Genomic DNA, 443,111 nt, shown 5'->3' on the forward strand with positions numbered 1-443,111 from the left:
AATTGCGGACCGGCGTTTTGCGACACCAGTTCCAGGTCGTCGATGGTGTGGTACCCGGCGTCGATCGCCCCGTACCAGCCGTTCGGCTCAGCCGCGGCGACACCGGCCGACAGGGCGAGGGCCCCGGCGGCGCTCGACGCCAGAATGAAAGTCTTAACGCGCATTGGTGGATGCCCTCCGCAGCCAGGATGAATTCAGTGCGGTGCAAAAAGGAGCGCCGCTAAGCTTTCATAACAGCCCCATCCGCCAAGGTCGAGACAGTGCGTGACAGAACAATGTTCAGCGTGACCGACAAGTTACAGGGCTGAATGATCTTTCCGCCGGGGGAGGTTGCGAACGATGAACGACCCGACAACAGAACCATCCGTCAGCGGATAATCAGGCCGCGCAGACGGGATATCTCAGCCGCCGCCGGTGCGGCCGGTAGCCTTTCCCGTGCCCTCGCACACCGGACAGGTCTCGCCCGACGCCGTGGCGCCCGCCCCCTGGCACTCCGGACACAGGGTCGCATCCGGGTGCTGCAGCGATGCCGGATCGACCGGACTGGTCGGCGTCAGGTCGCGATCATCGATCTCATGCTCGTTCATAAAGAGCGGAACGGCCCGCGCCGGGTCCGGTTTCATGATGACAGGCCGCGGGCTTGGCTTTAGGGAGCCGCTCACGATGGACGAGACCGAACGGCAATCCGAGGAACGCGGCTGGGCCACAGCGAAGACGCTGGCGGAGGCCCTGCCCTATATCCAGGTCTATGACCGCGAGACCGTAGTCATAAAGTACGGCGGCCACGCCATGGGCGAAACCGCCGTGGCCAAGCAGTTCGCCGCCGACGTGGTCCTGCTCAAGCTGATGGGCGTGAACCCGGTGGTGGTGCACGGCGGCGGTCCGCAGATCAGCGCCATGCTGGACAAGGCCGGGGTGAAGTCGAACTTCGTCGACGGCCTGCGCGTCACCGACGCCGACACCATGGCGGTGGCCGAAATGGTCCTGTCCGGCGCGGTGAACAAGGAAATCGCCCACTGGATCACCATGGCGGGCAAGGAGGCCGACGTGCGCGGCATCGGCCTGTCGGGCAAGGACGCCGGCCTGCTGACCGTCAAGAAGACCTCCCGCAAGAAGCGCGACCCGGACAGCATGATCGAGCATGAGGTCGACCTCGGCTTCGTCGGCGACCCGACCAAGGTCGACGCCAAGCTGATCCGGGGCCTGATCGCCTCGGAAACGGACGACTGGGTGCCCGTCATCGCCCCCATCGGCGTCGCCGAGGACGGCCAGACCTATAATGTGAACGCCGACACCATCGCCGGCGCCATCGCCGGCGAGCTGAAGGCCAAGCGCATGCTGCTGCTGACCGACGTGCCCGGCGTGAAGGGTGCGGACGGCGACATCATCCGCCAGATGACCGTCGGCGAGGCTTCGCGCCTGATCGAGGAAGGCGTCGCCACCGGCGGCATGATCCCCAAGCTGCAGACCGCCATGGCCGCCGTGCGCGCCGGGGTCGAGGCCGTGGTCATCCTGGACGGCCGCCGCCCCCACGCCATGCTGGTCGAGCTGTTCACTGAATACGGCGCCGGCACCCTGGTGAAAGCCGGGTGACCCAAGCCGCGGAGGCCCTGACCGCGGTTCCGAACGCCGACGACTGGTCGGGCGTCGGGAGCTGGATCTTCGACATGGACGACACCCTGTATCCGAAGGAACAGGGGGTGATGGCCCTGGTGCAGGCGCGCATCAACGCCTTCATCATCGACGCCGTCGGCCTGCCCAAGGACGAGGCGCTGGTCCTTCAGAAGTCGTTCCTGCATGAGTACGGCACCAGCCTGGCCGGGCTGATGGCCAACTACGCCGTCGATCCCGAGCATTTCCTGCGCGACGTCCACGACGTGCCGCTGGACTCGCTGGAGCCCAATCCCACGCTGGCCGACATGCTGGACCGGCTGCCCGGACGGAAATTCGTCTTCACCAACGGCGCCCGCTTCCATGCGGACCGGGTGCTGGCGCGGATCGGGATCACCGACCGCTTCGACGGCGTCTTCGCCATCGAGGACATGGACCTGGTGCCCAAGCCCGCGCCCGCGACCTTCCGCCGGCTGTTGGACGCGTTCGACATCGACCCGGCCTCGGCGGTCTTCTTCGAGGACACGCCGCAGAACCTGGCGCCGGGCAAGGCGCTGGGCATGCGCACGGTCCTGATCGGCGACGGCCACGGCCGCCCGCTGGGTCCGCACATCGACCATATCGCGCCCGATCTGCTGAACTTCCTGACCGACCTGTTCCCCGAGGAGACACGCCCGTGACCGACCGCGCCCAACTGGAAGCCGTCATCGAGGCCGCCTGGGACGACCGGGCCGAGGTGTCCGTCAACACCCACGGCGAGGTCCGCCACGCCGTCGAACAGGCCCTGGCCCTGCTGGACTCGGGCGCGGCCCGCGTCGCCTCGCGCGGTGACGACGGCGTCTGGACGACCCATCAGTGGCTGAAGAAGGCGGTGCTGCTGTCCTTCCGGCTCAATCCCAACGTCCGCATGGGCGCGCCGATCGGGGCGACCATGGGCGTCAGCGACCCGACGCCGGGTCCTTACTGGGACAAGGTGCCGGTCAAATGGGCCCACTGGACCGAGGCGCATTTCGAGAAGGCCGGCTTCCGCGCCGTCCCGGGCGCCGTGGCCCGCCAAGGCGCCTATATCGCCAGGAACGTGGTGCTGATGCCGTCGTTCGTGAACATCGGCGCCTATGTGGACGAAGGCTCGATGGTCGACGCCTGGGCCACCGTCGGCTCCTGCGCCCAGATCGGCAAGAACGTGCACCTGTCCGGCGGCGCCGGCATCGGCGGCGTGCTGGAACCCCTGCAGGCCAATCCGACCATCATCGAGGACGGCTGTTTCATCGGCGCCCGCGCCGAGGTGGCCGAGGGCGTGATCGTGCGCGAGGGCGCCGTCCTGGCCATGGGCGTCTATCTGTCCGCCTCGACCAAGATCATCGACCGGGCGACCGGCGAGGTCTTCCGCGGCGAAGTCCCGGCCTATTCGGTCGTGGTGCCGGGCAGCCTGCCCGATCCGAACGGCGGACCGAGCCTGTACTGCGCCGTCATCGTCAAGCGCGTCGACGCCCAGACCCGGGCCAAGACCGGCGTGAACGAGCTGCTGCGCGACTGAAGACCGGATTCGCCAGCCGCGTGGAAGCGCGGCTATAGTCTGGAAATGTCAGCGAAACCCACGTCCGGCGGCGTACAGAACGACCCGCTGCTGGATGAGGCGGCGGCGATCGCGCGCATAGACGCCGTGCCGTCCATCCTCGAGGTCTGCTGCCGTATCACGGGCATGGGCTATGCGGCCGTGGCCCGGGTCACCGAGGATCGCTGGATCGCCTGCGCCGTGCGCGACGAGATCGGCTTCGGCCTGGGCGTGGGCGGCGAGCTGCCCGTGAAAACCACCCTGTGCGACGAGGTCCGCGACAGCCGCGAGGTGATCGTCTTCGACCACGCCGCGGAAAACCCGCTGTACGCCGACCACCACACGCCCCGGACCTACGGCCTGCAAAGCTACATCTCCATGCCGATCATACGGTCGGACGGCAGCTTCTTCGGCACCCTGTGCGCCATCGATCCGAACCCGCACAACGCCTCCAAGCCGGAGACGGTGGAGACCTTCCGCCTGTTCGCCCAGCTGATCTCGGTGCAGATGGACGCCGAGGATCGGCTGGCCCGGTCCGAGGCCGCCCTGCTGGACGAGCGCGACGCCGCCGAACTGCGGGACCAGTTCATCGCCGTGCTGGGCCACGATCTGCGCAATCCGCTGGCCGCCGTCCAGGCGGGAGCGGCGCTGCTGCGCAAGACACCGCTCAGCGATCAGGCCCTGGGCATCGTCGACCAGATGCAGGACAGCGGCCGGCGCATGAGCCGGCTGATCAACGACGTGCTGGACTTCGCCCGCGGCCGCCTGGGCGGCGGCCTGCCGGTGGCGCCGCGACGCCGGGTGCGGATGGAGCCGGTGCTGGAGCAGGTGATCGGCGAACTGCGCTCCGGCCACGCCGCCCGCGTGATCCGGACCGAGCTGACCTTGGACCGGGCCGTGGCCTGCGACCCCGACCGCATCGGTCAGCTGCTGTCCAACCTGCTGGGCAACGCGTTGAGCCACGGCGATCCGTCGGGTCCGGTGTCCGTACGAGCCGATATCGACGATGAAGACTTTGTCCTGTCCGTCGCCAACACCGGGGCGCCCATCCCTGACAGCGCGCGGGCCGAACTGTTCAAGCCGTTCAGCCGGCTGAAGCCCGGCGAGGTGCGCGAGGGCCTGGGCCTGGGCCTCTACATCGCCTCGCAGATCGCGCTGGCGCACGGCGGCCGGATCGACGTGGCCTCGGACGAGACCGAGACCCGCTTCACCTTCCGGATGCCGGCCTAGCGCTTCGACAGCCGGACCAGCTTGCCGTTCGCCTCGTCGGTGACGGCCCAGACGGCGCCGTCCGGCCCGACGGCCACGTCGCGGACCCGCTCGCCCAGGTCGGTCAGCAGATACTCCTCGCCGACCACGCGGTTGTTCCGGAGCACCAGGCGCGAGATGCGCTTCTCCTTCAGGCCCGCGACCAGCAGGTCGCCGCGCCAGCCGGGGAACATGGCGCCCTGGTAGAAGGCCATGCCGCCCGGCGCGATGACCGGGTCCCAGTAGTAGACGGGCTGTTCCAGCCCCTCGCGGGCGGTGACGCCCTCGTTGATCGCCCCGCCCGCATATTCGACGCCATAGGCGATGACCGGCCAGCCGTAGTTGACGCCCGCCCGGTCCAGGTTGATCTCGTCGCCGCCCCGGGTGCCGTGCTCGACCGTCCAGACGTCGCCGTTCGGGGCGATGGCGACGCCCTGCATGTTGCGGTGGCCCAGCGACCAGATTTCCGGCAGGGCGCCCGCGCGGCCCACGAAGGGATTGTCGGACGGCACGGTCCCGTCGGCGTTGATGCGGATGGTCTTGCCCATGTGCGAGCCCAGGTCCTGGGCCTGCGGCCGCATCGGCTTGTCCGAGCGCTCGCCCAGGGTGATGAACAGCTTGCCGTCGGGAGCGAAGGCCAGGGACGAGCCGAAATGCTTGTCGCCGTCATAGGTCGGCGAGGCGTGGAAGATGACCTGAACGTTCTCCACGCGAGCCCCGTCGTCCGACAGGCGGCCGCGCGCCACGGCGGTGGCGTTGCCGCCCTCCCGCGGCTCGGCGTAGCTCCAGTAGATCAGCCGGTCCTGCCCGAAGGTCGGGCCGACGATGACATCCAGCAGACCGCCCTGCCCGCGCGCGTCGACGGCGGGCAGGCCCGCGATGGGTTCGCTCACCTGGCCCTCGGCGGTGACGATGCGCAGGCGGCCGGGCTTCTCGGTCACCAGCCAGCGGCCGTCCGGCAGCAGGGCCAGGCCCCATGGGTGATCCAGTCCGGACGCGACCACGGCATGGGTCAGGGCCGCCTCGGTGCGCACGCCGGGGGCGCGGGTCTGGCCGGGGAAGGCCGGCGACTGGCTGGCCCCGTTCGCGGGGCGGGTCTCCAGCGGGCCGCCGGCCCCTCCACTATTCTGGGCGGCGGCGGGCTCGTCCTGGCCGTTGGCGCCGCAGGCGGCGGCGAGGGTCAGGGCGGAAACGGCGGCGGCGAGGGCGGGCAGGCGCATGGTCAGACTCCCGGGAAATCGGTCGGCGGCGAAACGACGCCGCGACCGTTACCGTTCCCCGCTTCCGGCGTCACGGGGATGCGGCGCATCGCCCCGTTCGAGAGCGACTTGATCCCGCCCCCGCCTGTGTCTATAGGCACGCCTCTTCTCCGGCGGACAAACCAGTTCCCGCCGGGACTCGAGTGACACGATCGTCAATTGGGGCTGGGTAGCTCAGCTGGTTAGAGCGGTGGATTCATAACCCACAGGTCGGCGGTTCGAGCCCGCCTCCAGCCACCACTTTTCCGTTTTAAATCAATAATTTCCATCCCTCGCAAGCGTGACGTGAAGGCCGAGGGATGAGAACAAAACGGGTCATTTCGGGACCCTCTGGGAGGGAAGTCCCGGAATAGTCCCGGCGGATGTTCGCGCGGTGTTCAACTGAGTGCGCCCTGCAAAGCGGGATCTCTCCAGCTGAGAAAGAAGGCTGCCGGGAACCGGCCGCCCGGAGCATCGCTCACGCTTCGTTGGCTGGAGGCATTCTGATGGCGCCGCGATTGAAGGTCTTCACCTGGTCGGACGGTTTTCACGCCCATCCGGTGGCGGTCAGTTCGCGCGCCAAGGCGCTGGCGGCCTGGGGTGTGGAACAGGACCTGTTCAAGTCCGGATATGCGCGCGAGGTAACTTCGGGTCCCGACTATGAGGCCGCAATGACCTCTCCGGGGGAGGTCATACGCCGGGGGGAAGCCATCGATGTCGGGAAAGTCAGCCCCGCTCGCAAACGTCGCAAGCCGACCGGCCCGACGGCGGCCCAGAAGGCGAAGGTTAAGAAGCTGGAGGCTGATCTCGCCGCACTGGACCTGGCTTGGCAGGCGGAGGAGACCAAGCTGGACGAGGCGCGGGAGATGCTGGAGCGAAAAGCCCGGCAAGCGGCCGGCCGACATGATCGTGATCGTGCGGCGCTGCGCCGGAAGCTATCCAGCGCGCGCAACTCGATCGACGGCTGAGCGGGAAACTCGGCGTGTGCGCAGAACTACCGTTCAGGAGACGGGTTCCACACAGCAAAATGGCTGCCTCGCGAACGAAGCCGTTGCCTCATCCGTTGCGATACCAGCAGGCTAGTAGCCAGTCTGGCCCCGGCCGTAGCAGCTCGGGCAGGACACACGCTCATTAGACGGATATGTCCGCGAGCCATTGCAGCTTATGCAGATTTGCCCCGCGTAGTTCCGACCTGACCCACCACAGCCCCCACATGGACGAGGCATTTGCTGAACGATCGATCCCGACCCTGAGCAAGTGGTACACGTGCTTGCCATCTCATCCCCCATTCAAAGCCAGATTACCGGCTCACGCTACGGAACGCCGTTCGCGGAGTCGAGCGCTTTGACTCCCGCCCCGGTTGCTGGCTAGCTGCAACCGTCTCTGGGGAGGGGCTGTTGCAGACGATCCAACTACCTCACGAACTCTATTACCCCGACAGCCACGATGTTTCTCTGAGCGACATCGCCGCGACGCTTATTGCGCACGAAAGGCTCTTGCCGATCGCAATCGACGCTCTCGAGAACCTGATCCCGGGCCTGACGATTGAAGATAGGAAAATACTCCTCGACAGGGTAGAGAAGAGCTCACTGCGGGAAGCGTTCTATGTCGCCCTGTTCGTCGCTTTTCAGAAGGACCTCGAGGTCGAGGTACCAGCGGTGTTTGAGGCTATGACCGGCATTCCAGTCCCAGATCGATACGACACCATCCTGACGGTCCTGTTTATGGTGGCGCTTTACACTGGGGCTACGGCGATGTTCGGAAAGGGCCGCAAAGGCAGCGAGCCAAAAACACCCGTCTCCATCGTCGGCGACCATAACGTCTACATCGACTTGGCGGCGACTCAATTGGGCCGATCGCCGGCCGAGGTAGTCGCGGCGGTCAATAAGGCGATCGGCAACAAACTCGCCTCCGTGCAACGCGCAACGGTGGACGTGTTTCGCCCGGCCAAGCGGAATGGCAACGGCCGAATCCAACCGCGGGGCGTCCCAGAAGTCAGCGCCGAAGCGGTCGCAGATTTTCCGACGGCGATCGCGCTCGCCGAGTTGGAGGACGATATCGTACCGGTCCACTTGGCTAGGTGCGTCCTCCATATTCGAGCAACCGACCGGGACAAATCAGACCGGGGCTGGGCGGCTTGGGCTGAAACGGACGAGCTTAAAACGAAGCGCTTGCCACTCCGGTTGGCGCCTGGGGTAGATCCCGACGCGCTGGCAGAAATGCATGAGCCTCAGGTCGAGGCCATTTTGGAGAGCAAGTTCAAGGACGACGGCACGACTAAGCCAGTCCGTATCCACGTTTTTCGCATCCTCGACGCTTAGCGCGTCCTCCACTCCCAAAGCCGGCCTCCAGCCACCATTTCCCTGTGTCCTCAAAGCCTGCACCGGACAGCGATCCAATGTCCGCCGGCCAGCGTCAGTGAGGCGTAGCCGCCCTTGCCCCCACCCGCCGCCGCAGCATATCCGCCCAGTGATCGGCCAGCACCAGCAGGGCGCGGCGGCGGTCGTCGTCGGGCTCGGCGACGGCGTCGGCGATCAGGGCGGCCATCTCGCGGCGGACTTCGGGGGCGGTCCGGAGATTGTTCATGCCGTTCAGACGCATGAGGCTGCCGCCAAGTTTCAGCCGGATGAAAATAAACTAACCGCGATACCGCAAAGCCTCGACCAGCAGGCTGAAGGCCGGGGTCGGCTGGCGGCGGCTGGGATAATAGAGGTGATACCCCGGGAAGGGTGGACGCCAGTCCTCCAGCACCGGGATCAGGCGGCCCTCGGCGATGGCGGGGGCGGCGACGTCGGCCATCAGGAAGGCCAGGCCCATGCCCGCCTCGGCCGCCTTCTGGACCAGGACCATGTCGTTGAAGATCAGCGGGCCGTCGACGCGGACGTTCAGCTGGCGGCCGTCCTTCTCGAACTCCCAGGCGTAGAGGCCGCCGCGGGTCGGCAGGCGCAGGTTGATGCAGGCGTGGTCGTTGAGGTCGTGCGGCGTCACCGGCTTCGGATGGGCGGCGAACCATGACGGCGCGCCGCAGACCACCATGTTGACGTCCGGGCCGATGGGGACGGCGACCATGTCGCGGGCCACCTGCTCGCCCAGGCGGACCCCGGCGTCGAAGCGGCGCTCGACGATGTCGGCGTAGCCCAGCTCGGTCGTGATCTCGACCTTCACATCCGGATACAGGGGCATGAAGCGCTCCAGCGCGGGCCACAGGATGGTGTGGGCCGCGTGTTCGCCGGTGTTGATGCGGATGGTGCCCGCCGGTTTGTCGCGCAGCTCGCCCAGGGCCTCGATGCGGGTCTCGATGTCGGCGAAGGCGGGGCGCAGGGTCTGCAGCAGGCGCTCGCCCGCCTCGGTCGGCGAGACGCTGCGGGTGGTGCGCGTCAGCAGGCGCAGGCCCAGCCGGGTCTCCAGCCGGCGGACGGTGTGGCTGAGCGCGGACTGGGACGTGCCCAGCCGGGAGGCCGCCTTGGTGAAGCTGCGCTCCTCGGCCACGGCCATGAAGGCGGCCAGGTCGCCCAGTTCGTCCCGCTTCATTGATGAACTCCGTTCATAGGTTCATGCCGATCATAGCGTCTACTCGCCGCCGCCCGCGCGGCCTATCTTGCCGTCATCGACGGAGACGGCGCGCCGCCGGCTCCGTGTCCGCTGCTGAGAGATCGCCCCCATGAAGACCATCGGTTACGCCGCCCAGTCCACGACCTCGCCGCTGGCTCCGTGGGAGTTCGACCGCCGCGAGCTGCGCGGCAACGACGTGCAGATGGAGATCCAGTACTGCGGCGTCTGCCACTCGGACCTGCACCAGGCGCGCAACGACTGGGGCTGGTCGTCCTATCCGGTCGTGCCGGGCCACGAGATCGTCGGCGTCGTCACCGCCGTCGGGCCTGACGTGAAGAAATTCAAGGAAGGCGACCGCGTCGCCGTCGGCTGCATGGTCGACAGCTGCCAGCACTGCGACCAGTGCGACAAGGGCGAGGAGCAGCTCTGCCGCCACGGCAACACCCAGACCTACAACGGCAAGGACCGGATCACGGGCGAGCCGACCTACGGCGGCTATTCCAAGGCCCTGGTGGTGCGCGAGGAGTTCGTGCTGCGGATGCCGGAAGGCCTCGATCCGGCCGCGGCCGCGCCCCTGCTGTGCGCCGGCATCACGACCTGGTCGCCGCTGAAGACCTGGGGCGTCAAGGAAGGCAGCCGCGTCGGCGTCATCGGCCTGGGCGGCCTCGGCCACATGGCGGTTAAGCTGGCCGTGGGCCTGGGCGCCCATGTCGTCGTGCTGAGCCGCTCGGCCGACAAGGAGGCCGACGCCAAGGAACTGGGGGCGCACGAACTGCTGGTGTCGAGCGACGCCAAGGCGATGAGGGCGGCGGCGAACAGCCTGGACCTGATCATCGACACCGTGCCGGTCAAGCACGACCTCAACCCCTATATGCCGCTGCTCGACATCGACGGGACCCTGGTCATCGTCGGCCAGCTGGGCCCGATGGAGGAGATGTCGACCCTGCCGCTGCTGCTGGCGCGCCGCCGGGTCTCCGGCTCGCCCATCGGCGGCATCCGCGAGACGCAGGAGATGCTCGATTTCTGCGCCGAGAAGAACATCCTGCCCGACGTCGAGATGATCCGGATGGACGAGATCAACCACGCCTTCGACCGAATGGAGAAGTCCGACGTCCGCTACCGCTTCGTCATCGACATGGCGTCGCTGGACGTTCCGGCCGCCTGATAGCCACATCGGCAACCGGTCGGGGCGGCGCGGCGTTAACCGCTCAGGTTCAACGCTGGAGGACACATCCCATGCGCATCCGTATCGCCGCCCTGACCGCCGTCGCCGCCCTGTCGCTGGGCGCCGCGGCCTGCACCCAGGCGGAGCAGGACGACGCCCAGGCCGATGCCAACGAAGCCGCCGCCGATACCGGCCAGGCGGCGCAGGAAGCCGGATCGGCGCTCAAGGAAGAAGCCGCGCAGGTCGGCTCGGCCATCTCGGCCGGGGCGCAGGAGGCGGCTCAGGAAGTGGACGAGGCCACCGACAAGCTGGCGGAAAAGGCGGACGACCAGAAGGCCGAGACGGCCCGCGACAACCGCGGCAACTGACGCCTCAGGCCGGCTCCGCCAGCAGGGCGTCGATCAGCGCCTTGGCTTCGGGGCTGGCCCAGTCGGCCTCGCCCGAGAAATAGGCCCGGATCTTCCCCTGGCGATCCAGCAGGACGGTCTGGGGCATCTTGCCCTTGCCCGGCAGTTCGAAGGGCAGCTGGAATTTCGGATCGCTGTACATCGGCAGGGGCTCGTGCACGTCGATGAAGCTCCTGGCGTCGGCGATGGCGTCCGGCGTGGCGTCGACGTTGATCGGCAGGACGACCACGTCCTTGCCGACGTAGCTTTCGGCCAGCCGGGCCAGGGTCGGCATCTCCGTGCGGCAGGGCGCGCACCACATGGCCCACAGGTTCACCACCACGACCTTGCCGCGGAAGTCGGACAGGCGCGTATCGGCGCCCTCACGGGTCTTGAACACATAGACCGGAGCGTCTTCGAGCGCCGCCGGGGTCTCCAGCCGGGCGATGGAGCCCGTCGCGAAACGGGCCAGTTCGCTTTTCGCGGCGGGTTCGGGCGTTGCGGCTTTGTCGATCAGGCCGGGTTTGGCGTATAGCAGCGCCGCGCCGCCGATCACGCCGATCAGCAGCACGCCCGCAATCGCGCCGATTATCGCCTTCGAGATCTTCATGCCCGACCAGACGCCCTCCGATCCCGCGACCAAAGCCCCTCAGGGCGCGAAAGGTCAAGACATGTGGGGCGGCCGCTTCTCGGCGAAACCCGCCGAAATCATGCAGGCGATCAACGTCTCAATCGGCGTGGACCAGCGTTTGTGGGCCCAGGACCTGGCCGGGTCGCGCGCACATTGCCGCATGCTGGCGGCGCAGGGGATCATTCAGCAGGCGGACGCCGACGCCATCCTGGGCGGGCTGGACGCCATCGAGAGCGAGATCCGAGACGGCAGCTTCCCGTTCCGCGACCAGTTCGAGGACATCCACATGAATGTGGAGGCCCGGCTGGCCGAGCTGATCGGCGAACCCTCGGGCCGGCTGCACACCGCGCGCAGCCGCAACGACCAGGTGGCGACGGACTTCCGCCTGTGGGTGCGCGACGCCTGCGACCGGCAGGTGGTGCAGCTGAAGGGCCTGCAGAAGGCCCTGCTGGCCCGGGCCGAACAGCACGCCGGCGACCTGATGCCCGGCTTCACCCATCTGCAGACCGCCCAGCCGGTGACCCTGGGCCATCACCTGATGGCCTATGTCGAGATGTTCGGGCGGGACGCCTGGCGCTTCGCCGACGCCCGCGCGCGCATGAACGAGAACCCGCTGGGCGCCGCGGCCCTGGCCGGATCGCCCTTCCCCATCGACCGGCACATGACGGCCTCAACGCTGGGCTTCGACCGGCCCATGGCCAATTCGCTGGACGCCGTGTCGGACCGCGACTTCGCGCTGGAAAGCCTGGCAGCCGCCTCGATCACCGCCGGACACCTGTCGCGGCTGGCCGAGGAGATCGTGATCTGGATGACGCCGATGTTCGGTTTCGCCAGCCTGCCCGACGACCTGACCACCGGCTCGTCGATCATGCCGCAGAAGCGTAATCCGGACGCCGCCGAACTGGTGCGCGCCAAGACGGGGCGGATCATCGGCTCGTTCGTGGCCCTGTCGACGGTGATGAAGGGCCTGCCGCTGGCCTATTCGAAGGACATGCAGGAGGACAAGCCGCCGGTGTTCGAGGCCTTCGACGCCCTGGACCTGGCGCTGGGCGCCATGACGGCCATGGTCGCGGCCCTGATTCCGAACACGGAGCGGATGGCCGCGGCGGCCGGCGCCGGCTTCTCGACCGCGACCGACCTGGCCGACTGGCTGGTGCGCGAGCTGAACCTGCCGTTCCGCCAGGCGCACCACGTCACCGGCGCGGCGGTGAAGCGGGCCGAGGCCCTGGGCGTGGGCCTGTCGCAACTGCCGCTGGAAGAATTGCAGAAGCTGCATCCCGGCGTGACGGAAGGGGTGTACAAGGTGCTCTCGCCTGAGGCCTCCTGCGCCAGCCGCCAAAGCTTCGGGGGAACCGCGCCGGATCAGGTCCGGACGCGGGTCGCCGAATGGAAGATGCGTCTCTAGGGGATTTCATGAAAAAGCTGGTTCTCGCGGGCGTCGCCGCCCTGATCGCGGTCTCCGCCTCGGCCTGCGGCCGCATGGCCGATCTGGACGCCCCGCCCGCCAAGAAGACCGAGCGTAGCGAACGCAGCGGCCGCGCGCCCGGCCTGCCGGAGCCCGCCACGGTCAACCGCCCGAACCGCGAGCTGCCGATCGACGGCGGTCCCGGCTCGACCCCCTTCGACGGCGCCGGCAACAGCCCGCGCTGATCCTCCCCGGATAGCGAATTGAACCATTTCGACCTGATCGACGGCGCGCTGCACGCCGAAGGCGCGCCCCTGTCCGAGATCGCCGAAGCCGTCGGCACCCCGGTCTATGTCTATTCGACCGCCACCCTGACCCGGCACTACAATCTGCTGCGCCAGGCGGTGGACGCGCATCGCGATGCGCTGGGCGGTTCCAGCAAGGATGGGGCCCTGATCGCCTTCGCGGTGAAGGCCAATTCCAACCTGTCGGTGCTGGCGACGCTGGCGAAGCTGGGCTGCGGCGCGGACACGGTGTCGGAGGGCGAGATCCGCCGCGCGCTGGCGGCGGGCATTCCGGCGGACCGGATCATCTTCTCGGGCGTGGGCAAGACCGACGCCGAACTGGCCTTCGCCATCGAGACCGGCGTGCGCCAGATCAATGTCGAGAGCGGCGCCGAGCTGGACCGGCTGATCGCAGTCGCGGCGGCGAAGGACGCCGCGCCCGCCATCGCCGTGCGGGTCAATCCGAACATCGGCGCGGGCGGCCACGCCAAGATCACCACCGGCGGGGCGACGGACAAGTTCGGCGTGCCGGTCGAGGAGGCCATCGCCCTCTATGTCCGCGCCACCGCCTCGGCCCATGTGACGCCGGTCGGCCTGGCCTGCCATATCGGCAGCCAGATCACCGACCTGGCCCCGATGGAGGCGGCCTTCCGCACCATCCGCGGCGTGGTGGAGACGCTGCGCGCCCGGGGCTGCGCCGTGACGCGGCTGGACCTCGGCGGCGGGCTGGGCGTGCCCTATCACGGTCAGACGGACCTGCCGTCCATCGCCGACTATGCGGCCATGTGCGCCCGCGTGCTGGACGGGCTGGAGGTCGAGGCGGCCTTCGAGCCCGGTCGCCTGCTGGCCGCCAACGCGGGCGTGCTGGTCAGCCGGGTGATCCAGGTCAATGAGCGCGCGGATGGGCGCCGTTTCCTGGTGCTGGACGCCGGGATGAACGACCTGATGCGGCCCGCATTGTACGACGCCTTCCACGATCTGGTGCCGGTCCAGCCGCGCCAGGGCGAGGCGGGGCTTTATGACCTCGTGGGACCGATCTGCGAGTCGACGGACATCTTCGCACGCGACCGGATGCTGGCGCCGCTGCAGGCGGGGGACCTGGTCGCCTTCCTCAGCGCCGGCGCCTACGGGGCGGTGCTGTCGAGCGAATACAACTCGCGGCCGCTGGTGGCGGAGGTGCTGGTGGACGGCGAGCGCTGGGCAGTCGTAAGGCCGCGTCCGAGCTACGACGAAATGTGGGCGCGCGAGCCGAAGGCGGAATGGCTTTGAAGAGGGCAGTAGGTAGGTAGGCATAGGCAGTAGGGACTTCGAGCCCAGACCTGATACCCCCGTCCTACTGCCTACCTGCCTTCAATCCAGCGCACACACGTCCGGCAGCCCGCGCAGTGCGCCCGCGTGGTCCAGCCCATACCCGACCAGGAACCGGTTCGGCGCCTCCCAGCCGACGAAGTCGGGCTCGGGCGCGCGGGGCAGAGGCCAGGGCTTCTTGGCGAAGACGACCGTCAGGACCTCCGACGCCCCCTTCGCCTTCGCGATGCGAACCGCCTCGGCCAGAGACAGGCCCGTGTCGAAGACGTCGTCGACGATGAGGACGCGGCGGCCCTCGATGGAACGCTGGAAGTCGGCATAGACGTCGATCCGACCCCGGCTGGACTGCTCATCGCCGTAGGAGGCCAGCCACAGGGCGTCGAAGCGGACGTTGCGACCCAGCCGCGACAGGGCGCGGGTCAGGTCGGCGGCGAACCACAGCCCGCCGGTCAGCAGGACGGCGGCGACGGTCTCGTCGTCGATGACGGGGGCGATCTGCGTAGCGAGGTCGGCGACGATGCGCTGCACCTCCGCCTCGGGGAGCAGCACGGTGGGCGTCGTCGGTGTGGTGTCAGCCATGTCCCGCCGATACCGCCCTCGGGGCGTGCGAGTCGAGAGGGGGCGCGCCGTCTTCCATCGCCAGCGGCACGGCGTCGACCGGACGCATGTCCAGCGGGACCGTCGCCCCGGGCGTCAGGGCCGGACGCAGGCCGACATCGGCGGAGACCGGAATCGTGTGCGCCGCCGGACCGTGCGCGGACGCGGGCGCGGCGGGAGGGGGCGGCCGGAGAGGCGGATGGGCGGGCGCGGGCGCCGCCTCCACATGGGCCGGGGCGGCCCTGGGCGCGGGCTCCAGCACGAAGTCGACGTCGATGCCCTGGCCGCGCGCGCCGGGGTCGGGAATGACGGCGGCGAAGCCCTGCACCTTGCCGGGCAGGACCGGGGCGGCGTCGATATCGACGATGGCGTAGCCGATCTCCGCGCCGTGAGCGTCCAGCAGGGCGACGCGGACCGGCGGGGCGATCCGCTCGTTGTCCCGCACGTTCCGCAGGGCGCCGGAGACCAGGACCTTGCCCGGATCATTGGGCAGGGGGCGGGCCGTGACGGCTTCGAAGTCCAGCCCGGTGGGGTTCACGGTCAGGCCGACGGCGGCGTAGGCCGCCGCGGTGCGCGGAGCCATCTCGACCACATCGACCCGGAACAGCCAGGCGGCGCCCAGCAGGGCGGCGAAACCGGAGGCCACGCCCGCCCAGACCACCCCGTGGGTGGCGGCGCGGCGCAGGCGGCGCTGCTGCTCGGCGCGGGCGCGGAAGGCCTTGGGCAGTTCGGGGGCCGGGGTCTCGGCCAGTGATTCGGCGGTGGAGTCGTCGTGGCGGGCGAAGCTGGACGGCTCCTCAGGCATGGCCGCGGACAGTTCCAGGGGCTCGTCCAGGGTGGCGCGCCAGGTGTGTTTGCAGGTCTTGCAGCGCACGGTGCGGCCGTTCGCCCCGATCGCATCGTCCGGGGTGAAATAGCTGGTGGCGCAGGACGGGCAGGTCAGTATCATGTGCGCCGACTGCGAGGCTCTTCGCCCCCTCCCGTCGCGGCCCAGCCGCGTCCCGATCCAGAATTCGATGTCCGTCCAGCCCCGTCGCGCCGCCGATGCCGCCTCGTCGCCCGCCACCGTCCGCCTTCGCGGGGTGGGTTTCGGCTACGTGGAGACGCCCGGCGTGCTGCGGGACGTTAACCTGACTTTGCCTGCCGGCTCTTTCCACTTCCTTACCGGGCCGTCGGGCGCGGGAAAGACGACGCTGTTGAAGCTGCTGACGCTGGCCGAACAGCCACAGTCCGGGTCGCTGGAGCTGTTCGGCGAGGAGGCGGGGACGGCGCGGCGCGCGGACCTGCCCGCCTTCCGTCGCCGGATGGGCGTGATCTTCCAGGACTTCCGTCTGCTGGACCACCTCAGCGCCTGGGAGAATGTGGCCCTGCCGCTGCGGCTGGCGGGGGCGAAGACCGCCGACTACGCCGACAATGTCCACGAGATGCTGGAATGGGTCGGGCTGGGCGAGAAGCTGGACGCGCGGCCCCCGGCCCTGTCGGGCGGGGAGAAGCAGCGCCTGGCCATCGCCCGCGCCGTGGTGACGGGGCCGGAATTGATCGTGGCCGACGAGCCGACCGGCAATGTCGACGCCGTCATGGCCGGGCGGCTGCTGAAGCTGTTCCAGTCTATGAACCGGCTGGGGACCACCGTCCTGATCGCCAGCCATGACGCCGATCTGGCCGCGCGGTCCGGGGCGACGGTGTTGACGCTGGACAGCGGTCGGCTGACCGGAGGCGCCGCATGATCGACCGTTGGTTCCCCCGACGCACGCCCATCCTGCCCCGCGACACGGGCGGAGAGCCCTGGCTGGCCGCGGTGATCGCCGTGCTGTGCTTCCTGGCCTGCCTGTCCGCCGTGGGGGCCCTGGCCGCGGATCGGGCGGCGCACGGCTGGGCCCGGGCTCTGCGGGCCGAGGCGACGGTGCAGGTGCGCCCGCGCGTGGGCGAGACCGGCGACGCCGCCGCCGCCCGCGCCGCCGAGACCCTGGCGGGGGTCACGGGCGTCGAGGAGGCCGAGGCCATGGACCGCAAGACCGCCGAGGCCCTGCTGCGGCCCTGGATCGGCGACGCCGTCCTGCCCGACCTGCCCCTGCCCTATCTGGTCACCGTCCGGCTGGACCGCGACGCTCCGGCCAGCGCCGTCAGCCTGAGCCGCGCCCTGGCCCAGGCGGGGGTGGACGCCACGGTCGACGATCACAGCCTGTGGCGCGGCGAGGCGGAGCGGTCGGCGGGCCTGATCACGGTTCTGGCGGCCCTGGCCTTCCTGCTGACGGCGGGCGCGGCGGGCGCGGCGGTGGCCTATGCGACCCGCGCCGGGATGGCGGCCCAGGCGGCGGTGATCGAGACCCTGAGCCTGAACGGCGCCTCGGACGAACGCATCGCGGGACTGTACCAGCGCCGCTACGGCCTGCTGGCGGCGGGCGCGGGCGCGGCGGGCGCGCTGGCGGCCATGGGAGCGGCCTCGGCCCTGCGGCTGCTGGGCGGCAGCGAGGGCCTGTCGCCCGCCCTGCCGGTAGCCTGGACCGACGTGCTGATCCTCTCGCCATGTCCCCTGTTGGCGGCTACGGTGGCGCTTGTCGCGGCGCGCTTCACCGCGCTGGCGCGACTGCGGCTCCGCGAGTAGGCTAAGGGCATGAAGTTTCTGACTTTCATCGCCATTCTGGCGTTGATCTGGCTGATCGGCCTGTTCGTGTTCGCCGAACGCGTGCGCGGCTATACGCCCGCGCCCGAGCCCGAGCGCGCCGACGCCATCGTGGCCCTGACCGGCCCGTCGGCCGAACGGGTCAACGCCGCCATTCGCCTGCTGGAGCAGGACAAGGGCCGCCGGGTCCTGATCTCGGGCGTCAACCGCGAGGTCCGCCGCCAGGAACTGCGCGCCCTGACCCCGGGTTCGAACCGCCTGTTCAACTGCTGCGTCGATCTGGGCTTCGAGGCGGAGGACACCGTCGGCAACGCCCAGGAGATCGCCGCCTGGGCCGACGCCAAGGGCTATGACAGCCTGATCGTGGTGACCTCGGACTACCACATGGCCCGCGCCCTGACCGAGATCCGAGCCGCCGCCCCGGGGGTCCAGTTGACCGCCTATGCGGTCGAGACGCCGTCGCTGGACAATTCGCGCTGGTGGCGGGCGGCGGTGACCGCCCGGCGCATGACGCTGGAATATATGAAATACCTCGCCGCCCTGGGCCGCGTCGCCGTGGGCAAGATCACCGGCGAAGGCCGCCCGGCCGCCGACGCATCGACCGAGGCCGCGCCGCAAGAAAAGGCCGCCTGATCGTGACCACCCTGCGTTCGCTCGTCTTCGTCGTCTGGCTGTATCTGTCGATGGCCCTGTTCGCCGTCGGCCTGTCGCCGATGCTTCTGCTGCCCTACCGCCCGGCCATGTGGGTGATCCGGGGGTGGTCGAAATTCGTCCTGTTCGGCCTGCGCTGGATCGCCGGGGTGAAGGTGGAGTTCCACGGACTGGAGCACCGCCCGGCCGGCGCCGCCCTGCTGGCCGGCAAGCACCAGAGCATGCTCGACGTCATCGCCCCGTTCGCGGTCCTGCCGGACAACTGCTTCATCATGAAGAAGGAGCTGATGCCCCTGCCCTTCTTCGGCTGGTTCGCATGGAAGACGAAGATGATCGCCGTCGACCGTTCGGCCCACGCCAAGGCGCTGAAGGACATGGTGAAACAGGCCCGCGCCCGCTTCGCCGAGGGCCGCCAGATCCTGATCTTCCCGGAGGGCACCCGCGCCGAGGTCGGCGCCGCTCCCGACTACAAGCCCGGCATCGCGGCCCTGTACCGCGACCTGGACGCGCCCTGCACGCCCATCGCCACCAACTCCGGCGTCCACTGGCCCGCCCACGGCTTCCGCCGCTATCCGGGCGTGGTGATCTACGAGTTCCTGCCCGTCATCCCTGCCGGCCTGAAGCGGGCCGAGTTCATGGCGCAGCTGGAAGAGCAGATCGAGACGGCCTCCAACGCCCTGCTGCCCGAAGATCGTCCTGCCCGGCTCCCCGCCTGACGGCCTGCCCCACTGCCGGCTACTGTGATCCGCAACAGCGGACCCAGCCGACTCCGCATCGGCGCGGACCTGTCAGGCCATGCCGTTGAAGGCGAGGTGAGTGAAGCGCCGGGCGCCGACATCGAACTCGACCCCAAAGAAGGCGGGGCCGCCGTCGCAGATTCTCACGACCTCGTCAGGCGACGATTCGACCCCGGATCCGGTGGGGAAGAAGCTGCCGTAGACGAAACGGCGGCCGTCCCGGACCAGGCCCACGTACTGCCGGCTCCACCCCTCCGGAGGCTTTCGGTGGCCGAACGCTCCGGTCTCGCTGCGGCCGGCCAGCGCTTCGGGCAAGGCGGCCTCCAGCGCCGCGATGTCCGACCAATCGGGGACCCACGTACCCTCGCCTGGCTCAGGCGCATCACGAGAGCACTGCACGAGCATCTGCTTCGCCGCGCTGCCGGGTAGGATGGCGGCGTCACCTTGCACCTGGACCGCTGTCGGCGTGCAGGCAGTGAGCAGAAGGGCGGCGATCACGGACAGTCTGGTCATGGCCTCAACCTATTAGCGGAGGCTGTCCCACGCCAGCGCATGCACCCTGTCCCGCCCTAGCGCCGCGACCATCGGCGGCTCCCTGAACAGCCCCGCCACCGCCACGTCCCTGACATCCAGACCGCCGGTGAAGGCCCCGAAAGCGGGCATGACGAGCCTTTGCCCATCAGTGACGAAGCAGGGGCGGCGCACGCCCCGGCCATAGGCGGCGACGCGGGCGGCGGGGTGGAGGTGACCGGCGATCTCGCCCGGCTGTTCGCCCGGCTGGGGCTCGTGGATCAGGCGGAGAGCGCCGAGATCCGTCGTGGTCACCACCCGGCCCGGCAGGGCGTCCAGCGCGCCCGCCAGCGCCACCAGATCGTGGTTGCCCTCCAGCCAGATCCAGTCGCGCCCGACGGCCAGCCGGACCAGCCGGTCGCGATCATCCGTAGACAGACGATTGACTGCCTTGGCGTCGTGGAAGCTGTCGCCCAGCAGAACGACGCGGGCCGGATCCAGGGCTTCGATCTCGGACTCCAGCTTGGCCAGGGTGGCGGGGCTGTCGTAGGGCGGCAGCATCTGGCCGCGCACCGCGAACGCCGAGCCCTTCTCGAGGTGGAGGTCGGAGGCGATCAGGGTGCGGTGCTCGACCACCCACAATGCGCCCGAGCAGCGCAGCAGGCAGGCCTCGCCGGCGATGCGCACCTTCAGCCCGCCGCAGGGGTGGCGGAACGGCGACAGGGTTTCGCGCAGGGCGGCGTTCACGCCACGCCCTCCGGCGCGGGGGCCATGACCTCGGCGATCAGGGTCTCCTCGGCGAAATCGAGCCCGCGTTCGGACAGGATGATCTCGGCCGCGCCGCCGCCGACCCGCTCGCGCCCGATCTGGACCAGCACGGGGATGCAGAAGGGCGAGGGCCGATCCAGCCGCTGGTGCGCGATGCGGCCGTGGATGCGGGTCAGGAGCTGGCCCAGCCGCGCCACGTCCAGCAGGCCCGAGGCGGCGTCGGCCCGGGCGGTGCGCAGCAGCAGATGGTCGGGCTGGTGGCGGCGCAGCACGTCGTAGATCAGGTCGGTCGAGAAGGTCACCTGCCGGCCGGTCTTCTCGGCCCCCGGCTGGCGCCGCTCGATCAGGCCCGAGATGAGGGCGCAGTTGCGGAAGCTGCGCTTCATCATGAAGCTTTCCTCCAGCCAGGCCTCCAGATCGTCGCCCAGCATGTCGGGCTCGAACAGGGCGTCGAAATCGAGCGCGTCCATCGGCCGGATCGACCAGATGGCCAGCGAATAGTCCGTGACCACGAAGCCCAGCGGCCCCACGTCCAGCCGGTCCAGCCGCTTGGTCAGCAGCATGGCCAGGGTCGTGTGCGCCAGCCGTCCCTCGAATGGATAGGCGATCAGGAAATGGCGATTGCCGCGCGGGAAGGTCTCGATCAGCAGTTCGCCCGCCTTGGGAATGCGCGAATGGACCGCCTGCAGCTCCAGCCATTCCTGCACGTCCGGCGGCAGGACGCGCCAGTGGTCGCGGTCCTGCACCATGTCGCGCACCCGCTCGGCCAGGGAGGTGCCCAGCGGGAATTTGGAGCCGCCGTAGGACGGGATCTTCGGGTCCTTGTCGACGGCGGAGGTGACCAGGGCGTCCGTCCCGGCGATGCCCTGGAAGGCCCAGACCTGACCGGCGAACAGGAAGGTGTCGCCGGGCGACATCTGCTCGAAATACCACTCCTCCGCCTCGCCGATCTTGCGGCCGCCCATCAGCTGCCTGCCCCGCCGGCTGGCGACGCGGATGTTCAGGTTGGCGGCCGAGACGATGGCCCCGACGTTCATGCGGTGGTTCTGGGCCAGCGCGGCGTTGCGCACCGTCCACTTTCCCTCGTGGGTGCGGACGATGCGGGCGAACCGGTCATAGGTGCGCAGCGCGTATCCGCCGGTGGCGACCAGATCGACCACCTCCTCGAACTGCGCATAGGTCAGGCCGCGATAGGGGCCGCAGGCGGAAACCTCCGCATACAGATCATCCATGACAAAGGGTTCTGAACAGGCGCAGCCCATGATGTGCTGGGCCAGGGTGTCGAGGGTGCCGGTATGCACCGGCTCCCAGTCGAAGGCGTTCTCGGCCACCGCCTCGCGCGCGGCCTGGCATTCCAGCATCTCGAACCGGCTGGCGGGGACCATCAGGGCGCGGCTGGGCTCGTCCAGCCGGTGGTTGGCCCGGCCGATGCGCTGCACCAGCCGGCTGGCCCCCTTGGGCGCGGCCAGCTGGATGACCAGGTCCACGTCGCCCCAGTCGATCCCCAGGTCCAGCGTCGAGGTGCAGACCACGGCCCTCAGGTCGCCCCGCGCCATGGCCGCCTCGACCTTGCGCCTCTGTTCCGCCGCCAGCGAGCCGTGGTGCAGGGCGATGGGCAGGCTGTCCTCGTTGATGGCCCACAACTGCTGGAACACGAACTCGGCCTGCCAGCGGGTGTTGACGAAGATCAGGGTCATCCCCGCCCGTCGCAGGGCGTCATAGACCTCGGGCATCGCATGGACCCCGGTATGTCCGGCCCACGGCACATGACCCTCGGAGATCAGCACGTCGATCACCGGCGGCGCGCCGGGATCGCCGCGGACGATGGTCACGGGGGCTTCGGAGGAGGGCTTGAGCCAGCCCGCGATCATCTCCGGATCATCCACCGTCGCCGAGAGGGCCACCCGCCGCATCTCCGGCGCGAACTTCTGCAGCCGGCCCAGCCCCAGCGACAGCAGGTCCCCGCGCTTGCCGCTCCAGATCGCGTGCACCTCGTCCAGCACCACGCATTTCAGGTCGGCGAAATAGCTGCGCGCGCCGTCCCAGGCGCAGAACAGGGCAAGCTGCTCGGGCGTGGTCAGCAGGATGTCGGGCGGGAAGTCGCGCTGGCGCTGGCGCTTGCTCTGTTTGGTGTCGCCGGTGCGGCTCTCGACGTGGATGTTCAGCCCGATCTCGCGGATGGGCGTCATCAGGTTGCGCTCGACGTCGGTGGTCAGGGCCTTCAGCGGCGACAGGTACAGGGTGTGCACCCCGCTGCCCGGCCCGGTCGCCGGCCTCGGCCCACGCTCGGCCAGGTCGATCAGGGACGGCAGGAAGCCCGCCAGCGTCTTGCCGCCGCCGGTCGGGGCGACCAGCAGGGCGTGCGACCCGGCCTGCGCCGCCGCGATCATCTCCAGCTGATGCCGACGCGGCGCCCAGCCGCGCGATGCGAACCAGTCGGCGAAAAGCGGCGGAAGCGTTGCAGGAACGGCGGCGGACGTCACGGAGGGGATATAGCATGTTCCCGTTCCGTTTCATCTGCTTGTCGACTATCTAGGGACGGTGTCCACCGACTCCCTCACCTCCTCCAGCGCCCTGACCGGCGACGAGCCCTGGCTGGCCCTGCCCGCCGCCCTGGCCGTGCCGCCGGGGGCGGGGGCGATGTGCGACGACGAGGGCGCGCGCAAGATCGGGCGCGGCGCGGCCGAGGGGGTCTTCACCACCGGCCCCGTGATGGTCGCCCACGCCAGCCTGACAGGGCGGCGGCTGGGCCTCGCGCCGCCGTCGCGGTCGGAAGACCTGCTGGACGTGCTGGAGCTCTTCGCCTTCGTGCGGCCGGCGCGGTTCTGCGCCCCGTCGCCGAGCGGACTGGCCCTGGCCATGGGACAGAGCGAGCCCAAGGGGGCGGAGGCCCAGGCCATGGCCCTGCGCGAGGCGGCGCTGGGCCTGCTGAAGGAGCTGGCCGATCCGGCCTATCCGCACCGCGAGGACGCCTTCACCCTGAACGAGACCCTGGCCCGGGCGGGCTGGAGCTGGTCCTGGCGGGTGGCGGGAGCCCTGCAGCACCAGCCGCTGCGCGCGCGCCAGTATCGCGGCAGCGGCCTCGATGTCTGGTCCCGGCTGGCCGAGTGGGAGGACGAGGCGCCGCGCGGCGAGGCCGGCTCGGCCCCGGTCGATTCCGAGAGCGCCCGCATCCGTCTGGAGAAGCTGCTGCAGGCCTCGGGCCTGGACGAGACCCGGCCGACCCAGTCCGACTACGCCGCCGAGGCCGCCTACGCCTTCTCGCCGCGCAACGAGGAGGGCCGGCCGCGCGTGCTGCTGGCCGAGGCCGGCACCGGCACCGGAAAGACCCTGGGCTATCTGGCCCCGGCCTCGCTGTGGGCCGAGCGCAATCAGGGCGCGGCCTGGGTCTCGACCTACACCCGCGCCCTGCAGCGCCAGATCGACCGCGAGAGCGCCGCCCTGTGGCCCGACCCGGCCGAACGCAAGCGGAAGGCCGTCGTCCGTAAGGGGCGCGAGAACTACCTCTGCCTGCTGAACCTGCAGGACATGGTGCAGGCGGCCCAGCTGGGGAACGGCGACCTGATCGGCATGGCGCTGGCCGGACGCTGGGCCCTGCATACGCGCGACGGCGACATGACCGGCGGCGACTATCCCGGCTGGCTGCCCGGCCTGTTCGCCACCCCCGCCGGCCAGCAGGCCAGCGCGGCCAATCTGGTCGACCGGCGCGGCGAGTGCGTGCACGCCGCCTGCCCCCACTACCGCACCTGTTTCGTCGAGAAGACCATCCGGGCCAGCCGCCGGGCCGACCTGGTCGTCGCCAACCACGCCCTGGTCATGACCCAGGCCGCCTTCGACGGCGCACGCTCGGCGCGGGGGCTGAAGCAGGACGGCGAGACGGCGGCGCTGAAGCGCATCGTCTTCGACGAGGGTCACCACCTGTTCGACGCCGCCGACAGCGCCTTCTCGGCCTGTCTGTCCGGGCAGGAGGCGGCCGAGCTGCGCCGCTGGATCCGGGGACCGGAGGGACGCGGGCGGCGCGGACGCGGGCTGGAGCAGCGGCTGGGCGACCTGTGCGCGGACAATGACGCGGCGCAGAAGGCGCTTCAGGACGCCATCCACGCCTCGGCCCAGTTGCCGGGCGAGGGCGCCTCGGGACGGATCGCCCCGGCCTCGGGCGAGGTCAATCCGATCGGGCCGATCGAGCGGTTCCTGGTCGCCGCGCTTGAACAACTCCGCGCACGGACGAACGAGAATGGCGGGCCGGGCGGCATCGAGTTCGGCATGGAATGCTCCCTGCGCCCCGTGACCGATCCGGTGCTGGACGCGGCGCGCGAGGCGGCCAAGACCCTGGCGGCGGTCGAGGCGCCCCTGCTGGCCCTGTCGCGGCACCTGGAGGACATCCTCGACGACGAGTCGGTCGAACTGGACGGCTCGTCCCGGGCCCGTATCGAAGGCGCGCTGCGCGGGCTCGACCGGCGCGCGCGCATGACCCTGCCCGGCTGGCGCTCCATGCTGGCGGCGCTGGACAACGACACCGGCGAGGCGGACCCCGACTTCGTCGACTGGCTGTCGGCCGAGGCCGCCTTCGGCCGCATCCACGACGTGGCCCTGCGCCGCCACTGGATTGACCCCACCGTGCCGCTGGAGGCCGCCGTGGTCATGCCTTCGCACGGGGTGCTGATCACCAGCGCCACCCTGTCCGATCCGATGTCGGAGGACCCGTTCGACCTGGCCCGGATGCGCAGCGGCGCGGCGCGGCTGATCGAACCGGCGCGGACGCTGAAGGTCGAAAGCCCGTTCGACTACGCCGAGAACAGCCGGGTCATCGTCGTCAACGACCTGATCAAGGATGACACGCGCCAGACGGCGGCGGCGATGCGCGAACTGTTCCTGGCGGCGGGCGGCGGCGGCGTGGGCCTGTTCACCGCCATCCGGCGGCTGAAGGCGGTCTATGAGCGGCTGGGACCGGACCTCGCGAAAGCGGGCATCCCCCTGTACGCCCAGCACGTCGATCCGCTGGAGGTCGGCGCGCTGGTCGATGTGTTCCGGGCCGAGCAGGACAGCTGCCTGCTGGGCACCGACGCGGTGCGGGACGGGGTGGACGTGCCCGGGCGGTCCCTGCGCATCCTCGCCTTCGACCGGGTCCCGTGGCCGCGCCCCGACCTGCTGCACAAGGCCCGGCGCGAACGGTTCGGCGGCAGCTCCGCGCAGGGGCGCGCCTATGACGACGCCCTGGCCCGCGCCCGCATGGCCCAGGCCTTCGGGCGGCTGATCCGCCGGGCCGATGACAAGGGCGTCTTCGTCATGCTGGACGCCGCCTGTCCCACCCGCCTGTTCGCCAGCCTGCCGCCGGGAACCGAGGTGCTGCGCATGGGGCTGGCGGAAGCGGTCGAACTGGTCGGCGGCTTCCTCAAGCCGTCGTCTTGAAACCGCCGCCGGCCCCGTCCACATGCCCGACGGGGCCCGCGCGGCGCGGCCTGCGAATTGCACTCTTCGCACCCGCTTTTTCATCGTATGGGCGCCGGGAGCGGCTTCGTACGTTCCGTCCTGTTCGCACTCTTCGCACTGTGTTTTTCGGATCCTGAATGACAGCCGCCAGCGACCAACCCTACCGCCACCCCCGCCGCGGCGTCATCGGCCCCCTCCTGATCGCCGGGGTGATCCTGGCGGTGTGGACCGGCTGGTGGTTCTATCTGGTGCAACAGATCGAGACGCGGCTGGAGGCCCAGGTCGCGGCCCTGCAGCAGGACGGCTGGACCATCAGGCACGCCGAGGTGACGACCACCGGCTGGCCGTTCCGGGCGCGGGTGGAGATCCCCCATGCCGACATCCTGGCCCCGTCGGGCCACGGCGTCGCGGCGCCCGAGATCGTGGCCGAGGCCAATGCGTGGAATCCGGACCGCTGGGTCATCATCGCCCCGGAGGGCCTGACCCTGACCCGCGCCGACAAGGGCAAGGTCGCGGTGCGCGGCGACGCCCTGCGCATGAGTGTCAGCCATCTGCGTGACCGCTTCCCCGACCTGCGGGTCGAGCTGGTGCGCGCGGTCTTCACCGCCCATCCGGGGGCCGATCCCTTCCCCATCGCCTCGGCTGAGCACATCCAGCTGGAGACCCGGCCGCACCTGACCGACGGCAAGGCGACCACCGACGAGATGGACGTGCTGTTCAACCTGGTCGACGCCCGTGGCCGCCGCGGCGGTCCGGTCGAGGGAGCCACCCGCGAGGGCCGGCTGACCCTGGCGCTGGAAGGCACGGTGCAGCAGGCCAGTCGCCTGAAGGGGCCGAACGCGGCGGGGATCTTCTCCAACTGGACCCGGGCCGGCGGACGGTTCACCGCCCTGCGCGGGGAGCTGACGGCGGGCGAAAGCCGGGCGCGGCTGTCCAGCGACGCCCTGTCGGCGGACCCCAACGGACGGCTGACCGGCCAGATCGCCCTGACCGCAGAACGGCCCGGCCCGATGATGTCGGGCATGGCCTCGGCCCAGTCGGGCGCGGTCAACCGCGCCGGCGCCGTGGGCGCGGCGGCGGCGACCGCCGTCAACGGCGACCGCCCGGTCGATCTGACGCTGTCGTTCCGCGACGGCCGCACCTGGCTGGGGCCGTTCGCCCTGGCTCCGGCGCCGCGGCTGTTCTGATGCTGGTCGAACCGCCGGAGGACGCGGCGCGGCTGGCGCTGGACCGGGCGCTGACCCAGGCGGTCCGCGCGCGGCTCGCGGCCGGGTCCCGCCCCACCGTCGACGCCGACGCCATCGCCATCCGGGAAGCGCTCAAGGGCCTGAGCGCGCCCGAGATCGCGGCCGCCCGCTCCGTCCTGGGCCGGCTGGACGCCGCCGCCGGCGCGCCCCTGGTCGTCTGGGGCCCGGCGTCGCAGGTGCTGGCGGCCGACCGCTACGGCCTGTCGGCGCGGATGGCGGCCAAGCCCGAGGCGGCGCTCAAGGCGGTGCGGGAGGGCGCGCGGGCGCTGATGGACCTGACGCCCTCGAACGCCTGGTTCGGACGTCTGCTGGCCGAGCCGTCGCTGCGCATCGTCGCCGCCCTGCCCGACCACGGCGCCGGCCTGCCCCGCTCCCTGCTGGTGCAGCAGACCCAACCCGGCCCGACCGGCCATGACCGAACCTTCTGGGCCACGGACAGCGGCCTGCCGAACAGCCGGATCCTCGACGCCCTGTCCGACGCCGGACTGGCCGCGACGCCGCTGATCGAGGCGGGCGGCTTGAAGCTGTTCGTGCTGGCGGGCTATGTGCAGGCGGAGGACGGGCGGCTGAACGGCGCGCCCGGAACCCTGTCCGGCGTCATCGGCGCCGCCCCCCTGTTCTGAGAGCTCGCATGACCGACGCCATCCAGCCCAAGCCCGGCATCCTCGACATCGCCCCCTATGTCGGCGGCAAGTCGAAGATCGAGGGCGTGGCCGAGCCGATGAAGCTGTCGTCCAACGAGAACGCGCTGGGCGCGGGCGAGAAGGCGCGCGAGGCCTATCACGCGGCGGTCGCCAACATTCACATCTACCCCGATGGCCGGGCCGGCAAGCTGCGCGACGCGGTGGCCGCCCATCACGGGCTGGAAGGCGAACGCCTGATCTTCGGCAACGGCTCGGACGAGGTCTTCGCCCTGCTGAACCAGACCTATCTGACCGCCGGCGACAACATCGTCACCGGCCAGTACGGCTTCCTCGCCTACCGCATCTCCGCCCTGGCCAATCAGGCCTCGGTCAAGCTGGCCCCCGAGCCGGGCTTCAAGGCCGAGGTCGAGGCCATCCTCGAGCAGGTCGATGAGCGGACGAAGATCGTCTACATTTCCAGCCCGTCGAACCCGACCGGCAGCTACAACACCGCCGAGGAGACCCGCCGTCTCCACGCCGCCCTGCCGCCGCACGTCCTGCTGGTCATCGACGAGGCCTATGCCGAGTTCGTCAGCGCCCCCGACTGGGAGACCAGCTTCCCGCTGGCCAAGGACGCCGACAACATCGTCGTGACCCGCACCTTCTCCAAGATCCACGGCCTGGGCGGCCTGCGCATCGGCTTCGGCTATGCGCCGCTGAAGGTGGCCGAGGCGGTCGACCGCATCCGCCTGCCGTTCAACGTCTCGATCCCGGGGATCGAGGCGGCCGTCGCGGCTCTGGGCGACGAGGCCCACCAGAAGGCGTCGCGCGAGCTGGTCGAGACCTGGCGCCCGCGCCTGACGCAGGCGATCAAGGGCTTCGGCTTCGACGTCTTCCCCTCCGTCGGCAATTTCGTGCTGGTCCGCTTCCCGGACCCGGCGCGCACCGCCGCCGCCGCCAATGACTACCTGAACAGCAAGGGCATCATCGTCCGCCCGGTCGGCGGCTACGGCCTGCCCGACTGCCTGCGCATCACGGTCGGCACGGAAGACCAGAACCGCGCCGTGCTGGACGCCCTGAGCGAGTTCGCGGCAGGCTAGTTCCGCCTGAAGATGCGGCTCGCCGCCCAGCCGGTGAACATGGCCAGCAGGACGCAGAGGACGCCGTAGCTCCATGGGCGGCGCTGGGCGAACTCGAAGATGTCGCGCTCGATGCCGACCTTCTCGACCGTCAGGGTCAGGTTCGAGACCGAGACCGGCTCGCCGTCCTGGAACAGCCAGACCTCGGCGAAATACTGGCCCGTGGGGGCGACGGCGGGGAGATCGACCTCGGCGCGGAACAGGCCCTTGTCGACGAACTGGACCCCCTTGGGGTCGCTGTTGTAGAGCGCCGCCGCCTCGCGCAGGCGGATCACCGCGCGGCGGTAGTCGAGATAGTCTTCGCCCAGGCGGCTGACGACCACATCGCGCACGCCGTAGCGGGTGACGGTGCGGCTTTCCTCCGGGGCGGCGATGCGCAGGTGGTCGACGCCGACGCCCAGCCGGCGCAGCTGGCCGAAGTCGGCGATGTCGCCGAGCGGCCGGGTCGAGGCGGTCATGTAGAAGCCGGGCGCGCCCTCGAACAGGACCGGGCGGCTGTTCAGCCAGACGCCCATGTTCCGGGTCTTCTTGACCAGGCGGACAGGGCCGTCCGGGCCCCGCACCACGACCACCACGTCGGCGGGCCGGGCGGTCGGATTGAACACCGCGCCGTACAGGACGATGGAGGCGCCGCGGAAGCTGGAGTCGACCATGACACGGGCGTCGGTCATGGCGGCGGCGACGCGAACCTGATCCGTCGTCGCGACCGATCGCTCGGGCGCGGGGGCCTCTATGGCCGGAGGGGGAGGCGGCAGGGCCTGGATCATTCCGCGATCCTCATTCGGCGATCCCGGGGGCGAAGCTGAACAGGTCGCTCGGCCGCACGAACAGCTCCAGCCCCATGTAGATGCCGACCAGAAGGACGATGATGGCCAGCAGGGCGCGCAGCTCCTCGGCGCGGAACCGGCCCGACAGGCGGGCGCCGTACTGGGCCCCGACGACCCCGCCGAGCAGGAGGATGGTCGACAGGACGATGTCGACCGTCTGGTTCCGGCCCGCCTGCAGGACCGTGGTCATGGCCGTGGTGATGATGATCTGGAACAGGCTGGTGCCGACCACCACCTGCGCCCGCATGCGCAGAACGTAAAGCATGGCCGGCACCAGGATGAAGCCGCCGCCGACGCCCATGATGGCCGACATCATGCCGACGAAGACGCCCAGCCCGATGGGGGGAATGACGCTGATGTAGAGGCCCGAGCGAGGGAAGCGCATGCGCAGGGGCAGGCCGTAAAGCCACAGCGGACGGCGGCGCTCCTTGTGCGGCGCGACCTCGCCCCGCACCCGGCGCAGGATCTGGCCGAGGCTCTCGTAGAGCATCAGGGCGCCGATGGCCCCCAGGAACAGCAGATACGACAGGGCGACCGCCAGATCGGCCTGGCCCAGCAGGCGCAGGTAGCGGAACAGCTCGACGCCCAGCAGGGCGCCCACGACCCCGCCCAGGGCCATGATCGCGCCGATCTTGTAATCGACCAGCTTGCGCGAGGTGTAGTTGATGACGCCGGAGGTCGACGAGGCGACGACGTGGCTGGCCTGGCTGGCGACCGCGACCGACGGCGGGATGCCGAGGAAGATCAGGATCGGGGCCATGAGAAAGCCGCCGCCGATGCCAAACAGCCCGGACACGAATCCGACCGTCGCCCCCAGCAGAACCAGGAGCGGCCAGTTCACCGAAACCTCGGCGATCGGCAGATAGATATCCAAAGGACGCGCCTTCGGCTGGAACTGAGGTCAAACGCCCGAAAGGCGACGGTGGAACTGTCCTGAACGCCCCGGGCCGAAGGTGCAACCCGATGCGCCCGAAAGGTTAGCTGATCGCGTCAGGCGACCGGTTCGACCGTGAAGCGATCGGCCTCGGCCCGGGCCTTGCCGCGGTCCGCGACCGACAGCGTGGCCCGCAAACGATCGACCGCCGTCTGGGCGTCGCCGTCCCCGGCGCGCGAGGCGATCAGATACCATTTGAAGGCCGCGAGCGGGTCCATGCGGACACCGCCCTCGCCGGTCTCGTACAGCTTGGCGATGTTGTACTGGCTGTCGACCAGGCCCTGTTCGGCCGCCTTGGTCAGCCACGTCATGGCCTCGGTGGTGTTCACCGCTCCGCCGACGCCCTGGAACAGGTACATGCCGTAGGCGTGCATGCCGCGCGGGTCGCCGGCCTGGGCGGCGCGCTTCATCCAGTTGCGGGCCTGGGCCGGATCGACCGTCACGCCCTTGCCGCCGTCCTGGTACAGGCCCGCCAGCTGCAGCTGGGCCGGGGCGTAGCCGAGCCCGGCGGCCTGTTTGAGCAGATCCACGCCCTGGAGATTGTCGCTGTCCAGCTGGATGATCGCCTGCTGGTAGAGATCGGCGGCGCGGGTCAGGTCGGCGGGCGAGGCCTCGACCACGGTGGCGAGCGCCGCGACCGGCGGGGCCCCTGCGGAGGCGGGGTCGGAAATTGACAGGCCCGGAATGCGGATGCCGGCGTCGGTCAGCTCGCTGAAGGCCACGGCGCCGGTGGCGGTCAGGACCACGGCGACGGCGGAGGCGCCCAGCGCCTTGCGGACCGTGCCGCCCTCTTTCGAGGCCTGTTTGTCCAGTCGCTCCTGCAGGCGCGACTTGCCGCCGCGCTTCAGGCCGAAGCCCGAACGGGTCGGGGCCGGCGTGTCGGACTCGGCCATGGCGGCGCGGGCCGCGTCGATGGCCTGACGGGTCGAGTTGGCGGCGCGGCCTTGCGCCGCCGCGGCGCGCAGGGCGCGCGGATCGACGAAATCGGTCTCGCCGGCGAAGTCGTCCGGGCCGGCGTCAAAGCCATCGGGCGCCGTGGCGGCGAGGGCGTCGGACACGTCGGCGCCGCCGAAGCTATGGCCGAAGGGCGCCGAGGCCGCGGCCGGCGGCGGGGCGAAGACCGGGGTGTGCGGCGCGGCGTCCAGCTCTTCCGTGAGCGAACCGGTGAAGGGGGCGGCGACCGCCTCCCGGCTGCCGAACGGCGCCGAGACCGGTTCCGGCGCCGTGCGCGGACCGCGCATGACCGCGTCGAAGACGGAGTCGGCGGTCAGGACCTCGGCGTCGTCGTGCAGGTCCGGCGTCGCCGGGGCGAAGGCCTCGCGGGCCGGTTCGGGCTCGGGCGGCGCCAGTTCAGCCGACCAGGCCTGCTGCTCGGCATAGACCGGGTCCGGATCGTCGAAGGTCTGGCCCTGGAAGGGGGCGTCGGGGAAGGCCGCGTCCGGGAAGGCGGCGGCGCGCCAGTCGGGCTGGGCGTCGGCGGCCGGGGCGACGACCGGAGCGGGCTTCGGCGCCTCGGCGCGGCGCTCGATGTTTTCGCGGGCCTCGGCGATGAGGGCGGCGGTGCGCTCTTCCGACAGTCGCATGCGCTCGGCCAGTTCGCCGGAGGCGCGGTCGTAGCTCTGCTCGATCTTGCTGGAGCTGTCGGCGAGGCGGCGGCTGATGTCTTCCAGCGCCTGCTGCGACCGGCGCTCGGACTGGGCGATGCGTTCGCTCAGGCGGTCCGAGATGCGGGTGATCTCGCCGCCCAGCTTCTCCAGCGCCAGGGCGTGACGGTCGTCGGCGGCGGTGAGGCGTTGTTCCAGACCCTGGGCCAGACGGCCCATGTCGCCCTCGACCTTGCGGCTCAGGGTCTCGCCCAGCTTCTCGAAGCGGGCGTCAGCGCCGTGTTCGATCTTGGCCACGCGGCCGTTCAGGTTCTCGGCGATTCGCAGGACCTCGCGGCCCATGGCCTCGACCGCGCCGGCGGAACGGGTCTCGGAGGTCTTGAGCTGTTCGCCCAGCGCCATCACGGCCCGCTCGATGCGGTCCATGCGGTTGTCGGCCTCGGCGGTGTCGAGGCGGCGCATCATCTCGGTACGGTTGGACTCGACCTGACGGCTCAGGGTCTCGGCCAGCTTCTCGAAGCGGGCGGCCTCGCGGACGCCCTCGGGCTCGACCCGGCTCTCGGCGGCGCGCAGCCGCTGGTCCAGATGGGCGAAGGAACGTTCGAGGCCGCGCAGAGCCTCGGTCGTGCGGGCCTGGGCCTGGTCCAGCCGGGCGCCGACCTGGGCCAGCAGGTCCGAACCGGCGCCGGGACCGGCCAGCTTCTCGACCGCGTCCATGCGCTGGCGCAGCTCGTTGACGCCGGAGCGCTGGCGTTCCTCGATGTCGTATAGGCGGCCCGCGAGCGCGCCTATGCCGGTCTCGATCTTGCCGAAGGTCTCGGCGGTCTTGGGACCGACTTCCTGTTCGAACTTGCGCAGGCGACGGTGGCCCTCGCGCAGCTCCTCGGAGATATCGTCGATGCGCCGGCCGTACTGGCGGCCGTCCTGATCGGCGGCCTCGAGACGGCGCACCAGACCGGCGACGGCCTGGTCGACGCCCTGGATCGCGACGGTCGAGCGGCGCTCGGCGGCTTCGAGGCGGGCGGCGATGGCGTCGACCGAGGCGCTGAGGCGATGACCGACATCATCACCCGCATAGGCGTCGTCCAGCCGGCGGCTGCGGCCGCGACGGTCGAAGATTTCGGCGGCGTGGGGACGGCGCGGCAGGGGCGTGTAGCCCTCGTCCTCGTCACCATCCTCCATGATCATCGAATTCAGCCACTCGCCGAGCGTCATGCCGGAGCGGCGCGCGAGGTCCTTGGCGATCTCGCGAGCCTTGGGGTCTATCCCCTTCACGCTCCACGGCGCGGCTGCGCTCACTGATTCGACTCCCGACCTTTGGCTGGACGCTAGTGCGCCAGATCAGGGGTGTAAACGTGTGGTTAACCCCAAGATGTAGGGGTTCCGCCATCTTCCTGTGGAAAGCCCGCACACCCACCGGATAGATGGCGTCAACGTGGTTAACGGACGGTGAAGATTAACCTCCCGGCAAGGACTCGAACCCTTGCGCGGGCGCGTCCGGCGGTCCACGTGGCGCGGATGGACATGACCTCCACCCTGGCCCTGACCGCCGTCACCCTGGCGATCACCGTCTTCGCCGGCTGGCGAGGGGCGCGTCCGTGGGATCCGACCCAGAGCGTGCGGATGGCGCCGTGGCGATTCATCATGGTGATGGGCGGCGCAGCGACCTTCGTCCTGCTGATCCACATCGGGGCCCTGCTGGGCGTGCCGCAGCGGACGTACTGAGCCGGGAACCCCGCCCCACCCATGCGCCTTCCTGATCCGAACCCCGAGATCAGGAGAGACCCGCATGAGCGACAAGACCCTCACCGCCGACCAGGCCGAACAGCATTTCTGGGACAGCCTGAAGAAGTCCAACACCGGTCTGCTGGGCCTGGACCAGCCAGGCTATCACGCCCAGCCGATGACCGCCTTCCGCGAGGAGGAGACCGGCACGATCTGGTTCTTCACCCGCGACGACACCGATCTGGCCAAGGACGCGGGCCTCCCGGGCGGACAGAGCGCGATGTTCCACTATGGCTCCAAGGACCAGAACGTCTGGGCCTGCATCCACGGTGAACTGTCGGTGCACGGCCAGGACCGCGAGATCATCAACCGCTACTGGAACCCGGTGCTGGCGGCCTGGTATCCGCAGGGCAAGGACGATCCGCACCTGACCCTCCTGCGCTTCGACGCCGACGACGGCCGGGTCTGGGTCAACGAGGGTGGCTTCTTCAAATTCGCCTACGAGGTCGCCAAGGCCAACATCACCAAGACCCTTCCCGACGCGGGTGGCGTTGCGGACGTGAACCTGCAGTAGGCATGAGATTCGGGGGGCGAGGGTCGAGGGAAGATTATCTCGCCCCTCGACCCTCAGCCCTCGACCCTATTGCGCGAAGCACCAGGCCAGCACGGCCTTCTGGGCGTGGATGCGGTTCTCGGCCTCGTCCCAGACCAGCGACTTCGGACCGTCGATGACCGAGTCCGTCACCTCTTCCCCGCGGTGGGCGGGAAGGCAGTGCAGGAAGACCGCGTCCGGTTGGGCCAGGCTCATCAGGGCGTCGTCGACACCGTAGCCGTCGAAGGCTTCCAGACGGGCCTCGTAGTCCTGATCGCCCATCGACACCCAGGTGTCGGTGACCACCACATCGGCGCCGGCGACGGCCTCGCGCGGATCAGACGTCAGCAGGACGTTGTCGCCGCCGCGGGCGAGGTCGTGCAGGTCCGGATGGTACTCGGCCGGACAGGCGACCTGCAGGCGGAAGCCGAACTTCGGCGCCGCATGCATGAAGCTGTGGCAGACGTTGTTGCCGTCGCCGACCCAGGCGATCGTCTTGCCCGCCACCGGCCCGAGGTGCTCCTCGATGGTCAGCAGGTCGGCCAGGATCTGGCAGGGGTGCGAGCGGTCGGTCAGGCCGTTGATCACCGGCACGGTCGCGACGCGGGCGAACCGCTCCACGTCCTCATGGCTGTTGGCGCGGATCATCACCGCGTCGACCATGCGCGACAGCACCTTGGCCGTGTCCTCGACCGGTTCGCCGCGGCCCAGCTGCATGTCGCCGGCGTTGGCGATGATGCCGGAGCCGCCCAGCTGGCGGATGGCGGCGTCGAAGCTGAAGCGGGTGCGGGTCGAGTTCTTCTCGAACACCATGGCCAGGACGCGGTCCCTGGCCGGCGCGTCGGCGTCGACGCGGCCCTGCGGCCAGCCCTTGCGCGCCTGTTTGCGGGCGTGGGCGTCATCCAGGATGGCGCGCAGTTCGTCGGCTTCAAGCCGATAGATGTCGAGGAAGTGACGGACCATCGGCCCCTCCAGATCTGTCAGGGCCTCAGGCCAGCTTGGTCCGCGCGAACTCGCAGGTCTTCTCGAAGCGTTCGACGGCCTCGCGGGCCTCTTCGAGGGTCAGCACCAGCGGCGGCAGGATGCGCACGCAGTTGTCGCCGCCGCCGGCGACCAGCAGACGCTGCTCGTCGCGGGCCCAACCCATGAATTCGCGGTTGTTGGGGACCAGCTTGACGCCGATCAGCAGACCCTTGCCGCGCACATCGACGATGACGTCCGGGAAGCGCTCCTTCAGGCCGTGCAGCTGCTGCTTCAGATAGCCGGCGATCTCGTTGACGTGGGCCAGGGTCTCGGGCTTGGACAGTTCGCCGAAAGCCGCCTGGCCGACGGCCATGGCCAGCGGGTTGCCGCCGAAGGTCGAGCCGTGCACGCCCACGGTCATGCCCTTGGCCGCGTTGGCCGTGGCCAGGCAGGCGCCGATGGGGAAGCCGCCGCCCAGGGCCTTGGCGATGGCCATGATGTCCGGGGTCATGCCCGCCCATTCGTGGGCCCACAGCTTGCCGGTCCGGCCCATGCCGCACTGGACCTCGTCAAAGATGATCAGCACGCCGTTGGCGTCGGCCATCTCGCGCATCCAGCGCAGGTCCTCGTCCGGGGTCGAACGGCAGCCGCCCTCGCCCTGCACCGGCTCTAGGATGATCGCAGCCGTGGTCGGGTTCTCGAACGCCGCCTTCAGCGCGTCCTTGTCGCCCCACACCAGCTGGTGGAAGCCCTCCATCTTCGGGCCGAAGCCTTCGGTGTAGGACGGGTTGGCGGCGGCGTTGATCGCGCCGTAGGTGCGGCCGTGGAACGAGCCGTCGAAGCCGTAGATGTCGATCCGCTCGGGATTTCCGTTGGCGACGTGGTGCTTGCGCGCCGTCTTCAGCGCGCACTCGACCGCCTCGGTGCCCGAGTTGGTGAAGAAGACCACGTCGGCGAAAGACTTGGCGCACAGGTCATCGGCCAAGGCCTCCTGGCCCGGGATGCGGAAGATGTTGGAGACGTGCCACAGCTTGCCGGCCTGTTCGGTCACGGCGGCGACCAGCTTGGGGTGGGCGTGGCCCAGGCCGTTGGTCGAGATGCCGGCGACGCAGTCCAGGTATTCCGTGCCGTCCGTGGACCACAGACGCGCGCCCAGACCACGCTCCACCTCCAGCGGCGCGCGGTTGTAGACACCCATCAGATGTTCTTGGGACACGGGACTGGACCTCCAAAAGCGATACGGCCCCGTCGCGAGGCGCGACGGAGCCGGTAAAAAGGGTCTGGCCTTGTCGGACGCGCGCCGGGGTTAGTCAACACCGCGCGGAACCAGGTCGCGCCTTACCGATCCTTAAGTTGCCGTCGGGCCTCCGGGCGGAAACGGTAGCGCCGGCTGGAGCGGAGACGACCACCTTGAAAACGGAACTGATCGCCCTCGGACTGGCCCTCGCCGCCATCCCGGCCGTCGCCCATGCCCAGACGGCGGCGCCGCGCTTCGAGCCCGGCCCCTGCGCGGTCGAGGTGGCGCCCGACGAGCGCATCGACTGCGGCGTGCTGGTCGTGCCCGAGAACCGCGGGCGTGCCGACAGCCGGATGATCCGCCTGCCCGTTCTGATCTTCCGCAGCCGCGCCGAGACGCCCGCCAACGATCCGGTGATCTTCCTCACCGGCGGGCCCGGCAACAGCGCGCTCTCGGGCCAGCGGTCGGGGCGGAGCAATCCCTTCCTGGAACTGCGCGACCAGGTGGTTCTGGAGCCTCGCGGGGCCAAGCTGGCCCAACCCGCGCTGGAGTGCCCGGAGATCAATGCGCTGAAGGGCGTGATCACCGCCGAACGTCTCCGCGGCGTAGAGGCCGACACCCGGCTGACGGCGGCGGCCACGGCCTGCCGGGCGACGCTGGTCGCGGGCGGCGCCGACCTGAACGGCTACAATTCGGCGGAGGCCGCGGACGACATCGAGGCCCTGCGGGTCGCCCTGGGCTACGACAGGGTCAACCTCTACGCCCTGTCCTACGGCACACGGCTGGCGCTGACGGTCGCGCGGCGGCATCCGAGCTCGGTCCGCGCCATGGTGCTGGACTCCGTCCTGCCGCCCGAAGTCGGCTACGACGAGGCCGCGACGGCCAATACCTGGCGCAGCCTGAACGCAGTCTTCGACAACTGCGCGGTCGATCCCGCCTGCAGCGCCGCCTGGCCTGACGCCCGCGAGGATTTCCGCGCCCTTGTCGCGCGCGGCGAGATCGATGCGGTGACGGGCGTGGGTCTGGCGTTGCAGGATCCCCGTCTGATCCCCCTGATCCCCCGCGCGGTCGGATCAGCCGCCGACGGGCGGCCGGAGGAACTGGCCGGATGGGTCGCCCGCGCCCAGGGCCCCTCCGGCTTCACCTGGGGCCTGCGGCTGTCGGTCTGGTGCTCGGAAGAGGCGCCGTTCGAGGCGCCCGAGCGGATCGAGGCCCAGGTCGCCGCCGACCGGGGGCTAGGCCGGGCCGATTCCCGCGCCGCCTCGGTCGCCATGTGCCGGGCCTGGAACGTCGCGCCGGCCGAAGCGATCGAGAATACCCCGGTGACGTCCGACATCCCGACACTGATCTTCGCCGGCGAGTTCGATCCGAGCACCCCGCCGGACTGGGGCCGACGGCTGTTGGCGCAGATGCCCAGGGCGACCTTCGTGTCGATGCCCGGCCTGAGCCACGGCGCCAGCTTCAACCGCTGCGGCGGCATGATGGCGGTCGCCTTCTTCCGTGATCCGGACGCGGCGCCGGACGTGGTCTGCGCCAACCGGATGCGCGGCGCGGATTTCAGCCTAAGCGCCGCCGCGCCCTAGAGCGAAATCGGTTGACTTGGACGCAGTCCAACTCGGCTCAGATTTCGCACCAGTTTGATGCTGGACCATTTTTTGGATTCAGGTCGATCCGACCTGTAGCAAAAGTGGTCCAGGGCTCAGCTCTTCAGACGCCAGCCCGACTTGAACACGCGCCAGCAGGCGTACGACATGATCAGGGTCAGCACCGCGCTCATCGCGACCCCGATCCAGAGGTTGCCCTCGGCGTGGCCGATGAAGCCGAAGCGGAAACCGTCGATCATGTAGAAGATCGGGTTCCAGTGGCTGATGGTGGCGAACGGCTCGGGCAGGTTGTCGACCAGGTAGAAGGTGCCGGACAGGAAGGTCATCGGCATGATCAGGAAGTTCTGGACCGCCGCCAGCTGATCGAATTTCTCGGCCCACAGGCCAGCGAAGACGCCCAGCATGCCCATCAGCAGAGAAGCGGTCAGGCCGAACCACAGGATGGCGAAGAGGTTGGTGACGCCCAGCTTCGCGAACGGCAGCACGCAGATGGCGGTCACCAGGCCCACGGCGATGCCGCGCGTCGCGGCGCCCAGCGAGAAGCCGATGGTCAGCTCCAGCGGGCTGAGCGGCGGGGTCAGGAAGTCGGTCGCCGTGCCCATGATCTTGGCCTGGATCAGGCTGGACGAGGCGTTGGCGAAGGCGTTGTTCAGGATCGCCATCATGATCAGGCCGGGGGCGACGAACTCGGCGAAGGGCGTGCCGTCGATCGGCGGGCGCGATCCCTTCAGCGCCACCACGAAGACCAGCATGTAGAGCAGAGTCGTGACCACAGGCGCGGCCACGGTCTGGGCTCCGACCTTCCAGAAGCGACGAACCTCCTTGAGATACAGGGTCTTCACCCCTTCCCAGTTGACGCCGTTGTAGCGGCGCGGCTGCGGGAGCCCGGGCGGGCGCGTGGAGGCGAGATCGGTCATGGGGCCGGAGATGCGGCGGGAAGCGCAGCTGCGCAAGGGGCAGCGCGGATGGGAAGTGATGAGTGGCTAGTGATTAGTGGATGTCTGAGGGCCTGCCGCGGCGCCTAACGGTCAGACGCCCCTACTGGCGGCAGCGAACCACTAATCACTAGCCACTCATCACTTCCCCGCACGGTCCCAGCCATGAGACCGCGCAAGGCGCCCCGCCTTAACCATACTAGATGTGGTTCCTGTGGACGGACCAATTCCCACATATTGCGCCTTTTAACAGGTGGTTTACGATTAGGAGTAGGTCAGGACCCCCGAGGGGGCGGTTCGACCCCATATGTTGAATCCCCGGAGGCGATCATGACCGCAGGCTGGACCGAAGACCGCGTCGGCGCACTGAAGAAGCTGTGGCTGGAAGGCCAGTCGGCCAGTCAGATCGCCAAGCAACTGGGCGGCGGCGTGACCCGCAACGCCGTGATCGGCAAGGTGCACCGTCTGGGCCTGTCGGGCCGCGCCGCGCCGTCGCAACCGGCCCGCGCCACCTTCCGCCCGTCGCGTCCGCGCCCCGCCGCGCAACCGACCCAGGCGCCGTCGGCCCCGCGCCGTATCGAGGCCGCCCAGCCGCGCGCCGCAGTTCCGGTCGCCCCGACCCCGGCGCCGATCCCCGACCTGCCCGGCACCGCCACGGTCATGACCCTGGGCGCCCACATGTGCAAATGGCCGATCGGCGACCCGTCCTCGACCGAGTTCAGCTTCTGCGGCCGCCGCGCCTCGGAAGGCGTCTACTGCATGGAGCACGCCCGGGTCGCCTACCAGCCGCAGGTCCGCAAGGGCGGCAAGGACGGCGCCAGCGAACTGGCCCGCAGCCTGCGCCGCTATATCTAGGTCGCATTGACCTGACCAAGGCGGCTCGCTCCACCCGGCGGGCCGCCTTTTTCTTATCCAGCCACATGGCTGTCACGAATGGCCCCTAGAGGGGCCGCCGTCCGCTCCGACGCCGCGCCCGCCGCTGCGATGGAGCAGGGGGCGGGGCTGCGGTTATCCGGGTTGACGCAGCCCCTCACCTCTTCCGAGGCGTTTCAAGCCTCCGGAGGTAAATGCACCCGTCGCCGGTTACCCGGCATGCTTATCCCCAAATGCACAAACCAACTCGCCTCGTTGAAGCTCAACACCTCGGGCTTAACCGGTCGAACTCCAAGCGCTTTGCCAAGTTGCGTCGGCGTCATTGGTTGTGTCGCCAGCTTCCTGATTGCCTTGTTCCCGCGTTGGGCATCAAAATTCTTGATCAGCCTATAGTCCATGGTCAGGAAACACATGCACCCGTGTCGCTCCGCGGTCCTCAGATGCCATGCATCTTGATCATTCTTTCTTCCGAGAGCCGTCACTAGCGCGCGAAACAGGGCGTCTTCCGAATCCTCTAGCCTCCGCCTTTGCTCCTCACGGGGGTCTGAAGGTGTCGCGCCACCAAGTCCGGCAATCGTCGGTCCGAACCAATGCCAATGGCTGCCATCAACGCTCGCGATGGAAAGGCCAGAAAACAAGTTGCGGTCGAACCAACCAACGTCCCGGAACACTTCAGGACGATGAAAGCTCTGCTCCGCTTTGAGTTCGGCTGAAGTGCAAAGTTCAATATGCCCTTGTCGAGCGAGGTGAGTCAGACCCGTCAGGTAAGCGAGGTCGCCGTACTCTTTATGCTCTGAACCGGGGCCGTGAACGGGCACCCTGGCCATATGCCCGCCATTCGCGGTTTGTACCCAAAGCGTCTCGTGAGTTACCCCGTTGGACAATACACTGTTATCAATCAATATTCGCAGAGGTCCGCTCTTCGTCAGCTTTCTGCGTGCTAGAGCGGTAGCAGTTTCCAGATGCCACAAGGCCAGCTTCGGCATGAACTTGTAAAGCAACCCAACGATCAATGCGCGAGGCTTCCACCATTCCCTGATCAAGAGCGCTGCCATCGCTAGTTCAGCACCCGCCGCTCGCCCGGCACATCCAGGCTGAAGGCGGGAATGGCGGCCTCGAACATCCGGCCCAGGTCGTCAACCATGGAATAGCCGCCGACCATGGAGCCCGACGGCGTGCCCAGCGGACAGCCGGAGGCGTAGGAATAGCTGTCGCCCGGCTGGATCGTGGGCTGTTCGCCGACCACGCCGGGACCGCGCACCTCCTCGGTGTGGCCGCGCGCGTCCGTTATCAGCCAACGGCGCGCCACCAGCTGCACCGGCGAGGGCGACAGGTTCACGATCTCGACCTGATAGGCCCAGACCCAGCGGCCCGCGACGGGGTCCGACTGGCCCGCCAGGAAACTGGGCCGGACACGCACCACAATGCCTTCGGTTTCAGCTTCGTAGGCGGGGCGGTCGTGCATGCGCGAATGGTCCCTGAACCCAGACGCGCGTCAAGCGGAACCGTGGCTCATCCGACCGACGAGACGGGAGAGACAGGCCGCAAATTCGTGTAAGCGGAAGGCATGACGTCATTCATTGCTCCCCGTCCGGGCATCCTGCCCGCCCAGTCCATCGAAGCCCTGATCGCCGGCGGCGCGATCGCCTCGGACACCCCCTTCGACGCCGACCAGGTGCAGCCGGCCAGCCTGGACCTGCGCCTGTCCTCCGTGGCCTGGCGTGTGCGCGCCTCCTTCCTGCCCGGTCGGCGCAACGTCGAGGACCGCATCGCCGACGTGGCCATGCACACCATCGATCTGTCCGCCGGCTATGTGCTGGAAAAGGGCTGCGTCTACATCGCCAAGCTGCAGGAACGACTGAGCCTGCCCAAGGGTCTGATCGCCCGCGCCAATCCCAAGAGTTCGACCGGCCGCGTCGATGTCTTCGTGCGCCTGCTGACCGACCGCGGCGGCAGCTTCGACGACGTGGACGAAGGCTATGAAGGGCCGCTGTATCTTGAGATCGCGCCCCAGACCTTCTCCATCCTGGTGCGCCCGGGCACCCGCCTGAACCAACTGCGCCTCAAGGCGGGCGAACCGCCCAAGCTGGAGACACGCTCGGTCGGCGTTGAACTGTCGGGCGGCGAAAACGGCATCGTCGGCTTCCGCGGCCGCCGTCATGCCGGGGTGGTCGATCTGGACCACATCGACGGCCACGACCCGAAGGATTTCTGGGAGCCGCTCACCCTGCGTCGCGGCGAACTGCTGTTGGATCCGGGCGAGTTCTACATCCTGGCCTCGTCGGACGACGTCGAGATTCCGGTCGACCAGGCCGCCGAGATGACCCCTATCGATCCGTCGGTGGGCGAATTCCGCGTCCACTACGCCGGCTTCTTCGATCCGGGCTTCGGCACGGACGAGGCGCACGGCGCGGGCTCCAAGGGCGTGCTGGAGGTTCGCACCCACGACACCCCCTTCCTTCTGGAGCACGGCCAGATCGTCGCCCGGCTGGTCTACGAGCCCCTGACCGAACGCCCCTCGCGCCTCTACGGCGAGAGCGGCAGCCACTATCAGAGCCAGGGGCTGAAGCTGTCGAAACACTTCAGGCCTTGGGGCTAGTCCTCCCCGTTCGCGTTGCGAATGGGGAGGTGGCGCGCTTCGAATACGAAGCGTGACGGAGGGGGCGGCACAGGCTTGTGAAAACCATCGCCAATCCCTTTTCGCCGGCGTCGCCCCCTCCGTCTCGTCGCGTATCCGCGCCGAGCCACCTCCCCATCGCGAACCGCGACGGGGAGGACATCAACTCAGCTTGTCGGCCTTCCTGAGCCCCGGGAACATCGCCGCCCAGGCGCCCGTGGCGACCAGCGCGCCGACACCGCCGAAACAGGCCGCGCCGACCGCGCCGAGGATGCGGACCATGAGGCCGGAGTAGGCCTCGCCCAGTTCGTTCGACGCGCCGATGAACAGCATGGACACCGAGCTGACCCGGCCGCGCATGTGGTCGGGCGTGGCCAGCTGGATCAGGGTCTGGCGGATGTTGACGCTGATCATGTCCGCCCCGCCGCCGATGAAGAGGGCCAGGCCCGACAGCCAGACGATCTTCGACAGCCCGAAGGTCAGGGTGCACAGACCGAACACCGCCACCGCCGCGAACATCCAGCGGCCACCGTGCTTCACGATCGGATAGCGGCTCAGATAGATGGCCACCGCCATGGCGCCGACGCCGAACGAGGCGCGCAGCAGGCCGAAGCCTTCCGGCCCGACATGCAGGATGTCGCGCGCGAAGATCGGCGTCAGCAGGGCCACGCCAGCCAGCAGGACGACAACGAGATCCAGCGAGATGGCGCCCAGCACGATCTTGGTCTGCCAGACATAGGCCAGCCCTTCCTTCACCGATTCCAGCGGCGACAGCTTGCCCTCGACCGGCGCGGGCTTGCCGCCGGTCTTGATCAGGATGAAGGCCGCGACGGCCAGCAGGAACATGCCCAGCGACACCGCATAGGCCAGCGGCACATTGACCCCGACGATCACTCCGCCCAGCGCCGGGCCGGCGATAGCGCCGGTCTGGAAGGCGATGGACTGGGCCGCGATGGCGGGCGGCAGGGCCTTGCGCCCGACGACCATGGGCAGGAAGGCCTGGCTGGCCGGCGCCAGGAAGGCGCGCGCGGCGCCGAAGACGGCGGCGACCGCCAGCAGGCCCCACAGCGGCGGCGAGCCGTGAAGCGCCATGGCCAGGAAGGAGGCCGCGCAGGAAGCCTCGACCAGGATGGAGATCCAGACCGTCTTCTTGCGATCGCGCCGGTCGGCCATGGCCCCGGCGGGCAGGGTGAAGGCCAGCAGCGGCAGGAACTGGCACAGGCCGACGAGACCCAGATAGAGGCTGGCCTCGGCCACCGGATGGTCGCGCCGGGCGATCTCATAGACCTGCCACAGCAGGGCCGACGACTGGATCTGGATCGCCAGCACGGCGACAACGCGGCCGAACCACAGCAGGCGGAAGTCGCGGATGCCCCACGGACTGGCGGGCCCTTCAGGCGGCGGAGGCGGAGCCGGCGGCGTGGGCGAGCCGGCGTCGAGGCTTTCAACGGTCACGTGCGGCGATCAACTTTCGGATAGGGGGTTCCGTCGCGATGGAAATAGCCGGCCTGGTTGAAGACCATGTCGATGTCGGGATAGTCGCCGCAATCCCCGCCCGGCGTGCGGGTTCCCACTTCCAGCAGGACCGCCTCCTCGCCGGAGCGGTTCTCGATCTTGTGGCCGTTCGGGACACCCGCCTTAAACCCTGCGCAGTCGCCGGGACGCAGGATCGTCTCGCCCTCGTCCTCGATCAGGACCACCTCGCCCGAGACGACCCAGACGAATTCGTCCTCGCCCTCATGCCAGTGTCGTTGGCTGGACCAGGCGCCGGCCGGAAGCCGCAACAGGTTGACGCCGAACTGCGTCAGGCCGACGGCGTCGCCCAGCTTCCAGCGGCGGCGCGGCTTGCAGGGTCCCGCGAATCCCTCGGGATAGCCGGTGCCGTGGCCGGTGGGCGCGTTGTCGATGTCGATCTTCGGCATGGGGAGAGCCTTCTCGCAATCGTCCGAACCCCGTAAAGCACAGGTCCATGAGCGCCGCATCACATCCCGTTATCGATCCTGTCGAACTGACCCGCGACCTGATCCGGATTCCGTCGGTCACCCCGGCGGACGAAGGGGCGATGGATGTGCTGGAGCGGGCCCTGGCCGGGCTCGGCTTCACCTGCCGCCGGATGAAATTCGAGGACATTGAAAACCTCTACGCGCGCCGGGGCGCGGCCTCGCCCAACCTCTGCTTCGCGGGCCACACCGACGTGGTGCCGACCGGGGCGACCGAAGCCTGGACCTCGGGCCCGTTCGCGGCCGAGGTAAAGGACGGGGTGCTGTACGGCCGCGGCGCGGTGGACATGAAGGGCGGCATCGCCGCCTGGGTCGCGGCGGTGTCCAAGGTGCTGGCGGAGGGCGACGTGCCCGGCTCGCTCAGCTTCCTGATCACCGGCGACGAGGAAGGCCCCGCCCTGCACGGCACCAAGAAGGTGGTCGAGGCGCTGATGGCCGAGGGCGAGGTGATAGACGCCTGCGTGGTCGGCGAGCCGTCGTCGTCCCAGGCGCTGGGCGACATGATCAAGGTCGGGCGGCGCGGCTCGCTGAACACCTGGATCACGGTGCACGGCAAGCAGGGGCACGTGGCCTATCCCGAGCGGGCGGCCAATCCGGCCCCCGTGATGGCCAGGCTGCTGGCGCGGCTGGACGCCCACGTGCTGGACGAAGGCTACCCGGAGTTCCCGCCATCGAACCTGGAGATCACCACCATCGACATCGGCAATCCGGCGACCAACATCATCCCGGCGGAGGCGAAGGCGCGGCTGAACATCCGCTTCAACCCGACCCACACCGGCGACGACCTGATCGCCTGGCTGAACGCGGCGGCGGGCGAAGCGCAGGCCGAGAGCGGGCTGCAGATCAGCCTGGAGCACCTGTGCTCGGGCAACGCCTTCCTGACCGAGCCCGGCCCGTTCGTGACGGCGGTGCAGGACGCGGTGGAGGCGGCCACGGGCCGCCGCCCGGTCGCCTCGACCACCGGCGGCACCTCGGACGCGCGCTTCATCCGCGCCATGTGCCCGGTGCTGGAGCTGGGCCTGGTCGGCCAGACCATGCACCAGATCGACGAGCGCGTGCCGACGGCGGAGCTGGAAGCCCTCGCCGTCGCTTATGAACGGGTGATCCTGACCTATTTCACGCGCAGCTGACGCGCGTCAGCGCGCCGCCACGACGATGATCTCCACCCGGTATTCCGGGGCGGCGAGCCGGGACTCGCCCGTGGCCCGGGCCGGCGGATTGGCGGGATCGATCCAATTGTCCCAGACGCTGTTCATCGCCTCGAAGTCGTTGATGTCGGCCAGCCAGATGGTGGCGGAGACGATCTTCGACTTGCTGCTGCCCGCCTCGGCCAGAAGGCTGTCGATCTCGGCCAGGGCGGTGCGGGTCTGGGCGACCACGTCCTCGCCGGGCTCGCCGACCTGACCGGCCAGCCAGATGGTGTCGCCGTGAATGACCGCCTGGCTCATGCGGTCGTCGGAATGCAGTCGCGTGATCATGGGTTCAGGGCCGTTCGAGGAACCGGAGGGCGCTCAATACATGGGTTTTCACCCCCAGCGGCAACACCTTCTCGTTGACGTCGAAGCCGGGCGAATGGTTCGGAGCCGCCGTGGCCGGATCGACGCCGTCGGGCGTGGCGCCCAGGTGGTAGAAGACGCCCGGCACCTCCTGCGACAGGTAGGAGAAGTCCTCGGCCACGGTCGTCGGCGGAGTGGCCGGGTTGACGTTCCCCTCTCCCGCCGCCTCGGTCAGGACCGGCGCCAGCCAGGCCGACAGCTCCTCATTGTTGAACACCAGGGCCGCGTTCTGGCGGACATTGAACTCGGCGGTCGCGCCGTAGTTTTCGGCCACGTTTCCGATCGCGGTGCGGGCGCGGCGGACAATGTCGTCGCGCTGGGCGATGTCGAAGGTGCGCAGAGTGCCGGACAGCGTCGCGGTGTCCGGGATGATGTTGTAGCGCACGCCCGCGTCGAGGGTGGCGATTGTGAAGACCGTGGGTGTCGTGGTCGGGTCGATGGTGCGGGCGGTCAGGCTGTTGATTGTCTGGACGATGTCGGCGGAGGCCGCGATGACGTCGACGCCCTTCCACGGCCAGGCGCCGTGGGTCTGACGCCCGTGCAGGACGATGTCGACGCGGTCCGAGGCGGCCATGAAGCCGCGCGGGCGATAGAAGACCGTCCCCGCCCGGCCCGGCACCACGTGCAGGCCGAAGATGGCGTCGGGACGCGGATCTCGCAGGGCGCCCTCCTCGATCATCAGGGCGGCGCCGCCCTTGGGCTCTCCCGGCGGGGCGCCCTCTTCGGCGGGCTGGAAGATGAAGACGACGGTCCCGGCGATGTCGGCCTTCATGCCCGCCAGCACCTCGGCGGCGCCCATCAGCATGGCGATGTGGGCGTCGTGGCCGCAGGCGTGCGCCACCGGCACCGTATTGCCCATGTAGGTTCCGGTGGCGGTCGAGGCGAACGGCAGACCGGTCGCCTCCAGTACCGGCAGGGCGTCCATGTCAGCCCGCAAGGCCACGGTGCGGCCTGGCCGGCCGCCGCGCAGGACGCCGACCACGCCGGTGCGCCCGACGCCGGTCCGGACCTCCAGGCCCAGGGCGCGCAGATGCTCGGCGACCAGGGCCGCGGTGCGGGTCTCGGAGAAGCCCAACTCGGGATTGGCGTGCAGGTCGCGGCGCCAGGCGACGACCTTGGGCGTCTCGGCGGCGACGGCGGCCTCGACCCGGGCGAGCGGGACCTGAGCCAGGGCGGCTCCGGCGGAGAGCGCCAGCGCCAGGGCCGAACCGAAGACAAGGCGGCGAATGGTCATGCAGGCGTCCCCCGGGAAATCCGAAGCCGCCACCGTCGCGGACGCGCCGCCCTTGTGCAAGCGTCAGGCGTTCGCCGCCTCCAGCGTGGTCTTCAGGACATCGGCGCCGCGGTCCATCATCTGCTCGACGACGGGGGCCGCCGCGTCAGGCAGGAGGTCGGCGACCCAGACGAAGCGGCAGCGCCCCTCGCCCTCGTCGAAGACCTCGTTGGTGGCGCTGTGGTGGCTCAGGGTCTCGGCGCGGACGCTGTAGGCGAAGCGGCGGCGCGCATCGTCCAGGTCAACGATGACCTCGCGCGCCGTCATGCCGTTGCCGAAGGTGACCAGGCGGGCGTCGCCGTCCAGCACCGTGTCGACCACGAAGCCGGGAACCAGCCGGGTATGAAGGGCGCCCACGTCGCGGATCGCGTCCCAGACCTGTTCGGCGGGCGCATGGACGATACGTTCGATGCGGATCGAGGCCATGGGCGTCTCCTGTCCTTGTCGCGCGATCCTGCGTCCCGGAAGGCGCAGGGTCTGGCGGGAAACGGACAAGGTCGGCGGGCGGGTGACGGGGCCTGCAGCACGGTCTAGGCTCCGGCGGTGAACCTTCGCTCCCCCGCCTTCGGAATCCTGTTCTCGGTCAGCCTGATCGCGGCGGCGGGCAATATGGCCCTGCAGTCGGTGCTGCCGAACATCGGCCGGGCGTTCGAATTGCGCGACACCCTGGTCTCGGCCGCCTTCGCCATTTCGGCCCTGATGTGGACCCTGGCCTCGCCCTACTGGGCCCGGCTGTCGGACACCCTGGGGCGCAAGAAGGTCATGATGATCGGCCTGTCGGGCTTCGTCCTGTCGATGACCGGCTTCGGCCTGGCGACCACTTCCGGCCTGAAGGGCTGGCTTGGGTTCGGCGGCGCCTTCGTGCTGATGGCCCTGGCCCGCACCATCTACGGCGTCTTCGGCTCCGCCGCCCCGATCGCGGCCCAGGCCTATGTCGCCGACCGGACCACCGCCGAACAGCGCACCCAGGCGATGTCGATGCTGGCCTCCGCCCAGGGACTGGGCACCGTGGTAGGCCCGACCCTGGCGCCGCTCTTCGTCCTGCCCCTGATCGGACTGGCGGGCCCGATGTACGCCTTCGCCGCCATGGGCGCAGTCGCACTGGTGGTGGTCTGGCGCAGGCTGCCGAGCGGCGAGGTGGCGCGCATCCCCTCGCCCAGCGGCCGCCGCGACCAGACCGGCAAGGGCCTGTGGAAGGACCCGCGAGTCCGCGACTACCTGCTGTACGGCCTGCTGGTGACCGGGGCGCAGGCGGTGAACATTTCCGTGCTGGGCTTCCACATCATCGATGAGCTGGCCGCCACAGGCACGACGGCGCATGACACCCACCCCTTCATCGCCCTGGCCATGTTCGCCGGCGCGGCCGCGACCCTGCTGGCGCAGTGGGGCCTGATCCCGCTGCTGAAGCTGCAGCCGCGCGACCTGATGCGCTGGGGCGCCGGGCTGGCGCTGGCGGGCAATGTGCTGAGCATCGCCTCGCCCGGCTACTATGGCGTGGTCATGGGCTACGCCGTGGTGTCGATGGGGGTCGGCTTCGCCCGGCCCGGCTTCACCGCCGGATCGTCCCTGTCGGTCGGCGCATCCGAACAGGGGACGGTGGCCGGGCTGATGATGTCGCTGGCGGGCCTCAGCTTCCTGGCGCCGCCGGTGATCGGGGTGGCCCTCTATGAGTTCGCCGAGCCCGCCCCCTTCATCGCCAACGCCCTGCTGCTGGCCGCCGCGACGGCGCTCTGTTTCATGAGCCCCCGCCTGCGCGCCGGCCCGGCGGACCTGCCTGACCGGGACGAGACGCCCTCGCCGGAAACCCCGCCCGCCTCGCAACCGGGGCCGGAAGGCAACCGCTGATCACCGGCGCCCTTTTCCCGTCCTGAAAGCCGTGCCAGACGGGGCGCATGGATATCGCCAAGATCGAAAAACGCATCGGCATTCGCGCCTCCACGGACAAGATCTGGGAGGTCGTCTCGAACCTGTCCGGCTGGGATCAGTGGAACCCGATCGAGACCGGGGTCGAGGGAACCATCGCCTTCGGCGGCGAGATCACCCTGAACGAAGCCATCGAGGGCCTGCCCGAGCGCCGGGTCGTCGGCCGCGTCGGCGAATGGCAGCCCTACGCCCAACTGGTCTGGATGGAGAACCGGGGCCTGTGGTTCCGGTCGATGCGCTATTTCGAGATCGAGGAGCTGGAGCCCGGCAGTTGCATCGCCGCCAACGGCTTCCTGTTCACGGGCCTGCGCGGCGAGATGTTCTTCGACAAGCAGCGCAAGCACCTTCGCCATTCGGTCGACGCCGTGGCGGAAGCCTGGAAGACCGCGGCCGAGAGCTAGGCGTCAGCCGCCTCGCGGTTGGCCCTGGACAACCGCCCTTGGCCCCTCGCGGTTGACCCTGGTCAACCGCCCTTGGCCATCGTGTCCTGGATGCTGATGATCGCCGGCGTCAGGATGACGATGAACAGCACCGGCAGGAAGAACAGGATCATCGGCACGGTCAGCTTGGCCGGAAGGGCCGCGGCCTTCTTCTCGGCCGCCGACAGGCGCATCTCCCGGTTTTCCTTGGCCATGGTGCGCAGCGCCGCGCCCAGCGGCGTGCCGTAGGTCTCGGCCTGGGTCATGGCGGTGGCGACCGACTTCACGCCCGGATGGTTGGTCCGCTTGGCCAGGCCTTCGTAGGCCATGCGGCGGTCGGGCAGATAGCTGAGCTCGGCCGACAGCAGGGTCAGTTCCTCGGCCAGGTCGATGGACGAGCCGCCGATCTCCTGGCTGACCTTCTGGATCGCCGACTCGATCGACATGCCCGCCTCGACGCAGATCAGCAGCAGGTCCAGGGCGTCGGGGAAGGCCTGCATGATCGAGGTCTTCCGCTTGGAGATGCGGTTGGCCAGGAAGATGTTCGGCCCATAGAAGCCGACCACCGCGGAGACCATGCAGATGGTCACCCGCATCATCACCGGCAGGCCGAAATCGTTGAAGACGAACAGGTAGAAGACCGACACCGCCAGGAAGATGAACGGCATCGAGAAGCGGAAGAAGTAGAAGGTCGTCAGCGGCTTGGGCCCGCGATAGCCGGCCTGGGCCATCTTGTCGGCGACCTTGGGGTCCTCCAGCAGTTGGGTCAGGTTCAGCCGTTCGACGACGCGCTTCTTGAACCCCTCATCGCTGTGGCGCAGGCCGCCCGGGCCGGTGGCGATGGCCTGGCGCGAGCGGCGCTTCAGCTCCTCGCGGCGAACCGCGACGGCCTTCATGCGCGTGTCGAGCTTCGCTCCGCCGCCGAACGAGCTCACCAGGGTGACGATGGTGGCGAAGACCAGCACCCCAACCAGAATGCTGAGGATGTTGGCGGGTTCGGTGAAGAAGGGGATGAGGCCCGGCATGTCTGGTCCTCAGAACTTGAACGAGATCATCTTCTTCATCACGAAGATGCCGAAGCTCATCATGAGGACCGCCACCAGAAGCATGAACTGCCCTCTGGGGTCGGTGAAGAGTTTGGCCATGTAGGCCGGGGTGGTCAGGCTGACGAGCACCATCACCGCCGGCGGCAGCGAGCCGATGATGCCGGCCGAGGCGGTAGCCTCCGACGACAGCGCCTTGATCTTCTCGCCCATCATCTTGCGCGCCCGGAGCACGGTCGTCAGGTTCGACAGGGCCTCGGCCAGGTTGCCGCCCGTCTTCTGCTGGATGGCGATGACGATGGCGAAGAATTTCAGCTCCGGCGTCGGCATCCGCTCGTACATCTTGTCCAGCGCCTGGGGCAGGGTCAGGCCGACGCCCATGCCCTCGACCAGCTTCTGGAACTCCGGTCCCAGCGGCGCGGGACTCTCGCGGGCGATGATCTTGAAGCAGTCGTGCACCGGCAGGCCCGACTTGATGCCGCGCACGATGACATCGACGGCGTCGGCGAAATGGCTGGAGAATTTCTTCATCCGCCGCTTGCCCAGGAAGCCGACCACCCAGCGTGGCAGGCCCAGACCGATGACGACGGCGGCGCCCAGGCAGATCAGCAGGTTCAGGCCGAACAGCAGCGGCAGCAGGAAGGCGAACACGCCCAGCACCGCGCTGGTGATCCAGAAGGTCCGCACCGAGGTCGACAGGCCCGCCTGCTTCAGCTTGGCGGCCAGACTGACCCGCGCCTTACGTTCGGCCCGCTCGGACTCCTGAAGCTGCTGCAGGATCTGCTTGCGGCGAGCTTCCGGCGTGTTGGCGGCGGCCTTCTTGGCGGCGCTGACGCTCTGTTTCGGAGCCCCGAAGTTCTGGGCGCGCTTGACCGCGGCGTCGCTGGAATCGCCGCCGCCGACGAAGGCCCAGCCCAGTCCGCCGATGGTGATGAAGGCCAGAACGGCGGCGAGGATCGGAAGCATCAGCCTATTCCGCCGCGTCGAGGGCTTCGGCCAGCTCGCGCTCCAGGCCGTAGTAGCGGGCGCGGTCCCAGAAACGAGGCCGGGCGATGCCGGTCGAGCGGTGACGGCCGACGATCTTGCCGTTCTCGTCCTCGCCGGTGATTTCGTAGACGAACAGGTCCTGGGTCACGATCACATCGCCTTCCAGGCCGACGACCTCGGTGATGTGGGTGATGCGGCGCGAGCCGTCGCGCAGGCGGGCGGCCTGGACGATGACGTCGACCGAGCCGACGATCATCTCGCGGATGGTCTTGGACGGCAGGCCATAGCCGCCCATGGTGATCATCGATTCCATACGGCTGATGGCTTCACGCGGGCTGTTGGCGTGCAGCGTGCCCATGGAGCCGTCGTGGCCGGTGTTCATGGCCTGCAGCAGGTCGAACGCTTCCGGGCCGCGAACCTCACCGACGATGATCCGCTCGGGACGCATCCGCAGGCAGTTCTTCACCAGATCCCGCATGGTGATCATGCCCTGCCCCTCGAGGTTGGGCGGGCGGGTTTCCAGGCGCACCACGTGCGGCTGCTGCAGCTGCAGCTCGGCCGCATCCTCGCAGGTGATGACGCGCTCGGTCGGGTCGATGAAGGCCGTCAGGGTGTTCAGCAGGGTGGTCTTGCCGGAACCCGTACCGCCCGAGATGACCAGATTGCATCGCGAGGCGCCGATGACCCCGAGAACGCGCGCGCCCTCGGGACTGATGGAGGCGAACTCCACCAGGTTCTTCATCGTCAGCTTGTCTTTCTTGAACTTCCGGATCGTCAGCGTCGGGCCATCGATGGCCAGCGGCGGGGCGATGACGTTGACGCGCGAGCCGTCCGGCAGGCGGGCGTCGCAGATCGGGGAGCTTTCATCGACCCGGCGGCCGACCTGCGACACGATCCGCTGGCAGATGTTCATCAGCTGGGCGTTGTCGCGGAAGCGCACGTTGGTCAGCTGGACCTTGCCGCTGACCTCGATGAACACCCGGCCGGCGCCGTTGACCATAATATCGGCGATGTCGTCGCGGGCCAGCAGCGGCTCAAGCGGGCCGTATCCGAGGACGTCGTTGACGATGTCCTGGACCAGGTGCTCCTGCTCGGCCACCGACATGGAGACGTTCTTGATCGCCACCAGTTCGGCGACGATGTCGCGGATTTCCTCGGCGGCGGCCTTGGGATCAAGCTGGGCCAGCTGGGCCAGGTCGATCGTGTTCATCAGCGCGTTGAAGATCGTCGTCTTCGTGGCGTGATAATAGTCCGACTGCTCGCGGACGATCTCGGCGACCTGCTGGGCCTTCTTCAGCTGTTCGAAGCCGGGCGTGGCCTTGGGGCCGGGCCCTGCCGCCTTGGGCGCGGGCGCCGCGGGCTTGGGCCGCGAGGCCAGGGCGTCGAGGCGGTCGGCGGCTTCCGACGGAGGCCGGACCGCGGGCGCCGGACGCGGCGCCTCCATGACATCCACGCCGGCGTCCGGGCCGCCGAAGGCGAAGGCCTGGGTCTGGACGCCCTGCTGGGGTTGGAAACCGGGTTCGGGCGAGGCTTGCACAGGCGCGGGCTGCACCCCGGCGGCCGGACGCATCGCCGCCGGGGCGGGCGTTCCGGGCTGACCTGTACGCTTGCCGAACACGCTCTAGGACTTCTTCTTGAACAGGCCGGAGAACATCGACTTGCCGCCCGCGCCCTTGGCCGCCTTGGGGCCGGTCAGCAGCGGGATTTCCCGGCGCGACACGATCTGGGCCAGGGTCTGGAAGGCCTCGGCGGCCTTGGACTTGGCCCCGGCGTCGAGGATCATCTGGCCGTTGTTGGCCGCCGCGCCGAAGGTCTTGGCGTCGAAGGGAATGATCAGGCTGGGGTGGATACCCAGGGCGTTGCCGAATTCCTTGGCTGGAATCTCGGGGCGGCCCGGAACGCCGACCTGGTTGAGGACCAGACGCGGCGGCGCGTCGTTGGGACGGCCCTGCTTGATCAGGTCGATCATGTTCTTGGCGTTGCGCAGCGAGGCCAGGTCCGGCGTCGCCACGACCACCACCTCATCGGCGCTGATCAGGGTGCGGCGCATCCACGACGACCAGACGTGCGGCAGGTCCAGCACCACGAAGGGCGCGGTCGAACGGATCTGGGTGGTGACCTCCTCGAAGGCGTCCGGGCTGATGTCCCAGTCGGCGTCGAGGGTGGCGGGCGCTGCGAACAGGCTCAGCTTGTCGGTGCAGCGGACCATCATCCGGTCTAGCAGGACGGGGTCCAGCCGGTCGGGTTGGGTCAGGGCGTCGGCGACGCCGTTCAGCGGGTCCTGGTTGAAGTCCAGGCCGGCGGTGCCGAAGGGCAGGTCGTAATCGACGATGACCGTATTGGCGCCGATCCGCTCGGACATGGCGTAGGCGGTGTTGTGGGCCACCGAGCTGGAGCCCGCTCCGCCGCGCGCGCCGACGAAGGCGATCGAACGGCCGACGAAGGGCTGGGCCGGATCGGCGAACAGACCGCCGATGGCCGCGATCAGCTGTAGCGGTTGCAGCGGGGCGACCAGATACTCGCTGACGCCGCGGCGCATCAGCTCGCGGAACAGCAGGATGTCGTTGGTGGCGCCGACGACGATGACCTTGGTGCCGGCGTCGCAGACCTCGGCCAGCTGGTCGACTTCCCACAGCAGGGTCTGCGGGTCCTTCAGGCACTCGACCACGATCAGCGGCGGGGTCGGCTCATGCTGATAGGCCTCGACGGCGGCGGCGACGCCTCCAACCCGGATCTGGGTCGTGGCGCGCGACAGGCGGCGGTCCTGGCCGGCGCGTTCGGCGGCGGCCAGGGTGTCCTGCCGCTCGGCGAAGACGTGGATGGCGATGCGCGGGACCGAAACCTCGGCGGTGTGGCCGGCGCTGACCGGAGGCGAGAAGGCGGCCTGGGCCCCGGCGACCAGTTCGCCGACGGGGTTGAAGTCGCCGCCGGTCAGGACCGGTTCCGGCAGGGGCGGACGCGGCGCCTGGGGCTGGGGCGACTGGACGGCGGGCGGCGTGAACTGCAGCGGCGGGCGGCGCCCGGCCTCATCGTCCATGATCATCGGCTCGGCGGGGAAGGCGCCGGCTTCCGGCTCGACCGCCGGCGCACCCGAAGCCCCCTGGGCGACGTAGCCCATGTCGAGGTCGAACTCGTCGTCCTCGAAGTCGTTGAAAGCGTTGGGGGCGAAGGCGTTGCTCATTGGGGTTTATTCCACGGCCTGGGCGATCGCGCCCTCGACCAGGGTTTCCTGCGGCGCCGAAGCCATTTCGCCCTTGCGGTACTTGTCGAACACGATGGCGGCGCGGCCCGGATCGGTCGGGGTCATGGCGCGGGCGCCCAGGATGTCGCGCGGATCGGCGATCTGGGCGGCGATGTTGGCGTTGATGGCGCAGCCCAGCCCTATCGACGACGCGTTCGAGAAGCGGCCGCCCATGTTGCGCGGCTCGGCGGCGCAGTTCGGGATCACCGCACGAACGGTCTCGAAACCGGCCAGAACGGGCGCCCGGGGATCCGGCGCGTCGTAGCCGAGAACCTCGATGTTCTGGCCCGGGACACCCGCGGCCTCGAGCGCCGAGCGGACGGCCCAGGCCTGGCGCGACGCGACGGGGTCGTCGCCGGACGGAGCCTGCACCCGCACGCGGCCCATGCCGGTCGCGGCGTAGCGGGCCGCCAGGTCGTTCAGGGCGCCCATCTGGGTCTGCGACAGGCCCTCCTCGTGCACCGCCAGGGCGATGCGGTCGAGGCCGGGCTCGACACGCAGCGAATAGCGCGACAGCGGATTCATCGGCGTCGTATCGACGCCGCCGGTCGAGGCGCAGCCGGCCAGCAGGGCGGCGGCCGACAGGGACAGGAACAGGGAGCGCATCACGGAGACCCTCATTCGATCACATAGCCGACCGGACCGGACCAGCCGGCTCCGGCGGCGACCACGGCCCCGCCACGGGGCGCATAGTGCTGGTCCAACTGGCCGAACAGCAGGGTCTGGGCGTCGTTGGCGACCTGGAGGCCGTCAGCGGGCGTCTGCATGGTCCCGGCGCCGGTCGGCGAGACGATGTAGGCCTCGATGATGATGACCAGCTCTGTCTCGCCGGAGATGTAGTCGCGCGACCGGAACAGGGCGCCCAGCACCGGCAGATCGCCGAGCGCCGGCAGGGAGTCGATGTTCTGGCGGGTGTCCTCGCGCAGCAGGCCGGCGATCATCAGCGACCCGCCGGAGGGCAGTTCGACCGTGTTCGACGCCCGGCGCACGTTCAGGCCCGGAATGACCAGGGTGCGATCCGCACCGGCCCCCAAGGTGAAGGCGCCGACCTGGGTCAGCTCGGAGACTTCGGTCGACAGCTGAAGCGAGATGCGGCCCGCCGACAGGACGATGGGGCGCACGGCCAGACGCACGCCGTACGGCTTGAACTGGACGGTGATCTTGGTCGAGCTCTCGGTGGTTTCCTGGCCCACCGGGACCGGGAATTCACCACCGGCCAGGAATTCGGCGGCCTCGCCGTTGGCGGTGGTGATGTTCGGCTCGGCCAGGATGCGCACCAGGCCGGCGCGTTCGAAGGCGCGCAGGGCGGTGTTCACGCTGGAGCCGTCGCCGGCGCCGTCCTGGTAGCGGATGATGCCGCCGCCCAGCTGGTTGCCGTTGACCGCGAAGGTCGCGCCCTGGGTCAGCGACAGACCGTTGCCGACACTGGCCAGAACGGCCGTGGCGTCAAAGCCCAGCTGCTTGATGGCGGTGCGCTGGACCTCGACGATCCGGGCACGGACCATGACCTGGTCGGAACCGGCGATGGTCATCATGTTGATGACCTTCTCGGGCGCGGACACGAAGGCGCGGGCCACCTGGCTGGCGCGGTCCGCCTCGCCGGGGCTGTAGACGGTGCCGGTTAGAATGACGCTGTCGTTGACCGCCTCGGCGTGGACGTTGGCGTTCGGCATGACCCGGTTCAGCGTGTCCTGAAGGGCCGAGGTCCCCGCATCGACGCGAACGCGCAGCGATAGGATGGTCCGGCCGGCGCTGTCCAGCACCACCGCGTCGGTCTCGCCCGGCTGCAGGCCGATGATGGTGATGCGGCGCGGCGAGTGCAGCATGGCTTCGGCGACCAGGGGGTTGGGCACGATTACGTCGCGGGCGTCGGCAGGCAAATCGACCGCCATGGACGACCCGCGCGGCAGGCTGATCAGCTGCGACTGCGACCCCATGGCGACGGCGGCCCGGCTCTGGGCCCAGGCCGACGGGGTCGGCGCGGTGGCGACGACCGTGAGACCCGCGAGGGCGATGGCGGCAAGATGCTTCATCGGGCGTTTCATTGGACCACCACAACTTCAGGAGCGCCGCCGCGGTAGACGCGCACCGCGGCGGACTGCCGGGCCGGAGCGGCGACGCGGCCGGATGGGCCGGCGGTGTCGGCATAGGAGCGCAGGACCAGGCTCAGCTCGCCTTCCGACTTGGCCAGGGCCAGGGCCTCGGCGTCGCGGGGGCCGACCTCGAGCGTCGCGGTGGCGCCGATCACGGCCTGTTCGTCATCCCCGGCGCGAGTCGACTGGTCGATGGCCAGGACCTTGATGTTCTGCATCACGGTGGCCGAAGTGAATTTCGCGCGGTCGCCCTCGGCCGCGCCGGCGTTCGCCAGATTGGTCTCGCGGGTCAGGACCACGTCGACGCGGTCGCCCGGAAGGATGAAGCCGCCGGCGGCGGTCTCGACCGTCACCCGGATGGCCATGGCGCGCATGCCGGGCTCCAGATAGGCGGCCATGTAGCCGCTGTCGCCCGCACGGACGATCTTGCGCATGACGATGGGCTCGCCCGCCAGAATGGGTTCGCGAACGACAGAGCCGATGTAGTCAGCCTTGGCGCCGCCGGTGGCCAGGTTGGTCGCGGCGCGGGTCACCGAGGCGACCGCGCCCGCGGGCTTGTCGTCCTCGGCCGGCTGGGCCGGGGCGGCCGTGGCCGCCGCGGGGATCGGCACCGTGCCGTCGGTGATGAAGACCGGATTGACCTCGTCGACCGGCCAGTCCTTCCATTCCATGTCGCCCTCGGCCAGGCGCTGGCCGGGCTGGAGGTCCTTGGCGGCGACCAGGACCTTGGCCATCGGCCGGGACTCGACGGGCGCGGCGGTGGCGACGGCGGCAGGCTGCCCCGAGGGCGAGCCCATGGCGCGAACCACCAGCGCCAGGCCGATGGCGGCCACGGCGGCGATGCAGATCACGATGATACGGGCAGGCTTCATCGACGGTCTCCGGCGGGCCTTCCCGGACGCGTGAATCGGTCCTTCGGCCCCCTACCGTTAACGACCATGCCGGGTGCGGGTTAACGCGGACCTAAGTCGCCCCCAGGCCGGCTTAACCCGCGCTGAAAAGCGCCATCAGGGTCGAGGCCGGATAGGCGAGAAGGGCTCCCGCGGCGATGGCGACGCCATACGGAATGTCGCCCTTGGGCTCCATCAGGCTGACAACCCAGCCGGGTGCGCCGGCCAGATAGGGGCGCGAGTGGAAGCGGGCGAACAGCAGGGCCAGGCAGAACAGACCGCCCATCACCCCGGTCCACAGCAGGAACATGCCCGATCCCTCCAGACCCAGCCACAGGCAGGCCGCGGCCATCAGTTTGGCGTCCCCGCCGCCGATCCAGCGCAGGGCGAACATGCCGGCGCCGACCAGCAGGGCGGCGAAAGCCACGCCGATGTGGATCGCCAGGGTTGTCAGCGGCAGGCCGACGGCCAGGGCCGCCGGAAAGAAGAAGACGATCAGCAGCAGCGAGATCCAATTCGGGATCCGCATGGTGGTCAGGTCCTTCAGACCCGCCACGATGACGAGCGCGGGCATGACGCTGAGAAGGATCAGGGAGACGATATCCATGTCCCGTCTTGTGCCACCGACGCGGTTAAGACCGCGTTTCCCAAACGAAAGGGCCGGAGCGTTCCCGCTCCGGCCCCCCGTCTTGCAGTCCCGAAGCGCGGGTTAGGCGCCGGCGGTGCCGCCCATGCCGGTCACGACATCGTTGAACTTGGTCTTGATGGTCGTGCCCAGGGCGGTCACGGCCGAAATGATCACAACAGCGATGAGGGCGGCGATCAGGCCGTACTCGATCGCGGTAGCGCCCGACTCGTCGGACATGAACTTCGAAACGAACTTGGTCATCGGATTTTCCCTTTTCCCGCTTGGGATCGACTGTTGAGGCAGTCGGGGAAAGCCGGTCGCCCGCCTTGCCCCCTGAACGAGGGAAAGACTGTACGGCTCAGGTTAAGCTTGAGCATACAAAAGTGTTTACTGTGTCGTTTACCGTACACAGCAATCAGCGGACCTTTGAACAAGCAAAAGGGCCGGGGCGTTTCCACCCCGGCCCCTCGCCGGTTTCAAGACGTTGGGTCGGGCCTTAGGCGCCGGCGGTTCCGCCCATGCCGGTCACGACCGAGTTGAACTTGGTCTTGATGGTCGTACCCAGGGCGGTCACGGCCGAGATGATCACGACGGCGATCAGGGCGGCGATCAGGCCGTACTCGATGGCGGTGGCGCCCGACTCGTCGGACATGAATTTCGAAACGAACTTGGTCATCGGATTTCCCTTCCCCTGCGGGGTCGACTGGTTGCAGCCGGGGAAGCCGGTTTCCCGTCCGCCCCCTTGTACTGAGAATATGATGTACGAGCCGCATTAAGCCTGCGCGTACGAACATGTTTACTGACGCGTTTACCTGAATGAGCCGCCCGAAGCCTTTGCGACAGCAGAAGGGCCGGGGCGTTTCCGCCCCGGCCCTTCGCCGGTTTCAAGACGTTGCGTCGGGCCTTAGGCGCCGGCGGTTCCGCCCATGCCGGTCACGACGGCGTTGAACTTGGTCTTGATGGTCGTGCCCAGGGCGGTCACGGCCGAAATGATCACGACGGCGATCAGGGCGGCGATCAGGCCATACTCGATGGCGGTGGCGCCCGACTCGTCGGACATGAACTTCGAAACGAACTTGGTCATGGCTTGGATCCTTTTGGATAGAGGTGTTGCGAGCTAACTGACGAGGGGGGAGCCGGCAGCCCGCTTGACCCCCAAAACGCAGGATGGTTATCGCCCATATCGGTTAAGGCCCGGTCTTCGCTCTTGGTTACTGTCGGATTTACTCTAAAAAACTCCGACGACGTTTGCTGAAGATGGACGGGGCGGGCGTTTCAGCGCCTCTCCGGGCGTCATTTCAGACTTTCTTGAGGATTGCCGACGCACTGTCCGGCTCACGCTCACGCGCGCGCCCGTTCATTGGAAGACGTCGCCATGATCCACCCGATCCGCCTCGCCGCTGTCGTCGCCGCCGCCGCCGTCCTGGCCGCGCCGGCGATCGTCGCGGCCCAGTCCGCCAGCCTGAATGTCGAGATCGATCAGGCGCGGCGGGTGCAACTGCGCGGCGCGGCCGGCTCGGTCATCGTCGGCAACCCCCAGATCGCCGACGTGACCGTGGTCGATTCCAACACCCTCTATATTACGGGCAAGGGATACGGCGTGACCGAGGTCATCGCCGTCGATCCGATCGGCCGCACCGTCTTCCAGAGCCAGGTGGTCGTCACCTCGGGCGACGGCGGCGGCCGGGTGCGCGTGTGGCGCGGCGGTCAGGCCACGGAAATGGCCTGCGCCAGTTCGTGCTCGCCCTCGGTGCGCGGGACCTCGGGTTCCACCGCCGAAGCTCCGACGCCTTAAGGCCCGGTGGCGGAGATCAGATCTTCCGGAACGGAGCCGGCCCGCCGTTCACGGCGTGGACCGTCGCGCGCCCGCGAAGGCTCGGCGGCGGTCGAGTTCGCCATGGTCGCCCTCCCCTTCTGCCTGATGATGTTCGCCATCCTCGAACTGGGCCTGGTGTTCGTCACTGACTCCGTGCTGGAGAACGCCACCATCGAACAGGGCCGCCTGATCCGCACCGGTCAGGCCAAGGACTCGGGCATGACCGCCGCCGTGTTCAAGTCGGGCGTCTGTGCGCGGATGAGCATCTTCGCCGCCGACTGCCCCGACCGGCTGACCGTGGACGTGCGGGTCATTCCCCAGTTCAACACCATGCCGCCGGATCCCATGGCCGGCGGGACCTTCAGCGAATCCGGCCTGACCTATGCGAACGGCCAGCCCGGCGACCTGGTGCTGGTGCGCTCCTGGTACAAGGTGCCCCTGCTGACCACCTTCATGGCCCAGGGCCTGTCGCGGCTGAAGGACGGCACCGTGCGGATGACCGCGACCACCGCCTTCCGGAACGAACCCGCATGACCCGGTCCCTGTTCAGACGACTGGCCGGCGACGAGCGGGGCATTTCGGCGGTGGAGTTCGCCCTGCTGGCGCCCGTGCTGATCGCCTTCTATCTGGGCCTGTCCGAATTCTGTCAGGGCTACATGGCCCAGAAGCGGATGGGCCACGTCTCCGCCGCGGTCGCCGACCTGATCGCGCAGGAAGAGACCGTCACCAAGGCCAATGTGACCGACATCTTCAAGATCGGCTCCCTGATCATGAAGCCGTTCTCGACGACGGCGCTGAAGCAGCGCGTCACCAGCGTCACGCGGACCGGAAACCTGGTGAAGGTCGACTGGAGCCGGGGCGACGGCATGACCGCGCTGCTCAAGGGCGACCAGGTGACCATTCCTTCGGACCTGCTGACCGACGGTCAGAGCCTGATCATCTCCGAGGCGACCTACGACTATGACTCGCCCGCCGATTATCTGATGCCGAACATCACCAAATTCTCGCACACCTACTATCTGCGCCCGCGCGTCAGCGACAAGACGCTCTGCTCGGACTGCTAGTCGCCCGTCAGAGCCTCGCGCAGGGCGCGGATCTTGGCTTCGGTCTCGGCCAGTTCGGCGGCGGGATCGCTGTCGGCGACGATGCCCGCCCCGGCCAGGGTGCGGAACCGCCACTCTCCCGACATCCGCTCGAACGCCGCGGTGCGGATCAGCACCGAGGCCGTCATCCTTCCGTCCGCGATGTGGAACAGACTGCCGCACCAGGGACCACGCGGCGGTTCGTGGCCCGCGATGACCTTCATGGCCTGATGCTTGGGCGCGCCGGTGATGGAGCCGGGCGGGAAGGTCGCCTCCAGCAGGTCGGCGGGCCCGACACCCGGTCGCGCCCGCGCCGTCACCGTCGAGACGAGGTGATGCACCGTGGCCAGCCGTTCGACCTCGAACAGCCTTTCCACCGCGACCGAGCCGGGCACGGCCGCCCGGGCCAGGTCGTTACGCATCAGATCGACGATCATCAGATTCTCGGCCCGATCCTTGGCGCTGGCCTGCAGGTCGTCGGCGAGAGCGGCGTCGCGGGCGGGGTCCGGATCACGTGGACGGGTGCCCTTGATCGGCCGGGTCTCGATGCGGTCGCCGTCCAGCGTCAGGAACAGTTCCGGCGAGTTGGAGACGATCGCCCGATCGCCCAGCCGCCAGAAGGCGCCGTAGGCCGAGGCGCGGTTGGCCAGCCGCAACAGCACGTCGAACGGATCGGCGTCGGAATGCAGCGCGCCGGTCCAGGCCCGGGCGATATTGGCCTGGAACAGGTCCCCCGCGGCGATACGGGCGACGACGGCGGCGACCGCGGCCTCATAGGCGGTGGACGGGGCCTCGGGGTTCAGACGGGCGGCGGGCGGCGGCGGGGTGACCGGCTCGGCGGCGGCGGCGAACCAGCCCTGGGCGACCCCGGCGGCGGCCCTGGCGGCCTCGACGTCCGCGCCACGCCCGACGGCGAGGACCGTGCGGTCCCGATGATCGAAGACCAGCATCGACGGATAGCGGGCCAGCATCAGGTCGGGCCAGATCGAGGGGCGGGGCCCGGTCGCCGGCCGGGCCCCGGCGTCATAGGCCAGCAAGCCGACCGCGCCGTCGGCGAAGTCCGGATCACGCAGGCGGTCCAGCCCGGTTTCGACCGGTTCGATCACCACCCGGTCCGGATCGGCGGCGACGAAGGACCAACGCCCCAACGGCCCGCCGTCGGACAGCAGGGCCAGCGCCCCATCACGATGGCGCAGTCCGGCGGCGGCGGCGAGGGGCTCTCGCCACGGCAGGGGTCGCCGCTCGACGGCCCGGAAGGTCACGCCGACAGCCGCTCGCCGATACGGTCGCGCAGGGCCGAATCCACGCCAAGCGCCTGTTCCAGATAGGCGTCGAGCGAACCGTGCCGGTCCTCGATCCCGGCGAAGGCGGTCTCCAGATAGACCGGCTCGACGCCGAGGAAGGCGATGACGGCGTCATGGGCGGGAGCCCGGCCCGTCACCTTCTCCAGCTGACGCGCCACCTTGGGGGCCATGCCTTCCAGATCCACGGCGGTGTTGGTCAGCATATAGTCGGCGATCAGGTCGTCGTGATGGACGCCGAGCAGGTGGTGGGTCAGGGCCGCCAGCGTGCCGGTGCGATCCTTGCCCGCCGCGCAGTGGATCAGGACCGCGCCGTCACCCTCGCCGAGCGCCCTGAAATAGCGGGCGAACAGGTCCAGGTGGGCGGGTTCGTACGGCAGGGTGCGGTAGACGCCGGTCATGAAGGTCCGGCCCGCATCGATCGTCAGGTCCGAGGTCTTCAGGAAGGTGATGTGCGGGGCCTCGCCGTCGGGACCGAGATCGCTGTCCAGCACCTGACCGGTCCAGCCGGCCGGCCGCTTCGAGGGCTGGTCCCGGCGCTCGCCGGGGCGGCGTAGATCGACGATCGTGCCGATGCCGAGACCGCCCAGCCGCTCCAGGTCCGCGTCCGAGACCCGCGCCTGATGGGCCGAGCGAAACAGGCGGCCGGTGGCGATCCGGCGGCCCGCGGCGGTGTCGTAGTCGCCATAGTCCCGGAAATTGTCGAGGGCGTCGAAGCGGTGGATGCGGTCCGTCATCCGTCCCGTCTAGCCCCTGACACGGGTCGCGTCACGCCTTCCCGACAAGGCCCTGCATGGTGTCGAGATAGGCCACGAAGGCCTTGCGTCCGGCGGGCGTCATCGAGGCTTCGGTCAGGGGCTTGCGCCCCTCGAACCGTTTGTTGACCGCGACGAAGCCGGCGTCCTCAAGCTTTCGCAGGTGGACGGACAGATTGCCGTCCGTCGTCTGCAGCCGGGTCTTCAGGGTGTTGAAGTCGGCACTGTCGACCCCGGCCAACACCGCCATGATGCCCAGCCGGACCCGTCCATGGATGACGTCGTCGATCCGGTTGATGTCGAACTCGTCAGCCATGGATCAGGCCGACTTCGACTGGCGCATCAGCAGGAAGCCCGGCAGGGCCATCAGCAGGAACAGGGCGGCGGCGTAGGCGAGATAGATCGCGGCCGAACCGGCGAAGAGGCCCATCAGCGGGGCGGACAGGAAGGAGCCGACCGCCAGCACCAGCAGCGGGCGGGACTTCAGCATGGCGGCCGTGACGGCCCAGCCCATGCCGTAGAAGACCATGACGATCGACGGCACCAGCCAGAAGATCATCCCGTTCTGATCCGCCCCCAGGCGGACGCTGACCATGGTCATGGAGGCGAAGAGGGCGAAGATGCCCCAGCCGACCGCCGACCAGACCGTGCCGATGGCGCGCTGGGCGCCGGTGCGGACGCCCCCGGCCCGGTGCAGACGGATGCTGATGGTGAAGCAGACCACGAGGAAGACGCCGGTGGCGATAAGCCACTCGATCCCGGCGGCGGCGTACTGCGGCAGGATCAGCCCGGTCATATGGGCCCAGTGAACCAGGCTGGTGACGCCGTAGATCAGGCCGGCGGCCAGCAGGATCGAGGCCCCGCGCATCGGGCCGGTCCCGTTCTCCTCAGCCAGCTGGCGCAGCCAGGCGATGTCGGCGGGGGCGTTGTCTGAGTCGGTCATGAGGGTCATTTCTTTCAGGCCTTGCGGCCGGACGCCAGCCAGGCGCCGGGGATGAGGACGAAGGCGAACAGAGCGACGGCGTAGACGAGATACTGCTGGGGCGTTCCCAGTACCGAGACCGCGCCGCCGACAGCGCAGACGGCGCCGAGCGCCGGGGCCATCATCCAGCCGCGGCGGCCGCGAACGGCGGCCGTGGTCCAGGCGACGGCGTAGAGGCCGATGCCGACGGGCGTAATCCAGAACATGGTGGTGAAGTCCTGCCGGACGAAGGAGACGGCCAGCAGGATCAGGGCCGCGCCGATCATGGCGGCGATGCCGAAACGGGACCAGACGGCGGCGCGGCGCCCGTTGTCCCCGCCGATGCGGCGCAGGCGGGCCAGGGCGAACAGGAAGACGCCCACCGTGATCGGCCAGCTCAGCGAAAGGACCGCGGGGTGAAGATGCAGCAGGCCGCTCTGGACGCCGTACTGGAACAGGTTGGCTAGGCCGAAGGCGGTCCCGGCGAGGGCCAGCACGCGCCCGGCGGCGACGGCGAGCGTCGGCGAAACCTGATCGGGGGACGGGGCGAGGACGGCGGCGGTCATGGGGAGGAAGTCCGGTTGCGATGAAGCCGGTGTAGATGATCAGCTTTGAAATGTAAAGTACTTCGTTTGCGCCAGAAAGTGAGCCCTTGCCCGCCCCCCCTCTCCGCGACACAACGGCCTGATGAGCACCAGCTACAATCGCATCGCCTATGAGGCGCTGGAGGTCTGCAACGGCGTGACCATGGCGTCCGTCGAGGGCGCATTGGCTCGGGCCGGACTGTCGCCCGGCGCCTCGGCGGCCGACGTCGGGACCGGGAACGCCGGAGTGGCGATCCGAATGGCGCAGGCCTTCGGTCTGGACGTCACGGCGATCGAGTATGACCCGGTGATGGCCGGTCTGGCGCGGGAGCGGATCGCCGCCGCCGGGCTGGATGACCGGGTCCATCTGGCCGTCGGCGCGGCGGCGGATGTGCTGGCGAACCTGCCCCCGCTCGACCTGATCACCGCCCTGGGAACCACCAACGTCAACGGCGAAGGCCGGCCGACGCCCGAGGCCGGCTTCGCCTTTCTGAAGTCCCGGCTCAAGCCCGGCGGATGGCTGCTGTGGGGCGATCTGGCGTGGATCGCCGAACCGCCCGCGCCGTTGCGCCAGATCGCGGAGGCAACCAATCAGTACACGGATGATGCAGGCTGGAAATACGCAGCCCAGGCGGCCGGGTTCGAGACAGTCTGGTCCGAAATCTCGCCGCGGGCCGTGTTCGACGCCTATGCGGCGGCGGCCGACACGGCGGCGCGGGACTGGCTGGCGGCCCATCCGGACGCGCCCGAGGCCGCGACCGTGCAGGCCGCCGCCGATCGGGTGAAGATGGTGCTGGAGTTCGGCCGGCCGTTTATCGGCTTCGGCCTGTACCTGCTGCGCGCCTAGGCCGTCCGGATGATCCCGTTCGTCGCCTGAACCGGCCACGGCGTCAGCCGCCCGCCCGCGCACGGACCGCCGGTGCATTCGCCGGTCAGGGGCTCGAACACCGCCCCGTGCCAGCCGCACAGGATCAGGGAGCCGTCCGGCGTCAGATAACGGTCCAGCTCGATCGCCAGCGGGAAACCCTGGTGGGGACAACGGTCGACATAGCCCGCGACCTGGCCGTCCTTGCGCACCACGAAGCCGTGGAAGAAGGCCTCGCCGATCTGCAGCACAAAGGCGCGCGAGCCCGGGTCGGCGATGTCGGCCTCGGCGCAGAGGGCCACATTCGGCGGCGTCGTCCAGACCCGCTTGCGTTCGGCTTGGGAAGCGTCCGTCACTAGTCGCGCTCGACCTTGAGCGGACGGGACAGCAGGTTGTCGATGACCTCGTCCACCGTGGTCTCACCGTTCAGCAGGGCGGCGACGGCGAGTGAAATGGGCATGTCGACGCCCATCTTCGTCGCCAGTTCGCGCACGGCGGGGGCCGACTCATAGCCCTCGGCGACCGACCGCTTGCCGGCCAGCGCCTGTTCCACGGTCTGGCCCTGCCCCAGGGCGAGGCCCAGGCTCATGTTGCGCGACTGCGGGCTGGAGCAGGTCAGGACCAGGTCCCCGAGGCCGCACAGGCCCGCGACCGTCTCGGCCTGCCCCCCCAGCGCCACGCCCAGGCGGGTCATCTCGGCGAAGCCCCTGGTGATGATGGCGGCGTGGGCGCTGCGGCCCAGCCCCTTGCCCTCACTCATGCCGCAGGCGATGGCCAGCACGTTCTTGATCGCTCCGCCGACCTCGGCGCCGATCAGGTCGGTCGCCAGATAGGGGCGGAAGCCCGGGGCCGACAGGGTCAGCATCAGCTCCTCGCCAAGCGCCTCGTCGGCGCAGGCCAGGGTGACGGCGCTGGGCAGGCCGCGCGCGACCTCGCCCGCGAAGCTGGGGCCCGACAGGACGGCGGCCGGGGCGGAGGGAATGGTCTCGGCCAGGACGTCGGTCATCAGCTTCAGCGAGCCGCGCTCGATGCCCTTGGAGCAGAGCACGATCGGCACGCCGGGCCGATGGTGGGCGGCGAAGGCGGCCAGGGTCGAACGCATGTGCTGGGCGGGCGGCACGGCGAGAATGACGTCGCAGGACGACAGGTCGGCCAGTTCGGTCGTGACGGAGATATGGTCGTCCAGGGTCACGCCCGGCAGGAAGGCCTCGTTGATCCGGCGCTCGCGGATGCTCTCGACCACGTCCGGTTCGCGCGCCTGCAGCAACACGTCCAGCCCGGCCCAACCCGCGACCTGGGCCAGGGCGGTGCCCCAGGCGCCGGCGCCGATCACCCCTGCGGTGCGAAATTCCATAAAGCCCACCGTATGTATTCAACGCCCTCTATGGGACGAGAGGTCTCCAATTGCCAAGCCGCGACCGCGTTCCGGATGGCCAAAGCTTCATTTGCCCGGTCCCCCGCGCCCTGCCAGATCTGGCGAATGGACAGGCGGGCGCAAGGGATCGGGATGCGGAAACGTCATGCAGCGGGACTCGGCGCCATGGCCGCCTGCGTCATGGCGCTCCTTGCGCCGCCGGCTCTCAGCCAGGACGTGACCCTGACGCCGACCCCGGAAGGGGTCTCGGCCCACTATCGGCTGACGGCGCCGACGGGGCGGTTCGAGTTCGCAGATCCCGGGGTCGCGCGGAGCGACTGGAGTCCGGAAAGCGAGGGGACCGAACTGGACGCCGCGGGCGTGACCCTCGCGACGCCCGGCGCCGGCTTCTCGATCCTGCTGCGCCCCGACAGCACCGAGGAAGGGCGCGGCTATATCGCCCTGACGCGGGTCGGCGCGGGCTATGTGCTCTACGCCCCGGCGCTGAAGGGCGCGGCCCAGGCTCCGTCCCTGGCCACGACCGCTCCCGAAGGCTGGGTGCTGACGCCCGCCGACAGGGCCGACGGCTATGTCTACCTCGGCCCGGCCTCGGCCATCCGGCGCCTGCCCTCCGGTGCTTCGGCGATCGCGGCGGATGACCTGCCGCCGGCGCTGCGCGACACGGTCTTCGGCGCCTTCGATGACGCCGTCGGCTTCTTCTCCGCGCGCTTCGGGCCGCCGCCGACGCCGCCAATCCTCTCCGCCACGATCCAGGGCGCGGGTCCGATGAGCTTCCGCGGCGACGTGACCGACACCGGGCTCATCTCGGCCCGGTTCAGCGGTGCGTCCTGGACCGCGCCGGACGCCGGTGCGCTCGAGCCGGTGGCCGCCTTCGCCTTCCACGAGACCGCCCATCTCTGGAACAGCCACCATGCTCGCCCCACCGAGGGGACGCCCTGGCTGCATGAGGGCGGAGCGGAATACATGGCATTGATCGGCGCAGTCACCACCGGCCGCATGACGGAGGCGAAGGCGCGCGAGAGCCTGTCGGAGCGCCTCACCGCCTGCCGCCGGCGGGTTGGAGCGCGTCCATCCGCCGCCGAGCGGATGGCTTCGGGCTCGGCGGTCTACGACTGCGGCGTGGTGATCCAGTGGCTGGCCGACATGGACCTGCGCCGCGTCTCCCGCGCGCCCCTGTCGGTGTTCGACGTCTGGAAGACCCTGATCGACCGGGCGGATCGGACGCCGGAATACGGCCCGGCCGACTTCCTGGCCGCGCTGGGCCCCGGGGCTGCGGCGGCCCTGCTGTTCGACGCCCCGGCCGAGAGCCGCTGGACCGAGATCGAGGCGCGCCTGACCGGTTTCGGCGTGCGCTGGGAGAACCGGCCGTCGGACCAGAATCTCGTCGTCGCCACCCTCTCGCACCTGAACGGCCAGGCCTGCACGGCGGGCGGCTCCACCGGCTTCTACATCCGCGAGGGCTATGTCCTGCTGGCCAACGAAGGCGCGTGCGGACCGCTGACCGGCGAGATTCCGCTAAAGACGATCGAGGGGTTCGACCCGCTGACCGCCGCGCCGGGGGCGTTCGCGGCGGCGCAGGCGCGGTGCGCCGCAAGCGAGCCGGTCCGCCTGGTCCGGCGCGACAACGACGCGGTCATCGAGGTTCCTTGCGGTAAGCCGCTGGCGCCCCCGATCGCCTATGCGATCACCGAAGCCCCTACGCTGGCCCTGAACTAGGCCTTCGCGCCCTTGCGGCCCGGCTTGTGGGCCGGATCGGCGAGGGCCTTCTGTTCGTCCAGCGGCCAGCGCGGCCGGGCGGCGGTGTCGATGTCCGAGGTCAGCCCCTTCCGCAGCCGTTCCGCGCCGGCGAGGGCGATCATGGCCGCGTTGTCGGTGCAGTAGGCCATGGGCGGAGCGAGGAAGGCGAATCCGTTCTTCGCCGCCACCGCTTCGAGCGTGGACCGGATCGTCCTGTTGGCCGCCACCCCGCCCGCGACAACGAACAGGCGGTGTTCATGCAGGTCCGCATAGTCCTTCAGCGCCCGGTCCGAGCGCTCGGCGAGCTGGCGGGCGATGGCGGTCTGGACGGCGTCGGCGAGGTCGGCCTTGTCCTGGTCGGTCTCGCAGGTCGCGGCCAGGCGCGAGGCGGCGGTCTTCAGGCCCGAGAAGGAGAAATCGCAGTCCTTGCGGCCCAGCAGGGCGCGCGGCAGATCGAAGCGGGCGCCGTCGCCGCTCTCGGCCAATTTCTCCAGCGCCGGACCGCCGGGGTAGCCGAGCCCCAGCGCTTTCGCGATCTTGTCGAAGGCCTCGCCCGCCGCATCGTCGATGGTCGTGCCCAGCCGGGTCATGTCGCCGACGCCGCGCACCTCCAGCAGCTGGCAGTGGCCGCCCGAGACCAGCAGCAGCAGGAAGGGATAGGCCACCGGTTCGCCCAGCCGGGCGGAGACCGCATGGCCCTCCAGATGGTTGACCGCGATCAGCGGCAGGTCGCGGGCCAGGGCCACGGCCTTGCCGTAGCTCAGGCCCACCATGACTCCGCCGACCAGGCCCGGCCCGGCCGTGGCGGCGACGCCGTCCAGCTGGCCGTAGTCCAGCCCGGCCTCGGCCATCGCGCGACGCGCGACGCCGTCGATCATCTCGACATGGCTGCGCGCCGCGATCTCGGGCACGACGCCGCCGAAGGCCGCATGGTCGTCGATCTGGCTGTGCACGATCGACGACAGGACCGTGGCCGCGCCGTCCCCGGTCAGCCGCACCACCGAGGCCGCGGTCTCGTCGCAGCTGGTCTCCAGACCCAGCACGACCAGGTCAGCGTCGGGCGCTTCGGTTGCCCGGCCCTTTTCGCTGCTATAGTCGGCGGCCATCATCATGGGGTCGAGGTAGCGACCCCGCCGGACCCGCGCAACGCCTCATGACCTTTCCCATCCGCATCGGCACCCGGCGATCCAAGCTGGCGCTCACCCAGTCGGGCATGATGCAGCGCGCCATAGGCCGAGCCATGGGGGTGGCCGACGCCGATCTGGCCGAGGCGGTGCCGCTGGTCGAGATCCTCACCACCGGCGACCGGGTGCAGGACCGCCGCCTGCTGGAGATCGGCGGCAAGGCGCTGTTCACCAAGGAGATCGAGGAGGCCCTGCTGGAGGGCCGGGTCGATGTGGCCGTCCATTCCATGAAGGACGTGCCCGCCGAACAGCCGCGCGGCCTGTGCATCGCCGCCGTCCCTGAACGCGAGGACCCGCGCGACGCCTTCGTCAGCACCGACTTCGCGAGCTTCGACAGCCTTCCCGCGGGCGCCCGGCTGGGCACGGCCTCGCTGCGGCGTCAGGCGCAGGCGCTGGCGCTGCGGCCGGACCTGAAGATCGAAATGCTGCGCGGCAATGTCGACACCCGGCTGCGCAAGCTGGCGGAAGGCGAGTTCGAAGCCATACTGCTGGCCGTGTCGGGGCTGAACCGGTTGGGCTTCGAGGACGTGATCCGCGAGCGGCTGTCGCTGGACGCCTTCCTGCCCGCCCCGGGCCAGGGCGCGCTGGCGCTGCAGACGCGCGAGGGCGAAAGCGCGGCCTGGGTGGCCGCCCTCAACCACCCCATGACCGCCCTGGCCGTGGCCGCCGAACGCGGGGCGATGACGGCGCTGGAAGGATCGTGCCGCACGGCGATCGGCGCCCATGCCGAGATCGGGGAAGGCCATCTGCGCCTGACCACCGAAATGCTGGCTCCGGACGGCTCGGTCCGCTGGCGGCGGTCTGGCGAGATCGGCGACGTCCACGCCGCCGATGCGCAGGACCAGGCCCGTGCGCTGGGCCTGCGGCTGGGGGCCGAGGTCCACGCCGCCGGCGGCGACCAGAGGATCGAGACCTGACCGGCCTCCGCCGCATCTGGGTGACCCGCACCGAGCCGGGCGCATCCCGGACGGCGGCGCGGTTGGCCGCCCGCGGCTTCGACCCCCTGATCGCGCCGGTTCTGGCCGTCCGCCCCATCATCCAGCCGGCCCCCGACCTGAGCGGAATCACAGCCCTGGCCTTCACCAGCCCGAACGGCGTGGCCGTGTTCGCCGACCTGACCCCCGACCGATCCCTGCCCGTGTTCGCCGTGGGCGATGTCACCGCCGAGCGGGCGCGGCAGGCGGGGTTCACGACCGTGACCTCGGCCTCGGGGGCCCTGGCGGACCTGGCCTGGCTGATCGCGAGTGAAGCAACCGGGCAGGTGCTCGTGCCGGGCGCGCGCGAGCCGGCCGGGGATCTGGACGCCCTGCTGAACCGGGCGGTCGAGACCGTGATCCTGCCGGTCTATGAGGCGACGGAGACCCGGGCCAAGGCGCCGGCGGATTTCGAAGCGGTGCTGGCCCACTCCCCTCGCGCGGCCAAGGCGGTGGCCCGGGCCCTGGGCCGTGACGGCGGCGCGGGACGGCTGGCGGTGGCCATTTCGGCGGCCGCGGCAGCCCCTCTGGCGGCGGCCGGTTTCGCCGAAATCCGCACCGCGGGCGAACCGACCGACGCCGCCGTGCTGCTGGCGCTTGGCAATCCGGCGGCCCGCGTATAAAGAGCGCCTCTCGCGCGGTTCGGAAACGCCCCGAACCGGTCGCAGGCCGCTTTAGCTCAGCTGGTAGAGCATCGCATTCGTAATGCGGGGGTCAGGTGTTCGAGTCACCTAAGCGGCACCACTTCCCCAGGGTTCAGTTGAAGACCGCGTGGTACAGGCGGCGCGGCCCGGGGGCGGTCTGCGTCGGGATCAGGTGAACCTCGACGGCCTCGGCGTCATCGCCCGGGCGCATCAGATACTGACCCTCGACCAGCAGGGTGTCCCAGGGCGTGCTGAAGATCAGGATGAAGGGATCGCGGCCGCCGGGCATGCCGCCCTTCAGGTCGTCCACGGCGTCGAGCTTTATCTTGACCGGCGCGGGCTGGGTGTCGACCAGCCAGTCCCGGCCGACGAAGGTCCTGAACAGGGGGGCGGTCAAAATAACGAGGGACGAGGGGATCATCTGGAGCTCCGGCTGCGACGCACATGGTGCATGTTCGCGCGAGGTCTGCAATCTAGAGGGATGGCATCGTCCGAAAACTCTCCACTGGTTGAGCTGCGTCCGGAAACGGCCGCCGACGCGGACGTCGTCGACGGATGGGTGCGCGCGCATCTGATCGCAGCCCTGGGCGGCTTCGATCCCGGCCCGCTGATCGACATGCAGGTCCGGTCCCGCGACGCCATGCTGGCGCAGCGGTTTCCGGATCTGGAACGGCGCGTGGCCTGGGTCGGAGAAGTCCGCGCCGGCAGCCTGCTGACCGGTCCGCTGGACGGCGCCCTGCATGTGGTCGAGATCATCACCGCCCCGGACTGGCGCCGGCGCGGCGTCGGCGCGGCGGTTCTGGCCGCCGTCGCGGAGGAGGCGCAGGCCAAGGGACGGGATGTCACGGCGCTGATTTTCGCCTCGAACACCGCCTCCCTGGCCCTGTTCGCCGCCGCGGGTTTCGCCGTCGATCTCCCGCCGGCGGCGGCGCAAGCGACCGCCCGACTGAGAACCAATATCAACGTTCGATAGCGTCTGGCCGCCTTTGAAAGCCTATGCCATGGTTGTGCCCGCAAGGGGTTTCGCGTTGCGCGAACCCGATAAAGGGAGGGCGAGTCTATGGAAGCTTTTATGGGGACGATCCTGGCGTTCGGCTTCAATTTCGCGCCGCGAGGATGGGCGCTGTGCAACGGCCAGACGATCGCGATTTCGCAGAATTCGGCGTTGTTCGCCCTGTTGGGCACCAATTACGGCGGTAACGGCCAGACGACGTTCCAACTGCCGAACCTGCAGAGCCGCCTGCCGATCGGCATGGGCCAGGGCATCGGCCTGTCGCCCTATACCATCGGTCAGGTCAGCGGCACGGAATCGACGAGCATCACCATCAACAACATGCCGTCCCACAACCACGCGATCTCGGTGAACAACACCGCTGCGACCGTGAACCTGCCGACCGCCGGCGTGTCCATCGCCGACGCCAACGGTTCGGATCCGAGCAACGGCGACGCGGTGACGGTGAACATCTACGCACCGGCCGCCCCCAATGTGGCGCTGCATCCACAGACCTGCGGCATGAACGGCGGCAATCAGCCGATCTCGATCCTGCAGCCGACGCTGGCGATCAACTATTCGATCGCCCTGGAAGGCATCTTCCCCAGCCGGAACTGACACGCGGCCCGGTTGAACGGCGACAGACCGGCCTCCTGTGCGAGCGCCGGTCTGGACGCCCCGTTCGGATCATCCTAGCAAGATCGCAGTATCGGAGCGATCTATGTCGGCAGATCTCAGCCCGCGTCAGGAACAGTGCCTCAGACTGACGGCCTTTCTGACCGACAAGGAAATCGCCGTTCGGCTGAATCTTTCGGAAGCCACGGTCAAGAAACACGTGCACGAGGCCTGCCGCCGCATGGGGGTCAACCGGCGCAAGGCGGCCTTGGCGCTTCTGGAACGAAACGTACCAGAGGCTACGAAAGACTCCATTGGCGTTCCGGATTCCGCCCCCTCTTCTGTCTTCCACGTCAGGGAGGCAGACAATGGTTTCTCAAACACAACCCCTACCCCAGTGGACCTGGGAGGATCTGGAGGCCGCGCTGGAGGGCTTCAGCTCGCTCGGGAAGAACGACCCGGTGCGCGCGCATCTGATGCGTGGGCTGGCCGCGGACGCGGAACGCTCGAACCCGCGGGAGCTCTTGCAGCAGGTGTTGAGCGCGGGCTGGGTGATGGCCCAGGTGGGCGCGCAGAACCCCGGCTCGGGTACCGGCCCCCGCCCCGCAACTGGGGCGTCCGCGTCCTGATCATCGTCGTGATGCTGGTCCTGGCGGCGGTGATGATGCGGGCGGTCGCCGACAGCGTCGTCGCCTACCAGCGTCAGGTCCTGACCATCGACGAAACCGTCATGCAAGGCGCCGCCCGCGCCCCGGCCCCCTAAGGCCGGCGCGGGCTCCGCCGCTGGAGGAGCCATGGCGCCCTTTCAACTCTTCTACCTGCTGCTCAGCCTGGGCGTCTTCGCCTGGGCGTGGATGCGTGGAGGGCATACCGAGCGGACCGGCGTGGCCGTGTTCGTGTTCGCCTTCCTGGCCAGCTTCATGTTCCAGACCCTCACCCTCAAGGATTTCCGCCTCGGCGAGGCGCTCGTCGACCTGGCCCTGTTCGCGGCCCTGGTCTGGCTGGCGCTGCGCCGGGATCGCTGGTGGACGCTGGCCGCGTCCGCCTTCGCCGGCCTGACCATGATCGCCCATGGCCTGATGTTCCTGACGCCCGATCTGCAGGAGCAGCACATCCGCATGGATGTGGCGTCCCGCTGGGGCATCGGCGTCCTGCTGGTCCTGTGCCTCGCCGGCGGCGTGGTCGAACGCTGGATGGCGGGGGAGCGGCCGGTGAGCACCGAGGCCCGTTGGCGCCGCCCCCAACGCAGCGCGACTTGAACATATAAACATAGCTTTATATGTTTGGCGGGTCGCCCCCTAGGAGCCTGCCTTGTCCCGTTCATCCTTCCTGTTCACCTCGGAAAGCGTTTCCGAGGGCCACCCGGACAAGGTCGCCGACCGCATTTCCGATTCCGTGGTGGACCTGTTCCTGTCGAAGGATCCGGAAGCGCGGGTGGCGTGCGAGACCCTGACCACCACCAATCTGGTGGTGCTGGCCGGGGAAATCCGCGGCCGGGGCATCATGGGCGTGGACGGCCAATGGGCCCCGGGGATCGAGCAGGAGATCGAGGCCGTGGTGCGCGCCGCCGTGCGCGACATCGGCTATGAGCAGGACCAGTTCCACTGGAACACCTTCGAGTTCCAGAACCACCTGCACGGCCAGTCGGCCGACATCGCCGTGGGCGTGGACGCCGCCGGCAACAAGGACGAAGGCGCGGGCGACCAGGGCATCATGTTCGGCTACGCCTCGAACGAGACGCCCGAGTTGATGCCGGCCACCCTCCAGTACAGCCACAACATCCTCAAGCGCCTGGCCGAGGTCCGCCACGCGGGCGGGACGCTCCTGGAACCTGATGCGAAGTCGCAGGTCACCATCCAGTACGAGAACGGCAAGCCCCTGCGCGCGGCCTCGATCGTGCTGTCGACCCAGCATGCGGTCGGCCGGGCCGCCGAGGTGACCGCCTTCGTCAAGCCGCTGATCCTCGAGGTGCTGCCCGAAGGCTTCACCGACGAGAACACCGTCTGGCACATCAATCCGACCGGCATCTTCGAGATCGGCGGGCCGGACGGCGACACCGGCCTGACCGGACGCAAGATCATCGTCGACACCTACGGCGGCGCGGCCCCGCACGGCGGCGGCGCCTTCTCGGGCAAGGACCCGACCAAGGTCGACCGCTCAGCAGCCTACGCCTGCCGCTACCTGGCCAAGAACGTGGTCGCCGCCGGCCTGGCCGAGCGCTGCACGATCCAGATCAGCTACGCCATCGGCGTGGCGGAGCCCCAGTCGATCCACGTTGACCTGCACCGCACCGGCAAGATCGACGAGAGCGTGCTGGAGGAGAAGCTTCTGGGCTTCATCGGCGGCGGCACCCCGCGCGGCATCCGCGAGCATCTGGGCCTGAACAAGCCGATCTACGCCCGCACCGCCGCCTACGGACACTTCGGCCGTCAACCGGACGCCGACGGCGGCTTCTCGTGGGAGAAGACGGATCTGGTCGAGAAGCTGAAGGCTCTCTGAGGCAGTAGGCAGATAGGCAGTAGGGCCGCGGCGGAAACGTCGCGGCCTTCGCTTGCACCGCCGCCGCGTCCCCCACTGCCTACTGCCTATTCCCTACTGCCTTCCCGGCGACGGCGAGCTATACGCCCCGCCATGTCTTCCGATCCCGATACTCCGATCACCCCGACCTGGGGGCCGCTGCGCTCGTTCGGGCGCATCAAGTCGCGCACGCTCAAGCCGCGCCAGGCGGCGCTGTTCGACACCCTGCTGCCGACCATCGCCGTGCCCGATCCGGAGGCGGGACCGATCGATCCGCAGGCGCTGATGCCCGGCGCGAAGGAAGTTTGGCTGGAGATCGGCTTCGGCGGCGGCGAGCATCTGGCGGCCCAGGCGGCGCGCCGCCCGGACGCCCTGATGATCGGCTGCGAGCCCTTCCTGAACGGCGTGGGCTCGGCCCTGCGCCATATCGAGGACGGCGATCTGAAGAACGTGCGCCTGCACGCCGATGACGCGCGCGACGTGATGAAGGTCCTGCCCGACGCCTCGCTGGACCGGGTGATGATCCTGTTCCCCGACCCCTGGCACAAGGCGCGCCACAACAAGCGCCGTCTGATCCAGGACGAGAGCGCCGCCGAGATCGCCCGCCTGCTGAAGCCCGGCGGCCGGCTGCGGTTCGTGACCGACTGGAAGGACTACGCCGAATGGGCGCTGGAGCGCCTGGAGCGGACCCCGGGCCTGCAGTGGACCGCCGACCGCGCCGACGACTGGCGCGTGGCCCCGCAGGACCACGTGGTCACCCGCTACGAGGAGAAGAAGCTGGGCGACACCCCGCCCATCTTCCTGGAGTTTATCCGGGTCTGAACGCCGTCAGGCGGCGCAGGGCCGCCGCGCACGCCGCGACCAGCCCCGACTTGACCAACGCCCCGATCAGGAAGGGCGTGAAGCCGGCCGCGATCGCCGCCACGCCCATGGCCGTCGCCAGCCACGCCGTGCCGACGGCGAGGATCAGAAGATGGGCGGCCAGCAGCAGGCCGACTCTGGCCGCCACGCCGCGCGCCCGCTCGTAGAGCGCGCCGGCCAGGGCCGCCGCCACGGGGAAGGCGAACAGATAGCCGGCGGTCGGCCCGGTGAAATGCTCCAGGCCGGAAGCGCCGTCCGACAGCACCGGCAGGCCCGCGGCCCCCAGCGCCAGATACAGCAGGACGGCGACGCCCCCTCGCCAGGGCCCCAGGGCGGCGCCGGCCAGCAGCACCGCGAAGGTCTGCATCGTCATGGGGACAGGAACCATGGGGACATTGATCCGCGCGCAGACGGCCGCCAGCCCGGCGAAGACGACGATCAGGGCGGCGGAGGTCAGGACGCGCATCCCCTCCCCGAACCATGCGCTCCCGGACCGCGCAAGTCGCCTCTGGCTTTCGCCAGGGAAGCGGCGCAGGAAACCGGAAAATCACACCGGAGGCCGCGCCATGACTTTCACCCTCAAGGATGCGTCCGCGCCCATCTTCGTGCGCGGCCTGACCAACCTGTCCCATCTGATCGACAAGGCCGTCGAGGCCGGTCTGGACGAGGCCGAGCTGCTGGAGGCGCGGCTCGCCCAGGACATGAGGCCGTTCGCCGACCAGATCCGCATGGCCAGCTTCTCGGGCCGCAGCTGCGTCGCGCGCCTGACCGGCCAGCCCTGGCCCAAAACAGACGACAACGAAGCCTCGCTGGCCGAGCTGAAGACGACCATCGCCCTGTCGATCGCCTTCATCGAAGGCGTCGATGCGGCGGCGTTCGAGGGCGGCGAGACCCGTCGCGTCGAACTGCGCTTCCCGGGCGTCGAGCTGGATTTCGACGGCGTCGGCTATCTGACCAGCTTCGCCATCCCGAACTTCTTCTTCCACGTGACCACGGCCTACGCGATCCTGCGCAACCGCGGCGTGGCCCTGGGCAAGCGCGACTTCCTGGGTCAGCTGGACCTGCTTCAGGCCGCCTGAGTCAGGTCGGCGATGAGGCTTTCGGGCGGTCCGCGAAGGCCTTGATGAAGGCGTACTGTTCGTCGGTTTCGGGCACGGGGCGTCCCCTCGCCCGGCCGACACGCAGGATGGCCTCGTCGATGTTCATCCCGCCCGCGACCAGCGCGCAGATGGCCAGAGACGGCGCGCGGCCCAGGCCCGCCCGGCAGTGGATGACGATAGCCTGTCCCGCCCGCAGGCGGTTGCTGATGGCCCGTGCGACCCGGGCGTAGGCCTCGACGTCGCCCGGCAGGCCGTGATCGACGATAGGGAAGTTGTAGAAGCCGACGCCGTGCCGCTCAGCCGCCGCGCCCTCTTCGGCCAGGCCGAACTCGGCGGCCTCGGCGGGCTCAAGCATGCTGACCACGTGGTCGACCATGCCGCGGTGCAGATGCTCCATCTGAGCGTCGAGAGCGTCGCCGCCCTCAGGCTTGCGTGACACGCCGAGACGCCCGGGCGTGTCGAGACCGATCCAGTAGACTTTCATCGAGAGTGTTTCTGGCGGCAGCCCCCCCGGAACGCAATCCGGATTATCGGGGCTGACAAAGCCGTCCCGCAGGTCTATACGCCGCTCCACATCGTTAGACCGGCTCCTAACGGCGCCGTTAAAGCGGCGGCCCGGACGGCCAGCCGCTTTTATTTTGCCCGGGACCCAACTTGAAGGCCAAGACCGCAGAAGACCGCCAGCTCCTGGAGCTGATCGAACCCATCGCCGAGAGCCTGGGTCTTGAGGTCGTGCGCGTGCGGCTGATGGGCGGGACCCTGCGCCGCCGCCTGCAGATCATGGCCGAGCGCGGCTCGGACCACGACATCGCCGTCGAGGAATGCGCCCGCCTGAGCCGCGCTGTGTCGGAGGTGTTCGACGCCGCCGACCCGATCGCCGGCGAATATCTGCTGGAAGTCTCGTCGCCGGGCATCGATCGCCCGCTGACCCGCCTGAGCGACTTCGACCTGTTCGAAGGCTATGAGGCGCGTCTGGAGACGGACCGGATGGTCGAAGGCCGCAAGCGCTTCAAGGGCGTGCTGGCCGGGACCGAAGACGCCAATATCGCCATCGATCTGGAAGGGGAGGAAGACACCGCCCTGATCCCGTTCGAATGGCTGGTCGACGCCAAGCTGGTGCTGACCGATGAACTGATGAAGGCGGGGGCCGAAAAACGCGCCGCCCGCAATGAAGACAACCAGACTGAGGCTGAGGACTAAGACATGGCCGTTGGCGTTTCCGCGAACCGTCTCGAACTGCTGCAGATCGCCGATGCGGTCGCGCGCGAGAAGAACATCGACAAGGAGATCGTCATCGAGGCGATCGAGGAAGCGATCCAGAAGGGCGCCAAGTCGCGCTATGGCGCGCACCACGACATCCGCGCCAAGATCGACCACAAGACCGGCGAACTGGCCCTGACCCGTCACGTCACCATCGTCGAGGACGACTGGCAGCCGGAAGACGAGCTGGAAGAGTTCAACGACAGCGCCATGGTGCGCCTGAAGGATGCGCTGAAGCGCGATCCGGAAGCCGAAGTCGGCAAGGAATACGTCGAGAACCTGCCGCCGTTCGAGTTCGGCCGCGTGCAGACCCAGATGGCCCGCCAGGTCGTGACCGGCAAGGTCCGCGAGGCCGAGCGCGCCAACCAGTACGAAGAGTTCAAGGACCGCGTCGGCGAGATCGTCAACGGCACCGTCAAGCGCGTCGAATACGGCAACACCATCGTCGACCTGGGCCGCGGCGAAGGCATCATGCGCCGCAACGACTCGATCCCGCGCGAAACCTTCAACATCGGCGACCGCATCCGCACCTACATCTACGACGTGCGTCCGGAAGCGAAGGGCCCGCAGGTCATGCTGTCGCGCTCGCATCCCGGCTTCATGGCCAAGCTGTTCGCGCAGGAAGTGCCGGAAGTCTATGACGGCGTGATCGAGATCCGCGCCGCCGCCCGCGACGCCGGCTCGCGCGCCAAGATGGCCGTGCTGTCCAACGACTCCTCGATCGATCCCGTCGGCGCCTGCGTCGGCATGCGCGGCTCGCGCGTTCAGGCGGTCGTCGCCGAACTGCAGGGCGAGAAGATCGACATCATCCAGTGGAACAACGACGAGCCCACCTTCATCGTCAACGCCCTGGCCCCGGCCGAAGTGTCGAAGGTCGTGCTGGACGAAGAAGCCGACCGCGTTGAAGTCGTGGTTCCGGACGAGCAGCTGTCGCTGGCCATCGGCCGCCGCGGCCAGAACGTCCGCCTGGCCTCGCAGCTGACCGGCTGGCAGATCGACATCATCACCGAGTCGCAGGACTCCGAGCGTCGCCAGCGCGAGTTCAGCGAGCGCACCAGCCTGTTCCAGGAAGCCCTGGACGTGGACGAGGTCATCGCCCAGCTGCTGGTCACCGAAGGCTTCGCCACGGTCGAGGACCTGGCCTTCGTCGAGCCGTACGAAATCTCCGACATCGAAGGCTTCGACGAGGACACCGCCGAGGAACTGCAGGCCCGCGCCCGCGACTTCCTGGACCGCAAGGCCGCCGAGCTGGACGCCAAGCGCACCGAACTGGGCGTCGAGGACGGCGTCTTGGCCGTTCCGGGCGTGACCCTGGCCATGGCCGTGGCGCTCGGCGAGGGCGGCGTGAAGACCGTCGAGGATCTGGCCGACCTGGCCACCGACGAAATCCGCGGCGGCTACGAAATCCGCAGCGGCGAACGCGTGAAGGTCCCCGGCGTGCTGGAGAGCTTCAACCTGGCGCAGGAAGACGCCGAGATGCTGATCCTGCAGGCCCGCGTGGCCGCCGGCTGGATCGACGCCTCGGAACTGCCGCAGCCGGAACCCGAGCCGGAATACGAGGAAGAGTACGCCGAAGGCGAATACGACGCCGACGCCGTGTTCTCGAACGCGCCTTCCGAAGAGACCGAAGAGGCCCCGGCTGAAGACGCCGAAGACCTCGACCAACCCGAAAACGCGTGATGGGAGACCCCGCCGTTCATGAGCCTGCGCGACGCGACGATCGATAGGGAACGCCGCGACCTGGTCACCCACCAGGTCATGGATGAATCTCGTCTGATCCGTTTCGTCGCCGCTCCGGACGGCGCGGTCGCCCCCGACCTGGCACGCAAGCTGCCCGGCCGCGGCCTCTGGGTCGCGGCCGACCGCGCCTCCCTCGAGGCGGCGGTCAAGAAGAACCTGTTCAGCCGCGCGGCGAAGGCCCCGCTGAAACCCGCCGCCGATCTGCCCGATCTGGTTGAAAACCTGCTGTTCAAGCGCTGTCTGGAGCAGCTGGGTCTTGCCCGGCGCGAAGGCGCTCTTATCTCTGGCTTCGAAAAGTCGGCCGCCGCGATCCGATCCGGAAAGGCCGCATGGATCGTCGAGGCGGCGGACGGGTCCGCCGACGGACGCGGCAAGCTGCTGGCCCTGGCGAAACACCAGACGCCGCCCCCCAAAGTGTGCGGGGCCTTCACCGCCGACGATTTGAGTTTGGCCCTCGGGCTGGAAAATGCGATACACGCCGTCCTGCTTGAGGGCGGGCGGGCCGATCGTTGGACTTTCGAAGTCGAACGGCTGGCGGGATTTCGACCGTTGACGCCTCCGCAGTGGGGCGACGAGACGGCTGGGGCCCCGGATGGAAATTCAGACGGGCGGGGTTCCGCTCCCTGACGGGGGGCGGAGTTCCGCACGGCTTTTTGTGTTTGGACGATCAAGTTTGGAATGGGCCCGGGACTGTCCCGAGCCAAAGTAAAGCGACCGGATGACTGACGAGAACGACAAGACCAACGACGGCAAGACGACCCCTTCGACGCCCGCGTCGACGACAGGGCCGCGCGCGCCGCTGAGCCTGAAGCCCCGGACGGCGGGATCGGTTTCGACCGGCACCGTGCGCCAGAGCTTCAGCCACGGCCGCACCAAGACCGTGGTGGTCGAGACCAAGCGCCGCGTGGGTGCGACGCCGGGCGGACATCAGCGTCCGCAAGGCTTCGATGTCGCTCGCCCGGCCGCTCCGGCCGCCGCCCCGCAGGCGCCGCGTCCGGTCGCGTCGTCCGACGCCGGCGGCCTGTCGGCCTCCGAGCAGGAAGCCCGCCGCCGCGCGATCGAGCTGGCCACCCAGCAGAACGTCGAGCGCGAACGCGCCGCCGCTGAGGAGCGCGCCCGCAAGGACGCCGCCGCCCGTGAGCAGGCCGCCGCCGCCGAGCGCGCCGCCAGCGCCGCCCAGGCTGAGGCCGCCGCCGCCCGCGCCGCCGCCGAGGCCGCCCGCAACGAAGCCGCCAAGCTGGCCGCCGCCGCTCCGGCGCCCGCGCCGACGAAGGCCAAGCCGGCCGCCCCGGCTGCGCCGACGCCCGCTCCGGCTCCGGTTGAGGCCGCCGCGCCGACCCCGGCTCCGACGCCCGCCCCGGCGGCTCCGGCCCCCGCGCCGCGTCCGGCCGCTCCGGCTCGCCCGGTGGTCAATTTCGGCCAGCGCGCACCCAAGCCCCAGGCTCCCGGCCGCACCCCCGCCCCCGGCTTCGGCGCCCGTTCGGCCCGTGAACAGGCCATGGGCGGCGGCGAGCGCAGCTTCACCGACCGTCCCGCCGGCGCCGCTCCGGCCCGCCCGCAAGGCGACCGTCCCCAGGGCGATCGTCCGCAAGGCGCCCGCCCCGCCGGCGCACGTCCGGCCCAGCCGGTCCGCTATTCGGCCCTGGACCCGCGTCCGGCGCCCGGTGCCCGCCCCGGCGGCCCGCGCACCGGCCCCGGCGGCCGTCCGGCCCCGAACGCTCCGCCCGCGACGCCTGAAGTCGCCCGTCCCGCCCGCGCCGGCTTCGGCCGTCCCGCCGGCAGCCGCGCCGAGGAAGATCGCGACAAGCGTTTCTCGGACGCCGGTCCGGGCAAGGCCGTCAGCCGCACCCGCGGCGAGCCCAAGCGCCGCGAAGGCCGTCTGACCATCCAGGCCGTGGCCGGTGGCGACGAGGACGCCGCCGAGCGCATGCGCTCGCTGGCCTCGGTTCGCCGGGCCCGCGAACGCGAGAAGGAAAAGCGCAAGGGCGGCTCGACCGACGCGCCGAACCGGCCGCGTGAAGTCGTCATTCCCGACGTCATCACCGTGCAGGAGCTGTCCAACCGGATGGCCGTGCGCGGCGTCGACATCATCAAATTCCTGATGAAGCAGGGCCTGATGATGAAGATCAACGACGTCATCGACACCGACACCGCTGAGCTGGTCGCCGATGAATTCGGCATGGCCGTGCGCCGCGTGTCCGAGTCCGACGTCGAAACCGGCTTCCTGTCCGACGACGTGGACGACGATGCGACCACGCCCCGCGCGCCGGTCGTGGCCATCATGGGCCACGTCGACCACGGCAAGACCTCGCTGCTCGACGCCCTGCGCACCACCGACGTGGCCGCGGGCGAAGCCGGCGGGATCACCCAGCACATCGGCGCCTATCAGGTCCGTCTGCCGGACGGCCAGCGCGTGACCTTCCTGGACACCCCGGGCCACGCCGCCTTCTCGGCGATGCGCGCCCGCGGCGCCAACGTCACCGACATCGTGGTCCTGGTGGTCGCGGCCGACGACGGCGTCATGCCGCAGACGATCGAGGCCATCCAGCACGCCAGGGCGGCCAACGCCCCCCTGATCGTGGCGGTCAACAAGATCGACAAGCCGGACGCCAACCCGCTGAAGGTGGTCAACGAGCTGCTGCAGTACGAAGTCATCGCCGAGAGCCTGGGCGGCGACACCCAGATCATCGAGGTGTCGGCCAAGAACCGCACCAACCTCGAGGGTCTGATCGACGCCATCCTGGTGCAGGCCGAGGTCATGGACCTGAAGGCCGATCCGGAACGCTCCGCCGAAGGCGTGGTCATCGAGGCCAAGCTGGACAAGGGCCGCGGTCCGGTCGCGACCGTCCTGGTCAAGCGCGGCACGCTGAAGCGCGGCGACATCATCGTGGCCGGTTCGGCCTGGGGCAAGGTTCGCGCCCTGCTGAACGAGCGCAACGAGCAGCTGACCGAAGCCGGTCCGTCCGTCCCCGTCGAAATCCTCGGCCTGGACGAGGCGCCGAGCCCCGGTGAACCGCTGGCCGTGGTGGAATCCGAAGCCCGCGCCCGCGAGCTGACCGAATACCGCGCCCGCGTGAAGCGCGAGAAGGCGACCGGCGGCATCAACCAGGTCTCGCTGGCCGACATGATGGCCAAGCTGGGCACCAAGAAGATCTCGGAGATGCCGGTCATCATCAAGGCCGACGTCCAGGGATCCGCCGAAGCCATCGTCGGCTCGCTGGAGAAGATGGGCAACGACGAGGTGCGCGCGCGCACCGTCATGTCGGGCGCCGGCGGGATCACCGAGAGCGACGTGCAACTGGCCAAGTCGGCCGGCGCGCCGATCCTCGGCTTCAACGTCCGTGCGTCGAAGCAGGCCCGCGACCTCGCCGACCGCGAGGGCGTCGAGATCCGGTACTACTCGATCATCTACGACCTGCTGGACGACATGAAGGGCGTGCTCTCGGGCATGCTGGCCCCGCTGCAACGCGAAACCTTCCTGGGCAACGCGGCCGTGCTTCAGGTCTTCGACATCTCCAAGACCGGCAAGATCGCCGGTTGCCGGGTGTCCGAAGGCGTGGTCCGCAAGGGCGCCAAGGTCCGGATCATCCGCGACGACGTGGTGGTCCTGGAACTGGGCACCCTCACGACGCTCAAGCGCTTCAAGGACGAGGTCAACGAAGTCACGGCGGGCCAGGAGTGCGGCATGCACTTCCAGGGTTTCCAGGACATCAAGGCCGGCGACTACATCGAGTGCTTCACGGTCGAAGAGATCAAGCGCACGCTGGACTAGTCGTTCAGGGGATAAGGGAAAGGCGACGCCGCGGCGTCGCCTTTTCGCCATCCGGATTGGGGATCACTTTTCCATGCGCCGTTTCCTCATCGCCCTGCTGACCCTTTCCGCCGTCGCCGGTCCGGCCGCGGCCGAGACCCGCTACCTGGCCTATGACGCCTCGGACCGGGTCACCCAGGCCCTGACGCGGGGCATCACCCTGGAAGGCGACCGGGGCCTGTTCGGCGCCATCACCGTACGGCGCATCATCTCCACCTCGAACCGCGGTTCGGCCGAGATCCGCATCGGCGGTCCGGATGCCGCCCGGCGCGCCCTGCCCGCCGGATCGACCGAGAACATCCTCTACACCGTCTCGCCGGACGGCGGCGGTCGCGGCCTGGCGCGCGCGCTGTGCCCTGGCGCCGACCAGGCCTTCCTGATCCTGGGTCGGGTCCGCCTGGCCCGTCCCCTGACCGCCCAGGCCATCGGCCGCTGGCCCGACGGCGCCTACCGGCACTGCGTGACCCTGTCCTACAACTGGCGCGGCGAATGGGCGACGCCGCCCGCCGGCGGGCCCGGCGAGGATTCCTCTGCCCCTATCGGGCGATAGGTTTTGCACCGGCCGCGCACCCCGCTAGACCATTTTTGCTTCAGGTCGCTTCGACCTGAATCCAAAAAATGGTCCAGCATCAAACTGGAGCAAAATCTGAGCCGAGCTGGACGGCGTCCAACTCGACCGATTTTGCTCTAGGGTTGCGCGAATGAGCGCCACCGCCATCCCACGACCGCAGGCCGGACGCCGCCGGGGCCTGAAGGGCCTCGCCGGAGCGTTGGCCTTCGTCTGCCTGGTGCTGTTCCTGCTGGCCATCGAACAGAAGCAGGCGGTCCAGGCCTGGGCCGCCGTGCGCGACGGCGCCGCCCCCGCCGCGAGCCGCATCTTCCACTGGGCCGCCGACGGCGCCTCGGACGGGCTGAACGGCTTGAAGACCGCCGCCGTCGGGACCGATGGCCCCCTGACCGCTGCGCCGGACGCCATGGTGCTGGCCGGGGAGTTCGGCCCCGCCGACGACATCACGCGCGACACGACCGGAGGCGTCACCTTCACCGGCGCGGTGATCCGGCTGGAGCGCGGCGAGACCTTCCGCACCCGTCCCCTGCGTATCGCCGCCGGCAGCGAAGCCTTCAACAGCCTGCGCGAGACCTTCGCCACGCGGCTGGACGCCGCCGGCGACGCCCAGATCGAACTGCGCGCCGTGGTCCCGCAGAGCCGGGGCCAGGCGGTCGCCGCCTCGCCCCTGTGCGGCGGCGCGGCGCCCGGCGTGGCGGCCCTGCTGCATCGCCGGGACCATGTCGAACTGATGCTGTTCCGTGAGCGGACGATTGTGGGGCCGGACGCCCCGGTGGACGGTCTCTGCGGCGTATGGAGGTTCCGGGCCCGATGAAGCGTGAACGGACGGGCGTGGCGGCCTTCATCGCCGCCGGCGTAGTCGGGGCGCTCGCCGCCCTGTGGACCTGGGCCGCCCCGGGCGATCCGGCGCTGTGGCCGGCGCGCGCCGACGCGCCCGGTGTCGAGATCAGCTTGCTGAACAACGGCTTCCACACCGACCTGGCCGTGCCGCGCGCGGCGCTGGAGGCGCGGGGCGGAGCTCTGGCCGAGGCCGTGCGTGGTCTTCCCGCCGGCGACTGGATCCTGATCGGCTGGGGCGACGCCAAATTCTATGTCGACCAGAGCCCGATCGGCGACCGCCTGCCCGACGGCGCGCGCGCCTTCTTCCGGCCCGGCAACCCGTCCGTGGTCATGCTCGATCCGGCCCAGCGCGACCCGCGCGAGACGTTCGACGCCGACAGCCGCCGCGACTTCCGCCTGTCGCAGGCCGGGTTCGAGGCCATGGCCGCCCGGATCGAGGGCTCGCTGGACCTGTCGACCGGCTCGGCCCGTATCGCCGCCGCCCGCGCCGGGGACGACGCCCGCTTCTTCGCCAGCCGCGAGCATTTCTCCATCGGCCACCTGTGCAACCACTGGACGGCGGGCGTGCTGAACGCCGCGGGCATGCCGATCCGGCCCGTGCAATCGATCCAGTCGTCCGAGGTCGTGGCCACTATCGACCGGGCGCAACTGGACACTCCGGCCGCGGGGGACTAGACCGCGCGCTCTTCAATTCCGGGGCGGCGTTCGCCCCCTCGCCTTCCAGCCGGGTCCGAGCCCCGGCGGGCGATCCAGAAGGAGGCCGCCGTCATGGGCCGCAAGCAACACACCCGCAACGCCTCCGGACCGCAGGGACCGTCCCAGCGCCAGCTGCGCGCCGGCGAGCTGATCCGCCACGCCCTCGTCGAGGTGCTGCGCGAGGAAGAGATTCACGACCCCGCCATGGAGGGCGTCTCGGTGACGGTGACGGAAGTCCGCCTTTCGCCCGACCTGAAGCACGCCACCTGCTTCGTCGAGCCGCTGGGGGCCGGCGTCGCCGACGCGCCGACCGCCGGTCACGTGACCGAGATCGTCAAGGCGCTGAACGCCCACGCCAAATTCCTGCGCGGCGTGCTGGGCAAGCATATCGACATGCGTTTCACCCCCGACCTGCGCTTCCGCCATGACGAAAGCTTCGAGGCCGCCGAGCGCCTGAACCGCCTGCTGGACGACCCGCGCGTCCGCGCCGACGTCGAACACTCCGACGAGGACGATCAGGCGTGATCCGGCCTCAAGCAGCGCGAAGCGCGGTAGGCCAAGCGTAATGGGCCGCAGGAAACGCGGCGAGATCGTCAACGGCTGGGTCTGCCTGGACAAGCCGTACGAGATGGGCTCGACCGAGGCGGTCAGCCGCATCCGCCGCCTGTTCGACGCCCAGAAGGCCGGACACGCGGGCACCCTGGACCCGCTGGCTTCCGGCATCCTGCCCATCGCGCTGGGAGAGGCGACCAAGACCGTCCCCTTCATGATGGAAGCGCAGAAGGTCTATCGCTTCACCATCCAGTGGGGCGTCTCCACCGACAGCCTGGACCGCGAGGGCGAAATCGTCGCCCGGTCGGACGTGCGTCCGTCGCTGGAACAGGTGAAGGCCGCCCTGCCCGCCTTCGTCGGCGAAATCGATCAGGTGCCGCCCGCCTTCTCGGCCATCAAGGTGGACGGCCAGCGCGCCTATGACCTGGCCCGCGAGGGTATCGAGGTGGAGCTGAAGGCCCGCCGGGTGATGATCCACGAGGCCGCCGTCACCGGCGCGCCCGACGCCGACCACCTGGAGATCACGATGCGGACCGGCAAGGGCGTCTACGTCCGTTCGCTGGCCCGCGACCTGGCCGTCATGCTCGGCGCGGAGGGCCACGTCTCGGCCCTGCGGCGCGAGCGGGTGGGGCCGTTCAGCGTCGAAAACGCCGTGACGCTGGATTCTCTGGAGGAAATGGTGCATAGCGGCGCCGCCTCGGAAGGATTGCTTCCCGTCGCGACCGCCCTGGACGACATCCCGGAGTTGGCCGTTACGGATCAAGACGCCTTCTCGCTTCGGCAGGGACGGCCGATCGTTCTGCTCCCCAGACAGGTCGAAACGCTCAAGGGTCAGCTGAAAGGCGACGCCCGGACCGTTTCGGTTTTCCTGGGCCAGACCCTCGTCGCTCTCGGTCAGTTGCGGGCCGGCCGGCTAGAACCCGACCGCGTTTTCAACCTCCCATAAGGAGTTACACGATGTCGATCACCGCCGCCCGCAAGGGCGAAGTCATCGCCGATAACGCTCGTTCCGACGGCGACACCGGCTCTGCTGAAGTCCAGGTCGCGATCCTCTCGGAACGCATCGCCAACCTGACCGAGCACTTCAAGACGCACAAGAAGGACAACCACTCGCGCCGCGGCCTGCTCAAGATGGTCTCGCAGCGTCGTCGCCTTCTTGACCACCTGGCGAAGGTCGATCGCGAGCGCTACGCCGCTCTGATCGGCAAGCTGAACCTGCGCCGCTAAGCGCAGATCGCGGAACAGATTCGAGGCGCGGGCCATGTCCGCGCCTCTTTCCGCATCCAGAGACCAGCCGCGCGCCGCGGTTCTGTAACGGCGCATGACGCGAGGGCTGAATACCGGTCCTCAGACACTCCCGGGTCTGTCGCGATGGCGCGGCGGCCCATGGACCGAAGGACTGAACGCCCGACGCTCCACCCATTGATGGGACTCCGCCGGGAATACGCCCGCCGGAATACGAAAGACGAAACATGTTCGATATCAAACGCAAGACGATCGACTGGGCCGGCCGCCCGCTGACGCTGGAAACCGGCCGCATCGCCCGTCAGGCCGACGGCGCCGTGCTGGCGACCTACGGCGAGACCGTGGTTCTGGCCACCGTCGTCTACGGTCGCGCGCCCAAGCCGGGCCTGGATTTCTTCCCGCTGACCGTCAACTACCAGGAAAAGACCTTCGCCGCCGGCAAGATCCCGGGCGGCTACTTCAAGCGTGAAGGCCGTCCGACCGAGAAGGAGACCCTGGTCTCCCGCCTGATCGACCGTCCGATCCGCCCGCTGTTCGTCAAGGGCTTCAAGAACGAGACCCAGGTCGTCATCACCGTGCTGCAGCACGACCTCGAGAACGACCCGGACGTCGTCGGCATGGTCGCCGCCTCGGCCGCCCTGACCATCTCGGGCGTTCCCTTCATGGGCCCGATCGGCGCCGCCCGCGTCGGCTACATCGACGGTGAGCTGGTCCTGAACCCGACCATCGACCAACTGCCGGACTCGGACCTGGACCTGGTCGTCGCCGGCACCACCGACGCCCTGATGATGGTGGAATCGGAAGCCAAGGAACTGTCGGAACAGGTCTTCCTCGACGCCCTGATGTTCGCCCACCGCGGCATGCAGCCGGTCATCGAAGCGATCATCGAACTGGCCGAGCACGCCGCCAAGGAGCCCTTCGACTTCCAGGCCGAAGACCACTCGGACGTCGTCGCCTCGATCCAGAAGCTGGTCGGTGAAGACATCAAGGCCGCCTACACCCACGTCGGCAAGCATGACCGCCACGCCGCCGTCGGCGCCGCCAAGAAGAAGGCCGCCGAGGCCCTGGTGAAGACCGAAGAGAACCCGGACGGCGTCGAGTCGGCCAAGTTCGCCACCGCCTTCAAGGAATGCGAAGCCCACGTCCTGCGTCGCGACATCATCGACAACGGCCACCGCGTCGACGGCCGCGCGCTGGACAAGGTCCGCTCGATCGTCTCGGAAGTCGGCGTCTTCCCGCGCACCCACGGTTCGGCCCTGTTCACCCGCGGTGAAACGCAGGCCATCGTCGTCGCCACCCTCGGCACCGGCGAAGACGAGCAGTACATCGACGCCCTGACCGGGACGTACAAAGAGAAGTTCCTGCTGCACTACAACTTCCCTCCCTACTCGGTCGGCGAGACCGGTCGTATGGGCGGCGCGGGCCGTCGGGAAATCGGTCACGGCAAGCTGGCCTGGCGGGCGATCCGTCCGATGCTGCCGACGTCGGAAGAGTTCCCCTACACGATCCGCCTGGTCTCCGAGATCACCGAGTCCAACGGCTCGTCCTCAATGGCCACGGTCTGCGGTTCGTCGCTGGCCCTGATGGACGCCGGCGTGCCCCTGAAGAAGCCCGTCTCGGGCATCGCCATGGGCCTGATCCTGGAGCCGTCGGGCGAGTTCGCCATCCTGTCGGACATCCTGGGTGACGAAGATCACCTGGGCGACATGGACTTCAAGGTCGCCGGCACCCGTGACGGCATCACCTCGCTGCAGATGGACATCAAGGTCGCCGGCATCACCGAAGAGATCATGAAGAAGGCCATCGCCCAGGCTTCGGCCGGCCGCCTTCACATCCTCGACGAGATGGACAAGGCCATCGACGGCGCCCGCACCGAACTGGGTGAGTTCGCGCCGAAGATCGAGTCCATCAAGGTCCCGGTCGACAAGATCCGCGAAGTCATCGGCACCGGCGGCAAGGTGATCCGCGAGATCGTCGAAAAGACCGGCGCCAAGATCAACATCGAAGACGACGGCACCGTGAAGATCGCCGCCTCGGACCAGGAAAAGATCGACGCCGCCAAGGCCTGGATCTCGTCCATCGTCTCGGAGCCGGAAGTCGGCACGATCTACACCGGCAAGGTCGTGAAGGTCGTCGACTTCGGCGCCTTCGTGAACTTCTTCGGCGCCAAGGACGGTCTGGTCCACGTGTCGCAACTGGCCCTGGAACGCGTCGCCAACCCGGCCGACGTCATTTCGGAAGGCCAGGAGGTCAAGGTCAAATTCCTGGGCCTGGACGACCGCGGCAAGACCAAGCTGTCGATGAAGGTCGTTGATCAGGCCACGGGTGAAGACCTGACGGACAAGATCAACGCCGAGCGCGCCGAGCGTGGCGAAGCCCCGCTGTCGGACGACACCGGCGGCCGTCCCAAGCGTGACGGCGACCGCGGCGGCGACCGCGGCCGCAGCCGCAGCCGCCGGGACTAAACTCCCCGCGCGTCCGCGCTGACTGAACAGGGGCCCCGGTGGAAACGCCGGGGCCCTTCGTCTTTGGGCCGCCGCGACACTCGCTAGGCGAGAGGGTTCGACAATCTTCGTTCAGTGATTGTCGGTTTCCGAAAACACGATAAGGTCCCTCCCGACAGATCAAACGGGAGACGAGCCATGGCCACGGATATCCTGCTGGGCGAGGCGGAGGTGGCGATCAAAAGCCCCGAAGTGACGATCCATCGCGAGAACGAGCCGGAGAACTCCTCGGCGCTGAATTTCCGGAACGCCACGGGCTACTGGCACATCTCCGGCCCCCGGACCTATGACCCGGGCAATCCGCTGTCGGTCTTCTGGAACAACAACAGCGGCTGGATCGGTCCGATGCTGACCATCCAGACCGGCGGCAACATCGGCGTCGGCACGAAAGAGCCGGCCAGCACCCTGCACGTGCACGGCGGCGAGGTGCATTCGACCGGTCCGGTGGCCGGCTTCTCCTTCACCACCCGCGACCTGCCGGACGGCAAGACGACCGGGAACGACTGGGGCGAGCGCTGGGTCTGGTACGCGACCCAGAAAAGCGCCCGGCTATGGTCGGACTCTGATCTTGTGACGGTCACCGCCCTCATCGGCAACCAGGCGAGAATGGCGGTGAAGGGCACCGTCGAGTGCACCTTCCTGAAGCTCAACGGCAAGCAGGTGGGATCGGAGCTTTCGAACCTGCGCAAGGAAATCGAAGCCCTCAAGGCCGAGATCGCCAAGCTGAAGGGCTAGGAGCCGCCGCGTCCCCGGACGCCGGACCGCGGAGGACCAGACATGGCGAACAAGAAGACCGCCTACCAGAAGATCGGCGACGCCCTGCACATCAGCCCGGCCGCGCAGAGCAAGCTGAAAGAGCTGTTCGAGGACGGCAAGGCCGCGGCGGACGCCATCGGACAGGCCGTGGCGATCGTCGGCGCCGTGATGGCGGTGGCCAAGATCGTCGGCATCCTGGAGGACAAAAGCCCCACCGACATCCTGTATGAAAAGCTGCAGGCGAACTTCAAGGCCATCGCCGCCAAGATCGATGCGGTCAGCAAGCAGATCCAGCGCCAGACCCTCGCCGAGCTGTGCGCGAACATCAAAACCGTGGACCAGGAGACGAAGACCTGGGCCCTGTACGTGAAGGCGCACAAGGTCGATCCGCCGGCCGGCAGCATCGAACGCGAGAAGATGATCGAGGCGTCGCCCATGTCCGGCTTCACCTCCAACCTGATCGAACAGCCGCAGGTCTGGGTCCGCACCTTCGACGAGACGGACCTGTGCACCCAGCCCTGGGGCAAGGGCCGCTATACGCCGCCCAAGGAGGAGTCCAACGGCTTTGTCTGGGAGTACCGTCACTTCCTGCCTCTGATGCTGCTGATCACCCGCTCGCGCCTGGCCTATCTGATCGCGACCGAGGGACCCGGGTTCGCGGACAAGAACCGGGACGCCTTCGCCGCCACCATCGCCTTCATGATCCAGGTGCACGACCGGATCATCAGCGGCTTCGTGCTGACGCCGGCGCCGGGGCTGAAGGGGCCGGACGGGCCGCTGATGGCCTTCCCCTTCGACGCGCCGCCGCCGGGCCATTATGTGCCGCTGAAGCCCCAGACCTTCTCGCCGTCGTATTGGGACCAGATGAAGACGCCCTGCGGCGCCGTGGACACCTACGCCGGGGTCGGGGCCTTCGAGGTCTTCCCGATGAGCCAGCCGATCCGGCACACCTATTTCGAGCGGTTCGACGAATACCTGTCGGCGGCCAACCTGCCGCTCAGCTCGCAGCCGACGCCGCAGATGCTGGAGAAGCCGCAGCAGGATTTCGAGGCGCAGCGGGCGGTGGGGCGCGCCGTTCTGGCGAAGGAGCAGGCCTATGCGGCGCGCTTCTACGCCATCTTCCTGATCCGGGCCCGGCGGGCGTGGCGCGAGCTCTACCAGTCCCTGGGGCTGGACAATGTGGTCGGGGCCGCCGACGGCTATGCGGTCGCGGTCGGCATTCCGGACCGCCCCCATTTCGCGCGCCACTATGCGGGCTTCCACTCGCTGGCGGCGGTGATGCAGCCCTCGGCGCGGACCACGGCGGAGCTGTCGAGCCCGCCCGCGGCGCCCCTGGCCCTGCACCGGTTCGACAGCGTGCGCGCCTTCGCCGACCTGCTGGGCGCCGACTTCGCGCACGCGCCGCCGATCAAGATCGGACCCTTCAAGATCGGCAAGAACATCGTCTCGCTGAAGCGGATCCTGGACGGGGACGACTGACGGATCACGGTCGCTCCGGACGGAGGAGAACACCGTCCGATGCGTCCGATGCGTCCGATGCGTCCGATGCGTCCGATGCGTCCGATGCGTCCGGGTCGCTGGCGCGAGGCGGATGCGATGTCAAAGACCAAAGCCCGCAGGCGCACGCATCAAAGCATGCGCCTGCGTCAGGATTGGTCGTGTGGTCCCGCCGCCCGGCGGATCAGGGGTAGAGGGCGGCGCAGTCGGCGCGGACGGCGGCGGCGCAGGCCTCGAAGGCGACGCCCTCGGGCGTCTCGGGGCTGGGTTTGTAGATGGCGCCGTTCCCGTCGCGCGGGTAGCAGGGCATCATCCGCTGACCGACACACTGGCGGTACTGCGGATTGTTCTGGGGCGCCGAGACGCCGACCGACGGGGCGACGGCGAGCAGCAGGACGGCGGGCACGGCGAGCAGGATCTTCATCGGGGAACCTCCGTTGGTGGATGGGTGAGAGGTTCGCGCGGAGGTTGGAGAGATGCAAGCGGAACGGTTGTCGCCGTCGCCTGCGCCGAGCGGCGATCCGTCTTGACCCTGCCCAGGTCCCTTCGGATCATGGCGCATGCTCAGGCCCGTCACGCTCGCGCCCTACACCCCGCAGTGGAAGGTCCGGGCCGAGGCCCTGATCGCGGACCTGCATGCGGCCGCGCCCCGGACCTTTGAGGCGGTGCACCATGTCGGCTCGACCGCCGTGCCGGGCCTGCGGGCCAAGCCGGTCATCGACCTGCTCGGCGAGACCGGAAGCCTGGCGATGATCGAGGCGGCGCGGCCGGCGCTGGAAGGGCTCGGTTATCGCTGGCGCGGCGAGAACGGCCTGGCCGGTCGGCGCTATCTCACTTGGGACGATCCGGGCACCGGCGCCCGCGGCGTCCATCTGCATGTCTATGCGGCGGGCGATCCCGCCCTGGCCTGGCATCTGGCCTTCCGCGACCGGCTGAGGGCCGACCCCGCCGTCGCCGCCGCCTATGAGAGGGAGAAGGCGCGCTGCGCGGCCCTGCATCCGGGAGACAGCGGGGCTTATGCGGCGTGTAAGAAGGCCTGGACGGATCGGGTGGCGGCGGAGGCGGTGCGCGGGTGGGTGACGCTGACGTCGGGAGGTCAGGGGCCCGGAGGCTGATTCCCCGTGGGTCGGCGGATCAGCAAGGGCATGGCGAACAGGCCGAACAGGAAGCCGCCGAGGTGGGCCTCCCACGCCAGCCCGCCCACGCCGCCGCTCATCCGGACCAGAACGAACAGAATGGCGAACAGGATGAGGTTCATCTTCGCGAAGGCCTTGACCTGAACCCAGACCGGCCCCGAGCGGATCGGAACGATCCCGCCGTCCGGGCCGATGCGGGACAGGGCTCCCCACAGGCCGCAGAGGGCGCCGGAGGCCCCGACCATGGGCACGGCACCGGCTGGATGCAGGGCGAGATACAACGCCGCGCCCAGCAGGCCGGAAATGGCATAAAGCGCCAGATAGCGGCCCCAGCCGCGTCGGTAGCCCCCCAGGCCGATCAGGACCGGCGGCGTCAGCGCCATGACTCCGCCGAGGTTCATCCACAGATGCATCGGGCCGCCGTGGACGAACATATGCGTCGCGAGGGTCAACCACCGGCCTTCCGCCAAAGCCTCGGACGAGAGGCCCCAGCGCGCGGGTCCGCCCACGAACCACTGGGCGACGAAGGCGAGGATCAGGACGGCGGCCGGCCAGATGCCGGTTGCACCCTCGGGTCCGTATTCAGCCTCCCAGGTCGCAGGATTCCACACCGGCCCGCGGCCCGCCCGGCCATCGGTGGCGCGCGTCAGGGCGGAGCCGGGGGCGGGAGGCGCGTCGTCGCTCATCGGCGGGAGTGTGGCCGAGGATGGGGGCCGTGACCATGATGCTTCTCTCGGTGGGAGAAGTTGGCCGGTAAGGCCTGACGAGGGTTGGATGGGTGAAGCGGCGAAGCCGCCCCCGGACAGTCGATCCTCACTGCTTTCAGGCAAGAACGGCGGCTTCGCCGTGGAGGGGATGCCTCTGCATAAGGTGGTTGGTGCCTATGTCGAAACCACGCTTAAGGGAAAGCTCGGCCGCGACTCGCGCAGGTTGATCTGAGTTGTTAACCTTCGTACGGCGAATCATCGGAGGCCCCATGAAAGTACGCATCCAGCAAGGTTCAAGTTCGATTGAGATCGAAGGCGAGCAGTCGGAAGTTTCTGCGGTTCTGGAGCGCTGGTGGAATCCAACCGCAGTGTATGAAAACGGCGACGAGACACTCGCCGAGCAAACAGGTGCGCCTACTCCCAAACGCCGAGCACCAAAGCGCTCGAGTACCCGTCCATCGGGACTACCCCGGGAAAGTGCCTCAAAGCTGAACGCTGAAAATGTGGCGAACCAGATGAAGGAGGACCCCCGGTTCGAGGTGTTCCGAACGCGCTTTATTTTGGGCGATGCTAGTCGATCCGACCGCGCCAAATTTGTATCTTGGTTTGTCGGCGACACCCCGATTACTAGCGGCGACGTCTCGCGAGTTATGACTGCGATTGGAGTGAAATTCGATGGAGCCACCGCGTCTAGGGCAATGAGTGACAGCACACACGACTGGATCAAAGACTCCTCGGGACCTCAAACGACATTCCGACTGTCGGCGTCTGCACGCCATTCGTTCGAGCAAAAGGTCCTGAATGCGAAACCAGCAGCTTAGTGCTTTCACCGCAAGACTAAGTGGGGAAGCGCTTCGCGAGGTCGATACGGCAGTCGCGGTACTTTGGTTTCTTACCCACGCTGGCCCCCACGAGGCGGAAGTAACAGCTAAGGAAATTGCCGAGGTGATTGTCGAGCAACGTCTCAGTGGGAACGTAAATGCGTCGCGACTGGCCAGCAATCTAGCGAAGCATCCCAATGTGGTGCGGGGGCGGAGCCTTGGTGCGTTTCGGATTCGGTCCTCATCGGACGGCAAACTCACGGCACAATATAGGGACTACGCAGACCTCTCCAATGCTCACGTTGAGGACCTCCTGATATCAGCAGGCATCAACTTCGGAGGGCGCAGAAATTTTGATGCAATCCGCCGTGAAGCAAACGGCGCTTATGAGCGGGCATTCTACAATTCTTCCGCTGTAATGTGCCGACGGCTATCAGAAATGCTTCTCATTGAAGCATTCGACAAAGCGGGCCATTTGGAAGAAGTGCGGGATGGAAAAGGCAACCTCCTGCCATTCGCGGACCTGATAACCGCAGCCACGAGTGGCCGCTTCCTAAAGCTATCGCGTACCGCCCCGAATGCACTTTCCAAGGTAAAGCAGCTGGGAGATGGAGCCGCTCATCATCGGCACTATCTGGCCGCCAAGAAGGATTTGGACGACCTCAATCCCGGTTTCGCACTTTTGATTTCCGAACTGGCGGCTCTTGCGGGATTTTGAGTTTCGCGAGCGGGCCCGTCCATGATCCACCGGAGAGGGCGCGGCATCAGGCAGCCTAGTGCACCCGCGCCTTCCCGATCTCCAGCCCGTCCCCGCCCGCTGACACGGCGATCACGGAGCCGTCCTCGATCTCCCCGGCCAGCAGTTTGCGGGCGATCGGGTCGACCAGTTCCTTCTGGATCACCCGCTTGAGCGGACGCGCGCCATAGACCGGGTCATAGCCCTTGTCGGCCAGCCAGGCGGCGGCGGTGTCGTCGAGCGCCAGCGTCAGGCGGCGGTCGGCCAGCAGCTTCTCGAAGCGGGCCAGCTGGATGCGGACGATGCCGCCCATCTGTTCGCGGCCCAGGCGGCGGAACAGGATGATCTCGTCGATGCGGTTCAGGAACTCGGGGCGGAAGTGGGCGCGGACGGCGTCCATGACGTAGGGGCGGACCGCCTCGACGTCGTCGCCTTCGCCCTGGTTGGCCAGGGCCTCGGAGCCGAGGTTGCTGGTCATGATGATCAGGGTGTTGCGGAAGTCGATGGTGCGGCCCTGGCCGTCGGTCAGGCGACCGTCGTCCAGCACCTGGAGCAGGACGTTGAAGACGTCGGGGTGGGCCTTTTCGACCTCGTCGAACAGGACGACCTGATAGGGCCGCCGACGGACCGCTTCCGTCAGGGCGCCGCCCTCGTCATAGCCGACGTAGCCCGGAGGGGCGCCGATCAGGCGGCTGACGGAGTGCTTCTCCATGTATTCCGACATGTCGAGACGGGTGATGGCGGCCTCGTCGTCGAACAGGAAGTCAGCCAGGGCCTTGGTCAGCTCGGTCTTGCCGACGCCCGTCGGGCCCAGGAAGAGGAAGCTGCCCAGCGGGCGGTTGGGGTCGTTGAGGCCGGCGCGGGCTCTACGGACCGCATCGGAGACAGCCTCCAGCGCGGCGTCCTGGCCGACCACGCGGTGGCGCAGGGCGTCCTCCATCTGGAGCAGCTTTTCGCGCTCGCCCTCCAGCATCTTGTCGACCGGAACGCCGGTCCAGCGGGAGACGACGGCGGCGATCTGTTCGGCGTCGACGACTTCGGGCGTCAACGGTCCGGACCCGGAGCTTTCGGCGGCTTCGGCGTCGGCGAGCTGTTTCTCGATCTGCGGAATCTGGCCGTAGGCGATCTCGGACGCACGGCCCAGGTCGCCGGCGCGCTGGGCGGCGGCCAGTTCGGCCCGCAGGCGGTCGAGCGTCTCGCGCAGCTGGGCGCCGGCGCCGACCTTTTCCTTCTCGGCCTTCCAGCGGGCGGTCAGGTCGTCGGACTGTCCCTCCAGATCGAGGATCTCGTCCTCGAGCTTTTCGAGGCGGTGCTGGGAGGCGCTGTCGGTCTCCTTCTTCAGGGCCTCGCGCTCGATCTTCAGCTGGACCAGGCGGCGATCGATCTCGTCCAGGGCCTCGGGCTTGGAGTCGACGGCCATGCGCACGCGGCTGGCGGCCTCGTCGACCAGGTCGATGGCCTTGTCCGGCAGGAAGCGGTCGGTGATGTAGCGGTTCGACAGGGTGGCGGCGGCGACGATGGCGGCGTCGGAAATGCGCACCCCGTGGTGGACCTCGTACTTCTCCTTCAGTCCACGGAGGATCGAGACGGTGTCCTCGACCGTGGGCTCGGCGACGAAGACCGGCTGGAAGCGCCGGGCCAGGGCCGCGTCCTTCTCCACGTGCTTGCGGTACTCGTCCAGCGTGGTGGCGCCGACGCAGTGCAGCTCGCCGCGGGCCAGGGCCGGCTTGAGCAGGTTGGAGGCGTCCATGGCGCCGTCGCCCTTACCGGCGCCGACCAGGGTGTGCATCTCGTCAATGAACAGGACGATGCCGCCCTCGGCCGCCGCAACCTCGTTCAGCACGGCCTTGAGCCGCTCCTCGAACTCGCCACGGTATTTGGCGCCGGCGATCAGGCTGCCCATGTCGAGCGACAGGACCTTCTTGTCGCGCAGGCTTTCAGGCACGTCGCCGTTGACGATCCGCAACGCGAGTCCTTCGACGATGGCGGTCTTCCCGACGCCGGGTTCGCCGATCAGGACGGGGTTGTTCTTGGTGCGGCGGGCCAGGACCTGGATGGTGCGGCGGATCTCCTCGTCGCGGCCGATGACCGGGTCGATCTTGCCGTCGGCGGCGGCCAGGGTCAGGTCGCGGGCGTAGCGTTTGAGGGCGTCATAGCCGTCTTCGGCGGCGGCGCTGTCGGCGGTCTTGCCCTTGCGGACCTCGACGATGGCGGCGTCCAGCGCGTCGGGCTTGGCCCCGGCGGCGCCGAGGACGGTGGCGGCGACCCCGCCTTCGCGGGCGAGGGCCGAGAGCAGGCGTTCGGTGGTGACGAAGGCGTCGCCGGCCTTCTTGGACGCGGCCTCGGCGGCGGCGAAGACCCGGGCGGTGTCGCCGTCCAGATAGAGCTGGCCCGAGCCGCCGGAGACCTGGGCGCGCTTGCTCAGCGCGGTCTCGACGTCAGCTTCGGCGCGCTTGGGGTCGCCCCCGGCGGCGGTGATCAGGTTGCGGGCGAGGCCGTCGCGCTCTTCCAGAAGCACCTTGAGCAGGTGTTCGGGCGCGAATTGCTGGTGCCGGCGGGCCAGCGCCAGCGACTGGGCGGATTGGACGGCCTGTTTGGCGCGGTCGGAGTAGAGGTCGAGATTCAAGGCGGGCATCCCCTTCTGAGGCGGATTCCGGAAGACGCGCCCTTTCAAGCCAGCGACGCGCCGTCCGGCTGCAGCTCAGGTGGGTGTGGCCCATTCGCCACGCAAGAGCGAGCCCTTGCGTGGCGACAGAGGGATCAGCTTCCGGTCGACGGCGCCGAGAAGTCGAACTGTTCCGGGCGCCGCTGGCCCGAGCCGAAGGTCCAAGTCAGGCCGATATAGGCCGCACGGCCGCCGAAGGTCATGCGGGTGCGGTCGGTGAAGGCCGGGGTCTGGATGGTGGTGGTCGCCCCGAACTCGTCGAGGACGTCGCGCACGGTCGCCTGGAAGGACCAGTCCTTGTTGAGCTTGCGGCGGTAGCCGAAGTTCACCAGCGTGGCCTGCACGCGCTCGCCCTGGGCCAGCAGCTGGTCGCCGGTCCAGATGCCGGAGAGCTGCACGAAGTCGTCCTGGGTCGGCTGCCAGTTGAGCGTCAGGCGGCCGCCGACGCTCTCGATCGAGCGGTTGACCGCGCCCGGAATGCCCGCGGCGTCGATTTCCTGACGGAAGCCGTTGATGCTGGCGTTGTAGCGCAGGGTCGGATGCAGCGCCCCGTTGGCCACCAGCTCGATGCCCGTGGCGGTGCTGGAGCCGAGATTCTCGGGCCGGGTCAGGAAGACGCCGCCGCCGATGTCGCTGGTCACCTGGGTGAAGGCGTCGGTGGTGTCGCGGTAGTAGAGGGTCGCCTGATAGAAGGTCTGCTGAACCCGCTTCTGCCACATGACCTCGAAGGAATCCGTCTCCTGCGGCAGCAGGTTCGGGTTGCCCGAGCGGTAGTTGAGGTTGTCCTGATAGCTCAGGAAGGGGTTCAGGTCCTGCGGGTTGGGCCGCTGGATGCGCCGGCTGTAGCTGCCGCGGACGGTCTCGCCCTCGCTGAGCGTGTAGGACAGGTGCAGCGTCGGATAGGCGCGGAAATAGTCGTTGGACGACTGGATGTTGGTCGTGACCTGGTCGAGGTCGATGTTCGCCTGTTCCAGCCGCAGGCCGAACTGGGCCGACAGCTTCTCGCCGAACGGCTTTTCCCAGGTCGCATAGAGAGCGTGCACCGTCTGATCGACGTGGAACGCGTTGGAGACGATCGGATCGGGGATCATGCCGCCGGGCGTCGGACCCCGCGCGACGAAGTTGTCGAGCTTCAGATTGGACGCCTGCAGCTCGTAACCGAGACGCAGACGGCCGCCGTCCGCCAGGGGGCGGACATAGGCGCTGGTGATCCCCAGCTGGTCCTGGCGGTTCTGGTTCTCGACCGTCTCATAGGACAGGGCCGGCGCCGGGATGCGCAGGTTCACCGTGGTGTCGAAGTCGAGGCTGAAGCGGTTGCGGTCGAAACGGACCTCGTTGGACCATTCGTGGCCCTGGCCGTCGAAGCGGCGCAGGACGCGCGCCGACCCGCCCGAGAACTGGCCCGAGAAACCGCCGGTCGAGTTGCGGGCGTAGGCCGAGGCCAGGCCGCCGCTGGCGGCATCGGCCTCATAGAGGTCGAGGGCGTTGATCACGTTCTCAACGTCGACGTGGCGGACTTCGCCGGTGATCTGCGTCTTGTCGTCGAGGTTATGTTCGGCCGCGAGGCGCACGAAGACGTTGTCGGAATGGCCGTCGGCGTTCAGGTTCGAGCGCGCCTGGAGGAAGCGACCGGCGCCGGCGTCGAACCGTTCACGCAGGCGGTCGATCTCCTGAACGAAGGTGTCGTGACGCACGCCGATATCGGCCGACAGGGTCGTCTTGCCGATCACATGGGCGATGCTGCCGCCGAAATTGTAGCGCTCGTTGTCGCCGATATTGGCGCGGATCGAGCCGGTGGTGGTCGCGCCGGGACGCACGGCGTTGGGCTTGGAGATCAGATTGATCACCCCGCCCGATCCTTCAGGGCTGTAGGCGGCCGAAGGGTTGGTCATCACCTCGATGCGCGCGTACTGGCTGGCCGGAATCTGCAGCACCATCTGGGCGCGGCTCGGGCCGTTGAACTGGGTCGAGGGCCGGCCGTCGACCAGGATGGTGACGTTGGCGTCGCCGCGCAGGCTGACGTTGCCGTCGGGATCGACCTCGACCGACGGCACATTGCGAAGGGCGTCGGCCAGGGAGCCCGTGGCCGCCTGCAGGTCGTTCGCCAGGCTGTAGCTGGTCGAGTCGATCGACGTGCGGACATCGTTGGGACGGGCCGCGACGACCACGTCGCCGATCGCCGTCGGCTCGGCCGGAGCCTCCTGAGGCTTTTCGCCCTCGGGAGCCGGGGCCTGAGCGGGCGTCTGGGCGGGCGTCTGGGCCGGCGCCGGGGCGGGCGTCGGGGCCTGAGCCTGGGTCGGGGCGGCGCGCGGCGCGGGCTGCGGAGCCGGAGCGGTCTGGGCGGCCGCGGCGCCGACGGGCAGCGTCAGGGCGACGCTGGTGAGCAGGATGAGCTTAAGGTTCGACATGGCCCCCAGCCATAGAGATGCGAAGGCCGGGACCGCCTTCGCGCAGCCTGCTGACTAACAGCGATTTGCGGATCACCCGAGTTACATCTTTTTCATTTCATTACGGTTTTTACACAACACGTCACTTTTCCGCCCTTTCGTCTGCACATCTCGAACAGCATGACCGGGTGGACGGCTCCGCCGCTTCCCGCTTGGCGACGGACGGGTGGGCGGGCTAGCGTCCCGGCGCAATTTGTCGGGAGCGTCTCCATGTCCATCCGTCTCACGCGCCGCGCGGCGCTGATCTCGTCCGCCGGCGCCGCCGCCCTGCCCGCGACCGGATGGACCCAGACGGCGGACCAGACGGCGCTGGCGGATCAGGTCGACGCCTTCGTGAAGCGGGCCATGGCCGCCTTCCCCGATCAACCGGCGGTGTCGGTCGCCGTGGTCAAGGACGGCCGGCCGGTGCTGACCCGCGGCTACGGCGTGCGCGCCATCGGCGGGGCGGCGGTGGACGAGCACACCCTGTTCGCCATTGCGTCCAACACCAAGGCGGTGACGTGCGCCGCCCTGTCGATCCTGATCGACGAGGGCAAGGTGAAATGGGACGAACCCGTGCGGACCTATCTGCCCGGGTTCAGCCTGTCCAAGCCCGAGCTGAACGACATGGTCACGGTGCGCGACCTGGTCAGCCACCGCATCGGCTTCGGCCTGGGCGCCGGCGACCTGCTGTTCTGGCCGAACGGCAATCGCAGCCGGGCCGAGATCATGGCGGCCATCCCGCACGTGCCGATCGAGGACAGCTTCCGGACCTCCTACCACTACTGCAACCTGATGTTCGTGGCGGCGGGCGAGGTCGTCGCGGCGGCCAGCGGCATGCCGTGGGAGCAGTTCATCCAGACGCGCATCCTGACGCCGCTGGGCATGACCGAGACCCTGCCGCTGATGACCCACGCCGACCCCGCCAAGTCGGCGCTGCCGCACGGCCGGATCGGACCGCCGCTGCGCTACCAGGGGCCGATGCAGACCATCGGCCAGTCGATCAAGGAGGTCTGGGACTGGTCGGCGGCGGGCGCCGCCGGCGGCTTCGTCACCAATCCGGTCGACTGGGCCAAGTGGATCGCCGTGCAGCTGAACAGGGGCGCCCTGCCCGACGGGACGCGCCTGTGGTCCGAGGCGCGGTCGAACGAGATGTGGCGGCCGAACATCATCATCTCCAGTTCGGGCGGACCGACGGCGGAGCTGCCGGGCCGGGCCATCGCCTCGACGTACGCCACCGGCTGGCAGGTGCAGGACTATCGCGGCGAGCGGTTCATCACCCACGGCGGCGGCGCCCCCGGCTATCTGTCGGGCACGGTGCTGCTGCCGGGCCGCAACGCCGGCTTCAGCTATTTCACCAACGCGGAAGAAAGCCAGCTGACGCGCACCCTGCGCAGCGGCATCGCCGACATCATCATGGGCAAGACCGGCTTCGACTGGATCGCCGACGGGGTGCGGCTGACGCAGGAAGGCAATGCGAAATCCATTGCGGCCGCCGCCGAGATCGACGCGAAACAGGCGGCGGGCGCCGCGCCGTCCCTGCCCATCGCGGCCTATGCCGGAGCGTGGCGCGATCCCTGGTACGGCGAGATCCGGATCGAGGAACAGACCACCGGGCGCGGCCGCAACCGCCGCACGGGCCTGCACCTGGACTTCACCCGCACCAACGCCCTGAAGGGGCCGCTGGAACCCTATGACGGCGACACTTTCCGCACCCGCTTCCCCGACAAGCGCGAGGAGGACGTGTTCGTGACCTTCAAGGTCGAGAACGGCGTGGCGGTTGCGGCGACGCTGAAGGCGGTCAGTCCGGACGCGGACTTCAGCTACGACTATCAAGACCTGCGGCTGGCGAAGGGCTGACCTGATGATCTCGTTGCTTCTCACCCTCCTGACCGCCGCGCCGCAGGTGCAGGAGGGGCCCATGCCGCCCGCTTGCGTCGGCCCCACCTTCGCCGGCTGGCAGGCCTGCGCGGACGCGGCGCGGGAAGGCACGCCCGCCTATAGCCTGGCCATGATCAACCTGGGGACCGAGGCCTACATGCGGGGCGACCTGACCGAGGCGCTGCGATTCTATGACAAGGCCGAGATCCCCGGTCACGCCATGACCTCGGATATCGTGTTCCACACCTTCAGAGCCGACGCCCGCCGCTATGGCGGTCGCGTGGAAGACGCCCGCGCCGACGCCGCCATCGCCTGGGGCTTCCTGGACGGTCGTCCGCCGGCGGACACGCCCGCCTACGCCCTGATGCCGGTCAACGACGAGCTGCGCGCCCTGATCCTCAGCATCCTTCTGCCGATCCTGAAGGACAGCGATCCCACGGCCTTCCAGAAGGCGCGGGTGATGTATCTGGCGGTTCCGGCCATCGGCTGGGAGGCCCTGAGCCGCCGCGCCGGGACACTGACGGAACTGGGCGACTACGAGGCCGCCGTGGCCGCCAGCAAGGGCGCCCTGGATCTGCAGCCCGCGGACCCGCTGACCCAGAACAACCACTGCTACACCTTGGTCGAGGCCGGCCGGGCCGCCGAGGGCGTGACCTATTGCGAGCGTGCCGTCGCGGGCCGGCCGGAACTGGCGCCGGTGCGCCATTCCTATGCGGCGGCGCTGGCGGCGTTGGGCCGATGCGAGGACGCCGAGGCCCAGCTGGCCGAAGCGCGCCGCCTCGACCCCGGCGGAGCCCTGTACCGCGAACCGCTGGCCTGCACGCCGAAGGGCTGAGCCCCCGTCAGCGCGCCAGTTCGAGGATCTCGAGCTTGGATTCCACGCGCGGCCACGGCACGACCATGCGCCAGCGCTCGGGGCCGATGCGTTCGAACACGCCGACCTGGTCGCGTTCGGACTGGGCGCCGTAGGCCGGGAAGCCGGTTTCGTCCGCGCCCCAGGCCTGGGCGCCGATGAAGACGAGACGACGGTCCGTGTCCGGATAAAGCAGCCCGCGCGTGCGCTGCGATCCCGTCGTCTTGGTCAGGATCAGGTCGCCGCCAGGCGTCAGCTCGACCGTGCAGCGGAAGAAGGGATAGGCGACATAGGCCAGCCCGCCCTCGGCCTTGGCCCCCAGCTTGACCGTGCGGCAGCGATAGGTCCCCGGCGGGGGCTGGAGCCGCCCGGCCTGGCCGGCGTTCGGATCGACCAGCGGCCCCAGGGCCTCGACCTGCGAGGCGAAGCCCTTGTCCTCCGCCTCGGCGCGCGCCAGGCGCCAGGCCTCGTCCAGGCGGCCCAGATTGGCGGCGTCGGCGGCGGACGCGATCCCGCGCCAGCCGGAAGCCTCGGCCTGTTCGGCCTTCTCAGGGATTGGAGCCGGAGCGGCGGCCGGATTTTCGGCGGGCTCGGGCGCGGCGGGGCTGTCGCCGGTCGAGGGGGGCGGATTGTCGCCGCACGCCGCAAGCAGGGCGGCGACGGAAGCGACGGCGATCAGGGTCCGCATCGGGCAGGCTCCATATGGCTGAGCTTGCACAACGGGCGACGAACGATCGGGTTTCCGATCAGGCGGGAACGAGCTCGATCAGGTCGAGGTTGGACTCGTTCTGCGGCCAGGGGATCACCAGCCGCCACCGCCGCTCGCCGATACGCTCCAGCGTCGCGATCAGGTCCCGGTCGGGACGCTGGCCGTAGGAGTTGGCCGGGGGCTCGGAGGCCAGGGCCATGGAGCCGAGCAGGACCATGTGGCGGTCGTCCTCGGGGAACAGCAGGCCCGCGGGCCGCTGTGAACCGGTCAGCTTGACGAATTTCAATCCGCTGCGGGTCTGTTCGATGCTGCAGGCGAACCAGCCGTAGACGACGTAGCCCAGACCGTCCTCGCCCCCCTGGGACCCCAGCTTGACCGTGCGGCAGCGATAGGCGCCGGCGGGGGGAATGACGGACGGACGGCGCGCATCCGGATCGATCAGGTCGCCCAGGCTGTTGAGGTCGCCCGAGCCGCGCTGGCGGCGCGCCTGCTGCAGGGCCAGCGACCAGGCCGCGTCGCGGCGCGCGTAGCGGTCGCGGTCGGCGGCGGTCACGATGCTGCGCCAGTCGCGCAGGGTCGCGCTAGGCGCTCCCGACGGCGGCGGGGGCGGAGGCGGGGCCGGCGGCGTGGCGCAGGCGGACAAGGCCAGAACGGCGCCGACGATCAGGGTCGGCAGCCGGAACAGACGAGGCATGGGCGCTCCCGAACTCAGGCTGAGGGCGTGGCTCGGCTCTTTTGGACCGGTCCGGACGGCCGGCGTCAAGCGCCCTCGCGTCGCGGGAGCGTTGAACACCGGATCGGCGATGGCGCTTCTCCCCTCGCGGGAGGACGCGTCAGCTGTCTTCGGCGGGGGCGTCGGCCTTGCGGCGCGGCGCGCGGCGCTTGGGCGCCGGAGCCTCTTCAGCGGCCGCCTCGGGCGCCGGAGCGGGCGCGGCCGAACGGGTCAGGAAACCCGGCAGGGCGGTGGGCGCCTCGTCGGCGGGCTGCTCCTCGCGGCGCGAACGGCGCGGGGCGCGCTCGGCGCGTTCCGGGGTCTGAGCCGGAGCGGCTTCCGCGACGGGCGCGGGCTCGGCCTCGAAGGAAGCCTCGTCGCCGGCGGCGTCGGCGGGAGCGTCGCCCTCGCCGTCGAAGCGACGGTTGCGTTCGTCCCGGCGGCGCTCCCAGCGTTCGCGGCGGCTCTCACGGCGACCGCCCTCGCGGGCCTCGCCATCAGCGGCGGGGGCGGGCACGGCGCCTTCGGCGCGCGGCTCACGCGGTTCGCGGGGTTCACGCGGCTCACGATCGTCGCGGTCGCGCCATTCGCGGCGGGGCTGTTCGTTCGAGCGCTCGCTCTGGCGCTCTTCCTGCTCGCGCTGGCGGGCTTCCTGCTGGGCGACGCGGTCAGCCTCGGCCTGCTGGGCGGCCATGATGGCCGCCGCCTGGGCGCCGGATTCGTCCTCGAAGTCGATGTCGAAGCCCTGACCGGCCAGTTCGCGCTGGGCGATCTCGGAGACCGAACGCTGGGGCTGCAGGGCGCGTAGGACGCGGAAATAGTGTTCGGCGTGCTGGGTGTAGTTCTCGGCCAGAACGCGGTCGCCGCCGGCCGACGCGTCGCGCGCCAGCTGCATGTAGCGCTCATAGACGGTCTGGGCGTTGCCGCGGACCTTGATGTTCTCGGGTCCTTGCGAGTCCCAGGAACGATTGGGGTTGGTGGCGTTGGCGTTGTTATTGCCGCCGCTGCCGGGCTTCCTGTTGCGTCCGCGTTGACGCTTCATGCCCTTGAAATCTCTCATCGGACGCTACCGTGCCTTGATGGGGAGGGCGGACCGGACCTCGAAGGCTCGGTATCCGTCCGGGGGTGTTCCGTCTCGGGCGGGGCCTATTCCCCGCTGGCGATGTGTTCGGAAAGCCGTGCCGCCCCGTGGTCCGCCGGGCGACTGGCCCGACCGTCACTGCCCTGAACGCGCGCGAGTCAGGAACCAGAGCGGTTCGAGGCGTGCGTTTCGGGTGGGAGACAAGGGAGACTTAGCGCGGGATCGTGGCGTTTCCAAGGGGATTTGTATGGCGACGCCATACAGCCCCCCTCGCCTCACATCTTCGGAATCGGATTGGTCCGCGGATTGGGGCCGTTGGTGACGACGCGGTCGCGGTCGGACAGGTCCTTGACCACGATGACGTTCTCGAATCCCGCACCCTCGAACAGGGCCTTGACCTGCGGCCCCTGATCCCAGCCGATCTCGACCGCGAAGGTCCCGCCGGGCTTGAGGATGCGCATGATCTCGGGCGCCAGTTCGCGATAGGCGACCAGGCCGTCCTCGCCGCCGTCCAGCGCCAGGTGGGGATCGTGCTCGCGCACCTCGGGATCGAGGCCGGCGATGTCGCCCGAGGGGATGTAGGGCGGGTTGGAGACCACCAGGTCGAAGCTGTGTTCCGCGAAGCCGGTGGCCCATTCGGTGCGGATGAAGTCGCAACGGCCGGCGAGGTCCAGGTTGGCGGCGTTCTCGCGCGCCACGGCCAGGGCCTCGGTCGAGATGTCGGTGCCGACCCCCTTGGCCGCCGGACGCTCGGCCACGGTGGCCAGCAGGATGGCGCCCGAGCCGGTGCCCAGGTCGATCATCGTGAAGGCCTCATGCGGGGCGTAGGCCAGCATGATCACGTCCAGCAGGGCCTCGGTGTCGGCGCGCGGGCTGAGGACGTCGGGCGTGACGTTCAGCATGATCTTCCAGAAGCCCTTCTGGCCAAGGATCTTCGACACCGGCTCGCGCTTCAGACGGCGGGCGATATAGCCGTCCAGCACGGCCCGCTGCGCGTCGGTCACGACGCGGTAGGGGTCGGTCAGGATGTCGGTGCGCGAGCAGTCGGCGGCGACCTCCAGCAACAGGCGGGCGTCGATCGAGGGGCTGTCGATTCGGGCGGCCTTGAGATCGGCCGTGGCGGCCTTCCAGGCGGTCAGCAGGGTGCGGGCGGAGGCGGCGTCGGTCATGTGGACGGATTGGCGCGGCTGGCCGACGATTTCAAGCTCTACCGACCACAGCGGGGCGGCTTGCCGGGCGTCGGAGCCCGGGCTCCGAGCAGCGCCATCGCCGACGCCTCCAGATCGATCAGGGGCGCGGCGCGATCCGCATAGCCGGCCTCCGACAGGGCTTCGCCCAGCACGTAGCCGGCATAGCCCATGTCGAGACCCAGCCGGTCCGACAGCGCATTCATCTTGTCCAGCACCGCGCAGGCCTCATCAGGCCGCCGCGCGCCGGCCAGGAAGACCGTCCACTGGTTGAACAGCATGGTCAGGTCCTGGCGATCCGTCCCCTCCACCGGATCCGCCCCTAGCAGCGGTTCATAGAGGGCGGCGACCGCCTGCACGCGCGCCGGATCTTCGTTGAGACCGTCGGCGACGCTGCGAATGTCGGCCAATCCGGTCAGGGTCGAGAGCGTCTCGATATGACCGGGGCCCAACCGCGCCACGCGGATGCGATGGGCCTCTTCCAACCACCGCTCCGCATCCGCCGATGTCTGGGATCCGCGAGCCATGAACTCGGTTCTGGCCGCGTCCGAAAGCAGCATCGCCAGCATGCGGCTGTCCGCGGCGAAACCCTGGCGTCCCTCGGCGACAGCGCGCTTCATATAGGGCAGGGCCAGAGCCGCGGCGGCGATAGGGTCGTCGCTGTCTTCGCTCATCAGGGTCACGCCATAGGCGGTCAACAGCCGCGCCCTTTCGGCCGCGTCAGGCGTAGCCGAGAGCCGGGTTTCGAGGGCCCCGTCGCCGGCGGCCGCGCCGTTCAGGCGACGAAGCTTGAAGAGCGGCGCGGCCGCCTCCTCCAGCGCTTCCGAACTCCAGGGGCCGGAGAGGGGATCGTCCGGGTCCGGGGCGGTTCGGGACGCCTGCGGGGCTGACGGCGACGGCGCGGCGACCGCCACGGACGTCATGGCCAGTCCGACGAGAAAGACGAGACTTCTGATCCGCATGATGGTTCCCCGAACCACCCCAAGCTATGACGGGGTTCGCGGGGTCCGCAAGAAGCGGGGAACGGCAGGGGCAGCTTGGCCGTTGTCGCGCCCATGCAGCGACAGTCGGGAAAGACAGGCTTGGACAGGAAGACGGGACCGAGTCTGTGGGGCGTGGCGGGGGCCATCCTGGGCGGCCTGGCCGCCGGCGCGGGAGCCGCGCACCTGCTGTACACGCGCGGGCACAAGTTCGGGGTGGAGCTGCGTCCGCAGCGGCCCGAGCCCCTGCCCCCGCGACCGCCCACGCCCGAGGATTTCGACGCCAAGGAGCCCGGGCGCGGCCGGACCGCGCGACGGCCCGAACATATTCCGCACAAGGGCTGGGTCGACATCTTCTGGCGCTGGGGCGCCTCCTACTTCGGCGACCGGGTCGGGTTCGTGGCCGGCGGGGTGACCTTCTTCGTGGTCCTGTCGCTGTTCCCGACCCTGGCCGCCTTCGTGACCATATACGGCCTGTTCGCCGATCCGAACGACGCCTGGGGCCGGCTGGAGTTCCTGTATTCCGTGCTTCCCCAGGGGGTCACCGAGTTCCTCGGCGGAGAGATGCAGCGGCTGGCCCAGAACTCGACCGGCCAGCTGACCTTCACCCTGGTCTGGACCCTGGCGCTGTCGCTGTGGACGGCCAACGGGGCGATCAAGGTGCTCTTCTACGGGTTGAACGTCGCCTATCACGAGGTCGAGCGGCGCAGCCTGATCCGGTATAACCTGCTGTGCATGGCCTTCACCGTGTCCGGCCTGCTGGCGGTGCTGCTGGCGGCGGGGATGGTGGTCGGCGTGCCCGTGGCCCTGAGCGTGCTGGGGCTGTCCGACGAGTGGGCCTATCTGGCGCCGTTCCGCTGGCCGGTGCTGCTGCTGATCTACGGCGCGGCGCTGACGCTGATCTACCGCATGGGTCCGTGCCGGCAGAAGGCGCGATGGCGCTGGCTGACGCCGGGCGCGATCTTCGCCGCCCTGCTGAGCGTGGGGCTGTCGCTGGGCTTCAGCTGGTATCTGCAGACCTTCGTGCGCACGGCCTCCTACGGCCCGCTGGCGGCGATGATGGGTTTCCTGCTGTGGACCTGGCTGAGCGTGCAGATCATCCTGATGGGCGCCGAACTGAACGCCGAGATCGAGCACCAGACCGCCATCGACACGACCACCGGCGAACCGGTGGCGCTGGGCGAACGGGGGGCAGTCATGGCCGACAGCGTCGGACCCAAGCGCGGCAATCCGGCGGCCCTGGCCTTCACGCTGAAGCACGCCGAGGCGCTGTCGGACCGATTGCTGCGGCGGCGGATTCGTCCGCGAAACTGATGGTCAGCCGAACTCGGCTTCCAGGTCGGCCAGGCGGGCGGCCTGGTCCTCGGCGATCAGGGCGTTGAGCATCGGATCGATGTCGCCCTCGAGGATCTGCGGCAGGCTGTGCAGGGTCAGGCCGATGCGGTGATCGGTGACCCGGCCCTGCGGGAAGTTGTATGTGCGGATGCGCTCGGACCGGTCGCCCGAGCCGACCTGTGACTTGCGGGCGTCCGAGCGGGCGTTGTCCTTCATCTGGCGCTGCATGTCGTAGAGGCGGACGCGCAGATTCTTCATCGCCTTGTCGCGGTTCACGTGCTGCGACTTCTCGGACGACGTCACCACGATGCCCGAAGGGAAGTGGGTGATGCGCACGGCGGAATCGGTCTTGTTGACGTGCTGGCCGCCCGAGCCGGAGGCGCGGAAGGTGTCGATGCGGATATCCTTGTCGTGGATCTCGATCTCCACGTCCTCGACCTCGGGCAGGACCGCGACGGTGGCGGCCGAGGTGTGGATGCGGCCGCCCGCCTCGGTGGCCGGGACGCGCTGGACTCGGTGGACGCCGCTCTCGAACTTCAGGCGGCCGAACACGCCGTCGCCGGTGACGGTGGCGATGATTTCCTTGTAGCCGCCGGCCTCGCCCTCGGTGGCGCTGTCGACCTCGACCTTCCAGCCCCGGGTGGAGGCGTAGCGCGAATACATGCGGAACAGGTCGCCGGCGAACAGGGCCGCTTCGTCGCCGCCGGTGCCGGCGCGGACTTCCAGCACGGCCGAGGCGTTCTCGTCGGCGTCGCGGGGCGCCAGCAGGAGGGCGACCTCGCGCTCCATCTCCGGCAGGCGATCCTTGAGCGACTGAAGCTCCTCGGCGGCCATGTCGGCCATCTCCGGATCCTCGGCCATCACTTCCAGGTCGGCCATCTCGGCGCGGGTCCGGGCCAGGCCCTGGACGGCGTCCGCGACCGGCTTGAGTTCGGCGTGCTCCTTGGACAGGCGCACGATCTCGGCGCCGTCCGAGGCCGCGCCCATGCGCGCCTCCACCTCGTGGAAGCGGTCGAGCACCTGATCGAGCCGGGCCTGGGGAAGTCGCAAGGGTTTCTCCGGAAAGGGGCCGATCTCCTATCCGGCCCGCCGGGACCTGTCCAATGCGGCGTCAGTACAGCAGGGTTTTCCGGTGCAGGCTTCCGGCCGTCCCGGGGCTTTCCATCTTGATCAGCTGCTGGGTCGACTTGGCCAGCCAGAACCGCGCGATCGAGGCCCCGCCGGAGTTGTAGTCCGTCTCGACCACCCAGCAGTCGATCGCCGACCCGTCCGGACCGGTCAGGACGGCCTGGTCGCCGGTCCGCCAGACATAGCGCGCCGGCGGTCCTCCGCCGGGATGATAGAAGGGGATGGAGACGGCGTACCCCGGCGCCCACGGCAGGGTCTGCAGCATCTCCATGTCGGTTTCGAAATTGTACGCCGCCTCGGACGCCGGCACCGAGAAGTCGGCGCGGCTGTTGTCAGGCAGATCCGACAGACCGGTGATGGCCTCGGGCGAGAATCGGAACCCTTCGACCACGCGGTTCCCGTCGCGGGTGGTGGTCCGGATGTGGGTCAGCGGGCGGAACGTCCCGATCTCGAAGACGGAGTCGCGCTCGGCCAGGGAGGGCGTCTGCCCGGTCCCGTCCCAGCGCTGCACGATGTGAAGACGCCGGACGCCCTCGATTTCCTCGAAGCGGACCTCGCGCCGCCAGATGTCGACGGCGATATGGGCGCCGTCCTTCTCGACCGAGCGCAGATAGGTCCGGGCGGCGGGCTTCAGCAGATCGAACCGGGGCAGCGGACGGCCCACGCTCAGCAGATCGATGTCGGCGGCCCGAGCGGCGCCGACCAGGGGCGCGGCGGCTGCGGCGGCCAGGACGAAACGGCGGGTCGGTTTCATCGGCGGCCTCCCGCCGGACGGGCCAGCACTTCGCCGCGGCCCAGGTCATGGCGCAGCGCGCCGTAGGCGGCCCAGTCGAGCACGGCCTGGATGTAGCCGTCCGCATAGCGGGTCTCGATCCGCGTCCCGTCGGGGCCAGGCTCGAACTGGACGATGCCGTGGTCGGCGTCCGGATACTGGACGACGGTGACGGGACGGCCCTCGGCGGCGAGGGCGGTCAGGCGCGTGCGCGTGCCCTCCATCGGCGCTTCGGTGTCGTTCGCAGCCAGGATCCACAACATGGGGACATCGAGGCCGCGCAGAGTCGGCAGGGGGTCATAGTCCCACATGATTCCCCACTGGATCTGGGCGAGAAGGGCGGTGATCTCTTCGTTCGACGACTTGAGGAGCATGGGGGTGAAGTCGCCGCCGATGTCCTTGAACCACGGTTCCGAACCATAGCGGGCGCGCACGGCGTCGAGATCGGCGAAGCCGACCGCGCCGTTCGACGACACGAAGGCGGTGGTGACGGTGAAGATTTTCTCGGCCTCGGCGAGCACCTCCGGTCCCCATCCCTTGTCCGTGAGGCTGTCACGGATCTCGCCGCGTTCCTCGGCCAGGACGCCCTCGGCCATGCCGAAGCCGATGGTGACGAAGTCGACCGGGACCTTGGTCGCGGCCAGCGGCGCGACCCAGCCGCCCTGGCTGCCGCCGTGCAGGCCGACCCGTCCGGCGCGGGCGCCCGCCGCCCGGCGCGCCGCGGTGACGGCGGCGGCGGCGTCGGTGGCCAGAAGGTCGAAATTCTGGCCGTAAGTCCCGCCGGAGCCGCCCGTGCCGCGCTTGTCATAGACGAAGACGCCGACGCCCGACGCCGGAGCCAGCCGCTGGAACCAGTTGTAGTCGAGGGCCGCCGAGGCTTCCGATCCGTGCACCTCGATCATGATCGGAACCGGGCCGTCACCGGGCGGCAGGATCAGGCGGCCGGCCAGCCGCGTCCCGTCCGCGCTGGTGAAGGGCGCGTCGATCGTGGGCAGGTCGACACGACGCGCCTCGCGACCGTCGAAGGTCATACGGTCCGCGGTGGTGCAGTCGCCGAAGGAGGCCTGAAGGGCCGCGGGCCGATCCGTCCAACCCTCCGTTCCGGTCCAGGCGCCCGAGGCGTCCTGGCGCAGCCGGGCGGTGCGGCCGTCGAGCAGCCGCCAGCGGCCGCCGGGGCCGTCGATGGGGGCGACGTCGATCAGGGTCCCGTCGGCGAGGCGATAGAGCCCGACATGGCAGGCGAAGGCGGGGTCGGGCCTGGACGGTTCATTGCCGATCTGCGCCGACGCCTGGCCGGCGAATACGAGGGTCGCGAACGTCGCGGCCAGAAGCGTTCGGATCATCATCACATCATCCCTTCACGGCATCGGAACCGGGACGAAGCCTTCCGGACGACGCACGGTCCAGTGAATAAGGGGTAATGCAGCCTGACGGAAACGTGAGAGCGTCGCCGTTACAACCGGCGGCTTCGCGCATTAGCTCGACAGGACATCTTCGTCCGCGCCACGCAGAGCCTTCATGGAAACCTTCCTGCTGTTCCTCGTCGTCGGTTTCCTCGCGCAGGCCGTCGACGGGTCCCTGGGCATGGCCTACGGCGTGATCTCCTCCTCGGTGCTGCTCGCCTTCGGCGTGCCGCCGGCGACGGCCTCGGCCAGCGTGCACGGAGCGGAGGTCTTCACCACCGCGGCCTCGGCGGGCAGCCACGCCTGGCACCGCAACGTCGACTGGAAGATGCTGCTCCCGCTGGCGGCGGCCGGCGTCGTCGGCGGGTGTATCGGCGCCTATGTGCTGGCGGGACTGGACAGCAATGTCGTCAAGCCTTTCGTCATCGCCTACCTGGCCCTGATGGGCGTCTGGATCCTATGGCGCGCCGGCCATGACGTGAAGCCGCGCCTGATCCGCCCGACCTGGATCGTCGCGCCCCTGGGCGCCGTCGGCGGCTTCCTGGACGCCATCGGCGGCGGGGGTTGGGGGCCGACGGTGTCGTCCACCCTGGTCGGCGCCGGGCAGGAGCCGCGCCGCGCCATCGGCACGGTCAACACCGCCGAATTCTTCGTCACGGTCGCCGTCAGCGCCACCTTCGTCTGGTCCCTGCTGAGCGGCCACTGGGAAGAAGCGGACGCCCTGCAGAACCACGCCGCCGCCGTGGGCGGACTGGTGGTCGGCGGCCTGCTGGCCGCGCCCTTCGCCGGCCTGATCGCCAAGCGCGTGCCGCGCCGGCCGATGACCTATGCGGTGGGCGGCCTGCTGATCCTGCTGGCCGGCTTCCAGGGCCTGCAGCTGTCGGGCGTGCTGGGCTGAACAGAAAGGGCGGGACAGACCGAAGTCCGTCCCGCCCCCTTGAAAACGCACTAAGGGTGCGCCGGGCCTTACGGCCGGGCGGCGGCCGGAGCGGCGGGAGCGGCCGCAGCCTGACGGCGGCGCTCGGCGTCCTGGGCCGGGGTCAACATTTCGACGACCAGCGGGTTCGGCGTCAGGTCGTTCATGGCGCCCGAGGTGCCGTCGACCACCAGGCCGATCGGACCGCCGATCAGGATGTTGCCCGCCGCGCCCGCGGCGCCGCTGCCGGCCATGCGGCTGTCGACCCGGATTTCCTGGGTGACGTAGCCGTCCATCGACACCGTGGCGGTGAAGCCCGGCTTGCGCGGCATGCGGAACGAGCACGGCGTGGCCGCGCACTCGAAGCCGGTCGAGGTGGTGACGCGCGCGCCCGGGGGCGTGCTCTCGACGGAGAAGTTCTGGCTGGTGCCGCGAGTCACCGTGGCGCAGGCCGGCAGGGTCAGGGCGGCCGCGGCAAGCGCGATCGCCTGCACGCCGAAGCGCGCGGTGCGGATGGAAATCATGAAGCCCCCAAGACTTGGATAAAGGTCCGCCCCCCGGCGGACCTGACGGCTAACTCGCACCCCACCCCCGGGAACGTCAATCACCGAACCGTGAGGTCGCAGGAGACAGGCGGTGAAAGCGGGGCTATATCCTGAGCTTGCATCGACCACGGGGGGCTGATGCGACCAAATCGGGGGATTTCATGAAGATTGTTCACCTCGCCCTTTCGGGCGCGATCCTGCTCGCCGGCTGCGTCACGTCGAACGGCACCAGCGCCGTGCATCCCATCTCCAAGGACGCGGCCGCGCGCGCCAGGGTGACGCTGGTGCAACTGCACAACACCCCCTCCAACGTCAGCGGCGACTTCACCGCCCAGTTCCAGAACACCGTCCAGAGCAAGCTGAACGAGTGCGCGGACGGCGACTATCCGCTGGTGCTGACGGTCACGCTGAACGGCTATCACTCGGCCAATGCGGCCATCGCCCTGTTCGCGCCGAGCCAGAGCGAGATCAGCGGCGTCGCGCGCCTGACCGACGCCTCGGGCGCGGTGGTGGGCGAGTACAACATCCGCCGCACCATTATGGTCGGCGGCGTGATCGGCGCCGTCGTGGCCGCCAACGCCGAGCAGAACATGAGCAGCGCCTTCGGCGAGGAACTATGCAAGCAGGCCTTCAAGAAGAACTGATCGCCTGATCAGGCCGGCCGGGTTTCCATGAAGCTCGGCCGCGCCTCCAGCGCCGCCTGCAGGGCCACGAGTCCCGGCCGCCCGGTCGCCCAGTCGAAGTCCGGATGGCGGAAGTCGATCCAGGTCAGGGCCACGCCGGTGTTCAGGACGCCGATGTGGAAATCGTCCGCCGACAGGCCGGCGGCCTCCAGCGCATCCAGGCAGCGGTGCATGTTCTCGGTCCAGCGCGTCATCCACGAGGGCGAGCGCTCGCTTTCCGGACGGCGTTTCTCCAGCACCAGCTTGACGCCCATCTCCAGCAGGCCGTCGGCCAGCACCTCGATGCGCCGCACGCGCAGCCGCTCGGGCCCTTCCGCGGGAAGCAGGCGCGGACCGGAGCCGAGGCCGTCCAGATATTCGCAGATCACCGGGCTATCGTTCACCGGCAGGCCGTCCGGCGCGATCAGGGTCGGGACCTGCACCACGGGATTGGCGGCCAGAAGTTCGGGCGCATTGGCGTAGGGATCGACGAAGACTTCCTCGATCGACAGCCCCTTCTCGCGCGCGACGATGCGGCATTTGCGGGCGAAGGGCGACGGGGCGGTGATGTAGAGCTTCATGGTCTCAACGACGCTCGATGGTCACGCCCTCGGGCGCGGTGAGGGCGTCGAGGCGGGCCTTGGCCGCGGTGTCGCCGAGCGCGTGGGCGCGCATGAAGTCCACGGTGGTGGCTGCGATCAGGTCGAAGTCGGCGGCGTCCGCATTGCCGACCAGGCTGTGGTCGCCGCCGACGAAGGTCAGCAGCATCTTGCCGCCCGCCGCGCTGGTGTCGAAGGCGAAGCGGTGGTCGGCGGGGTCGGTGACGAAGCCCTGCACCAGATCGGCGTCGCCGGTGACGATCAGCACCGGCGTGGTCACGGTCGCGAAGGTGGAGGGATTGATCACGCCGGGGATCTTGCCCGGCGTGGACAGGGCGATGACCGCCTTGACCGCCGGATCGCCCAGCGGCCCCGCGACGGTCTCGGCGCCGGCCTCCATCAGGGAATTCAGCGACCCGAAGGAATGGCCCGCCGCGATCATCGGCTTGCCCGGATGCGAGGCCTGCACATAGCCGCGCACGACCGCCAGATCGACGATACGGGTGATGAAGACGCTGCGTTCGTCGGCTTCGGCGTGGCGCGGGTGCAGCAGCGAATCCAGATGCATCGGTGCCACGACCGTGAAGCCATGGGCCGTCCAGTCGTCGATGATGCGGTGGTAGCGAGCCGGGTCGCTGTTCCAGCCGTGGCTGAAGACGATGACGCCCTGCTCGTTCGCCGCCTGCCAGACGCTGACATCGATGGCGCGGCCGTCGGGGGCGGTCAGCGGGACGTGGGTCGCAGCGGAGGCCTGGGCGGTCGCGGGGACGGTCTGGGCCAGGGCGGGCGCGGTCGAGAGCGCTCCCAACGAAAGGACAAGCGCGAGCGCGGCAGCGGCGCGACGGATCATGAGAAACTCCCCGGACTTCCCCGCCTTGCTAGCGCAGGATGTCCGGACGGAACAGGCGCAGATTACTCCGCCGCCTCGAAGGCCGGTTCCTCGGCCGCCTTGCGGGCGGCGTCCAGCTCGGCGGCCTTGGCTTCGACCTGGGCGACGATCTCGTCGATCATGCCGTCGTTAGCCTGTTTGTGGGCGATCTTGCCGTTCAGATAGACCATGCCCGCGCCCTTGCCGCCGCCGGTGAAGCCGACGTCGGTGTACAGCGCCTCGCCCGGTCCGTTGACCACGCAGCCGATGATCGACAGCGACATGGGCGTGGTCACGTGGGCCAGCTTCTCTTCCAGGATGCCGACCGTCTCGATGACGTTGAAGCCCTGACGCGCGCACGACGGACAGGCGATGATGTTCACCCCGCGGTGGCGCAGGCCCAGGGACTTGAGGATGTCGAAGCCGACCTTGATCTCTTCCACCGGGTCCGCGGCCAGCGAAACGCGGATGGTGTCGCCGATGCCGGCCCACAGCATGGAGCCCATGCCGATGGCGGACTTGATGGTGCCGGTGCGCAGCGGCCCCGCCTCGGTGACGCCCAGGTGCAGGGGACAGTCGATGGCGTCGGCCAGCTGCTGGTAGGCGGCGACGGTCAGGAAGGGGTCGGACGCCTTCACCGAGATCTTGAACTCGTGGAAGTCGTTGTCCTGCAGGATGCGGGCGTGGTTCAGCGCGCTTTCGACCATGGCCTCAGGGCAGGGCTCGCCGTACTTCTCCAGCAGCTCGCGCTCGAGCGAGCCGGCGTTGACGCCGATGCGCATGGAGCACCCGTTATCGCGGGCGGCCTTGATCACTTCCCGCACCCGGTCAGCGTTGCCGATATTGCCCGGATTGATGCGCAGGCAGGCGGCGCCCGCTTCGGCGGCCTCGATGCCGCGCTTGTAGTGGAAATGGATGTCGGCGACGAGCGGGACCCTGGCCTCGCGGGCGATGGTGCGGAAGGCGGCGGTCGACTCCTCGTCCGGGCAGGAGACGCGGACGATGTCTGCGCCGGCCTCCTCCAACTGACGGATCTGGCCGATCGTCGCATTGGCGTCCGAGGTCGGCGTATTGGTCATCGACTGGACGCTGATAGGCGCATCGCCGCCCACGGCGACATTGCCCACCATGATCTGGCGGCTCTTGCGGCGTTCGATGTGACGCCAGGGACGGACGTGGGTGTGGTCAGCGCTCATTGCGGGGACAACATAGGCTCACGAATGCGGCATGGCCACGACACGCAACGCCGCGCCGGTCAGCCGCCCTGTTGCGCCGGGGCCGGCGCGGCGGTCGCCTGCAGCGCCACCGCCTGAATCTGGGCCTGGGCCGCCTGGGCGGCGGCCTCGGTGCGGGCGGCGACCTCGGAGGCCGCTTGGCGGGCGAGGGCCTGGGCGCGGGTGTTGAGTTGCGACAGGGGCGTCTGCGCAGCCTGCAGGGCCCCGCCGTGCTCGCCGTTCAAATAGACATCGAAGGCGGCGAAGTCCGAAGCGTCGATCACTGCGGCCACGCCCGCGGGCGCACGCCAAGCCTCGCCGGCGGCCAGCTGGCGGGCGAACAGCACCCGACCGTCCGCCATGCGTACGACCAGGGCCGCGGCCTTGCGGGCCTGGATGATGACGTCCGAGGCGCTGGCGGAGGCGCCGTAGATGGCGCCGCGCGGATTGAAGGCCTTGGCCACCGGGGTCGCGGCGGCGGCGGCCATCCCCTCGGGCGAGGTCGGATCGATGCCGGTCAGCTGGGTCTCAAGGCCCGGCGTGACGTAGAGGGCGGGAATGGTCTGGTCGGGCGGCGCCGGACGCGGCGCGGTCAGGCGGATGACCGCCTCCTGGCCGGGAACGGTGCCCAGACGCCAGGTCTCCGGCACGTCGGCGATGTCCGAGGGCTGGGGCGCGCGCATCAGGCTGACGCGCTGAAACACGTTCCAGCCGACCACGGCGATCAGCAGCACGGCGCAGCCCGCGATCAGGCGGGGCGAATAACGCTTCACCTCCTCGAAGGCGACGCCGACCGGCGGCTGCAGCGGCACGGACGGATCGGGGCTCTCGCGCTTGAAGCGTTCGACCGCCAGCTGCTCGTCGAGACCCAGGGCGGCGGCGTAGGCGCGCACATAGCCGATCGAGAAGACGCGGTTGGGCAGGACCGAGAAATCGTTCTGCTCGAGGGCGGTCAGGTAGCGGCTGGGCACCCGCGTGACGCTGGACAGTTCGGCCAGCGAACGGCCCGAATGGTCCCGCGCGATCCGCAGGCCTTCGCCCAGAGTCGGAGCATCCGTGACGGAAGGGACCAGGTCCTTCCAGTCAGCCTGCGCACCATACTCTTCCGGGCCCTTGCCCGCATCCAGCGCCATAACGCCCGACCCCACACTCGGCGACGCGTCATCCACGCCCGCCGTACTCGAACCCGGCCCCTGTATCATATCGGGATGACAGTCTGAGCCTGCCCCCGCAGACCCTCCGAATTCGCCTTGTGGATAACTCATAAGAGTCGACCGATCAATGATTTGTTAAGCACCTTGGCCGTTCCGGCCCGGTACAGATCAAACCGCGACGTTCAACTTTCGGGCCAGAGTTTCGAGCTCGCCGCGCACAGAGCCGGACGAGGAGCCCAACAGGCTGGTCATGCCGCGGCGGGCGGCGGCCAGATCGGTGGACAGGATCATGCGCTTGACCGGTCCGACGCCCCCGGCCGGAGCCGACAGGCGAGTGAAACCGAGGGTCAGCAGGGCGAAGGCTTCTAGCGGCCGTCCCGCCAGCTCGCCGCAGATCGAGACCGGCGTGCCGGTGTCGGCGCATTTGCGCTGGATCTCGGCCAGGGCCCTCAGGGCCGGCGGCGACAGGGGGTCGTAACGGTCCGCGACGAGCGGGTTCGTGCGGTCGGCGGCGAACATGTACTGGAACAGGTCGTTGGTGCCGACGGAGACGAAGTCCGTGAGCGGCAGCAGGGCGTCCAGGTGCCACAGCAGGCTGGGGCATTCGATCATGGCCCCGACCCGCAGCAGGGCCGGCAGTTCGCGGCCCCGGCGGCGCGCCCAGTTGCATTCGATGTCGACCAGTTCGCGCGCGGCCCGGAACTCGTCCACCGTGGCGATCATCGGGAACATGACGCGCAGCTCGCGGCCCGCGGCGGCGGTTAGCAGGGCGCGAAGCTGCAGGCGCAGCAGGCCCGGACGGTCCAGCCCCAGACGAATGGCGCGGCGGCCCAGGGCCGGGTTCTCCTCCCGTTCCGTCTCCAGATAGGGCAGCACCTTGTCGCCGCCGATGTCGAGCGTACGGAAGGTGACCGGCCGGCTGCCGGCGGTGTCCAGCACCAGCTTGTAGAGGGCCGTCTGGCTGTCGAGCCGGGGCAGTTCCTCCGAAACCATGAACTGGAACTCGGTGCGGAACAGGCCGATGCCCTCGGCGCCGGTGGCGTCCAGGTTTTCCAGATCGACGGCGAGGCCGGCGTTGGTCAGCAGGCTGATGCGCTGGCCGTCGGCGGTGACGGCGGGCGTGTCGCGAAGCTTGGCGAACTCGGCCTGCCGTTGGTGGCGGACCTCCATGCGCGACTGGACCGCCGCCAGCATGTCCGGCCGGGGCCGCAGATAGGCCTCGCCGGTCTCGCCATCGACGATGACAAGATCGCCCTCGGACAGGCGGTCGCGCAGGCCCTGCAGACGTCCGACGCAGGGGATGCCCAGCGCCCGCGCGACGATGGCCGCGTGGCTGGCCGCCGAGCCCTCTTCCAGCAGCAGGCCCCGCAGCTTGCGGCGGTCGTATTCCAGCAGGTCGGCGGGACCCAGGTTGCGGGCCACCAGGATGGCGTCGTCGGGCAGGTCGCGCTCGCCCGGACGGTCGCCGGCCAGCACGCGCAGCAGGCGGTTGGCCAGGTCCTCGAAGTCGTGCAGCCGCTCCTTGATGTAGGGGTCGCGTGCCTTGGCGAAGCGGGCGCGATGTTCGTTGCGGACGCGATCGACGGCGGCTTCGGCGGTCAGGCCGGTGCGCACCGCCTCCTCCAGCGACCGGTTCCAGCCCCGGTCGTCGGCGAACATGCGGTAGGTTTCCAGCACCTCGAACGACTGGCCGCCCAGCTTGCCGGCGCCGCCTTCCAGCATGCCGTCGATATTGGCCTTCAGCCCGATCAGGGCCTCGCGAAGACGGATCTCCTCGACCTGCTGGTTCTCGGCCAGCAGGTTCTCGGGCGCGACCGGCGCCTCGTGCAGGACGACGTGGCCGTACGCCAGACCTTCCGCGAAGCGCTGGCCCTTGAGCCGTTCCGGACGGTGCGGCGCGACCTCGATGTCGCGCAGCTCGTCCTGGCCCAGCAGTTCGCCCGAGGCCACGGTCTCGGCCAGCACCATGGCGATGGTCTGGATGTCCTCGACCTCGTCCTCGTCATAGCGCCGCTCGGAGCGGTTCTGTACGACCAGCACGCCGATGGCCCGACCGCCGCGCAGCAGGGGGGCGCCGAGGAAGGCGTGATAGGGATCTTCGCCCGTTTCCGGACGGTAGGAGAAGCTGGGGTGCGACGGCGCGTCCGACAGGCTGATCGGCACGGCGCTGCGGGCCACCTCGCCGACCAGGCCCTCGCCGGGACGCAGGCGGGTGTTGTGGACGGCGTCGGGCTTAAGGCCCTGGGTGGCGAAAAGCTCCAGCTCGCCGGACGCGCGGCGCAGATAGATGGAGCAGACCTCGGCGACCATCGACTGGGCGATGATCCTGACAACGGTGTCGAGCCTGTCCTGAGCCGGCGCGGCCCCCGCCATAGCCTCGCGGATCTGGCGAAGGAGGTTACGCGGCCCCCTCGTCGTCAATCCGCCAACCGGCAATGGCCCCTCCCAGAAGACTGAACGCCCCAGATGGGCGCCGCCAAGCTTGATTCCTAGAGCCTGATCGGCTGAGGAGGAATCGCTTCGCGATTCCGCTGAGGCCGTGAATCAGGCTCCCGCATTAATCTGGACCGAAATCTGAGTTCAGTCGGGTTGCGCCCAACTGAACCGATTTCGGTCTAGACCGCTTCCAATCCGTAGGCCGAATGAAGCGCACGAACGGCCAGTTCCGCATAGGCCGCATCGATCAGCACGCTGATCTTGATCTCTGAAGTGGAGATGGCCTGGAACTTCACGCCCTTGTCCGCCAGGGCCTTGAACATGGTCTGGGCGACACCCGCGTGACTGCGCATGCCGACGCCGACGACCGAGACCTTGGCCACGTCCTCATCGACGCGCAGCTCCTCGAAGCCGATCTGGTCCTGCGCGGCCTGCATCAGCTCGGCGGCGCGCTGGGCGTCTCTACGACCCGTGGTGAAGGTCAGGTTGACCGTCCCGGCGGTGCGGGCCTGCGACTGGACGATCATGTCCACGTTCACATTGGCGTCCGCGAGGCGGGTGAAGACATCCGCGGGGGCGTCGACCCGGTCGGACAGGCCCAGCAGGGTGATGCGGGCCTCGTCGCGGCTCATGGTCACGCCGGACACGATGCGTTTTTCCACGATCTCCTCCTCGTCGCAGATCAGGGTTCCACCCTTATCGGGCATGACGCCGTTCGCGTCGGGTTCGATGAAGCTGGACAGGACCCGGACGGGGACCTGTTTCGCCATGGCCAGTTCGACCGACCGGGTCTGCAGCACCTTGGCGCCCAGGGACGCCATCTCCAGCATCTCCTCATAGGAGACCTTTTCGAGGCGCCGCGCCTTGGCTTCGATGCGCGGGTCGGTCGTGTAGACGCCGTCGACATCAGTGTAGATGTCGCAGGGGCACTCCAGCGCCGCCGCCACCGCCACCGCCGAGGTGTCGGAGCCGCCGCGGCCCAGGGTGGTGATGCGCCCGTCGCGGGTGACGCCCTGGAAGCCGGGGACCACGGCGATCTCGCCCTTGTCCATGGCGGCGCCCAGCACCTCGCCCGGCACGTCCTCGATCCGGGCGCGGCCGTGGGCGTCGTCGGTCAGGATCGGGATCTGCCAGCCCATCCAGCTGCGGGCGTTCAGGCCCATGTTGCGCAGGGTCAGGGCCAGCAGGCCCGAAGTCACCTGCTCGCCCGAAGCGACGACGACGTCGTATTCGTCGTCGGACAGTTCGATGCCCGCGCCGGGACGGCCCGCGCCGTCGGTCCAGGCGACCAGCTCATTGGTCTTGCCGGCCATGGCCGAGACGACGACCGCGATTTTCTTGCCCGAAGCGGCCTCAGCGGCGACGATGCGCGCGGCGCGACGGATGCGTTCGAGGTCGCCCATGGACGTGCCTCCGAACTTCATCACCAACCGATCTGACTCAGGCCGCGTCATCTTGCGCAGGTCGCTCCGTCTTGCGTGAAACGGCGCGCGGGTTCATCGCTGCGCCATGGTCGCTTCTAACGGCACGGTATCGGCGCGGGAACCCCAAGGCGCCAAGGAATTCAACGATCAGGCGGCGGGGCCGTCGATCGATCCCGCGGACGTGGCCCGCTTCTCGGCGCAGGCCGCCGAATGGTGGGACGCACGAGGGCCGTTCGCGCCCCTACATCGCTTCAATCCGGCCCGGCTGGCCTTCGTACGCGACCGCGTCGCCGAACGGTTCGGCCGCGACGCGAAGACCCGAGAAGCCTTCGCCGGCCTGACCCTTCTGGATGTCGGCTGCGGCGGCGGCCTGATCGCCGAACCCATGCGCCGGCTGGGTTTCGCGGTCACCGCCGTGGACGCCTCGAGCGAGAACATCGGCACCGCCCGGGCGCACGCGGACCAGCAGGGGCTGGAGATCGCCTATCGCGCCGCCACGGTCGAGCAGCTGGAAGCCGAAGGCGCAGGACCGTTCGATGTGGTCCTGACCATGGAAGTCATCGAGCACGTAGCCGACCCGGAGGCCTTCGTACGCGCCTGCTCGCGGCTGGTGAAGCCGGGCGGCCTGATGATCGTGGCGACCCTGAACCGCACCCTGAAGGCGCTGGCCCTGGGCAAGGTCGCGGCGGAATACGTGCTGCGCTGGGTGCCCGCCGGGACCCACGACTGGCGCCAGTTCATCCGTCCCGACGAACTGCGGCGGATGCTGTCGCACGAGCCGGTCACGGTGACCGGGCCCTATGGGCTGGCCTACGACCTGTTGGCCGACCGCTGGCGTGAAGGGCAGGACGCCGATATCAACTACATGATGATCGCCACCCGGGACTGATCCCCAGAGGGGCGACGAGGAGACATCCATGATCGCGCTGATGCTCGCCGGCCTTCTGGCCGCCGCTTCCCCGTCTTCCGCTTCGGCCCAGGAGCCGACCGCCACCGCGACCCGCGGTGCGCCGGGCATCTGCATCCGCTGGGCCCGCAACCGCTCCGCGCGGGTGGCCGAGGCGAGGGTCGTGCGCAGCTCGGGCAACGTCGCGCTGGACCGCCGCCTGGCCGAGGCCGTTCCCCAGATGGACTGGCCGGTGGGCGTGGACGACTATCGCGGCCAGTGGGTGGGCATCTGGATGGCGGTCGGCGGCGCCTCGACGCCGGAAGGCCCCCTGCCGGACTGCTCCAGCCTGCCCGACCGCAGCTGGACGCCCGCGCCGGCGCCCGCTCCGGCGGGCTGAGGCCGCCTTACCGCGATTTCACCTACCTATCGGGCTTGTAACGGGATCGGCGCAACGACGCGTGCGACGTCTTCGGCATCACCTTCACCGGAGCCGATCCCATGAAACGCCTGCTGATCCTCACCGCCGTCGCCGCCGCCGCCCTGACCAACGCCGCCTGCGTGACCGTCATCGACGCCACCAGCGACTACGGCTGGTCGGGCGAAAACGCCCGGCCGTTCAAGGGCGCCCGTGACAGCTGCCGCGCCAGCGCGGGCCGCGACGAAGGCACCACCGCCTTCCTTCAGTGCATGGCCGAAAAGGGCTGGACCCGCACCCGCGACTGACGGGCGGTCACAACGGCCGCATCATGTAGCGGGCGTCGTCGCCGTAGCTGGCCAGCTTTTCGGCCATGCCCGGCGGGTCGCGGACCTCAAAGCCATGCCGGGCCCAGAAGGGCGCGGCGGCGTTGACCGCGACCAGGCTGACGGCGGGCCAGCCCGCCGCCCGGGCGGCGTCCGCCAGTTGCTCGACCACGGCCCCGGTATGCCCGCCGCCCCGCGCGTCGGGGTGGATGGCGAGGTCGTGCAGGTACATGACCGCCGCGTCGTCGGGGATCGCCTCGATCAGGGTGTTCAGCGCCGGAACGGCGTCGGCGCGCCACGGATAGGCGACGAGATAGCCCCGGGGCGGCCCGTCGCCGTCCGCCAGCACGAAGCAGCCGGACGCGTTCAGAGCCAACCGGTTCTCGAACAGCTCGCGGCCTTCGAAATGATCGGGAAAGCCGAGCACGGCGATGGCCGCGACGGCGTCCAGATCGGCCGCCGTCATCGCCCGCCAGGTCAGGTCGGGCAGCGCGCGTTCAGTTCGGCCTTCTGGAACCGCCATCGGATCGCCCTCGCCTGTCCTTCGATCTCGCCCTCGATGCGGGCGTTCAGCACATCGCCGTCGCGTTCATAGATGACCCGCTGCGGGAAGTCGTGAGCCGACTGCTGGAAGACGACCCGGTTCGGAGCGGACTCGATCACCGGAAACACGGTCAGGGCCTGCCCTTCGGGGTGGGCGAAATAGGCGAAGGGGGCGTTCGCTTCGGGCCCCGCCGGCGCGATCCGGGACAGTTCCCAGCCGACCTGGCCGTTGCGGACCGTGATCGAGGTTCCGGCCATCAGGTTCAGGCGGGGGACGCTCCAGGTCTCGGCCACCTCGCGCCCGCCCTCGCAGGACAGCCAGTAGCCGGACATCCACCCCAGATCGGGGCGAAGATCGGCCTGCGGTCCGGCGGTCAGGGCGGCGGTCAGGATCAGGGCGGTCAGCATGGTCGGGTCTCTCCCTCGGGTTCGAAGGCAAGCTAGGCCGGATGGTCGGCGCCGGGCTTGTAGGATTGCGACGCGATGGACCGGGCCAGGGCCTGCTGCTCGCGCGCCCATTCGGTGGCGGTGCAACCGAGGAAGCGGCGGAAGTCACGCGCCATCTGCGGCTGGTCGAAATAGCCGGCCTCCAGCCCCGCCTCCAACCAGCCCTCGGCCTCGGGGCGGCCTGGATGAGCGGCGTGGTCGAAGACCCGGCGGAAGCGGAAGACCGAGCGCAGCATGCGCGGCGACACCCCGACTCGGTCGGCGAACCGACGCTGCAGGGCGCGTTGGTCGGCGGGCGCGCGAACCGACGACGCCCGATCGGCGGCGGCGGCCTCGATCTCGGCCCGGACCACCGGATCGACGGTCCAGCCGGCGCGGCGGCGCTGATCCGCCAGCCAGCCGGTGAAGGCCGCGACCTGGGCCTCCGGATCGCCGGCGGGGGCCGAGAAGCCCTTCAGCCGCTCGACCATGCCCAGCCGCCGGTCGGTGGCTGCGGCCAGGGGCAGCCCCAGCCAGTCGCGGGCGCCGTCGGGCGCGAAGCGGATCGCCACCAGCTCGGTCGGCCCCACTGGCCGCAGGGCCAGGGGCCGCGTCATCTGACCGGCGAACAGGGCGGAGGGCTGCAGCCGCCATTCGCCGTCCTCGGCCTGTTCCTCATAGGGGGCGCCGATGTCGAAGATCAGTTCGGGGCAGCCGTCGGGCGCGATGCGTTGCACGACCGGCGCCGGGTCCGGATCGGCATAGGTCCAGATCACCCGCACGAAGGGCTTCAGCGCCGCGGGCGGTTCGAACTCCTGATAGCGCTCCCCGCCCCCCGGCATGCTCAGTTCACCCGGGACTTGTCGGGCGGCAGGGCCGGAAGCGGAGCGCAGGGCACGCCGTCGTCGCGCAGCTTCTTCACATCGGCCACGGTGGCTTCGCCGTAAATCTCGCGCTTCTCCGAGCGGCCTTCATGGATGTCGCGCGCCTCGCGGGCGAAGGCGTCGCCGACGTAGTCGAAATTCTGCTCGACGTGGGCGCGCACCTCGCGGACGGCCTCCATCATCATGGTCTGCATCTTCGCGGCGGCATCAGACGCGGGCGCTGATCGCTTCGTGCCCGCGACGGCCGGGGCCATGACCTGCTTGGTCACCCCGGTCGAGCCGCATATCGGGCACTCGACCAGTCCCCGCTCAGCCTGGTCGTCATAGTCGGACGACGAACCGAACCACGCCTCGAAGCCATGGCCATGATCACAGCCCAGGGCGTAGCGGATCATGCCGACAACGGAGCGGGCGGCGCGAAGTCGCGGTCGTGAGTCAGCTGCGGCACCGCGTTGCGGGCCTTGTCGACCGCATCGAAATCCAGCGTGGCGAACAGCACACCAGGCTCGTCGGTGTCGAGCTTGGCGATCACCTCGCCCCAGGGCGCGACCACGGTCGAGCGGCCCCAGGTCCGACGGCCGTCCTCGTGCGTCCCGGCCTGGGCGGGCGCCAGGATGTAGGTTCCGGTCTCGATGGCGCGGGCGCGCAGCAGCACCTCCCAGTGGGCCTCGCCGGTCGGGACGGTGAAGGCGGCGGGGACGGCGATCATCTTCGCCCCGGCCTTGGCCAGGGCGCGGTGCAACTGCGGGAAGCGGACGTCGTAGCAGATGGTCAGACCCAGCCCGCCCCACGGCGTCGGGGCCACCACGGCGGTCTCGCCGGGCCGCACCGAGGCGCTTTCTCGCCAACGCTCGCCGGTCGGCAGATCGACGTCATAGACGTGCATCTTGTCATAGGTCGCGGTCACCGCGCCCGTGTCGTCGATCAGGATCGAACGATTGGCGGCGCGGTCGTCGCCCTCATGCCCCGACCGCACGATGGCCGAGCCGATCAACAGCCAGACGCCGAGCTCCTTGGCCAGCGCCCTGAGCCTGGCCACCACCTCGTCGCGATCGTCGGGGACCAGCACGGCCTCGCGGGCGGCGCGGTCCTGGATCAGGAAATTGGTGGCCTCGGGCGTCAGGATCAGCCGGGCCCCGCCTGCCGCCGCCTGGCGGATCAGCGGCTCGACATGGGCGAAGGCGGCCCCGGGCGAGGCCGGGGTGCGCGTCTGGATCAGGGCGACGGAAAGAGTGCTCATCAGGCGGCGAGCAGTGCGTCCAGCTCGCCCTTGCGGTCAAGCGCATGCAGGTCGTCGGAGCCGCCGATGTGCTTTCCGCCGATGAATATCTGCGGGAAGGTCATCCGGCCGTTGGAGCGCTGGATCATCTCCTGCTTCTTCTGCGGATCGTTCGAGGCGACGATCTCGGTGTAGTCCACGCCCTTGCGGGCCAGCAGGGCTTCAGCCGCCGCGCAATAGGGGCAACCGGGCTTGGTGTAGATGACGACGTCGGCCAATTTTATCTCCAGCTTGATGCGACCCCTGTCGCTCGCCGCGCGGCGGCTCGCTGATCGAGGGGCTTGTTCTTCCCCCCTACATAGTCAGTTCGCGCACGGTTCGCACGCGGGCGATGACCGCCAGGTCCACGGCGCGGGCTCCGGCCTCCAGCAGAACCCGGGCGCAGGCCTCGGCGGTGGCGCCGGTGGTCAACACGTCATCGATCAGAAGAACGCGCCGCCCCTTGATCCGGCGCGCGCCCGAAGGGGTGACCGCGAAGGCCGCCTTCACGTTCAGACGCCGCCCGCGCGCCGACTTGCCGCCCTGGCTGGTGGTGTGGGCCTGACGCACCAGGGCGTCAGGCAGATAGTCGAGCCCCGCGGCCCGGGCCAACGGCCGCGCCACCTCGGCGGCCTGATTGAAGCGCCGCGACAGCAGCCGCCAGCGGTGCAGGGGCACGGGCGCCACCACATCCGCCTCGGCCAGCAGGGGCGCGGCGGCGCGGCTGAGCCAGCGGGCGAACAGCGGCGCGAACGGCTGGTGGTCGCCGTGCTTGAACTTCAGGATCAGGCCGCGCGACGCCTCGTCATAGAGGCAGGCCGCCCGCGCCCGGGCGAAGGCGTAGGGCTGGGCCAGGCAGGCCGCGCAACGCTCGGACGCAAACACTCCGCCGTCCATCTCGAACGCCGCGCCGCAGCCGTCGCAGACCGGGTCCTCCAGAAACACCACCCGGCTCCAGGCGTCGGCGGTGAGGCCGGCCGAGGCGGTGGCTTCAGGGCTGTCGTGGGCCAGCGGCGGCAGCAGCAGATCGGCCACGCCCCGGCCCAGAAGACGGCCGAAACCGGCTGCGGCTTCCCATCGCGTGCGCCAGACCCCATCCTGAAGGCTCATGAGCCCCTCCTCCGGTCCCCCCGTCATCTTCGACAGCCAGCGCCGAACGGCAAGGCTTCAGCGCAGCGAAAAGTTGTTTTCCGGCGCCGACTTCCTGCATGCGCGGGCGGCGCAGAACGCCGTCGACAGCCTGGACGCCCTGCTGCGCGACTGGCCCGAAGTCGCTGATCTATCGGCCCATCCCGGCCCGTTCGCCGCCGCCCTGGCCGACAGTCATGCCGCGCCGCGGGTCGGCGCCGTTAAGACGGTGGGCGACCGCCCGGCGCGCGCGGCCCCGGGCCAGACGCCGCTGGACCTGCCGGACCAGTCGCAGGACCTGATCGTCAGCCTGATGAGCCTGCACTGGGCCAACGATCTGCCGGGCGCCCTGAGCCAGATCCGCCGGGCGCTGAAGCCGGACGGCCTGTTCGTGGGCACGCTTCTGGGCGCGGGCACGCTGAAGGAGCTGCGCGCGGTGCTGACCGAGGCGGAGCTGGAACAGCGCGGCGGGGCCCAGGCGCGGGTCTCGCCCTTCGCCGACGGCTTCGACGGCGCGGCCCTGCTGCAGCGGGCCGGGTTCGCCCTGCCGGTGTCGGACGTGGACCGGCTGACGGTCCGTTATCCCGACCTGTTCGCCCTGATCCGCGACCTGCGCGCCATGGGCGAGACCAATGTGCTGGCGGGGGCGAGCCGTCCGCTCACGCGCGGCATCGTCGCCCGGGCGGCGCAGCTTTATGCGGAAAGGTTCGGCGAACCGGACGGCCGCATCCCCGCGACCTTCGAGATCGTCCACCTGGCCGGCTGGGCCCCGCACGAGAGCCAGCAGAAGCCCCTGCCCCGCGGCTCGGCCAAGATGCGGCTGGCGGATGCGCTGGGCGTGAAGGAGCAGACGGGGGAGGAGTAGGCCCGGCCGGCCGTCAACCGCCCATCGCCGCGCGGATCGCATCCATGGCGCCGTTGAAGACGCCGCTGCCGGTCGCGCCGAAGGCGGTCAGGGCGGACAGGATCACCAGGAAGATCAGGGCGAGGATCAGCCCGTATTCGATGGCCGTGGCGCCGCTCTCGTCGCGCCGGAAGCGATCCAGGAAACGTTTCATCGGCGCCTCCCTTTCCGGACGGCTAGAGCAGATCGCGCAACCAGGCGATCAGGGGTTCGTCCGCCGGGGGCATGGGATAGTCCGGCAACTGCGCCGGCCGAACCCATTTCAGCGCCGAATGCTCATGCGCCTGCACCACCCCCGACCAACGTCGGCACAGGTATAGTGGCATCAACAGGTGAAATGACTCGTAAGCGTGACTGGTAAACACGAAGGGGGCCAGGCAGGCCTCGTTCACGTCGATGCCCAGCTCTTCCTTCAGTTCACGGATCAGGGCGGCCTCGGGACGCTCGCCCGGCTCGACCTTGCCGCCCGGGAATTCCCACAGCCCCGCCAGTTGCTTGCCCTCGGGCCGCTGGGCGATCAGCACCCGACCGTCGGTGTCGATCAGGGCGACGGCGACGACGAGGACGGTCTTAACGGGCTCGCTCACGACCGGTAGTCGCCGTTGATCTCGACGTAGCGCTTGGTCAGGTCGCAGGTCCAGACAGTGGCCGAGGCGCGGCCCGAACCCACGTCGACGGTGATGTCGATCTCGGAATTCTTCATATAGGCGCTCATCTTGGCCTCGTCGTAGGTCTGCGACGGGGCGCCGTCGACGGCGGCGACATGCGGGCCGAATTTGATGGCCAGGCGGTCGCGATCGACCGGCTCCTCGGTCTTGCCGACGGCCATGACGACGCGGCCCCAGTTGGCGTCCTCGCCGGCCAGGGCGGTCTTGACCAGCGGGCTGTCGGCGATGGACTTGGCCAGCTTGCGGGCCGAGGCGGGGCTGGCCGCGCCGTCCACCGTGACCTTGACGAATTTGGTCGCGCCCTCGCCGTCGCGGACCAGCTGGTGGGCGAGGTCGAGCATGACCTGGTCCAGCGCGCGGCTGAAGTCCTTCAGGCGGCGGTCGCCGACCCGGCCGATGCGCGGCGCGCCGCTGGCGCCCGTAGCGAACAGCAGGCAGGTGTCGTTGGTCGAGGTGTCGCCATCGACCGTCACGCTGTTGAAGGTCGTGCGCACGTGCAGGCCCAGCAGGGCGCGCAGCACGTTCGGATGGATGTCGGCGTCGGTGACGATGAAGGCCAGCATGGTGGCCATGTCGGGCGCGATCATGCCCGAACCCTTGGCGACGCCGGCGATGCGGACCTTGTGCCCCTCGATGTCGCACTCGGCGTACGAGCCCTTGGGGAAGGTGTCCGTGGTCATGATGGCCTGACCGGCGGCGGCCCAGTTGTCGGAATCCAGCCCGGCCTCGATGTCGTGCAGGCGGGCGGCGATCTTGCGGTCGTCCAGCACCACGCCGATCACCCCGGTGGAGGCCAGCATGACGTCGCGCTGGCGGCAGCCGAAGCGTTTGGCGACCTCGGAAGCCGTGCGGCGGGCCGCATCGGCTCCGGCCTTGCCGGTGAAGGCGTTGGCGCAGCCGGCGTTGACCACCAGCGCCCGCACGTCCTGGCCGCCGTCCTCGGCGCCCAGATGGCGTTTGCACCAGTCGACCGGGGCCGAGCCGACCTTGTGGCGGGTGAAGACCCCGGCGCAGCTGGTGCCGCGCGCGAAGCTGAACACCACCAGATCGTCGCGCTCGTGCTTGTAGAAGCCCGCGCGGCCGGTCGCGATCTCGACCCCGCCGATGGGCGGGATGATCGGGAAGGGCACGGCCAGCGGCGACACCTGCAGACCCGGCTTGCCCGGCGCGGAGGCGGCGGCCGCGGGTTTCGACGGAGTGGTGGCGCGCTTGATCGCCGTGGTCACCGGCTCCAGCGCCTTTTCGAAGGCCTGTTCGATCATCTGGCCGGTCGAACCCCGACCGGGGGGAGTGGGCGTCTTGCTCATCGGGCCTTGGCGGGAACGGGGGCGGAAACAGGGGCGGGCGAGGCGGCCGGCTGGGCAGGAGCGGCCGCGGGCGGAACGGCGGCCGAGGCCGGTTCCTGCGAAGGCGCGCCCTCGCCGCCCAGCAGGACCTCGACGGCGGCCTTGCCGCGCAGTTCCTCGAGCAGCTGGCGCACGCCTTCATAGGTCAGGTAGCGCACGATCTGCGGCCGGGCCTGCTCCATGGTCGGCGGGGTTTCGCGACGGCGGTCCTCGACCCGCAGCACGGCCCAGCCGCCCTCGGTCTGGAAGGGACCGACGGTGGAGCCGGCGGGCCGGTCGCGCAGGGCGTTGCGGTAGGCTTCAGGCATGACGTCCAGCGTCGAATAGCCCAGGTCGCCGCCCGAGAAGCGGGTCGCGTCATCGATCGACCGCTCCATGGCCACCGCCTCGAAGGCAGCGCCCTGCCCCAGGATGCCGACCACGGCGTCGGCCTCGGCGCGGGTGCGCGACAGGATCAGGCGGGTGCGGACCTCTTCCGAGGTCCGGGCCAGATTCAGCTGGCCTTGGTAGATGCCCTCGACGGCCTTGTCGGAAATCTTGTCGTTGACCACCGTCTCGACCAGCATGTCACCGAGGATGCGTTCGCGGGTGGCGGCCAGGCGGCGCTGGGCCAGGGGCGAATTGTCCAGCCCCCGGCGCTCGGCCTCGTGGGCCAGCAGCTTCTGGTCGATGACCTCGTCCAGGACGCGGCGGAACAGGTCCGAGGTCACGTCCAGCGGCTCGCCCTCGCCCACCAGTCCCTGCGCCACGGCCTCGCGCTTCACGTCGGAGGCCCAGATGGTCTCGTCCTGGATCTTGGCCACGGCGCGGTCGCCGGGCTCGGGCGGGCGGTCGGAGCCGCCGCCGCGATCACAGGCGGCGACCGTCAGCGCGAACGCCATCAGCAGGGGAAACAGGACGCGGGAAGGCCTCATGCAGACGCGCTCCGTCGGCGGGCGGCGAAAGGCCCTCGCGTTGACAGGGATAAGGCCGGTGCTTAAGTCCCGGCTGCGCCCAAGTCGAGGGGTTTTCGATCGTTCGCGCGGCCCTCGCGCGCGCCTGTTTTCAAGGGCGCACCGGGCCGTCGTCGCCGGAGCCCCTCTGCGGCGTCCGCCGCCGCCCTTCCGGGACCACAACCAGAGCCATTTGTCGCTCGCCCGCCTTCGGATCCTCCATGCTCGGCTTTGCCAAGAAGATTTTCGGCTCCTCCAACGACCGCAAGGTCAAGGACTTCATGGGCCGCGTTCAGAAGATCAACGCGCTGGAGGAGAAGTACGCCGCCCTCTCGGACGACGAGCTGCGGATGATGACCGACGCCTTCCGCGACCGTCTGGCCGGCGGCGAGAGCGTCGACAAGATCATGAACGACGCCTTCGCGGTGGCCCGTGAGGCCTCCAAGCGCGTCCTCGGCCAGCGCCAGTATGACGTGCAGCTGACCGGCGGCATGATCCTGCACGACGGCGGCATCGCCGAGATGCGCACCGGCGAGGGCAAGACGCTGGTCGCCATCGCCCCGGCCTATCTGAACGCCCTGTCGGGCAAGGGCGTCCACGTCATCACCGTGAACGACTACCTGGCTCGCCGCGACGCCGAGTGGATGGGCCGCGTCTATCGCTTCCTGGGCCTGGAAGTGGGCGTGATCGTCAACGGCCTGTCGCAGGGCCAGCGCCAAGCCGCCTACGCCGCCGACATCACCTACGGCACCAACAACGAATTCGGCTTCGACTATCTGCGCGACAACCTGGTCTACGACCGCAAGGAGATGGTGCAGCGTCCGCACCACTTCGCCATCGTCGATGAAGTCGACTCCATCCTGATCGACGAAGCCCGGACCCCGCTGATCATCTCGGGCCCGACCGAGGACCGCTCCGACCTGTATGTGACGGTCGATGCGATCATCAAGGACCTGATCCAGGACAAGACGACCTACGACCTCGACGAGAAGCAGCGTCAGGCGCTGCTGACCGAGGAAGGCTCGGAGCTGATCGAACAGTTGATGGAAGAGCGCGGCCTGTTCGCCGAGGACACCACCGGCCTGTACGACGCGGCCAACATCACCCTGGTGCACCACATCAACCAGGCCCTGCGCGCCAATACCCTGTACCAGAAGGACAAGGACTACATCATCAAGGCCGGCGAGGTCATGCTGATCGATGAGTTCACCGGCCGCATGATGCAGGGCCGCCGCCTGTCCGAAGGCCTCCACCAGGCCATCGAGGCCAAGGAGGGCGTGAAGATCATGCCCGAGAACCAGACCCTGGCCTCGGTGACGATCCAGAACTATTTCCGCCTCTACGAGAAGCTGTCCGGCATGACCGGCACGGCCGCGACCGAGGCCCAGGAATTCCTCGACATCTACAAGATGGACGTCCTGGAAGTGCCGACCAACCGCCCGGTCCAGCGCATTGACTACGACGACGAGATCTTCCGCACCGAGCGCGAGAAGAACCTGGCCATCGCCGCCCAGATCGCCGAGCGCCATCTGGCGGGCCAGCCGGTGCTGGTCGGCACGGTGTCGATCGAGAAGTCCGAGACCCTGTCCGAGCTGCTGAAGAATTTCGTCTACAAGGTAGAGGTCTCCCGCACCCCGAAGAAGGAGTTCGAGGGCAAGCCCAAGGACGCCGAGAAGATCGGCGATGCGGCCTATGACATCGAATACGAGGTCAAGCTGCGGGGCATTCCGCACAATGTCCTGAACGCGCGCCAGCACGAACAGGAAGCTTACATCGTCGCGGACGCGGGCCTGCCCGGCGCGGTGACCATCGCCACCAACATGGCCGGCCGCGGCACCGACATCCAGCTCGGCGGCAACCTCGAGATGCGTATGCAGAAGTGGCGCACGGAGCTGCGTAACATGGCGCAGGAGCTCACCCCCGAGATGGAGGCGGCCGAAGAGGCCCGCCTGAAGGCCGACATCGCCGTCCAGAAGGAAATCTCGCTGGCCGCCGGCGGCCTGTTCGTGCTCGGCACCGAGCGCCACGAGAGCCGCCGTATCGACAACCAGCTGCGCGGCCGGACCGGCCGTCAGGGCGACCCCGGCACCTCGAAATTCTTCCTGTCCTGCGAGGACGACCTGCTGCGCATCTTCGCCGGCGACCGTCTGGACTCGATCATGAAGTCGTTCGGCGTCGCCGAGGGCGAGGCCATCAGCCACCCGTGGCTGAACAAGGCGGTGGAACAGGCTCAGAAGCGCGTCGAGACCCGCAACTACGACATCCGCAAGAACCTGCTGAAGTACGACGACGTCGTGAACGACCAGCGCAAGGCCGTGTTCGAGCAGCGCCAGGAGTTCATGGACGCCACGGACCTGTCGGAACTGGTCAACGAGTTCCGCAGCGACGTGATTTCGGACCTGGTCGAGAAGCATATGCCGCCCAAGGCCTATGCCGAGCAGTGGGACATCGCGGGCCTGGACGAGAAGGTCCGCTCGACCCTGGGTCTCGAGCTGCCGCTGGCTGACTGGGCCGCCGAGGAAGGCGTGTCCAACGAGGAGATCGAGGAGCGCATCGTCACCGCCGCGGACGCCCGCGCCGAGGAACGCATCGCCCTGGTCGGCGCCGAACAGATCCGCAACCTCGAACGCCAGTTCATGCTGCAGATGATCGACATGCAGTGGCGCGAACACCTGGTCCAGCTGGACCACCTTCGCGGCGTCATCGGCCTGCGCGGCTACGGCCAGCGCGATCCTCTGAACGAGTATAAGACCGAGGCCTTCAACCTGTTCGAGTCGTTGCTGTACGGCCTGCGCCACGATGTGACGCGTTGGCTGATGACGGTGGAGTTCCGCTTCGAGCAGCCGCCGGCGATGGAGATGCCCGAGTTCCAGGAAATCCACCTGAACCCCGGCACCGGCGAGAACGAGATGGCCAACCCGCTGGCCCAGCTGCCGGAAGGCGCGCTGGAAGGCGACGCCCGGTCGCGTCTGCCGGTCGACGTCCTGCCCGTCGGCTGGGAACGCACCCCGCGCAACGCCGACTGCCCCTGCGGCTCGGGCCGCAAGTTCAAACACTGCCACGGCAGCCTGATTTAAGGACGCTATCGCTCGCCGCGCGGAGGCTCGCTGCCCGAGCGCCAGGACGTGTGATCGACCTTCGGGCGGCGGTTCAGACCGCCGTCGCCCGGAACCGGCTCCGCGAGGGCGTCGCCGCCGCCTCCCGACCCGCAAAGCGCACGATCCGGCGGAATTTGGCGCACGCCATCAGCGTCGGCGCCGTGCAGGCCGAGGCGTGCAGCAGGCCTTCGCGCATCCGCGACAGCTCCTCGATACGGCGGCCGATCTCTTCCGCCCTCGCCCGCAGCCGCGCCTTGTCGATGACCGGCTCGGGCGCGCCGCCCAGCATGGCCGCGATCTCGTCCAGCGAGAAACCCGACGCTCGCCCCAGCGCGATCAGGGACAGGCGCTCCAGCACCTCCGGATCGAACAGGCGTTTGAGCCCCCGGCGCCCCGTCGAGGCGATCAGCCCGCGCTCCTCGTAGTAGCGCAGCGCCGAGGCGCGCACGCCCGAGCGGCGGGACAGTTCGGCGATGTCGATGTCGCGCACTCTTGACCTCAAGTCGGCTTGAACTTGCAGGATGGACGCGCGGTCCCCTCGCCGCAACCGGATGGAGACCGAGATGACCGACCCCGCGCGCCCCGCCGTTCCCGATCAAGGCTATTGGAGCCGGTCGGGCGGCTCCGCCTGGGCCGATCTCCAGACCCTGATGGACCGGCTGTACCAGCCGATTGGCGAGGCGATCGCGGACCGGGCCGATCCGCCCGTCGGTGCGCGGGTGCTGGACGTGGGCTGCGGCGCGGGCGCGACGACGCTGGACCTGGCCCGGCGCGTGGGTCCGACGGGACACTGCACCGGCGTCGACATCTCCGCCCCCCTGCTGGAGGCGGCGCGGCGCAGGGCGGTGGCGACGGCCAATGTCGATTTCATTGAGGCCGACGCCCAGACCCATGACTTCGGCGCGGCGACGTTCGACGCCGTGACCTCACGGTTCGGGGTGATGTTCTTCACCGATCCGGACGCCGCCTTCGCCAATCTGAGGCGGGCGACCAAACCCGGCGGCCGCCTGACCTTCGCCTGCTGGCGTGCGGTCGCCGAGAACGCCCTCACCCAGGTCCCGCTGGAGGCCGCCACGCCCTTCCTGCCCGACCTGCCCCCGCCGCCGCCCGTCGACGCCCCCGGCCGGTTCGCCTTCGCCGATCCGGAAAAGGTGCGCGGCATCCTGCATCGCAGCGGCTGGACGGACATCGAGATCACGCCGCTGGACACGCCCACGCCCCTGAGCCTGGACGAGATGCTCGACCTCGGCCTGAAGTTCGGCGTGCTGGGAACGGCCCTGCCGCAACAGGACGAGACGGTGCGGGCGCAGGTGCGCGCGGCGGTGACAGATCGGCTGAATGTGCACCTCCGGGACGGGATCATTCCGATGAGCGCCGCCTGCTGGCTGGTCTCCGCCCAGCACTGAAGGCCGCTGGCGGCGACCGCCGCGCCGTGCGACATCCACGGATATGACCCATAAGGCCCTCTTCTCCCGCGCCCTGTCCCTGGACCCGGAGCGCCTGCATTTCGCCGCTCACAGCCACCACCTGTGGCCCGACGCCAGCTTCGACGGCCAGGTGCGGGCCTGGGTCGAGGCCAACCGGTTCGCCGACCGCAAATGGGACCTGGTCTTCGGCGACGTCGTGCCCGAGGCGCAGACGCATGTGGCCAAAGAGCTGAACCTGCCCTCACCGGACAGCGTTGTCTTCGCGACCAACACTCATGAATTCCTGCTGCGCATCGTCTCCGGGATCGAGGCCAAGCCCGTGCGCATCCTGTCGACCGACGGCGAGTTCCACTCGTTCCGCCGTCAGGGCGAACGCTGGGAGGAGGCGGGCGATGCGGTCATCACCCGCGTGCCCCTGCATCCGTTCGACACCTTTGAGGCGCGCTTCATCGAGGCCGCACGGGGGGGCGGCTTCGACTTGATCGTGATCAGCCAGGTCTTCTTCCGCACCGGACAGGTGTTCGGCGGCGTAAAGGCGCTGGCCGACCTGGCCAAGCCGGAAGGCCCGTGGGTGGTCATCGACGGCTACCACGGCTTCATGGCGGTCCCGACCGACCTGTCGGCGGTGGCGGACCGCGTCTTCTATGTCGCCGGGGGCTACAAATACGCCATGTCGGGCGAGGGCGCCGGCTTCCTGCATGCGCCCGACGGCTTCTGCCCCCGTCCGGTGATCACCGGCTGGTTCGCCGAGTTCGGCAATCTGACCGGGCCGCCGGAGGGGGTCCAGTACCGCGCCGACGCGGGCCGTTTCTGGGGCGCGACCATGGAGGCGACGCCCCTGTACCGCTTCAACGGCGTGCGCCGCATGCTGGACGAGGCCGGGCTGAGCACCGCGAACGTCGCGGCCCACGCCCGCGGGCTGATGGCGCGGTTCCAGGGCGCCGTGCAGGCGGGCGAGGCCGGACGGCTGGACAAGGCCGAGCTGATCAATCCCGTCGCCGGCGACGCGCCACGCGCCCGCTTCCTGGCCTTCCGCCACGCGGACGCGCAGGACTGGCGCAAGCGGCTGCTGGACGCCCATGTCGTCACCGACGTGCGCGACGATGTGATCCGCTTCGGCTTCGGCCTGTATCAGGACGAGGCGGACGTGGACCGGCTGATCGAGATCTGCCGCCGCGTCCTGTGACGCCGACCTAGTAGAAGGTGGTGTCTTCCTGCTGGCGCGGCTCGGGCGCCTTGCGCGGGGCCGAAGGCTGGGCCGGACGCGCCGGAGCCGGGGTCGCCCCAGGCGTTGCCGGCTGGGCGACGCCGGGCTGGGCCGGGACCTGACCGGGAACGGGCGTCACCTGCGGCAGGGTCGGATACGGCAGGCTCTGCGGCGCGGGTCCGCCGTCGGGGTAGGGCAGCGGCGCCTGGCCGTCCGCCGCGGGCGCTGCAGGGGCGATCCGGTCCGGGGCGTCCAGATCGTCGCGGATGAAGGCCCAGGAGCGGGCGTCGGAACAGGCGCAGGCCTTCATGAAGCCCTCGCGGTCCCGCCAGATGATCAGCGGATAGCGGGTCTGCAGCCCGGCCTCGCTCAGATTGCGACTCAGCTGGCCGACGAAGTCGCGACCGGCGTCGACCACCGCCCCCCGGGCCAGGTTGCCGTCGGCCGACGGAATGCCCGCCGCCGTCCAGTTGTTGACCGGCGTGGCGGTCCAGCGCTGGTACAGCACCCAGTCGCGGGTCAGCCACAGCTCGGCGACCGTGGCGCGCTCGGCGGCCGTGGACTGCTGCAGCCCCTCGCGGTCGCCGCGCGCGAAGACGAGGATGCGCATCTCGACCCCCGCGGCGCGCAGCTTGGGCCCCTCCTCGCGCTCGAACCGCTGCATGGCGGCGCTGTCGCGATAGCCTATGACGTACAGGGCCTGACCGCCGCCGCCCGCCGAGATCCACGAGCTTTCATCCAGCAGGCGCTGGATCTCGACCTGGTTGCGGGTGACCGTCACCGGCTGGAAGCGGGCGTAGAAATTCCAGTAGGCCCAGTAGCCGCCGCCCGCGAGGGCGAGGCCGATCACGGCGGCGAGGGCGGACCAGACGAAAAAGCGACGCATGCGGGGGAGCGCTCCAGCTTCACAGTGCGTGGAGGTTAACGCCTAACATCGAAATGCGCTGCCGCGAACGCCGGAAAGGCGAAACCTTGCCGACGTTCGTCAATCTCAGCCCATCGTCGGGATGACGAAGGAGCTGTCGGCGTGTTCCAGCTCCGAGTCCGGCCAGCGGGCGGTGATGGTCTTGACCTTGGTCCAGAACTTCACGCCTTCCATGCCGTGCTGGTTGGTGTCGCCGAAGGCCGAGCGCTTCCAGCCGCCGAAGGTGTGATAGGCGACCGGCACCGGGATCGGCACGTTGATGCCGACCATGCCGACGTTGACGCGGGCGGCGAAGTCGCGGGCCGCGCGGCCGTTCTGGGTGAAGATGGCGACGCCGTTGCCGTACTGGTGTTTGGACGGCAGCGACAGGGCCTCCTCGAAGCTGGCGGCGCGCATGATCTGCAGCACCGGGCCGAAGATCTCTTCCTTGTAGGATTCCATGTCCGCCGTGACGTGGTCGAACAGCGACGGGCCGACGAAATAGCCGTTCTCGTGACCCTGCAGGGTGAAGCCGCGGCCATCGACGACCAGTTCGGCGCCGTCCTTGACGCCCTGGTCGATCCAGCCTTCGACGCGTGCCTTGTGCTGGGCCGTGACGACCGGGCCGTAGTGGGCGCCCGCGTCGGTCGAGACGCCGACCCGCAGGGTGTCGATCTCGGCGACCATGCGCTCGCGCAGTTCGTCGGCGGTCTTCTTGCCGACCGGCACCACGACCGGCAGGGCCATGCAGCGCTCGCCCGCCGACCCGAAGGCCGCGCCGGACAGGTCCTTGATGACCTGATCCATGTCGGCGTCGGGCAGGACGATGCCGTGGTTCTTGGCGCCGCCCATGGCCTGGACGCGTTTCCCGTGCTGGGCGCCCATCTGGTAGACGTAATGGGCGATGTCGGACGAGCCGACGAAGCTGACGGCGTGGACCTGCGGGTGGGTCAGGATGGCGTCGACGGCGGCCTTGTCGCCATGGACCACGTTCAGGACGCCGGCGGGGGCGCCCGCCTCCATCATCAGCTCGGCCAGACGCACCGGCAGGGACGGATCACGCTCCGACGGCTTCAGCACGAAGGTGTTGCCGACCGCGATGGCGACGCCGAACATCCACATCGGGATCATGCCGGGGAAGTTGAACGGGGTGATGCCCGAGACCACGCCCAGCGGCTGGCGCATCGAATAGACGTCAATGCCGGGACCGGCGCCCCAGGTGTACTCGCCCTTCAGCACGTGCGGGATGCCGCAGGCGAACTCGATCACTTCTAGGCCGCGCTGGATGTCGCCCTTGGAGTCGGCGATCACCTTGCCGTGCTCCGACGACAGCAGCTCGGCGAGCTCGTTCATGTTCGCCTCGACCAGGCGCTTGAACTCGAACATCACACGGGCGCGGCGCTGCGGATTGGTCGAGGACCAGCCGTCGAAGGCGGCCTGGGCGGCCTGCACGGCGCGATCGACCTCGCCGGTCGTGGCCAGCTGGACACGGGCCTGGACCTCGCCGGTGTTCGGATTGAACACGTCGCCGAAGCGACCCGAGGCGCCGACGAACGACGCGCCGCCGATGAAGTGATTGATGTCACGCATGATGTGGGCGTTCCCTGAACCGGAGGCTTGTTCTTATGGGCGGCGGTTTAGCCGCTGCCGCGAGGGAAAACCAGCCGCGCACACCTGTACGGGCGTTGCGAAACCGTAACTGTCCGACGAGGACAGGCTGTGATCCAAAAAGGCCCGTCCCGCGCAAGATGTCGCCCGGGAGCCGCCGATGGAGCTCGCTATGGACGATGGATCCCTGGAACAACGCCTGATGAAGCTTGAGCGGCGCAATCGCCTGCTGACGGCGGGACTGGTCGCAACGGCGGCGCTCGGCCTGATCGCCGCGGCGTCCGCCGGCGCCGATCTCGACCGTTCGCCCCAGGTGTTCGACAAGATCATCGCCCGCGAGATCGTCGTGATCGATCCCAACGGCCGCGAGCGGGTGGTGATCGCCGCGCCCCTGCCCGAACCGCGTCTGGCCGGATCGCTCAGCAAGCGCGGCGAGGCTCTGTCCGGCATCCTGCTGTTCGACGGCGAAGGCAATGAGCGGGGCGGCTATGTCACCGGCGATGATCCGTCGAGCGGGATATCCCTGACGCTGGATGAGATCGGCCGGATGGCCGTGTCGCTCTGGGCCGGCGAGCGCGGATCTTCCGGCCTTCGGTTCGGCAATCAGGACGGCAACTCCGTCGATCTGCAGGTCAATCCGGCCGGAACCTTCCTGACGCTCCGGGAGAAGGGGCAGATCACCGCCGTGCTGCCGGCGTCCGCGACTCCGCCAGCGGCCGCTTCCCCGCCGTCTCCAGCGCCGGCGGCGCCCGCAGGGACGCCACAATGACCTTTCGCTCTCTGAAACCCGCGGCCCTCATGGGCCTCGCCCTTCTGGCCGCCGGCGTCAGCCCTCTAAGAGCGCAGGACGCCGGCGAGACGATTCGGGCCGCCGGTGAATCCATCAGCCTGAGTCAGCCTCGTGCGGTGACATCCCTGGATATCGATCCACGCGGCGAGACGCTGGCGGCGAGCGGGCTCGACGGCGCGGTGCGTCTCTGGTCGCTGGCGACGGGCGCCGCCGGGCCGGTGTTCCAGATTCACGAAGGGGACGCGGCCGCCGTGCGCTTCACCGCCGACGATCGCCACCTGCTCACCACAGGCGCAGACGGTCAGGTCGCCCTGCTGGACGCCGCCGCCGGAACCCGCGTCCGGACGTGGCGCTTTCCGACCTGGTGCCTAGGGCTGGCCGTCATCGACGGGGACACGGCGGCCGTGGGCTGCGCCGATCTGAAAATCCGGATCCTGAACCTCGGCGACGACCGGGTCGTTCGCGAAATCCAGGCTCCCGGAGATCTGCAGTACCAGTACGTCATCTCGCTTTCGGCCTCACCGGATGGGCGACTGCTGGCCTCGAACAACCCGCTCACCCTGTATGACGTGGAGACCGGGGAACAGCGGGGAAGCGTGCCCAGCTTCGCGCAGCGCGTGACGTTCTCGCCCGATGGTCGGAGCCTTCTGGGCGGCAGCATGAAGGCCGGAGCGTCAGTGGTTTCGGTCGACCCCCTTCAGGCCCGCGCGCGCCTGGTCACGGATGTGGAGCAGCAGGCGCAGACCCCGTCCGGGCGTCAGACCGTGCGGCAGGGAATGCCGATCTACGGCGTCGTCTGGTCGCCTGACGGCCGGTTCTTCGCGACGGGCGGCCTGGACCGGCTCGTGCGTATCTGGCGCATGCAGGACGGCGCCGAACCTGTCGAGGTCACGCGGCTGGAAGGTCATGAGAGCGCGATTTCCGCCCTGGCTTGGCGTGGCGACCATCTGGTCAGCGGCGACCTGGGCGGTCATATCCGGATCTGGCGCCTGACGAGCGGGTCCTGAGACCGCCCCCTCTCAGACCGCTGCGTCGAACAGGGCGTCGCGGGCGACGTCGGCCTTGAGCATGGGGAAGAAATGGGTGCCGCCGTGCACCGTCTCGACCGTGACATTGGACAGGCCCGGCGGGCTGCGGGTGGGGAAGCAGGTCGAGCCGGCCTCGGCGCGCAGAATGCGGACCGGACGGTCGACCCGTCCCAACGCCCGCCACGGATCATGCGACTGGGCCGCATAGTTGGAGGCTTCCCATTCCGGCGCGCAGGCCAGGACAAAGCCCTCGGGCGTCTCGATCAGACCATCGGCCAGATAGTCGGCGATCATCATCTCGGGCCAGCCGCGGAAGGCCCCCCGGCCCGAATAGGCGGCAAGCGCCTGCTCTCGGCTGTCGAATACGGCGCGGCGCTTGAGGGCGTTCTTCACCAGCGGGATCCGCGAGGCCAGGCGGTCGAACAGGGGCAGCTGGAACAGGGCCACGGTGACGCGGCCCCAGATCACGGGATCCATCAGCACCAGCTCTGACACCCGCTCGGGGCGTTCGGCGGCGGCGAGCAGGGCCGCGGTGCCGCCCATGGAGTGTCCGGCCAGCACCACTGGCGGGCCGTCCAGCGCATCCAGCAGGGCGACGAGGTCATCCCGGTGATCGCTCCAGCCGCGCCGCCCCTGCCGTTCCGTCGGCAGGGTGGTGCGCCCGTGACCGCGCAGGTCCGGGGCCCAGATGCGCAGCGTCCCGGACAGGGGCGCCAGCAGGGTGCGATAGGTCATGGCGTTGAAGCCGTTGGCGTGAACGAAGACCAGGTCCACGGGTCTCTTCGGGTCGCCGAAATCGAGGACCGACATTTCGCCCGCGCCCCACCGGTTGTCGACCGGCAGGCTCAGGCGACGGGGCGGGGAGAGCCGGATCGCGTCCATGCCGCAGAGATAGAGACCCGGGAGCCCGTTTTCCAGAGAAACCGACTTGAAACGGACGTCAGCCGGCGACGCGGCAGGCCGGGCACCGGCCGTGGGCCTCGATCGTGGTGCGCTCGATGACGTAGCCGGCGGCGCCCGCGGCCCGGTCCAGCCCCTCGGCGACCGTGGCGGAGACCTCCTCGGTCGCGCCGCAACAGTCGCAGATCAGGAAGGCGGCCGCATGGTCCGCCGAGCCCGAGGAACAGGCGACATAGGCGCTGATCGAGGCGATACGGTGGGCCAGGCCCATGCGCTCGAGAAACTCGAGCGCGCGATAGACGGTGGGCGGCTTGGCCGGCTGACCGTCCTCGCCGAAGCGCGCGATCAGGTCGTAGGCCTTCACCGGCTCGCCCGCCGCAAGCAGCAGTTCCAGCACCCGCAGGCGGGCCGCGGTCATGCGTTCGCCCTCGCCCGTCAGACGCGCGTCCGCGGCTGCCAAGGCCAGGGCCACGGTCGAGGCGGACGGCGGACCGTCATGATGATGGTGATGGCAGGTGTCGCCCATGACTGAGAGCTAATCCTTCCCCCGCCCCGCCGCAACCGCATCCCGCTTGACTTCGTGTGATGTTATCTCATAACACTCACAGAATCCTCCCCTCCGAGTCCTCTCCATGACCCTCGCCGCCGTCTCCCGCGCCGCCCTCCTGACCGCCCTCGGCTGGAGTGCGCTGGCGGGCGCCGCCTCCGCCCAGAACGGGCCTTCGGCGCCCCGGCAACCGGTGGCGGAGCTGGACGAGGTGGTCGTGACCGGGGCGCCCTTCGGCATCAGCCAGCGGGCCACCACCATCGCCACGACCGTTCTGACCGAGGAACAGCTGGCCCAGGCGCCGGCCGCCTCGCTGGGTGACCTGGTCAACGGCCTGCCGGGCGTGCGCTCGACCGACTTCGCGCCCGGCGCCAGCCGCCCGGTGATCCGCGGCCTGTCGGGCCCGCGCGTGCAGGTGCTGACCAACGGCATCGGCCTGATCGACGCCAGTTCGGTCTCGCCCGACCACCAGGTGGCCACCGATCCGGCCGAAGCCAATCGCATCGAGATCGTGCGCGGCCCGGCGACCCTGGCCTACGGCGGCACCGCCATCGGCGGGGTGGTCAATGTGCTGGACGGCCGCATCCCGGACGCCCTGCCCGACGGCGTGGACGGCATGGTCTCGACCCAGGCCTCCAGCGTCGATGACGGCTGGTCGGCTTCGGGCCGCGCCACCTTCGCGCTCGGCCCCGTCGCCGTGAACGTGGAGGGGGTGAAGAAGGACGCCTCGGACTACGACATCCCCTCGCCCGCCATCTCGCAGCGTCTGGCCGACGCCGAGGGCGTCGCGCGCGGTGACGGCGGCACGCAGCCGAACAGCTTCTCGCAGCTGGAAAGCTGGGGCCTGGGCGCCTCCTACATCGGGTCGCGCGGCCATATCGGCGCGTCATACAAGGACCTGTCCTCGACCTACGGCACCGTGGCCGAGCCGGACGTCTTCATTGAGCTGAAGCAGACCCGCGAGGACGTGCGCGGCGAGCTGCGCTTCGACGGCGGCCCGTTCCAGGCGGTGCGCGGCTCAGCCGGCCACGCTGAGTACACCCACACCGAGTTCGAGGGTCCTGGCGAACCGGGCACTATCTTCAACTCCGACGGCCAGGAAGGCCGTATCGACCTGGTCCAGCGCACCCGCGACGGCTGGAACGGCGCGATCGGGGTGCAGGCCCTGTCGCGCACCTTCGAGGCCATCGGCGATGAAGCCTTCGTCCCGTCCAGCAAGATCGAGGAGACCGGGATCTACACGGTCCAGCGCCTGGACCGCGACGGCTGGGGCCTGGAGGGCGGTCTGCGCTACGACCGGCGCAGCCTCGCCGCCAACCCGCTGAACGGCGACCCGCGCGTCGACCGCAGCTTCGACAACTGGTCCGGTTCGGCGGCGGTCTTCGTCCGCCCGACGCATGACCTCTTCCTGGGCCTCAGCCTGGCGCACAACGAGCGCGCGCCTTCCGAGGTCGAGCTGTTCGCCGACGGCCTGCACATCGCCACGGCCGTCTACGAGACCGGCGACCCGACGCTGGACAACGAGAAGGTCTCCACCATCGAGGGGACCGTCCACTATGACGCCGGCAGGTTCCGCGGCGACCTGCACGTCTATGCGTCCAAATACGACGGCTTCATCGACGAGCGCGACACCGGGGCAACCTTCGTCGACGACGGCGAGGAATTCCCGATCTTCCAGTTCGTCCAGACCGGCGCGAAATTCCGCGGCTTCGAGGCCGAGGCCGAGTACGAGCTGTGGAGCTCGGGCGACCGGGCGCTGTCGCTGCAAGGCGCCGCCGACTATGTGCACGCCGAGACCGACGTCGGCCCCGCCGCCCGCATCCCGCCATACAGCGTGACCGGCCGTCTGGCCTGGACCTCCACCCCCTTCGACGCGACCTTCGAGGTCCGCCACGTGGGCGAGCAGGACCGTCTGGCCGAGTATGAGCTGGGCACGGACGGCTACACCCTGGTCAATCTGTCGGGCGTCTGGCGGCCGTTCAGCGACCGCAAGGTCTCGATCTTCGCCGAGGGCCGCAACCTGACGGACGAGGAGGCCCGCGAGCACGTCAGCTTCCTGAAGGACATCGCGCCCCTGCCCGGCCGAAACCTCCGCGTGGGGGTGAGCTACAGCTTCTAGACGAACCTGGAAGGCGAGCCGGTTTGCCGGTCTCCCATCTCTGGGCTAGAAGGCCCGCCTTCCTCTTTTTTCCAGAGCTGACCGCGTCCATGACCGACACCACCGCCCAGACCGCCGGCCTGTCCGGAAACGTCCTCTTCTACAGCCAGCCCGAACCCCTGTCGGTCGAGGCCCACGGCACGCTGGGCGTCGATCCGGTCGATCGGCCCTACGCCTTCACCGCCGTCACCAACCTGGTGCCGCTGACTGTGACCGAGTTCGCTCCGGCCGCCCTGTCCTATCCGGTCATCTTCGTCGGCGAGGCCAAGCAGCCGGTCGCCGTAATGGGCCTGCGCCCGGCCGAGAACCTGTATGTCAGCGAAGAGGGCGACTTCCGCCCCGAGGCCTACATCCCGGCCTATGTGCGCCGCTATCCGTTCGTCTTCGCCAACGACGACACCCAGAAGCGCCTGATCCTGTGCGTAGACCGCGCCGCCCCCTTCCTCAAGGAAGCCGGCCAGACCCCGCTCTTCGTCGATGGCCAGCCGTCGCCGTATACGCAGCAGGCCATGGAGTTCTGCAACAATTTCGAACAGGAGCGTCAGCGCACCGAGGCCTTCGTCGCCCTGCTGACCGAGCTTGACCTGTTCGAGACCAAGGAAGCCGTCTTCACCCCGCGCAATCCGGACGGCACCGCCGCCGAGCCGCAGAAGCTGGCCGAGTATTTCGCCATTTCGGAAGACAAGCTGAAGGGCCTGTCGCACGAGAAGCTGGCCGAACTGCGCGACAACGGCGCCCTGGGCCAGATCTACGCCCACCTGGTGTCGCTGCTGGGCTGGGATCGCCTGATCGCCATGGCCTTCCAGCGCGCCGCGCAACAGCCGGCCGCCGCCAACGCCTGAGCGTCCATCCGGACTTCAGAATGAGAAGGCCCCGCCGGCGACGGCGGGGCCTTTTTCTTATCGACGCGCCAGAAGCGAGCGGGTCAGGCAGGAGAAGATCAGCCGTCCCGCCTCGTCCAGCATGTCGTGCTGGGCGATGACGATGCCCTTCTCGTCCCCTACCGGATCCTTGCCCATGACGGTCATGCGGCCGCGCATCAGCTCGCCGGCGGGCGGGTTGCGCATGTAGCGCAGGCCGTCGACCGCCAGCACCTTGGACTGGGCCCAGCCCGCCGCCTTGTCGGCGAACAGTCGACTCCATAGGGCGTAGACCATGGCGTCGGGCGCGCCATAGGCTGGATCCCAGCCCGGGAGGAAGCGTTCGATGAACACCTCCATCGCCGCCTGGTCGACCATACAGGCCCCCAGCGGCACCACCTCGCCGACGCCCAGATCTTCGAAATGGACGTGCAGGGGTTCGGTCATCCGGGGCGCTCCGTCAGGCGGCCGGTTCTTCCGACACCCGAACCAGCAGCTTGCCGTCGTGATCGCCGGTGAACAAGCGGTTCAGCGAGTCGAGCGCGCCTTCCAGCCCGTCATCGACATGAACCTTCCACTTCACCCGGCCGTCGGCCAGCATCGGACCGACCTCGGCCACCATCTCCTTGCCGCGATGGCCGTAGTCGAGGACCAGGAAGCCGCGCACGTCGAGCCGGTGGGTGATCAATCGGCTGAAGTTCGGCGACGGCGGCATGCGGGTGGCGTTGTAGGACGAGATCAGGCCGCAGACGGCCATGCGGCCATGGATCTTCAGACGGTTGAAGACGGCGTTCATGATGTCGCCGCCGACGTTCTCGAAATTCATCTCGAAGCCGTCGGGAGCCAGGCGGTCCAGGGCGTCGCCCACGTCTTCGTTCTTGTAATCGATGGCGGCGTCGAACCCGAGATCCTCGGTCAGCCAGCGGCATTTCTCGGCCCCGCCGGCGATGCCGATGACCCGCGCGCCGCGCGCCTTGGCGATCTGGCCCGCGATCGAGCCGACGGCGCCGGCGGCGGCGGAGATGACGATGGTCTCGCCCGCCTGCGCCTTCAGCACGTCGGTGACGCCCGCCCAGGCGGTCAGGCCGGTCATGCCCAGCACCGACATGTTGGCGGTCAGCGGCAGGCCCGGCGCACGATGGGCCCGCGACGCCGCGGCGTCGGGAATGACCGCATAGTCGGCCCACCCGCCTGCGGCGGTGGTGACCACGTCGCCCACCTTGAAGCGCTCCGACCGGCTTTCCTCGACCACGCCCAGCGTCAGGCCGCGCATCACGCCGCCCAGCGGCACGGCGGGCAGATAGCCCTCGGCCTCGTTCATCCAGGTGCGGTTGGTCGGGTCCAGCGACAGATAGACGGTGCGGACCAGGATCTCGGAATCCTTCAGGTCGGGCAGGGTCGCCTCGACCAGCTCCAGATCGCCGGGCTGGATCAGGCCCTTGGGCCGCTGACGCAGCACCCACTGACGGTTGGTTCGAGCCATGGGATGTCCCTCCGGGTTTTCTTTCTGGACCCACATAGTGGCGACAGCCGCGCGACTGTCCAGACGGCGCAAAGAAAAAGGCGGACCGCAGAGGGTCCGCCCGAAGTGGCATCATCGAGAATGAGGCGCGGAGGCGACAGACTGGCTGTGGCCAGTCCTAAGTCGGGGGGGCGTCGCCGCCTCCGCAGACTGATAACGGGGTCTCCTGAATGGGGTTCCGGAGCGCTTCGGATTTATTTCGCCTTTCGAGCGAGACCGGAACAGCGGCGCCGACCGCCGCGTTGAACAGCCGACCCATTGACCATCGGGAGGCCGTCATGACCCATGAATCCCCACACGACAAATCCGCCGACGCCGTCCACGAGGGCCGTCCCGTAGAGGCCCAGTATGTCCGGGGCGGCCGGGGCGGCGTGCGCATTCTGACCCTGCTGATCGTTTCCGCCGGCGCGGCTGCGATCCTGCTGCTGGGCATGTGGTTCGTCAGCAACGGCGGCTTCGAACGCACCAACGCCAACAACGGCGAGCAACCCGTCGACTCCCAGGCCTTCAACCGGGAGGCCGCCGCGCCCCCGACCGCTTCCGCTCCGGCTCAATAGCGGAAGCCCCAACGACAAAGGCCCCGGTCGCGAGACCGGGGCCTTTCTTCATGCGTCAGAAGGCGGAAACGGTCAGGCCGCTTCCCGTTGGCGCGAAGGATGGAAGAACAGCGCCTGGCTGATCGCCGCCTTCACCGTCTCCGGCTGGAAGGGCTTGGTGATCAGGAAGGTCGGCTCCGGCCGCTCGCCGGTCAGCAGACGCTCGGGGAAGGCGGTGATGAAGATCACCGGCACATCGATCCGCTTGAGGATGTCCTTGACCGCGTCGATGCCCGACGAGCCGTCAGCCAGCTGGATGTCGGCCAGCACGAGACCCGGACGATGACGCGACACCGCGTCGACCGCTTCGTCGTGGGTGGTGGCGGTTCCGGTGACACGATGGCCCAGCTCCTTCACCAGGCTTTCGATGTCGGCCGAGATGATGGCCTCGTCCTCGATGATCAGGACATCGGTGGCCAGTTCGGCGTCGATGTCCGACTGGGCTTCCGAGATCAGGCGCTCGACGTCCTGGGCGTCGGCGTCAAGGATCTGGGCGGCTTCCGAAGGGGTGAAGCCTTCAAGGGCGGTCAGCAGGAAGGCCTGGCGCGACCGGGGCGCGATGCGCATCAGGCGGCCCGTGGGATCGTCGCGGCCTTCGATGCCGCTCTTGTCCTCCAACTGGGCGCCGGTCGAGGTCCAGATGGCGTGGAACACATGATAGAGAGCGACGCGAGGCGTCATCTCGGTCGGCAGTTGGCGCTCGCCGGCGGCGAGGGCCTCCAGCGCGACGCGGACGTAGTTGTCCCCAGTGGTTTGATCGCCGGTCAACGCGCGAGCGTAACGGCGGACATAGGGAAGATGCGGCGCAAGGCGGGCCAGCAGGCTCATACTCGAAGTCCCCGACATAGGTTTGCAGGCCCCCGGAAACGGGACCGCAGCAATCGATGGAAACGTATCAAATCAGTCACGGTTCCCGAACGCGAAAGAAAGCTTGAGCATATTTCGGTTCCATCCCCGGAACCCGAAACCGGGGGTGGCGTTTCCCGCTTCTACAATAGCGTCTGGGTGGCGATTTTTTTTACAATGACAGACAAATCCAACCCTCCGGGGAAACCGGCCAAGGACGGAGCCGGCCTCGAGGAGGCTCGCCTGCGTCAGCAGGCTATCGGCGTGAAGCTGAGGCATATGTTCGATGAGGTCGTGAACGAGCCCGTCCCGGACGAATTTCTCGACATTCTGAGGCGCGCCGACGAGCGCGGGAGCGGCGCATGAGCGGCACGAACCCGCCGCCCAAGCCCCCTTCGGCTGACGACAACGCCTTCAAGAAAGAGCTGGTCGCGCTGATCCCGCATCTGCGTGCGTTCGCCCGCACCCTGACCGGTGATCCGACGGCGGCCGACGACCTGGCGCAGGACGCCATGATGAAGGCGTGGGACGCCCGCGCCAGCTATCAGATGGGCACCAACATGAAGGCCTGGACCTTCATGATCCTGCGTAACCAGTTCTATTCCGAGAAACGCCGATCCTGGCGCCAGTCGCAGCTGGACCAGGAAGCCGCCGAGCGGACCCTGGTGGCCGTGGACGATCCGGAATCCCCGGTCGCGCTGGACGAACTGCGCCTGGCCCTGGCCACCCTGCCCGAGGAACAGCGCGAGGCGCTAATCCTGGTCGGCGCCGGGGGCTTCGCCTACGAGGAGGCCGCCGAAATCTGCCAGTGCGCTGTCGGCACGGTCAAAAGCCGCGTCTCCCGCGCCCGCAAGGCGCTTCAGGCCACGCTCGAGAAGGGCGGCTACGCCCGCGACGGCCGCGCCGCCGGCGACGCCATGCGTTCCATCCTGGCCGCCGCCGACCGCTTGAGCAGCGTCCGGAACTGATCCGGTGCGGATCGGGCGCGCACTGGGCAGGGGGCTGGCTCAGCCGAAATTCCAGGGCATCCGCTTCCGATTGGGCGTCGCCCTGGCCCTTGCCCTGCTGCCCATCCTCCTGCTGGGCGCCTTCCAGGCCCAACAGCAGTTCCGTCTTCAGGACACGGAGCGGCGGCAGGACCTGCAACTGGCCGCCGAACGCACGGCCGCCAGCGCCAAGGCGCGGCTGGACAGCACCAGCGTCCTGCTCCAGGCGCTGCGGCCCGAGGCGCTGGAGCTGTTCTGCGAACCCCGGCTGACGGCGCTGGTCGACCGGCTGGACGACCTTGACGGCCTCGCCCGGCTGAGCTCCACCGGCTACACCGCCTGCGCTTCGCAAGCGCTCGGCGCCTCGCCGCCGCCCTGGCTGATCGACGCCCGCCGCAGCGCCTGGTTCCAGCGCCTGCGGGCCGGCGAGAACACGGTGCTGGCCCGCGCGCCCGCCGCGCCGGGACGACCGCCGGGACTGATCGTCGCCCTGCGGCTTGAACGGCCCCTGGGCGCCTTCGACGGCGCCATGATCGCGGTCATCCCCCTCGCCTCCCTGCAGCCGGACGTCGCCGACGCCGCCCTGCCCGAGGGGTCCCAGGCCGCCCTCACCGATGCGCAGGGCCGCATCCTGACGGCCACGGATGTCGACGCCTTCACCCTGACCGGCGACCAGAGCCTGCTCGGCTGGGTCGATCGCGCCCGCACCCAGGGCTCGTCCATCTTCGAGGGCGATTCCGACGGTCGGCGCCGGGTCTTCGCCGGCGCGGCCCTGGCCGGACGCGACGTCTACGCCCTGCTGTCGGCGCCGTCGCCGGGCCTGCTGTCATGGGCGCGCCTGAACCCGGTCGGCCTGCTTCTGATGCCCCTGGCCGCCTGGCTGGCCGCCTTCGTCTCGGTTATGCTGTTCAGCGAGCGCATCGTGGTGCGCTGGCTCGACTATCTGGAACGGATCGCCGCCATCTACGCCCGCGGCCGCTTCTCGGTGCGTCCCGTCCAGGCGGTCAATGCGCCGTCAGAGATCCGCGTGCTGGCCAAGACCCTGGACGAACTGGCCGAGACCATCACCACCCGTGACGCCGCCCTCTTGGCCTCGGTCGAGGAAAAGGACGCGCTGATGCGCGAGATCCACCACCGGGTGAAGAACAACCTGCAGATCATCTCGTCCCTGCTGTCGATGCAGCAGCGGGCCCTGAAGGACGAACCAGCCAAGGCGGCCGTGGGCGACACCCGCCAGCGGATCGCGGCCCTGGCCCTGATCTACCGCACCCTCTACCAGAGCGACGACCTGCGCTATGCGGACGCCCGCATCTTCCTGACCGAACTGGTCGGCCAGCTGATCGCCAGCGAGAGCGGGCGCGGCCATCTGGTCACCTCGTCGGTGGAGGCGGATTCGCTGGTCGTCGATCCCGACAAGCTGGCTCCACTGGCCCTTTGGCTGGTCGAGGCGGTGACCAACGCCCAGAAACACGCCTTCGCCGGCAGAGGCGGCGACCTGAAGGTCCGTTTCCGAGTGCAGGGCGACCAGAGCGTCCTGGAGGTGCAGGACAACGGACCGGGCGTCAGCGAGACGGAACGCGCCGGCGTGGGGCGCACCCTGATGGGCGCCTTCGCCAAGCAGCTGCGCGGAGAGGTCGAGATGCTGCCGGCCGAGGGAGGCGGCACGATCGCCCGCATGACCTTCGCCACGCCCGAGGCCGTGGTCCCTGTCGATCCCGCCGACCTGGGAACCCCCAAAGCCCCGCGACGTTGATACGGCAGACGCCTCCCCGGCCTCATGGAGTTGAACCGATGCGCAAGATTTTCATTCTGGTCGCCGCCGCCGCCGCCCTGACCACCGCCGCCTGCAACACGGTGTCCGGCGTGGGCCGTGACGCCTCCGCCGCCGGCAACGCCGTCACGGGCGCTGCGGAAGAAGCCAAGAACTAAACCCGTTTCGAGTTCCCGGATGCGGTTCCCCCGACCCGCGATCCGGTTGAAAGAGGCCCGCCGGTCCCCCCACCGGCGGGCCTTCGCCTGTCTGGCCCGCCGCTTCCCGCTTGCGCCCGGCGCGGCGCGCTCTAGCATCGCGCCGAAGCGTCCATAGACGACGCTCACGACGCGGGGAGGCGTTGGATGACGCAAGCGGTTGAAACCCGGGATGGACCGGGCCTGAAGACGGTCGTGGGCGCCTCAGCGGCGGGCACGGCGTTCGAGTGGTACGACTTCTTCGTCTTCGGCTCCCTCGCCACCGTCATCGCCAAGCATTTCTTCGCCGATGCGGGCGAGACCGTCAGCTACATCATGGCCCTGCTGACCTTTGGCCTGGGCTTCGTGGTGCGCCCCCTCGGCGCCCTGGTGTTCGGCTGGTTCGGCGACCGCACCGGACGCAAGACCACCTTCCTGGTGACCATCACCCTGATGGGGGTGGCGACCGTCGCCATCGGCCTGCTGCCGGACTACGGGACCATCGGCATCGCCGCGCCGATCCTGCTGCTGATCATGCGCATGCTGCAGGGCTTCGCCCTGGGCGGCGAGTACGGCGGGGCCGCCATCTACGTCGCCGAACATTCGCCGCCGAAGAAGCGCGGCCTGCTGACCGGCTGGATCCAGACCACCGCGGCCATGGGCCTGATCGGCGCCCTGGCGGTCATCCTGACGACGCGCGCCCTGGTCGGGACCGAGGCTTTCGACGACTGGGGCTGGCGCATTCCCTTCCTGCTTTCGGCCCTGCTGCTGGCGGTGTCGCTGTGGATCCGGCTGAAGCTGAACGAGAGCCCGGCCTATCAGCGCATGGAGGCGGAGTCTGGCGAGAACCGCGCGCCCTATCGCGAGGCCTTCTTCCAGTGGGGCAACGGCCGCTTTGTCCTGATCGCCCTGTTCGGGATCATGATCGCCCAGGGCGCGGTCTGGTACTGCGGGTATTTCTACACCCGTTTCTTCATGGAGAAGGTGCTGAAGGTCGATACGAACACGGTCGATCAGCTGGTGCTGATGGTCACCGTAGCCTCGGCCTTCCTCTACATCTTCTTCGGCTGGCTGTCGGACAAGATGGGGCGCAAGCCGGTCATGCTGTTCGGGATGATCCTGGCGCTGGTCGCCTTCTTCCCGGGCTTCCACGCGCTGACCCGCGCCGCCAATCCGGCGCTTGCGGAGGCCCAGGTCTCCAGCCCGGTGACCGTCGTGGCCGACCCCGCCGACTGCAACCTGCTGTTCGATCCGATCGGGAAGGCGGTCTTCTCCAGCTCCTGCGACATCGCCCGCATCGCCCTGTCCAACGCCGGCGTCCCCTATGAGACCGTCGACGCTCCAGCCGGCGCGCCGGCTGTGATCCGGGTCGGCGACGCCGAGGTCGCCTCGATCGATGGAAGCGCCATGGCCCCGGCCGCGCTGAAGGCGGCGCGCGCGGACCTCGAGGTCCGCGCCAAGGCCGCCCTGACCGCCGCCGGCTATCCGGCCAAGGCCGATCCGGCGCGGATCAACATGCCGCTGACCTGGGCCATCCTGATGATCTTCATGGTCGCGGCCTGCGCCCTGTACGGCCCCCAGGCCGCGGCGCTGGTCGAACTGTTCCCGACCCGGGTGCGCTATACGGCGATGAGCCTGCCCTACAACATCGGCACCGGCTGGGTCGGAGGGCTGCTGCCCGCCGCCAGCTTCGCCCTGGTGGCGGCGTCGGGGAATATCTATTTCGGCCTCTGGTACTCGGTCGCCTTCACCGTCGTGGCGGTCATCGTCAGCCTGATCTGGCTGCCGGAGACAAAGGGCCGCGACCTGGACACGATCGAGACCTGACGCGTTCCCTCCGTTCCTCCCCGAACCGGACGACTGACCATGAACACCTCCGCCCGCGACGCCGGCCTGGCGCTCCTTCGCGAACACGCCTTCATCGCCGGAGAGGCGGTGACGGGGGCGAAGCGGATCGCCGTCGATGATCCCGCCACGGGCGAGGTCATCGGCCACATCCCCGACCTCGGCGCCGCCGAGACCGAGCGGGCCATCCAGGCGGCCGACGCGGCCTTCCCCGCCTGGTCGCGGTCCGACCCGCACAAGCGCGCCGCCTTCCTGCGCGAATGGGCGCGGCTGATCGACGAGAACACCGAGGGTCTGGGCGCCCTGATGGCGCTGGAGAACGGCAAGCCGTTCGAGGAAGCCAAGGGCGAGGTCGCCTACGCCAACGGCTTCATCAAATGGTTCGCGGGCCAGGCCGAACGGCTGATCGGCGAGACCCAGGACAGCCCGCTCGGCCACGTCATCCTGACCTTCCGCGAGGCGGTAGGCCCCTGCGCCCTGATCACCCCGTGGAACTTCCCGGCGGCCATGCTGACCCGCAAGCTGGGTCCCGCCTTCGCCGCCGGCTGCACCGCCGTGGTCAAGCCGGCCAGCCAGACGCCGTTCACCGCCCTGGCCCTGGCGGAGCTGGCCTACAAGGCGGGCCTGCCCAAGGGCGCGCTGAGCGTCATCACCGGTGACGCGGCGACCATCGGCGGGGTTCTGACCGCCTCGCCCCTGATCCGCAAACTGTCCTTCACCGGCTCGACCCCGGTCGGCCGCAAGCTGGCCGAGCAGTGCGCCCCAACCCTGAAGCGGGTGTCGATGGAGCTGGGCGGCGCCGCGCCGCTCATCGTCTTCGCCGACGCCGATCTGGATCTGGCCGTGGCCGAGACCATCAAGGGCAAGTTCCGCAACTCGGGCCAGACCTGCGTCTGTCCCAACCGCGTCTATGTCGAGGCGTCGGTCGCCGAAGCCTACGCCGAAAAGCTGGCCGCCGAGGTGGCGAAGATCCCGGTCGGTCCAGCCTTTGAAGCCGGGGTCAAGGTCGGGCCGCTGATCGAGGACAAGGCCATCACCAAGGTCGAGGACCACCTGGCCAAGGTGCAGGCCTTGGGCGGGCGAGTTCTGACCGGCGGGACGCGCCACGAACTGGGCGGCCGCTTCTTCCAGCCGACCGTGACCCTGGGCGGCGATGACAAGCTGTTCCGCGAGGAGGAGACCTTCGGTCCGTTGATCCCGGTCTTCCCGTTCGAGACCGAGGACGAGGTGCTGGGCAAGGCCAACGACAGCGAGTTCGGCCTGGCCTCCTATCTGTTCACCCGCGACCTGGACCGCGCCTTCCGCATCGGCCGCCGCATCGAGGCGGGGATGTGCGGGGTGAACACCGGCCTGATCTCGACCGCCGTGGCTCCGTTCGGCGGGGTGAAGTCCTCCGGCTACGGCAAGGAGGGCTCGGTCCACGGCATCGACGAGTATGTGGACATCAAGGCCGTGACCCTGGCCCTGCGCTAGGCGCGACTTCGCTACGCGTCCGGGGCCAGCGGCCAGAGCCGGTCGACGGGCCGTTCCAGCACGCGGGCGGCGACCGGATGCAGGACCTCGGGCGCGAGCCGGCCCCGGCGAACCGCGTCGGCGAGCCAAGCCTCGATCGAGCCGCCCTCGCGCGACCAGCGATCCTCGCGCAGCAGGCCGTAGAGTCCCGCCGCCAGCACATGCATGCCGTCGTCCTGGGTGCGCCAGCGGTCGGCCGGATTGCGCGCCACGCCGAGGACTTCGCTGACGGTCTGGTCCAGCGCCTGGCAGAGGTCCTCGTTCAGGACGCCTTCCAGGGTCGTGTAGCCGAAGCGGGGATCATGCTCGCGAACGATGCGGGGGATCAGCGGATCCCTTTCCAGCACGGCCAGCGCCGCCAGGGCCGTCGGGCCGTCCATCGGCACGGGCGGATGCAGCAGCTCATGGGCGGCGATCCGGACGGTTAGGCCCACGTCGTAGTCGGCCGATTGCAGGAAGCGCTGGCCGTGCACCTTGATCCCATGGGGCTTGGAGAACTGCAGCAGGGTGATGTCGATGCGGGGATCGAAGGTCCGTCCCGTCAACTTCTCCTCGACCTTGATGATGTCGAAGGCCGGCAGGGCGGCGCGCAGCATGGTCAGTCCGGCCTCCAGCGCCGCGCCGGCCCGCTCGCGGCGCCAGGCGGGGAAGCCGGCGGTCTTCATCGCCTCCAGAATCGTGCGCGTCTCCGGCGCATGACGAACGAACCAGTCCCAGTCCTTCTGGTCCCAGTAGGGACCGGCCTGGTAGGTCGGACGGACGATCGCCTCCGGATCGCCCAAGGCGACAATCATGTCGTCCAGGGTCGCGTCGCGGTCGGCGTGGGACAGGATGGTGTTCAGGTTCGGCGAGAACAGGCCGAAGCCGTCATCCTCGGCCGTCTGCCATAGAGCCGGGACGGCGCGCCGCACCGCCTCCGGCAGGCGGGGCGCGAAGGCGGCGACATCTTCGGCGTAGTAGCGCGTGTAGAGCTCACGGCCCGACAGGGGCGCCAGGAAGGCGATGGCGTCCTGCCCCTCGGAATCCTGCACCCGCCAGTCGGTGCGGCCGGGCGGACGGCTCGATCCCGAAGCTTGCGGCCGCGCCCGCGCAGACGACGGCATGGTCAGCAGAACGGCGGGCGCCAGGGGCGCGGCGAGGGCGGCGGAGAGGAGGGTGCGTCGATCCATGGCCCAGACCTAGTCGAGCCCGGAGCCTCAGGATTGAACCGACTTGACCCGAAGCCGTCCTGGCGGAAGGCCGGTCAGGGCGGCGACAGCGCGGCTCATGTGGGCCTGGTCGGCGAAGCCGAGCTCGGCCGCCAGCGCCGCCGGCGGGTCCTCGCGCCGTTGAAGCGCCCGGGCGGCCCTCAGCGCCCGCTGCTCGGCGCGGTATCGTCGGGGCGTCGTGCCGAAGACCTGGCGGAAGCCCCGGCTGATCGTTTCGGGCGCCAGGCCGGCCCCGGCCGCCCAGGCCTCAAGTCCGACATCCGGTCCCCTGCGAAGCGCGGCCGCCAGCAGGTCGGGCCAGTCGCCTCCGTCGTCCGACGCGGGCGTCAGCGCTTCACGGAACAGCCCCAGGGCCTCGACCATGTCACGCCGGGCGGCCCGCGCGACGACGTCGGGATCGGCGATCCGGCCGACGCCGAAAGCCACCGGGTCGGTGAAGGGCAGGTTCAGCACCACCGCCCCCGAGGCCGACACCGCGTCCATGTGGGATTCCCAGGCGCCGTGGATCAGCACCTGGCCCGGAGCGGCGCGAAAGCGGCCCCGATCCCCCGCCTCGACATAGCCGCCGGACAGCACCAGGGCGGCATAGGCGTGCGCGTGGCGGTGCCGCTCCATGCGGCCGCCGGCGGTCAGGGTCTGGAAAAGCGAATGGCCCACCCCGCCAAACTGAGGGCGGGATCGGTCGGGGTCCAGTGTCAAACCGGTAATGCGCCGCGCTTGACCACCGTCCGCATCGCCACGCTGGACGACACCCGCGTCACACCGGGGATGCGGGTCAGTTCGCGAGAGTGGACCCGTTCCAGGTCGTCCACGTCGCGGACCACGAGACGCAACAGATAGTCCGAGCCGCCGGTCATCAGATAGCATTCCACCACCTCCGGCACGGTGGCGATGGCGGTCTCGAAGGCGGTCAGGGCGGCTTCGGCCTGGGACGAGAGGGTCACCGTCACGAAGACGCTGATCGGCAGGCCGACGGCGCGTTCATTGATGATGGCGGCGTAGCGGCTGATCACCCCTTCGCTCTCCAGCGCCCTGAGTCTGCGCAGGCAGGCGCTCTCGGACAGGTTCACGGCGCGGGCCAGATCGGCGTTCGTCATGCGCCCGTCGCCCTGCAGGGCGCGAAGCATCTTCCGATCCGTATCATCGAGGGTGACAGCGGAAATCGTCTTCACAGGCGGCCTCGTTCGCAGATTCTGCGACTTTACGTCGATCAGTCAGCAAAAAGAACAGGAACCTGCGCGGAAACCGCCGCTAGATTGCGCGCGAAACGCGGCCGCCGCAGAGTGGCTCGTACCCGGTTCAGGCAAGGAAACTCCCCATGCGCGTCGGCGTCCCCAAGGAAATCAAGAAGAACGAGCACCGCATCGGCCTGACGCCGACCGCCGTGCGCGAGTACGTGTCCCACGGCCACGCCGTCTCGATCGAGAAGGGCGCCGGTCTGGGCGCCGGCTTCACCGACGCCGACTACGTCAAGGCGGGCGCCAAGATCGTCGACACCGCCGCCGAAATCTTCGCGAACAACGACATGATCGTGAAGGTCAAGGAGCCGCAGAAGGTCGAGTGGGAAATGCTCCGCGAGGACCAGATCCTGTTCACCTACCTGCACCTGGCGCCCGATCCCGAACAGACCAAGGGCCTGATCGCCTCGAAATGCGCCGCCGTCGCCTATGAGACCGTGACCAACGCGCAGGGCGGCCTGCCGCTGCTGGCCCCGATGTCGGAAGTCGCCGGCCGGATCGCCGTCTTCTCGGCCGCCGAGACCCTGCTGAAGCACAACGGCGGCATGGGCCTGCTGTTCTGCGGCGTTCCGGGCGTGGCTCCGGCCCGCGTGCTGGTGCTGGGCGGCGGCGTCGTCGGCCTGAACGCGGCCCGCATGGCCATGGGCCTGGGCGCCGAAGTCGTGGTGCTGGAACGCTCGATCCCGCGCATGGCCTACATCGACGAAGTTACGCAGGGCCGGGTCATCACCCGCTATTCCTCGATCGGCGCGATCGAAGAGGAACTGGTCAAGGCCGACGTCATCATCGGCGCCGTGCTGGTGCCGGGCGCCGAGGCGCCCAAGCTGATCAAGAAGGAACACCTGAAGTCGATGAAGCCCGGCTCGGTGCTGGTCGACGTCGCCATCGACCAGGGCGGCTGTTTCGAGACCAGCCACGCCACCACCCACGAAGACCCGACCTACGTCATCGACGGCGTCGTCCACTACTGCGTGGCCAACATGCCGGGCGCCGCCCCGCGCACCTCGTCGGAAGCCCTGAACAACGCCACCCTGCCCTTCGGTCTGGCGCTGGCGGACAAGGGCCTGGACGCCCTGAAGGACAACCCCCACCTGGCGCGCGGCCTGAACGTGCTGAAGGGCGAGCTGACCTATCCGGCCGTCGCCGAGGCGCTGGACATGCCGTGGAGCGATCCGTTCGGCGTCTGGGCGAAGTAGGCCTTCAGCCAGACTGAAAGATCGGCGGGCGGGATCGGAGACGGTCCCGCCCGTTTTCGTTCTCGCGCCGCCATGAAATTATCTGGGGGCCGGCCGGAGTTCTCATCCTTTGTGAGGCGTCGCCGCCCGTGGCTAGCTTTCCCGGCACGGGGAGGCGCGCCGATGTCCAGACCGAGAGTGATCCTGATCGTGACGTTCCTGCTGGCCGCCGCCGCAGGCGCGTTCGCCTGCACCGGGAAACCGGAGGCGGAGCCCGATCCGGCGCCGCCGGCGGCCCAAGAGATCGGAACCCGCATCGGCGTCTGGCGGCAGCCGGAGGGCCTGATACAGACCCCCATCTGGCCCGGCGTCGCGCCGGACATGGCCGGCATGACCCAGCCGCCCGAAAGCGTCCTGACCAGGCACACGCCGGACGCCATCGGCGGCATGACCTCGCAGGCCGTCCTCGACGTCTCCGTTCCGACCATGACGGTCTTTCCGCCCAAGGGCCGCAACACCGGCGCCGCCATCGTGGTCTTCCCGGGCGGCGGCTTCCGCGCCGTCGTCCTGACCATCGAAGGCACGGAGATCTGCGGCTGGATCACCTCGAAAGGGATTACCTGCATCCTGTCCAAATACCGCGTCCCGGGCAGCAACCACTACTGGAACCCGGAGTGCCGCTGCAGCATCACGCCAGACGTGCCGCGCGCGCTGCAGGACGCCCAGCGCACCATCCGGCTGGTTCGCGCCCGGGCGGCCGAACTGCAGATCGATCCCGACAAAATCGGCGTCATGGGCTTCTCGGCCGGCGGGTATCTGGTCGCCCAGACCAGCAACATCTTCGAGCCCGCCTACACGCCGGTCGACGCGGCCGACCGGATCAGCAGCCGCCCGGACTTCGCCATCGCCTTCTTCCCCGGCCACATCTGCCGTCGCGGCGGCGCGATGGATCCGGGCCTCCGCGTCACCGGGCGGACCCCGCCGACTTTCCTGTTGCAGGCCTGGGACGACCCGGTGGACGACATCTGCAACAGCACCCTCTACGCCCGGGCGCTCGACGCCGCCGAGGTGCCGGCGGAGGTGCATCTGTTCGCCAGGGGCGGGCACGCCTTCGGCCTGAGGCGTAACGAGAGCCCCGATACCGTCTGGCCCGGCCTGGTCGAGACCTGGCTGAAGGGAATCGGCGTCCTCTAGACAATCAGCGACACCAGGCCGCCGCCCAGATCGGCGCCGGCCTGTCCGACCTGGCGATCCATTTCGGCGACAGCCTTGTCCAGTTCGGCGGCTTCCTGCGGCGACATGGCGTCGTCGTCCTTGCCGGCCTTGGCGCGCTCGGTGGCGGCGCGGACCAGGGCCTTCAGCTCGGCGGCCATCTTGCGGACATCGGCCATCAACTCACTGTCGGCCTGCTGCTGGCCGCTGCGGCGGGCCATGTCGGCGACCTGCGCCTTCTGCTCGTCGATGGCCTGTTGATAGGGATTGGCGGCCTTGCCCGCATCCCCCTTGCCGGCGTCGGTCTCGCCGGCCTGCGTTTCGCCCGTCGGGGTCTGCTCTCCGGAGGCGACGGGCGAGCCCTCGCCACCGGCGGCCGCATCGCCCTGGGCTCCGGCCGCGTCGGAGCCCGAGACCGGAGCCGCCGGCGCGCCGCCCACCCCCACGCCGGAGGTCACGCCGCCCGCCGCCGCATATTCCTTGACCGCCGCGCCCAGTTCGCGCGCGATCTGGGCCGCGATCCGCGCTGTGCCCTTCGGATCGACCCCGGCCATGGAGCGCAGCATCTGCAGCCGCGCCTTCAGCTGTTCGATCTTCTGGCGCGCCGCGGCCTTGCGCTCTTCCGAGGCCTGGCTGCTCTTCGCCCGAAGCGTCTCGGAGGCGGCCCTGGCGTCGCGCAGCCTCGCCTCGGCCGCGGCCTTGAGCCGATCCTCACGCGCCGTGTCCGCCGCCTTCAGCGGCGTCAGCATGTTCATCAGGCTTTCGGACGAGATCTTCACCCCGTGGAGGGTGAGGTGATGCGCGCCGCCTGTAAATCGCCGCTCTCTTGCGGCATAAGCCGCCGATGAAGTTTCTCGACCAGGCCAAGATCTATATCCGCTCCGGCAACGGCGGCGGGGGCTCCGTTTCGTTCCGCCGCGAAAAGTTCATTCCCAACGGCGGGCCGGACGGCGGCGACGGCGGCCACGGCGGCAACGTCTGGATCACGGCCATGGACGGCCTGAACACCCTGATCGACTTCCGCTACCAGCAGCATTTCAAGGCCCAGACCGGTCACCACGGCCAGGGCCGCCAGATGCACGGCGGCAAGGGCGAGGACGTGATCCTGAAGGTCCCGGTCGGCACCCAGGTGCTGGACGAGGACAAGGAGACGGTCCTGCTGGACATGGATTACGCCGGCAAGACCGAGATGCTGCTCAAGGGCGGCAACGGCGGCTGGGGCAATACCCGGTTCAAGGGACCGTCCAACCAGGCGCCGACCTACGCCAATCCGGGCCAGGAAGGCCAGGAGCGCTGGATCTGGCTGCGGTTGAAGCTGATCGCAGACATCGGTCTGGCGGGCCTGCCCAACGCGGGCAAGTCGACCTTCCTGTCAGCCGCCAGCGCGGCCAAGCCCAAAATCGCCGACTATCCGTTCACGACTCTGGTGCCCAACCTGGGCATGGTCGACCTGTCGCCCACCGAGCGTTTCGTCATCGCCGACATCCCGGGCCTGATCGAGGGCGCCAACGAGGGCGCGGGTCTGGGCACCCGCTTCCTGGGCCACGTCGAACGCTCGGCCTCGCTGATCCACCTGATCGACGGGACGCAGGAGGACGTGGCCGGAGCATACCGGATCATCCGCGGCGAGCTGGACGCCTACGGCGAGGGCCTGGCCGACAAGACGGAATTGCTGGCGTTGAACAAGATCGACGCCTTGTCGCCGGAAGAGCGCGACGCCAAGGCCGCCGAGCTGGAGGCCGTATCGGGCAAGCGACCGTTCCTGGTGTCCGGCGTGTCCGGCGAGGGCGTGACCCCGCTTCTGCGCGCGGCCTGGAACGAGGTGCGCAAGACGCGCGGCGAGCTGACCCGGGTGGACGACGAGGACGAGGGCGTGGTCGAGACCCCCGGCGGCTGGGCGCCTTGATCCTGCCTTGAAACGCCCCTGTTCTCCCAAAGGAGAATGAGGGGCTCTTCGATGGTTCGACACGCTGCGCTGACGGTCGCCGCCATGGCGGTCTGTATGATCCTTTCCGGGTTCCAGAGCGCGCCCACGCAGACGCCGCCGCAACTGACTCCGGCCCTCGCGGCGTTGGCCGAGGACGCCGACGCCGCGAGAGCCTTCGACTACATGGCGCTGAAGGCTGAGGGCGCTGACCTCAGCGCCTTGTCCGACGCCGTCTTCCGTGGCGCCGTGATCGACGGAAACGGCCGCTGCCTGTCAGAGGCGGAGGCCGAACTCCAGGCCAACCTCGCCGCCGCCATGATCGCGGCGGACCCGGCGGCTTTCGACGACGATCGCGCGGCGGCGGCCGAGGCCTGGGCGAAATGGGACCTGTTCGCCGAGGGGATCGAACACGGCCAGGTCGCCACCGAAGAGCCGTTCAAATGGGTCTCGGACCGCTATGCGCAACTCGAGAGCGAGACCAGTCCGCGGTCGCGGGAGCTGCTGCGCCGGACCGCGCGCGACCAGCTGTACCGCCACAGCTGGACCGGCGGCCCGCAGGTTTGGGGCGAACTGAGCCCCGGCGCCAAGGGGCGGGTGATGTCACGCCTGATGCGAGCCACCTGCCTGACCGACCGTGACAACACCGCCTGGCTGAAGGCCGATGTGGCGGCCAACGGCTGGTTCACGATCTCAGCCACGGGCGAACGAGCCTCGAGCTCGGCCTGGCTGATGGCCCAGCACGCCGACCGTGATCGCGACTTCCAGCGGCACGTGCTGGCCCTGATGGAGCCGCTGGTCGCATCGGGCGAGGTCACGCGCGGCAACTACGCCTATCTCTGGGACCGGATCGCCGTCAGCGAGAACCGGCCGCAGCGCTACGGCACCCAGGGGCGCTGCACGGGCCCCGGCCGCTGGGAGCCGAACGAGATCGAGGACCGCGACCGGGTCGAGGCGCTGCGCGAGGAAGCCGAGATCGGCAGCCTGGTGGAGTACGAGGCGCACATGCAGCCGCACTGCGCCGGGTTCGCCGGCTGACAGGATCTAGGCGACCCGGCTCCACTGCATGATCCAGTTCCAGTCCCAGGTCGCGCCACCGTCGCGGGAGGCGCCCTGACGCCAGCGGCAGCTCGTGGCGGTGATCTGGTCCCAGCAGCCGCGGTAGATGACCGGTCCCTGACCGTCGGTCTCGGCGGCGTCGAAATCGCCGACGCCGTCCACGAAACGGCCGGGCGTGCCGGTCGATCCGGGCACGCCGGTCCTGGCGTTCATCCAGTAGTCCAGCCAGACGCCGTTGGCGGCGTCGAGCGTGCGCAGCCCCATGCCGCTGAAATCCCTCGCCGGGATGCGCAGCTCCTCGACGCTGGCCACGCCGCCCAGCATGCTCCAGCAGGTCGCCTCGCCGTCGAACTCGTCCCAGTCGCCCGGAGCCTTGAGGCGCCGGTTCCGGATACGCCATTCGCCGGACAGGAAGTCGAACTCGCCCGCGCGCGCCGGGACCTGGGCGCGCGCGGGAACGGCGACCAGGGCGGGCGCGGCGGCGAGGCCGGCGGCGGCTTTCAGGACGCCCCGGCGGCCGGGGCGAAGCGATGCGTCAGTCATGGAGTCCTCCCTGTAGGGACCGAACCTGCGCCGGGGCTGCCGCCACCCTGCTGTCAGCATCGGGGGGCAACGACGAAACTGAGGCGACACGGACGATCCCGCGTGTTAGGGCGCGGATGAGCATAAGTCGCGCGAGCCCGCCTTGCCCTTCTTCCACGCCGGTCCCGCGCCGAAGATCGCCGGCCCCCGCAGGGGCGCGCTGCGCGACGGCCTGGACCTGCGCCCCGGCATGTCGGTCGGCCTGTTCGGCGGCTCGTTCAATCCCGCCCACGACGGTCACGCCCATGTCGCCGAAACGGCCCTGCGGCGGCTGGGGCTGGATCGGGTGATCTGGCTGGTGTCGCCGCAGAACCCCCTTAAGGACGCCCGCGACAGCGCCCCGCTGGCCGAGCGCATGGCCTCCGCCGGACAGGCGGCCCGGCTGGCGGCCTCCGGCCCGTCGATGATCGTCTCCGATGTCGAGACGCGGTTGGGCACCCAGTGGACCATCGACACCCTGCGCGCCCTCGTCGCCCGCCATCCGGGGGTGAATTTCGTCTGGCTGATGGGCTCGGACAACCTGGCCAGCTTCCACAAATGGCGCGGCTGGACGGACATCATGCGGCTGATGCCGGTGGCGGTGATCGCTCGTCCGGGCTCGATGCTGGACAGCCGCACCGCACCGGCGTCGGCCCGTTTCGCCGACGCCCGCGTGCCCGCCCAGAAGGCCCGACTGCTGTCGTCGATGGAAGCTCCGGCCTGGACCTATCTGACCGCGCCGCTCAATCCGCGCTCGTCCACGGCGCTGCGCGCGGCCGCCAAGAGCCGCGGTGCGTGACGGCGGGGGCCGTCCGTGCTAGACTGCCGCTTTAGTAACGACCCCCGGAGCCCTCCGCTGACCCCCTCTACCGCGTATGACGCGCACGATGACGCCGTCTCCAACACGGCGCACGAGATGGACGAGATCGAACCCGTCCACTCCGAAGACGGTCAGCAGGCTCCCCTCCCCGTCGGCCTGACGGACCTCGAGAACGCCATCCTGGGCAAGCTTGACGATGACAAGGCGCAGGACATCGTCCTGATCGACCTGCGCGGCAAGAGCCCCATGTCCGACGCCATGATCGTGGCTTCGGGCCGCTCGCACCGCCACGTCGGCGCCCTGGCCGACCACCTGCAGCGGCTGATGAAGGAAAAGGGCCTGGGCAAGGTCAAGGTTTCCGGCCTGCCGCACTGTGACTGGGTGCTGCTGGATGGCGGCGACGTGATCGTCCACCTGTTCCGCCCGGAAGTGCGCGCCTTCTACAACATCGAGAAGATCTGGTCGGTCGAGAGCGGCCACCGCACCGACAGCCGCGCCTGATCCCCTGATCCGACCATGAAGCTGGGCGTCATCGCGATCGGCAAGCCGGGACGCGGGCCTGAAGCCATGCTGGCCGAGGACTACGCCCAGCGCGCCACCCTGGCGGGCCGGGCGCTGGGTCTCGGGCCGCTGGAGCTGATCGATCTGGAGCCCCGCAAGCCGGGTAAGGCGCTCGAAGCCGAGCTGATCCTCAAAGCCGCCGAGGGCGCGCACCTGATCGCCTGCGACGAACGCGGCAAGACCTTCTCCAGCCGCGCCTTCGCCGACCATATCGCCCTGCTCCGGGACCGGGGCGAGCGGCGGCTGGTGTTCGCCATCGGCGGAGCCGACGGACTGGACGCCAGCGTGCGCGAAGCCGCGGGATCGACCCTGGCCTTCGGCCCCCAGACCTGGCCGCACGCGCTGGCGCGGGCGATGCTGGCGGAGCAGCTGTATCGCGCCGTGACCATCCTGGCCGGATCGCCTTACCATAGGGACTAGAGCGAAATCGGTTTGGATGCGCAGCATCCGGGCTCAGATTTCGCTCCAGAGTTATGCCGGACCATTTTTTGGATTCGGATTGGAGCAACCCGAAGCAAAAATGGTCTGATGCGTCCCCTGATCGCCATCGCCATGGTCGGCCTGATCGCCCTGCCCGTCGCCGCCGCGGCGCCGCAGGAACGGGGCGAAGTCGCGCGCCTGCAGGCTGAGTTCCGCGACGAGCAGGCCCGCGCCCGCCGCCTGAGGGCCGAGGCCGACGACGCGGCGGCCGAGATCGGAACCCTGGAACGCGAGCTGGGCCGCCTGACCGCCGCCGTCAGCGCCGACGACCAGCTGATCGCCGCCCAGCGGGCGCGATTGCGCGAACTGGGTCAGCGCGAGAGCGAGCTGGTCGCGCGCCTGGCGCTGGCGCGCGGGCGGCAGGCGCGGCTGCTGTCGGCCCTGCAGATGATGAGCCGCAAGCCGCCGCCCCCCCTGCTGGTGCCCGCCGACGAGGCGGTGGACGCGGTGCGGGCCTCCATCCTGCTACGCGCCATCGCCCCCGAGTTGCAAAGCCGGGCCAAGGCCCTGGCGGATCAGCAGGCCGAGCTGACCCGCATCCGGCGGCTGGCGGCCCTGAACAGCGAGCAGCTGTTCACGACCGAGAGCGCGCGGGGCGACCGGCGCGGCGAGATCGAAAGCCTGTCGGCGCGCAAGGCGGCGCTGCAGGCGGTGTTGCGCGCCGAGGCCGTGCAGGCGGAACGGGCCGGGCGTGCGCTGGAAGCCCGGCTGAACGCGCTCGGCGCCGCCGTGCCCGCGCCGGAGACCGACGCGCCGACGACGGTGGCCCGCCTGCCCGCGGGGCGCAGCCGCCTGACCGCCCCGGTCGAAGGCGCGCCCTCGACCCGTTTCGGACGCGGCTCGAACGGATGGCGCTGGAGCGCAAACCAGCTGGAGGCCCGCGCCCCCGCGGCCGGACGCGTGGTCTTCGCCGGCCCGCTGTCGGGTTGGGGACAGGTGGTGATCGTCGACCTGGGCCCCGGTTGGCGCGCGGTCATCGCCGGGCTGGACGAGGTCTCGGTCGAGACCGGGACCCGGGTCTCGGACGGCCAGGCCGTGGGCCGCACCGCCCCCGACGGAGAGGTCTGGTTCGAGCTGCGGCGCGACGAACGCGCGGTCGATCCGGCGCCGTGGTTGAATTGACTCCGGTCGGGCTCCGAACGGGCGAATCCGCTTCCCATCCGCTGATGACGCTGATTTTATCGACCGTCTCCGGATCGGCCACGATTTCGTCGTCGCCCGGGACCTAACTGCCGCCCTGTAAGACCGCCTCCCCGGTCCGCTGAGAAGAAGACGAATGCGCAAGCTGCTGATGATCGGCGCCGCCGCCGCCACCGTGGTCGGCCTGGGGGCCGCGACCGCCGCCGGTCAGACCCCGCGCAACGAAGCCTTCCGCATGATCGGCCTGTTCGGCGACGTGCTGGGCATTGTCGAGCAGGCCTATGTCGTGCCGGTCGACGATAAGAAGCTGATCGAGGCGGCGCTGCAGGGCATGATGGGGGCGCTGGACCCCCACTCCAACTATCTGCCGCCGGAAGGCTACGGCGATCTGCGCGAGCGGACCGAGGGCCACTATTCGGGCGTCGGCCTGACCATCTCGTCGGAAGGCGGGCTGGTGAAGATCATCTCGCCGATGGATGGCGGCCCCGCCGCCCGTGCGGGCGTCAACGCCGGCGACGTCATCTCGGCCATCGACGGCCAGAGCGCCTCGGGCCTGACCGTCAGCCAGGTTTCCGACAAGCTGCGCGGCGCCGTGGGCACCACGATCAAGGTCACCTTCCTGCGTGACGGCGAGGAGCCGCGCGAAGTGACCCTGACCCGCGAGGTCATCCGCATCGAATCCGTCACCGGCCGCGTCGAGGGCGATTTCGGCTATCTGCGCGTCTCGACCTTCAACGAGAACACGGGCCGCGAACTCAGCGAGACGATCGCGAAGCTCAAGACCGAGAACCCGGCGCTGAAGGGCTATGTCCTCGACCTGCGCAACAACGGCGGCGGCCTGCTGGACGCGGCCATCGCCGTGTCGGACGCCTTCCTGGAACGTGGCGAGATCGTCAGCCAGCGCGGGCGCAAGCCGGACCAGATCCAGCGCTACGCCGCGACCCCGGGCGACCTGACCAACGGCCTGCCGCTGGTGGTGCTGATCAACTACGGCTCGGCCTCGGCTTCGGAAATCGTCGCCGGCGCCCTGAAGGACCACCAGCGCGCCACGGTCGTGGGCCTGACCAGCTTCGGCAAGGGTTCGGTGCAGACGGTGATCCCGCTGCGCAACGGCGCCGACGGCGCCCTGTCGATCACCACCGCCCGCTACTACACGCCGTCCGGCGCCTCGATCCAGAAGATCGGCATCGAGCCGGACCTTGAAGTGGCCCGTTCGGAAGCCGAGGCGCGCATCATCTCGCGCTCAAGCTTCATCTATTCCGAGGCGGCCTACGCCACGGCGCTGGACGCCTCCATCGGGGCCGAACGCAAGGGCGCCCACGTGCCGCACGAGGCCCCGGGCGAGGCCTATGACAAGGACAAGGACTACCAGCTGGAGCGCGCCTTCGACGTGCTTCGCGCGGGCGGTCAGCTGACCCGGCTGGCGGCGGCCCCGGAGGGCATCGTCACCTCGGCGCCCGGCACGGTGCTGGCCGACAACGGCGCGGCGGGAAGCCCCGGCGAATAAGCTCCCACATGGCTAACGCGCCGTTAGGGTTTCTTAACCGGCGCTCGGCAATGTGAGCCTCGAAGGGGTCCGCGTGCGCGGGTCCCGCCCATCGAGCGTGCTCACCTGTCCATGTTCGCCAAGCGCCAGTCCGCCCTCGCCGCCACCGCCGGAGCTCCGCCGGTGAAGATTCCTTTGCGCGACCGCCTCGCGCCGCTCGGCCGCCTGCTGAAGAAGCCGCCGGTCGCCGTCGCCGGCGCGGGCCTGCTGCTGCTCGCCGCCGCCGCCCTGTTCATCACCGTGCTGGGCGATCCGCGCGCCGGCGCGCCCTCGGCCCGCGCCACCCTGAAGCGGGAGGCCGCCGCCGGCGCGCCCGCCCCGTCCGGCCTGGACGCCTTCTCGATGAACGGCGGGGCCTACGAGGACCTGATGGCCGGCGACGGGACGCTGGATCCGTCGGCCATGGGCCAGGCCATGATCACCCTGCCCGACGGCGCCAGCGTGTCGGGCGACGGCGCGCCGGTGACCGCCCCGCGCATCGCCGCCCAGCCGCTGACCCAGGCGCCCATCGCCGGCCTGCACCAGCCGGGCCCGGACGGCGTCCTGCCGCGCATCGCCAGCGACGGCCGCGTGCCCGCCCAGGCCTACGCCCGCCCGTTCAGCGCCAACGGCCGCCCGCGCGTGGCCGTGGTGGTCGGCGGTCTCGGCCTCAACGCCGTGACCACCCGCGCCGCCATCGAGCGCCTGCCCGCCGAGGTGACGCTGAGCTTCGTCCCCTATGCCGAGGGCCTACAGGGCTGGATCGACCTGGCCCGCGCCCAGGGCCACGAGGTGATGATCGAGATGCCGATGGAGCCCACCGGCTATCCGTCGAACGATCCCGGCCCCTACACCCTGCTGTCCTCGGCCGACGCCGCCGATGTGACGGCCAAGATGAACTGGCTGCTCAGCCGCGCCACCGGCTATTTCGCCGTGACCAACTATCTGGGCGACCGCTTCCAGACCTCGGACGAGGGCATGAACGCCTTCATGGGCATGCTGCGCGCGCGCGGCCTCGCCTTCATCGACGACGGCTCCATGAGCCGCAAGCCGGGCGCCTGGGCCCGCGCCAGCGCCAACCGCGTCATCGACGAGGAACAGACCCCGGCCTCCATCGTCGGCCAGCTGAACGCGCTGGAGGCCCTCGCCAAGGCGCGCGGGCAGGCTATGGGCACGGGCTTCAGCTATCCGGTGACGGTCGAGGCCGTGGCCCGCTGGACCGCCGGCCTGGAAGCGCGCGGACTGCAGCTGGCTCCGGCGAGCGCGATGACGCAGCGGCCGGGACGGTAAGGCCGTAGGGCCGCGGCCGAACGACCTGCTACAAAGCCCACTGCCAATTCCCTATTGCCTCGGGCCCCATGACCGACCTGTCCCTCTACCGCCCCAACGTCGGCGTCGTGCTGTTCCATCCGGACGGACGCGTCTGGTACGGGCGGCGGGCCGGGACGCCGGAACCCCATAACTGGCAGTTCCCGCAGGGCGGCGTGGATGACGGCGAGGACTATGAGACCGCCGCCCGCCGCGAACTGGCCGAGGAGACCGGCGTGGTCTCGGCGGAACTGATCGGCGAGATCAGTCAATGGGTCGCCTATGATTTTCCCGAAGGCTACGGCGGCTCGAAGCAGGCCCGCGGCTGGAAGGGCCAGAAGCAGAAATGGTTCGCCTTCCGCTTCACCGGCGCGGAGTCCGAGATCGACCTGGAGCAACACGACGAGATCGAGTTCGACGCCTGGCGCTGGGGCCGTCTGGACGAGGCGCCCGACCTGATCGTGCCGTTCAAGCGGGCGGCCTATGAGCAGGTGGTGTCGACCTTCGCGGCCTTGCTGATCTAGGCCGCCGCACAGCCCTCGGGCTTGAGCACCCGCGCGGTGGAGGCCGGATATTTCGCCAGCAGATGCGCGGGCCGGATCGGTCGGGCCGCGAACCCGCCGCCGCAGTTCGGGCACACGCCCTTCAGCCGCGTCTCCACGCAGTCGGCGCAGAAGGTGCACTCAAAGGTGCAGATTCGGGCGTCAGCGCTATCGAACGGCAGATCGCGGTCGCAGCATTCGCAGTTGGGACGGAGTTCGAGCATCGGGGCCTCCCTGTGGAGACCCTGACACCCGCTCCGTCCCACCGCAACGTCAGTGCGCGCCGCCGCCCGGCGCCAGGCGGAACAGCACCAGGCCCGAGAGCACCAGCACCGCCGCCAGGATGCGCAGCGGGTTGATCTGCTCGCCCAGCAGGACCACGCCGACGACGAAGGCCCCGACCGCGCCGATGCCGGTCCACATCACGTAGGCCGTACCCATGGGCAGGGTCTTCATGGAGATGGACAGCAGGGCGAAGCTGACGGTCATGAAGCCGAGCGTGGCGACACTGGGCCACAGGCGGGTGAAGCCGTGCGATTGCTTCATGAAATAGGCCCACACGATCTCGAGCAGGCCGGCGATGAGAAGATAGATCCAGGCCATGGGTTGCGGCCCTCCTCGCAAAGGGCCGGGCCGTCCCGGACTTGACCCGGCGCCGGAGCGCGGGGGCGAGGACGTGGCCTCGTCTTGCTGGGGCTATCTAGGGCGCCGGGCGCGGGGGTCAAGAGCCGGGGCGAACAAGAAAAATCCGGCGGACGCGCTGGGCGTCCGCCGGATATTCAGATCAGATTTGCGGGGCCGATCAGGCCGCGGCCACTTCCGAGGCTTTTTCGGCCAAGATGGTCAGGCCGGCCGGGGTCACGTCGGCGAAACCGCCGTGCACCTCGAACTGACGGCGCGAACCGCCGTCGATGACCGTGACCACGCCTTCGCGCAGGGCGGTCATGAAGGGCGCGTGGTCAGCCAGGACGCCGAAGTCGCCCTCGACGCCCGGCGCGTCGACCTGGTCCACGAGGCCCGCGAAGACCTCGCGTTCAGGCGAGACGAGGGAGAAGCTCAGCTTGCCGGCCATGATCAGGCTTCCGCGGCCAGCTTCTGGGCCTTCTCGACGGCTTCCTCGATGGCGCCGACCATGTAGAAGGCCGCTTCCGGCAGGTGGTCGTATTCACCGGCCACGATGCCCTTGAACGAGCGGATCGTGTCTTCCAGCGAGACGAACTTGCCGGGCGAGTTGGTGAACTGCTCGGCCACGAAGAACGGCTGCGACAGGAAGCGCGAGATCTTGCGGGCGCGCGAGACGACCAGCTTGTCCTCTTCCGACAGCTCGTCCATGCCCAGGATGGCGATGATGTCCTTCAGCGCCTTGTAGGACTGCAGGACTTCCTGGACCGAACGGGCGACGCGGTAGTGCTCCTCGCCGATGACCAGCGGGTCCATGATCCGCGAGGTCGAGTCCAGCGGGTCCACGGCCGGGAAGATGGCCTGGGCGGCGATGTCGCGGCTCAGAACGGTCTTGGCGTCCAAGTGGGCGAACGAGGCGGCGGGCGCCGGGTCGGTCAGGTCGTCGGCGGGAACGTAGATGGCCTGGATCGAGGTGATCGAGCCCTTCTTCGTCGAGGTGATGCGCTCCTGCAGGTTGCCCATCTCGGTGGCCAGCGTCGGCTGATAGCCCACGGCCGACGGGATGCGGCCCAGCAGAGCCGACATTTCCGAACCGGCCTGCGTGAAGCGGAAGATGTTGTCGACGAACAGCAGCACGTCCTTGCCTTCCTCGTCGCGGAAGTACTCGGCCTGGGCCAGGCCGGTCAGGGCGACGCGGGCGCGGGCGCCGGGGGGCTCGTTCATCTGACCGTAGACCAGGGCGCATTTGGAGCCCTCGGTCGAACCGCCGTTCTTGGCCGGGTCCACGTTCACGTTGGACTCGATCATCTCGTGGTACAGGTCGTTGCCTTCACGGGTGCGCTCACCCACGCCGGCCAGAACCGAGTAACCGCCGTACGCCTTGGCGATGTTGTTGATCAGCTCCTGCATGGTGACGGTCTTGCCGACGCCGGCGCCGCCGAACAGGCCGGTCTTGCCGCCCTTGGTGTAGGGGCACATCAGGTCGATGACCTTGATGCCCGTGACCAGGATTTCCGACGAGGTCGACTGCTCCTCGAACGACGGCGCCTCGCGGTGGATCGGGCGGTACATGGTGGTCTTGATCGGGCCCTGTTCGTCGATCGGCGCGCCGACGACGTTCATGATGCGGCCGAGCGTGCCCGGGCCGACCGGCGCCAGGATGGAGGTGCCCGTGTCGGTCACCGGCTGGCCGCGCGTCAGGCCTTCCGAGGTGTCCATGGCGATCGTGCGGACCACGTTCTCGCCGAGGTGCTGGGCGACTTCCAGAACCAGGGTGAAGGGCTCGCCCGTCTTCTGGTCGATGTTCTGGGTCGTCAGGGCGTTCAGGATGGCCGGCAGGTGGCCGTCGAACTCAACGTCGACGACGGCGCCGATGACCTGAGAGATGCGGCCGGTGGCGACAGCAGCCGTGGCCTGGGCGGCGGCGGGCGTCTTCGCGGCGGCCGGAGCCTTCGGGGCGGCGGGCTTCTTGGCGGCGGGTTTCTTCGGGGCGGCGGTGTCGGTCATCGGTTCGTTCCGTTCGGAAAGTCTTGTCTGTGCGGGAGTCGGATCAGAGCGCTTCAGCGCCGGCGATGATCTCGATCAGTTCGGTGGTGATCTGGGCCTGGCGCTTGCGGTTGTACTGCAGGGTCAGGGCATTGATGAGGTCGCCCGCGTTGCGGGTGGCGTTGTCCATGGCGCCCATCTGGGCGCCGAAGAAGCTGGCCTGGTTCTCGTACAGCGCGGCCAGCACCTGGGTCGTGATGTTGCGCGGCAGGACGACGTCGAGGATTTCCTCTTCCGAGGGCTCGTAGTCGTAGACGGCGCCGTTCAGGTTGATCGGCTCGGCGTCGCCGTCGACGACCGCCGGGATCAGCTGCTTAGGCGTCGGCACCTGCGAGATGACCGATTGGAAGCGGCTGTAGAACAGGGTCACGACGTCGGCGTTGCCGGCTTCGAATTCCTCCGCGATCAGAGCGGCGATCGGCTCGGCGGCGGGAAGGCCGACGATCTTGTGGTCCGACATCTCGAAGGTGCGGATCAGCTTGTCGCCGTACAGGCGCGACAGGCCGTCGCGAACCTTGCGGCCCACGGCGACGATGCGGACGTCCTTGCCGGCGGCGATCAAGCCGTTGATGCGTTCCTTGGCGGCGCGGATGACGTTGGTGTTGAAACCACCCGCCAGACCCTTGTCGCCGGTGGCGACCACGACCAGGTGCTTTTGGTCCTTGCCCGTGCCGGCCAGCAGCTTGGGCGCACCGTCGCCGGACACGCCGGCCGCCAGATTGGCGATCACGGCGGCCATCTTCTTGGCGTACGGACGGGCGCTTTCAGCCTGGTCCTGGGCGCGCTTCAGCTTGGCCGCGGCGACCATGTTCAGGGCTTTCGTGATCTTCTGCGTGGACTTCACGCTGTCGATCCGATTGCGCATTTCCTTGAGGCTGGCCATCCGGCGCTACTTTCTCGCTATCCGGTCCGGTCTCAGGCGAAGGTCTTGGTGAAGGCTTCCAGCACCGACTTCAGCTCGGCTTCGAGCTCGGCGGTGAGGTCCTTCTTGGTGCGGATGCCTTCCAGCAGACCCGGGTTCGACGACTTCACGCGGGCCAGCAGCTCCGACTCAAAGCGGCCGATGTCGCCGACGGCGACCGTATCCAGGTAACCGCGGGTGCCGGCGTAGACCGACACGACCTGCTCTTCCATGGTCAGCGGGCTGTATTGCGGCTGCTTCAGCAGCTCGGTCAGACGCGCGCCGCGGGCCAGCAGCTTCTGGGTCGAGGCGTCCAGGTCCGAGCCGAACTTCGCGAAGGCGGCCATTTCACGGTACTGGGCCAGCTCGCCCTTGATGGTGCCGGCGACCTTCTTCATCGCCTTGGTCTGGGCCGAGGAGCCCACGCGCGACACCGAGATGCCGACGTTCACGGCCGGGCGGATGCCCTGGTAGAACAGGTCGGATTCCAGGAAGATCTGGCCGTCGGTGATCGAAATCACGTTGGTCGGGATGTAGGCCGAAACGTCGTTGGCCTGGGTCTCGATCAGCGGCAGGGCGGTCAGCGAGCCCGAGCCGTTGTCAGCGTTCAGCTTGGCCGAACGCTCCAGCAGGCGGCTGTGCAGGTAGAAGACGTCGCCCGGGTAGGCTTCGCGGCCCGGCGGACGGCGCAGCAGCAGCGACATCTGGCGATAGGCGACGGCCTGCTTGGAAAGGTCGTCATAGACGATCAGGCCGTGCATGCCGTTGTCGCGGAAATACTCGCCCATGGCGGTGCCGGCGAACGGGGCCAGGAACTGCAGCGGGGCCGGTTCCGACGCCGTGGCGGCCACGACGATGGTGTATTCCAGCGCGCCGGCTTCTTCGAGCGTCTTCACGATCTGGGCGACGGTCGAGCGCTTCTGACCGATGGCCACATAGATGCAGTACAGCTTGGCGGACTCGTCGTCCGAAGCGTTGACCGACTTCTGGTTCAGGATGGTGTCGATGGCGACGGCGGTCTTGCCGACCTGACGGTCGCCGATGATCAGTTCGCGCTGGCCGCGGCCGACGGGGATCAGGGTGTCGATGGCCTTCAGGCCGGTCTGCATCGGCTCGTGCACCGACTTGCGCGGGATGATGCCCGGGGCCTTCACGTCCACGCGGCGGCGCTCGGTGAACTGGATCGGGCCCTTGCCGTCGATCGGCTCGCCCAGCGGGTTAACGACGCGGCCCAGCAGGCCCTTGCCGACCGGAACGTCCACGATCTCGCCCAGGCGGCGGACTTCGTCGCCTTCCGCAATGGCGGTGTCGGCGCCGAAGATAACCGCGCCGACGTTGTCGCGCTCCAGGTTCAGGGCCATGCCCTTCACGCCGGCCTTCGGGAACTCGATCATTTCGCCGGCCTGGACGTTGTCCAGACCGTGGATGCGGGCGATGCCGTCGCCGACCGACAGCACCTGGCCGACGTCCGAAACGTCCGCTTCCACGCCGAAGTTGGCGATCTGCGACTTGAGGATGGCCGAAATCTCGGCGGCGCGGATGTCCATTTGGATCTCTCTGTCTTCGTCTCAGGGCGGGCCGTCAGGCGCGCTGCATTCTTGTTGTCGGTGCGCGCTTACGCGCGCTTGAGGGCAAACTTCATCTGGTCGAGCTTGGTCTTCAGCGAGGCGTCGAACAGCTTCGAGCCGACCTTGACCTTCAGGCCGCCCAGGATCGCCGGGTCGACGCGGGCCGTCAGTTCCGGATCCTTGCCCAGCGAGGTGCGGAGCGTGGTCTGGATGGTCTTGAGCTGGGCGGCGGTCAGCGTCTGGGCGGACACGACCTCGGCGGCGACGACGCCTGTCTTCTTCGCGTACAGCGCCTCAAAGCCCGCGATCACGCCCGTCAGGTCGCGGGCGCGGCCGTTCTGGGCCAGCAGGCCGAGGAAATTCTTGGTCACGGCGTTGAACTTCGCCTTGTCGGCGATGGCGGTCAGGCCCTTGCCCTGGTCTTCGGCGGCGATCACCGGCGAAGTGGCCAGGCGGCGCAGGTCCGCGCTCTCCGCCCAGGCGGCGCGCAGGGACTTCAGATCCGCTCGCACGGCGTCCAGGACGCCCGTCTCGTCTGCCAGGTCGAACAGCGCCTGTGCATAGCGCTCGCCGACTTCCGTCGTTCTGAAATCGTCAGCCACTTATAAAGTCCGCGCGGGTTAGCGTTCGGGTTGGTCGACCGGCCGCGTGTCCGCGTCGATCAAAGGCATGAAATGCTTGAAGAAAGCACACCGGGGACGCGCCTTGCGACGCATCCTCCGGTTCAGCCGGGCGCCTGATAGCACCCCTGCCGTTCCGCCGCAACCGAGACAGGCCGCCACATCCCGCCGCATTGCCGCACCCGCAACTGCACCGCTACAGATGAGTTTCAGCGTTACGCTCCAGGAAAATCCCCACCGATGTTCGACTTCTCCGTCTTCTTCACCGATCCGACCGTCTGGGCGGCGCTCATCACCCTGGTGGTGATGGAGGTGGTGCTCGGCATCGACAATCTGATCTTCATCTCGATCCTGTCGAACAAACTGCCGCCCGAGCATCGCCAGCGCACCCGCCGCATCGGCATCGGCCTGGCCCTGGTCATGCGACTGGGCCTGCTGGCCACCATCGGCTGGATCGTCGGCCTGACCGCGCCGGTCTTCGACCTCGGCATCCATGGCGCGCTCAACAGCCACGGCGAGCCCGCGTTCGACACCGCCTTCAGCTGGCGCGACCTGATCCTGATCGCGGGCGGCCTGTTCCTGATCTGGAAAGCCACCAAGGAAATCCACCACGCCACCGACACCACCCCGTCCCATGACCTTCTGGAGAAGGACAAGAAGGACGTGGTCATCAACAATGTCGGCGCGGCCATCTTCCAGATCATCCTGCTGGACCTGGTCTTCTCGATCGATTCGATCCTGACCGCCGTCGGCATGACCGACCATGTCGTGGTCATGATGATCGCCGTCGTCGTCGCCGTCCTGACCATGCTGCTGGCCGCCGACCCGCTGGCCGAGTTCATCGACAAGAACCCGACCGTGGTCATGCTGGCGCTGGGCTTCCTGCTGATGATCGGCGCCGTGCTGATCGCCGACGGCTTCGGCGTTCACGTGCCCAAGGGTTACATCTACGCCGCCATGGCCTTCTCGGCCCTGGTCGAGGGCCTGAACATGCTCAGCCGGGCCTCCGCCAAAAAGAAGGAGGCGGCCCTCGCGGCCCGACAGGCCCAGTTGAACAAGGCCGAGACGGCCGAGCCCGGAGTCTGAGCATGCGGCGGCTGATCCTTTTCGCCGCCGCCCTGCTCGCTTCGGCGCCCGCGGCGGCGTTGGCCCAACAGGCCGCGCCCGCCGTCCGGGCCGCCCCCGCGCCCACCGCGACGCCCCACTACGGCTTCGAGGTGGTGCGCACCTATCCCCATGACCCCCATGCCTTCACCCAGGGCCTGATCTGGCGGGACGGCGCCCTGTACGAAAGCACCGGCCGCTCCCCCTCGACCATCCGCAAGGTGCGGCTGGAGGACGGGGCCGTGCTGCAGCGGCGCGTCCTCGACCCGGCCATCTTCGGCGAGGGGCTGACGGAGCTGAACGGACGGCTGCTGACCCTGACCTGGACCGACGGCAAGGGCTTCATCTGGGACCCCGCCGACCTGAGCCCCCGCGGCGAGTTCGCCTATGACGGCGAAGGCTGGGGCCTGACCACCGACGGCGAGCGCCTGATCCTGTCCGACGGCGCGCCGCGCCTGCGCTTCCTCGACGGCCGCACCCTGGTCCAGACCGGCCAGGTCGAGGTCACGCTGGACGGCCATCGGCTCGGCAAGCTGAACGAGCTGGAATGGGTCGAGGGCGAGGTCTTCGCCAACATCTGGCAGACCGACTTCATCGTCCGCATCGACCCGGCGACGGGCGTGGTGAAGGGCGTCATCGACCTGACCGGCCTGCTGCCCGACCGCACGGGCATGGATCCTCGCGACGACGTGCTGAACGGCATCGCCTGGGATCCTGTCGGCCGCCGCCTGTTCGTCACAGGCAAGAACTGGCCCAGCCTGTTCGAGATCAAGCTCACCGGACCGCGCTGACCTCGCTTCTCCCTCCCCTTTTGGGGAGGGTGGCTGTCGCGCAGCGACAGACGGGTGGGGAACCGCCGCACGGACGAGCAACGTCAGACATACCCCACCCTGTCGTCGCTTCGCGCCGACATCCCTCCCCACAAGGGGGAGGGAGAACGCGCTCAAACAGCGAGCGATAGCGCCCTACAGGAAACTATACGGGTCCACGTCAACATTGAGCCTGACGGACGCCGGCACCTTCACCCGGCTGAGCCACACCCGCAGGAAGCCCTGCAGGTCGACATCGCGGTCGGCGCGGACCAGCAGCCGCTTGCGTCGGCGGCCGCGCACCAGCGCCAGCGGCGCGTCGGCCGGGCCATAGACCTCCAGCCGCTCGGCGTTGGGAATGTTCTCGGCCAGGTCCCGGGCCACCTTTTCGACCGCCTGGGGATTTTCGCCCGACAGGATGATCGCCGCCAGCCGGCCGTAGGGCGGCAGGGACGCCGCCTCGCGCTCGGCCATCTCGGCGTCGACGAAGCCGTCGCGATCGCCCGCCGCCAGCGCCTGCAGCACTGGATGCTCCGGCGTCCAGGTCTGCAGCAGGGCCCTGCCCGGCTTGTCCGCCCGCCCCGCCCGGCCCGTGGCCTGCGTCAGCAGCTGGAAGGTCCGCTCGGCCGCCCGCAGATCACCGCCGCGCAGGCCCAGGTCGGCGTCCACCACCCCGACCAGGGTCAGGTGGGGGAAGTTGTGCCCCTTCGCCGCCGCCTGGGTGGCCACAAGGATGTCGATCTCGCCCTCGGCCATCGACTGGATCAGGGCGCGGGCCGATTTGCCGTCGGGCACGGTGTCGGAACTGAACACTGCCGTGCGCGCCTGCGGGAACAAGTTGCGCACCTCCTCCTCGACCCGTTCGACGCCTGGTCCGACCGACACCAGCGAGTCCTCGGCGCCGCAGGACGGACAGAACTTGGGCCGCAGCATGGAAAAGCCGGTCAGGTGGCAGACCAGCCGTCCGGTGTAGCGGTGCTCGACCAGCCAGCTGTCGGTGTCGGGCGCGGTCAGGCGGTGACCGCAGACGCGGCACAGGACCACCGGGGCGTAGCCGCGCCGGTTGAGGAACAGCAGGGTCTGCTCCCCCCGGGCCAGGGTCTCGCCTATAGCCTCTCGCAGCGGTTGGGACAGCCAGGTCTGGGGGTCAGGCGGCGCGGCGCGCAGGTCCAGCAGGGCGATGTCCGGCAGCACCGCCGCCCCGTGCCGCGCGGCCAGCTTCAGCCAGCGATAGCGGCCCTGGTGGGCGTTCCACAGGGTCTCCAGCGACGGCGTGGCCGAGGCCAGCACCACCGTCGCCCCCTCGATCCGCGCCCGGGCCACGGCGAGGTCGCGGCCGTGATAGACCAGCCCATCCTCCTGCTTGAACGAGCCGTCGTGTTCTTCATCGACCACGATCAGGCGCAGGTTGGCGTAGGGCAGGAACAGGGCCGAGCGCGCGCCGACCACGATGTTGCAACGACCGGCCTGCACCGCCTCCCAGACCTGACGGCGGCGGGGCGGGGCGACGCCGGAATGCCATTCGGCGGGCGCGGCGCCGAAGCGGGTCGCGATGCGCTCGATCAAGGCCTGGGTCAGGGCGATCTCGGGCAGCAGGATCAGGACCTGCGCCGCCGGATCGGCCTTCAGGGCGCGGGCGGCGGCCTCCAGATAGGCCTCGGTCTTGCCCGAGCCGGTGACCCCGTCCAGCAGGAAGGGGACGAAGCCGCCGGCCGTCACGGCGTCGGCCACGGCCTCGGCGGCGGCGGCCTGATCCGGATTTAGCGTCGCCGGCGCATGGTCCGGATCGGGCGGGTCGAAGGCGGCGATCGCCTCGATCTCGATCGTCTCCAGCACGCCCTCGTCCAGCAGGCCCTTCACGACGCCGGACGAGACGCCCGCCGCCCGCGCCAGATCAGGGCCGGGCATGGACTTTCGGCCCAGCGCCTCCAGCACCGCCGTGCGCGCCGGCGTGGGGCGGACAGGCGACCGGTCGCCGACCCGGCGCACCCGGCGCTCGGGCCGGGGCCGCGGCGCGCGCAGGCCCTTCAGGGCCGCCGAGGCCATCTCGCCGGGCGCGCTCAGAGTCCAGCGCGCCGCCCATTCGACGAAGTTCACGGTGCGTTCGGGCAGGCGCGGCTCGTCCAGAACATGATCGATGGCCTTGAGCCGACGATTGGTCCCCGTGGTCTCTCGCGCTTCCGACACGACGCCCCGGATCAGGCGCGGCCCCAGCGGCACGGCCACCTGATCACCCCGCACCACCTCGACGCCGTCGGGGATCTCGTAGTCGAAGGCCTCGGGCACCGGCAGCGGAATCAGGACGGATGCGACTTTCACCGCGCTCCCCTCTCCGCTAAAAGCCCGCCCATGAAACTCTTCCTCGACACCGCCGACGTCGCCGTCATCAAGGACCTGCTGCCCACCGGAATGGTGGACGGCGTGACCACCAATCCCACGCTGATTGCAAAGTCCGGGCGCAACATCGCCGAGGTCATCGCTGAAATCTGCGCCCTGGTCGAGGGGCCGATCTCCGCCGAGGCCGTGGCGACCGATTTCGAGACCATGGTCAAGGAAGGCGACAAGCTGGCCGCCATCGCCCCGAACGTGGTGGTGAAGCTGCCGCTGACGTGGGACGGGCTGCGCGCCGCTCGGGTCTTCTCGGACAAGGGCGTCAAGACCAACGTCACCCTGTGCTTCTCCGCCGCCCAGGCCATGCTGGCCGCCAAGGCCGGTGCGACTTTCATCTCGCCCTTCGTCGGCCGTCTGGAAGACCACGGCGCCGACGGCATCGCGCTGCTGGAAGAGATCCGCACCCTGTACGACATCCACGGCTTCGAAACCGAAATCCTGGCCGCATCGCTGCGCAATCCGAACCACGTCTCGGCCGCCGCGCTCGCCGGCGCCGACGCCGCGACCCTGCCGGCGGACACTTTCAAGGCGCTGGTCAAACACCCGTTAACCGACAAGGGGCTTGATGCCTTCCTGGCGGACTGGGGCAAGACCGGCCAGTCGATCCTGTAGGGATCGACAACTCCCAGAACGCTCCATTCTCTAAGTACCGCCTCGAGGAGAGGTTTGTGAGCGTTTCACCCGACCTCTCTGCGAAGCCTGAAGAGCCGCACTGGCCGGACATCCGCGCCTGGCTGCAGGCCCATCCCCAGACCCTGCTGGACGACCGGTCCCTGCTGGAGGAGATCGGCCTGAAGCCGCATGGGCGCAATGTGGTCGAGTTCGGCCGCGCCGCCCTGACGAAGCTGGAAGAGGCAGCCGAGCGCGAGGCGGACGCCCGCAAGCGCATCGAGGCTGTGGCCCGCGCCAATTTCGCCGCCCAGACCCAGACCCATGTCGCGGCGCTGGACCTGATGGAGGCGCGCAATCCCTCCGATCTCGCCCGCCGCCTCGACGCGGTGGCGCAAGGGCGTTTCGGCCTTGCCGGCGCGGCCATCGCCATGGAGAAGCCCGGCGGCGTGCCGTTCGGCTGGAAGGCGCTGGAGGTCGGCGGCGTCGACGCCCTGCTCGGCGACCACGGCCTGACCTGGCTGGGCCCGAATTTCGACGGCCTGGGCCTGTTCAGCGCGGCCGAGGACGAGGTCCGGTCGGTCGCCCTGATCCGCATGGCCCCGCAATTCCCGGGGTCCGAGACGCCGGGCCGTCACGCCCTGTGCGCCTTCGGCTCGCCGGAAGAGGACGGCTTCACCCCCAATATGGGCTGCGAACTGGTGGCCTTTATCGCCCGGGTGGTCGAACGCACGGCCGAACGATGGCCCATTCTCAGCTGACCGCCTCCGAAGCCCTGTCCGCCTGGCTGGAGCATCTGGCCCATGAGCGGCGGCTGTCGCCCCGGACGCTGGAAGCCTACGGCCATATCGGGCGGCTCTATCTGGCCTTCCTGGAACGCCATCGGGGCGAGCCGCAGGGATTGGCGGACCTGGGGGCGATCACGGCGGCGGAAGTTCGCGCCCATCTGGCCGAGCGCCGATCCGGCGATCATCCCCTGAACGCCCGGTCGATCAGCCAGACCCTGTCGGCCATCCGCGCCTTCCACAGCTTCCTCGACCGGCGGCTGGATACGCCCGCGCCGCAGCTGGCCCTGGTGCGCGGCCCCCGCCTGAAGCCCACCTTGCCCCGGCCTGTCACCGAGGATCAGGCGCGCGGCCTGCTGGAGGAGACGCAGGCCGATCCGGACGCCGAGCCGTGGGAGGCCGCCCGGGACCGGGCCGTGCTGACCCTGCTGTACGGTTGCGGGCTGCGGATTTCGGAGGGCCTGTCCCTGATCCGGGCCGACGTCCCCCTGCCCGAGACCCTCAGGATCACGGGCAAGGGCGACAAGACCCGGATGGCTCCGGTGCTGCCCGCCGTGCGCGCGGCGGTCGACGCCTATCTGGCCCTCCTGCCCTGGCCGCTGGAGCCGTCGGACGCCCTGTTCCGCGCCCGTCGCGGCGGGCCTTTGGGACCGCGTCAGGTTCAGGCGGCGATGCAGCGTCTACGCGGCCGCTTGGGCCTGCCCGCCGGCGTCACGCCCCATGCGCTGCGTCACAGCTTCGCGACCCATCTGCTGGGCGCCGGAGCCGACCTGCGTTCGATCCAGCAACTGCTGGGCCACGCCAGTCTGTCGACGACCCAGAAATACACCGCCGTCGACGCCGCCCGCCTGCTCGACGCCTATGCGGCGGCCCACCCCAGGGCTTGAGAGAACACGGACTCGCCACGGCGCGCGAACGGTGCCTAGAGTGCGGGAAAAATAAAAAAGATAAGGGGAAACGCCGCTGACCTCATATCCCACGCCGATTCTCCCGCGCCGCGATCTGCTGATCGCTCTGGGCGCGGCGGGCGTCGCCGGGGCGACGGCCGCCCCCGCCGCCTTCGCCCGAACCCAGGACCGGCCTCAGCAACCGCCCGCCGACGCTCCGTCGCCCATCTCGGTGCAGGCCAATCTGTTCACGCGGATCGCCGCCGAGGTGACGATCAACGGTCAGGGCCCCTTGAGCTTCGTGATCGACACCGGCGCCGGATCGACCGCGGTCGCCGACACCGTCGCCGCGCGGCTGGCGCTGCCGGCCCGCGAGCCGCTGATGGTGCACGGCATCACCGCGGCGGCCCGGACCGACAGCGTTCAGGTGGATCGCCTCACGCTGAGCGGGCTCGGCTTCCGAAATCTGCGATGCCCCGTCATTCCGCGCGAACAGCTGGGCGCCGACGGCCTGCTGGGCCTGGATGTGCTGGGCCGGTTCCGGCTCGCCTTCAACATCGAGCACCAGTCCGTCTTTATGAGCGCGCGCGGCATACGCGTGTTGATGGGCGGCGAGCAGATGTCGACCGGCTCCCGCATCCGGCAGGCCGGGATTCACTCGGTGCGCGGCCGGTTCGGTCAGTTGATCCTGACCGAGACCTTGGTCGAAGGCCTGCCGACCGCCGCCTTCGTCGACAGCGGCGCGCAATATTCGATCGGCAATAATGCGCTACGCCGGGCGGTCGCCGCGCGTCGTCCCGACGGCGCCGCCCTGTCCCGTCCCGTGCCCCTCTACGGCGTGACGGGCCAGACCTTGTCCGCCGACCTCGCCAGGGTGGATCAGATCCGACTGGGCCGCTCGCGCCTCGGCACGACGCCGCTGCTGTTCGCCGACCTGCACTGTTTCGAGACGCTGCAGCTGGCGGACCGCCCGGCCCTGCTGATCGGCGCCGACCTGCTGGGCCGGTTCCGCCAGGTCACCCTGGACTTCACCGCGAACACCGTGAACTTCGAGGGCCTGCGTCGTCGGACGACACGCACCATCGAGGACGAGTTGCTGCTCTAGGGCGAAATCGGTCGACGGCCCCCAGGTCGGCTCGCGCCGGCCCCGGGGCGCTGGAGCGTCAGGCCTGCATGGTCCAGTTGTCGACGCCCATGGCGGCCTGTTTGACCGCTTCCGACCGGGTCGGGTGGGCGTGGCAGGTGCGGGCGATGTCTTCCGAGGCGGCGCCGAAGGCCATGGCGATGCAAGCCTCGCCGATTAGCTCTCCCGCCTGCGGGCCGAAGATGTGCACGCCGAGCACCTTGTCGGTCTTCGCATCGGCCAGCACCTTCACGAAGCCCTCGGTCTCGTGGTTGATCTTGGCGCGGCTGTTGGCGGTGAAGGGGAATTTGCCCTTCTTGAACTCGACGCCCGCGGCCTTGAGCTGCTCCTCGGTCTTTCCGACCCAGGCCACTTCGGGGCTGGTGTAGATGACGCTGGGGACCAGGTCGTAGTCGACGTGCCCCGCCTTGCCGGCGATGTATTCGATCACGGCGACGGCTTCTTCTTCCGCCTTGTGCGCCAGCATCGGGCCGTGGGTCACGTCGCCGATGACCCAGATCCCGTCCTTGCCGGCCTTCAGGTGGTCGTTGTTGAGGAAACCGCGCTTGTCGGTCTCGATGCCGACCGTCTCCAGGCCCAGACCGGCGGTGTAGGGACGACGACCGATGGCGACCAGAACCACGTCGCCCGTCAGGGTCTCGGCGGTTCCGCCGGCGGCGGGCTCCAGCGTCAGGACGACGCCGTCCTTGGCGGTCTTCGCCGAGGTGACCTTGGTCCCCATCTTGAAGGTCATGCCCTGTTTGGTCAGGCCGCGCTGGAAGGCGGTGGCGACCTCGGCGTCCATGCCGGCGCCGACCTTGTCGAGGAACTCGACCACGGTGACCTCGGCGCCCAGACGGCGCCAGACCGAACCGAGCTCAAGGCCGATGACGCCGGCGCCGACCACGATCAGGTGTTTCGGAACGGCCGGCAACGACAGGGCGCCGGTGGAATCGATGACCTTGCCCTCGACGAAGTCCACGCCCGGCAGCGGCGTGGGCTCGGAGCCCGTGGCGACGACGATGTCCTTGGCGGTCAGGGTCGTGACGGTCCCGTCGGCGGCGGTCACCTCGACCGTGCCCGGACCGGTGATCTTGCCCTTGCCCTTGATCCAGTCGGCCTTGTTCTTCTTGAACAGGAATTCGATGCCCTTGGTCAGGGCGCCGACGCTGTCGGCCTTCTGCTTCATCATCTGCGGCAGGTTGACCTTGGGCGTTCCGACATCGATGCCGAGCGTGGAGAACTCCTTGCCCGCGACCTCGAACAGCTCGGAAGCGTGCAGCAGCGCCTTGGACGGCATGCAGCCGACGTTCAGGCAGGTGCCGCCCAGCGTCTCGCGCATCTCGATGCAGGCGACCTTCAGACCCAGCTGGCCGGCGCGGATGGCGGCGTTGTAGCCGCCGGGACCGCCCCCGATGATGACGACGTCATAGGATGCGGCTTCGGCCATGGGGTCTCTCTGATGCTTGTCTGGGCGCGGGAAGGCGCGCGGAACCTAGCGCCGCCCCCGCGAGGGTCAACCGCCGCGTCAGTATATGGGGGCGATACCCTGGCGCTAGAAGGCCAGCTGACCCGCGACGCGGCGCTTGCGCTGGCGGCGGGCGAGGACGACCACCAGCACGCCCAGCAGGAACAGGCCGCCCAGCACCAGCCAGACCGGATCGACCGGCAGGCCGCTGTCCGCCGCCATGGCCGTCGGCCCCGCCGAGCGCGCACTGGCGTCCGGACCGCCGCTGTCCATGGCCAGCCGCAGCACGGCGTCGGCGATGAAGCCCAGGAAGTAGGCCACCGAGGCCTTGGTGTTGCCGGACCCCAGCATCAGGGCGGCGATGAGATACAGAACGATGGCCCCGGCCCACAACGCCCAGCCGGGAATGAAGCCGAACAGGTCGCCGCCGGTCAGGGCGTCGGCCTCGGCGCGCATCGCGCCCATGTCCGGGGTCGCGCCGCCGATGATCGGCGACAGAAGAGGCCACGCCAGCCAACCCGCATAGGCGAGGATGACCACCGCGATGAGGATGCGCGCAAACTTCATGACCGGGCTCCGTCTTCGTCGTTAACCACCCTACACCCAGGACGGAGAACGTCGATAGCGGGGTCAGGCGCGCTGAAGTTCCGCCTCCTCCAAGGGCTGCGGCAGGGTGATGGACACCTCGGCCCCGCCCCCGGGCGCTTCGTCGATCGACAGCACCCCGCCCGACTGGCGCGCGAAGGCATAGGCCTGGGACAGGCCCAGACCGGCCGCGCCGTCACGGGTGGTGAAGAAGGGCTCGACCGCGCGGGCGGCCATTTCACGATCCATTCCGGGGCCGGTGTCGCGCACGCTAAGCCGCAGGCCGCCCTCCATCAGGGCTTCCAGCCGCACGGCGACGGAGCCCTTGGAGCCCACCGCCTCGACGGCGTTCTGGGTCAGGGCGCGAACCGCGCCCTCGAAGGCGACGGGGTCCAGCCGGGCCGGGGCAACGTCTGACGGCCCCTCGATCATCAGGTCGATCTCCGGACCGGCCATGGCGCGCAGCCGGGCTTCCATGCCGCGCAGCAGGACGCCGGCGTCCAGCGTCTGGAACACGGGGGCGTCGTCGCCCTGCGAGAAGGCGGTCAGGCGCCGCGTCAGCTGTTCGCCGCGCTGGCCGGCGGCCAGGGCGGCCTGGCCCAGACGGCGCACGCGCGCAGGGTCGTCGGCCTGGCGCAGCATCATGTCCAGCGCGCCGGTCATGACGCCCAGCAGGGCGTTGAAGTCATGGGCCAGACCACCGGTCAGACGGCCGACGCTTTCCATACGGCGTCCGCCCTGCAGTTCGAGCTCGGCCTCTTCTCGCGCCTGATGAGCGGCGGCGCGGGCTGCATCGGCCTCCTGACGCGCGGCGGCGGCGGCGGCGAGAGCCTCCTCGGCCTGACGGCGGGCGGTCTCGGCCTCCTCGCGCAGGGCCCGGGTCTCCTCGGAGATTTCCGGCGCCTCGGGCTCGGGTTCGGGGGCGAAGGCGATGGTCTCGACCGGAGCCTCCTCGACGACCTCGACCGGCGTCTCTTCCACCACGGGATCGGCGCGTTCGCCGGCCAGCAGCAGGGCGTCGACCCGGCCCTCGGCGTCGGTCAGGGGCAGCATGGACCAGCGGATGCCTTCCGGCGCGCCGGTGCGCGAGACGAAGGCCTCAGCCTCGCCCGCCGGGGCGGATAGGGCCGCGCGCAGGGCCTGACGGCCCTCGACGCGCTCATCCTCGGCCAGGAAGGCGTCGGCGAAATCGCCCTCGACGGCGTCGCGGCCCAGCACCAGCAGGGCCGTGCGGTTTGCCTCGCGCACCAGGCCGTTGGCGGCGACCACCACCAGGGCGCTGGAGGCGGCGTCGAACACCCGGCGGGTCAGGTCGTCGCCGACGACCTGCACGGGCTCCGGCGCGATGACCTCGGGCGTCTGCAGGCCCTCGGTCTCGACAATGGCGGCGGTCGAGCCGGTGATCTGACCCAGCTCATTCTCGATCGGCATGGCCGTGACCGAGACCAGCATCTTCTTGCGGGTGGCGGGGTTGGAGATCAGGTGGTGGAAGCCCTTGACGGTCTGGCCGCGCAGGGCGCGGGCGCTGGGCAGCAGGTCCGGCGGCACCGGACGTCCGTCCGGGAAGGTGATGCCCCAGGTTGCGGAGTGGAAGCGCAGGCCGATCAGCTCGGCGTCGCGGCGACCCAGCAGCTGATGGGCGGCGCGGTTGGCGAAGACGAACTTGCCCTGTTTGTCGGTCTCGACCAGGGCCACTGGGATGGCGTTCAGGGTCTCGAACAGTCGCTTCTGGGAATCCTCGGCCACGCGCTGGACCAGATCCAGCTGGCCCGAGGCGTCGACGTGGCGTGACCGGTTGGTCAGCGCGAACCATAGCGCGATCAGCCCGACGAGCCAGCCGACGACGGCGACGGCGCCCAGCACCCACATCCAGTTGATCTGGCCTTCGAGAAACATTCGACCTGACTGTCCCGTTCTGGCGCGGCGCGCGCCCGTTCGGGAGATGCCTTGCAAACGGCGAACCGCAACGACCGCCTTTCGCCCCCAAGGCGACCTAGCCCTTGATTCCGAAACGGTCCAGCTCGACCGTTAACCATTGGGCGCTGGAATCGAAAAGGGCCGGGCGTCGCCGCCCGGCCCCTTCTGTCTCGTCTCTGGACAGGCGTCAGAAGGCGACGCGCATGACCAGCTGGTAGACCGGGCCGGCGCTTTCGCTCTCCAGCTCGTACTCGTCGTAGCTGCGGCTGATCTGGTCCGCCCGGTCGCCGAACTTGTCGAACACCTCGTCCTTGGAGCTGTCCAGCAGGTTCGAACCGGTCAGGCGGACGACGGTGTTGGCGAACACGCGCTTCTCGAGGAAGACCTCCAGGTCGGCGCCGTAGGACGTCTTGACCTCTTCGGCGTAGACCCGGCCGAAAGCGTCGCCCTGCTTGCGGTAGGTGGCGCCGAAGGCCGCGCCCCAGGTCGGGATGTCGTGGGTGAAGCCGACGTTCACCACATAGTCCGACTGGTCGTTGAAGCGGCGCTCGCCGAGGCCGTCCTCGACCTTGCTGTCCAGCCACGAGGCGTTCAGGAACACCCCGGTGTTCTCCATGCCGATGAAGTCCAGCGGCGTGGAGAGGTCGAACTCGACGCCATAGACCTGACCGTCGCCGACGTTGTCGATGGACTCGATGAACGCTTCGATGACGGTGGGCGTGGCGGGGTTGTCGCCGCTGCCCGCTTCACCCGTATTGACGTCCTCGATCAGGTCCGTGATGTCCCGGTAGAAGACGTTGATCCCGACGACGCCGCGACGGCCCAGACGACGCTCGAAGCCCGCATCGATACCCCAGGCCAGTTCGGGCTTGAGGTAGGGATTGCCGCGGAAATCGTTGTCGCCGCGCTCTTCCTCGAGCGTGACGGGGGCCAGATCGTCGAAATCGGGACGGCGGACGGTGCGCGCCACCGACAGGGTCAGGCGGTCGGTGTCCGACAGGCGGTAGCGCAGGCTGGCCGAGGGCAGCAGCTCGGCATAGTCGTTGTCGATGCCGGCGATGGTGGTGTCGGTCGTCTCGTAACGCAGACCCGCCTCCCACTTCAGCGCGCCGCTCTCACCCGAGAACATGACGTACGGGTCGATCCGGGTCTCTTCGATGGCATAGGCGCCGTCGGTGAAGACGAACGGCGGCTGGACCGGGCGCGGCGCCGGGGCGTTCGGGATGGTGAAGCGGACGCGGGTCGCCGTGCGGGTGTTCGAATCGCGATCCTTCTGGACGCCCTGGAGGCCGAACTCCAGCTCGACGCCGTTGCCGAGCTCGCGGGTGTGTTCGATCGCCGCCGAAACTTCTTCGTCCTGGAGGTCGCGGTATTCCAGATCGGCCGTGAAGCGATCCTCTTCAGGGAACGGGTTGGCGTCGCGCAGGTATTCGGACTCGTTCTCGAATTCCATCTGCTCGTCGTTGAAGCTGGCGTAGCCCAGCTTGAAGCGGGTCTCGCCGCCGAACATCTCGCGCTCGTAGCGGGCGCGCAGGCTCAGGTTGTCGGTCTGGATGTCGACGTCGTTATCGTTGACCGTCAGCAGGTTGGCGTTGTTCTCGAGGCCGAACTGGTACTCGAGCGAGTCCTCGTCCTGCAGGCGCTCGGTGCGGACGAAGACGCCCGACAGGTCCAGCGTGCCGCCGCCGACCTCGACCTCATAGGCCGCGTTGAAGGAGTAGTCGGTGCCGCTGCGGACGTCGGTCTGGACCTCGGTGTTCAGCAGCGTGCCGCCCGGCTGGTTGAAGCGTTGGCTGTACTTGTTCTTCGGGTTGCGGCGGTCCTGGAGGCTGCCGCCGACCAGCAGGCGGCCCGGTCCGACCTGACCGCCCCAGACGGCGCCGAAGGTGCCGCCGATCTCATCGTCCGGGAACATGATGGCGCCGGCGCGGATGTAGCCGCCGTCCAGGGCGAGAGCGTCACGCAGCACGATGTTGATGGCGCCCGAGACGGCGTCGCCGGAACGGTTCGCCGACGACGAACGCACGACCTCGACCCGCTCGATCAGTTCGGCGGGGATGCGGTCGACGAAGAAGGACCGGTCGACGCCGGCGCCGGGCACCTGCTCGCCGTTGATTAGGATCTGGGTGTAGCCGGGATCCAGGCCGCGCAGGCGCACGCCGTCGGCCTCCAGGATGTCCGACAGGAAGGTCACCGAGGGCACGCGCTTCAGGGCGTCGCCGACGGTCAGCGGCTCGAAGCGCTGGAAATACTCGAGGTCGTAGGACAGGGTCGGAACCACGTCGTCGGTGCGGTTGCGCATGACCGGCTCGCCGGTGACGATGACCTCGTCGAGGGCGGTCGTCGGACCGTTCTGGGCGTCTTGCGCCAGAACCGGGCTGGCCAGGGAGAAGGCGAGCGGCGCGACGGCGGCGCCGAGCAGAAGTCCGATTTTCATTTGAAGCATCCCGATGCGTCCGGTCGACCCCCCGGCCGCCAGCTCTGGACGCGCCAGCTAGGCCGCACCGGCGACGCGGGCGCGACGGTTTCGCGAACGAGGCTTGGCGATTTGCCGACGCCGTCGTGACGATTCGTCCCGAGGCTGATCGTTCGTCACGAAGGTGACGCGGGACCGTCATCGTGCGTTGCTTGACCGTCCACCACGGCGCGTGGTCTGGCGCGCCCGTCTAGCCTTGGAGGGGCGTATCCAATGACTGTCCGGACCCTGATCGTCGCCGTCGCCGCCGCAGCCCTGCTGGCCGCCTGCGCGACTCGTGAAGTCGACTATCAGGGCGAGGGCGAGGGCGTCGTCGGCCAGGGCGCGCCGGTTCACGCCGTGCTGGAAACCCCGCCGGTGGGCCTGCCCGGTCAGGACGCCGCCGATGATCCCGCGGTCTGGGCCTCGGCCACGCCGGTCCATATCAAGGGCGCCGTCGTGAACGGTTTCGTCGCCGGCACCGACAAGAAGGCCGGCCTGTATATCTACGGCCTGGACGGCGCGATCCTGCAGTTCCTGCCGGAAGGCCTGCTGAACAATGTCGACGTGGCCGAGGGCCTGAGCGTCGGCGGCCGTCCGCAGGTGGTGTTCGGCGCCAGCGACCGCACCCCGGGCAAGGCCGGCATCGCCCTGTATCTGTTCGACCCGGCGGCGACCGGCGACAACGGCGTCCGTCACTGGGGCAATGTCGCCACCGACGTGGTCGAACCCTACGGCTTCTGCTTCGCCCGCCGCGGCGCCGAACTGCACGCCATCCTGGTCGGTCACGAGGGCGAGCTGCGCCAGTTCGTGCTGACCGTCGCGGCCGATGGTCAGCCGGCCGCCCGCCTGGTCCGCCGCGCCGAGATCGGCAGCATCTCGGAAGGTTGCGCCGCCGACGAGGCCACCGGCGCCCTGTACATCGCGGAAGAGAACGTCGGGGTCTGGCGCTACGGCCTAGACCCGGCCTCGGGCGCGACCCGGACCCTGGTGCAGGCGATCGCTCCGGGCGTGCTGGTCGCCGATGCGGAAGGCCTGACGATCATCGCCGACGGCGCGGCCCGCTACCTGATCGGCTCCAGCCAGGGCGACTCGACCTTCCCGGTCTGGCGCATCGACGGCGCCGCGCCCGAGTACAAGGGGCGTTTCGTGGTCGCGAACGGCGCGATCGACGGCGTGACCGGCACCGACGGCCTGGACGCCCTTGGCGGCCGGGTCGGCGACCGCTTCCCCGAGGGCGTGGTCGTGGTGCAGGACGACGTGAACGACGTCGGCAACCAGAACTTCAAATACATCGACTGGCGCGACATCCGCGCCGCCCTGGGTCTTTAGGTCCGGCGGTTCCGCCGGGTCACGACAAGCACGCCGACAGGGATGAGGTTGTAGGCCACGCCCGGCAGCCAGGGCGCGACCTTCAGAAGGGGCGTCGCCGCGATCAGGGCCGAGATCAGTCCGGTCGCGGCCGAAATGGTCCAGGTCCTCGCCCACTGCACGCCCTTGCGGTGCGTGGCGGCGTCCCCGCTGCGCAGGGCTCTCGCGGCGTGGGCGAACAGGCCGGCGTTCAGCCCAGACAGCACGGCGAAGGCCACGCCGTAGATCACATAGGTCCAGCGCAGGTCGGCCAGGCCCGACATCAGCCGCCCGCCCGGCAGCACGCCGCCCGAAACATAGTGCGTCGCCGTCTCGGCCAGCAGGCGCAGCGGGAAGACGAAGACCAGCACCGCGAACACCACCGCGAGGCTGAGGAGGGTGGTCCAGCCTGTGCGCACCGGCGTCAGGGTCGACCACGTCCGGTGCGCCGTCCAGAACAGGGCGATCAGGGCGAAGCCGAAGATGAAGGCTGGAATGCGGGCCAGCGCCGTGGCCAGGTCGGTGAAGGACCGCAGCGGCTCGGTCCCGCCGATGATCAGCAGGGAGACGGCGAAGGCGAAGGCCGCATCGACGAAGGCGTCCAGCCTTTGCGACTCCGGCCCCTGGAACACCCGGACCCCCGACGATCCGTCCATCTCAGTGCCCGCCGGAGGGATAGGGGATGGTCACGCCGGTGCTGATGATGCCCGGCAACGCCTCGCCCAGCCCCATCAGGATGAACTGGATCGCCAGGGCGCACAGGATCAGGCCCAGCACCCGCACCACGATGGCCAGGCCCACCTCGCCGAGGATCCGGCTGATCGGGCCGGTCAGGGCGAAGCAGATGAACGAGACCACGCAGGCGCCGGTGATCGCGGCCAGTGAGGCGGCCGTGCCGGCCGGGCCGATCTTCGTGGCTTCGCCCGCCTGGATGATGATGGCCGAGATCGCGCCGGGCCCGATCATCAGCGGAATCGCGAAGGGCACGACCAGCCGCTGGAAGCGCCGCTTGGCGTAACCGCGCACGTCCTTCAGATCATTGGCCGCGTCCTTGTCGGCGAAGGTGGCGAGGAAGTCCTCGCGCGCCATGTCGAGGCCCAGCAGCAGCAACAGGATGCCGCCCGCGATGCGGAAGGCCGCCAGCGAGATGCCGAAGAACTGCAGCAGGCCCAGGCCGGTGAAGAAGAAGAACCCCAGGAAGAGCGCGGCGAACACGCAGATCAGGAACGAGACCGACACTCGCTGGCGCAGCGTCGCGCCCGCTGTCGCCGCCGCGAAGATCGGCAGGTTTCCCACCGGATCCAGCAGCGCGAACAGCGTCACGAACAGGTTGACCCCCAGTTCGACCGCGTCCATGACCTGACCTCGCCCCCAATTCACCCAACCGCCATAAGGGCCGACGCACGTCCGCGCGTCCACCCCCGGCGGCAAAGGAGATCGACCCATGACGCCTGTGCTCAGCGACCCGCGCCTGATCGTCGGCCTGGACCTGCCCTCGCTGGACGCCGCCCGCGCCATGGTCGAGCGGCTGGGCGCGACGATCACCGCCTACAAGATCGGCCTGACCCTGCTGGCCCGCCCGGGCGGCGTGGCCTTCGCCCATGAGCTGAGGACCGCCGGAAAGATGGTCTTCCAGGATTGGAAACTGCACGACATCGGCGCCCAGGTGGAGGGCGCGGCCCGCGCCGTGGCCGAGGGCGGCTGCGACCTGCTGACCGTCCATGCCGAGCCGCAGGTCATGAAGGGCGCGGTCAAGGGCCGCAACGCCGCCGGATCAGGGACCAGGCTGCTGGCCGTCACGGTCATGACCAGCCTGTCGGACGCCGACCTGGCCGAGATCGGCTACGGCTTCGACGCGGCCGCCCTGGTCGAGCGGCGGGTGCGTCAGGCGCTGGACTGCGGCGTCGACGGCGTCGTCTCCAGCCCGCTGGAAGCCGCCCGGGTGCGCGAGATCGCCGTCGCCGCCGGTCGTCCCGACTTCCTGATCGTCACGCCGGGCGTCCGTCCCGAGGGCGCTGACAGGGGCGATCAGCAGCGCGTGGCCACGCCGCGCGCGGCGCTGGAGGCCGGAGCGACCCATCTGGTGGTGGCCCGCCCGGTGGTGGGGGCTGACAATCCGCTGCTGGCGGCCTCGTCCATCGCCGAATCGATCAACGGCGTCGCCCTTTAGAGATCAGCCCCGCTCGCCGGGTTCCTGGCGGTATTCCTGCCGCGGCGTCTGGCGTCGCGGCGGCTGGGGCCGGTGAGCGCGGGGCGGCGGCGGGGCGACCCGGTGCGGCGGCTCGTAGCGCGGCGGCTCCGGCAGATAGACGGGCGGATAGGGCGCCGGCCCCCGGTCGCAGTCGCAGCCGCGCCGATCCTCGTAGCGGCGGCCGTCGTCGCGGATGTAGCCCTCTTCGTAGGCCTCGTAGTCGCTGTAGCTTTCACGGACCTCGTAGCGGCTCTCGGAATAGCCGTCGTACCGGTCGTGACGCTCGCTGTAGCCGTAGCGGCCGCCCCGGTCGTAGCGGTCGTCATAGCGGTAGCCGCAACGCGAGGGGCGCATGTCGTCACGACCGAAGCCGGTGACCACATAGCCGAACGGCGCCGAGGGGCAGGCCCGGCCTTCCAGCACGCGCTCGTCATAAACCGCCGGACCGCCGGAGTAGTAGCCGCCCGCGTCGCCGCCGTAACCGCCGCCGACATAGACCGTGCCGCCGCCGTAGCCGCCGCGGGGGCCGCCGCGGGGGCCGCCCATGTCATAGGTCCGGGCGTTCAGATAGCCGCGGGCGCCGGCCGAAGCGTAGGCCTCGGCCCGCGCCGAGGCGTTGACGTTCACATTGATGTTGGAGTTCCAGCCGCCGCCGTGCGGGGGCGACGGCGGACGCGGCCCCCCGCCGCCGCCATGGCAGCAGGGCGCGGGCGGGCGGGGCTGGTGGCCGCCCCCCCGCGGATCGCCGGCGAAGGCGGGCGAGGCGGCGAGGATAAGTAGGGCGGCGCCGGCCGCGGCGGTGAGCATTCGCATGTCACGGACTCCGTTTCAGGAGCCGTTATGACGCGCCCGGGCCAGCCGCCGCGCGGCCTTGCACCGACAGGGGGAGTGCTGGACCGCGCTTTCCCCTCAGAGGACGGAAATTAACCCTGCTCAGGGGTCAGCGGTCGTAGAAATACACGTCGGGGCCCCGATCGCGCGATCGGCCGTAGTGATCGACGTAGCCCTGTCGCCCGGGCCGGGCGCGGTCGTCGTTGTAGCCCCACTCATCGCGGTAGCCCTGGTGCGGACGGCGGTCGTACCCGCGCCCTTCATAGCCGTACCAGCGGTAGCGGCTCGCGCCATAGCCGTGACCGTATCCGGGCGCGCGGCCGGGCACATAGACGTAGGGGCGCTCATGAGACCCGTCCGCCCAGCGACCGGTTTCGGCGTAGGACCGGGTTTCGACCTCGGACAGGGGCGTTCCGCCGACCGGACGGCCCCAGCTGTCGAGATAGACGGGCTGGCCCCAGGACGGCGCATGGGTCTGGGCCGTCGCGGCGCCCGCGCAGAGGAGGAAAGCGAGGCCCGCTGAGGCGGCGAGAAGGCGGATCATCGGCGCGTCTCCTGAACGTCAGGGTTAACGCCGTTCGGCGGGTTTCGTTCGCCGTCAGAAATCGACGGCGATGCCCTTCTTCTCCCAATCGCCGTAGCGGGTGGGCTCGGGACCGCGCGGACCGCCGTGTTCGGTCTCCAGCGCGGCCTGTTCCGAGGCGGCGCGACGATCCGCCGCCTCCAGCAGGGCGCGGCGCGCCACCTCGCTCAAGGGCCGCTCAGGCGTGGCGTGCGGGACATCCGCGTTGAAAACGGGGGCGGGTTCGGTCTCGGGGGTGGGATGATCGGTCACAGCGTCCTCGCCTTGAGCCATCGCGTTGCAATTCGCAAATTGGGAGCCTCCCCCAACGGCGCCAGTGCGCGCCCCAGTTCGAGTTCAGATGAACCATCTCAAGACCTTCGCCCTGCTGGCCGCGCTGACCGCCCTGTTCATGGGCGTCGGCTTCATGATCGGCCGCGTGCCGGGCATGCTGATCGCGCTGGTCGTGGCGGGCGGGATGAACCTGTTCAGCTACTGGAACGCCGACAAGATCGTCCTGAAGATGTACCGGGCCCAGCCGGTCGACGAGAACCATCCCAACGCCGTGGTGCGGACCTATGTCGCCGACATTCTGCAGATGGCGCGGGACGCCGGCCTGCCACGGCCGATGATCGCCATCATCCCCAACGACCAGCCCAACGCCTTCGCCACCGGCCGCAACCCGCAGAACGCCGCCGTCTGCGCCACCACCGGCCTGCTGGACATGCTGACCCGAGACGAGATCCGGGGCGTGATGGCGCACGAACTGGCGCATGTGAAGAACCGCGACACCCTGACCATGACGGTCACCGCGACCATCGCCGGAGCCATCGCGGCGCTGGCGAATTTCGCCCTCTTCTTCGGCGGCGGCGACGACCGCGAGCGGCCCGGCGGCATTATCGGGACCCTGGCCCTGATGATCCTCGCCCCCATGGCCGCGGGCCTGGTTCAGATGGCCATCAGCCGGTCGCGCGAGTACGAGGCCGACCGCGTCGGCGCCGAGATCGCCGGCGACCCCAACGCCCTCGCCTCCGCCCTGCAGAAGATCGAAGCCTACGCCAAGCGCATCCACAACCCGACCGCGGAGCGCAATCCGGCCTCGGGCCAGCTGTTCATCATCAATCCGCTGGCGGGCCGGGGCGCCGACAACCTGTTCTCGACCCACCCGGCCACCGGCAACCGCGTCCGCGCCCTGATGGACCTGGCCGTGAAGATGGGCCGCACCCCCGCGGCGCGCCCAGTCATGGTGGGGTCTCCTCCGATCCGGCCGTCAGTGACGTCTGTGCCGGTCACCGATCAGGCGCCATCCCGGGGACCGTGGGGCTAACCCCTATGACCGGGATGATCGTGTGACTTCTGGACGATGTTCAGAAGACCGACGCCGCGAGGGCCACCAGCGTAAGCAGGGCGAAAACAGCAGGCGGCAGAACCCTGAGGACGTCGATTCCAATCTCGATCTTGCGGTATCCGATCCGCTGCGCGGGATCCTCGCGCTGGAGGGCGACCAGCGCCCCGGTCGCCTGCTGCAGCGACAACGTCAGCGACTGTTTGATCGGGTCTTCCCGGCGAAGATCAGCTTCGGTCTGGGCTTGACGGGCGCTCAGACTTTCGAGTTCGGCCTCAGCCTGCGCAACGACCGACTTGGCGCCGAACTCCTGCAAGGAGTCCAGATCAATCCCGCTCCCGGGCTCTTTGCCCTCAGTTCGGCCAGGCCTTCTGCGAATTTCCTCCAGTTGGGAAAGCGCCTTCTGAAGGCTTTCGCGCGCTGCCGTCATCTCCTCAGGCGCAACCCTTGGCCGCTGGTCCTGATAGTCGTTGAGGCCTCGCTGCGCCTCGCTGACTTTCTGACGCCCGGCAGCGAGTTCGTCCTCGCGACGGAAGGCCAGCCGCTCCCGAAGAACCAGGTCGTAGCTGACTGACAACTGGGCAACGAGCATGACGTACTGGAGCAAGAGGTACGCTATGCCGGCGAGCAGGAAGTTTCTGACGACGCCGTTCGGGAGCGTTATGACCTGAAGCAGGGCTTTCGCCGCCGCTTCATCATACAACCCCATGGCGACAAACGCCCCCAAGCCGGCTCCTAGATATAGCCACTTCCGTGTCTTGAGCACGCGACTGTAAGGGCCGTCCTTTGCCGTATGTTCGTCGTCGCCGAAGAGTATCTGCAGGGGCATGGCCGCAATCATACGTCTGCGTGCCCTAAAGCTCTACCGTTAGTGCAACCACGGTTCGAAACCTGCGGCGAACGATCTTTTCCAGACGAACTCCGTCGAGCGGGACGCTCGACTGCGCATCGACTTCAGGCTGATAGCGCCGCCAGAACGCCTTTGCCGTAGCGGTCCAGCTTGGTCTGGCCGACGCCGGAGATGTGGCCCAGCGTCTCCAGATCGCCGGGCTCCGCGATGGCGATCTCCAGCAGGGTCTTGTCCTGGAAGATGACATAGGGCGGCACCCGTTGTTCGGCGGCCCGCTCGCGGCGCCAGTTGCGAAGCACCTCGAAGCGGGCGCGGACATCGGCGTCCATGGTCTCCAGCGCGGCGTTGCGGCCGTTTCGCACCCGTTCTCGCGGGGCCGAGACCCGGGCTGGCGTCAGCCGCACCTCGATCACCCGTTCGCCGCGATAGACGCCGCGCACCGCCTCCGGGTCGCCCAGTCGGACCAGCGGCTTGCCCTCGTTCGGATCCTCGACCAGCAGGCCCTCGAACATCAGGTGGTCGATGACGTCGCGCAGGGTGTGCGAGGCGATGTCGGCGCCGATGCTCCAGGTGGACAGCGCCGTCTCCCACGGCTGTGCATCCTTCGTCCGCCCCTGCAGGTGATCGACGATGCGGGTCTTGCCGAAGCGTTCGCCCAGCCGCTGCACCGCCGCCAGCGCCTTCTGGGCCGGGACGGTCGCGTCGAACAGGGCGGGCGGGTCCTGGCAGATGTCGCAGACGCCGCAGCGGTCCGCGCCAGTCTCGCCGAAATAGCGGCGCACGGTCTGGGGGCGGCAGGTCGCGCCGTCCAGCATGGCGAACAGCTGGCGCGCCTTGCGCACCTGCACCGCCTTGACCTCCTCGGCCATCGGGCGACCGTCGAGCCGGCGCAGGGTCCAGGCGATGTCGGAGGGACCGTACAGGGTGATGCCCTCGGCCGGTTCTCCGTCGCGTCCGCCCCGGCCGATCTCCTGCCAATAGGCCTCCAGCGAGCCGGGCGGGTCGGCGTGAATGACGAAGCGCACGTCGGCCTTGTCGACCCCCATGCCGAAGGCGATGGTCGCCACCATCACCGCCCCGTCCTCGGCCAGGAAGCGCTCCAGCCGCTTGTCGCGCTCCCGCGCATCCATGCCGGCGTGATAGGCGATGGCGTTGGTCCCCGCGTCGCGGAGCGCCTGGGCCACCCGCTCGCAGCCGTCGCGGCTGCCGCAATAGACCACGCCCGACTTGCCGCGCCGCTGCCGCACCAGGTCGATCACCGCCGCGTCCGTCTTGGCCCGCGAGCCGCTCTCCTTGCGGATGGCCGACAGCTGCAGGTTCGGACGGGCGAAGCTGTCGACGACGACCTTGGCGCCGTCCAGCCGCAGGGAGCGGACGATGTCCTCGCGCGTGCGGGCGTCGGCGGTCGCCGTCACCGCGATGCGCGGCACGCCGGGGAACAGTTCGGCCAGCCGGCCCAGCGTCCGGTAGTCGGGCCGGAAGTCATGTCCCCATTGCGAGACACAGTGCGCCTCGTCGATGGCGATCAGGCTCAGCGGCAGGTCGTGCAGGCGATCGATGAGGTGCGGCTGGGCCAGCCCCTCGGGCGAGACGTAGAGCAGGTCCAGCTCCCCCGCCCGCGCCGCGCGCCAGATGGCCGAGCGGTCGTCCATGGAGACGCCGGAATCCAGTCTCGCCGCCGAGACACCCTGTTGCTTCAGCGCCTCGACCTGATCGGTCATCAGGGCGATCAGGGGCGACACTACAAGGCCGAGGCCGGGACGCAGCATGGCCGGGATCTGGTAGCAGACCGACTTGCCGCCGCCGGTCGGCAGCACCGCCAGCACATCGCGCCCGGCCAGGATCTCCTCGACCACCTCGGCCTGCCGTCCGCGGAAGTCGGCGTGACCCCAGACGCGCTCCAGCGTCGCGCGCGCGTCCATCAGGGTCGGCGCGAGCGGGGCGGAGATCGAGTCGGGGAGCATGGCGGGGTTGTGCCGGATTTGTTCCGGGGTGTCACCGTGGGTCGTGGTCCGCTAGAGGAGCCGGATGACGACGCTTCTCTATGGCCGCCCCCCGGCGGTGTTCGATCCGCCGGGCGACGCGACCCAGACCTCGCCCCTGATCCCCGGCGCGCAGCCGCTCGAAGCGGTGGCCGAAAGCTCGGCCGACAGCATCATGATCTACGCCCCGCCGGGCGTGCTGGAGCGCCGCTACATCTTGGCCCTGGCCCTGCGGGCCCTGAAGCCGGGCGGGCGGCTGGACGTCATGGCCGCCAAGGACAAGGGCGGCTCCCGGCTGAAGAAGGAGCTGGAAGCCTTCGGCGCCGAGGTCGGCGAGAGCGCCAAGGCCCACCATCGTCGGTGTGTGGTGATCAAGGGCGACGGCCTGACCGGTCTGGACGCGGCCATCGAGGCCGGGGCGCCGCGCCTCGTGCCCGGCCTGGACGCCTGGTCCCAGCCCGGCGTCTTCGCCTGGGACCGGATCGACCCCGGTTCGGCCCTTCTGGCCCAAACCCTGCCTCCGCTGAAGGGCGCGGGCGCCGACCTGGGCTGCGGTTACGGGGCGCTGGCCACCGTGGCGCTGCGTTCGCCGCTGGTCACGGCCCTGGCCCTCTACGATCTGGACCGCCGTGCGGTCGAGGCGGCGCGGCGCAACGTCGAGGATCCGCGGGTCGTTATCGAACAGGCCGATGTCCGCACCCTGGCTGTCAACGGCGACCTCGACTTCATCGTCACCAATCCGCCCTTCCACGACGGCGGCGCCGAGGACAAGCGGCTGGGCCAGAACTTCATCCGACAGGCCGCGGCCATGCTGAAGAAGGGCGGCGTCCTGTGGCTGGTCGCCAATCGCCACCTGCCCTACGAGGCCGACATCAACGAAGCCTTCAAGCGCGTGCGGATGGCCGCTGACGCAGGGGGCTACAAGGTCTTCGAGGCCATCAAGTGAACGCGCCCTCAAGTAGCCCGAAGGGCGGTAGGGCATGAAAAAAGTCCCGACATCGCGCGTCGACAAGCTGCTCGGTTCGCTGGGCTACGGCTCGCGCGCCGAGATGGCGCGCATGGGCAAGGCGGGCGGCATCGTGCTGGACGGCGTCGACATCACCGATGTCTCCAAGCGCATACCGGTGACCCCGGATCTGCCCACCCGGATGGAGATCGACGGCGAGCCGCTGGATCCGCCGCAGGGCATCGTCATCCTGCTGCACAAGCCGCTGGGCATGACCTGTTCGCACAAGGAGGACGGGGCGCTGGTCTATGACGTCCTGCCCGACCGCTGGCGCCGCCGCGACCCGGCCATCTCGACCATCGGGCGGCTCGACAAGGAGACGTCCGGTCTGCTGCTGATGACGGACGATGGCGACCTGCTGCACCGGGTCATCAGCCCCAAGAAGAACGTCGCCAAGATCTATCGCGCCACGCTGGCCCGCCCGCTGGACGGTTCGGAGGCCGCCCGGTTCGCCTCGGGCGAACTGCTGCTGGAGAACGACGACCGGCCGCTGAAGCCCGCCGGGCTGGAAGTGATCTCTCCCACCGAGGCGAGGGTCTCGGTGACCGAGGGCCGCTATCACATGGTCCGCCGGATGTTCGCCGCCTTGGGCAACCACGTCGAGGCCCTGCATCGCGAGCGGCTGGGCGGCCTGGCCCTGCCCGACAACCTCGCTCCGGGCGAATGGCGGTTGCTGACATCGGACGAGATCGACGCCATCTTCGCCGGGCCCGCAGACTGAGCGGAACCGGCGGGCCCCTCGCCCGCTAAGGCTCCGCTTCTGCGGAGACGGCATGACCGGGGCCACCCTCAAACGCGATCTCAGGACCGGCCGGTCCCTCTGGGCGGACAGCCCCGGGCTGGGCGTGCCCGTGCGGCCGCTGGAGACGGCCGTCTCGGTGGATGTCGCCATCGTCGGCGCGGGGATCAGCGGCGCCTTCATGGCGCACGAGCTGAGCCGCGATCACTCGGTCGCCGTGCTGGATCGGCGTCCGCCGCTGATGGGCTCGACGGTGGCCTCGACCGCCCTGCTGCAGTGGGAGATCGACCTGCCGCTGACGGCGCTGGCGGATCGCATCGGGCAGGCGAAGGCGAGACGGGCCTATCTGAGATCGCGGTCGGCCATTGATGATCTGAAGCGGATCGTCGCCGATGACCGGATCCGCTGCGGGCTGAAAGACAAGGCGACCCTCTATCTCGCCGGCGACGAATACGGCCATCGCGCCCTGGCGGCGGAGGCGGACGCCCGCGCCGCGATCGGCCTGGACAGCGCCTATATTGGACCCGCCGACCTGCGCGAGCGGTTCGGGATCGAGCGAACCGGTGCGATCCTCAGCCATGGCTCAGCCAGCGGCGACCCGGCCCGGCTGGCCGCCGGCCTGCTGCGCCGCGCGGCGGACCGCGGGGCGAAGGTCTATTCCCCGGTCGAGGTGCTGGAGGCGGTCAGCGACCCCGACGGCGTCACCCTGCTAACGGACGCCCATCATCCGGTGCGGGCCGGGACGGTGATCTTCTGCTGCGGTTACGAGTTTCCGAAGACCGTTCCGACGCCCGGCGCGAAGGTGATCTCGACCTGGGCCATGGCGTCGACGCCGCGCCAGCGCTGCCCAGCCTGGCTGCGGGACACGCTCGTCTGGGAGGCGTCCGATCCATACCTGTATTTCCGCATGGGCGGCGACGGGCGTTTGATCGTCGGCGGCGAAGACGAGCCGTCGCCCACGGCTCACGCCGACAAGGCCAAGCTGAAGCGCAAATGCGCGACGATCACAGCCAAGCTGAAGCGATTGCTGCCCGATATCGAGTTCGAGATCGACTACAGCTGGGCCGGGGCGTTTGGGGAAAGCGCGACCGGCCTGCCGTCGATCGGCGCCGTGCCGGACATGGACCATGCCTGGGCGGTCATGGGCTTCGGCGGCAACGGCATCACCTATTCCGTCATCGCCAGCCAGATCGTGTCGGCTGCGATACGCGGCGGCGGCGATCCGGACGCCGACCTGTACCGGCCTTGACCCCGACCGGCGGCGAGCGCACCTGCCGGGCATGACCCGGGCCAAGATTTGCGGACTGACCACGCCTGACACGCTGGATGCGGCCCTGGCGGGCGGCGCGGCCTTCGTCGGCGCGGTCGTCTTCCCCAGGAGTCCGCGCCACATCGCCCCCCTCCACGCCGCAACGCTGTTCGAGCGCGCGCGCGGCCAGGGACCGGGCAAGGCCAGGATCGTGGCCGTCACTGTCGACGCCGACGACGCCCTGCTGACCGAGATCGCCCTGATCCTGAAGCCGGATCTGATCCAGTTGCACGGGTCCGAGACCCCGGTCCGCGCCGAACAGGTGCGGGCCCTGACCGGGGCGGGGATCATCAAGGCCCTGCCGATCCGCGCCCAGGAGGATTTCGACGACGCCGTCGCCTGGGAGCCCTTCGCCGATCATCTGATGTTCGACGCAAAACCGCCGGAAGGATCGGATCTGCCGGGCGGGGTCGGGGCCCGGTTCGACTGGACCCTGCTGGCCGGGCGGGCCTTTCGGCATCCGTGGTTCGTCGCGGGCGGGCTGAATCCCGACAATGTCGGCGAGGCGGTGCGGATTTCCGGCGCTCCCCTCGTGGACGTGTCCTCTGGCGTGGAAAGCGCGCCGGGTGTTAAGGACCCGGCCCGGATCGCGGCCTTCCTCGAGGCCGTCCGGACCGCCTGATCTCCGCGCGAGTTTGCCCCGTGAACGCCATCCTGCCCAACAGCTACAGTTTCCCCGACGCGGAGGGCCGGTTCGGCCCCTATGGCGGACGGTTCGTGGCCGAGACCCTGATGCCGCTCATCCATGAGCTGAACGACGCCTATGAGGCCGCCAAGGCGGACCCTTCGTTCCAGGCCGAGCTGGACGGCTTCCTGACCGACTATGTCGGCCGCCCCAGCCCGATGTATTTCGCCGAGCGCCTGACCGAACACCACGGCGGGGCGGATATCTGGTTCAAGCGCGACGAGCTGAACCACACCGGCGCCCACAAGGTGAACAACTGCATGGGCCAGATTCTTCTGGCTATGCGCATGGGCAAGACCCGCATCATCGCCGAGACCGGCGCCGGCCAGCACGGGGTGGCCACCGCCACCGTCTGCGCCCGCTTCGGCCTGAAATGCATCGTCTACATGGGCGCGACCGACGTGGAGCGTCAGTCGCCCAACGTCTTCCGCATGAAGCTGCTGGGCGCGGAGGTGATCCCGGTCACCTCGGGCCGGGGCACGCTCAAGGACGCCATGAACGAGGCCATGCGCGACTGGGTCACCAACGTCGAGGACACCTACTACCTGATCGGCACCGCCGCCGGACCGCACCCCTATCCGGCCATGGTGCGCGACTTCCAGTCGGTGATCGGCCGCGAGGCGCGCGCCTCCATGCTGGCGCGCAAGGAGAAGCTGCCGGACGCCTGCGTGGCGGCCATCGGCGGCGGCTCCAACGCCATCGGCCTGTTCTATCCCTTCATCGAGGACGCGGGCGTGCGCCTGATCGGCGTCGAGGCCGCGGGCCGCGGGCTGGACGGTCCGGACCACGCCGCCTCCATCCAGGGCGGCCGCCCGGGCGTGCTGCACGGCAACCGCACCTATCTGCTGCAGGACGACGACGGCCAGATCCTGGAAGGCCATTCAATCTCCGCCGGCCTCGACTATCCCGGCATCGGGCCCGAGCACGCCTGGCTGAAGGACATCGGCCGGGCAGAGTACCGCGCCGCCACCGATCAGGAAGCCCTCGAGGCCTTCCAGCTGTGCTCGAAGCTGGAAGGAATCATTCCCGCCCTGGAGCCCAGCCATGCGCTCGCCCGCGTCGGCGAGATCGCAAAAGAAGTGGGCAAGGGCGGCGATGTCGTGCTGAATATGTGCGGGCGGGGCGACAAGGACATCTTCGCCGTCGCGAAGCATCTGGGCGTGGAGCTCTAGCGTATCATGAAGACCCTCATTCTGGCCGCCGCCGCGGCCCTGTGCGCGGCGACCGCCCCGACCCTGGTCATGGCCCAGACGCCGCCGGCGGCCCTGCAGGTGGAGATTCCGGAGCTGGAGCGGGTCACCGCCGATCCGACCTGCGGCGGCAAGACCGCCATCGCCCAGCAGGCCTTCTGCGTGACGACGACCCAGGCCGGCGTCAACGATGCGGTCGACGCCTACAGCGCCGCCTTCCAGGAACAGGGCTGGCTCGCCGCCGGCGGGGACAACAACCTGATCATTTACGTCAAGCGCAAGCCGGATGGCGGCTGCGACGGCTTCCAGATGCTCGCCTTCGCCGACGACACCCGCGTCCCGGCGCCGGGCGCTGCGGCCTGGCTGGCCTTCGCCGCCATTCCCGGCAACGTCTGCGCCGCCGCGCCGGCCGGGCCGATCTCCGGCCCGCCCGCCCCGAGACAATGATGCTGAGCGTCCTCGCCCTCGTCGCCGCCCTCGCAGCGGCCCCGCAAGCCGCGGCCCAGACGCCCGGGCTCTCGCCCTCCCCCGACTGCGGCGGCCTGACGGAACGGATCGCCGGCCCGGGCGTGCCGATGCGCTGCGTGACCGCTCCGATGCAGTACATCCCGCAGGTCGCCTATACCTTCGCGGGCGAAGCCCAGCGCAATGGTTGGGTTCCCCTCACCCAGACCTCAAGCTCGATCTGGTTGCAGAAGCCCCTGGCGGACGGGAAGTGCGATCGGATGATCATCTTCGGCTTCTGGGATGTCGAGATTCAGCCCGAATCCCGCCCGGACACCCCCGGCTACGTCGGGGTGGTCAACCAGGCCGGGCAGACCTGCCTGTCCCTAAACTCACTCCCCGCACCGAACGCCCAATGACCACCCAACGCATCGACGCCCGCTTCTCCGCCCTCAAGGCGGAGGGCCGGGCCGGCTTCGTCGCCTATGTCATGGCCGGCGACCCCTCGCGCGACGAGGCGCTGGAGATTCTGCGCGGCCTGCCCGCCGCCGGCGCCGATATCATCGAACTGGGCTTCCCCTTCTCGGATCCGATGGCCGAAGGGCCGCCGATCCAACGCGCCGCCCTGCGCGGTCTGAAGGCGGGTTTGACGCTGAAGGGCACGCTGGAGCTGGCCAGGGCCTTCCGTGACGGCGACGCCGACACCCCGCTGATCCTGATGGGCTATCTGAACCCCATCGAGAGCTACGGCCACGAGGCCTTCGCCCGCGACGCGGCGGCCAGCGGCGTGGACGGGGTCATCGTCGTCGACTGCCCGCCGGAAGAGGCCGATCCCCTCACCGACGCCCTGGACGCCCATCAGGTTTCGCTGATCCGCCTGGCCACGCCGACCTCGGACGACGACCGGCTGAAGATCATCGCCGAACGCACCTCGGGCTTCGTCTACTACGTCTCCGTGGCGGGCGTGACGGGGGTCAAGGAAGCCCAGGCCGGCTCGGTCGCCCCGGCGGTCGAACGGGTGCGCAAGGCTTCGGGCCTGCCGGTCGCGGTCGGCTTCGGCATCAAGACGCCCGAGCGGGCCGCCGAGGTGGCGCGCGTGTCCGACGCGGTGGTCGCCGGCTCGGTGCTGGTGGACGAGGTCGCCGCGGCCCTGGCGGCGAACGAACCCGCCGCCCCGCGCGTTCTGGCCAAGGTGCGCAGCCTCGCGGACGCCGTGAAGGGTGCGCGCGCGGCAGAAACCGTCTAAAGCGCGCCCATGGTCGACAAGAACAAACCCCAGCAGGAGAAGCGCGGCGGCTGGCTGTCCCGCTTCGCACCCGGCGTCCGCAAGATCGTCAGCCGGCGCGACACGCCCGACAATTTGTGGGTCAAGGACCCCGACACGGGCGACATGCTGTACCGCTCGGACCTGGAAGGCGCCCTGTGGGTCACGCCGTCGGGCCGTCACATGCGCATCGACGCGCCGACGCGGCTGCGCTTCACCTTCGACGACGGCGCCTACGAGTCCATCGAGACGCCTGAGGTGCCCGAGGACCCGCTGAAATTCTCGGACGGCAAGCCCTACAAGGACCGCCTCAACGCGGCCCGCAAGGCCGCCGGCCGCAAGGACACCATGGCCATCGGCTTCGGCGAGGTCGGCGGTAGCGAAGCCGTCGTCATCGTCCAGGACTTCACCTTCATGGGCGGCTCCCTGGGCATGGCCGCGGGCGAAGCCTTCATCGCCGCGTCCCGGGCGGCCGTCGCGCGCGGCGTGCCCCTGGTCTGCTTCACCGCCGCAGGCGGGGCGCGGATGCAGGAGGGCGCGCTCAGCCTGATGCAGATGGCCCGCACCACCCTGGCCATCCAGGAGCTGAAGGCGGCCCAGCTGCCCTTCGTCGTGGTGCTGACCGATCCGACCACGGGCGGCGTCACCGCCAGCTACGCCATGCTGGGCGATGTCCACCTGGCCGAGCCGGGCGCCCTGATCGGCTTCGCTGGTCCGCGCGTCATCGAGGCGACCATCCGCGAGAAACTGCCCCCGGGCTTCCAGCGCGCCGAGTACCTTCAGGAAAAGGGCATGGTCGACAAGGTCGTCGCCCGCGCCGACCTGCCGCACACCCTCGGCCAGATCCTGTCGATGCTGATGGGCGGGAAGCGCCGGGCCGCGTAAAAAGCGGCCATGGACCCGATTTCCGAACGCCTGCGTGCGCGGCACCCCCAGCGCATCGACCTGTCGCTGGACCGGATGCGTGTCCTGTGCGCGGCGCTGGGCGATCCGCAGCACCGCCTGCCGCCGGTCATCCATGTGGCGGGCACCAACGGCAAGGGCTCGACCGTCGCCCTGCTCCGCGCCATCGCCGAAGCCGCGGGGCTGAAGGTCCACGTCTATACCTCGCCCCATCTGGTGCGCTTCAACGAGCGCATCCGGCTGGCGGGCGAACTGATCACCGACGAGGCCCTGAACGCCATCCTCGACCGCATCGAGGTGGTGGCGAGCGAGGCGACGGTGTTCGAAAGCACCACGGCCGCCGCCTTCGTGGCCATGAGCGAGACCCCCGCCGACTTGGCCGTTATCGAGGTCGGGCTGGGCGGTGTTCTGGACGCCACCAACGTCATCGAACGCCCGCTGCTGAGCCTGATCACCCCGGTCGATCTGGACCATGCCGAGTTCCTCGGAACCTCGCTGCGCGGCGTCGCCGTGGAGAAGGCGGGCATCCTCAAGCCCGGCGCGCGCGGCCTGATCGCGCGGCAGGCCCTGGAGGCGATGGAGGCCATCGAGGCCGCCGCCCTGGCCGTGGGCGCGCCCCTGACCGTCATGGGCGTGGATTTCGACGCCTGGGCCGAGCGCGGGGGGCTGGCCTTCCAGGATCAGGAGCGCTTCCTCGACCTGCCCGCGCCCGCCCTGGCGGGACCGCATCAGATCGACAACGCGGGCCTGGCCGTCGCCGCCGCGCTGGAGTTGGACCTGCCCGAGGCCGCGATCGCTGAAGGCCTGCGGACCGTGCGATGGCCGGCCCGGATGCAGCGGTTGACCGAAGGCCCCTATGCCGAAGCCGCCCGGGCCGCCGACGCCGAGCTGTGGCTGGACGGCGGGCACAATCCGCACGCCGCCCGGGCCTTGGCCCTGACCCTGGCCCGACGTCAGGCCTCGGCGCCCCGGCCCACGGCCCTGATCGTCGGCATGCTGGGCAACAAGGACGCCGGCGGTTTCTTCGAGGCGCTGAAGGAGTCCGGCGCGACCGTCTTCGCCGTCGGCTTCGACGGCGCGGCCGCCGAACCCGAGGCGCTGGCGGCGGTGGCGCGCGGCCACGGCCTGGGCGCGACGGCGGCTGGAACCGTGGAACAGGCGCTGACGCACGCGCTCCGGCTCGGGGCCGGGCGCGTGGTCATCTGCGGGTCGCTGTATCTGGCCGGCGAGGTCCTGGGCGCGGCGCGCGAGACCTGGCCGACCTGACGATCAGGCGGTGGCGGACGAGGCGGAGGTGATGCCGCTTTCAGCCAGCCATTCGACGATCTTGCCCTTGGGCATGGCGCCGACCTTCATGGAGGCCATCTGGCCGTCCTTGAACAGCATCAGGGTCGGGATGCCCTTCACGCCCAGCTTGGACGGGACCATCGGGCTGTCATCGATGTTGACCTTCGCGATGGTGACCTGGCCCTGCAGTTCGTCGGCGATCTGCTCCAGCGCCGGACCGATCTGCTTGCAGGGGCCGCACCATTCCGCCCAGAAATCGACCAGCACGGGCTGGGACGCCTTCAGCACATCGGCTTCGAAGCTTTCGTCGGTGACCTTGACGGTGGCCATTGCGGTTCTCCTGGCGGCCCGCCAGGCAGGCGCGCCTCATAAAATCAGCCGGCCATCATAGGGTGATTCCGGCCCGTTGCAGTCGATGTGGGATGCCGGAGGCGGCAAATCAACGGACTAGGGCGGCGTCCATCAGGGCGGCCGGCACGGGCATCAGCTTCGGCCCGTCGGTCCAGACCAGCGCCGCCTCGACCGGGCGGTCGGGATAGAGCTGTCTCAGTATCGAGACGTAGATCGCCAGCTGCAGCACATAGGCCGGATCGGCGTCTTCGATCCGGTCCGGGGCCGGGCGGTTGGTCTTGTAGTCGACGACCAGGACCCTGTCCGGCGTGATCACCAGCCGGTCCATCCGCCCGGAGACGGCGACGCCCGCCGCCCGTCCGGTGAGGGCCACCTCAGGCCGCGAGCCGGGGCCGAACACCGGGGCGAAGCGGGCGTCCTCCAGCACCGAGAAGGCGGCGGCGATCATCTCGCCGCGCTGATCGTCGCTGAGGTCTCGCTCACGGGACAGCAGGCGTCGCGCCGCATCGGGCCGATCGGCCGCCGCGATCTCGGGCAACCGCTCCAGCAGGCGGTGGATCAGGTCGCCGCGCCGGAACCGGCCGAGGCTTCCCGCCGCCACGGCCAGCGGCGACGGGGCGGGCAGACGCAGCACCTCGTCCATCCGCGACGGCGCCGCGATGCGCGCGGTCGGATCGGGCGCCGGCGATACCCCCGCCCAGGCCGGAACGACCATCGTGGCCGCGGTCGCCGCTCCCTGCGGTGGAAGCCGGGCCGGATCGGCGCCGAACCGGCGCACCCCGTCCGTCTCATGCACCCGGTCGCCGAGCTGATCGAAGGTCCGGGCCAGGACATCCCACCAGCTGCCCTCGTCAAAGCCCGTCTTCGTCTTCGTGCTTCCCCGACCCATGATCACGATCCGGTCGCGGGCGCGTGTCAGGGCGACGTAGAGCAGGCGCAGGGTCTCGGCGTCGGTGCGCGCCTGCCGGGCGTCGCGTGCGGCCGCGGAGGCCTCGCAGTCATCCGCCGAGCGGCCGGGGCACATCAGCCACGCCTCTGAACCGTCCTCCAGCGTCACCGGCATCAGGGCCGGCCCCTGCGCCTTCGCGCGGCTGGTGGTGTCCGGCAGGATGACCACCGGCGCCTCCAGCCCCTTGGCCCCGTGTACGGTCATGACCCGTACCTCGCCGCGTGGGCCCTCCAGCTCGCGCTTCACCTCGACGTCCGCGGCCTCCAGCCGGGCGACGCAGGTTTCCAGATCCACCGCGCCGCGATCCTCGGCGGCCAGCACCTGGTTCAGGGTCTCGTCGATCGCCTCCTCGGCCTCGCGGCCCAGGCGTCGCAGCACCCGCGCCCGGCCCGAGACCCCGGTCTCGTCCACGCGGTTCAGCAGGGCCGAGAAGAAGCCGAACGGATCGCGATCCCGCGCCGACAGGGCGAACTGCAGCATGTCCCGCGCGCGAGACCACTCCAGCCGCTCCCCGGCCCGGTCGCGCAGTTCCCGCCACAGCCGGCCGCGCTTCGCCGTCGCCCCGGCCAGGGCGAACAGGCTATCCTCGTCCACGTCGCAGAAGGGGCTGCGCAGCACCCCCGCCAGCGACAGGTCGTCGTCGGGATAGAGGACGAAGCGGGCGAGCGCGATCAGGTCGTCGAAGACGATGTGCGACGACAGCTTCAGCCGGTCCGCCCCCGCCACGGGCACGCCCGCCGACTTCAGGGCGCGGATGATCTCCTCGAAGGTGGCGTCGCGTCGGCGCACCAGGATCAGGAAGTCGCCATAGCCCGACGCTCGCGGCTGTCGCGTCCGGCGATCATACACGGCCACGCCGGTCTCCACCTGACGCCTGATGTCCGCGGCGAGGTCGGCGGCCAGCCGCTTGCGCGCCGAGGCGACGGACTCATGGTCCACCGGCGCATCCCAGGCTTCGCGCTCCGGTCCCTTGATCTCCTCGTGCAGCGGCCACAGATCGACCGATCCGGCCTGGCCCTCGCGCATGGCGGCATGGGGTGGGATGGCCGCCAGCCCGGCGCCGACCAGGGCGCGGGTCCGCTCGGCGCCCTCGAACACGGCGTCGACGAAGCCCAGCACCTCCGGCGTCGAGCGGAAGGACTTGGCCAGCTCCACGCCCTCGAACCGGGCGTCCGCGCCGCGCGCCAGCATGTCATAGCGCTGGGCCTCCTGCCGCAAACGCTCGGGCCGGGCCCCTTGGAAGGAGTAGATCGACTGCTTCTCGTCGCCGACGGCGAAGACCGTCCGGTCCAGCCTCTCGCCCGAGGCCGGCATGGGGGTGAAGCGCCGCCCGCCCTCGCCCGCGAAGAAGCCCTCGGTCAGGGCCTTGAGGATGTCCCACTGCTGGGGCGCCGTATCCTGCGCCTCGTCGACGAGTACGTGCTCGACTCCGCCGTCCAGCTTGTAGAGCACCCAGGCCGCCGAGGCGCGGCGGGTCAGCAGGTCCACCGTGCGCGCGACCAGATCGCCGAAATCGAGCGCGCCCTTGGCGATCTTGGCCTGGTCATAGAGGTGGGCGTGGGCCTGGGCCAGGGTCAGGACGTGGATGGTGTCGCGCGCCACCCGCACCCGCTTCAGCCGCTCCAGCACGGCGACGTACTTCAGCTGCAGATCCAATAGCCAGGCGCCCGCCGCGGGCGGCGCCTTGGCCGTCGCCATCGCCTTGCGCGGCTCGCCGCCGGTCAGGAAGACATTGGCCAGCCCGGGGAAGGTCCAGGCCGCCTCTCGCATCCGGTCGGCGCATTTCTGGTCGTTGGTCGAGCCCGTCGCCATGGCCGCCGCCGTCTCCAGCCACTGGCCCCGGTCGAGGTATCGGATGAAGTCGGCCTCCAGCCCCTCGACCGTGTCCTCGGGATGGGCGCCCGCCACCGCATGGGGGCCCGGGGCCGTCCCGTCGGCGACGCGGGCGGTATAGTCGACCAGCTTGTCCCGTTCGGTCTCGATCATGGCCAGCAGCGACTGGAACGAGGCCCAGTCCAGCTCGACCGCGAAATGGCTGTAGGCCTGGCCGATCACGCCGTCGGCGTCGCGCAGGGCGGCCCGGGCCAGATCCTCGCGCGCCGAATGCGACAGGGCCGTCGCCGCCTCGTTCTCCAGCACGGTGAAGCCCGGTGTCACCCCGGCCTCGATGGGGAAACGGCGCAGCAGCTTTTCGCAGAAGGCGTGGATGGTCTGGATCTTCAGGCCGCCCGGCGTCTCCAGCGCCTTGGCGAACAGACGGCGCGCGTCCGACAGCTCCGGCCCCGACAGGCGGGCCGGATCGCGCCCGTCCAGATCGGCCAGCGACTGCGCCAGGCCGGCGTCGTCCATCACCGCCCATTCGCCCAGCCGGTCGAACAGCCGCGCCTGCATCTCCGCGGCGGCGGCCTTGGTGTAGGTCACGCACAGGATTTCGCCCGGCTGGACCTCGCGCAGCAGCAGCCGCGCCACCCGGTCGACCAGGGTCGAGGTCTTGCCCGAGCCGGCGTTGGCGGTGACGAAGACCGACTGGCCGGGGTCGGCGGCTGCGATCTGGGCGGGATCAGGCAGGATACGCGCGCTCATTCCGCATCCCCCTCGTCGCCGCCGACCACATGCCACTCCCAGACCCGCGCCAGGTGGTCGTAGTTGCCGCCGAAATTGCCCATGAACTGCGGCGCGACCCAGCTGAGATAGGGCGTCTCCTCATGGTCGAACCGCTCGATCCGCGCGGTCAGCCCCGCCAGCGCCGCCTGCGACAGGGCCATCGCCTCCGCGCCCGCCGCCCGCACCGCGGCCTGCCCCGGCTCCTTGCGGCCGACGACGCGGACATAGGTCAACTCCTCCGGCTCGACCGGCCCGGCATCCTTCAGCCCGGCCTCGGCCAGGATGGCGCCGGTCAGGGTCAGCTGGGGCGAGAAGCCGGTGCGCACCTGTTTCGGCGAGGGGATGGAGCCGGTCTTGAAGTCCAGCACCGCCGCGCCCGTGGCCGACAGTTCGATCCTGTCGGCCTTGGCGGTCAGCTTGAACGGTCCCGCCGGGGCCGGGATCAGCATCTCGACCCGTTCCTCGACCCGAATTTCCACCCCGCGCGCCCGGCGTTCAGCCTCGAACCCGGCCAGCCAGACCGCGCTGTTGCGAGCCAGCGGCGTCTCGCGCGCCATGGCCGCATCCTCGAACCCGGCCGAGGTCAGCTCCTCCAGCAGCAACCGTTCCAGCTGGTCGGCGCTGTCCTCGGGCAGGACGTCGGGCCAGGACAGGGTCAGCCGTTCAACCGCCTTGTGCACAGCGTTCCCCCGCGCGATCGCCTCGGCCGACTGGCCCGGCCGGTCGAGTTGTCTCAGATTCAGGACATAACGCGCATAGACGGCGTAGGGATCGCGCACCCAGCGCTCGACCCCTGTCACCGGCAGCTCGCGCGGGCGCCGGTCCACGGGCGGGCGCGGCGCGGGTCGGGGCGCATATTCGGGCGTCAGGCGCGCGGGCGCGTCCAGCGTCCGCGCCTGATCCAGGACGGCGGATGGTCGGGCGATCGACACCGGCGTCGTGGGCGTGTCGGCCCCCCGCGTCAGCATCTCCAGCCGCCACAGCCAGCGCGACTTGACCGCCGGCTGGCCGCCGCGCCGCTCGCAATGCACCAGTATGGCCTCGTCGGCGCTGGCCGCCTGGACAAAGTCCTGCGCCGTCTGGCCCAGGCGCCGCTCGGGCGGCGGGAGTTGCATTGTCCCGCGCATGGGACGCGACAGGAAGGGATCGGTCGGGGCGGCGTTGGGCCAGACTCCCTCCTCCAGTCCGGCCAGGATCATGCGGTCGGCCCGCACGAGACGGGCCTCGATGGCGCCGAGGATGCGCAGGCGCGGCTGGGTCGCTCCGCCGGTGCGCACCGTCTCGTCGGTCAACAGGCCGTGAACCAGTTCGGCGAAGTCGCCGCGCGACACGGCGCCCAGGGACCCGCCGCCCTCGATCAGGGCCGACAGCAGGCCGGCCGCCGCCTCCCCGTCCGGTCCGGCCCAGGCGTCCTGCCCCGCCACCGCCTCGATCAGCCCGGTCAGGGCGCGCGCCGCGGCGTCCAGCGGGGCCTCGTCCAGGAACGGCGTCCGCGCCTCGGCGAACAGGGCCTCGAGGCGGTCCAGCAAGAGCCGCGCGGCCAAGAGTCTCTCCTGCGTGACACCCGACGGAACCCGTCCGTCGTCGCGCGGCTGTCCCGCCTCGAACAGGGCCTTGCGCGCGCGGGACCAGTCACGGCGGCGCGGACCGCGCAGGGCGAAGGCCTCCAGCGCCTCGACCGCGGCCCGGAAGTCTGTCTCGCCAAGGTCCAGCCGGACCAGCGGATGTTTGAGCAGGCCCAGCAGGGCGTGGGGATCCAGCGGATCGGCGATGAAGCGGACCGCGAGATCGACCAGACGCCCGCCGGCCATGCGCGACAGGGGCTGGCCCGAGGACACGTCGGCGCTGACGCCCCAGCGCTCCAGCCGCGCCGCCACCCGGCGGCCCAGCGCCAGATCGGGCGTGACCAGGGCGCAGGTCTTGCCCGGCGTCTCCAGCGTCTCGCGCATCATCAGGGCGATGGCCGCCGCCGCATCCTCCTCGGCTCGAGCCGTGACCACCGACAGGCCGCGCAGCCCCTCGGCGATGGGATCAGCCGACTGGGTCCCCGCCGCCTCGGCGCGCATGGCGCGGATCAGCTTGCGCCAGTCGTCGGTGGCGTCGGCGGGCCGCAGGGCCTCGTTGAGCAGCCGCTGGCGGGCGCGGCCGCGCGCCTCCAGGGCGGGTTCAACGGACGGCCGGAACCAGGGGCGCACGGCCTCGCGCTCGACCCGGCCCTCGAGCAATCGCCACAGGGCGTTCTGCGGGTGTTGCTCGTTGTCTCCCAACCGGGACCAGACCGCCGGATCGAGGTCGATATCCAGTCCAGGCAGGACGACGCAACCCTGCGGCGCCTTGGCGACCGCAGCCAGCACGTCTGCAGCGGCCGGCGCCGAACCGGTCGAGCCGGCGGCGATCACCGGATGCTCGGGCGGTCGCGTCTCCCAGCTGTCGGCCAGCAGCCGCAGCAGCTTCGCCCGTCGCCAGGCGGGATCCACCAGCCCGAGCGCGGCCAGCCGCTTCGGCCATGTCTCGACGGCGAGACCGAGGAACCGCGCTGATTCCCGCCAGTGTTCAGCCAGATCGCCCTCGACCAGGGTCGCGACCTTGCCGATGTCCTTGATCTCTTCCAGGTGGCAGGAATCCAGGAAGCCGCCCAGCGCATCCGCCAGCTCCAGCGCGCGCAGGGGCGACAGGTCCGAGCGGAATTCCTCGACGATCATCCGCGCCATCTCGAAGCGGCGGGTCAGGGGGGCGATGGCCGGCGGCAGGTCCAGCCCGACCTCGCCCGGCGCGAAGGGCGGTTCGTCCTCTTCCAGATCCCCCAGTGGCCGGACCTGGGGCAGCAGCACCGGCCGACCGCGCGCCTGTTTCGTCAGGGCGGCGGTGAAAGCCCGCGCCGCGCGGCGGTTGGGCAGCAGGATGACCGCGTCCGACAGGGTCTCGGGCGGCCTGTCGCCCAGCCAGTCCAGCACGCCCGCCGCCAGATCCTCGAGGAAGGGGCGATAGGCCTCGACCGCGTACCAACGAGGGGTCTCTCCGGCGAAGGGATCGAACCGCGCGGTCATACCGCTCCAGTCAGCTTCGCCTCGGCCTCGTCGCGGGCCTGCGGGTCGCCGACATGCATCCAGTCGCCGTCCATGACCACGCCGTACAGCCGCCCGGCCGCCGCCGACCGGCGCCAGAACTGGCTCAGCGAGAAGGCCCCCTCGGGACCGTCGGCGACATAGTCAGGCCGGCAGATGTGCACGCCCATGTAGGCGAAGGGCGCGGACGCCGCCTCGCCCCGGAAGGTCAGCTTGCCGTCTTCGCCCAGGAAGAAATCCCCGTCGCCCTCGAACCCGATGGAGCCTTCGCGCCGCGCGAGAAGAAGCGCGGCATCCATGATTGACGGATTCCAAAACCGGGCGAGTTGATTCAGGGCGTCGCCCCGGTCCAGCCAGACGCTGTCGATATTGGCCACGAAGACCGGGTCGTCGCCCAGCAGCGGCGCCGCCTTCTTCAGGCCCCCGCCTGTCTCCAGCAGGGTTTCCCGCTCATCGGAGATGACGATCTCCGGTCCGCGCCCGCGCGCCGAGAGATGCCTTTCCAGCCGATCGGCGAACCAGTGGACATTGACCGCGGCCTTCTCCACGCCCGCATCAGCGAGCCGGTCCAGCACATGGTCGATCAGGGCGCGTCCAGCCACCTCGACCAGGGCCTTGGGCCGGTCGTCGGTCAGGGGGCGCATGCGCGTGCCGAGACCGGCGGCCAGCACCATCGCGGTCTTGGGCGCGGTCTTCGGAGCGGTCATCGGCGGCTGGCCTCCGGCACGTGGGCGTCGAACCAGGCGCGGACGGTCTCGAGCCCCGGCTTCTGCAGATTGGCGTTCAGGTGCGCCCACATGCGCGGCATGAAGGCGCGGTAGCGCGGCTTGCCGTCGCGCACGATCAGCCGGGCGAAGATGCCGAGAATGCGCGCCTCATTCAGCGCCGCCAGTCCGGCGTAGTCGCGCATGAAGCCGGCCCGGTCGACGCCCGGACGCAGGCTGAAATAGTGATCCAGCGCCCTGGCCTCCAGCGCCGGCGACACGTCGCGGCGGGCGTCCTGCAGCAGGGAGTGGAGATCCCACGACGGGTGGGCGCGCACGGCGTCCTGGAAGTCGATCATCCCGACCATGGCCGCCCCCTCGCGGTCCGGCAGGCGGATCAGGTTCTCGGCGTGATAGTCGCGGTGCGCCATGACCGTGGCCCCGGCCGCGCCGCGCTCGACCACAGGCCGCCAGGCCGCGCGCCAGTCGGCGACGGCGGCGTCATCGAAGCTCAGGGCCGGGTCCAGCGCCGGCATCCATTCGACGAACAGGTCGGCCCCGCCCTGCAGCGCCGTCTCGTCATAGACCAGCAGCGGCCAGTCGCCCGCCGCCCCGCTCAGTTGCACAGGCGGCTCGACCGCATGCAGGGCGGCCAGGGCCTCGACCGCGGCCAGATAGAGCGGCTCCTCGGCCTCTCCCGCCTCGATGACCCGGGCGAACAGGGCGTCGCCGAAATCCTCCAGCACGGCCAGGCCGGCGGCGGCGTCGACGGCGATGATCTCCGGCGCCGACAGGCCCAGCGCCCGCAGGTGGTCGGCCACGGCGGCGAAGGCCTCGATCCGGCCCGCCGACAGCCGCGCGGTGGCGTTCCAGCCCGAGGCCAGCCGCTGCGCCGGCGTCCACGCCGGATCGGCCGGCGGGCTTTCGGCGTTGGCCGGCTGGTCCATCAGCATCAGCGACCGCCCGTCCGCCGTGGTCAGCCGCTCATAGCGCCGCGTCGAGGCGTCGCCGGGCAGCGGATCGCGCACCGCCTCGGCAAGGCCGGCGGCTTTCAGGAACTCGAGACGAAGGGCTTCGCGGTCAGACATTCAGGTCCTTCAGTTTCTCGGCCCAGGCGCCGGCGCCGGACACCGACGCCCGACGGCCGTCGCCGTCCTCGGCCAGGATGACCGTCAGCCGGTCCGGTCCCAGCCAGGGGTCGGGATCCTCGCCCAGCCGCTCGGGCCATTCGATGATCGCACAGCCTTCGTCCAGCGCCTCGTCCAGCCCGATCTCGGCGGCCTCTTCCGGCCGGGTCAGGCGGTAGAGATCGAAATGCGCCACCGGCGGATCGCTCTCGTAGAACTGCACCAGGGTGAAGGTCGGCGACGGCACGTCCTCGTTGGGCGAGGTCAGGGCCCGGATCAGGCCGCGCGCCAGCGTCGACTTGCCCATGCCCAGCGGCCCGTACAGCAGCACCGTCTCGCCCGGCGCCAGCAGGGGCGCGATCGCCGCGCCCAGCCGGGTCGTGGCGTCCGCGTCAGACAGGGTGAAGACGGCCTCAGGCAAAGTCGGCGTCCGGCTGGCTGGGCAGGACCCGTTCGGTGAAGGCCTTGAGGGCGTAGGTCGCCTTGCCCGCGTCGATGTCGAGGCGCGCGGCCAGGATCGGCTTGCCGACCATCAGCTGGAACGGCTTCTTCCGCTTGTTCAGCAGCTCGTGGAACAGGGTGATGTCCCGCAGCTCCTGCGACACCTGGTCGAACCAGTGGAACAGACGGGAATAGGGGCCGGCCACATGGATCGGGACCACCGGGGCGTCGTATTTCCGCGCCAGGGAGGCGGCGGTCGAGGCCCACTCCGGATCGGTCACCGAGCCGTCCTTGCCGATCCGCGCCAGCCGCCCGGCCGGGAACATGACCACGCAGCGTTCGGCCTCGAAGGCCGCCTTGGCGGCCTGCAGGGTTTCGCGGGTCTTCTCGCGGGTGCGCTTGTCGACCACCCACTCCACCGGGATGACGGTCTCGCCCAGCCGCGGCGAGACCCGCAGGGCGTCGGCGTTGGCGAAGAAGATGGCGTCCGGCCGCCGCGTCTTGATCGCATCGAACACCGCGATCCCGTCGGCGATGCCGGTCGGATGGTTGGCGACGATGATGCAGCGCCCCGTCGCCGGGATGCGCTCGGGGTTCATCACCGAGACCTTCAGATCCAGCAGGTCGCTCATATAGTCCAGCGCCGCCGCGCCGGAGAGGGGCCGGACCGCGTCGGCCATGCGCACGGCCTGGCGGTAGTTGAGCAGCCGGTACAGCACCGGCCGCACCACCGGCCAGAAGGCCGACGCCGTCAGCCGGGGCGCGCGCTCGGCGATCAGCACGTCGCAGATGTGCGGCGCGGGACGAACGGGCATGGCGGCGGCGGGGGCGGTCATTCGAGGCCGGTTGTCGCCGCTCGCGGGGCGGACGGCAAGCGGCTTGGCGGCGGCGGGAAGCGTGTTACCTCTTGCGCTGGACGTGGAGGGGTGAAGATGGCGATCCGGATGGAACTTCTGGTCGGCGCGGCGGTGCTGGCGCTCGGCGCGGGCGCGGTTCCGGCCTCGGCCCAGACATCGGCCCAGACATCGGCCCAGACGCCGGCGCCCGCGAAGGCGCCGGCCGCGACGGACGCTGCGCCTTCGACCCGGCCCACGGCGGCCGGCGGGCTCAGCCCCGGCCAGCTCGCGATGATGGAGCGGGCTTCCGATCCCCGCCTGTCGCCCGACGGCCGCCGCGTCCTCTACAACCTGCGCACCACCGACTGGGCGGGCAACCGCGGCGTCGGCGCCCTGTGGGTGATCGAGGCCGACGGGACCTCGCGCCGGCTGGCCGCATCCGACGGCGGCGCGGCCTCGGGCCGCTGGGCGCCGGACGGGAACAGCGTCTATTTCCTGTCCAGCCGCGGCGGCTCCAACCAGGTCTGGCGCGCGGACCGCGACGGCCAGGCCGCGACCCAGGTCACCACCCTGCCCGTGGACGTCACCGCCTTCCGCCTGTCCGGGGACGGCCGGACCCTGATCGTCGCCCTGCCGGTCTTCCTCGACTGCGCCGACCTGGACTGCACGCGCGACCGGTTGAAGGCGCAGGCCGCGCCGGGCTCGACCGTGCGCGGCTATGACCGCCTGCCGCTGCGGCCGTGGGACAGCTGGAATGACGGGCGGCGCAGCCATCTGTTCGCCCTCACCCTCAACGCCTCGGGTCTCGCGGCGGGGACGCCGCGCGATCTGATGAGCGGGCTGGACGGCGACACGCCCTCGCGGCCGCTGGGCGACGACAGCGAGTTCGCCCTGTCGCCCGACGGGACCCGGCTGGTCTTCCAGACCCAGACCCAGGGCCGCACCGAAGCCCTGACCAACAACACCGACGTCTGGATGGTCCCGGTCGCGGGCGGCGCGCCCGTGAACCTGACCCAGGCCAACACCGCCCCCGATTCCAACCCGACCTTCTCGCCCGACGGCCGCCGCCTCGCCTGGCTGGCCGGGCGGCGCGAGAACGTCTACGGCGACCAGCCTGTCCTGATCATCGCCGACGCCGACGGCTCCAACGCCAGGCCGGTCGCCGCCGACTGGGATCGCGGCGCCGCGGGCCTGCGCTGGCGGCCCGACGGTCAGGCGCTGTACGTGCTCGCCGCCGAGAACGGCCAGCAGAAGCTGTTCGAGATCAACGCCCGCACCGGCGCGGTCCGGGCGATCACCGACCAGGGCACGGTGCCGGGCTTCGACGCGGCGGGTGATCGGCTGGTGCTGGCGCGCGAGACCTTCACCGGCCCGTCCCAGATCGTCGAGGCCGGCCGCGACGGCCTGACGCCCTTGACCCGCCACAACGCCGACCTGCTGGCCGGGACCGACCTGCCGGCGGGCGAAAGCTTCAGCTTCCCCGGCTGGAACGGCGAGGCGGTGCAGGGCTGGACCTTCAAACCCGCAGGCTTTGTCGAGGGCCGCCGCTATCCGGTCGTCTATCTGATCCACGGCGGGCCCAAGTCGCCCTGGGCCGACGGCTGGAGCTACCGCTGGAACCCGCAGATCTACACCGGCGCCGGGTACGGGGTGGTGATGGTCAATTTCCACGGCTCGCCGGGCTTCGGCCAGGCCTTCACCGACGCCATCAACGACCATTGGGGCGACCGCCCGCTGGAGGACCTGCAGAAGGGCTGGCAGACCGCCCTGGACCGCAACGGCTGGATGGACGGTGGACGCGCCTGCGCCCTGGGCGCCTCCTACGGCGGCTACATGGTCAACCTGATCGCCGGACGCTGGAACGGGCCGTGGGACTGCCTGGTCAACCACGCGGGCGTGTTCGACGTGGGCCAGCTGATGAACGCCATGGACATCGGCAATTTCAGTTCCGAGTTCGGCGGAGCCTCATGGGAGAAGCCGGAGCTGTACCGCGCCTTCAGCCCCAACACCTATGTGGGCGACTGGTCCAAGCCCATGCTGGTGCTGCACGGCTCGCGCGACTTCCGCGTGCCCGTCGAACAGGGGCTGGGGACCTTCTCGGCCCTGCAAAGGCGGGGGATCGAAAGCCGCTTCGTGCATGTGCCGGACGAGAACCACTGGGTCCTGAAGCCGCGCAACTGGGTCGACTGGCAGTCGGAAATCCTCTCCTGGACCGACCATTACACGGCTGAGTGAGGCGACGGAGCGCGACTTTCGCTGCGTTTCACGTGGTGCTACGCCAGCGGCCAAGTTGGCGATCAAGCCATGAGGAACCGCCCATGCGTCACCGCTCCCTGCTCTCGTGCGCCGTCGCCGCCATCGCGCTGGCGACCGCCGTCCCCGCCCTGGCCGAGGCGCCCGCCGCCTCCCCCGCCACGGCGTCGTCCCAGGCGCGCGAGGCCTTCGACTACAACGACATGATCTCGGCCAACCGGCTGGGCGATCCGCAGGTGTCGCCGGACGGCCGCTGGGTCGTCTATTCGCTGACCACCACCGACGTGGCCGCCAATCGCCGCGCCGGCGCCCTGTTCGTGATCGACCTGCAGAACCCGGGTGAAGGCCGCCGTCTGGCCATCAACGAGGGCGGCGCCAACACCGCCCGCTGGGGTTCGGACGGCAAGCTGTACTTCCTCTCGAGCCGTTCGGGTTCGAGCCAGGTCTGGCGCGCCGAGGCCGACGGGACCGCCCCGGTGCAGGTCACCAACCTGCCGCTCGACGTGAACGCCTACCGCCTCAGCCCCGACGCCGCGCAGGTGGCCGTGTCGCTGGCCGTCTTCCCAGAGTGCGAGACGCTGGCCTGCACGGTGGACCGCAACAAGGCCGTGGCCGATGATCCCTCGACCGGCCAGACCTATGACCGCATGTTCGTGCGCCACTGGGACACCTGGAACGACGGCACGCAGAACCACCTGTTCGTGGTTCCGACGGCCGGCGGCCGCGACCCGGTCTGGGTCACCCGCGGCTTCGACGGCGACACCCCCTCCAAGCCCTTCGGCGACGAGAGCGAGTTCACCTTCACTCCGGACGGCCAGGGCATCGTCTTCTCGGCCCGCGAGGCCGGCAAGTCCGAGCCGTGGAGCACCAATTTCGACCTCTACCAGGTCGCCATCGCCGAACCGGGCCGGCTGACCAATCTGACCGACGCCAACGACGCCTGGGACACCGGCCCCGTCTACTCGCCGGACGGCAAGACCCTGGCCTACCGCGCCATGGCCCGCCCGGGCTTCGAGGCTGACAAATATTCGATCTTCCTGCGCGACGTGGCGACGGGCCAGACCCGTCAGATCGCCGCCGACTGGGACCGCTCGGCCGACACCCTGCAATGGTCGAAGGACGGCCGGACGCTGTACACCACCGCCGGCGACGTCGGGCAGACCCGCATCTTCTCGATCGACGTCCGCAACGGCTCGGTCGTGCCGATCACCGGCCCGGGTCACGTCTCGGCCTTCCAGCAGACCCCCTCGGGCTTCGTCTTCGCCCAGGACACCCTGACCCGGCCCAGCGAGCTGTTCGTCAAGACCTTCCGGGGCCGCGAGATGCCCGCCCGGATCACCAATGTGAACCCGCAGCTGGACGCCAAGGCCTTCGGCGAGGCCGAGCAGTTCAACTTCCCGGGCTGGAACGGCGAGACGGTCCACGGCTACGTCATCAAGCCGGCCAACTATGTCGAGGGGCGGAAATACCCGGTCGCCTTCCTGATCCACGGCGGGCCGCAGGGCTCGTTCGGCAACGGCTGGTCCTACCGTTGGAACCCCGAAACCTACGCCGGCGCCGGCTACGCCGTCGTCATGATCGATTTCCACGGCTCGACCGGCTACGGCCAGGCCTTCACCGACTCGATCAGCCAGCACTGGGGCGACCGCCCGTTCGAGGACCTGCAGAAGGGCTGGGCCGCCGCGCAGGCGAAATACGGCTTCCTGGACGGCGACAACGCCTGCGCCCTCGGGGCGTCCTACGGCGGCTATATGATCAACTGGATCGCGGGCAACTGGCCGGGCGAGTTCAAATGCCTGGTCAACCACGACGGCGTCTTCGACATCCGCGGCATGGGCTACGGCACCGAGGAGCTGTGGTTCACCGAGTGGGAGTACGGCGGCACGCCCTACGAAAACCCGCAGGGCTATGAGCAGTTCAACCCGGTCCACCACGTGGCCAACTGGCGCGACCCGATGCTGGTGGTCCAGGGCGACCTCGACTACCGCATTCCCACCGCCCAGGGCCTGTCGACCTTCACGGCGCTGCAGCGTCGCGGCATCGACAGCCGCCTGCTGTTCTTCCCCAATGAGAACCACTGGGTGCTGAAGCCGGCCAACAGCCTGCAATGGCACAACGAAGTGTTCGGCTGGCTGGACAAGTATCTGAAGCCGGCGAACTGATCGCCGCTTCAGGCAAGAGAAAGGGCGCTCCCGCCGGGAGCGCCCTTTTTCATAGCCGTCGTCCGGTACTAGCGGGCGGTGCGGGCGTAGGTGGTCGCGGCGCTGACGTAGCGGGCGTGCTCGACCGAGGTCATGCAGCGCGGCGTCGACCAGGCGGGATCGGACGGCTGCAGCGCCAGGGCTTCGCGGGCGGTGATGAACACCGGCGCGGCGCCGTGTTCCCGCGTGAAGGCGCGGCGGGTGGCGGCGTCCGTGCCGCAGACCAGCACCGGTCGGGCCGTCGACGACTGGGCCGCATCATGGGCGACGGCGGGCAGGGCCGACAGGGCGGACGCGGCGACCGCGAGGGCGGCAAGGGCGCGGATGGTGCGCATAGGAGTTCCTCCAGAACGCCTGAAATGCTCAGGACTCGGAGCGAATAATGCGCCAAACGCAGCAGATGTAAATGTTATGTGACGTTTGAAAGTATGAAATTTGACATGAAGCCAAACGCCGGTCCTGAGGCTTTCGGTCCCCTCATGCGTTGTGCAGGCTTCGACGGAGCCGTACCGATTGCCCAACCCCTTGAAAGACAATCCGAACTGGCTGGCCTTCCGCGACCGCGCCCTGGCTCCGGCGGGAGCCCGTCTGCGGGAATGGCGCGACAACGACCCCTTCATCGCCGCCGCCCGCCGCCCGGGACCGGCCGAGAAGACGGCCGTCGCCATCACCCTGCTGCTGATCCTCGCCGTCGTGGCCTTCCTGATGCTGTTCGACTGGAACTGGCTGCGCGGTCCGATCGGCCGCTGGGCCTCGGCGAAGTACGAGCGTGAGATCGAGCTGAACGGCGACCTCGACGTGAAGCTGTTCAGCTGGACCCCGTCGGTCCAGGCCCGCGAGATCCGCGTCGGCGGCCCCGTCTGGGCGCGGGAGCGCGACACCCTGCGCGTCGCCGACCTGCAGGCCTCGGTGCGGCTGCGCGCCCTCTTCATAGGCCGGATCGAGATGCCCATGGTGGCCATCACCCGCCCGGAGGCCGTGCTGATCGCCACCGAGGACGGCCGCCAGAGCTGGAAACTGAACCCGGACAGGCCAGACGACGGACAAGGCTTGAAACTGCCGCCGATCAACCGGCTGATCATTCGCGACGGCAAGATTTCGCTCGATGAACAGCGCCGCAAGATCAGGCTGGAGGCCACCGTCACCGCCCGCGAGGGCTCGGACGGTCGGGCCGGCTTCAATCTGCAGGGCGAGGGCACGATCAACGGCACGCCCCTGACGCTGGCCGTGCACGGCGGCCCCTTCATCAACATCCGCCGAGACCATCCCTACGCCTTCCAGGCGACGCTGGCGGGCGTCGGCTCCCGGCTGGAGGCGCGCGGCTCGATCACCCGGCCCTTCGACCTGGGCCAGTTCCGCTCAACCCTCAGCCTGCAGGGCCGCGACCTGGCCGATCTCTACCTGCTGACCGGCATCACGACGCCGAACACCCCGCCCTATCGCCTGTCGGGGACCCTGACCCGCGACGACGCCAAATTCACCTTCAGCGACTTCGCCGGTCGGGTCGGCTCCTCGGACCTGTCCGGCGACCTCGTGGTCGACAAGGTTGGCGACCGCCGCCGCGTCGACGCGGTGCTGCACTCCCGCCTGCTGGATATCGACGACCTGGCCTCGGTGCTGGGCGGCCGACCGACGGTGACCCCCGCGGGCAATACGGTCGTCACCTCCGGCCAGCCCGGCCGCCTGCTGCCCGACGCCCCGCTGGCGGTCGAGCGCCTGCGCGCCATGGACGGCACGCTGAGATACACCGCCGCCCAGGTGAAGCGGAACGAGCTGGATATCCGCAAGGTCGAGCTGGGGGCGGAGCTGAAGGACGCCGTCCTCGATCTCGATCCGGTCGCCTTCAACTTCAACCGGGGGGAACTTCGCGGCACGGCGCGGATCAACGCCAAGCGCGACACCCCTTACAGCGCCATCGACTTCCGTCTGCGCGGCTATCCGCTGGAGTCCATCATTCCCGCGCGCGGCGGCGCCCCCACCGTGACCGGCAGCGCCCTTGGACGCGCCCGGCTGGAAGGCCCCGGCGCCTCGATCCATGACTTCGCCGCCGCCTCCAAGGGACAGATCACGCTGGTCGTGCCGCACGGCAAGATGCGCTCCGCCTTCGCAGAACTGCTGGGCATCAACGCCACGGCGGGCCTGTTCAGGCTGCTGGGCGGCGACGAGTCCACGACCGAGATCCGCTGCGGCGTCGCGGATTTCAGCGTCGCCGGCGGGACCGCCACCGCCCGCACCTTCGTCATCGACACCACCCCGGTGCTGGCCCGGGGCGCGGGGACCATCGACCTGGGGGCCGAGACGATGAACCTGCGCATCGATGGCGAGACCAAGCAGGCGCGGCTGGTCCGGCTCTGGTCGCCCATCGTGGTGCAGGGACCGCTGACCGCGCCGCATGTGGGCATCGACACCGGTTCGGTCGTGGCCCAGGCCGGGCTGGCGGGCGTCCTCGGCGCCGTGGTCAATCCGTTGATCGCCCTCCTGCCCTTCGTCGATCCAGGCCTGGCGGAGGACGCCAATTGCGGCGCGCTGATTTCTTCCGCCCGATAAACGCCCGCGCCTTGGTCCGGAGCGGCTCTTCGTGCGTATCTGGGGCATGACCCGACGCGGCCTTCTCGTCCCGACCCTCGGCGCCCTCGCCGCCGCCTGCTCTCCCCTCGGCCTGCTCAACGGCCTGGGTCCCCGCGACGGAGGCGTGCGCCGCGCCGCCCACAACCTGTCCTACGGCCCGGACGACCGGCAAACGCTGGATGTCTGGACGCCCCTCGCGCCTTCGACCGGCCCGCGGCCCGTGCTGGTCTTCTTCTATGGCGGCGGCTGGTACGCGGGCGACAAGGACCTGTACGGCTGGGCGGCCCAGGCCCTCGCCGCGCGCGGTTTCGTGGTCGTGGTTCCCGACTATCGCCTTGTGCCCGAAGTCCATTTCCCCGCCTTCATCGAGGACGCGGCGGCGGCGACCGCCATGGCCGGACGGATCGCGGCGCAGTACGGCGGCGACCCGGCCCGACTGGGAGTGATGGGCCATTCGGCGGGCGCCCATCTGGCCATGATGATCGCGCTGGACCGCCGCTATATGGCCGCCGTCGAGGCGCCGGACCTGATCAAGGCCGCCGCCGGACTGGCCGGCCCCTATGACTTCCTGCCGCTGGACACGCCGTCCTCGATCAACGCCTTCGGCCGCGCGCCTGACTTGACCCTGACCCAGCCGGTCTCCTTCGTCCGCGCCGACGCCCCGCCGATCTGGGCCGGGCACGGTACGACCGACAAGATCGTTCACGCCGAGGACACCACCATCCTGTGCGAGCGGATGCACGCCGTCGGCGGCCGCTGCGAGGCCAAACTCTATCCCGGCCTGTCGCACGAGGACCTGATCGCGACCTTCTCGCCCCTGTTCCGCAAGAAGGCCCCGGTGCTGGACGACGTGGTCGCCTTCTTCCACCGCGAACTGGGCTGAGCGTCAGACAGCGTCACTGGACGGCGACCTAGATCAGCGCATTCTGCGTCTCGGGAGAACACAGCCATGAAGATCGCCGCTCTGCTGGCCTCGGGCCTTGTCTGGGGACTGTTGACGGCCGCCGCGCCGCAGGACCGTGAGCGCGCCGCCCAGGCCGCCTTCGCCGCCGCCCGCGCGGCCACGCCGACGCCGCTGCGGCTCGACCGCGAACATCAGGAATGGCGGCTGGATCGCCAGAGCGAGGGCGCCGATCCCGGCGACACCGATGAGCGCTGGGCGGACCGCTGGCGCGCGGCCGCCGCACGGGACAGCAAGGCGCGGTCCCTCGCCGTCGCTCTGGACAGCCTGCCTGGACGGTGTGTCGACATCGGCTTGGACAACTGTCTCTCGACCATGGGCGGCTATCTGAACATCCGGGGCGAACCCCTGATGTGGCAGCTCCAGCAGGGCTCAACCGACGAGGACGGCGTCAGCGGCGGCTATGTGCTGATGACCGGATCCGACCGGCTCCGCCCAGAAGCCTGGAGCCATGACGGCGCGTGGTACGATACGCCCAGGGCCTTCTGGATCGGGGAACGGGCCTACGTGGCCGTGCCCGGGTTCATGGCCGGCACCGGGGCGTACAACGCCGACGCCCTGTATCGCTTCACCCCCGGCGCCGATCATCCGCTGACCGAGATCGACAACGAAAGCTGGCGCGACATCGACCTGCCCGCCCTGCTGCCCACCGGCCTGGAAATCTGGAAGGGCGTCTCGTTCAGCTATGACGGCATGACCGCCCGGACCGCCCTATGGCGTCCGTCGGACGGCAACTGCTGCCCCTCCGGCGGCGAAGCCACGCTGGAGTTCGAGATTCGCGGCGACCGGCTGGTCCTGACCCGATTGGTCAAGGACGACGCGCCTTAAGCTCCGCCGTCTCGCCAAGGTCATGATCTTCCGCTAGGGGAGGTCATGACAAACACGATGACAGCACAGGCGGCGCTGGACCGCCTCGAAACCCTCTACAGCCAATCCGTCGCCAATCTGCGCGACGCGGTGAAGACCTTCCTCGCCACCGGCGAGCGCCCCGACGCCGCGGCCCGGGCCACCGGCCTCTTCTCCTATCCCGAGCTTCGCGTCAGCTGGTTCGGCGACCGGCCGGCCAATCTGGCGACCCGCTCCTACGCCCGCCTCTCGCGGCAGGGCGTCTATTCCACCACCATCACCCGGCCCGACCTGTACCGTTCGTACCTGAACGAACAGCTCAACCTGCTCGAGGAAGACTACGGCGCGACCTTCGACGTCGGCCCGTCCGAGCAGGAGATTCCCTTCCCCTACGTGCTGGACGGCTCGGACGTGGTGCTGGACGCCAGTATGACGGCGGCCATCGCGCGGTATTTCCCGACCACCGACCTGGCCCACATCGGCGACGAGATCTCCGACGGCCTGTTCGATCCGGCCGAGGACTTCCCGCTGTCGCAGTTCGACGGCCTGCGCACCGACTTCTCGCTGGCCCGGTTGCGCCACTACACCGGCACCCCGGTCGAGGACGTGCAGAACTACATCCTGTTCACCAACTACAACCGCTACGTCGACGAGTTCGTCCGCTGGGCGCTGGAGCAGATCAAGGATCCGAACAGCATCTACGAGACCTTCTCGACCTCGGGCGGGGTGGTGGTCACGCGCGATACGCCCAACCCCGAGGCTGTCGTCGCCGACGCCGCGTGGAAGAAGCACCAGATGCCGGCCTACCACCTGACCGCGCCGGGCTGGAACGGGATCACCCTGGTCAACATCGGCGTCGGCCCGTCCAACGCCAAGACCATCTGCGACCACCTGGCCGTCACCCGGCCGCACGCCTGGATGATGATCGGCCACTGCGGCGGCCTGCGCCCGTCGCAGACGATCGGCGACTACGTCCTGGCCCACGCCTATCTGCGCGACGACCACGTGCTCGACGCGGTGCTGCCGCCGGACATCCCCATTCCCTCGATCGCCGAGGTCCAGCGCGCCCTCTACGATGCGGCCAAGATGGTCTCCGGCGCGCCGGGCGAAGAGGTGAAGAAGCGTCTGCGCACCGGCACCGTCGTCACCACCGACGACCGGAACTGGGAGCTGCGCTATTCGAAGTCGGCGCTGCGCTTCAACCAGAGCCGCGCCGTCGCCATCGATATGGAATCCGCCACCATCGCCGCCCAGGGCTATCGCTTCCGCGTGCCCTACGGGACGCTGTTGTGCGTGTCGGACAAGCCGCTGCACGGCGAGATCAAGCTGCCGGGACAGGCCAACCGCTTCTACGAGGGCTCCATCTCGGAACACCTCCAGATCGGCATCCAGGCCGTGGATCTGCTGCGCGCCGAAGGCAACCGCCTGCACTCCCGCAAGCTGCGCGCCTTCGACGAGCCGCCGTTCCGCTAGGATTGGGCCGTTAAGCCCTATTCGTCGTCGCCGCCGAAGGCCTCTTCGACCTCCTCCTCGGTGATCCGTTTCGACGGGTCGCCGGGCTGGTTCAGGTTCTGCTCTTCGGTGCCGTCGCCCATCATGCCGGGATGCGGGTCGGTCTTCTTGGGATCGTCAGCCATCTGGGCCTCCGTTGCTACGAAGGCGGAAGCCTTGGCCGCGCGACTCGTTCCCTACTTCCGGAGCCGTTTCGCATTGGCGGTGGCCGCCGCGTGGATCGGCTGCAGGGCGTCGGTCTGAAGCTTCATCAGGGCCGCGCCCATGGCCCAGCCGTCCTGCATCGAACGGGTCCAGGCGTTGGCCGCCCACAGCCCCTGGGCGGTCATCGCCTCGGCCGGAGTGGTCGAGGTCATCACCGCGTCGAAGGCCCGGCTCGCCGCCGCCGTTTCGCGCGCGGCCACGGTCTGCGCGGTCTGGGCCAGCGCCATCGCCCCCGTCATGCCCACGCGGGCGGAGGCGGCCATGGCCTCGACCTTCTCGGAGCTCATCAGCGACAGTTCGCGCATGTCGGCCTTGGACGGATCGCGCATCGCGTCCGCGACGATGCCCAGCCGCCGGGCGATCACGTCGCCCGAGGCTTGCATCAGTTCCTGTCCGGCGCGGGCGGCGCGGGCGGCTTCGTCGATGGGGCTCATGCCGGGACCGTGCGCTTCGCCGGAGGCTACGGCAACACTTCGTTCGAGAAGTCGGCCACGTCCTTCAGCAGGGCGGGCACGGAAGCGTCGATGATCGTCTGGCCGTGCTCGGGGCTGGCCAGGGCCGGATCGGAGCCGATGCGGCCGTCGGGGAAGCGGGCGCGATAGTCCAGGGCGTCGCGGATAGGCCCCGTGGGCGCGATCTTGGGGCTGTAGTCCGCCGTCTTGATCCGGTCCGGATAGGCGGCCTGGGTGACGGCGATCTCGGACGGGGTGGCGTGCATGCCGTGGCCGGTCGGGAACAGGCGGTTGCACAGCCCGTGCACCCCCGGCAGGTCCCACCAGTTGCGCAGCTTCAGCACGAAGGGCGGACGCTCCTCGACAAAGCTCCACTCGGCGTAGATCTCGGCGAAGGTGGCCTCGATGGTGGCGACGTTGCCGCCGTGCCCGTTGAGGAAATAGATCCGCTCGAAGCCGTGCCGCTGCAGCGACATCACCCAGTCGGTGATCGCGGCCATGAAGGTCGAGGGGCGCAGCGAGATGGTGCCCGCGAAGGCCAGATGGTGCTGGGCCATTCCGATGTTGAAGGTCGGCGCCACGACCAGCGACTCATCCTCCTTCTCCGCCGCATGGGCGATGATCTCGGGGCACAGCCAGTCGGTGCCCAGCAGGCCCGTCGGCCCGTGCTGCTCGTTGGAGCCGATCGGCACGACCACGGTCTTGGTGGCCTTCAGCCGGGCGTCGATCTCGGGCCAGGACGACAGGTGGATCAGCATGGGGGCAGGCTCACGACTTGGGGGACGGGCGCGGTTTACACCCATCACCCGCCCGCGTCATTCCGGAGCGAAGGCCCGGATGAAGCGGCGCGCCGTCTCCAGAGCACGAGCGTCCGGGTCGAACGGGGGCTGGGGCACGCCAAGTATTCCGCGCAGATGTCCGTGGCCAAGGGTCATCCCGGCGAACATCTCGGCGGCGGCGACTGGATCGGGCACCACCAGCAGCCCCTTCCGGTCCTGTTCGGCCAGCCAGACGGACAGACGCCTCAGCCCTTCGGCCGGTCCGGCGTCATAGATGGCGTGGGCGACCTCGGGCGCCTGGGGCGAGATCATCGCCACGCCGCGCATAGAGCCCCGGCCGTCCCGGCTGCAGATCTTTTCCAACAGCGCGCGGGCCATGCCGGTCAGCACCGTCTCGGGATCGCCGCCCGACCGCAGCGGCGCGCTGATGGCGTCCGACCGGCGCGAGGCCAACGCGCGGGCCATCTCCACCCGGGACGGGAAGCGGTTGTACAGCGTCTGGCGCGAGACCCCGGCCTTGCGCGCGATGGCCTCCATCGACACCCCCGCGCCCTTCTCCGAGAACAGGGCGAAGGCCGCGTCCAGGATGGCCTCGGTCTTGGTCTCGTCGACCTGTCCGACAACGCGCGGCATCAGTGTGCGTCCGCCGGCGGGGCCACGCCCGTGCCCGGCTTCACCGGCTTGGCCAGCAGGGTCACGAAGGCCGCGGCGGCGCAGCCGATAGCCAGCATGGCGAAGGCGTCGCCGAAGGCCAGCGTCGTCGCCTGCAGCTGCAGCATGCCGTAGACCGCCTTCATCGAGGCGCCTGCGGGATCGATCGAGCCCGCGAACCGGTCCTGCATCCCCGCCAGCATGCCCTGCATGCCCGCGTTGGTGTTCTGGATGTTCTGGGTCAGCTCGCTCATGTGCAGGGCGGTGTTGGTCGTCAGCGAGGTGTTCAGCAGAGCCAGGCCCACCGCCCCGCCGACGTTGCGGAACAGGTTCACCAGCCCCGAGGCGTTCTTCACCATGTGCGGCGGCAGGGTCGACATGGTCACCTGCTGCGAGGCGATCATGGCGATCATCACGCCGACGCCGCGCAGCGCCTGCACGCCCGCGAACTGCCAGAAGCCCCACTGGTCGGTGACCGCATGGGCGTCCCACATGCCCCAGGCGCACATCATGAAGCCGCCGAACATCAGGATGCGCGGATCGACCGCCCGCACCAGACGGCCGGCGAACGGGCCGGTGGCGAACATGGCCAGGCCGGACACCACCATCGTCGTGCCGACCTCGGCCGCCGAATAATGGCGCACCCGGCCCAGGAAGAGCGGCAGCAGGAAGGTCCCGCCGAACAGGGCCAGGCCGACGGTGAAGGTCATCACCACCCCGACGAAGAAGTTGCGGTTCGCGAACGCCCGCAGCTCCACGATCGGGTTGTAGTAGGTCAGGGTCCGCCAGATGAAGGCCGGTCCGGTGACGGCGACGACGACGGCGAGCAGCAGGATCTGGTCGTCGGCGAACCAGTCGTTCTTGGCCCCCTCCTCCAGCACGAACTGCAGGCTCATCAGGAAGGTCGCCATCAGGGCCAGGCCGAACCAGTCGAAACCCTTGGACAGCGACGGGTCGCCCTTGTCGAAATTGGCGTAACGGCTGACCAGGAACAGCACCAGCATGCCCGGAGGCACATTGATGAAGAACAGCCAGCGCCAGCTGAGCTGCTCGGTCAGGTGGCCGCCCAGCGTCGGCCCGATGGTCGGGGCCAGGGTCACGATCAGGCCCATGATCACGCTGGCCGTCACGCGCTGCGCGGGTGGGAAGGCGGTGAAGGCCACCGCGAACACGGTCGGGATCATGGCCCCGCCGACGAAGCCCTGGACGGCCCGGAAGAAGATCATCTGCTCGACCGACCCGGAAAGGCCGACGGCGACACTCATCAGGATGAAGCCCGAACAGGACAGCAGGAAGACCCGCTGCGTCCCCCATAGCCGCGACAGGTATCCCGACAGGGGGATCATCACGACCTCGGGGATCAGATAGGCGGTCTGGATCCAGCTGATCTCGTCCGCCGAGGCGCCCACGCCCGCCTGGATCTGCGGCAGGGACGAGGCGACGATCTGGATGTCCAGGATGGCCATGAACTGGCCGATCACCATGCCGGCGAAGCCGAGCAGGAGGATCGTCCAGTTGACCTGCGGCGCCGCGGGGGCGGGCGCCGAAGTCTGTGCGACGGACTGGGACGTCATGGTTCAACCTTCCCCAGGAGGGGAGAAAATCACTGCGCCGTCGCGGTCGGGGCGGCGGCGGTCTGGATCGCGCCCGCGGCGGACTCGGCGAAGGTCAGGCCGCCCTCGCTCTTCAGATCGACCTTGACCTCGACCGACAGGCCGGGACGCAGGGCCGCGCCCTCGCGCCGGTCGACCCGGATGCGGACCGGGATGCGCTGGGTGATCTTGGTGAAGTTGCCGGTGGCGTTCTCGACCGGGATGAGGGCGAACTCCGAGCCGGTGGCCGGGGCGAAGCTGTCGATATGGCCGACCAGCGGCTCGCCCTTGAAGGCGTCGGCCTTGATCTCGACCGTCTGGCCGATGCGCAGGCGGCCCAGCTGGGTCTCCTTGAAATTGGCCACCACATAGGTGTCGCCCAGCGGCACGATCGACAGGATGGTCCCGCCCGGACGGACATACTGGCCCACGCGCACGCCGCGCGCGCCGACCACGCCCGCGACGGGCGCGCGGATCACCGTCCGCTCCAGGGCGATGCGGGCCTTGTCGACCTGCGCCCGGGCCTGCTCGACCGAGGCCACCGACTGTTCGCGGGTCGAGCCCAGCACGCCGGCGGCGCGCTGTTCGGCGACCAGGGCGGCCTGGGCTTCGGCGACGCTGGCCTGCGCCGTGCGCACCCCCGCCTGCTCGCTCTCGATGCGCTGCTGCGAGACCCAGCCCTTCTCGGCCAGCTGGCCGTAGCGGTTGACCTGCTGGCGGGCGAGGTCGGCCTGGGCCTGGGCCTGCGTCACCGAGGCGGCGCGGCTGGCGATCAGGGCCTGTTCCTGCTGGGCGCGGGCGTCGACGTTGCTGACCCCGGCCTGAAGCGCGACCAGATTGGCCTCGGCCTGGGCCAGGTTGGCCTTGGCGTCGGCGTCGTCCAGGCGGATCAGCACCTGGCCGGCCTCGACACGCTGGTTGTCGGCGACCAGCACCTCGACCACATAGCCCTCGACCTGCGGGCTCACCTCGGTGGTGTCGGCCTGCACGAAGGCGTTGTCGGTGGCCTCCCACCGCTGCTTGCCCTGCCACCACACGACCCCGCCCACGATCAGGGCGAGGCCCACGATTCCGGCGACGATCAGGGGCAGGCGTTTCTTGACGGCGGGATTCAGGGCCATGTGCGGAATTCTCGAGAGGAGGCGTTCGGGGAGGAACGAGCGCATAAATGGACACAAGCGTCCAAAAATCAACTCTGCTCATTTCGACGCCGCAACACGTGATGTTTCGATGTGTGATCGGTCCTGTCGGAGGACGGCGCCTTGAAGCTTTCCGCCGCTTCGGCGACAGGTCGCATACCCATCTGTCAGGACCGCGATGACCGATACCCTCCCCGCCTCCGTCGATGTCGCCGTCATCGGCGCGGGCGCCGCCGGCCTCGCCGCCGCCCGCGCACTGTCCGGCCGCCCGCTGACCGTCGCCGTGCTGGAGGCGCGCGACCGCATCGGCGGCCGCGCCTGGACCCTGCCGTTCGAGGGCGAGGGCCTCGACATGGGCTGCGGCTGGCTGCACTCCGCCGACGAGAATCCGCTGGCCGCCCTGGTCGAACCCGCCGGCCTGACCGTCGATCGCACCCCGCCCCCCTGGCAGAGCCAGGCCTTCGGTCATGAGATCACCACCTCGGAACAGGCCGAGTTCCGCGCCGCCTTCGACGCCTTCGACGACCGCATCGCCCAGGCCGCCGCGCGCGGTCACGAGGGCCCGGCCTCGACCCTGCTGGAGCCTGACTGCCGCTGGAACGGCCGCATGGACGCCATCTCCGGCGCCCTGAACGGCGCGCGTTTCGCCGAGGTCTCCATCCTCGACTACGACGCCTATCGCGACACCGGGATCAACTGGCGGGTCCGCGAGGGCTATGGCCGCCTGATCGAGACCTTGGGCCGTCCGGTCGCGGTGGTCACGGGCTGCCCGGTGCGCCGGATCGACCGCTCGGGACCCGTTCTGCGGCTCGAGACCGACCGGGGCGTGATCGAGGCCCGCACCGTCATCGTCACCGTCCCCACCGACCTGATCGCGCGCGAGACCCTGCGTTTCGACCCGCCCCTGCCCGACCTGGTCGAGGCCGCGACCTATGTGCCGCTGGGGCTGGCGTCCAAGATACACATGACGGTCGCCAAGGCCGAGGACTTCCCGCCCGACAGCCAGCTGTGGGGCCGCCGCGACACCGGCGACACCGGCGGCTATCACCTGCGCCCCTTCGGCCGTCCGATGATCGAGGGCTACTACGGCGCCGACCTGGCCCGGGGGCTGGAGGCGGAAGGCCAGGACGGCTTCTTCGCCTTCGCCGTGGAAGAACTGGTCCACCTGCTGGGCTCGGACATGCGCAAGCGGCTGGCCCCGGTCGTGGCCACCATGTGGGGCGCCGATCCCTGGTCTCACGGCGCCTATTCCCACGCCATGCCGGGCCACGCCGGCGACCGCCGCAAGCTCAAGGCCCCGGTCGAGAACCGCATCTTCCTCGCCGGCGAAGCCACCGCCGAAGCCTTCTACGGCACCGCCCACGGGGCCTGGATGGAGGGCGAGCGTGCGGCGCGGGAAGCGTTGGCCGCGCTGGGGCTCGATCCCGGCCCAGCTGCCGGGGACGAGGGGGAATGAAGCCTCCCACCCGCCCCCGCAAGAAGCCCGCGCCCAAACGCCCCGCCGTCATGACCGGCGCGGCCATTCCGATGCTGCGCTGGCCGCCGGACGAGGATCGGGTCGAGACCATCTTCGAACGGCTGGCGGCCGTCATGCCGGACCCGAAGACCGAGCTGAACTACTCCAATCCCTTCACCTTCGTCGTCGCGGTCGCCCTCTCGGCCCAGGCGACCGACGTCGGGGTCAACAAGGCGACCGACAAGCTGTTCAAGGTCGCCGACACGCCGGAGAAGATGCTGGCGCTGGGCGAGGAAGGGCTGATCCCCTTCATCAGCTCCATCGGCCTGTATCGCGGCAAGGCGAAGAACGTCATCGCCCTCAGCCGCATCGTGCTGGAACAGCACGGCGGCGAGATCCCGCTGACCCGCGAGGCGCTGCAGGCCCTGCCCGGCGTCGGGCGCAAGACCGCCAGCGTGGTGCTGAATGAAATGGGCGTCGAGCCGGCCATCGCGGTGGACACCCACGTCTTCCGCGTCTCGCACCGACTGGGACTGGCCAACGCCGGCACGCCCGACAAGGTCGAGGCCCAGCTGCACCGCATCGTGCCTGAGGAGTGGCTTCCGAAGGCCCACCACTGGCTGATCCTGCACGGCCGCTACACCTGCACGGCGCGCCGGCCGAAATGCAGCGCCTGCGTGATCAGCGACCTGTGCCCGAGCCGGGCGGGGCTGCAGGCGCTGGGCGAGGCGGCTTGAACAGGTGGCGAGTGGCTAGTGGCTGGTATTCGCGGATCTCGGTGGCGGCGGAAGGGCGGCGCTCACGGCGCCGTCGCACTCTGGTGGCCAGCCACTAGCCACTAGCCACTAGCCACTAATCACTTTCCGCACCGCCGCCGCGAAGTTCGCGCCACCGTCCGGCGCGCTGCCCAGGTAGAAGTCCGGCTCGATCAGCTCGGCCTCCATCAGCAACCATTGACCGTCCGGTCCCGGGGCCATGTCGATGCGGGCGTAGAGCAGATCCTCGCCGATGGCGGCCAGCGTCGCCTCGGCCAGCGCGAGCGCGTCCTTCGGCGGCTCCGGCAGGGTCACATACTGCCCGCCGAACTGCACCTGGATGCGGAAGTCGCCGTTCACCGGCCGCTTGTTGACCACGTGGCTCAGCTTGCCGCCGAAGAACAGCAGGCTGGTCTCGCCCTCCGTCTCGATCGACGGCAGATAGGGCTGGATCATCGCCGGCCCCTCGGGCGCGCCCTGCATCGTCTCGCCCCGCGCCAGCCGCAGCGTCTTGTACGCCCCGCCCGAGACGCGCGGCTTGACCACCACCACATCGATCCCGAAGCGGTCGAAGGCGGCGTCCACGTCCGCCTGCGTCACGCCCTCGACCCAGACCGTGTCCGGCATGGCCACGCCCTTGTCGGCCAGGCGCCCCAGATAGCTCTTGTCCGAGTTCCAGCCGATCACCGACGCCGGATTGCGCATCGTCACCCCCGCCGCCTCCCACGTCCGGCAGGCCTGCATCCACCGTTGATGATCGCGGTGATAGCCCCACACGATCAGCGGCAGCACCAGCGGATAACCGGTCAGGCCCGAGGCGTCCGTGACGTGGTCGGTCCACGGCGTCGGCTCGACCGCGACCTCCGCCGCCGCCAGCGCCTGGGACAGCCGTTCCAGCACGCCCGGCCACTGCCCGGCGTATGAGGGATCGGCGGGATCGGGGGTCAGGACGGCGATACGGGTCATGCCGCGCTCATAGCCGTGAAAGTCGTCGCCGTCATGGACCGCTGGCCAATCGGCGTCGTGAGCGCTATGGCGCGCCCATGACCCAGAACCCCACCTATGACGTCATCGCCGTCGGCAACGCCATCGTCGACGTCCTGGCCCCCTGCGAGCCCGCCTTCCTGGACGCCCAGGGCCTGATCGTCGGCTCGATGCAGCTGGTCGATGCGAACCAGAGCGCCGCCCTCTACGCCGCCATGGCGGCGGGGGTCGAGGCCTCGGGCGGGTCTGCGGGCAACACCGTCGCGGGCGTCGGCAGCTTCGGCGGCCGGGCGGCCTATATCGGCAAGGTCGCCGACGACCAGCTGGGCGGGGTCTTCACCCATGACATCCAGGCCGTGGGCGTCCATTTCGAGACCCCGCCGCTGCAAGACGGCGCCGCGACCGGCCACGCCACCGGCGTGTGCATGATCAACGTCACCGCCGACGGCCAGCGCACCATGTGCACCTTCCTGGGCGCCGCCAATCAGCTGACGGTCGCCGACATCGACGCGGACCTGATCGGCGCCTCGGCCATCGTCTATCTGGAAGGCTATCTGTTCGACCCGGCCCCGGCCCGCGCCGCCTTCGAGGCCGCCGCCGCCGCCGCCCATGCCGCGGGCCGCAAGGTCGCCATCACCCTGTCGGACAGCTTCGTCGTGCACCGGTGGCGCGCGGAGCTGCTGGCCTTCATCGAGGCCTCCGCCGACATCGTCCTGGCCAATGAGGCCGAACTGGCCGCCCTGTTCGAGACCGACGACTTCGACGCCGCCGCCGAACGCCTGGCGTCAATGGTTGACGTGGCCGCCGTCACGCGCGGCGCCGAGGGCTCGGTGGTGATCTCGGGCGACCAGCGCGTCGCCGTCGCCGCCTTCCCGGTCGACAAGGTGGTCGACACCACCGGCGCCGGCGACCAGTACGCCGCCGGCCTGCTGCTGGGCCTCGCCCGCGGCCTGTCGCTGGAGGACGCCGGCAGGCTCGGCTCCCTCGCCGCCTCCGAAGTCATCGCCCACTGGGGCCCGCGTCCGATGACGTCGCTGGAGACGCTGGCTAGGGAAGCTGGGCTTGTTCTGAACTGACGGAGCCTCGCTGGTGATTAGTGGTTAGTGGGTCGATGCGTTCTCGCTCGGAGGCCGCCATGGAACCGCCGTTTCAACCCCCACCCACTAACCACTAATCACTAATCACTGTCCGGCACGCTGCCCGCCGCCTCATCCCCGCCGGATCGTCACATACAGCGCCCCGTCGCCGCCGTGATGCCGGGCGGCCGGGGCGAAACCGGACACCACCGTGCGCAGTCCCGGGGCCTGCAGCCATTCATGCACCGAGGCGCGGATGACGCCGGTCCCGCCGCGGCGGCCCTGCCCGGTGACCACCAGCACCGCGCGATAGCCCCGCGCCTGCGCCCCCATCAGGAAGGCGGTCAGGGCGTCCTGGGCCTGGAAACGGCCATAGCCGTGCAGATCGATCTTGGCCTCGATCGGATCGCGCTCGCGCGACAGGCGACGCTGGCGGCGGGGCTCCAACTCTTCGGGCAGGCCCCGACCGCGCGGGGCGAACGACGGCGCGGCGGGCGCGGCGGCGGCGCCGGGCTTCGGCGGCTTGACGAATTTCGGCGGTGTTTTGGTCGGAGCCTTCGGATGGGGCGCGGCGGGCGGATCGGCCTCCACCGCGCCGGGCGTGACGCGCAGCGCCTTCTTGGCGACCTTCTCCTTCACCGAGCCGGAAACCCGGGCCCAGATGCGGCGATCCTCGGGGCTCAGGTCGGCCCGGCGGCTCATGAGGTCCCGTCGACGTCCTCGTCGGCGCCGAGGTCCTGCGGACCCGGCGACCAGGCCAGCAGGTCGCCCGGCTGGCAGTTCAGCTCGCGGCACAGGGCGTCCAGGGTCGTGAAGCGGATGGCCCGCGCCTTGCCGGTCTTCAGGATCGACAGATTGGCCAGGGTCACGCCCACGCGATCGGCGAGCTCGGTCAGCGACATGCGTCGTTCGACGAGGATGCGGTCAAGCTGGACGCGGATGGCCATGGGGACTGCTCTAACTCAACAGGATCAGATCGTCAGGTCGGATTCGCGGCGCAGGCGGGCGCCTTCGCGGAACACTTCGGCCAGCACGAACACGACCAGAACGGAGAAGGCGGGGGTGACCAGGTCGAACAGGCTCGGCGGCTCCAGCGCGCCGCGCACCAGGCGCGACACCAGGGTCTGGCCCACCCAGGCGCCCCCGGTCACGGTGGCCAGGGTCAGGCCGATCTGCTTCAGGCGGCTGACGTTGGCGGGCTGGAAGGGATCCCCGATGCGCAGGGTGTGCACGATCACCTTCAGGTGGCGCAGGATCAGGGCGAAGCCGCCCAGATAGCCGACGAAGGCGCCCAGGCCGAACAGCAGATAGGCGCGCGGCACGGGCACGCGCGTGCCTTCATCGCCGGTGGTGGCGGTCAGACCCATCGGGCCCATCGGCACGAAGGCCACGAAGATGAAGGCGAGGACGGCGGCCAGGGTGGCCAGGGCCAGGGCCCAGAAGGCGGCGCGCAGCGCAACGCCCAGAAGTCTTGTCATCGATCCGGCGCGAAGGCCCGGCAGGGCGGGGGCGCGGACGGAAGGCAGGCGAAACCCGAGTGATGACGGCTTCGGGAAACGCATGGATCGGCCTTTCTCAGACCGGATGTCGGGGCGCGATCGCCGCGCGGGGTCCGGTGAACCCACGCGCGGGCTTATTATTCGCGTTTGTCATGCGGATCGTCAAAGCTCCCGACCGGGGTCGATCAGAAGAACTGGACGAGGGTCGCAACGAAGGCCGTCGGCATGGCGGCGAGCAGGAAGGCGTTCAGGACGCCGTGGCCGACCTTTTCGATGAAGTAGGAAGCGTTCATGGTGTTCATAGTCGTTCTCCGTCAGTCCTGAGTGAGGGATGTTTTCACCCCTCTTTCGTTGATCCGCTGGATCGATCTTGCCGGGGAAGGCCTTGACCGGGGAACGTTGCGGCGTCCGTTCTTGAGATAATAGATAGGCCGTGCCCCGGGGTAAGTCATGTTACATATCGTTTAACGATATTAAACTTGTGCAATGAATCATTACAGCGTCGCTTGAGGTCAAAATGTTGAAACTTGTCAAAGGGATGCGCATTCTCGCGGCGACCCACAACCCGGGCAAGGTTCCCGAGATCGAGGCGCTTCTCGGCGGACATTACGAGGTGGTCACCGCCGGCGGCCTGAATCTGCCCGAACCGGACGAGACCGAGAGCACTTTCGTCGGCAACGCCCTGCTCAAGGCGCGTCACGCGGCGGATCTGTCGGGCGAGGTCTCGCTGGCCGACGACTCCGGCCTGTCGGTCGCGGCGCTGGACGGCGCGCCGGGCATCTTTTCCGCCCGCTGGGCCGGACCGGACAAGGATTTCGCCTTCGCCATGCGCCGCGTGGAAGAAAGGCTCGAGGAAATCCGTTCCGACAACAGGCGCGCCTGGTTCACCTCGGCGCTCGCGGTCGCCTGGCCCAACGGCCCCGCCGTGGTGGTCGAGGGCCAGGTCCACGGCCTGCTGACCTTCCCCCCGCGCGGCGACCGCGGCTTCGGCTACGACCCCATCTTCATCCCCGAGGGCCAGACCCAGACCTTCGGCGAACTGGATCCGGCGCTGAAGGACAGCCTCAGCCACCGCGCGCGGGCGTTCGAGAAGCTGAAGGCGGCTCTGATCGACTGATACGGCGTCTCCCTCCCCTTCTGGGGAGGGTGGCCGAGCGAAGCGAGGTCGGGTGGGGAGCCGTCGCACTGACGGACGACCCCGCCATCCCCACCCTGTCGTCGCTTGCGCGCCGACGTCCCTCCCCGCTTCGGGGGAGGGAGATGAATAGTGTAGACCCCGTCCATGCCCCCCCACCCCGGCAATGACGTCGCCCTCTACGTCCACTGGCCCTACTGCGCCCGGATCTGTCCCTATTGCGACTTCAACGTCGTACGTGACCGCGGCCGGACGGAGGAGCAGGCCGCGCTCGCCGACGCCATCGTCTCCGACCTTGAGGCCCAGGCGGCCCTGACCGGTCCGCGCCGCCTCGCCTCCATCTTCTTCGGCGGCGGCACGCCCTCGCTGATGGATCCCGACGACGTCGCCCGGGTCATCGCCCGGGCGCAGACCCTGTTCGAACCGCGCGGCCCCATCGAGATCGCGCTGGAGGCCAATCCCACCGACGCGGAGGCCGGCCGCTTCGCCGCCCTGGCCGACGCCGGGATCAACCGCCTGTCCATGGGGGTGCAGGCCCTGGACGACGCGGCCCTGACGATGCTGGGCCGCAATCATTCCGCCGCCGAGGCCCGCCGCGCCGTGGCCCTGGCCGCCCGCGCCTTCCCGCGCCTGTCCATCGACCTGATCTACGCCCGCCCCGGCCAGACCATCGGCGGCTGGCGCGCGGAACTGACCGAGGCCCTGGACCTCGGCTTCGAGCACGTCTCGCCCTATCAGCTGACCATAGAGCCCGCGACCGCCTTCGGCCGCGCCTTCGCCCGGGGGACGCTGGTCCCGCCGGACGAGGACGCCGCCGCCGAACTTTATGAGACCACCCAATCCGTGCTCGAGGCCGCGGGCTTCGACGCCTATGAGGTTTCCAACCACGCCCGGGGCGAGGCGGCCCGCTCGGCCCACAACCTCCATGTCTGGCGCGGCGGCGACTATGTCGGCGTCGGCCCCGGCGCCCACGGCCGCCTGACCCTGGACGGCGTCCGCACCGCCACCGTCGCCCGCCGATCCATCATTGACTACCTCTCCGGCGTCGCCGCCGCCGATCCGTGGAGCGAGCGCGACGGCCAGTCCCCCGTCGAGGCCGCCGAGGAGCGCATCCTGCTGGGCCTGCGCACCGTCGAGGGCGTCGCCCTGACGGACCTGGAGGCGCTGGACCTGACGCCGGAGACCGGCCGCTTCGCCGACCTGCTCGCCGACGGCTTCCTCGTTCGCCAGGGCGACCGCATCGCCGCCACCGCCACCGGCCGGCCTCTGCTGGATGCGGTGTTGAAGGCGCTGCTGACCTGATCGCTCCTGCGTCCATTTCTGGCGTACCGCCCCGGTAGACTGGCCTCTCCGGTCTTTGAAAATCAAACAGCGACGCTCGAGTTGAACCCCGAGCGCGATACTCCGCCTCAGGCGAATTTGTGCACGATGTGCACTCCATTTTTTTCGAGTGCGCTTTTCGCTCCCGGCCGTATCGGAAGTTTCGGCATGATGGGGTTTCGGCATTTTTCCCCTGACAGGGCCAGGCCTGTCAGGCACGGTCCCGCCGATGCCTGATCCGTCCGTCTTCCCGCCGACCGCCCCGCCTCCGCGCACCGTCGCGCCTGGCCTCTATCTGGTGGCGACGCCGATCGGGAACCTGCGCGACATGACTCTGCGGGCGCTCGACGTGCTGGCCGCCGCCGATCTGGTGCTGGCCGAGGACACCCGCGTCACCGCCAAGCTGCTGTCGGCCTATGGACTGAAGGCGAAGCTGGAGCGCTGCGACGACCACGCCTCGGAGCGCGCCGCCGAACTGGCCGTCGAACGGCTCAGGGACGGCGCCGTCGTCGCCCTGGTCTCGGACGCCGGCACCCCGCTGATCTCGGACCCCGGCTTCGTCGTCGCCCGCGCCGTCCTGGCCGAGGGCCTGCCGGTGCATCCGATCCCCGGCGCCTCCAGCCTGCTGGCCGCCCTGTGCATCGCCGGCCTGCCCGCCGACCGCGTCCTGTTCGCCGGCTTCCTGCCGCCCAAGTCGGGCGCCCGCCGCACCGCGCTGGAGGAGGTCCGCACCGGCCGCCAGACGCTGGTCTTCTTCGAGAGCGGCCCCCGCCTCGCCGACAGCCTGGCCGACATGGCCGCCGTGCTCGGACCCCGCCCCGCCGCCGTCGCCCGCGAGCTGACCAAGCTGTACGAAGAATGCGTGCGCGGGACCCTGGCCGACCTGGCCGTCGATCCCCGCTGCCAGTCGCCCAAGGGCGAGATCGTCATTGTCGTCGGTCCCGGCGAGGCCGAGGTCGCCTCGGAGGCCGACGCCGACGCCGCCCTGAAGGAAGCCATGACCCGTCTCCCGCCCGGCGAGGCCGCCGCCGAGGTGTCCAGGGCGCTGAACCTGCCCCGCAAGCCGCTCTACAAGCGGGCGCTGGAGCTTCAGGGCCGGTGACCGCGAAACGGCCCTCGGTCCGCCTCAAGGCGCCGAAGGTCGTCAGGGCTCCGCGCGGCTGGCGCGTCAGCCTGGGCCGACTGTCCCATCGGCTGGGCCATCGTTCCGAATGGCTGGCGGCGGCCCTGCTGATGCTCAAGGGCTATCAGATCCTCGGCTTCCGGCTGAAGACTCGCGCCGGAGAGATCGACCTCCTGGCCCGCCGCGGCCGCACCCTGGCCGTGGTCGAGGTCAAGCGCCGATCAACCATGGATCAGGCGCTGGCCGCCCTCGGACCGGACCAGTACGCCCGCCTGCTCGCCGCCGGACGGGCGGTGTTGCGCCAAAGACCCAGCTTGGCCGGGCATCTGTTGCGGATCGATATTGTGGCGCTGGCCCCCCGCCGCTTTCCGCGCCATCGTCGGGACGTGAACCGGGGGCGGGCATGACACGCGACGAGGCCGAAAAGGGGCTGACGGAAGCCGGCTTGGCCGATGACGACGACTTCCCCTTGCTGGAAGCGGCCATCGCCTGCGCCATCCATGACTATCCCTTCCGCGAGGCCGAGCCGGTCCGGCTGCTGGCCGCCCACGCCGCCGAACGCCTGTCCGAGCGTCTGCCCAGCGAGGGACCGGAGGACGCCCTGGCCGAGACCTTGGCCGGCGACCTTCGACTAAACGGCGACCTGATCAACTATGATCACGTCGGCAACACCGACATCATCGACGTGGCGGAGCGCCGCCGGGGCTTGTCCGCCGCGCTGGCCGTCTTCTACCTCGACGCCGCCCGCCGCGCCGGGATCAAGGCCCAGGGCGTCGACTTCCCCGGCCACTTCCTGCTGCGGATCGAGACGCCGGAAGGGCCGGTGGCGCTGGACCCCTTCAGCCAGGGCCGGCTGGTCCTGCCGTCCGAGCTGACCCGGCGCGCGCTTCGAGCCGGGCTGACCCCCCATGTCGCCGACCGCCTCGACGTGTTGATGGCTCCGGTCAGCGACCGCCAGGCCCTGATCCGGCTGCAGAACCTGCTCTTCATCCGCGCCATCAAGGTTCAGGACTATGAGAGCGCCGAGCGCTCGGCCCTGCGCCGCGCCCTGCTGGATCCCGAGGACCACCGCCCGTGGCTCGACGTCGCCGCCGCCCGCGAGAAGCAGGGCGCGCTGGCCGGAGCGCTGGAGGCCCTGTCCCACGCCCGCACCCTGGACGATCCCGGCGAAGTCCGCCGCCGCATGTCGGTGGACCGGGTGCGGCTGCAGCTGAACTGACGAGCTCGCCGGGTGGGGAGCAGAGCCCAGCTAGTGATTGGTGGTTAGTGATGAGTGGTTCGATGCGTCCTCGGTCCGGGGGTCGTCCTGGAACCGGCGGTTCAGCCGCCACCCGCTAGTCACTAACCACCAATCACTTCCCCGCTCCGGCCCCAAAGGGTTGCGCCCAGCCTCGCGGCCACCCATTAGCCAAGCTGCCCAACCGGAAGGACAGCTCATGCTGAAGGTCGCGATCCAGATGGACCCCATCGAAGGGGTCAACATTGAGTCGGACACCACCTGGCTGCAGGCCATGGAGGCCCAGGACCGGGGCTATCCGGTCTGGGTCTATGACTTCCGCACCCTGGCGCTGGAGGACGGCGTCCTGTTCTGCCGCGCCCGCCCGGTGACCCTGAAGCAGGTGGTCGGCGATCATGTGGCGTTCGGCGACGAGGTGAAGCTGGACCTGTCCAAGGACGTCGACGTCATCCTGATGCGCCAGGATCCGCCGTTCGACATGGCCTATGTCACCGCCACCTATCTTCTGGAGACGGTGCACCCCAAGACCCTGGTCGTGAACGATCCGGCCGAGGTGCGCTCCGCGCCCGAGAAGCTGCTGGTCACCCACTTCCCCGGCCTGACCCCGCCGACCCTGATCAGCTCGGATCCCGTCGCCCTCGTCGATTTCCACGAGCGGCACGGCGACGTGGTGCTGAAGCCGCTGCACGGCGCGGCGGGTTCGGGCGTGGTCAAGCTGAAGGCCGGCGACCCCAACCTTGAGGCCCTGATCGAGATCCACGCCACCGGCAGCCGCGATCCGCTGGTGATCCAGAAATTCATCCCCGCCGTCTCCAAGGGCGACAAGCGCATCATCCTGATCGACGGCGAGCCCGTCGGCGCCATCAACCGCATCCCGGCCAAGGATCAGGTCCGCTCCAACCTGCGCGTCGGCGGCACGGCGGCCCCGGTCGAGCTGACCCCGCGTGACCTGGAGATCTGCAAGGCCATCGGCCCCACGCTGAAGGCGCGCGGCCTGATCTTCGTCGGCATCGACGTGATCGGCGACTATCTGACCGAGATCAACGTCACCTCCCCCACCGGCGCCCAGCAGCTGCTGCGCTTCACCGGGATCAATGCGGCGGCCCTGATGTGGGACGCCATCGAGAAGAAGCGCTGGGCCTGAGCCTTGCCGTTGGGAAGCTCCAGTTCATGAAGTCCGTCGCCGTCGCCGCCCTGCTGTTCGCCGTCCTTCCCGTCGTTCCGGCCGCGGCGCAGGACGCAGCGCCCCAGGGTCCGCGCCGCCCCTCGGTGGAGACCCTGCGCTCGATCATCGTCACGCAGGAGCCCGAGGTGCGGGTCGCGGCCGTGGATCACGACCGCATCACCGCCCGCCGCATCGACATCATCGGCGAGGACGGCGTGATCCGCATGACCCTCGCCGCCGACACCCCGGCCCCGATCATCGACGGCATCCAATATCGGCGCGCCTTCGGGGTCGCGGGCCTGATACTCTATGATGAGAACGGCAGCGAACGCGGCGGTTTCGGCGTCGCCGACGTGGACGGCGGATTGGCCGTTCTGGCTCTCGACCATCCGGCCATGGACGCCATCGGCTGGCGGGTGTCGCCCGACGGCTCCGTCAATTTCACCATCAATCAGGCCCCGCCCCTGATCCGCGAACCGGCGCTGGACAACCGTCTCGTCCCGGGCGTCCAGACCTCGACACGGATTCGACTGAGCGTGGCCGCGGACGGCGCTCCCTCCGTCGCCCTCGCCGACAAGGACGACCGCACCCGGGTCCGCATGACGGTCACGCCGGAAGGCTATGGAGCCATCGAATTCCTGAACGCGGAGGGCGAGGTCATTCACACGCTCGCCCCTGAGGCGGATCTGCGCCGCTGACGGCATAACGCCGCTCTTGCAAAGGTTGTCAGTTCGTGTTTCGTTCTTTCCCGGATAGCGGGAGGAAACGATGCACGCCAGCGTCGTCACGGTGGCTTTCGAAGGCGTCGACGCCCGGCGGGTCGATGTGCAGGTGTCGCAGCTGCATTCGGGGAACGAGGGCAGCTTCACCCTCGTCGGCCTCGCCGACAAGGCGGTGGCCGAGAGCCGGGAAAGGGTGCGGGGCGCCTTCGCGGGCATCGGGCTGGCCCTGCCGTCCATGCGGATCATCGCCAATCTCGCGCCGGCGGACCTGCGCAAGGAAGGCAATCATTTCGACCTGCCCATAGCCCTGGCCCTGCTGGCCTCGATGGGGGTCGTCCCGCCCGACGCCCTGTCCGGCTGGGCCGCCATCGGCGAGCTGGGGCTGGACGGGCGGATCGCGCCGGTGGGCGGGACCCTGCCCGCCGCGGTCGCCGCCGACGCCCTGGGGCTGGGCCTGATCTGTCCGGAGGCCAACGGGCCGGAAGCCGCCTGGGCGGGCGATGTGGCGGTGCTGGCCCCGCGCTCGCTGATCGCCCTGGTCAACCACTTCAAGGGAACCCAGGTGCTGCGCCGGCCCGAGCCGGGGGCGATGCGGTCAGGCGACCGCATCCCCGACCTGCGCGAGGTCAAGGGGCAGGAAAGCGCCAAGCGGGCGCTGGAGATCGCCGCCGCGGGAGGCCACAACCTGCTCTTCGTCGGCCCGCCGGGCTCGGGCAAGTCGATGATGGCGGCGCGCCTGCCCGGCCTGTTGCCGCCGCTGACGCCCAAGGAACTGCTGGAGACCTCGATGGTCTGGTCGGTGGCCGGGCTTATCGAGCGCGGCGCCCTGACCCGCGACCGTCCGTTCCGGGCTCCGCACCATTCGGCCTCCATGGCCGCCCTGACCGGCGGCGGCCTGCGGGCCAAGCCGGGCGAGGCGTCTCTGGCCCACAACGGGGTCCTCTTCCTGGATGAACTGCCGGAATACAGCGCCCAGGCGCTCGATTCCCTGCGGCAACCGCTGGAGACGGGCGAGATCGTGGTCGCCCGCGCCAACGCCCACGTCCGCTATCCGGCGCGGTTCCAGCTGATCGCGGCCATGAACCCCTGCCGTTGCGGAATGGGCGGGGCCGGGCGCGGGGCCTGCGGCAAGGCCCCGCGCTGCCAGCGCGACTACCGCAACCGCATCTCCGGCCCGATGTTCGACCGCATCGACCTGACGGTGGAGACGCCGCCGGTGACCGCATCGGACATGGCCCTGCCGCCGCCCGCCGAAGGCACGGCCGAGGCGGCGGCCCGCGTGCTGACCGCCCGCCAGATGCAGGCGGATCGGCTGCGCGCCGCCGGGATCGATCCCGAGACGGCGCAGGATCAGGCCGTCAACGCCCGCGCTTCGGGCGAGACGCTGGACCGCTTCGCCACCCCCGATGAGCCGGGCCGGGCCCTGCTGATGAAGGCGGGGGAAGTCGGCGGTCTGACAGCGCGCGGCTGGACCCGGACGCTCCGGCTGGCCCGCACCATCGCCGACCTGGACGGCTGCGACGGCGTGTTGCGCCGCCATGTGGCCGAAGCCCTGATCTATCGCCGCAACACCACCGAGGCCGAAGGCGCCTTTGAGGCCCGCCGCGCCGAGACCCCGGCCCCGTTCGCGCCGACCGCCGCGTGGTGATGTCTTAACGTCTTCAGGGCAGGCTGTGCTTGAGGGAGACAGGCATGGCGCGGCGACGGACGGACAAGGCGACGACGGCGACAGCTCCGCAGGCGGCGGGCGGGGCGTCGGCGGAACAGCAGTTCCTGCGCCTCATGAGCCACGAGATGCGCACGCCCCTGAACGGCGTGATCGGCATGCTGGGCCTGCTGTCCCGCACCCGGCTGGACGGCGCCCAGCGCGCCTACGCCGAGGCCGCGCGGTCGTCCGCCGAACACCTGCTGGGCCTGGTCAACGACCTGCTGGACTACGCCCGGCTGGAGGCCGGCAAGCTGGAGTTCGACGCCGCCCCCGTCGATCTGGAATCCCTGGTGCGCGGCGTCGCCGAACTGCTGAGCCCCCGCGCCCACGAGCGCGGCCTCGAGATCGCCTGGTCCGTCGCCGCCGACGCCCCCGACGTCCTGGCCGACGAGGGCCGGCTGCGTCAGGTGCTGTTCAACCTGGCGGGCAACGCCGTGAAATTCACCGCCCAGGGCGGAGTCCGCATCGCCGTGGAGCGCGCCGGCGGGACCGCCGGGAAACCGCGCCTGGCCTTCATCATCGACGACACCGGCCCGGGCGTCCCGGCCGAGGCGCGCGAGCGCATCTTCGAGGAATTCGGCCACGTCGACGCCACCGACGCCAGCCGCTTCGGCGGCGCCGGCCTCGGCCTGGCCGTGGTGCGCAAACTGGCGGCCGCCATGGACGGCTCGGTCTCGGTCAGCGACCGGCCCGACGGCCCCGGCGCCCGCTTCCACTTCGAGGCCGCCTTCGACGCCGCGCCCGACGCCGAGCGCGGTCGCCCGCTGGCCGGACAGGCGGTCAGCGTCATCAGCCCCGATCCTTTCGTGCGGCGCACCGCCATGGCCCAGGTCGAGGCCTCGGGCGGCGCGGTCGTGGACGGCGCGTCCGTCGTCCTGATCGACCACGCGGCGCGCGAAAGCAGCCACGGCCTGGCCGTCCGCCCCGCCGACAGCCGCGCCGTGGTCCTGCTCAAGCCGTCCGAGCGCGACCTCATCGCCCGTTACCGGTCCGCCGGCTTCCACGGCTATCTGATCAAGCCGCTGCGCCGCGCCTCGCTGGCCGAGCGGGTGCTGGCCGCCGCCGGCAGCCAGACCGCTCGCCTGCCCGGCCCCCCGCCCGCCCCTCTTGCCGACGACGACCGCGTCCTGCCCGGCCGTTTCTCGGGCACGCGGGTCCTGCTGGTCGAGGACAACCCCGTCGGCGCTCTGCTGGCCTCGACCCTGCTCAAGCGCGAGGGCTGCGCCGTCGAGACCGCCGCCAGCGGCGACGAGGCGCTGGAGGCCATGAAGCGGGCCCGCTACGACTTGGTCTTCATGGACATGCGCATGCCCGGCATGGACGGTCCGACCGCCGCCCGCGAGCTGCGCGCCCGCGGCGACCGGACCCCCATCGTCGCCCTGACCGCCAACGCCTTCGCCGAGGACCGCAAGGCCTGCCTCGAGGCGGGGATGAACGACCATCTGGTCAAGCCGCTGGAGCTGGAGTCGCTGCGCTCCGCCCTCAGCCGCTGGACGAACCGCGAAGTCCGCGCCAAGGTCGCCGTCTGATTTGACGACGCCGTAATTCGCAAGAGTTGGGGGGCGTCCGGAGACGCGCCCATGACCGACAGCACCACGCCCGCCAGCGAGGTCGCCGCCCTTCAGCCCGCCCCGAAAGGGCTGGGCGTCCTGAAGGCCGCCTTCCGCGAACGCCGGACGCTGGCCATGCTGTTGCTGGGCTTCTCCGCCGGCCTGCCCTTCGCCATGCTGATCGGCACCCTGAACGCCTGGCTGACCGAGGAGAAGATTCCGGTCGCGACCATCGGCATCCTGAGCTGGATCGGCCTGTTCGGCGCCTTCCGCTTCCTCTGGTCCCCCGCCGTCAGCTGGACCCCGCCCGTCCTCGGCAAACGGCTCGGCCGCCGGCGCAGCTGGCTGATCGTCCTGCAGATCGTCATCGCCGCGGCGCTGGGGCTGGTCGCCCTGTCCCATCCGGGAACCGGCGTGCTGGGCCCGCTGGCCCTGGGCGCGGCCCTGGGCGCCTTCGCCTTCGCCACCCAGGACATCGTCATCGACGCCTGGCGGATCGAGGTCGCGGACGAGAAGACGCCGATCGACCTGCTTTCGACCATCTATCAGCTGGGTTATCGCACCGCCGCCCTGGTCGGCGGCGCCGGCGCCCTGCTGCTGGCGACCGTCCTCGGCTGGCCCGGCGTCTTCGCCGTCGGCGCTCTGCTGATGGGGGTGGGAATCATCGGCACCCTGATCGCTCCGGAGCCGGAAGCGACCTCCCGGGCGGCCGTGGCGCGCGAGCGGATCGGGTCGCCGCGCCTGCGACTGGCCGTCCTTGTCGCCACGCTGGCGGCCTGGGCGTGGGCCGCCTTCATGCTGGTCAACTTCATGATCACCGCCCTGACCACCTCGCCGGCGCCCAGCGCGGGCGAGTTCACCGCCGATTGGGGCCCGTGGATCGTCGCGGCCACCGTCATCCTGCCCGCCGGCCTGGCCGGCCTGATCGTCTGGAAAGGTCGGGCGGCGACCGAAGCGGAGGCGGTCGCCCTGCCGCGTCTGGCCGATACGCTTTACGACGCCATCCTGGCCCCGCTGGTCGAGCTGATGGGGCGGCTGGGCTGGGGCGCGGTGATCGTGTTGGGGCTGATCCTGACCTACCGGATCACCGACGGGGTCTGGGGTCCGTTCGCCTTTCCCTTCTACATGGGCGACACCGGCGGGGCGCTGGGCCACACCAAGGCCGAGGTGGCGCTGGCGTCCAAGACCTTCGGCGTCGTCATGACCATCGTCGGCATCGCCTTGGGGGGATGGGCGCTGCTGGTCATCGGCCGGATGTGGAGCCTGTTGATCGGCGCGATCCTCAGCGCCGCGACCAATCTGCTGATGATGGATCTGGCGCTTGGCGCGCCGGTGATCGACTCCTTCATGCGGACGACGGGCCTCTACGGCCTGTTCGGCGCCTTCCATATCGGCGAGCCCCTGTCGCGGCTGATGCTGGCCATCTCCGGCGAGAACATCGCCGGCGGTTTCGCGGGCGCGGCCTTCGTGGCCTATCTGTCCGCCCTGTCGAACAAGATGTTCGGCGCGGTCCAGTTCGCGGTCTTCATCTCGCTGGCCCTGCTGATCGGCACCCTGGGCCGCGGCGCCCTAGGCGAGCTGATCGACGCCCAGGGCTATGCGCCCATGTTCGCCATCGCCGCCTGGCTGGGCCTGCTGGCGGTGGTGTTCTGCATCGCCGAGTGGGTGCGCGGCGCCCTTGAACGCCGCAAGCTGGCCGCCGCCCAGGTCTGAAAGCCCGGGCGGCCGTCAGGCCCTACTCCTCGCCTTCGGCGCCTTCTTCGTAGGCGGCGAAGGTCGCGGCGGTGATGATCTCGCTGACCGAGGCCCCCAGCGACACGATCTGCACCGACTTCTCCAGACCGACCAGCAGCGGGCCGATCACGGTCGCGCCGCCCAGGGACTGGACCAGCCGCGTCGAGATGGCGGCTGAATGAATGGCCGGCATGACCAGGACGTTGGCGTGGCCGGTCAGGCGCATGAACGGGTAGCGCCCGCGCAGTTCCGGATCCAGCGCCAGCTCCGGCGGCATCTCGCCTTCGTATTCGAAGTCCACGCCCTTGCTGTCGAGGATGCGGATCGCCTCGCGCACCTTCTCGCCGCGATCGCCGGGAGGGTTGCCGAAGGTCGAGTAGCTGAGGAAGGCCACGCGCGGAGTCTTGCCCAGCTTGCGCACGGTGGCGGCCGCCTGGATGGCGATCTCGGCCAGTTCCTCGGCGTTGGGCAGTTCGTGGATCGAGGTGTCGGCGACGAACAGGGTGCGGCCCTTGGCCAGCAGGATCGACAGGCCGATCATCCGCTCCTTCACGTCCAGGACGCGGCGGACCTCCTTGAGCACCATGTTGAAGTTGCGGGTCACGCCGGTGACCATGGCGTCGGCCTGACCGCGCGCGATCATGGTCGCGCCGAAGTAGTTGCGGTCCTGGTTGATCATCCGCTGCACGTCGCGGCGCAGATAACCCCGGCGCTGCAGCTTGGCGTACAGCCAGTCGGTGTACTCCTCGTTCTGGTGGCTGATCCGGGCGTTGATGATCTCGATGCCCATCTCGTCGAAGTTCAGACCGGCCTCGGCGGCGTTCTTGCGGATCAGCTCCTCGCGGCCCAGCAGGATCGGCGTGCCCAGCTCGGCCTGTTTGAAGCCCCAGGCGGCGCGGATCACGGCGGTTTCCTCGCCCTCGGCGAACACGACCCGCTTGTTCGGGGCCGCGCGCACCGCGCCCGAGATGTTCTGCATCAGGGCGGCCGACGGATCGAGGCGCTGGCGCAGGGAGACGCGGTAGGCGTCCATGTCCTCGATCGGCTGGCGGGCCACGCCGGTGTCCATGGCGGCCTGGGCCACGAACGGCGGGATGAACCAGATCAGGCGCGGGTCGAACGGCGACGGGATGATGTAGTCCGGGCCGAACTTCAGCTTGCGCCCGCGATAGGCGGCGGCGACCTCGTCCGGCACGTCCTCGCGGGCCAGGGCGGCCAGGGCCTCGGCGCAGGCGACCTTCATCTCGTGGTTCACGCGGCGGGCGCGCACGTCCAGCGCCCCGCGGAAGATGTAGGGGAAGCCCAGCACATTGTTGACCTGGTTCGGATAGTCCGACCGGCCGGTGGCGATGATGGCGTCCGAGCGCACCGAGCGCACGTCTTCCGGCGTGATCTCCGGGTCCGGATTGGCCATGGCGAAGATGATCGGATTGGGCGCCATCGAGGCGACCATCTCCTTGGTGATGGCGCCCTTGGCGGCCAGGCCCAGCACCACGTCGGCGCCGACCATGGCCTCTTCCAGCGTACGGTGCGGCGTGTCGGTGGCGTGCGCCGCCTTCCACTGGTCGATGTTGGGGCGGCCCCGGTAGACGACGCCGTCGCGGTCCAGGATCACGGTGTTCTCGGCCCGGACGCCCGCCGCCTTCATCAGGCCGATGGACGACAGGCCCGCGGCGCCGGCGCCGACCAGAACGACCTTCAGGTCTTCCAGCTTCTTGCCGGCGATGTGGGCCGCGTTGATCAGGCCGGCGGTCGAGATGATGGCCGTACCGTGCTGGTCGTCATGGAAGACCGGGATATCCAGCAGGTCCTGCAGCTGGCTTTCGATCTCGAAGCATTCGGGGGACTTGATGTCCTCCAGATTGATGCCGCCCCAGGTGTCGCCGATGTTCTTGACGACGGTGATGAACTCGTCCGGGTCGGTGGTCTTCACCTCGATGTCGAAGCTGTCGACGTCGGCGAAGCGTTTGAACAGGACGGCCTTGCCCTCCATCACCGGCTTGGACGCCATATGGCCGAGGTTGCCGAGGCCCAGGATGGCCGTGCCGTTCGAGATGACGGCGACCAGATTGCCCTTGGAGGTGTAGTCGTAGGCCTTGTCGACATCGGCGGCGATGGCCAGGACCGGCACCGCCACGCCTGGCGAATAGGCCAGCGACAGGTCGCGCTGGGTCGCCATGGGCTTGATCGGGGCCATCGAGATCTTGCCCGGAGCGGGGAAGCGGTGGAAGTCCAGCGCGTCCTGGTCGGAGAAGGTCTGCTTGTCTGTCAGGTCGGGCATGGCTCTCGGCGTTTCCGGTCGCGGCTTCGCGCGTGTTCAGTTCGACCCTGTTCCTAGTGCGCGGGGCCGGAAGGGACAACCGCTGACGCGAGGGAAGCCGCGTCCCGGCGGCGCGGGGTTTGAACGCCGGGATAAGCCGAGACTGTCCGGAAAATGTGACAGCGGGCCGCGCGTTTTGAGCGGATTTCCGCCGACCTGGCCCCCTGCGGCGAAAGGCCCGCCCGCCAGATCGGTTGTCAGGGCGGAGGGCGGCTGTTACTGCGAGCCGTTCTCAATATCAGCCCTCCCCCAAGGCGACCCCGTGACTCTCCGCTCCATCCTGCTGCTCTCCACCACCGTCGCCGGACTGGCCGCGGCCCCCGCCTTCGCGCAGGAGGCCCAGACCACCGAGCTGGGTGAGGTCGTCGTCACCGGCTCGCAGGTCCGGCAGGCCCCGCCCTATGCCGGCGGCCAGGTCGCCACCGGCGGGCGCGTGGGCATGTTCGGCTCGCAGGACGTGATGGACACGCCCTTCACCGTGACCAGCTACACCGAGCGACTGGCCCGCGACCAGCAGGCCCGCAGCGTCGGCGACGTGCTGCAGAACGACCCGGCGGTGCGCGTCACCAAGGGCTTCGGCAATTTCCAGGAGCTGTATGTCATCCGCGGCTTCCCCGTGTACTCGGACGACATGACCTGGAACGGCCTGTACGGCATCCTGCCGCGCCAGTTCGTGGCCTCCGAGTTCATCGAGCGGGTCGAGGTCTTCCATGGCGCCACGGCCTTCCTGAACGGCGCCGCACCCGGCGGCAGCGGCGTCGGCGGCGCCTTCAACCTGACGCCCAAGCGCGCCAGCGACACGCCGCTGAACCGCCTGACCCTGGGCTGGGACGGCGGCGACGCCCTCTACGCCGCCGGCGACTTCTCGCGCCGCTTCGGCGCCGACAAGGCGTGGGGCGCCCGCCTGAACGTCGCGGCCCGCGACGGCGAGAGCACGGTCGATGGCGAGAACCGCGAGCTTCAGGTGCTGGGCCTCGGCCTCGACCGCCGCGGCGACCGCGCCCGCTTCTCGGCCGACCTCGGCTGGCAGAACCACCACATCGACGCTCCGCGCCCGACGGTCACCCCGCTCGGCGCCATCCCGACGCCGCCCTCGGCGGACGGCAATTTCGCCCAGCCCTGGACCTACACCGACGAGGAACAGCTGTTCGGCGTCGCCCGCGGCGAGTTCGACCTGACCGACGACGTCACCGTCTGGGCGGCCTTCGGCGGCCGCAGCGGCGAGGAGGACAACGTCCTGGCCAATCCGAGCGCGGCCCCCGACGGCGCGCTGAGCGCCTACCGCTTCGACAATGTGCGCGAGGATGCCGTCTGGTCCGGCGACATCGGCGTCCGCGCCGACCTGACCACCGGACCGGTCGGCCACCGCCTGGTGGCTTCGGCGTCGCAGGTGCAGCTGAAGTCGGCGAACGCCTACGCCTTCTCCAGCTTCGCCGGCTTCCCGAGCAACCTCTACAACCCCGTAGACGTCGCCCCGCCGGTCCCGAACTTCTTCGTCGGGGGCGACCTGTCCGACCCGCTGACGACCGAGCGGTCGATCACCTCCAGCATCGCGATCGCCGACCAGCTGTCCTTCCTCGACGGCCGTCTGCTGGCCACGGTCGGCGCCCGTTATCAGGAGGTCGAGACCCGGTCATACGACTACAACACCGGCGCGCCGCTCTCGTCCTATGAGGGCGACGCGGTCACGCCGGCCTTCGCCGTGGTCTACAAGCCTTCGGACCGGATCTCGATCTACGCCAACTACGCCGAGGCCCTGATCCCCGGGAAGATCGCGCCCGCCACGGTCAACGCCGACATCCCCGGTGACACCCCGGACCTCGGTGTCACGCCCGTTCCCGTCGCCAACCAGGGCGAGGCGCTCGATCCCTTCCGCGGCGAACAGATCGAGGCGGGCGTCAAATATGACGGCGGCGGCTTCGGCGCCTCGCTGAACGCCTTCCGCATCACCCTGCCGAACGAGTCGTTCGATCCCGTCACCCGGATCTACAGCGCCGGCGGCGAGCAGCGGAACCAGGGCGTCGAGTTCGCCGTCTATGGCGAGCCGGTCGAGGGCCTTCGCCTGCTGGGCGGCCTGACGCTGATGGACGCCGAGGTCACCCGCTCCATCACTCCCGCGCTGTCGGGCAAGGCGGCCATCGGCGTGCCGGAAGTCCAGGCCAATCTGAATGTCGAATGGGACGTGGCGGCGGTTTCGGGCCTGACCCTTGAGGGCCGCGCCATCTACACCGGATCGCAGCCGGTCAGCGCCGACAACACCGTCGAGCTGGACTCGTGGACCCGCTTCGACGCCGGCGTGCGCTATGAGTTCGAGGCCGGCGAGCGTCCGCTGAGCCTCCGCGCACGGGTCGAGAACCTGGCGGACGAGGACCAGTGGGTCGCCGCCGGCGGCTATCCGGGCGCCAACTACCTGACGCTCGGCGCCCCGCGCACCTTCCGGGTGTCAATCTCGACGGACTTCTGAGCCGGATGAAGCCGGGCGCGATCAGGGCCTGGAGCTGGGTCCATAAGTGGTCGAGCCTGGTCTCGACCGCCTTCCTGCTGATGCTGTGCGTCACGGGGCTTCCGCTCGTCTTCACGCACGAGCTGGATCACGTCCTGCTGGCCCACGAAGTCGCCGCACCGGCCGACCCGAGCGCTCCGAAATTGAACCTCGACCAGGTCCTGAACGTCGCCCTCGCTCGCAAGCCGGGCGAGGTTCCGGCCTTCATGAGCTTTGACGTGGAACGGCCGGTGGTGAACGTCACCAGCATCGATCCGAACGGTCCCGACGGGAAATACAGCTTCCAGCCGATCGACCAGTTCACCGGCGAGGCGGCTCCGCTGGTGGCGGGCCACCCGGTGATGGAGTTCATTCTGCAACTGCACACCGACATGTTCCTGGGGCTTGCGGGGATGCTGTTCCTCGGCGCCATGGGCCTGCTGCTGGTGGCGGCGTTGGTGTCCGGCGTGGTGCTCTACGCCCCCTTCATGCGCCGCCTGCCGTTCGGCACGGTGCGGGCGGGCAAGGCCGCGCGGACGCGCTGGCTCGACTATCACAACCTGCTGGGGGTGGTGACCGTGGCGTGGGTGCTGGTCGTCGGCGTCACGGGCGTGGTCAACACCTTGGCCGTGCCGATCATCGCCTACTGGAAGGATGACGCCCTGAAGACGCTGACCGCCGCCTATGACGCGCCTGTCAGCCTGACGGAGCGCAGCTCGCTGGACGCCGCCGTCGAGCGGGCCAGGCAGGCGTTGCCGGGCATGACCCTGCAGTTCGTGGCCTTCCCCGGCTCCACCTATTCGACCGAGAACCACTATGCGGTCTTCTTCCACGGCGACACGCCGCTGACCGAGCATCTGACGACGCCCGCCCTGATCGACGCGCGGACCGGCGAGCTGGCCGCGGTCGCGCCCGCGCCCTGGTATGTGAAGACCCTGTCCCTGTCGCAGCCGCTGCATTTCGGCGACTACGGCGGCCTGCCGCTGAAGATCCTGTGGGCCCTGCTCGACCTGGCGACCATCGTCATTCTGGGCAGCGGGCTTTACCTCTGGTGGGTCAAGCATCGGTCGGCGAGGCGGGACGCGAAATGAAGACCGGTCCGCTAGACCTGAAGGCCATCTTCGCCGTTCCGTTGGTCGTGGCCGTTCTGTCCCTGATCGGACTGGTCGGCGCGCTGCTGGGCGACGGCGTCTGGGACGGGATCGGCTGGATCGGTCTCGGCGCCGGCGTCGCCGTGACCGTCTGGGCGTTGATCGCCCGGCGGCATCGCTGAGCTAGGGCTGAACGCCGACCCGCGACGGCTCATCGGAGCGCACGACGCTGACCACGACACCGCAAAGATCGGCCGCGGCGGTCGGCCCGTGCATCCGATCATCGATGGCGTTGTCCCGGTTGTCGCCGAGAGCGAACCAGCGCCCTTCAGGCACACGGATTTCAGGCGTGTCGTCCAGCATTCCGCCCTCGCCAAAATCGAACGTCAGCCATGATCGGCCAGAAGGCAGGGTCTCGCGCCAGACAGAGATTTCCGGAAACGGGCCCTTTGACACGCCGCCCGGCACGGTGGCGGGATCGACGCGCTCCCGTTTCACCGGCCGTCCGTCGATATGGAGAACGCCGCCGATGATCTGAAGTGTCTGGCCCGGCCCCGCAACGACCCGTCTGAGCCAGGGCTCGTCTCCGGTGCGGGCGACCACGACGTCTCCCGGCGTGGGCTGAGTCGTGCCGCAGACGCCTTGGGGACGGTCAGCGAGGACAACGTCCCCCTGCGAGAGGGTCGGCTGCATCGAACCGGAAGATACGCGATAGGGATGGTGTCCCACCGGCGCCAGCACCGGTTCTTCCGTCAGCAAGGCGAGAAGAAGCAGGGCGCCGATCACAGGCTCAGCAGCCCCGTCCGCTCGACCTCGATCGGCCCTGTCATGAAGACATGGTCCGAGGCCTCGTCCCAGTCGATCATCAGGCGGCCGCCGTCGACGTCCACCGTGGCGTGACGCCCGGTGACGCCGCGACGGGCCGAGGCGACCAGGGCCGCGCAGGCGCCGGTGCCGCAGGCCTTGGTCAGGCCCGCGCCGCGCTCCCATACCCGCAGGCGGATGTGATCGGGCGACAGGGCGTGGACGAAGCCGACATTGACCCCCTCCGGGAACAGCGGGTGATGCTCCACCAGTGAGCCGGAGCCGCGCACGAAGCCGTCGTTCGGCGCGTGGTCCATGAAGAAGACCACGTGCGGATTGCCCATCGAGACCGCGCCCGGCGTGTGCAGGACGGGATCGTCGATCGGCCCGACCTGAAGCTCGATCCCGCGGGTGTCCATCTCCTCGGCCAGCGGCACCTGGGTCCAGTCCAGACGCGGCGCGCCCATGTCGACGGTCACCTGGCCGCCCGCCGCGCGGGTGGCGACGGTCGGCCCGCCGGCGGTGTCGATCACCACCCGGTCCTTGCCGGTGGACTCCATCAGCACCCAGCCCACGCAGCGCAGGGCGTTGCCGCAGGTCTCGACCATGCTCCCGTCGGCGTTCCACACGCGCATGAAGGCGTCGGCGTCGGCCGAGGGTTCGATGGAGATCAGCTGGTCGCAGCCCTCGCCCGTCTCACGGTCGGCGATGGCGCGCACCTGCTCGACCGTCGGCGTGAACGGCGTTTCCAGCGCGTTGACGACGACGAAGTCGTTGCCGGCGCCGTTCATCTTGACAAAGGGACGGGTCATTTCAGCCTCCATATAGGGCCAGACTGGACCTGAGACGAGAGAACGGCGTTAAGCTGGGCCATGAGTCGCCAGTCGCCCGCCCGAAAGGCCGCCCGCAAGTCCGCCACAGCGGTCGAGCCGCCGCACGCGGAAGGCCTGCGCCTGCGGGCCCGGCTGCGCTACCTCTACCATGGGTCGTCGCCGCTGGCGGTGCGGTTCCGGCTGGCGGTCATCGTCATCGACTTCGCCATCATCGCCTTCTTCCTGGCCGCGCCGATCCTCCATGAAGCCGGGCTGGTCTTCTATGTGATCGACTATCTGATCGCCGCCATCCTGATCGTGGACCTCGCGGCCCGAGCGCTCGCCCATACGGACATCAAGGACTGGCTGAAGAAGCCGGCGACCTGGATGGATCTGTTCGTGCTGGCGACCCTGCTGTTCCCCGCCTGGCTGTTCAACCTCGGCTTCCTGCGGCTGCTGCGGCTGTGGACCCTGCTGCATTCGGAATTCTTCTGGCGCACCATCGGGCACAAGTACGACGACACCCGGGTGGAGGAGATCACCAAGGCGGTCGCCTCGCTGCTGACCTTCATCTTCGTGGTCACGGGCTTCGTCTACGCGACCTTCCGGGGCACGCATCCGGGCATCACCGGCTATCTGGACGCCCTGTATTTCACCGTCGCCACCCTGACGACGACCGGCTTCGGCGACATCACCCTGCCGGGCAACTGGGGCCGGGTGCTGTCGATCGTGGTCATGCTGACCGGCATCACCCTGTTCCTGCGGCTGGCCCAGACCATCTTCCGCCCGCACAAGATCAGCCACGACTGCCCCACCTGCGGCCTGAAGAAGCACGACCCCGACGCCGTCCACTGCAAGGCCTGCGGCAAGGTCCTGTGCATTCCGGACGAGGGCGCGTGAGGCTGAGCCTCATGACAAACCTGTAACGTTTGCGGCTTCGCCTTGTCGGGGGGGCGACGGCGGATAAGGTGCCGCCCGACATTTCCCGGGGGAGTACCCATATGATCCGTTCCGCCGCGCTCGCCGCGCTTCTCGCCACCTCCGCCCTTTCGAGCGCCGCCATGGCCCAGACCGCCGCCCCCGCCTCCGCCAACGCCCCGACCGGCGGGTTCGCCACCTCGGATGCGACCGATCCCTATCTGTGGCTGGAAGAGGTCGAGGGCGAGCGGGCGATGGAATGGGTCCGCGCCCACAACGAACGGTCGCTCGGCGTCCTGCAGGGCGACCCCCGCTACGCCCAGCTTCACGACCAGGCGCTGGAGATCGTCCAGTCGCGCGACCGCATCCCGGGCGTCGGCTTCAACCACGACGGCACGCTGGACAATTTCTGGCAGGACGCGTCGCACGTGCGCGGCGTCTGGCGCACCACGACCCTGGACAGCTACCGCACGGCCGAGCCGCGCTGGGAAACCATCCTGGACATCGACGCCTTGGCCGCGTCGGAGGGCAAGAACTGGGTCTACAAGGGCGTGACCTGCCTGCCGCCGCAAGAGACCCACTGCCTGGTCAGCCTGTCGGACGGCGGCAAGGACGCCGTCACGGTCCGTGAGTTCGACCGCCAGACGAAACAGTTCGTCGATGGCGGCTTCGTCCTGCCGGAGTCCAAGGGCGGCGCGACCTGGATCGACGCCGACACCCTGCTGATCTCGCGCGATTTCGGCGAAGGCACCCTGACCGATTCCGGCTATCCGCGCACCCTGCGCCTGCTGCGCCGCGGCCAGTCGCTCGATCAGGCCACGGTCGTGTTCGAGGGTCAGCAGACCGACGTCTCGGTCAGCGGCTACACCCTGCGCGACGCCGACGGCGTGGTGAAGGCGACCCTGATCAATCGGGGGATCAACTTCTATGAGGGCGAGACCTGGCGTCTGAACGCCGACGGCACCACGACCCAGCTGCAGCTGCCGGCCAAGTCCAGCATCAACGCCTTGGTCAAGGGCCAGCTGGTGGTCACCACCGATCAGGACTGGACCGCTCCGTCCGGCCAGCAGTTCCGCACCGGCGACGTCATCGCCTGGAACCTGGAGCAATGGCTGGCCAATCCGGCGACGCCCGCCCAGCTGGTCCTCCGCCCGACCGACCGCGAAGCCATCGAGGGCATCTCGTCCACCCGCAACAAGCTGGTCGTGGCCCTGTACGAGAACGTGCGCGGCTCGGTCTATGTCTATGAACCCAACCCGTCGGGCGAATGGGCGCGCACCCGCCTGGACCTGCCGCAGAACGTCACCGTCGGCGTCGGCTCGGCCTCGGACCGCGACGACAAGGTCTTCGTCAGCGTCGCCGGCTACCTGAACCCGTCCAGCCTGTACCTCGCCGACGCCGCGACCACCCAGGCCGCCGTGGTGAAGTCCCTGCCGGCCAAGTTCGACACCACCGGCATGGTGGTCGAGCAGTTCGAGGCCCGCAGCGCCGACGGGACCATGATCCCCTACTTCGTCGTCCATAAGGGCGACATGCCGATGGACGGCTCCAACCCGACCCTGCTGTACGGCTACGGCGGCTACCAGAACTCCCTGCTGCCCGGCTATTCGGCCACCGTCGGCAAGCTGTGGCTGGAGCGCGGCGGCGTCTATGTGGTCGCCAACACCCGCGGCGGCGGCGAGTTCGGTCCGCGCTGGCACCAGGCGGCCCTGCAGCAGAACCGCCAGCGCGCCCACGAGGACTTCCAGGCCGTGGCCCTGGACCTGGAGGCCCGCAACATCACCAGCCAGCCCCGCCTCGGCATCATGGGCGGCTCGCAGGGCGGCCTGTTCATGGGCGCCATGCTGACCCAGCGTCCGGACCTGATCAACGGCGCCGTCATCCAGGTGCCGCTGTTCGACATGCTGCGCTTCCACAAGCTGCTGGCCGGCGCCTCGTGGATCGCCGAATACGGCAACCCGGACATTCCGGAGCAGCGCGCCTGGATCGAGCAGTATTCGCCCTACCAGAACCTGCGGGCAGGCCAGCCCTATCCGGAGGTCTTCATCCACACCTCGACCAAGGACGACCGCGTCCACCCGGGCCACGCCCGCAAGGCGGCGGCGCGTCTGGAGGAGCTGGGCTATCCGGTGCTGTTCTACGAGAACACCGACGGCGGCCACGCGGCCGGCGCCAACCTGCGCGAGACGGCCCGCCGTCTGGCGCTGGAGTACACCTATCTGACCCGCCGCCTGATGGATTCGCCGGCGCAGGAATAGGACCTTTCACCCGCTCATCCCCGCGAAGGCGGGGCCCCAGCGCTTTCGTCAAGACGCTGATGGGCGGGATTGCTGTTAGGGGCGGTCGGCCGGCGCCGGCCGCCCACGGATCTGGGTCCCCGCCTTCGCGGGGATGAGCGGAGTTGAAAATGCGCCACCTGCTTCTGTCCGCCGCCATCCCGGTGCTTCTTGCCGCGCAAGCCTCGCCCGTCCTCGCTCAAGCCTCGAGTTCGAATGAGATCGTCATCGAACACAGCCGCCCCGCCCCGCCCCACTACCCGCGCGACCTGACCCCCGCCGGAGTCCGCGCCGCCGACGACCATCTGGCGCTGGAGGATGTCAACGGGACCGAGGCCATGGCCTTCGTCCGCGCCGAGAACGAACGGTCGCTGGCCGCCCTGACCGGCGACCCGCGCTATGAGACCTTCCGCCAGGAGGCCGAGGCCATCCTGACCGCCACCGACCGCATCCCCGCGCCCAGCTTCCTCGGCGACGGGATCGGCAATTTCTGGCAGGACGCCGCCAATCCCAAGGGCGTGTGGCGCCGCACCACCCTGGACAGCTACCGCGCGGCGGACACCCGCTGGGAGACCCTGATCGACCTGGACGCCCTGTCCCGCGCCGAAGGCAAGGACTGGGTCTGGAAGGGCGCCAGCTGCCTGGCCCCGGACGAGACCCGCTGCCTGATCAGCCTGTCGGACGGCGGCAAGGACGCCGTCGTGGTGCGTGAGTTCGACACCACCACCCGCCGGTTCGTGGACGGAGGGTTCGTCCTGCCCGAGGGCAAGCATCGGATCAGCTGGCTGGATCGCGACACGCTTCTGGTCGCCACCGACTTCGGGGCGGGGACGCTGACGGAGTCGGGCTATCCCTACATCATCAAGTCCCTGAAGCGCGGCCAGCCGCTGGACCAGGCGACCGAGGTCTACCGCGGCGACCCGTCGGACGGCGGCTATGGCGTCTCGGCTTCGGTCTACCGCGATAGTCGAGGCGCGGTGGAGGCCGTGATCATCTCGCGTCCGCTGGACACCTACAGGTCGGAGACGTGGCGGCTGATTGACGGTCGACCCGTGAAGCTGGCCCTGCCCGAACAGGTCTCGATCTATGGAACCCTGGGGCAGCGGCTGGTGCTGTCGAATGACGAGGCGTGGCGCTGGAGCGCCCGGACCATCACCCCCGGAACCCTGCTGGCGATTTCCATGGAGGAACTGGCGCGTGGCGCCGGCGGGCTCTATCCCGATACGGACCCGGAAACGATCTTCACGCCCACACCGCGCCAGTCGCTTCAGGACGTGGCGGTGATGGACGACCACGTCGTCGCCGTCATTTCCGACAACGTCGTCAGCCGGGTCAGGCGCTATCGGTTCGGCCAGAACAATCAGGCCGCCTGGTCGGGGAGCGATATCGCCGGACCGGAAAACAGCGCCATCGGATTGGGCGACAGTTCGAAGGCGTCGGGACGGGTCTTCGTCTCCGCTCAGGGGTTCCTGACGCCGCCCACGCTGGGCCTTCTGGCGGCCGACGCTGCGGCGCCGACCGAGCTGAAATCAGCCCCGGCCAAGTTCGACGCCTCGACCCACGTCACCGAACAGTTCGAGGCCACCTCGTCCGACGGGACCAAGATTCCCTATTTCGTCACCCGCCCGCGCAACCAGAACGGCCCGGCCCCGACCATCCTGTTCGGCTACGGTGGTTTCCAGGTCTCCTTCCCGCCCGCCTACAAGCCCGAGATGGGCAAGCTGTGGCTCGAGAACGGCGGCGTCTTCGTCCAGGCCAACATCCGCGGCGGCGGCGAGTTCGGACCGCAGTGGCACCAGGCCGTGCTGAACGAGAACCGCCAGCTGGCCTTCGACGACTTCGCCGCCGTGGCCCGCGATCTGGAGCAGCGGGGCATCACCTCGCCGCGACGCCTGGGCATCTACGGCCGGTCGAACGGCGGGGTCCTGACCTCGGTGTCGATCACCCAGCACCCGGAACTGTTCAACGCGGCGGTGATCGAGAGCCCGCTGATCGACATGCTGCGCTATCACGAGCTGCCCGCCGGGGCCTCGTGGATCGGCGAATACGGCGACCCGCGCATTCCTGAGGAAGCCGCCTGGATCGCCCGCTATTCCGCCTATCAGCAGCTTCGTCCGGGCGCGCACTATCCGCGCGTCTACATCACGACCAACACCCGCGACGACCGCGTCCATCCGGGTCACGCGCGCAAGTTCGCGGCTCGTTTGGGCGATATGGGATACGACCATCTGTACTATGAGGAGACGGCGGGCGGTCACTCGAACGACGCCGACCCGGTCGCCAACGCCCGCCGCTGGGCCCGCCACTACGTCTACCTGTCGCAGCAGCTGATGGACTGAGGAGGCGGCCGCTCCATAGGCGATGGAGCCACCGTCGTCCGTCTGCGCGGGGGAAGTGGTTAGTGATTGGTGGTTCGACGTTGCGGGCACGGTGCGCGAATTACGGGCGCCGGCGCTGACGCCGCCACCCACTAATCACTAACCACTAATCACTGGCTGGGCTCCAAAGCCCTCCGCCCCAAGCACGGAGCCTGCCGCCTATGCCGGCTCCAGCACCTTGGTCTTCTTCGCCTTGGCCGGCTTTTCCGCCTTGGCAGGCTTGTCGGCCTTCTTGGCGGCCTTCTCGGCCTTCTTCATCTCGCGGGCGGCCTTCTTGGCGGCCTTGGCTTCAGCCTTGGCCTTCACCGGCGCGGCGTCGGCCTCGCCGGCCAGTTCGCCCAGCAGCTCCAGGAAGCCGTCGCGCTTGCCCTTGGGCAGCAGGGCCATGATCCGCTTGTCGGCGGCCTCGACCCGCGGACGGGCGGCCTCCAGCGCGGTCTCGCCGGCGGCCGACAGGCGCACGGCCTTGGCGCGGGCGTCGATGGCTGACTTCTCGCGATCCAGCAGACCCTTGGTGGTCATGCGGGCGACCAGGTCGGCCAGGGTCGAGCGGTCGATGCCGGTGGCGCGGACCAGGTCGGTCTGGGTCAGGCCGGCCTTGTGGCTGACCGCCTCCAGCACGGCGAACTGGCGCTGGGTCAGACCGTCCGGACCCGTCTCTTCGGCATAGATGTCGAGCGCCAGCTGCAGGGCGCGGTGAATCAGATGGCTCGGAGAGGCCGCAAGGGCTCCGCCGCGCTTGGGCTTGTTACCGGACTTGACCATGAACCGTATCCCCTCGGCTGCAGCGCTACAGGTAGCAGGCACGTTTTACGGTTTGACGACGGACGATCCCGCGACGCCTACAGACCGGTATCGGGCGAGACCGGATCGGGTTCCGCATCGTCCTTGATCAGATGCTTCATGATAAAGAACACCTGCCAGATGCCGAAGGCGGCCGAGGCGATCCAGAGCCCGCCCCGGAAGGCCACCCAGGTATCGTCGCCCTGGGTGCGCCAGACGATCTCGTTCACGATGGCCACCGCCGCGAAATACAGGCCGTACCGCAGGGTCAGCCCGCGCCAGCCGAGGTCCGTGATCTTGATCGCGTCGCCGAGCAGATATTTGAACGGATATTTCTTCAGCGGCAGCGACCCCAGCAGCACCACCGCCAGAAGGCCGTTCTGGATGGTCAGCTTGATCTTCAGCAGCGTCGGATCGTGGAAGACCAGGGTCAGTACGCCGAAGATCAGGGCGAAGCCGCCGGTGATGAGCGGCAGGGGCGCCAGACGCTTCTCGACCACATAGCCGACGATCAGGGCGAGGGCGGAGGCGCCCACCAGCACCCAGGTCGCCTGGACCAGGGCTTCCTGCCCGTCGAGGCCGCGTACGAAGCGATTGACCGCATAGGCGGCCATGAAGGCCAGCAGGGCGCCGAAATCGACGGCCTGACGGATGTTGGAGTTGCGGGCCGCGGCGGGGCTGCTCTCGGTCATGGTCTAGTCCTCGAGTCCCACCAGAGACCTTGAAAAGGCTCGCGCGTCAAAGGGTTGCAGATCGTCGACGCCTTCGCCGACGCCGATCAGCTTGATCGGGGCGTCCGAGGCCTGCGCGACGGGCACCAGAACCCCGCCGCGCGCCGTGCCGTCCAGCTTGGTCATCACCACGCCGGAGACATAGGCCGTCCGCCCGAAGATCTTTTCCTGTTCCAGCGCATTGCGGCCGACCGTGGCGTCCAGCACCAGCAGGGTCTCATGCGGGGCGTCCGGATCGATCTTCTTCAGCACGCGAACGATCTTCAGCAGTTCGTCCATCAGGGCGGACTTGTTCTGCAGCCGCCCGGCCGTGTCGATCAGGACAACGTCAAAGCCTTCGGCCCGGGCGCGGGTATAGGCGTCGAAGGCCAGGCCGGCAGGATCGGCCCCGTCGCGGCGGCTTTCGAACGTGGCGCCGGCGCGGTCGGCCCAGACCTTCAGCTGCTCGCGGGCGGCGGCGCGGAAGGTGTCGCAAGCCACGATCATGACCTTGGCGCCCTGGCCGGTCAGGTCCGAGGCGATCTTGCCCAGCGTCGTGGTCTTGCCCGAGCCGTTGACGCCGACGAACAGGGTCACGAACGGCTTTTCGCCGCCCAGCGGCTCGTAGCGGGCCTGGTGGTTGATCAGTTCGGCGGCCACGGCCTCGGCCAGCGCCTCCTTGACCTCGCGCTCGTCGGCGCCGGCGCCGAAGCGCAGGTCGCGGAAGCGCTCGACGATCCGGTCGGTCGCCGCCGGGCCCAGATCGCTCTCCAGCAGATGCTCTTCCAGCTGCTCCAGCGCCTTGTCGCTGAGCGGCTCCTTCACGAAGGTGGCGACGACCTGTTCGGTCATCTGCTTCGAGGAACGGCTCAGGCCTTCGGTGAGCCGGGAGAACCAGCCTTTTTTCGGCGCGTCAGTCATGACTTCCGTTTAGCGGTCGGAGTCACCAAGGTCACGGGCTAACGTAGCCGCAGCCTGACTTCGGCTCTATATGAGCAAAAGACCTGAAGGATCGCGCCTTGGCTGAGACGTCCTCGTTCCACTCGCCCGCCACGCACGGCTTCGTCCGCGTCGCCGCCGCGACCCCGGTCGTGCATACCGCCGACCCTTCCGCCAACGCCGACGAACACATCGCCCTGATCAGGCAGGCGGGCGAACAGGGCGTCGACCTGATCGTCTTCCCGGAGCTGTCGCTGAGCGGCTACGCCATCGACGACCTGTTGATGCAGGACGCGCTGCTGGATGAGGTGGACCGCCAGATCCAGCGGGTGGCCGATGCGACGCGTGAGGCCGGGGTCGCCGCGGTCGTCGGCGCCCCGTTGCTGCATGGAGACGCCCTGTTCAACTGCGCCGCGGTCCTCGCCAACGGCTTCGTCTGCGGCGTGGTCCCCAAGACCTATCTGCCGAACTATCGGGAGTACTACGAAAAGCGCTGGTTCTCTCCGGCGGGGCCCATCGGAGCCGAGACCAGCATCCTGATCGGCGGGGCGCCGCAGTCGTTCGGGACCGACCTGCTGTTCCAGGCCGACAACCGCCCCGGCTTCGTCTTCGGGGTCGAAATCTGCGAGGATTATTGGGCGCCCCTGCCCCCCTCCACCCGTCAGGCCCTGGCCGGCGCCCGCATCCTGGTGAACCTGTCAGCGTCCAATGTCGTCATCGGCAAGTCCGAGGATCGGGCCCTGCTGTGCGCCAGCCAGTCGGCGCGCGCCATGGCCGCCTATGTCTTCACGGCCTCAGGCTGGGGCGAAAGCACCACCGACCTCGCCTGGGACGGCCAGGCCAGCATCTTCGAACTGGGCGCCAGGCTGGCCGAAGGCGAGCGCTTCTCGATGGACAGCCATCTGACCGTCGCCGACGTCGACGTCGGCCGCATCGGGCTGGAGCGCCTGCGCACCGGCACCTTCGCCGACTGCGCCCGTCGCGAGGTCGAGCCAGAGACCTTCCACGCCACGGGCTTCATGGCCCGCGAGACCGCGCCCGCCACCGACCTTCTCCGCCCCCTCGACCGCTTCCCCTTCGTCCCCGACGATCCCGCCCGGCTGGATCAGGACTGCTACGAGGCGTTCAACATCCAGGTGCAGGGCCTGATGCGGCGGCTGAAGGCGACGGGATCCAGGACGCTGGTGATCGGCGTCTCGGGCGGGCTGGACTCGACCCAGGCGCTGCTGGTCGCCTGCCGGGCCTTCGACCGGCTGGGCCTGCCTCGGACCGGCATCCTCGCCTACACCATGCCCGGCTTCGCCACCTCGGAGGGGACGAAGTCCAACGCCTGGGCCCTAATGACCGCGCTGGGCGTGACGGCCGGGGAGATCGACATCCGCCCCGCCGCCGAGCGGATGCTGGCCGACATCGGCCATCCCTACGCCAGGGGCGAGGCGGTCTATGACATCACGTTCGAGAATGTGCAGGCCGGCCTACGGACCGACTATCTGTTCCGTCTCGCCAACCAGAACGGCGGGTTGGTGCTGGGCACCGGCGACCTGTCGGAGCTGGCGCTGGGCTGGGCCACCTACGGCGTCGGCGACCACATGAGCCACTACAACGTCAACGGCGGCGTGGCGAAGACCCTGATCCGGCACCTGATCCGCTGGGTGGCCGCCAAGGAGCACGAGGGCGAGACCGCCCGCGTCCTGCACGCCATCCTGGACACCGAGATTTCGCCCGAACTGGTCCCGGCCAGGGACGGGAAGATTCAGTCCACGGAAGGGACCGTCGGCCCCTACGCCCTGAACGACTTCTTCCTGTTCTACATCACCCGCTTCGGCCTGAGCCCGTCGAAGGTCGCGTTCCTGGCCCATCAGGCCTGGAAGGACGCGTCCACCGGCCACTGGCCCGAAGGGACGCCCGAGGACGAGAAGGTCGAATACGACCTGCCGACCATCAAGGCCTGGCTGCGCAAATTCCTGCACCGCTTCTTCCAGACCAGCCAGTTCAAGCGCTCGGCCGTGCCGAACGGACCGAAGGTCGTCACCGGCGGCTCGCTCAGCCCTCGCGGCGACTGGCGCGCGCCGTCTGACGCGACGGCGAAGGTGTGGATCGACGAGCTGGAAGCGAACGTGCCCGACTGAGGCCGCCTAGGGCACTTCGTTCAGGAACGGGAAGATCGCCGCCTTGGCCTCCGGCTCGTCCAGCATCGGCGCATGGCCGACCCCCGGGACTTCGACGAAATCCATCTTGGGGGCGCGCTTACGCATCTTGGCGGCGATGCTCTCGCTGAGCAGGTCGGAGGTCTGCCCGCGCACCAGCAGCACCTGCCGGCCCCGGGTCAGGCGGCTGAACATGGGCCACAGGTTCGGAACCAGGGCCTTGGCCCCCGCCGCCCTGATCGGCACGGCGATGTCCGGGTCGTAGTTCAGCACCGGCGCCCCCTCCGTCCCCTCGCGGAAGATTCGGCGGGCGAAGGCGGCCCAGTCGGCATCGGTGTAGTGGGGGAAGGCGACGGCGTTGATCCGCTTCGCATAGGCGGCGGCGTCGGCCCAGGTCGGGGTGTCGACCGGCTGGCCCGAATAGGCGGCGATGCGCATCAGCCCTTCCTTCGCCACCTCGGGGCCGATGTCGTTGATGATGGCCGCGGCGATGACCTTGGACCGGACGGCGGCCAGCGCCATGGTGATCAGCCCGCCCATGGAGGTGCCCACGAAGACCGCGCGCTCGATGCCGGTCTGCCGCATCAGGGCCAGCACGTCCTGCGCATAGGTCGCGGGCTGGTAGGTCATCGGATCGCGGGCTTCGTCCGACAGGCCGCGGCCGCGCACGTCGATGGCCAGCACCCGGCGGCCGCTCTGGGCGATGAGCGGGGCGATGACCTCGAAATCCTTCGAATTGCGGGTCAGCCCGTGGATGGCGATGACCGGCAGCTTGGCCTGACCGCCCGAGGGCGCGTAGTCGCGGGCGTAGAGGCTGAGGTCATCGGCGCTGTTCCAGCGACGGTCGACATAGGGCTGGCTCATGCGGTCTCCGGGGTAGAGGCCTGATCGTATTTCATCGCCGCGCGAAATCCCACCGGTCGAACCTTGACGATCCCGTCACCAGCGCGTCAGTGGCCCAGAAGCTCGCGCACGAAGTCATCCAGATTGCCGCCCTCGAAGCGGAAGCCGGGGATGCCGGCGCGCCTGGCCGCTTCCATGTCGGTCGGCTGGTCGCCGATCATGAAGCTGCGCGCGGGATCGATGTGATGCTCGGCGATGGCGCGCAGGATCATCCCCGGATTGGGCTTCCGGTCCGGATGGTCCGGGTGGATGTAGGCCTCGACCCGGCCCTCGGAATGATAGGGGCAGGCGTAGACCGCGCCGATGCGGCCGCCGCCCAGCGCCAGCCGCCGCACGATCAGGTCGTTGAAGGCGTGCATCTGCTGTTCGGTGAACAGGCCCCGCGCCACGCCCGACTGGTTGGTCACGATGACGCAGAGATAGCCCAGGCGATTGAGCCGCCGCACCGCTTCGGCCGCGCCGGGCATGATGCGCAGCTGGGATTCGAGATGGGGGTAGCCTGTGTCCTCGATCAGCACGCCGTCGCGGTCGAGAAACACAGCAGGATGGCCGGTCGACATGGCGACGGGGATAGGCGCCCGCGCGGTCCGTTGCAATCCCTCACCCGAAGTGACTCCATGCCGTTTGGCGCAAACTCGTCAGATTTGTTAGGGAGCGCCCACCCTGAACGGCGCGTTGAATCCGCGCCGCCCCGCCCGCGCGTCCGCGACCGGAGAATTCCCGCATGACCATCCCCTTCATCGACCTCCAGGCCCAGCGCCTGCGCCTGGCCGGAAAGATCGAGGCCGCCGTCCAGGAGGCCGTCGTCGGCGGCGCCTGGGTCATGGGTCCGCAGGTGCGCCAGTTCGAGGCCGACCTGGCTGCCTTCGGTCAGGCGAAGCATGCGCTGGGCTGCGCCAACGGCACCGACGCCCTGGCCCTGCCGCTGATGGCCTGGGGGATCGGGCGGGGCGATGCGGTCTTCGTGCCGTCGTTCACCTTCGCCGCCACCGCCGAGATCGTGCCGTGGTTCGACGCCGAGCCGGTCTTCATCGACGTGGACGCGACGACCTACAACATGGATCCCGGCCACCTCGAGGCGGCCATCGAGGCGACGCTCAAGGAAGGCCGGCTGACCCCGCGCGTGGTCATCGCCGTCGACCTGTTCGGCCAGCCCGCCGACTATCCGGCCATCAAGGCCATCTGCGACAAGCACGGCCTGAAGCTGATCTGCGACTCGGCCCAGGGCTTCGGCTGCACTCTCTCTGGCGAGCATCCGCTGAAGTGGGCCGACATCACCACCACCAGCTTCTTCCCGGCCAAGCCGCTGGGCTGCTACGGCGACGGCGGGGCGGTGCTGACCAATGACGACGAGTTGGCCCAGCTGATCGATTCGATCCGCGTGCACGGCAAGGCCGTGGCCATCGACCTGAAGGACCGCACCTTCGAGCACGATCCGAAATACCTGAACATGCGCATCGGCCTGAACAGCCGTCTGGACACCATCCAGGCCGCCGTCCTGATCGAGAAGCTGAAGGTGTTCGGCGAAGAGATCGAATGGCGCAACCGCATCGCCGCCCGCTACAACGAAGGCCTGCGCGCCCACGTCGCCGCCGTGCCGGACGTGCCCGCCGGAAACATCTCCAACTGGGCCCAGTACACGATCGAGCATGACGACCGCGACGCCTTGGCCGCCCACCTGAAGGAACAGGGCGTGCCGACGGCGGTCTACTATCCGATCCCGCTGCACCTGCAGCCCGCCTATGACATGTACCCGCGTGGGCCGCAGGGCCTGCCGGTGACCGAACGCCTGAAGGACCGCGTCATAAGCCTGCCGATGCACGCCGACCTCGACGAGGCGACGCAGGATCGCATCATCGCCGCCGTAGCCGGCTTCAAGGGATAAGCGGATGACCGTTCAGACCACTCCGCTCAAGGCCGGCGTCGCCGGCGTCGGCGTCATGGGGCGCAACCACGCCCGCGTGCTGTCGGACATCCGCGACTTCAACCTGACGGCGGTGTTCGACCCGGATGAAGCCACCGCCTCGGGCGTCGCGGGCCTGTATGACGCCAGGGCCTTCACCTCGGCCGACGATTTCGTCGCCGCCGGTCTGGACGCCGCCGTGGTCGCCACGCCCAACCGGCACCATGCGGACCTTTCGGTCGCCCTGCTGGAGAAGGGCGTCCATGTGCTGGTCGAAAAGCCCATCGCCGCCACGGTCGCCGACGCCCAGCGCATGATTGACGCCGCCAAGGCCAACAGCCGGGTGCTGATGGTCGGCCAGGTCGAGCGCTTCAATCCGGCGGTCGACGCGGTCAAGCGCGCCATCGCCGACGAGGACGTCATTTCCATCCAGATCACCCGCGTCGGCCCGTTCCCGCCGCGCATGGGCGAGGTCGGCGTGGTCATCGACCTGGCGGTGCACGACATCGACATCATCCGCCACCTGACGGACTCCGAGATCGTCGAGGTCCAGCCGCAGCTGGCCCGCACCCGCGCCGAGCGTGAAGACACCGCCCTGCTGCAGTTCCGGCTGGAGAACGGGGTCATCGCCCACATCACCACCAACTGGGTCACGCCCTACAAGACCCGCACCCTGCAGGTGGCGACCAAGACCAAATTCGTCGTCGCCGACCTGATGACGCGCCAGGTGACCGAGTATTTCGGCCAGCAGCCGGACGGCAGCTATTCGACGCGCGGCGTCATGAGCTGGCCGAACGAGCCGCTGAAGAAGGAGCTGGAAGCCTTCGCCCACGCCATCCGCACCGGCGAGACGCCCGCGGTCACCGGCGAGGACGGCCTGCGCAATCTGGAAGTCGCCCTGCGCTGCCTCGGCGAGGGCTGACCGCTCAGGCCTCCAGCGGCGCGGACTCCCGAAGCAGGAGGTCGCGCCGTCCGGGAGCCGGGCGGAAGGTCAGGCGGGCCGTCAGACCGCTCGCCGCATAGTCCAGCTCGGCCGAGCCGCTCAGATCGCCCTTCAGGCTGGTGGCGATCAGGCGCGAGCCGAAGCCGACCCGCTCCGGCGAGGCGGCGATCCGGGGCCCATCTACTTCGGTCCAGTCCAGAACCACGATCCCGGCCTCGTCCGGCGCGGTCCAGGACACCGTCACGCAGCCGCCGGCGACGCTCAGCGCCCCGTGCTTGGTGGCGTTGGTGACCAGTTCGTGGATCACCATGCCCATGGCCAGCGCCTGCGGCGGCTCGAACAGCACCACGGGCCCCTGCAGCCGGAACTGTTCCGCCGAATAGGGCCGCAGCTCCTTGGCCAGCAGGTCCTGTAGCGTCGTCTGCTCCCACCCCGTCGCGGTCAGCAGGTTGTGCGTCTCGGACAGCGCCATCAGCCGCGCCTCGAACAGGGCGGAGAACTCCGCCACCGAGGTCGCCCGGCGCGCGGTCAGAGCCGCGATCGCCTGGATGGTGGCCAGGGTGTTCTTCACCCGGTGGTTCAGCTCGTTGATCAGCAGTTTCTGGCGGCGCTCGCTGGTCTCCAGCGCCTCGAAGGCGCGGCGGCGGTCGGTGCTGTCGTTGACCACTCCGGCCAGCTTCAGCGCCCGTCCCGAACGGGAGCGGATCAGGCTGCCCCTCGAGTGGACCCAGCGTCCGCTGCCGGCGATCGGATATTCCACGTCATAGTCCGCCTCGCCCGCCAGTGCGGCCTCCAGCGCCAGGTTGCGGGCGGGAAGCTGCTCCGCGTCCAGCCAGACCGGCTGGCCCACGTCGCCGGTCGCCTGGTCCGCGCCGAGCCCGACCAGTTCCCGCGCCCGGGGCGACAGGGCGAAGGTCCGGTCCCAGGGATTGACCTCCCAATAGCCCACCCCCGCCGCCGCCAGCACGGACAGCAGCCGGGCGCGCTCATCGGCCATGGAGGCGGCCAGGCCGATGAACAGGATCACCGCCGTGACCGCCGCGACGCTGACCGCGATGGCCAGCGGCGGCGCCCCGTCATGGTCGAGGCCGCCGCTCACCGGCTGGAGATGAAGCGCGGCCATGCCCGTGTAGTGCATGCCGACCACGGCCACGCCAAGGATGGCCGCCGCCGCCGCGCGCCAGCCCACCGAGGTCTCGCGCCGGCTGGCCCACAGGGCGGCCATCGAGGCGCCGATGGCGATGACGATGGAAATGATGACCAGCTCGATGCGCCAGCCGACCGTCGCGGTGGTCCGCATCGCCGCCATGCCGACGTAGTGCATCAGGGCGATGGCGCCGCCCATGACCGCGCCGGCGACTGGAATGCGGCCGGCGCCCAGCCGGTCCTGCGAGGCCGCGAAGAAGGCCGCCGCCGTGCCCGCCACGGCCAGCAGGAAGGACAGGACCGTCAGGCCGGGATCGTACCGGACCGGGGCGCCCGGATCGAACCCCAGCATCGCGATGAAATGCATGGCCCATATGCCGCCGCCCATGGCGACGGCGGCGGTGGCCAGCCACGGCGTCTGGTCCCGGCCTTCACGCCCCCGGATGCGCTGGAACAGGTCGAGCGCCGTCCAGGCCGCCAGAACCGCGACCGCATAGGACAGAAGCAGGAAGACGGCGCCGTGATCGTGGTGCAAGGGCGAAGTCCCGTAGGTAGGTCTCGAATCGCTGTTATCGACCGAGCAAGGCGGCGGCGTCCACTACACTCAACCTGCAAGCATCTGCATGCTCAACCATTCAGCGATCAGGGCGGGCTTCTCGCTCCCTTCGATCTCGACGGTCAGCTCATGCTTGATCAGCCACCGGCCGCCGCCCTTGTCCTCGGCGGACAACAGCTTGAACCGGCCGCGGATCTTCGAACCGGCGGGCACGGGAGCCAGGAAGCGCAGCTTGTCGAAGCCGTAGTTGACGCCCATGGCCACCCCGTCCAGCGGCTTGACGCAGTCATAGGACATGGCCGAGGCGAGGCTCAGGGTCAGGAAACCGTGGGCGATCGTGCCGCCGAAGGGCGTCTGTTTCGCCAGCTCCGGGTTCACATGGATGAACTGCCAGTCCTCGGTGGTGTCCGCGAAGGCGTCGATTTTCGCCTGATCGACCAGGAACCAGCGGGACAGCCCGACCTCGGTCCCGATGAGCGACTGCAGTTCTGACGGCTTGGGCATGCGATCCTCCGGTTTTCCGGCCACGCTACCGGCGTCCGTCTTCTCTCGAAACCCCCTTATTGGCCTTTGAAGCGGCCCTCGATGATCTCCGCGAACAGGGTCGGATCGACGTTGCCGCCGGACAGAACGACGGCGGTCGTCCGGTCCTTCGCCTCGGCCTTTCCGGCCAGCAGGGCGGCCAGGGACACCGCGCCGCCCGGCTCCACCACCAGTTTCAGGGCGTGGAAGGCGTAGCGCACGGCCTCGGCCACCTCGGCGTCGGACACGGTCTCGACGCGGGCCAGCCGGCGGTTGATCGGGAAGGTCAGCTCGCCCGGCCGATCGGTCATCAGGGCGTCGCAGATCGTGCCCTTGGCCGGAGCATGGGTCAGGCGCTCGCCCGCCGCCATCGACAGCTGGGTGTCGTTGTAGTCGCGCGGTTCGATCCCGATCACCGGAACCTGCGGCAGCAGGGCCGCCATCGACAGGTTGACGCCGGCGATCAGCCCGCCGCCCGAGGCGCCGCACAACAGCTGGTCGATCGTTGCGCCGAGGCCTTCCGCCTGCTCGACGATCTCCAGGCCGACCGTACCCTGGCCCTCGATCACGAAGGGGTCGTCGAAGGGACGGACCAGAACGCTGCCGCGCGTCCGGGCGATCTCCTCGCCGATGTCCTCCCGGCTCTCGGTGTAGCGGTCGTAGAGGCGAACTTCGCCGCCGAAGCCGATGACGCCCGCCACCTTCACCTTGGGACTGTCGGCCGGCATGACGATGATGGCCGAGGTCCCCATCATCTTCGCCGCGCAGGCCACGGCCTGGGCGTGGTTGCCCGACGAATAGGCGACGACGCCGCGCTTCAGCTCGTCCGGCGTCAGGCGGCTGATGCGGTTCCAGGCGCCGCGGAATTTGAAGGCCCCCGCCTGCTGCAGGTTCTCGGCCTTCATCAGCACCCGGCCGCCCAGCCGTTCGTTCAGGGCGGGGCTTTCGATCAGCGGGGTGCGGACGGCGTGGCCGAGGATCTGGCGGGCGGCGTCGCGGACGCCTTCGAAGGACGCGGTGTGGGTCATGGCTGGGGTTTAGCGCAGCTTGGTGACGAGTGACGAGTGGCGAGCGAAGCGGCGGACCGGAGGTCCCAGTCGTCCGCTGATCATGAGCAGGGCTCGTCCTTGCCTCGCCACTCGCCACTCGCCACTAATCACGCATGAAGAGCCTCATCCTCGCCATCGACCAGGGCACGACCTCCACCCGGGCCATCGCTTTCGAGCGCGCCTCGCCTCAAGCAGCGCAAGGCGCGGTAGGCGACAAACATGTCGGCGGCCTCAGGCCCGTGGCGGTCAGCCAGATCGAGCTGGAGCAGCATTTCCCCCGTCCGGGCTGGGTCGAGCATGACGCCGCCGAGATCTGGGCCGCGACCCTGCAGACCTGCCGCGAGGTGGTGCGCAAGGCGGGCGGCGTCGGGCGGTTCGCCGCCATCGGCATCACCAACCAGCGCGAGACCTCGGTGCTCTGGGACGCGGCCACCGGGGAGCCCCTGCACCGGGCCATCGTCTGGCAGGACCGGCGCACGGCGGCGGCGACCGGCGAACTGGCGGCCGCGGGTCATGAACCCGGGGTGCAGGCGGCCACCGGCCTGATCCTCGACCCTTATTTCTCCGCTTCGAAATTCGCCTGGCTGCTGGACGCCGTCCCGGGCGCGCGGGCGCGGGCCGAGGCGGGCGAGGTCAGGCTGGGCACGATCGAGACCTGGCTGATCTGGAAGCTGACGAACGGAGCCAGCCACGTCACCGACGCCACCAACGCCAGCCGCACCTCGCTGATGGACCTGCGCACGCGGGCCTGGCGGCCCGAGCTGGCCGAACTGTTCAATGTGCCGATGGCGGCCCTGCCCGAGATTCGCGGCTGCGCCGATCACCTGGGCGACTCCGAGCCGTCCCTGCTGGGCGCGCCCCTGCCGATCCACGGCGCGGCGGGCGATCAGCAGGCCGCGCTTGTGGGACATAGCGCGCTGAAGGCTGGGGACGCCAAGATCACCTACGGCACCGGGGCTTTCCTGGTGGCCAACGTCGGCGCGGCGCCCATGACCTCGACCAGCCGACTGCTGGGGACCCTGGGCTATGAGGCGCAGGGCGTGGCGGCCTATGCGCTGGAGGGCTCCATCTTCTCGGCCGGATCGGCGATCCAGTGGCTGCGCGACGGGCTGAAGGTGATTTCGGAATCGCGCCAGTCCGAGGCCATGGCCCAGGGGCTGAAGGACAACGGCGGCGTCTATCTGGTTCCCGGCTTCACCGGTCTGGGCGCGCCGTGGTGGGAGCCCGAGGCGCGCGGAACCATCGTCGGCCTGACCCGCGACAGCGGCCCCGCCCACATGGTCCGGGCCGCGCTGGAATCGCTGGCCTACCAGACCCACGACCTGCTGGAGGCGCTGGAGAAGGACGGGGCCCCGAAGCTGTCGGTGCTGAAGGTCGACGGCGGGGTCACCGCCAACGCCTTCGCCATGCAGTTCGTGGCCGACATCTGCGATGTCACGGTGGAGAGACCCGCCTTCCAGGAGATGACGGCCCTGGGCGCGGCCAAGCTGGCGGCGCTGGGGTGTGGGCTGATCGACACGCTTGACGCAGCGCCCGCCGAGGCTCCGGCTGTCTGGCGTCCCCGCATGGCCGCCGATGAGCGCGGGCGGCTGCTGAAAGGCTGGCGCGGCGCCGTCAAGGCCGCCATCATCGCCGCGCAATGACCGACACCCAGACCGATCCCCAGTCGACCTTCTCCGGCACCCGTGAGGTGGACGCCCGATCCGCCCTGGACGAGGCCGCGCTGGCTGCTTGGCTGACGGCCCATGTCGAGGGCTACGCCGGCCCGCTGACGGTGCGCCAGTTCAACGGCGGCCAGTCGAACCCGACCTATGAGCTGTCCACGCCGGGCCGGACCTACGTCCTGCGCCGCAAGCCGCCGGGCACGCTTCTGCCCAGCGCCCACGCCGTGGACCGCGAGTTCACCGTCATCTCGGGCCTGCACGCCCAGGGCTATCCGGTCGCGCGACCCTGGGCCCTGTGCACCGACGACGCCGTCATCGGCTCGATGTTCTACGTCATGGACAAGGTCGAGGGCCGGGTCCTGTGGGACCTCAAGCTTCCGGGCCTGGAGGCCGCCGAGCGCCGCGCCATCTATGACGCCCAGGTCGACGCCCTGGCCGCCCTGCACCGCTTCGACCCCGTGGCCATCGGCCTGGGCGACTACGGCAAGCCGGGCAATTATTTCGAGCGTCAGGTCGGGCGCTGGACCAAGCAGTACCGCGCCTCCGAGATCGATCCGATCCCGGCGATGGACCGGCTGATCGACTTCCTGCCCGCCACCCTGCCGCCGGAAGGGCCGGCGCGGATCGTCCATGGCGATTTCCGTCTCGACAACCTGATCCTCGCTCCGGACCGGGCGGAGGTGCGCGCCGTCCTCGACTGGGAGCTGTCGACCCTGGGCGATCCAATGGCCGACTTCTCCTACCTGCTGATCGCCTGGGCCATTCCGCAGTCGGTGCGCAACGGACTGGCCGGCGCCGATCTGGAGGCGCTGGGCATTCCGTCCGTCGATGAGGTGGTCGAGCGCTATGCGGCGCAGACGGGGGGCGAGCGGCCCCGGAACCTCGACTGGCTGTTCGCCTACAATCTGTTCCGGCTGGCGGCCATCTGCCAGGGCATCGCCGGGCGGGTCCGCGACGGCACCGCCGCCTCGCCGCAGGCGAAGAGCATGGCCGCCCAGGTGCCCTTCCTCGCGGAAGCGGCCTGGAGCTACGCCAGGAAAGCCGGGGCCTAGCCCGGCTCTCCCACCAGGGTGAAGGCCGCCCAATAGGCCGGATGCGACCAGCGGCGTTCGGCGCGGACAGCGCGCTGGCCCGCCTGCAGGGCCCGGGCGCGGACGCCGGGATCGCCCGCCGCATGGCTGTCCAGATCGGCGAAGGTGGCGGTGATCAGGGTGGTGGTCGCCGCGTCCGACACCTCCCAGTGCGAGACCATCACCGACCGCGCCCCGGCGTAGAAGAAGGCCCGCGCCAGGCCCGACAGCCCCTCCCCGCCCGGCCGCCCGTCGGAGGCGGCGGTGTTACAGGCGGACAGGACCACGAACTCGGCGTTCAACCGCAGCTGGGCGGCCTCGGAGGCGCTCAGATAGCCGTCGTCGGCCTCGGTCGCCTCGTCCGGCGGGGTCATGACCAGCCCCGGCTCGGCGGCGGCGGAGCCCGCCATCAGGCCGTGGGTCGAAAAGACCACGAAACGCGCCCGCGACAGGGCGGCGAAATCGACCGCCCGCACCGCATGCTCGGTCGCCTCCGCTCCGATGCGGACGATGGAGTCGGGATAGCGGGCCTTGAGCGTCTCCAGCTCCAGCCGCGAGCCGCGCAGATAGGGCAGGGCCTTCAGCCGGGCCACATCGGCCAGGCGGCCGTCCATCACCGTATCGGCGGCGGGCGCGCCGCGCGTCGGATCGACGGGGGCGCCGGTCAGCAAGGGCGCGCCGAAGGCGGCCAGCCGCAGGGGCGTGGCCGAGGCCGTCCGGCGCGGCGCGGCGGCGGTCGGCATGGCCGGGCAACCCGGGCTGCGCGCCGCCGGATCGGCGACCAGATAGCAGCGCAGGGCCCGCAGGCTCGACACCGCCGGCAGGCTGGCCAGGGCGTAGCGGTCGGCCAGCCAGGGCGTCGCCGCCAGCGCGTCCAGATCGGCGTCCTCGCCCCGGGGCGGCGCCGTGGTCAGCACCGACAGCGGCAGGGTCGACAGGACGCCCGTGGTGACGGTGATCAGGGTGGTCTTGTCCTTGAAGGTCTCCTCCACCGGCAGGATCAGCTCGGAATAGAGGCGATAGCTCTCGGACCGGTCGAAGGGCGCCGGCTGCCGGCCCGCGAACAGGGTCGGGTCCACGTCGTCGCCGCGCGGCGCGGCGGTGGCGCTGAGCGAGAGGCGCAACGTGTCGACCGCCGCCTTGAGCCGGGCCTCGTCCAGCGTCTCGGACCGGGTCCAGGCCACCCGCTCGCGGGTCACGGCCCAGACATAGGTCGCCTCCGGATTGGCCAGCACCAGCAGCAGGCCCTCGTCGGGGCGCAGCAGCTGCTGGGTCTCGGCGATCGACAGGGCGCGCGGACTGGTCAGTTCGGAATAGGCGGGGAAGCGCGCCTCGATATCGGCGTCGATGACCCCCAGCCGGCCGGTGGCCGCCTCCCAGTCCGACTGGGTGCGGGTGCGGACCGCGAGGTCGGCCGGGTCGGTGGAGGCGTAATGGCGCTCCAGCTCGCGCTCCAGCCGGTCGCGGCGGACGATCAGGTCCTCCCGCTCCTCGGCCAGCCGGCCCAGCGCGTCGTCGCCCTGGGCGAAGCGGGCGGACACGCGGGCCAGGGCGTCGGCGGCGTCCGAGGCGATGGCCCACTGGGCGGCCTCGAAGGCCTCGGCGCGCAGGGTCTCGGGCGTGTCCGGATCGGCCGGCGCCGCGCCCGCCGCGAGCAGCAGGCCGATCGCCGCCAGGACCCCCGCCCAACGCATCAGTTGCTCAGCACCTGGATGCTGGTCCAGACATCGCCCCGGTTGGAGATGGCGACGCGCATCTTGCCCCCGGTGCGCGAGGAGACGGTGCAGACCGGATAGTGGTCGCCGAAGCCGTCGCGGCAGACCGTGGCTCCGCGCTGATCACGGATGGTCAGGTCGATGTCGGTGTCGCCGTCGCCGATGGCGGCGACCCGCAGCACCTCGCCCGCGCGGGCGTCGACCTCGAAGCCCCAGCTTTCCCGGGCCTGCAGCTGTTTGACGGTGAACACCGGCCCCGCGCCGAAGGGCGAGGAGCGGACGCCGCGCGTCATGGGCTCGCGCAGGCGGTCGATGGCGTCGATGATCGGCTGGTTGCCCGCCGACAGGGCCGCCGCCTCGTCCAGCAGGCGGCCGGGGGTCAGGATGGGCTCAGGCCCCTCGCCCTGACGGACGGGCACCTCGGACAGCAGCCGGGCGGCCATGATCAGGGCGCCGGCGTCGCCGCGTTCGCGGCCCCAGGCGGCCAGTTCGGCGGCGGTGACGGCCTGGGCGACCCCGCGGGCCTCGGGCGAAACGGCGGACTCGGGGTCAGGCGAAAACGCGGCCGCCCCCGCGGCCGCGGCCAGGACGGCGGCGACCGCCAGCCCCTTCAAGACAGGCTTCATGCCGACCATGCGCGGATCCCCCAATGCCGTCGCCCCAATCGCCAGGAACGACGTCTCGGGGCCGATCATGCACTGTGCGGGCGTACGAGAGAACAGGGTACTGATTGAAGCTGACGACGGGACCGGCGCCGAAGATCAGCGGCTCTCCAGAACGGCCCCGTTCAGGATGCGTCGGTCCGCGCGCGACTGGACCAGGACGGCCACGGCCTGGTCCGCCGACGGCGCGTCCGGCAGGGCGTAGAGGACCGGGCGGCCGGCCCAGGGGCCCAGCACCCGCACGGACCGGACCACGTTCACGTGCCGGACCTTCTGGCCGCGGTTGTCGCCCGAGGCGATCTCCACCGTCTGCGCACCCGGCGTGTAGAAGACGGCCACCACCTCGGCTCCACCTGACGGCGGACGGCCCGAGCCGACGCCGACACGGTCCCCGGTCTCGCGGAACTCGATCTGGGGCGGGAAGGTGCGGCGAAGCCCCTCCTCGTCGATGGCGGCCTGCAGCGCCTCGGCGGTGGCGGGGGCCTGACGGCGGCCGTCGATCACCACCTGCGGCGTCGAGACGTTGCGCAGGCGCAGGGCGTGGCGATAGTCGCGCTGGCGCTGGGCGAACTCGGGGCGGGCGAAGGTGTCGGCCCAGCCCAGATAGTCCCAGTAGTCGACGGCGTAGGTCAGGACGATCACGCCCGGTTCGGCGGCCACGGCCTCGACATGGGTGTTGGCCTCGGGACAGCCGGCGCAGCCCTGGGCGGTGAACAGTTCGACCACGACCGGCTCGACCGGCGTCGCGCGATGGCGCACGCGCGTCGCCGACGGCTGGGCCGAAGAGGCCGCCGCAAGCAGCGCGGTCAGGGCGACCGCGACAGGAAGTGTCCACCCCCGAGTACGCATGCGGACACCTTAATCACGCCGGACCGGCCAGTGGCGGTCATTTTCGCGTGAGGGGCGCGTCAGATCCGTCCGCCGACCGGCCTTCAGACCCGGATATCGAGCAGGCTGCCGGGTCGGGTCGACCGCAGGGCGGCGTCGCCTTCGGCGGGCCGGGCCGCGACCGAGCGGACCGGGGTGTCGCGCACCGGGGCCGGTGCGACGGGCGCGGCGGCCTGGACGGCGGGAGCCGAGGCGTTCGACAGGGCCGCGTGGAAAAAGGCCGACCGCGAGGTCTGGACCGGAGACGGCGGCGTCTGCGACGGGAACAACGGCGACGGAACGGGCGGGCGAATCGCGCTCATGCCGACAGGGTTAATGAAAACCGTCGGAAATGGGTTAACGCCCGCCCCGCAAGGGTTCTAGCGGCCCCTCAGCGGCGGGTGGCGGTCGGCAGGGGGCGCGGCGGGGCCTGGATGGCGGCGACCAGACGCTCGATCTCGGCGTCCTCCAGCATCGGTCCGGAGAATTTCGCCACCACATTGCCCATGGCGTCGACCGCGAAGGTTTCGGGCGCGCCGGTGATGCCCAGATCCAGCCCGGCCCGGCCGTCCTGATCCATCAGGACCATCGAATAGGGATTGCCCAGTTCGTCGAGGAAGGCGCGGGTCTTGGCCGGATCATCCTTCCACGCCACCCCGACGACGGCGACGCCGCGCGCCTGCAGAGCCATCAGCTTGGGGTGCTCCGCGCGGCAGGGCGTGCACCAGCTGGCGAAGACGTTGATCAGCATCGGCTTGCCGACGCCGGCGGTCTTCAAATCCACATGGCCGGGTCCGGCCTGGGCCCCGGTCAGCATGGGCAGGACCGTTTCGGGCACAGGCTGGCCGACCAGAGCCTCGGGCTTGACCGAGGGATCGCGCTTCAGCGACCAGCCGATGAACAGGGCGGCCAGGGCGACCAGCACCACCAGCGGAACGACGGCGAACCAGCGGCTCATTCTTCTTGCCCTAACGCGCGTCGCGCTCCTTGAGGGCCTTCTTGCCCTACCGCGCCTTGCGCGGCTTGAGGGCGGTCCGGATCGTTCTCCAGCCGCTTCAGCTGCGCCGACCAGCGGCGGGCCGCCAGCAGGGCGCGAGCGGCGAGCGCGGCCAGAACCACGGCGCTGATCCCCCAGGCGGGCCAGACGTAGGCGGCGTATTTGCCCATGTCGAAGTCGAGCATCATCAGGCCTCCAGAGCCTTGCGGGCGCGGATGGACAGCACCCGGCGGCGCACGATCTCGGTGCGGATGGCGGTGATCCAGACGGCGAGGAAGAAGACCAGATAGGCCCCCATCATGACCAGCAGCGGAGCCAGCATACCCTCCGCCAGCGACGGCCCGTCGGAGCGGATCAGGGAGGCGGGCTGATGCAGGGTGTTCCACCAGTCGACCGAGAATTTCACGATCGGCAGGTTGATCAGGCCGACCAGGCCCAGCACGGCGGCGGCGCGCGCCGCCTTCGCCTCGTCGTCGATCGAGGCCCGCAGCGCCATGTAGCCGATGTAGAACAGCAGCAGGATCAGCTCGCTCATCAGCCGCGCATCGCCCCAGACCCACCAGGCGCCCCACATCGGCTTGCCCCACAGGCTGCCCGTGACCAGCGCCAGAAGCGTATAGGCGGCTCCCGGCAGGGCGGCGGCGCGGGCCGCGGCGTCGGCCAGCGGGTGGCGGAACACCAGGGCGAAGAAGCTGGAGACGCCCAGCGCGCCGTAGATCATCAGTCCGACCGAAGCGGCGGGGACGTGTACGAACATGATCCGGACGGTGTCGCCCTGCTGGTAGTCCTCGGGGGCCGTGAAGGCGAGCCATGTCCCGACAATCAGCAGCACGACGGCGGCGCCCCACAGCACCGGAACGAGCGGGCGCGTGAAGCGGGCGAAGCGGTCGGGATTGGCGAGGCCGAACATGATCGGGGTCTTTAGTCGCCTATCGCGCGTCGCGCTACTTGAGGCGTTGCGGGAGCCGTGTGCTAGAGCGTCGCGCTCAGAAGAGGACCGATCATGACCGACGACGTGACCAAGGATTCCAACGGCAATATCCTCGCCGACGGCGACAGCGTGACCCTGATCAAGGACCTCAAGGTCAAGGGTTCGGGCGGGGTGACGCTGAAGCGCGGAACCCTGGTCAAGAACATCCGCCTGACCGGCGACACCGACGAGATCGAGGCCAATGTCGAGAAGGTGCGCGGCCTCGTCCTGCGCACCGAGTTCGTCAAAAAGGCCTGAGCAACCTTACGAAGGCTTAAGTGGCGGCGCCCTGACGGCATGGCTACCCCTGGGAGCGAACCGAGGGGATGCTTCATGACCGCCACCGCCCGAACCCTGCTGACCGCCGCGGCGCTGGGCCTGATCGCCGTCGCGCCCGCCCACGCTCAGGAAGCGGCGGCCGCACCGTCCATGACCGCCGACCGCGACTGGTCCGCCGCCTTGGTGCACGACGCCACGGCCCTGCACGACATCATCGCCGACAGCCATCCCGGGATGCACGATCCCCTCAACCCGGGCTTCCGCGCCAAGGTGGATGAGGGGCTGGCCCTGGCCTTGCGCCGTGCGCGGACGACGACCGACGCCGGCGGCTGGTGGTGGGCGTTGCGGGCCTATGTGGCCAGCTTCGACGACGGCCATGTGCAGATCGGCATGAAGGACGGCTCCTATGGCTTTCCGGCCCGCTGGCCGGGCTTCCTGACCGCCTATCGCGGCGCGAACCAGGTGGTGGCGGATCGTCTGGCGGACGACCCCGCCGCCCCGCCGCTGGACGCGCGCCTGATCGACTGCGACGGCGTGGGCGCAGACCGCCTGGCCGAGACGCGGGTCGGCGGCTTCCGCGGCCGCTGGTTCCTGCAGTCCCAGCACGCCCTGCTCGGCGACTGGGTGTTCCTGAACGCCTCCAACCCCTGGATCACCGAGATGCGCGAATGCCGCTTCGAAAGCGGCGGCCAGACCCGGTCCTATGCGCTGAACTGGCGGGCGATCGAGGCCGCCGACCTGTCCGCGCGCCGCAACCAGCTGAACCAGCGCTTTTCCCCCGAGTTCGGTTTGAAGACGATGGATGACGGCGGCCTGTGGCTGTCCATGCCCTCGTTCAACAGCGCGCCGGGCAGCACGGCCTATGTCGCCCTGACCGCCCTGCTGGCCGAGGCGCAGGCGAAGCAGGAGGCGCTCAGGACGGCGCCCTGGGTCGTGCTGGACCTGCGCGGCAACGGCGGCGGCTCTTCGCACTGGAGCGACAACCTGGCGACGCTGATGTGGGGGGAGGACTGGCGGCGCACCCATAGCCCGCCGTCCAGTGACGCGGTCGACTGGCGGGTTTCGGACGGCAACATCGCCGAGATCGTCACCTTCATGGATCAGTTGAAGACGGCCGGCGGCGACGCTGACGTGATCGCCTGGGGGGATCGGGCGATCGTGGGCATGCGCGCCGCCCAGGCCGCCGGACAGGTCTATTGGCGGGAAGCGGACGACGCGTCGAAAGACGCCTCCGAAACGCCCGCTCCAGCAGGCCCGGCCCCGGTCAATCCGATGCGCGGCCGCGTCTTCGTCCTGACCGATTCCGGCTGCGGCTCGGCCTGTCTGGACGCGGTCGACATCTGGAAGGCGGCGGGCGCGGTCCAGATCGGCCGTGAGACCTCGGCGGACACCGTCTACATGGAGGTCCGCGACGCCGACCTGCCCAGCGGCCTAGCCGGCGTCGGCGTGCCGATGAAGGTCTATCGCGGCCGGGCTCGCGGCAACAACGAACCCCAGCGCCCGACACACGTCTACGACGGCGACATGAGCGACGACGTCGCCCTGGCCGCCTGGGTCAGATCGCTCGGCTAGGCGCGCTTGTGGCGCGCGCCGAACTCGGAAAGAACACGGGCGCCGGATTTCCGGCGCGCCTTCCGCAAGGAAGAGAGGGACATCCAATGAAGACCACGGCCGCCATCGTCACCGGCCTTTGGGCTGTCCTCGCCGCCCCCGCCCTGGCCCAGGAGACCGCCCCCCAGGCGTGGATGGCGGAACCCCGCGACTGGTCCGCCACCCTGGTCCAGGATGCGACGGCGCTCCACGACATCGTCATCGACAGCCATCCGGGCGTCCACGACCCCCTGAACCCCGCGTTCCGGGGCCGGGTCGACGCCGGCCTGGCGCTGGCGCTCGAACGCGCCAGGACCACGACCACGCCGGGCGGATGGTGGTGGGCGATGCGGTCCTACGTCGCCGGCTTCGATGACGGCCACGTGCAGATCGGCCTGAAGGCCGGCTCCCTGCCCATGCGCTGGCCGGGCTTCCTGACCACCTATCGCGGCGCGGATCAGATCGTGGCCGACCGGGACGAAAGCGATCCGGAGGCCCCGCCCCTCGGCGCCCGCCTGATCGACTGCGACGGCGTGTCCGCCGAACGGCTGGCCGAAGAGCGCATCGGCGCCTTCCGCGGCCGCTGGTTCCTGCAGTCGCAACGGGTCACCTTCGGCGACTGGCAGTTCCTGAGCGCCGCCAATCCGTGGGTCACGGAGATGCGCACCTGCCGTTTCGAGAGCCACGGCCAGACGCGCGCCTACGCCCTGAACTGGCGGTCCGCCGACGGCGTGGACCTGCCCGCCCGCCGGGCCCGGCTGTCGCAGCGCGCCCATACCGCCATCGAAATGAAGACGCTGGCGGACGGCGGCTACTGGCTGTCCGCGCCCAGCTTCAGCGGCGGACCGGACAGCGACGATTTCCGCAACCTGACGGCCCTCATCGCCGAAGCCCAGGCGAAACAGGCCGACCTGCGTCAGGCCCCCTATGTCGTGCTGGATCTGCGCGGCAACGGCGGCGGCTCGTCCCGTTGGGGAAGCCGGCTCGCCGTGGCCCTGTGGGGTATCGACTGGGCGCGCGCCCACAACCTGGCGCCGATCGAGGCGATCGACTGGCGGGCCTCCGAGGCCAACCAGGCCCGGATGCAGGCCTATGCCGACGAAGCACGGGCCGCCGGCCAGGACGCCAATGCGATCGCCGACTTCGAGTCCACCGCCACCGCGCTCGGAGCCGCCCGCGCCGCGGGTGAAGTTTACTGGCGCGAAGTCGGCAGTCCTCAACCGGCCCGGCCCGCGGCCGAGCAGTTGGTCCGGGGCCCGGTGTTCCTGCTGACCGACCCGGTTTGCGCCTCGGCCTGTCTGGACACCGTGGACCTGTGGAAGGCCCTGGGCGCGATCCAGGTCGGCGCCGAGACCTCGGCCGACACCGTCTACATGGAGGTACGCGCCGCCGCCCTGCCGAGCGACCGGGCCGATGTCGCCATTCCGATGAAGGTCTGGCGCGGCCGGGCCCGGGGCAACAACGAACCGCAGCGGCCGGTCCACCTCTATACCGGCGACCTCAGCGACGACGCCGCCGTCCAGGCCTGGATCGCGGGTCTGGCGGCCCGAAACTAGCCCCGTCCAAAACTAGCCCTGGGCGTTGCGGATCGCCGCCGCGCCCGCGAAGGGCGTGATGAGCCCCGCGAACAGGACATAGGCGACCAGGAAGGCCAGCGCCGGGGCGGGCGACTGGCCGTTGGCGGCCCGCTCCAGCGCGCCCGCGCCGAACACCACCGGCGGGATGAACAGGGGCAGGACGACCACCGCGATCAGCAGGCCGCCGCGCCTGGACCCCAGGGCCAGGGCCGCGCCCAGCGCCCCGGTCAAAGCGAAGCCGAGGCCGCCGATCAGGGCCGCCAGCGCCGCCAGCGGCGCCAGCGACGGCGGCAGGCCCAGGGTGATGGCCGCCACCGGCGCGGTGACCGCCAGGGGCCAGCCGACCGCCAACCATTGCGCCTTCGCCTTGGCGATGACCGCCAGTTCCAGAGGGACGGGACCGAGGGCGATCAGGTCCAGCGTCCCGTCCTCGAAATCGCGTTCGAACAGCCGCTCCAGCGACAGGATCGACGAGACCGCCAGCGCCACCCAGGCGACGCCGCCGGCCACGGGCTTCAGCCCCGCCGGGTCGCCTCCGGCCGCCAACGGGACCAGCACGGTCAGGCACAGGAAGAAGCCGCAGGCCAGCAGGGGTCCGCCCCCGCCCGCCCAGGCCAGCGACAGCTCGCGCCGCCACAGGATCATCAGCGCCCTCACCGGCCCGCTCCGATATCGAGCGAGCGGTGGGCGACGGGCAGCGGGTCGTGGACTGCGGCGATGATGGTCCCGCCCCGCCCCACATGGGCCTGCATCAGCAGACCCAGCGCCGCGCGCCAGCGGGCGTCCAGCGGGCTGAGCGGTTCGTCCAGCAGCCAGATCGGGCGCTGCACGGCGATCAGCCGCGCGAAGGCCAGGCGGCGGCGCTGGCCGGCGGACAGCTTGCGCACCTCCAGGTCCAGCAGGGGCTCCAGCGCCAGCACGTCGACCGCGGCCGCGACGCCGTCGGCCCCGGCGCCCAGCCATTGCGCCTGAAAGGCCAGCTCCTGTCGGGCCCGGCGCGCGCCCTTCAGCCCATCCAGATGGCCGAGCCAGTGCAGGTGTTTCGTCCGCGCCTCGACCGGATCGACGCCGGCGAAGGCGACGGTCCCGGCGTCCGGGCGCAGGAAGCCGGCCAGGGCGCGCAGCAGGCTGGTCTTGCCCGCGCCGTTGGCGCCGGTCAGGGCCAGGACCTCTCCGGACACGGCTGAAAACGACAGATCGCGGAACAGGACGCGCTCGCCGCGGGACAGGGTCAGGCCGTCGACGGCGATCATCAGGCACATCCCCAGTTGCGAACGTCTCTCAATACCCATGTCGCCGACATGGATTCATGGACGGACAACGGAACCCTCGCTATATGCGCGGTCGCCGCAGCAGGCGTTCGCCGCGCGCGTCGGGGACCTGTGCGCCCCGCCGTCAGCCGCGCGAGCGTGCAACCGGATTGTCGGGCGGCGTTGACCAGAGGAAGCCTCTCCATGCCGTCGAACGACAGCCTCAAGACCCGTCAGGACCTTTCCGTCGGGCGCAAGAAATACGCCTATTACAGCCTTCCCGCCGCCGAGGAAGCCGGTCTGGCCGGGATTTCCCGCCTGCCGCGCTCGATGAAGGTGCTTCTCGAGAACCTGCTGCGCAACGAGGACGGCGTCTCGGTCACCGAGGCCGACCTGCGCGCCGTCGCCGCCTGGATCGAAAACAAGGGCTCGGTCGAGCACGAGATCGCCTTCCGCCCGGCCCGCGTCCTGATGCAGGACTTCACCGGCGTTCCGGCCGTCGTCGACCTGGCCGCCATGCGCGACGCCATGAGCGCCCTCGGCGCCGACGCCACCAAGATCAACCCGCTGAACCCCGTCGACCTGGTCATCGACCACTCGGTGATGGTCGACCATTTCGGCACCGCCGGCGCCTTCAACCAGAACGTCGAGCGCGAGTATGAGCGCAACATCGAGCGCTACAACTTCCTGCGCTGGGGCTCGTCGGCCTTCAACAATTTCCGCGTCGTGCCCCCCGGCACCGGCATCTGCCACCAGGTGAACCTCGAGAATCTGGCCCAGACCGTCTGGACGCTGGAAGAGGGCAAGAAGACCGTCGCCTATCCCGACACCGTCGTGGGCACTGACTCCCACACCACCATGATCAACGGCCTGGCCGTCCTGGGCTGGGGCGTCGGCGGCATCGAGGCCGAGGCGGCCATGCTCGGCCAGCCGATCCCGATGCTGATCCCGGAAGTCATCGGCTTCCGCCTGACCGGCGCCATGACCGAGGGCACGACGGCCACCGACCTGGTGCTGACCGTCACCCAGATGCTGCGCAAGAAGGGCGTGGTCGGCAAGTTCGTCGAGTTCTTCGGTCCCGCCATCGCCGGCATGACCATCGAGGACCAGGCCACCATCGCCAACATGGCCCCGGAATACGGCGCCACCTGCGGCTTCTTCCCGGTGTCGCGCGCGACCATCGACTATCTGACCGCCACGGGCCGCGACAAGGCGCGCGTCGCCCTGGTCGAAGCCTACGCCAAGGCTCAAGGCCTGTGGATCGACGAAACCTCGGAAGACCCGGTCTTCACCGATGTGCTGGAACTGGACATCTCGACGGTCGTGCCGTCGCTGGCCGGCCCCAAGCGTCCGCAGGACAAGGTCGAGCTGACCACCGCCGCGCCCCAGTTCGAAACCGCCCTGGGTGAAGTCTTCAGCCGCCCGGCCGACGCCCCGCGCGTCAAGGTCGAGGGCGAGAAGTTCGACCTGGGCGACGGCGACGTCGTCATCGCCGCCATCACCAGCTGCACCAACACCTCCAACCCGTCGGTCCTGATCGCCGCAGGCCTGGTCGCCCAGAAGGCCAACAAGCTGGGCCTGAAGGTCAAGCCGTGGGTCAAGACCTCGCTGGCCCCCGGATCGCAGGTGGTCACCGACTATCTGACGGCCGCCGGCCTGCAGAAGGAGCTGGACGCCCTGGGCTTCAACCTGGTCGGCTACGGCTGCACCACCTGCATCGGCAACTCGGGTCCGCTGGCGGAGACCGTCTCCAAGGCGATCAACGACAACGGCCTGGTCGGCGTGTCGGTGCTCTCGGGCAACCGCAATTTCGAAGGCCGCGTGAACCCGGACGTCCAGGCCAACTACCTGGCCTCGCCGCCGCTGGTCGTCGCCTACGCCCTGGCCGGCTCGATGCGCATCGACATCACCAAGGATCCGATCGGCCAGGACAAGAAGGGCAAGGACGTCTTCCTGAAGGACGTCTGGCCGACCACCGCCGAGATCGCCGCGATCCAGAAGAAGTCGGTCACCCCGGCCATGTTCGCCAAGCGCTACGCCGACGTGTTCAAGGGCGACAAGCACTGGCAGGCCATCAAGGTCACCGGCGGCCAGACCTACGCCTGGGACGACAGCTCGACCTACGTCGCCAACCCGCCGTATTTCGAAGGCCTGTCGATGGAGCCGACCCCGGTCACCGACATCGTCGAGGCCCGTGTGCTGGCCATCTTCGGCGACTCGATCACCACCGACCACATCAGCCCGGCCGGTTCGATCAAGAAGACCTCGCCCGCCGGCGCCTATCTGACCGGCCGCGGCGTCGACGCCCTGGACTTCAACAGCTACGGCGCCCGCCGCGGCCACCACGAAGTCATGATGCGCGGCACCTTCGCCAACATCCGTATCCGCAACAAGATCACGCCGGATATCGAAGGCGGCGTGACCAAGCATTTCCCGTCGCAGGACACGATGTCCATCTATGACGCGGCCATGCGCTACCAGTCGGAAGGCCGCCCGCTGGTCGTCTTCGCCGGCAAGGAATACGGCACCGGCTCATCGCGTGACTGGGCCGCCAAGGGCACCCGCCTGCTGGGCGTCCGCGCCGTCATCGCCGAAAGCTACGAGCGCATCCACCGCTCGAACCTGGTCGGAATGGGCGTCGTGCCGCTGCAGTTCAAGCAGGACGGCTGGCAGAAGCTGAACCTGACCGGCGAGGAGATCGTCACGATCCGCGGCCTGTCGGACGTCAACATCGGCAAGCTGCGTCCGCGTCAGGACCTGTGGGTCGAGCTGTTCCGTCCGTCGGACGGCAAGATGGCCCGCTTCCCGGTCCGCTGCCGCATCGATAACCAGACCGAGCTGGACTACTTCAAGGCCGGCGGCGTCATGCCCTACGTGCTGCGCAACCTCGCCGGCGGCGCGACCCCGGCGCCGGAAGCCGTCGCGGCGGAATAGACCTCGGCGACAGCTTGAAAAGACAACGGCCGCTGGAGCGATCCAGCGGCCGTTTTCTTGTCCGTCTTCAAGAACCGCTCAGTCGTCGAGCCAGCCCTGGGCGCGCAGTTCGCCCACCCTCGCCCGCGACACCGGCGCCTCCAGCCCGCCCGTCAGCCGTAGCCGCAGGTTCCGGCCGTCCTCGAGCACGCCCTCCACGGCGGAACGGGCGACCCACCACGAGCGATGGGTTCGCGCGCCCTCCACGCCCTGCAAACCGGCCATCGCCTGCGACAGCGACATCAGGACCAGGGTCGAGCCGCGCGGGGTGTGAACCCGGACGTAGTGGTCCTCCATCTGCAGGCACAGGACCTCCCGCCCCAGCGCGGGCGGCAGGCGGTCACGCGGGTCCGCCGATCCCGCGTTCGCCTCGGCGCCCCCGGGACGACGCTTCACCCACCACAGCAGCGCGGCCGTGGCGATCAGGCTGACCACCACGGACTGGGCGTACCACTCCAGTCGCGGCACCCGTCCGACCTCCGGCCACATGGCGCCGGCCAGCACGCGGCTGAGGATCGCGGCGGGCAGCGCCAGAACCGCGATCACCGGCGGGACCCAGATCCAGGCGGAGATGCGCCGTCGCGCGGCGACGCCCGCGATCCACGGCACGGTCAGACCGAAGACGGCCCAGCCGCCCCACAGGCTGAGCACCCAATAGGCCACCCGCCCCGGAAGCGGACCGTTGGAATAGCTGCCGAACGGCCCGATCACGCCCAGCAGCAGGCCGAGCGCCGTCGACACGGCGAACCCCGCCGCTGTCGAACCTGTCCCCCATCGTTTCAGCAGTCCCGAATCCATCGGCCGATCCTGACACAGCCTGATGGGATGCGCATTCGCGCCCGGTGGCCGGATCACGCGCCCGTTGGCCCGTTCACGCAATCGGCGTGGCGGGGCGGGTCCGCAGGCGAAAGAAGATGGCTCCCGCTTTTTCCGGAACCGCCTCATGTCCCTGACCGCCGTCCTCGCCGCCATCGCCCTCGCCGCCGCGCCGTCCGTGTCGCCGCCTCCGTCCGCGTCCGCGACACAGGCCGCCTCGCAGGCCGCCGCGCACGCTGACGCCGTCACCTTCACCCGCCGCACGATCCCCGACGGCGATGTCGTGGTCGAGGTCGGCGTCTGGCGCCCCGCCCATGCCACCGCGGAGGCCCGCCTCCCGCTGGTGGTCATCTCGCACGGCAACGGCGGCGACTATCGCGGACATGACGACACCGCGCGCGCCCTGGCGGCCGCCGGCTTCATCGTCGCCTCCCTGACCCATACGGGCGACAATTGGCGCGACCAGAGCCGGGCCACCGACGTGGCCCTGCGGCCGCGCCAACTGTCCCTGCTGATCGAGGCCATGGTGCGGGAGCCGGATGTCGATCCGGACCGCATAGGCGCCTTCGGCTTTTCGGCGGGCGCCCTGACCGTCCTCACGGCGGCGGGCGCGGAGCCTGATCTGGCGCGCGTGGCGGCGCACTGCCGGAGCCATCCGGCCTTCTACGACTGCGCACTGATCGCCGCCCGGGGCATCCCGGCTTCGGGTGCGGACGCGGTCTGGACCCACAATCCCCGCATCAGGGCGGTCGTCGCCGCCGCCCCCGCGCTGGGCTTCACCCTGACGCCCGAGCGCCTGGCCGCCGTCACCCAGCCGGTGCAGCTGTGGCGGGGAGAGAACGACCGCATCCTGCCGTCGCCCTTCTATGTCGAGCCGGTGCGCGACGGCGTGCCCCGTCCGCCGGAGTTCCACACCGTTCCGGGCGCCGGTCATTTCGACTTCCTGCCGCCCTGCTCGGCGCAGCTGGCGGCCAACGCCCCGATAATCTGCGCGCCCACCCCGGGCTTCGACCGGGCGGCCTTCCACGAGACCTTCAATCGCGAAATCGTCCGCTTCTTCCGCCAGGCGCTGGTCAGCGGAAACCCCTGACGTCCGACCAGCGCGCGCGGCCTCGCCGGGCACGGCTGAAGACGACAACGTCCCAGCGTGTCGCCCGCAGGGAAATTCCACGCATGCGACCGTATCTGACGGATCGCGACGCCATAATGCCGGCTATGAACCGGCCGCAGCCAGCATCCGCACTGTGCGACTCTTCCACGTCATGGAAATCAGTGACTTACGCGGAAGTTTCGCACTGTTCGCACCCGCTTTTTCTGCGATCAGCGCCCGAACACCTCGACCCCGACCTCGCCCGTGGTCGTCAGCCAGGCCCGCTTCATGCCCTGGCTGTTGAACGGGGCGGCGATGGCGCCGTCGCGGTCCAGGGCGATCAGGCCCCCGTCGCCGCCCAGCGATCCGATGTCGTCGATCACGGCGCGCGCGGCCTCGCTCAACGATTGACCGGCGGCCACCCGCCACGCCGTCTGGGCGCAGGCGGCGACGCGGATGAAGTATTCGCCCTGGCCGGTGCCCGAGACGGCGACGTTTCCGTCGGCCCAGGTCCCCGCCGCCGGGATCGGCGTGTCGCCGACCCGTCCGGGCATCTTGCCGAACACGCCCGCGGTCGAGGTCGCGGCGGCCAGCCGGCCCTCGGCGTCCAGCACGCAGCAGCCGACCGTGCCATGGCTCAAGGTTCCCGGCGGATGATTGTCCTCGCCCTGACCGGCGCGGGTGAACCAGGCCTCCTCGTCGGCGATGGGCTCCAGCCCCTGGTCCAATGCGAACAGGGCCGCCCCCTCCCCCGCCAGCATGACGTGGGGCGTGCGGTCCATGACGGCGCGCGCGGCGATCACCGGATTGCGGAAGCCCTGCAGGGCGGCGACCGCGCCCGCCCGGCGGGTCGCGCCGTCCATGATGCTGGCGTCCAGCTCATAGGCGCCGGCCAGGTTGGGCGAGGCGCCCCGCCCGGCGACGTACAGGCCGGAGTCCTCCAGCATCGTCACCGCCTCGACGGCGACGTCCAGCGCCGACGCCCCGGCGTCCAGACGGGCCTTCATGGCCTCCACCACCTCGCGCATGTGCACGACCTCGCGGTCATAGTTGCGCTCGCGCCGGGCGCCCGCGCCGCCGTGGAGGATGAGGGCCGTCATTCGCTCTGTCTCCTGATCGCCTCTTTTCAACGGGCGTGGCGCTGCTTAGCGTCCCAATGACGCGAGCGCCACGGGCGAGCGCTCCCTCCTCCCAAGGATCAACAATGCGCGCAGTTCTCTCCAAGGCCCCCGGCGGCCCCGAAACCCTGGTGGTCGAGGAGGTCCTGGACCCCCGTCCGATGAAGGGCGAGGTCGTCATCGAGGTGAAGGCCATCGGCGTGAACTTCCCCGACACCCTGATCATCGAGGACAAATACCAGTTCAAGCCGCAGCGGCCCTTCTCGCCGGGCGGCGAGGTGGCCGGGATCGTCGAGGCCGTCGGCGAGGGCGTGAAGGGGATCTTCAAGGGCGATCGGGTCATCGCCGTGCCCGGCTGGGGCGGCATGGTCGAGCGGCTGGCCGTGCCCGCCGCCTCGGTGATCAAGATCCCCGACGGGATGGACTTCCAGACCGCCGCCGCCCTGGTGATGACCTACGGCACCTCCTACTACGCCCTGAAGGACCGGGCGCAGCTGAAGGCGGGTGAAAGCCTGCTGGTGCTGGGCGCCGCGGGCGGCGTCGGCGTCGCCGCGGTTGAGCTGGGCAAGGCCATGGGCGCGCACGTCATCGCCGCCGCCTCGACCAACGACAAGGTCCAGTTCGCCCTGGAGGCCGGCGCCGACAACGGCCTGATCTATCCGTCGGGCAAGATGGACAAGGCGGCCCAGAAGCAGCTGTCGGGCGAGCTGAAGCTGGCCTCGGGCCGCGACGGTCCGGACGTGGTCTATGACGGCGTAGGCGGCGACTATTGCGAGCCGGCCCTGCGCGCCATGGACTGGAACGGCCGCTATCTGGTGGTCGGATTCCCGGCCGGCATTCCGTCCCTGCCGCTGAACCTGACCCTGCTGAAGTCGGTGTCGGTGATCGGGGTGTTCTGGGGCGCGGCCGTGGCGCGCGATCCGGACATCCACGCCGCCAACATGGCCGACCTGTTCAAGTTCTGGAGCGAGGGCAAGATCCGCCCGCGCATCAGCCGCACCTTCCCGCTGGAGCGCGCCCACGAGGCGATCCAGGCCCTGGGCGACCGCTCGGTCATGGGCAAGGTCGTCGTCACGATCGAGGACTGAGGTGGCCGATTTCGAGATCGGTCCGCATCTCGATCCGGCGCGGATCGGGCCGGTGTTCCAGCGCGCCGGGCGCCTGCACATGCCCGACTTCCTGGACGGCGCCGGCGCCGCGCGGCTGCATACGGCGCTGACGTCGTCCACCGCCTGGTCCCGGTCGCTCATGCTGGGCCGCAAGGCGTTCACCCTGCCGACGGCGGACTGGGACGCCCTGCCCGCGGACAACCGGGCGGAGTTGGAAGCGGGCATCCTCAGCGAGGCCCGCGCCGGATTCCAGTACGCCTTCGACACCTGGCCGGTGTCGGACGAGATCGAGGCCGGCCGGCGCAGCGGGCATCCGGCCGAGGCCTTCCACGACTTCCTCAACAGCCCGGTCTTCCTGGACTGGATCCGGGCGCTGACCGGCGACAGCCGCGCCGCCTATTGCGACGCCCAGTGCACCCGCTACCGGCCCGGCGACTATCTGAACCGGCACACCGATGCGGCCGAAGGGAAGCACCGGCTGTTCGCCTATGTGATGAACCTCACCCCCGGCTGGAGCGTCGACTGGGGCGGCCTGCTCCAGTTCATCGATCAGGACGGCCATGTCGCCGAGGCCTACACCCCGGCCTTCAACGCCCTGAACATCTTCAAGGTGCCGCAGCCGCACTCGGTCTCCTTGGTCACGCCCTTCGCCGGCGGCGACCGGCTGGCCGTCACCGGCTGGATCCGATCACAGCGCCCCTAGTCCTTGAGGCGCTCCACCGCCTTCTCGGCCTGTTCGCGGTGGCGGCTCCTGACGTTGGCGCCCAGGGTGGCGATCAGGGCCGCGATCACCGCCGCGTCGTCGGTGAAGCCGATGCCCGCGAAGATGTCGGGAATGGCGTCGATGGGCAGGACGAAATAGGCCAGGGCTCCCATCATGATCCCCTTGGCGGCCAGCGGCGTCTCGGGATCGCGGGCGGCGTAGTAGACGCTGACCAGCTGGGCCGCGAACGGGATCCGGGCCGCCGTGCGCCGCAGCTTCGGCCAGAAGCCCTTCTGGACCCTGACCTCGTTGACCTCCAGCACCGAGGGCACGAGCGCCTTGGACGGGTCCAGCGCCTCTTCAGGCGTCACAGGTTTGGCTTTGGCGGTCATGGCGGCTAAATCCCCCGCGACAGTACTCGGTTCACACAAGACATAGGGGCTCCGGCCATGAAACTCGACAGCAGCATCGCCGCAGTGGTCACCGGCGGGGCCTCGGGCCTGGGTGAGGGCACGGCCCGCGCCATCGCCGCCACGGGCGCCCGGGTCGCCCTGTTCGACCTGAACGAGGAGAAGGGCGAGGCCATCGCCGCCGAGATCGGCGGCGTCTTCTGCAAGGTCGACGTCACGGACGACGAGAGCGTCGCCGCCGCCTTCGCCAAGGCCCGCGCCGCCCACGGCCAGGAACGCCTGACCGTCAACTGCGCCGGCATCGCCACGGGTCAGAAGACCGTTAGCCGCAAGAAGGACACCGGCGAGATCCGCGCCCACGACATGGCCGGCTTCGAACGCACCGTCCGGGTCAACCTGTTCGGCACCTTCCGCGTCCTCAGCCAGTCTGCGGCGGGCATGGTGACGCTGGAGCCCATGGCCGACGGCGAGCGCGGCCTGATCGTCAACACCGCCTCGGTGGCGGCCCAGGACGGTCAGATCGGTCAGGCGGCCTATTCGGCGTCCAAGGGCGGCGTCTACGCCATGACGCTGCCGGTGGCCCGCGACCTCGCGCAGGAAGGCATCCGCTGCAACACCATCCTGCCCGGCATCATGTGGACGCCGATGATGGCCGGCATGGACCAGAAGATCCAGGACGCCCTGGCCGCCGCCATCCCCTTCCCCAGCCGCCTCGGCACGCCCGCCGACTACGCCTCCCTGGTTCTGGAGCTGGCCCGCAACGTCTACATCAACGGCGAGTGCATCCGCCTCGACGGCGCGATTCGTCTGGCTCCGCGCTAAATTCGCGAAAGGGGGCTTGCGAGGGTCCGCGAGGGTCCGCTATACGCCCCCTCCTCGACACGGGACGGCCTCGCCGTTCCACGGAGTGCGGGCGTAGCTCAGTGGTAGAGCACAACCTTGCCAAGGTTGGGGTCGAGAGTTCGAATCTCTTCGCCCGCTCCAGTCGTAGTTGGAAAAGGGCCGTCCTTCGGGGCGGCCCTTTCTGCGTCGGGGACTGAGGGTCGAACCGGAGCACCGCGCAGGTGCGCTCGCCGTCTCCGGACAGGCGTCCCGGCCTCTGGAGACACAGTCTCTTGTAGGGATTGGGCGAAGGCGGCCCTTGACCCGCTACCTGGCCCTTGGGACCATCGGAAAGACGCAGAGGCTCGGCAAACGCGAGAATTCCGCGCCGCCTGAGCGTGCAACCCAGGCCGAGAGTCCGGCGCCGGCTCAAGGCAGGAGGTCAGGATGTTCGGTTGGAACAAGAAGCTCAACGATGTGATGGAGCAGCTCAGGCCCGACCTGAGCCGGGACTCGCTCGGCGTCGGCCCCGACTTCCCTGGCGTCGCCCCGAACCCTCTGATGAGCAGTGAGGCGCGCAAGCGCAATGCGGAGCTGCGTACGGGCGTGCTCGCGCTCGGCGTTCTCGTCGACTGGCGGGAGGTCAACAGCAATCCGCGCGTCGTCCTGATGTTCGACGTGGATACCGCCGATGGCCTCTCGTTCCGCGGTATCGCGGACGAAGCGCTTACGATCACCGAACTCACCCGGCTCGCCCCAGGACAGACGCTGCCCGTGCGCTACCGGCCGGCCGTCATGGACCACTACGTCGCCCTTGCCCGGGATGCGGACCCCGCCGACGTGCAGCGGCTTTCCGACGAGATCGCTAGCCGCAGGCGGACCTGACCCGAAGCTTCAGATCCGCTTCAACCGCTTCGCGTGGCCGCCGACCATGTTCAGGGCGATGCGGTCGGGCAGGTGCTTGGCCAAGCTGGCCAGCACATTGTTCATGACGCCCGGGGTCACCTTGGGCCGGTTGGCCTCGACGGCGTCATAGCCGACGCGGGCGACGTGCTCGGCCGTCTGCCACATCCAGGCGGGATAGGCGGTCGAGACCTCGTCGCGGGTGCCGTTGACGTCGTGGAACTCGGTCAGGGTGTAGCCGGGGCACAGGGCGGTGACGTGCACGCCGGTATCACGCAGTTCCAGATGCAGGCCCTGCGAGGCCTTGATCAGGAAGCTCTTGATCGGTCCGTACAGGGTGTCGCCGCCGGTGGCGGGCATCTGGCCCGCCAGCGAGGCCACATTGAGGATGCGGCCATGGCTGCGGGCGACCATGTCGGGCGCGAACAGCCGGGCCAGCTCGATCGGCGCCGTCAGCATGACCCGGATCATCGCCGCATGGGCCGCCGGATCGGTGTTGAGGAAACCGGCGGTGCGGCTGAAGCCCGCGTTGTTGACCAGCCCGTCAACCTCGATCCCGCGCAGGGCCAGGGCGTCGAACAGGCGGCGCGGAGCCTCGGGATCGGCGAGATCTTCCGGGATCACGGTGACGGCCGAGCCGACGCGCCGCAGGTCCTCGGCGAGCGCCTGCAGGGGACCCTCGCGGCGCGCGGTCAGGACCAGGTCCCAGCCCTCGGCGGCGTAGACACGGGCCAGGGCCGCGCCGATGCCCGCGGAGGCTCCGGTGATCAGGACGGTGCGGCGCCGACCGGGGTTCACGCGCGGATCAGGCCGCGACGGGGCAGGACTTGTGCGGCGTGAAGGCCGCCAGCGAGGACGGATTCTCGGCCAGCAGGTCGGCGATGGTGACCTTGGACAGGGCGTCGGCCGCGGCCAGTTCGGCGGCGGTCAGGGCCTTGGCCACCTGACGCGGAATATGCTCGCTGACCGGGCAGCCCTTGGCCCCCGCGGGCGGCGAGCCGATGTGGGCGCAGCCGTTCACGGCGGCGAGCACCTCGTTCAGCCGGATGTCCTCCGGACGGCGCAGCAGCCAGGCGCCGCCGGACGCGCCGGGGCGGGTGGCGATCAGGCCGGCCTTGGCCAGCAGGGCGGTCACCCGGCGTACGACGACGGGATTGGTCGGCACCGAAGCGGCCAGAACCGCGCTGGGCGCGGCGTCGGCGGCGGAATACGCGCCCTTGTGGGCCAGATAGGCCAGAGAGTGGGCGGCGACGGGAAAGCGTTGGCTGTCGGACATGGGTCCTCGTTTCAGACGTCAAGATAAGCGCTCGAAGGGCGTTTCACAAACCGGCGCCACCTTCGCAGATGCAGCACGATTGAATCGCTCTATGAAAGGGCCTAAAGGCTCGCGGCTCTTTTGATGGGGCCGCGTCTCGCGGAGCCCCGGAGGAACTTCATGGCCGGGGCCCCTCCCCAAGCTGAAGATGGCGAGAACCCCGCCAGCCAGCCGTCCGACACCGATACCGCCGCCTCCCAGACCCCGCCCTCGCCGGCGGAGGCGCACGGGCTTGGCCACACGGTCGGCAAGGCGGGCAAGTTCGGCCTGATTATCGGCGCCATCGGCGTGGTCTTCGGCGATATCGGCACCAGCCCGCTCTACGCCCTGCGCGAGGCGATCGCCCATGCCCGCGACGGCGTCGGCGGCGACTTGGCCGTGATCGGCGTGGTCTCCCTGGCCTTCTGGGCGCTGATGGTGGTGGTGACGTTCAAATACGTCTTCTTCCTGATGCGCGCGGACAACAAGGGCGAGGGCGGCACCCTGGCCCTGATGGCGCTGGCCCAGCACGCCATCGGCCGACGCAGCGCCCTGATCTTCCTGCTCGGCGTTTGCGGCGCCGCCCTGTTCTACGGCGACGGCATCATCACCCCCGCCATCTCGGTGCTTTCCGCCATCGAAGGGGTCAAGGAGGCCCCCGGCATCGGCGGAGCCCTGGATCCCTTCATCGTGCCGGTCGCCGCCGGCATCCTGGTCGCCCTGTTCCTGCTGCAGGCCCGGGGCACGGCCGGCCTGGCCAAGTATTTCGGCCCGATCACCGCCGTCTGGTTCCTGAGCCTGGGCGTGCTGGGCCTGATCCACATCTTCGACGACGTCTCGATCCTGCGGGCCCTGTCGCCCCACTACGGGGTTCAGCTGCTGCTCAATGACGGCTTCCTGGGCTTCGTCATCCTGGGCAGCGTCTTCCTGGCGGTGACCGGCGCCGAGGCGCTGTATGCGGACATGGGCCATTTCGGCAAGGCGCCGATCCGCGCCGGCTGGCTGTATTTCGTCCTGCCCTGCCTGACGCTGAACTACCTCGGCCAGGGGGCGCTTATCCTCGCCCACCCCGGCGCCGCCGAAAACCCGTTCTGGAGCATGGTGCCGCAGGTCATCTACTGGCCGATGCTGGCGCTCGCCACGGCGGCCACGGTGATCGCCTCGCAGGCCGTCATCACCGGCGCCTTCTCGGTGACCCAACAGGCGGTCCAGCTGGGCCTGCTGCCCCGCATCCAGATCCTGAACACCTCGGAAAGCCAGGCGGGCCAGATCTTCGTGCCCGCGGTCAACAGCCTGCTGATGATCGGGGTCCTGGTGCTGCTGTTCGTGTTCCAGAGCTCGCACAACCTGACCGCCGCCTATGGCGTGGCGGTGACCGGAGTGATGCTGATCAACACCCTGATGGCGTGGTTCGTCATCACCAAGAAGTGGAACTGGCCGATCTGGGCCGTGCTGGGCTGCCTGATCCCGTTCGGCTTCATCGACAGCGTCTTCCTGACCTCCAACCTGCTGAAGATCCCGCAGGGGGCCTGGATGCCGCTGGTGCTGGGCGCGGCGCTGGTGCTGCTGATGTGGACCTGGGTGCGCGGCACCCAGATCCTGTCGGCCAAGACCCGCAAGGACAGCCTGCCGCTGCTCGACCTGATCGAGATGCTGCGCGCCCGTCCGCCGCACCGCGCCCCGGGCACGGCCATCTTCCTGACCAGCGATCCGGACATCGCCCCGGTCGCGCTGATGCACAATCTCAAGCACAACAAGGTGCTGCACGAGAAGAACGTCATCCTGACCGTGCGGACCACGGACCGGCCCCGTGTCGATCCGGCCAACCGGGTGTCGATCGAGCCGATCTCGGACGACTTCAAGAAGCTGGTCATCTCCTACGGCTTCATGGAGCAGCCCAATGTGCCCAAGGCGCTGGGCGTCTGCCGCAAACAGGGTCTGAAGTTCGACATCATGTCGACCAGCTTCTTCCTGGGCCGCCGCTCGGTCATCGCCTCGGCCACCGAGGGCATGCCCATGTGGCAGGACCGGCTGTTCATCTTCCTGATGCGCAACGCCGCCAACCCGACCGACTTCTTCCACATCCCGCCCGGCCGCGTGGTCGAGCTGGGCACACAGGTTTCCGTATGACCGGACGTGACACCGGCCGGAACTCGGCCTCCCGCGGGCGCCGCATGGCCGACAAGGCGCGCGGTCCGCGTCCGCCGCGGGTGGAAGCCCCGCGAGACGAAGCGGCCGACATCGGCGTCGAGGCCCGCCTGGCCGCCGGCGTGCTGCTGAACGCGGCGCTGGAAGGCCGGGGCGGTCTCGACTCCGCCCTGAACTTCCGCGAGGTCGCCTCGCTGGAAGGCCCCGACCGCGCCTTCGCCCGCGCCGTGGCCATGGCCGCCCTGCGCCGCCTGGGCGAGATCGACCAGATCCTCGACCGTCGCCTGCAGAAGGCGCCGCCGCTGGCGATCCGGACCATCCTGCGCGTCGCCCTGGCCCAGACCCTGGTGCTGGAGACCCCGGCCTTCGCCGCGGTGTCGACGGCGGTGAAGCTGGCCGAGCGCGATCCCAAGACCCGGCCCTACAAGAACCTGGTCAACGCCGTGCTGCGCGGCGTGGGCCGCGACGGTCCCGGCCTGACCACGGCCGAGAGCAATCTGCCCGAATGGCTGGCCGCCCGCTGGAAGGCGACCTGGGGCGAGGCCGGTCTGAACGCCCTGGCGCTGGCCGCGCGCGAGGAGCCGGCGACGGATCTCAGCGTCAAGCCGGACGCCGATCCCGCCGAGGTGGCCGCCCTGGTCGAAGGCGAAGCCCTGCCGGGCGGAACCGTCCGCACCGGCCGCCGCGGCGACGTGGCGAGCTGGCCGGGCTTCGAGGACGGGAGCTGGTGGGTGCAGGACGCCGCCGCCGCCGTCCCCGTCCGCCTGCTGGCCCCCAAGGCCGGGGAATCCATCATTGACCTGTGCGCCGCGCCGGGCGGCAAGACCCTGCAGCTGGCCGCCTCGGGCGCCTCGGTCGTAGCGCTGGACCGGTCGGAGACACGCCTGAAGCGCCTGCGCGCCAATCTGGAGCGCACCAAGCTGGAGGCCGAGATCGTGGTCACCCCGGCCGAGGACTGGGAGGACGACCGCGCCTTCGACGCCGTCCTGCTGGACGCGCCCTGCACGGCCACCGGCACCTTCCGCCGCAATCCCGAGGTCCTGCGCGCCACCAAGCCCGCCGAGGTCGCCAAGCTGGCCGACGTGCAGCACCGCCTGCTGGACGCCGCCGCCGAGCGGGTGAAGCCGGGCGGCCGCATGGTCTATTGCGTCTGCTCGCTGGAGCGCGAAGAGGGCGAGACCCAGATCATCGCCTTCCTGCGCCGCAACCCGGCCTTCCGGACCGTCCCCGCCGTCCCCGCCGAGGTGGGCGCGCCGGACGAGGCGCTGACGCCCGAAGGCTGGCTGCGCATCCTGCCGTCCATGTGGGCGGAAAAGGGCGGTCTGGACGGCTTCTTCGTCGCCCGGCTGGACCGCGTCGCCTAGGCGACGTCCATCACCACATAGCTGGGCGTGATCCGGGGCTTGAACCCCAGGGTCTCGTAGAAGGCGATGGTGTCCGTATGCCCGATGCGGGCGTGCAGGAAGACCGTGTCGCCCCGATCCAGGATACGTTGGCCCACCGCCCTCATCAGCGCTCCGGCGTAGCCGTGGCCGCGATGGTCGGGATGGGTGCAGACCCCGCTGACCTCGCTGAAGCCTTCCAGGCTCAGCCGCTCGCCGGCCATGGCCACCAGCGCCCCCTCGTGCCGGATGCCGATGAACGGGCCGAGCAGATGGGTCTTCGAGAAAAAGGGCCCCGGCTGGGTCAGGGCGGCCAGCACCAGCATCTCGGGTCCGTCCGCGTCGGTCAGGGCCTCGAACGCGACCTCCCGACCGCTGGCGCTCATGGCTGTCGCCGTCATCTGCAGGCAGTCGATCCGGTCGATCTCCACGAGGCCTGGCGGCACGACCGGATCGGCCTCGAACAGGGCTACCCGGCCGGTTTCACGGGCCAGGGCGACCCAGTCGTCGGCCCTCGCGTCCGGCCCGGCGGCGGCGAACAGGGCGTAGGCCGGATCGAACCGCATCACCCCGCCCTCACGGATCGAGAGCGGCGCCTGACGGGTGGACAGGGCGTTCCAGACGGCGCGGTCGAGCGGATGGTTCGAGGACATGCCCCTACCTAGTCGCCCCGGCGACATTCGCCAGACCCCGCGGGACGCGGGGTCTGGAAATCGCCGTCACGCCCGCCAGAAGCCCACGATCTTCTTGACCTCGTCCACCACCGGATCGGCGATGGCCGAAGCGCGTTCGGCGCCGTCCTTGAGGACGCGGTCGATCTCGGCCGTGTCGGCCATCAGGCGGCGCATCTCGGCGGTGACGGGGGCCATGGAGGCCACGGCCAGCTCGGCCAGGGCCGGCTTGAAGGCGCCGAAGCCCTTGCCGCCCCATTCGCGCAGAACCTGCTCCCGGGTCTCGTCGGCCAGGGCGGCGTAGATGGTCACCAGGTTCTTGGCCTCGGCGCGGCCCTCCAGCCCCTCGACCGCTTCCGGCAGGGCGTCGGGGTCGGTCTTGGCGCGGCGGATCTTGGCCACGATGGTGTCGGCGTCATCGGTGAGGTTGATGCGCGAGGCGTCCGACGGATCGGACTTGGACATCTTGGCCGCCCCGTCGCGCAGGCTCATCACCCGCGGCGCCGGACCCTGGGTCAGGGGCTCGGGCAGGGGGAAATAGCCCGGGACGCCGAAGTCGTTGTTGAACTTGGCGGCGATGTCGCGGGTCAGTTCCAGGTGCTGCTTCTGGTCCTCGCCGGTCGGCACCTCGGTGGCCTTATAGAGCAGGATGTCGGCCGCCTGCAGCACCGGATAGGTGTACAGGCCGACGCTCGAGCGCTCCTTGTGCTTGCCCGACTTCTCCTTGAACTGGGTCATGCGGTCCAGCCAGCCGAGGCGGGCGACGCAGTTGAAGATCCAGGCCAACTCGGAATGGGCGCGCACGGCCGACTGCGGGAAGATCACGGACTTCGACGGATCGAGGCCCGAGGCCAGATAGGCGGCGGCGATCTCGCGCGTCTGGGCGGTCAGCAGGGCCGGGTCCTGCCACACGGTGATGGCGTGCAGATCGGCCACGAAAAGGAAGCAGGGCGCGCCCGTGTCCTGCAATTGTGTGAAGCGCTTCAGGGCGCCGAGGTAGTTGCCCAGGTGCAGGGCGCCGGAGGCCTGGATGCCGGACAGGATGCGGCGCGGGCCGTCATAGGCCGGAACGGTCTGGGCCGGGGTGGAATCGGTCATGGTCGGTACTCGGGAGGAAATCTGGATCAGGCGCGCGGCAGCGCGCGCGGGAAGGCGCCGGAGAAGATCAGCCGCGCCATCGGCGGACGGTGAAGGTCTGTCCTGAAATCGTCATTTCATCGCGCTTATCGTCTCGCTGGCGGTCAGTCCAGACCGGACGAGATGGAGGCTCCCGGCTCGCGGCGCAGCACCGCCTTCAGTTCGGACAGGCTGACAGCCCGGAAGGCGATCAGGCAGACCCCGTAGACCACCGCGCCGAGGGCGCAGACGACCACCACGGCGACCTCCTTGGCGAGGAAGACGCGGCTCAGGATCTCATAGCCGATCCCCGCCGCCAGCAGGCCCGCCGCCATGACGGCGCTGGCCAGCAGCACCCGCGACAGGCGCGACAGGAAGGGAGTGGTTGCGCGCCACGCCTTCTCCCGGATCAGGGTCCCGCCCAGCAGGGCGACGTTGACCCAGGCCGACAGGCTGGTGGCGATCGCCAGCCCCAGCACGCCGTCGGCGCCCATGGACTGAAGCAGGAAGAACAGACCCGTGCCGACCACGACGGTGATCCCCACCGAGGTGACGGCGAAGATCATCGGCCGACGCGTGTCTTGGCGGGCGAAGAAGGGCGGGGTCAGGACCTTGGCCAGCACGAAGGCCGGCACGCCCCAGGCGAACTGGCGCAGCACATCGGCGGTGCGGGCCGCGTCGGCGCTGGTGAAGGCGCCGCGCGTCACGGTGGCGTCGATGATGAAGAAGGGGATGACGAACAGGGCCACGGCGGCCGGCAGGGTGAAGGCCATCGACAGGGTGATGCCGTCATCCAGCGTGCGGCGGCCGCCCTCGTGGTCTCCGGTGACGAAGGCCCGGGTCAGCCGGGGCACCAGCGCCAGGCCGATGGCCACGCCGACAAGGCCCAGCGGCAGCTGGTACAGACGGTCCGCGTTGTACAGCACCGACCGGGCGCCCTCGTTCGAGCCGGTCAGGAACTGGCTGACGACCGAATTGATCTGCAGCGCGCCGCCCGCGAGGACGCCGGGAATGGCCAGGGCCAGGGTCTTCTTCACCCCGGCGGTCAGGCGCGGCCACGACAGCTTCAGCCGCACGCCGAGCCGGCGCACGCCCCACCACAGCAAACCCGCCTGAAGCACGCCCGAGACCGTGACCGCCGCGCTGACCGCCAGCAGGATGTTCGGCTGGCTCATCGGGATCAGGCTGGGCGCCAGAAGCGGCACGAGGGTGCACAGGTTCAGGAACACCGGCACCCCGGCGGACAGGGCGAACCGGCCGCTGGTGTTGAGCACGCCCGACAGCAGCGAGGCGATGGTCATGCAGGCCAGATAGGGCATGGTCAGCTGGGCGGCGGTGACGGCGGCCCACATGACCCCGGAATCGTCCTTCCAGGCCAACAGCAGCACCGGCATGATCCACGGCATCAGCACCTGCAGCAGGATGCAGAAGCCGGCGACGACGGCGAACATGAAGCTGAGCGCCTCGGAGGCCGTGACGGCGGCCGCCTCCTCGCCCTCGCGCTCGCGCACCCCGCCGTAGATCGGCACGAAGGCCTGGGCGAAGGCGCCCTCGGCGAACAGGCGCCGGAACATGTTGGGCAGCATCAACGCCGTGGTGAAGGCGTCCATCATCGGCCCTTGGCCGAAGCGGGCCGACAGGACCAGATCGCGGGCGAAGCCCAGAAGGCGGCTGCCCAGGGTCAGGGTCGCTTGCACCAGGGTGTTGCGGGCGAGGCTCATCGGGAACTCAAGGGCGGCGGGAGCTGCTGGATTAGCGTGCTTCAGGACGGGGCGATACGGGCCGTTTCCGGTCGAATTCGGAGACGTCGCGCAGGCTGGCGCGGACCGGCGCGGAAACCGAGCGGCCGTTGGCGTCGCGGCGGTCCAGCACGGCCTCGAGCTCGGCCCGCAGCTGCTCCAGCTTGGCGCCCGGCCTGGGACGTCCGCCCCTCGCGTCGGTGACGTAGAAGCTGTCCACCGCCCGCTCGCCGAAGCCGGCGATATGGGCCGAGCGGATCGACAGGCCGTGGTCGGTCAGCATGCGCGACAGTTCGGCCAGCAGGCCGGGACGGTCGGCGCCCGACAATTCGATCACCGCCGCGTCGGGGCTTTCGTCCAGATCGATCAGCACCACTGGCCGCACATCGAAGGCGGCGCGGCGCGGATTGGGCTGCGGCTCGGGCGGAGGGGCGGACCGGTCGCCCCGGGCCGCGCTTTCCAGCGCCGCCACCAGCCGGGTCAGCCGGCGCGGCTCGGCCTGGCCATAGGGGGCGCCCGATCCGTCCTGCAGTTCGAACACATCCAGCGCCGTGCCGTCCTCGGCGGTGGCCACCCGGGCCCCGACCACGTCCGCCCCGCCCGCCGCCAGCGCCGCCGCCAGATCGGCGAACAGACCCGGCCGGTCCTTGGCCGCCACGGCGACGCGCGCTGCGGCCAGGGGCTCGCTGCCCTCGTCGTTCTTGCGCTCGGCGACGATGCTCGCCGCCGCGCCCGAGGCTCCGGCGCGGGCGACCAGATCGGGGAAGTCGGCCAGCGGGTCGGCGCGGGTCACGTCCTCGCCCCGGAACACGCCCTCGGTGCGCTGATACAGGTCGCGCATCAGCTGGCCTTTCCAGCCGTTCCACACCCCCGGCCCCACGGCGCGGATGTCGGCCACGGTCAGCACCAGCAGGGTCCGCAGCCGTTCGGGATCGCCGACCAGCCCGGCGAAGGCTCGCACCGTCGCGGGATCGGACACGTCGCGCTTCTGGGCGTAGTCGCTGAGGGCCAGGTGATGGCGCACCAGCCAGACCACGAACTCGGTCCGGCGCGGATCGATGCCCAGCCGGTCGCAGGCGCGCCGCGCGGCGATGGCCCCATCCTCCAGCTGCCCCCGGTCGCCGCCCTTGCCCACATCGTGCAGCAGCATGGCCAGCATCAGGGCCTCGAAGTCGTCGATGCGGTGGACGATCTCGGTGGCCGTCGGATGTTCGGCCTGAAGCTTGCCGCGCCAGATGTCGTTGATGATGCCGATGGCCTGCAGCGTGTGCTCGTCGACCGTATAGGCGTGGTACATGTTGAACTGGGTCTGGCCGACGATCCGCCCCCATTCGGGCAGGAAGCGGCCCAGCAGGCCTGTCTCGTTCATCAGCGTCAGCACGCGATAGGGCCGCTGCCCCGTCAGGATGTCGAGGAAGGCGCGGGTCGCCTCGGCGTCGCGGCGCAGCGACGGCGTGACCAGCGACAGCGACCGCGTCACCGCCGAAAAGGCGTCGGGGTGCAGGTCCAGGTCATGCTCGTCGGCAGTGCGGAACAGGGTCAGCAGCTTGGTCGGGTCCTCAGCGAAGACCTCGGGCCCCGTCACCGACAGGCGGCCCGAGACTTCGACGAAGCCCTCGACGCCCAGATTGCGTTTCCGGCCCGGGATCAGCCGCGACAGGCTCATCGTCGGCTTCTGATGGCGCGCCTCCAGCTTGGCCGACATGGCCCGGGTCAGGGCGCCCACGTCCCGCGCCACGATGAAGTAGCGGCGCATGAACCGCTCCACCGCCGGCTCGTCGCCCCGTCCTTGCCAGCCCATCCGGCGGGCCACCTCGGGCTGCAGGTCGAAGGTCAGCTTTTCCTCGGCCCGACCCGCCAGCAGGTGCAGATGCGCCCGAGTGCGCCACAGGAAGTCGAAGGACTCTTCGAACGTCCGGCGTTCCCGCGAGGTCAGCAGATCGTCCATGACCCGCGCACCCAGCGGGCTGTCCGGCGCCAGCGAACGGGCGATCCAGAACAGGGTGTTGAGGTCGCGCAGGCCGCCCTTGCCGTCCTTGACGTTGGGCTCGACCCGATAGCGCACCGCGCCGGTCTTCTGGTGGCGGACGTTCCGCTCCTCCAGCTTGGCGGCGATGAAGGGGCGGGGATCGGCCTTGGCCACGAAGGCCTGGAAGCGGGCGATGAAGTCGTCCGCCAGCTTCTCGTCCCCGGCCAGGGGGCGGGCCTCCAGCAGGGTGGTGCGGACCATCATGTCGGTTCGGGCCAGCGCCAGCGAGTCATCGACCGACCGCGCCGCCTGCCCGACCTTCACGCCCAGGTCCCACAGGACGTAGAGCATGAATTCGATCACCTGTTCGGTGCGCGGAATCGACTTCCACGGGCGCAGGAACAGCAGGTCCAGGTCCGAGAAGGGCGCCATCACGCCGCGTCCGTAGCCGCCCACGGCGATCAGGCTCAGCCGCTCAGCCTCGGTGGGATTCGGGGCCGGATAGAGGACATCGGTGGTGAAGCGCCACAGGGCGGTCAGCATGTCGTCGGCGGCGGCGGCGTAGAGCCGCGCCACCTCGACGCCCTCGCCCCCCGCCTCCAGCCGCCGGGCCGCCTTCGCCCGACCCGCGTCCCAGCTCTCGCGCAGGATCGCCGCCACGGCCCGACGCACATCGGACGCCCCGGCCGTTTCCGCCAGCCGCGCGTCGAGGGTCTGGTTCACCGGCCTGCCGGCCCTTTGGCTAAACCCTTGAGGCGATACAGGGCCTCCAGCGCCTCGCGCGGGCTCAGCTCGTCGGGCTCGATGCCCTTCAGCGCGTCCTCGACCATCGAAGGCCGGGCCGGTTCGGGCGCGGCCGGCTCGGCCATGGCGAACAGGGGCAGGTCGGTGAGATTGGCGCCGGCGGTCTTCTCGCCTTCCAGCCGGTCCAGCACCTCGCGGGCGCGGGCGACGACCGGTCCCGGCACGCCGGCCAGCCTGGCCACCTGCACGCCGTAGGAGCGGTCGGCGGCGCCCGGCGCGGCCTCGTGCAGGAAGACCAGCTCGCCGTTCCACTCCTTGGCCCGCATGGACAGGTTGCAGACGTGGGCCAGCCGCGTCTCCAGCACCGCCAGCTCGTGATAGTGGGTGGCGAACAGGGTGCGGGCGCGGTTGCGATCGTGCAGCGCCTCGGTCGTGGCCCAGGCGATGGCCAGGCCGTCGTAGGTGGCGGTGCCGCGGCCGATCTCGTCCAACACCACGAAGCTGCGCTCGGTGGCCTGGGTCAGGATGGCGGCGGTCTCGACCATCTCCATCATGAAGGTGGACCGGCCGCGCGCCAGATCGTCGCCCGCTCCGACCCGGCTGAACAACCGGTCGACCACGCCCAGCCGCATCGATTTCGCGGGCACGAACGCCCCGGCCTGGGCCAGCACCACCAGGAGGGCGTTCTGGCGCAGGAAGGTCGATTTACCGGCCATGTTCGGCCCGGTGACGATCGACAGTCGGGCGCCGGCCGCGCCCGAACCGTCAAGCCGGCAGTCGTTTGGCGTATAAGGATCACCCGCCGCCTTGACCGCCGCCTCGACCACCGGGTGACGCCCGGCGGCGACCTCGAAGCAGAGGGTATCATCGACGTGCGGCCGCACCGCCCCGACCTCCTGCGCCCATTCCGCCAGGGCGGCGTGGGTGTCGAGCTCGGCGAGCGCTTCGGCCACGGCCTGGAGCGGCTGGGCCAGGGACTGGACCGTGCGCCGCCAGATCTCGAAGGTCTCGCCCTCGATGGCCAGCGACCGGTGGCCGGCCTGGCTGATCTTGGCGTCCAGCTCGGACAGTTCGACGGTGGTGAAGCGGACCTGGTTGGCCAGGGTCTGGCGATGGATGAAGGGGCTTTCGCCAGTGGGGCGCAGCAGGGGTTCGGCGGCCTTGGCGCTGGTCTCCAGGAAATAGCCCAGAACGGCGTTGTGCTTGATCTTGAAGGCCACGCCGGACTCCGCGACCGCGCGGGCCTCCAGATCGGCCACAACCCGGCGGCTGTCGTCGCGCAGGCGGCGCGCCTCGTCCAGCTCGGGGCGGAAGTCGGGGTTCACGAAGCCGCCGTCGCGCGCCAGATGCGGCGGCTCGGCGACCAGCCCCTCGGCCAGATCGACCAGCAGGCGGCCCAGGTCGGGCGTCAGGGTCAGACGGTCGACGCAGGATGCGATGCGGGGCGGCGGACCGGTCAGGGGATCGGCCACCGGCGGGAACAGGCCGGCGATCCCCTCGGCGATCGACAAACCGTTGCGGATGCCGGCCAGATCGCGCGGCCCGCCCCGGCCCAGCACGAGCCGCGACACCGCGCGGGCCACGTCCGAAGAGGCCTTCAGCCCGTCGCGCAGATCGCGGCGCAGATCGCGGCGCTCCAGCAGCCATTCGACCGCATCGAGTCCATGATTGATGGCGACGGGATCGCGCAGCGGACGCGCCACCCGCTCGGCCAGAGCCCGGGCGCCGCCCGAGGTCACCGTGCGGTCGATCGAGGCCAGCAACGAACCCTCGCGCTCGCCGCGCTGGGTCCGGTCGATTTCAAGGCTGAGACGCGTCGCCGGATCGATGGCGAGGAAGCCGGTGTCGCCGGTGCGGCGCGGCGGGGTCAGGGCCGGGATCTTGCCGGCCTGGGTCGTCTCCAGATAGGCGGCGATCAGGCCCAGGGCCGAGACCTCCGCCTCCTCGAAGGCGCCGAAACCGTCCAGCGAGGCCACGCCGTACAGGCGCTCGACCCTGGCCTTGGCGCCGACCGGCTCGGCCAGCGCCTGCGGCAGGGCCTGGACCACGCCGCCGGACCCGTTCAGCGCGTCCTTGGTCGCCTCGTCCGAGAACAGGCGATCGGGGACCAGCACTTCGGACGGCCGGAAGGACGACAGGGTCGCGCCCAGGTCCTCCAGCGAACAGGCCACCACATCCACCGCCCCGGCCGACAGCTCGACCACGGCCACGGCCGCCCGGCCCTTGCGCACCGCCACGGCGGCCAGCCGGTTGGCGCCGCGCGCGTCCAGCAGCGAATCCTCGGTCAGGGTGCCCGGTGTGACCACCCGCACGACGCCGCGGTGCACCACCGCCTTGCCGCCGCGCTTCTTGGCCTCGGCCGGATCTTCCAGCTGTTCGCAGATGGCCGCCTTGAAGCCCTGCCGGATCAGCCGCGCCAGATAGCCGTCCAGCGCATGCACCGGCACCCCGGCCATGGGGATGTCGTCGCCGTTGTGCTTGCCCCGCTTGGTCAGGGTGATGCCCAGCGCCGCGGCGGCGATCTCGGCGTCCTTGAAGAACAGCTCGTAGAAGTCGCCCATGCGGAAGAACAGGATGGCGTCCGGCTGTCCGGCCTTGGCCGTCAGATACTGGGCCATGAACGGCGTCGCGCCCTCCAGGGACGGGACGGCGTCGGCGTGCGGCGAGTGAGCGAGGGGAGCGTTCATGCGTGTCGTCAGGGTGACGGATCGGAGCAGCCGTCTCAAGCGCGATCCGCATTCCTTGCACAAGCGTCGCTGCACTGCGACAAGCCGCGTCGGCGGTTAAGGGAACACGGTGCGAAACCGTGGCTGTGCCCGCAACTGTAGGCGGCGAGATCGCTGTCCGCCCGGAGCTCGCTCCGGCGCCACTGGCCTTCGGGCCGGGAAGGCGAGGGCTTCGATTGTCGACCCGCAAGCCAGGAGACCTGGCCGCCACCGTCGCTCGCCGCTGTCCGGGACCAGGCAGAGGCGCGGGGACTTCCGTCGCAGCGACCCGATCTTGCGCCGTCCGGACCTTCGGGTTCGGCGGATCGGTTCGCTCACATGAGGCCTCTCGCGCGCATTCGCGGGGCCTGTACGGGGTTTTCGCTCATGAAGCGCTCCATTCTGCTTTCCACCGCGGCCATGGCCGCGGCCTTCGCCGGTCCCGCCTTCGCCCAGGAGGCGCAGGACGATTCCCTGCCCGAGATCGTGGTCACCGCCACCCGCATTCCCTCCATCGTCGCCGACACGCCCGGCGCCCGCGTGATCGACAGCCGGACCATCGAACAGCGGGGCGCCGTCTTCGCCGCCGACATCCTGTCCGACGTTCCCGGCCTGTCGGTGACCCGCTCAGGCGCCTTAGGCGGCGTCGCCCAGGTCCGCATGCGGGGCGCCACCCCCGGCAAGACCCTGGTCCTCGTGGACGGCGCGCCGGTCAACGACGCGGCCGAGCCCAACGGCGCCTATGATTTCTCGGGCTTCGACCTGGGCGACATCGAGCGCATCGAGGTCCTGTCCGGCCCGCAGTCCTCGCTGTGGGGTTCCGACGCCATCGGCGGCGTGATCGCCTTCACCACCAAGGAAATCGACGATGTTCGCGCCGAGGCCGAGGCCGGCAGCTTCGGCACTGTGCGCGGCCGCCTCGCCGGCGGCGTGGCCAATGAGACCTGGGCGCTGGGCGGCTATGTCTCGCGCTTCACCACCGACGGCGTCTCCGTCGCCGATGAGGCCAACGGCAATCCTGAGGCCGACGGCTTCGAAAACACCACCGTGGGCGTTCGCGGCCGCTACGCCGTGTCCCCGACGGTGAAGCTGGAGAGCTCGGCCCGCTGGTCGCGGAGCGAGGCTGACCTCGATAACGGCTTCCCGGTCTCGGACAACGCCGACCGTTCGGAATCCGAGCAATGGTCGGGCTTCACCCGCGCCGGCGTCGAAGCCTTCGGCCTGGACCACCAGTTCAGCGTCTCGGCCTCGAACATCGAGCGCGAGACCTTCAGCGCCTTCGGTTCGGTCTTTGAAGCCGACCGCCAGGCCTACCGCTGGCAGGCCAACGGCGAGACCGGCGCCGCCACCTACGCCTTCGGCGCCGAGCGCGAAGAGAGCGAAGGCAGCATCTCGACGGGCGCCAAGGTCGATCTGGGAACCACCTCGGTCTTCGGCACGGGCCGCTATCAGGTCACCGACGCCCTCAGCGTCACCGGCGGCCTGCGCTTCGACGACACTGACGACTTCGGCTCCAGGACCACCGGGCGCGTCTCGGCGGCGTGGGACTTCGGTTACGGCTTCACCCTGTCGGGCGCCTACGGCACGGGCTTCAAGGCTCCGTCGGTCAGCCAGGCGGTTTGCGACTTCTGCTTCTCGTCGATCCCCTTCCCGACCCTGCGTCCGGAAAAGGCGGAAGGCTTTGAGGCCGCCATCGGCTGGCGATCGGCTGACGGCCGCATCGAAGGCCGGGCGACCGCCTACCACCTCTCGGTGGAGGACCAGATCACCTACTTCTTCGATCCGGTCACCTTCGACAGCTACTACATCAACCTGGCCGAAACGGCGACGGACGGGATCGAGCTGGAAGGCCGGGCCCTGCTGGGCGGCGGCTTCGACCTGAGCCTGGCCTACGCCTGGACCGACGCAAAGGACGAGAGCAACGGCCGTGCGTTGGCGCGTGTGCCGGAACATGCGGGCTCGGCGACCCTGGGCTGGACCGGCGATCGCCTGTCGGGCGCCCTGACCGTGCGTGCCGAAGGCGACGAGCCTGACACCAACTCGGCCACGGCCGCGACGCGCGAAGGTTTCGTCACGGCGAACCTGAACGCGGCCTACGTCCTGACCGACAACGTCACGCTGACGGCCCGGGTCGAGAACCTGGCCGACAAGCACTATCAACAGGTGCTGGGATACGGCGAGCCGGGTCGCTCCGGCTACGTCGGGATCAGGCTGCGCTACTGATCCGCGCGCGAGGCCCGGCCGCTGCGGCGGCCGGGTGCTCGAGCTGAAGGCTCTGCCAGTCCAGCGCCGGCGCCGGCGCATGGGCGGCGGCCACCACGGCGCGCAGTTCGGCGGCCGAGGCGGCGCTGGCCACCACGGCGGCGACCTGCGGCAGACCCAGGGTATAGGCCAGCGTCGCCTGCATCGGATCGACGCGGGCCTCGGCGAGACGGCGGCGGATGCGCGACAGCTGCGGCGCGTGATGCGCCATATCGGCCGGCAGGGCGTCGCCGCTCATGAACAGCAGTCCCCCGGCGAACACCGACGACAGGTGGATGTCGGCGCCCAGCTCGGCGATCTCGTCCAGGGCGCCTGAGCGGTGGACCCGCTGATCCAGGAGGCTGCACGGCAGCTGGACCACGTCCGGCTGGAAGCGTCGGGCCAGCAGCGCCGGGCCGTCCTCGACGGTGGCGCAGAAGCCGATGCGGCGGAACAGGCCCCGATCCTTGAGCGACTGCATCCGGTCCCACAGGGCGCGGCCCTCGGCCCCGACCAGATCGGTGGCGTTCGACGCCAGCAGGGTGTCGCCGCGCGGCAGGCCCATGCGCTCCAGAGAGCGGCGGGCGCGGGCCTCGACCCGATCAACGCCCTCCTCGATGGAGACGGTGCGCACGGTGACCTTGAAGGGCGACGGGAAGGGCCAGGCCTGACCCAGCCAGCGCTCGCCATCGCCGTCCGGCTTGGACGCCACCACGGTGACGCCGGCGTCGGCGGCGGTCTGGAGCAGGAACCGCAGGGCCTCCTCGCGCGCGCCGGCGGGCGCGGGCATGGCGCGTTCAGGCTGGTGCACGACGGCGAGAGCCAGCTTTTCGACCGGAGACGGGGCGCGGTTCGGGATCACTGCCGGACCTTGCAGCGCGAAAGCTTAAGACCGCCCTTCCAGGACCTTGACCGAATCTTACCGAACGAACGCCGGTAGGGCCGCAAACCGGCCTTAATTCAAACCCTTGATCCCTATCGGTATGGCTTGCCCGCGCGCCAGGGCAGGCCTGAAATCCACAGGAAATTTCGCGAAAACCTCATTCAGGCGTGGCCTTTGAAAACCGCGCCGGAGCCGCCTCAACGTGAAAGCGGGGCCGCCGCCCCAATCCCGCCCTTGCATCGCGCGGCGTCTGGTCCTTTAAGCGCGCGCAAAGAGGAACGCCTCCCCGCGTTCGCCGAAGGATTCTGCCCCATGTCGTCGTCCTCCGCTCCCAAGAAAGTCGTGCTGGCCTATTCGGGCGGCCTGGACACCTCGATCATCCTGAAGTGGCTGCAGACCGAGTATAACGCCGAGGTCATCACCTTCACGGCGGACCTGGGCCAGGGCGAGGAACTGGGCCCGGCGCGCGAGAAGGCGCTGAAGCTGGGCATCAAGCCCGAGAACATCTTCATCGACGACCTGCGCGAGGAGTTCGTGCGCGACTTCGTCTTCCCGATGTTCCGCGCCAACACCGTCTATGAGGGCCAGTACCTGCTGGGCACCTCGATCGCGCGCCCGCTGATCGCCAAGCGCCAGATCGAGATCGCCAAGATGGTCGGCGCCGACGCCGTCTGTCACGGCGCCACCGGCAAGGGCAACGACCAGGTCCGCTTCGAACTGGGCTACTACGCCCTGGATCCGGACATCCACGTCATCGCCCCCTGGCGCGAGTGGGAGTTCCGCAGCCGCGAGGCCCTGCTGGACTTCGCCGAGAAACACCAGATCCCGATCTCCAAGGACAAGCGCGGCGAAGCCCCGTTCTCGGTCGACGCCAACCTGCTGCACTCCTCGTCCGAGGGTAAGGTCCTGGAAGACCCGGCCGTCGAGGCGCCCGAGTTCGTCCACCAGCGCACCATCGCCCCGGAAGACGCGCCCGATAAGGCGACGATCTTCACCCTCGGCTTCGAGAAGGGCGACGCCGTCTCCATCGACGGCGTGGCCATGTCCCCGGCCACGATCCTGACCAAGCTGAACGAACTGGGTCACGACAACGGCGTCGGCCGTCTGGACCTGGTCGAGAACCGCTTCGTCGGCATGAAGTCGCGCGGTGTCTACGAGACCCCCGGCGGCACCATCCTGCTGGCCGCCCACCGCGGCATCGAGTCCATCACCCTGGATCGCGGCGCGATGCACCTGAAGGACGAGCTGGCGGTCAAATACGCCCACCTGATCTACAACGGCTTCTGGTTCTCGCCCGAGCGCGAGATGCTGCAGGCCGCGATCGACCACTCGCAGGCCAAGGTCACCGGCACGGTCCGGGTCAAGCTCTACAAGGGCAATGTCTCGATCATCGGCCGCGAAAGCCCCCTGAGCCTGTACGACCAGGACCTGGTGACCTTCGAGGAAGGCGTCCAGGCCTATGACCACCACGACGCCGAGGGCTTCATCAAGCTGAACGCCCTGCGCCTGCGCGTGCTGGGCAAGCGCGACAAGCGCCAGGGCTAGGGTCGAGCGATCCGGAGGATGGCCGCGTTGCGGTCATCCGCGATCCAGATCGAGCCGTCGCGCGCCACCGCCAGACCGACCGGCGCCCCCATGGGATGACGGCCGGCCTGCGCGTTCCAGGCCGGCGTCAGCACCCGGCCCCGGGGCGCGGGCGCATCGGCCGGATAGGGCAGTGAGCCGCGCGGATAGATGGCGTAGCGCGCACGCACGTCCGTTCGCGGCGCGCCCTCCGCGTCGGTCTCGATCGCCACGATCCGCCCCGCCGCCCGCCGGTATCCGTGCCAGCTCATCAGCATCCGGCCCCGCAGCTCGGGGAACATCTCCCCGTCGTAGTAGAGCATCGCCAAGGGCGCGGCGTGGGGCGGCAGCAGCGAGACGGGCGCGGTCCGCGACCCGCAGCGCGCCTGCCGCGCGGTCCAGCCCGGCATCGCCGTCGCCATGTCGGTGCAATAGGGCCAGCCGTGGTCGCCGCCCCGCCTCAGCCGGTTGATCTCGTCGAACGGCCGGTCCGGCGTCGGCAGGTCGACGGAGTTCTCGGCCTGGTAGATCGCGCCCGAGGCGTGCCTCGCCATCGCAACGGAGTTTCTCAGCCCGGTCGCCCAGGGCGTCCAGTCCGCGCTCCAGCGGCCGTCGCCGAGGTAGGCGTAGCGCCGCACCATGGCCTGGTCGTCGTCTTCGGCGCACAGGCCGCCGGCGTTCCGCCGCGGCGCGCCCTGGGCGTCCAGGCACCGATCGGACGGCGCGCCGACATTGACCAGAAGCGCGCCATCGGCGTCGAAGATGAAACTCGACAGGGGGTGGCGGTTCTCGTGCAGCCGGTTGTCGGGCAGGCCCTCGACCACGGCGGTCGTACGATCGGGACGGGCGGGATCGAATGCGAATATCCGGCTCATCTCGGCGACGTAGAGACGTCCGTCCGGACCGCGCGCGATCGTGTGCGGCATGGACAGCCCCGCCAGAAGACGCGTCCATCGCGGTTGGCCCGAAGCCGTCGACAGCCGCCACAGCGCGCCACGCCCGGCGTCCCAGGTTCCGAGGTCTGCGACCAGCCAGTCACCGTCGTCGAGCTCGAACAGGGTCCGGGGCATGCGCGGTCCATCGGCGGCGCGCTGCCAGACGAGACCGAGACAATAGCCCTGCGCCATGCCGACGAGGGTCGCCGGCCGGCCTGCGCAGTCGCCCTGAACCGCATAGGCGCGCGTGGCGGACTGGCCGGCCACGGGCGGGGCCGCGACGACGGCGAACAGGGCGGACAGGATCAGGGCCGAACGGCGCATGGCCGACCCTAGACCATTTTTGCTTCAGGTCGGATCGACCTGAATCCAAAAAATGGTCCAGCACCAAACCGGAGCGGCTGAAGCTGAGCCGCGAAAGCCGTCTCGTCAGCGACACGGAAATGCGCCACGGTGGCTCGGACGGGCCGCCGCGGCCCCTTTAGTTTCGATGGAAGACCCATGTCCCTGCGCCTGATCCTGGCCGTCTCGACCGCCCTCATCACCACCCCCGTGCTGGCCCAGACCGCGCCGCCGGCCCCGCCCGCCGCCGCCGCGCCCGCCCCCTCGCCCGAGGAAGCGGCCATGGAGGCCAAGGGCCAGGCCTTCCAGGCCTCCATGGAGGCGATCGGAGAAGAACTGGAAGCGGTGATGTCGGACACCACCAAGGACAACGCGACCAAGGCGACCGAGACCAACGCCATCATCGACCGTCACGCGCCCGAAATTAACGCCTTCGCCGCCGACCTGGAGACCTTCCTGCGCGCCATGGCCGACAAGCCCGAGAACGCGGCCCGGCGCGACGAAATCGTGAACGCCGCCAACGCCGCTCCGGCCGCGATCCGCAGCATTCCCGAGCAGATGCGCGCGGGCATCGCCCAGGCGCTGACCGCGGCGCCGGCGGCCCCGGCCGCAGCTCAGTAAGCACGCGTTACGGCGATTTCACTTGAGCTCGAACGGGGTTGGGCGGACCTTCGGGTCCTGCCCTTCCCCGGAGCCGTTCGATGATCAAGGCCCTCTCCCTCGCCGCCGCCCTCGCCGTCCTGCCGTTGTCGGCGGCGCTCGCGGCCGATCCGCAGACCGCGAACGGATCCTCGTCGGACGCCGCCGAGGCGGCCATCGAGGCCGCCGCCGACCGCTTCGAGGCCCGCATGGAAGCCTACGGCGAACGCGCCGAGGCCGTTTCCGATGACGACAGCCTGACCGATGCGCAGAAGAAGATCCGCATCGCCCAGATCTGGGCCGAGTATGAGCCGGACGTCTCCGCCTTCACCGCCACCATCTCGGAACACGTCGGCGCCATCGCCGGCGCGGCCCTGGCCGAGATCGACGTCGAGGGCATCGTCGCCGAAGCCATGAACGCCGTCGAGGAATCCGGCGCCCTGCGGGTCGCGAGCGGCGTGGCGAGCAACGGCGCCTGGGCCTCGAATGATCCCGAACACATGGCCACCTACGGCCTGATGGCCGAGTACGCCGTCGGCGAGGCGCTGGACGCCATCGACGAAGCGAGCGCCGGCGAGATCAGCGTCCATCTCGATACCCCCGTCGAAGCGGTCCCGGCCGCGCCGCCCGCGCCGCCCGCCAAAAACGACGCCCGCTGATCCTCGCGGCTTGACCGCAACCGGTCGCGGCCCGACATCGGGCCATGGCCAGCCTGCCCGTCGATCCGCACCTGTATGCGACCTTCCTGGGCGTGATGGCCGTGATGGCGATCACCCCGGGCCCAGCCAATATCTTCTCGGTCGCCAACGGCGTACAGAGGGGCAAGGCCGGCGCGCTTCTGGGCGTCGTCGGCATGAACGCCGCCACCCTGGTCTGGTTCGGCGCCGCGGCGCTGGGCCTCGGCGCCCTGGTGGTCGCCTTCCCGCAGGTCTTCCGCATCATCTCGGTGGCCGGAGCCCTCTATGTCGCCTGGCTGGGCTATCGCGCCTGGCGCGGCGCGTTCTCCACCGCCGCCCAGCCGGACGCGCCGGCCGTGAAGATGGGCCGCAGCGCCATCGTTGACGGCTTCATGGTGCAGATCGCCAATCCCAAGGCGGTGCTGTTCTTCACCGCCGTCCTGCCGCCCTTCCTGGACGTGAACCGGCCCGCCGCGCCGCAGCTGGCTCTGTTCGCCGCGGCCACCATCGGAATGGACGTGCTTAGCATGTCCGCCTACGGTCTAGGTGGGGCTGCGCTGGCCCGGCGCATGTCCGAACCCCGCTTCCGCAAGGGGTTCGCCTTCCTGACGGGCGCCTTGCTGCTCGCCGCCGCCGTGCTTATTCTTTCACGTTTATAACGGCTTGCCGGGTGCGGGAACCGGCGCCGTTCATGTCCCGTTCAGCCGTCAGGGCGCGTAGTGACGCGTCAAGGAGCATCCCATGAACATCCGTTTCCTGAAGCCCGTGCTGTTGGCGACGGCGGCGGCGCTCGCCTTGTCCGCCTGCGCCACGGCCACGCCCTATGGTCCGGCCGGCCCGCAAAGCCGCTACGGCTATTCCGAGCAGCGCGTCGACGCTGACCGGTACCGCGTCAGCTTCGCCGGCAATTCGGTGACCTCGCGCGAGCAGGTCGAGATGTCCCTGCTGTTGCGCGCGGCCGAACTGACGCTGGAAAGCGGCCACGACTGGTTCGCCACCGTCAACCGCGCCACCGACCGCGACGTGCGCCTGACGGGCACGCCGGATCCCTTCTATTATGACCGGTACAGCCCCTTCTGGGGTCCGTCGTGGCGCTACTACCGCCGCGGCCTGTGGAGCCCGTGGGGTTACCGCGATCCGTTCGGTCCGGACTTCGACGTCCGCGAGATCGACCGGTTCGAGGCCACCGCCGAGATCGTCTTCGGCCGCGGCGCCAAGCCGGCCGGCGATCCGAACGCCTTCGACGCCCGCGAGGTGATCAACAACCTCGGCCCCCGCGTTCCGCGCGGCTGAGGTCTCCGAGCCTGAACTGACGAAGGCCCCGCCGGTCGATCCGGCGGGGCCTTTTGTTTGCCCTAGCCGACCCGCGGGTTGTTCAGCCGCCGCTTGTTGGTGTGGGTGGAGGGCGCCGAGCCCAGTTCCTCGGGAATCTCGCCCTTGAAGTAGAAGCGTTGCCACGCCTCCTTGGCCGCGTCGGGATCGCCCGAGGCGAGGCGGTGGTTGAAGTCGCTGCGCGCCTTCAGCCAGGCGTCGTACTGGCCCTTCATGGTCGGATTGGACTCCAGCGTCCGTATCACCGGCTGGAAGGCCTCGACCTTGCGGTGCTCGACCGGGGTGATGAAGCAGAAGGGCTCGCCCTTCTCGAACCTGACCTTGCCGGGGCGGGTGAAGGCCCAGTTCATGGTGAAGGGGAAGGGCAGCCAGTCGGTCTCGATCAGGCCGACCAGCGGCTGGATGCCGTCCTTCACATGGTTGGGCGCGCCCCCCGCCAGCATCCCCCAGCCCGGCGGCGTGCGGAACAGATACTGCGGATGCAGGGTCAGGATGCCGCGCGTGAAGTGGGAGGTGACGAAATGGGCCACGTTCGGCGTCGTCCGCTCGGGCGTGATGACGATGTCGGCCTGGGTCGGCCCGCCGTTCCACTCGGCCGTGAAGCCGAACGGGCACAGGATCTCCCAGCCCGTGGTGTTGGCCATGTTCAGCGGCAGGCAGCGGTAGGGATGCCGGCTGGCGAAGGCGTCCATCCAGTCCCGCGACACCCGGCCGGGCACCAGGTCCGGCGGCTGCGGCGCCATCGGGTAGCATTCCAGTTCCACAGGCGGTCTCCGGCGGGTAAGCGAAAGCGTCCCTCTCCTAACGACGCCGCATGACCGAAGACAACCCGAACCCGCCCGAACCGCCTTTCAACCGTGACCGCCTGCTGGCGTGGATGGCCGAGCACGGGATCGAACAGGTCACCCATGACCATCCGGCCGTCTTCCGCGTCGAGGAGGGGCTGGAGCTCAAGGCCGCCATGCCCGGCGCCCACACCAAGAACCTCTTCCTCAAGGACAAGAAGGGGAAGCTGTGGCTGATCTCGGCCCGGCAGGACACGGTCATCGACCTGAAGCGCGCGCCGAAGACCATAGGCTCTGACCGGCTGTCCTTCGGCAACGAGGGCCTGCTCTACGAGACCCTGGGCCTGCGCCCCGGCTCGGTCACGGCGCTGGGACTTATCAACGACCCCGACCATCGCGTCACCTTTGTCCTCGACAAGGCCCTGTGGGACGCGGACATCGTCAACTTCCACCCTCTGACGAACACGGCGACGACGGCGATGGCGCAGGATCAGTTCCGCAAGGCGCTGGCGGCGATGGGGCGGGAGCCGATCGTGGTCGATTTCTCCGAGCTGATCTGACCTCCCCGGTTCTATCCGCCGCCGGACAGTGCTAGAGCCCCGCGCGTCTCCCCGACCCCTCAGCATACGGACGCCGCCATGCCCGCCGCTCCCGACTTTCCCCCCGCGCCGGACCGCGTGGCGCCGAAACGCGCCCTGATCTCGCTCAGCGACAAGACCGGACTGGAGGACGCCGCGCGCGCCCTGCACGGTCTGGGCGTCGAACTGGTCTCGACCGGCGGCACCCGGGCCGCCATCGCCGGGTTCGGCCTGCCGGTAAAGGACGTGGCGGATCTGACCGGCTTCCCCGAGATGATGGACGGCCGGGTCAAGACCCTGCACCCCGTGGTCCACGGCGGCCTGCTGGGCGTCCGCGACGAGCCCAGCCACGCGGCGGCCATGGCCGAGCACGGCATCGGCGGCATCGATATCGCCTGGATCGACCTCTATCCCTTCGAGGCCACGGTCGCCTCGGGCGGCGGTTTCGAGGCCGCGGTCGAGAACATCGACATCGGCGGCCCGGCCATGATCCGCTCGGCGTCCAAGAACCACGGCTATGTCGCCGTCTGCGTCGACAAGGACGCGGTGGACCAGGTCCTGGCCGCGCTGAAGGCCGACGGCGTCACGACGCTGGAGCTGCGCAAGCGCCTGGCCGCCCGCGCCTTCGCCCGCACCGCCGCCTATGACGCCGCCGTCTCGGGCTGGTTCGCCGGCCAGGTCGGCGACGAAGCCCCGGCCCGCAAATCGATCTCGGGCTCCCTCGCCCAGACCCTGCGCTACGGCGAGAACCCGCACCAGACGGGCGCCTTCTACCGCACCGGCGAGGCCCGCCCCGGCGTCGCCCACGCCACCCAGATCCAGGGCAAGGAGCTGGGCTACAACAACATCGCCGACGCCGACGCCGCCTATGAGCTGGTGGCCGAGTTCGAGGCCCCGGCCTGCGTCATCGTCAAGCACGCCAACCCCTGCGGCGTCGCCGTCGGCAAGGATCTGTCCGAAGCCTACGCCCGCGCGCTGGAATGCGACGCCGTCTCCGCCTTCGGCGGCGTGATCGCGGTCAACCGCCCGCTGAACGGCGACGACGCACGCGCCATCACCGGCATCTTCACCGAGGTCGTGATCGCCCCCGGCGCTGATGACGAAGCCCGCGAGGTCTTCGCGGCCAAGAAGAACCTGCGCCTGCTGATCACCGACGGTCTTCCGGATCCGCACGGCCCGGGCGAGGTGTTCCGTTCGGTCGCCGGCGGCTTCCTGGTGCAGGGCCGCGACCGCAGCCTGATCCGGCCCTCGGACCTGAAGATCGTCACGCGCCGCCAGCCGACGCCGACCGAGATCCAGGACATGCTGTTCGCCTTCACGGTGGCCAAGCACGTCAAGTCCAACGCCATCGTCTACGCCAAGGACGGCCAGACCGCCGGCATCGGCGCCGGCCAGATGAACCGCCGGGACTCGGCCCGCATCGCCGCCATCCGGGCGCGCGAAGCCGGCGAGGCCAAGGGCCTGGCCCATTCGCTGGCCGAGGGCTCGGCCTGTGCGTCGGAAGCCTTCTTCCCCTTCGCCGACGGCCTGCTGGAAGCGGTCGCGGCGGGCGCCACGGCGGTGATCCAGCCGGGCGGCTCGATGCGCGACGCCGAGGTCATCGCCGCCGCCGACGAAAAGGGCATCGCCATGGCCTTCACGGGCGTGCGGGTGTTCAGGCACTAGCGCCATCTGCGGCAGGCAGGGCGCCCAGCTAGTGATTAGTGGTTAGTGATTAGTGGTTCGATGTCGCGAGCGCCGGCGGTTCCGAACCTAGCGCCGGAGGCTGATCCAGCCACCCACTAATCACTAACCACTAATCACTTCGACGCACCGGCGCTTCCCGCTAAGCTCCCGTCCATGGACACCCTCGCCGCCCGCTGGACGATGCTCGAACCCGGCGTGGCCGTGGTCGGACCCGAGGATGACCGGCCGCGCCCGGCGGTGATCCTGTTCCACGGCTGCGGCGGCCTGCGCGACCACCTGCCGCGTTACGCCGAGGCCGCCAAGGCCGCGGGCTGGCGCGCCTTCATCGTCGACTCCTACGGCCCGCGCGGCTGGAGCCGCGAACGGGCCCTGATGACGGTCTGCACCGGACTGGTCCTGCGCGGGGACAAGCGCGCCGGGGACGTGCTGGCCGCGCTGGACGGCGTGTCCCGCAGGCGGGACGTGGATGCGTCACGCATCGCCCTGGCCGGCTGGAGCCACGGCGGCTGGGGCATCATGGAGGCGATGAGCTCGGAGCGGCATGACCGCATGCTGGGCCTGGCCGACCCCGGCGCGGTCAGCCTGGACGGGGTCCGCGCCGTCTATCTCGCCTATCCCTACATCGGCGTCGCCGCCCTGAACCGCATGCGGCCGTGGAAGCACTGCCCCAAGACCCTCGCCGTCATCTCCCGCGGCGACCACCTGACCACGGTGCGGAACGCCGAGACCGTCCACGCCATGGTCCGCAACTGCGGCGCGGACGTGGAGACCTGGATCGCCGAGGGCACCCACGCCTTCGACGAACCCGGCGCGGCCAAGCCGATGCGCTACCACCCCGAGCTGGCCGACGAGGCCGTGCGCCGCTTCGTCGCCCTGCTGGAAGACGTGGCGGTCGCCCCCGCCTGATCCGGTTTCCGGAATTATCGCGCGCCGCCCTTGACGATCAGCCCATCACGTAACAATTGAAGTTACATGAAACGGGATTCACGACTCTCCGGCGTCCTGCACGCCCTGCTGCACATGGGAGACGCCGACGCGCCGATGACCTCGGATGCGCTCGCTGTCTGTCTGCAGACCAACCCCGTCGTCGTCCGACGCACCATGGCCGGGCTGCGCGAAGGCGGTCTTGTCACCTCGGAGCGTGGGCATGGCGGCGGCTGGCGGCTGGCGCGGCCCCTGTCGGGCATCACCCTGCGCGACGTGCACACGGCGTTGGGAGAACCGGCCCTGACCCCGGAAGCGCCGCCGGTCGAAAGCCACGGCTGTCTGGTCGAGGCGGCGGTCAATCGCTCGCTGGAGGCCGCCTACGCCGAGGCCCGGGCCCTCATCGAGGCCCGGCTGGCGCATATCACCCTCGCCGACCTGGCCGCGGATTTCGCCGACCGGAAGGCCCAGCTCAACACCGGAGGCTCCCGTGGATCCGACCATGCCGCATGACGCCATCATCATCGGCGGCTCGTACGCCGGACTGAATGCGGCGATGCAGCTGGCCCGCGCCCGGCGGCGCGTGCTGGTCATCGACGACAATCGCCCGCGCAACCGCTTCGCCGCCCGCGCCCACGGCGTCATGGGCCGCGACGGCGTGCCGGGCTCCGAGATCGCCGCCGAGGCCCGCGCCCAGGTCTCCGCCTATCCCACCGCCGCCTTCCGGCGCGGCGAAGTCGTGAACGCGCGTAAGGGCCGTTGCGGCTTCGAGGTCGATCTGGCTGACGGCGCACGGGTCACGGGCCGACGGCTGATGCTGGCCTATGGCGTCCAGGACATCCTGCCCGATCTTCCCGGGGTGAAGGAGCGCTGGGGGCGGACCGTCCTGCATTGCCCCTACTGCCACGGCTATGAGATCGGCGGCGGTCCGATCGGCGTGCTCGGCGCCGGTCCGATGTCGGTCCACCAGGCCGTCATGGTGGCCGAATGGGGGCAGGTGGTCCTGTTCCTGGACGGAAAGCTGGAGCCCGACGCCGATCAGTCGCGGATGCTGGCGCGGCGCGGCGTCACCGTCGAAGCCACGCCGGTGGCCGCGCTGGAGGGCGAAGGCCCGGCGCTGGACGGCGCGAGGCTGGCGGATGGACGGCTGGTTCCGCTGAAGGCGGTCTTCGTCGGCCCGCGCCTGCGCCTCAACGGCGACCTCGCCCAGGCCCTGGGCTGCGAGATCGAGGACACGCCCGTCGGCCAGATGATCCGCACCGACGAGATGAAGCAGACCACCGTCCCGGGCGTTTTCGCCGCCGGGGATGCGGCGCGCGTCATGTCGAATGTCACCCTGGCCGCCGCCGACGGCGTCATGGCCGGCATCGCCCTGCACCGCTCCCTGATCGAGGAAGATGCTGCTTAGACCGGTTGCGGCTCCACCGTCACCGGCGCCCGGATCGAGTTGGCGACGTAGCAGTGCTCATGCGAGCGATGGTGCAGGTCGGCGATCGCCGCCGCATCCGGTCGCTTGTCGCCCGAGAAGGCCACCGTGGGCCTCAGGGTCACCGCGGTGATCGAGACCTTGCCGCGCTCGTCCCGCCCCATCACGCCCACGGCCTGATCCAGATAGCGGTCGACCACGAAGCCGTCCTTCGCCGCATAGGCGAGGAAGAACAGCATGTGACAACTGGACACGGCGGCCACCAGCGCCTCCTCCGGATCCACGGCGGCGGGATCGGACAGGGGGACCGGCACGCTGCCCGGGGCCGACGAGCCCCGCACCACCGCCCCGCCGTCGAAGCGCCAGTCGTGGGCGCGGGCGTATTTGTTGTCGAGGAAGGGCTGGTCTCCCCGGACCCATTCGACGGTGGCGACGTATTCACTCATGGCGGGCTCCCCGGCTGTGATGACCAAACCGTGTAGCACGGTTGCGCGCGTGAACCCGGCGCCCGGCTTGCCCGCGCCCGCGACCCGCCTTATCCGGGGGCATGGCCGCCCCCCTTATCTGCCCCTCCATCCTCGCCAGCGACTTCTCGAAGCTGGGCGAGGAGGTCCGCGCGCTGGACGCCGCGGGCGCCGACTGGATCCATATCGACGTGATGGACGGGCATTTCGTGCCCAACATCACCCTGGGCCCCGACATCGTGAAGGCCATCCGGCCGCACACGAAGAAGACCTTCGACGTGCACCTGATGGTCGCCCCCGTGGATCCCTGGCTGGACGCCTATCGGGACGCGGGCGCCGACATTCTGACCGTCCACCCGGAAAGCGGGCCACACCTGCACCGCACCCTTGGCCGCATCCGCCAGCTGGGCGCCAAGGCCGGCGTCGTTCTGAACCCCGGCACCCCCCTGACGATCCTGGAAGAGGTGGTGGAGCTGGTCGATCTGGTCCTGCTGATGTCGGTCAATCCGGGGTTCGGCGGCCAGTCCTTCATCCCAACCACCCTGCGCAAGATCGAGAAGGCCCGCGCCCTGCTGGACGCCGCCGGATCGCAGGCGCACCTGCAGGTCGACGGCGGAGTGACCAGCGCCAACGCCGCTGCCTGCGTCGCCGCCGGGGCCGACGCCCTCGTGGCCGGCTCGTTCGTGTTCAAGGGCGGCCCCGACGCCTACGCCGCCAACATCCAGGCCCTGAAGTCCGCGTGAGCCCCCTGGGACCCTTCGCCCCGCCGGAAGGCGACGGACCCGCGCCCGGCGAGATCCCGGGCCTGCGCGGCGCGCCCGTCCGCACACCGGTGCGCGCGACCGGCGCCAGCACCGGCCCGGCCCTGTGGCCCGCCATCGCCGGACGCCTGCTGAGCCGCCAGCTGTGGATCGAGGCTTACGGCCTGCCCGGCTACGCCCTGACGCTGAGGGGCCGCACCGCCCAGAGCTTCGCCTCCACCCCCCGCGACTTCCGCCCGGTCGATCCGGCCGTCGGCAAGGGCGTCCTGGGCGGTCGTTTCGTCCTCGCCGGCTCAAGCCTCGAAGCCCCGGCGCCCGAGGATCCGTTCAACCGCCCCAGCCCGACCCGCGCCTTCGCCGTCGATCTGCACGCCTTCGCCTGGCTGCCGTCGCTGATGACCCAGGGCGAGCGCGGCGCGCGCGAGGCCCTGCGGCTGACCCTGATCTGGGCCGAGGTCTTCGTCCGCTGGTCGCCCTTCGCCTGGGATCCCGACATCCTGGCCCGCCGTGCGGTCAACCTGGCCTGCGCCGCCCGGCGCATGGGACAGGTCGCCACCGAGGCCGAGCGGCTGAAGCTGGCCGATGTGCTGGGCCGTCAGGGCCGCCAGCTGCTGCGCCCGCCCGGCGGGGTCGCCACCCGCGCCGAACGCCTGACCGCCGCCGCCGTGATCGGCTGCGTCCTGGCCGGCGCGCCGGGCGCCTCGATCCGCCGCAAGGCGCTGGGCCGCCTGTCGCGCGCCCTTCCCCGCGCCGTCGGTCCCGACGGCGGTCACGCCAGCCGCAGCCCCGAGGCCGGCCTGGAGCTGCTGCTTGACCTGCTGGCGCTCGAGGACGGGCTGGGCCAGCTGTCCGAACCCCTGCCCGACGCCGCCTCGGCCGCCATCGCCCGCCTCGGCGCCGCCCTGCGGATCCAGACCCTTCCCGACGGCCGCCTGGCCACGCTGCAGGGTGGAGGCCCGTCGACCGCGGCCCGCGTCGCCGCCGCGCGGGGCACGGACGCCGAGCCCGCCGACGGGGCCGGAACCGTCGCCGGCGCCACCCGCATCCGCAGCCCCCTGCTGACCGTCTTCGCCGACACCGCCCCGCCCGCCCGCGGCCCGTGGTCCTCGGCCGCCTGCGCCCAGCCCCTGTCGCTGGAGATCGTCTGCGGCAAGGACCGGCTGGTCACCGGCTGCGGCTGGACGCCCCGCGCCGCCGACCGGCAGGGCCTCCGCCTGACGCCCGGCCATTCCACCCTGACCCTGGGCGAGACCTCGACGGGCGAGCCGCTGGGGGGCTGGAAGAGCGAGCTGCTGGGCCCCCGCCTCGTCGGCCGTCCGCTCCATGTGGAGGCCAACCAGAGAGATGGCGAAGGCGCCGTCTGGCTGGAGATCGAGCATGACGGCTGGGTTCATGAGTTCGGCCTGCTGCACCAGCGCCGCCTCTATCTGGACCAGCGCCTCGACGAGCTGCGCGCCGAGGAGCGGCTGCACCCCGCCCCGGGCCAGAAGGAGGTCGTCCGCGCCATCGCCGCCCCCTACGCCGTGCGGTTCCAGCTTGAACCGGGCGTCCAGGCCTCCCTGGCCCGTGACCGCCGCTCCATCCTGCTGCGCGGCCATTCGGGCCGAGGCTGGTGGTTCCGCACCGACGGGCCGGATGTCGCGATTGAACCGTCCGTCCATGTGGACGAGGGCCTGACCCGCCGCTCGCTGCAGATCGTCGTGCGCGGCTCGGCCCGGACGGATTCTGAGACCAAGATCCGCTGGAAGCTCAGCCCCGCGGGCGCCGGCAACGATCCTTCCTAGTGCGCCCGCCGCGCTTCGACCCTTGAGCGCGGCGCCCGACGCGACCATCTGACGACCTGACGCGTTACGACTGATCCGAGACCAGGACCGACATGACCCTCGCCGACCCGACCGACCTGCCGCCCAACGCCAATGGGGACCTGATCAAGGAAGGCTCCGACGCCGGCTTCATGGCCGATGTGATCGAGGCCTCCAAGACGCAGCCCGTGCTGGTCGATTTCTGGGCCACCTGGTGCGGACCCTGCCGCACCCTGACGCCGCTGCTGGAGAAATCCGTGCGCGCCGCCGGCGGAGCGGTGAAGCTGGTCAAGATCGACGTCGACAAGAACCCCGCCTATGCGGGCCAGCTGCGGGTGCAGTCGATTCCCACCGTCTACGCCTTCGTCAACGGCCAGCCGGTCGACGGCTTCCAGGGCGCGGTGCCCGAGAGCCAGATCAAGGCCTTCATCGACAAGCTGACCGGCGGAACGAGCGCCAACTCCGATGTCGAGCAACTGCTGTCGCTGGGCGAGGAGTCGCTGTCGCTCAACGATCTGGGCGGCGCCGCCCAGGCCTTCGCCCATGTGCTGACGCTGGAGCCGGGCCACGAGAAGGCCATCGCCGGCATGGCCCGGGTCTATCTGGCCGACGGCGATGTCGATCAGGCGCGCCAGACCATCGCCATGGCCCCGCAGGATTCGCGCGACGCCACGGTCCAGTCGGTCCGCGCCCAGCTGTCCCTGGCCTCAGCCGCTCCGAGCGGCGCCGCCGCCGAGCTGGAAGCGAAGCTGGCCGCCGATCCGAACGACCACCAGACCCGCTTCGACCTGGCCCAGGCCCTGGCCGCCTCGGGCGACTTCAAGGGCGCGGTCGACCAGTTGCTGAAGATCGTCGCCGCTGATCGCGAGTGGAACGAGCAGGCCGCCCGCAAACAGCTGCTTACGGTGTTCGACGCCGCCGGCGCGACCTCGGAAGTGGCCCGCGACGGCCGCCGCCGTCTGTCCTCGCTGCTGTTCGCTTAAGGAGGAGGTCGCGGTGGCTCAAGGGTATATCAGGGCCGCCGACCTGCCGCAGGTGATCCCCGTCTTTCCGCTGTCCGGGGTGCTGCTGCTGCCGCGCGGCCAGCTGCCGCTGAACATCTTCGAGCCGCGCTATCTGAACATGGTCGACGACGCCATGGCCGGGGACCGCATTATCGGCATGATCCAGCCGACCGGGGGGCTTGGACCCCTGCCCAGCCTGTCGCCCATCGGCTGCGCGGGACGGATCACCAGCTTCAACGAGACTTCGGACGGCCGGTATCTGATCACCCTGACCGGGGTGGCGCGTTATCGCATCATCACCGAGCTACCGACCCAGGCGCCCTACCGGCAGGTGCGCGCGGCCTTCGAAGCCTGGGAGGGCGACCTGACCGCCCCGCCCGCCGGCGAGGGCGGACTGGACCGCGAGGGGTTCCTGGACGCGCTGAAGGCCTATCTGGAGACCCGCGGCCTCGATATCGACTGGGACACGGCCGAGACCGCCCCGCCCGAGGCCCTGGTCAACAGCCTGGCCATGGCCCTGCCCTTCGAGCCTTCCGAGAAACAGGCCCTGCTGGAAGCCGCCAACCTCGACGCTCGCGCCGAGGTCCTGACCGCCCTGATGCGCATCGGCGCCGCCGGCGACGGCGAGGGCGAAATCCCGTCGATGCAGTGACGAGGGTCGAGGCCTGAGAGTCGAGGGATGAGGGCTTTGAGTCGCGCCTGCCACCCTCGACCCTCGGCCCCCGACCCTATACCCTTCCAGAATGTCCGACGCCTTCCACACTCCCAATACCGTCGACCCGCGCCTGCTGGAGGTGCTGGTCTGCCCGGTCACGCGCGGCAAGCTGACCTATGACCGCGAGGCCCAGGAACTGGTGTCGGCGGGCGCCAAGCTGGCCTTCCCTATCCGCGACGGCGTGCCGATCATGCTGCCGGAAGAGGCGCGTCAGCTGGACTAGGCTTCAGCCGTCGATCAGGACCCAGCGGCCCCCGTCGCGGGCCACAATGGCTTCGCGCGGCTCCCAACGCCCTTCGGCCGTCCACCGCTGGTAGCGGCAGGTCCACTCCGACCCTTCCTCGGCGATAAAGACGCAATCGACCTGGCGAACGACATGATCGGGCACGAGAGCCGAGAACTCCCGCGTGTTCGGCCCCGTGGGCGCGACGGTGGCGCAGCCGGCCAGGAAGGCCGCGATCCCGATGAGGGCCAGGGCGCGGCTCACACCAATTCACCCCGCAGCAGCCGCGGCAGATCGCCCGTCGCGCCGCCGGCCTCATGCATGAAGGCGCGGCGCAGCGCCGGGATGCGGTTGACCACGGCGATGCCGAGATTGCGCGCCAGCCGCACGGGCGGCAGGTCGTTGGAGAACAGGCGGACGAAGCCGTCGAAGCCGGCGGCGAGGGCGGCGTTGTCGAACCGCCGCCAGCGGGCGTAGCGGTCCAGCACGATCTCCGAACCGATGTCCTCGCCCGTGCGCATCGCCTCGATCAGCACTTCGGCCAGGGCGGCGGCGTCCTTCAGCCCCATGTTCAGCCCTTGCCCGGCCACCGGATGGACCGCGTGGGCGGCATCGCCGATCAGGGCGGTGCGGGCGGCCGTCAGCTGCTCGGCCAACTGCAGGGACAGCGGATAGACGAAGCGTGGTCCCACCACAGAGACTTCGTCCAGATAGTCGCCGAAGCGCCGCATCAGATGAGCGTGGAAGGCCTCGTCCGACGCCGCCTTCAGCGCATCGGCCCGGCGCGTCGTCTCGGTCCACACCAGGCTGGCGCGCTGTTCCGTCAGGGGCAGGATGGCGAAGGGCCCGGCAGGCAGGAAATACTCATGGGCGACATTGCCGTGGTCCCGGCCCAGGGACACGGTCGCCACCACCCCGCTCTGGCCATAGCCCCAGCCGACGGTGTCGATCTTCGCCGCCTTGCGCACCGGCGAGGCGCGGCCCTCGGCCCCGACGACCAGCGACGCCTCCAGCACCACGCCGTCCGCCAACGTCACCCGTGTCCGCGCCGGGCCGGTCTCGACCGAGGAGACAGCGGCGGGGGCCCGGACCTCGATCCCGGCGGCGGTGATCGCTTCGGCCAGGGCCGAGCGGATGCGGCGGTTCTCGACCATATAGCCCAGCGGCTCGCCGTCTGTCCGATCACCGATCTCGTCGGCGTCGAAGCGCAGGAAGGCCGATGAGGCGCTCCGGCTCGCCGCGCCCGGCCGGCGTCCATCGGTCACCAGGATCCGGTCCATGCGGCAGGCGTGGGGGCGCAAGGCCGCGCCGACGCCCAGGGCGTCCAGCATGCGGAAGGTGGAAAAGGCGATCGCCGTCGAGCGCCCGTCGAAGGTCGGAGCCAGCTGGGCCGAGAAGGGCTGCGGATCGACCAGCACGACCTTCAGGCCGCCCTGGGCGGCGGCGAGGCCGAAGGTCGCCCCGGCCATGCCGGCGCCGGCGATGATGACGTCATAGCGATCAGGCGTGCTCATGGAGCGGTTGTCGCTCTGCGGGGCGCCGGCGTCCAGTGCGCGAAGGTCGCGCATCAGCCACTAATCACGTCCCCTCACCGCCTCTGGTAAACAGCCCCTTAACCCTCTGCGCGCGACAAAGGCGGCTCCGAAGCCTCGTCCGGAGTCCGCTCTTCGCATGTCCGCCGCCCTCGCCCTCGGTCAACGCGCCTGGGTCAGCGCCCGCATCCTGTGGGACGCGCCCTTCGTGGTGCGCTTCCGCGGCGTGCTGCAGGCCCTGCTGGCGACCCTGCTGGTGGTGGCCCTGATCTCGTGGAATCCGGCCGACCCCAGCCTGAACGCGGCGTCGAGCGCCGCGCCGACCAACTGGCTGGGGGCCAACGGCGCCCTGTTCGCCGACCTGTTCATGCAGTCCCTGGGCCTGGCGGCCTGGCCCTGCGCCCTGCTGCTGATCGCGTTTGGACTCGCCGGCGCCATCGGCGACGCCATCCAGCAGCGCCTGAAGCCGACGCCCTTCAAGGCCCTGGCGGCCACCGGCGGGGTCCTGGCCCTGTCCGCCGGCCTGTCGGCCCTGACCCATCCGGCGGCCTGGCCGCTGGCGGCCGGTCTGGGGGGTCTGTGGGGGGATGCGGTCTTCGGCCTGCTGAAGATGGCCTGCGACGCCCTGCGTATCGGCGCCGCGCCGATCATCGGGGCGCTCCTCTTCCTGCCGCTGGGCCTGTGGGGCGTCGGCTACGCCATCGGCCTGAGGCTGGCCGACCTGGGCGAGGCCTTCGCCTGGACCCGCGGCCGCGGCGGCTCCGACGCGCCCCGTCCCGCCCGCGCCCGCCGCGAGGCCGCGCCCAAGCCCGCGCCGCGTCCCCGCCCGGCTCCGGAGCCGGACCTGGAGCCCGAAGCGAGCTACGCCCCCGTCAGCCTTGATGACGCCGACGACGGCGCTCCGCCGTGGGAAGAGCCGCTCCCCGCGCCGACACCCGCTCGCAGCGCGCCCGAGCCCAAGGTCGCCGCCACCAAGGCCCCCAAGGCTTCGCGCCGCGAGATCGACGACAGCCAAGGCGCCTTCGACTTCGCCAAATCCTCGACCTCCGACGGCTTCGACCTGCCGCCGCTGGGCATGCTGTCCAAGCCGGTCAAGCGCGTCGCCTCGGTCGACGAGGAGGCGCTGAAACAGAACGCCAAGATGCTGGAAGGCGTGTTGCAGGAGTTCGGCGTCCGCGGCGTGATCGACCAGATCCGCCCCGGCCCGGTCGTCACCCTGTACGAACTGGTCCCCGCTCCCGGTGTGAAGCACGGCCGCGTCGTGGCCCTGTCGGACGACATCGCCCGCTCCATGTCGGCCCGCGCCTGCCGCATCTCTGTGGTTCAGGGCCGCAACGCCATCGGTATCGAGCTGCCCAACGCCAAGCGCGAGACCGTCTATCTGCGCGACCTGCTGGCCTCGACCGAATACGACAAGCCGACCCATCTGCTGCCGCTGGCGCTGGGCGAAACCATCGGCGGGGAGCCCTATGTCGCCGACCTGGCGCGCATGCCCCACCTGCTGATCGCGGGCACCACCGGCTCGGGCAAGTCGGTCGGGGTCAACGCCATGATCCTGTCGATCCTGTACAAGCTGACGCCAGCCCAGTGCCGCTTCATCATGATCGACCCCAAGATGCTGGAGCTGTCGGTCTACGACGGCATTCCGCACCTGCTGGCCCCGGTCGTCACCGATCCGAAGAAGGCCGTGGTCGCCCTGAAGTGGACCGTGCGCGAGATGGAGGACCGCTATCGCCGGATGTCCAAGCTCGGCGTGCGCAACATCGCCAGCTACAACGACCGCGCCCGCGCCGCGATCGAGAAGGGCGAGCATTTCGAACGCACCGTCCAGACCGGCTTCGACGAACAGGGCCGCCCGGTCTACGAATCCGAGAAGATCCGCCCCGAGCCCATGCCCTATCTGGTCGTGGTCATGGACGAGATGGCCGACCTGATGCTGGTCGCCGGCAAGGACGTGGAAGGCGCCGTGCAGCGCCTGGCCCAGATGGCCCGCGCCGCCGGCATCCACCTGATCATGGCGACCCAGCGCCCCTCGGTCGACGTCATCACCGGCACCATCAAGGCCAACTTCCCGACCCGGATTTCCTTCCAGGTCACGTCCAAGATCGACAGCCGCACCATCCTGGGCGAGCAGGGCGGCGAGCAGCTGCTGGGTCAGGGCGACATGCTCTATATGGCCGGCGGCGGCCGTATCACCCGCCTGCACGGCCCGTTCGTGGACGACAAGGAAGTCGAAGCCGTCTGCAATCACCTGAAGTCGCAGGCCGAGCCGGACTACCTGGACCTGATCACTGACGATCCGGACGGCGACGGCGACAACGCCTTTGATGACGGCGGCGGAAACGGCGGCTCGGGCGACGACCTCTATGATCGCGCCGTGGCGGTGGTGACCCGCGACCGCAAAGCCTCGACCAGCTATGTCCAGCGCCGCCTGCAGGTCGGCTACAACCGCGCCGCCTCCCTGATCGAGCGCATGGAGCAGGAGGGCGTCGTCAGCCCCGCCAACCATGCCGGCAAGCGCGATGTCCTGGCCGGCCCGCCGCCGATGGGCTGACCGGGCTCAGCCTGGGATGACGGCGGTCGTGTACGGGGAATGCAGCCGCCAGCCGAGGCGCTCGTACAGGGCGCGACCAGCCTCCGTGGCCACCAGCACGCCGTCGCGCCCGCCCCGTTCACGCCCGATCGCCTCCAGCGCCCGCATCACCCGGCTGCCCAGTCCCCGACGCTGGTGCTCCGGCGCCGTGATGATCCGGTCGAAGATGATGCGGCCGTCGACCACCACCGCCAGCCCCCGCGCCGCTTCCTCGCCGTCCGGCGCGACCAGGCGGACGAAGACGGTCGGGCCCGACTCGATCTCCAGCCGATAGCCGTCCGGCGCCACGTCGGCGGGCCCCATGCTTCCGGCCAGGGTCATCACGAAGCCCGGCGGCTGCACCACCCATCGCGCGTCCAGCAACGGCCGAACCGTCTCGGCGTCGGCGCAGACCTTCAGGAAGATGTGGGGCTCGCGGATTCGCATGGCCCGGTCGCGGACCGCCTCGACAGCCTCCGCATAGACGTAGCGTGCGATCTGCTCGGGCTGGCCGACGTCCACGCGCCACGCGCCGGCGTCCAGGACCGGCGCCGGCGCCCCGCGGGTCAGGGCCCAGCCGCGGGTCCAGGTCGCCAGAAGATGGGGATCAGCGCTCATGCCGCCATCCTGGCGATCCCGTCGATTTCGGGCAACGACCCGTCGCCGGGAGCGTTTCGCCTCCCGCTGTCTATCGGATGAAGCTGAACAGGGCTTCATCGCAGCGCCGAAATATGGTCTGGCTTGGGTCACGCCCCTGACAGACAAGACCTGCAAGACGGCATGATCGACAACCATCCCGAACGGGAGAAGACCTGATGACCGTCTCGCGTAGAGCCTTCGCGCTTGGATCCGCCGCCGTCGCCGCCATCGCGGCCCTGCCCGCCCACGCCCAGGCCGGTCTGTCCGCCGAGGACCAGGCGACCCTGCGACGCGCCCAGACCTATCTGCAGGGGCTGACCTCGGCCCAGGGCGGGTTCACCGAGGTGTCGGGACCCCAGTCGCGCGAGGGCCGCTTCTACCTGCAGCGCCCGGGCAAGATGCGCTTCGAGTACACCAACCCGGCCGGCCTGCTGGTCGTCTCGGACGGCCACAACGTGAAGCGCTACGATCCGCGCCTGAACAATTTCCAGCAGGTGCCGCTGGGCCAGACGCCGCTCTCGACCTTCCTGGCGCGCAATGTCCGCCTCGACCAGGGGGTCCGCATCGACCGCGTCACCCGCATGCAGTCGGGCGCCTTCGCCATCACGGCGCGAGACGCGCGTCGCCCGAACGACGGCCAGATCATTCTGTCGTTCGCCGGAGAGCCTTTCCGTCTGCGCGAATGGACCATCATCGACGCCCAGGGCGGGCGCACCACCACGCGCCTCACCACGCTGGAGCCGGCCTCCAACCTGGCCGCCAGCCTGTTCCAGCTGCGCGACCCCACTCGCAGGCCGGGCCGAAACTAGATCATTCGCCTTTCGCGGGAAGCGTGGCCGTATCGACACGCCGGAACCGGGACAGGAATCGGCTTGACATTTTCCGTCATGCGTGGCACTTTCGCAACAGATCGGCGGGAGCCGATCTGAACCGCTACGGATTTCATCCCCTTCCCGGCGGCGAGAGAGACGAACTTCCCCGCGCCCGGTCCACTGCGACCGGGCGCTTTTTTTCGCTCGCCGCCGAGGACTGTTCGGGGCGGCGCCGGCATTGTACGGACAGGCATGTCCGCATCGTCCCGCTACCTCGACTGGCTCAGCAGCAAGCTCGCCCTGCCCGGCGAACACGCGCGGACGGAGGACGGCCATCCCCGCGCCGTGCTGGGCTATGCGACCGGCTACGCCGCCGCTGACCTGATGCCGTTCGTCCGGTCGCTGCGGGCCCATTTCGACGGCCAGATCGTCCTGACCGCCGACGACCGGCCCGACATTCGCGCGCTGTTCGCCGAATACGGCGTCACCGCCGCCGAGCGCCTGCCCGCCGGATCATGGTCGCCCCATCCCGTGATGGAGCGTTTCGCCGCCTATGACGCCTGGCTGACCGCGCGACCGTGGGTGAAGGAGGTCCTGCTGACGGACGTCCGCGACGTGGTGTTCCAGGGCGATCCGTTCGCGGAGCCCGCGCGCGGCCTGGAAGTCTTCATCGAAAGCGAAGGCTCGACCCTCGCCGATCACAGCTTCGACCAGAAATACCTCAAGGCGCTGGTCGGTCCCGCCGTCACGGCCCGGATCGCGGACAAGCCCTGCCTGTGCGTCGGCACCGTCTTCGGCCCCGCCGTCGAGGCCAGCCGCCTGTGCAAGGCCATCCTTCTGCTGGCCGCCATCCCCCGGTCCGAGATCGGCGGAATCTTCGGCGCGGACCAGGCCGCCTGCAACCTGGCGGTCCACCTCGGACTGATCGAAGCCGACGTGCGGCCGAACTACGGACGCGTGGCCACCATCGGCGATCGCAACCAACCGGCGCTGCGCCCGGACGGACTGATCGCCAATCCGGATGGAAGCGTCAGCCCCGTCATGCACCAGTACGACCGCCACAAGGTCCTGGCCGACGCCGTACGCAAGCGCTGGGGCGCGCCCGAGCATGTCGCCGTCAAGGGCCGGACCAAGTCCCTCTCCGAGCGCCTGCAACGCCTGTCCGTCTCGGTCGCCCGCCGTCTGCCGGAACTGCGCTGAGCCCATGCTTCGTATCGCCACCTGGAACATAAATTCGGTCCGCCTGCGCGCCGATCAGGTCTCCCGCTTCGTCGCCGAGAGCGGGACCGACGTCCTGTGTCTGCAGGAGATCAAATGCCTGGAGGACCAGTTTCCCCGGGCCGCCTTCGAGGCCATGGGCCTGCCGCACCTGAAAATCGGCGGCCAGAAGGGCTGGCACGGCGTGGCCATCGCCAGCCGCAAGCCGATCACCGAGGCCCCCAGGCTGGACGTCTGCCGCGAGGGGCACGCCCGCTGCGTCGGCGTCGTGGTCGACGGCGTCGAGATCCAGAATTTCTACATTCCCGCGGGCGGAGACATCCCCGACCGGGCCGTGAACCCGAAGTTCGACCACAAACTGGACTTCTACGAGCGGCTGACCGCCGACATGGCGACGCGAGACCGGCAGCGCCCGCTGGTCCTGGCCGGAGACTTCAACATCGCGCCAGGCGAGAACGACGTCTGGAACCACCGCTACATGTCCAAGGTGGTCAGCCACACGCCGATCGAGGTCGAGACCCTGCGCCGCCTGCAGGAGGCCGGCGACTTCTGCGACGTGCTGCGCGACCAGATCCCGGAGCCGCAAAAGCTGGCCAGCTGGTGGAGCTACCGCGCGGCCGACTTCCGCAAGTCCAACCGCGGCCTGCGGCTGGACCACCTGTGGACCTCGCCGGGGCTGACCGCCGCGGTGAAGCCGGGCAGCGCCCGCATCCACGACGATGTCCGGGCCTGGGAGCAGCCCTCGGACCACGCCCCGGTCACCATGGACCTCGACGTCTAGAAACGGACCTCTTCCGCCAGGAAGTCGAGGAAAACCCGCACCCGCGAGGGCAGTCGCCCGCCGTGGCCGACATAAACGGCCCGCGTCTCCTCGATGTCGCCGGGATTGAACGCCTCCAGCACGGGGACGAGCCGCCCCGCCGTGATGTCGGGACCGATGTGGAACCGGGACAGCCGCGCCAGACCGGCGCCCGCCAGCGCCAGCGCCCGGGCGCTTTCTCCGTCCCCGGCGGTGGTCGGTCCCGTGACTGGCCGCAGGATGCGCTGTCCGTCCGCCGTCACGAAGGGCCAGCCGTCCAGGCTGCGGGTGAAGTTGAAGCCGATCAAGTCGTGGGCCGCCAGATCGTCCAGCGCTTCCGGCGTCCCCCGCCGCGCCAAATAGTCGGGGCTGGCCACCACCACCATCCGGGTCTCGATCAGCTTGCGCGCCATCAGCTGCGACGCGGGCATGGGGCCGACGCGGATGGCGACGTCCGCCCGCTCGTCCATCAGGTTCACCACCTGGTCGGTCAACACCAGATCCAGCGCCACTTCCGGATAGCGGGCGCGGAACAGGGGCGTGAGCGGGATAAGGCAATGCAGGCCGAACGGCACGCTGGAATTGACCCGCACCCGCCCGCGCGGCGTCGCCGAGACCGTCACCGACCGCTCGGCCTCGTCGATATCGGCCAGCACCCGGACCGCCTGATCATGAAACACCTGCCCCTCGGGCGTCAGGGTCAGGCTGCGCGTCGAGCGGTTGATCAGCCGCGCGCCCAGCCGCGTCTCCAGCCGCGACAACAGCTTGCTGACCGCCGAAGGCGTCATCTTCAGGGACCGCGCCGCCGCCGACAGGCCGCCGGACGCCACCACGCGAACGAAGACCTCCATTTCGCCGGAGCGGTTCAGGTCGAGCCGGGCCATCGTTGATTTGATCTCACAGATGCAGGTCTTTGATGACATCTAGTGCGGAAACCAGCGCTCCGCCATCTGCGCTCCATGACCAGCGCACCCTCCCGCACCCCGCTCGCCCTCTACGCCCTGACCGTCGGCGCCTTCGGCATCGGCGTCACCGAGTTCGTCATCATGGGCCTGCTGCTGCAGGTCTCGGGCGATCTGGGCGTCTCCGTCCCCGCCGCCGGCCTGCTGATGACCGGCTATGCGCTGGGCGTCTTCGTCGGCGCGCCCCTGCTGACCATCGCCACGCGGACCCTGCCGAAGAAGACCACCCTGCTGGTGCTGATGGTCCTCTTCACCCTGGGCAATCTCGCCTGCGCCGTGGCCCCGACCTATGAGCTGCTGATGGCCGCGCGCATCCTGACGGCCCTGGCCCATGGCACCTTCTTCGGCGTCGGCGCCGTCGTGGCGACCCAGCTCGTCGCACCGGAAAAGAAGGCCTCGGCCATCGCCATCATGTTCACCGGCCTGACGCTGGCCACCCTGCTGGGCGTGCCGTTCGGCGCCTGGCTGGGCCTGCAGTTCGGCTGGCGCTCGACCTTCGTGGCCGTCACCGGCATCGGTGTCCTGGCCCTGGCCGTCCTCGCCGCCTTCGTTCCCGCGACGAAGACCACCGAGCCGCTGGGCCGCCTGCGCGACGAGTTCGCCGTGCTGAAGCGCCCGCAGGTCCTGCTCGGCCTGGCCATGACGGTGCTGGGTTTCGGCGGGGTGTTCGCCATCTTCACCTATATCCAGCCGATCCTGACCGAGATCTCCGGCTGGTCCGAGGCCGCCGTCTCGCCGATCCTGCTGGTCTTCGGCGCGGGTCTGGTCGGCGGCAACCTGCTGGGCGGCAAGCTGGCCGACAGGCGCCTGGCGCCCGCCCTTCTGGGCACGCTGGCGGCCCTGACCCTGGTGATGTTCGTCTCCGGCTGGGCCTTCCATGACCGGATCGGCGCCATCGTCGCGACCTTCTTCCTGGGCGCCGCCGCCTTCTCGACCGTCGCCCCGCTGCAGTTGCGCGTGCTGCAGCAGGCGGGCGGCGCGGGTCAGGGGCTGGCGTCCAGCCTGAATATCGCCGCCTTCAACCTCGGCAACGCCTTCGGCGCCTGGCTGGGCGGGGCGGTGATCGCGAGCATCGGCATCGCCGCCGTGCCGATGATCTCAGCCGCCGTGCCTCTGGCCGCCCTGGGGCTGGCCGTTCTCAGCCTTTCCATCGAACGCCGCGCCCGCGTCGTTCCCGCCTGAAGGAGTTCTCCATGGAAACCCGCCGTCTCGGAGCGTCCACGCTCGAAGTCCCCGTCCTCAGCTTCGGCGCCGGCACCTTCGGGGGTCAGGGGCCGCTGTTCAGCGCCTGGGGCGACACCGATGTCGCCGGCGCCCGGCGTCTGATCGACATCTGCCTGGAAGCCGGGGTCAATCTGTTCGACACCGCCGATGTCTATTCCAACGGCGCGTCGGAAAGCATTCTCGGCGAGGCGCTGAAGGGCCGCCGCGACGCCGCCCTGATCTCCACCAAGGTCGGCCTGCCGTTCGGCGGCGACCCCGCCGACAAGGGGACCGGCGGCGCGCGCCTGCTCCGCGCCGTCGATGACGCCCTGGCTCGCCTGCAGACCGACCGCATCGATCTGCTGCAACTGCACGCCTTCGACGCCCACACCCCGATCGAGGAGACGCTGGCCGCCCTGGACGCCCTGGTGAAGGCCGGCAAGGTCCTGCACGTCGGAGCCTCGAACTTCTCCGGCTGGCAACTGATGAAGTCGCTCGCGCTCGCCGACGCCAACGGCTGGCCGCGATACGTCGCCAACCAGACCTACTACTCCCTCGTCGGCCGCGACTACGAATGGGAGCTGATGCCGCTGGGGCTGGACCAGGGCGTCGGCGCCATGGTCTGGAGCCCGCTGGGCTGGGGCCGCCTGACCGGCAAGATCCGCCGCGGACAGCCCCTGCCCGCCGGCAGCCGCCTGCACGACACCGCCGCCTTCGGTCCTCCCGTCGACGACGAGCGCCTGTACCGCATCGTCGACGCCCTGGACGCGATCGCGGCCGAGACCGGCAAGACCGTGCCCCAGATCGCCATCAACTGGCTCCTGCGTCGCCCGACGGTGTCCAGCGTGATCCTGGGCGCGCGCAACGAAGACCAGCTGCGCCAGAACCTGGGCGCCGTGGGCTGGACGCTGACGCCTGAACAGGTCGCACGCCTGGACGCCGCCAGCGCGGTGACGCCGGCCTATCCCCACTACCCGTACTGGGGCGAAGGCGGGTTCCGGGCGGTCAATCCGCCGCCGGTCTAGGGACGGTGGGAGCCTGGGGCCGCCGCCGATCGGAAGGCGAGCCAGCTGGCCAGGGCGAAGACCCAGACGCTGACGCCGCCGAAGAGCAGCACCCCGCCCATGCCGTCGGCCAGGGCCTGATGGACGACCGCCGCCGGCACGCCTGCCTCGATCGGCGGCGTGGTTCCGGCGGCGACCTGTTCGGCGATCGCCTTCAGGCTGGCGGCGTCGGCGCCCGCGGGTGAGGCGGCGGCCAGGGAGGCGCGAACGCCTTCCAACAGGATGAAGCCCATCAAGGCGATGTTCACGGCCAGGGAGATCATGCGCGCGCTCATGTCGACGCCTGACGCCATGCCGGCGCGCTCGGGCGGCGCGGCGCCCGTCGTGGTATTGGTGACGGGCGTGTTCGTCAGTCCCAGTCCCATGCCGGCGATGACGCAGCCCGGCAGGATGGTCAGGGCGCTGGCGTCCGCCGTCTCGCTCCCCAGCCGCATCAGGAAGAAGCCGAGCCCGATGGTGAACAGTCCGGCCGGAATGACGACGCGTGGCTGAAGGCGCAGGGACAGGCGTTCCGCGATCGGCGGCATGACCAGCGTCGGCAGCGTATAGGCCAGCAGCCCGATCCCGGCGGCGACGCTGTCCAGGTGCAGGCCGGCGCTGAACCAGATCGGCAGGTAGATCATGAAGGGCCAGTAGCTGACGTTCATCGCCGCCGACCCCAGGATCGCGCCCGAGAAGGCGCGGATGCGGAAGATCGAGAAATCGATCATCGGCCGCCGGGTCGCCCGTTCGACCAGCACGAAGGCGACCGCGCTGGCCACGCAGACGCCCAGCACGGCGAGCGCCACCGGGTTGGCGAAGCCGAGCGCCGGACCCTGGGTGATGTACCAGGCGAGGCAGAACACCGTCAGGGAAAGGGTCGCCATGCCGGCCAGGTCCAGACGCGCCGCGTCCGGATCGCGGGATTCCTCGATGGCGAGCGCCGCCAGTACGATCACGGCCACCGCCAGGACGCCGTGGATCAGGAACACCCATTCCCAGCCCCAGACCGAGACGATCCCGCCGCCGATCAGCGGGCCGAATCCCAGGCCGACGCCGGCGACGACCCCCCACCAGGCGAAGGCCCTGCTTCGCTCGCTCGCACTGCGGAACTGGTTGGACAGGACCGCGATCCCGCAGACCAGCATGGCTCCGCCGCCCAGGCCCTGAAGGGCGCGGGCCGCGATCAGGACCGGCGTGTTCGGGGCCAGGCCGCACATCAGGGACGCCAGGCCGAAGGCGACGACGCTGGCCATGAAGACCCGCTTGCGCCCGAAACGGTCGGCCAGGGTCCCCGTCCCCATCAGCACCACCGTCACGGCGATGGTGTAGGCGTTCATGATCCACTGCAGCTCGGCGAAGTCCGCGCCCAGAACCGCCGGGTCCCTGAGCGTCGGCAGGATCGCCGGGATGCTGGAAATCTCCAGGCCGAACATCAGGGCGGACAGGCAGATCGCCAGCAGGGCGATCACGCCGCGTCGGGACGCGGATGCAGTGGGAGCGGTCGTCATGGAAAGCCTCTCGTGATGGCGAGCGGCGAACCTAGGGAGGTTCCAGTCACAACAGAACTGGATGTCTGACCATTTCAGAGATAACGATTTCGAATGACATCACCCACCATTCTCGACGTCGCCGCCGTACGCGTCTTCGTCGCCATCGCCGACCTGAGCAGCTTCACGCGCGCGGCCGAGGCGCTCGGGTCCACCCAGGGGGCGATCAGCGTCAAGCTCCGGCGGCTGGAGGACCAGTTGGGCCAGCGGCTGGTCGAACGCACGCCCCGGCTGGTCCGGCTCTCGCCCCAGGGCGCCCTGTTCATCGACGCCGCCCGCGAATTCCTGGCCGCGCACGAAAAAGCGGTCGCCACACTGTCAGCGACGCGTCGGCGCTTCGCCCTGGGCGTCGCCGCCCATGTGGCTGGACCCGAAGTGACCACCCTGCTGGCGCATCTCAACGCCTACGACCCCTGCCTCACCATCGAGGTGCGGATCGAGACGCCTCGCGCGCTGCTGGACGCCTTCGACCGTGGGGAGCTGGACGCCGCCATCGTCCGGCGTGAGGACGTCCGGCGCGACGGCGAAGTGCTGGGACCCGAACATTTCGGCTGGTTCGCGTCGCCCAATCTTCGCTGCAGGCCGGACGAGCCGTTGCGGTTCGCCGCCCTGTCGGCCGAATGCGGCGTCAGGAACATCGCGACCCAGGCGCTCGACGCCGCCGGCATCGCCTGGTCGGAGGTGTTCGTGGGCGGCAGTTCCTCGGCCGTCGCCGCGGCCGTGTCGGCGGGGGTCGCGATCGCGGTCTTTCCCCTGCGGCTCGCGCCGCCCGGGACGGTCGAGGTGAGCGAGCGCTATGCGCTGCCGCCCCTGCCCGACTCGGAGATCCTGCTGTTCTCCACCCTCGTCGACGCCAAGTCCCGCGAGGCCCTGCGGACGATCGCGGCCGGGTTCCGGTCGCACCGCTCCCGAGACGCGGACGCGCCGGTCGCCGCCCTGGTCTAGAGCGAAATCAGATGCTGGACCGTTTTCTGGAGTCTGGTCGAAACGACCTGAAGCCAAAATGGTCTAGGGCTGGAGCCGGTAGCCGCCCGCGTCGGTCAGCAGCAGCCGCGCCTGACCGGGCTCGGGCTCGATCTTCTGGCGCAGGCGGTAGATGTGGGTTTCCAGCGTATGGGTCGTGACCCCGGCGTTGTAGCCCCAGACCTCGGTCAGCAGCTCCTCGCGCGACACGGCCTTGGCCCCGGCGCGGTAGAGGTACTTCAGGATATTGGTTTCCTTCTCGGTCAGCCGGACCTTCTTGCCCTTGTCGTCGACAAGGACCTTGGCCGCCGGACGGAATTCATAGGGCCCGATACGGAAGACGGCGTCTTCCGACTGTTCGTGGCTGCGCAGATGGGCGCGGATGCGCGCCAGCAGGACCGCGAAGCGGAAGGGCTTGGTGACGTAGTCGTTGGCCCCCGACTCCAGCCCCAGCACCGTGTCGGAATCCGACGACTGGGCGGTCAGCATGATGATCGGGGTCGAGACGCCGTCCTTGCGCAGCAGGCGGCAGGCCTCGCGGCCGTCCATGTCCGGCAGGTCGACGTCGAGCAGGATCAGGTCGGCGCGGACCTCACGGCCCATCTTCACGCCCTCGGTGGCCGTCGAGGCCTGGACCGGGCGGAAAGCCTCGTGGAGCGCCAGCTGCTCGGCAAGCGCCTCGCGCAGGTCGTCGTCGTCGTCGATGATCAGGATCGTCTTGGGCGTCGGCATGGGTCCAACAATGGAGAGAGCCGGTCCAAACGCCAAGGGCGCCGGTCCGTTAGGGCGTGATTTTCAGTCCACAGAGGGCGTTTCGCCGCGATTTCGTTCCCCGAACAGGGCCGAACCGATGCGAACATGGGTCGCGCCGAAGCGGATCGCGACCTCATAGTCGCCGCTCATCCCCATCGACAGGACGTCCAGTCCGTTGCGGCGCGCGATCTTGCGCAGCAGGGCGAAATGGATGCCGGGGGCCTCGTCCGCCGGCGGAATGCACATCAGGCCCTCGACGGTCAGCCCCGCGGCCCGCGCCTGCGCGACCAGGGCGTCGGCCTCTTCCGGCGGAACCCCGGCCTTCTGCGGCTCGGCGCCCGTATTGACCTGCACCAGCACCCGCGGCGCCCGGCCCGCCTTCGCCCCCTCCGTCGCCAGCGCCTCGACCAGTTTCGGCCGGTCCAGGGTCTCGATGACCTCAAACAGGGCGACGGCGTCGGCGACCTTGTTGGTCTGTAGCGGCCCGATCAGGCGCAGTTCGAGGCCCGGCGCGTCCCGACGACCGGACCAGTGTCCTTGCGCCTCCTGAACCCGGTTCTCGCCGAACACCCGCTGTCCCGCGGCCAGCGCCGCCTCCAGGGCGACGTCAGGCTGGGTCTTGGTCACCGCGGTCAGGATCACGGTCGCCGGATCGCGCCCGGCGATGCGGCAGGCGCGGGCGATCTTGCGACGGACGGCGTCGAAGCTGGACGCGATGGAGGGATCGGGGGAAGAGGAGGTCATGAACCGGTCGGACGCGGATACCCTGTGGCGGATCGCCAGCGGTCTAGCCCGTGAAGCGGCCAAAGTCAGCCGGGCGCAAGGCCGCCCGCGTCCCAACCTGCCGCCCCTGCTGTTCTTCACCGATCCCGAACGCACGCCGCGTCCGTGGGAGGTCGCCGAACGCCTGCCCGTCGGCGCCGGCGTGGTCTGGCGCCATTTCGGCGCGCCGAACGCCCTCGAGACGGCGCTGCGGCTGCGCGAGGCGACGCGGCGGCGCGACGGCCTGCTGCTGATCGGCCTGGACGCCGCCCTGGCCGAGACGGTCCAGGCTGACGGCGTCCACCTGCCCGAAGCGGCGACGGACCAGGCCCCCGCCCTGGCGGCCCGTCACCCGGGCTGGACGATCACCGCCGCCTTCCACGACCTGTCCGCCATTCCTGATATCGTCGGGGTCGACGCCCTGATCGTGTCCCCGATCTTCCCCGCGGGCGGAGCCTCCGCATCCAAGATCCCGCTCGGCGTGGATCGATTGAAGGCGCTGACCCAGGCCGCCCCGGCGCCCATCTACGCCCTGGGCGGCGTCGACGCGTCGAACGCGCACACGCTCATCGGCTCGGGCGTCTATGGAATAGCGGGAGTGGGGTCGGTCCGCGCGGCCTTCGAAGCCGATTAGAAGCGGAAGATCGATTCCAGACGGAAGCGGGCCGTCGGACGCTCGGTCTGCGGCGCGCGGGCCGGATCGCGTTCAGTCTCGGCCAGGCCGGCGGCGGCCCCGACGCGCAGGCGCGGGTTGACGCGGTAGTAGGCCCCGGCCTCGACGTCGCCGAGGGAGTCTTCGCGGCCGACGGGCTGGTTCAGGTTCAGGTCCAGGCCCCAGCGGCCGCGCTCGGTGAAGCGCAGACGGCTCTGGTTCTGGCTCGGCGTGGCGGTGCGGGCGGCGCTGGCTTCACTCAGGGACACCGCAGGCGCACGCCCGCGCGTCGCGGTTTGGGCCGCGGCGGCGTCAGCGGCGGCGACGAGGGCGAGCCCCGCGACCAGTCCAGCGATGACGGCGCTCTTGCGCATGTCCTGCCCTTCATGTCCCGCCGGGGGTCCCGGCGTGATCTGTATCCGGCAACTAGACACCGCCGGACAGCCCGGTCAACGGAACGGCGACGCTGAACGTCAGTTCCGTACGACTCAGAGGGACTCCTGTGGCGCGAGCGTCACGGCCACGGCCTCCCCCGCCGCGTGCGCGCCGCCTCCCGGACACGATCCGGCGCCGCTTGAAACGTCTTCGCCTTGTCATCGCCCCTTTTCGCCGTGTTATAGAGCCTCGCTTCGGCTCTGACCCGCGTTCGGGCGGCCCGGCGCGTGCGACGGAAGGTCCGGCGTACGCCCTTGATCGAATGGAGAACTCTCGATGGTGCTGGTTCGCGGTGCGACGCTCGCCCTGATCGCCTCGGGCCTGGTGCTGGGCGCCTGCTCTGCCGAACGTCCCTTCGGTCCCACCGTCGGCGACGTCTTCGGCGGCGGAAAGCCCTCGGCCACAGCGGCGCGCGCCGCCCAGACGGGCATCGGCGTGAACGCCTATCTGTGGCGCGCCACCCTGGACACCTTCGCCTTCATGCCGCTGGCCAACGCCGACCCGTGGGGCGGCGTGATCAACTACGACTGGTTCACCGACCCGCAGACGCCGAACGAGCGCTTCAAGGCGACCGTCTTCATCCTCGACACCCGCCTGCGCGCCGACGCCCTGAACGTCACCGTGACCAAGGAAACGCGCGATGCGACGGGCAATTGGGTCGGCGCTCCGGTGGCGGCCCAGACGGAAACCGACCTGGAGAACGCGATCCTGACCAAGGCGCGCCAGCTCAACCTCCAGAACGCCGGCTAACACCCTCTCACGACCACCGCCTCCTTTAGGCCGCGCCCTTCAGGAGCAGCCTCAAGGATTCCCGTGGCCCGCTACGAGCCCAAGACCGCCGAACCCCGCCAGCAGGCCCGCTGGGCGGCCGCCGACGCCTTCCGCACCCCGACCCAAGGCACCGGAAAGCCGAAATACTATGTGCTGGAGATGTTCCCCTATCCGTCGGGGAACATCCACATGGGCCACGCCCGCAACTACGTCATGGGCGACGTGGTCGCGCGCTCCAAACGGGCCCAGGGATTCGACGTCCTGCATCCGATGGGCTGGGACGCCTTCGGCCTGCCCGCCGAGAACGCGGCCATCGAGCGCGGCGTCCATCCCGGCGACTGGACCTGGTCCAACATCGCCGCCATGCGCGAACAGCTGAAGCTGCTGGGCCTCTCGCTGGACTGGTCGCGTGAGTTCGCCACCTGCGACCCGGCCTACTACGGCAAGCAGCAGGCCTGGTTCCTGGAGCTGTTCAAGCGCGGCCTGGTCTATCGCAAGGACTCGGTCGTCAACTGGGATCCGGTCGACAACACCGTCCTGGCCAATGAGCAGGTCGTCGACGGCCGCGGCTGGCGCTCGGGCGCGATCGTCGAGAAGCGCAAGCTGAACCAGTGGTTCCTGCGCATCACCGATTACGCCGACGACCTGATCGAGGGTCTGAAGGAACTGGAAGGCCGCTGGCCCGACAAGGTCCGCCTGATGCAGGAGAACTGGATCGGCCGCTCCAAGGGTCTGCAGATGACCTGGGCCTGGGCCGGGGACGCCCCCGCCGGCGCGCCCGACGGTCTGGAGATCTACACCACCCGCCCGGACACCCTGTTCGGCGCCAGCTTCATGGGCATCGCCGCCGACCACCCGGTCGCCCGCGCCCTGGCCGAGACCAACCCCGACGCCGCCGCCTTCGTCGCCGAATGCCGCAAGGGCGGCTCGACCCAGGCCGAGATCGAACAGGCCGAGAAGATCGGCTTCGACACCGGTCTGAAGGTCCGGCATCCGTTCGACGGCCGCGAGGTCAGCGTCTGGATCGCCAACTTCATCCTGTCCGACTACGGCACCGGCGCCATCTTCGGATGTCCCGCCCATGACCAGCGCGACTTCGAGTTCGCGACCAAGTACCAGCTGCCGATCATCCCGGTTGTGAGACCTGACGGTGCCGGTGATGATTTCGTCGTTGGAACAGAGGCTTACACGGGCCCCGGAACCATCTTCCAGTCGGACTTCCTGGACGGTCTGGAAATCGAAGCGGCCAAGGCCGCGGCCATCGCCCGCATCGAGGCGGCCGGCCAGGGCGAGGGCAAGACCATCTATCGCCTGCGCGACTGGGGCGTCAGCCGCCAGCGCTACTGGGGCTGTCCGATCCCCATCGTCCACTGCGCGTCCTGCGGCGCCGTGCCCGCCGCCGACCTGCCCGTGGAGCTGCCCAAGGACGTGACCTTCGACACGCCCGGCAATCCTCTGGACCGCCATCCGACCTGGAAACACGTCAAATGCCCGTCGTGTCACGGTGATGCGACCCGCGAGACAGACACGCTGGACACCTTCGTGGATTCCAGCTGGTATTTCGCCCGCTTCACCGATCCGACGGCGGCCGAGCCGATCTCGCGCGACGCGGCCGACCACTGGCTGCCGGTCGATCAGTACATCGGCGGCGTCGAGCATGCGGTGCTTCACCTGCTCTACGCCCGCTTCATCAGCCGCGCCCTGAGCGACGCCGGCCTGATGACGGTCAAGGAGCCCTTCGCCGGCCTCTTCACCCAGGGGATGGTGGTCCACGAGACCTACCGCCGCGCCGACGGCGCCTGGGTCGAGCCGACGGACGTCGAGCTGTCCAACGACAACGGCGTCCGCTCGGCCCGCCAGCTCTCGACCGGCGAGACCCTGACCATCGGCGACATCGAGAAGATGTCGAAGTCCAAGAAGAACGTCGTCGCGCCGCAGGAGATCGTCGAGACCTATGGCGTCGACGCCGGACGCCTGTTCGTCCTGTCCGACAGCCCGCCCGAGCGCGACGTGCAATGGACCCCCGGCGGCGTCGAGGGCGCCAGCCGCTTCGTCCAGCGCGTCTGGGCCGAGATCGAGGGCTACGACCCCGCGTTCGCCGGCGAGGCCGGCGCGAACGCCGCCCTGCTGCGCGAGACCCACAAGGCCATCAAGGCCGTGTCGGAAGGCATCACCGGCTTCCGCTTCAACTCGGCCATCGCCAAGCTCTACGCCTTCGTCGCCACCGTGCGCGATCACCAGACGGCGGGCGGCGACGCCCGGCGCCAGGCCCTGTCCGCCCTGCTGCGTCTGGTCGCTCCGTTCACCCCCCACCTGGCCGAGGAAGGCTGGACGCGGCTGGGCGAAGAGGGGATGATCCTCGACGCGCCCTGGCCGGAATACGATCCGGCGCTGGCGGCCGACGACGAGGTCACCCTGCCCATCCAGGTCAACGGCAAGCGCCGCGGCGAGATCCGCGTCGCCCGTGGACTGGAGCCGGCGGCGGTGGAGGCCATCGTCCTGGCCGATCCGGACGTTCAGGCGCGGCTGGAGGGTCTGACCGTGAGAAAGATCGTCGTGGTCAAGGATCGGATCGTCAACGTGGTGGTCGCCTGATGAGAATGCTCGCACCCCGCGGCTTGGCGTTGGCGCTTGTCGCATCACTGGGACTGGCCGGTTGCGGCTTCACGCCGCTGTATGGCGACGCCGGCGCCGGGACGTCGCTGTCGCGCATCGCCGTCACCACCCAGGATGACCGCTTGGGCTACCGCGTCCGCGAGCAGCTCGAGGACGCCCTGGGGCGCGACGGGTCGCAGACGCCCCTGTGGCGTCTCCAGACCACCCTTGAACAGTCGCGCCGCCCCATGGGCCGGCGCATCGACGACACCGCCACCCGCTATGAGCTGACTGTGCGCGGGACCTGGACCCTGACCCCGACGACCGGCGGCAACCCCGTCACCGGCGTCGAGACCGTCACCACTACCTACGCCGCGGCCGACCAGCCCTACGCCGCCATCGCCGCCCAGCAGGACGGTGAGGAGCGTGCGGCGGCCGAACTGGCGCGCCTGATCCGGCTGGACCTCCTCAGGACCCTGTCCGCCCCGTGATCCTGTCGAAGCGGCCCGAGGTCGATCGCTTCCTGAAGTCTCCGGACAAGGGCGTTCGCGCCGCCGTCATCCACGGCAAGGACCGCTCGGGCGTGGCCGAACGGGCCGAGATCCTGTGCAAGGCGATCACCCCGGACCTCAACGACCCCTTCAATGTCACCGTCCTGACGGACAGCGATATCGACGGCGACGAGGTCCGGCTGGATGAGGCCCTGACCGCGCTGAGCATGATCGGCGGACGCCGGCTGGTGCGGGTGCGTCTGTCGGCCGAGAAGGCCTCGATCGACAAGATGTTGGCGGCGGCGCTGAAATCCCACGCCGCCGGCGATTTCAATCCCGACTGCATGCTGGTCATCGAGGCCGGGGCCCTTGGCCGTGACTCCGCCCTGCGCAAGGCCGCCGAGGCCGATAAGGGCGCCGTGGGCATCGCCTGCTACGAGGACGAGACCGGCGACGTGGCCCGGATGACGCGCGAAGCCCTGGCCGCCGACAAGGTCGGCCTGACCCAGGACGCCCTGGACCGTTTTGTCGCCCGCCTGCCCCGCGAACGCGGCCTGATGCGGCAGGAGATCGAGCGGCTGGTGCTCTACATCGGCCCGGGCAGCGGCCACAGCATCGACACCGCGGAGCTGGAACTGCATCTGGGAGTCGAACCCGACGCCTCGCTGCAGGACGCCGCCCTGCAGGCCTTCGGCGGACGCCCCGGCCCCGCCCAGTCCGGCCTTCGGCGCGCCCTGGCCGAAGGTGAAAGCCCTGTCATGGCGGTGAGACAAGCGTCGATCCACCTCGGAAAGCTCCGCAGGATCAATGTCTTGCAAACGAACGGGGCGAACGCCAAGGAGGCCGCCAAGGCCGCGGGCGTGTTCTGGAAACAGGAGGCGGAAATGCTCCGCCAGGCCCGCAGCTGGCGTCTGGACGACCTCGACAAGGTCCTGGACAGCGTCAACGCCGCCGACATCGCCACCAAGACCACGGGCTCGCCCGACCAGCTGATCGCCGAACGCCTGCTGCTGGAGATTTCGTCGCGCGCCAGAAGGCTGGGGCTTTAGCCCCGCTTCGACGCCTTGCGGAAGGCCGGCTTGTTCGCCGCCGCGCTTTGACGGGCCATGGTCTTTTCGGCGTGCTGGGCGGGTTTGAAACCGCCCGCGGACGGCGCGCCGCCTCCGGCCTTCTTGGCGGCCAGCGCCTTCTTCATCGCTTCAGCGGTCGGATTGGTCGGCTTGTCGGTCATGGCCTCAGTCTGACACGCCGCGCCGCGCCGTCCAAACTCTTGCCCCCTCATCTCGATCAGATGTGAGCGCGACCTCCTCGATCTCGACCAGTCCGGCCTGTTCCAGCCCGGCGCGATACTCCGCAGGCTCCAGACTGGCGTGATACAAGGGCTGATCCATCCATTCTCCCAGGACCACGCCCCGTTCAGGTCCCCCGATGAACATGAGCACGCCGCCGGGCCGCAGGTGTCGGGCGTAGACCGCCGCCATCGCGCCTTGAGCCTCCGCGGTCAGATGAAAGGCGCTGAACCAGGCCAGAACGCCGTCAAACCGGCGGCCCAGGTCCAACCCGCGCATGTCGTCCACCCGCCACTCATGCTCCGGAAAGGCGGCCTGGCAGCGCGCGATCAGACCCGGCGAGGCGTCCACGCCCGTCAGGCGGAAACCGCGCCCGATCAGCCAGTCCGCGATCGGCCGCCCGGAGCCGCACCCCAGATCCAGCACCTCCGCGCCCTCGGGCAGGGCCGCCGCGTAGCGTTCCAGATGAGGGCGCTCATCCGCGGTCGGCGGTCCGTCGCGCATCCGGGCCCAGTCGTCGGCGTGCCGGCTGTAGAGGCCGATGATCGCCTCGGCCGCCGCCTCGACCGGATCCGTCATCTCAGCCGCGCATCAGCCGGCGGCACAGGTCGTCCAGCTGTTCCAGCGTGCCGTAGCGGATGGTGATCTCGCCCTTGCCGTCCTTGTCGACCAGCTGGACCTTCAGGCCCAGGGCGTCGGCCAGATCCTGCTCCAGCGCGGCAACGTCGGCCGAGCCTTCGCCCTGGGCGCGTACGGCCTTCGCCTTGACGGGCTTGGGACCCTCGGCGGCGCGGCGCGCCAGCGCCTCGGCCTGACGGACGTTCAGTCCGCCGTTGACGATTTCATTGGCCAGCTCGACCGCATTTGGCGACCCCACCAGGGCCCGGGCGTGGCCGGCGCTCATCTTGCCGTGCCGCACGTACCACAGCACCTCTTCCGGCAGCTGCAGCAGGCGCAGGGTGTTGGCCACATGGCTGCGGCTCTTGCCGACGATACCGGCGACCGCGTCCTGGGTGCGGCCGAAACGCTCCATCAGCTGGCGATAGGCGTCGGCCTCTTCCAGCGGGTTCAGGTCCGCGCGCTGGACGTTCTCGATGATGGCGACCTCGAACACCTCGACGTCGTCCATCTCGCGCACGACGATCGGCACCTCGGTCAGGCGGGCCAGCTGCGAGGCGCGCCAGCGGCGTTCGCCGGCGATGATCTGCCAGACGCCGTCCTCGCCGGGCTGCGAGCGCACCAGGATCGGCTGCAGCACGCCTTTGTCGCGGATCGAGGCGGCCAGTTCCTCGAGGATGTCCGGTGTGAAGATCTTGCGCGGCTGATCCGGATTGGGTTTCAGGCTCTCGATCGGCGCCAGGCGCACGCCCGCGGGCGTCGCCGTCCCGTCGACCGGCACGGCTTCGCCGGCCTGCTCTCCCAGAAGGGCCGACAATCCCCGGCCCAGGCCGCGCTGACGTTCGCTCAAGATACTGATTCCGTTCTTCTAATTATTCAGGCAGCGACTTGCAGGCGACGTTTGCGCTCGCGCGCCACCACCTCCCGCGCCAGCCGCAGATAGGCCTGGCTGCCGGCGCATTTCAGATCGTAGATCAGCGCCGGCTTGCCGAAGGACGGCGCCTCGGCGACCCGCACATTGCGCGGAATGACGGCGTCATAGACCTTTTCGCCGAAGTGGGCGCGCACGTCGTTGGCCACCTGGCCCGACAGCGCGCTGCGGCGGTCGTACATGGTCAGGACCAGGCCCTGGATCTCCAGCGACGGGTTCAGGCTTTGGCGGACCATGTCCACCGTCTTCATCAGCTGCGTCAGCCCCTCCAGAGCGAAGAACTCGCACTGCAGCGGCACCAGCACGGCGTCCGCGGCCGCCATAGCGTTCAGTGTCAGCAGGTTCAGCGACGGCGGGCAATCGATCAGGACATAGTCATACCGGGTCTGACCGTCCCTCCCCTGCCCCGCCAGAGCGTCGCGCAGGCGGAAGGAGCGGCGATCGGCCTGACTCAATTCGATCTCGACGCCCGACATGTCCGCGTCGGCCGGAATGATGTGCAGCCCCGGCACTGAGGTCTGCACGGCGGAATCGTCCACCGAACGGCCGTCTACGATCACGTCGTAGATGGTCACCCGGCGTGTTTCACGTGGAACACCCAGCCCCGTCGACGCATTGCCCTGCGGATCCATGTCGACGATCAGCACCTTCTCGCCGATCGCGGCCAGGGCCGTACCCAGGTTGATCGCCGTGGTGGTCTTGCCGACGCCGCCCTTCTGGTTGGAAACGGCCAGAACGCGAGTCTTACCAGTTTTTGACACGGCTAATTCCCCGGACGGATACGATACGGCCGCGCGGATCGCTGCGCGAGACGGAGAGGTCGCTCTTGAATTGCCAGACCTTGCGGGCCTCGGCCACCTCAACCTCGGCCTTTTCCCCCTTCAGGAACAGCCCGCGCGCACCGCGTTGTAGATAAGGCTGTGCATAGCCGAGGAGCTTTTCCATCGGGGCCACCGCGCGAGCCGTGACCACCTCGACGGTGACCGCATTCTCCTCGGCCCGGCCGTTGATCACGGTCGCGCGCAGGGACAGGCCGTCGACCACCTCCTGCAGGAAACGGCAGCGTTTGCCGAGACTGTCGATCAGCCAGACGTGGCTCTTCTGCTCAGTCTTCAGCATAATCGCCAGCACCACGCCGGGGAAGCCCGCGCCGGCGCCGAGGTCGGCCCACATTCTGGCGCCGGGCGCCAGGTCCAGCAGCTGGGCGGAGTCCCGGATATGCCGGCTCCAGATATCCGGCAGGGTGTCCGGACCGATCAGGTTCATCACCGCATTGGCCTCGGTCAGCCGATCGATGAACCGCTGCAGATCGCCCATCTGGGCCGGCGTGGCGTTGAACTCCGCCTGGAAGGCGGCCGCATCATAAGTACTCACGCCGCGACTCCGGACGGCTTCGGCGCCTTCTTCACATGGGACAACAGGGCCGTCAGGGCGCCCGGGGTCATGCCTTCGATCCGGCCCGCCTGCCCGAGGGTGCGCGGCTGGACCATCGACAGCTTCTCGCGGACCTCGTTCGAGAGCCCGCCGATGACGGCGTAATCGAGGTCCACCGGCAGGGCCAGCGCCTCTTCCCGGCGCAGGGCCTCGGCGTCGGCGGCCTGGCGGTCCAGATAGCCGGCGTAGCCCGCGTCGATCTCGATCTGCTCGCGGACCTGCCGTGGCCAGTCGCGGATCTCAGGCCGGACCCCCTCGAAGGTCGCCAGCGTCACATCCGGGAACGACAGCAGGTCGCGGATCGAGCGGCGCTGTCCGTCGGCGTTGACCTTGATCCCCAGCTCCCCCGCTTCCTTGGGCGTGAACCGTGTTTCACGTGAAACAGCGGTCGCCTCGGCCAGCGCCGCCGCCTTTCGCTCGAAGGCCTTCGCCCGGGTCGATCCGACGATGCCCGCCTCGACGCCGATCGGCGTCAGCCGCTGATCGGCGTTATCGGCGCGCAGGGTCAGCCGATACTCCGCCCGGCTGGTGAACATGCGGTAGGGCTCGGTCACACCCTTGGTGACCAGGTCGTCGATCATCACGCCGATATAGGCCTGATCCCGGCCCAGGATCACCGGATCGGAACCGGCCGCCGCGCGGGCGGCGTTGAGACCGGCGATCAGCCCCTGGGCCCCTGCCTCCTCGTAGCCGGTCGTGCCGTTGATCTGCCCCGCCAGATAAAGCCCGGGTCGCTTCTTGACTTCCAGCGCCGCAGTCAGCTCGCGCGGATCGACATAGTCGTACTCAATGGCGTAGCCGAAGCGGAACACCTCGACCTGCTCCAGCCCGGGAATTGTGCGCAGGAAGGCCAGCTGCGTCGCGTCAGACACCGAAGTCGAGATGCCGTTCGGATAGACGGTCGGATCGTCCAGGCCTTCTGGCTCAAGGAAGATCTGGTGCGAGGTCTTGTCGGCGAACCGGACCACCTTGTCCTCGATGGACGGGCAATAGCGCGGCCCGCGCCCCGACAGGTGGCCGCCATAGACGGCGCTCTCGCCCAGGTTCTCGGCGATGATCCGGTGGGTTTCCTCGGTCGTGTGGGTCACCCCGCAGGTGATCTGCGGCACGTCGATCCGGTCGGTCAGGAAGCTGAACGGGACGGGGTCTTCATCGGCCGCCTGGCTCTCCAGCCGGTCCCATCCGATGGTCCGGCCGTCCAGGCGCGCCGGGGTGCCGGTCTTCAACCGGCCCATCTGCAAGCCGGCGCCGTACAGGTCCGCGGCCAATCCGGTGGACGGCGCCTCGCCGTGGCGGCCCGCCGGAATGCGCTGGTCGCCCTTATGAATCACCCCGTTCAGGAAGGTGCCGGTCGTCAGCACGACCGCGCCCGCCGACAGAACTGCGCCGCCGCCGGTCACCACGCCCGTCACCCGACCGCCGTCAAGGGTCAGACTTTCGGCCGTACCGGCCATCAGAGTCAGGTTCGGGGTCTGGGCCAGCTCGGCCTGCATGGCTTCGCGGTACAGGCGGCGGTCGATCTGGCTGCGGGGTCCCTGCACCGCTGCCCCCTTGGAGCGGTTCAGCAGGCGGAACTGGATGCCGGAGACATCGCCCAGCCGGCCCATGACGCCGTCTAGGGCGTCTATCTCGCGCACCAGGTGGCCCTTGCCCAGACCGCCGATGGCCGGGTTGCACGACATCTCGCCGATGGTCTCGAGCTTCTGGGTCAGCAGCAGGGTACGCGCGCCGGTGCGCGCGGACGCAGCGGCGGCTTCGCAGCCGGCGTGGCCGCCGCCGATGACGATGACGTCGAAGGAGTTCATCGCGGGGACATAGTCGAAAACGCCCCCTTTCGCCACCGGAGTCGGCGGCGTGTTTCACGTGAAACAGATCACTTCCCGATGCAGAAGGTCGAGAAGACCTCGCCCAGAATGTCCTCGACTCCGATGGCGCCGGTCACCCGGGCCAGGGCGTCCGCCGCCCGGCGCAGGTCGTCGCCCGCCATCTCCGGCGCGATATCCAGGGCGCGTCGCCCGGCCTGCACGTCGGCCAGAGCCTCCTCCAGCCGCCGCCGATGCCGCTCTCGCGTCACCGCCGGGAAGTCCGCGCCGGACAGGTCGCGCGCCAGCCGGGCCGCGATCCAGTCGTGCAGCGCCGCCATCCCCTCCCCCGTGGCGGTGCTGACCGCCAGCGCTTCCTGACCGGTGGGGGGAGGCGCACTCTCGATATCCGCCTTGGTCAGGACCAGCAAATCGCCGGGCCGAACATAGTCCGCCGCCACGCCTGCGGGGTCGCCCGGCGCCCGGACCCACAGTCGCAGCTCGGCCTGTTCCGCCCGCGCCCGCGCCCGGCGCACCCCCTCGGCCTCGACCACGTCCGCGCTGTCGCGCAGTCCGGCCGTATCCGACAGGGTCACGGCGTAGCCGCCGATGATCAGGTCGGCGTCCAGCACGTCGCGCGTGGTCCCTGCGATCGGCGTCACGATCGCCGCCTCGCGCGCCACCAGCGCATTGAACAGCGACGACTTGCCCGCATTGGTCTCGCCGATCAGGACGATGCGATAGCCCTCGCGCACCCGCTCCCCCCGGCCCGAATCCGCCAGGGCGGCCTTCAGGTCAGCGATCAGTCCGTCCAGCACCGGCCCCGCGGTCCGCGCCAGATTGTCCGGCACCTCCTCGTCGGGAAAGTCGATCTCGGCTTCGACCAGGGCCAGGGCTTTCAGCAGATCGCGGCGGAAGCCGGCGTAGGCGGCGCCCAGGGCGCCGTCCAGCTGACCCAACGCCTGCGCCGCCTGGGCCGTGGTCTCGGCGTCGATCAGGTCGGCGACCGCCTCGGCCTGGGCCAGGTCCATCCGTCCGTTCTCGAAGGCCCGGCGGGTGAACTCGCCCGGATCCGCCGGACGTAGACCCAGCGCGACCAGGGCCGCGCTGGCCGCCTCGACCACCGCCCGGCCCCCGTGCAGGTGCAGTTCGGCGCAGTCCTCGCCGGTATAGGAATTCGGTCCCGGAAAACGCAGTACCAGCGCCTGGTCGATGATCCGTCCCCCGTACGTCAGCGTTCGCAGCGAGGCCATCCGCGCCTTCAGGCCCGGCGCGCCGAGCGCGGCCAGGACGGCGTCGGTCGCGGGGCCGCTCAATCGCACGATCGCGATGGCGCCCCGTCCGGGCGGGGTGGCTAGGGCGAAGACGGTGTCGGTCATGCCGAAATCTCCTCCCCCTCATGGGGGAGGTGGCGCGGCGCGCGCGCGCCGTGACGGAGGGGGCGACAGCGGCGCGGGACGGACCCCCTCCACCGCTTCGCGGTCCCCCTCCCCCAAGAGGGGGAGGAGACCAGCATCACGGCTTGACCGCGCTTTCCATCAGACGTCGGAACTGGTCCTGGGCCTGCAGGCCGAAGCTGGTCCAGGTCTTCATCAGCTCGTCGGGCTGCATGGCCGAGATGTTGTCGTCCATTCGCTTCTTCATTTCGGCGACCAGATGCTCGTTCAGCGGAGCCACATCCGGCAGCCCCATGAAGGCTCGCGCCTCGGCCGGGGTGCAGTCGATCTCGACATTGATTTTCATGGGATCGCTCCAATCTGAACAGGACCGTTTTAGGCCGATCCGGCCGCGTAAAGGAACCCGCTCATGGCCCTCCCCTCGATCCAGCAGGCCGTCCGCTTCGACCGCACCGGAGGACCGGACGTGCTTGAGCTGGTCGAGGTCCCCGTGCCCTCGCCCGGCCCCGGGGAAATCCTGATCCGCCAAGCCGCCGTGGGATTGAACTTCATCGACATCTATCAGCGCACCGGCCTCTATCCCCTGCCCCTCCCCTCGGGTCTCGGACGGGAGGCGGCGGGCATGGTCGAGGCGGTCGGCGACGGCGTCACCCGCTTCAGGGTGGGCGATCGGGTCGCCACCGCCACCGCCCCGGTCGGCGCCTATGCGCAGTTCCACGTCCTGCCCGAGAGCGCCGCGGTCGCTGTGCCGGACGACGTCAGCCTGGAGACCGCCGCCGCCGTCATGCTCAAGGGGATGACCGCCGAGTTCCTGGTGCGCCGGACGTTTCACGTGAAACAGGGCGACGAGATCCTGCTCCATGCCGCCGCCGGCGGGGTCGGCCTGATCCTGGCCCAGTGGGCCAAGTCGCTGGGCGCGACCGTCATCGGTACGGTCGGCTCGGAAGCCAAGGCGGCCCTGGCCCGCACCCACGGCAGCGACCATGTGATCCTCTATGATCGCGAGGACGTCGCCGTTCGGGTCAAGGACCTCACCGACGGGCGGGGCGTCGCCGTCGCCTATGACTCCGTCGGCCAGTCCACTTTTGAGTCTTCCTTGGCCAGCCTGAGGAAGCGCGGGACCCTCGTCCTGTTCGGCAACGCCTCTGGCCCGGTCCCGCCGTTCGACCCCCTGCGCCTGTCGCGCGGCGGCTCGCTCTACGTCACCCGCCCGACCCTGTTCGACTATGTCGCCACCGTCGAGGAGCTCGACGCCAGCGCCGCCGCCCTGTTCGATGTCATTCGCTCGGGCGCGGTCAAGGTCGAGATCGGCCAGACGTTTCCGCTGGCCGAGGTCCGCCAGGCGCACGAGGCTTTGGCCGGTCGCCAGACCACCGGCTCGACCCTGCTCATTCCCTGACAGAAAAAAGGCCCCGGATCACTCCGGGGCCTTTTCGTATCCGTCCGGCAATCGCCGGTCAGGTGTTCATCGACTGGAAGAAGTCGCCGTTGTTCTTGGACTGGCGCAGCTTGTCGAGCAGGAACTCGATCGCGTCCTGCGGGCCCATCGGGTTGAGGATGCGGCGCAGGACATAGGTCTTCGCCAGCTGGTCCTTCGGCGTGATGAGGTCTTCCTTACGGGTGCCGGACTTGAGCACGTCGATGGCCGGGAAGATGCGCTTGTCGGCGACCTTGCGGTCCAGCACGATTTCCGAGTTACCGGTGCCCTTGAACTCTTCGAAGATGACCTCGTCCATCCGCGAGCCCGTGTCGATCAGGGCGGTGGCGATGATGGTCAGCGAGCCCCCCTGCTCCACGTTCCGCGCAGCGCCGAAGAAGCGCTTCGGGCGCTGCAGGGCGTTGGCGTCGACGCCCCCGGTCAGGACCTTGCCCGACGACGGGACGGTGGCGTTGTAGGCGCGGCCCAGGCGGGTGATCGAGTCCAGCAGGATGACCACGTCCTTCTTGTGCTCGACCAGGCGCTTGGCCTTTTCGATCACCATCTCGGCGACGGCGACGTGGCGGGTGGCCGGCTCATCGAAGGTCGAGGCGATGACCTCGCCCTTCACCGTGCGCTGCATGTCGGTGACTTCTTCCGGACGCTCGTCGATCAGCAGGACGATCAGGAAGACTTCCGGGTGGTTGCGCTCGATCGACTTGGCGATGTTCTGCAGCATGACCGTCTTGCCGACGCGCGGCGGGGCGACGATCAGGCAGCGCTGGCCCTTGCCGAGCGGGGCGACGATGTCGATCACCCGGCCCGAACGGTCCTTCAGGGTCGGGTCCTGGATTTCCATGTGGATCCGCTCTTCGGGATACAGCGGGGTCAGGTTGTCGAAGAGGACCTTGGTCTTCACCATCTCGGGGTCTTCGAGATTGATGGTGTCGACCTTCAGCAGGGCGAAGTAGCGCTCGCCCTCGCGCGGGCCGCGGACGGCGCCGTGGATGGTGTCGCCCGAGCGCAGGCCGAACCGGCGGATCTGCGACGGTGAAACATAGATATCGTCCGGACCCGGAAGATAGTTGGCGTCCGGGCTGCGGAGGAAGCCGAAGCCGTCGGGCAGGATTTCGAGCACGCCGTCGGCGATGATCTCGACTTCCTCGTCGGCCAGGGCCTTCAGGATGGCGAACAGCAGGTCCTGCTTGCGCAGGTTCGAGGCGTTCTCGACCTCCAGCCCCTCGGCGAAGGCGACCAGGTCGGCCGGCGTCTTCTCGTTGAGCTCGGCCAGGGTGATGCGGCCGTTGGGAACGATCGGCTCGCCGTCGTCATCGTCGTCCTCGTCGGCCTCCTGATCGACCATCGGCAGGTCGGCGGCGGAGACCTCGTTCGACGGCTCGTCGAAGGTTTCGGTCTCGGGCGAGGTCGGATCGGTGTCGCGGACGTCGGTCATGGGATTTCGTCTTCTGGCATGCGCGCCCGGGCGCTCGCCGGGGCGAGGTCGGGTCAGGCTGGCGATGTCTGGCCTTGCGGCCGGCAGGAAGGGCGATGGAGTCCCGCAGGGTCGATCCGGCAGGCATCGCTTTGAGAGAGGGACCGTCCGGCGAAACGCCAGGATCGGTTCGCGACCAGCGAAACCATGGTTCCGGGGGTCAGGTCAAGCGGGGCCTCAGCCCAGCGTCCACTCCGTCGTCACCGACAGCACCATGATGATGGCCAGGAGGAAGGGGATTTCATTGGTCATGCGCCAGAACCGGCCCGAATATTTCGAGGTCCCGGCCGCGATCTTCTTCCTCTGTCCGGCCAGGAAGCCGTGCCAGCCGGCCAGCAGGAAGACCCCGACAAGCTTGGTGATCATCCACGGCTGGTGGACGAAGCTCCAGTCCGCGCCCTCGCCGCTGCGCAGCCACAGCAGCCAGCCGCCGAAGACGAAGGCCAGCCCCATGGCCGGGTTGACGATGATGCGCAGCAGCCGGGTCTGCCACAGACGCAGCAGGGCCTGCATCTCGCTTTTCAGCGGCTCCGGCTTGCCGTTCTGTTCGGCGTCATAGGCATAGAGGCGGGGCAGGAACAGCATGCCCGCCATCCAGGCGATCACCGCCAGGATATGCAGGCCGCGGGCCAGGTCGTACCAGTTCACGCCGCTCTCCGGTCGCAGGTGCGCGGACAGGCCTTCCAGTCCGCGCGGCAGCCGGGACCGTGCGGCGCGACGCCGGTTCGCGCAAGCGCGCCCACGGCCGCCTCGGCCAAACCGTCGATGAAGCCCTCGTTCACCCCGACCGCCGGAACCCGCAGATAGGGGACCACGCCCAGCTTGTGGGCCAGTTCGCCGTATTCGATGTCCAGCTCGACCAGGGTCTCGACGTGCTCGGAGACGAAGGCGATGGGCGCGACCACTGCGCCGACGCCGTCCTTCGCCGCCTGTTCCAGCGCCTCGATGGTCGATGGGCCCAGCCATTTCATCGGCCCGACCCGGCTTTGATAGCAGACGGACCAATCGGTCAGGCCCGCCGCGGCCGCCACGGCGGCGCAGGTCGATTCCACCTGCTCCTGATAGGGATCGCCCTTCTTCTCGACCAGGCTCTCCGGAATGCCGTGGGCTGAGAACAGCACCCGGACCGGCTGGTTGCCCGCCTCGCCCAGCTTGCCGCGGATCGCCTCGGCCTGGGCCTCGACCCAGCCGCTGGCCTGGGGCCAGCAGCAGACGGTGCGCGCCACGCCCGATCCGGCGTAGGCGGCGTTCCAGGCCTTCAGCGAGCTCTCGCTCGTCGTGGTCGAGAACTGCGGATAGAGCGGCAGCAGCACGATCTCGTCCGGCCCGAACACCGCCACGTCCGCGGCGGTCTCCTCGGTCAGCGGAGACCAGTAGCGCATGGCGATGAAGGCCCGGACCTCATCCCGCGGCAGGCGGCGGCCTAGGGCGGCCTCCAGCGCATCGGCCTGTTTCCGGGTCTCGGGCAGCAGGGGCGAACCGCCGCCCATCAGGGCGTAATTGGCCTGGGCCGTCTTCTCGCGCCGGCTGGAGATCAACTTGGCCAGCGGCGTGCGCGCGAAGCCCGGCAGGCCGATGATGGCCGGGTCGTTGAACAGGTTGAACAGGAAAGGCTTCACCGAAGCCTGATCGTCCGGCCCGCCCAGATTGAACAGGACGACGGCGATGCGGCGGCCCTTCATCTGCGTCATTGCGCGCCGATCCGCTTCAGCACCTGCTCGACGTGGGCGACCGGCACGTCCGGCATGATCCCGTGGCCGAGGTTGAAGATCCAAGGCCCCTGCCCCCAGGCCTCCATCAGCTGATCGACCCGCCTGTCCAACAGCGGCCCGCCGGCGCGCAGCAGCAGGGGATCCAGCGCGCCCTGAATGGTCTTGATCTTCTGGACGCGTTGTCCAACCGGCAGAGGACAGGCGGTGTCCAGCGCCACGCCCTGCACCGCGACCTCGCGCGCATAGCGTTCCGCCAGCGCCGCCGAGCCCCTCGGGAACCCGATCAGGGGCGTGGTCACGCCCAGTTCGCGCACCCGCTTCACCAGCTTGATGTGCGGCTGCAGGACCAGGGTCTCGAACAGATCGTCCGGCAGGCCCTCGGCCCAGCTCTCGAAGATCTTCAGGGTCTGGGCCCCGGCATTCGCCTGCATCTTCAGATAATGGGCGGTGGCCTCGACCAGCACGTCCAGGACGCCGGCGACCTTTTCCGGCTCGGCATAGGCGTAGGTCCGGGCCTGGGCGCGCTCGCCCTTGCCGATCGTCCGGGCCTCACCGTCCAGCATATAGGTCGCAACCGTCCACGGTGCGCCCGCGAAGCCGATCAGGGCCTTAGACGGATCCAGCTGTTCGCGGACCAGGCTCAGGGTCTGTCCGATGGACTTCAGAGCCTCGCCCGCGCCTTCGGCCCTGCCCCGCATGGCCTCGACCGACGGCATGGCGCCCAGTCGCGGACCCTCGCCCGCTTCGAACCACACGTCCTGGCCCAGGGCCCGGGGGATCAGCAGGATGTCGGCGAACACGATGGCGGCGTCGAAGCCGAACCGGCGCATCGGCTGCAGGGTCGCCTCGGCGGCCTTCTCCGGATCGTGGCAGAACTCGATGAAGCCCGGGGTCGTCGCTCTCAGCGCCCGGTACTCCGGCAGGTATCGTCCGGCCTGACGCATGAACCACACGGGCGGACGAGACGTCGTCTCGCCGGCGAGGGCCCTGAGGAACAGCGGAGTGTCGGAAGAGGTCGTCATGTGACCGTCGGCTTACCGGGGGGCGAGGACAGGCTCAAGCCCGACCCGTGTCGCACCCCTCCCCTTCTTATAAATCGAATTGATTTAAGGGTTGAAGGAAGTGGCTAGGGCCCGGGATGGCGGGGACAAGTGGGTGAAATGCACCGTTTCCGGAGCGGTTGTCCGCATTCGGTCACAGGCTGATCGACAGACCGAGTCTGCCCTGTCGATACCGGGGATAACCCTTAACAAGACCTTAACATCGGGAGTTTTCGGGCACTTGGGCGAGCGGGGGGCCTGGGCGCCGGTTCGGGAGACTCCGGTTCCTCCACAAGCGAACCTTCGGAGCGGCCGGCGCAGTGGAGAACCCGGCGCACGACCAGGGCGCTGGTCCACCATCATCCCCGCTCGCGACCCTCGCCGGGGAAAGCTATAGAGATCGGCGCCCGGGCCGCACGGAACGGCGCCCCGTCCCGTCCACAGGAGTCCGCGCGCCATGGACCCGTTATCCCAATGAGTCCTGTCCGATGAATCCGGGCCGTCCCGCCGGCGCCTCGCGTCTGGCCACCTATTTCCACGTCCACCTGGTCTCGGACTCCACCGGCGAGACCCTGAACGCCATGGCCAAGGCCGTGGTGGCGCGGTTCGACGGCGTCATCCCCATCGAGCACATCTACGCCCTGGTCCGCTCGGACCGGCAGATGGAGCGGGTGCTGGAAGAAATCGCCGCCGCGCCCGGCGTGGTCCTGCACACCCTGGTCGATCGCGAGCTGCGCGAACAGCTGGAGGAGGGCTGCCGCCGTCTCGACATGCCTCAGATCGCGGCCCTGGATCCGCTGGAAACCGTTCTGTCGCGCTACCTCGGCGCGGCCCTGGCGCCCCGCGTCGGCGCCCAGCACGCCCTGAGCTCCGAATATTTCGACCGTATCGCCGCCCTGGACTTCGCCATGGCTCACGACGACGGCCAGGGCGCCACCGAACAGCTCGAGACCGCCGATGTGGTCCTGTGCGGCGTCAGCCGGACCTCCAAGACCCCGACCTGCATCTATCTGGCCCACCGGGGCATCCGCGCGGCCAATGTGCCCCTGGTGCCGGGCCAGGAGGACGGGGAACGCCTCGTCGCCCTGAAGAATCCGCTGGTCATCGGCCTGACCGTCTCGCCCGATCGGCTGGTGCAGATCCGCCGCAACCGCCTGGACGGGCTGAACGCCAACCACGCCACGGCCTATATCGACCACGACGCCGTGCGCGAGGAGACGGTCAAGGCCCGGCGCGCCTTCGAACGCCGCGGCTGGCCGGTCATCGACGTGACCCGCCGCTCGGTCGAGGAGACCGCGGCCGCCATCATCAACGTCCTGAATGAACGCCGCACCCGGCGCGTGGGCGCCGCATGGTAGGCGAACGACTGGTTTTGGCCTCCAAGAGCGCCGCCCGCCGCGCCATGCTGGAAGGCGCCGGGGTGACCTTCTCCGTCCACGTCGCGGATGTGGACGAGGATGCGGTCAAGGCGGTGCATGACCCGGCCGACGCCGCCGGCCTGGCGGTCGAGCTGGCGCGGGTCAAGGCGCTGGCCGTCTCCCGCCACGATCCCGACGCCTGGGTTTTGGGCGCCGATCAGACCCTGGCCTTCGACGGCGGCCTGATCTCTAAGGCCCGCTCGCTGGACGAAGCCCGCGCCCGCCTGTCGGCCATGCGCGGCAAGCCCCATGCGCTCCATTCCGGCGCGGCCCTGGCCCGCAACGGCCAGATCGTATGGTCCGGCGTCGATACGGCCCTGATGCAGGTGCGGACCTTCTCTGACGCCTTCCTGGACTCCTATCTGGACCGTGAGGGCGAAAGCCTCCTGTCCAGCGTGGGCTCGTACAAGCTTGAAGGCATGGGGTCCCAGCTCTTCGACCGCATCGACGGCGACTATTTCACCGTCCTGGGCCTGCCCCTGTGGCCGGTGCTGACCGAGCTGCGCCGCGCCGGGGTGCTGATCCCATGACGGTGCGGGCCGGCGTCGCGGGCCAGCCGATCGCCCACTCCCTCAGCCCTCTGATCCACGGCTTGTGGATCAAGGCCGCCGGGCTGGACGCGACCTATGAAGCCTTCGGCCCCGCTGATGCGGCCGGGTTCGACGCCCTGATCGCCGAAGGCCGGGCCGGACGCCTGCGCGGCCTCAACGTGACCGCGCCGTTCAAGGAGCAGGCTCTGGCGGCGGCCGATCTCGTCAGTCCCATGGCCTGCGCCTGCGGCGCGGCCAATCTGCTGGTGTTCAGCGACGGCGGCCTCTCCGCCGACAGCACCGACGGCGAGGGCCTGATGTCGGCGCTGCGTGAGCAGGCCCCGGCCCTCGCCCTGCCCGGCGCGCCGGTGGTGGTGCTGGGCGCCGGCGGGGCCGCACGGGCGGCGGCCGCGGCGCTCAAGGCCGACGGGGCCCGGGTTTCGGTCCTCAACCGCACCCGCGCCCGGGCCGAGGCTCTGGCCGCCGACATCGGCGTCTCCGTCGCCGATCCCGAAGCCCTTGGAGAGGCCGCCCTGGTCGTCAATGCGCTCAGCGTCCCGCCGGAGATCGACATCCCCGCATTGCGGGACGGCGCAGTGCTGATGGACATGACCTACAAGCCTCTGATCACCCCCTTCCTCGCCGCAGGCCGGGCGCGGGGGCTCACGGTGGTCGATGGGCTGGCCATGCTGATCGGCCAGGCGAAGCCGTCGTTCGAAGCCCTGTTCGGCGTCCCGGTCCCGCCCGTCGATGTCCGCGCCGTCGTCCTGCGTCATCTGGGAGAGGCCGAATGATCGTGCTCGGCCTCACCGGCTCCATCGGCATGGGAAAGTCGACGACGACGGCCATGTTCGCCGATCACGGCGCCCTGATCTGGAACGCCGACGAGGCCGTGCACCGGCTTTACGCCCGGGGCGGAGCGGCGGTCGCGCCTGTAGATGAGGCCTTTCCCGGGGTGGTGGTGGACGGCGCCGTCGATCGGGTCCGGCTGGCCGAGGCGCTGGGCCGGGACGATCAGGCTTTCCGCCGGCTCGAAGCCATCGTCCATCCCCTGGTGCTGAAGGGCCGGCTCGAGGACCTGGAGGCCGCCAAGGCCCGAGGCGTGAAGATGGCCGTGCTGGACATCCCCCTGCTGTTCGAGACTGGCGGAGACGCCGCCGTCGACGCGGTGGTGGTGGTCTCCGCCCCCGCCTCGGTTCAGGCCGAACGGGTGCTGGCCCGCCCCGGCATGACGCGCGAACGGTTCGAGGCCATCCTGTCGCGCCAGATGCCGGACGCCGAGAAACGTCGCCGCGCCGACTTCGTGGTCGACACCGGCGAGGGGCTGGAGGCGGCGCGGGCCCGGGTCGACGAAATCGTGGGGATGGTTCTGTCCGAAGACTGGACCCCGCCCCGTCGCGGTCTTCCGAAAGCCGCCGAACGCCCCCATTAAGGGACCATGTCCCGCGAAATCGTTCTCGACACCGAAACCACCGGCTTTGACCCGAGGACGGGCGACCGGCTGATCGAGGTCGGCTGCATCGAGATCATGGACCTGCTGCCGACGGGGCGGACCTACCACACCCTGGTGAACCCCGAACGGCTGATCCCGCCGGATGCGATCCGGGTGCACGGCATCACCGACGACAAGGTCAAGGACGCGCCCAAATTCGCCGAGATCGTCGCCGATCTGGCCGCCTTCATCGGCGACGCGCCGGTGATCGCCCACAACGCCCAGTTCGACCGCAACTTCATCGACCATGAGTATAATCGCTGCGGCCATCCGATGATCGACGGCGAGCGCTGGATCGACACCCTCCAGCTGGCCCAGAAGAAATTCCCGGGCATGCCCAACTCGCTGGACGCCCTGTGCAAGCGCTTCAAGGTCAGCCTGGCCGACCGGACGTTCCACGGCGCGCTGATCGACGCCCGCCTGCTGGCCGAGGTCTATCTGGAGCTGCGCGGAGGCAAGGAGCGTCGGCTGGACCTGTCGTCGGCCCGGATCACCGTTGCCGGCGGACCGGTGGTCGCCGCCGCCCACGGCGCCCGCCCCCGCCCCCTGGCGCCGCGCTCTACGCCTGAGGAACGCGCCGCCCACCTGGCCTTCCTCCAGGCGACCCTGAAGGATCAGTCCCTGTGGGAAGCCTATGGACTGGACATGGAAAAGGCGTCCGCCGCCTGACGGACGCCTTCTCTATTTTGGGAGCCCTGTCGCAGGCGATGGGGTCGCCTGCTGCCTGAGGGCGGGACGGCCCCGCCGCTCTTTCCGGGTCTGTCTTACGCCTGGCCGCTGTCGGCGGGGCCGCGGGCGATCTGTTGCTGGCGGGCGACGTAGATGGACGCGAAATCGATCGGGTCCAGCATGAAGGGCGGATAGAAGCCGCCGTCCGAGGTCGCGCGGGCGATGATCTCGCGGGCGTACGGGAACAGGTAGCGCGGGCATTCGATCAGCAGCAGCGGCTCGATGTCCTGCTCGGCCACGCCCTGCAGGGCGAACAGGCCGCCGTACTGCAGCTCGACATGGAAGACCGTCATGGTGTCGGTGGTGGCCTTGATCGACAGGCGCAGCTCGACTTCGAACAGGCCGTCCTGTCGGCCCTGGGCGTTCATCTCGACGCCCATGTCGATCGCCGGCTTGCCGTCGATGCGCAGGCTGTCCGGCGCCTTGGGGTTCTCGAAGGACAGATCCTTCACATACTGGGCGACGATGCGGAAGCCCGGGCCCATGGGCGGCTGGCCGTCGGTCGCGGCGGGGTTGGCGTCGGCGGGCGGAGCGGCGTCGGTCATGGGTGGAAGTTCTGTCTGGAAGGTGGGTCGGACGACTGTCCGGAAGGCGCGGCGACTAGCATGAGAGCCCCCCTGCGGCAACGACGCTCGCCCAACCGGGAGGGCGGTGCGCCTTGCGCGCCCCTATATGACCCCCTAATCGTCGTTTCATGCGCCCGTCCCCCCGCGGCGCCCTTCAAGGATTGCCCGTGCCGCCGGTTCAGGTCCAGATCGTCATCTTCGCCGTCATCGCGGCCTTCGTGCTGTTCCAGCTCTACAATGTGCTGGGCAAGAAGGTCGGCCGTCAGCCGGAAGAAGACGCCCGCGCCCAGCCGCCGGCGCCCGCCGCGCCCCAGGCCGATGCGGGCTCGAACCGTCCGGGCGTGCTGGACGCCGTGACCCTGGCCTCCATCGCCGGTCTCAAGGCCCGCGATCCGGCCTTTGATCCCGTCCGCTTCCTCGAAGGCGCCCGTCAGGCGCACGAGACCATCGTGCGCGCCTACGCGGCCGGCGACCGCGACACCCTCAAGCCCCTGCTGACCGCCAAGGTCATGGAATCCTTCGAGGCCGGCATCGCCGCCCGCGAAGCCCGGGGCGAGACCGCGACGGTCGAGTTCCTCCACCCCGCCCGCGCCGATCTGGAACTGGCCACCGCCGAGGACAATCGCGCCATCGCCAAGGTCCGCTTCCTGGCCGAGCTTCGCGACACCGTGAAGTCCGCCGACGCCTCCGCCGAACCCCAGGTCGAGGAGCGCCGCGTCGCCGAGCTCTGGACCTTCGAACGCACCCTCGGCGCCAGCGACCCCAACTGGGTGCTGGCCCGCAACGAAGCCGCCTCGGCCTGACTGTGGGCCGCGCGCGCGCCGTGCGGATCCAGGGCGTCGCCGCCGCGCTGCTCCTGTCCCTGCTCGCGGCGTGCGCGACCCGTCCGCCCGTCGTCACGCCTGGGCCTTCGCCCGACGGCGGCCCCGCGCCGTCCCGGCCCCAACCGCCTGAACCCCGGCCGACGCCGCGTCCGGAGCCGCCGCGCGGCGTGAGTCCCGCGACCCTGCCCGGTTGGAACGAGGAGGACCATCTGTCGGCCTTCAACGCCTGGGCCGATGGGTGCCGCGCCGCCCGGGACGCCGCCGCCCGCGTCCAGTGCGACCGGGCCATGCACATCCGCCAGACCTCGCGGCCGGTGACGCCTTCCATGGCCCGCGCCTTCTTCGAGACCGGATTCACCGTCGTTCCGGCCGAAACCGCCGACGGGCGTACGGGCCTGCTGACCTCCTATTTCGCGCCGGAGTACGCCGCCCGCCATGCGCGGGACGCCGACTTCGACATGCCGGTCCTGGCCGCGCCCGCCGGTTGGCGCCGGGGCCAGACCCTGCCGCCCCGCGCCGAGATCGAGGCCGCGCCGCCGACGCAGACCCTGGCCTGGATGCGGGCCGAGGACCTGTTCTTCATGCAGATCCAGGGCTCGGGCTATCTGACCTTCGAGGATGGGTCCAAGGCTCGCGCCGCCTACGCCGCCGACAACGGCCAGACCTTCGTCGGCATCGCCCGTCCGATGGCGCAGCAAGGCCTGCTGCCTCAGAACGGAACCTCGGGCGAGGCCATCCGCGCCTGGCTGGCCGCCCATCGCGGGTCAGAGGCCCAGGCGGTGATGGCGCTGAACCCGCGCTACATCTTCTTCAAGCTGGACCCGGATGACGGCGGCGATCCCGCCGGGGCCGCGGGCATCCCCCTGCCGGCCCGCCGCGCCATCGCGGTCGATCCGTCCCACTGGCGCTATGGCGACCTGGTCTGGATCAGCGCCGACGGCGGCAACCTGGCCGGCGCGCGCGGCAGCTATCAGGGGTTGGTGGTGGCGCTGGACACCGGCTCGGCCATCCGCGGCCCGGTCCGCGCCGACCTCTACATGGGCCGGGGCGACGCGGCCGGCGCGGAAGCGGGCGCGGTCAGGCATCCGCTCCGGATGTGGCGGCTGGTTCCCAAGGCGAACTAGGGGCGCCCAAGAGCTTTCCTGAAGGCGCGAGGATTGCGCAGGACCAGTCTGAAGCTCCGGCCATCGTCGAATTCGACGACGATGAAGTCGCGAAGGATCCCGGACCACTCTCCGACCCGCCGGATCCGCGAAACCGGAATCCGTATCTCCAGACCGTAGATTTCCGGCAGGAACATCAGATTGAAGGGAAAGAAGGGTGTGACGACAAGCTCATGGCCGGTCACTGCCACGATCAGACACCGATTGGCGTGGCCGATCCGACTGAGCCAGTGGCTGTCGTTCACTCCCGATGCGGCCCGTTCGACGAAGAGCGCGCTCTCAGGCGTGCGAGGGAAGATCGGCTTGTCGTGAATCCGCCGATAGATGATCGAGGCCGTGATCCAGCCTGCGATCCACAGAAACGGAAAGAAGACGACCCAGACCAGTTCGGGCGCTTCATTCACCGCCGCTTCAGCCCACCCAGCAGGCCGCGAAGCAGCTCCCGCGTGATCGTGCTCCCCGCCGTGCGCAGCACCGACTTGGTGGCCGCCTCGATCGGGGTCTCTCGCGTCGAGCGTCGAGCCGGAGCCCGCGACCGGGCGGCTTCGCGCTCATACTGCGCCTGCTGTCGGGCCTGCTCCTTCTCGCGGGCGGCGGCGGCCTTCTCGGCGTCCTTCGCGGCGATGGCGTCGGCCTTTGCCTGGGCTTGGGCGCGGGCCTCGGCCAGCTTGGCTTCGGCCGCGGCATGGTCGGCCTCGCCCCGGCGCGCGGCCAGGATTTCCTCGGCGGACTCGCGGTCCACCACCGTCTCGTACAGGCCCCGCACCGGACTGGCGGCCATGACCTGCGCCCGTTCGGCGTCGGTTGCCGGTCCCAGGCGGCTGTCCGGCGGACGGATGGCGGTGCGCCCGACGATGTTCGGCGCGCCCTTCTCGTCCAGGGTCGAGACCAGGGCCTCGCCCACGCCCAGACCCTGGATGGCCTCGGCGGTGTCGAAGGCGGGATTGGGCCGGAAGCTCTCGGAAGCGGCCTTCAGCCCCCTTTGCTCGGACGGGGTGTAGGCGCGCAGCGCATGCTGGATGCGGTTGCCCAGCTGGGCCAGCACGCTGTCGGGAATGTCGGCCGGGTTCTGGGTGACGAAATAGACGCCCACGCCCTTCGAGCGGATCAGGCGCACGACCTGTTCGACCTTCTCGCGCAGGGCGTCCGGCGTGTCGTTGAACAGCAGGTGGGCCTCGTCGAAGAAGAACACCAGCCGCGGTTTCTCCGGATCGCCGACCTCGGGGAGCTGCTCGAACAGCTCGGACAGCAGCCACAGCAGGAAGGCCGCGTACAGCCGCGGGCTGTTCATCAGCTTGGTCGCGTCCAGCACATTGACCTGGCCCCGGCCGTCCAGGCCGGTCCGCATCATGTCCTCCAGCTTCAGTGCGGGCTCGCCGAAGAAGGCCTTGCCGCCCTGTTGCTCCAGCTGCAGCAGGGCGCGCTGGATGGAGGCGATGGAGGTCGGGGCCACATTGCCGACCTCGCGTCCGATCCGCTCGGCGTTCTCGCCGACATAGACCAGCATCGCGCGAAGGTCGTCCAGGTCCAGCAGCAGCAGGCCTTCGGCGTCGGCGACGTGGAACACCACCGACAGCACGCCTTCCTGAACGTCGTTGAGGTTCAGCATGCGCGCCAGCAGCAGCGGCCCGATCTCGCTGACGGTGGTGCGGATGGGGTGGCCCTTCTGGCCGTACAGGTCCCAGAAGACCACCGGAGCGGCCTTCGGGGTGAGCGTCAGCCCCATGCCCTGGGCCCGGGCCAGCAGCTTCTCGTTCGGCGACCCGGGCAGGGCGATGCCAGACAGGTCGCCCTTCACATCGGCGCAGAAGACCGGCACCCCGGCGTCGGAAAAGCCCTGGGCCATGATCTGCAGGGTCACCGTCTTGCCGGTGCCGGTGGCGCCGGCCACCACCCCGTGCCGGTTGGCGCGGCCATACAGCAGGATTTCGGGCTTGTCGGTCCCGTCCTGCGAGGACTGGCCGAGGAAGACGCCGGTATCGGTCATGGGAACTCCGGGGTGAGGGCGGCGCTCATGCTCCACCGGCAAGGCCGCCGGTTCAAGGGCGATTGACGCCGCCTCGCGAGACCTTGACCATATGCCGATGAAGCCGCCGATCACCCTTCCGACCTCGACCGTGGCGCGCAACGCCCTCGTGGCCCTCGCCGTGGTCGCCGTGGGCGCGGCGGTCTACTGGCTGGCCGACATCCTCACGCCGCTGGCCATGGCCATCTTCCTGCTGATCATGATCGACGGGGTGAAGCGGACCATCGAGAAGCGGACCCGACTGCCTTCGCACGTGGCCGGCATCTCGGCCCTGCTGGTCGTCGTCCTGGGTTTCGTCGCCTCCATCGCCTTCATCGTGAACGGCGCCTACGGATTCTTCAGCGACGCATCGGGGGTTTCGGCCAACATCGGGCCGCGCCTCGACCAGATCCTGGAGGACGGTTCCCGCCTGGTCGGCGTGACCACCCCGCCGACCACCACCGACCTGATCGCCCAGATAGACGTGCGCGGCTACCTCATGGCCATCGCCGGCCAGGCCCAGGGCGTCGTCGGCGGCGCCGTCTTCGTGATGATCTATCTGGGCTTCCTGCTGGCTTCACAGAGCGGCTTCCGCCGCAAGCTGGTCGGTCTTTTCCCCGACCGCACCGCCCGTGGCGAGGCGCTGGAGGTGTTCCAGCGCGTCCGCGGCGGGGTCGAGGGCTATCTTTGGGTCCAGGCCGTCACCGGGGTGATGATCTGCGCCGCGGCCTGGATCCTGATGCGCATCGTGGGTCTTCAGAATGCGGAGTTCTGGACCTTCGTGATCTTCATCGTCGGTTTCATTCCGGTGCTGGGCGGCGCCATCGCGGGCCTGGTCCCGCCGCTGTTCGCCCTGGTGCAGTTCGAGACCTACTGGCAGGCCACGGTCCTGCTGGGCGGACTGCAGGCGATCCTGTTCATCAGCGGCAACTTCATCCAGCCGCGCATGCAGGGCGACAACCAGAACATCGACCCGGTGGTCGTCCTGCTGGCCCTGGCCTTCTGGGGCAAGGTCTGGGGCGTGGTCGGCATGTTCCTGTCCACCCCGCTGGCGGTCATGGCCATGGCCATCCTGGCCGAGTTCCGGGGGTCGCGCTGGATGGCCATCCTGCTGTCCGGCGACGGCGAGCCCTATGCGGAGAAGGAAACGGCCGCGAGCAAGCCGAAACGGCGCCGCGTCAACCCGCCGCAGTTAAAGGACGAATGACGAACTTGGGCGCCCTTGATTGGTCACAAGCGGCGCCTATCTCCCCTCTGTCGCCGCGGGCCCCCCCTCCCCCCCAAGCCCGCGGTTGAAGCGATCGGCGCCAACCCTCCCCCTCCTGGGCGCCGGTCCGAAGCAGGCCGCCGAACGCAAGTTCGGCGGCCTTGTCGTTTCCGCCAGGGCGTTCCTGTTTTCGCGTCATTCCGGCCACAGCTGATCCGCAACCCGGAAACGGGATCGGAACAGGGGTGGGCCGGCGCCGTTCAACCCCCCGTCGGCGGGGGCCTACAGTTCTGAACGCGAAAGACTATTCGATGAAATTCCTCCTCCCCGCCGCCTCCCTGTCCCTTCTGATGGCGGGGGTCGCTGCGCCGGCCCTCGCCCAGTCATCCCCCGACTGGAGCGGCCCCTACATCGGCGTCTACGGCGGCGCTCTCGACAACAAGCAAGACGACGGCGAGACCCTTGTCTTCGACCGCAATCTGGACGGGGTGTTCGGTGAAACCGTCACCACCGCGGCCGCGGCGAATGCGTTCGCCCCCGGCTTCTGTGATGGCGGCGCCTCGGGTGATGCGGCCGCCAGCGGCTGCAACAGCGACAACACGGGCGTCGAAGGGTCGGTCCGGGCCGGCTATGACTGGCAGTTCGGCTCCATCGTCGCCGGCCTGGCGGCCGAATGGAGCGCGACGGACGTCTCCGACACCGTCACCGGCTTCAGCAGCACTCCGGCCAGCTACGTCTTCAAGCGTGAGCTGACCGACATGGCCGCCCTGCGCGCCCGCCTCGGCTACGCCACGGGTCCGGCCCTGGTCTACGTCACCGGCGGCGCGGCCCGCGGCAGCATCGAGAACAGCTTCCGCACCACCAACACCGCCAACAGCTTCGTGACGCAGAAGGACGAGGACAAGGCGGATGGCTGGCAGGCCGGCGCGGGTCTGGAATGGCGCCTCGCTCCGAACCTCTCGGTGACCGGCGAGTACCTCTACACCTCGCTGTCGACGGACGACTATGTCGTGCGCGCCGGCAACACCGGCACGACCCCGGCCACCAACCCCTTCATCCTGGCGCCCAATACGACGGGCACGGACATCGCGCGCAGCAGCGACGAAATGAAGCTGCACGCCTTCCGGATCGGCATGAACGTCCGCTTCTGATCCGTTCCTGACTGATCACCGATAACCGGCGCCGGCCCCCGCAAAGGGCCGGCGCCGCCGTTTTTGGGGGTTCACGCTTCGGTCAGGCTGGCCTAGGACCGCCACCGACGGACCGGATGCTTGCCCCCGCGCGCAACCGGCCTAGTCTGCCTTCTGAAACCGGCGGCCCGCCCGGGCCGCGCCATACGAGACCTGTCCATGTCCGGCGCCACCGCCCCCACGCTCCCTCAGGCGATCAACCTGGAGGCGCTGGAGGCGAATTTCGCAGCCGCGAACGGCCATCCGCCCGGCCCGGCCGAGAAGGCCTACCTGTCCCAGGTGCTGGAGGACTACGCCGCCGACGAGACGCCGGAGCTGGACGGCGCGGACCTCGCCGCCCTGCTGGCCACGGTGTGGCGTTCGGTCGCCGAACACGATCCCGCGGCGCCGGCCCGCATCAGCGTCGGGCCGCACACCGGCGCGACGGGCGCGGCCTCCGGCTATGACGTCCTGACGATCGTGCAGAACGACAAGCCCTTCCTGGTCGACAGCGTCATGGGCGAGCTGGCCGAGGCCGGCGTCACCGTCCGTTCGATGTTCCACCCGATCGTCCAGGGGCCGACCGGCCGCGTATCGGTGATCATCGTCGTCATCGACGCCCTGCCCCAGGAGCGCCGCGACGCTCTGGGCGAGGCCATGGCCCAGACCCTGGCCGACGTCCGCTCGGCCGTGACCGACCACGGCGCCATGAACGACCTGATCAGCCGTTCGATCGCCCACCTCGAAACCTCGCCTCCGGGCGTCGACGCCGAGGTTCTGGCCGAGAACCTGGAATTCCTGCGCTGGCTGGCGTCGGATCACTTCGTCTTCCTCGGCGCCCGCGACTACGACTATCCGCGCGGCAAGAACGGCGAGTACGAGGCCGAGGCGCCCCTGTCGCAGTCCGGCGTCGGCGTGGGCGTTCTGGCGGATCCCGAGCGCACCGTGCTGCGCCGCGCCTCCGAACCGGCGGTCCTGACCAAGCAGATGAAGCGCCAGCTGGACCTGTCCGAGCCGGTCACCGTCGCCAAGGCCAACGTCCGCTCGCGCGTCCACCGCCGGGCCTACATGGACTATGTCGGGGTCAAGCGTTTCGGGGCCGACGGGCGCCCCTCGGGCGAGACCCGCTTCGTCGGCCTGTTCACCGCCGAGGCCTATGACAAGGCCGCGTCAGAAGTACCGCTGATCCGCCGCAAGGTGGCCAACGCCCTGGCCCGCGCCGGCAAGCTGGAAGGCACCCACAGCTACAAGCGCCTGAAGAACATCCTCGAGAACTATCCACGCGACGAGCTCTTCCAGATCACCGAGGACGAACTGCTCGACATCGCCTTGGGCATCCTGCACCTGCACGACCGCCCGCGGATCAAGACCTTCACCCGCAAGGATCCGTTCGACCGTTTCGTCTCGATCCTGGCCTTCATCCCGCGCGAGCGCTTCGACGCCTCGGTCCGTGAACGGATCGGCGCCATCCTGGCCCGCGCGTGGGGCGGCCGGATGTCGGCCTGGTATCCGCAGCTGTCGGACCAGCCGCTGGTCCGCATCCACTATATCATCGGCGTGACCCCGGGGGATCATCCGTGCCCGGATCAGGCCGCGCTGGACGCCGAAGTCGCGGAGGCCGGCCGCAGCTGGATCGACCGTTTCGAAAGCGCCCTGCGCGCCGCCGACGTGGAAGAGGTCTCGGTCGGACCGGTCAGCGCCCGCTGGGCCGACGCCTTCGGGGCCGGCTATCGCGACCGCTATGACGCGGCCGAGGCCGTCGCCGACTACCAGGCCATCGACACGCTGAACGCCTCGGGCGAGGTCGGCGCCGGGGAGCCGGTGGCCGTGCGCGCCTTCCGCAACGCGTCCGACGGCCCGCTGAACTTCCGCTTCAAGCTGTACCGTCGCGGCTCGGCCGTGCCGCTGTCCGACGTCCTGCCGATCCTGGCGGACATGGGGCTGAAGACGCTCGAGGAATGGGGCCATGCCCTGAAACCCGCGGGCGACGCCGAAATCCACGTCCACGAATTCCTGCTCGAGGACCCGCGCGGCGGCGACCTCAGCTTCGGCACGGTCAAGGATCCGTTCGAGGCCGCCTTCGCCGCCGTCTGGAACGGCCGCACGGAAAGCGACGGCTTCAACCGCCTGGTGCTCGAACTGGGCGTGGGCTGGCGTGACGCGGCCCTGATCCGCACCCTGGCCCGCTACCGCCAGCAGACCGGCTTGGATCCGTCCCAGGCGGTCCAGGAAGAGGCGCTGCGCGACTATCCGGCCGTGGCCCGCGCCATCCTGGCCCTGTTCGACGCCAAATTCAGCCCGGCCGCCGGTGGTGATGCGGCGGCGCGCGAGGCGGCGGTCGCCGATCTGGCCGGCCACATCAACGACCTGCTGCAGGACGTGAAGAGCCTCGACCACGACAAGGCGCTGCGCCGCCTGTCCCTGCTGGTCCAGGCGATCAAGCGGACCAACTACTATCAGCCGGGTCCGGACGGTCAGTCCAAGCCCTACATCTCGATCAAGATCGCCTCGCGCGAACTGGTCGACCTGCCCCTGCCCAAGCCGTTCCGCGAGATCTTCGTCTGGGCGCCCTACATCGAGGGCGTGCACCTGCGCTTCGGCCCGGTCGCCCGCGGCGGCCTGCGCTGGTCGGACCGCCGCGACGACTTCCGCACCGAGGTGCTCGGCCTGGTGAAGGCCCAGCAGGTCAAGAACGCCGTCATCGTGCCCGTCGGCTCCAAGGGCGGCTTCTTCCCGAAGAAGCTGGCCGAGATCGTCCGCGCCGGCGGCGACCGCGACGCCCAGCAGGGGGAGGCCATCCGGGCCTACAAGACCTTCCTGTCCGGCCTGCTCGACGTCACTGACAACATCGCCAAGGACGGCTCCGTCGTCCCGCCGGCCGCCGTGGTGCGCTGGGAAGGCGACGATCCCTATCTGGTCGTGGCCGCCGACAAGGGCACGGCGACCTTCTCAGACATCGCCAACGGCGTCTCGGCCTCGTACGGCTTCTGGCTGGACGACGCCTTCGCCTCGGGCGGGTCGGTCGGCTACGACCACAAGGTCATGGGCATCACCGCCCGCGGCGCCTGGGAGGCCGTGAAGCGGCACTTCCGCGAAGAGGGCAAGGACATCCAGTCCGAACCCTTCACCGTGGTCGGCGTCGGCGACATGTCGGGCGACGTGTTCGGCAACGGCATGCTGCTGTCCAAGGCGATCAAGCTGGTCGCCGCCTTCGACCACCGCGACATCTTCATCGATCCGAACCCGGATCCGGCGACGTCGTGGGTCGAGCGCGACCGCATGTTCAAGGTCCCGCGCTCGTCCTGGCAGGACTACGACAAGTCCAAGATCTCGGCCGGCGGCGGCGTCTTCCCGCGCTCGGCCAAGTCGATCGAACTGACCCCCGAGATCAAGGCGGCGCTCGACATCCAGGAAGACGTCCTGGATCCGGCGGCCCTGATGAAGGCCATCCTCAAGGCTCCGGCCGAACTGCTCTACTTCGGCGGCATCGGCACCTATGTGAAGGCGCCGAACGAGACCGACGCCCAGGTCGGCGACAAGGCCAATGACGCCATCCGCGTCGACGGCGCCGAGGTGCGGGCCAAGGTCATCGGCGAAGGCGCCAATCTGGGCCTGACCCAGGCGGGCCGCATCGCCTTCGCGCGCAGCGGGGGCCGGATCAACACCGACGCCATCGACAACTCGGCCGGCGTCGACAGCTCCGACCACGAGGTCAACATCAAGATCCTGACCGGGGCCGCCATCGCCTCGGGCGCGCTGAAGCAGGAGGACCGTAACGCCCTCCTGGCCTCGATGACCGAAGAGGTCGGCCTCAAGGTTCTGGTCCACAACTACGACCAGACCCTCGCCCTGACCCTGCAGCAGGCCGAAGGCGCCGGCGCGCTGGATTCCCAGCAGCGCTTCATGCAGTGGCTGGGCTCCAAGGGTAAGCTGGACCGCAAGGTCGAAGGCCTGCCTGACGATCTCAAGCTCGCCGAGATGAAGGCCTCCGGCCAGCCGCTGTCGCGGCCGGAACTGGCGGTGCTGACCGCCTATTCCAAGCTGGAGCTGTTCGACGAGATCGTCGCCTCGGGCGCGCCCGACGACGCCTTCTTCAAACAGACCCTGGTCCGCTACTTCCCCGGTCCGCTGGCGAAGTTCGAGGCCGACATGCAGCGGCACCGCCTGAAGCGCGAGATCATCTCGACCATCCTGTCGAACGAGATCGTCAACATGTGCGGCCCGACCTTCCCGGAACGCCTGCGCCTGTCGGCCCAGTGCGACACCGGGGCCATGGTCATCGCCTTCGAGGCGGCGCGCCAGATCTTCCGCCTCGACCAGGCGTGGGACGCGGTTTCGGCGCTGGACGGCAAGATCCCGGCCGAGGCCCAGACCGCCCTCTATCAGGAAATCTCCACCGTCCTGCGCCGCCAGACCTTCTGGCTGGCCAAGCGGGCGGCGCGCGAGGGCGCGACCGTGGACGGCTTGATCGCCGCCTACCGTCCGGCCGCCGACGCCCTGCGTTCGGCCGGCGGCTCCGTCCTCAGCCGCTTCGAGGAAGGCCGTCTGGAGGCCCGGGTGCAAAGCTTCGTGGGTCTGGGCGCCTCCGAGGAAATGGCCCGCGACTTCGCCATGCTGCGTCCGCTGGTCGCCACCGCCGACATCGGCGACCTGGCCCGCGAGGCCGGCTGGCCGGAACCGGCCATGGCCATGCTCTACCACCAGGTGGGCGCGGCCTTCGATTTCGACCGCCTGCGCGCGGCGGCCGGAAACGTGCCGTCGGCGGACCACTTCGACCGGCTGGCCGTGCGCCGTCTGATCGAGGATCTGATGGCCGAGCAGATGACCCTGACCCGCGCCGTGGCCAAGGCCTCGAACGTCTCGGTCGGCGCCAGCGAGGCGGCGGCGGAGAAGGCGGTCGATGACTGGGTCGGCCCGCGCCAGGGCGCCGTCGAAGGCGTCCGCGCCTCCGTCGACGAGATCGAGGCCTCGGGCTCCGGCTGGACCTTCGCCAAGCTGACCATCGCCAATTCGGTCATCCGCGAGATCGCTTCGTCAGCAACCTGAAGAAGCGATTTGGGCGCCGCCCGCTCGCCGCGCGGCGGCTCGCTGCTTGAGCGCGCGCGGCATTCCCCTCCGGCTGGTCCGGAGGGGGTTTTGCGGCGCGTAGGCATTGGGGCGCTTCATCTGCTAGCGTGACGGGCTGAGGGAGAGGGCTGATGCCACGTAAGTTCCTGGTCGTCGTCGACGACAGCCCCGAATTCGAGGCGGCCCTGCGCTATGCGGCGCGGCGGGCCCGCTCGACCGGCGGCCGCGTCGTCATGCTGCGCGTCATCCCGCCCGCGGCTTCGGACGCCCATTGGGCCGGGGTGCGAGACGAGATCGAACGTCAGACCCGCGCGGAGGCCGAGGCCTCGCTGAACCGCTGGGCCGGGGAGGCCGCCGAACGCTCGGGCGCCACGCCGGTGCTGGTGATTGAACGCGGCGAACCGCAGGCCTGCATCCGCAAGGTCGTCGGCGAGGACGCGGACATCAAGATCCTCGTCCTTGCGGCGGGGGAGGGCGGTCGCGGCCCCGGTCCGCTGGTCGCCGCCGTGGTCAAGCAGGGCGCCGCCTTCACCGGCCGCAAACTGCCCGTCACCATCGTCCCCGGCGAACTGACCGAGAACGACATTGAGGACCTGGCTTGAAAATCTCCCTCCCCCTTGTGGGGAGGGATGTCGGTGCGTCAGCGACGACAGGGTGGGTTTCGTGTCCGAGCGCTCGGTTCCCCACCCGTCCCGCTTCGCGGTCCACCCTCCCCAGAAGGGGAGGGAGAAGCGGCCCGGCCCTTGAACCGCCGCCCCGGCGAGCGCACTTACGCCCCATGTTCATCCAGACCGAACCGACGCCGAACCCCAACGTCCTGAAATTCCTGCCGGGCCGCGACGTATCGAGCGACCCGCGCGACTTCGTGAACCGGGAGGAGGCCGCCGCCTCGCCCCTGGCCGAAGCCCTGTTCGAGCTCGACGGCGTGACCGGGGTCTTCTTCGGCTACGACTATGTCTCCGTGACCCGCGAGGCGCAGGGGCTGGAGTGGGCGCAGATGAAGGCGCCGATCCTGGCCGCCATCATGGATCACTTCGTTTCGGGCGCGCCCCTGCTGCGCGGCGGAGCCTTCTCCAGCGCCGATCCCGACGGCGAGGACACCGAGATCATCGCCGAGATCAAGCAGCTGCTGGACAGCCGCATCCGCCCGGCCGTGGCTCAGGACGGCGGCGACATCCTGTTCGACGCCTTCGACGAGGAGACCGGGGTCCTGTCCCTGCGCATGCGCGGCGCCTGCGCCGGCTGCCCGTCGTCCTCGGCCACGCTGAAGGCCGGGGTCGAGCAGATGATGAAGCACTATGTGCCTGAGGTGACCCGCGTCGAGCAGGTGATCTAGGCGGCTGTCGACGCGAGAGCCTTCGCTACCCTGAAGGCGACAAAACCGTTTTATTTCTCGTCACACGCGACACTCTCCGGCATTCTGATGCGATGCCCCGGTTTGAAAGCGACCATGACGCCCGACGTCTCGGCGAGGCCCTCGCGGCCCTGCGCCGCGCGCGCGGTCTGAGCCAGGCCGAGGCCGGTGCGCGCGTCGGCATCACCAGCCAGGGCTGGGGCCTGTACGAGGCGGGCAAGCGGCCGGGCCTGTTCCGCCCCGACGTCCAGCGCCGCCTCACCGCCGCCGTCGAGTCCACCCCCGAGGCCCTGGCGCTCAATCTCGCCGCGGCGGCGTCTGACGACCCGGCGGCTTCAGGGGTCGAAAGCCGCGCCCGCGCCTTTGTGGACGCCGCCCCCGCCGAGACCCGCCGCCTTCAGCTGTCGAGCGACGACCTCGCCCCATGGGCCGCCTCGGGCGTGACCCTGGAGTATGCGCCGGGCCGCTGGCCGCGCCGTGACCAGGGCTGTGTGATCGACATGGCCGACGGCCGCCGCCTGGTCCGTCTCTACGAGCGGGCCGAGGGAGAGATGCTGGTGGTGCGCGGCGGACCGGGCGGCCTGTCGGCGGAGGAGCGCATTCCGCGGGCTGACACCCGCGCCGTGTCTGCGGTGGTCGCGCGGCTGGACCAGTAATGAAACTTTTTGATTGCAACTTGGGCGTGTCGATGAAACTGTTCGGTATAGAACAGGAGACTCGCCATGGCCCGAACCGCCGCCCCGGATCATATCGACGCCTATGTGGGCGCGCGGATCGGCCTCAGGCGCTCGGCCCTGGGCCTGTCGCAGGCGGCGTTGGCCCAGCGCATCGGGGTCAGCTTCCAGCAGGTGCAGAAATACGAGACCGGGCTGAACCGGATCTCGGCGTCGCGGCTGCACCGGGTGGCGGTGGTGCTGCGCTCGCCGGTCGAAGCCTTCTTCCCGCCGATCGATGGTCATCCGTCCGGCGAGATCGATGTGCTCCGCACCCTGAGCGCGACCGTCGACGGACGAACGGTCGCGAACGATTTTCCGCGCATCGCCGATCGGGCCGTGCGGCAGGCGGTGGCGCGCATCGTGGCGGCGCTGGCGCCCGCCTCCTGACCGGAGCGGCGGCGTGAGGGTCCTCGTCATCGATACGGCGCTGGGCCTGTGCACCGCCGGAGTGTTCGAGGTGGGCGAGACGGCGCGGGCGCTGGGCCTGCGCTCGGAGGCTATGCTCAAGGGCCATTCGGAACGTTTGGGCGGACTGGCCCGCGACGCGGTCGCGCAGGCCGGGGGTTTCGACGCCATCGACCGCATCGGGGTGACCGTGGGTCCGGGCTCCTTCACCGGCCTGCGCGTCGGCCTGGCCTTCGCGCAGGGCCTCGGCGCCGCGTTGAACCGTCCGGTGGTCGGGGTCTCGACCCTCGATGCGCTGGCGGCGTCCGCGAGCGCGCCCGACATCGCCGCCCTGATCGACGCCCGACGAGGCCAGGTCTACGCCCGCTTCTGGCGCGACGGCGTCGCAGAAGGCCCGCCCGAGGCCCTGTCGCTGGAACAGGCCGCCGAACGGGTGAGCGGCCTCGCCGCCGGCGCCGTCCTGGTCGGATCCGGCGCGGTCCTGATCGCCGACGCCGCGCCGGGCGCGGCCGTTCTCGACCTGGCCGGCCCCTCGCCCGAAGCCTTGGCCCGGTTGGCCGCCCGGCTCGATCCAGCGGCCGCGCCGCCAAAGCCGCTCTATCTGCGCGCGCCCGACGCCACCCCGCCCACCCGTCTGCCGGGCCAGCCGCGCGTCCAGACCCCCGCATGACCCGCGACCCGGATGCCCAGGCGGACCGGCTGGCGGCGCTCCACGCCACGGCCTTCGATGCGCCGTGGGACGCCGCCGCCTTCGCCGTCCTGCTGGAGCAGGCGGGCGTCTTCGCCGCCGAGACGGCGCAGGGTTTCATCCTCATGCGCGTGGTCGCCGACGAGGCCGAGATCCTGACCCTGGCGGTCCATCCCGAGGCGCGCGGGCGAGGGCAGGGGGCTCGACTGGTGGCCGAGGGCGTCGCCGCCGCCGGCGCGAGGGGCGCGGATCGGATCTTCCTGGAAGTGGCCGACGACAACGCTTCCGCGCGCGCCGTTTACGCCCGCGCGGGCTTCGTCGAGGCCGGCCGGCGCACCGCCTATTATTCGCGCCCGGACGGTTCGCGCGCCGACGCCCTGCTTTTGTCGCTCAACTTGCCGGTTCGACTTCCCTAGGCCGCCGACGCCGCCTATTCTCGTCTCCCATGGACCGGATCGAAAAACTCTGCGCCGACCGCGGCATGCGAATGACCGAGCAACGCCGCGTGATCGCGCGGGTGCTCTCCGCCGCCGCCGACCACCCCGACGTCGAGGAGCTGTACCGCCGCGCCTCGGCCATCGATCCGCACATCTCGATCGCCACGGTCTACCGCACCGTGCGTCTGTTCGAGGAAGCGGGCGTCGTCGAGAAGCACGATTTCGGCGATGGCCGCAGCCGCTATGAAGAGGCCGGCGACGATCACCACGACCACCTGATCGACACCCGCTCGGGCGAGGTCATTGAATTCTTCGACGCCGAGATCGAGCGCCTGAAGACCGAGATCGCCGAACGCCTCGGCTTTAAGCTGATCGGCCACAAGCTGGAGCTCTACGGCACGCCCATCGAAGGCGCCGAGCCGTCGAACCGCGAAGGTCTGATCTTCACCCGCCACGCCCACCGCGACGAACCCGAAGCTTGATACGGTCCGGCGCCGCGCGATCGACACGCGGCCCCGGAATCGTCCGCGCTCTGGTAGAGCGAAGCGCGGTAGCGCCCTAAATCGTCCGCGCTCAAGTAGCGCGAAGCGCGGTAGCGCCCTAAAATGCCTTCATGACTGAAACCCTCGTCCCGCCGTCGGGGAAGCAGGCCGCGCCCAAGCGCCTGTTCATCAAGACCTACGGCTGCCAGATGAACGTCTATGACTCCGAGCGCATGGCCGACGTGCTGCGCCCGCTCGGCTATGCGTCGACCGACACCGCCGAGGACGCCGACTTCGTCATCCTGAACACCTGCCACATCCGCGAGAAGGCCGCCGAGAAGGTCTATTCCGAGCTCGGCAAGATGCGCGAGCTGAAGGACGCCAAGGCCCAGGCCGGTCGCGGCGCCATGACCATCGCCGTCGCCGGCTGCGTCGCCCAGGCTGAGGGCGAGGAGATCATGAAGCGCCAGCCGGCGGTCGACCTCGTCGTCGGTCCGCAGGCCTATCACCAGCTGCCCGAGCTGCTGACCCGCACCGCCCGGGCGCGCGGCGAACGCATCGGCGCCGACTTCGCCCCCGATGAGAAGTTCGACGCCCTCCCGGCGGAGCGCGGGGTCGAGGGCTTCACCGCCTTCCTGACCGTGCAGGAGGGCTGCGACAAATTCTGCACCTTCTGCGTCGTGCCCTACACCCGCGGCGCCGAATGGTCTCGCCCGGTGGCGGCGATCCTGGCCGAGGCGCGCGAGCTGGCGGCCAAGGGCGTGCGCGAGGTCACTCTGCTGGGCCAGAACGTCAACGCCTATGACGGCGAGGGCCTGGACGGAAAGCCGTCCACCCTGGCGCGGCTGGCCTGGCTGCTGGCCGAGATCCCCGGCCTGGACCGCATCCGCTATACGACCAGCCATCCCAACGACATGTCGGACGACCTGATCGAGGCGCACCGTCAGCTCGATGTCCTGATGCCGTGGCTCCATCTGCCGGTGCAGTCGGGCTCGGACCGCATCCTGCGCCTGATGAACCGCAAGCACGGGCGTCAGAAATATTTCGACCTGATCGAACGCATTCGCGAGGCGCGGCCCGACATGGCCATGTCCGGCGACTTCATCGTCGGCTTCCCCGGCGAGAGCGATCGGGACTTCGAGGACACCATGGATCTGGTCCGTCGCGTGACCTACGCCTCGGCCTTCTCCTTCATGTACTCGCCCCGCCCCGGCACTCCCGCCTCGACCATGGCGGCCCAGGTCCCCGAGGCGGTGTCGCGCGAGCGGCTGCAGGCGCTGCAGGCCCTGCTGTTCGAACAGCAGACGGCCTTCAACGTCTCCCGCGTCGGCCTGACCATCCCGGTCCTGTTCGAGCGCCCGGGCAAGTTCGACGGCCACGTCACCGGCCGCTCGCCCTGGCTGCAGCCGGTCTATGTCGACGGCGTCGCGGATCAACTGATCGGCCAGATCGTTCCAGTGACGATCGAAACCGGCGGCCTGAAATCCCTTAGCGGCCGTCTGACGGAAACTCCCGTCGCTCAGGCAGCGAGGCTCCGCGAGCCGAGCGCTGGCGACCCCCAGAACGTCGCTCAAGCAGCGAGCGTCCGCGACGCGAGCGTTAGCGACCTAGAGAAAGCCCTTCATGGCGCGTGAGAGTGAGTTCCTGGCCCTGGACGACGTCGCCCTGCGCGCGGTCATCGGGCCGAACAGTCGCCACCTGGCGCTGATCGAGGACCGCTTCAAGGTCCTGGTCGAAACCCCCGGCGGGGGCGTCTCCATCAATGGTTCGGCCCGCGACCGGGCCCAGGCCAAGCGGGTCATCGAGGTGCTGGCCGACCGCGCCGACACCGGCGCCGAGATCACCGAGGCCGACGTGCGCACCGCCCTGGGCGCCGCGGTGGCCCAGCCGCGCGCCGGCCAGGGCTCCGTCGCCCCCGACGCCGCGGCCCTGCCGGTCGGCCGCCGCGGCGCCATCGCGCCCAAGACGGCCGCGCAGGCCCGGTATCTGGAACTGCTGTCACGCTGCGAGCTGAGCTTCGGGGTTGGACCGGCGGGCACGGGCAAGACCTTCCTCGCCGCCGCCTACGGCGCCTCCCTTCTGCGCCGGGGTCAGGTGGACCGGCTGGTCATCACCCGCCCGGCGGTCGAGGCGGGCGAGAAGCTGGGCTTCCTGCCGGGCGATCTGAACGAGAAGGTCGACCCCTATCTGGCTCCCATCTGGGAAGCGCTGAACGACATTCTCGGCGCCGACGACGTGCGCCGTCGCCGCGACAAGGGCGAGATCGAGGCCGCCCCCATCGCCTTCATGCGCGGCCGCACCCTGGCCCACGCCTTCATCATCGTGGACGAGGCGCAGAACCTGACCCGTCTGCAGATGAAGATGGTCCTGACCCGTCTGGGGGAGGGGGCCCGGATGGTGGTCACCGGCGATCCTTCGCAGATCGACCTGCTGAACCGCCGGGACTCGGGCCTGTCGCACGCCCTGCGCATCCTCGACGGGGTTCAGGGCGTGGGCGTGCTGAAGTTCGAGGCCCAGGACGTGGTGCGCCACGCCATGGTCGAGCGGATCGTGCGCGCCTACGACGCCGACGCGGCGGCCCCGCCGCCCGACCTGGAAGAGCCGCGCCGGTGATCGAGATCGAGATCGAGGACGACGCCTGGTCCGCCGCCCTGCCGGAGGTCGAGGCGGTGGTCGAGCGCGCGGCGAAGGCGGCGCTGGGTGTGATCCAGGGCGACGTGGTCGTCCTGCTGACCGACGACGAGAGCGTGCGCGAGATCAACGCCCGCTTCCGCGACCGCGACCGGCCGACCAACGTCCTCTCCTTCCCGGCGGCGGAGAGCGCCTTTCCCCATCTCGGCGACCTGACGCTGGCCTATGGCGTCTGTTCGCGAGAGGCCGTGGAACAGGGCAAGACCCTGTCCGACCATCTGTCGCACCTGACCGTCCATGGCGTCCTGCACCTGCTGGGCCGGGACCACGAGGACGACGCCGAGGCCGAGGCGATGGAGGACGAGGAGCGATCCATCCTTGCCAGCCTGGGCGTGGCCGACCCATACACGGCGGATGACCAGTCTCGCGGCGACGCCTGAAACCGACAGCCCGCGCGCGCGGCTGATCCTCCGCTTCGGCCGGATCGGCCTGGCGCTGGCCGCCGGCGCGGCGGCGGCCCTGGCCCATCCGCCCTTCGGCGTCCTGCCCGGCCTGCTCGGCTATGCGCTGCTGATGTTCCTCAGCGAGCGGTCGACGAGCGTGCGCGGCGGCTTCTGGATGGGCTGGCTGGCCGGTTTCGCCTATTTCTTCATCAGCTGCTGGTGGGTGGCCGAGGCCTTCCTGGTCAATCCGGCGCAGGCGTGGATGGCGCCCTTCGCCGCCTCGGCCCTGCCGGCCGGCCTGGGCCTGTTCTGGGGAACGGCGACCGCCCTGTACCGCCGCTTCCTGCCCTCCGGGATGAAGCGGGTCCTGTTCTTCGCCGCCCTGTTCTGCCTGCTGGAATGGCTGCGCGGCCATGTGCTGACCGGCTTCCCGTGGAATCCGGCGGGCGCCAGCTGGAAGGCCGGCTCGGCGGCGTCCCAGTTCGCCTCGATCGCCGGCGTCTATGGCCTCGGCTTCGTCACCGTCGCGGCCTCGGCGGCCTTCGGCCCCCTGCTCGGCGAGGGCGCGCGCAAGGCCCGCATCGTCACCGCCGCCCTCGGCGCCCTGGCCTTGGCGGTCCTGGTGATCTCGGGCGCGATGCGGCTGTCGTCGGCGCGGCTGGAGCTGACCCCGACCCTGGTCCGTATCGTCCAGGCCGACGTGCCGCAGGCGTCCAAATGGACCCCCGAGGCCTATCAGGGGATCGTCGACCGCTATGTGAACCTGACCGCCCGCCCCGGCGCGGCCACGCCCGACCTGATCATCTGGCCCGAGGGCGCCCTGCCGGCCACGGCCAATGAAGTCTTCGCCCAGGGCTCGCCGGACGCCGCCGCCATCGCCCGCGCGGTCCAGCCGGGCCAGAGCCTGATCGTCGGCCTGGGCCGCGGCGTCGCCGATCCTTCGGTTCCGGAGGGCGGCCGCTACTTTAACAGCCTGTTCGTCCTCACCGACGAGGGCGGCGACGGCCTGCGCATCGCGACGGTCTACGACAAATACCGGCTGGTGCCGTTCGGCGAATTCCTGCCGGCGGGCGGACTGATGGGGGCGCTGGGCGTGCGCGCCCTGACCCATATGCCGCTGGACTTCAGCCCCGGCCCGCGTCCTGCGCCCATCGATATCCCCGGCGCGCCTCGCGCCCAGCCGCTGATCTGTTACGAGAGCCTCTATCCCGGCTTCACCCCGGGATCGACCGGGCGTCCTGGGTGGATCGTCAACATCTCCAACGACGCCTGGTTCGGCCGCACCTCCGGCCCGCTGCAGCACCTGAACCTGGCCAGCTATCGCGCCATCGAGACCGGGCTGCCGGTGGTCCGGGCGACGCCGACGGGAACCTCGGCGATGATCGATCCCTGGGGGCGGGTAGTCGATGGTCAGCGGCTGGACGCGGGCGAAAGCGGCGTCATCGACGCCCGCCTGCCGCAGCCCACCGGGGTCACCCTGTATGGCCGTATCGGAGACCTCCTGTTCTGGCTGGCGGTCGTGGCGGGCCTGCTTGTCGCGGCGCCGTGGCGCCGGGTGATTCGTTCCAAGACCGTTGTTCCGTAAGACGGATTCCCTTCTCGGTCGCTACCCGGATGACGGGATTCGCGCTGTGCGGGAAAGGGGGCGAATTCATGGCCAAGAAGCCTCTCCACACGCCCTGAATTGTGCATTTTTTGATGACAGAGGCCTGCGGGCGGCGCATTCAGGCTTAGCTGAATGGGCGACTTGAAGGGCGTGTCACGATGGCGAGAGGCAAGGGCGAGGATGGTCCTCATCCCGTGGACCGGCATGTTGGCCGGCGAGTCTGCGAGAAGAGGCTGGCCCTCGGCTATAATCAGAGCGATCTCGGTCGTGCCCTGGGTCTGACGTTCCAGCAGATCCAGAAGTACGAGAAGGGCGCCAACCGCATCTCCGCGTCGAAGCTCTGGGATATCGCCCGCTTCTTCAAGGTGGATATCGGCTACTTCTTCGAAGGTCTGACCGGCGCGCAGCTGGCGGGGATGGCCGAGGGCGAAACCGCCTTCGAGCACGACTTCCCGGCCACGCGCTACACCATCGAGATCAGCCGTCTGGCGCCGCAGCTGTCGACCCGGCAGCAGAAGCTGGCGCTCGAGCTGATCCGCGACATGGCCGACCGCAAGGAGACGGACGAGGACTAAAGGTCCTCTCCGCTTTCAGCCTTCCCGATTCTCCGATGACCGCCGCTGGCCGAAGGTCGGCGCGCGCGCCTTCTGCTCGGCCCAGTAGGCCGCGCCGTCGCGCGGCTTGAACATGGTCTTGGCAACGCCGTCGCGCGACACGACCGCGAAGGTGTTGGTCGAGGCCTGGTACAGCAGCACGTCGCCGTTCGGCCGCTCCACCCGCTCGGCGTCCGCCGGCGGCCGGGTGGTGAAGGCCTGGACCCTGGCCAGATAGTCTTCCGCCGTCCGCGCCCCGAAGTCCGCCCCGTTGCGCTCGAACAGCCGCGCGATCTTGGCGTCCACGGTCTCCTGCCGGTTGGCGGTCAGCGCCGGTTTCGCCTTCACGGGCGCCGCCTCCGCCGCCTCGACCGGACCGCCCGCCGCCGAGGTCAGCACGGCCTGCGCGCCTTCCGCCGCCCGGTCCCGCGTCTCGACCGCGGAGCCCCCGTCACCGCAGGCCGCCAGCCCCAGCAGGGCGGCGCCGACGGCCACGATTGTCGCTGATTTTCTCATCACACCCTCCTACGTTGAACCCATCGGACGCAAGCCTAACCATAGGTTAACAGTTCTTGCAATGTTCCGTTTTGTCGAACCGTCACTCGACTAGGGCGGATCGCGTCGCTAGATCAGCGGCATGACCACGACATCGCTGTACGGACGCAAAATCCTGCTGATCGTCGGCGGCGGCATCGCCGCCTACAAGGCGCTGGAACTCACGCGCCTGCTGAAGAAGTCCGGGGCGGAGGTGATGAGCCTGCTCACCGCCGCGGGCGCGGAGTTCGTCACCCCCATGTCGCTGGCGGCCCTGACCGGCCATCCGGTGCGCCAGGCCCTGTTCATGCCTGAGGACGAGACGGCCATGGGCCATATCGAACTCTCGCGCTGGGCCGATCTGGTGGTCGTGGCTCCGGCCACCGCGGGCCTGATCGCCAAGGCGGCCAACGGCCTGGCGGACGATCTGGCCTCCACCACGCTTCTGGCCACCGACAAGAAGGTGCTGCTGGCCCCGGCCATGAATGTGCGGATGTGGCTGCACCCGGCGGTGCAGGCCAATGTCGAACGGCTCAAGGGCTTCGACGGCTTCCACGGCGTCGCGGTGGTCGGCCCCGACGAGGGCGAAATGGCCTGCGGCGAGTTCGGTCCCGGCCGCATGGCGGAGCCGGCGGCCATCCTGTCGGCCATCCAGGGCCTGCTGGCCGGTCCCGACGGACGGCCTCTGACGGGTCGTACGGCGGTGGTCACCGCCGGCCCCACCTTCGAGCCCATCGACCCAGTGCGCGGCCTCACCAACCGGTCCAGCGGCAAGCAGGGCTATGCGATCGCCCAGGCCCTGGCCGAGCTGGGCGCGACCGTGACCCTGGTCTCCGGCCCCGTGGCGCTGGAGGCCCCGGTCGGGGTCGAGCGCGTCTGGGTCGAGGCCGCGACCGAGATGCAGGCCGCCGTCGAAGCGCGCCTGCCGGCCGACATCGCGGTGATGAGCGCGGCGGTCGCCGACTGGCGGGTCGACGGCGTCGCCTCGGGCAAGATCAAGAAGGCCCCAGGCGGCCCGCCCTCGCTGGCCCTGATCGAGAACCCCGACATCCTCGCCGGCGTCTCCAAGCCCGGCAAGGCGCGTCCGAAACTGGTCATCGGCTTCGCCGCCGAGACCTCGGACCTGGAGGCCAACGCCCGGGCCAAGCTGTCCCGCAAGGGCTGCGACTGGATCGTCGGCAACGACGTGTCCGACGACGTCTTCGGGGCCGACGGCAACGCCGTCACCCTGTTCACCAGGGACGGCGCCGCCGAAAGCTGGCCGCGCCAGTCCAAGACCGAGGTGGCGAGGAAGCTCGCCGCCCGCATCGCCGATCAGTTCAAGGCCTGAGAGAGACACCGCCCATGACGACCGTTCGCGTCGAACGCCTGCCGCAAGCCCAGGGCCTGCCGCTTCCGGCCTATGAGACCGCCGGGTCGGCAGGCATGGACCTGCGCGCGGCGGTGCCCGAGGGTGAGCCGCTGACCCTGGCGCCGGGCGCTCGGGCGCTGGTGAAGACGGGCCTGAAGATCGCGCTGGAGCCCGGCTATGAAGCCCAGGTGCGCCCCCGCTCGGGCCTAGCCCTCAAGCATGGGATCACCTGCCTGAACTCGCCCGGCACCGTCGACAGCGATTATCGCGGCGAGGTCGGGGTCATCCTGATCAACCACGGTCAGGAGCCCTTCGTGATCCAGCGCGGCGAACGCATCGCCCAGCTTGTTATCGCAAGGCATGAGCAGGCGACGATGATCGAGGTCGAGGCGCTCGACGAGACGGCGCGCGGCGCGGGCGGTTTCGGCTCCACGGGCCGTTAAGCCTGGCGGGAGCGATTCCGCGAGACCGGCGTTAACCCTGCGAAGCGGTCAGGCTTGGCCGTATGCAGATGGAGACGACCGGTATGGAATCCCTGATCGATTCAATCACCGCATTCCTGTCGGGGCTGTTCGGCCTGGCCCAAGGCGGGTTCGACGGCGTCAATCAGGTCATGGGCCTGCTGATCGCGGTCATCGCCGCGCTGCTGATGCCGGCCTGGAACCGGTTGTGGGCCACGGCGCTCGGCGCGGCCTTCGTGCATATCCTGATCGGCGTGGTGCGCCCGGCGCTGGACGGTGGATCGCTGACCCTGCCGCCGCTGCTGACGCTCAGCTTCTGGATGACGGTGCTGGCCCTGTTCCTGGGCTATGCGATCGTCATCGCGGTCTTCTTCTTCATCAAGTCGCTGTTCACGGGCGGTCATGGTCGCCGGGCCCACGTGCACTGAGCGCGCGGGTTAAAGCGCCATCAGCGGCTGCAACCAGACGCGCAGGCCAAGGCAGATGGTGGCGAACGCAGCCAGACCGTAGGCGGACAGTTCGAAGACCAGAGCTGTTCGCCCGCCTCGCGGAAGAAGCGCGGGCCGCCTGTTGAGGGTCACGAGAGCAAATAGTCCCAGCAGGACGACCGTCGCGATAGCGTATGCCCGGCCTGAGATTTCCACTTCACGTGTCCTGACGGTTCTGATTACGCCTGTCTGAAACCGAGCACGTCCTGCATGTCGTACAGCCCCGGCTTGCGGTTGCGCACCCAGGCGGCGGCCGCCACCGCCCCGCGCGCGAACAATGAGCGGTCGACGGCCGAGTGGCTGAGGGTCAGGACCTCGTCGTCAGAGGCGAACAGGACGGTGTGGTCGCCGATGATCCCGCCGGCGCGGATCGAGGAGAAGCCGATCTTGCCGCTCTCGCGCGGGCCGGTGATGCCGTCCCAGGGCGCGGCGCGCACGGCGTCCAGGTCTTCATTGCGGCCGCTGGCGGCGGCTTCGCCCAGCATCAGGGCGGTGCCCGAGGGCGCGTCCACCTTGCGGCGGTGATGGGCCTCGGTGATCTCGATGTCCCAGTCACGGGCGTCCAGCCGCAGGGCGGCGTGCTCGACCAGTCCGATCAGGATGTTGACCCCCAGCGAGAAGTTTCCGCTGCGCACGATGGCCACCGTCTCGGCGGCCTTGAGGATCTCGGCGTCCTGCTCGGGCGACAGGCCGGTCGAGCCGATCACCAGGGCCGGGCCGCCGCGCGCGGCGCAGGCCTGGGCCAGTTCCACCGAGGCGTCGGGGGTCGAGAAGTCGATGATCACGTCGCACAGCGACAGGTCGGGCGTTTCGCCCCGGTCGAAGCGGGCGGCGACCACCACGTCGTCACGGGCGTCCAGAACGGCCGAGACGGCCCGGCCCATCCGCCCTCGGGCGCCCGAAATACCGGCGTGGAAGATGGCGCTCAAATCAGACCCCCGAACGTTTCGGCCGCATACTGACGGCATTCTCTGCGACCGTCATCCTCGGGCTCGACCCGGGGATCAGGCATGGACGGCTCGGGCGACTACTGCGCCGTCTCGCCAAGGATGTCGGCCCAGAAGCGTTTGGCCTTGCCCGCGAAGGACGAGTTGCGCGGCGTCTGGGTCTCGCCCAGCGAAGCCGCCAGCTCTTCCAGAAGCTCCTTCTGACGCGGGGTCAGGTCGGTCGGGGTCTCCACGAACAGCTCGACCACCAGATCGCCGCGCTGGCGGCCGTTCAGGTGGGGCATGCCCTTGCCCTTGATGCGGACCGTCTTGCCGGTCTGCGAGCCGGCGGGAACGTCCACGGCGGCGCGGCAGCGGCCGTCGCAGGCGTCGGAGACCAGGCAGGGCGCATCGACCTCGCCGCCCAGGGCCGCGGTGGTCATCGGCACCGGCACCGTGACCAGCAGGTCCAGGTTATCGCGTTCGAACAGCTCGTGCGGGGTCACAGACAGGAAGACGTACAGGTCGCCGCGCGGACCGCCGCGCTGGCCGGCGTCGCCCTCGCCCGACAGGCGGATGCGCGAGCCGTCGTCGACCCCGGCCGGGACCTTCAGCTGCAGCTTGCGGTTCTTCCGCACCTGACCGTGCCCGTGGCAGGTGGTGCAGGGCTCGGCGATCATCTGGCCGTTGCCGCCGCAGCGGGGGCAGGTGCGCTCGACCTGGAAGAAGCCGTTGGCGGACCGGACACGGCCCGCGCCCTGGCAGGTGGAGCAGGTGGTCGGCTTGGTGCCCGCCTTGGCGCCCGAGCCCTCGCAGGTCTCGCAGGAGGCCGTGGTCGGCACCGCGATCTCGACGTCGGCGCCCTTGTAGGCCTGCTCCAGCGTGATCTCGAGGTCGTAGCGCAGGTCCGAGCCGCGGCGCGGTCCGCCCTGTCGTCCGCCGCCCTGTCGTCCGCCGAAGGCCTCGCCGAACGCGTCGCCGAAGACCTGGGAGAAGATGTCGTTGATGTCGTGGAAGCCCTGGCCGCCGCCGGCGCCGAAGGGATTGCCGCCGCCGCCGTTCACGCCCGCGTGGCCGAACCGGTCGTAGGCGGCGCGCTTCTGGTCGTCGGACAGGACGGTGTAGGCCTCGGAGATCTCCTTGAACATCGCCATGGAGTCTTCCGAACCGCCGTTGCGGTCAGGGTGATGCTGCATCGCCAGCTTGCGATACGCCGCCTTCAGACCGGGCGCGTCGATCGTCCGCTCGACCCCCAGAACCTCGTAATAGTCTCGCGCCATCCGGCGTTCGTCCTCTTACTCTCGCCCCCGCCCTGCACCTGTTCCCGGTGCTCGAGCGAAGCGGTGACCGGGCTGACATGGGCGCCCGATCCTGTGATGCAAGTTTGATGAAAGGAGCCCCCGCCTGCGGATGCAAGCGGGGGCCCGATTTATGCGCCCGGTGTGTCCTAGGCGCTCTTCTTGTCGTCGGAATCCGAGACTTCCTCGAACTCCGCGTCGACCACGCCGTCGTCGGCCGGCTTCTCAGCCTCGCCCTCTTCGGCGCTTGCGGCGTTCTGGGCCGCGTACATGGCCTCGCCCAGCTTCATCGAGGCCTGGGCCAGGGTGTTGGTCTTCTCGCGGATGGCTTCCGGATCGCTGCTGTCCTTGGCGGCCTTCAGGTCCGCCAGGGCGGTCTCGATGGCGGCCTTGCCGTCGGCGTCGATCTTGTCGCCGTGTTCCGACATCGCCTTCTCGGTCGAGTGGATCAGGCTGTCGGCGCCGTTGACGGCCTCGACCAGCTCCTTGCGGGCCTTGTCGGCCGCGGCGTTGGCTTCGGCTTCCTTGACCATCTTGTCGATGTCCGCGTCCGACAGGCCGCCGTTGGCCTGGATGCGGATCGACTGCTCCTTGTTGGTCGCCTTGTCCTTGGCGGTGACGTGCACGATGCCGTTGGCGTCGATGTCGAAGGCGACCTCGATCTGCGGCATGCCGCGCGGCGCCGGCGGAATGCCCATCAGGTCGAACTGACCCAGCACCTTGTTGTCGGCCGCCATCGGGCGCTCGCCCTGGAAGACCCGGATCGTCACGGCCGACTGGTTGTCGTCGGCGGTCGAGAAGGTCTGGCTCTTCTTGGTCGGGATCGTGGTGTTGCGTTCGATCAGCGGGGTGAAGACGCCGCCCAGGGTCTCGATGCCGAGGGTCAGCGGGGTCACGTCCAGCAGCAGCACGTCCTTGACGTCGCCCTGCAGCACGCCGGCCTGAACGGCCGCGCCCAGAGCCACGACTTCATCCGGGTTCACGCCCTTGTGCGGCTCCTTGCCGAAGAAGGCCTTCACGGCCTCCTGCACCTTGGGCATGCGGGTCATGCCGCCGACCAGCACCACTTCATCGATGTCCGAGGCCTTGAGGCCCGCGTCCTTCAGCGCCTTGGCGCAGGGCTCGATGGTGCGCTGGACCAGATCCTCGACGAGGGCCTCCAGCTTGGCGCGCGACAGCTTGATGTTCAGGTGCAGCGGGCCCGAGGCGTTCATGGTGATGAACGGCAGGTTGACCTCGTACTGGGTCGTGGAGCTCAGCTCCTTCTTGGCCTTTTCGGCCTCTTCCTTCAGGCGCTGCAGGGCCAGCTTGTCGGTCCGCAGGTCGACGCCCTGCTCCTTCTTGAACTCGTCGGCCAGATAGTCGACCAGGCGCAGGTCGAAGTCCTCGCCGCCCAGGAAGGTGTCGCCGTTGGTCGACTTCACCTCGAAGACGCCGTCGCCGATCTCCAGGATCGAGACGTCGAAGGTGCCGCCGCCGAGGTCATAGACGGCGATCTTCTGGCCGTCGTTCTTGTCCAGGCCGTAGGCCAGGGCGGCCGCGGTCGGCTCGTTGATGATGCGCAGGACTTCCAGGCCGGCGATCTTGCCGGCGTCCTTGGTCGCCTGACGCTGGGCGTCGTTGAAATAGGCGGGAACGGTGATGACGGCCTGGGTGACGGTCTCGCCCAGGTAGGCCTCCGCGGCCTCCTTCATCTTGCCCAGGGTGTAGGCCGAGACCTGCTGGGGCGAATAATCCTTGCCATGGGCCTTCACCCAGGCGTCGCCGGTCGGGCCCTTGACGATCTCATAGGGCACCATGTCCTTGTCCTTCGCCACCACGGGATCCGTGAAGGAGCGGCCGATCAGGCGCTTGATGGCGAAGAAGGTGTTGGTCGGGTTGGTCACGGCCTGGCGCTTGGCGGGCTGGCCGACAAGGACCTCGCCGCTGTCCTGGATCGCCACGACGGACGGGGTCGTGCGGTTGCCTTCCGCGTTCTCGATGACCTTGGGGTTCTTGCCGTCCATGACGGCGACGCACGAATTGGTCGTACCCAGGTCGATGCCGATGATCTTGGCCATGCTTAGTCTTTCACTCCATCTCGGCGGGCGGTGCGGCGGCCTTTTAAAGCGAAGCGCCGCGCGTGACTGCCCCCGATTTCAGGGTTGGTTCGATTTGTACGGTTACGGGCGGAAAGCCCCACGCTTTGCGGGGTTTTCCAGGGACTGACGCCGATATGGGAAACACCCCCCCGCCTGCAAGGCCTTATGCAGATTCAGTCGTCAGGCCTCGTCAGGCGACAAGCGCGAAAAGAGGGTGCATTACGGTGTTATCGGAGAGCCGGGAGGCGGCTCGGGGAGGAAGACATGAAGAAGGCCATCAACATCATCGCCGGCGCCGCCCTGCTCGCGGCCGCTCTTGGAACGGTTTCGACCGCCACGGCCGGCGAACCGCGTCTCGGCGCCGAACCGGCGGCCAGCATCCTGGTCCAGTCGCGCGACGGCCAGAACCGCCGGGTCCGCATCCATAACCAGACCGGCTGGACCATGACCCACTTCTTCGCCTCGGATTCGCGTGTCGATGACTGGGAAGAAGACATGCTGGGTTCGGGCGTGCTCGCCAACGGCGCCAGCATCACCATGAACATCGACGACGGCTCGGGCGCCTGCCTGTACGACTTCAAGGCGCGCTTCACCAACGGGCAGGAGCTGACGCGCATGCGCATCAACGTCTGCGAGATCGCGGACTATTATTACACCCGCTGATTTTTCAATCAGTTAGCTGACGGGCCGCCTCCCAGCTCACGCGGGGAGGCGGTTCGCGTTTCAGGCGGCGGCTTCGGCCGCGGCCGGCTGCAGGGGGCGCAGGTCCAGCAGGGCGAACAGGCGGGCGTCCTCGTCCTGCTCGGGGTTCGGCGTGGTCAGCAGCTTGCCGCCCACGAAGATGGAGTTGGCGCCGGCCAGGAAGCACAGGGCCTGCATTTCCGGGCTCATGGTCTCGCGGCCCGCTGACAGCCGCACCATGGCCTTGGGACAGACGATGCGGGCCACGGCGACGGTGCGGACGAATTCGATCGGATCGATCTCGCCCTCCTTCTTCACCCGGTCGCCCAGCGGGGTGCCGGTGACGGGCACCAGCGCATTGACCGGCAGGCTGTCGGGATGGACCGGCAGGGTCGCCAGGGCGTGCAGCAGACCCGCCCGGTCGCGCCGCGCCTCGCCCATGCCGACGATCCCGCCGCAGCAGGTCGACATGCCGGCGTCCCGCACATGCTCCAGGGTGTCCAGCCGGTCCTGGTAGGTCCGCGTGGTCACGACATCGGCGTAGTAGTCCGGGCCGGTGTCGAGGTTGTGGTTATAATAGTCCAGGCCCGCGGCCTTCAGCTGCTTCGCCTGATCGGCGGTCAGCATGCCCAGGGTCGCGCAGGTCTCCAGTCCTAGGGCCTTCACGCCCGAGATCATGGCCGCCAGTTTCGGGGTGTCGCGGTCCTTGAGCTCGCGCCAGGCCGCGCCCATGCAGAAGCGCGAGGCCCCGCCCGCCTTGGCCGCCATGGCCTCGGCCAGCACGGTGGAGGTCTCCATCAGCTTCTCGGCCTTCAGCCCGGTCTTGAAGCTGGCCGACTGCGAGCAGTAGCCGCAGTTCTCGGCGCAGCCGCCGGTCTTGATCGACAGCAGCTGGCTCTTCTGCACTTCCGACGGGTCGAACCAGGTCCGGTGCACCGTGGCGGCGTCATAGACCAGCTCCATGAACGGGCGGGCGAACAACGCCTCCACCTCTTCGAGCGTCCAGTCCTGGCGGGGGGCGGCGAGGTCACGGGTCATGGGACGGGTTCCTAACCCCGCCCGGGGCGCCCGCCAAGCCGGTTCAGTCCTCGCTGCGGTAGACCCGGCCGTCCCGCATGACGAAGTCCACATCGGTCAGGACGGTCACGTCGGTCAGGGGATCGCCGTCGACCGCGATCACATCGGCGCGCTTGCCCGGCTCCAGGGTCCCGACCTCGGCGGACAGGCCCAGCAGGTCGGCGGCGTTCACCGTCGCCGCCTCGATCGCCGTCATCGGCGTCATGCCGTTCTGCACCATCAGGGCGAATTCATCGGCGTTGCGGCCATGCTTGGACACACCCGCGTCGGTTCCGAAGGCGATGCGCACGCCCGCCGGGACGGCGCGCCGCAGCGACTGGCCGGTGATCTCGATGCGCCAGCGGATCTTCGGCAGGACCTCGGGCGGATAGGCGTTCGGATCCGCCGCCAGCCGCTCGATGTAGCCGTTCACGGTCGACAGGGTGGGCACATAGTAGGCGCCGCTTTCGCGGAACAGCCGGATCGTCTCGTCGTCGAAGATCGTGCCGTGCTCGATGGAGTCCGCGCCGAGGCGCAGCGCCATGTTGATCCCGTCGGCGCCGTGGGCGTGGACCGCGACCTTCAGGCCGTACAGGTGGGCCGTCTCGATCAGGGCGCGCGCCTCGTCATCGAACATCTGCGCCCCGACGCCGGCGCCGATGCGGCTGTTCACGCCGCCGGTGGTGGCGATCTTGATCACGTCGGCGCCGCGACCGACCTGGATGCGCACCGCCTCGCGGCAGCTTTCGACACCGTTGCAGACGTTCTCGTGGGGGACGACCTCCCGGAAGTCGTCGTTGAAGCCCAGCCGCCCGTCCATATGGCCCGAGGTGGTCGAGATGCTGTTCCCCGCGTCCACTATACGGGGCCCTGGGAGCCGGTGGGCCGCCGTCTCGTCCGCCAGCGCCAGCGTCACCCCGCCCTCGTCCCCGAGGTTCCGTACCGTGGTGAAGCCGGCCATCAGGGTCTTCTCGGCGTTCTCCGCCGCCCGGTAGGCATGGACGGGGAGGTTCTCGGTCACGCCGGAGAGGAAGCCCGCCTGGCCGCCGAGGTCCGACACCAGGTGCACATGGCTGTCGATCAGGCCCGGCAGGACGAAGCGCCCGCGCTGGTCGATGACGACGGCGCCGGGGAAGGCCGAGGCGTCGACGAAGCCGTCGCGGATCTCGACGATCCGCCCGTCACGAACCACCAGGGTCGAGGGGCCGCGCGGCGCCCGGCCGGGCCGGTCCAGCAGGCGGCCCGCCTGGATCAGCGTCACCGGGCCTTCTGCCGCCGGAGCCGCCTCCTGCGCCCATGTCGCTCCGGCGACCAGCGCCGACGCCGCCACACCCAGAGCGCTCGCAGCCAGACGGTTCATGCCCGATCCCCCAATGAACAGGCGGGCACTAGAGCCCAGATCGGCGGCCTTCGCCAGCGACGCCCGTCAACGGCCCCGGCGTCCAAACACATAAGGATATCTTTATGGGTTTCTTGCCGGATCGGCGGCTTCGGGCTATAGGCCCGCGCGAACATCCGACCGGAACAGACCCCATGACCGACTATATCGTCCGCGACATCTCGCTTGCCGACTACGGCAACAAGGAAATCGCCATCGCCGAGACCGAGATGCCCGGCCTGATGGCGCTGCGCTCCGAGTTCGGCAAGGACAAGCCGCTGAAGGGCGCCCGCATCGCCGGCAGCCTGCACATGACCATCCAGACCGCCGTGCTGATCCAGACGCTGGAAGCGCTGGGCGCCGAGGTCCGCTGGGCCTCGTGCAACATCTTCTCGACCCAGGACCACGCCGCGGCCGCCATCGCCGCCTCGGGCACCCCGGTCTTCGCCACCAAGGGCGAGACCCTGGTCGAGTACTGGGACTACGCCCACAAGATCTTCGAATGGGCCGACGGCGGCTATCCGAACCTGATCCTGGACGACGGCGGCGACGCCACCCTGCTGTGCGTGCTCGGCCCCAAGGCCGAGAAGGACATCTCGGTCCTGTCGAATCCGCAGAATGAGGAAGAAGAAGCCCTCTTCTCCGTCATGAAGCGCTATATCGCCGAGAAGCCCGGCTTCTACTCGGCCATCCGCGACGCCATCGGCGGCGTGTCGGAAGAAACCACCACCGGCGTCCACCGCCTGTATCAGATGGCCGAGAAGGGCGAGCTGCCGTTCCCCGCCATCAACGTCAATGACAGCGTCACCAAGTCCAAGTTCGACAACCTGTACGGCTGCCGTGAATCCCTGGTCGACGCCATCCGCCGCGGCACCGACGTCATGCTGTCGGGCAAGGTCGCCGTGGTCTGCGGCTACGGCGACGTGGGCAAGGGCTCGGCCGCCTCGCTGCGCCAGGGCGGCGCCCGCGTGAAGGTCACCGAGGTCGACCCGATCTGCGCCCTGCAGGCCGCCATGGAAGGCTATGAGGTCGTGACCCTGGAAGACGCGGCCGCCGACGCCGACATCTTCGTCACCGCCACCGGCAACAAGGACGTCATCACCGTCGAGAACATGCGGGCGATGAAGAACAACGCCATCGTCTGCAACATCGGCCACTTCGACAGCGAAATTCAGGTCGCCGGCCTGAAGAACTTCAAGTGGGACGAGATCAAGCCGCAGGTCCACCACATCGAGTTCCCGGACGGCAAGAAGATCATCCTGCTGTCGGAAGGCCGCCTGGTGAACCTGGGCAACGCCACCGGCCACCCCTCGTTCGTGATGTCGGCGTCCTTCACCAACCAGACCCTGGCCCAGATCGAACTGTGGACCAACGCGGCCAAGTACGAGAACAAGGTCTACACCCTGCCCAAGCACCTGGACGAGAAGGTCGCCTTCCTCCACCTGGCCAAGCTGGGCGCCAAGCTGACCACCCTGAAGACCGAGCAGGCCGACTACATCGGCGTGCCGCAGCAGGGTCCGTTCAAGCCGGACCACTACCGCTATTGATGCGAAGGCGGCCTGGCCGGCGGATCAGCCGGCCAGCCGCAGAGGCGGGGCCTCGTTGCGCTCCAGCCTGAAGCCGGCGACCTGCCGGCTCAGGGTCTGGGCTTCCTGCGCCAGCTGACGCGCCGCCGCGGTCGCCTGTTCGGTCATGGCGGCGTTCTGCTGGGTGATGTCGTCCATCTCGCCCATCGTCCGGCGCACGCGGGCCAGGCCGTCGGCCTGTTCGCGCGCCGCCTCGGCGATGCCGCCGGCCAGGGCGTCGATCGACAGGACCCGCGAGCGAATCCGCTCCAGCGCCTCGCCGGTCCGGGCGGTCAGTTCGACGCCGCGCGCCACCTGGGCCGAGGAGGTGGCGATCAGCTGCCGGATCTCCCCCGACGCCGCCGACGAGCGCTGGGCCAGGGCCCGGACCTCGGACGCCACGACCGCGAAACCGCGTCCGGCCTCGCCAGCGCGCGCGGCCTCGACCCCGGCGTTCAGGGCCAGCAGGTTGGTCTGGAAGGCGATCTCGTCGATCAGGCTGGTGAAGCGGCCGATCTCGCCCGAGGATTCCGCGATGGCGTGAATGGCGGCCACGGTCTGGCCGGCGACGTCGCCGCCTTCCTCGATATCGGCCCGGGCCGAGACCAGGGCCTGGGCGGTCTGCCGCGCGCCGTCGGCGGTGCTGGCCACGGCCAGGGCGATGGCGTCCGCTTCGGCGACGGTCCGTTCCAGGCTGGCGGCCTGCCGCTCGGTGCGGACCGCCAGGTCCTCGGCCGCGCTGGCCAGTTCGCCGGCGCCCGCGTCCAGGCTGCCGACGCTGTCGGCCATCGACCCGACGGCGGCCCGCAGGGCGCTGGTGGCGGCCTGGAAGTCGGTGTGCAGCGCCTGGTATTCCTCGGGGAAGGCCCCGCCCAGCGACACCGACAGGTCGTTCTCGGCCAGGGCGTGCAGGGCGTCGCCCAGGCGGCGCACCACCAGCGACTGGCGCGCCTCCGTCGCCGCCTGCACCGCCTGCGCCTGATCCCGCTCGACCTGCAGGATCTCGAGATAGATCGAGATGGCCAGATCCATGTCCAGCATCACCCGGCGGGTCAGCTCGCCGACCGCCTCGGCGGTGGTCCGGTCATGGGCCTTGCGGCTGGCCCAGCGCGCCCGGGGCCGGGAGACGATGGCCTGGGTCAGATGGGCCAGGAGGGTGCTGTAGCCGCCGATGTACCAGCGAGGCTCCAGGCCGATGCGCGCATGCACCTGGCCGATGGCGCGGACCGACCGCGCATAGTCGGCGTCCGCCCGTCCGTCGATCAGGGCGTCCCAGTGACGCTGCTGCGCCAGGCTGGCGGCGCCGATGTGGGCCTCGTCGCGGAAGAAGGCGCGGGTCTCTGGAAAGGCGCGGACCCGGTCGTAGAAGGCGCCCAGGGCCTGAGGAACCGCCTCGCGCAGGATCGGACCCATCGCCCGGTACCCCGGCGACGGCTCGCCCAGGTTCATGAAGGTCATGCGCCGCTGGATGTCCTCGTTCGCCATGACGGCGCCTCTCCTTCTCGCCTGTTGATGAGCGGGAAGTCCCTGTGCCTCGTGGGGGTATTAGGGTCTTAAGGCTGGGCTACGCAGTGTTCCCTAGCGGGGCCGTTCAGGCGGCCAGGATGCGCTGGCCCAGGTCCTGGTTGCGGTCGGCCAGGCCGGTCTCGAAGTCCATGAAGACATCGATCAGTTCGTCCACGCCGATGGGCGCGGCGCCGGGGCTGAAGCGGAAGCGCCAGAAGCTGACCACGTGCTGGATCGCGCCCAGCTGCTCGCCCAGCCGGGTGAACAGGCGCGGGGCCTGCAGCAAGAAGTCGCGGAAGGCGCCGGGACGCGAATCCTGCGTCAGGGCCGCATAGGCGTCGTCATAGATGCGCAGGGTCCGCGCGGCGTCGTCGCAGACCGCGACGATCCGGTCGCGCAGCACCTGACGGCCCCGGTCCAGATACTCGCGCGAACTGCGGTCGACCTTGCCGAGAGGCTTCACCGTCGCGACCGCCTCGGCCACATGGGTCACGTCCGCCATCAGGCTGGTCAGCACCCATTTGTAGTAGAGGAAGCCCTTCCAGCAGAAGATGCCCTCCTGATACTCCTCCGGCTTCAGGTGCAGGGTCTGACGCAAGGCCTCCATGCGGTCGCCGGGATCGTTGGACAGGATCTTGCCGGCCAGCCGCCGGGTCGATCCCACCGCCTCGACGTCCTCGCCGAAGCTCAGGGTCACCAGCGGCCGGATCTCGGCCTCGACGAACTGCGCCATCCGCGTCAGGTCGCCGTCGCTGATCGAGAAATAGCAGGGGGCCGGCTCGATCCCCTCGCGGCGCAGCTGTTCGCGCAGCAGGAAGGGGTCCAGCGAGGGCAGGGCGTCCATCAGACGCAGGGTGCGCAGGTCCGGATGCTCGGTCTCCAGGCCGAAGGCCTCCTGCATCATCCGTTCGAAACTGCGCTGGTCGACGAAGACGAAGCGGCCGCCGGTCTTCAGGTCGTCGGCGTCGATCGGGATGACCACCTTGGTCGCCACTTGGCGGCGCAGGTGGAAGGCGTCCAGCTCGTCGCGGCGCAGGCGGTGCTTGATGATCAGGGCGCTGTTCAGCGCCGGGGTGCGGAAGATCGGCCGGGTCCGCCACTCCAGCTCGTGGCCGTGTTCGTTGGCCACCTTCAGCAGGTTCAGCACGCGGGCCGTCGACGCGGAACGGCGCAGGTGGGCCAGATTTCGGATCGCGCGGTCAGTCATGGGGCCCCCAGGCAAGCGAACGTTGAAACACGAATAGATGACCAACGGCTTAGCCGAGGTGGTGCGACCGTGCGGTGCTGGCCTCGGCGAGGCGTCGGGCCTAGAAAGCGTCCATGACCGTCTTCGACATCCTCATTCTCACCGCCGTGGCCGCCGTGGCCGTGACGCTCGCCCTGGGTCTGCGCCAGCTCTACAAGGACGGCCCCGAGGCCCGCTCGCGCTCGAACAAGCTGATGCGGCTGCGCGTCCTGCTGCAGGCCGTGGCCGTGGTGCTGCTGGTCGCGGGCATGTGGTGGAAATCCACGCACGGGGCCTGACGCCCATGGTGGTCCTGAACAAGATCTACACAAAGACCGGCGACGGCGGGCAGACCCGGCTGGCGTCTGGCGCGACCGTGTCCAAGAGCGACCGCCGGGTCGAGGCCTATGGCGCGGTGGACGAGCTGAATTCCGTGATCGGCGTGGCCCGCCTCCACTCGGGCCAGAACGACCGCATCGACGCCATGCTGGGCCGCATCCAGAACGAGCTGTTCGACCTCGGCGCCGACCTGGCCACCCCGCTGGAGCCGCCGCCCAAATGGGAGGCCCTGCGCATCCTCGACAGTCAGGTCGAGCGGCTGGAGCAGGAAATCGACTGGATGAACGAAAGCCTCAAGGCGCTGGACAGCTTCATCCTGCCCGGCGGCGCGCCCCTGTCGGCGCATCTGCACCTGGCCCGCACCGTGGCGCGCCGGGCCGAGCGCGAGGCCGTGCGGCTGGTCGAAAGCGGCGAGGCGGTGACGCCGGCGGCCGTGCGCTATCTGAACCGCCTGTCCGACCACCTGTTCGTCGCGGCCCGCCGGGCCAACGCCAACGGCGCGGGCGACATCAAGTGGAAGCCGGGGGCGACGCGCTGAGGCTAGTTGCCGCGTGCGGCGGCCAGGGCGACCCGTTGACGCTCGGCGTCGGCGTCGCGGGCGGCCTGCTGGGCCACCAACTGGTCCTCGATGGCCACCAGTTCGCGGTTCTTGCGGTCCGAGGCCTGGGCCCGGGTCTCGCCGGGAAGGCGGCCGGTGATCCCTTCGATCTCCGCGATCGACATCGGGCGGGCGCAGACGCGCTGGTCGGGGTCCCACCATCCGCCGTCGGTCACGCAGCGCTCGCCCGGCGCCTTGACCAGCGCCTGCCAGGCGAAGGTCGCGCCCAGCAGCACGGCGAAGGTGCACAGAAACAGCACGCTGAGCCGCTTCATGGTCAGGAGACGGTGCATGTGAGGCGTTCCGTGATCTGGCGTGTTGACGCCGCGTTACGTTGACAGGTCGGGTCCGGCGTACCTATTGCCTGACCCAACATTCCGGCGACTTTGTGGATAGCGCAATGAAGGTTCTCGTCCCCGTCAAACGGGTGATCGACTCCAACGTCAAGGCCCGCGTCAAGGCGGACCAGACCGGCGTCGACCTCGCCAACGTCAAAATGAGCATGAACCCGTTCGACGAAATCGCCGTCGAAGAGGCCGTGCGCATGAAGGAAGGCAAGGAACACCACGCCGCCGGCACCGCCGACGAGATCGTGGTCGTCTCCATCGGCGTCACCCAGGCGCAGGAAACCATCCGCACCGCCCTGGCCATGGGCGCCGACCGGGGCCTGCTGATCCAGTCCGACACGGACCTGGAGCCGCTGGCGATCGCCAAGCTGCTCAAGGCGGTGGTCGACGAGGAGAAGCCGGACCTGGTCCTGCTGGGCAAGCAGTCGATCGACGGCGACAACAACGCGGTCGGCCAGATGCTGGCCGCCCTGCTCGACTGGCCCCAGGCCACCTTCGCCGGCAAGATCGTGATCGAGGGCGGCAAGGCGACCGTGACCCGCGAGGTCGACGGCGGCCTGCAGACCGTGTCGGCGGCCCTGCCGGCGGTGGTCTCGGTGGACCTGCGCCTCAACACCCCGCGCTACGCCTCCCTGCCCAACATCATGAAGGCCAAGAAGAAGGAGATCGCGGTCAAGGCGGTCGCCGACTACGGCGTCGACACGGCGCCGCGCCTCAAGGTGCTCAAGGTCGCCGAGCCGCCCAAGCGCTCGGCCGGCGTGAAGGTGGCTGACGCCGCCGAACTGGTGTCCAAGCTCAAGTCCGCGGGGGTCCTGTAATGGCCGTTCTCGTCATCGCCGATCACGACGGCAAGGCCGTTCGCGACACCACCCACAAGACCGTCACCGCCGCCCTGGCGATCTCGGGCGACGTGGACGTGCTGGTCCTGGGCCAGGGCGCCCAGGGCGTCGCCGACGCCGCCGCCAAGATCACGGGCGTCCGCAAGGTCCTGCTGGCCGAGAGCGCCGGCCTGGGCAAGATGCTGGCCGAGGCCGTCGAGGCCACCGTCCTGCCGCTGGCCGCCGGCTACGACGCCGTGCTGACCCCGGCCAACACCGACGGCAAGAATTTCGCCCCGCGCATCGCCGCCAAGCTCGACACCGCCCCGATCTCGGACATCGTCGAGGTCGTCTCGGCCGATACCTTCGTGCGCCCGATCTACGCCGGCAACGCACTGGAGACCGTCCAGTCGTCGGACGCCAAGAAGGTCATCACCGTGCGCCCGACCGCCTTCGCCGCCGCCGCTGACGGCGGCTCGGCCAAGGTCGAGACCGTCACCGGCGCCGACGCCTCCAAGACGACCTTCGTCAGCGAGGAAATGGTCAAGTCGGACCGTCCGGAACTGGGCGCCGCCAAGATCGTCGTCTCGGGCGGCCGCGCCCTCGGTTCGGCCGAGGAGTTCCACGCCGTCATGGACCCGCTGGCCGACAAGCTGGGCGCCGCCGTCGGGGCTTCCCGCGCCGCCGTGGACGCCGGCTATGCGCCCAACGACTACCAGGTCGGCCAGACCGGCAAGGTCGTCGCCCCGGCTCTCTACCTCGCCATCGGCATCTCGGGCGCCATCCAGCACCTGGCCGGCATGAAGGATTCCAAAGTGATCGCCGCGATCAACAAGGACCCTGACGCCCCGATCTTCCAGATCGCCGACTACGGCCTGGTGCAGGACTACAAGGTCGCCGTGCCGGAGCTGATGAAGGCGCTGGGCTAGGGTTCAGCCCCGCCGCAAGGATCGAGAAGGGCGCGGAGCCGGAAGGGGCCGCGCCCTTTTTCATGGGCTATGCAGGCGTGGCTGAACAAGACTACCTGCTCTTTGATGACGTTAGCCAACGGCACCGTTCGGATCGTATGAAGTCGAGTTCTACCTCCTCCTCGGTCAGCATGATCGTTAGGTCGATTGGGAACTTGTCAGAAAGCTCCGCCAAGCTGTTTCGAGCCAAAGGGCCGTCGACCTCAAGCTCACAGACGATCAAGAGGTCGATGTCCGACCACATCGCCGTCTTTCGATTGACGACCGAGCCGAAAACATAGGCTTCGAGCCGCCCCTTTGTCCGCAGGCTGCCAATCGTTTCAGCGATCGCTCTGATGATCGGCTTCGCCGTCATTTCGCAGGCGGGTAAAGATGCTGGATTGGTCACAGATTTCGATGCCAAGTTCCGCTGCGGTTGCCCAGCCTTGGGATGAGACACGGCCGTAGGGTGTGTTCTTGAGAAGAATGTCGAACGGCGCGAGTGCCCCATAGGCCGTGCGCACCGTGTCTGCGGTTACTTCATATGCATCCGTCAGCGCCACAACGACAGGCCCACCAGTCACACGGTGAAGCCGATAGACCTGATCGCTCACACGTTCGAGGTAGCCCACGTTCCTGTGCTGTTGAAACAGGCGCTCTATGAACGATAGGCTCGGGTTGCGATAGCTTGAGACATCGTCCTCCATGTTCAGGGCCCGGTACAGGTCGTACATCTTGCCCCAAGCCACGCCTTGGGCTTCCAGACGATCGATTACCTCGCCTTGCCACGTTGCAGCCTTGGGGATATTGAGGATTAAGTCCGGACGCGGAGTACCGTTCAACAACGCCTCACAGTCAGCCGTTCGAACTTGATCGGCCGAAATCACTCCGATGATCGCCGGTGGAGCCGACTTGCGGTCAACCCGCACGAGGTTCGGTCCGAGACGTTCGAGATTCGTGACTTCTGCATGCTGAGGCAGGACGCCAACCAGCCAGTTTGCGTGGTCCTTAGCCATCATCCACCATTATTTGGTCCATTGCCCCAGGAAACCTTTGGCCGCCATCCGCATCCGTAAGGTGGCGGGCGATAAGGTCATCGGTGTGCTGCCGAAATTTCTCAACTGTTACGGCTTCTCGGCCGGATGCTAGACCTCGATTTTTGTCGAGGATTGCGAGGATCCGCTTGTTGTTGGGGATGATGCTGCCAAGCATCTTACGGTGCCAAGCGGTAGGCACTTCACTCTCGATATCAAACCGCGCGTCAGAGCCGGGACCGTAGGTCTCGAATGTGACCTTGTTCGCCGTCAACAAAGGTTCGATCGCAGCGCGAACTTCAGCTCGAGAAGCAAAGGCTTTGACGGAAAACAGGTCTGCCAGTCGCTCGGCGCGATCGCGTTTCCATTGTCTGATCAGAGTGTCTGGATAGTCGTCAGGCGCCTTGTCAATCGTTGTGTGGCAGTTGGCGCAAAGGAGAATAAGGTTGTCGTATGATCCGCGCTCAGCGTCGGTCAAATCTGCTTTCGACCTAGGCCCGTTATCGCTGGCCGCGAAAATGTGGGCCATCTCGGCGAAGTGGATAGCTTCCCCCTTGGCTGTGTCGACGAACAATTGCTGCGCACAAGCCGGGTTCTGACAATAGCCCGCCGAATCGGCAAACAACTTGGTCCGTGTTGCTGCGCTTGGATTGGCTACACCGCGAGAGCATGTCAATTCTTGCATCCGAGATCAGTAGGCTTGAACAAGCCGCATAATGGAGCGTCGAGCCTCCACAGCCAAGCTGGCTCTGCGACGCCGCATCTCTGCTGCCCCTCGGTACTCCCATGGCCCACCTCCCCATCCGCCTCACCCCCGGCGCCTCCGCCGACCGCATCGACGGCTGGGCCACCGACACCGACGACCGCCCCATCCTCAAGGTTCGCGTCCGCGCCCGGCCGGTCGAGGGCGAGGCCAATGCGGCCCTGCTCAAGCTGATGGCCAAGGCGCTCGGCGTGCCCAAATCCGCCGTGACGCTGGCGCGCGGGGGTCAGTCCCGGACCAAGATGCTGGCCGTCGCCGGACTGTCCGAAGACGAAGCGAAAGCCCGCCTTACCGACTTGTAATGTTTAGGGCCTTGTCGCGGCGGCCCTCAGCCTCTTGTAATCCGCCCCGAGTTCGCGCCGCCGTTTTCGAGGTTGGGCGCACAGGGGAGCTTTTCATGAGACTTCGCCGCCTGGCAGGCCCCGGCCTTGCCGCCCTCGCCGTGCTCGCCCTCGGGGCCTGCGCCACCACCAGCACCGGAAGCAGCCAGACGCCCGCGCCTGACGGATCGTCCGGCGCCAAGACCCGCCAGCCGCTGGCGGCCGGTCTGGACTCCGCGACCAACCCCGATCCCTATCCGTCGACCTACCGCGGCCTGCCGCGCGAGAATTTCGCCATCGTCGGCGGCACCGTCCTGGACGGCGCCGGACGCAGGATCGAGAACGGCGTGGTCGTGATCACCGATGGCCGCGTGGCCGCCGTCGGCGACGCCTCCACGGCCATTCCGGCCGGCTACCGCACGGTGCAGGCCAACGGCCGCTTCGTGACCCCGGGTATCATCGACGTCCACTCCCACCTCGGCGTCTATCCCTCGCCGGGCGTCAGCGGCATGAGCGACGGCAATGAGGCCACCAGCCCCAACACCGCCCAGGTCTGGGCCGAGCACAGCCTGTGGCCGCAGGATCCCGGCTTCAACGCCGCCCGCGCCGGCGGCGTGACCACCCTCCAGATCTTGCCCGGCTCGGCCAACCTGTTCGGCGGCCGCGGCGTGACGGTGCGCAACATCCCGTCGGTGACCATGCAGGGGATGAAATTCCCCGGCGCGCCCTATGGCCTGAAGATGGCCTGCGGCGAGAACCCCTCGCGCGTCTACGGCGGCCGCAACCAGAGCCCGGCCACGGGCATGGGCAATATGGCCGGCTATCGCGCCGCCTTCATCGCCGCCCAGGACTACCGCGCCAAATGGGACAAGTGGCGCGCGGACGGCGAGGGCTCGCCCCCGACCCGCAACCTGCAGAACGAGACCATCGCCGGCGTGCTGGACGGTTCGATCCTGGTGCAGAACCACTGCTATCGGGCCGACGAGATGGCCATGATGATCGACCTGTCGAAGGAATTCGGCTTCAAGATCACCGCCTTCCACCACGCCATCGAGGCCTACAAGGTCGCGCCGCTGCTGGCCCGCGAGGGCATCTGCGCCGACATGTGGACCGGCTGGTGGGGCTTCAAGATGGAAGCCCTGGATGCGGTGGAGGCCAACGCCGCCCTCGTCGACGCCCAGCCCGGTTCGTGCGCGGTCATCCACTCCGACGACGCCGAACTGACCCAGCGCCTGAACCAGGAAGCCGCCGCGGCCCTCGCCGCCGGCCGCCGCATCGGCATGAACATCTCCGAAGAGCGGGCGATCAGCTGGATCACCCTGAACCCGGCCCGGTCGCTCGGCATCGCCGACCAGACCGGCTCGCTGGAAGCCGGCAAACGCGCCGACGTGGTGATCTGGAGCGCCAATCCGTTCTCGGTCTACGCCCGCGCCGACCAGGTCTTCGTCGACGGCGGTCTGGCCTTCGACCGCAGCAACCCGGCCTTCCAGCCGGTCTCCGATTTCGAGCTCGGCCAGCCGGGCTTCGGCCTGTCGGCCGCCAACGTGCCGCAGGGAGCCCGCTGATGCGCCTCAAGAGCCTCATCCTCGGCGCGGTCTGCGCGGCCGCGCTGTCTTCGCCCGCCTTCGCCCAACAACTGACCGCCATCACCGGCGGCCGGGTCCTGACCGGCTCGTCCGTCATCGAGAACGGGACGGTGGTGATCCAGAACGGCCGGGTCGTCTCGGTCGGGACCGGCGCGGCCCCCTCCGGCGCCCGCGTCATCGACGCGCGCGGCAAGGTGGTCGCCCCCGGCTTCGTCGCGGTCGATTCCGGCCTGGGCGGTTCGGAGATCTCCTCGGTCAACGGTTCGGACGACCTCAGCAACGGCGCCAACACCATCAGCGCCGCCTTCGACGTCTCCTATGGCCTCGACCCCTGGTCCTTCACCCTGCCGGTCGCCCGTCTGGGCGGCATCACCCGCGCCATCGTCGTGCCGAACCATCCGGGCGGCTCGGGCGGGCATGAGCATCAGGACGACAGCGACTTCGCCGGCGTCGGCGCCGGCGGCTTCCAGTCGCCCAGCCTGTTCGCCGGCCAGGCGGCCATCATCCATCTCGGGACCGGCAACGACATCCTGGTCAAGCCGCGCGTGGCCCAGGTCGCGCCCTTCGGCGAGGCCGGAGCCGGCGTCGCCGGCGGCGCGCGCGGGGCCGAGTTCACCCAGTTCCGCGAAACCCTGGCCGAGGTCCGCCTCTACGCCCGCAACCGCGCCGCCTATGACCGGGGCGCCGTCCGCGACCTCAGCCTGTCGCGCGCCGATCTGGAGGCCCTGATCCCGGTCGCCGACGGGACCATGCCGCTGATCGTCACCGTGCGCCGCGCGGCCGACATCCAGCAGGTCCTGCGTCTGGCCCGCGAAGAGAGGATCAGGATCATCCTCGACGGGGCGGAAGAGGGCTGGATGGTCGCCGACCAGATCGCGGCGGCGGGCGTGCCCGTGCTGCTGAACCCGATCTCCAACCTGCCCGGCAATCTGGAGACGCGCGGCGCGCGGATGCAGAACGCCGCGGCCCTGGACGCCGCCGGGGTGGTCATCGCCATCAAGGGCAACGAGGGCTCGATCCACCGCGCGCGTGAGACCCGCTACAACGCGGGCAACGCCGTCTCGCACGGCCTGCCCTACGATGCCGCCATTGAAGCGATCACGGTCAATCCGGCCAGGATCTTCGGCATGGCCGGCCAGTTCGGGGAGCTGCGCGCCGGCGCAGCCGCCGACGTGGTCGTCTGGTCCGGCGACCCGCTGGAACCGCTCAGCATCGCCGAGACCATCTTCGTCAACGGCCAGGAACAGGCGCCCACCAGCCGCCAGTTCCTCCTGCGCGATCGCTATCGCACGGGCGGCGAGGGGGCGATGCCGCCGGCTTACACGCGCTGATCTGACGGTTCTCCCTCCCCATAAAGGGGAGGGAGAGATACGATGCCGCCATGACCGCCGCCCCCCGCATCTTCATCGACGCCGACGCCTGCCCGGTGAAGGACGAGGTCTATCGCGTGGCCGAGCGCTACGGGCTGAAGGTGTTCGTGGTCTCGAACGGCTGGATCAACACCCGCCGCGATCCGTGGATCGAGCAGGTCGTGGTCGACGCCGGGCCCGACATCGCCGACGACTGGATCGCCGAACGGGCCACGAAGGGCGACATAGTCGTCACCCAGGACATCCCGCTGGCCGACCGCTGCCTCCAGGCCGGGGCGCAGGCGATCAAGTCCAACGGCACGCCCTTCACCGCCGACTCCATCGGCTCGGCCCTGGCGGGGCGGATGGTGGGCGAGCATCTGCGTTCCATGGGCGTGGCCACCTCGGGTCCGCCGCCCTTCGGGCCCAAGGACCGCTCCGCCTTCCTGCAGGCGCTGGACCGGGCCGTGGTCGTCGCCAAACGGGCGCTGGCATGACCGTCATTCCCGAGGATGAGCTGGAGTTCCGCTTCTTCCGCTCCGGCGGTCCCGGCGGCCAGAACGTCAACAAGGTCTCGACCAGCGTCCAGCTGCGCTTCGACGCCCGCAACTCGCCCTCCCTGACCGATGCGGTGCGCGAGCGGCTGATCAAGCTGGCGGGCAGCCGCGCCACCCTGAACGGCGAGATCCTGATCACCGCCGTCCGCTTCCGCACCCAGGAACGCAACCGCGCCGACGCCCTCGAACGGTTGCAGGGACTGGTGGACGAGGCCTCCATCAAGCCGGTCTACCGCGTGCCCACGCGCCCCACCCGCGCCTCGAAGGAGCGGCGCTTGGACGGCAAGGCGAAGCGGTCCTCGATCAAGAGCGGCCGCGGCCGGCCCCGGTCGGACGACGGCTGACGGAACCGGAGGCGGGTTTTCCCCGTTATGGCGAAGCTTGGGTCGATCGACCGGCCTGCTGTCTCCTGTTCAAGAAGGGCGCCTCCGCATGAAATTCGCCTCCCTCCCCCTGATCGCCGCAACGGCCGCCGTGTTCGCTCTGGCGGCGTGTCAGAGTCCCGAAGAGAAGGCCGCGGCCGCCGCCGAACGCCCGGCGACGGACGGCACGAGCGCCGCGGAGATCGCGGCCCGGGCGACGACGCCCCAGGCGTCGATGACGCCCGACGAGCGCGCCGCGTTGCGCGCCGAGCAAATCTCGCTGCTGGATCAGGTCGGCGCCGAGCGCGCCAAGGGCCACGTCCGCGTGCCGGGCGTCGAGGATCAGGTCGTCACCCTGCAGCCGCTCCAGTCCCACAACTTCACGGTTCCGATGACGCAGGGCGTGCCCTACCTGCTCTTCGCCTCCTGCGACGGCGACTGCACGGTCGTGGACCTGGCCCTGCTGGACGCCTCCGGCGCGGTGATCAAGACCGACACGGACAGCGGAGACTTCCCCGTCCTGGACTTCACGCCCACGACGACCGGGACCTACACGGCCAAGATCACCATGGCCGAATGCAAGCTGGCGCCCTGCTACGCCTCCGCGCGGGTCTACCAGAAGCCCTGAACCTGAGCGGCCGGGCGCCTTATCGGCGCTCGGCCTGCACCTGAAGCGGCGTGCGGGGCAGGGTGGCCAAGGTCAGCTTGCCGTCGCGGTCGGTATCCAGCGAATAGAACCAGCGCTGCGTCGCCGCCGCCCATTCCTCGCCCGTGACGCGTTGGTCGATGTTGACGTCGGCCGACTTCACCGGCTGCGGCAGGTTGAAGAAGCCCGCCTCGGCGATCACGCCGTAGCCCTGGGGGCGGCCGCGCGGCGCGGGCCGACGGGTGCCGCCGTTCTGGGGCGCGAGGCCCACCGTAGAGGTGTCCACGCCCGACAGGCCGGCCATCCCGCCGCTACGCGGTCCACGGGGGCCGCCGGGCCCGCCCGGGCGTCCGCCGCCCATGCTGAAGCCGCGCAGGCTCCGTTCGTAGGCCGCCAGCTCGTCCTGGTTCAGCCGGCCGTCCCCGTCGGTGTCCAGGGTGGCGAAGAACCGCCGGCCGTCCGCCTCGAACTCTTCGAAGGTCACCGCGCCGTCCAGGTTGTCGTCCGCCCCGGTGAACCAGTCAGACGACGGCCAGGGCTGGCCGGGCTCGCCCTGGAAGGCCTCGCCGAACGGGCTGATGAACAGCGGCGGGCGGGGCGGAGGCTGCGGGCCGAAGGGATTGGCCGCGCCCGGCGCGCCCAGTCCCCCCACGTCGCTGGCGCAGGCGCCCAGCAGGGCGGTGAGAGACAGGACGAGCGCGGTCGTCCCCACGTGGATCACACGCATGGGCAGGTCTCCGAAGGGGCAGGGTCTACTGGGCGGGCCGGAACAGCAGGGCGGCGACCTTGCCGTCCTGGAAGCCGATCACCCACTGGGTCGCGGCGTTGGCGAAGGTGACCGCGAACAGATCCGCGCCCTCCTGGCTGCCGACGAAGTCGACCGCCTGCACCGCGCCGAAGCCGCGGATGAGGGGCAGCACCTGCGCCTCCTGCTCGCGCACCTTGGAGGCCAGGTCGTCGGTCATCAGCGCATAGTCGATCGCGCCGCTCTGGGCGCCGGCGATGATGGCCCGCAGGGTTTCCTCGGCCTTGGGGTTCGCGGGCGCGGTGACCGGGGGAATGGGCGCCGGCGCGCGGGCGGGGGTCTGGGCGGACCCGTCGAAGGTGTTGGGCACGCTGCCTGCGGCCACCTGGGCCTGGGCGGCGACGGGAGAGAGACCGATCAGGGCGGCCAGAACCAGCAACTTCATAGGGTCGTCTCCAAAGATCAGCTCAGACGATGGCGGGCCAAAGCGACAGAACAAGGGCGGCGGCCGAAGCGCAGATTGCAACGGTGACACACACGATCATCCAGGCCGGCGTCCGGGTTTCCCGGATGACCACAGTCTGCGTCTGCGGCGGATTTTGCGCCAGTCTGGCCAGCGCCTTCAGGGTGGCGCGCAACTCCTCGACGGCGTCGCGGATCTGCGCCTGCGGACCCAGTTCGCGGCGGATCCAGCGCTCGACCACCGGCTGGGCGGCGGCCCACAGGTCGTGATCAGGGTTCAGCCGCCGGGCGACGCCCTCCACCGAGACCATGGTCTTCTGCAGCAGGATCAGTTCGGGCCGCAGGTGCATGTCGAACAGGTCGGTGATCTCGAACAGCTGGCCCAGCAGCCGGCCCATCGAGACCTGCGACGCCTGCTTGCCGATGACCGGCTCGCCGACGGCGCGCAGGGCCTGGGCGAAGGCCTCGACCGAATGTTCCTTGGGCACGTATCCGGCCTCGAAATGGACCCGGGCGATGCGGTCGTAGTCGCGGCTGATGAAGCCCCACAGGATCTCGGCCAGATAGCGCCGCTCGGCCGGCCCCAGCCGCCCGACGATGCCGAAGTCGATCGCCGTCAGCTCCGCCGGGGCGTGGCAGAACAGATTGCCTTCGTGCAGGTCGGCGTGGAACGCCCCGTGGTCCAGCGCCTGGCTCAGGAAGGAGCGCACCACGTTGTCGGCCAGCGCATTGACGTCCAGTCCGGGCTGAAGGGCCGCCGCCGGGTCGGTCAGGGGCATGCCCGGGGCCCATTCCAGCGTCAGCACCCGCTTGCCGACCCCGTCCCAGATCACGCCCGGCGCCGACATATGGCCGGTCAGGCCCAGGGGATCCGGCTTGGCCATGATCTCCTTCAGCTCCGAGGCCGCCGCCGCCTCCAGCCGCATGTCCAGCTCCAGCTGCAGGGCGCGGGCGATGGTCTCGACGAAGGCCGAGGGCTGCAGCCGGCGCGACAGGGGGACGAACCGCACCGACAGCTTCGCGGCCAGGCGCATGGAGTCCAGGCCGTGCGCCACGCGCCGCTCAATCCCGGGGCGAAGAATCTTGACCGCCACCTTGCGGCCGTCGGCCAGATAGGCCGGGTGCGCCTGCGCCAGGCTGGCGGCGGCGACGGCGGGGGCGAAATCGGTGAACAGGGCCTCGACCGGACGGCCCAGCGACCGCTCGACCTCGCGCCGCGCCTGATCCAGCGGGAAGGGCGGCAACGCGTCCTTGAGACGGCCCAGGTCGCGGGCGAATTCGACGCCGAAGATGTCGGCGCGGGTGGCCAGCACCTGCCCCAGCTTGATCGCCACCGGCCCCAGATGTTCGAACGCCTTGCCCAGCCGCTGGCCGGGGCGGCCGTCACGGCTCTCGCGCCCGGCGAACAGGTGCAGCAGATGGGCGATCCAGCGCGCCCACACCGGCAGCAGGGGCGTGATCTCGCGCGGCGCCAGGGCGTCGTGGCGGATCAGCACGCCCAGCCAGCCCAGCAACCTCAGGGACGCGCCCAGCGGATCGCGCACCGGCACGGTGGCCGGCGGCGGCGGAGGCGTGCCGGGGTCGATCTTCTGGCTCAGATCGCCCACCCGTGATGGATGGCCGCGACGCCGCCCGACAGATTGGCCACCGTCACGCGGCTGAAGCCCGCATCCTCGATCATGCGCTTGAAGGTCGGCTGGTCCGGGAAGCGGCGGATGCTCTCGACCAGGTACTGATAGCTGTCCCGGTCCTTGGCCACCCAGCCGCCGATGCGCGGAATGGCGTGGAAGGACCAGGCGTCATAGGCCTTGCGGATCGGCGCCGCGATCGGGCGAGAGAATTCCAGGCAGAGGAATCGCCCGCCCGGCTTCAGCACCCTGCGCGCCTCGCGCAGGGCCTGGGACACGTCGGCCACGTTGCGGATGCCGAAGCTGATCGAATAGGCGTCCACCGAGGCGTCCGGCAGGGGCAGGGCCATGGCGTCGCCCACGCTCCAGCTCATCTCCGGCTCGCCGCCCTTGTGGACCCCGGCCATGATCATCTCGGCGTTGTAGTCCAGCACGATGACCGAGGCGTCCTCGCCCCCCATCCGCAGCTGGGCCGCCCGGGCCATCTTCGAATAGCGGCGCGACATGTCGCCGGTGCCGCCCGCGACGTCCAGGATGGTCTCGCCCGGACGCGGGTTCAGCTTCGCCGCCGCCGCGTCCTTCCAGAGCCGGTGCACGCCCGCGCTCATCAGGTCGTTCATCAGGTCGTAGTTCGACGCCACGGAGTCGAACACGCCGCGCACCATGCGGACCTTTTCCTTGGCGTCCACGTCGCGGAAGCCGAACGAGGAGGTCTTGCCGGTACTTTGGCCGGACGGGGTTTCGGAGGCGTCGGTCATGCTTGCGGTCTAGCGCTTCGCCGGGGCCGCGTCATCCGTCCGTGTGGCCGCAGGATGCGGTCTTTAATGCGCGGCGTTCGGCCTCGGCACGCCCAGGTCCTTCATCACCCCGGAGATCAGGCCGTAGCAGCCGCAGGACGCCTTCTCGAGGCCCGGCCGGTCCAGCACCTCGACCCAGCCCCGACCGCGCCGGATCAGGCCCTTGTCCTCGATCTCGGACCCGACCTCCGACACCGTGGCGCGGCGCACGCCCAGCATCCCGGCGATGTCCATCTGGGTCAGGTGGATCCGGTCGCCGCCCGCCCGGTCGTGCAGGGTCAGCAGCCAGCGCGCCAGCCGCTCGTCCAGCCGGTGCTGGGCGTTGCAGGCGGCGGTCTGCTGCACCTGGGCGAACAGGCTTTCGGTGAAGCGCGACAGGGCCTCGCGCATGGCCTCGCTCTCGCCCAGCGCCTCGGAGAAGACGTCCGCCGGACAGCAGGCGGCCGAGCCCTCCAGCTGGGCGATGGCGCGGCTGGAGGCGCGGGCGTTCAGCGGCCCGCAGGTGACGCCGACCAGCCCCTCGCGGCCGATGGCGGCGGTCTCGACCATGTGGTTCTCGGCCAGCACGGTCATCAGGGACACCACGCCGGTCAGCGGGAACCACACCTCGTCCACCGCCTCGCCGGCGTCGTACAGCATCTGGCCCTGGGTGAACGGGCGTTCGGTCAGGTGCGGCTCAATGCGTTTTCGGTCCGCCGCGGGCAGGGCCGTGATCCAGAGATTGTCCATGATGTTGTCGGCCTCGGAATAGTGACGCTCGGTAACGCTCACGCTTACCGCCTCGTTCCTGCCTTCCGTCGCTTGTGGCGCGGCGCCGGGCGCGATACGCCGGATAAAACGGAGGGAACGATGCCGGAACAGATTGACGTGGCGGAAGCTCTGGGCGGCCTGCCGCTCTGGCGAAAGGCGCAGGACCCGCGCCCGGCCATCGCCCGCACCCTGGCCTTCGCGGACTTCAACGCCGCCTTCGGCTTCATGACCCGCGTCGCCCTGCTGGCGGACAAGGTCGACCACCATCCGGAATGGTCCAATGTCTACAATCGGGTGGAGGTCCTGCTGACCACCCATGACGCCGGCGGCGTGACCGAGCGCGATGTGAACATGGCCCGCTTCATCGACGAAGCCGCCGCTGCGATGGGAGCCCAATAATGGGGAAAGAAGCGATGGCCGGACGCGTCTCGGGCAAGAAGATCCTGATCACCGGCGCCGCGGGCGGGCTGGGAACGGCCATGGCCTACATGCTGGCGCGCGAGGGGGCGAAGGTCGCCCTCACCGACGTCAACCTGGACGGCGCCCAGGCCCTGGCCGACGCCGTGAACGCCGAAACGCCCGGCAGCGCCTTCGCCTTCGCCCACGACGTGACCTCCGAGGATCAGTGGATCTCGGTCATCGCCGCCGCCGCCTCGGCCATGGGGGGGCTGTCGGTGCTGGTCAACAACGCCGGCATCGGCGGCCCGCTGGCCTTCGTCGAGCAGGACACCGTCGAGAACTGGCAGCGCCAGTATGAGATCAACCTGCGCTCCATCATGCTGGGGACCAAGCACGCCATGCCGCTGCTGCGCGAGAACGCGCCGGCCTCGATCATCAACATCTCGTCGGTGGCGGGCCTCGCCGCCGCGCCGGGCATGGGCGCCTACAACGCCACCAAGGCCGGCGTCTGGATGTATTCCAAGACCATCGCGCTGGAGGCGGCCAAGATGGAGTGGAACGTCCGTTCCAACTCGGTCCATCCGGTCTTCATCAAGACCCCGATCCTCGACCCCTTCGTGGCCATGGCCGGCGGCGACGAGGGCAAGGCGCACGAGCGTCTGGCCCGGGGCATCCCGCTCAAGCGCATCGGCGAGCCGGACGACGTGGCCTACTGCGTCGTCTACCTGGCCTCGGACGAGTCGAAATTCATCACCGGGACCGAGTTCGTCATCGACGGCGGCATGCTGGCCCAATAGGGCCCCCGGGACGTCCCGTCCTCAGTCGACCGCGGTCACCTCGACCGACTGGCCGGCCACCACGGCCTCGTCGCCGACCCGCTTGCCGATCAGGGCGCGGGCCAGCGGCGAGACGTGGCTGACCGAGCCCGCCGCCGGGTCCGCCTCATCCTCGCCGGTGATCTTCCAGGTCTGGGTGCGGCCGTCCTCGCGCTTGATCGTCACCGATCCGCCGAAACGCACCCGCCCGTCGGCTTGGGTCTCGACCAGCTGGGCGGTGGCCCGCCGCGCCGACCAGTAGCGCAGGTCCCGCGCCGCCCGCGCCATGGGCGTGCGGTCGGTTTCGATCGTGCCGCTGGCCTGCGCCGTCGCATAGGCCGCGCGCGCGTCCGCCAGGGCGGCCTCGATCCGCGCCAGCCCCTCCGGGGTGACGAGGTTGGGGTGGGTGGAGATCGGACGGTCGGGAAGGTCGGCGGCCGTGGCCTCCAGATCTTCCTCGCGGGTGAAGGCGACGCTCATGGGGCGTCAGCGTATGGCCGGTCCGCCCGTTCCGGTCCACCGGTCATGAAAAAGGCCGTGGTCTGACGACCACGGCCCTTTCGATGTTCGGCGGTCGAGACCGCTAGACGCGTCGTCCCCTGCCGGTGATGAAGTGCACGATCAGCAGGATGATGAAGATCACGAACAGCACATAGGCGATGTTCAGCGAAAGACCCGCCACACCACCGGCGCCCAGGGCGCCGGCGACAAGAGCGAGCACGAGAAAGATCAAGGCCCAACGCAGCATGAGCGTTCCTTCCAGAGCGGTTGTTCAAGGCGGAACGGCTCGTACGCCGCACCAGTCTGATCAACGTTCCGGAAGCCCGGCCGTTCCGCTCAGCGGCGGCGGCGGGTGTGCGATTTCTCGGTGAAAGCCGCCGCGACGATGCTGGCAAGCGCTGGATTTCGCAGGAAAATCCAGCCACCGGCCAGGGCCGCGACAGTGCCGAGGATCGGCCGTTCACGGAACAGCATGAAGGCGCGTTCGCCGATCCCGGAGGGCTCTTCCTCCTCCTCTTCGTCATCGCCTTCGCCGCGCAGGAACAGCACGGCGATCAGGGCGGCGATGAAGGCGAACAACAGGAAGGTGATGGCCGCCGCCGCCAGCGGCGGAACGATCAGGCACAGCGCGTAGAAGATCGCCACGCCCAGGAACAGCACGGCCACCAGCGCCGCGCCGGCCGCCGCGGCGGCCGCGACGGCCTTCTTAACCAGACCCCTGGCCAGCCCCCCGCCGAACATCAGCGGCGGCGACCGGCGAGCAGCAGGCCGAGCACGACGCCCACGCCCAGGGCGATGGCGGTCGACTGGATCGGACGCTCCTGAACCCGTTCGGTCAGATAGCGCTGGGCCTCGTCGAAACGCTCCGAGGCGTCGTCGTAATATTCGCGGCCCTTCACGCGGGCCTCGTCGTAATAGCCGCGGGCGCGTTCGCGCAGCACGTCGGCCTGTTCGCGCAGGCGGGCCTCGGCCTCGGCGGCCTTGGCGCGGACGCGGGCGTCGGCGGCCGACGCCTTCTCGCGCAGGGCGGCCTTCTCTTCGGACCCGAGGATCTTCAGATCGTCCTTGAGCGTGTTCAGATCGTTCTTAACTGCGGCGCGGGCCGCCTTGGTCGTCGCCATGATGCGCGCTCCGTGTGGTCAAGCTTGACGGTTAAATAGAGAACCCTGAGCCGGAACGCCACTGTCCGGTGACGGTTCCCGCAATGCAGCATGGCGAAGGCGGTAGGGAATAGGCGGCAGGCAGTAGCGGAATGGCGCTCAGGCAGGCTGTCCGGGCCATTTCGGATGCGCTACCTCCCTACTGCCTACTGCCTCCTCCGGAGTCCCATGACCGACTGGCTCTTCCCCCCCGCCCCTACCCCCTCCCTCCCGATCCAGGACCGCGCCGAGCGCTTCCCGGTCCGCCGCATCCTCTGCGTCGGCCAGAACTACGCCGCCCACGCCCGCGAGATGGGCCATGAGCGGGCCGAGCCGTTCTTCTTCTCCAAGCCGGCCGACGCCGTGGTCGCGGACGGCGCCGACCCGGTCTTCCCGTCGGCGACGTCCAACCTGCACCACGAGGTCGAGCTGGTCTGCGCGATCGGTCCGGAAGGGATCGTCGGCTGGGCGGTCGGCTGCGACCTGACCCGCCGCGACCTCCAGGCCGCGGCCAAGGAAAAGGGCCGCCCCTGGGACGCCGCCAAAGGCTTCGACCAGTCGGCCCCCTGCGCCGCCCTGGTGCTGGGCGCCCTTCCGGACCCCGCCGCCCCTATCGCCCTGACCGTCAACGGCGAGGCGCGCCAGTCGGGCCGGCTGGACGACATGGTCTGGAACCCGGACGAAATCCTCGCCAAGGCGCGCACCCTCTGGGACGTCCGCGCCGGCGACCTCATCTTCACCGGCACGCCCGAGGGCGTCGGTCCGCTCCAGCCCGGCGACCGGGTCGAGGCGACCATCGGCGGCCTGCCTTCGCTCACCTTCACCATGGCGGCACGATGATCCTGCACGGCTACTGGCGCTCGGGCGCCGCCTATCGCACCCGCATCGCCCTGGCGCTCAAGGGGCTGGCCTACGAACAGGCGGGCCATGACCTGCGCACGGGGGCCCAGAAGGACCCGGCCTATGTCGCGCTCAATCCGCAGGGCATGGTCCCCGCTCTTGAAATCGACGGCGCCGTCCTGACCCAGAGCCCCGCCATCCTCGAATGGCTGGAGGAGACGCATCCAGCGCCGCCCCTGCTGCCGTCCGACTCCGTCGGCCGCGCCCATGTCCGGGCCATGGCCGCCCTGATCGGCTGCGACATCCATCCGCTGAACAATCTTCGCGTCGGCAAGGCCCTGCGCGAAAGCTTCGGCGCCGACCAGGCCGCCGTCGACGCCTGGGCCGCCCGCTGGATCGTCCCCGGCTTTGAGGCGCTGGACGCCCTCGTCGCCCGTCACGGCGCCGGCTGGTGCTACGGCGACGCCCCGACCCTGGCCGACTGCTACCTGATCCCGCAGATCTATTCGGCGGCCCGCTTCAACGTCCCGCTGGACGCCTTCCCGCGCCTGCTGGCGATCGATGCAGCGGCCAAGGCGCATCCGGCCTTCGTGGCGGCCCATCCGGACAACCAGCCAGACGCGGACTGAGGTGAGAAGGCTGCCCGGAGCGAACTCTGCGAATGTCTGCGATGGGTGGAAAGCGGACGGCCTACGCGATCTCAGTCGTTTGCGCCGCCCTCTGATCTCTCTCGTTCTTGCCGCGCAACAAGCGCGTCGATGACGAAGGAGACGGCGATGATGACGAGAAAGCCAGCGACAACGACCTTTGCATCGACCTGGATCAGGTTGAAAAACCATAGGAGCGCGACGGCGGCATAGACGAAGCAGACAATGCCGAAGACTCTTCGGAAACTTCCCATCTCTTCAATCCGATTCAGGCCCCGGGACGGCCGAAGCCTACGCCCTGGACTGAGCTTCCGCTATGGGTCGAAGCGGACGCCCCTCACCCCAGAAACCGGTCCACCGCGGCCAGGAACCGCGTCGGCCGGTCGATCATCACCATGTGCTCGGCGCCCTCGATCCGCTCGAAGGTCGCCGGCGCGCGCAGGCGGGCGTAGGCGCCGCGGAACAGGCTGTCGGTGCGGCTCCGTGGCGAGTTCTGGTCCGCGCTCCAGCCATAGACCACGCTCACCGGCGCGGTGATCCGGGGCAGGCGGGGGCGCAGGTCGACGGTCATCACCTCATACAGGGACTGGGCCAGCACCTGCCGGTCGCCGCCCTGCCAGCCGATGGTCCCGAACAGGGCGTCCGTCGCCCCGCCCAGCTCCACCCCCATCTCGCGGCCGCGCGTCCGCAGGGCTTCGTCGCCGAGGAACTGGATCGCCTGATAGGCCAGCTGGGCGATGGGCCGCACGTCGTCCACCTTCGCCTCGGGGCTGATCAGGGCGGCGAAGAAGGGCGAGGAGTCCACCGTCATCAGCCGACCGACCGCCCAGGGCCAGTCCGAGGCCAGCCTCAGCCCGATCTGGCCGCCCATGGAGTGGCCGATCACCGCCGGCTGGTTCAACCGGCTTTCGGTGATGTAGCGCAGCACCTCGCCGGCCGCCGGACCGAGAATGGCGCCCTCGGCGTTGGCCTGGGGCGCCAGGTCGCCGAAGCCGCGCACCGAGACCAGATGCAGCCGGTATCGCCCCGCCAGTCGGTCGGCGGTCGAGCGCCAGACGGCGGCGGTCGAGGCCAGGCCGGGGATCAGGATCAGGTCCGGTCCGCTCCCGCGCGTCTCGACCGTGATCCGGCGCGAGGCGAAGGCCGTTTGCGCCCACGCGCCGGAGGCCGTCCCCGCCAGAGACAGGGCGCCCGTCGCACCGATCAGGAATTCACGTCTGGCCTGCATGACCCCGTTCTTCCGGGCGATTGCGGCGCCATCATGAAAAAGGCCCGGATGCGCGAACATCCGGGCCTCGATCATGTCGGGATGGGCTGAAGGATCAGCCCCGGGCGGGGCGCAGGCCTCCGGCCATGGTCGGGGCGCCCGAGCGGCGCTCGCCGCCCGAGGCGATGATGCGGTCGATCCGGGCCTTCTCGGCGCGGAAGGCGGCCAGGTCGGCGCCCGCCAGGACGGTGCCTTCGGTGGTGCGCACGCCGGCCGGATTGATCCGCTGACCCCCGCGCCACAGTTCATAATGCAGGTGCGGACCGGTCGAGGCGCCGGTCGAGCCGACGTAGGCGACGACCTGGCCCTGACGGACGCGCTGACCGGCGCGGACGCCCGGGGCGTAGCGGGACAGGTGGCCGTAACCGCTGTCCAGGCCGTTGGCGTGACGGATGCGCAGCCAGTTGCCGTAGCCGCCCCAGCGGCGCGCCTCGACCACCACGCCGTCGGCCGGGGCCACGACCGGCGTGCCCATGCCCGCGGCGAAGTCGATGCCCTGGTGCATCTTGCGGTAGCCGGCGATCGGGTGGCGGCGGAAGCCGAACGAGGAGGAGACGCGGAAGCCCCGCTCCAGCGGCGTGCGCATGAAGGCCGAGCGCGTATTCTTGCCCGTGCCGTCGAAATACTGCGCCTCGCGGGCGCCGGCGGGCTGGAAACGATAGAAGGTCACGCCCTTCAGCGAGGCGTACATCAGCTCGCCGGAATCGATGGTGCGGCCGTTCTCGGTGACGGTGCGGTCGAAGACGTAGGTGAACTCGTCGTCCGACTTGACGTCCCGATCCATGTCGAACTTGTGCGAGAACAGGCGGCCGGCGACGCGGGCGATGGCGGCCGGGGCCCCCTCGCGGCGGGCGGTCCGCGACAGCGAGCCCTCGACCTTGCCGGTCAGGACCACCGTCTCGTGGGTCACCTTCTCTTCCAGCGCGCGCAGGCGCAGGGCGCCGTCGAAGCTGCGCGACACGGTCAGCTGGCTGGCCGGGCCGGTGCGCATGGTCAGGCCGATCAGGCGGGCGTCGCCGCGGCCGCCGCGCGGATGGGCGATGGCGGTCTCGAACTTCTGCCCGGCGCGCATCGAGCTGACGTCCATGGCGTTCGACAGGGTCGCGGCCACGGCCGAGGCTTCTTCCGGCGCGATGCCCGTGCGGGCCACGGCCTGCTCGAAGGTCTCACCCTTGCGAATCTGCACCGGAATGGCTTCCGGCGCGGTCAGGCCCGCGGGCATGCCGCCGGCGGCGAACGCCTGGGCTTCCAGGGCGGCGATCTGAATTTGTGAGAGAGGCGGAGCCTCTTCCGCTTTCGCGGGTTGGTATACACGTCCGGCAAGCAGCGCCACCGAGATCGCCGCCACCGCCGTCAGGGCGTGAGGGGCGATGCGCATCGGCTGGCGACGTGGATCGAACTGAGCCATCGGTCCCCGACAAACGACGACGCCGGCCGGCGCCAAAGCCACTAAAAGCAAGGATCGCGCCGGGCCGCCCCCCAAGGAACCGCCAAACGCGAGACGCGCCGTATAGCCCGTCCGTCCCATGATGGGAAGGCAGATCGTTACAACCCGTTAACCGGAGCCGTAGTGGCGGGGTAAAGCCTGCGTGAACCCAGAGGTGATCAAAGGTCATCGCCCCAGTATTCGTACAGCATCTGACCGCTATTCACGCAGATGTGAGGGTGGTCTTCGCCGCCGACTCTCCCTGCATTCAAAGTGTCTCTCGCGCCACTATCCTGTGGCGGACGCGACACGCATTTATTGCTCAACGGGCTCCTGAGTTTGCTCATCGCCCTTTCCGGCGCGCCGCCTGTGCCGCTAAAGGACGAGGGGCATGAGCGACACGGCCTCCCCCCCTTCCGGATCGCCCCCGCGTCCGGCCGCCCGCCGCGCCGGCAGGGTCCTTCGCCGCCTTCTGATGGTCGCGGGCGTGATCCTGTGCCTGCTGGCGATCCTCGTCGCCCTGGCCTGGCTGAACCGCCGCGCCGTCACCCGTCAGGTCCTGGTCGGCTGGCTGGAGCGCGAGGGCGTCCCGGCGGACGTGGACATCCAGCGGATCGAAATGGACGGCGTCGTCGCCCGCGTCCGCATCGGCGATCCTCGCAATCCGGACGTGACCATCGAGCGGGTCGAGGTCGACTACGCCATCGGCTCGCCCTGGTCGAAACAGGGCCTCGGCGTGACGCCGACCCGCATCCGCCTGGTCCGTCCCGTGGCCCGCGTCAGCCTGCGCGGGGGCAAGCTCTCCCTGGGCTCGCTCGATCCCCTGGTGAAGAAGTTCACCGGCCGTCCGCCCCAGCCCGACAGCCGCTCGCCCCTGGTGCTGGTCGAGCGCGCGCGCGTCCGGGTCGATACCGACTACGGCCCCGCCAACATCCTGGGCGACGCCCGGGTCGAGGACGGCAAGCTGATGCGGCTGGTCGCGCGCATGCCGGCCACGGCGCTGCGCAGCGGCGACCGGCTCGACGCCCGCGACCTCGGCGCCGCGGTCGACCTGACCACCACCGGCGACCGGGTCGCCCTGCGCGTCACCGCCTCCGCCGCCTCCGCCGCCGTTCCGGGCGCGCAGGGGCGGGGCGTGAACCTGACCCTGACCGGCGACCTGCCCTATCCGGACCTCAAGACCCGCCGGGGCGACGGCCGCGCCCGTGTCGATCTCGCCCTGACCGCCGATCGTCTGGCCGCGGGCGACAACGCCGCGCGCGGCGTCGACGCTCGCCTGCTGTTCGATGGAACCACCGCCGGCTGGATCGAGGCCTTCCGCATCGGCGGCCAGACCACCGCCGACCTCCGCGCCGACCGGCTTGAGGGCGCCGTGGCCGGGCAGGGGACCCGCCTGCGTCTGACCGACGCCGCCACCGTCCTGGACCGCACGGGCGAAGGCTTCGGCTGGCGCGTCGAAGGTCCCGCCGACGTCACCGCCGCCCGGATCGCGGGCGCCGGCCTGGAGGGCTTGGGGGTGCGGCTGAGCGCCGCCCGCCTGGTCGTGGGCGGCCGCGGCGCGGCGATGGAGGCGCAGGGAGGGCTGGCCCTCGCCGCCGACCGCCTGGCCATGGACGATCTGTCCCTGGCCGGCGCGCGCGGCGCGGTCCGGCTGGACATGGTCGCCGACGGCGCGGTGCGGATCGACGCCCAAGGCTCCCTGCGGGCCGCGCGCGGCGCCTGGCCCCTGTTCGGTCCCCCGGCGCGCGACGACATTGCGGAACTGGGCGAGATGAAGCGCGCCCTGTCCGCCTTCGCCGTCGACATTCCCGCCTTCACCCTCGCCACCGGCGACAGCGGCACGCGGCTGACGCTGGACCGTCCCGCGACCCTGACCCCCGCCAACGGCGGCGTCCTGACCCTGCGTCCGGCGGCTGCGCCCCTGTTCAGCGCCGGACGGGGCCAGCAGGGCGGCGGGGCCCTGTCCCTGACCGCCACGCGCGGCAAGGGCCTGCCCGAGGCCGCCTTCGACATTCCCCGCTGGAGCCTGACCCCGTCCGGCTTCACCGCCACGCTGGACGGCCGCGCCGCCCTCGATTTCGACCTCGCCCGCGGCGTCACCCTGCAGACCCGGGGCGAGCTGACGTCCGCCGGCGGTCGCCTGACCTATGTCGCCGCCGACTGCGTCCCCGTGACCGTCGAACGGCTGGAGCTGGACGAGAACGACGTCACCGACGTCTCCGGCCGCTTCTGCCCGTCGGATCGCCCCCTGTTCGCGGTGACCGACGGCGCCTGGCGCGCCGACGGCCTCCTGCGCGAGGTCAAGGCCTCGGCGCCCTTCCTCGCCCTGCAGTTCAACGACGCCGAGGGGACGCTGGCCGCCACCGGCGGGCCGCGCGGGGTCGGCATGGCGGTGCAGGTCGCCCGCGCGACCGTGGTCGACGCCACCACGCCCGCCCGCTTCAATCCGATGACCGCCGCCGGCTCGGCCCGCCTGGAAAATGAAAGTTGGACCGGCGCCTTCGATCTGGCGCACGGCGAGACGACGCTGGGCCGCCTGACCCTCGCCCATGACGGCAAGGCGGGCGTCGGCGGCCTGACCATCGACGCCCCGTCGCTCACCTTCGTCGAAGGCGGGCTCCAGCCCGCCGATCTCAGCCCGATGGCCGGGAACATCGTCGGCTCGCCCGCCGTCGGGTCCGTGGGCTTCAGCGGCCGCGTCGACTGGCGCGCTGAAACGGAAGGGACCAGCTCCGGCCGCCTGACCATCCCGGGCCTCGATTTCACCAGCCCCGCAGGACCGGTGAAGGGCCTGCGCGGAACCCTGGACTTCACCAGCCTGACGCCGCTGACCGCCGCGCCGGGCCAGGCCGTTCACGCGGACCTGCTGGAGTCGGTCGCGCCCCTGACCGACATCGATCTGGTCTTCGGCCTCGACAAGGCGGCCCTGACGATCGAGGGCGGCGACCTCAGCATCGCCGGCGGCGTGGTGCGCATCGAACCCCTGACCGTCCCGCTGGACATCAACCAAGGCTTCACCGGCGTCGTCGTGCTGGAGACCGTCCAGCTGGGCCAGATCGTCAGCGACGCCGGATTCGGCGACAAGGTCAGCCTGGACGCCGTCGTCTCCGGCCGCCTGCCGTTCAGCTGGAATCCCACCGACGGCGTCCGCATCGTCGGCGGCAGCCTGGAAGCGATCCAGCCGGGCCGCCTGTCCATCCCCCGCTCGTCCCTGACGGGCCTGGAGGCCCAGGGTGGCGGCGAGGCCCTGCCGCCCAACACCGTCCAGGACCTGGCCTATCAGGCCATGGAAAACCTCGCCTTCGACATCCTGTCCGCCCAGGTGAACAGTCTGGACAAGGGCCGCCTCGGCGTCCTGTTCCGCATCCGGGGCCGCCACGACCCGCCCCAAAAGCAGGAACTGCGCATTCCCCTGGCCGAGTTCATCAGCCGCGAATTCCTGAACCGGGAGCTGCCGCTGCCGTCCAACACCGGCATCGACCTGACGCTCGAAACCTCGGTGAATCTGAACGAACTGGTCAGCGATCTCATGAAGCTGGACCGCGCCCGCAACGGTCAGGTCGACGAAGCGGAGCCGGAGGAACAGCCGAGGCCTTGATCGAGCCGTCTTCGCCGTTCAGAACCCGTTCACCCTCGCTCGCGTTAGATCGGGGCGGATCACTCGGAGAGTCCTCATGACCCGGACGAAGTCGCGCAGAACCGTCGCCTTGCTCGGCCTGGCCGCCATGGCCGTGGGCGCCGCCGCCTGCACCCCGACCGTCCGCCTGCAGGTCGACCCGATCACGATCAACGCCAAGCTGGATGCGGATATCCGCGTCCGCCTCGACCGGGAGCTTCAGAACCTCCTGGCCGAAAACCCGAACCTGTTCTGATGGGAAGGTCCGTTCAGATGTCATTCCGCAAAGTCTTCGTCATGGTCGCCGCCGTCGCGGCCCTCGGCGTCGCCGCGGGCGCGGCGTTCGCCCAGACCTCCCAGCAGAAGTCGATGATCGACGCCGCCAAGGCCGCCGGCACGGTCGGCGAGCAGGCTGACGGCTTCGTCGGCTTCCGCGTCCCCTCGTCCGACTCCGCCCTGACCGCCGCGGTCCAGGCCACCAACGCCGGCCGCCGTCAGGCCTACGCCGCCTCGGCCGCCCAGGCCGGCGGCGGCGCCACCGCCGCCGACGCCGGGGTCCGCATGTTCGAGACTCAGCTCCTGCCGCGCATCAGCTCGGGCCAGTGGTACCGCAACGCCCAGGGCCAGTGGGTCCAGCGCTAAGGAAAATCTCCCTCCCCCTCGTGGGGAGGGATGTCGGCGCGCAGCGACGACAGGGTGGGGAATTTCAGCCCCGTCCCGTTCTTACCAGGGCTGACTCATGTCGGCTCCAAGCGCCGCTCTGACGCGCCTCATCACGCCTTCGATATTGTCCCGAACGGACTCGTTGCCGATCCGCAGGGTGCGATAGCCTTCGCGCGCCAGGACCGCGTCGCGAATGCGATCGTGATCGAAACGCGCCTCGTGCGTCCTGCCGTCAACCTCGATGACCAGCTTGCGGCCGTGGCAGACGAAGTCGAGGAAATAGCCCCGAAACGGCGCCTGCCGACGGAAGTGGAAGCCTTCCGCGCGCAACCGCTTCAAGCAGGTCCACATGCGCGCTTCAGGCGGGGTAAGCGCCTTCCGCATGGCGCGGGCTCTTTCGACCGGATTCATGCAACTAAAAGTTGCCAGACGAAGCCGAAATGTCAACATTCGCGGCTGCGGCGGGCCCCACCCGGGCTCGGCTATGCCTCGCCGTCCCTCCCCACAAGGGGGAGGGAGATACACACAGCATTCTCCCTCCCCCTCGTGGGGAGGGATGTCGGCGCGCAGCGACGACAGGGTGGGGTTTGCCGGCGACAGGCGCTATCCTCGGACCATGCTCCGCCTTCTTCGCAATCTGGCGATCGCCGCCGCGGTCGCCCTGGTCTGCACCGTCGGCATCAGCCTCTTCTGGCGGCTGATCGGCGGCGGCCCGTTGCCCGTCCACGGCTGGATCGCCCTGCTGATCGGCACGCTGGGAACCGTCGGCCTCGCCTGGGGCCTGATGGCCCTGGCCTTCAAGTCGGACCGCGAGGGCTGGGACGCGCGCGTCGACAACAGCCTGGATCCCGCCATCCACTCCGCCGACGATCCCGACAAGCCTTGAGCCGGCCGCCGGGTCGGGCGATACGACGCCCATGACCGAAGCCGCCGCCCCCCCGTCGTCCATCACCTATTCGGGCTATCTGGCCCTCGACGACCTGCTGGCGGCCCAGCACCCGCTGTCGGACCAGCATGACGAAATGCTGTTCGTCATCATCCACCAGACCAAGGAGCTGTGGCTCAAGCAGATCCTGCATGAGGTCGCCCTGGCCCAGGCTCTCGTCCGGGTCGGCGACCTGGTCCCGGCCTACAAGAGCCTGGCCCGTGTCAGCCGCATCCAGTCGGTCATGACCATGAGCTGGGACATCCTCGCCACCATGACCCCGGCCGACTACCTGCGCTTCCGGGGCGTCCTCGGCTCCTCCTCGGGCTTCCAGAGCGACCAGTTCCGCCGCTTCGAGGCCATGCTGGGCCTCAAGGACGAGCGCTTCCTTCGCTTCCACGAGGACCGGCCCGAGGCCCACGCCGCCCTCAAGGCCGCGCTCGACGCGCCCAGCCTCTATGACGACGCCCTGTCCCAGCTCGCCGTCGCCGGCCTGCCGGTCCCTGTCGCGGTCCTGAACCGCGACGTCTCCAGGCCCTATGAACCGTCCGAGGCCGTCGAGGCCGCCTGGCTGGAGGTCTACCGCGACACCGAGCGCTGGTGGCCCTTCTACCAGCTGGCGGAGAAGCTGGTGGACCTGGACGACGCCCTGCTCACCTGGCGTCACAAGCATGTGGTCACGGTCGAGCGGATCATCGGCCGTCGCCGCGGCACCGGCGGCACCGACGGCGTCGGCTATCTGACCGAAACCCTGCAGCGCCGCTGCTTCCCCGAGCTCTGGTCCCTGCGCACCAAGCTGTGATCGGGCGCTGACGATCCCGTGTAAACGACGTTAGGCGGAAACCTTCGCCGCAGGCGCACGCTTTACAGGTCTCTCCCCGGAGGACCGACATGCCCAACGCCAACCGCCACGACATCCAGGTTCTCAACGGCCTGATCCGCACCGTCATCGACAGCGCGGACGGCTACCACGACGCCCTGGACAACACCGCCGACGCCGGCCACCGCGACCTGTTCGCCCGCCGTGAGGCCGAACGGCGGGGCGTCGCCGACGCCCTGTCGTCCGATGTCCGCACCCTGGGCGGCGAGCCGGACGCCGAAGGCTCCATCCTCGCCAAGGCCCAGCGCGCCTTCACCGACATCAAGCACGCCCTGCTGCGCGACGAACTGACCGTGGTCGGCGCCGTCGAAGGCGCCGAGGACCACGTTCGTTCTCAGTTCCAGAAGGCGCTGGAGGATTCCCACATCTCGGCCACCACCCGCGAAACCATCCGCCGCGCCTGGGACCAGGTCAGGGCCGGCCACGACGAGATCAGCGGCCTCAAGCACAGCCTCGAAGGCCAGCGCGACGCCAACAGCCGGCTGTTCCCGCAGTAGGAGCCGCGAAAGGCGCGGGCCCTTGGTCGATGCTAGGGGCTGAAAGTGATTAGTGGTTAGTGATTAGTGGCTGGCCTCGACCACGGTTGGTGCAGGACGAGACCCGCCCGCTCCCCCGCGAACCACTAATCACTAACCACTAATCACTTTCCGGAAGACCGCCCGACCGTTGAGCGCCGCCCGCCCCACCGCGCATAGAAAAAGGCCCCGGCGTTTCCACCAGGGCCTTCGTCATTTCACGACTGCGCTCAAGCAGCGCGCGACCGCGTCGCGCGCGTTAGCGCTCCACAAAGTGGATTAGGCTTCTTCGCCCGGGGTCTCGGCCTTGCCGGTTTCCGGAACGGCGACCTTGGGGGCGCGCACGGTTTGCTTCTCGGCGATACGGGCCGACTTACCGCGACGGTCGCGCAGGTAGTACAGCTTGGCGCGCCGAACGACGCCGCGGCGCTTCACTTCGATCGACTCGATGTTCGGCGACAGGATCGGGAAGACGCGCTCGACGCCCTCGCCGAAGGAAATCTTGCGGACGGTGAAGTTCTCGTTCACGCCGCCGCCGGCGCGGGCGATGCAGACGCCTTCGAAGGCCTGGACGCGCTCGCGCTCGCCTTCCTTGATCTTCACGTTGACGCGCAGGGTGTCGCCCGGCTGGAAGTCGGGGATCGCGCGGGTTTCGATCAGACGGGCCTTCTCTTCGGCCGCCAGGGTCTGAAGGATGTTCATTCTATTCTCCTCGAGCTTTTGCGCTCTTTAGCTGTGAATTGGCGGGGCGAACCCCGCGGGTAACCTCAGTCCTTCGCGGTGTGGGCGGCCCAGAGGTCCGGTCGCCGTTCCCGCGTCGTGATCTCCCGCTGCTCCTGACGCCACTGAGCGACCTTTTTATGGTCGCCCGACACCAGGACCTCCGGGATCTCCAGCCCCTCGAACGTCCGCGGTCGCGTGTACTGCGGATGCTCCAGAAGCCCATCCTCGAAGCTCTCGGATGACAGGCTTTCGGCCTGGCCCAGAACGCCGGGGATCAGTCTTACGCACGCCTCGATCGCGACCATCGCCGCCGCCTCGCCGCCGGCGAGAACCGCGTCTCCGACCGAGACCTCCTCGAACCCGCGCGCGTCCAGCACGCGCTGATCCACCCCCTCGAAACGGCCGCAAAGCACGACGATCCCGTCCGCCTTGGCCCATTCCTTCACGCGCGCCTGGGTCAAGGGCCGACCCCGGGCGCTCATGTACAAAAGCGGCCGCTGCGGTCCGGAAAGGCTATCGACCGCCCGGGCCACGACGTCCGCTTTGAGCACGGCTCCCGGGCCGCCACCCGCGGGGGTGTCGTCCAGGAAGCCGCGCCTATCGTCGGAGAACGCCCGAATGTCAAGCGTTTCCAGGCTCCACAGCCCCCGCTCGCGCCACGCCGTCCCGATCAGCGACACGCCGAGCGGCCCCGGAAACGCTTCCGGAAACATGGTCAGGACGGTGGCGGTGAAGGGCGGGCGGGCGGTCATGGCGGGGGGACATACAGCAGAAGGGCGCGGGAGTCAGGCGGCGCGCGGCTGGTGCGCTTGACGGGGTCCAACCAGACCGCTCACTGTCCCGGGCGAACAGGGGGACTCCGAATGCGACCGTTGCTGTTGGCCGTTACGGCTCTGGTTCTCTCGTCCTGTGCGACGCCGCCGGAACCGGGCGCCGAGCCCATCCGGACCGAAACCGTCAGACTCGAGCCGACCGGGGATCTCGCCCTCCAGGCCGGCGGCTACGTCGATGTCGCGGGCTTTGCCTTCCACATCTGGTTCGATAATGACGCCACCGATCTTTCGACTCCGAAATCGGTGACCTGGGGGATCGTCTTCAACAACTATTGCCGTAATCGGGACAGCTGGATTCAGTCCGTGATCCTGGGTCCGGACGGACAGGTCTGGCGCGGCTACCGCGTGTTCGTTCCCGCGGGACCGGACCACCCCCAGCACTGGTCCAGCGGCGGAAGCGGAGCCGATGAGTTCGGCGGGCCGTCGACACCGGGCCTGATGGAAGCCATCACCCGGGGCGGCCGTTTCATCCTCGCGGCGGAGGACGACACGGGTCGGCGCTGGAATTCCGTCGCCATCGATACGCTCACGCCGGAAGCGAGGAACCAACTCGCCGCCGCGCAGCCCGCTTCGGAGCCTCGCGAGGCCCGGATGTTGGTGGAGGTCAGTTCACCGCCGCCGGCGGCGACGCGAGCCCCCCGCGCCTGTCCCTGAGCGCCGCGTCGCGGGCGCTAGCGCACTCAAACGCGCTCAAGCAGCGAGCGACCGCGTCGCGAGCGCTAGCGCCACTAACATGACTGCCCCGCCGCCCACCCCGACGACCACGCCCACTGGAAATTATACCCGCCCAGCCAGCCGGTGACGTCCGCCGCCTCGCCGATGACGAACAGGCCCGGGACCGCCTTGGCCTCCATCGTCTGCTGGTCCAGCGCGTCCGTCGCCACCCCGCCCAAGGTCACCTCCGCCGTGCGATAGCCTTCCGAGCCCACCGGCTTCACCGTCCAGCCGTTCACCGCCTCGTCCAGCCGGCGCAGCACCTTGTCCCCGACCTCGGCCAGCTTGCCCTTCACCCCCTCGCGCTCGCACACGCTCTCGGCCAGGCGGCGCGGGACGATGTGCCCCAGCGCCGTGTGCACCATCTGCTTGCCGTTCTCTTCTTTCGCCGCCTTCAGCTGCGCATAGACGTCGACGTCCGGCGCCATCCGCGCCGTGATCGCCTCCCCCTCGCGCCAGTAGCTCGAGATCTGCAGGATCGACGGTCCCGACAGCCCCCGGTGGGTGAACAGCAGGCCTTCTGCGAAGGCCGTTTCTCCATTGGGCCTACCGCGCTCCGCGCTACTTGAGGCCCGGTGCGACACCACCGCCTCGACCGACAGCCCCGCCAGCGGCGCCAGCTTCTCCAGCAGCCCCGGCTCGAACGTCAGCGGAACCAGCGCCGGCCGCGTCTCCGTCACCCGCAAGCCGAACGCCCGCGCGGTGTCATAGGCCCAGCCCGTCGCCCCCATCTTGGGGATCGACTTGCCCCCGGTGGCCAGCACCAGCGAGCGGCTGCGCACCACGCTCCCGTCCGACAGCGCCGCCTCGAACCCTTCGCCCGCGCGCCCCACCCGGTCCACGCCCAGCCCCATCGACAGGACCACGCCCGCCGCCCGCATGTCGTCCGTCAGCATGCGGATGATCTGCTTGGCGCTGTCGTCGCAGAACAGCTGCCCCAGGGTCTTCTCGTGCCAGGCGATGCCCGCCTTATCGACGCGCTTGATGAAGTCGTGCTGGGTGTACCGCTTCAGGGCCGAGGTCGCGAAGCGCGGGTTCTCGCCCAGGAAGTTGACCGGTCCAGTCCCCAGGTTGGTGAAGTTGCAGCGCCCGCCGCCCGAGATGCGGATCTTCTCGCCCGGCGCCCGCGCATGGTCGATCACGCGCACGGACCGCCCGCGCCGCCCGGCCTCGATGGCGCACATCATCCCGGCCGCGCCGGCGCCGACGATCAGGACGTCAACCGTGTCAGTCATGCCCCCGCCCTAGCACACATCAGCGCCCCAGCACCCGCCGCCGCAGGGCGAAATAGGCCCGCATCTCCATCCACAGCCGCAGCAGCGCCGTCGCATCGGCCAGCCGCCCTTCGACCATGGCCCGCTCGACCGTCTGGGCCAGCGAGGCGCGGGTCGCCTCCGGATCGTTCCCCTGGAAGGTGAAGGCGCATCCCGCCCGGGGCGCGCCCCCGTGCGGTCCGCGCGGCCGATAGACCGCGTCCGGCCGGTCGCATTTGCGCCGCCGCTGCGCCTTCGCCCACACCGCCAGCGAGGCGGGATGAAAGCCGTATTCCGCCCCCAGGGCCGCGGCGTCCTCGCCCGCCGCATAGCGGTCCAGCGCCTCATCCCAGCGCTCCGGCGTCATCCCGCTGCGGCTCTGGACGAAGACATGCCCCGCCGGCCACCCGCCCTCGGGCCGCCGTCGCCGGTCCACTGCGCCCTCCACCGCGCCCTTCAGCCGCCCCCGCCGCCGCGCCTGCCAGGCGATGGTCCCGACCGTGACGCCATAGGCCTTCGCCAGCCGCCCGCGCGGCTCCCCCGCCGCATCCCGCGCGAACAGGGCGTCCCACTGGGCTTCGGTAAGCTTGCTGTGGCGGGGCATCAGCTCTCCTCCCCCTCATGGGGGAGGGGGACCGTCCCCGACCTGATCGGGGACGGTGGAGGGGGCTGTGCACCTCGCTCCCGCCTCACCCGAAGCCGCTCCACCGCCCGCCCGATCCGCACGGCGTCCAGCATCCGCCGCTCGGCATCCGCCCGCCTCGCCTGCGCCTCGGCCCGCGCGATCGACCCGTCCAGGTCCCCGGGGTCATAGTCGAAGCCGCATCTCTCCGCCGCGTCCGCGAGCGGCGTGACCGGCGGCGCCTGCCGCCACCGATAGACGGCGTCCGGCCGGTCCATCTTCCGATACCCCCGGTTCCGCGTCTGCCAGCTGATCGCCTCGACGCTCACCCCATGCTCGGCCCCCAGCGCCTCACGCGCCTCGCCGCGCACGTAGCGCTCCAGCAACGCGATCCAGGTCGCATCGTCCAGTTTCGGTCGTCCCGGTCGCTTCGTGCCCATCCTGTCATTCTAAGGCCGGCAGAAATCCCGGCGGGAAGGTGACGCTGGTCGGAGGGTGAAATCGAGCCGGATCAGTTACTTAGGGAACAGAGAATGCGCGGGTTGGAGGCCTATTGTGAACACTCTGGAGCGTCGGCACGGTCGGGCGAAATGGTGCGTCCTCGCTCCTCACTGACGCGCAGCTCTTATTGACCGTCAGGCCGCTACTACTAGGTGCGCCTTGGTGTCGATATGGTTGTGGAATGCCTGCGCAACATGGTCGAGGTAGTCTAGTGCGATGTCGGCAAGGACCCTGATGTCGCTCAATTGAAGGTCGTTCGCCCCTTCCTCAAAGGACCGCCTCCCATGCGCAATCGCGTTGCGTCGACCCGCCAGGAACTGAAGCGGCGTCTCGTCGCCATAAAGCGGCTGCGCCGCGATCTTGCTCCACATCGCGGGTGGCATCGTGAATGACATACTGACCCGCTTCATGAAGGTCGCGATCGCCTTGTCGTCCCAAGTTCCTGACGGTTTCCGCAACTTCTGTGGACCGAGCGCCGCGATAGCTAGAAGCTGAGAGGAGGAGGCAGCGACGGTATCCAGACGTCCATCCTCGCCCCGCTCAGAGATTTTGCTCACCACAGACTCTCGGAGCCACTCTCGCAAGGAGTGTTCGGTCCACTGGCGTGGCTCCGCCGAGCCGAGCGCATTACCAAGGAGTTGGAGCGCCTCGGTCATCAGCGCCTCTTCGATATTGTAGAGATGAATGACGAGCCCAGATTTGACGGTATTGATGTGTCGGGCAGATAAATTCACCGCGCCCAGAGATGGGTCAGGCTCGAGCATCATTCGATCCTCCAGTGCTCTCGCAAGCGCATAGTGGTTGTCGAATTCCTCGCGTCTAATCGCGAGCGACGCGATGAGCGTGGTCATTCCGCAGCCAATAATAGTGATCGCACGATCTCGATGCGCCCCTCCAGTTTACTCCTTACGTTGGCGCTTCCGGAGACAACCACCTGATCAAATGTATGGGCTTTCATTCGATTGGCGATCTGGGCTGACGTCAGAGTAAGGGCGTCGTCTTCGCGCAGCGCGAGCGCGGTCCCAATCGCGATGGCCTCAAAACGAACTCGAGGCACACTGTTGTGGTTCGCGTGCTTCCGGAAACCATCGGGGAAATGCGATTCGACGAATTCGAGCATGCGGAAGAACTCAATCCGCATTCGGTCAAGGACTGAGGGATCAAGTTCAGCGGACTTGTTGGCGTCTCGCAGGAAGTCATAAAGGTACTTCTTGGGGCGGTCTCGATACCCCGGAAACCGGCCCTCGGGAGTTTCCCATCCTTCAAGGTATGCGAAGAAGCGAGTGACGAGCTCTTCGCGTTCGCGCTGGTCCACCACTTTCTGGGACATCGGGGTAGCATCGGCGAGCTGAGGACTTTCAGCGAGTTCACGAATGAGCTCCGTGACCGGGCCAGGCAGTGACCCTCGGCGAATTTCAGCCTCGTTCGCCGTCGTTCCCGATTTGTTGATGCGAGCAAACATCTCCGCCCGCGTCGAGGGATCGGTGTTTGTGTCGAGGACAATGGTCCTGATCGTCACATCTTCGAGTTTGTTCTGGCGATCCTTCGGCAGGTCGTCGAAAGCGAAGCCGTTCAACTCGGGAACTAAAACAAGGTCCGAAAGACGAAGCCCTTCTTTCAGGAATGCACGCATAGCGCGCATTCGCTGAGATCCATCGACAATCTCCATTCGTCCATCAGCCGTTTGATAGAAGAAGAGGAACGGGACGGGCAGACCAACCAACAACGACTCGATGAAAGATGACTGCTGACCTGCATGCCAAGCTAGGTTACGTTGATACTCTGGGACAAAGAACCGACCGGTCACATCGTCCTCGAAGCGGGACACATAGATCGAGATTGGGTACTCGGAGACTGTGAACTTGACCTGCCGGGACACCCCGGCAATCGCCGCTTCGGCAGCGGCGATTTCGGCCGGATCACGTTCCTTCTTCTTCTTGGCCAAGCGATCACCCCCCGACGACGTACAAAGTGTTACCTTGGAGTAGCTGGAGTTGTACGAAATGAGAAGCCGGTCGGCTCGCGAACCTAAGCTCGCGTGATGTGCGCCCTAATGACTTCGCCAATCGCTTGCCCCAGCTTCGGTGGAACGGCGTTACCAATCAACATGCCGACCTTGGCGAAGGTCATGCGCCCTTCCGGCTCCACAAATGAATACTCGGGAGGGAACGACTGGATGATCGCAGCTTCTCGGAGGCTGATAGCCCTATGCTGTTCGGGATGCCCAAATCGACCGTTGCCGAACCCGAAACATTGGGTGGTCATCGTGGGCGCCGCCGCGTCCCACTCCATTCGCCCATAGACGGAAGGGTAAGTCTCGCCAGTCTTCCTGAGGTGGCAAGCGGCACGGAGCGTCTCAGGCCAGTCGCGCCACGTGCCGCCCGGCTTGGATGCTTTCATCCGTCGCATGTTCACTTCACTCAACTTGCTAGAGGTGTGCAGCGGATCGTTCGAATCCGTCTGACCTGCTTCGAGCTTGGGGAGTGAGAAAATGGCCTCGCGGACGGTGACCGGAACTGCTCCAACGGCCTTCGCGGGCATGCCGATCGGGCCAAGAAGGGAGGCGATCAAGACCAAGCGGCGGCGGGTTTGCGGAACGCCAAAATCCTCGCAGCTGACTTCGTCCCAAACCACATTGTAGCCAGCAGTTTTGAGTCCGGAGACGAACTCGTTCCAGATTGGCTTAGCGGCGAGGCCCCGTACGTTCTCCATAGTCACGATCTCGGGCCTGACCTCGACGGCAAGGGCGAGGAATGACCTCAGAAGGGACCAACGATCGTCAGGCCTTCTGCGCTTTTGGGAATAGGTCGAGAAGGGCTGGCAGGGGGCGCACCCCGCTAATACCCGAACGTCCGCTCCATCGAACCATCGCGCGACTGTCTTGCCGTCGAGGTCAGCAACACTGGCCTCCTCGAAATGACCTCCGGTATTCGTCTCGAATGCATGGCGGCAGATGGGATCGAGATCGACGCCAGCCGCAATGCTTAGGCCAGCCTTCTTCAAGCCATATGCCAGACCGCCGGCTCCGCAGAACAGATCGACGACCTTGACGACTGGATCGCGCGTACACGCGTCATTGATGGGCTTGGCCGTCATGGCTTTCAGTATCACGGAGAGCTGAGATGGCGAGCCGTGATCAGACTCCGACTAGTGGAACTTTGAAGAGTGTTGCACCCGAGACCCGTCAAATTTGGACGTATGCAGTCAATGCGCCTCATCCCAGTTCCCCGCCGCCCGCGCATCCACCACCAGCGGCACGCTCAGCGCCACCGCCGGCAGGGCCGCCCCCTCCATCACCCGCTTGATCTCCACGATCGCCGCATCAGCGAGCTCTGAGGGCGCCTCGAACACCAGTTCGTCGTGCACCTGCAGCAGCATCTTCACCTGTGACAGGCCGGCGGCCTCCAGGGCCGCGGGCATGCGCATCATCGCCCGCCGGATGATGTCCGCCGCCGCCCCCTGGATCGGGGCGTTGATGGCGGCGCGTTCGCCGAACTGGCGCTCGGCGCCCGACTTGGAATGGATGGCCGGGATGTGGATCCGCCGCCCGAAGACGGTCGAGACCATGCCCGTCTCGCGCACCTGGGCCTTCGTCGCGTCCATATAGGCGCGGATGCCGGGGAAGCGCTCGAAATAGGTCTTGATGTAGGCCCCGGCCTCGCCCTGGTCGATGCCCAGCTGGGCGGCCAGGCCGAAGGCGCTGATGCCGTAGACGATGCCGAAATTGATCGCCTTGGCGCGGCGGCGGGTCTCCGGGTCCATCTGGTCCAGCGGCACGTTGAACATCTCGCTGGCCGTGGCCGCGTGGATGTCCAGGCCCGCCTTGAAGGCGCGCTTCAGCTCGGGGATGTCGCCGATGTGGGCCAGCAGGCGCAGCTCGATCTGGCTGTAGTCGGCGCTGATCAGCACATTGCCCGGGCCGGCGATGAAGGCTTGGCGGATCTGGCGGCCGGTGGCCGTGCGGATCGGAATGTTCTGCAGGTTGGGGTCGCTGGAGGCCAGGCGGCCGGTGGTGGCGGCGGCCAGCTGGTAGCTGGTGTGGACGCGGTCGGTCCTGTCGTCGGCGGCCTCGATCAGGGCGTCGGTATAGGTGCCCTTCAGCTTGCTGAGCTGGCGCCAGTCCAGCAGGACGCGCGGCAGTTCGTGGGTCAGGGCCAGGGTTTCGAGGGTGGCGGCGCCGGTCTCCCACTGGCCGGATGCGGTCTTCTTGCCGCCGGGCAGCGACATGTCGCCGAACAGGATGTCGCCGATCTGGCGCGGGCTGCCGACGTTGAAGGGGCGGCCGGCCAGCTCGTGGGCCCGGGTCTCCAGCTCGGCCATGCGCATGCCGAACTCGCTCGAGAGCGAGCGCAGGCGGACCGGGTCGACGCGGACGCCCTCGCGCTCCATGCCCGCCAGGGTCTCGGGCATGCCCCGCTCCAGGGTCTCATAGACGGTGACCAGGCCCTGTTCCGCCAGCCGGGGCTTCAGGATGCGCCACAGGCGCAGGGTCACGTCGGCGTCCTCGGCCGCATAGCCCGTGGCCGGCTTCAGCTCGACGTGCTTGAACGACTTCTGGCTCTTGCCCGTGCCCGCGACGCTCTTGAACGGGATCGGGTCGTGCCCCAGATGCAGGCGGGACAGCTCGTCCATGCCGTGGCCGTGCAGTCCGCCTTCGAGGACGTAGGAGATCAGCATGGTGTCGTCGTAGGGCGCCACGCGGATGCCGCGCTGGGCCATGACGGCGAGATCGTATTTGATGTTCTGGCCGACTTTGAGAACCGCGGGGTTCTCCAGCAAAGCTTTCAAACGGCTCAGCGCCGTCGGCTTGTCGATCTGTTTCAGGGGCTCGCGGGCGTCGCCGCCGTCGCCGAAGTCCAGCCCGCCGCCGCCCGCCTGGGGCTCATGCTCATGGGTCAGGGGCACATAGCAGGCGTCGTTGGGGCCGATGGCCAGGGAGACGCCGCACAGGCCGGCGTGGGTGGCGCTCAGGGCGTCGGTCTCGGTGTCGAAACCGACGATCCCGGCCGCCTCGGCCCGCCGGATCCAGGCGTCCAGTTCCTCGATCGTCTGTACACAGACATAGGCCTCGTGATCGAAGGTCTGGACCGCCACGTCGGTGGCGACGGCCTGCGGGGCGTAGCGCGGCGAGATGACCGGGGCCGTCAGCGGCTTGGGCCGGGCGGCGAAGGCCGAGCC

444 protein-coding genes, 3 tRNA genes, 1 pseudogene and 1 riboswitch (1 of these 449 running past the window's edge) are annotated in these 443,111 nt (G+C 69.5%); of the genes and pseudogenes, 232 read left to right on the forward strand and 216 right to left on the reverse strand.

Translation table 11 applies throughout. The features are described from left to right. Positions 1-401: 401 nt before the first annotated feature. Entirely contained in the window at positions 402-623 is a 222-nt protein-coding gene (locus tag AC3WRV_RS00005; RefSeq protein WP_492311685.1) for a hypothetical protein, read from the reverse strand. Positions 624-663: 40 nt separating this feature from the next. Here AC3WRV_RS00005 and argB point away from each other — a divergent pair, with 40 nt between their 5' ends. Genes argB through AC3WRV_RS00025 form a run of 4 tightly spaced genes read left to right on the forward strand, consistent with a single transcriptional unit; the run spans position 664 to position 4,396 of the window. Then, positions 664-1,593 (forward strand): acetylglutamate kinase, encoded by a 930-nt coding sequence (argB, locus tag AC3WRV_RS00010; protein ID WP_492311686.1) that lies wholly within the window; start codon positions 664-666, stop codon positions 1,591-1,593. Further along, on the forward strand, positions 1,590-2,291 hold the full coding sequence (locus AC3WRV_RS00015; RefSeq protein WP_492311687.1) for a pyrimidine 5'-nucleotidase: 702 nt from the start codon (positions 1,590-1,592) through the stop codon (positions 2,289-2,291). Before argB ends, AC3WRV_RS00015 begins: the two co-directional genes overlap by 4 nt. After that, complete coding sequence (dapD, locus tag AC3WRV_RS00020; RefSeq protein ID WP_492311688.1) at positions 2,288-3,148, forward strand: 2,3,4,5-tetrahydropyridine-2,6-dicarboxylate N-succinyltransferase; 861 nt, start codon at positions 2,288-2,290, stop codon at positions 3,146-3,148. The genes AC3WRV_RS00015 and dapD overlap by 4 nt, the downstream gene beginning before the upstream one ends. A gap of 45 nt (positions 3,149-3,193) precedes the next feature. Next, positions 3,194-4,396, forward strand: a complete 1,203-nt coding sequence (locus AC3WRV_RS00025; RefSeq protein ID WP_492311689.1) for a GAF domain-containing sensor histidine kinase — start codon at positions 3,194-3,196, stop codon at positions 4,394-4,396. Here the strand turns inward: AC3WRV_RS00025 and AC3WRV_RS00030 are convergent. Then, positions 4,393-5,634: a PQQ-dependent sugar dehydrogenase gene (locus tag AC3WRV_RS00030; RefSeq protein ID WP_492311690.1), complete on the reverse strand. Its 1,242-nt coding sequence runs from the start codon at positions 5,632-5,634 to the stop codon at positions 4,393-4,395. The two genes, AC3WRV_RS00025 and AC3WRV_RS00030, sit on opposite strands and share 4 nt — an antisense overlap. Positions 5,635-5,836: 202 nt before the next feature. Here AC3WRV_RS00030 and AC3WRV_RS00035 point away from each other — a divergent pair. From AC3WRV_RS00035 to AC3WRV_RS00045, 3 genes are all read left to right on the forward strand, one after another. Continuing rightward, positions 5,837-5,913, forward strand: a tRNA-Met gene (locus tag AC3WRV_RS00035). Between the two features lie 245 nt (positions 5,914-6,158). Next, on the forward strand, positions 6,159-6,620 hold the full coding sequence (locus AC3WRV_RS00040) for a hypothetical protein (RefSeq protein ID WP_492311691.1): 462 nt from the start codon (positions 6,159-6,161) through the stop codon (positions 6,618-6,620). Between the two features lie 429 nt (positions 6,621-7,049). Beyond that, the gene (locus AC3WRV_RS00045; RefSeq protein WP_492311692.1) at positions 7,050-7,973 is read left to right on the forward strand and encodes a hypothetical protein; all 924 of its coding nucleotides are present in this window, start codon (positions 7,050-7,052) and stop codon (positions 7,971-7,973) included. Positions 7,974-8,067: 94 nt separating this feature from the next. Here the strand turns inward: AC3WRV_RS00045 and AC3WRV_RS00050 are convergent, their stop codons facing one another. Next, positions 8,068-8,253, reverse strand: a complete 186-nt coding sequence (locus AC3WRV_RS00050) for a hypothetical protein (RefSeq protein WP_492311693.1) — start codon at positions 8,251-8,253, stop codon at positions 8,068-8,070. Between the two features lie 36 nt (positions 8,254-8,289). Continuing rightward, positions 8,290-9,183 (reverse strand): LysR family transcriptional regulator, encoded by an 894-nt coding sequence (locus AC3WRV_RS00055; protein ID WP_492311694.1) that lies wholly within the window; start codon positions 9,181-9,183, stop codon positions 8,290-8,292. Positions 9,184-9,313: 130 nt separating this feature from the next. On the opposite strand from AC3WRV_RS00055, the gene AC3WRV_RS00060 reads away from it, so the two are divergent. Continuing rightward, positions 9,314-10,369 (forward strand): NAD(P)-dependent alcohol dehydrogenase, encoded by a 1,056-nt coding sequence (locus AC3WRV_RS00060; RefSeq protein ID WP_492311695.1) that lies wholly within the window; start codon positions 9,314-9,316, stop codon positions 10,367-10,369. A gap of 71 nt (positions 10,370-10,440) precedes the next feature. Next, the gene (locus tag AC3WRV_RS00065) at positions 10,441-10,737 is read left to right on the forward strand and encodes a hypothetical protein (RefSeq protein ID WP_291836866.1); all 297 of its coding nucleotides are present in this window, start codon (positions 10,441-10,443) and stop codon (positions 10,735-10,737) included. Between the two features lie 4 nt (positions 10,738-10,741). On the opposite strand, the gene AC3WRV_RS00070 is transcribed toward AC3WRV_RS00065, so the two are convergent. After that, positions 10,742-11,365 (reverse strand): TlpA family protein disulfide reductase, encoded by a 624-nt coding sequence (locus AC3WRV_RS00070; RefSeq protein WP_291836868.1) that lies wholly within the window; start codon positions 11,363-11,365, stop codon positions 10,742-10,744. Here AC3WRV_RS00070 and argH point away from each other — a divergent pair. Genes argH through lysA form a run of 3 tightly spaced genes read left to right on the forward strand, consistent with a single transcriptional unit; the run spans position 11,364 to position 14,344 of the window. Further along, on the forward strand, positions 11,364-12,791 hold the full coding sequence (gene argH / locus AC3WRV_RS00075; protein WP_492311696.1) for an argininosuccinate lyase: 1,428 nt from the start codon (positions 11,364-11,366) through the stop codon (positions 12,789-12,791). The genes AC3WRV_RS00070 and argH overlap by 2 nt on opposite strands. An 8-nt stretch (positions 12,792-12,799) precedes the next feature. Beyond that, complete coding sequence (locus tag AC3WRV_RS00080; protein WP_291835186.1) at positions 12,800-13,036, forward strand: hypothetical protein; 237 nt, start codon at positions 12,800-12,802, stop codon at positions 13,034-13,036. Between the two features lie 18 nt (positions 13,037-13,054). Then, entirely contained in the window at positions 13,055-14,344 is a 1,290-nt protein-coding gene (gene lysA, locus AC3WRV_RS00085) for a diaminopimelate decarboxylase (protein WP_492311697.1), read from the forward strand. Positions 14,345-14,425: 81 nt separating this feature from the next. Here the strand turns inward: lysA and AC3WRV_RS00090 are convergent, their stop codons facing one another. Both AC3WRV_RS00090 and AC3WRV_RS00095 read right to left on the reverse strand, forming a co-directional pair. After that, positions 14,426-14,962 (reverse strand): phosphoribosyltransferase, encoded by a 537-nt coding sequence (locus AC3WRV_RS00090; RefSeq protein WP_492311698.1) that lies wholly within the window; start codon positions 14,960-14,962, stop codon positions 14,426-14,428. Next, on the reverse strand, positions 14,955-15,929 hold the full coding sequence (locus AC3WRV_RS00095) for an MJ0042-type zinc finger domain-containing protein (protein WP_492311699.1): 975 nt from the start codon (positions 15,927-15,929) through the stop codon (positions 14,955-14,957). The genes AC3WRV_RS00090 and AC3WRV_RS00095 overlap by 8 nt, the downstream gene beginning before the upstream one ends. A gap of 67 nt (positions 15,930-15,996) precedes the next feature. Here AC3WRV_RS00095 and AC3WRV_RS00100 point away from each other — a divergent pair, with 67 nt between their 5' ends. From AC3WRV_RS00100 to AC3WRV_RS00115, 4 genes are read left to right on the forward strand one after another with little or no spacing between them, the layout of a single operon-like run. Next, on the forward strand, positions 15,997-16,707 hold the full coding sequence (locus AC3WRV_RS00100; RefSeq protein ID WP_492311700.1) for a cell division ATP-binding protein FtsE: 711 nt from the start codon (positions 15,997-15,999) through the stop codon (positions 16,705-16,707). Next, positions 16,704-17,585: a cell division protein FtsX gene (locus tag AC3WRV_RS00105; RefSeq protein ID WP_492311701.1), complete on the forward strand. Its 882-nt coding sequence runs from the start codon at positions 16,704-16,706 to the stop codon at positions 17,583-17,585. The genes AC3WRV_RS00100 and AC3WRV_RS00105 overlap by 4 nt, the downstream gene beginning before the upstream one ends. Positions 17,586-17,594: 9 nt before the next feature. After that, positions 17,595-18,236 carry a YdcF family protein gene (locus tag AC3WRV_RS00110; protein WP_492311702.1) on the forward strand — a complete coding sequence of 214 codons (642 nt, stop codon included), beginning with the start codon at positions 17,595-17,597 and terminating at the stop codon, positions 18,234-18,236. A 2-nt stretch (positions 18,237-18,238) separates the two neighbouring features. Further along, a complete protein-coding gene (locus AC3WRV_RS00115) occupies positions 18,239-18,970 on the forward strand; it encodes a lysophospholipid acyltransferase family protein (protein ID WP_291835169.1) in 732 nt (243 codons plus the stop codon). A gap of 72 nt (positions 18,971-19,042) precedes the next feature. Here the strand turns inward: AC3WRV_RS00115 and AC3WRV_RS00120 are convergent, their stop codons facing one another. From AC3WRV_RS00120 to AC3WRV_RS00130, 3 genes are read right to left on the reverse strand one after another with little or no spacing between them, the layout of a single operon-like run. After that, complete coding sequence (locus AC3WRV_RS00120) at positions 19,043-19,504, reverse strand: hypothetical protein (RefSeq protein ID WP_492311703.1); 462 nt, start codon at positions 19,502-19,504, stop codon at positions 19,043-19,045. Between the two features lie 12 nt (positions 19,505-19,516). Continuing rightward, the gene (gene pdeM / locus AC3WRV_RS00125; protein ID WP_492311704.1) at positions 19,517-20,248 is read right to left on the reverse strand and encodes a ligase-associated DNA damage response endonuclease PdeM; all 732 of its coding nucleotides are present in this window, start codon (positions 20,246-20,248) and stop codon (positions 19,517-19,519) included. Further along, on the reverse strand, positions 20,245-22,752 hold the full coding sequence (locus AC3WRV_RS00130; RefSeq protein ID WP_492311705.1) for a ligase-associated DNA damage response DEXH box helicase: 2,508 nt from the start codon (positions 22,750-22,752) through the stop codon (positions 20,245-20,247). The genes pdeM and AC3WRV_RS00130 overlap by 4 nt, the downstream gene beginning before the upstream one ends. Before the next feature lie 157 nt (positions 22,753-22,909). Between AC3WRV_RS00130 and AC3WRV_RS00135 the strand changes: the two genes are divergently transcribed. The 4 genes from AC3WRV_RS00135 (at position 22,910) to hisC (ending at position 28,669) form a co-directional block, all read left to right on the forward strand. Continuing rightward, entirely contained in the window at positions 22,910-25,678 is a 2,769-nt protein-coding gene (locus AC3WRV_RS00135; protein ID WP_492312702.1) for an ATP-dependent DNA helicase, read from the forward strand. A gap of 158 nt (positions 25,679-25,836) precedes the next feature. After that, positions 25,837-26,886 (forward strand): DUF2125 domain-containing protein, encoded by a 1,050-nt coding sequence (locus AC3WRV_RS00140; RefSeq protein WP_492311706.1) that lies wholly within the window; start codon positions 25,837-25,839, stop codon positions 26,884-26,886. Beyond that, entirely contained in the window at positions 26,886-27,569 is a 684-nt protein-coding gene (locus AC3WRV_RS00145; protein ID WP_492311707.1) for a hypothetical protein, read from the forward strand. The genes AC3WRV_RS00140 and AC3WRV_RS00145 overlap by 1 nt, the downstream gene beginning before the upstream one ends. 8 nt (positions 27,570-27,577) lie before the next feature. Next, positions 27,578-28,669 carry a histidinol-phosphate transaminase gene (gene hisC, locus AC3WRV_RS00150; RefSeq protein ID WP_492311708.1) on the forward strand — a complete coding sequence of 364 codons (1,092 nt, stop codon included), beginning with the start codon at positions 27,578-27,580 and terminating at the stop codon, positions 28,667-28,669. Here hisC and AC3WRV_RS00155 read toward each other — a convergent pair. The 3 genes from AC3WRV_RS00155 to AC3WRV_RS00165 all read right to left on the reverse strand — a co-directional run bounded on the left by AC3WRV_RS00155 (position 28,666) and on the right by AC3WRV_RS00165 (position 33,372). Further along, positions 28,666-29,475 (reverse strand): TIGR02186 family protein, encoded by an 810-nt coding sequence (locus tag AC3WRV_RS00155; protein WP_291836186.1) that lies wholly within the window; start codon positions 29,473-29,475, stop codon positions 28,666-28,668. The genes hisC and AC3WRV_RS00155 overlap by 4 nt on opposite strands. Positions 29,476-29,485: 10 nt before the next feature. Then, positions 29,486-30,409 (reverse strand): sulfite exporter TauE/SafE family protein, encoded by a 924-nt coding sequence (locus tag AC3WRV_RS00160; RefSeq protein WP_492311709.1) that lies wholly within the window; start codon positions 30,407-30,409, stop codon positions 29,486-29,488. A gap of 116 nt (positions 30,410-30,525) precedes the next feature. Further along, positions 30,526-33,372 (reverse strand): tetratricopeptide repeat protein, encoded by a 2,847-nt coding sequence (locus AC3WRV_RS00165; protein WP_492311710.1) that lies wholly within the window; start codon positions 33,370-33,372, stop codon positions 30,526-30,528. A 225-nt stretch (positions 33,373-33,597) separates the two neighbouring features. Between AC3WRV_RS00165 and AC3WRV_RS00170 the strand changes: the two genes are divergently transcribed. Continuing rightward, complete coding sequence (locus AC3WRV_RS00170; protein WP_291836180.1) at positions 33,598-33,798, forward strand: hypothetical protein; 201 nt, start codon at positions 33,598-33,600, stop codon at positions 33,796-33,798. A 64-nt stretch (positions 33,799-33,862) separates the two neighbouring features. Beyond that, the gene (locus AC3WRV_RS00175) at positions 33,863-34,372 is read left to right on the forward strand and encodes a pyridoxamine 5'-phosphate oxidase family protein (RefSeq protein WP_291836177.1); all 510 of its coding nucleotides are present in this window, start codon (positions 33,863-33,865) and stop codon (positions 34,370-34,372) included. A 66-nt stretch (positions 34,373-34,438) separates the two neighbouring features. Here AC3WRV_RS00175 and argF read toward each other — a convergent pair whose 3' ends face one another. Continuing rightward, a complete protein-coding gene (gene argF / locus AC3WRV_RS00180; protein WP_492311711.1) occupies positions 34,439-35,353 on the reverse strand; it encodes an ornithine carbamoyltransferase in 915 nt (304 codons plus the stop codon). Positions 35,354-35,378: 25 nt separating this feature from the next. Further along, positions 35,379-36,551: an aspartate aminotransferase family protein gene (locus AC3WRV_RS00185; protein ID WP_492312703.1), complete on the reverse strand. Its 1,173-nt coding sequence runs from the start codon at positions 36,549-36,551 to the stop codon at positions 35,379-35,381. Positions 36,552-36,763: 212 nt separating this feature from the next. On the opposite strand from AC3WRV_RS00185, the gene AC3WRV_RS00190 reads away from it, so the two are divergent. After that, positions 36,764-38,173: an alpha/beta hydrolase gene (locus tag AC3WRV_RS00190; RefSeq protein ID WP_492311712.1), complete on the forward strand. Its 1,410-nt coding sequence runs from the start codon at positions 36,764-36,766 to the stop codon at positions 38,171-38,173. A gap of 116 nt (positions 38,174-38,289) precedes the next feature. Here the strand turns inward: AC3WRV_RS00190 and AC3WRV_RS00195 are convergent, their stop codons facing one another. Then, on the reverse strand, positions 38,290-39,111 hold the full coding sequence (locus tag AC3WRV_RS00195) for an ABC transporter permease (RefSeq protein ID WP_291836169.1): 822 nt from the start codon (positions 39,109-39,111) through the stop codon (positions 38,290-38,292). A gap of 348 nt (positions 39,112-39,459) precedes the next feature. Between AC3WRV_RS00195 and gcrA the strand changes: the two genes are divergently transcribed. After that, complete coding sequence (gene gcrA / locus AC3WRV_RS00200) at positions 39,460-39,984, forward strand: cell cycle sigma 70 cofactor GcrA (RefSeq protein WP_492311713.1); 525 nt, start codon at positions 39,460-39,462, stop codon at positions 39,982-39,984. Between the two features lie 194 nt (positions 39,985-40,178). On the opposite strand, the gene AC3WRV_RS00205 is transcribed toward gcrA, so the two are convergent. After that, positions 40,179-41,015, reverse strand: a complete 837-nt coding sequence (locus tag AC3WRV_RS00205) for a hypothetical protein (protein WP_492311714.1) — start codon at positions 41,013-41,015, stop codon at positions 40,179-40,181. A gap of 44 nt (positions 41,016-41,059) precedes the next feature. After that, positions 41,060-41,467 (reverse strand): Co2+/Mg2+ efflux protein ApaG, encoded by a 408-nt coding sequence (apaG, locus tag AC3WRV_RS00210; RefSeq protein WP_492311715.1) that lies wholly within the window; start codon positions 41,465-41,467, stop codon positions 41,060-41,062. Positions 41,468-41,569: 102 nt separating this feature from the next. Between apaG and AC3WRV_RS00215 the strand changes: the two genes are divergently transcribed. Further along, positions 41,570-42,601 carry a 2'-deoxycytidine 5'-triphosphate deaminase gene (locus AC3WRV_RS00215; protein WP_291839810.1) on the forward strand — a complete coding sequence of 344 codons (1,032 nt, stop codon included), beginning with the start codon at positions 41,570-41,572 and terminating at the stop codon, positions 42,599-42,601. 180 nt (positions 42,602-42,781) lie between these two features. On the opposite strand, the gene AC3WRV_RS00220 is transcribed toward AC3WRV_RS00215, so the two are convergent. Both AC3WRV_RS00220 and AC3WRV_RS00225 read right to left on the reverse strand, forming a co-directional pair. After that, complete coding sequence (locus AC3WRV_RS00220) at positions 42,782-44,074, reverse strand: MFS transporter (protein WP_492311716.1); 1,293 nt, start codon at positions 44,072-44,074, stop codon at positions 42,782-42,784. Next, complete coding sequence (locus tag AC3WRV_RS00225; RefSeq protein ID WP_492311717.1) at positions 44,071-44,541, reverse strand: cupin domain-containing protein; 471 nt, start codon at positions 44,539-44,541, stop codon at positions 44,071-44,073. The genes AC3WRV_RS00220 and AC3WRV_RS00225 overlap by 4 nt, the downstream gene beginning before the upstream one ends. A gap of 47 nt (positions 44,542-44,588) precedes the next feature. Between AC3WRV_RS00225 and dapE the strand changes: the two genes are divergently transcribed. Next, positions 44,589-45,749 (forward strand): succinyl-diaminopimelate desuccinylase, encoded by a 1,161-nt coding sequence (dapE, locus tag AC3WRV_RS00230; RefSeq protein ID WP_492311718.1) that lies wholly within the window; start codon positions 44,589-44,591, stop codon positions 45,747-45,749. A 6-nt stretch (positions 45,750-45,755) separates the two neighbouring features. On the opposite strand, the gene AC3WRV_RS00235 is transcribed toward dapE, so the two are convergent. From AC3WRV_RS00235 to AC3WRV_RS00245, 3 genes are all read right to left on the reverse strand, one after another. Then, the gene (locus tag AC3WRV_RS00235; RefSeq protein ID WP_291838856.1) at positions 45,756-46,097 is read right to left on the reverse strand and encodes a RidA family protein; all 342 of its coding nucleotides are present in this window, start codon (positions 46,095-46,097) and stop codon (positions 45,756-45,758) included. Positions 46,098-46,101: 4 nt separating this feature from the next. Then, a complete protein-coding gene (locus AC3WRV_RS00240) occupies positions 46,102-47,409 on the reverse strand; it encodes an amidohydrolase (protein WP_492311719.1) in 1,308 nt (435 codons plus the stop codon). A 63-nt stretch (positions 47,410-47,472) separates the two neighbouring features. Beyond that, complete coding sequence (locus AC3WRV_RS00245) at positions 47,473-47,874, reverse strand: SRPBCC family protein (RefSeq protein WP_492311720.1); 402 nt, start codon at positions 47,872-47,874, stop codon at positions 47,473-47,475. A gap of 117 nt (positions 47,875-47,991) precedes the next feature. Here AC3WRV_RS00245 and AC3WRV_RS00250 point away from each other — a divergent pair, with 117 nt between their 5' ends. Both AC3WRV_RS00250 and AC3WRV_RS00255 read left to right on the forward strand, forming a co-directional pair. Then, the gene (locus AC3WRV_RS00250; protein ID WP_492311721.1) at positions 47,992-49,293 is read left to right on the forward strand and encodes an MFS transporter; all 1,302 of its coding nucleotides are present in this window, start codon (positions 47,992-47,994) and stop codon (positions 49,291-49,293) included. Positions 49,294-49,340: 47 nt separating this feature from the next. After that, positions 49,341-49,772 (forward strand): SRPBCC domain-containing protein, encoded by a 432-nt coding sequence (locus AC3WRV_RS00255; protein ID WP_291838869.1) that lies wholly within the window; start codon positions 49,341-49,343, stop codon positions 49,770-49,772. A 62-nt stretch (positions 49,773-49,834) separates the two neighbouring features. Here the strand turns inward: AC3WRV_RS00255 and AC3WRV_RS00260 are convergent, their stop codons facing one another. The 11 genes from AC3WRV_RS00260 to AC3WRV_RS00310 form a co-directional block, all read right to left on the reverse strand. Further along, positions 49,835-50,815 (reverse strand): type II secretion system F family protein, encoded by a 981-nt coding sequence (locus tag AC3WRV_RS00260; RefSeq protein WP_291838871.1) that lies wholly within the window; start codon positions 50,813-50,815, stop codon positions 49,835-49,837. 9 nt (positions 50,816-50,824) lie between these two features. Then, positions 50,825-51,799: a type II secretion system F family protein gene (locus AC3WRV_RS00265; protein WP_492311722.1), complete on the reverse strand. Its 975-nt coding sequence runs from the start codon at positions 51,797-51,799 to the stop codon at positions 50,825-50,827. A gap of 4 nt (positions 51,800-51,803) precedes the next feature. After that, positions 51,804-53,264 carry a TadA family conjugal transfer-associated ATPase gene (locus AC3WRV_RS00270; protein ID WP_492312704.1) on the reverse strand — a complete coding sequence of 487 codons (1,461 nt, stop codon included), beginning with the start codon at positions 53,262-53,264 and terminating at the stop codon, positions 51,804-51,806. Between the two features lie 177 nt (positions 53,265-53,441). Next, positions 53,442-55,001, reverse strand: a complete 1,560-nt coding sequence (locus AC3WRV_RS00275; protein ID WP_291833213.1) for a CpaE/TadZ family protein — start codon at positions 54,999-55,001, stop codon at positions 53,442-53,444. A 6-nt stretch (positions 55,002-55,007) separates the two neighbouring features. Then, positions 55,008-55,667 carry a CpaD family pilus assembly protein gene (locus AC3WRV_RS00280; protein WP_492312705.1) on the reverse strand — a complete coding sequence of 220 codons (660 nt, stop codon included), beginning with the start codon at positions 55,665-55,667 and terminating at the stop codon, positions 55,008-55,010. Between the two features lie 11 nt (positions 55,668-55,678). After that, positions 55,679-57,094 (reverse strand): type II and III secretion system protein family protein, encoded by a 1,416-nt coding sequence (locus AC3WRV_RS00285; RefSeq protein WP_492311723.1) that lies wholly within the window; start codon positions 57,092-57,094, stop codon positions 55,679-55,681. Between the two features lie 8 nt (positions 57,095-57,102). Continuing rightward, positions 57,103-58,026 carry a Flp pilus assembly protein CpaB gene (gene cpaB / locus AC3WRV_RS00290; protein WP_492311724.1) on the reverse strand — a complete coding sequence of 308 codons (924 nt, stop codon included), beginning with the start codon at positions 58,024-58,026 and terminating at the stop codon, positions 57,103-57,105. A gap of 112 nt (positions 58,027-58,138) precedes the next feature. Beyond that, positions 58,139-58,651, reverse strand: coding sequence for an A24 family peptidase (locus AC3WRV_RS00295; protein ID WP_291833205.1), 513 nt, complete (start codon positions 58,649-58,651; stop codon positions 58,139-58,141). A 102-nt stretch (positions 58,652-58,753) separates the two neighbouring features. Beyond that, the gene (locus AC3WRV_RS00300; protein WP_291833203.1) at positions 58,754-58,933 is read right to left on the reverse strand and encodes a Flp family type IVb pilin; all 180 of its coding nucleotides are present in this window, start codon (positions 58,931-58,933) and stop codon (positions 58,754-58,756) included. 235 nt (positions 58,934-59,168) lie between these two features. Beyond that, a complete protein-coding gene (locus AC3WRV_RS00305) occupies positions 59,169-59,348 on the reverse strand; it encodes a Flp family type IVb pilin (protein ID WP_291833198.1) in 180 nt (59 codons plus the stop codon). A gap of 228 nt (positions 59,349-59,576) precedes the next feature. Further along, entirely contained in the window at positions 59,577-59,756 is a 180-nt protein-coding gene (locus AC3WRV_RS00310; RefSeq protein ID WP_291833195.1) for a Flp family type IVb pilin, read from the reverse strand. 291 nt (positions 59,757-60,047) lie between these two features. Here AC3WRV_RS00310 and AC3WRV_RS00315 point away from each other — a divergent pair, with 291 nt between their 5' ends. From AC3WRV_RS00315 to AC3WRV_RS00325, 3 genes are read left to right on the forward strand one after another with little or no spacing between them, the layout of a single operon-like run. Beyond that, positions 60,048-60,467: a pilus assembly protein N-terminal domain-containing protein gene (locus AC3WRV_RS00315; RefSeq protein WP_291833192.1), complete on the forward strand. Its 420-nt coding sequence runs from the start codon at positions 60,048-60,050 to the stop codon at positions 60,465-60,467. A 6-nt stretch (positions 60,468-60,473) separates the two neighbouring features. Continuing rightward, positions 60,474-61,022, forward strand: a complete 549-nt coding sequence (locus AC3WRV_RS00320) for a TadE/TadG family type IV pilus assembly protein (RefSeq protein ID WP_492311725.1) — start codon at positions 60,474-60,476, stop codon at positions 61,020-61,022. Then, the gene (locus AC3WRV_RS00325) at positions 61,019-61,552 is read left to right on the forward strand and encodes a TadE/TadG family type IV pilus assembly protein (RefSeq protein WP_492311726.1); all 534 of its coding nucleotides are present in this window, start codon (positions 61,019-61,021) and stop codon (positions 61,550-61,552) included. The genes AC3WRV_RS00320 and AC3WRV_RS00325 overlap by 4 nt, the downstream gene beginning before the upstream one ends. Here AC3WRV_RS00325 and AC3WRV_RS00330 read toward each other — a convergent pair. From AC3WRV_RS00330 to AC3WRV_RS00350, 5 genes are read right to left on the reverse strand one after another with little or no spacing between them, the layout of a single operon-like run. Beyond that, the gene (locus AC3WRV_RS00330) at positions 61,549-62,832 is read right to left on the reverse strand and encodes an anthranilate synthase component I family protein (RefSeq protein WP_492311727.1); all 1,284 of its coding nucleotides are present in this window, start codon (positions 62,830-62,832) and stop codon (positions 61,549-61,551) included. The two genes, AC3WRV_RS00325 and AC3WRV_RS00330, sit on opposite strands and share 4 nt — an antisense overlap. After that, complete coding sequence (locus AC3WRV_RS00335; protein WP_291833181.1) at positions 62,829-63,608, reverse strand: tyrosine-protein phosphatase; 780 nt, start codon at positions 63,606-63,608, stop codon at positions 62,829-62,831. The genes AC3WRV_RS00330 and AC3WRV_RS00335 overlap by 4 nt, the downstream gene beginning before the upstream one ends. A gap of 31 nt (positions 63,609-63,639) precedes the next feature. Then, positions 63,640-63,942 (reverse strand): winged helix-turn-helix domain-containing protein, encoded by a 303-nt coding sequence (locus AC3WRV_RS00340; protein WP_291833178.1) that lies wholly within the window; start codon positions 63,940-63,942, stop codon positions 63,640-63,642. Between the two features lie 3 nt (positions 63,943-63,945). Beyond that, positions 63,946-64,569 (reverse strand): hypothetical protein, encoded by a 624-nt coding sequence (locus tag AC3WRV_RS00345; RefSeq protein ID WP_291833175.1) that lies wholly within the window; start codon positions 64,567-64,569, stop codon positions 63,946-63,948. 14 nt (positions 64,570-64,583) lie between these two features. Beyond that, positions 64,584-65,153: a hypothetical protein gene (locus AC3WRV_RS00350; protein WP_492311728.1), complete on the reverse strand. Its 570-nt coding sequence runs from the start codon at positions 65,151-65,153 to the stop codon at positions 64,584-64,586. 121 nt (positions 65,154-65,274) lie between these two features. Between AC3WRV_RS00350 and AC3WRV_RS00355 the strand changes: the two genes are divergently transcribed. Further along, complete coding sequence (locus AC3WRV_RS00355) at positions 65,275-66,018, forward strand: SAM-dependent methyltransferase (RefSeq protein WP_492311729.1); 744 nt, start codon at positions 65,275-65,277, stop codon at positions 66,016-66,018. Here the strand turns inward: AC3WRV_RS00355 and AC3WRV_RS00360 are convergent. Together AC3WRV_RS00360 and AC3WRV_RS00365 are read right to left on the reverse strand one after the other, a co-directional pair. Then, positions 66,015-66,392 carry a Rieske (2Fe-2S) protein gene (locus AC3WRV_RS00360; RefSeq protein WP_492311730.1) on the reverse strand — a complete coding sequence of 126 codons (378 nt, stop codon included), beginning with the start codon at positions 66,390-66,392 and terminating at the stop codon, positions 66,015-66,017. The genes AC3WRV_RS00355 and AC3WRV_RS00360 overlap by 4 nt on opposite strands. Next, positions 66,392-67,390, reverse strand: a complete 999-nt coding sequence (locus tag AC3WRV_RS00365) for an NAD(P)H-dependent glycerol-3-phosphate dehydrogenase (RefSeq protein ID WP_492311731.1) — start codon at positions 67,388-67,390, stop codon at positions 66,392-66,394. The genes AC3WRV_RS00360 and AC3WRV_RS00365 overlap by 1 nt, the downstream gene beginning before the upstream one ends. Positions 67,391-67,576: 186 nt before the next feature. On the opposite strand from AC3WRV_RS00365, the gene AC3WRV_RS00370 reads away from it, so the two are divergent. Next, positions 67,577-69,127 carry a hypothetical protein gene (locus AC3WRV_RS00370; RefSeq protein ID WP_492311732.1) on the forward strand — a complete coding sequence of 517 codons (1,551 nt, stop codon included), beginning with the start codon at positions 67,577-67,579 and terminating at the stop codon, positions 69,125-69,127. Here the strand turns inward: AC3WRV_RS00370 and tsaD are convergent. Then, positions 69,124-70,254 (reverse strand): tRNA (adenosine(37)-N6)-threonylcarbamoyltransferase complex transferase subunit TsaD, encoded by a 1,131-nt coding sequence (tsaD, locus tag AC3WRV_RS00375; protein WP_492311733.1) that lies wholly within the window; start codon positions 70,252-70,254, stop codon positions 69,124-69,126. The two genes, AC3WRV_RS00370 and tsaD, sit on opposite strands and share 4 nt — an antisense overlap. A gap of 47 nt (positions 70,255-70,301) precedes the next feature. Between tsaD and hemC the strand changes: the two genes are divergently transcribed. The 3 genes from hemC (at position 70,302) to AC3WRV_RS00390 (ending at position 72,050) form a co-directional block, all read left to right on the forward strand. Beyond that, the gene (gene hemC / locus AC3WRV_RS00380; RefSeq protein ID WP_492311734.1) at positions 70,302-71,249 is read left to right on the forward strand and encodes a hydroxymethylbilane synthase; all 948 of its coding nucleotides are present in this window, start codon (positions 70,302-70,304) and stop codon (positions 71,247-71,249) included. Positions 71,250-71,269: 20 nt separating this feature from the next. After that, entirely contained in the window at positions 71,270-71,929 is a 660-nt protein-coding gene (locus AC3WRV_RS00385) for a uroporphyrinogen-III synthase (RefSeq protein WP_492311735.1), read from the forward strand. Positions 71,930-71,974: 45 nt separating this feature from the next. Then, positions 71,975-72,050: transfer RNA gene (locus tag AC3WRV_RS00390), tRNA-Thr, on the forward strand. Between the two features lie 12 nt (positions 72,051-72,062). On the opposite strand, the gene AC3WRV_RS00395 is transcribed toward AC3WRV_RS00390, so the two are convergent. Continuing rightward, positions 72,063-72,371 (reverse strand): DUF6916 family protein, encoded by a 309-nt coding sequence (locus AC3WRV_RS00395; RefSeq protein ID WP_492311736.1) that lies wholly within the window; start codon positions 72,369-72,371, stop codon positions 72,063-72,065. 60 nt (positions 72,372-72,431) lie between these two features. On the opposite strand from AC3WRV_RS00395, the gene AC3WRV_RS00400 reads away from it, so the two are divergent. The 7 genes and pseudogenes from AC3WRV_RS00400 (at position 72,432) to trmB (ending at position 76,895) form a co-directional block, all read left to right on the forward strand. After that, the gene (locus AC3WRV_RS00400; RefSeq protein WP_492311737.1) at positions 72,432-72,923 is read left to right on the forward strand and encodes a GNAT family N-acetyltransferase; all 492 of its coding nucleotides are present in this window, start codon (positions 72,432-72,434) and stop codon (positions 72,921-72,923) included. Between the two features lie 87 nt (positions 72,924-73,010). Beyond that, on the forward strand, positions 73,011-73,559 hold the full coding sequence (locus AC3WRV_RS00405; RefSeq protein ID WP_492311738.1) for a phage tail protein: 549 nt from the start codon (positions 73,011-73,013) through the stop codon (positions 73,557-73,559). Positions 73,560-73,662: 103 nt separating this feature from the next. Continuing rightward, a pseudogene (locus AC3WRV_RS00410) lies at positions 73,663-73,812 on the forward strand (helix-turn-helix domain-containing protein); the annotation flags it as partial. Between the two features lie 381 nt (positions 73,813-74,193). Next, positions 74,194-74,319 carry a hypothetical protein gene (locus AC3WRV_RS00415; RefSeq protein WP_492312731.1) on the forward strand — a complete coding sequence of 42 codons (126 nt, stop codon included), beginning with the start codon at positions 74,194-74,196 and terminating at the stop codon, positions 74,317-74,319. 31 nt (positions 74,320-74,350) lie between these two features. Then, the gene (locus AC3WRV_RS00420) at positions 74,351-74,815 is read left to right on the forward strand and encodes a hypothetical protein (RefSeq protein WP_291833134.1); all 465 of its coding nucleotides are present in this window, start codon (positions 74,351-74,353) and stop codon (positions 74,813-74,815) included. Between the two features lie 52 nt (positions 74,816-74,867). Then, positions 74,868-76,055 (forward strand): methionine adenosyltransferase, encoded by a 1,188-nt coding sequence (gene metK, locus AC3WRV_RS00425; RefSeq protein ID WP_492311739.1) that lies wholly within the window; start codon positions 74,868-74,870, stop codon positions 76,053-76,055. Positions 76,056-76,187: 132 nt separating this feature from the next. Continuing rightward, positions 76,188-76,895 carry a tRNA (guanosine(46)-N7)-methyltransferase TrmB gene (gene trmB / locus AC3WRV_RS00430; protein WP_492311740.1) on the forward strand — a complete coding sequence of 236 codons (708 nt, stop codon included), beginning with the start codon at positions 76,188-76,190 and terminating at the stop codon, positions 76,893-76,895. Here the strand turns inward: trmB and AC3WRV_RS00435 are convergent. Next, positions 76,882-77,400 carry a biotin transporter BioY gene (locus AC3WRV_RS00435; protein WP_492311741.1) on the reverse strand — a complete coding sequence of 173 codons (519 nt, stop codon included), beginning with the start codon at positions 77,398-77,400 and terminating at the stop codon, positions 76,882-76,884. The genes trmB and AC3WRV_RS00435 overlap by 14 nt on opposite strands. Positions 77,401-77,500: 100 nt before the next feature. On the opposite strand from AC3WRV_RS00435, the gene AC3WRV_RS00440 reads away from it, so the two are divergent. Further along, positions 77,501-78,013, forward strand: a complete 513-nt coding sequence (locus tag AC3WRV_RS00440) for a DUF1993 domain-containing protein (protein ID WP_492311742.1) — start codon at positions 77,501-77,503, stop codon at positions 78,011-78,013. 1 nt (position 78,014) lies between these two features. Here AC3WRV_RS00440 and AC3WRV_RS00445 read toward each other — a convergent pair whose 3' ends face one another. Continuing rightward, entirely contained in the window at positions 78,015-78,518 is a 504-nt protein-coding gene (locus AC3WRV_RS00445) for a protein-tyrosine phosphatase family protein (RefSeq protein WP_291840777.1), read from the reverse strand. 170 nt (positions 78,519-78,688) lie between these two features. On the opposite strand from AC3WRV_RS00445, the gene rimP reads away from it, so the two are divergent. The 13 genes from rimP (at position 78,689) to AC3WRV_RS00510 (ending at position 93,485) form a co-directional block, all read left to right on the forward strand. Next, on the forward strand, positions 78,689-79,234 hold the full coding sequence (rimP, locus tag AC3WRV_RS00450; protein WP_492311743.1) for a ribosome maturation factor RimP: 546 nt from the start codon (positions 78,689-78,691) through the stop codon (positions 79,232-79,234). Between the two features lie 3 nt (positions 79,235-79,237). Continuing rightward, positions 79,238-80,974: a transcription termination factor NusA gene (gene nusA / locus AC3WRV_RS00455; RefSeq protein WP_492311744.1), complete on the forward strand. Its 1,737-nt coding sequence runs from the start codon at positions 79,238-79,240 to the stop codon at positions 80,972-80,974. 18 nt (positions 80,975-80,992) lie between these two features. After that, entirely contained in the window at positions 80,993-81,661 is a 669-nt protein-coding gene (locus AC3WRV_RS00460; RefSeq protein WP_492311745.1) for an RNA-binding protein, read from the forward strand. Positions 81,662-81,752: 91 nt separating this feature from the next. Further along, positions 81,753-84,806, forward strand: a complete 3,054-nt coding sequence (gene infB / locus AC3WRV_RS00465) for a translation initiation factor IF-2 (RefSeq protein ID WP_492311746.1) — start codon at positions 81,753-81,755, stop codon at positions 84,804-84,806. Between the two features lie 73 nt (positions 84,807-84,879). After that, entirely contained in the window at positions 84,880-85,395 is a 516-nt protein-coding gene (locus tag AC3WRV_RS00470; RefSeq protein ID WP_492311747.1) for a hypothetical protein, read from the forward strand. Positions 85,396-85,546: 151 nt separating this feature from the next. Then, positions 85,547-86,227: a hypothetical protein gene (locus AC3WRV_RS00475; protein WP_492311748.1), complete on the forward strand. Its 681-nt coding sequence runs from the start codon at positions 85,547-85,549 to the stop codon at positions 86,225-86,227. After that, on the forward strand, positions 86,224-86,928 hold the full coding sequence (locus AC3WRV_RS00480; protein WP_492311749.1) for a DUF2459 domain-containing protein: 705 nt from the start codon (positions 86,224-86,226) through the stop codon (positions 86,926-86,928). The genes AC3WRV_RS00475 and AC3WRV_RS00480 overlap by 4 nt, the downstream gene beginning before the upstream one ends. 93 nt (positions 86,929-87,021) lie before the next feature. Next, positions 87,022-87,474, forward strand: a complete 453-nt coding sequence (gene rbfA / locus AC3WRV_RS00485) for a 30S ribosome-binding factor RbfA (RefSeq protein WP_291839838.1) — start codon at positions 87,022-87,024, stop codon at positions 87,472-87,474. 40 nt (positions 87,475-87,514) lie between these two features. Beyond that, on the forward strand, positions 87,515-88,447 hold the full coding sequence (gene truB, locus AC3WRV_RS00490) for a tRNA pseudouridine(55) synthase TruB (RefSeq protein ID WP_291839835.1): 933 nt from the start codon (positions 87,515-87,517) through the stop codon (positions 88,445-88,447). Positions 88,448-88,458: 11 nt separating this feature from the next. Then, a complete protein-coding gene (gene rpsO / locus AC3WRV_RS00495; protein WP_492311750.1) occupies positions 88,459-88,728 on the forward strand; it encodes a 30S ribosomal protein S15 in 270 nt (89 codons plus the stop codon). A 245-nt stretch (positions 88,729-88,973) separates the two neighbouring features. Next, complete coding sequence (gene pnp / locus AC3WRV_RS00500) at positions 88,974-91,211, forward strand: polyribonucleotide nucleotidyltransferase (protein WP_492311751.1); 2,238 nt, start codon at positions 88,974-88,976, stop codon at positions 91,209-91,211. Between the two features lie 177 nt (positions 91,212-91,388). After that, complete coding sequence (locus AC3WRV_RS00505) at positions 91,389-91,985, forward strand: hypothetical protein (RefSeq protein WP_291838829.1); 597 nt, start codon at positions 91,389-91,391, stop codon at positions 91,983-91,985. A gap of 42 nt (positions 91,986-92,027) precedes the next feature. Next, complete coding sequence (locus tag AC3WRV_RS00510; RefSeq protein WP_492311752.1) at positions 92,028-93,485, forward strand: hypothetical protein; 1,458 nt, start codon at positions 92,028-92,030, stop codon at positions 93,483-93,485. Positions 93,486-93,687: 202 nt separating this feature from the next. Here the strand turns inward: AC3WRV_RS00510 and AC3WRV_RS00515 are convergent, their stop codons facing one another. Next, the gene (locus AC3WRV_RS00515) at positions 93,688-93,927 is read right to left on the reverse strand and encodes a hypothetical protein (protein WP_492311753.1); all 240 of its coding nucleotides are present in this window, start codon (positions 93,925-93,927) and stop codon (positions 93,688-93,690) included. Between the two features lie 136 nt (positions 93,928-94,063). Between AC3WRV_RS00515 and AC3WRV_RS00520 the strand changes: the two genes are divergently transcribed. Continuing rightward, on the forward strand, positions 94,064-94,618 hold the full coding sequence (locus AC3WRV_RS00520) for a GrpB family protein (RefSeq protein WP_492311754.1): 555 nt from the start codon (positions 94,064-94,066) through the stop codon (positions 94,616-94,618). On the opposite strand, the gene AC3WRV_RS00525 is transcribed toward AC3WRV_RS00520, so the two are convergent. Then, complete coding sequence (locus AC3WRV_RS00525; RefSeq protein ID WP_492311755.1) at positions 94,600-95,325, reverse strand: rhomboid family intramembrane serine protease; 726 nt, start codon at positions 95,323-95,325, stop codon at positions 94,600-94,602. The two genes, AC3WRV_RS00520 and AC3WRV_RS00525, sit on opposite strands and share 19 nt — an antisense overlap. A gap of 290 nt (positions 95,326-95,615) precedes the next feature. Here AC3WRV_RS00525 and AC3WRV_RS00530 point away from each other — a divergent pair, with 290 nt between their 5' ends. Next, on the forward strand, positions 95,616-96,167 hold the full coding sequence (locus tag AC3WRV_RS00530; protein ID WP_492311756.1) for a hypothetical protein: 552 nt from the start codon (positions 95,616-95,618) through the stop codon (positions 96,165-96,167). Continuing rightward, positions 96,148-96,885, forward strand: a complete 738-nt coding sequence (locus tag AC3WRV_RS00535; protein WP_492311757.1) for a hypothetical protein — start codon at positions 96,148-96,150, stop codon at positions 96,883-96,885. The genes AC3WRV_RS00530 and AC3WRV_RS00535 overlap by 20 nt, the downstream gene beginning before the upstream one ends. A 55-nt stretch (positions 96,886-96,940) precedes the next feature. Here AC3WRV_RS00535 and clpB read toward each other — a convergent pair whose 3' ends face one another. Next, positions 96,941-99,529 (reverse strand): ATP-dependent chaperone ClpB, encoded by a 2,589-nt coding sequence (gene clpB / locus AC3WRV_RS00540; protein ID WP_492311758.1) that lies wholly within the window; start codon positions 99,527-99,529, stop codon positions 96,941-96,943. Positions 99,530-99,663: 134 nt separating this feature from the next. Continuing rightward, positions 99,664-101,976: a TonB-dependent receptor domain-containing protein gene (locus tag AC3WRV_RS00545; protein ID WP_492311759.1), complete on the reverse strand. Its 2,313-nt coding sequence runs from the start codon at positions 101,974-101,976 to the stop codon at positions 99,664-99,666. A 249-nt stretch (positions 101,977-102,225) separates the two neighbouring features. On the opposite strand from AC3WRV_RS00545, the gene AC3WRV_RS00550 reads away from it, so the two are divergent. Both AC3WRV_RS00550 and AC3WRV_RS00555 read left to right on the forward strand, forming a co-directional pair. After that, on the forward strand, positions 102,226-103,854 hold the full coding sequence (locus tag AC3WRV_RS00550; protein WP_492311760.1) for a serine hydrolase: 1,629 nt from the start codon (positions 102,226-102,228) through the stop codon (positions 103,852-103,854). A 4-nt stretch (positions 103,855-103,858) separates the two neighbouring features. Then, positions 103,859-104,710 carry a hypothetical protein gene (locus AC3WRV_RS00555; RefSeq protein ID WP_492311761.1) on the forward strand — a complete coding sequence of 284 codons (852 nt, stop codon included), beginning with the start codon at positions 103,859-103,861 and terminating at the stop codon, positions 104,708-104,710. Positions 104,711-104,717: 7 nt separating this feature from the next. On the opposite strand, the gene AC3WRV_RS00560 is transcribed toward AC3WRV_RS00555, so the two are convergent. The 5 genes from AC3WRV_RS00560 to AC3WRV_RS00580 form a co-directional block, all read right to left on the reverse strand. Beyond that, positions 104,718-105,416, reverse strand: coding sequence for a DUF4893 domain-containing protein (locus AC3WRV_RS00560; RefSeq protein WP_492311762.1), 699 nt, complete (start codon positions 105,414-105,416; stop codon positions 104,718-104,720). A 58-nt stretch (positions 105,417-105,474) separates the two neighbouring features. Next, positions 105,475-106,131: a DUF4893 domain-containing protein gene (locus AC3WRV_RS00565; RefSeq protein WP_492311763.1), complete on the reverse strand. Its 657-nt coding sequence runs from the start codon at positions 106,129-106,131 to the stop codon at positions 105,475-105,477. Positions 106,132-106,270: 139 nt separating this feature from the next. After that, positions 106,271-107,191, reverse strand: coding sequence for a DUF4167 domain-containing protein (locus AC3WRV_RS00570; RefSeq protein ID WP_492311764.1), 921 nt, complete (start codon positions 107,189-107,191; stop codon positions 106,271-106,273). Between the two features lie 314 nt (positions 107,192-107,505). Continuing rightward, the gene (gene prmC / locus AC3WRV_RS00575; protein ID WP_492311765.1) at positions 107,506-108,399 is read right to left on the reverse strand and encodes a peptide chain release factor N(5)-glutamine methyltransferase; all 894 of its coding nucleotides are present in this window, start codon (positions 108,397-108,399) and stop codon (positions 107,506-107,508) included. A gap of 38 nt (positions 108,400-108,437) precedes the next feature. Next, the gene (locus AC3WRV_RS00580) at positions 108,438-109,379 is read right to left on the reverse strand and encodes a hypothetical protein (RefSeq protein ID WP_492311766.1); all 942 of its coding nucleotides are present in this window, start codon (positions 109,377-109,379) and stop codon (positions 108,438-108,440) included. Between the two features lie 120 nt (positions 109,380-109,499). Here AC3WRV_RS00580 and AC3WRV_RS00585 point away from each other — a divergent pair, with 120 nt between their 5' ends. Next, the gene (locus AC3WRV_RS00585; protein WP_291839187.1) at positions 109,500-110,711 is read left to right on the forward strand and encodes a YihY/virulence factor BrkB family protein; all 1,212 of its coding nucleotides are present in this window, start codon (positions 109,500-109,502) and stop codon (positions 110,709-110,711) included. Positions 110,712-110,714: 3 nt separating this feature from the next. On the opposite strand, the gene prfA is transcribed toward AC3WRV_RS00585, so the two are convergent. The 3 genes from prfA to AC3WRV_RS00600 form a co-directional block, all read right to left on the reverse strand. Further along, entirely contained in the window at positions 110,715-111,782 is a 1,068-nt protein-coding gene (gene prfA, locus AC3WRV_RS00590) for a peptide chain release factor 1 (RefSeq protein ID WP_291839191.1), read from the reverse strand. A 61-nt stretch (positions 111,783-111,843) separates the two neighbouring features. After that, positions 111,844-112,614 (reverse strand): DUF3108 domain-containing protein, encoded by a 771-nt coding sequence (locus tag AC3WRV_RS00595; RefSeq protein ID WP_492311767.1) that lies wholly within the window; start codon positions 112,612-112,614, stop codon positions 111,844-111,846. After that, complete coding sequence (locus AC3WRV_RS00600) at positions 112,611-113,978, reverse strand: alpha/beta hydrolase family protein (protein WP_492311768.1); 1,368 nt, start codon at positions 113,976-113,978, stop codon at positions 112,611-112,613. Before AC3WRV_RS00600 ends, AC3WRV_RS00595 begins: the two co-directional genes overlap by 4 nt. A 172-nt stretch (positions 113,979-114,150) precedes the next feature. On the opposite strand from AC3WRV_RS00600, the gene AC3WRV_RS00605 reads away from it, so the two are divergent. Continuing rightward, positions 114,151-114,933, forward strand: a complete 783-nt coding sequence (locus AC3WRV_RS00605; RefSeq protein WP_492311769.1) for a sulfite exporter TauE/SafE family protein — start codon at positions 114,151-114,153, stop codon at positions 114,931-114,933. Positions 114,934-115,001: 68 nt separating this feature from the next. Here AC3WRV_RS00605 and AC3WRV_RS00610 read toward each other — a convergent pair whose 3' ends face one another. Next, positions 115,002-115,475 (reverse strand): translation initiation factor 2, encoded by a 474-nt coding sequence (locus AC3WRV_RS00610; protein WP_492311770.1) that lies wholly within the window; start codon positions 115,473-115,475, stop codon positions 115,002-115,004. A gap of 182 nt (positions 115,476-115,657) precedes the next feature. On the opposite strand from AC3WRV_RS00610, the gene AC3WRV_RS00615 reads away from it, so the two are divergent. After that, positions 115,658-116,140 carry a hypothetical protein gene (locus AC3WRV_RS00615; RefSeq protein ID WP_492311771.1) on the forward strand — a complete coding sequence of 161 codons (483 nt, stop codon included), beginning with the start codon at positions 115,658-115,660 and terminating at the stop codon, positions 116,138-116,140. 8 nt (positions 116,141-116,148) lie between these two features. Here the strand turns inward: AC3WRV_RS00615 and AC3WRV_RS00620 are convergent, their stop codons facing one another. The 6 genes from AC3WRV_RS00620 to AC3WRV_RS00645 form a co-directional block, all read right to left on the reverse strand. Next, positions 116,149-116,739: a glutathione S-transferase N-terminal domain-containing protein gene (locus AC3WRV_RS00620; protein ID WP_492311772.1), complete on the reverse strand. Its 591-nt coding sequence runs from the start codon at positions 116,737-116,739 to the stop codon at positions 116,149-116,151. Between the two features lie 4 nt (positions 116,740-116,743). Next, positions 116,744-117,607: an alpha/beta hydrolase family protein gene (locus tag AC3WRV_RS00625; protein WP_492311773.1), complete on the reverse strand. Its 864-nt coding sequence runs from the start codon at positions 117,605-117,607 to the stop codon at positions 116,744-116,746. 62 nt (positions 117,608-117,669) lie between these two features. Then, entirely contained in the window at positions 117,670-118,821 is a 1,152-nt protein-coding gene (ispG, locus tag AC3WRV_RS00630) for a flavodoxin-dependent (E)-4-hydroxy-3-methylbut-2-enyl-diphosphate synthase (protein ID WP_492311774.1), read from the reverse strand. 59 nt (positions 118,822-118,880) lie between these two features. Beyond that, positions 118,881-119,987 carry a helix-turn-helix domain-containing protein gene (locus tag AC3WRV_RS00635; RefSeq protein ID WP_492311775.1) on the reverse strand — a complete coding sequence of 369 codons (1,107 nt, stop codon included), beginning with the start codon at positions 119,985-119,987 and terminating at the stop codon, positions 118,881-118,883. A 174-nt stretch (positions 119,988-120,161) separates the two neighbouring features. Beyond that, positions 120,162-122,366, reverse strand: coding sequence for a phosphoenolpyruvate--protein phosphotransferase (gene ptsP, locus AC3WRV_RS00640; RefSeq protein ID WP_492311776.1), 2,205 nt, complete (start codon positions 122,364-122,366; stop codon positions 120,162-120,164). A 242-nt stretch (positions 122,367-122,608) separates the two neighbouring features. After that, entirely contained in the window at positions 122,609-123,883 is a 1,275-nt protein-coding gene (locus AC3WRV_RS00645) for an aspartate kinase (RefSeq protein WP_492311777.1), read from the reverse strand. Positions 123,884-123,938: 55 nt separating this feature from the next. Between AC3WRV_RS00645 and ubiG the strand changes: the two genes are divergently transcribed. The 3 genes from ubiG to AC3WRV_RS00660 all read left to right on the forward strand — a co-directional run bounded on the left by ubiG (position 123,939) and on the right by AC3WRV_RS00660 (position 125,465). Further along, complete coding sequence (ubiG, locus tag AC3WRV_RS00650; RefSeq protein WP_291836464.1) at positions 123,939-124,742, forward strand: bifunctional 2-polyprenyl-6-hydroxyphenol methylase/3-demethylubiquinol 3-O-methyltransferase UbiG; 804 nt, start codon at positions 123,939-123,941, stop codon at positions 124,740-124,742. Between the two features lie 28 nt (positions 124,743-124,770). Then, positions 124,771-125,139, forward strand: a complete 369-nt coding sequence (locus AC3WRV_RS00655) for a hypothetical protein (protein ID WP_492311778.1) — start codon at positions 124,771-124,773, stop codon at positions 125,137-125,139. 101 nt (positions 125,140-125,240) lie between these two features. Further along, positions 125,241-125,465 (forward strand): hypothetical protein, encoded by a 225-nt coding sequence (locus AC3WRV_RS00660; protein ID WP_492311779.1) that lies wholly within the window; start codon positions 125,241-125,243, stop codon positions 125,463-125,465. Between the two features lie 7 nt (positions 125,466-125,472). Here AC3WRV_RS00660 and AC3WRV_RS00665 read toward each other — a convergent pair whose 3' ends face one another. The 7 genes from AC3WRV_RS00665 to AC3WRV_RS00695 form a co-directional block, all read right to left on the reverse strand. Continuing rightward, the gene (locus AC3WRV_RS00665) at positions 125,473-126,006 is read right to left on the reverse strand and encodes a GNAT family N-acetyltransferase (protein ID WP_492311780.1); all 534 of its coding nucleotides are present in this window, start codon (positions 126,004-126,006) and stop codon (positions 125,473-125,475) included. Then, positions 125,961-126,434, reverse strand: coding sequence for a DUF6265 family protein (locus AC3WRV_RS00670; RefSeq protein WP_291836475.1), 474 nt, complete (start codon positions 126,432-126,434; stop codon positions 125,961-125,963). Before AC3WRV_RS00670 ends, AC3WRV_RS00665 begins: the two co-directional genes overlap by 46 nt. Before the next feature lie 32 nt (positions 126,435-126,466). Next, positions 126,467-127,294: a DUF6597 domain-containing transcriptional factor gene (locus AC3WRV_RS00675; protein WP_492311781.1), complete on the reverse strand. Its 828-nt coding sequence runs from the start codon at positions 127,292-127,294 to the stop codon at positions 126,467-126,469. Between the two features lie 2 nt (positions 127,295-127,296). After that, on the reverse strand, positions 127,297-127,731 hold the full coding sequence (locus AC3WRV_RS00680; protein WP_492311782.1) for a DUF1178 family protein: 435 nt from the start codon (positions 127,729-127,731) through the stop codon (positions 127,297-127,299). After that, the gene (locus AC3WRV_RS00685) at positions 127,728-128,576 is read right to left on the reverse strand and encodes a carbon-nitrogen hydrolase family protein (protein WP_492311783.1); all 849 of its coding nucleotides are present in this window, start codon (positions 128,574-128,576) and stop codon (positions 127,728-127,730) included. Before AC3WRV_RS00685 ends, AC3WRV_RS00680 begins: the two co-directional genes overlap by 4 nt. Then, positions 128,576-128,833 carry a glutaredoxin 3 gene (gene grxC / locus AC3WRV_RS00690; protein WP_291836487.1) on the reverse strand — a complete coding sequence of 86 codons (258 nt, stop codon included), beginning with the start codon at positions 128,831-128,833 and terminating at the stop codon, positions 128,576-128,578. Before grxC ends, AC3WRV_RS00685 begins: the two co-directional genes overlap by 1 nt. 76 nt (positions 128,834-128,909) lie before the next feature. Next, the gene (locus AC3WRV_RS00695) at positions 128,910-129,704 is read right to left on the reverse strand and encodes a ComFC family protein (RefSeq protein WP_492311784.1); all 795 of its coding nucleotides are present in this window, start codon (positions 129,702-129,704) and stop codon (positions 128,910-128,912) included. Between AC3WRV_RS00695 and AC3WRV_RS00700 the strand changes: the two genes are divergently transcribed. Next, entirely contained in the window at positions 129,703-130,587 is an 885-nt protein-coding gene (locus AC3WRV_RS00700) for a methyltransferase domain-containing protein (protein ID WP_492311785.1), read from the forward strand. The two genes, AC3WRV_RS00695 and AC3WRV_RS00700, sit on opposite strands and share 2 nt — an antisense overlap. A 13-nt stretch (positions 130,588-130,600) precedes the next feature. Here the strand turns inward: AC3WRV_RS00700 and AC3WRV_RS00705 are convergent, their stop codons facing one another. The 4 genes from AC3WRV_RS00705 to AC3WRV_RS00720 are packed head-to-tail and all read right to left on the reverse strand — an operon-like array spanning position 130,601 to position 133,554. Then, on the reverse strand, positions 130,601-130,780 hold the full coding sequence (locus AC3WRV_RS00705; RefSeq protein ID WP_291836497.1) for a Flp family type IVb pilin: 180 nt from the start codon (positions 130,778-130,780) through the stop codon (positions 130,601-130,603). A 22-nt stretch (positions 130,781-130,802) separates the two neighbouring features. Further along, positions 130,803-131,213, reverse strand: a complete 411-nt coding sequence (locus AC3WRV_RS00710) for a (deoxy)nucleoside triphosphate pyrophosphohydrolase (protein ID WP_492311786.1) — start codon at positions 131,211-131,213, stop codon at positions 130,803-130,805. Next, entirely contained in the window at positions 131,210-132,601 is a 1,392-nt protein-coding gene (gene argJ / locus AC3WRV_RS00715; protein ID WP_492311787.1) for a bifunctional glutamate N-acetyltransferase/amino-acid acetyltransferase ArgJ, read from the reverse strand. Before argJ ends, AC3WRV_RS00710 begins: the two co-directional genes overlap by 4 nt. Then, positions 132,598-133,554: a peptidylprolyl isomerase gene (locus tag AC3WRV_RS00720; RefSeq protein WP_492311788.1), complete on the reverse strand. Its 957-nt coding sequence runs from the start codon at positions 133,552-133,554 to the stop codon at positions 132,598-132,600. Before AC3WRV_RS00720 ends, argJ begins: the two co-directional genes overlap by 4 nt. A gap of 239 nt (positions 133,555-133,793) precedes the next feature. On the opposite strand from AC3WRV_RS00720, the gene secA reads away from it, so the two are divergent. After that, positions 133,794-136,649 carry a preprotein translocase subunit SecA gene (gene secA, locus AC3WRV_RS00725; RefSeq protein ID WP_492311789.1) on the forward strand — a complete coding sequence of 952 codons (2,856 nt, stop codon included), beginning with the start codon at positions 133,794-133,796 and terminating at the stop codon, positions 136,647-136,649. A 73-nt stretch (positions 136,650-136,722) separates the two neighbouring features. Here the strand turns inward: secA and AC3WRV_RS00730 are convergent, their stop codons facing one another. Beyond that, complete coding sequence (locus AC3WRV_RS00730; RefSeq protein ID WP_291840715.1) at positions 136,723-137,160, reverse strand: helix-turn-helix domain-containing protein; 438 nt, start codon at positions 137,158-137,160, stop codon at positions 136,723-136,725. A 73-nt stretch (positions 137,161-137,233) separates the two neighbouring features. Here AC3WRV_RS00730 and AC3WRV_RS00735 point away from each other — a divergent pair, with 73 nt between their 5' ends. Both AC3WRV_RS00735 and AC3WRV_RS00740 read left to right on the forward strand, forming a co-directional pair. Continuing rightward, positions 137,234-138,076, forward strand: coding sequence for a class I SAM-dependent methyltransferase (locus AC3WRV_RS00735; RefSeq protein ID WP_492311790.1), 843 nt, complete (start codon positions 137,234-137,236; stop codon positions 138,074-138,076). 43 nt (positions 138,077-138,119) lie between these two features. Further along, positions 138,120-139,283 (forward strand): aminotransferase class V-fold PLP-dependent enzyme, encoded by a 1,164-nt coding sequence (locus tag AC3WRV_RS00740; protein WP_492311791.1) that lies wholly within the window; start codon positions 138,120-138,122, stop codon positions 139,281-139,283. Positions 139,284-139,290: 7 nt separating this feature from the next. On the opposite strand, the gene AC3WRV_RS00745 is transcribed toward AC3WRV_RS00740, so the two are convergent. Together AC3WRV_RS00745 and AC3WRV_RS00750 are read right to left on the reverse strand one after the other, a co-directional pair. After that, positions 139,291-140,190 (reverse strand): hypothetical protein, encoded by a 900-nt coding sequence (locus AC3WRV_RS00745; protein WP_291836308.1) that lies wholly within the window; start codon positions 140,188-140,190, stop codon positions 139,291-139,293. Between the two features lie 105 nt (positions 140,191-140,295). Then, positions 140,296-141,798 (reverse strand): CoA-acylating methylmalonate-semialdehyde dehydrogenase, encoded by a 1,503-nt coding sequence (locus AC3WRV_RS00750; RefSeq protein WP_291836311.1) that lies wholly within the window; start codon positions 141,796-141,798, stop codon positions 140,296-140,298. A gap of 190 nt (positions 141,799-141,988) precedes the next feature. On the opposite strand from AC3WRV_RS00750, the gene AC3WRV_RS00755 reads away from it, so the two are divergent. Together AC3WRV_RS00755 and AC3WRV_RS00760 are read left to right on the forward strand one after the other, a co-directional pair. After that, positions 141,989-142,585 carry a hypothetical protein gene (locus tag AC3WRV_RS00755; protein ID WP_492311792.1) on the forward strand — a complete coding sequence of 199 codons (597 nt, stop codon included), beginning with the start codon at positions 141,989-141,991 and terminating at the stop codon, positions 142,583-142,585. Then, the gene (locus AC3WRV_RS00760) at positions 142,582-143,613 is read left to right on the forward strand and encodes a WD40 repeat domain-containing protein (RefSeq protein WP_492311793.1); all 1,032 of its coding nucleotides are present in this window, start codon (positions 142,582-142,584) and stop codon (positions 143,611-143,613) included. The genes AC3WRV_RS00755 and AC3WRV_RS00760 overlap by 4 nt, the downstream gene beginning before the upstream one ends. Before the next feature lie 12 nt (positions 143,614-143,625). On the opposite strand, the gene AC3WRV_RS00765 is transcribed toward AC3WRV_RS00760, so the two are convergent. Further along, on the reverse strand, positions 143,626-144,516 hold the full coding sequence (locus AC3WRV_RS00765; RefSeq protein ID WP_492311794.1) for an alpha/beta fold hydrolase: 891 nt from the start codon (positions 144,514-144,516) through the stop codon (positions 143,626-143,628). A gap of 58 nt (positions 144,517-144,574) precedes the next feature. Beyond that, positions 144,575-145,060, reverse strand: a complete 486-nt coding sequence (locus tag AC3WRV_RS00770) for a Fur family transcriptional regulator (RefSeq protein WP_291836325.1) — start codon at positions 145,058-145,060, stop codon at positions 144,575-144,577. Positions 145,061-145,166: 106 nt separating this feature from the next. Between AC3WRV_RS00770 and AC3WRV_RS00775 the strand changes: the two genes are divergently transcribed. Next, entirely contained in the window at positions 145,167-147,200 is a 2,034-nt protein-coding gene (locus tag AC3WRV_RS00775) for a TonB-dependent receptor (RefSeq protein WP_492311795.1), read from the forward strand. Positions 147,201-147,289: 89 nt separating this feature from the next. Next, positions 147,290-148,081 carry a SapC family protein gene (locus AC3WRV_RS00780; protein ID WP_291836332.1) on the forward strand — a complete coding sequence of 264 codons (792 nt, stop codon included), beginning with the start codon at positions 147,290-147,292 and terminating at the stop codon, positions 148,079-148,081. Between the two features lie 57 nt (positions 148,082-148,138). Here the strand turns inward: AC3WRV_RS00780 and AC3WRV_RS00785 are convergent, their stop codons facing one another. Together AC3WRV_RS00785 and AC3WRV_RS00790 are read right to left on the reverse strand one after the other, a co-directional pair. Beyond that, entirely contained in the window at positions 148,139-148,546 is a 408-nt protein-coding gene (locus tag AC3WRV_RS00785) for a hotdog family protein (protein ID WP_291836335.1), read from the reverse strand. 13 nt (positions 148,547-148,559) lie between these two features. Further along, positions 148,560-149,582: an NADP-dependent oxidoreductase gene (locus AC3WRV_RS00790; RefSeq protein WP_492311796.1), complete on the reverse strand. Its 1,023-nt coding sequence runs from the start codon at positions 149,580-149,582 to the stop codon at positions 148,560-148,562. A gap of 317 nt (positions 149,583-149,899) precedes the next feature. On the opposite strand from AC3WRV_RS00790, the gene AC3WRV_RS00795 reads away from it, so the two are divergent. Next, a complete protein-coding gene (locus AC3WRV_RS00795) occupies positions 149,900-150,178 on the forward strand; it encodes a hypothetical protein (protein WP_291836341.1) in 279 nt (92 codons plus the stop codon). A 72-nt stretch (positions 150,179-150,250) separates the two neighbouring features. Here the strand turns inward: AC3WRV_RS00795 and phyR are convergent, their stop codons facing one another. After that, positions 150,251-151,045, reverse strand: a complete 795-nt coding sequence (gene phyR / locus AC3WRV_RS00800; RefSeq protein ID WP_291836344.1) for an anti-anti sigma factor/receiver protein PhyR — start codon at positions 151,043-151,045, stop codon at positions 150,251-150,253. Positions 151,046-151,240: 195 nt separating this feature from the next. On the opposite strand from phyR, the gene nepR reads away from it, so the two are divergent. The 6 genes from nepR (at position 151,241) to AC3WRV_RS00830 (ending at position 157,314) form a co-directional block, all read left to right on the forward strand. After that, a complete protein-coding gene (gene nepR, locus AC3WRV_RS00805) occupies positions 151,241-151,429 on the forward strand; it encodes an anti-sigma T factor NepR (protein WP_291836347.1) in 189 nt (62 codons plus the stop codon). Then, positions 151,426-152,031 (forward strand): sigma-70 family RNA polymerase sigma factor, encoded by a 606-nt coding sequence (locus tag AC3WRV_RS00810; RefSeq protein WP_492311797.1) that lies wholly within the window; start codon positions 151,426-151,428, stop codon positions 152,029-152,031. The genes nepR and AC3WRV_RS00810 overlap by 4 nt, the downstream gene beginning before the upstream one ends. Before the next feature lie 4 nt (positions 152,032-152,035). Next, entirely contained in the window at positions 152,036-153,802 is a 1,767-nt protein-coding gene (gene phyK, locus AC3WRV_RS00815; RefSeq protein ID WP_492311798.1) for a sensor histidine kinase PhyK, read from the forward strand. Positions 153,803-153,840: 38 nt separating this feature from the next. Then, positions 153,841-153,978 (forward strand): entericidin EcnA/B family protein, encoded by a 138-nt coding sequence (locus AC3WRV_RS00820; protein WP_376859470.1) that lies wholly within the window; start codon positions 153,841-153,843, stop codon positions 153,976-153,978. Positions 153,979-154,164: 186 nt separating this feature from the next. After that, on the forward strand, positions 154,165-155,823 hold the full coding sequence (locus tag AC3WRV_RS00825; protein WP_492311799.1) for an MFS transporter: 1,659 nt from the start codon (positions 154,165-154,167) through the stop codon (positions 155,821-155,823). A 39-nt stretch (positions 155,824-155,862) separates the two neighbouring features. Beyond that, on the forward strand, positions 155,863-157,314 hold the full coding sequence (locus AC3WRV_RS00830; RefSeq protein WP_492311800.1) for an NAD-dependent succinate-semialdehyde dehydrogenase: 1,452 nt from the start codon (positions 155,863-155,865) through the stop codon (positions 157,312-157,314). An 11-nt stretch (positions 157,315-157,325) separates the two neighbouring features. Here the strand turns inward: AC3WRV_RS00830 and AC3WRV_RS00835 are convergent, their stop codons facing one another. The 3 genes from AC3WRV_RS00835 to AC3WRV_RS00845 are packed head-to-tail and all read right to left on the reverse strand — an operon-like array spanning position 157,326 to position 159,724. Next, complete coding sequence (locus tag AC3WRV_RS00835; RefSeq protein ID WP_492311801.1) at positions 157,326-158,522, reverse strand: hypothetical protein; 1,197 nt, start codon at positions 158,520-158,522, stop codon at positions 157,326-157,328. Positions 158,523-158,549: 27 nt separating this feature from the next. Beyond that, positions 158,550-159,218, reverse strand: coding sequence for a helix-turn-helix domain-containing protein (locus AC3WRV_RS00840; RefSeq protein WP_492311802.1), 669 nt, complete (start codon positions 159,216-159,218; stop codon positions 158,550-158,552). 38 nt (positions 159,219-159,256) lie between these two features. Then, entirely contained in the window at positions 159,257-159,724 is a 468-nt protein-coding gene (locus AC3WRV_RS00845) for an Lrp/AsnC family transcriptional regulator (protein ID WP_291836930.1), read from the reverse strand. Between the two features lie 155 nt (positions 159,725-159,879). Here AC3WRV_RS00845 and ald point away from each other — a divergent pair, with 155 nt between their 5' ends. Both ald and AC3WRV_RS00855 read left to right on the forward strand, forming a co-directional pair. Beyond that, positions 159,880-160,995: an alanine dehydrogenase gene (gene ald / locus AC3WRV_RS00850; RefSeq protein WP_291836921.1), complete on the forward strand. Its 1,116-nt coding sequence runs from the start codon at positions 159,880-159,882 to the stop codon at positions 160,993-160,995. A gap of 162 nt (positions 160,996-161,157) precedes the next feature. Next, a complete protein-coding gene (locus AC3WRV_RS00855; protein ID WP_492311803.1) occupies positions 161,158-162,168 on the forward strand; it encodes an alpha/beta hydrolase in 1,011 nt (336 codons plus the stop codon). Here AC3WRV_RS00855 and AC3WRV_RS00860 read toward each other — a convergent pair. After that, entirely contained in the window at positions 162,165-162,941 is a 777-nt protein-coding gene (locus AC3WRV_RS00860) for a hypothetical protein (protein ID WP_492311804.1), read from the reverse strand. The two genes, AC3WRV_RS00855 and AC3WRV_RS00860, sit on opposite strands and share 4 nt — an antisense overlap. An 89-nt stretch (positions 162,942-163,030) precedes the next feature. Between AC3WRV_RS00860 and obgE the strand changes: the two genes are divergently transcribed. Next, a complete protein-coding gene (gene obgE, locus AC3WRV_RS00865) occupies positions 163,031-164,092 on the forward strand; it encodes a GTPase ObgE (protein WP_291836916.1) in 1,062 nt (353 codons plus the stop codon). A 51-nt stretch (positions 164,093-164,143) separates the two neighbouring features. Next, positions 164,144-165,148, forward strand: a complete 1,005-nt coding sequence (locus AC3WRV_RS00870; protein WP_492311805.1) for a DUF6624 domain-containing protein — start codon at positions 164,144-164,146, stop codon at positions 165,146-165,148. Positions 165,149-165,154: 6 nt separating this feature from the next. On the opposite strand, the gene AC3WRV_RS00875 is transcribed toward AC3WRV_RS00870, so the two are convergent. Continuing rightward, positions 165,155-165,712 (reverse strand): DUF1579 domain-containing protein, encoded by a 558-nt coding sequence (locus AC3WRV_RS00875; protein ID WP_492311806.1) that lies wholly within the window; start codon positions 165,710-165,712, stop codon positions 165,155-165,157. Positions 165,713-165,854: 142 nt separating this feature from the next. Here AC3WRV_RS00875 and AC3WRV_RS00880 point away from each other — a divergent pair, with 142 nt between their 5' ends. The 7 genes from AC3WRV_RS00880 to AC3WRV_RS00910 all read left to right on the forward strand — a co-directional run bounded on the left by AC3WRV_RS00880 (position 165,855) and on the right by AC3WRV_RS00910 (position 172,088). Beyond that, positions 165,855-166,529 (forward strand): nicotinate-nucleotide adenylyltransferase, encoded by a 675-nt coding sequence (locus tag AC3WRV_RS00880; protein ID WP_492311807.1) that lies wholly within the window; start codon positions 165,855-165,857, stop codon positions 166,527-166,529. 117 nt (positions 166,530-166,646) lie between these two features. Beyond that, positions 166,647-167,051, forward strand: coding sequence for a ribosome silencing factor (gene rsfS, locus AC3WRV_RS00885; protein WP_291840035.1), 405 nt, complete (start codon positions 166,647-166,649; stop codon positions 167,049-167,051). A gap of 15 nt (positions 167,052-167,066) precedes the next feature. Further along, positions 167,067-167,531, forward strand: coding sequence for a 23S rRNA (pseudouridine(1915)-N(3))-methyltransferase RlmH (gene rlmH / locus AC3WRV_RS00890; protein WP_492311808.1), 465 nt, complete (start codon positions 167,067-167,069; stop codon positions 167,529-167,531). Positions 167,532-167,639: 108 nt separating this feature from the next. Further along, positions 167,640-168,713, forward strand: coding sequence for a murein hydrolase activator EnvC family protein (locus AC3WRV_RS00895; protein ID WP_492311809.1), 1,074 nt, complete (start codon positions 167,640-167,642; stop codon positions 168,711-168,713). A 154-nt stretch (positions 168,714-168,867) separates the two neighbouring features. Then, positions 168,868-170,238, forward strand: coding sequence for a S41 family peptidase (locus tag AC3WRV_RS00900; RefSeq protein ID WP_291840026.1), 1,371 nt, complete (start codon positions 168,868-168,870; stop codon positions 170,236-170,238). Positions 170,239-170,349: 111 nt separating this feature from the next. After that, positions 170,350-171,546: a divergent polysaccharide deacetylase family protein gene (locus AC3WRV_RS00905; RefSeq protein WP_492311810.1), complete on the forward strand. Its 1,197-nt coding sequence runs from the start codon at positions 170,350-170,352 to the stop codon at positions 171,544-171,546. 68 nt (positions 171,547-171,614) lie between these two features. Beyond that, complete coding sequence (locus tag AC3WRV_RS00910) at positions 171,615-172,088, forward strand: RNA pyrophosphohydrolase (RefSeq protein WP_291836891.1); 474 nt, start codon at positions 171,615-171,617, stop codon at positions 172,086-172,088. On the opposite strand, the gene AC3WRV_RS00915 is transcribed toward AC3WRV_RS00910, so the two are convergent. The 7 genes from AC3WRV_RS00915 to AC3WRV_RS00945 all read right to left on the reverse strand — a co-directional run bounded on the left by AC3WRV_RS00915 (position 172,085) and on the right by AC3WRV_RS00945 (position 177,844). After that, a complete protein-coding gene (locus AC3WRV_RS00915) occupies positions 172,085-172,330 on the reverse strand; it encodes a DUF1272 domain-containing protein (protein WP_492311811.1) in 246 nt (81 codons plus the stop codon). The genes AC3WRV_RS00910 and AC3WRV_RS00915 overlap by 4 nt on opposite strands. A 49-nt stretch (positions 172,331-172,379) precedes the next feature. Continuing rightward, a complete protein-coding gene (locus tag AC3WRV_RS00920; RefSeq protein WP_291836895.1) occupies positions 172,380-172,709 on the reverse strand; it encodes a DMT family transporter in 330 nt (109 codons plus the stop codon). Between the two features lie 199 nt (positions 172,710-172,908). Continuing rightward, complete coding sequence (locus AC3WRV_RS00925) at positions 172,909-173,178, reverse strand: ATP synthase F1 subunit epsilon (RefSeq protein WP_291836897.1); 270 nt, start codon at positions 173,176-173,178, stop codon at positions 172,909-172,911. A gap of 2 nt (positions 173,179-173,180) precedes the next feature. After that, complete coding sequence (gene atpD / locus AC3WRV_RS00930) at positions 173,181-174,734, reverse strand: F0F1 ATP synthase subunit beta (protein ID WP_291836898.1); 1,554 nt, start codon at positions 174,732-174,734, stop codon at positions 173,181-173,183. A 43-nt stretch (positions 174,735-174,777) separates the two neighbouring features. Further along, complete coding sequence (locus AC3WRV_RS00935) at positions 174,778-175,656, reverse strand: F0F1 ATP synthase subunit gamma (protein ID WP_492311812.1); 879 nt, start codon at positions 175,654-175,656, stop codon at positions 174,778-174,780. A 32-nt stretch (positions 175,657-175,688) separates the two neighbouring features. Then, positions 175,689-177,221, reverse strand: a complete 1,533-nt coding sequence (gene atpA / locus AC3WRV_RS00940; RefSeq protein WP_291836902.1) for a F0F1 ATP synthase subunit alpha — start codon at positions 177,219-177,221, stop codon at positions 175,689-175,691. A 68-nt stretch (positions 177,222-177,289) separates the two neighbouring features. After that, on the reverse strand, positions 177,290-177,844 hold the full coding sequence (locus tag AC3WRV_RS00945) for a F0F1 ATP synthase subunit delta (RefSeq protein ID WP_492311813.1): 555 nt from the start codon (positions 177,842-177,844) through the stop codon (positions 177,290-177,292). 258 nt (positions 177,845-178,102) lie between these two features. Here AC3WRV_RS00945 and AC3WRV_RS00950 point away from each other — a divergent pair, with 258 nt between their 5' ends. Beyond that, positions 178,103-178,948 carry a TerC family protein gene (locus AC3WRV_RS00950; RefSeq protein ID WP_291836906.1) on the forward strand — a complete coding sequence of 282 codons (846 nt, stop codon included), beginning with the start codon at positions 178,103-178,105 and terminating at the stop codon, positions 178,946-178,948. Between the two features lie 2 nt (positions 178,949-178,950). Then, positions 178,951-179,757, forward strand: coding sequence for a glutaminyl-peptide cyclotransferase (locus AC3WRV_RS00955; RefSeq protein ID WP_492311814.1), 807 nt, complete (start codon positions 178,951-178,953; stop codon positions 179,755-179,757). Between the two features lie 174 nt (positions 179,758-179,931). Here the strand turns inward: AC3WRV_RS00955 and AC3WRV_RS00960 are convergent, their stop codons facing one another. Then, complete coding sequence (locus tag AC3WRV_RS00960; protein WP_492311815.1) at positions 179,932-182,094, reverse strand: primosomal protein N'; 2,163 nt, start codon at positions 182,092-182,094, stop codon at positions 179,932-179,934. A gap of 30 nt (positions 182,095-182,124) precedes the next feature. Between AC3WRV_RS00960 and fsa the strand changes: the two genes are divergently transcribed. The 4 genes from fsa (at position 182,125) to AC3WRV_RS00980 (ending at position 185,552) form a co-directional block, all read left to right on the forward strand. Continuing rightward, positions 182,125-182,778: a fructose-6-phosphate aldolase gene (gene fsa / locus AC3WRV_RS00965; RefSeq protein WP_492311816.1), complete on the forward strand. Its 654-nt coding sequence runs from the start codon at positions 182,125-182,127 to the stop codon at positions 182,776-182,778. Positions 182,779-182,834: 56 nt separating this feature from the next. Then, entirely contained in the window at positions 182,835-183,536 is a 702-nt protein-coding gene (locus AC3WRV_RS00970; protein ID WP_492311817.1) for a DUF484 family protein, read from the forward strand. Continuing rightward, the gene (locus AC3WRV_RS00975; protein ID WP_492311818.1) at positions 183,518-184,447 is read left to right on the forward strand and encodes a tyrosine recombinase XerC; all 930 of its coding nucleotides are present in this window, start codon (positions 183,518-183,520) and stop codon (positions 184,445-184,447) included. Before AC3WRV_RS00970 ends, AC3WRV_RS00975 begins: the two co-directional genes overlap by 19 nt. Before the next feature lie 232 nt (positions 184,448-184,679). Beyond that, a complete protein-coding gene (locus AC3WRV_RS00980; protein ID WP_291835340.1) occupies positions 184,680-185,552 on the forward strand; it encodes a retropepsin-like aspartic protease in 873 nt (290 codons plus the stop codon). Positions 185,553-185,610: 58 nt separating this feature from the next. Here the strand turns inward: AC3WRV_RS00980 and lpdA are convergent, their stop codons facing one another. The 4 genes from lpdA to AC3WRV_RS01000 all read right to left on the reverse strand — a co-directional run bounded on the left by lpdA (position 185,611) and on the right by AC3WRV_RS01000 (position 191,977). Continuing rightward, positions 185,611-187,020 (reverse strand): dihydrolipoyl dehydrogenase, encoded by a 1,410-nt coding sequence (gene lpdA, locus AC3WRV_RS00985; RefSeq protein WP_492311819.1) that lies wholly within the window; start codon positions 187,018-187,020, stop codon positions 185,611-185,613. 105 nt (positions 187,021-187,125) lie between these two features. Next, the gene (locus AC3WRV_RS00990) at positions 187,126-187,605 is read right to left on the reverse strand and encodes a hypothetical protein (RefSeq protein WP_492311820.1); all 480 of its coding nucleotides are present in this window, start codon (positions 187,603-187,605) and stop codon (positions 187,126-187,128) included. Between the two features lie 63 nt (positions 187,606-187,668). Then, entirely contained in the window at positions 187,669-189,519 is a 1,851-nt protein-coding gene (locus AC3WRV_RS00995) for an ATP-binding protein (RefSeq protein WP_492311821.1), read from the reverse strand. 208 nt (positions 189,520-189,727) lie between these two features. Beyond that, the gene (locus tag AC3WRV_RS01000) at positions 189,728-191,977 is read right to left on the reverse strand and encodes a TonB-dependent receptor plug domain-containing protein (protein WP_492311822.1); all 2,250 of its coding nucleotides are present in this window, start codon (positions 191,975-191,977) and stop codon (positions 189,728-189,730) included. Between the two features lie 252 nt (positions 191,978-192,229). On the opposite strand from AC3WRV_RS01000, the gene AC3WRV_RS01005 reads away from it, so the two are divergent. Then, entirely contained in the window at positions 192,230-193,327 is a 1,098-nt protein-coding gene (locus AC3WRV_RS01005; protein WP_492311823.1) for a phytase, read from the forward strand. On the opposite strand, the gene AC3WRV_RS01010 is transcribed toward AC3WRV_RS01005, so the two are convergent. Next, positions 193,324-194,001 carry a TMEM175 family protein gene (locus AC3WRV_RS01010; protein WP_492311824.1) on the reverse strand — a complete coding sequence of 226 codons (678 nt, stop codon included), beginning with the start codon at positions 193,999-194,001 and terminating at the stop codon, positions 193,324-193,326. The two genes, AC3WRV_RS01005 and AC3WRV_RS01010, sit on opposite strands and share 4 nt — an antisense overlap. A 1-nt stretch (position 194,002) precedes the next feature. Continuing rightward, positions 194,003-194,701, reverse strand: a complete 699-nt coding sequence (locus AC3WRV_RS01015) for a MarC family protein (protein ID WP_291835315.1) — start codon at positions 194,699-194,701, stop codon at positions 194,003-194,005. Positions 194,702-194,798: 97 nt separating this feature from the next. Between AC3WRV_RS01015 and pyrF the strand changes: the two genes are divergently transcribed. Then, complete coding sequence (gene pyrF, locus AC3WRV_RS01020) at positions 194,799-195,515, forward strand: orotidine-5'-phosphate decarboxylase (RefSeq protein WP_492312706.1); 717 nt, start codon at positions 194,799-194,801, stop codon at positions 195,513-195,515. Positions 195,516-195,518: 3 nt separating this feature from the next. On the opposite strand, the gene AC3WRV_RS01025 is transcribed toward pyrF, so the two are convergent. The 3 genes from AC3WRV_RS01025 to AC3WRV_RS01035 all read right to left on the reverse strand — a co-directional run bounded on the left by AC3WRV_RS01025 (position 195,519) and on the right by AC3WRV_RS01035 (position 197,202). Beyond that, positions 195,519-196,349 carry a hypothetical protein gene (locus tag AC3WRV_RS01025; protein WP_492311825.1) on the reverse strand — a complete coding sequence of 277 codons (831 nt, stop codon included), beginning with the start codon at positions 196,347-196,349 and terminating at the stop codon, positions 195,519-195,521. 127 nt (positions 196,350-196,476) lie between these two features. Beyond that, the gene (locus AC3WRV_RS01030) at positions 196,477-196,911 is read right to left on the reverse strand and encodes a hypothetical protein (RefSeq protein ID WP_492311826.1); all 435 of its coding nucleotides are present in this window, start codon (positions 196,909-196,911) and stop codon (positions 196,477-196,479) included. Between the two features lie 54 nt (positions 196,912-196,965). Beyond that, positions 196,966-197,202 (reverse strand): DUF1674 domain-containing protein, encoded by a 237-nt coding sequence (locus AC3WRV_RS01035; protein ID WP_492311827.1) that lies wholly within the window; start codon positions 197,200-197,202, stop codon positions 196,966-196,968. A gap of 88 nt (positions 197,203-197,290) precedes the next feature. Between AC3WRV_RS01035 and htpX the strand changes: the two genes are divergently transcribed. Then, a complete protein-coding gene (gene htpX / locus AC3WRV_RS01040; RefSeq protein WP_492311828.1) occupies positions 197,291-198,256 on the forward strand; it encodes a zinc metalloprotease HtpX in 966 nt (321 codons plus the stop codon). A 40-nt stretch (positions 198,257-198,296) separates the two neighbouring features. On the opposite strand, the gene AC3WRV_RS01045 is transcribed toward htpX, so the two are convergent. Then, a complete protein-coding gene (locus AC3WRV_RS01045; protein WP_492311829.1) occupies positions 198,297-199,103 on the reverse strand; it encodes a hypothetical protein in 807 nt (268 codons plus the stop codon). Positions 199,104-199,228: 125 nt separating this feature from the next. Further along, a complete protein-coding gene (gene recQ, locus AC3WRV_RS01050; protein ID WP_492311830.1) occupies positions 199,229-201,088 on the reverse strand; it encodes a DNA helicase RecQ in 1,860 nt (619 codons plus the stop codon). Between the two features lie 64 nt (positions 201,089-201,152). Between recQ and AC3WRV_RS01055 the strand changes: the two genes are divergently transcribed. The 10 genes from AC3WRV_RS01055 to AC3WRV_RS01100 are packed head-to-tail and all read left to right on the forward strand — an operon-like array spanning position 201,153 to position 209,912. Further along, positions 201,153-202,052 (forward strand): class I SAM-dependent methyltransferase, encoded by a 900-nt coding sequence (locus AC3WRV_RS01055; RefSeq protein ID WP_492311831.1) that lies wholly within the window; start codon positions 201,153-201,155, stop codon positions 202,050-202,052. A 34-nt stretch (positions 202,053-202,086) separates the two neighbouring features. Further along, positions 202,087-202,833, forward strand: coding sequence for a pseudouridine synthase (locus AC3WRV_RS01060; RefSeq protein WP_492311832.1), 747 nt, complete (start codon positions 202,087-202,089; stop codon positions 202,831-202,833). A 52-nt stretch (positions 202,834-202,885) separates the two neighbouring features. After that, entirely contained in the window at positions 202,886-204,100 is a 1,215-nt protein-coding gene (locus AC3WRV_RS01065; RefSeq protein ID WP_492311833.1) for an NAD(P)/FAD-dependent oxidoreductase, read from the forward strand. A gap of 31 nt (positions 204,101-204,131) precedes the next feature. After that, a complete protein-coding gene (locus AC3WRV_RS01070) occupies positions 204,132-204,782 on the forward strand; it encodes a phosphoribosylanthranilate isomerase (protein ID WP_492311834.1) in 651 nt (216 codons plus the stop codon). 20 nt (positions 204,783-204,802) lie between these two features. Continuing rightward, the gene (gene trpB / locus AC3WRV_RS01075; protein WP_291833855.1) at positions 204,803-206,017 is read left to right on the forward strand and encodes a tryptophan synthase subunit beta; all 1,215 of its coding nucleotides are present in this window, start codon (positions 204,803-204,805) and stop codon (positions 206,015-206,017) included. Between the two features lie 6 nt (positions 206,018-206,023). After that, entirely contained in the window at positions 206,024-206,482 is a 459-nt protein-coding gene (locus AC3WRV_RS01080; protein WP_291833852.1) for a hypothetical protein, read from the forward strand. Beyond that, complete coding sequence (locus AC3WRV_RS01085) at positions 206,482-206,898, forward strand: hypothetical protein (protein ID WP_492311835.1); 417 nt, start codon at positions 206,482-206,484, stop codon at positions 206,896-206,898. The genes AC3WRV_RS01080 and AC3WRV_RS01085 overlap by 1 nt, the downstream gene beginning before the upstream one ends. Beyond that, complete coding sequence (gene trpA / locus AC3WRV_RS01090) at positions 206,895-207,725, forward strand: tryptophan synthase subunit alpha (RefSeq protein ID WP_492311836.1); 831 nt, start codon at positions 206,895-206,897, stop codon at positions 207,723-207,725. The genes AC3WRV_RS01085 and trpA overlap by 4 nt, the downstream gene beginning before the upstream one ends. Positions 207,726-207,734: 9 nt before the next feature. Beyond that, positions 207,735-208,628 carry an acetyl-CoA carboxylase carboxyltransferase subunit beta gene (locus AC3WRV_RS01095; RefSeq protein WP_492311837.1) on the forward strand — a complete coding sequence of 298 codons (894 nt, stop codon included), beginning with the start codon at positions 207,735-207,737 and terminating at the stop codon, positions 208,626-208,628. 9 nt (positions 208,629-208,637) lie between these two features. After that, positions 208,638-209,912, forward strand: a complete 1,275-nt coding sequence (locus tag AC3WRV_RS01100; protein WP_492311838.1) for a bifunctional folylpolyglutamate synthase/dihydrofolate synthase — start codon at positions 208,638-208,640, stop codon at positions 209,910-209,912. A gap of 3 nt (positions 209,913-209,915) precedes the next feature. Here AC3WRV_RS01100 and trxA (AC3WRV_RS01105) read toward each other — a convergent pair whose 3' ends face one another. From trxA (AC3WRV_RS01105) to AC3WRV_RS01135, 7 genes are all read right to left on the reverse strand, one after another. Continuing rightward, positions 209,916-210,263, reverse strand: coding sequence for a thioredoxin (gene trxA, locus AC3WRV_RS01105; RefSeq protein ID WP_291833835.1), 348 nt, complete (start codon positions 210,261-210,263; stop codon positions 209,916-209,918). A gap of 109 nt (positions 210,264-210,372) precedes the next feature. Then, positions 210,373-213,816, reverse strand: coding sequence for a double-strand break repair helicase AddA (gene addA / locus AC3WRV_RS01110; RefSeq protein ID WP_492311839.1), 3,444 nt, complete (start codon positions 213,814-213,816; stop codon positions 210,373-210,375). Further along, the gene (gene addB, locus AC3WRV_RS01115; RefSeq protein WP_492311840.1) at positions 213,813-216,884 is read right to left on the reverse strand and encodes a double-strand break repair protein AddB; all 3,072 of its coding nucleotides are present in this window, start codon (positions 216,882-216,884) and stop codon (positions 213,813-213,815) included. The genes addA and addB overlap by 4 nt, the downstream gene beginning before the upstream one ends. After that, positions 216,881-217,576: an N-acetylmuramate alpha-1-phosphate uridylyltransferase MurU gene (gene murU / locus AC3WRV_RS01120; RefSeq protein ID WP_492312707.1), complete on the reverse strand. Its 696-nt coding sequence runs from the start codon at positions 217,574-217,576 to the stop codon at positions 216,881-216,883. Before murU ends, addB begins: the two co-directional genes overlap by 4 nt. Positions 217,577-217,605: 29 nt before the next feature. Then, positions 217,606-218,694 carry an N-acetylmuramate/N-acetylglucosamine kinase AmgK gene (amgK, locus tag AC3WRV_RS01125; RefSeq protein ID WP_492311841.1) on the reverse strand — a complete coding sequence of 363 codons (1,089 nt, stop codon included), beginning with the start codon at positions 218,692-218,694 and terminating at the stop codon, positions 217,606-217,608. Next, positions 218,687-219,154, reverse strand: a complete 468-nt coding sequence (gene tsaE / locus AC3WRV_RS01130; protein ID WP_291840107.1) for a tRNA (adenosine(37)-N6)-threonylcarbamoyltransferase complex ATPase subunit type 1 TsaE — start codon at positions 219,152-219,154, stop codon at positions 218,687-218,689. Before tsaE ends, amgK begins: the two co-directional genes overlap by 8 nt. Continuing rightward, positions 219,147-220,010 carry a GNAT family N-acetyltransferase gene (locus tag AC3WRV_RS01135; RefSeq protein ID WP_291840105.1) on the reverse strand — a complete coding sequence of 288 codons (864 nt, stop codon included), beginning with the start codon at positions 220,008-220,010 and terminating at the stop codon, positions 219,147-219,149. The genes tsaE and AC3WRV_RS01135 overlap by 8 nt, the downstream gene beginning before the upstream one ends. A 96-nt stretch (positions 220,011-220,106) precedes the next feature. Here AC3WRV_RS01135 and AC3WRV_RS01140 point away from each other — a divergent pair, with 96 nt between their 5' ends. Continuing rightward, positions 220,107-222,245 (forward strand): dipeptidyl-peptidase 5, encoded by a 2,139-nt coding sequence (locus AC3WRV_RS01140; RefSeq protein ID WP_492311842.1) that lies wholly within the window; start codon positions 220,107-220,109, stop codon positions 222,243-222,245. A gap of 83 nt (positions 222,246-222,328) precedes the next feature. Then, entirely contained in the window at positions 222,329-224,425 is a 2,097-nt protein-coding gene (locus tag AC3WRV_RS01145; protein ID WP_492311843.1) for a S9 family peptidase, read from the forward strand. Positions 224,426-224,493: 68 nt separating this feature from the next. Here the strand turns inward: AC3WRV_RS01145 and AC3WRV_RS01150 are convergent, their stop codons facing one another. After that, entirely contained in the window at positions 224,494-224,799 is a 306-nt protein-coding gene (locus AC3WRV_RS01150; protein ID WP_291835886.1) for a hypothetical protein, read from the reverse strand. Between the two features lie 178 nt (positions 224,800-224,977). On the opposite strand from AC3WRV_RS01150, the gene AC3WRV_RS01155 reads away from it, so the two are divergent. From AC3WRV_RS01155 to AC3WRV_RS01170, 4 genes are all read left to right on the forward strand, one after another. Then, complete coding sequence (locus AC3WRV_RS01155) at positions 224,978-227,011, forward strand: AsmA family protein (RefSeq protein WP_492311844.1); 2,034 nt, start codon at positions 224,978-224,980, stop codon at positions 227,009-227,011. A 31-nt stretch (positions 227,012-227,042) separates the two neighbouring features. Further along, positions 227,043-227,915 carry an alpha/beta hydrolase gene (locus tag AC3WRV_RS01160; protein WP_291835881.1) on the forward strand — a complete coding sequence of 291 codons (873 nt, stop codon included), beginning with the start codon at positions 227,043-227,045 and terminating at the stop codon, positions 227,913-227,915. Between the two features lie 66 nt (positions 227,916-227,981). Then, positions 227,982-228,821, forward strand: a complete 840-nt coding sequence (locus AC3WRV_RS01165; RefSeq protein ID WP_492311845.1) for a hypothetical protein — start codon at positions 227,982-227,984, stop codon at positions 228,819-228,821. Between the two features lie 45 nt (positions 228,822-228,866). Continuing rightward, complete coding sequence (locus AC3WRV_RS01170) at positions 228,867-230,312, forward strand: AMP nucleosidase (protein WP_291835869.1); 1,446 nt, start codon at positions 228,867-228,869, stop codon at positions 230,310-230,312. Positions 230,313-230,329: 17 nt separating this feature from the next. Here the strand turns inward: AC3WRV_RS01170 and AC3WRV_RS01175 are convergent, their stop codons facing one another. The 6 genes from AC3WRV_RS01175 to AC3WRV_RS01200 are packed head-to-tail and all read right to left on the reverse strand — an operon-like array spanning position 230,330 to position 235,150. Then, positions 230,330-230,476 carry a hypothetical protein gene (locus tag AC3WRV_RS01175; protein WP_492311846.1) on the reverse strand — a complete coding sequence of 49 codons (147 nt, stop codon included), beginning with the start codon at positions 230,474-230,476 and terminating at the stop codon, positions 230,330-230,332. A 51-nt stretch (positions 230,477-230,527) separates the two neighbouring features. Beyond that, entirely contained in the window at positions 230,528-230,989 is a 462-nt protein-coding gene (locus AC3WRV_RS01180; protein WP_291835862.1) for a phasin family protein, read from the reverse strand. 26 nt (positions 230,990-231,015) lie between these two features. Next, positions 231,016-231,765 carry a creatininase family protein gene (locus AC3WRV_RS01185; protein ID WP_492311847.1) on the reverse strand — a complete coding sequence of 250 codons (750 nt, stop codon included), beginning with the start codon at positions 231,763-231,765 and terminating at the stop codon, positions 231,016-231,018. A gap of 57 nt (positions 231,766-231,822) precedes the next feature. Beyond that, positions 231,823-232,419 (reverse strand): TetR/AcrR family transcriptional regulator, encoded by a 597-nt coding sequence (locus AC3WRV_RS01190; RefSeq protein WP_492311848.1) that lies wholly within the window; start codon positions 232,417-232,419, stop codon positions 231,823-231,825. Further along, entirely contained in the window at positions 232,419-234,011 is a 1,593-nt protein-coding gene (locus AC3WRV_RS01195) for a DHA2 family efflux MFS transporter permease subunit (protein WP_492311849.1), read from the reverse strand. The genes AC3WRV_RS01190 and AC3WRV_RS01195 overlap by 1 nt, the downstream gene beginning before the upstream one ends. Positions 234,012-234,040: 29 nt before the next feature. Next, the gene (locus AC3WRV_RS01200; protein ID WP_492311850.1) at positions 234,041-235,150 is read right to left on the reverse strand and encodes an HlyD family secretion protein; all 1,110 of its coding nucleotides are present in this window, start codon (positions 235,148-235,150) and stop codon (positions 234,041-234,043) included. 196 nt (positions 235,151-235,346) lie between these two features. On the opposite strand from AC3WRV_RS01200, the gene AC3WRV_RS01205 reads away from it, so the two are divergent. Next, positions 235,347-236,624 (forward strand): flavin monoamine oxidase family protein, encoded by a 1,278-nt coding sequence (locus tag AC3WRV_RS01205; protein WP_492311851.1) that lies wholly within the window; start codon positions 235,347-235,349, stop codon positions 236,622-236,624. Continuing rightward, positions 236,621-237,361, forward strand: a complete 741-nt coding sequence (gene nth, locus AC3WRV_RS01210; protein ID WP_492311852.1) for an endonuclease III — start codon at positions 236,621-236,623, stop codon at positions 237,359-237,361. The genes AC3WRV_RS01205 and nth overlap by 4 nt, the downstream gene beginning before the upstream one ends. Positions 237,362-237,469: 108 nt before the next feature. On the opposite strand, the gene AC3WRV_RS01215 is transcribed toward nth, so the two are convergent. Continuing rightward, entirely contained in the window at positions 237,470-238,345 is an 876-nt protein-coding gene (locus AC3WRV_RS01215) for an ATP-grasp domain-containing protein (RefSeq protein WP_492311853.1), read from the reverse strand. 77 nt (positions 238,346-238,422) lie between these two features. On the opposite strand from AC3WRV_RS01215, the gene AC3WRV_RS01220 reads away from it, so the two are divergent. Next, positions 238,423-239,439 carry an adenosine kinase gene (locus tag AC3WRV_RS01220; RefSeq protein WP_492311854.1) on the forward strand — a complete coding sequence of 339 codons (1,017 nt, stop codon included), beginning with the start codon at positions 238,423-238,425 and terminating at the stop codon, positions 239,437-239,439. Positions 239,440-239,571: 132 nt separating this feature from the next. On the opposite strand, the gene AC3WRV_RS01225 is transcribed toward AC3WRV_RS01220, so the two are convergent. From AC3WRV_RS01225 to AC3WRV_RS01235, 3 genes are read right to left on the reverse strand one after another with little or no spacing between them, the layout of a single operon-like run. Continuing rightward, the gene (locus AC3WRV_RS01225; protein ID WP_492311855.1) at positions 239,572-240,141 is read right to left on the reverse strand and encodes a Smr/MutS family protein; all 570 of its coding nucleotides are present in this window, start codon (positions 240,139-240,141) and stop codon (positions 239,572-239,574) included. After that, positions 240,138-240,386: a helix-turn-helix domain-containing protein gene (locus AC3WRV_RS01230; protein ID WP_291836941.1), complete on the reverse strand. Its 249-nt coding sequence runs from the start codon at positions 240,384-240,386 to the stop codon at positions 240,138-240,140. The genes AC3WRV_RS01225 and AC3WRV_RS01230 overlap by 4 nt, the downstream gene beginning before the upstream one ends. A gap of 24 nt (positions 240,387-240,410) precedes the next feature. Further along, the gene (locus AC3WRV_RS01235) at positions 240,411-240,917 is read right to left on the reverse strand and encodes a DUF2975 domain-containing protein (protein WP_291836939.1); all 507 of its coding nucleotides are present in this window, start codon (positions 240,915-240,917) and stop codon (positions 240,411-240,413) included. A gap of 538 nt (positions 240,918-241,455) precedes the next feature. On the opposite strand from AC3WRV_RS01235, the gene rdgB reads away from it, so the two are divergent. From rdgB to AC3WRV_RS01285, 10 genes are all read left to right on the forward strand, one after another. Beyond that, positions 241,456-242,055, forward strand: coding sequence for an RdgB/HAM1 family non-canonical purine NTP pyrophosphatase (rdgB, locus tag AC3WRV_RS01240; protein WP_492311856.1), 600 nt, complete (start codon positions 241,456-241,458; stop codon positions 242,053-242,055). A 165-nt stretch (positions 242,056-242,220) separates the two neighbouring features. Then, positions 242,221-243,375 (forward strand): radical SAM family heme chaperone HemW, encoded by a 1,155-nt coding sequence (hemW, locus tag AC3WRV_RS01245; RefSeq protein WP_492311857.1) that lies wholly within the window; start codon positions 242,221-242,223, stop codon positions 243,373-243,375. Between the two features lie 247 nt (positions 243,376-243,622). After that, a complete protein-coding gene (rsmI, locus tag AC3WRV_RS01250; protein ID WP_492311858.1) occupies positions 243,623-244,495 on the forward strand; it encodes a 16S rRNA (cytidine(1402)-2'-O)-methyltransferase in 873 nt (290 codons plus the stop codon). Next, on the forward strand, positions 244,492-244,923 hold the full coding sequence (locus AC3WRV_RS01255; RefSeq protein WP_492311859.1) for a YraN family protein: 432 nt from the start codon (positions 244,492-244,494) through the stop codon (positions 244,921-244,923). The genes rsmI and AC3WRV_RS01255 overlap by 4 nt, the downstream gene beginning before the upstream one ends. Further along, the gene (locus AC3WRV_RS01260; protein ID WP_492311860.1) at positions 244,920-245,735 is read left to right on the forward strand and encodes a SirB1 family protein; all 816 of its coding nucleotides are present in this window, start codon (positions 244,920-244,922) and stop codon (positions 245,733-245,735) included. The genes AC3WRV_RS01255 and AC3WRV_RS01260 overlap by 4 nt, the downstream gene beginning before the upstream one ends. A gap of 217 nt (positions 245,736-245,952) precedes the next feature. Continuing rightward, the gene (gene gshB / locus AC3WRV_RS01265; protein ID WP_492311861.1) at positions 245,953-246,897 is read left to right on the forward strand and encodes a glutathione synthase; all 945 of its coding nucleotides are present in this window, start codon (positions 245,953-245,955) and stop codon (positions 246,895-246,897) included. 26 nt (positions 246,898-246,923) lie between these two features. Next, on the forward strand, positions 246,924-247,616 hold the full coding sequence (locus AC3WRV_RS01270; RefSeq protein ID WP_492311862.1) for a hypothetical protein: 693 nt from the start codon (positions 246,924-246,926) through the stop codon (positions 247,614-247,616). 70 nt (positions 247,617-247,686) lie between these two features. Beyond that, positions 247,687-249,288, forward strand: a complete 1,602-nt coding sequence (locus AC3WRV_RS01275; RefSeq protein WP_492311863.1) for a YifB family Mg chelatase-like AAA ATPase — start codon at positions 247,687-247,689, stop codon at positions 249,286-249,288. A 44-nt stretch (positions 249,289-249,332) separates the two neighbouring features. After that, positions 249,333-250,877, forward strand: coding sequence for a response regulator (locus tag AC3WRV_RS01280; protein ID WP_492311864.1), 1,545 nt, complete (start codon positions 249,333-249,335; stop codon positions 250,875-250,877). Positions 250,878-250,928: 51 nt separating this feature from the next. Continuing rightward, complete coding sequence (locus AC3WRV_RS01285) at positions 250,929-252,611, forward strand: AmpG family muropeptide MFS transporter (protein WP_492311865.1); 1,683 nt, start codon at positions 250,929-250,931, stop codon at positions 252,609-252,611. Between the two features lie 22 nt (positions 252,612-252,633). On the opposite strand, the gene AC3WRV_RS01290 is transcribed toward AC3WRV_RS01285, so the two are convergent. Next, complete coding sequence (locus AC3WRV_RS01290) at positions 252,634-254,913, reverse strand: NADP-dependent malic enzyme (protein ID WP_291835136.1); 2,280 nt, start codon at positions 254,911-254,913, stop codon at positions 252,634-252,636. Between the two features lie 301 nt (positions 254,914-255,214). On the opposite strand from AC3WRV_RS01290, the gene AC3WRV_RS01295 reads away from it, so the two are divergent. The 3 genes from AC3WRV_RS01295 to AC3WRV_RS01305 are packed head-to-tail and all read left to right on the forward strand — an operon-like array spanning position 255,215 to position 258,707. Next, entirely contained in the window at positions 255,215-257,416 is a 2,202-nt protein-coding gene (locus AC3WRV_RS01295) for a TonB-dependent receptor (protein WP_492311866.1), read from the forward strand. Beyond that, entirely contained in the window at positions 257,326-258,525 is a 1,200-nt protein-coding gene (locus AC3WRV_RS01300; RefSeq protein WP_492311867.1) for a PepSY-associated TM helix domain-containing protein, read from the forward strand. The genes AC3WRV_RS01295 and AC3WRV_RS01300 overlap by 91 nt, the downstream gene beginning before the upstream one ends. Further along, positions 258,522-258,707, forward strand: a complete 186-nt coding sequence (locus tag AC3WRV_RS01305; RefSeq protein ID WP_291835126.1) for a hypothetical protein — start codon at positions 258,522-258,524, stop codon at positions 258,705-258,707. Before AC3WRV_RS01300 ends, AC3WRV_RS01305 begins: the two co-directional genes overlap by 4 nt. Position 258,708: 1 nt before the next feature. Here the strand turns inward: AC3WRV_RS01305 and lepB are convergent, their stop codons facing one another. Further along, positions 258,709-259,311 carry a signal peptidase I gene (gene lepB, locus AC3WRV_RS01310; protein WP_492311868.1) on the reverse strand — a complete coding sequence of 201 codons (603 nt, stop codon included), beginning with the start codon at positions 259,309-259,311 and terminating at the stop codon, positions 258,709-258,711. Beyond that, positions 259,308-260,141 (reverse strand): diaminopimelate epimerase, encoded by an 834-nt coding sequence (dapF, locus tag AC3WRV_RS01315; protein ID WP_492311869.1) that lies wholly within the window; start codon positions 260,139-260,141, stop codon positions 259,308-259,310. Before dapF ends, lepB begins: the two co-directional genes overlap by 4 nt. A 60-nt stretch (positions 260,142-260,201) precedes the next feature. Between dapF and AC3WRV_RS01320 the strand changes: the two genes are divergently transcribed. From AC3WRV_RS01320 to AC3WRV_RS01330, 3 genes are all read left to right on the forward strand, one after another. Further along, positions 260,202-261,041 (forward strand): potassium channel family protein, encoded by an 840-nt coding sequence (locus AC3WRV_RS01320; protein WP_492311870.1) that lies wholly within the window; start codon positions 260,202-260,204, stop codon positions 261,039-261,041. A 101-nt stretch (positions 261,042-261,142) separates the two neighbouring features. Beyond that, positions 261,143-263,317, forward strand: coding sequence for a prolyl oligopeptidase family serine peptidase (locus tag AC3WRV_RS01325; protein WP_492311871.1), 2,175 nt, complete (start codon positions 261,143-261,145; stop codon positions 263,315-263,317). A 149-nt stretch (positions 263,318-263,466) separates the two neighbouring features. Next, positions 263,467-265,674: a prolyl oligopeptidase family serine peptidase gene (locus tag AC3WRV_RS01330; RefSeq protein ID WP_492311872.1), complete on the forward strand. Its 2,208-nt coding sequence runs from the start codon at positions 263,467-263,469 to the stop codon at positions 265,672-265,674. Positions 265,675-265,872: 198 nt separating this feature from the next. Here the strand turns inward: AC3WRV_RS01330 and AC3WRV_RS01335 are convergent, their stop codons facing one another. The 3 genes from AC3WRV_RS01335 to ftsY all read right to left on the reverse strand — a co-directional run bounded on the left by AC3WRV_RS01335 (position 265,873) and on the right by ftsY (position 268,127). After that, positions 265,873-266,478: a MarR family winged helix-turn-helix transcriptional regulator gene (locus tag AC3WRV_RS01335; RefSeq protein WP_291834685.1), complete on the reverse strand. Its 606-nt coding sequence runs from the start codon at positions 266,476-266,478 to the stop codon at positions 265,873-265,875. Between the two features lie 77 nt (positions 266,479-266,555). Beyond that, positions 266,556-267,188: an inner membrane-spanning protein YciB gene (locus AC3WRV_RS01340; protein ID WP_291834682.1), complete on the reverse strand. Its 633-nt coding sequence runs from the start codon at positions 267,186-267,188 to the stop codon at positions 266,556-266,558. 3 nt (positions 267,189-267,191) lie between these two features. Then, positions 267,192-268,127 (reverse strand): signal recognition particle-docking protein FtsY, encoded by a 936-nt coding sequence (ftsY, locus tag AC3WRV_RS01345; protein ID WP_291834679.1) that lies wholly within the window; start codon positions 268,125-268,127, stop codon positions 267,192-267,194. Positions 268,128-268,225: 98 nt separating this feature from the next. On the opposite strand from ftsY, the gene AC3WRV_RS01350 reads away from it, so the two are divergent. Next, positions 268,226-270,274 (forward strand): NAD(+) synthase, encoded by a 2,049-nt coding sequence (locus AC3WRV_RS01350; protein ID WP_492311873.1) that lies wholly within the window; start codon positions 268,226-268,228, stop codon positions 270,272-270,274. A gap of 6 nt (positions 270,275-270,280) precedes the next feature. Here the strand turns inward: AC3WRV_RS01350 and AC3WRV_RS01355 are convergent, their stop codons facing one another. Continuing rightward, positions 270,281-271,156, reverse strand: coding sequence for an alpha/beta fold hydrolase (locus tag AC3WRV_RS01355; protein ID WP_492311874.1), 876 nt, complete (start codon positions 271,154-271,156; stop codon positions 270,281-270,283). An 86-nt stretch (positions 271,157-271,242) separates the two neighbouring features. Further along, a complete protein-coding gene (locus tag AC3WRV_RS01360) occupies positions 271,243-271,755 on the reverse strand; it encodes a D-glycero-alpha-D-manno-heptose-1,7-bisphosphate 7-phosphatase (RefSeq protein ID WP_291834668.1) in 513 nt (170 codons plus the stop codon). Between the two features lie 164 nt (positions 271,756-271,919). Between AC3WRV_RS01360 and AC3WRV_RS01365 the strand changes: the two genes are divergently transcribed. Further along, positions 271,920-273,080: a DegT/DnrJ/EryC1/StrS family aminotransferase gene (locus AC3WRV_RS01365; RefSeq protein WP_291834666.1), complete on the forward strand. Its 1,161-nt coding sequence runs from the start codon at positions 271,920-271,922 to the stop codon at positions 273,078-273,080. 4 nt (positions 273,081-273,084) lie between these two features. After that, positions 273,085-274,020: a Gfo/Idh/MocA family protein gene (locus AC3WRV_RS01370; RefSeq protein ID WP_291834662.1), complete on the forward strand. Its 936-nt coding sequence runs from the start codon at positions 273,085-273,087 to the stop codon at positions 274,018-274,020. 4 nt (positions 274,021-274,024) lie between these two features. Here the strand turns inward: AC3WRV_RS01370 and AC3WRV_RS01375 are convergent, their stop codons facing one another. The 3 genes from AC3WRV_RS01375 to AC3WRV_RS01385 all read right to left on the reverse strand — a co-directional run bounded on the left by AC3WRV_RS01375 (position 274,025) and on the right by AC3WRV_RS01385 (position 277,293). Continuing rightward, complete coding sequence (locus tag AC3WRV_RS01375) at positions 274,025-275,722, reverse strand: MHYT domain-containing protein (RefSeq protein ID WP_492311875.1); 1,698 nt, start codon at positions 275,720-275,722, stop codon at positions 274,025-274,027. Between the two features lie 69 nt (positions 275,723-275,791). Next, on the reverse strand, positions 275,792-276,247 hold the full coding sequence (locus tag AC3WRV_RS01380) for a MaoC family dehydratase (RefSeq protein ID WP_291834656.1): 456 nt from the start codon (positions 276,245-276,247) through the stop codon (positions 275,792-275,794). 56 nt (positions 276,248-276,303) lie between these two features. Next, a complete protein-coding gene (locus AC3WRV_RS01385) occupies positions 276,304-277,293 on the reverse strand; it encodes a threonine ammonia-lyase (protein ID WP_492311876.1) in 990 nt (329 codons plus the stop codon). A gap of 134 nt (positions 277,294-277,427) precedes the next feature. Between AC3WRV_RS01385 and glpK the strand changes: the two genes are divergently transcribed. Together glpK and AC3WRV_RS01395 are read left to right on the forward strand one after the other, a co-directional pair. Then, positions 277,428-278,957, forward strand: a complete 1,530-nt coding sequence (glpK, locus tag AC3WRV_RS01390) for a glycerol kinase GlpK (RefSeq protein WP_492311877.1) — start codon at positions 277,428-277,430, stop codon at positions 278,955-278,957. Beyond that, complete coding sequence (locus AC3WRV_RS01395) at positions 278,954-280,030, forward strand: phosphotransferase family protein (RefSeq protein WP_492311878.1); 1,077 nt, start codon at positions 278,954-278,956, stop codon at positions 280,028-280,030. Before glpK ends, AC3WRV_RS01395 begins: the two co-directional genes overlap by 4 nt. Here the strand turns inward: AC3WRV_RS01395 and AC3WRV_RS01400 are convergent. From AC3WRV_RS01400 to ccmC, 7 genes are all read right to left on the reverse strand, one after another. Further along, on the reverse strand, positions 280,027-281,742 hold the full coding sequence (locus tag AC3WRV_RS01400) for a CHAT domain-containing protein (protein ID WP_492311879.1): 1,716 nt from the start codon (positions 281,740-281,742) through the stop codon (positions 280,027-280,029). The genes AC3WRV_RS01395 and AC3WRV_RS01400 overlap by 4 nt on opposite strands. Further along, complete coding sequence (locus AC3WRV_RS01405; protein ID WP_291839982.1) at positions 281,742-282,389, reverse strand: hypothetical protein; 648 nt, start codon at positions 282,387-282,389, stop codon at positions 281,742-281,744. The genes AC3WRV_RS01400 and AC3WRV_RS01405 overlap by 1 nt, the downstream gene beginning before the upstream one ends. A 135-nt stretch (positions 282,390-282,524) precedes the next feature. Then, positions 282,525-283,184, reverse strand: coding sequence for a DUF1223 domain-containing protein (locus AC3WRV_RS01410; RefSeq protein WP_291839985.1), 660 nt, complete (start codon positions 283,182-283,184; stop codon positions 282,525-282,527). A gap of 173 nt (positions 283,185-283,357) precedes the next feature. Further along, complete coding sequence (locus tag AC3WRV_RS01415) at positions 283,358-283,615, reverse strand: hypothetical protein (RefSeq protein WP_291839988.1); 258 nt, start codon at positions 283,613-283,615, stop codon at positions 283,358-283,360. Between the two features lie 68 nt (positions 283,616-283,683). Further along, complete coding sequence (locus AC3WRV_RS01420) at positions 283,684-284,250, reverse strand: DsbE family thiol:disulfide interchange protein (RefSeq protein WP_291839991.1); 567 nt, start codon at positions 284,248-284,250, stop codon at positions 283,684-283,686. Beyond that, positions 284,247-284,477, reverse strand: coding sequence for a heme exporter protein CcmD (gene ccmD / locus AC3WRV_RS01425; RefSeq protein WP_492311880.1), 231 nt, complete (start codon positions 284,475-284,477; stop codon positions 284,247-284,249). The genes AC3WRV_RS01420 and ccmD overlap by 4 nt, the downstream gene beginning before the upstream one ends. Next, on the reverse strand, positions 284,477-285,199 hold the full coding sequence (gene ccmC / locus AC3WRV_RS01430; protein WP_492311881.1) for a heme ABC transporter permease CcmC: 723 nt from the start codon (positions 285,197-285,199) through the stop codon (positions 284,477-284,479). The genes ccmD and ccmC overlap by 1 nt, the downstream gene beginning before the upstream one ends. Positions 285,200-285,292: 93 nt before the next feature. On the opposite strand from ccmC, the gene AC3WRV_RS01435 reads away from it, so the two are divergent. From AC3WRV_RS01435 to AC3WRV_RS01445, 3 genes are all read left to right on the forward strand, one after another. Beyond that, positions 285,293-285,517, forward strand: coding sequence for an alkylphosphonate utilization protein (locus tag AC3WRV_RS01435; RefSeq protein WP_055754537.1), 225 nt, complete (start codon positions 285,293-285,295; stop codon positions 285,515-285,517). Between the two features lie 75 nt (positions 285,518-285,592). Further along, positions 285,593-287,110 carry a S41 family peptidase gene (locus AC3WRV_RS01440; RefSeq protein ID WP_492311882.1) on the forward strand — a complete coding sequence of 506 codons (1,518 nt, stop codon included), beginning with the start codon at positions 285,593-285,595 and terminating at the stop codon, positions 287,108-287,110. Between the two features lie 86 nt (positions 287,111-287,196). Then, a complete protein-coding gene (locus AC3WRV_RS01445; RefSeq protein ID WP_492311883.1) occupies positions 287,197-288,684 on the forward strand; it encodes a S41 family peptidase in 1,488 nt (495 codons plus the stop codon). 12 nt (positions 288,685-288,696) lie between these two features. Here the strand turns inward: AC3WRV_RS01445 and ccmB are convergent, their stop codons facing one another. Together ccmB and ccmA are read right to left on the reverse strand one after the other, a co-directional pair. Next, a complete protein-coding gene (gene ccmB, locus AC3WRV_RS01450; RefSeq protein ID WP_492311884.1) occupies positions 288,697-289,350 on the reverse strand; it encodes a heme exporter protein CcmB in 654 nt (217 codons plus the stop codon). 8 nt (positions 289,351-289,358) lie between these two features. After that, positions 289,359-289,967: a heme ABC exporter ATP-binding protein CcmA gene (gene ccmA, locus AC3WRV_RS01455; protein ID WP_492312708.1), complete on the reverse strand. Its 609-nt coding sequence runs from the start codon at positions 289,965-289,967 to the stop codon at positions 289,359-289,361. A 192-nt stretch (positions 289,968-290,159) separates the two neighbouring features. On the opposite strand from ccmA, the gene acnA reads away from it, so the two are divergent. After that, positions 290,160-292,889 (forward strand): aconitate hydratase AcnA, encoded by a 2,730-nt coding sequence (gene acnA, locus AC3WRV_RS01460; protein ID WP_492311885.1) that lies wholly within the window; start codon positions 290,160-290,162, stop codon positions 292,887-292,889. 78 nt (positions 292,890-292,967) lie between these two features. Here the strand turns inward: acnA and AC3WRV_RS01465 are convergent, their stop codons facing one another. Next, positions 292,968-293,669 (reverse strand): LytTR family DNA-binding domain-containing protein, encoded by a 702-nt coding sequence (locus AC3WRV_RS01465; protein ID WP_492311886.1) that lies wholly within the window; start codon positions 293,667-293,669, stop codon positions 292,968-292,970. A 202-nt stretch (positions 293,670-293,871) separates the two neighbouring features. Between AC3WRV_RS01465 and AC3WRV_RS01470 the strand changes: the two genes are divergently transcribed. Further along, positions 293,872-294,834: an alpha/beta hydrolase family protein gene (locus AC3WRV_RS01470; protein ID WP_492311887.1), complete on the forward strand. Its 963-nt coding sequence runs from the start codon at positions 293,872-293,874 to the stop codon at positions 294,832-294,834. A gap of 230 nt (positions 294,835-295,064) precedes the next feature. Here the strand turns inward: AC3WRV_RS01470 and AC3WRV_RS01475 are convergent, their stop codons facing one another. After that, the gene (locus tag AC3WRV_RS01475; RefSeq protein ID WP_492311888.1) at positions 295,065-295,934 is read right to left on the reverse strand and encodes an isoaspartyl peptidase/L-asparaginase family protein; all 870 of its coding nucleotides are present in this window, start codon (positions 295,932-295,934) and stop codon (positions 295,065-295,067) included. Positions 295,935-296,038: 104 nt separating this feature from the next. Between AC3WRV_RS01475 and AC3WRV_RS01480 the strand changes: the two genes are divergently transcribed. Further along, a complete protein-coding gene (locus AC3WRV_RS01480) occupies positions 296,039-297,040 on the forward strand; it encodes an NADPH:quinone oxidoreductase family protein (protein ID WP_492311889.1) in 1,002 nt (333 codons plus the stop codon). A gap of 1 nt (position 297,041) precedes the next feature. Then, positions 297,042-297,764 (forward strand): 2OG-Fe(II) oxygenase, encoded by a 723-nt coding sequence (locus tag AC3WRV_RS01485; RefSeq protein WP_492311890.1) that lies wholly within the window; start codon positions 297,042-297,044, stop codon positions 297,762-297,764. On the opposite strand, the gene AC3WRV_RS01490 is transcribed toward AC3WRV_RS01485, so the two are convergent. Next, on the reverse strand, positions 297,761-298,156 hold the full coding sequence (locus AC3WRV_RS01490; protein ID WP_492311891.1) for a YkvA family protein: 396 nt from the start codon (positions 298,154-298,156) through the stop codon (positions 297,761-297,763). The two genes, AC3WRV_RS01485 and AC3WRV_RS01490, sit on opposite strands and share 4 nt — an antisense overlap. Positions 298,157-298,213: 57 nt before the next feature. On the opposite strand from AC3WRV_RS01490, the gene AC3WRV_RS01495 reads away from it, so the two are divergent. The 3 genes from AC3WRV_RS01495 to AC3WRV_RS01505 all read left to right on the forward strand — a co-directional run bounded on the left by AC3WRV_RS01495 (position 298,214) and on the right by AC3WRV_RS01505 (position 299,881). Further along, positions 298,214-298,996, forward strand: a complete 783-nt coding sequence (locus AC3WRV_RS01495; RefSeq protein WP_291832737.1) for an SDR family oxidoreductase — start codon at positions 298,214-298,216, stop codon at positions 298,994-298,996. 87 nt (positions 298,997-299,083) lie between these two features. After that, positions 299,084-299,158, forward strand: a tRNA-Gly gene (locus AC3WRV_RS01500). Between the two features lie 285 nt (positions 299,159-299,443). Continuing rightward, positions 299,444-299,881 carry a hypothetical protein gene (locus tag AC3WRV_RS01505; protein WP_291832739.1) on the forward strand — a complete coding sequence of 146 codons (438 nt, stop codon included), beginning with the start codon at positions 299,444-299,446 and terminating at the stop codon, positions 299,879-299,881. Positions 299,882-299,890: 9 nt separating this feature from the next. On the opposite strand, the gene AC3WRV_RS01510 is transcribed toward AC3WRV_RS01505, so the two are convergent. Together AC3WRV_RS01510 and AC3WRV_RS01515 are read right to left on the reverse strand one after the other, a co-directional pair. Continuing rightward, entirely contained in the window at positions 299,891-300,697 is an 807-nt protein-coding gene (locus AC3WRV_RS01510; protein WP_291832740.1) for an SDR family NAD(P)-dependent oxidoreductase, read from the reverse strand. A 7-nt stretch (positions 300,698-300,704) separates the two neighbouring features. Next, positions 300,705-301,175: an Rrf2 family transcriptional regulator gene (locus AC3WRV_RS01515; protein ID WP_291832742.1), complete on the reverse strand. Its 471-nt coding sequence runs from the start codon at positions 301,173-301,175 to the stop codon at positions 300,705-300,707. Between the two features lie 159 nt (positions 301,176-301,334). On the opposite strand from AC3WRV_RS01515, the gene AC3WRV_RS01520 reads away from it, so the two are divergent. Further along, a complete protein-coding gene (locus AC3WRV_RS01520; protein ID WP_291832744.1) occupies positions 301,335-303,323 on the forward strand; it encodes a potassium transporter Kup in 1,989 nt (662 codons plus the stop codon). Next, positions 303,320-304,705: an RsmB/NOP family class I SAM-dependent RNA methyltransferase gene (locus tag AC3WRV_RS01525; RefSeq protein ID WP_492311892.1), complete on the forward strand. Its 1,386-nt coding sequence runs from the start codon at positions 303,320-303,322 to the stop codon at positions 304,703-304,705. The genes AC3WRV_RS01520 and AC3WRV_RS01525 overlap by 4 nt, the downstream gene beginning before the upstream one ends. Here the strand turns inward: AC3WRV_RS01525 and AC3WRV_RS01530 are convergent. The 5 genes from AC3WRV_RS01530 to mutS form a co-directional block, all read right to left on the reverse strand. Beyond that, entirely contained in the window at positions 304,702-305,376 is a 675-nt protein-coding gene (locus AC3WRV_RS01530) for a GNAT family N-acetyltransferase (protein ID WP_492311893.1), read from the reverse strand. The two genes, AC3WRV_RS01525 and AC3WRV_RS01530, sit on opposite strands and share 4 nt — an antisense overlap. 66 nt (positions 305,377-305,442) lie before the next feature. Next, positions 305,443-306,492 carry a tryptophan--tRNA ligase gene (gene trpS, locus AC3WRV_RS01535; RefSeq protein ID WP_291832749.1) on the reverse strand — a complete coding sequence of 350 codons (1,050 nt, stop codon included), beginning with the start codon at positions 306,490-306,492 and terminating at the stop codon, positions 305,443-305,445. A gap of 143 nt (positions 306,493-306,635) precedes the next feature. Further along, complete coding sequence (murJ, locus tag AC3WRV_RS01540) at positions 306,636-308,231, reverse strand: murein biosynthesis integral membrane protein MurJ (RefSeq protein WP_492311894.1); 1,596 nt, start codon at positions 308,229-308,231, stop codon at positions 306,636-306,638. Between the two features lie 31 nt (positions 308,232-308,262). Then, the gene (gene glnD, locus AC3WRV_RS01545; protein ID WP_492311895.1) at positions 308,263-310,941 is read right to left on the reverse strand and encodes a [protein-PII] uridylyltransferase; all 2,679 of its coding nucleotides are present in this window, start codon (positions 310,939-310,941) and stop codon (positions 308,263-308,265) included. Further along, the gene (gene mutS, locus AC3WRV_RS01550) at positions 310,938-313,649 is read right to left on the reverse strand and encodes a DNA mismatch repair protein MutS (RefSeq protein ID WP_492311896.1); all 2,712 of its coding nucleotides are present in this window, start codon (positions 313,647-313,649) and stop codon (positions 310,938-310,940) included. The genes glnD and mutS overlap by 4 nt, the downstream gene beginning before the upstream one ends. 99 nt (positions 313,650-313,748) lie before the next feature. Next, a riboswitch (cobalamin riboswitch) is annotated at positions 313,749-313,890 on the forward strand. 164 nt (positions 313,891-314,054) lie between these two features. Here mutS and AC3WRV_RS01555 point away from each other — a divergent pair. Continuing rightward, complete coding sequence (locus AC3WRV_RS01555; RefSeq protein WP_492311897.1) at positions 314,055-315,890, forward strand: TonB-dependent receptor plug domain-containing protein; 1,836 nt, start codon at positions 314,055-314,057, stop codon at positions 315,888-315,890. Here the strand turns inward: AC3WRV_RS01555 and AC3WRV_RS01560 are convergent. Further along, complete coding sequence (locus tag AC3WRV_RS01560; RefSeq protein ID WP_492311898.1) at positions 315,874-316,770, reverse strand: aldo/keto reductase; 897 nt, start codon at positions 316,768-316,770, stop codon at positions 315,874-315,876. The genes AC3WRV_RS01555 and AC3WRV_RS01560 overlap by 17 nt on opposite strands. 333 nt (positions 316,771-317,103) lie before the next feature. On the opposite strand from AC3WRV_RS01560, the gene AC3WRV_RS01565 reads away from it, so the two are divergent. Further along, the gene (locus AC3WRV_RS01565) at positions 317,104-318,336 is read left to right on the forward strand and encodes an argininosuccinate synthase (RefSeq protein WP_291832762.1); all 1,233 of its coding nucleotides are present in this window, start codon (positions 317,104-317,106) and stop codon (positions 318,334-318,336) included. Here AC3WRV_RS01565 and AC3WRV_RS01570 read toward each other — a convergent pair. Continuing rightward, positions 318,333-319,613, reverse strand: a complete 1,281-nt coding sequence (locus AC3WRV_RS01570) for a PQQ-dependent sugar dehydrogenase (RefSeq protein WP_492311899.1) — start codon at positions 319,611-319,613, stop codon at positions 318,333-318,335. The genes AC3WRV_RS01565 and AC3WRV_RS01570 overlap by 4 nt on opposite strands. A gap of 177 nt (positions 319,614-319,790) precedes the next feature. Between AC3WRV_RS01570 and AC3WRV_RS01575 the strand changes: the two genes are divergently transcribed. From AC3WRV_RS01575 to AC3WRV_RS01590, 4 genes are all read left to right on the forward strand, one after another. Beyond that, a complete protein-coding gene (locus tag AC3WRV_RS01575; protein ID WP_492311900.1) occupies positions 319,791-320,252 on the forward strand; it encodes a translation initiation factor IF-2 in 462 nt (153 codons plus the stop codon). Positions 320,253-320,332: 80 nt separating this feature from the next. Beyond that, a complete protein-coding gene (locus tag AC3WRV_RS01580) occupies positions 320,333-320,929 on the forward strand; it encodes a hypothetical protein (protein WP_291832769.1) in 597 nt (198 codons plus the stop codon). A gap of 44 nt (positions 320,930-320,973) precedes the next feature. Beyond that, positions 320,974-321,606 carry a LysE family translocator gene (locus tag AC3WRV_RS01585; protein ID WP_291832771.1) on the forward strand — a complete coding sequence of 211 codons (633 nt, stop codon included), beginning with the start codon at positions 320,974-320,976 and terminating at the stop codon, positions 321,604-321,606. Between the two features lie 82 nt (positions 321,607-321,688). After that, on the forward strand, positions 321,689-322,240 hold the full coding sequence (locus tag AC3WRV_RS01590; RefSeq protein WP_291832773.1) for a CC0125/CC1285 family lipoprotein: 552 nt from the start codon (positions 321,689-321,691) through the stop codon (positions 322,238-322,240). A 62-nt stretch (positions 322,241-322,302) separates the two neighbouring features. Here AC3WRV_RS01590 and AC3WRV_RS01595 read toward each other — a convergent pair whose 3' ends face one another. Continuing rightward, positions 322,303-323,043 carry a DUF6065 family protein gene (locus AC3WRV_RS01595; RefSeq protein WP_492311901.1) on the reverse strand — a complete coding sequence of 247 codons (741 nt, stop codon included), beginning with the start codon at positions 323,041-323,043 and terminating at the stop codon, positions 322,303-322,305. Positions 323,044-323,093: 50 nt separating this feature from the next. Here AC3WRV_RS01595 and AC3WRV_RS01600 point away from each other — a divergent pair, with 50 nt between their 5' ends. From AC3WRV_RS01600 to AC3WRV_RS01620, 5 genes are all read left to right on the forward strand, one after another. After that, the gene (locus AC3WRV_RS01600; protein WP_492311902.1) at positions 323,094-323,624 is read left to right on the forward strand and encodes a prolyl-tRNA synthetase associated domain-containing protein; all 531 of its coding nucleotides are present in this window, start codon (positions 323,094-323,096) and stop codon (positions 323,622-323,624) included. A gap of 78 nt (positions 323,625-323,702) precedes the next feature. Next, on the forward strand, positions 323,703-325,307 hold the full coding sequence (gene purH / locus AC3WRV_RS01605) for a bifunctional phosphoribosylaminoimidazolecarboxamide formyltransferase/IMP cyclohydrolase (protein WP_291838297.1): 1,605 nt from the start codon (positions 323,703-323,705) through the stop codon (positions 325,305-325,307). A 174-nt stretch (positions 325,308-325,481) separates the two neighbouring features. After that, on the forward strand, positions 325,482-326,234 hold the full coding sequence (locus AC3WRV_RS01610) for a dienelactone hydrolase family protein (protein ID WP_492311903.1): 753 nt from the start codon (positions 325,482-325,484) through the stop codon (positions 326,232-326,234). A 66-nt stretch (positions 326,235-326,300) separates the two neighbouring features. Then, positions 326,301-326,765, forward strand: a complete 465-nt coding sequence (locus AC3WRV_RS01615) for an Rrf2 family transcriptional regulator (RefSeq protein ID WP_291838301.1) — start codon at positions 326,301-326,303, stop codon at positions 326,763-326,765. Further along, positions 326,743-327,660 carry an NAD(P)/FAD-dependent oxidoreductase gene (locus AC3WRV_RS01620; protein ID WP_291838304.1) on the forward strand — a complete coding sequence of 306 codons (918 nt, stop codon included), beginning with the start codon at positions 326,743-326,745 and terminating at the stop codon, positions 327,658-327,660. The genes AC3WRV_RS01615 and AC3WRV_RS01620 overlap by 23 nt, the downstream gene beginning before the upstream one ends. On the opposite strand, the gene AC3WRV_RS01625 is transcribed toward AC3WRV_RS01620, so the two are convergent. Further along, positions 327,657-328,124 carry an OsmC family protein gene (locus tag AC3WRV_RS01625; RefSeq protein ID WP_492311904.1) on the reverse strand — a complete coding sequence of 156 codons (468 nt, stop codon included), beginning with the start codon at positions 328,122-328,124 and terminating at the stop codon, positions 327,657-327,659. The two genes, AC3WRV_RS01620 and AC3WRV_RS01625, sit on opposite strands and share 4 nt — an antisense overlap. A gap of 101 nt (positions 328,125-328,225) precedes the next feature. Between AC3WRV_RS01625 and rpe the strand changes: the two genes are divergently transcribed. From rpe to AC3WRV_RS01650, 5 genes are all read left to right on the forward strand, one after another. Next, complete coding sequence (gene rpe / locus AC3WRV_RS01630; RefSeq protein WP_291838312.1) at positions 328,226-328,885, forward strand: ribulose-phosphate 3-epimerase; 660 nt, start codon at positions 328,226-328,228, stop codon at positions 328,883-328,885. Then, entirely contained in the window at positions 328,882-330,687 is a 1,806-nt protein-coding gene (locus AC3WRV_RS01635; RefSeq protein ID WP_492311905.1) for a heparinase II/III family protein, read from the forward strand. The genes rpe and AC3WRV_RS01635 overlap by 4 nt, the downstream gene beginning before the upstream one ends. Before the next feature lie 92 nt (positions 330,688-330,779). Continuing rightward, complete coding sequence (trxA, locus tag AC3WRV_RS01640; RefSeq protein ID WP_492311906.1) at positions 330,780-331,688, forward strand: thioredoxin; 909 nt, start codon at positions 330,780-330,782, stop codon at positions 331,686-331,688. 13 nt (positions 331,689-331,701) lie between these two features. Beyond that, positions 331,702-332,361 carry an LON peptidase substrate-binding domain-containing protein gene (locus AC3WRV_RS01645; RefSeq protein WP_492311907.1) on the forward strand — a complete coding sequence of 220 codons (660 nt, stop codon included), beginning with the start codon at positions 331,702-331,704 and terminating at the stop codon, positions 332,359-332,361. 91 nt (positions 332,362-332,452) lie between these two features. After that, entirely contained in the window at positions 332,453-332,647 is a 195-nt protein-coding gene (locus tag AC3WRV_RS01650) for a Trm112 family protein (RefSeq protein ID WP_492311908.1), read from the forward strand. Positions 332,648-332,650: 3 nt separating this feature from the next. Here the strand turns inward: AC3WRV_RS01650 and AC3WRV_RS01655 are convergent, their stop codons facing one another. Both AC3WRV_RS01655 and AC3WRV_RS01660 read right to left on the reverse strand, forming a co-directional pair. Beyond that, on the reverse strand, positions 332,651-332,911 hold the full coding sequence (locus tag AC3WRV_RS01655) for a hypothetical protein (protein WP_492311909.1): 261 nt from the start codon (positions 332,909-332,911) through the stop codon (positions 332,651-332,653). Continuing rightward, positions 332,908-334,161 carry a UbiH/UbiF/VisC/COQ6 family ubiquinone biosynthesis hydroxylase gene (locus AC3WRV_RS01660; protein ID WP_492312709.1) on the reverse strand — a complete coding sequence of 418 codons (1,254 nt, stop codon included), beginning with the start codon at positions 334,159-334,161 and terminating at the stop codon, positions 332,908-332,910. The genes AC3WRV_RS01655 and AC3WRV_RS01660 overlap by 4 nt, the downstream gene beginning before the upstream one ends. 157 nt (positions 334,162-334,318) lie before the next feature. On the opposite strand from AC3WRV_RS01660, the gene AC3WRV_RS01665 reads away from it, so the two are divergent. Next, positions 334,319-336,733 carry an FtsK/SpoIIIE family DNA translocase gene (locus AC3WRV_RS01665; protein WP_492311910.1) on the forward strand — a complete coding sequence of 805 codons (2,415 nt, stop codon included), beginning with the start codon at positions 334,319-334,321 and terminating at the stop codon, positions 336,731-336,733. Positions 336,734-336,739: 6 nt separating this feature from the next. Here AC3WRV_RS01665 and AC3WRV_RS01670 read toward each other — a convergent pair whose 3' ends face one another. Beyond that, on the reverse strand, positions 336,740-337,369 hold the full coding sequence (locus AC3WRV_RS01670) for a GNAT family N-acetyltransferase (RefSeq protein WP_291840242.1): 630 nt from the start codon (positions 337,367-337,369) through the stop codon (positions 336,740-336,742). Positions 337,370-337,566: 197 nt separating this feature from the next. Here AC3WRV_RS01670 and AC3WRV_RS01675 point away from each other — a divergent pair, with 197 nt between their 5' ends. The 3 genes from AC3WRV_RS01675 to xth all read left to right on the forward strand — a co-directional run bounded on the left by AC3WRV_RS01675 (position 337,567) and on the right by xth (position 340,201). Continuing rightward, a complete protein-coding gene (locus AC3WRV_RS01675) occupies positions 337,567-338,199 on the forward strand; it encodes a LolA family protein (protein WP_291840245.1) in 633 nt (210 codons plus the stop codon). 255 nt (positions 338,200-338,454) lie between these two features. Continuing rightward, positions 338,455-339,402: a hypothetical protein gene (locus AC3WRV_RS01680; protein ID WP_492311911.1), complete on the forward strand. Its 948-nt coding sequence runs from the start codon at positions 338,455-338,457 to the stop codon at positions 339,400-339,402. A gap of 4 nt (positions 339,403-339,406) precedes the next feature. Then, complete coding sequence (xth, locus tag AC3WRV_RS01685) at positions 339,407-340,201, forward strand: exodeoxyribonuclease III (protein WP_492311912.1); 795 nt, start codon at positions 339,407-339,409, stop codon at positions 340,199-340,201. Here xth and AC3WRV_RS01690 read toward each other — a convergent pair. After that, on the reverse strand, positions 340,198-341,103 hold the full coding sequence (locus tag AC3WRV_RS01690) for a LysR family transcriptional regulator (RefSeq protein ID WP_492311913.1): 906 nt from the start codon (positions 341,101-341,103) through the stop codon (positions 340,198-340,200). The two genes, xth and AC3WRV_RS01690, sit on opposite strands and share 4 nt — an antisense overlap. Before the next feature lie 75 nt (positions 341,104-341,178). Between AC3WRV_RS01690 and AC3WRV_RS01695 the strand changes: the two genes are divergently transcribed. Continuing rightward, positions 341,179-342,363 carry an MFS transporter gene (locus AC3WRV_RS01695; RefSeq protein WP_492311914.1) on the forward strand — a complete coding sequence of 395 codons (1,185 nt, stop codon included), beginning with the start codon at positions 341,179-341,181 and terminating at the stop codon, positions 342,361-342,363. Between the two features lie 11 nt (positions 342,364-342,374). Beyond that, positions 342,375-343,409: an aldo/keto reductase gene (locus tag AC3WRV_RS01700; RefSeq protein WP_492311915.1), complete on the forward strand. Its 1,035-nt coding sequence runs from the start codon at positions 342,375-342,377 to the stop codon at positions 343,407-343,409. Here AC3WRV_RS01700 and AC3WRV_RS01705 read toward each other — a convergent pair. Beyond that, complete coding sequence (locus AC3WRV_RS01705; RefSeq protein WP_492311916.1) at positions 343,406-344,938, reverse strand: MFS transporter; 1,533 nt, start codon at positions 344,936-344,938, stop codon at positions 343,406-343,408. The two genes, AC3WRV_RS01700 and AC3WRV_RS01705, sit on opposite strands and share 4 nt — an antisense overlap. A gap of 93 nt (positions 344,939-345,031) precedes the next feature. Between AC3WRV_RS01705 and AC3WRV_RS01710 the strand changes: the two genes are divergently transcribed. After that, positions 345,032-345,922 (forward strand): LysR family transcriptional regulator, encoded by an 891-nt coding sequence (locus AC3WRV_RS01710; protein WP_492311917.1) that lies wholly within the window; start codon positions 345,032-345,034, stop codon positions 345,920-345,922. A 63-nt stretch (positions 345,923-345,985) separates the two neighbouring features. On the opposite strand, the gene AC3WRV_RS01715 is transcribed toward AC3WRV_RS01710, so the two are convergent. Together AC3WRV_RS01715 and AC3WRV_RS01720 are read right to left on the reverse strand one after the other, a co-directional pair. Then, the gene (locus AC3WRV_RS01715) at positions 345,986-346,672 is read right to left on the reverse strand and encodes a response regulator transcription factor (protein ID WP_291834768.1); all 687 of its coding nucleotides are present in this window, start codon (positions 346,670-346,672) and stop codon (positions 345,986-345,988) included. A gap of 63 nt (positions 346,673-346,735) precedes the next feature. Next, the gene (locus AC3WRV_RS01720) at positions 346,736-347,437 is read right to left on the reverse strand and encodes a YggS family pyridoxal phosphate-dependent enzyme (RefSeq protein ID WP_291834771.1); all 702 of its coding nucleotides are present in this window, start codon (positions 347,435-347,437) and stop codon (positions 346,736-346,738) included. Between AC3WRV_RS01720 and AC3WRV_RS01725 the strand changes: the two genes are divergently transcribed. After that, complete coding sequence (locus AC3WRV_RS01725) at positions 347,436-348,089, forward strand: thiamine phosphate synthase (protein ID WP_492311918.1); 654 nt, start codon at positions 347,436-347,438, stop codon at positions 348,087-348,089. The two genes, AC3WRV_RS01720 and AC3WRV_RS01725, sit on opposite strands and share 2 nt — an antisense overlap. Here the strand turns inward: AC3WRV_RS01725 and AC3WRV_RS01730 are convergent. Further along, on the reverse strand, positions 348,086-348,481 hold the full coding sequence (locus AC3WRV_RS01730; RefSeq protein ID WP_291834778.1) for an NtrZ family periplasmic regulatory protein: 396 nt from the start codon (positions 348,479-348,481) through the stop codon (positions 348,086-348,088). The genes AC3WRV_RS01725 and AC3WRV_RS01730 overlap by 4 nt on opposite strands. 337 nt (positions 348,482-348,818) lie before the next feature. On the opposite strand from AC3WRV_RS01730, the gene AC3WRV_RS01735 reads away from it, so the two are divergent. The 4 genes from AC3WRV_RS01735 (at position 348,819) to holA (ending at position 353,448) form a co-directional block, all read left to right on the forward strand. Beyond that, positions 348,819-349,292 (forward strand): DUF3576 domain-containing protein, encoded by a 474-nt coding sequence (locus AC3WRV_RS01735; protein ID WP_492311919.1) that lies wholly within the window; start codon positions 348,819-348,821, stop codon positions 349,290-349,292. 63 nt (positions 349,293-349,355) lie between these two features. Further along, positions 349,356-351,908: a leucine--tRNA ligase gene (gene leuS / locus AC3WRV_RS01740; RefSeq protein WP_492311920.1), complete on the forward strand. Its 2,553-nt coding sequence runs from the start codon at positions 349,356-349,358 to the stop codon at positions 351,906-351,908. A 5-nt stretch (positions 351,909-351,913) separates the two neighbouring features. Beyond that, positions 351,914-352,399 (forward strand): LPS assembly lipoprotein LptE, encoded by a 486-nt coding sequence (gene lptE / locus AC3WRV_RS01745; protein ID WP_492311921.1) that lies wholly within the window; start codon positions 351,914-351,916, stop codon positions 352,397-352,399. Further along, positions 352,396-353,448, forward strand: a complete 1,053-nt coding sequence (gene holA / locus AC3WRV_RS01750) for a DNA polymerase III subunit delta (RefSeq protein WP_492311922.1) — start codon at positions 352,396-352,398, stop codon at positions 353,446-353,448. The genes lptE and holA overlap by 4 nt, the downstream gene beginning before the upstream one ends. Here holA and AC3WRV_RS01755 read toward each other — a convergent pair. The 8 genes from AC3WRV_RS01755 to AC3WRV_RS01790 all read right to left on the reverse strand — a co-directional run bounded on the left by AC3WRV_RS01755 (position 353,445) and on the right by AC3WRV_RS01790 (position 360,216). After that, positions 353,445-353,630: a hypothetical protein gene (locus AC3WRV_RS01755; RefSeq protein WP_291834794.1), complete on the reverse strand. Its 186-nt coding sequence runs from the start codon at positions 353,628-353,630 to the stop codon at positions 353,445-353,447. The two genes, holA and AC3WRV_RS01755, sit on opposite strands and share 4 nt — an antisense overlap. 4 nt (positions 353,631-353,634) lie before the next feature. Then, on the reverse strand, positions 353,635-354,267 hold the full coding sequence (locus AC3WRV_RS01760; protein ID WP_492311923.1) for a class I SAM-dependent methyltransferase: 633 nt from the start codon (positions 354,265-354,267) through the stop codon (positions 353,635-353,637). 1 nt (position 354,268) lies between these two features. Then, on the reverse strand, positions 354,269-355,156 hold the full coding sequence (locus AC3WRV_RS01765; RefSeq protein WP_492311924.1) for a ParB/RepB/Spo0J family partition protein: 888 nt from the start codon (positions 355,154-355,156) through the stop codon (positions 354,269-354,271). A 26-nt stretch (positions 355,157-355,182) separates the two neighbouring features. Next, positions 355,183-355,998: a ParA family protein gene (locus AC3WRV_RS01770; RefSeq protein WP_291834803.1), complete on the reverse strand. Its 816-nt coding sequence runs from the start codon at positions 355,996-355,998 to the stop codon at positions 355,183-355,185. Beyond that, complete coding sequence (gene rsmG, locus AC3WRV_RS01775) at positions 355,982-356,554, reverse strand: 16S rRNA (guanine(527)-N(7))-methyltransferase RsmG (RefSeq protein WP_291834805.1); 573 nt, start codon at positions 356,552-356,554, stop codon at positions 355,982-355,984. Before rsmG ends, AC3WRV_RS01770 begins: the two co-directional genes overlap by 17 nt. A gap of 53 nt (positions 356,555-356,607) precedes the next feature. Next, a complete protein-coding gene (gene mnmG / locus AC3WRV_RS01780) occupies positions 356,608-358,476 on the reverse strand; it encodes a tRNA uridine-5-carboxymethylaminomethyl(34) synthesis enzyme MnmG (protein ID WP_492311925.1) in 1,869 nt (622 codons plus the stop codon). Between the two features lie 68 nt (positions 358,477-358,544). Continuing rightward, positions 358,545-359,852, reverse strand: a complete 1,308-nt coding sequence (mnmE, locus tag AC3WRV_RS01785; protein ID WP_492311926.1) for a tRNA uridine-5-carboxymethylaminomethyl(34) synthesis GTPase MnmE — start codon at positions 359,850-359,852, stop codon at positions 358,545-358,547. 136 nt (positions 359,853-359,988) lie between these two features. Continuing rightward, the gene (locus tag AC3WRV_RS01790; RefSeq protein WP_291840869.1) at positions 359,989-360,216 is read right to left on the reverse strand and encodes a DUF6489 family protein; all 228 of its coding nucleotides are present in this window, start codon (positions 360,214-360,216) and stop codon (positions 359,989-359,991) included. A 63-nt stretch (positions 360,217-360,279) separates the two neighbouring features. On the opposite strand from AC3WRV_RS01790, the gene AC3WRV_RS01795 reads away from it, so the two are divergent. Further along, positions 360,280-361,269: a quinone oxidoreductase family protein gene (locus AC3WRV_RS01795; protein WP_492311927.1), complete on the forward strand. Its 990-nt coding sequence runs from the start codon at positions 360,280-360,282 to the stop codon at positions 361,267-361,269. A 58-nt stretch (positions 361,270-361,327) separates the two neighbouring features. Here the strand turns inward: AC3WRV_RS01795 and rho are convergent, their stop codons facing one another. From rho to hemE, 4 genes are all read right to left on the reverse strand, one after another. Further along, entirely contained in the window at positions 361,328-362,740 is a 1,413-nt protein-coding gene (rho, locus tag AC3WRV_RS01800) for a transcription termination factor Rho (RefSeq protein ID WP_492311928.1), read from the reverse strand. Positions 362,741-362,956: 216 nt separating this feature from the next. After that, a complete protein-coding gene (locus tag AC3WRV_RS01805; RefSeq protein WP_492311929.1) occupies positions 362,957-363,427 on the reverse strand; it encodes a CopD family protein in 471 nt (156 codons plus the stop codon). Continuing rightward, the gene (gene hemH, locus AC3WRV_RS01810; RefSeq protein ID WP_492311930.1) at positions 363,424-364,470 is read right to left on the reverse strand and encodes a ferrochelatase; all 1,047 of its coding nucleotides are present in this window, start codon (positions 364,468-364,470) and stop codon (positions 363,424-363,426) included. The genes AC3WRV_RS01805 and hemH overlap by 4 nt, the downstream gene beginning before the upstream one ends. Beyond that, entirely contained in the window at positions 364,467-365,513 is a 1,047-nt protein-coding gene (gene hemE / locus AC3WRV_RS01815) for a uroporphyrinogen decarboxylase (protein WP_492311931.1), read from the reverse strand. The genes hemH and hemE overlap by 4 nt, the downstream gene beginning before the upstream one ends. A gap of 506 nt (positions 365,514-366,019) precedes the next feature. Here hemE and AC3WRV_RS01820 point away from each other — a divergent pair. Genes AC3WRV_RS01820 through dnaQ form a run of 5 tightly spaced genes read left to right on the forward strand, consistent with a single transcriptional unit; the run spans position 366,020 to position 369,640 of the window. Then, positions 366,020-366,889 carry a pyruvate, water dikinase regulatory protein gene (locus AC3WRV_RS01820; RefSeq protein ID WP_492311932.1) on the forward strand — a complete coding sequence of 290 codons (870 nt, stop codon included), beginning with the start codon at positions 366,020-366,022 and terminating at the stop codon, positions 366,887-366,889. Continuing rightward, positions 366,883-367,479, forward strand: a complete 597-nt coding sequence (locus AC3WRV_RS01825) for a Maf family protein (RefSeq protein WP_492311933.1) — start codon at positions 366,883-366,885, stop codon at positions 367,477-367,479. Before AC3WRV_RS01820 ends, AC3WRV_RS01825 begins: the two co-directional genes overlap by 7 nt. Next, positions 367,476-368,273, forward strand: a complete 798-nt coding sequence (locus tag AC3WRV_RS01830) for a shikimate dehydrogenase family protein (RefSeq protein ID WP_492311934.1) — start codon at positions 367,476-367,478, stop codon at positions 368,271-368,273. Before AC3WRV_RS01825 ends, AC3WRV_RS01830 begins: the two co-directional genes overlap by 4 nt. Beyond that, entirely contained in the window at positions 368,270-368,911 is a 642-nt protein-coding gene (coaE, locus tag AC3WRV_RS01835; RefSeq protein ID WP_492311935.1) for a dephospho-CoA kinase, read from the forward strand. The genes AC3WRV_RS01830 and coaE overlap by 4 nt, the downstream gene beginning before the upstream one ends. A gap of 6 nt (positions 368,912-368,917) precedes the next feature. Beyond that, positions 368,918-369,640: a DNA polymerase III subunit epsilon gene (gene dnaQ, locus AC3WRV_RS01840; RefSeq protein WP_492311936.1), complete on the forward strand. Its 723-nt coding sequence runs from the start codon at positions 368,918-368,920 to the stop codon at positions 369,638-369,640. A gap of 95 nt (positions 369,641-369,735) precedes the next feature. Here the strand turns inward: dnaQ and secB are convergent, their stop codons facing one another. After that, a complete protein-coding gene (gene secB, locus AC3WRV_RS01845) occupies positions 369,736-370,245 on the reverse strand; it encodes a protein-export chaperone SecB (RefSeq protein WP_492311937.1) in 510 nt (169 codons plus the stop codon). A 149-nt stretch (positions 370,246-370,394) separates the two neighbouring features. Between secB and timA the strand changes: the two genes are divergently transcribed. Together timA and AC3WRV_RS01855 are read left to right on the forward strand one after the other, a co-directional pair. Further along, positions 370,395-371,069, forward strand: a complete 675-nt coding sequence (gene timA, locus AC3WRV_RS01850) for a TIM44-related membrane protein TimA (RefSeq protein WP_492311938.1) — start codon at positions 370,395-370,397, stop codon at positions 371,067-371,069. A gap of 188 nt (positions 371,070-371,257) precedes the next feature. Next, the gene (locus AC3WRV_RS01855) at positions 371,258-372,214 is read left to right on the forward strand and encodes an MltA domain-containing protein (RefSeq protein ID WP_492311939.1); all 957 of its coding nucleotides are present in this window, start codon (positions 371,258-371,260) and stop codon (positions 372,212-372,214) included. On the opposite strand, the gene AC3WRV_RS01860 is transcribed toward AC3WRV_RS01855, so the two are convergent. Together AC3WRV_RS01860 and AC3WRV_RS01865 are read right to left on the reverse strand one after the other, a co-directional pair. After that, a complete protein-coding gene (locus tag AC3WRV_RS01860) occupies positions 372,211-372,657 on the reverse strand; it encodes a hypothetical protein (RefSeq protein WP_492311940.1) in 447 nt (148 codons plus the stop codon). The genes AC3WRV_RS01855 and AC3WRV_RS01860 overlap by 4 nt on opposite strands. Next, positions 372,654-374,240 carry a helicase HerA-like domain-containing protein gene (locus tag AC3WRV_RS01865; RefSeq protein ID WP_492311941.1) on the reverse strand — a complete coding sequence of 529 codons (1,587 nt, stop codon included), beginning with the start codon at positions 374,238-374,240 and terminating at the stop codon, positions 372,654-372,656. The genes AC3WRV_RS01860 and AC3WRV_RS01865 overlap by 4 nt, the downstream gene beginning before the upstream one ends. A gap of 97 nt (positions 374,241-374,337) precedes the next feature. On the opposite strand from AC3WRV_RS01865, the gene AC3WRV_RS01870 reads away from it, so the two are divergent. The 15 genes from AC3WRV_RS01870 to AC3WRV_RS01940 all read left to right on the forward strand — a co-directional run bounded on the left by AC3WRV_RS01870 (position 374,338) and on the right by AC3WRV_RS01940 (position 391,038). Then, positions 374,338-375,465: an AI-2E family transporter gene (locus tag AC3WRV_RS01870; RefSeq protein WP_492311942.1), complete on the forward strand. Its 1,128-nt coding sequence runs from the start codon at positions 374,338-374,340 to the stop codon at positions 375,463-375,465. 311 nt (positions 375,466-375,776) lie between these two features. Further along, a complete protein-coding gene (locus AC3WRV_RS01875) occupies positions 375,777-376,616 on the forward strand; it encodes an outer membrane protein (RefSeq protein WP_291837970.1) in 840 nt (279 codons plus the stop codon). 198 nt (positions 376,617-376,814) lie between these two features. Next, entirely contained in the window at positions 376,815-381,680 is a 4,866-nt protein-coding gene (locus AC3WRV_RS01880; protein ID WP_492311943.1) for an NAD-glutamate dehydrogenase, read from the forward strand. A 152-nt stretch (positions 381,681-381,832) separates the two neighbouring features. Continuing rightward, on the forward strand, positions 381,833-382,303 hold the full coding sequence (locus AC3WRV_RS01885) for a universal stress protein (RefSeq protein ID WP_291840091.1): 471 nt from the start codon (positions 381,833-381,835) through the stop codon (positions 382,301-382,303). Positions 382,304-382,479: 176 nt separating this feature from the next. Beyond that, on the forward strand, positions 382,480-383,037 hold the full coding sequence (locus AC3WRV_RS01890; protein ID WP_291840093.1) for a NifU family protein: 558 nt from the start codon (positions 382,480-382,482) through the stop codon (positions 383,035-383,037). Between the two features lie 92 nt (positions 383,038-383,129). Continuing rightward, positions 383,130-383,711 carry a helix-turn-helix transcriptional regulator gene (locus AC3WRV_RS01895; RefSeq protein WP_492311944.1) on the forward strand — a complete coding sequence of 194 codons (582 nt, stop codon included), beginning with the start codon at positions 383,130-383,132 and terminating at the stop codon, positions 383,709-383,711. Positions 383,712-383,777: 66 nt separating this feature from the next. Beyond that, the gene (locus tag AC3WRV_RS01900) at positions 383,778-384,158 is read left to right on the forward strand and encodes a helix-turn-helix domain-containing protein (protein ID WP_492311945.1); all 381 of its coding nucleotides are present in this window, start codon (positions 383,778-383,780) and stop codon (positions 384,156-384,158) included. 13 nt (positions 384,159-384,171) lie between these two features. After that, positions 384,172-384,846: a tRNA (adenosine(37)-N6)-threonylcarbamoyltransferase complex dimerization subunit type 1 TsaB gene (tsaB, locus tag AC3WRV_RS01905; RefSeq protein WP_492311946.1), complete on the forward strand. Its 675-nt coding sequence runs from the start codon at positions 384,172-384,174 to the stop codon at positions 384,844-384,846. After that, on the forward strand, positions 384,843-385,280 hold the full coding sequence (locus tag AC3WRV_RS01910; RefSeq protein ID WP_492311947.1) for a GNAT family N-acetyltransferase: 438 nt from the start codon (positions 384,843-384,845) through the stop codon (positions 385,278-385,280). Before tsaB ends, AC3WRV_RS01910 begins: the two co-directional genes overlap by 4 nt. Positions 385,281-385,351: 71 nt before the next feature. Beyond that, a complete protein-coding gene (locus AC3WRV_RS01915) occupies positions 385,352-385,783 on the forward strand; it encodes a Fur family transcriptional regulator (protein WP_492311948.1) in 432 nt (143 codons plus the stop codon). A 131-nt stretch (positions 385,784-385,914) separates the two neighbouring features. Then, a complete protein-coding gene (gene miaB, locus AC3WRV_RS01920) occupies positions 385,915-387,417 on the forward strand; it encodes a tRNA (N6-isopentenyl adenosine(37)-C2)-methylthiotransferase MiaB (RefSeq protein ID WP_492311949.1) in 1,503 nt (500 codons plus the stop codon). Continuing rightward, on the forward strand, positions 387,407-388,396 hold the full coding sequence (locus AC3WRV_RS01925; RefSeq protein WP_492311950.1) for a PhoH family protein: 990 nt from the start codon (positions 387,407-387,409) through the stop codon (positions 388,394-388,396). The genes miaB and AC3WRV_RS01925 overlap by 11 nt, the downstream gene beginning before the upstream one ends. Then, positions 388,393-388,854: an rRNA maturation RNase YbeY gene (gene ybeY, locus AC3WRV_RS01930; protein ID WP_492311951.1), complete on the forward strand. Its 462-nt coding sequence runs from the start codon at positions 388,393-388,395 to the stop codon at positions 388,852-388,854. Before AC3WRV_RS01925 ends, ybeY begins: the two co-directional genes overlap by 4 nt. Then, positions 388,829-390,442 (forward strand): apolipoprotein N-acyltransferase, encoded by a 1,614-nt coding sequence (gene lnt / locus AC3WRV_RS01935; RefSeq protein WP_492311952.1) that lies wholly within the window; start codon positions 388,829-388,831, stop codon positions 390,440-390,442. Before ybeY ends, lnt begins: the two co-directional genes overlap by 26 nt. Positions 390,443-390,657: 215 nt before the next feature. Beyond that, positions 390,658-391,038 carry a helix-turn-helix domain-containing protein gene (locus AC3WRV_RS01940; protein ID WP_492311953.1) on the forward strand — a complete coding sequence of 127 codons (381 nt, stop codon included), beginning with the start codon at positions 390,658-390,660 and terminating at the stop codon, positions 391,036-391,038. Positions 391,039-391,053: 15 nt separating this feature from the next. Here AC3WRV_RS01940 and AC3WRV_RS01945 read toward each other — a convergent pair whose 3' ends face one another. Further along, positions 391,054-391,572: an S-type pyocin family protein gene (locus AC3WRV_RS01945; protein ID WP_492311954.1), complete on the reverse strand. Its 519-nt coding sequence runs from the start codon at positions 391,570-391,572 to the stop codon at positions 391,054-391,056. 121 nt (positions 391,573-391,693) lie between these two features. On the opposite strand from AC3WRV_RS01945, the gene coaBC reads away from it, so the two are divergent. From coaBC to AC3WRV_RS01960, 3 genes are all read left to right on the forward strand, one after another. Next, on the forward strand, positions 391,694-392,920 hold the full coding sequence (gene coaBC / locus AC3WRV_RS01950) for a bifunctional phosphopantothenoylcysteine decarboxylase/phosphopantothenate--cysteine ligase CoaBC (protein WP_492311955.1): 1,227 nt from the start codon (positions 391,694-391,696) through the stop codon (positions 392,918-392,920). A 14-nt stretch (positions 392,921-392,934) separates the two neighbouring features. Continuing rightward, entirely contained in the window at positions 392,935-393,384 is a 450-nt protein-coding gene (gene dut, locus AC3WRV_RS01955) for a dUTP diphosphatase (RefSeq protein ID WP_492311956.1), read from the forward strand. Positions 393,385-393,467: 83 nt separating this feature from the next. Further along, entirely contained in the window at positions 393,468-393,830 is a 363-nt protein-coding gene (locus tag AC3WRV_RS01960) for a hypothetical protein (RefSeq protein WP_291832956.1), read from the forward strand. 239 nt (positions 393,831-394,069) lie between these two features. Here the strand turns inward: AC3WRV_RS01960 and dapB are convergent, their stop codons facing one another. The 3 genes from dapB to dnaK form a co-directional block, all read right to left on the reverse strand. Then, on the reverse strand, positions 394,070-394,819 hold the full coding sequence (gene dapB / locus AC3WRV_RS01965) for a 4-hydroxy-tetrahydrodipicolinate reductase (RefSeq protein WP_291832955.1): 750 nt from the start codon (positions 394,817-394,819) through the stop codon (positions 394,070-394,072). Positions 394,820-394,917: 98 nt separating this feature from the next. Beyond that, on the reverse strand, positions 394,918-396,096 hold the full coding sequence (dnaJ, locus tag AC3WRV_RS01970; protein WP_492311957.1) for a molecular chaperone DnaJ: 1,179 nt from the start codon (positions 396,094-396,096) through the stop codon (positions 394,918-394,920). A 167-nt stretch (positions 396,097-396,263) separates the two neighbouring features. Next, a complete protein-coding gene (dnaK, locus tag AC3WRV_RS01975; RefSeq protein WP_291832949.1) occupies positions 396,264-398,174 on the reverse strand; it encodes a molecular chaperone DnaK in 1,911 nt (636 codons plus the stop codon). 285 nt (positions 398,175-398,459) lie between these two features. On the opposite strand from dnaK, the gene AC3WRV_RS01980 reads away from it, so the two are divergent. Further along, complete coding sequence (locus tag AC3WRV_RS01980; protein ID WP_492311958.1) at positions 398,460-398,858, forward strand: hypothetical protein; 399 nt, start codon at positions 398,460-398,462, stop codon at positions 398,856-398,858. A 60-nt stretch (positions 398,859-398,918) separates the two neighbouring features. Here the strand turns inward: AC3WRV_RS01980 and bioB are convergent, their stop codons facing one another. Together bioB and AC3WRV_RS01990 are read right to left on the reverse strand one after the other, a co-directional pair. Next, on the reverse strand, positions 398,919-399,914 hold the full coding sequence (bioB, locus tag AC3WRV_RS01985) for a biotin synthase BioB (protein WP_492311959.1): 996 nt from the start codon (positions 399,912-399,914) through the stop codon (positions 398,919-398,921). Positions 399,915-399,957: 43 nt separating this feature from the next. Next, positions 399,958-401,292, reverse strand: coding sequence for a metal-dependent hydrolase family protein (locus AC3WRV_RS01990; protein ID WP_492311960.1), 1,335 nt, complete (start codon positions 401,290-401,292; stop codon positions 399,958-399,960). 173 nt (positions 401,293-401,465) lie between these two features. Here AC3WRV_RS01990 and ahcY point away from each other — a divergent pair, with 173 nt between their 5' ends. Beyond that, positions 401,466-402,857, forward strand: a complete 1,392-nt coding sequence (ahcY, locus tag AC3WRV_RS01995; protein ID WP_291832937.1) for an adenosylhomocysteinase — start codon at positions 401,466-401,468, stop codon at positions 402,855-402,857. Positions 402,858-402,881: 24 nt separating this feature from the next. Here the strand turns inward: ahcY and AC3WRV_RS02000 are convergent, their stop codons facing one another. Beyond that, positions 402,882-404,360 (reverse strand): methyl-accepting chemotaxis protein, encoded by a 1,479-nt coding sequence (locus AC3WRV_RS02000; protein ID WP_492311961.1) that lies wholly within the window; start codon positions 404,358-404,360, stop codon positions 402,882-402,884. Positions 404,361-404,466: 106 nt separating this feature from the next. Continuing rightward, entirely contained in the window at positions 404,467-405,588 is a 1,122-nt protein-coding gene (locus tag AC3WRV_RS02005) for a hypothetical protein (RefSeq protein WP_492311962.1), read from the reverse strand. A gap of 113 nt (positions 405,589-405,701) precedes the next feature. On the opposite strand from AC3WRV_RS02005, the gene AC3WRV_RS02010 reads away from it, so the two are divergent. Beyond that, positions 405,702-405,905 carry a twin transmembrane helix small protein gene (locus AC3WRV_RS02010; RefSeq protein WP_492311963.1) on the forward strand — a complete coding sequence of 68 codons (204 nt, stop codon included), beginning with the start codon at positions 405,702-405,704 and terminating at the stop codon, positions 405,903-405,905. Between the two features lie 5 nt (positions 405,906-405,910). Beyond that, a complete protein-coding gene (locus tag AC3WRV_RS02015; RefSeq protein ID WP_291832977.1) occupies positions 405,911-406,483 on the forward strand; it encodes a cob(I)yrinic acid a,c-diamide adenosyltransferase in 573 nt (190 codons plus the stop codon). 2 nt (positions 406,484-406,485) lie between these two features. Here the strand turns inward: AC3WRV_RS02015 and AC3WRV_RS02020 are convergent, their stop codons facing one another. Next, positions 406,486-406,836 carry a hypothetical protein gene (locus AC3WRV_RS02020; protein WP_291832927.1) on the reverse strand — a complete coding sequence of 117 codons (351 nt, stop codon included), beginning with the start codon at positions 406,834-406,836 and terminating at the stop codon, positions 406,486-406,488. Between the two features lie 107 nt (positions 406,837-406,943). Here AC3WRV_RS02020 and AC3WRV_RS02025 point away from each other — a divergent pair, with 107 nt between their 5' ends. Next, the gene (locus AC3WRV_RS02025; RefSeq protein ID WP_492311964.1) at positions 406,944-407,708 is read left to right on the forward strand and encodes an electron transfer flavoprotein subunit beta/FixA family protein; all 765 of its coding nucleotides are present in this window, start codon (positions 406,944-406,946) and stop codon (positions 407,706-407,708) included. Continuing rightward, positions 407,708-408,637, forward strand: a complete 930-nt coding sequence (locus AC3WRV_RS02030) for an electron transfer flavoprotein subunit alpha/FixB family protein (RefSeq protein ID WP_492311965.1) — start codon at positions 407,708-407,710, stop codon at positions 408,635-408,637. The genes AC3WRV_RS02025 and AC3WRV_RS02030 overlap by 1 nt, the downstream gene beginning before the upstream one ends. 91 nt (positions 408,638-408,728) lie before the next feature. Here AC3WRV_RS02030 and AC3WRV_RS02035 read toward each other — a convergent pair whose 3' ends face one another. The 3 genes from AC3WRV_RS02035 to AC3WRV_RS02045 are packed head-to-tail and all read right to left on the reverse strand — an operon-like array spanning position 408,729 to position 410,374. Beyond that, positions 408,729-409,031 (reverse strand): nucleotidyltransferase domain-containing protein, encoded by a 303-nt coding sequence (locus tag AC3WRV_RS02035; RefSeq protein ID WP_492311966.1) that lies wholly within the window; start codon positions 409,029-409,031, stop codon positions 408,729-408,731. Continuing rightward, positions 408,997-409,671, reverse strand: coding sequence for a hypothetical protein (locus tag AC3WRV_RS02040; RefSeq protein ID WP_291832918.1), 675 nt, complete (start codon positions 409,669-409,671; stop codon positions 408,997-408,999). Before AC3WRV_RS02040 ends, AC3WRV_RS02035 begins: the two co-directional genes overlap by 35 nt. Then, on the reverse strand, positions 409,664-410,374 hold the full coding sequence (locus AC3WRV_RS02045) for a hypothetical protein (protein WP_492311967.1): 711 nt from the start codon (positions 410,372-410,374) through the stop codon (positions 409,664-409,666). Before AC3WRV_RS02045 ends, AC3WRV_RS02040 begins: the two co-directional genes overlap by 8 nt. A gap of 101 nt (positions 410,375-410,475) precedes the next feature. On the opposite strand from AC3WRV_RS02045, the gene AC3WRV_RS02050 reads away from it, so the two are divergent. From AC3WRV_RS02050 to AC3WRV_RS02075, 6 genes are all read left to right on the forward strand, one after another. Beyond that, a complete protein-coding gene (locus AC3WRV_RS02050) occupies positions 410,476-410,754 on the forward strand; it encodes a DUF167 domain-containing protein (RefSeq protein WP_492311968.1) in 279 nt (92 codons plus the stop codon). A 95-nt stretch (positions 410,755-410,849) separates the two neighbouring features. Next, the gene (locus AC3WRV_RS02055) at positions 410,850-412,337 is read left to right on the forward strand and encodes an amidohydrolase (RefSeq protein WP_492311969.1); all 1,488 of its coding nucleotides are present in this window, start codon (positions 410,850-410,852) and stop codon (positions 412,335-412,337) included. Beyond that, positions 412,337-413,689, forward strand: a complete 1,353-nt coding sequence (locus AC3WRV_RS02060) for an amidohydrolase family protein (protein WP_492311970.1) — start codon at positions 412,337-412,339, stop codon at positions 413,687-413,689. The genes AC3WRV_RS02055 and AC3WRV_RS02060 overlap by 1 nt, the downstream gene beginning before the upstream one ends. Before the next feature lie 50 nt (positions 413,690-413,739). Then, entirely contained in the window at positions 413,740-414,204 is a 465-nt protein-coding gene (locus tag AC3WRV_RS02065; protein WP_291836429.1) for a YaiI/YqxD family protein, read from the forward strand. Beyond that, positions 414,201-414,608, forward strand: coding sequence for an alternative ribosome rescue aminoacyl-tRNA hydrolase ArfB (arfB, locus tag AC3WRV_RS02070; protein ID WP_291836427.1), 408 nt, complete (start codon positions 414,201-414,203; stop codon positions 414,606-414,608). The genes AC3WRV_RS02065 and arfB overlap by 4 nt, the downstream gene beginning before the upstream one ends. Positions 414,609-414,696: 88 nt before the next feature. After that, the gene (locus AC3WRV_RS02075; RefSeq protein ID WP_291836424.1) at positions 414,697-415,254 is read left to right on the forward strand and encodes a hypothetical protein; all 558 of its coding nucleotides are present in this window, start codon (positions 414,697-414,699) and stop codon (positions 415,252-415,254) included. 19 nt (positions 415,255-415,273) lie between these two features. Here the strand turns inward: AC3WRV_RS02075 and AC3WRV_RS02080 are convergent, their stop codons facing one another. From AC3WRV_RS02080 to AC3WRV_RS02100, 5 genes are all read right to left on the reverse strand, one after another. Then, a complete protein-coding gene (locus AC3WRV_RS02080) occupies positions 415,274-415,999 on the reverse strand; it encodes an EF-hand domain-containing protein (protein ID WP_291836421.1) in 726 nt (241 codons plus the stop codon). Between the two features lie 25 nt (positions 416,000-416,024). Next, entirely contained in the window at positions 416,025-416,462 is a 438-nt protein-coding gene (locus AC3WRV_RS02085) for a hypothetical protein (RefSeq protein ID WP_291836419.1), read from the reverse strand. A gap of 22 nt (positions 416,463-416,484) precedes the next feature. Then, positions 416,485-418,086, reverse strand: a complete 1,602-nt coding sequence (gene ubiB, locus AC3WRV_RS02090) for a 2-polyprenylphenol 6-hydroxylase (RefSeq protein ID WP_291836417.1) — start codon at positions 418,084-418,086, stop codon at positions 416,485-416,487. After that, positions 418,074-418,865, reverse strand: a complete 792-nt coding sequence (locus AC3WRV_RS02095; protein WP_492311971.1) for a class I SAM-dependent methyltransferase — start codon at positions 418,863-418,865, stop codon at positions 418,074-418,076. Before AC3WRV_RS02095 ends, ubiB begins: the two co-directional genes overlap by 13 nt. A 63-nt stretch (positions 418,866-418,928) precedes the next feature. After that, on the reverse strand, positions 418,929-419,675 hold the full coding sequence (locus AC3WRV_RS02100; protein ID WP_492311972.1) for a Crp/Fnr family transcriptional regulator: 747 nt from the start codon (positions 419,673-419,675) through the stop codon (positions 418,929-418,931). A gap of 78 nt (positions 419,676-419,753) precedes the next feature. On the opposite strand from AC3WRV_RS02100, the gene AC3WRV_RS02105 reads away from it, so the two are divergent. Then, complete coding sequence (locus AC3WRV_RS02105; protein ID WP_291836407.1) at positions 419,754-420,053, forward strand: 4a-hydroxytetrahydrobiopterin dehydratase; 300 nt, start codon at positions 419,754-419,756, stop codon at positions 420,051-420,053. Further along, positions 420,053-420,850 carry an SDR family oxidoreductase gene (locus AC3WRV_RS02110; RefSeq protein ID WP_492311973.1) on the forward strand — a complete coding sequence of 266 codons (798 nt, stop codon included), beginning with the start codon at positions 420,053-420,055 and terminating at the stop codon, positions 420,848-420,850. The genes AC3WRV_RS02105 and AC3WRV_RS02110 overlap by 1 nt, the downstream gene beginning before the upstream one ends. A gap of 21 nt (positions 420,851-420,871) precedes the next feature. Here the strand turns inward: AC3WRV_RS02110 and greA are convergent, their stop codons facing one another. The 4 genes from greA to AC3WRV_RS02130 form a co-directional block, all read right to left on the reverse strand. Then, positions 420,872-421,348: a transcription elongation factor GreA gene (gene greA, locus AC3WRV_RS02115; protein ID WP_492311974.1), complete on the reverse strand. Its 477-nt coding sequence runs from the start codon at positions 421,346-421,348 to the stop codon at positions 420,872-420,874. Between the two features lie 103 nt (positions 421,349-421,451). Next, positions 421,452-421,616, reverse strand: coding sequence for a DUF1328 family protein (locus tag AC3WRV_RS02120; RefSeq protein ID WP_291836402.1), 165 nt, complete (start codon positions 421,614-421,616; stop codon positions 421,452-421,454). Between the two features lie 89 nt (positions 421,617-421,705). Further along, positions 421,706-422,035 (reverse strand): hypothetical protein, encoded by a 330-nt coding sequence (locus AC3WRV_RS02125; protein WP_492311975.1) that lies wholly within the window; start codon positions 422,033-422,035, stop codon positions 421,706-421,708. Between the two features lie 74 nt (positions 422,036-422,109). Continuing rightward, entirely contained in the window at positions 422,110-422,490 is a 381-nt protein-coding gene (locus AC3WRV_RS02130; protein ID WP_291836396.1) for a glycine zipper domain-containing protein, read from the reverse strand. A gap of 207 nt (positions 422,491-422,697) precedes the next feature. Here AC3WRV_RS02130 and AC3WRV_RS02135 point away from each other — a divergent pair, with 207 nt between their 5' ends. Both AC3WRV_RS02135 and maiA read left to right on the forward strand, forming a co-directional pair. After that, positions 422,698-423,348, forward strand: a complete 651-nt coding sequence (locus AC3WRV_RS02135; protein ID WP_492311976.1) for a fumarylacetoacetate hydrolase family protein — start codon at positions 422,698-422,700, stop codon at positions 423,346-423,348. Beyond that, positions 423,345-423,977, forward strand: coding sequence for a maleylacetoacetate isomerase (gene maiA / locus AC3WRV_RS02140; RefSeq protein ID WP_492311977.1), 633 nt, complete (start codon positions 423,345-423,347; stop codon positions 423,975-423,977). The genes AC3WRV_RS02135 and maiA overlap by 4 nt, the downstream gene beginning before the upstream one ends. 71 nt (positions 423,978-424,048) lie before the next feature. On the opposite strand, the gene AC3WRV_RS02145 is transcribed toward maiA, so the two are convergent. The 3 genes from AC3WRV_RS02145 to AC3WRV_RS02155 all read right to left on the reverse strand — a co-directional run bounded on the left by AC3WRV_RS02145 (position 424,049) and on the right by AC3WRV_RS02155 (position 426,670). Beyond that, a complete protein-coding gene (locus tag AC3WRV_RS02145) occupies positions 424,049-424,249 on the reverse strand; it encodes a hypothetical protein (RefSeq protein WP_291836389.1) in 201 nt (66 codons plus the stop codon). An 83-nt stretch (positions 424,250-424,332) separates the two neighbouring features. Next, positions 424,333-425,223: an alpha/beta fold hydrolase gene (locus tag AC3WRV_RS02150; protein ID WP_492311978.1), complete on the reverse strand. Its 891-nt coding sequence runs from the start codon at positions 425,221-425,223 to the stop codon at positions 424,333-424,335. A 94-nt stretch (positions 425,224-425,317) separates the two neighbouring features. Then, positions 425,318-426,670 (reverse strand): M23 family metallopeptidase, encoded by a 1,353-nt coding sequence (locus AC3WRV_RS02155; RefSeq protein ID WP_291841021.1) that lies wholly within the window; start codon positions 426,668-426,670, stop codon positions 425,318-425,320. 409 nt (positions 426,671-427,079) lie between these two features. On the opposite strand from AC3WRV_RS02155, the gene AC3WRV_RS02160 reads away from it, so the two are divergent. The 3 genes from AC3WRV_RS02160 (at position 427,080) to AC3WRV_RS02170 (ending at position 430,946) form a co-directional block, all read left to right on the forward strand. Further along, positions 427,080-430,286: an intermembrane phospholipid transport protein YdbH family protein gene (locus AC3WRV_RS02160; protein ID WP_492311979.1), complete on the forward strand. Its 3,207-nt coding sequence runs from the start codon at positions 427,080-427,082 to the stop codon at positions 430,284-430,286. Positions 430,287-430,362: 76 nt separating this feature from the next. Next, positions 430,363-430,560 (forward strand): YnbE family lipoprotein, encoded by a 198-nt coding sequence (locus AC3WRV_RS02165; RefSeq protein WP_291834103.1) that lies wholly within the window; start codon positions 430,363-430,365, stop codon positions 430,558-430,560. Between the two features lie 17 nt (positions 430,561-430,577). Beyond that, on the forward strand, positions 430,578-430,946 hold the full coding sequence (locus AC3WRV_RS02170) for a DUF1318 domain-containing protein (protein ID WP_291834099.1): 369 nt from the start codon (positions 430,578-430,580) through the stop codon (positions 430,944-430,946). Positions 430,947-431,027: 81 nt separating this feature from the next. On the opposite strand, the gene AC3WRV_RS02175 is transcribed toward AC3WRV_RS02170, so the two are convergent. After that, positions 431,028-431,417, reverse strand: coding sequence for an endonuclease domain-containing protein (locus AC3WRV_RS02175; RefSeq protein WP_492311980.1), 390 nt, complete (start codon positions 431,415-431,417; stop codon positions 431,028-431,030). Between the two features lie 166 nt (positions 431,418-431,583). Between AC3WRV_RS02175 and AC3WRV_RS02180 the strand changes: the two genes are divergently transcribed. From AC3WRV_RS02180 to AC3WRV_RS02190, 3 genes are all read left to right on the forward strand, one after another. Continuing rightward, complete coding sequence (locus tag AC3WRV_RS02180; RefSeq protein ID WP_291834095.1) at positions 431,584-431,853, forward strand: hypothetical protein; 270 nt, start codon at positions 431,584-431,586, stop codon at positions 431,851-431,853. A 31-nt stretch (positions 431,854-431,884) separates the two neighbouring features. Then, positions 431,885-432,694, forward strand: a complete 810-nt coding sequence (locus AC3WRV_RS02185) for a tryptophan 2,3-dioxygenase (RefSeq protein WP_492311981.1) — start codon at positions 431,885-431,887, stop codon at positions 432,692-432,694. 89 nt (positions 432,695-432,783) lie between these two features. Next, positions 432,784-433,269 (forward strand): PA2169 family four-helix-bundle protein, encoded by a 486-nt coding sequence (locus tag AC3WRV_RS02190; protein ID WP_291834088.1) that lies wholly within the window; start codon positions 432,784-432,786, stop codon positions 433,267-433,269. Positions 433,270-433,566: 297 nt separating this feature from the next. On the opposite strand, the gene rplS is transcribed toward AC3WRV_RS02190, so the two are convergent. Both rplS and trmD read right to left on the reverse strand, forming a co-directional pair. Further along, entirely contained in the window at positions 433,567-433,989 is a 423-nt protein-coding gene (gene rplS, locus AC3WRV_RS02195; protein ID WP_492311982.1) for a 50S ribosomal protein L19, read from the reverse strand. 65 nt (positions 433,990-434,054) lie between these two features. Beyond that, positions 434,055-434,762 carry a tRNA (guanosine(37)-N1)-methyltransferase TrmD gene (gene trmD, locus AC3WRV_RS02200; RefSeq protein WP_492311983.1) on the reverse strand — a complete coding sequence of 236 codons (708 nt, stop codon included), beginning with the start codon at positions 434,760-434,762 and terminating at the stop codon, positions 434,055-434,057. A 111-nt stretch (positions 434,763-434,873) separates the two neighbouring features. Here trmD and AC3WRV_RS02205 point away from each other — a divergent pair, with 111 nt between their 5' ends. Beyond that, positions 434,874-435,497 carry a hypothetical protein gene (locus AC3WRV_RS02205; protein ID WP_492311984.1) on the forward strand — a complete coding sequence of 208 codons (624 nt, stop codon included), beginning with the start codon at positions 434,874-434,876 and terminating at the stop codon, positions 435,495-435,497. 74 nt (positions 435,498-435,571) lie between these two features. Here the strand turns inward: AC3WRV_RS02205 and AC3WRV_RS02210 are convergent, their stop codons facing one another. The 7 genes from AC3WRV_RS02210 to polA all read right to left on the reverse strand — a co-directional run. Continuing rightward, positions 435,572-436,792, reverse strand: coding sequence for a BaiN/RdsA family NAD(P)/FAD-dependent oxidoreductase (locus tag AC3WRV_RS02210; protein ID WP_492311985.1), 1,221 nt, complete (start codon positions 436,790-436,792; stop codon positions 435,572-435,574). Positions 436,793-436,811: 19 nt separating this feature from the next. After that, complete coding sequence (locus tag AC3WRV_RS02215) at positions 436,812-437,414, reverse strand: hypothetical protein (RefSeq protein WP_492311986.1); 603 nt, start codon at positions 437,412-437,414, stop codon at positions 436,812-436,814. Continuing rightward, a complete protein-coding gene (locus AC3WRV_RS02220; protein WP_492311987.1) occupies positions 437,414-437,872 on the reverse strand; it encodes a hypothetical protein in 459 nt (152 codons plus the stop codon). The genes AC3WRV_RS02215 and AC3WRV_RS02220 overlap by 1 nt, the downstream gene beginning before the upstream one ends. 195 nt (positions 437,873-438,067) lie before the next feature. Further along, on the reverse strand, positions 438,068-438,784 hold the full coding sequence (locus AC3WRV_RS02225) for an MAE_28990/MAE_18760 family HEPN-like nuclease (protein WP_492311988.1): 717 nt from the start codon (positions 438,782-438,784) through the stop codon (positions 438,068-438,070). Beyond that, positions 438,781-439,878: a DUF262 domain-containing protein gene (locus AC3WRV_RS02230; protein ID WP_492311989.1), complete on the reverse strand. Its 1,098-nt coding sequence runs from the start codon at positions 439,876-439,878 to the stop codon at positions 438,781-438,783. Before AC3WRV_RS02230 ends, AC3WRV_RS02225 begins: the two co-directional genes overlap by 4 nt. Positions 439,879-439,961: 83 nt before the next feature. After that, on the reverse strand, positions 439,962-441,029 hold the full coding sequence (locus tag AC3WRV_RS02235) for a DNA cytosine methyltransferase (RefSeq protein ID WP_492311990.1): 1,068 nt from the start codon (positions 441,027-441,029) through the stop codon (positions 439,962-439,964). 108 nt (positions 441,030-441,137) lie between these two features. Then, a protein-coding gene (gene polA, locus AC3WRV_RS02240; RefSeq protein WP_492311991.1) for a DNA polymerase I crosses the window boundary here: on the reverse strand, positions 441,138-443,111 show its 3' portion. 936 nt of this gene lie beyond the right edge of the window; only the last 1,974 of its 2,910 coding nucleotides appear in the window; the start codon falls outside the window, past its right edge; its stop codon occupies positions 441,138-441,140.

The organism is Brevundimonas sp. EU05-FHT14B11 (genome assembly GCF_058790835.1).

Bases quoted from the DNA above. Each gene is read 5' to 3' on its own strand.
- AC3WRV_RS00005 (WP_492311685.1), bottom strand. From the start codon at position 623: ATGAAACCGGACCCGGCGCGGGCCGTTCCGCTCTTTATGAACGAGCAT.
- argB (WP_492311686.1), top strand. From the start codon at position 664: ATGGACGAGACCGAACGGCAATCCGAGGAACGCGGCTGGGCCACAGCG.
- AC3WRV_RS00025 (WP_492311689.1), top strand. From the start codon at position 3,194: ATGTCAGCGAAACCCACGTCCGGCGGCGTACAGAACGACCCGCTGCTG.
- AC3WRV_RS00030 (WP_492311690.1), bottom strand. From the start codon at position 5,634: ATGCGCCTGCCCGCCCTCGCCGCCGCCGTTTCCGCCCTGACCCTCGCC.
- AC3WRV_RS00040 (WP_492311691.1), top strand. From the start codon at position 6,159: ATGGCGCCGCGATTGAAGGTCTTCACCTGGTCGGACGGTTTTCACGCC.
- AC3WRV_RS00050 (WP_492311693.1), bottom strand. From the start codon at position 8,253: ATGCGTCTGAACGGCATGAACAATCTCCGGACCGCCCCCGAAGTCCGC.
- AC3WRV_RS00055 (WP_492311694.1), bottom strand. From the start codon at position 9,183: ATGAAGCGGGACGAACTGGGCGACCTGGCCGCCTTCATGGCCGTGGCC.
- AC3WRV_RS00060 (WP_492311695.1), top strand. From the start codon at position 9,314: ATGAAGACCATCGGTTACGCCGCCCAGTCCACGACCTCGCCGCTGGCT.
- AC3WRV_RS00065 (WP_291836866.1), top strand. From the start codon at position 10,441: ATGCGCATCCGTATCGCCGCCCTGACCGCCGTCGCCGCCCTGTCGCTG.
- argH (WP_492311696.1), top strand. From the start codon at position 11,364: ATGCCCGACCAGACGCCCTCCGATCCCGCGACCAAAGCCCCTCAGGGC.
- AC3WRV_RS00070 (WP_291836868.1), bottom strand. From the start codon at position 11,365: ATGAAGATCTCGAAGGCGATAATCGGCGCGATTGCGGGCGTGCTGCTG.
- AC3WRV_RS00080 (WP_291835186.1), top strand. From the start codon at position 12,800: ATGAAAAAGCTGGTTCTCGCGGGCGTCGCCGCCCTGATCGCGGTCTCC.
- AC3WRV_RS00090 (WP_492311698.1), bottom strand. From the start codon at position 14,962: ATGGCTGACACCACACCGACGACGCCCACCGTGCTGCTCCCCGAGGCG.
- AC3WRV_RS00095 (WP_492311699.1), bottom strand. From the start codon at position 15,929: ATGATACTGACCTGCCCGTCCTGCGCCACCAGCTATTTCACCCCGGAC.
- AC3WRV_RS00100 (WP_492311700.1), top strand. From the start codon at position 15,997: ATGTCCGTCCAGCCCCGTCGCGCCGCCGATGCCGCCTCGTCGCCCGCC.
- AC3WRV_RS00105 (WP_492311701.1), top strand. From the start codon at position 16,704: ATGATCGACCGTTGGTTCCCCCGACGCACGCCCATCCTGCCCCGCGAC.
- AC3WRV_RS00110 (WP_492311702.1), top strand. From the start codon at position 17,595: ATGAAGTTTCTGACTTTCATCGCCATTCTGGCGTTGATCTGGCTGATC.
- AC3WRV_RS00120 (WP_492311703.1), bottom strand. From the start codon at position 19,504: ATGACCAGACTGTCCGTGATCGCCGCCCTTCTGCTCACTGCCTGCACG.
- AC3WRV_RS00135 (WP_492312702.1), top strand. From the start codon at position 22,910: ATGTGCGACGACGAGGGCGCGCGCAAGATCGGGCGCGGCGCGGCCGAG.
- AC3WRV_RS00140 (WP_492311706.1), top strand. From the start codon at position 25,837: ATGACAGCCGCCAGCGACCAACCCTACCGCCACCCCCGCCGCGGCGTC.
- AC3WRV_RS00145 (WP_492311707.1), top strand. From the start codon at position 26,886: ATGCTGGTCGAACCGCCGGAGGACGCGGCGCGGCTGGCGCTGGACCGG.
- hisC (WP_492311708.1), top strand. From the start codon at position 27,578: ATGACCGACGCCATCCAGCCCAAGCCCGGCATCCTCGACATCGCCCCC.
- AC3WRV_RS00155 (WP_291836186.1), bottom strand. From the start codon at position 29,475: ATGATCCAGGCCCTGCCGCCTCCCCCTCCGGCCATAGAGGCCCCCGCG.
- AC3WRV_RS00170 (WP_291836180.1), top strand. From the start codon at position 33,598: ATGACCTCCACCCTGGCCCTGACCGCCGTCACCCTGGCGATCACCGTC.
- AC3WRV_RS00175 (WP_291836177.1), top strand. From the start codon at position 33,863: ATGAGCGACAAGACCCTCACCGCCGACCAGGCCGAACAGCATTTCTGG.
- argF (WP_492311711.1), bottom strand. From the start codon at position 35,353: ATGGTCCGTCACTTCCTCGACATCTATCGGCTTGAAGCCGACGAACTG.
- AC3WRV_RS00185 (WP_492312703.1), bottom strand. From the start codon at position 36,551: ATGGGTGTCTACAACCGCGCGCCGCTGGAGGTGGAGCGTGGTCTGGGC.
- AC3WRV_RS00195 (WP_291836169.1), bottom strand. From the start codon at position 39,111: ATGACCGATCTCGCCTCCACGCGCCCGCCCGGGCTCCCGCAGCCGCGC.
- gcrA (WP_492311713.1), top strand. From the start codon at position 39,460: ATGACCGCAGGCTGGACCGAAGACCGCGTCGGCGCACTGAAGAAGCTG.
- apaG (WP_492311715.1), bottom strand. From the start codon at position 41,467: ATGCACGACCGCCCCGCCTACGAAGCTGAAACCGAAGGCATTGTGGTG.
- AC3WRV_RS00215 (WP_291839810.1), top strand. From the start codon at position 41,570: ATGACGTCATTCATTGCTCCCCGTCCGGGCATCCTGCCCGCCCAGTCC.
- AC3WRV_RS00225 (WP_492311717.1), bottom strand. From the start codon at position 44,541: ATGCCGAAGATCGACATCGACAACGCGCCCACCGGCCACGGCACCGGC.
- dapE (WP_492311718.1), top strand. From the start codon at position 44,589: ATGAGCGCCGCATCACATCCCGTTATCGATCCTGTCGAACTGACCCGC.
- AC3WRV_RS00235 (WP_291838856.1), bottom strand. From the start codon at position 46,097: ATGATCACGCGACTGCATTCCGACGACCGCATGAGCCAGGCGGTCATT.
- AC3WRV_RS00240 (WP_492311719.1), bottom strand. From the start codon at position 47,409: ATGACCATTCGCCGCCTTGTCTTCGGTTCGGCCCTGGCGCTGGCGCTC.
- AC3WRV_RS00245 (WP_492311720.1), bottom strand. From the start codon at position 47,874: ATGGCCTCGATCCGCATCGAACGTATCGTCCATGCGCCCGCCGAACAG.
- AC3WRV_RS00255 (WP_291838869.1), top strand. From the start codon at position 49,341: ATGGATATCGCCAAGATCGAAAAACGCATCGGCATTCGCGCCTCCACG.
- AC3WRV_RS00260 (WP_291838871.1), bottom strand. From the start codon at position 50,815: ATGCCGGGCCTCATCCCCTTCTTCACCGAACCCGCCAACATCCTCAGC.
- AC3WRV_RS00265 (WP_492311722.1), bottom strand. From the start codon at position 51,799: ATGCTTCCGATCCTCGCCGCCGTTCTGGCCTTCATCACCATCGGCGGA.
- AC3WRV_RS00270 (WP_492312704.1), bottom strand. From the start codon at position 53,264: ATGGAGGCGCCGCGTCCGGCGCCCGCGGTCCGGCCTCCGTCGGAAGCC.
- AC3WRV_RS00275 (WP_291833213.1), bottom strand. From the start codon at position 55,001: ATGAGCAACGCCTTCGCCCCCAACGCTTTCAACGACTTCGAGGACGAC.
- AC3WRV_RS00280 (WP_492312705.1), bottom strand. From the start codon at position 55,667: ATGCGCTCCCTGTTCCTGTCCCTGTCGGCCGCCGCCCTGCTGGCCGGC.
- AC3WRV_RS00285 (WP_492311723.1), bottom strand. From the start codon at position 57,094: ATGAAGCATCTTGCCGCCATCGCCCTCGCGGGTCTCACGGTCGTCGCC.
- cpaB (WP_492311724.1), bottom strand. From the start codon at position 58,026: ATGAAGCCTGCCCGTATCATCGTGATCTGCATCGCCGCCGTGGCCGCC.
- AC3WRV_RS00295 (WP_291833205.1), bottom strand. From the start codon at position 58,651: ATGGATATCGTCTCCCTGATCCTTCTCAGCGTCATGCCCGCGCTCGTC.
- AC3WRV_RS00300 (WP_291833203.1), bottom strand. From the start codon at position 58,933: ATGACCAAGTTCGTTTCGAAGTTCATGTCCGACGAGTCGGGCGCTACC.
- AC3WRV_RS00305 (WP_291833198.1), bottom strand. From the start codon at position 59,348: ATGACCAAGTTCGTTTCGAAATTCATGTCCGACGAGTCGGGCGCCACC.
- AC3WRV_RS00310 (WP_291833195.1), bottom strand. From the start codon at position 59,756: ATGACCAAGTTCGTTTCGAAGTTCATGTCCGACGAGTCGGGCGCCACC.
- AC3WRV_RS00315 (WP_291833192.1), top strand. From the start codon at position 60,048: ATGATCCACCCGATCCGCCTCGCCGCTGTCGTCGCCGCCGCCGCCGTC.
- AC3WRV_RS00325 (WP_492311726.1), top strand. From the start codon at position 61,019: ATGACCCGGTCCCTGTTCAGACGACTGGCCGGCGACGAGCGGGGCATT.
- AC3WRV_RS00335 (WP_291833181.1), bottom strand. From the start codon at position 63,608: ATGACGGACCGCATCCACCGCTTCGACGCCCTCGACAATTTCCGGGAC.
- AC3WRV_RS00340 (WP_291833178.1), bottom strand. From the start codon at position 63,942: ATGGCTGACGAGTTCGACATCAACCGGATCGACGACGTCATCCATGGA.
- AC3WRV_RS00345 (WP_291833175.1), bottom strand. From the start codon at position 64,569: ATGACCGACTCAGACAACGCCCCCGCCGACATCGCCTGGCTGCGCCAG.
- AC3WRV_RS00350 (WP_492311728.1), bottom strand. From the start codon at position 65,153: ATGACCGCCGCCGTCCTCGCCCCGTCCCCCGATCAGGTTTCGCCGACG.
- AC3WRV_RS00355 (WP_492311729.1), top strand. From the start codon at position 65,275: ATGAGCACCAGCTACAATCGCATCGCCTATGAGGCGCTGGAGGTCTGC.
- AC3WRV_RS00365 (WP_492311731.1), bottom strand. From the start codon at position 67,390: ATGGAATTTCGCACCGCAGGGGTGATCGGCGCCGGCGCCTGGGGCACC.
- AC3WRV_RS00370 (WP_492311732.1), top strand. From the start codon at position 67,577: ATGGCCGCCTGCGTCATGGCGCTCCTTGCGCCGCCGGCTCTCAGCCAG.
- tsaD (WP_492311733.1), bottom strand. From the start codon at position 70,254: ATGGCCGCCGACTATAGCAGCGAAAAGGGCCGGGCAACCGAAGCGCCC.
- hemC (WP_492311734.1), top strand. From the start codon at position 70,302: ATGACCTTTCCCATCCGCATCGGCACCCGGCGATCCAAGCTGGCGCTC.
- AC3WRV_RS00395 (WP_492311736.1), bottom strand. From the start codon at position 72,371: ATGATCCCCTCGTCCCTCGTTATTTTGACCGCCCCCCTGTTCAGGACC.
- AC3WRV_RS00400 (WP_492311737.1), top strand. From the start codon at position 72,432: ATGGCATCGTCCGAAAACTCTCCACTGGTTGAGCTGCGTCCGGAAACG.
- AC3WRV_RS00405 (WP_492311738.1), top strand. From the start codon at position 73,011: ATGGAAGCTTTTATGGGGACGATCCTGGCGTTCGGCTTCAATTTCGCG.
- AC3WRV_RS00420 (WP_291833134.1), top strand. From the start codon at position 74,351: ATGGCGCCCTTTCAACTCTTCTACCTGCTGCTCAGCCTGGGCGTCTTC.
- trmB (WP_492311740.1), top strand. From the start codon at position 76,188: ATGTCTTCCGATCCCGATACTCCGATCACCCCGACCTGGGGGCCGCTG.
- AC3WRV_RS00435 (WP_492311741.1), bottom strand. From the start codon at position 77,400: ATGCGCGTCCTGACCTCCGCCGCCCTGATCGTCGTCTTCGCCGGGCTG.
- AC3WRV_RS00440 (WP_492311742.1), top strand. From the start codon at position 77,501: ATGACTTTCACCCTCAAGGATGCGTCCGCGCCCATCTTCGTGCGCGGC.
- AC3WRV_RS00445 (WP_291840777.1), bottom strand. From the start codon at position 78,518: ATGAAAGTCTACTGGATCGGTCTCGACACGCCCGGGCGTCTCGGCGTG.
- nusA (WP_492311744.1), top strand. From the start codon at position 79,238: ATGGCCGTTGGCGTTTCCGCGAACCGTCTCGAACTGCTGCAGATCGCC.
- AC3WRV_RS00460 (WP_492311745.1), top strand. From the start codon at position 80,993: ATGAGCCTGCGCGACGCGACGATCGATAGGGAACGCCGCGACCTGGTC.
- infB (WP_492311746.1), top strand. From the start codon at position 81,753: ATGACTGACGAGAACGACAAGACCAACGACGGCAAGACGACCCCTTCG.
- AC3WRV_RS00470 (WP_492311747.1), top strand. From the start codon at position 84,880: ATGCGCCGTTTCCTCATCGCCCTGCTGACCCTTTCCGCCGTCGCCGGT.
- AC3WRV_RS00475 (WP_492311748.1), top strand. From the start codon at position 85,547: ATGAGCGCCACCGCCATCCCACGACCGCAGGCCGGACGCCGCCGGGGC.
- AC3WRV_RS00480 (WP_492311749.1), top strand. From the start codon at position 86,224: ATGAAGCGTGAACGGACGGGCGTGGCGGCCTTCATCGCCGCCGGCGTA.
- rbfA (WP_291839838.1), top strand. From the start codon at position 87,022: ATGGGCCGCAAGCAACACACCCGCAACGCCTCCGGACCGCAGGGACCG.
- truB (WP_291839835.1), top strand. From the start codon at position 87,515: ATGGGCCGCAGGAAACGCGGCGAGATCGTCAACGGCTGGGTCTGCCTG.
- rpsO (WP_492311750.1), top strand. From the start codon at position 88,459: ATGTCGATCACCGCCGCCCGCAAGGGCGAAGTCATCGCCGATAACGCT.
- pnp (WP_492311751.1), top strand. From the start codon at position 88,974: ATGTTCGATATCAAACGCAAGACGATCGACTGGGCCGGCCGCCCGCTG.
- AC3WRV_RS00505 (WP_291838829.1), top strand. From the start codon at position 91,389: ATGGCCACGGATATCCTGCTGGGCGAGGCGGAGGTGGCGATCAAAAGC.
- AC3WRV_RS00510 (WP_492311752.1), top strand. From the start codon at position 92,028: ATGGCGAACAAGAAGACCGCCTACCAGAAGATCGGCGACGCCCTGCAC.
- AC3WRV_RS00515 (WP_492311753.1), bottom strand. From the start codon at position 93,927: ATGAAGATCCTGCTCGCCGTGCCCGCCGTCCTGCTGCTCGCCGTCGCC.
- AC3WRV_RS00520 (WP_492311754.1), top strand. From the start codon at position 94,064: ATGCTCAGGCCCGTCACGCTCGCGCCCTACACCCCGCAGTGGAAGGTC.
- AC3WRV_RS00525 (WP_492311755.1), bottom strand. From the start codon at position 95,325: ATGAGCGACGACGCGCCTCCCGCCCCCGGCTCCGCCCTGACGCGCGCC.
- AC3WRV_RS00530 (WP_492311756.1), top strand. From the start codon at position 95,616: ATGAAAGTACGCATCCAGCAAGGTTCAAGTTCGATTGAGATCGAAGGC.
- AC3WRV_RS00535 (WP_492311757.1), top strand. From the start codon at position 96,148: ATGCGAAACCAGCAGCTTAGTGCTTTCACCGCAAGACTAAGTGGGGAA.
- AC3WRV_RS00545 (WP_492311759.1), bottom strand. From the start codon at position 101,976: ATGTCGAACCTTAAGCTCATCCTGCTCACCAGCGTCGCCCTGACGCTG.
- AC3WRV_RS00550 (WP_492311760.1), top strand. From the start codon at position 102,226: ATGTCCATCCGTCTCACGCGCCGCGCGGCGCTGATCTCGTCCGCCGGC.
- AC3WRV_RS00555 (WP_492311761.1), top strand. From the start codon at position 103,859: ATGATCTCGTTGCTTCTCACCCTCCTGACCGCCGCGCCGCAGGTGCAG.
- AC3WRV_RS00560 (WP_492311762.1), bottom strand. From the start codon at position 105,416: ATGCGGACCCTGATCGCCGTCGCTTCCGTCGCCGCCCTGCTTGCGGCG.
- AC3WRV_RS00565 (WP_492311763.1), bottom strand. From the start codon at position 106,131: ATGCCTCGTCTGTTCCGGCTGCCGACCCTGATCGTCGGCGCCGTTCTG.
- AC3WRV_RS00570 (WP_492311764.1), bottom strand. From the start codon at position 107,191: ATGAAGCGTCAACGCGGACGCAACAGGAAGCCCGGCAGCGGCGGCAAT.
- prmC (WP_492311765.1), bottom strand. From the start codon at position 108,399: ATGACCGACGCCGCCTCCGCCCGCACCCTGCTGACCGCCTGGAAGGCC.
- AC3WRV_RS00580 (WP_492311766.1), bottom strand. From the start codon at position 109,379: ATGCGGATCAGAAGTCTCGTCTTTCTCGTCGGACTGGCCATGACGTCC.
- AC3WRV_RS00595 (WP_492311767.1), bottom strand. From the start codon at position 112,614: ATGAAACCGACCCGCCGTTTCGTCCTGGCCGCCGCAGCCGCCGCGCCC.
- AC3WRV_RS00600 (WP_492311768.1), bottom strand. From the start codon at position 113,978: ATGATGATCCGAACGCTTCTGGCCGCGACGTTCGCGACCCTCGTATTC.
- AC3WRV_RS00605 (WP_492311769.1), top strand. From the start codon at position 114,151: ATGGAAACCTTCCTGCTGTTCCTCGTCGTCGGTTTCCTCGCGCAGGCC.
- AC3WRV_RS00610 (WP_492311770.1), bottom strand. From the start codon at position 115,475: ATGATTTCCATCCGCACCGCGCGCTTCGGCGTGCAGGCGATCGCGCTT.
- AC3WRV_RS00615 (WP_492311771.1), top strand. From the start codon at position 115,658: ATGAAGATTGTTCACCTCGCCCTTTCGGGCGCGATCCTGCTCGCCGGC.
- AC3WRV_RS00620 (WP_492311772.1), bottom strand. From the start codon at position 116,739: ATGAAGCTCTACATCACCGCCCCGTCGCCCTTCGCCCGCAAATGCCGC.
- AC3WRV_RS00625 (WP_492311773.1), bottom strand. From the start codon at position 117,607: ATGATCCGTCGCGCCGCTGCCGCGCTCGCGCTTGTCCTTTCGTTGGGA.
- ispG (WP_492311774.1), bottom strand. From the start codon at position 118,821: ATGAGCGCTGACCACACCCACGTCCGTCCCTGGCGTCACATCGAACGC.
- ptsP (WP_492311776.1), bottom strand. From the start codon at position 122,366: ATGGCGGGGGCCGCGCCGGCTCAGGACAGGCTCGACACCGTTGTCAGG.
- AC3WRV_RS00645 (WP_492311777.1), bottom strand. From the start codon at position 123,883: ATGACGCGGCCTGAGTCAGATCGGTTGGTGATGAAGTTCGGAGGCACG.
- ubiG (WP_291836464.1), top strand. From the start codon at position 123,939: ATGGTCGCTTCTAACGGCACGGTATCGGCGCGGGAACCCCAAGGCGCC.
- AC3WRV_RS00655 (WP_492311778.1), top strand. From the start codon at position 124,771: ATGATCGCGCTGATGCTCGCCGGCCTTCTGGCCGCCGCTTCCCCGTCT.
- AC3WRV_RS00660 (WP_492311779.1), top strand. From the start codon at position 125,241: ATGAAACGCCTGCTGATCCTCACCGCCGTCGCCGCCGCCGCCCTGACC.
- AC3WRV_RS00665 (WP_492311780.1), bottom strand. From the start codon at position 126,006: ATGGCGGTTCCAGAAGGCCGAACTGAACGCGCGCTGCCCGACCTGACC.
- AC3WRV_RS00670 (WP_291836475.1), bottom strand. From the start codon at position 126,434: ATGCTGACCGCCCTGATCCTGACCGCCGCCCTGACCGCCGGACCGCAG.
- AC3WRV_RS00675 (WP_492311781.1), bottom strand. From the start codon at position 127,294: ATGCCGGGGGGCGGGGAGCGCTATCAGGAGTTCGAACCGCCCGCGGCG.
- AC3WRV_RS00680 (WP_492311782.1), bottom strand. From the start codon at position 127,731: ATGATCCGCTACGCCCTGGGCTGTGATCATGGCCATGGCTTCGAGGCG.
- AC3WRV_RS00685 (WP_492311783.1), bottom strand. From the start codon at position 128,576: ATGAGCACTCTTTCCGTCGCCCTGATCCAGACGCGCACCCCGGCCTCG.
- AC3WRV_RS00700 (WP_492311785.1), top strand. From the start codon at position 129,703: ATGAGCCCCTCCTCCGGTCCCCCCGTCATCTTCGACAGCCAGCGCCGA.
- AC3WRV_RS00695 (WP_492311784.1), bottom strand. From the start codon at position 129,704: ATGAGCCTTCAGGATGGGGTCTGGCGCACGCGATGGGAAGCCGCAGCC.
- AC3WRV_RS00705 (WP_291836497.1), bottom strand. From the start codon at position 130,780: ATGAAACGTTTCCTGGATCGCTTCCGGCGCGACGAGAGCGGCGCCACG.
- argJ (WP_492311787.1), bottom strand. From the start codon at position 132,601: ATGAGCAAGACGCCCACTCCCCCCGGTCGGGGTTCGACCGGCCAGATG.
- AC3WRV_RS00720 (WP_492311788.1), bottom strand. From the start codon at position 133,554: ATGAGGCCTTCCCGCGTCCTGTTTCCCCTGCTGATGGCGTTCGCGCTG.
- secA (WP_492311789.1), top strand. From the start codon at position 133,794: ATGCTCGGCTTTGCCAAGAAGATTTTCGGCTCCTCCAACGACCGCAAG.
- AC3WRV_RS00735 (WP_492311790.1), top strand. From the start codon at position 137,234: ATGACCGACCCCGCGCGCCCCGCCGTTCCCGATCAAGGCTATTGGAGC.
- AC3WRV_RS00740 (WP_492311791.1), top strand. From the start codon at position 138,120: ATGACCCATAAGGCCCTCTTCTCCCGCGCCCTGTCCCTGGACCCGGAG.
- AC3WRV_RS00745 (WP_291836308.1), bottom strand. From the start codon at position 140,190: ATGCGTCGCTTTTTCGTCTGGTCCGCCCTCGCCGCCGTGATCGGCCTC.
- AC3WRV_RS00750 (WP_291836311.1), bottom strand. From the start codon at position 141,798: ATGCGTGACATCAATCACTTCATCGGCGGCGCGTCGTTCGTCGGCGCC.
- AC3WRV_RS00755 (WP_492311792.1), top strand. From the start codon at position 141,989: ATGGACGATGGATCCCTGGAACAACGCCTGATGAAGCTTGAGCGGCGC.
- AC3WRV_RS00760 (WP_492311793.1), top strand. From the start codon at position 142,582: ATGACCTTTCGCTCTCTGAAACCCGCGGCCCTCATGGGCCTCGCCCTT.
- AC3WRV_RS00765 (WP_492311794.1), bottom strand. From the start codon at position 144,516: ATGGACGCGATCCGGCTCTCCCCGCCCCGTCGCCTGAGCCTGCCGGTC.
- AC3WRV_RS00770 (WP_291836325.1), bottom strand. From the start codon at position 145,060: ATGGGCGACACCTGCCATCACCATCATCATGACGGTCCGCCGTCCGCC.
- AC3WRV_RS00775 (WP_492311795.1), top strand. From the start codon at position 145,167: ATGACCCTCGCCGCCGTCTCCCGCGCCGCCCTCCTGACCGCCCTCGGC.
- AC3WRV_RS00780 (WP_291836332.1), top strand. From the start codon at position 147,290: ATGACCGACACCACCGCCCAGACCGCCGGCCTGTCCGGAAACGTCCTC.
- AC3WRV_RS00785 (WP_291836335.1), bottom strand. From the start codon at position 148,546: ATGACCGAACCCCTGCACGTCCATTTCGAAGATCTGGGCGTCGGCGAG.
- AC3WRV_RS00790 (WP_492311796.1), bottom strand. From the start codon at position 149,582: ATGGCTCGAACCAACCGTCAGTGGGTGCTGCGTCAGCGGCCCAAGGGC.
- AC3WRV_RS00795 (WP_291836341.1), top strand. From the start codon at position 149,900: ATGACCCATGAATCCCCACACGACAAATCCGCCGACGCCGTCCACGAG.
- phyR (WP_291836344.1), bottom strand. From the start codon at position 151,045: ATGAGCCTGCTGGCCCGCCTTGCGCCGCATCTTCCCTATGTCCGCCGT.
- nepR (WP_291836347.1), top strand. From the start codon at position 151,241: ATGACAGACAAATCCAACCCTCCGGGGAAACCGGCCAAGGACGGAGCC.
- AC3WRV_RS00810 (WP_492311797.1), top strand. From the start codon at position 151,426: ATGAGCGGCACGAACCCGCCGCCCAAGCCCCCTTCGGCTGACGACAAC.
- AC3WRV_RS00820 (WP_376859470.1), top strand. From the start codon at position 153,841: ATGCGCAAGATTTTCATTCTGGTCGCCGCCGCCGCCGCCCTGACCACC.
- AC3WRV_RS00825 (WP_492311799.1), top strand. From the start codon at position 154,165: ATGACGCAAGCGGTTGAAACCCGGGATGGACCGGGCCTGAAGACGGTC.
- AC3WRV_RS00830 (WP_492311800.1), top strand. From the start codon at position 155,863: ATGAACACCTCCGCCCGCGACGCCGGCCTGGCGCTCCTTCGCGAACAC.
- AC3WRV_RS00835 (WP_492311801.1), bottom strand. From the start codon at position 158,522: ATGGATCGACGCACCCTCCTCTCCGCCGCCCTCGCCGCGCCCCTGGCG.
- ald (WP_291836921.1), top strand. From the start codon at position 159,880: ATGCGCGTCGGCGTCCCCAAGGAAATCAAGAAGAACGAGCACCGCATC.
- AC3WRV_RS00855 (WP_492311803.1), top strand. From the start codon at position 161,158: ATGTCCAGACCGAGAGTGATCCTGATCGTGACGTTCCTGCTGGCCGCC.
- AC3WRV_RS00860 (WP_492311804.1), bottom strand. From the start codon at position 162,941: ATGAACATGCTGACGCCGCTGAAGGCGGCGGACACGGCGCGTGAGGAT.
- obgE (WP_291836916.1), top strand. From the start codon at position 163,031: ATGAAGTTTCTCGACCAGGCCAAGATCTATATCCGCTCCGGCAACGGC.
- AC3WRV_RS00870 (WP_492311805.1), top strand. From the start codon at position 164,144: ATGGTTCGACACGCTGCGCTGACGGTCGCCGCCATGGCGGTCTGTATG.
- AC3WRV_RS00875 (WP_492311806.1), bottom strand. From the start codon at position 165,712: ATGACTGACGCATCGCTTCGCCCCGGCCGCCGGGGCGTCCTGAAAGCC.
- rsfS (WP_291840035.1), top strand. From the start codon at position 166,647: ATGGACGAGATCGAACCCGTCCACTCCGAAGACGGTCAGCAGGCTCCC.
- rlmH (WP_492311808.1), top strand. From the start codon at position 167,067: ATGAAGCTGGGCGTCATCGCGATCGGCAAGCCGGGACGCGGGCCTGAA.
- AC3WRV_RS00895 (WP_492311809.1), top strand. From the start codon at position 167,640: ATGCGTCCCCTGATCGCCATCGCCATGGTCGGCCTGATCGCCCTGCCC.
- AC3WRV_RS00900 (WP_291840026.1), top strand. From the start codon at position 168,868: ATGCGCAAGCTGCTGATGATCGGCGCCGCCGCCGCCACCGTGGTCGGC.
- AC3WRV_RS00905 (WP_492311810.1), top strand. From the start codon at position 170,350: ATGTTCGCCAAGCGCCAGTCCGCCCTCGCCGCCACCGCCGGAGCTCCG.
- AC3WRV_RS00910 (WP_291836891.1), top strand. From the start codon at position 171,615: ATGACCGACCTGTCCCTCTACCGCCCCAACGTCGGCGTCGTGCTGTTC.
- AC3WRV_RS00915 (WP_492311811.1), bottom strand. From the start codon at position 172,330: ATGCTCGAACTCCGTCCCAACTGCGAATGCTGCGACCGCGATCTGCCG.
- AC3WRV_RS00920 (WP_291836895.1), bottom strand. From the start codon at position 172,709: ATGGCCTGGATCTATCTTCTCATCGCCGGCCTGCTCGAGATCGTGTGG.
- AC3WRV_RS00925 (WP_291836897.1), bottom strand. From the start codon at position 173,178: ATGGCCGGCAAGCTGAGCTTCTCCCTCGTCTCGCCTGAACGCGAGGTC.
- atpD (WP_291836898.1), bottom strand. From the start codon at position 174,734: ATGACCGACACCGCCGCCCCGAAGAAACCCGCCGCCAAGAAGCCCGCC.
- AC3WRV_RS00935 (WP_492311812.1), bottom strand. From the start codon at position 175,656: ATGGCCAGCCTCAAGGAAATGCGCAATCGGATCGACAGCGTGAAGTCC.
- atpA (WP_291836902.1), bottom strand. From the start codon at position 177,221: ATGGACATCCGCGCCGCCGAGATTTCGGCCATCCTCAAGTCGCAGATC.
- AC3WRV_RS00950 (WP_291836906.1), top strand. From the start codon at position 178,103: ATGTTCGACTTCTCCGTCTTCTTCACCGATCCGACCGTCTGGGCGGCG.
- AC3WRV_RS00955 (WP_492311814.1), top strand. From the start codon at position 178,951: ATGCGGCGGCTGATCCTTTTCGCCGCCGCCCTGCTCGCTTCGGCGCCC.
- fsa (WP_492311816.1), top strand. From the start codon at position 182,125: ATGAAACTCTTCCTCGACACCGCCGACGTCGCCGTCATCAAGGACCTG.
- AC3WRV_RS00975 (WP_492311818.1), top strand. From the start codon at position 183,518: ATGGCCCATTCTCAGCTGACCGCCTCCGAAGCCCTGTCCGCCTGGCTG.
- lpdA (WP_492311819.1), bottom strand. From the start codon at position 187,020: ATGGCCGAAGCCGCATCCTATGACGTCGTCATCATCGGGGGCGGTCCC.
- AC3WRV_RS00990 (WP_492311820.1), bottom strand. From the start codon at position 187,605: ATGAAGTTTGCGCGCATCCTCATCGCGGTGGTCATCCTCGCCTATGCG.
- AC3WRV_RS00995 (WP_492311821.1), bottom strand. From the start codon at position 189,519: ATGTTTCTCGAAGGCCAGATCAACTGGATGTGGGTGCTGGGCGCCGTC.
- AC3WRV_RS01000 (WP_492311822.1), bottom strand. From the start codon at position 191,977: ATGAAAATCGGACTTCTGCTCGGCGCCGCCGTCGCGCCGCTCGCCTTC.
- AC3WRV_RS01005 (WP_492311823.1), top strand. From the start codon at position 192,230: ATGACTGTCCGGACCCTGATCGTCGCCGTCGCCGCCGCAGCCCTGCTG.
- AC3WRV_RS01010 (WP_492311824.1), bottom strand. From the start codon at position 194,001: ATGGACGGATCGTCGGGGGTCCGGGTGTTCCAGGGGCCGGAGTCGCAA.
- AC3WRV_RS01015 (WP_291835315.1), bottom strand. From the start codon at position 194,701: ATGGACGCGGTCGAACTGGGGGTCAACCTGTTCGTGACGCTGTTCGCG.
- AC3WRV_RS01025 (WP_492311825.1), bottom strand. From the start codon at position 196,349: ATGCGAATGCTCACCGCCGCGGCCGGCGCCGCCCTACTTATCCTCGCC.
- AC3WRV_RS01030 (WP_492311826.1), bottom strand. From the start codon at position 196,911: ATGATCCGCCTTCTCGCCGCCTCAGCGGGCCTCGCTTTCCTCCTCTGC.
- htpX (WP_492311828.1), top strand. From the start codon at position 197,291: ATGAACCATCTCAAGACCTTCGCCCTGCTGGCCGCGCTGACCGCCCTG.
- AC3WRV_RS01045 (WP_492311829.1), bottom strand. From the start codon at position 199,103: ATGCCCCTGCAGATACTCTTCGGCGACGACGAACATACGGCAAAGGAC.
- recQ (WP_492311830.1), bottom strand. From the start codon at position 201,088: ATGCTCCCCGACTCGATCTCCGCCCCGCTCGCGCCGACCCTGATGGAC.
- AC3WRV_RS01055 (WP_492311831.1), top strand. From the start codon at position 201,153: ATGACGACGCTTCTCTATGGCCGCCCCCCGGCGGTGTTCGATCCGCCG.
- AC3WRV_RS01060 (WP_492311832.1), top strand. From the start codon at position 202,087: ATGAAAAAAGTCCCGACATCGCGCGTCGACAAGCTGCTCGGTTCGCTG.
- AC3WRV_RS01065 (WP_492311833.1), top strand. From the start codon at position 202,886: ATGACCGGGGCCACCCTCAAACGCGATCTCAGGACCGGCCGGTCCCTC.
- AC3WRV_RS01070 (WP_492311834.1), top strand. From the start codon at position 204,132: ATGACCCGGGCCAAGATTTGCGGACTGACCACGCCTGACACGCTGGAT.
- AC3WRV_RS01080 (WP_291833852.1), top strand. From the start codon at position 206,024: ATGAAGACCCTCATTCTGGCCGCCGCCGCGGCCCTGTGCGCGGCGACC.
- AC3WRV_RS01085 (WP_492311835.1), top strand. From the start codon at position 206,482: ATGCTGAGCGTCCTCGCCCTCGTCGCCGCCCTCGCAGCGGCCCCGCAA.
- trpA (WP_492311836.1), top strand. From the start codon at position 206,895: ATGACCACCCAACGCATCGACGCCCGCTTCTCCGCCCTCAAGGCGGAG.
- AC3WRV_RS01095 (WP_492311837.1), top strand. From the start codon at position 207,735: ATGGTCGACAAGAACAAACCCCAGCAGGAGAAGCGCGGCGGCTGGCTG.
- AC3WRV_RS01100 (WP_492311838.1), top strand. From the start codon at position 208,638: ATGGACCCGATTTCCGAACGCCTGCGTGCGCGGCACCCCCAGCGCATC.
- trxA (WP_291833835.1), bottom strand. From the start codon at position 210,263: ATGGCCACCGTCAAGGTCACCGACGAAAGCTTCGAAGCCGATGTGCTG.
- addA (WP_492311839.1), bottom strand. From the start codon at position 213,816: ATGAGCGCGCGTATCCTGCCTGATCCCGCCCAGATCGCAGCCGCCGAC.
- addB (WP_492311840.1), bottom strand. From the start codon at position 216,884: ATGACCGCGCGGTTCGATCCCTTCGCCGGAGAGACCCCTCGTTGGTAC.
- murU (WP_492312707.1), bottom strand. From the start codon at position 217,576: ATGGTGCTGGCCGCCGGTCTCGGCACGCGCATGCGCCCCCTGACCGAC.
- amgK (WP_492311841.1), bottom strand. From the start codon at position 218,694: ATGTCTGACCGCGAAGCCCTTCGTCTCGAGTTCCTGAAAGCCGCCGGC.
- AC3WRV_RS01135 (WP_291840105.1), bottom strand. From the start codon at position 220,010: ATGACCGCCCCCGCCGCCGCCATGCCCGTTCGTCCCGCGCCGCACATC.
- AC3WRV_RS01140 (WP_492311842.1), top strand. From the start codon at position 220,107: ATGGCGATCCGGATGGAACTTCTGGTCGGCGCGGCGGTGCTGGCGCTC.
- AC3WRV_RS01145 (WP_492311843.1), top strand. From the start codon at position 222,329: ATGCGTCACCGCTCCCTGCTCTCGTGCGCCGTCGCCGCCATCGCGCTG.
- AC3WRV_RS01150 (WP_291835886.1), bottom strand. From the start codon at position 224,799: ATGCGCACCATCCGCGCCCTTGCCGCCCTCGCGGTCGCCGCGTCCGCC.
- AC3WRV_RS01165 (WP_492311845.1), top strand. From the start codon at position 227,982: ATGAAGATCGCCGCTCTGCTGGCCTCGGGCCTTGTCTGGGGACTGTTG.
- AC3WRV_RS01170 (WP_291835869.1), top strand. From the start codon at position 228,867: ATGACAAACACGATGACAGCACAGGCGGCGCTGGACCGCCTCGAAACC.
- AC3WRV_RS01175 (WP_492311846.1), bottom strand. From the start codon at position 230,476: ATGGCTGACGATCCCAAGAAGACCGACCCGCATCCCGGCATGATGGGC.
- AC3WRV_RS01180 (WP_291835862.1), bottom strand. From the start codon at position 230,989: ATGAGCCCCATCGACGAAGCCGCCCGCGCCGCCCGCGCCGGACAGGAA.
- AC3WRV_RS01185 (WP_492311847.1), bottom strand. From the start codon at position 231,765: ATGCTGATCCACCTGTCGTCCTGGCCCGAGATCGACGCCCGGCTGAAG.
- AC3WRV_RS01190 (WP_492311848.1), bottom strand. From the start codon at position 232,419: ATGCCGCGCGTTGTCGGACAGGTCGACGAGACCAAGACCGAGGCCATC.
- AC3WRV_RS01195 (WP_492311849.1), bottom strand. From the start codon at position 234,011: ATGACGTCCCAGTCCGTCGCACAGACTTCGGCGCCCGCCCCCGCGGCG.
- AC3WRV_RS01200 (WP_492311850.1), bottom strand. From the start codon at position 235,150: ATGGCCCTGAATCCCGCCGTCAAGAAACGCCTGCCCCTGATCGTCGCC.
- AC3WRV_RS01205 (WP_492311851.1), top strand. From the start codon at position 235,347: ATGACCGATACCCTCCCCGCCTCCGTCGATGTCGCCGTCATCGGCGCG.
- nth (WP_492311852.1), top strand. From the start codon at position 236,621: ATGAAGCCTCCCACCCGCCCCCGCAAGAAGCCCGCGCCCAAACGCCCC.
- AC3WRV_RS01215 (WP_492311853.1), bottom strand. From the start codon at position 238,345: ATGACCCGTATCGCCGTCCTGACCCCCGATCCCGCCGATCCCTCATAC.
- AC3WRV_RS01220 (WP_492311854.1), top strand. From the start codon at position 238,423: ATGACCCAGAACCCCACCTATGACGTCATCGCCGTCGGCAACGCCATC.
- AC3WRV_RS01225 (WP_492311855.1), bottom strand. From the start codon at position 240,141: ATGAGCCGCCGGGCCGACCTGAGCCCCGAGGATCGCCGCATCTGGGCC.
- AC3WRV_RS01230 (WP_291836941.1), bottom strand. From the start codon at position 240,386: ATGGCCATCCGCGTCCAGCTTGACCGCATCCTCGTCGAACGACGCATG.
- AC3WRV_RS01235 (WP_291836939.1), bottom strand. From the start codon at position 240,917: ATGACAAGACTTCTGGGCGTTGCGCTGCGCGCCGCCTTCTGGGCCCTG.
- rdgB (WP_492311856.1), top strand. From the start codon at position 241,456: ATGTTGAAACTTGTCAAAGGGATGCGCATTCTCGCGGCGACCCACAAC.
- hemW (WP_492311857.1), top strand. From the start codon at position 242,221: ATGCCCCCCCACCCCGGCAATGACGTCGCCCTCTACGTCCACTGGCCC.
- rsmI (WP_492311858.1), top strand. From the start codon at position 243,623: ATGCCTGATCCGTCCGTCTTCCCGCCGACCGCCCCGCCTCCGCGCACC.
- AC3WRV_RS01260 (WP_492311860.1), top strand. From the start codon at position 244,920: ATGACACGCGACGAGGCCGAAAAGGGGCTGACGGAAGCCGGCTTGGCC.
- gshB (WP_492311861.1), top strand. From the start codon at position 245,953: ATGCTGAAGGTCGCGATCCAGATGGACCCCATCGAAGGGGTCAACATT.
- AC3WRV_RS01270 (WP_492311862.1), top strand. From the start codon at position 246,924: ATGAAGTCCGTCGCCGTCGCCGCCCTGCTGTTCGCCGTCCTTCCCGTC.
- AC3WRV_RS01275 (WP_492311863.1), top strand. From the start codon at position 247,687: ATGCACGCCAGCGTCGTCACGGTGGCTTTCGAAGGCGTCGACGCCCGG.
- AC3WRV_RS01280 (WP_492311864.1), top strand. From the start codon at position 249,333: ATGGCGCGGCGACGGACGGACAAGGCGACGACGGCGACAGCTCCGCAG.
- AC3WRV_RS01285 (WP_492311865.1), top strand. From the start codon at position 250,929: ATGACCGACAGCACCACGCCCGCCAGCGAGGTCGCCGCCCTTCAGCCC.
- AC3WRV_RS01290 (WP_291835136.1), bottom strand. From the start codon at position 254,913: ATGCCCGACCTGACAGACAAGCAGACCTTCTCCGACCAGGACGCGCTG.
- AC3WRV_RS01305 (WP_291835126.1), top strand. From the start codon at position 258,522: ATGAAGACCGGTCCGCTAGACCTGAAGGCCATCTTCGCCGTTCCGTTG.
- dapF (WP_492311869.1), bottom strand. From the start codon at position 260,141: ATGACCCGTCCCTTTGTCAAGATGAACGGCGCCGGCAACGACTTCGTC.
- AC3WRV_RS01320 (WP_492311870.1), top strand. From the start codon at position 260,202: ATGAGTCGCCAGTCGCCCGCCCGAAAGGCCGCCCGCAAGTCCGCCACA.
- AC3WRV_RS01325 (WP_492311871.1), top strand. From the start codon at position 261,143: ATGATCCGTTCCGCCGCGCTCGCCGCGCTTCTCGCCACCTCCGCCCTT.
- AC3WRV_RS01330 (WP_492311872.1), top strand. From the start codon at position 263,467: ATGCGCCACCTGCTTCTGTCCGCCGCCATCCCGGTGCTTCTTGCCGCG.
- AC3WRV_RS01335 (WP_291834685.1), bottom strand. From the start codon at position 266,478: ATGGTCAAGTCCGGTAACAAGCCCAAGCGCGGCGGAGCCCTTGCGGCC.
- AC3WRV_RS01340 (WP_291834682.1), bottom strand. From the start codon at position 267,188: ATGACCGAGAGCAGCCCCGCCGCGGCCCGCAACTCCAACATCCGTCAG.
- ftsY (WP_291834679.1), bottom strand. From the start codon at position 268,127: ATGACTGACGCGCCGAAAAAAGGCTGGTTCTCCCGGCTCACCGAAGGC.
- AC3WRV_RS01355 (WP_492311874.1), bottom strand. From the start codon at position 271,156: ATGAGCCAGCCCTATGTCGACCGTCGCTGGAACAGCGCCGATGACCTC.
- AC3WRV_RS01360 (WP_291834668.1), bottom strand. From the start codon at position 271,755: ATGTCGACCGGCCATCCTGCTGTGTTTCTCGACCGCGACGGCGTGCTG.
- AC3WRV_RS01365 (WP_291834666.1), top strand. From the start codon at position 271,920: ATGACCATCCCCTTCATCGACCTCCAGGCCCAGCGCCTGCGCCTGGCC.
- AC3WRV_RS01370 (WP_291834662.1), top strand. From the start codon at position 273,085: ATGACCGTTCAGACCACTCCGCTCAAGGCCGGCGTCGCCGGCGTCGGC.
- AC3WRV_RS01380 (WP_291834656.1), bottom strand. From the start codon at position 276,247: ATGCCCAAGCCGTCAGAACTGCAGTCGCTCATCGGGACCGAGGTCGGG.
- AC3WRV_RS01385 (WP_492311876.1), bottom strand. From the start codon at position 277,293: ATGACCCACACCGCGTCCTTCGAAGGCGTCCGCGACGCCGCCCGCCAG.
- glpK (WP_492311877.1), top strand. From the start codon at position 277,428: ATGAAGAGCCTCATCCTCGCCATCGACCAGGGCACGACCTCCACCCGG.
- AC3WRV_RS01395 (WP_492311878.1), top strand. From the start codon at position 278,954: ATGACCGACACCCAGACCGATCCCCAGTCGACCTTCTCCGGCACCCGT.
- AC3WRV_RS01400 (WP_492311879.1), bottom strand. From the start codon at position 281,742: ATGCGTTGGGCGGGGGTCCTGGCGGCGATCGGCCTGCTGCTCGCGGCG.
- AC3WRV_RS01405 (WP_291839982.1), bottom strand. From the start codon at position 282,389: ATGAAGCCTGTCTTGAAGGGGCTGGCGGTCGCCGCCGTCCTGGCCGCG.
- AC3WRV_RS01415 (WP_291839988.1), bottom strand. From the start codon at position 283,615: ATGAGCGCGATTCGCCCGCCCGTTCCGTCGCCGTTGTTCCCGTCGCAG.
- AC3WRV_RS01420 (WP_291839991.1), bottom strand. From the start codon at position 284,250: ATGAGCCGCTGGTTCGCCGTCGTTCCGCTGGTGGTGCTGGTCGCCCTG.
- ccmD (WP_492311880.1), bottom strand. From the start codon at position 284,477: ATGATGCTCGACTTCGACATGGGCAAATACGCCGCCTACGTCTGGCCC.
- ccmC (WP_492311881.1), bottom strand. From the start codon at position 285,199: ATGTTCGGCCTCGCCAATCCCGACCGCTTCGCCCGCTTCACGCGCCCG.
- AC3WRV_RS01435 (WP_055754537.1), top strand. From the start codon at position 285,293: ATGACCGACGACGTGACCAAGGATTCCAACGGCAATATCCTCGCCGAC.
- AC3WRV_RS01440 (WP_492311882.1), top strand. From the start codon at position 285,593: ATGACCGCCACCGCCCGAACCCTGCTGACCGCCGCGGCGCTGGGCCTG.
- AC3WRV_RS01445 (WP_492311883.1), top strand. From the start codon at position 287,197: ATGAAGACCACGGCCGCCATCGTCACCGGCCTTTGGGCTGTCCTCGCC.
- ccmB (WP_492311884.1), bottom strand. From the start codon at position 289,350: ATGATCCTGTGGCGGCGCGAGCTGTCGCTGGCCTGGGCGGGCGGGGGC.
- ccmA (WP_492312708.1), bottom strand. From the start codon at position 289,967: ATGTGCCTGATGATCGCCGTCGACGGCCTGACCCTGTCCCGCGGCGAG.
- acnA (WP_492311885.1), top strand. From the start codon at position 290,160: ATGCCGTCGAACGACAGCCTCAAGACCCGTCAGGACCTTTCCGTCGGG.
- AC3WRV_RS01470 (WP_492311887.1), top strand. From the start codon at position 293,872: ATGTCCCTGACCGCCGTCCTCGCCGCCATCGCCCTCGCCGCCGCGCCG.
- AC3WRV_RS01475 (WP_492311888.1), bottom strand. From the start codon at position 295,934: ATGACGGCCCTCATCCTCCACGGCGGCGCGGGCGCCCGGCGCGAGCGC.
- AC3WRV_RS01480 (WP_492311889.1), top strand. From the start codon at position 296,039: ATGCGCGCAGTTCTCTCCAAGGCCCCCGGCGGCCCCGAAACCCTGGTG.
- AC3WRV_RS01490 (WP_492311891.1), bottom strand. From the start codon at position 298,156: ATGACCGCCAAAGCCAAACCTGTGACGCCTGAAGAGGCGCTGGACCCG.
- AC3WRV_RS01495 (WP_291832737.1), top strand. From the start codon at position 298,214: ATGAAACTCGACAGCAGCATCGCCGCAGTGGTCACCGGCGGGGCCTCG.
- AC3WRV_RS01505 (WP_291832739.1), top strand. From the start codon at position 299,444: ATGTTCGGTTGGAACAAGAAGCTCAACGATGTGATGGAGCAGCTCAGG.
- AC3WRV_RS01515 (WP_291832742.1), bottom strand. From the start codon at position 301,175: ATGTCCGACAGCCAACGCTTTCCCGTCGCCGCCCACTCTCTGGCCTAT.
- AC3WRV_RS01520 (WP_291832744.1), top strand. From the start codon at position 301,335: ATGGCCGGGGCCCCTCCCCAAGCTGAAGATGGCGAGAACCCCGCCAGC.
- AC3WRV_RS01525 (WP_492311892.1), top strand. From the start codon at position 303,320: ATGACCGGACGTGACACCGGCCGGAACTCGGCCTCCCGCGGGCGCCGC.
- AC3WRV_RS01530 (WP_492311893.1), bottom strand. From the start codon at position 305,376: ATGTCCTCGAACCATCCGCTCGACCGCGCCGTCTGGAACGCCCTGTCC.
- trpS (WP_291832749.1), bottom strand. From the start codon at position 306,492: ATGACCGATTCCACCCCGGCCCAGACCGTTCCGGCCTATGACGGCCCG.
- murJ (WP_492311894.1), bottom strand. From the start codon at position 308,231: ATGAGCCTCGCCCGCAACACCCTGGTGCAAGCGACCCTGACCCTGGGC.
- mutS (WP_492311896.1), bottom strand. From the start codon at position 313,649: ATGAACGCTCCCCTCGCTCACTCGCCGCACGCCGACGCCGTCCCGTCC.
- AC3WRV_RS01555 (WP_492311897.1), top strand. From the start codon at position 314,055: ATGAAGCGCTCCATTCTGCTTTCCACCGCGGCCATGGCCGCGGCCTTC.
- AC3WRV_RS01565 (WP_291832762.1), top strand. From the start codon at position 317,104: ATGTCGTCGTCCTCCGCTCCCAAGAAAGTCGTGCTGGCCTATTCGGGC.
- AC3WRV_RS01570 (WP_492311899.1), bottom strand. From the start codon at position 319,613: ATGCGCCGTTCGGCCCTGATCCTGTCCGCCCTGTTCGCCGTCGTCGCG.
- AC3WRV_RS01575 (WP_492311900.1), top strand. From the start codon at position 319,791: ATGTCCCTGCGCCTGATCCTGGCCGTCTCGACCGCCCTCATCACCACC.
- AC3WRV_RS01580 (WP_291832769.1), top strand. From the start codon at position 320,333: ATGATCAAGGCCCTCTCCCTCGCCGCCGCCCTCGCCGTCCTGCCGTTG.
- AC3WRV_RS01585 (WP_291832771.1), top strand. From the start codon at position 320,974: ATGGCCAGCCTGCCCGTCGATCCGCACCTGTATGCGACCTTCCTGGGC.
- AC3WRV_RS01590 (WP_291832773.1), top strand. From the start codon at position 321,689: ATGAACATCCGTTTCCTGAAGCCCGTGCTGTTGGCGACGGCGGCGGCG.
- AC3WRV_RS01600 (WP_492311902.1), top strand. From the start codon at position 323,094: ATGACCGAAGACAACCCGAACCCGCCCGAACCGCCTTTCAACCGTGAC.
- purH (WP_291838297.1), top strand. From the start codon at position 323,703: ATGCCCGCCGCTCCCGACTTTCCCCCCGCGCCGGACCGCGTGGCGCCG.
- AC3WRV_RS01610 (WP_492311903.1), top strand. From the start codon at position 325,482: ATGGACACCCTCGCCGCCCGCTGGACGATGCTCGAACCCGGCGTGGCC.
- AC3WRV_RS01615 (WP_291838301.1), top strand. From the start codon at position 326,301: ATGAAACGGGATTCACGACTCTCCGGCGTCCTGCACGCCCTGCTGCAC.
- AC3WRV_RS01625 (WP_492311904.1), bottom strand. From the start codon at position 328,124: ATGAGTGAATACGTCGCCACCGTCGAATGGGTCCGGGGAGACCAGCCC.
- rpe (WP_291838312.1), top strand. From the start codon at position 328,226: ATGGCCGCCCCCCTTATCTGCCCCTCCATCCTCGCCAGCGACTTCTCG.
- trxA (WP_492311906.1), top strand. From the start codon at position 330,780: ATGACCCTCGCCGACCCGACCGACCTGCCGCCCAACGCCAATGGGGAC.
- AC3WRV_RS01650 (WP_492311908.1), top strand. From the start codon at position 332,453: ATGTCCGACGCCTTCCACACTCCCAATACCGTCGACCCGCGCCTGCTG.
- AC3WRV_RS01660 (WP_492312709.1), bottom strand. From the start codon at position 334,161: ATGAGCACGCCTGATCGCTATGACGTCATCATCGCCGGCGCCGGCATG.
- AC3WRV_RS01665 (WP_492311910.1), top strand. From the start codon at position 334,319: ATGTCCGCCGCCCTCGCCCTCGGTCAACGCGCCTGGGTCAGCGCCCGC.
- AC3WRV_RS01670 (WP_291840242.1), bottom strand. From the start codon at position 337,369: ATGAGCGCTGATCCCCATCTTCTGGCGACCTGGACCCGCGGCTGGGCC.
- AC3WRV_RS01675 (WP_291840245.1), top strand. From the start codon at position 337,567: ATGACCGTCTCGCGTAGAGCCTTCGCGCTTGGATCCGCCGCCGTCGCC.
- AC3WRV_RS01680 (WP_492311911.1), top strand. From the start codon at position 338,455: ATGTCCGCATCGTCCCGCTACCTCGACTGGCTCAGCAGCAAGCTCGCC.
- xth (WP_492311912.1), top strand. From the start codon at position 339,407: ATGCTTCGTATCGCCACCTGGAACATAAATTCGGTCCGCCTGCGCGCC.
- AC3WRV_RS01690 (WP_492311913.1), bottom strand. From the start codon at position 341,103: ATGGCCCGGCTCGACCTGAACCGCTCCGGCGAAATGGAGGTCTTCGTT.
- AC3WRV_RS01695 (WP_492311914.1), top strand. From the start codon at position 341,179: ATGACCAGCGCACCCTCCCGCACCCCGCTCGCCCTCTACGCCCTGACC.
- AC3WRV_RS01700 (WP_492311915.1), top strand. From the start codon at position 342,375: ATGGAAACCCGCCGTCTCGGAGCGTCCACGCTCGAAGTCCCCGTCCTC.
- AC3WRV_RS01705 (WP_492311916.1), bottom strand. From the start codon at position 344,938: ATGACGACCGCTCCCACTGCATCCGCGTCCCGACGCGGCGTGATCGCC.
- AC3WRV_RS01710 (WP_492311917.1), top strand. From the start codon at position 345,032: ATGACATCACCCACCATTCTCGACGTCGCCGCCGTACGCGTCTTCGTC.
- AC3WRV_RS01715 (WP_291834768.1), bottom strand. From the start codon at position 346,672: ATGCCGACGCCCAAGACGATCCTGATCATCGACGACGACGACGACCTG.
- AC3WRV_RS01725 (WP_492311918.1), top strand. From the start codon at position 347,436: ATGAACCGGTCGGACGCGGATACCCTGTGGCGGATCGCCAGCGGTCTA.
- AC3WRV_RS01720 (WP_291834771.1), bottom strand. From the start codon at position 347,437: ATGACCTCCTCTTCCCCCGATCCCTCCATCGCGTCCAGCTTCGACGCC.
- AC3WRV_RS01730 (WP_291834778.1), bottom strand. From the start codon at position 348,481: ATGCGCAAGAGCGCCGTCATCGCTGGACTGGTCGCGGGGCTCGCCCTC.
- AC3WRV_RS01735 (WP_492311919.1), top strand. From the start codon at position 348,819: ATGGTGCTGGTTCGCGGTGCGACGCTCGCCCTGATCGCCTCGGGCCTG.
- lptE (WP_492311921.1), top strand. From the start codon at position 351,914: ATGCTCGCACCCCGCGGCTTGGCGTTGGCGCTTGTCGCATCACTGGGA.
- AC3WRV_RS01755 (WP_291834794.1), bottom strand. From the start codon at position 353,630: ATGACCGACAAGCCGACCAATCCGACCGCTGAAGCGATGAAGAAGGCG.
- AC3WRV_RS01760 (WP_492311923.1), bottom strand. From the start codon at position 354,267: ATGACGGATCCGGTCGAGGCGGCGGCCGAGGCGATCATCGGCCTCTAC.
- rsmG (WP_291834805.1), bottom strand. From the start codon at position 356,554: ATGGGCGATCTGCAGCGGTTCATCGATCGGCTGACCGAGGCCAATGCG.
- mnmG (WP_492311925.1), bottom strand. From the start codon at position 358,476: ATGAACTCCTTCGACGTCATCGTCATCGGCGGCGGCCACGCCGGCTGC.
- mnmE (WP_492311926.1), bottom strand. From the start codon at position 359,852: ATGACCGACACCGTCTTCGCCCTAGCCACCCCGCCCGGACGGGGCGCC.
- AC3WRV_RS01790 (WP_291840869.1), bottom strand. From the start codon at position 360,216: ATGAAAATCAATGTCGAGATCGACTGCACCCCGGCCGAGGCGCGAGCC.
- AC3WRV_RS01795 (WP_492311927.1), top strand. From the start codon at position 360,280: ATGGCCCTCCCCTCGATCCAGCAGGCCGTCCGCTTCGACCGCACCGGA.
- rho (WP_492311928.1), bottom strand. From the start codon at position 362,740: ATGACCGACGTCCGCGACACCGATCCGACCTCGCCCGAGACCGAAACC.
- hemH (WP_492311930.1), bottom strand. From the start codon at position 364,470: ATGACGCAGATGAAGGGCCGCCGCATCGCCGTCGTCCTGTTCAATCTG.
- hemE (WP_492311931.1), bottom strand. From the start codon at position 365,513: ATGACGACCTCTTCCGACACTCCGCTGTTCCTCAGGGCCCTCGCCGGC.
- AC3WRV_RS01820 (WP_492311932.1), top strand. From the start codon at position 366,020: ATGAATCCGGGCCGTCCCGCCGGCGCCTCGCGTCTGGCCACCTATTTC.
- AC3WRV_RS01825 (WP_492311933.1), top strand. From the start codon at position 366,883: ATGGTAGGCGAACGACTGGTTTTGGCCTCCAAGAGCGCCGCCCGCCGC.
- AC3WRV_RS01830 (WP_492311934.1), top strand. From the start codon at position 367,476: ATGACGGTGCGGGCCGGCGTCGCGGGCCAGCCGATCGCCCACTCCCTC.
- coaE (WP_492311935.1), top strand. From the start codon at position 368,270: ATGATCGTGCTCGGCCTCACCGGCTCCATCGGCATGGGAAAGTCGACG.
- dnaQ (WP_492311936.1), top strand. From the start codon at position 368,918: ATGTCCCGCGAAATCGTTCTCGACACCGAAACCACCGGCTTTGACCCG.
- secB (WP_492311937.1), bottom strand. From the start codon at position 370,245: ATGACCGACGCCGCTCCGCCCGCCGACGCCAACCCCGCCGCGACCGAC.
- timA (WP_492311938.1), top strand. From the start codon at position 370,395: ATGCGCCCGTCCCCCCGCGGCGCCCTTCAAGGATTGCCCGTGCCGCCG.
- AC3WRV_RS01865 (WP_492311941.1), bottom strand. From the start codon at position 374,240: ATGACCGATACCGGCGTCTTCCTCGGCCAGTCCTCGCAGGACGGGACC.
- AC3WRV_RS01870 (WP_492311942.1), top strand. From the start codon at position 374,338: ATGAAGCCGCCGATCACCCTTCCGACCTCGACCGTGGCGCGCAACGCC.
- AC3WRV_RS01875 (WP_291837970.1), top strand. From the start codon at position 375,777: ATGAAATTCCTCCTCCCCGCCGCCTCCCTGTCCCTTCTGATGGCGGGG.
- AC3WRV_RS01880 (WP_492311943.1), top strand. From the start codon at position 376,815: ATGTCCGGCGCCACCGCCCCCACGCTCCCTCAGGCGATCAACCTGGAG.
- AC3WRV_RS01885 (WP_291840091.1), top strand. From the start codon at position 381,833: ATGCCACGTAAGTTCCTGGTCGTCGTCGACGACAGCCCCGAATTCGAG.
- AC3WRV_RS01890 (WP_291840093.1), top strand. From the start codon at position 382,480: ATGTTCATCCAGACCGAACCGACGCCGAACCCCAACGTCCTGAAATTC.
- AC3WRV_RS01895 (WP_492311944.1), top strand. From the start codon at position 383,130: ATGCCCCGGTTTGAAAGCGACCATGACGCCCGACGTCTCGGCGAGGCC.
- AC3WRV_RS01900 (WP_492311945.1), top strand. From the start codon at position 383,778: ATGGCCCGAACCGCCGCCCCGGATCATATCGACGCCTATGTGGGCGCG.
- AC3WRV_RS01910 (WP_492311947.1), top strand. From the start codon at position 384,843: ATGACCCGCGACCCGGATGCCCAGGCGGACCGGCTGGCGGCGCTCCAC.
- AC3WRV_RS01915 (WP_492311948.1), top strand. From the start codon at position 385,352: ATGACCGAGCAACGCCGCGTGATCGCGCGGGTGCTCTCCGCCGCCGCC.
- miaB (WP_492311949.1), top strand. From the start codon at position 385,915: ATGACTGAAACCCTCGTCCCGCCGTCGGGGAAGCAGGCCGCGCCCAAG.
- AC3WRV_RS01925 (WP_492311950.1), top strand. From the start codon at position 387,407: ATGGCGCGTGAGAGTGAGTTCCTGGCCCTGGACGACGTCGCCCTGCGC.
- lnt (WP_492311952.1), top strand. From the start codon at position 388,829: ATGACCAGTCTCGCGGCGACGCCTGAAACCGACAGCCCGCGCGCGCGG.
- AC3WRV_RS01945 (WP_492311954.1), bottom strand. From the start codon at position 391,572: ATGAGAAAATCAGCGACAATCGTGGCCGTCGGCGCCGCCCTGCTGGGG.
- coaBC (WP_492311955.1), top strand. From the start codon at position 391,694: ATGACCACGACATCGCTGTACGGACGCAAAATCCTGCTGATCGTCGGC.
- dut (WP_492311956.1), top strand. From the start codon at position 392,935: ATGACGACCGTTCGCGTCGAACGCCTGCCGCAAGCCCAGGGCCTGCCG.
- AC3WRV_RS01960 (WP_291832956.1), top strand. From the start codon at position 393,468: ATGGAATCCCTGATCGATTCAATCACCGCATTCCTGTCGGGGCTGTTC.
- dnaJ (WP_492311957.1), bottom strand. From the start codon at position 396,096: ATGGCGCGAGACTATTACGAGGTTCTGGGGGTCGAGCGGACGATCGAC.
- dnaK (WP_291832949.1), bottom strand. From the start codon at position 398,174: ATGGCCAAGATCATCGGCATCGACCTGGGTACGACCAATTCGTGCGTC.
- AC3WRV_RS01980 (WP_492311958.1), top strand. From the start codon at position 398,460: ATGAAGAAGGCCATCAACATCATCGCCGGCGCCGCCCTGCTCGCGGCC.
- bioB (WP_492311959.1), bottom strand. From the start codon at position 399,914: ATGACCCGTGACCTCGCCGCCCCCCGCCAGGACTGGACGCTCGAAGAG.
- AC3WRV_RS01990 (WP_492311960.1), bottom strand. From the start codon at position 401,292: ATGAACCGTCTGGCTGCGAGCGCTCTGGGTGTGGCGGCGTCGGCGCTG.
- ahcY (WP_291832937.1), top strand. From the start codon at position 401,466: ATGACCGACTATATCGTCCGCGACATCTCGCTTGCCGACTACGGCAAC.
- AC3WRV_RS02000 (WP_492311961.1), bottom strand. From the start codon at position 404,360: ATGGCGAACGAGGACATCCAGCGGCGCATGACCTTCATGAACCTGGGC.
- AC3WRV_RS02005 (WP_492311962.1), bottom strand. From the start codon at position 405,588: ATGACTGACCGCGCGATCCGAAATCTGGCCCACCTGCGCCGTTCCGCG.
- AC3WRV_RS02010 (WP_492311963.1), top strand. From the start codon at position 405,702: ATGACCGTCTTCGACATCCTCATTCTCACCGCCGTGGCCGCCGTGGCC.
- AC3WRV_RS02015 (WP_291832977.1), top strand. From the start codon at position 405,911: ATGGTGGTCCTGAACAAGATCTACACAAAGACCGGCGACGGCGGGCAG.
- AC3WRV_RS02020 (WP_291832927.1), bottom strand. From the start codon at position 406,836: ATGCACCGTCTCCTGACCATGAAGCGGCTCAGCGTGCTGTTTCTGTGC.
- AC3WRV_RS02025 (WP_492311964.1), top strand. From the start codon at position 406,944: ATGAAGGTTCTCGTCCCCGTCAAACGGGTGATCGACTCCAACGTCAAG.
- AC3WRV_RS02030 (WP_492311965.1), top strand. From the start codon at position 407,708: ATGGCCGTTCTCGTCATCGCCGATCACGACGGCAAGGCCGTTCGCGAC.
- AC3WRV_RS02035 (WP_492311966.1), bottom strand. From the start codon at position 409,031: ATGACGGCGAAGCCGATCATCAGAGCGATCGCTGAAACGATTGGCAGC.
- AC3WRV_RS02040 (WP_291832918.1), bottom strand. From the start codon at position 409,671: ATGGCTAAGGACCACGCAAACTGGCTGGTTGGCGTCCTGCCTCAGCAT.
- AC3WRV_RS02045 (WP_492311967.1), bottom strand. From the start codon at position 410,374: ATGCAAGAATTGACATGCTCTCGCGGTGTAGCCAATCCAAGCGCAGCA.
- AC3WRV_RS02050 (WP_492311968.1), top strand. From the start codon at position 410,476: ATGGCCCACCTCCCCATCCGCCTCACCCCCGGCGCCTCCGCCGACCGC.
- AC3WRV_RS02055 (WP_492311969.1), top strand. From the start codon at position 410,850: ATGAGACTTCGCCGCCTGGCAGGCCCCGGCCTTGCCGCCCTCGCCGTG.
- AC3WRV_RS02060 (WP_492311970.1), top strand. From the start codon at position 412,337: ATGCGCCTCAAGAGCCTCATCCTCGGCGCGGTCTGCGCGGCCGCGCTG.
- AC3WRV_RS02065 (WP_291836429.1), top strand. From the start codon at position 413,740: ATGACCGCCGCCCCCCGCATCTTCATCGACGCCGACGCCTGCCCGGTG.
- arfB (WP_291836427.1), top strand. From the start codon at position 414,201: ATGACCGTCATTCCCGAGGATGAGCTGGAGTTCCGCTTCTTCCGCTCC.
- AC3WRV_RS02075 (WP_291836424.1), top strand. From the start codon at position 414,697: ATGAAATTCGCCTCCCTCCCCCTGATCGCCGCAACGGCCGCCGTGTTC.
- AC3WRV_RS02080 (WP_291836421.1), bottom strand. From the start codon at position 415,999: ATGCGTGTGATCCACGTGGGGACGACCGCGCTCGTCCTGTCTCTCACC.
- AC3WRV_RS02085 (WP_291836419.1), bottom strand. From the start codon at position 416,462: ATGAAGTTGCTGGTTCTGGCCGCCCTGATCGGTCTCTCTCCCGTCGCC.
- AC3WRV_RS02095 (WP_492311971.1), bottom strand. From the start codon at position 418,865: ATGACCGACGCCTCCGAAACCCCGTCCGGCCAAAGTACCGGCAAGACC.
- AC3WRV_RS02105 (WP_291836407.1), top strand. From the start codon at position 419,754: ATGCCGGAACAGATTGACGTGGCGGAAGCTCTGGGCGGCCTGCCGCTC.
- AC3WRV_RS02110 (WP_492311973.1), top strand. From the start codon at position 420,053: ATGGGGAAAGAAGCGATGGCCGGACGCGTCTCGGGCAAGAAGATCCTG.
- greA (WP_492311974.1), bottom strand. From the start codon at position 421,348: ATGAGCGTCGCCTTCACCCGCGAGGAAGATCTGGAGGCCACGGCCGCC.
- AC3WRV_RS02120 (WP_291836402.1), bottom strand. From the start codon at position 421,616: ATGCTGCGTTGGGCCTTGATCTTTCTCGTGCTCGCTCTTGTCGCCGGC.
- AC3WRV_RS02130 (WP_291836396.1), bottom strand. From the start codon at position 422,490: ATGGCGACGACCAAGGCGGCCCGCGCCGCAGTTAAGAACGATCTGAAC.
- AC3WRV_RS02135 (WP_492311976.1), top strand. From the start codon at position 422,698: ATGACCGACTGGCTCTTCCCCCCCGCCCCTACCCCCTCCCTCCCGATC.
- maiA (WP_492311977.1), top strand. From the start codon at position 423,345: ATGATCCTGCACGGCTACTGGCGCTCGGGCGCCGCCTATCGCACCCGC.
- AC3WRV_RS02145 (WP_291836389.1), bottom strand. From the start codon at position 424,249: ATGGGAAGTTTCCGAAGAGTCTTCGGCATTGTCTGCTTCGTCTATGCC.
- AC3WRV_RS02150 (WP_492311978.1), bottom strand. From the start codon at position 425,223: ATGCAGGCCAGACGTGAATTCCTGATCGGTGCGACGGGCGCCCTGTCT.
- AC3WRV_RS02155 (WP_291841021.1), bottom strand. From the start codon at position 426,670: ATGGCTCAGTTCGATCCACGTCGCCAGCCGATGCGCATCGCCCCTCAC.
- AC3WRV_RS02160 (WP_492311979.1), top strand. From the start codon at position 427,080: ATGAGCGACACGGCCTCCCCCCCTTCCGGATCGCCCCCGCGTCCGGCC.
- AC3WRV_RS02165 (WP_291834103.1), top strand. From the start codon at position 430,363: ATGACCCGGACGAAGTCGCGCAGAACCGTCGCCTTGCTCGGCCTGGCC.
- AC3WRV_RS02170 (WP_291834099.1), top strand. From the start codon at position 430,578: ATGTCATTCCGCAAAGTCTTCGTCATGGTCGCCGCCGTCGCGGCCCTC.
- AC3WRV_RS02175 (WP_492311980.1), bottom strand. From the start codon at position 431,417: ATGTTGACATTTCGGCTTCGTCTGGCAACTTTTAGTTGCATGAATCCG.
- AC3WRV_RS02180 (WP_291834095.1), top strand. From the start codon at position 431,584: ATGCTCCGCCTTCTTCGCAATCTGGCGATCGCCGCCGCGGTCGCCCTG.
- AC3WRV_RS02185 (WP_492311981.1), top strand. From the start codon at position 431,885: ATGACCGAAGCCGCCGCCCCCCCGTCGTCCATCACCTATTCGGGCTAT.
- AC3WRV_RS02190 (WP_291834088.1), top strand. From the start codon at position 432,784: ATGCCCAACGCCAACCGCCACGACATCCAGGTTCTCAACGGCCTGATC.
- rplS (WP_492311982.1), bottom strand. From the start codon at position 433,989: ATGAACATCCTTCAGACCCTGGCGGCCGAAGAGAAGGCCCGTCTGATC.
- trmD (WP_492311983.1), bottom strand. From the start codon at position 434,762: ATGACCGCCCGCCCGCCCTTCACCGCCACCGTCCTGACCATGTTTCCG.
- AC3WRV_RS02205 (WP_492311984.1), top strand. From the start codon at position 434,874: ATGCGACCGTTGCTGTTGGCCGTTACGGCTCTGGTTCTCTCGTCCTGT.
- AC3WRV_RS02210 (WP_492311985.1), bottom strand. From the start codon at position 436,792: ATGACTGACACGGTTGACGTCCTGATCGTCGGCGCCGGCGCGGCCGGG.
- AC3WRV_RS02215 (WP_492311986.1), bottom strand. From the start codon at position 437,414: ATGCCCCGCCACAGCAAGCTTACCGAAGCCCAGTGGGACGCCCTGTTC.
- AC3WRV_RS02220 (WP_492311987.1), bottom strand. From the start codon at position 437,872: ATGGGCACGAAGCGACCGGGACGACCGAAACTGGACGATGCGACCTGG.
- AC3WRV_RS02225 (WP_492311988.1), bottom strand. From the start codon at position 438,784: ATGACCACGCTCATCGCGTCGCTCGCGATTAGACGCGAGGAATTCGAC.
- AC3WRV_RS02235 (WP_492311990.1), bottom strand. From the start codon at position 441,029: ATGACGGCCAAGCCCATCAATGACGCGTGTACGCGCGATCCAGTCGTC.